Source organism: Cronobacter muytjensii ATCC 51329 (assembly GCF_001277195.1).
GTDB classification, from domain to species: domain Bacteria; phylum Pseudomonadota; class Gammaproteobacteria; order Enterobacterales; family Enterobacteriaceae; genus Cronobacter; species Cronobacter muytjensii.
Genome location: NZ_CP012268.1, coordinates 1,027,852 through 1,486,418, shown reverse-complemented (window position 1 = coordinate 1,486,418; position 458,567 = coordinate 1,027,852). Strand labels below are relative to the sequence as shown.

At 58.0% G+C, this 458,567-nt stretch carries 423 protein-coding genes, 9 tRNA genes, 6 pseudogenes, 2 riboswitches and 1 other annotated feature (2 of these 441 only partly in view); of the genes and pseudogenes, 156 read left to right on the top strand and 282 right to left on the bottom strand.

The features are described from left to right. A protein-coding gene (locus tag AFK63_RS06925) for an ATP-dependent DNA helicase (protein WP_038862440.1) crosses the window boundary here: on the bottom strand, positions 1-12 show its 5' end (the start). It extends 1,899 nt beyond the left edge of the window; only the first 12 of its 1,911 coding nucleotides appear in the window; it begins with the start codon at positions 10-12; its stop codon lies beyond the left edge, outside the window. 129 nt (positions 13-141) lie between these two features. Between AFK63_RS06925 and AFK63_RS06920 the strand changes: the two genes are divergently transcribed. After that, positions 142-486 (top strand): RidA family protein, encoded by a 345-nt coding sequence (locus AFK63_RS06920; RefSeq protein ID WP_038862439.1) that lies wholly within the window; start codon positions 142-144, stop codon positions 484-486. A gap of 17 nt (positions 487-503) precedes the next feature. On the opposite strand, the gene AFK63_RS06915 is transcribed toward AFK63_RS06920, so the two are convergent. The 9 genes from AFK63_RS06915 to AFK63_RS06875 form a co-directional block, all read right to left on the bottom strand. Next, positions 504-1,604, bottom strand: coding sequence for a fatty acid desaturase family protein (locus tag AFK63_RS06915; RefSeq protein WP_038862438.1), 1,101 nt, complete (start codon positions 1,602-1,604; stop codon positions 504-506). Next, on the bottom strand, positions 1,594-2,685 hold the full coding sequence (locus AFK63_RS06910) for a fatty acid desaturase family protein (RefSeq protein WP_038862437.1): 1,092 nt from the start codon (positions 2,683-2,685) through the stop codon (positions 1,594-1,596). The genes AFK63_RS06915 and AFK63_RS06910 overlap by 11 nt, the downstream gene beginning before the upstream one ends. Next, the gene (locus AFK63_RS06905; protein WP_038862435.1) at positions 2,678-3,796 is read right to left on the bottom strand and encodes a sterol desaturase family protein; all 1,119 of its coding nucleotides are present in this window, start codon (positions 3,794-3,796) and stop codon (positions 2,678-2,680) included. Before AFK63_RS06905 ends, AFK63_RS06910 begins: the two co-directional genes overlap by 8 nt. Next, positions 3,789-4,406, bottom strand: coding sequence for a phosphatase PAP2 family protein (locus AFK63_RS06900; RefSeq protein WP_038862433.1), 618 nt, complete (start codon positions 4,404-4,406; stop codon positions 3,789-3,791). The genes AFK63_RS06905 and AFK63_RS06900 overlap by 8 nt, the downstream gene beginning before the upstream one ends. Beyond that, on the bottom strand, positions 4,403-5,689 hold the full coding sequence (locus tag AFK63_RS06895; RefSeq protein WP_038862431.1) for a F390 synthetase-related protein: 1,287 nt from the start codon (positions 5,687-5,689) through the stop codon (positions 4,403-4,405). The genes AFK63_RS06900 and AFK63_RS06895 overlap by 4 nt, the downstream gene beginning before the upstream one ends. Next, positions 5,686-6,492, bottom strand: a complete 807-nt coding sequence (locus AFK63_RS06890) for an MBL fold metallo-hydrolase (RefSeq protein WP_038862429.1) — start codon at positions 6,490-6,492, stop codon at positions 5,686-5,688. Before AFK63_RS06890 ends, AFK63_RS06895 begins: the two co-directional genes overlap by 4 nt. Then, positions 6,493-7,497 carry an NAD-dependent epimerase/dehydratase family protein gene (locus AFK63_RS06885; protein WP_038862426.1) on the bottom strand — a complete coding sequence of 335 codons (1,005 nt, stop codon included), beginning with the start codon at positions 7,495-7,497 and terminating at the stop codon, positions 6,493-6,495. Continuing rightward, the gene (locus AFK63_RS06880) at positions 7,494-8,501 is read right to left on the bottom strand and encodes a 3-oxoacyl-[acyl-carrier-protein] synthase III C-terminal domain-containing protein (protein ID WP_038862425.1); all 1,008 of its coding nucleotides are present in this window, start codon (positions 8,499-8,501) and stop codon (positions 7,494-7,496) included. The genes AFK63_RS06885 and AFK63_RS06880 overlap by 4 nt, the downstream gene beginning before the upstream one ends. 141 nt (positions 8,502-8,642) lie before the next feature. Further along, a complete protein-coding gene (locus tag AFK63_RS06875) occupies positions 8,643-8,825 on the bottom strand; it encodes a YoaH family protein (RefSeq protein WP_007668632.1) in 183 nt (60 codons plus the stop codon). 92 nt (positions 8,826-8,917) lie between these two features. Between AFK63_RS06875 and pabB the strand changes: the two genes are divergently transcribed. The 4 genes from pabB (at position 8,918) to AFK63_RS06855 (ending at position 14,130) form a co-directional block, all read left to right on the top strand. Then, positions 8,918-10,282 (top strand): aminodeoxychorismate synthase component 1, encoded by a 1,365-nt coding sequence (gene pabB, locus AFK63_RS06870; protein ID WP_038862526.1) that lies wholly within the window; start codon positions 8,918-8,920, stop codon positions 10,280-10,282. Between the two features lie 2 nt (positions 10,283-10,284). Next, the gene (locus tag AFK63_RS06865) at positions 10,285-10,863 is read left to right on the top strand and encodes a CoA pyrophosphatase (protein ID WP_038862423.1); all 579 of its coding nucleotides are present in this window, start codon (positions 10,285-10,287) and stop codon (positions 10,861-10,863) included. A 171-nt stretch (positions 10,864-11,034) separates the two neighbouring features. Beyond that, a complete protein-coding gene (gene sdaA / locus AFK63_RS06860) occupies positions 11,035-12,399 on the top strand; it encodes an L-serine ammonia-lyase (RefSeq protein ID WP_038862422.1) in 1,365 nt (454 codons plus the stop codon). Between the two features lie 132 nt (positions 12,400-12,531). Then, entirely contained in the window at positions 12,532-14,130 is a 1,599-nt protein-coding gene (locus AFK63_RS06855) for an EAL domain-containing protein (RefSeq protein ID WP_038862421.1), read from the top strand. 3 nt (positions 14,131-14,133) lie between these two features. Here the strand turns inward: AFK63_RS06855 and yoaE are convergent, their stop codons facing one another. Then, the gene (gene yoaE, locus AFK63_RS06850; RefSeq protein WP_038862420.1) at positions 14,134-15,693 is read right to left on the bottom strand and encodes a CNNM family cation transport protein YoaE; all 1,560 of its coding nucleotides are present in this window, start codon (positions 15,691-15,693) and stop codon (positions 14,134-14,136) included. Positions 15,694-16,155: 462 nt separating this feature from the next. On the opposite strand from yoaE, the gene manX reads away from it, so the two are divergent. The 5 genes from manX to mntP all read left to right on the top strand — a co-directional run bounded on the left by manX (position 16,156) and on the right by mntP (position 20,309). Further along, positions 16,156-17,118, top strand: a complete 963-nt coding sequence (manX, locus tag AFK63_RS06845; protein WP_038862418.1) for a PTS mannose transporter subunit IIAB — start codon at positions 16,156-16,158, stop codon at positions 17,116-17,118. A 65-nt stretch (positions 17,119-17,183) separates the two neighbouring features. Further along, entirely contained in the window at positions 17,184-17,984 is an 801-nt protein-coding gene (locus AFK63_RS06840; protein WP_038862417.1) for a PTS mannose/fructose/sorbose transporter subunit IIC, read from the top strand. A gap of 12 nt (positions 17,985-17,996) precedes the next feature. After that, positions 17,997-18,848 (top strand): PTS mannose transporter subunit IID, encoded by an 852-nt coding sequence (locus AFK63_RS06835; protein ID WP_038862415.1) that lies wholly within the window; start codon positions 17,997-17,999, stop codon positions 18,846-18,848. Between the two features lie 60 nt (positions 18,849-18,908). Next, a complete protein-coding gene (locus AFK63_RS06830) occupies positions 18,909-19,367 on the top strand; it encodes a DUF986 family protein (protein WP_038862414.1) in 459 nt (152 codons plus the stop codon). Positions 19,368-19,564: 197 nt separating this feature from the next. Next, a riboswitch (yybP-ykoY riboswitch) is annotated at positions 19,565-19,737 on the top strand. 5 nt (positions 19,738-19,742) lie between these two features. Further along, positions 19,743-20,309: a manganese efflux pump MntP gene (mntP, locus tag AFK63_RS06825; protein WP_038862413.1), complete on the top strand. Its 567-nt coding sequence runs from the start codon at positions 19,743-19,745 to the stop codon at positions 20,307-20,309. Here the strand turns inward: mntP and rlmA are convergent. The 6 genes and pseudogenes from rlmA to mgrB form a co-directional block, all read right to left on the bottom strand. After that, complete coding sequence (gene rlmA / locus AFK63_RS06820) at positions 20,306-21,121, bottom strand: 23S rRNA (guanine(745)-N(1))-methyltransferase (protein WP_038862412.1); 816 nt, start codon at positions 21,119-21,121, stop codon at positions 20,306-20,308. The genes mntP and rlmA overlap by 4 nt on opposite strands. Before the next feature lie 153 nt (positions 21,122-21,274). Then, complete coding sequence (gene cspE, locus AFK63_RS06815; RefSeq protein ID WP_004386688.1) at positions 21,275-21,484, bottom strand: transcription antiterminator/RNA stability regulator CspE; 210 nt, start codon at positions 21,482-21,484, stop codon at positions 21,275-21,277. Between the two features lie 15 nt (positions 21,485-21,499). Further along, a pseudogene (locus tag AFK63_RS20265) lies at positions 21,500-21,641 on the bottom strand (DUF2627 domain-containing protein); the annotation flags it as partial. Between the two features lie 520 nt (positions 21,642-22,161). Further along, positions 22,162-23,169: an MBL fold metallo-hydrolase gene (locus tag AFK63_RS06810; RefSeq protein ID WP_038862411.1), complete on the bottom strand. Its 1,008-nt coding sequence runs from the start codon at positions 23,167-23,169 to the stop codon at positions 22,162-22,164. Positions 23,170-23,189: 20 nt separating this feature from the next. Beyond that, positions 23,190-23,471 (bottom strand): YebO family protein, encoded by a 282-nt coding sequence (locus AFK63_RS06805; RefSeq protein ID WP_038862410.1) that lies wholly within the window; start codon positions 23,469-23,471, stop codon positions 23,190-23,192. A gap of 66 nt (positions 23,472-23,537) precedes the next feature. Continuing rightward, positions 23,538-23,681 (bottom strand): PhoP/PhoQ regulator MgrB, encoded by a 144-nt coding sequence (gene mgrB, locus AFK63_RS06800; protein ID WP_038862409.1) that lies wholly within the window; start codon positions 23,679-23,681, stop codon positions 23,538-23,540. A 158-nt stretch (positions 23,682-23,839) separates the two neighbouring features. Here mgrB and AFK63_RS06795 point away from each other — a divergent pair, with 158 nt between their 5' ends. Next, positions 23,840-24,079, top strand: coding sequence for a YobH family protein (locus tag AFK63_RS06795; protein WP_038862408.1), 240 nt, complete (start codon positions 23,840-23,842; stop codon positions 24,077-24,079). A 58-nt stretch (positions 24,080-24,137) separates the two neighbouring features. Here AFK63_RS06795 and kdgR read toward each other — a convergent pair whose 3' ends face one another. The 5 genes from kdgR to AFK63_RS06770 form a co-directional block, all read right to left on the bottom strand. Continuing rightward, complete coding sequence (kdgR, locus tag AFK63_RS06790; protein ID WP_007714118.1) at positions 24,138-24,929, bottom strand: DNA-binding transcriptional regulator KdgR; 792 nt, start codon at positions 24,927-24,929, stop codon at positions 24,138-24,140. Between the two features lie 260 nt (positions 24,930-25,189). Continuing rightward, a complete protein-coding gene (gene htpX / locus AFK63_RS06785; protein WP_004386682.1) occupies positions 25,190-26,071 on the bottom strand; it encodes a protease HtpX in 882 nt (293 codons plus the stop codon). 195 nt (positions 26,072-26,266) lie between these two features. After that, a complete protein-coding gene (gene prc / locus AFK63_RS06780) occupies positions 26,267-28,315 on the bottom strand; it encodes a carboxy terminal-processing peptidase (protein WP_038862404.1) in 2,049 nt (682 codons plus the stop codon). 19 nt (positions 28,316-28,334) lie between these two features. Then, entirely contained in the window at positions 28,335-29,024 is a 690-nt protein-coding gene (gene proQ / locus AFK63_RS06775; RefSeq protein ID WP_038862403.1) for an RNA chaperone ProQ, read from the bottom strand. A gap of 100 nt (positions 29,025-29,124) precedes the next feature. Beyond that, on the bottom strand, positions 29,125-29,619 hold the full coding sequence (locus AFK63_RS06770; protein WP_038862402.1) for a GAF domain-containing protein: 495 nt from the start codon (positions 29,617-29,619) through the stop codon (positions 29,125-29,127). Between the two features lie 128 nt (positions 29,620-29,747). On the opposite strand from AFK63_RS06770, the gene yebS reads away from it, so the two are divergent. From yebS to AFK63_RS06745, 5 genes are all read left to right on the top strand, one after another. Beyond that, the gene (gene yebS, locus AFK63_RS06765; RefSeq protein WP_038862401.1) at positions 29,748-31,031 is read left to right on the top strand and encodes a membrane integrity lipid transport subunit YebS; all 1,284 of its coding nucleotides are present in this window, start codon (positions 29,748-29,750) and stop codon (positions 31,029-31,031) included. Beyond that, complete coding sequence (locus AFK63_RS06760) at positions 31,000-33,633, top strand: PqiB family protein (RefSeq protein ID WP_038862400.1); 2,634 nt, start codon at positions 31,000-31,002, stop codon at positions 33,631-33,633. The genes yebS and AFK63_RS06760 overlap by 32 nt, the downstream gene beginning before the upstream one ends. A 124-nt stretch (positions 33,634-33,757) precedes the next feature. Then, complete coding sequence (gene rsmF, locus AFK63_RS06755; protein WP_236613097.1) at positions 33,758-35,152, top strand: 16S rRNA (cytosine(1407)-C(5))-methyltransferase RsmF; 1,395 nt, start codon at positions 33,758-33,760, stop codon at positions 35,150-35,152. Positions 35,153-35,262: 110 nt separating this feature from the next. Then, positions 35,263-35,502, top strand: coding sequence for a YebV family protein (locus AFK63_RS06750; protein WP_007698851.1), 240 nt, complete (start codon positions 35,263-35,265; stop codon positions 35,500-35,502). A 110-nt stretch (positions 35,503-35,612) separates the two neighbouring features. Then, positions 35,613-35,804 (top strand): YdfD/YebW family protein, encoded by a 192-nt coding sequence (locus tag AFK63_RS06745; protein ID WP_038862398.1) that lies wholly within the window; start codon positions 35,613-35,615, stop codon positions 35,802-35,804. On the opposite strand, the gene AFK63_RS06740 is transcribed toward AFK63_RS06745, so the two are convergent. The 5 genes from AFK63_RS06740 to yobA all read right to left on the bottom strand — a co-directional run bounded on the left by AFK63_RS06740 (position 35,805) and on the right by yobA (position 39,027). Next, on the bottom strand, positions 35,805-36,449 hold the full coding sequence (locus AFK63_RS06740; protein WP_038862396.1) for a metallophosphoesterase: 645 nt from the start codon (positions 36,447-36,449) through the stop codon (positions 35,805-35,807). 349 nt (positions 36,450-36,798) lie between these two features. Then, positions 36,799-36,891 (bottom strand): KPN_01571 family protein, encoded by a 93-nt coding sequence (locus AFK63_RS21605; protein ID WP_217348513.1) that lies wholly within the window; start codon positions 36,889-36,891, stop codon positions 36,799-36,801. 534 nt (positions 36,892-37,425) lie between these two features. Beyond that, positions 37,426-37,764, bottom strand: a complete 339-nt coding sequence (locus tag AFK63_RS06735) for a YebY family protein (RefSeq protein ID WP_038862394.1) — start codon at positions 37,762-37,764, stop codon at positions 37,426-37,428. 14 nt (positions 37,765-37,778) lie between these two features. Further along, positions 37,779-38,648 carry a copper homeostasis membrane protein CopD gene (gene copD / locus AFK63_RS06730; RefSeq protein ID WP_038862393.1) on the bottom strand — a complete coding sequence of 290 codons (870 nt, stop codon included), beginning with the start codon at positions 38,646-38,648 and terminating at the stop codon, positions 37,779-37,781. Positions 38,649-38,652: 4 nt separating this feature from the next. Beyond that, positions 38,653-39,027, bottom strand: coding sequence for a CopC domain-containing protein YobA (gene yobA, locus AFK63_RS06725; protein ID WP_038862392.1), 375 nt, complete (start codon positions 39,025-39,027; stop codon positions 38,653-38,655). 146 nt (positions 39,028-39,173) lie between these two features. Between yobA and AFK63_RS06720 the strand changes: the two genes are divergently transcribed. Continuing rightward, complete coding sequence (locus AFK63_RS06720; protein WP_007734209.1) at positions 39,174-39,404, top strand: DNA polymerase III subunit theta; 231 nt, start codon at positions 39,174-39,176, stop codon at positions 39,402-39,404. A gap of 76 nt (positions 39,405-39,480) precedes the next feature. Further along, positions 39,481-40,143: an exodeoxyribonuclease X gene (exoX, locus tag AFK63_RS06715; RefSeq protein ID WP_038862391.1), complete on the top strand. Its 663-nt coding sequence runs from the start codon at positions 39,481-39,483 to the stop codon at positions 40,141-40,143. On the opposite strand, the gene ptrB is transcribed toward exoX, so the two are convergent. The 3 genes from ptrB to yebF all read right to left on the bottom strand — a co-directional run bounded on the left by ptrB (position 40,140) and on the right by yebF (position 43,439). Next, positions 40,140-42,203 carry an oligopeptidase B gene (ptrB, locus tag AFK63_RS06710; RefSeq protein ID WP_038862390.1) on the bottom strand — a complete coding sequence of 688 codons (2,064 nt, stop codon included), beginning with the start codon at positions 42,201-42,203 and terminating at the stop codon, positions 40,140-40,142. The genes exoX and ptrB overlap by 4 nt on opposite strands. Before the next feature lie 89 nt (positions 42,204-42,292). Further along, positions 42,293-42,976, bottom strand: a complete 684-nt coding sequence (locus AFK63_RS06705; protein ID WP_038862389.1) for a tellurite resistance TerB family protein — start codon at positions 42,974-42,976, stop codon at positions 42,293-42,295. A gap of 115 nt (positions 42,977-43,091) precedes the next feature. Next, positions 43,092-43,439 carry a protein YebF gene (yebF, locus tag AFK63_RS06700; protein ID WP_038862387.1) on the bottom strand — a complete coding sequence of 116 codons (348 nt, stop codon included), beginning with the start codon at positions 43,437-43,439 and terminating at the stop codon, positions 43,092-43,094. Positions 43,440-43,461: 22 nt separating this feature from the next. Between yebF and AFK63_RS21005 the strand changes: the two genes are divergently transcribed. After that, on the top strand, positions 43,462-43,680 hold the full coding sequence (locus AFK63_RS21005) for a hypothetical protein (protein WP_144420892.1): 219 nt from the start codon (positions 43,462-43,464) through the stop codon (positions 43,678-43,680). Between the two features lie 143 nt (positions 43,681-43,823). On the opposite strand, the gene AFK63_RS06690 is transcribed toward AFK63_RS21005, so the two are convergent. Next, the gene (locus tag AFK63_RS06690; protein ID WP_038862384.1) at positions 43,824-44,174 is read right to left on the bottom strand and encodes a YebG family protein; all 351 of its coding nucleotides are present in this window, start codon (positions 44,172-44,174) and stop codon (positions 43,824-43,826) included. A 133-nt stretch (positions 44,175-44,307) separates the two neighbouring features. On the opposite strand from AFK63_RS06690, the gene purT reads away from it, so the two are divergent. Continuing rightward, a complete protein-coding gene (gene purT / locus AFK63_RS06685) occupies positions 44,308-45,486 on the top strand; it encodes a formate-dependent phosphoribosylglycinamide formyltransferase (protein WP_038862383.1) in 1,179 nt (392 codons plus the stop codon). A 51-nt stretch (positions 45,487-45,537) separates the two neighbouring features. On the opposite strand, the gene AFK63_RS06680 is transcribed toward purT, so the two are convergent. The 3 genes from AFK63_RS06680 to zwf all read right to left on the bottom strand — a co-directional run bounded on the left by AFK63_RS06680 (position 45,538) and on the right by zwf (position 49,751). Then, positions 45,538-46,176, bottom strand: coding sequence for a bifunctional 4-hydroxy-2-oxoglutarate aldolase/2-dehydro-3-deoxy-phosphogluconate aldolase (locus AFK63_RS06680; RefSeq protein ID WP_038862382.1), 639 nt, complete (start codon positions 46,174-46,176; stop codon positions 45,538-45,540). Between the two features lie 57 nt (positions 46,177-46,233). Then, a complete protein-coding gene (gene edd / locus AFK63_RS06675; RefSeq protein ID WP_038862381.1) occupies positions 46,234-48,045 on the bottom strand; it encodes a phosphogluconate dehydratase in 1,812 nt (603 codons plus the stop codon). A gap of 230 nt (positions 48,046-48,275) precedes the next feature. Next, positions 48,276-49,751, bottom strand: coding sequence for a glucose-6-phosphate dehydrogenase (gene zwf / locus AFK63_RS06670; RefSeq protein ID WP_038862380.1), 1,476 nt, complete (start codon positions 49,749-49,751; stop codon positions 48,276-48,278). Between the two features lie 354 nt (positions 49,752-50,105). On the opposite strand from zwf, the gene AFK63_RS06665 reads away from it, so the two are divergent. Then, a complete protein-coding gene (locus tag AFK63_RS06665; RefSeq protein ID WP_038862379.1) occupies positions 50,106-50,972 on the top strand; it encodes a MurR/RpiR family transcriptional regulator in 867 nt (288 codons plus the stop codon). A gap of 128 nt (positions 50,973-51,100) precedes the next feature. Continuing rightward, positions 51,101-52,543, top strand: coding sequence for a pyruvate kinase (gene pyk, locus AFK63_RS06660; RefSeq protein WP_038862378.1), 1,443 nt, complete (start codon positions 51,101-51,103; stop codon positions 52,541-52,543). A gap of 300 nt (positions 52,544-52,843) precedes the next feature. On the opposite strand, the gene AFK63_RS06655 is transcribed toward pyk, so the two are convergent. The 15 genes from AFK63_RS06655 to AFK63_RS06585 all read right to left on the bottom strand — a co-directional run bounded on the left by AFK63_RS06655 (position 52,844) and on the right by AFK63_RS06585 (position 66,613). Beyond that, the gene (locus tag AFK63_RS06655) at positions 52,844-53,089 is read right to left on the bottom strand and encodes a DUF2274 domain-containing protein (RefSeq protein ID WP_007704353.1); all 246 of its coding nucleotides are present in this window, start codon (positions 53,087-53,089) and stop codon (positions 52,844-52,846) included. Beyond that, positions 53,086-54,369 (bottom strand): TrbI/VirB10 family protein, encoded by a 1,284-nt coding sequence (locus AFK63_RS06650; RefSeq protein ID WP_038858348.1) that lies wholly within the window; start codon positions 54,367-54,369, stop codon positions 53,086-53,088. Before AFK63_RS06650 ends, AFK63_RS06655 begins: the two co-directional genes overlap by 4 nt. Before the next feature lie 2 nt (positions 54,370-54,371). Continuing rightward, positions 54,372-55,364 carry a P-type conjugative transfer protein TrbG gene (trbG, locus tag AFK63_RS06645; RefSeq protein WP_038858346.1) on the bottom strand — a complete coding sequence of 331 codons (993 nt, stop codon included), beginning with the start codon at positions 55,362-55,364 and terminating at the stop codon, positions 54,372-54,374. After that, the gene (gene trbF, locus AFK63_RS06640) at positions 55,361-56,065 is read right to left on the bottom strand and encodes a conjugal transfer protein TrbF (RefSeq protein ID WP_007704357.1); all 705 of its coding nucleotides are present in this window, start codon (positions 56,063-56,065) and stop codon (positions 55,361-55,363) included. The genes trbG and trbF overlap by 4 nt, the downstream gene beginning before the upstream one ends. Positions 56,066-56,083: 18 nt before the next feature. Next, entirely contained in the window at positions 56,084-57,451 is a 1,368-nt protein-coding gene (gene trbL, locus AFK63_RS06635; RefSeq protein ID WP_053531560.1) for a P-type conjugative transfer protein TrbL, read from the bottom strand. Further along, positions 57,448-57,774 carry a hypothetical protein gene (locus AFK63_RS06630; protein ID WP_038858343.1) on the bottom strand — a complete coding sequence of 109 codons (327 nt, stop codon included), beginning with the start codon at positions 57,772-57,774 and terminating at the stop codon, positions 57,448-57,450. Before AFK63_RS06630 ends, trbL begins: the two co-directional genes overlap by 4 nt. Before the next feature lie 12 nt (positions 57,775-57,786). Continuing rightward, a complete protein-coding gene (trbJ, locus tag AFK63_RS06625) occupies positions 57,787-58,530 on the bottom strand; it encodes a P-type conjugative transfer protein TrbJ (RefSeq protein ID WP_007704359.1) in 744 nt (247 codons plus the stop codon). Beyond that, positions 58,527-60,977, bottom strand: a complete 2,451-nt coding sequence (trbE, locus tag AFK63_RS06620) for a conjugal transfer protein TrbE (protein WP_038862369.1) — start codon at positions 60,975-60,977, stop codon at positions 58,527-58,529. Before trbE ends, trbJ begins: the two co-directional genes overlap by 4 nt. A 12-nt stretch (positions 60,978-60,989) precedes the next feature. Next, complete coding sequence (locus tag AFK63_RS06615) at positions 60,990-61,259, bottom strand: VirB3 family type IV secretion system protein (RefSeq protein ID WP_006378802.1); 270 nt, start codon at positions 61,257-61,259, stop codon at positions 60,990-60,992. Further along, complete coding sequence (locus tag AFK63_RS06610; protein ID WP_007704369.1) at positions 61,256-61,642, bottom strand: TrbC/VirB2 family protein; 387 nt, start codon at positions 61,640-61,642, stop codon at positions 61,256-61,258. Before AFK63_RS06610 ends, AFK63_RS06615 begins: the two co-directional genes overlap by 4 nt. Continuing rightward, positions 61,629-62,708, bottom strand: a complete 1,080-nt coding sequence (gene trbB, locus AFK63_RS06605; RefSeq protein WP_032805118.1) for a P-type conjugative transfer ATPase TrbB — start codon at positions 62,706-62,708, stop codon at positions 61,629-61,631. Before trbB ends, AFK63_RS06610 begins: the two co-directional genes overlap by 14 nt. After that, positions 62,705-63,181 (bottom strand): ribbon-helix-helix protein, CopG family, encoded by a 477-nt coding sequence (locus AFK63_RS06600; RefSeq protein WP_007704373.1) that lies wholly within the window; start codon positions 63,179-63,181, stop codon positions 62,705-62,707. Before AFK63_RS06600 ends, trbB begins: the two co-directional genes overlap by 4 nt. After that, positions 63,178-65,175, bottom strand: a complete 1,998-nt coding sequence (locus tag AFK63_RS06595) for a conjugal transfer protein TraG (protein WP_038858338.1) — start codon at positions 65,173-65,175, stop codon at positions 63,178-63,180. The genes AFK63_RS06600 and AFK63_RS06595 overlap by 4 nt, the downstream gene beginning before the upstream one ends. A 233-nt stretch (positions 65,176-65,408) precedes the next feature. Next, the gene (locus tag AFK63_RS06590) at positions 65,409-65,672 is read right to left on the bottom strand and encodes an EexN family lipoprotein (RefSeq protein WP_038862368.1); all 264 of its coding nucleotides are present in this window, start codon (positions 65,670-65,672) and stop codon (positions 65,409-65,411) included. Continuing rightward, positions 65,669-66,613: a LysR family transcriptional regulator gene (locus AFK63_RS06585; RefSeq protein WP_007704377.1), complete on the bottom strand. Its 945-nt coding sequence runs from the start codon at positions 66,611-66,613 to the stop codon at positions 65,669-65,671. Before AFK63_RS06585 ends, AFK63_RS06590 begins: the two co-directional genes overlap by 4 nt. Positions 66,614-66,749: 136 nt before the next feature. On the opposite strand from AFK63_RS06585, the gene AFK63_RS06580 reads away from it, so the two are divergent. The 5 genes from AFK63_RS06580 to AFK63_RS06560 all read left to right on the top strand — a co-directional run bounded on the left by AFK63_RS06580 (position 66,750) and on the right by AFK63_RS06560 (position 71,976). Further along, entirely contained in the window at positions 66,750-67,424 is a 675-nt protein-coding gene (locus AFK63_RS06580; protein WP_032805120.1) for a TetR/AcrR family transcriptional regulator, read from the top strand. A gap of 131 nt (positions 67,425-67,555) precedes the next feature. Further along, positions 67,556-68,800 (top strand): alpha/beta hydrolase family protein, encoded by a 1,245-nt coding sequence (locus tag AFK63_RS06575; protein ID WP_007704378.1) that lies wholly within the window; start codon positions 67,556-67,558, stop codon positions 68,798-68,800. Between the two features lie 55 nt (positions 68,801-68,855). After that, positions 68,856-69,725, top strand: coding sequence for an aldo/keto reductase (locus tag AFK63_RS06570; protein ID WP_007704388.1), 870 nt, complete (start codon positions 68,856-68,858; stop codon positions 69,723-69,725). Beyond that, positions 69,709-71,037, top strand: a complete 1,329-nt coding sequence (locus AFK63_RS06565; RefSeq protein ID WP_033944414.1) for an alpha/beta hydrolase — start codon at positions 69,709-69,711, stop codon at positions 71,035-71,037. Before AFK63_RS06570 ends, AFK63_RS06565 begins: the two co-directional genes overlap by 17 nt. 9 nt (positions 71,038-71,046) lie before the next feature. After that, positions 71,047-71,976, top strand: a complete 930-nt coding sequence (locus tag AFK63_RS06560; RefSeq protein ID WP_032805122.1) for an NADP-dependent oxidoreductase — start codon at positions 71,047-71,049, stop codon at positions 71,974-71,976. Between the two features lie 107 nt (positions 71,977-72,083). Here AFK63_RS06560 and AFK63_RS06555 read toward each other — a convergent pair whose 3' ends face one another. From AFK63_RS06555 to AFK63_RS06515, 9 genes are all read right to left on the bottom strand, one after another. Beyond that, a complete protein-coding gene (locus tag AFK63_RS06555) occupies positions 72,084-73,103 on the bottom strand; it encodes a metal-dependent hydrolase (RefSeq protein WP_071603668.1) in 1,020 nt (339 codons plus the stop codon). A 55-nt stretch (positions 73,104-73,158) separates the two neighbouring features. Then, positions 73,159-74,073, bottom strand: coding sequence for an SDR family NAD(P)-dependent oxidoreductase (locus AFK63_RS06550; RefSeq protein ID WP_032805798.1), 915 nt, complete (start codon positions 74,071-74,073; stop codon positions 73,159-73,161). Between the two features lie 79 nt (positions 74,074-74,152). Beyond that, on the bottom strand, positions 74,153-75,175 hold the full coding sequence (locus AFK63_RS06545) for a lipid A deacylase LpxR family protein (protein WP_050555886.1): 1,023 nt from the start codon (positions 75,173-75,175) through the stop codon (positions 74,153-74,155). A gap of 199 nt (positions 75,176-75,374) precedes the next feature. Next, positions 75,375-76,334 carry an MBL fold metallo-hydrolase gene (locus AFK63_RS06540; RefSeq protein WP_032805126.1) on the bottom strand — a complete coding sequence of 320 codons (960 nt, stop codon included), beginning with the start codon at positions 76,332-76,334 and terminating at the stop codon, positions 75,375-75,377. Positions 76,335-76,499: 165 nt separating this feature from the next. Further along, positions 76,500-77,336 (bottom strand): MipA/OmpV family protein, encoded by an 837-nt coding sequence (locus AFK63_RS06535; protein ID WP_233209862.1) that lies wholly within the window; start codon positions 77,334-77,336, stop codon positions 76,500-76,502. Between the two features lie 257 nt (positions 77,337-77,593). Beyond that, entirely contained in the window at positions 77,594-80,683 is a 3,090-nt protein-coding gene (locus AFK63_RS06530) for an efflux RND transporter permease subunit (RefSeq protein WP_038862367.1), read from the bottom strand. Continuing rightward, on the bottom strand, positions 80,680-81,813 hold the full coding sequence (locus AFK63_RS06525) for an efflux RND transporter periplasmic adaptor subunit (protein WP_007704425.1): 1,134 nt from the start codon (positions 81,811-81,813) through the stop codon (positions 80,680-80,682). The genes AFK63_RS06530 and AFK63_RS06525 overlap by 4 nt, the downstream gene beginning before the upstream one ends. Continuing rightward, the gene (locus AFK63_RS06520; protein WP_197042341.1) at positions 81,810-83,543 is read right to left on the bottom strand and encodes a TolC family protein; all 1,734 of its coding nucleotides are present in this window, start codon (positions 83,541-83,543) and stop codon (positions 81,810-81,812) included. Before AFK63_RS06520 ends, AFK63_RS06525 begins: the two co-directional genes overlap by 4 nt. Further along, positions 83,543-84,133, bottom strand: a complete 591-nt coding sequence (locus tag AFK63_RS06515) for a TetR/AcrR family transcriptional regulator (RefSeq protein ID WP_032805134.1) — start codon at positions 84,131-84,133, stop codon at positions 83,543-83,545. The genes AFK63_RS06520 and AFK63_RS06515 overlap by 1 nt, the downstream gene beginning before the upstream one ends. Before the next feature lie 261 nt (positions 84,134-84,394). On the opposite strand from AFK63_RS06515, the gene AFK63_RS06510 reads away from it, so the two are divergent. Beyond that, on the top strand, positions 84,395-86,320 hold the full coding sequence (locus tag AFK63_RS06510; RefSeq protein ID WP_038858332.1) for an esterase/lipase family protein: 1,926 nt from the start codon (positions 84,395-84,397) through the stop codon (positions 86,318-86,320). Positions 86,321-86,450: 130 nt separating this feature from the next. Here AFK63_RS06510 and AFK63_RS06505 read toward each other — a convergent pair whose 3' ends face one another. Continuing rightward, the gene (locus AFK63_RS06505) at positions 86,451-86,957 is read right to left on the bottom strand and encodes a TetR/AcrR family transcriptional regulator (protein WP_236612740.1); all 507 of its coding nucleotides are present in this window, start codon (positions 86,955-86,957) and stop codon (positions 86,451-86,453) included. A gap of 226 nt (positions 86,958-87,183) precedes the next feature. Between AFK63_RS06505 and AFK63_RS06500 the strand changes: the two genes are divergently transcribed. Continuing rightward, a complete protein-coding gene (locus tag AFK63_RS06500; protein WP_032805136.1) occupies positions 87,184-87,486 on the top strand; it encodes a 4Fe-4S dicluster domain-containing protein in 303 nt (100 codons plus the stop codon). A 201-nt stretch (positions 87,487-87,687) separates the two neighbouring features. Here the strand turns inward: AFK63_RS06500 and AFK63_RS06495 are convergent, their stop codons facing one another. Beyond that, a complete protein-coding gene (locus AFK63_RS06495; RefSeq protein WP_201764739.1) occupies positions 87,688-88,554 on the bottom strand; it encodes an alpha/beta hydrolase family protein in 867 nt (288 codons plus the stop codon). Between the two features lie 84 nt (positions 88,555-88,638). Between AFK63_RS06495 and AFK63_RS06490 the strand changes: the two genes are divergently transcribed. Continuing rightward, complete coding sequence (locus tag AFK63_RS06490) at positions 88,639-89,223, top strand: TetR/AcrR family transcriptional regulator (RefSeq protein WP_038862371.1); 585 nt, start codon at positions 88,639-88,641, stop codon at positions 89,221-89,223. Between the two features lie 63 nt (positions 89,224-89,286). Here the strand turns inward: AFK63_RS06490 and AFK63_RS06485 are convergent, their stop codons facing one another. The 9 genes from AFK63_RS06485 to AFK63_RS06440 all read right to left on the bottom strand — a co-directional run bounded on the left by AFK63_RS06485 (position 89,287) and on the right by AFK63_RS06440 (position 96,756). Beyond that, on the bottom strand, positions 89,287-91,266 hold the full coding sequence (locus AFK63_RS06485; protein ID WP_038858330.1) for a relaxase/mobilization nuclease domain-containing protein: 1,980 nt from the start codon (positions 91,264-91,266) through the stop codon (positions 89,287-89,289). A 448-nt stretch (positions 91,267-91,714) separates the two neighbouring features. Further along, the gene (locus tag AFK63_RS06475) at positions 91,715-92,302 is read right to left on the bottom strand and encodes a S26 family signal peptidase (protein ID WP_038858326.1); all 588 of its coding nucleotides are present in this window, start codon (positions 92,300-92,302) and stop codon (positions 91,715-91,717) included. After that, positions 92,299-92,856, bottom strand: a complete 558-nt coding sequence (locus AFK63_RS06470) for a DUF2840 domain-containing protein (RefSeq protein WP_038858323.1) — start codon at positions 92,854-92,856, stop codon at positions 92,299-92,301. The genes AFK63_RS06475 and AFK63_RS06470 overlap by 4 nt, the downstream gene beginning before the upstream one ends. Continuing rightward, positions 92,853-93,116, bottom strand: a complete 264-nt coding sequence (locus AFK63_RS06465) for a hypothetical protein (RefSeq protein ID WP_038858321.1) — start codon at positions 93,114-93,116, stop codon at positions 92,853-92,855. The genes AFK63_RS06470 and AFK63_RS06465 overlap by 4 nt, the downstream gene beginning before the upstream one ends. Then, positions 93,113-93,751 carry a ParA family partition ATPase gene (parA, locus tag AFK63_RS06460; RefSeq protein WP_003092312.1) on the bottom strand — a complete coding sequence of 213 codons (639 nt, stop codon included), beginning with the start codon at positions 93,749-93,751 and terminating at the stop codon, positions 93,113-93,115. The genes AFK63_RS06465 and parA overlap by 4 nt, the downstream gene beginning before the upstream one ends. A 241-nt stretch (positions 93,752-93,992) precedes the next feature. Then, positions 93,993-94,814 (bottom strand): replication initiator protein A, encoded by an 822-nt coding sequence (locus AFK63_RS06455; RefSeq protein WP_440588234.1) that lies wholly within the window; start codon positions 94,812-94,814, stop codon positions 93,993-93,995. 50 nt (positions 94,815-94,864) lie between these two features. Further along, a complete protein-coding gene (locus AFK63_RS06450; RefSeq protein ID WP_038862365.1) occupies positions 94,865-95,182 on the bottom strand; it encodes a helix-turn-helix transcriptional regulator in 318 nt (105 codons plus the stop codon). Positions 95,183-95,295: 113 nt separating this feature from the next. After that, entirely contained in the window at positions 95,296-96,066 is a 771-nt protein-coding gene (locus AFK63_RS06445; RefSeq protein ID WP_038858317.1) for a DUF2285 domain-containing protein, read from the bottom strand. A 342-nt stretch (positions 96,067-96,408) separates the two neighbouring features. Further along, positions 96,409-96,756 carry a DUF2958 domain-containing protein gene (locus tag AFK63_RS06440; RefSeq protein WP_071602570.1) on the bottom strand — a complete coding sequence of 116 codons (348 nt, stop codon included), beginning with the start codon at positions 96,754-96,756 and terminating at the stop codon, positions 96,409-96,411. 287 nt (positions 96,757-97,043) lie between these two features. Between AFK63_RS06440 and AFK63_RS06435 the strand changes: the two genes are divergently transcribed. Continuing rightward, entirely contained in the window at positions 97,044-97,337 is a 294-nt protein-coding gene (locus tag AFK63_RS06435) for a helix-turn-helix domain-containing protein (RefSeq protein ID WP_071602569.1), read from the top strand. Positions 97,338-97,649: 312 nt separating this feature from the next. Here the strand turns inward: AFK63_RS06435 and AFK63_RS06430 are convergent, their stop codons facing one another. The 4 genes from AFK63_RS06430 to AFK63_RS06415 form a co-directional block, all read right to left on the bottom strand. Continuing rightward, positions 97,650-97,964 (bottom strand): DUF736 domain-containing protein, encoded by a 315-nt coding sequence (locus AFK63_RS06430; protein WP_038862364.1) that lies wholly within the window; start codon positions 97,962-97,964, stop codon positions 97,650-97,652. A gap of 775 nt (positions 97,965-98,739) precedes the next feature. Next, positions 98,740-98,949, bottom strand: coding sequence for a hypothetical protein (locus AFK63_RS06425; protein ID WP_038858316.1), 210 nt, complete (start codon positions 98,947-98,949; stop codon positions 98,740-98,742). 61 nt (positions 98,950-99,010) lie between these two features. After that, a complete protein-coding gene (locus tag AFK63_RS06420; protein ID WP_038862328.1) occupies positions 99,011-101,086 on the bottom strand; it encodes a ParB/RepB/Spo0J family partition protein in 2,076 nt (691 codons plus the stop codon). An 80-nt stretch (positions 101,087-101,166) separates the two neighbouring features. Further along, on the bottom strand, positions 101,167-101,994 hold the full coding sequence (locus AFK63_RS06415; protein WP_038858312.1) for a DUF932 domain-containing protein: 828 nt from the start codon (positions 101,992-101,994) through the stop codon (positions 101,167-101,169). Between the two features lie 549 nt (positions 101,995-102,543). On the opposite strand from AFK63_RS06415, the gene AFK63_RS06410 reads away from it, so the two are divergent. Further along, positions 102,544-104,847 carry an ATP-binding protein gene (locus AFK63_RS06410; RefSeq protein ID WP_038862326.1) on the top strand — a complete coding sequence of 768 codons (2,304 nt, stop codon included), beginning with the start codon at positions 102,544-102,546 and terminating at the stop codon, positions 104,845-104,847. 65 nt (positions 104,848-104,912) lie between these two features. On the opposite strand, the gene radC is transcribed toward AFK63_RS06410, so the two are convergent. The 6 genes from radC to znuA all read right to left on the bottom strand — a co-directional run bounded on the left by radC (position 104,913) and on the right by znuA (position 111,659). Beyond that, the gene (radC, locus tag AFK63_RS06405) at positions 104,913-105,422 is read right to left on the bottom strand and encodes a RadC family protein (RefSeq protein WP_007704454.1); all 510 of its coding nucleotides are present in this window, start codon (positions 105,420-105,422) and stop codon (positions 104,913-104,915) included. 359 nt (positions 105,423-105,781) lie between these two features. Beyond that, positions 105,782-106,846: a PDDEXK nuclease domain-containing protein gene (locus AFK63_RS06400; protein ID WP_038858311.1), complete on the bottom strand. Its 1,065-nt coding sequence runs from the start codon at positions 106,844-106,846 to the stop codon at positions 105,782-105,784. Continuing rightward, the gene (locus AFK63_RS06395; RefSeq protein ID WP_038858310.1) at positions 106,843-108,042 is read right to left on the bottom strand and encodes a tyrosine-type recombinase/integrase; all 1,200 of its coding nucleotides are present in this window, start codon (positions 108,040-108,042) and stop codon (positions 106,843-106,845) included. The genes AFK63_RS06400 and AFK63_RS06395 overlap by 4 nt, the downstream gene beginning before the upstream one ends. A 236-nt stretch (positions 108,043-108,278) precedes the next feature. After that, the gene (gene lpxM, locus AFK63_RS06390) at positions 108,279-109,247 is read right to left on the bottom strand and encodes a lauroyl-Kdo(2)-lipid IV(A) myristoyltransferase (protein WP_038862325.1); all 969 of its coding nucleotides are present in this window, start codon (positions 109,245-109,247) and stop codon (positions 108,279-108,281) included. Between the two features lie 126 nt (positions 109,248-109,373). Further along, a complete protein-coding gene (gene mepM / locus AFK63_RS06385; RefSeq protein WP_071603663.1) occupies positions 109,374-110,699 on the bottom strand; it encodes a murein DD-endopeptidase MepM in 1,326 nt (441 codons plus the stop codon). Between the two features lie 15 nt (positions 110,700-110,714). Next, entirely contained in the window at positions 110,715-111,659 is a 945-nt protein-coding gene (znuA, locus tag AFK63_RS06380; RefSeq protein ID WP_038862323.1) for a zinc ABC transporter substrate-binding protein ZnuA, read from the bottom strand. Positions 111,660-111,737: 78 nt separating this feature from the next. Here znuA and znuC point away from each other — a divergent pair, with 78 nt between their 5' ends. Together znuC and znuB are read left to right on the top strand one after the other, a co-directional pair. Then, positions 111,738-112,493 carry a zinc ABC transporter ATP-binding protein ZnuC gene (znuC, locus tag AFK63_RS06375; protein WP_038862322.1) on the top strand — a complete coding sequence of 252 codons (756 nt, stop codon included), beginning with the start codon at positions 111,738-111,740 and terminating at the stop codon, positions 112,491-112,493. Then, entirely contained in the window at positions 112,490-113,275 is a 786-nt protein-coding gene (znuB, locus tag AFK63_RS06370; protein WP_038862320.1) for a zinc ABC transporter permease subunit ZnuB, read from the top strand. The genes znuC and znuB overlap by 4 nt, the downstream gene beginning before the upstream one ends. Positions 113,276-113,359: 84 nt before the next feature. Here znuB and ruvB read toward each other — a convergent pair whose 3' ends face one another. The 6 genes and pseudogenes from ruvB to aspS all read right to left on the bottom strand — a co-directional run. Further along, on the bottom strand, positions 113,360-114,370 hold the full coding sequence (ruvB, locus tag AFK63_RS06365; protein WP_007775934.1) for a Holliday junction branch migration DNA helicase RuvB: 1,011 nt from the start codon (positions 114,368-114,370) through the stop codon (positions 113,360-113,362). 8 nt (positions 114,371-114,378) lie between these two features. Beyond that, positions 114,379-114,990 carry a Holliday junction branch migration protein RuvA gene (gene ruvA / locus AFK63_RS06360; RefSeq protein WP_038862318.1) on the bottom strand — a complete coding sequence of 204 codons (612 nt, stop codon included), beginning with the start codon at positions 114,988-114,990 and terminating at the stop codon, positions 114,379-114,381. A gap of 144 nt (positions 114,991-115,134) precedes the next feature. Beyond that, positions 115,135-115,656, bottom strand: a complete 522-nt coding sequence (gene ruvC, locus AFK63_RS06355) for a crossover junction endodeoxyribonuclease RuvC (RefSeq protein ID WP_032967022.1) — start codon at positions 115,654-115,656, stop codon at positions 115,135-115,137. Between the two features lie 34 nt (positions 115,657-115,690). Further along, positions 115,691-116,431, bottom strand: a complete 741-nt coding sequence (locus AFK63_RS06350; protein ID WP_004384823.1) for a YebC/PmpR family DNA-binding transcriptional regulator — start codon at positions 116,429-116,431, stop codon at positions 115,691-115,693. A 27-nt stretch (positions 116,432-116,458) separates the two neighbouring features. After that, positions 116,459-116,902 carry a dihydroneopterin triphosphate diphosphatase gene (gene nudB / locus AFK63_RS06345; RefSeq protein ID WP_038862317.1) on the bottom strand — a complete coding sequence of 148 codons (444 nt, stop codon included), beginning with the start codon at positions 116,900-116,902 and terminating at the stop codon, positions 116,459-116,461. Between the two features lie 229 nt (positions 116,903-117,131). After that, positions 117,132-118,892, bottom strand: a pseudogene (gene aspS, locus AFK63_RS06340) (aspartate--tRNA ligase); the annotation flags it as partial. Positions 118,893-119,158: 266 nt separating this feature from the next. On the opposite strand from aspS, the gene AFK63_RS06335 reads away from it, so the two are divergent. From AFK63_RS06335 to cmoB, 5 genes are all read left to right on the top strand, one after another. After that, positions 119,159-119,725, top strand: a complete 567-nt coding sequence (locus tag AFK63_RS06335; RefSeq protein ID WP_038862315.1) for a hydrolase — start codon at positions 119,159-119,161, stop codon at positions 119,723-119,725. Beyond that, a complete protein-coding gene (locus tag AFK63_RS06330) occupies positions 119,722-120,540 on the top strand; it encodes a DUF72 domain-containing protein (protein ID WP_038862314.1) in 819 nt (272 codons plus the stop codon). Before AFK63_RS06335 ends, AFK63_RS06330 begins: the two co-directional genes overlap by 4 nt. Positions 120,541-120,607: 67 nt before the next feature. Beyond that, positions 120,608-121,003, top strand: coding sequence for an MAPEG family protein (locus AFK63_RS06325; protein WP_007677951.1), 396 nt, complete (start codon positions 120,608-120,610; stop codon positions 121,001-121,003). 40 nt (positions 121,004-121,043) lie between these two features. Beyond that, positions 121,044-121,787 (top strand): carboxy-S-adenosyl-L-methionine synthase CmoA, encoded by a 744-nt coding sequence (gene cmoA, locus AFK63_RS06320; protein ID WP_038862312.1) that lies wholly within the window; start codon positions 121,044-121,046, stop codon positions 121,785-121,787. Next, the gene (gene cmoB / locus AFK63_RS06315; protein ID WP_038862311.1) at positions 121,784-122,755 is read left to right on the top strand and encodes a tRNA 5-methoxyuridine(34)/uridine 5-oxyacetic acid(34) synthase CmoB; all 972 of its coding nucleotides are present in this window, start codon (positions 121,784-121,786) and stop codon (positions 122,753-122,755) included. Before cmoA ends, cmoB begins: the two co-directional genes overlap by 4 nt. A gap of 41 nt (positions 122,756-122,796) precedes the next feature. Here cmoB and lysM read toward each other — a convergent pair whose 3' ends face one another. From lysM to cutC, 4 genes are all read right to left on the bottom strand, one after another. Further along, positions 122,797-123,243, bottom strand: a complete 447-nt coding sequence (gene lysM / locus AFK63_RS06310; protein WP_038862310.1) for a peptidoglycan-binding protein LysM — start codon at positions 123,241-123,243, stop codon at positions 122,797-122,799. Between the two features lie 168 nt (positions 123,244-123,411). Further along, entirely contained in the window at positions 123,412-125,253 is a 1,842-nt protein-coding gene (locus AFK63_RS06305) for a J domain-containing protein (protein WP_038862308.1), read from the bottom strand. Then, positions 125,253-126,953 carry a molecular chaperone HscC gene (locus AFK63_RS06300; protein ID WP_038862307.1) on the bottom strand — a complete coding sequence of 567 codons (1,701 nt, stop codon included), beginning with the start codon at positions 126,951-126,953 and terminating at the stop codon, positions 125,253-125,255. Before AFK63_RS06300 ends, AFK63_RS06305 begins: the two co-directional genes overlap by 1 nt. Before the next feature lie 214 nt (positions 126,954-127,167). Continuing rightward, positions 127,168-127,908, bottom strand: coding sequence for a copper homeostasis protein CutC (cutC, locus tag AFK63_RS06290; protein ID WP_038862306.1), 741 nt, complete (start codon positions 127,906-127,908; stop codon positions 127,168-127,170). An 85-nt stretch (positions 127,909-127,993) separates the two neighbouring features. Here cutC and AFK63_RS06285 point away from each other — a divergent pair, with 85 nt between their 5' ends. Further along, on the top strand, positions 127,994-129,145 hold the full coding sequence (locus AFK63_RS06285; RefSeq protein WP_038862305.1) for a MalY/PatB family protein: 1,152 nt from the start codon (positions 127,994-127,996) through the stop codon (positions 129,143-129,145). Here the strand turns inward: AFK63_RS06285 and AFK63_RS06280 are convergent. From AFK63_RS06280 to AFK63_RS06270, 3 genes are all read right to left on the bottom strand, one after another. Next, complete coding sequence (locus AFK63_RS06280; protein WP_038862304.1) at positions 129,135-130,301, bottom strand: zinc-dependent alcohol dehydrogenase; 1,167 nt, start codon at positions 130,299-130,301, stop codon at positions 129,135-129,137. The genes AFK63_RS06285 and AFK63_RS06280 overlap by 11 nt on opposite strands. 3 nt (positions 130,302-130,304) lie before the next feature. After that, positions 130,305-130,847, bottom strand: a complete 543-nt coding sequence (locus tag AFK63_RS06275; RefSeq protein WP_038862303.1) for an SRPBCC family protein — start codon at positions 130,845-130,847, stop codon at positions 130,305-130,307. Between the two features lie 145 nt (positions 130,848-130,992). After that, the gene (locus tag AFK63_RS06270) at positions 130,993-131,556 is read right to left on the bottom strand and encodes a VOC family protein (protein WP_038862301.1); all 564 of its coding nucleotides are present in this window, start codon (positions 131,554-131,556) and stop codon (positions 130,993-130,995) included. Positions 131,557-131,741: 185 nt separating this feature from the next. Between AFK63_RS06270 and argS the strand changes: the two genes are divergently transcribed. Next, positions 131,742-133,475: an arginine--tRNA ligase gene (gene argS / locus AFK63_RS06265; protein ID WP_038862300.1), complete on the top strand. Its 1,734-nt coding sequence runs from the start codon at positions 131,742-131,744 to the stop codon at positions 133,473-133,475. A 57-nt stretch (positions 133,476-133,532) separates the two neighbouring features. On the opposite strand, the gene AFK63_RS06260 is transcribed toward argS, so the two are convergent. From AFK63_RS06260 to flhB, 6 genes are all read right to left on the bottom strand, one after another. Continuing rightward, positions 133,533-134,159 (bottom strand): helix-turn-helix domain-containing protein, encoded by a 627-nt coding sequence (locus tag AFK63_RS06260; RefSeq protein WP_038862299.1) that lies wholly within the window; start codon positions 134,157-134,159, stop codon positions 133,533-133,535. A 602-nt stretch (positions 134,160-134,761) separates the two neighbouring features. Beyond that, positions 134,762-135,901 carry a beta-galactosidase BglB gene (gene bglB / locus AFK63_RS06255; protein ID WP_038862298.1) on the bottom strand — a complete coding sequence of 380 codons (1,140 nt, stop codon included), beginning with the start codon at positions 135,899-135,901 and terminating at the stop codon, positions 134,762-134,764. Beyond that, positions 135,901-137,487, bottom strand: coding sequence for an MFS transporter (locus AFK63_RS06250; RefSeq protein ID WP_038862294.1), 1,587 nt, complete (start codon positions 137,485-137,487; stop codon positions 135,901-135,903). The genes bglB and AFK63_RS06250 overlap by 1 nt, the downstream gene beginning before the upstream one ends. A gap of 281 nt (positions 137,488-137,768) precedes the next feature. After that, positions 137,769-138,167 carry a flagellar protein FlhE gene (flhE, locus tag AFK63_RS06245; RefSeq protein WP_038862292.1) on the bottom strand — a complete coding sequence of 133 codons (399 nt, stop codon included), beginning with the start codon at positions 138,165-138,167 and terminating at the stop codon, positions 137,769-137,771. Then, positions 138,167-140,245: a flagellar biosynthesis protein FlhA gene (gene flhA, locus AFK63_RS06240; RefSeq protein ID WP_038862291.1), complete on the bottom strand. Its 2,079-nt coding sequence runs from the start codon at positions 140,243-140,245 to the stop codon at positions 138,167-138,169. The genes flhE and flhA overlap by 1 nt, the downstream gene beginning before the upstream one ends. Next, a complete protein-coding gene (gene flhB / locus AFK63_RS06235) occupies positions 140,238-141,386 on the bottom strand; it encodes a flagellar biosynthesis protein FlhB (protein ID WP_071603660.1) in 1,149 nt (382 codons plus the stop codon). Before flhB ends, flhA begins: the two co-directional genes overlap by 8 nt. Positions 141,387-141,632: 246 nt before the next feature. Between flhB and dgt the strand changes: the two genes are divergently transcribed. Continuing rightward, a complete protein-coding gene (gene dgt, locus AFK63_RS06230; protein WP_081642065.1) occupies positions 141,633-143,201 on the top strand; it encodes a dGTP triphosphohydrolase in 1,569 nt (522 codons plus the stop codon). Beyond that, positions 143,164-143,958, top strand: coding sequence for a hypothetical protein (locus AFK63_RS06225; protein ID WP_038862289.1), 795 nt, complete (start codon positions 143,164-143,166; stop codon positions 143,956-143,958). Before dgt ends, AFK63_RS06225 begins: the two co-directional genes overlap by 38 nt. A 30-nt stretch (positions 143,959-143,988) precedes the next feature. On the opposite strand, the gene cheZ is transcribed toward AFK63_RS06225, so the two are convergent. The 16 genes from cheZ to flhD form a co-directional block, all read right to left on the bottom strand. Beyond that, positions 143,989-144,630, bottom strand: coding sequence for a protein phosphatase CheZ (cheZ, locus tag AFK63_RS06220; RefSeq protein ID WP_038862288.1), 642 nt, complete (start codon positions 144,628-144,630; stop codon positions 143,989-143,991). 10 nt (positions 144,631-144,640) lie between these two features. Continuing rightward, positions 144,641-145,030 carry a chemotaxis response regulator CheY gene (gene cheY, locus AFK63_RS06215; protein ID WP_004388326.1) on the bottom strand — a complete coding sequence of 130 codons (390 nt, stop codon included), beginning with the start codon at positions 145,028-145,030 and terminating at the stop codon, positions 144,641-144,643. Positions 145,031-145,047: 17 nt separating this feature from the next. Then, a complete protein-coding gene (locus AFK63_RS06210) occupies positions 145,048-146,097 on the bottom strand; it encodes a protein-glutamate methylesterase/protein-glutamine glutaminase (RefSeq protein ID WP_007699027.1) in 1,050 nt (349 codons plus the stop codon). Further along, entirely contained in the window at positions 146,094-146,960 is an 867-nt protein-coding gene (gene cheR / locus AFK63_RS06205; protein ID WP_038862286.1) for a protein-glutamate O-methyltransferase CheR, read from the bottom strand. Before cheR ends, AFK63_RS06210 begins: the two co-directional genes overlap by 4 nt. A gap of 280 nt (positions 146,961-147,240) precedes the next feature. Continuing rightward, on the bottom strand, positions 147,241-148,908 hold the full coding sequence (tar, locus tag AFK63_RS06195; RefSeq protein ID WP_038862283.1) for a methyl-accepting chemotaxis protein II: 1,668 nt from the start codon (positions 148,906-148,908) through the stop codon (positions 147,241-147,243). A gap of 96 nt (positions 148,909-149,004) precedes the next feature. Next, positions 149,005-149,958: a Csu type fimbrial protein gene (locus AFK63_RS06190; protein WP_038862282.1), complete on the bottom strand. Its 954-nt coding sequence runs from the start codon at positions 149,956-149,958 to the stop codon at positions 149,005-149,007. After that, complete coding sequence (locus AFK63_RS06185; protein ID WP_038862280.1) at positions 149,955-152,345, bottom strand: fimbria/pilus outer membrane usher protein; 2,391 nt, start codon at positions 152,343-152,345, stop codon at positions 149,955-149,957. The genes AFK63_RS06190 and AFK63_RS06185 overlap by 4 nt, the downstream gene beginning before the upstream one ends. Further along, positions 152,324-153,079 (bottom strand): fimbrial biogenesis chaperone, encoded by a 756-nt coding sequence (locus tag AFK63_RS06180; RefSeq protein WP_038862279.1) that lies wholly within the window; start codon positions 153,077-153,079, stop codon positions 152,324-152,326. Before AFK63_RS06180 ends, AFK63_RS06185 begins: the two co-directional genes overlap by 22 nt. A 19-nt stretch (positions 153,080-153,098) precedes the next feature. Continuing rightward, entirely contained in the window at positions 153,099-153,611 is a 513-nt protein-coding gene (locus AFK63_RS06175) for a Csu type fimbrial protein (RefSeq protein WP_038862359.1), read from the bottom strand. A gap of 62 nt (positions 153,612-153,673) precedes the next feature. Then, a complete protein-coding gene (locus tag AFK63_RS06170; protein ID WP_038862278.1) occupies positions 153,674-154,240 on the bottom strand; it encodes a Csu type fimbrial protein in 567 nt (188 codons plus the stop codon). Between the two features lie 404 nt (positions 154,241-154,644). Continuing rightward, positions 154,645-155,148, bottom strand: coding sequence for a chemotaxis protein CheW (gene cheW / locus AFK63_RS06165; RefSeq protein WP_007719446.1), 504 nt, complete (start codon positions 155,146-155,148; stop codon positions 154,645-154,647). Positions 155,149-155,176: 28 nt separating this feature from the next. Next, complete coding sequence (cheA, locus tag AFK63_RS06160) at positions 155,177-157,189, bottom strand: chemotaxis protein CheA (RefSeq protein ID WP_038862276.1); 2,013 nt, start codon at positions 157,187-157,189, stop codon at positions 155,177-155,179. 10 nt (positions 157,190-157,199) lie between these two features. Continuing rightward, the gene (gene motB / locus AFK63_RS06155) at positions 157,200-158,129 is read right to left on the bottom strand and encodes a flagellar motor protein MotB (RefSeq protein ID WP_038862275.1); all 930 of its coding nucleotides are present in this window, start codon (positions 158,127-158,129) and stop codon (positions 157,200-157,202) included. Further along, the gene (gene motA / locus AFK63_RS06150; protein WP_038862274.1) at positions 158,126-159,013 is read right to left on the bottom strand and encodes a flagellar motor stator protein MotA; all 888 of its coding nucleotides are present in this window, start codon (positions 159,011-159,013) and stop codon (positions 158,126-158,128) included. The genes motB and motA overlap by 4 nt, the downstream gene beginning before the upstream one ends. A 131-nt stretch (positions 159,014-159,144) precedes the next feature. Beyond that, positions 159,145-159,726 carry a flagellar transcriptional regulator FlhC gene (flhC, locus tag AFK63_RS06145; RefSeq protein WP_038862271.1) on the bottom strand — a complete coding sequence of 194 codons (582 nt, stop codon included), beginning with the start codon at positions 159,724-159,726 and terminating at the stop codon, positions 159,145-159,147. Between the two features lie 3 nt (positions 159,727-159,729). Continuing rightward, entirely contained in the window at positions 159,730-160,080 is a 351-nt protein-coding gene (gene flhD, locus AFK63_RS06140; RefSeq protein WP_015741652.1) for a flagellar transcriptional regulator FlhD, read from the bottom strand. A gap of 816 nt (positions 160,081-160,896) precedes the next feature. On the opposite strand from flhD, the gene uspC reads away from it, so the two are divergent. Next, on the top strand, positions 160,897-161,319 hold the full coding sequence (gene uspC / locus AFK63_RS06135) for a universal stress protein UspC (protein ID WP_038862269.1): 423 nt from the start codon (positions 160,897-160,899) through the stop codon (positions 161,317-161,319). Between the two features lie 45 nt (positions 161,320-161,364). On the opposite strand, the gene otsA is transcribed toward uspC, so the two are convergent. From otsA to AFK63_RS06100, 7 genes are all read right to left on the bottom strand, one after another. Beyond that, entirely contained in the window at positions 161,365-162,789 is a 1,425-nt protein-coding gene (gene otsA, locus AFK63_RS06130) for an alpha,alpha-trehalose-phosphate synthase (RefSeq protein ID WP_038862268.1), read from the bottom strand. Then, positions 162,764-163,570, bottom strand: coding sequence for a trehalose-phosphatase (gene otsB, locus AFK63_RS06125; RefSeq protein ID WP_038862267.1), 807 nt, complete (start codon positions 163,568-163,570; stop codon positions 162,764-162,766). Before otsB ends, otsA begins: the two co-directional genes overlap by 26 nt. 176 nt (positions 163,571-163,746) lie before the next feature. After that, positions 163,747-164,727 carry an arabinose ABC transporter permease AraH gene (gene araH / locus AFK63_RS06120; protein WP_007769772.1) on the bottom strand — a complete coding sequence of 327 codons (981 nt, stop codon included), beginning with the start codon at positions 164,725-164,727 and terminating at the stop codon, positions 163,747-163,749. Positions 164,728-164,740: 13 nt separating this feature from the next. After that, positions 164,741-166,255 (bottom strand): L-arabinose ABC transporter ATP-binding protein AraG, encoded by a 1,515-nt coding sequence (araG, locus tag AFK63_RS06115; protein WP_038862265.1) that lies wholly within the window; start codon positions 166,253-166,255, stop codon positions 164,741-164,743. Between the two features lie 63 nt (positions 166,256-166,318). Next, on the bottom strand, positions 166,319-167,308 hold the full coding sequence (araF, locus tag AFK63_RS06110; RefSeq protein ID WP_004384880.1) for an arabinose ABC transporter substrate-binding protein AraF: 990 nt from the start codon (positions 167,306-167,308) through the stop codon (positions 166,319-166,321). Positions 167,309-167,597: 289 nt separating this feature from the next. Further along, a complete protein-coding gene (locus tag AFK63_RS06105; protein WP_038862264.1) occupies positions 167,598-168,104 on the bottom strand; it encodes a cupin domain-containing protein in 507 nt (168 codons plus the stop codon). Positions 168,105-168,158: 54 nt separating this feature from the next. Next, entirely contained in the window at positions 168,159-168,716 is a 558-nt protein-coding gene (locus AFK63_RS06100; protein WP_038862262.1) for a DJ-1/PfpI family protein, read from the bottom strand. Positions 168,717-169,000: 284 nt separating this feature from the next. Here AFK63_RS06100 and AFK63_RS06095 point away from each other — a divergent pair, with 284 nt between their 5' ends. The 4 genes from AFK63_RS06095 (at position 169,001) to AFK63_RS06080 (ending at position 172,637) form a co-directional block, all read left to right on the top strand. Continuing rightward, positions 169,001-169,501, top strand: coding sequence for a non-heme ferritin-like protein (locus AFK63_RS06095; protein ID WP_038862260.1), 501 nt, complete (start codon positions 169,001-169,003; stop codon positions 169,499-169,501). A 207-nt stretch (positions 169,502-169,708) separates the two neighbouring features. Next, positions 169,709-171,052 (top strand): anaerobic C4-dicarboxylate transporter, encoded by a 1,344-nt coding sequence (locus AFK63_RS06090; RefSeq protein WP_038862258.1) that lies wholly within the window; start codon positions 169,709-169,711, stop codon positions 171,050-171,052. A gap of 101 nt (positions 171,053-171,153) precedes the next feature. Beyond that, the gene (locus AFK63_RS06085) at positions 171,154-171,996 is read left to right on the top strand and encodes an AraC family transcriptional regulator (protein WP_038862257.1); all 843 of its coding nucleotides are present in this window, start codon (positions 171,154-171,156) and stop codon (positions 171,994-171,996) included. A gap of 38 nt (positions 171,997-172,034) precedes the next feature. Beyond that, complete coding sequence (locus AFK63_RS06080; RefSeq protein ID WP_038862256.1) at positions 172,035-172,637, top strand: LysE family translocator; 603 nt, start codon at positions 172,035-172,037, stop codon at positions 172,635-172,637. Positions 172,638-172,665: 28 nt separating this feature from the next. On the opposite strand, the gene AFK63_RS06075 is transcribed toward AFK63_RS06080, so the two are convergent. Both AFK63_RS06075 and azuC read right to left on the bottom strand, forming a co-directional pair. Further along, positions 172,666-172,914 carry a DUF2766 family protein gene (locus AFK63_RS06075; RefSeq protein ID WP_038862255.1) on the bottom strand — a complete coding sequence of 83 codons (249 nt, stop codon included), beginning with the start codon at positions 172,912-172,914 and terminating at the stop codon, positions 172,666-172,668. 188 nt (positions 172,915-173,102) lie between these two features. Continuing rightward, positions 173,103-173,186 carry a stress response protein AzuC gene (gene azuC / locus AFK63_RS21170; RefSeq protein ID WP_015386592.1) on the bottom strand — a complete coding sequence of 28 codons (84 nt, stop codon included), beginning with the start codon at positions 173,184-173,186 and terminating at the stop codon, positions 173,103-173,105. Between the two features lie 206 nt (positions 173,187-173,392). Here azuC and AFK63_RS06070 point away from each other — a divergent pair, with 206 nt between their 5' ends. Further along, on the top strand, positions 173,393-174,814 hold the full coding sequence (locus tag AFK63_RS06070; RefSeq protein ID WP_038862254.1) for an MFS transporter: 1,422 nt from the start codon (positions 173,393-173,395) through the stop codon (positions 174,812-174,814). A gap of 40 nt (positions 174,815-174,854) precedes the next feature. Here the strand turns inward: AFK63_RS06070 and AFK63_RS06065 are convergent, their stop codons facing one another. Together AFK63_RS06065 and AFK63_RS06060 are read right to left on the bottom strand one after the other, a co-directional pair. Beyond that, entirely contained in the window at positions 174,855-175,493 is a 639-nt protein-coding gene (locus tag AFK63_RS06065) for an RpiB/LacA/LacB family sugar-phosphate isomerase (protein ID WP_038862252.1), read from the bottom strand. A gap of 137 nt (positions 175,494-175,630) precedes the next feature. Then, entirely contained in the window at positions 175,631-176,887 is a 1,257-nt protein-coding gene (locus tag AFK63_RS06060) for a methyl-accepting chemotaxis protein (RefSeq protein ID WP_038862251.1), read from the bottom strand. A 279-nt stretch (positions 176,888-177,166) separates the two neighbouring features. On the opposite strand from AFK63_RS06060, the gene yecR reads away from it, so the two are divergent. From yecR to tyrP, 3 genes are all read left to right on the top strand, one after another. Then, positions 177,167-177,514: a YecR family lipoprotein gene (yecR, locus tag AFK63_RS06055; RefSeq protein WP_038862245.1), complete on the top strand. Its 348-nt coding sequence runs from the start codon at positions 177,167-177,169 to the stop codon at positions 177,512-177,514. 281 nt (positions 177,515-177,795) lie between these two features. Further along, positions 177,796-178,293: a non-heme ferritin gene (gene ftnA, locus AFK63_RS06050; protein WP_038862243.1), complete on the top strand. Its 498-nt coding sequence runs from the start codon at positions 177,796-177,798 to the stop codon at positions 178,291-178,293. Between the two features lie 238 nt (positions 178,294-178,531). Next, on the top strand, positions 178,532-179,740 hold the full coding sequence (gene tyrP / locus AFK63_RS06045; RefSeq protein ID WP_038862241.1) for a tyrosine transporter TyrP: 1,209 nt from the start codon (positions 178,532-178,534) through the stop codon (positions 179,738-179,740). A 37-nt stretch (positions 179,741-179,777) separates the two neighbouring features. On the opposite strand, the gene AFK63_RS06040 is transcribed toward tyrP, so the two are convergent. The 7 genes from AFK63_RS06040 to uvrY all read right to left on the bottom strand — a co-directional run bounded on the left by AFK63_RS06040 (position 179,778) and on the right by uvrY (position 183,925). Then, positions 179,778-180,197 carry a GNAT family N-acetyltransferase gene (locus AFK63_RS06040; RefSeq protein WP_038862239.1) on the bottom strand — a complete coding sequence of 140 codons (420 nt, stop codon included), beginning with the start codon at positions 180,195-180,197 and terminating at the stop codon, positions 179,778-179,780. A gap of 170 nt (positions 180,198-180,367) precedes the next feature. Further along, a tRNA-Leu gene (locus AFK63_RS06035) sits at positions 180,368-180,454 on the bottom strand. Positions 180,455-180,466: 12 nt separating this feature from the next. After that, positions 180,467-180,540: transfer RNA gene (locus AFK63_RS06030), tRNA-Cys, on the bottom strand. A gap of 53 nt (positions 180,541-180,593) precedes the next feature. Further along, positions 180,594-180,669 (bottom strand) — tRNA-Gly (locus AFK63_RS06025). Positions 180,670-180,834: 165 nt separating this feature from the next. Next, entirely contained in the window at positions 180,835-181,383 is a 549-nt protein-coding gene (pgsA, locus tag AFK63_RS06020) for a CDP-diacylglycerol--glycerol-3-phosphate 3-phosphatidyltransferase (RefSeq protein WP_038862236.1), read from the bottom strand. Positions 181,384-181,439: 56 nt separating this feature from the next. Further along, positions 181,440-183,272, bottom strand: a complete 1,833-nt coding sequence (gene uvrC / locus AFK63_RS06015; RefSeq protein WP_038862233.1) for an excinuclease ABC subunit UvrC — start codon at positions 183,270-183,272, stop codon at positions 181,440-181,442. Continuing rightward, entirely contained in the window at positions 183,269-183,925 is a 657-nt protein-coding gene (uvrY, locus tag AFK63_RS06010; protein ID WP_004387982.1) for a UvrY/SirA/GacA family response regulator transcription factor, read from the bottom strand. Before uvrY ends, uvrC begins: the two co-directional genes overlap by 4 nt. A 482-nt stretch (positions 183,926-184,407) precedes the next feature. Here uvrY and AFK63_RS06005 point away from each other — a divergent pair, with 482 nt between their 5' ends. Beyond that, positions 184,408-184,632, top strand: a complete 225-nt coding sequence (locus tag AFK63_RS06005; RefSeq protein WP_038862358.1) for a DUF2594 family protein — start codon at positions 184,408-184,410, stop codon at positions 184,630-184,632. Positions 184,633-184,704: 72 nt separating this feature from the next. Here the strand turns inward: AFK63_RS06005 and sdiA are convergent, their stop codons facing one another. From sdiA to AFK63_RS05905, 20 genes are all read right to left on the bottom strand, one after another. Then, complete coding sequence (gene sdiA / locus AFK63_RS06000) at positions 184,705-185,430, bottom strand: transcriptional regulator SdiA (protein WP_038862228.1); 726 nt, start codon at positions 185,428-185,430, stop codon at positions 184,705-184,707. 251 nt (positions 185,431-185,681) lie between these two features. Continuing rightward, on the bottom strand, positions 185,682-186,434 hold the full coding sequence (gene tcyN, locus AFK63_RS05995; RefSeq protein WP_038862225.1) for an L-cystine ABC transporter ATP-binding protein TcyN: 753 nt from the start codon (positions 186,432-186,434) through the stop codon (positions 185,682-185,684). Next, complete coding sequence (gene tcyL, locus AFK63_RS05990; RefSeq protein ID WP_038862221.1) at positions 186,431-187,099, bottom strand: cystine ABC transporter permease; 669 nt, start codon at positions 187,097-187,099, stop codon at positions 186,431-186,433. The genes tcyN and tcyL overlap by 4 nt, the downstream gene beginning before the upstream one ends. Positions 187,100-187,120: 21 nt before the next feature. Further along, the gene (gene dcyD, locus AFK63_RS05985) at positions 187,121-188,101 is read right to left on the bottom strand and encodes a D-cysteine desulfhydrase (protein ID WP_038862218.1); all 981 of its coding nucleotides are present in this window, start codon (positions 188,099-188,101) and stop codon (positions 187,121-187,123) included. 107 nt (positions 188,102-188,208) lie between these two features. After that, positions 188,209-189,009, bottom strand: coding sequence for a cystine ABC transporter substrate-binding protein (gene tcyJ, locus AFK63_RS05980; protein ID WP_038862212.1), 801 nt, complete (start codon positions 189,007-189,009; stop codon positions 188,209-188,211). A gap of 85 nt (positions 189,010-189,094) precedes the next feature. Continuing rightward, positions 189,095-189,643 (bottom strand): flagella biosynthesis regulatory protein FliZ, encoded by a 549-nt coding sequence (gene fliZ, locus AFK63_RS05975; RefSeq protein WP_038862210.1) that lies wholly within the window; start codon positions 189,641-189,643, stop codon positions 189,095-189,097. 60 nt (positions 189,644-189,703) lie between these two features. Then, positions 189,704-190,423 carry an RNA polymerase sigma factor FliA gene (locus AFK63_RS05970; RefSeq protein ID WP_004387973.1) on the bottom strand — a complete coding sequence of 240 codons (720 nt, stop codon included), beginning with the start codon at positions 190,421-190,423 and terminating at the stop codon, positions 189,704-189,706. Between the two features lie 132 nt (positions 190,424-190,555). Continuing rightward, complete coding sequence (locus tag AFK63_RS05965) at positions 190,556-191,758, bottom strand: acyl-CoA reductase (RefSeq protein WP_038862201.1); 1,203 nt, start codon at positions 191,756-191,758, stop codon at positions 190,556-190,558. Next, positions 191,742-192,824: a LuxE/PaaK family acyltransferase gene (locus AFK63_RS05960; protein WP_038862199.1), complete on the bottom strand. Its 1,083-nt coding sequence runs from the start codon at positions 192,822-192,824 to the stop codon at positions 191,742-191,744. Before AFK63_RS05960 ends, AFK63_RS05965 begins: the two co-directional genes overlap by 17 nt. Next, positions 192,817-194,232: an AMP-binding protein gene (locus AFK63_RS05955; RefSeq protein WP_038862197.1), complete on the bottom strand. Its 1,416-nt coding sequence runs from the start codon at positions 194,230-194,232 to the stop codon at positions 192,817-192,819. The genes AFK63_RS05960 and AFK63_RS05955 overlap by 8 nt, the downstream gene beginning before the upstream one ends. Continuing rightward, positions 194,229-195,197 carry a transketolase family protein gene (locus AFK63_RS05950; protein ID WP_038862195.1) on the bottom strand — a complete coding sequence of 323 codons (969 nt, stop codon included), beginning with the start codon at positions 195,195-195,197 and terminating at the stop codon, positions 194,229-194,231. The genes AFK63_RS05955 and AFK63_RS05950 overlap by 4 nt, the downstream gene beginning before the upstream one ends. Continuing rightward, entirely contained in the window at positions 195,194-196,015 is an 822-nt protein-coding gene (locus AFK63_RS05945) for a transketolase (RefSeq protein ID WP_038862193.1), read from the bottom strand. The genes AFK63_RS05950 and AFK63_RS05945 overlap by 4 nt, the downstream gene beginning before the upstream one ends. Next, on the bottom strand, positions 196,012-196,755 hold the full coding sequence (locus AFK63_RS05940) for an SDR family NAD(P)-dependent oxidoreductase (RefSeq protein WP_038862190.1): 744 nt from the start codon (positions 196,753-196,755) through the stop codon (positions 196,012-196,014). Before AFK63_RS05940 ends, AFK63_RS05945 begins: the two co-directional genes overlap by 4 nt. Positions 196,756-196,772: 17 nt before the next feature. Continuing rightward, a complete protein-coding gene (locus AFK63_RS05935) occupies positions 196,773-197,516 on the bottom strand; it encodes an SDR family NAD(P)-dependent oxidoreductase (protein ID WP_038862188.1) in 744 nt (247 codons plus the stop codon). A gap of 16 nt (positions 197,517-197,532) precedes the next feature. Next, positions 197,533-197,772 carry a hypothetical protein gene (locus AFK63_RS05930; protein WP_004388295.1) on the bottom strand — a complete coding sequence of 80 codons (240 nt, stop codon included), beginning with the start codon at positions 197,770-197,772 and terminating at the stop codon, positions 197,533-197,535. Between the two features lie 37 nt (positions 197,773-197,809). Further along, positions 197,810-198,448, bottom strand: coding sequence for an acetyltransferase (locus AFK63_RS05925; protein WP_038862186.1), 639 nt, complete (start codon positions 198,446-198,448; stop codon positions 197,810-197,812). Next, positions 198,445-199,578: a DegT/DnrJ/EryC1/StrS family aminotransferase gene (locus AFK63_RS05920; protein WP_038862184.1), complete on the bottom strand. Its 1,134-nt coding sequence runs from the start codon at positions 199,576-199,578 to the stop codon at positions 198,445-198,447. Before AFK63_RS05920 ends, AFK63_RS05925 begins: the two co-directional genes overlap by 4 nt. Positions 199,579-199,647: 69 nt before the next feature. Continuing rightward, positions 199,648-203,001 carry a bifunctional class I SAM-dependent methyltransferase/glycosyltransferase gene (locus AFK63_RS05915; RefSeq protein ID WP_038862182.1) on the bottom strand — a complete coding sequence of 1,118 codons (3,354 nt, stop codon included), beginning with the start codon at positions 202,999-203,001 and terminating at the stop codon, positions 199,648-199,650. Between the two features lie 21 nt (positions 203,002-203,022). Then, the gene (locus AFK63_RS05910) at positions 203,023-204,444 is read right to left on the bottom strand and encodes a hypothetical protein (RefSeq protein ID WP_050568134.1); all 1,422 of its coding nucleotides are present in this window, start codon (positions 204,442-204,444) and stop codon (positions 203,023-203,025) included. A 273-nt stretch (positions 204,445-204,717) separates the two neighbouring features. Next, complete coding sequence (locus AFK63_RS05905; protein ID WP_038862178.1) at positions 204,718-205,554, bottom strand: flagellin N-terminal helical domain-containing protein; 837 nt, start codon at positions 205,552-205,554, stop codon at positions 204,718-204,720. A gap of 437 nt (positions 205,555-205,991) precedes the next feature. On the opposite strand from AFK63_RS05905, the gene fliD reads away from it, so the two are divergent. The 3 genes from fliD to fliT are packed head-to-tail and all read left to right on the top strand — an operon-like array spanning position 205,992 to position 208,201. Then, complete coding sequence (gene fliD, locus AFK63_RS05900) at positions 205,992-207,419, top strand: flagellar filament capping protein FliD (protein WP_038862175.1); 1,428 nt, start codon at positions 205,992-205,994, stop codon at positions 207,417-207,419. A gap of 9 nt (positions 207,420-207,428) precedes the next feature. After that, entirely contained in the window at positions 207,429-207,839 is a 411-nt protein-coding gene (fliS, locus tag AFK63_RS05895) for a flagellar export chaperone FliS (RefSeq protein WP_038862173.1), read from the top strand. Beyond that, positions 207,839-208,201, top strand: coding sequence for a flagella biosynthesis regulatory protein FliT (fliT, locus tag AFK63_RS05890; protein ID WP_038862171.1), 363 nt, complete (start codon positions 207,839-207,841; stop codon positions 208,199-208,201). The genes fliS and fliT overlap by 1 nt, the downstream gene beginning before the upstream one ends. 201 nt (positions 208,202-208,402) lie before the next feature. Here the strand turns inward: fliT and yedD are convergent, their stop codons facing one another. Further along, complete coding sequence (gene yedD, locus AFK63_RS05885) at positions 208,403-208,816, bottom strand: lipoprotein YedD (protein WP_038862168.1); 414 nt, start codon at positions 208,814-208,816, stop codon at positions 208,403-208,405. Between the two features lie 203 nt (positions 208,817-209,019). Here yedD and yedE point away from each other — a divergent pair, with 203 nt between their 5' ends. Together yedE and yedF are read left to right on the top strand one after the other, a co-directional pair. After that, positions 209,020-210,237, top strand: coding sequence for a selenium metabolism membrane protein YedE/FdhT (gene yedE / locus AFK63_RS05880; protein ID WP_038862166.1), 1,218 nt, complete (start codon positions 209,020-209,022; stop codon positions 210,235-210,237). Then, entirely contained in the window at positions 210,234-210,467 is a 234-nt protein-coding gene (gene yedF, locus AFK63_RS05875) for a sulfurtransferase-like selenium metabolism protein YedF (protein WP_038862164.1), read from the top strand. The genes yedE and yedF overlap by 4 nt, the downstream gene beginning before the upstream one ends. Positions 210,468-210,583: 116 nt before the next feature. On the opposite strand, the gene AFK63_RS05870 is transcribed toward yedF, so the two are convergent. Further along, positions 210,584-211,006, bottom strand: coding sequence for a putative T6SS immunity periplasmic lipoprotein (locus AFK63_RS05870; protein ID WP_038862162.1), 423 nt, complete (start codon positions 211,004-211,006; stop codon positions 210,584-210,586). Next, positions 210,999-211,541 (bottom strand): hypothetical protein, encoded by a 543-nt coding sequence (locus AFK63_RS05865; RefSeq protein WP_038862160.1) that lies wholly within the window; start codon positions 211,539-211,541, stop codon positions 210,999-211,001. Before AFK63_RS05865 ends, AFK63_RS05870 begins: the two co-directional genes overlap by 8 nt. 210 nt (positions 211,542-211,751) lie before the next feature. On the opposite strand from AFK63_RS05865, the gene AFK63_RS05860 reads away from it, so the two are divergent. Then, entirely contained in the window at positions 211,752-212,435 is a 684-nt protein-coding gene (locus AFK63_RS05860; RefSeq protein WP_038862157.1) for an SOS response-associated peptidase, read from the top strand. Positions 212,436-212,935: 500 nt separating this feature from the next. Here AFK63_RS05860 and fliE read toward each other — a convergent pair whose 3' ends face one another. After that, positions 212,936-213,247 (bottom strand): flagellar hook-basal body complex protein FliE, encoded by a 312-nt coding sequence (gene fliE, locus AFK63_RS05855; RefSeq protein ID WP_038862155.1) that lies wholly within the window; start codon positions 213,245-213,247, stop codon positions 212,936-212,938. A gap of 229 nt (positions 213,248-213,476) precedes the next feature. On the opposite strand from fliE, the gene fliF reads away from it, so the two are divergent. From fliF to rcsA, 14 genes are all read left to right on the top strand, one after another. Continuing rightward, positions 213,477-215,189, top strand: coding sequence for a flagellar basal-body MS-ring/collar protein FliF (gene fliF, locus AFK63_RS05850; RefSeq protein WP_038862152.1), 1,713 nt, complete (start codon positions 213,477-213,479; stop codon positions 215,187-215,189). Then, the gene (fliG, locus tag AFK63_RS05845; protein WP_038862149.1) at positions 215,186-216,208 is read left to right on the top strand and encodes a flagellar motor switch protein FliG; all 1,023 of its coding nucleotides are present in this window, start codon (positions 215,186-215,188) and stop codon (positions 216,206-216,208) included. Before fliF ends, fliG begins: the two co-directional genes overlap by 4 nt. Beyond that, positions 216,201-216,905 carry a flagellar assembly protein FliH gene (gene fliH, locus AFK63_RS05840; protein WP_038862147.1) on the top strand — a complete coding sequence of 235 codons (705 nt, stop codon included), beginning with the start codon at positions 216,201-216,203 and terminating at the stop codon, positions 216,903-216,905. The genes fliG and fliH overlap by 8 nt, the downstream gene beginning before the upstream one ends. After that, entirely contained in the window at positions 216,905-218,275 is a 1,371-nt protein-coding gene (gene fliI / locus AFK63_RS05835) for a flagellar protein export ATPase FliI (protein WP_038862145.1), read from the top strand. The genes fliH and fliI overlap by 1 nt, the downstream gene beginning before the upstream one ends. A gap of 21 nt (positions 218,276-218,296) precedes the next feature. Next, a complete protein-coding gene (gene fliJ / locus AFK63_RS05830; protein ID WP_038862138.1) occupies positions 218,297-218,740 on the top strand; it encodes a flagellar export protein FliJ in 444 nt (147 codons plus the stop codon). Further along, entirely contained in the window at positions 218,737-220,002 is a 1,266-nt protein-coding gene (fliK, locus tag AFK63_RS05825; protein WP_038862135.1) for a flagellar hook length control protein FliK, read from the top strand. Before fliJ ends, fliK begins: the two co-directional genes overlap by 4 nt. A gap of 103 nt (positions 220,003-220,105) precedes the next feature. Continuing rightward, on the top strand, positions 220,106-220,579 hold the full coding sequence (fliL, locus tag AFK63_RS05820) for a flagellar basal body-associated protein FliL (protein WP_038862132.1): 474 nt from the start codon (positions 220,106-220,108) through the stop codon (positions 220,577-220,579). A gap of 4 nt (positions 220,580-220,583) precedes the next feature. Next, a complete protein-coding gene (gene fliM / locus AFK63_RS05815) occupies positions 220,584-221,588 on the top strand; it encodes a flagellar motor switch protein FliM (RefSeq protein ID WP_038862130.1) in 1,005 nt (334 codons plus the stop codon). After that, complete coding sequence (gene fliN / locus AFK63_RS05810; RefSeq protein WP_038862128.1) at positions 221,581-222,045, top strand: flagellar motor switch protein FliN; 465 nt, start codon at positions 221,581-221,583, stop codon at positions 222,043-222,045. Before fliM ends, fliN begins: the two co-directional genes overlap by 8 nt. After that, positions 222,046-222,423 (top strand): flagellar biosynthetic protein FliO, encoded by a 378-nt coding sequence (gene fliO / locus AFK63_RS05805; protein ID WP_038862125.1) that lies wholly within the window; start codon positions 222,046-222,048, stop codon positions 222,421-222,423. Next, positions 222,423-223,160, top strand: a complete 738-nt coding sequence (gene fliP / locus AFK63_RS05800) for a flagellar type III secretion system pore protein FliP (RefSeq protein ID WP_038862123.1) — start codon at positions 222,423-222,425, stop codon at positions 223,158-223,160. The genes fliO and fliP overlap by 1 nt, the downstream gene beginning before the upstream one ends. 11 nt (positions 223,161-223,171) lie before the next feature. After that, on the top strand, positions 223,172-223,441 hold the full coding sequence (fliQ, locus tag AFK63_RS05795) for a flagellar biosynthesis protein FliQ (protein WP_038862121.1): 270 nt from the start codon (positions 223,172-223,174) through the stop codon (positions 223,439-223,441). 11 nt (positions 223,442-223,452) lie between these two features. Next, positions 223,453-224,241, top strand: a complete 789-nt coding sequence (gene fliR, locus AFK63_RS05790) for a flagellar biosynthetic protein FliR (RefSeq protein WP_038862119.1) — start codon at positions 223,453-223,455, stop codon at positions 224,239-224,241. A gap of 348 nt (positions 224,242-224,589) precedes the next feature. Then, positions 224,590-225,213, top strand: coding sequence for a transcriptional regulator RcsA (gene rcsA / locus AFK63_RS05785; protein ID WP_038862117.1), 624 nt, complete (start codon positions 224,590-224,592; stop codon positions 225,211-225,213). 167 nt (positions 225,214-225,380) lie between these two features. On the opposite strand, the gene dsrB is transcribed toward rcsA, so the two are convergent. Further along, positions 225,381-225,569, bottom strand: coding sequence for a protein DsrB (gene dsrB, locus AFK63_RS21545; protein ID WP_038862114.1), 189 nt, complete (start codon positions 225,567-225,569; stop codon positions 225,381-225,383). Positions 225,570-225,692: 123 nt separating this feature from the next. Between dsrB and AFK63_RS21540 the strand changes: the two genes are divergently transcribed. Both AFK63_RS21540 and AFK63_RS05770 read left to right on the top strand, forming a co-directional pair. Continuing rightward, positions 225,693-225,905, top strand: a complete 213-nt coding sequence (locus AFK63_RS21540) for a DUF2525 domain-containing protein (protein ID WP_038862111.1) — start codon at positions 225,693-225,695, stop codon at positions 225,903-225,905. Positions 225,906-226,208: 303 nt separating this feature from the next. Beyond that, positions 226,209-227,024, top strand: a complete 816-nt coding sequence (locus AFK63_RS05770; RefSeq protein WP_038862109.1) for a mannosyl-3-phosphoglycerate phosphatase-related protein — start codon at positions 226,209-226,211, stop codon at positions 227,022-227,024. A 3-nt stretch (positions 227,025-227,027) separates the two neighbouring features. Here AFK63_RS05770 and dgcQ read toward each other — a convergent pair whose 3' ends face one another. The 3 genes from dgcQ to AFK63_RS05755 all read right to left on the bottom strand — a co-directional run bounded on the left by dgcQ (position 227,028) and on the right by AFK63_RS05755 (position 230,086). Beyond that, positions 227,028-228,698: a cellulose biosynthesis regulator diguanylate cyclase DgcQ gene (dgcQ, locus tag AFK63_RS05765; RefSeq protein WP_050568133.1), complete on the bottom strand. Its 1,671-nt coding sequence runs from the start codon at positions 228,696-228,698 to the stop codon at positions 227,028-227,030. A 201-nt stretch (positions 228,699-228,899) separates the two neighbouring features. Then, positions 228,900-229,082 (bottom strand): YodC family protein, encoded by a 183-nt coding sequence (locus AFK63_RS05760; RefSeq protein ID WP_038862107.1) that lies wholly within the window; start codon positions 229,080-229,082, stop codon positions 228,900-228,902. Positions 229,083-229,171: 89 nt separating this feature from the next. Beyond that, positions 229,172-230,086 (bottom strand): DUF808 family protein, encoded by a 915-nt coding sequence (locus AFK63_RS05755; RefSeq protein WP_038862104.1) that lies wholly within the window; start codon positions 230,084-230,086, stop codon positions 229,172-229,174. 178 nt (positions 230,087-230,264) lie between these two features. Here AFK63_RS05755 and yedA point away from each other — a divergent pair, with 178 nt between their 5' ends. Beyond that, entirely contained in the window at positions 230,265-231,176 is a 912-nt protein-coding gene (yedA, locus tag AFK63_RS05750) for a drug/metabolite exporter YedA (protein ID WP_038862102.1), read from the top strand. 3 nt (positions 231,177-231,179) lie between these two features. On the opposite strand, the gene AFK63_RS05745 is transcribed toward yedA, so the two are convergent. The 3 genes from AFK63_RS05745 to AFK63_RS05735 are packed head-to-tail and all read right to left on the bottom strand — an operon-like array spanning position 231,180 to position 233,853. Then, positions 231,180-231,677, bottom strand: coding sequence for a very short patch repair endonuclease (locus AFK63_RS05745; RefSeq protein WP_038862100.1), 498 nt, complete (start codon positions 231,675-231,677; stop codon positions 231,180-231,182). Continuing rightward, positions 231,661-233,094, bottom strand: a complete 1,434-nt coding sequence (locus AFK63_RS05740; RefSeq protein WP_144420919.1) for a DNA cytosine methyltransferase — start codon at positions 233,092-233,094, stop codon at positions 231,661-231,663. The genes AFK63_RS05745 and AFK63_RS05740 overlap by 17 nt, the downstream gene beginning before the upstream one ends. Positions 233,095-233,154: 60 nt before the next feature. Next, on the bottom strand, positions 233,155-233,853 hold the full coding sequence (locus AFK63_RS05735) for a phosphohydrolase (protein WP_038862098.1): 699 nt from the start codon (positions 233,851-233,853) through the stop codon (positions 233,155-233,157). A 639-nt stretch (positions 233,854-234,492) separates the two neighbouring features. Between AFK63_RS05735 and ompC the strand changes: the two genes are divergently transcribed. After that, positions 234,493-235,617 (top strand): porin OmpC, encoded by a 1,125-nt coding sequence (gene ompC / locus AFK63_RS05730; RefSeq protein WP_038862095.1) that lies wholly within the window; start codon positions 234,493-234,495, stop codon positions 235,615-235,617. A 149-nt stretch (positions 235,618-235,766) separates the two neighbouring features. Then, complete coding sequence (locus AFK63_RS05725) at positions 235,767-236,006, top strand: DinI family protein (RefSeq protein ID WP_038862092.1); 240 nt, start codon at positions 235,767-235,769, stop codon at positions 236,004-236,006. A 45-nt stretch (positions 236,007-236,051) separates the two neighbouring features. On the opposite strand, the gene AFK63_RS05720 is transcribed toward AFK63_RS05725, so the two are convergent. Then, the gene (locus AFK63_RS05720; protein WP_144420890.1) at positions 236,052-237,323 is read right to left on the bottom strand and encodes an IS1/IS1595 family N-terminal zinc-binding domain-containing protein; all 1,272 of its coding nucleotides are present in this window, start codon (positions 237,321-237,323) and stop codon (positions 236,052-236,054) included. A gap of 149 nt (positions 237,324-237,472) precedes the next feature. Between AFK63_RS05720 and AFK63_RS05715 the strand changes: the two genes are divergently transcribed. Beyond that, positions 237,473-239,032 (top strand): bifunctional metallophosphatase/5'-nucleotidase, encoded by a 1,560-nt coding sequence (locus tag AFK63_RS05715; protein ID WP_038862352.1) that lies wholly within the window; start codon positions 237,473-237,475, stop codon positions 239,030-239,032. Between the two features lie 59 nt (positions 239,033-239,091). After that, positions 239,092-240,618, top strand: a complete 1,527-nt coding sequence (locus AFK63_RS05710; protein ID WP_038862084.1) for an aryl-sulfate sulfotransferase — start codon at positions 239,092-239,094, stop codon at positions 240,616-240,618. A 68-nt stretch (positions 240,619-240,686) separates the two neighbouring features. Here AFK63_RS05710 and AFK63_RS05705 read toward each other — a convergent pair whose 3' ends face one another. Together AFK63_RS05705 and AFK63_RS05700 are read right to left on the bottom strand one after the other, a co-directional pair. Further along, positions 240,687-241,481 (bottom strand): SDR family NAD(P)-dependent oxidoreductase, encoded by a 795-nt coding sequence (locus AFK63_RS05705; protein WP_038862082.1) that lies wholly within the window; start codon positions 241,479-241,481, stop codon positions 240,687-240,689. Between the two features lie 9 nt (positions 241,482-241,490). Continuing rightward, complete coding sequence (locus tag AFK63_RS05700) at positions 241,491-242,357, bottom strand: type 1 glutamine amidotransferase domain-containing protein (protein WP_038862080.1); 867 nt, start codon at positions 242,355-242,357, stop codon at positions 241,491-241,493. 123 nt (positions 242,358-242,480) lie between these two features. Between AFK63_RS05700 and AFK63_RS05695 the strand changes: the two genes are divergently transcribed. Beyond that, positions 242,481-243,383: a LysR family transcriptional regulator gene (locus AFK63_RS05695; RefSeq protein WP_038862078.1), complete on the top strand. Its 903-nt coding sequence runs from the start codon at positions 242,481-242,483 to the stop codon at positions 243,381-243,383. Between the two features lie 11 nt (positions 243,384-243,394). Here the strand turns inward: AFK63_RS05695 and AFK63_RS05690 are convergent, their stop codons facing one another. From AFK63_RS05690 to AFK63_RS05680, 3 genes are all read right to left on the bottom strand, one after another. After that, entirely contained in the window at positions 243,395-244,936 is a 1,542-nt protein-coding gene (locus AFK63_RS05690) for a GGDEF domain-containing protein (protein ID WP_038862351.1), read from the bottom strand. Positions 244,937-245,218: 282 nt separating this feature from the next. Then, positions 245,219-245,938, bottom strand: coding sequence for a YnfC family lipoprotein (locus AFK63_RS05685; protein ID WP_038862071.1), 720 nt, complete (start codon positions 245,936-245,938; stop codon positions 245,219-245,221). A 251-nt stretch (positions 245,939-246,189) separates the two neighbouring features. Then, positions 246,190-246,279, bottom strand: a tRNA-Ser gene (locus tag AFK63_RS05680). Positions 246,280-246,372: 93 nt separating this feature from the next. On the opposite strand from AFK63_RS05680, the gene mtfA reads away from it, so the two are divergent. From mtfA to shiA, 3 genes are all read left to right on the top strand, one after another. Next, positions 246,373-247,170, top strand: coding sequence for a DgsA anti-repressor MtfA (gene mtfA / locus AFK63_RS05675; RefSeq protein ID WP_038862069.1), 798 nt, complete (start codon positions 246,373-246,375; stop codon positions 247,168-247,170). Between the two features lie 101 nt (positions 247,171-247,271). After that, positions 247,272-247,347, top strand: a tRNA-Asn gene (locus tag AFK63_RS05670). Between the two features lie 263 nt (positions 247,348-247,610). After that, positions 247,611-248,930: a shikimate transporter gene (gene shiA, locus AFK63_RS05665; protein ID WP_038862067.1), complete on the top strand. Its 1,320-nt coding sequence runs from the start codon at positions 247,611-247,613 to the stop codon at positions 248,928-248,930. Positions 248,931-248,971: 41 nt separating this feature from the next. Here shiA and cbl read toward each other — a convergent pair whose 3' ends face one another. Both cbl and nac read right to left on the bottom strand, forming a co-directional pair. Then, on the bottom strand, positions 248,972-249,925 hold the full coding sequence (gene cbl, locus AFK63_RS05660; RefSeq protein ID WP_038862066.1) for an HTH-type transcriptional regulator Cbl: 954 nt from the start codon (positions 249,923-249,925) through the stop codon (positions 248,972-248,974). A gap of 101 nt (positions 249,926-250,026) precedes the next feature. Next, positions 250,027-250,944: a nitrogen assimilation transcriptional regulator NAC gene (gene nac, locus AFK63_RS05655; protein WP_038862064.1), complete on the bottom strand. Its 918-nt coding sequence runs from the start codon at positions 250,942-250,944 to the stop codon at positions 250,027-250,029. A gap of 317 nt (positions 250,945-251,261) precedes the next feature. On the opposite strand from nac, the gene AFK63_RS05650 reads away from it, so the two are divergent. Next, a tRNA-Asn gene (locus AFK63_RS05650) sits at positions 251,262-251,337 on the top strand. A 55-nt stretch (positions 251,338-251,392) separates the two neighbouring features. On the opposite strand, the gene AFK63_RS05645 is transcribed toward AFK63_RS05650, so the two are convergent. Together AFK63_RS05645 and AFK63_RS05640 are read right to left on the bottom strand one after the other, a co-directional pair. After that, complete coding sequence (locus tag AFK63_RS05645; RefSeq protein WP_038862062.1) at positions 251,393-252,418, bottom strand: LLM class flavin-dependent oxidoreductase; 1,026 nt, start codon at positions 252,416-252,418, stop codon at positions 251,393-251,395. Between the two features lie 226 nt (positions 252,419-252,644). Continuing rightward, on the bottom strand, positions 252,645-253,886 hold the full coding sequence (locus tag AFK63_RS05640; RefSeq protein ID WP_050568131.1) for a diguanylate phosphodiesterase: 1,242 nt from the start codon (positions 253,884-253,886) through the stop codon (positions 252,645-252,647). A 334-nt stretch (positions 253,887-254,220) separates the two neighbouring features. Between AFK63_RS05640 and AFK63_RS05635 the strand changes: the two genes are divergently transcribed. Together AFK63_RS05635 and AFK63_RS05630 are read left to right on the top strand one after the other, a co-directional pair. Beyond that, a complete protein-coding gene (locus AFK63_RS05635; RefSeq protein WP_038862060.1) occupies positions 254,221-255,675 on the top strand; it encodes an AMP nucleosidase in 1,455 nt (484 codons plus the stop codon). A 125-nt stretch (positions 255,676-255,800) separates the two neighbouring features. After that, a tRNA-Asn gene (locus AFK63_RS05630) sits at positions 255,801-255,876 on the top strand. Positions 255,877-256,456: 580 nt separating this feature from the next. Here the strand turns inward: AFK63_RS05630 and AFK63_RS05625 are convergent. The 3 genes and pseudogenes from AFK63_RS05625 to AFK63_RS05615 form a co-directional block, all read right to left on the bottom strand. Then, a complete protein-coding gene (locus AFK63_RS05625) occupies positions 256,457-257,515 on the bottom strand; it encodes a DUF4303 domain-containing protein (protein ID WP_081642064.1) in 1,059 nt (352 codons plus the stop codon). 363 nt (positions 257,516-257,878) lie between these two features. Beyond that, a pseudogene (locus tag AFK63_RS05620) lies at positions 257,879-258,465 on the bottom strand (integrase core domain-containing protein); the annotation flags it as partial. A gap of 59 nt (positions 258,466-258,524) precedes the next feature. Further along, positions 258,525-260,029 (bottom strand): annotated as a pseudogene (locus tag AFK63_RS05615) (EmmdR/YeeO family multidrug/toxin efflux MATE transporter). Between the two features lie 158 nt (positions 260,030-260,187). On the opposite strand from AFK63_RS05615, the gene AFK63_RS05610 reads away from it, so the two are divergent. The 3 genes and pseudogenes from AFK63_RS05610 to AFK63_RS20230 all read left to right on the top strand — a co-directional run bounded on the left by AFK63_RS05610 (position 260,188) and on the right by AFK63_RS20230 (position 261,030). Beyond that, positions 260,188-260,263: transfer RNA gene (locus tag AFK63_RS05610), tRNA-Asn, on the top strand. A gap of 165 nt (positions 260,264-260,428) precedes the next feature. After that, positions 260,429-260,659, top strand: a pseudogene (locus AFK63_RS05605) (Arm DNA-binding domain-containing protein); the annotation flags it as partial. 167 nt (positions 260,660-260,826) lie between these two features. Further along, positions 260,827-261,030, top strand: coding sequence for an AlpA family transcriptional regulator (locus AFK63_RS20230; protein WP_071603656.1), 204 nt, complete (start codon positions 260,827-260,829; stop codon positions 261,028-261,030). Positions 261,031-261,193: 163 nt separating this feature from the next. Here AFK63_RS20230 and AFK63_RS20995 read toward each other — a convergent pair. From AFK63_RS20995 to dacD, 5 genes and pseudogenes are all read right to left on the bottom strand, one after another. Further along, positions 261,194-262,270 (bottom strand): annotated as a pseudogene (locus AFK63_RS20995) (IS3 family transposase). A 306-nt stretch (positions 262,271-262,576) separates the two neighbouring features. Further along, positions 262,577-262,915, bottom strand: coding sequence for a DUF496 family protein (locus tag AFK63_RS05595; RefSeq protein WP_007728894.1), 339 nt, complete (start codon positions 262,913-262,915; stop codon positions 262,577-262,579). 168 nt (positions 262,916-263,083) lie between these two features. Next, positions 263,084-264,142: an FUSC family protein gene (locus tag AFK63_RS05590; protein WP_038862045.1), complete on the bottom strand. Its 1,059-nt coding sequence runs from the start codon at positions 264,140-264,142 to the stop codon at positions 263,084-263,086. Between the two features lie 202 nt (positions 264,143-264,344). Beyond that, positions 264,345-264,818 carry a DNA gyrase inhibitor SbmC gene (gene sbmC, locus AFK63_RS05585; RefSeq protein ID WP_038862043.1) on the bottom strand — a complete coding sequence of 158 codons (474 nt, stop codon included), beginning with the start codon at positions 264,816-264,818 and terminating at the stop codon, positions 264,345-264,347. A gap of 86 nt (positions 264,819-264,904) precedes the next feature. Beyond that, positions 264,905-266,071: a serine-type D-Ala-D-Ala carboxypeptidase DacD gene (gene dacD / locus AFK63_RS05580; protein ID WP_171998145.1), complete on the bottom strand. Its 1,167-nt coding sequence runs from the start codon at positions 266,069-266,071 to the stop codon at positions 264,905-264,907. A gap of 242 nt (positions 266,072-266,313) precedes the next feature. Here dacD and AFK63_RS05575 point away from each other — a divergent pair, with 242 nt between their 5' ends. Beyond that, positions 266,314-267,465 (top strand): acyltransferase family protein, encoded by a 1,152-nt coding sequence (locus AFK63_RS05575; protein WP_038862039.1) that lies wholly within the window; start codon positions 266,314-266,316, stop codon positions 267,463-267,465. A gap of 77 nt (positions 267,466-267,542) precedes the next feature. Continuing rightward, on the top strand, positions 267,543-268,970 hold the full coding sequence (sbcB, locus tag AFK63_RS05570; RefSeq protein ID WP_038862348.1) for an exodeoxyribonuclease I: 1,428 nt from the start codon (positions 267,543-267,545) through the stop codon (positions 268,968-268,970). A gap of 166 nt (positions 268,971-269,136) precedes the next feature. Here the strand turns inward: sbcB and AFK63_RS05565 are convergent, their stop codons facing one another. Together AFK63_RS05565 and gabT are read right to left on the bottom strand one after the other, a co-directional pair. Beyond that, entirely contained in the window at positions 269,137-270,498 is a 1,362-nt protein-coding gene (locus AFK63_RS05565) for an APC family permease (RefSeq protein ID WP_038862037.1), read from the bottom strand. 190 nt (positions 270,499-270,688) lie between these two features. Next, entirely contained in the window at positions 270,689-271,984 is a 1,296-nt protein-coding gene (gene gabT, locus AFK63_RS05560) for a 4-aminobutyrate--2-oxoglutarate transaminase (RefSeq protein WP_038862036.1), read from the bottom strand. 259 nt (positions 271,985-272,243) lie between these two features. Between gabT and AFK63_RS05555 the strand changes: the two genes are divergently transcribed. Then, positions 272,244-273,023, top strand: coding sequence for a gamma-glutamyl-gamma-aminobutyrate hydrolase family protein (locus AFK63_RS05555; protein WP_038862033.1), 780 nt, complete (start codon positions 272,244-272,246; stop codon positions 273,021-273,023). On the opposite strand, the gene AFK63_RS05550 is transcribed toward AFK63_RS05555, so the two are convergent. Next, positions 273,007-273,831 carry an SDR family oxidoreductase gene (locus AFK63_RS05550; RefSeq protein WP_038862031.1) on the bottom strand — a complete coding sequence of 275 codons (825 nt, stop codon included), beginning with the start codon at positions 273,829-273,831 and terminating at the stop codon, positions 273,007-273,009. The genes AFK63_RS05555 and AFK63_RS05550 overlap by 17 nt on opposite strands. A 177-nt stretch (positions 273,832-274,008) precedes the next feature. On the opposite strand from AFK63_RS05550, the gene hisL reads away from it, so the two are divergent. The 9 genes from hisL to hisIE all read left to right on the top strand — a co-directional run bounded on the left by hisL (position 274,009) and on the right by hisIE (position 281,249). Further along, a complete protein-coding gene (gene hisL / locus AFK63_RS21160) occupies positions 274,009-274,059 on the top strand; it encodes a his operon leader peptide (RefSeq protein WP_071601073.1) in 51 nt (16 codons plus the stop codon). After that, positions 274,035-274,158, top strand: a sequence feature (His leader region). Its footprint overlaps the gene before it by 25 nt. A 47-nt stretch (positions 274,159-274,205) precedes the next feature. Beyond that, the gene (gene hisG, locus AFK63_RS05545) at positions 274,206-275,105 is read left to right on the top strand and encodes an ATP phosphoribosyltransferase (protein WP_038862029.1); all 900 of its coding nucleotides are present in this window, start codon (positions 274,206-274,208) and stop codon (positions 275,103-275,105) included. Positions 275,106-275,110: 5 nt separating this feature from the next. Continuing rightward, complete coding sequence (hisD, locus tag AFK63_RS05540; RefSeq protein WP_038862026.1) at positions 275,111-276,415, top strand: histidinol dehydrogenase; 1,305 nt, start codon at positions 275,111-275,113, stop codon at positions 276,413-276,415. Next, positions 276,412-277,494 carry a histidinol-phosphate transaminase gene (hisC, locus tag AFK63_RS05535; RefSeq protein WP_038862024.1) on the top strand — a complete coding sequence of 361 codons (1,083 nt, stop codon included), beginning with the start codon at positions 276,412-276,414 and terminating at the stop codon, positions 277,492-277,494. The genes hisD and hisC overlap by 4 nt, the downstream gene beginning before the upstream one ends. Continuing rightward, on the top strand, positions 277,491-278,558 hold the full coding sequence (gene hisB, locus AFK63_RS05530) for a bifunctional histidinol-phosphatase/imidazoleglycerol-phosphate dehydratase HisB (RefSeq protein WP_038862022.1): 1,068 nt from the start codon (positions 277,491-277,493) through the stop codon (positions 278,556-278,558). Before hisC ends, hisB begins: the two co-directional genes overlap by 4 nt. Further along, a complete protein-coding gene (gene hisH / locus AFK63_RS05525) occupies positions 278,558-279,148 on the top strand; it encodes an imidazole glycerol phosphate synthase subunit HisH (protein WP_038862021.1) in 591 nt (196 codons plus the stop codon). The genes hisB and hisH overlap by 1 nt, the downstream gene beginning before the upstream one ends. Further along, positions 279,149-279,886, top strand: a complete 738-nt coding sequence (gene hisA / locus AFK63_RS05520; RefSeq protein WP_038862019.1) for a 1-(5-phosphoribosyl)-5-[(5-phosphoribosylamino)methylideneamino]imidazole-4-carboxamide isomerase — start codon at positions 279,149-279,151, stop codon at positions 279,884-279,886. Next, a complete protein-coding gene (gene hisF, locus AFK63_RS05515) occupies positions 279,868-280,644 on the top strand; it encodes an imidazole glycerol phosphate synthase subunit HisF (protein ID WP_038862016.1) in 777 nt (258 codons plus the stop codon). Before hisA ends, hisF begins: the two co-directional genes overlap by 19 nt. Beyond that, positions 280,638-281,249, top strand: coding sequence for a bifunctional phosphoribosyl-AMP cyclohydrolase/phosphoribosyl-ATP diphosphatase HisIE (hisIE, locus tag AFK63_RS05510; protein WP_038862014.1), 612 nt, complete (start codon positions 280,638-280,640; stop codon positions 281,247-281,249). The genes hisF and hisIE overlap by 7 nt, the downstream gene beginning before the upstream one ends. A gap of 59 nt (positions 281,250-281,308) precedes the next feature. Here the strand turns inward: hisIE and wzzB are convergent, their stop codons facing one another. The 36 genes from wzzB to AFK63_RS05340 form a co-directional block, all read right to left on the bottom strand. After that, the gene (gene wzzB / locus AFK63_RS05505; protein ID WP_038862013.1) at positions 281,309-282,301 is read right to left on the bottom strand and encodes an LPS O-antigen chain length determinant protein WzzB; all 993 of its coding nucleotides are present in this window, start codon (positions 282,299-282,301) and stop codon (positions 281,309-281,311) included. A 213-nt stretch (positions 282,302-282,514) separates the two neighbouring features. Continuing rightward, entirely contained in the window at positions 282,515-283,921 is a 1,407-nt protein-coding gene (gene gndA / locus AFK63_RS05500; protein ID WP_038862012.1) for an NADP-dependent phosphogluconate dehydrogenase, read from the bottom strand. 139 nt (positions 283,922-284,060) lie between these two features. Beyond that, positions 284,061-285,158 carry an EpsG family protein gene (locus AFK63_RS20210; protein WP_071603655.1) on the bottom strand — a complete coding sequence of 366 codons (1,098 nt, stop codon included), beginning with the start codon at positions 285,156-285,158 and terminating at the stop codon, positions 284,061-284,063. Beyond that, a complete protein-coding gene (locus tag AFK63_RS05495; protein WP_144420888.1) occupies positions 285,142-286,053 on the bottom strand; it encodes a hypothetical protein in 912 nt (303 codons plus the stop codon). The genes AFK63_RS20210 and AFK63_RS05495 overlap by 17 nt, the downstream gene beginning before the upstream one ends. Then, entirely contained in the window at positions 286,053-287,141 is a 1,089-nt protein-coding gene (locus tag AFK63_RS21155; RefSeq protein ID WP_144420887.1) for a hypothetical protein, read from the bottom strand. Before AFK63_RS21155 ends, AFK63_RS05495 begins: the two co-directional genes overlap by 1 nt. A 56-nt stretch (positions 287,142-287,197) precedes the next feature. Continuing rightward, entirely contained in the window at positions 287,198-288,253 is a 1,056-nt protein-coding gene (locus tag AFK63_RS05490) for a DUF1972 domain-containing protein (RefSeq protein ID WP_174514619.1), read from the bottom strand. Between the two features lie 133 nt (positions 288,254-288,386). Next, on the bottom strand, positions 288,387-289,295 hold the full coding sequence (locus tag AFK63_RS05485; protein WP_050568129.1) for a glycosyltransferase: 909 nt from the start codon (positions 289,293-289,295) through the stop codon (positions 288,387-288,389). 53 nt (positions 289,296-289,348) lie between these two features. Continuing rightward, entirely contained in the window at positions 289,349-290,599 is a 1,251-nt protein-coding gene (locus AFK63_RS05480; RefSeq protein ID WP_038862001.1) for an O-antigen translocase, read from the bottom strand. Continuing rightward, positions 290,596-291,699, bottom strand: a complete 1,104-nt coding sequence (locus AFK63_RS05475) for a DegT/DnrJ/EryC1/StrS family aminotransferase (RefSeq protein ID WP_038861999.1) — start codon at positions 291,697-291,699, stop codon at positions 290,596-290,598. The genes AFK63_RS05480 and AFK63_RS05475 overlap by 4 nt, the downstream gene beginning before the upstream one ends. Continuing rightward, positions 291,692-292,162 carry an acyltransferase gene (locus AFK63_RS05470; RefSeq protein ID WP_038861997.1) on the bottom strand — a complete coding sequence of 157 codons (471 nt, stop codon included), beginning with the start codon at positions 292,160-292,162 and terminating at the stop codon, positions 291,692-291,694. The genes AFK63_RS05475 and AFK63_RS05470 overlap by 8 nt, the downstream gene beginning before the upstream one ends. Continuing rightward, positions 292,137-292,556: a sugar 3,4-ketoisomerase gene (locus AFK63_RS05465; protein ID WP_038861989.1), complete on the bottom strand. Its 420-nt coding sequence runs from the start codon at positions 292,554-292,556 to the stop codon at positions 292,137-292,139. Before AFK63_RS05465 ends, AFK63_RS05470 begins: the two co-directional genes overlap by 26 nt. A gap of 2 nt (positions 292,557-292,558) precedes the next feature. Further along, on the bottom strand, positions 292,559-293,107 hold the full coding sequence (gene rfbC / locus AFK63_RS05460; RefSeq protein ID WP_038861986.1) for a dTDP-4-dehydrorhamnose 3,5-epimerase: 549 nt from the start codon (positions 293,105-293,107) through the stop codon (positions 292,559-292,561). A gap of 3 nt (positions 293,108-293,110) precedes the next feature. Beyond that, positions 293,111-293,989: a glucose-1-phosphate thymidylyltransferase RfbA gene (gene rfbA / locus AFK63_RS05455; protein ID WP_038861983.1), complete on the bottom strand. Its 879-nt coding sequence runs from the start codon at positions 293,987-293,989 to the stop codon at positions 293,111-293,113. A gap of 48 nt (positions 293,990-294,037) precedes the next feature. Further along, complete coding sequence (rfbD, locus tag AFK63_RS05450; RefSeq protein WP_038861979.1) at positions 294,038-294,934, bottom strand: dTDP-4-dehydrorhamnose reductase; 897 nt, start codon at positions 294,932-294,934, stop codon at positions 294,038-294,040. Positions 294,935-294,936: 2 nt separating this feature from the next. Next, entirely contained in the window at positions 294,937-296,019 is a 1,083-nt protein-coding gene (rfbB, locus tag AFK63_RS05445) for a dTDP-glucose 4,6-dehydratase (RefSeq protein WP_038861977.1), read from the bottom strand. A 389-nt stretch (positions 296,020-296,408) separates the two neighbouring features. Next, on the bottom strand, positions 296,409-297,299 hold the full coding sequence (galF, locus tag AFK63_RS05440) for a UTP--glucose-1-phosphate uridylyltransferase GalF (RefSeq protein ID WP_038861976.1): 891 nt from the start codon (positions 297,297-297,299) through the stop codon (positions 296,409-296,411). Between the two features lie 171 nt (positions 297,300-297,470). Further along, positions 297,471-298,889 (bottom strand): colanic acid biosynthesis protein WcaM, encoded by a 1,419-nt coding sequence (gene wcaM, locus AFK63_RS05435; RefSeq protein ID WP_038861974.1) that lies wholly within the window; start codon positions 298,887-298,889, stop codon positions 297,471-297,473. Positions 298,890-298,900: 11 nt separating this feature from the next. Next, complete coding sequence (wcaL, locus tag AFK63_RS05430; RefSeq protein ID WP_038861972.1) at positions 298,901-300,121, bottom strand: colanic acid biosynthesis glycosyltransferase WcaL; 1,221 nt, start codon at positions 300,119-300,121, stop codon at positions 298,901-298,903. Next, on the bottom strand, positions 300,118-301,398 hold the full coding sequence (gene wcaK / locus AFK63_RS05425) for a colanic acid biosynthesis pyruvyl transferase WcaK (RefSeq protein ID WP_038861970.1): 1,281 nt from the start codon (positions 301,396-301,398) through the stop codon (positions 300,118-300,120). The genes wcaL and wcaK overlap by 4 nt, the downstream gene beginning before the upstream one ends. Before the next feature lie 80 nt (positions 301,399-301,478). Further along, positions 301,479-302,957, bottom strand: coding sequence for an MOP flippase family protein (locus AFK63_RS05420; protein ID WP_038861967.1), 1,479 nt, complete (start codon positions 302,955-302,957; stop codon positions 301,479-301,481). Positions 302,958-302,969: 12 nt separating this feature from the next. Then, complete coding sequence (wcaJ, locus tag AFK63_RS05415) at positions 302,970-304,364, bottom strand: undecaprenyl-phosphate glucose phosphotransferase (protein ID WP_038861965.1); 1,395 nt, start codon at positions 304,362-304,364, stop codon at positions 302,970-302,972. Between the two features lie 114 nt (positions 304,365-304,478). Beyond that, on the bottom strand, positions 304,479-305,849 hold the full coding sequence (cpsG, locus tag AFK63_RS05410) for a colanic acid biosynthesis phosphomannomutase CpsG (RefSeq protein ID WP_038861961.1): 1,371 nt from the start codon (positions 305,847-305,849) through the stop codon (positions 304,479-304,481). A gap of 120 nt (positions 305,850-305,969) precedes the next feature. After that, complete coding sequence (cpsB, locus tag AFK63_RS05405; protein WP_038861959.1) at positions 305,970-307,412, bottom strand: mannose-1-phosphate guanyltransferase; 1,443 nt, start codon at positions 307,410-307,412, stop codon at positions 305,970-305,972. Positions 307,413-307,415: 3 nt separating this feature from the next. Further along, positions 307,416-308,639, bottom strand: a complete 1,224-nt coding sequence (wcaI, locus tag AFK63_RS05400) for a colanic acid biosynthesis fucosyltransferase WcaI (RefSeq protein WP_038861956.1) — start codon at positions 308,637-308,639, stop codon at positions 307,416-307,418. Further along, the gene (locus AFK63_RS05395) at positions 308,636-309,115 is read right to left on the bottom strand and encodes a GDP-mannose mannosyl hydrolase (protein ID WP_038861954.1); all 480 of its coding nucleotides are present in this window, start codon (positions 309,113-309,115) and stop codon (positions 308,636-308,638) included. The genes wcaI and AFK63_RS05395 overlap by 4 nt, the downstream gene beginning before the upstream one ends. Positions 309,116-309,117: 2 nt before the next feature. Then, complete coding sequence (gene fcl / locus AFK63_RS05390; protein ID WP_038861951.1) at positions 309,118-310,083, bottom strand: GDP-L-fucose synthase; 966 nt, start codon at positions 310,081-310,083, stop codon at positions 309,118-309,120. 2 nt (positions 310,084-310,085) lie between these two features. Then, entirely contained in the window at positions 310,086-311,207 is a 1,122-nt protein-coding gene (gene gmd / locus AFK63_RS05385) for a GDP-mannose 4,6-dehydratase (RefSeq protein ID WP_004386768.1), read from the bottom strand. Between the two features lie 134 nt (positions 311,208-311,341). Then, a complete protein-coding gene (gene wcaF / locus AFK63_RS05380; RefSeq protein ID WP_038861949.1) occupies positions 311,342-311,890 on the bottom strand; it encodes a colanic acid biosynthesis acetyltransferase WcaF in 549 nt (182 codons plus the stop codon). Positions 311,891-311,912: 22 nt separating this feature from the next. After that, entirely contained in the window at positions 311,913-312,665 is a 753-nt protein-coding gene (gene wcaE / locus AFK63_RS05375) for a colanic acid biosynthesis glycosyltransferase WcaE (protein ID WP_038861945.1), read from the bottom strand. Positions 312,666-312,679: 14 nt separating this feature from the next. Beyond that, a complete protein-coding gene (wcaD, locus tag AFK63_RS05370; RefSeq protein ID WP_038861944.1) occupies positions 312,680-313,900 on the bottom strand; it encodes a colanic acid polymerase WcaD in 1,221 nt (406 codons plus the stop codon). Next, on the bottom strand, positions 313,875-315,092 hold the full coding sequence (wcaC, locus tag AFK63_RS05365) for a colanic acid biosynthesis glycosyltransferase WcaC (RefSeq protein WP_038861939.1): 1,218 nt from the start codon (positions 315,090-315,092) through the stop codon (positions 313,875-313,877). Before wcaC ends, wcaD begins: the two co-directional genes overlap by 26 nt. After that, the gene (gene wcaB / locus AFK63_RS05360; protein WP_144420918.1) at positions 315,089-315,577 is read right to left on the bottom strand and encodes a colanic acid biosynthesis acetyltransferase WcaB; all 489 of its coding nucleotides are present in this window, start codon (positions 315,575-315,577) and stop codon (positions 315,089-315,091) included. The genes wcaC and wcaB overlap by 4 nt, the downstream gene beginning before the upstream one ends. Positions 315,578-315,579: 2 nt before the next feature. After that, complete coding sequence (gene wcaA, locus AFK63_RS05355) at positions 315,580-316,425, bottom strand: colanic acid biosynthesis glycosyltransferase WcaA (protein ID WP_038861931.1); 846 nt, start codon at positions 316,423-316,425, stop codon at positions 315,580-315,582. 189 nt (positions 316,426-316,614) lie between these two features. Next, positions 316,615-318,777, bottom strand: coding sequence for a tyrosine-protein kinase Wzc (gene wzc / locus AFK63_RS05350; protein WP_038861929.1), 2,163 nt, complete (start codon positions 318,775-318,777; stop codon positions 316,615-316,617). A gap of 2 nt (positions 318,778-318,779) precedes the next feature. Further along, positions 318,780-319,223: a low molecular weight protein-tyrosine-phosphatase Wzb gene (wzb, locus tag AFK63_RS05345; protein WP_038861928.1), complete on the bottom strand. Its 444-nt coding sequence runs from the start codon at positions 319,221-319,223 to the stop codon at positions 318,780-318,782. Positions 319,224-319,228: 5 nt separating this feature from the next. After that, positions 319,229-320,368, bottom strand: coding sequence for a polysaccharide export protein (locus tag AFK63_RS05340; protein WP_071603654.1), 1,140 nt, complete (start codon positions 320,366-320,368; stop codon positions 319,229-319,231). A 732-nt stretch (positions 320,369-321,100) separates the two neighbouring features. Here AFK63_RS05340 and AFK63_RS05335 point away from each other — a divergent pair. Next, a complete protein-coding gene (locus AFK63_RS05335; protein ID WP_038861927.1) occupies positions 321,101-322,690 on the top strand; it encodes a TerC family protein in 1,590 nt (529 codons plus the stop codon). A 51-nt stretch (positions 322,691-322,741) separates the two neighbouring features. Here the strand turns inward: AFK63_RS05335 and asmA are convergent, their stop codons facing one another. The 3 genes from asmA to udk all read right to left on the bottom strand — a co-directional run bounded on the left by asmA (position 322,742) and on the right by udk (position 325,920). Next, positions 322,742-324,583 carry an outer membrane assembly protein AsmA gene (gene asmA / locus AFK63_RS05330; protein WP_038861925.1) on the bottom strand — a complete coding sequence of 614 codons (1,842 nt, stop codon included), beginning with the start codon at positions 324,581-324,583 and terminating at the stop codon, positions 322,742-322,744. Between the two features lie 30 nt (positions 324,584-324,613). Continuing rightward, positions 324,614-325,195 carry a dCTP deaminase gene (gene dcd / locus AFK63_RS05325; RefSeq protein WP_038861923.1) on the bottom strand — a complete coding sequence of 194 codons (582 nt, stop codon included), beginning with the start codon at positions 325,193-325,195 and terminating at the stop codon, positions 324,614-324,616. An 83-nt stretch (positions 325,196-325,278) separates the two neighbouring features. Then, positions 325,279-325,920, bottom strand: coding sequence for a uridine kinase (udk, locus tag AFK63_RS05320; protein ID WP_004386755.1), 642 nt, complete (start codon positions 325,918-325,920; stop codon positions 325,279-325,281). A gap of 351 nt (positions 325,921-326,271) precedes the next feature. Between udk and AFK63_RS05315 the strand changes: the two genes are divergently transcribed. Then, on the top strand, positions 326,272-329,610 hold the full coding sequence (locus AFK63_RS05315) for a diguanylate cyclase (protein ID WP_038861920.1): 3,339 nt from the start codon (positions 326,272-326,274) through the stop codon (positions 329,608-329,610). Here AFK63_RS05315 and alkA read toward each other — a convergent pair. Next, the gene (gene alkA, locus AFK63_RS05310; protein WP_038861915.1) at positions 329,600-330,448 is read right to left on the bottom strand and encodes a DNA-3-methyladenine glycosylase 2; all 849 of its coding nucleotides are present in this window, start codon (positions 330,446-330,448) and stop codon (positions 329,600-329,602) included. The two genes, AFK63_RS05315 and alkA, sit on opposite strands and share 11 nt — an antisense overlap. Before the next feature lie 136 nt (positions 330,449-330,584). Here alkA and yegD point away from each other — a divergent pair, with 136 nt between their 5' ends. Further along, the gene (yegD, locus tag AFK63_RS05305) at positions 330,585-331,937 is read left to right on the top strand and encodes a molecular chaperone (protein ID WP_038861914.1); all 1,353 of its coding nucleotides are present in this window, start codon (positions 330,585-330,587) and stop codon (positions 331,935-331,937) included. Between the two features lie 5 nt (positions 331,938-331,942). Here yegD and AFK63_RS05300 read toward each other — a convergent pair whose 3' ends face one another. Next, on the bottom strand, positions 331,943-332,239 hold the full coding sequence (locus tag AFK63_RS05300; RefSeq protein WP_038861911.1) for a helix-turn-helix domain-containing protein: 297 nt from the start codon (positions 332,237-332,239) through the stop codon (positions 331,943-331,945). Further along, the gene (locus AFK63_RS05295; RefSeq protein ID WP_038861909.1) at positions 332,226-332,591 is read right to left on the bottom strand and encodes a type II toxin-antitoxin system RelE/ParE family toxin; all 366 of its coding nucleotides are present in this window, start codon (positions 332,589-332,591) and stop codon (positions 332,226-332,228) included. Before AFK63_RS05295 ends, AFK63_RS05300 begins: the two co-directional genes overlap by 14 nt. A gap of 230 nt (positions 332,592-332,821) precedes the next feature. Here AFK63_RS05295 and AFK63_RS05290 point away from each other — a divergent pair, with 230 nt between their 5' ends. From AFK63_RS05290 to yegS, 8 genes are all read left to right on the top strand, one after another. Further along, entirely contained in the window at positions 332,822-334,063 is a 1,242-nt protein-coding gene (locus AFK63_RS05290) for an MdtA/MuxA family multidrug efflux RND transporter periplasmic adaptor subunit (protein ID WP_038861906.1), read from the top strand. Continuing rightward, positions 334,063-337,185 carry an MdtB/MuxB family multidrug efflux RND transporter permease subunit gene (locus AFK63_RS05285; RefSeq protein ID WP_038861904.1) on the top strand — a complete coding sequence of 1,041 codons (3,123 nt, stop codon included), beginning with the start codon at positions 334,063-334,065 and terminating at the stop codon, positions 337,183-337,185. Before AFK63_RS05290 ends, AFK63_RS05285 begins: the two co-directional genes overlap by 1 nt. Then, positions 337,186-340,275 carry a multidrug efflux RND transporter permease subunit MdtC gene (gene mdtC / locus AFK63_RS05280; RefSeq protein ID WP_038861903.1) on the top strand — a complete coding sequence of 1,030 codons (3,090 nt, stop codon included), beginning with the start codon at positions 337,186-337,188 and terminating at the stop codon, positions 340,273-340,275. It abuts the gene before it with no gap. 3 nt (positions 340,276-340,278) lie between these two features. Beyond that, entirely contained in the window at positions 340,279-341,694 is a 1,416-nt protein-coding gene (mdtD, locus tag AFK63_RS05275) for an MFS transporter (RefSeq protein WP_038861901.1), read from the top strand. Next, a complete protein-coding gene (baeS, locus tag AFK63_RS05270; RefSeq protein WP_053531558.1) occupies positions 341,691-343,115 on the top strand; it encodes an envelope stress sensor histidine kinase BaeS in 1,425 nt (474 codons plus the stop codon). Before mdtD ends, baeS begins: the two co-directional genes overlap by 4 nt. Continuing rightward, on the top strand, positions 343,112-343,834 hold the full coding sequence (gene baeR, locus AFK63_RS05265; RefSeq protein WP_038861897.1) for an envelope stress response regulator BaeR: 723 nt from the start codon (positions 343,112-343,114) through the stop codon (positions 343,832-343,834). The genes baeS and baeR overlap by 4 nt, the downstream gene beginning before the upstream one ends. A 376-nt stretch (positions 343,835-344,210) precedes the next feature. Continuing rightward, positions 344,211-345,572 carry a prephenate-dependent tRNA uridine(34) hydroxylase TrhP gene (trhP, locus tag AFK63_RS05260; protein ID WP_038861895.1) on the top strand — a complete coding sequence of 454 codons (1,362 nt, stop codon included), beginning with the start codon at positions 344,211-344,213 and terminating at the stop codon, positions 345,570-345,572. Between the two features lie 250 nt (positions 345,573-345,822). After that, positions 345,823-346,722, top strand: a complete 900-nt coding sequence (yegS, locus tag AFK63_RS05255; RefSeq protein ID WP_038861893.1) for a lipid kinase YegS — start codon at positions 345,823-345,825, stop codon at positions 346,720-346,722. A 459-nt stretch (positions 346,723-347,181) separates the two neighbouring features. Here yegS and fbaB read toward each other — a convergent pair whose 3' ends face one another. From fbaB to thiM, 3 genes are all read right to left on the bottom strand, one after another. After that, positions 347,182-348,234 (bottom strand): class I fructose-bisphosphate aldolase, encoded by a 1,053-nt coding sequence (gene fbaB / locus AFK63_RS05250; RefSeq protein WP_038861891.1) that lies wholly within the window; start codon positions 348,232-348,234, stop codon positions 347,182-347,184. Between the two features lie 145 nt (positions 348,235-348,379). After that, a complete protein-coding gene (gene thiD / locus AFK63_RS05245) occupies positions 348,380-349,180 on the bottom strand; it encodes a bifunctional hydroxymethylpyrimidine kinase/phosphomethylpyrimidine kinase (protein ID WP_038861890.1) in 801 nt (266 codons plus the stop codon). Then, positions 349,167-349,964, bottom strand: coding sequence for a hydroxyethylthiazole kinase (gene thiM / locus AFK63_RS05240; RefSeq protein WP_038861888.1), 798 nt, complete (start codon positions 349,962-349,964; stop codon positions 349,167-349,169). The genes thiD and thiM overlap by 14 nt, the downstream gene beginning before the upstream one ends. Before the next feature lie 33 nt (positions 349,965-349,997). Then, a riboswitch (TPP riboswitch) is annotated at positions 349,998-350,094 on the bottom strand. Between the two features lie 1,253 nt (positions 350,095-351,347). Between thiM and AFK63_RS21150 the strand changes: the two genes are divergently transcribed. From AFK63_RS21150 to AFK63_RS21535, 3 genes are all read left to right on the top strand, one after another. Then, complete coding sequence (locus AFK63_RS21150) at positions 351,348-352,289, top strand: hypothetical protein (RefSeq protein ID WP_144420886.1); 942 nt, start codon at positions 351,348-351,350, stop codon at positions 352,287-352,289. 8 nt (positions 352,290-352,297) lie between these two features. Beyond that, positions 352,298-352,969, top strand: coding sequence for a YadA C-terminal domain-containing protein (locus tag AFK63_RS21145; RefSeq protein ID WP_071603653.1), 672 nt, complete (start codon positions 352,298-352,300; stop codon positions 352,967-352,969). 323 nt (positions 352,970-353,292) lie between these two features. Next, a complete protein-coding gene (locus AFK63_RS21535; protein ID WP_174514618.1) occupies positions 353,293-353,754 on the top strand; it encodes a hypothetical protein in 462 nt (153 codons plus the stop codon). 174 nt (positions 353,755-353,928) lie between these two features. Here AFK63_RS21535 and AFK63_RS21400 read toward each other — a convergent pair whose 3' ends face one another. Continuing rightward, on the bottom strand, positions 353,929-354,102 hold the full coding sequence (locus tag AFK63_RS21400) for a hypothetical protein (RefSeq protein ID WP_155884330.1): 174 nt from the start codon (positions 354,100-354,102) through the stop codon (positions 353,929-353,931). 94 nt (positions 354,103-354,196) lie between these two features. Here AFK63_RS21400 and AFK63_RS05230 point away from each other — a divergent pair, with 94 nt between their 5' ends. Together AFK63_RS05230 and AFK63_RS05225 are read left to right on the top strand one after the other, a co-directional pair. Further along, entirely contained in the window at positions 354,197-354,523 is a 327-nt protein-coding gene (locus tag AFK63_RS05230; RefSeq protein WP_038861885.1) for an RcnB family protein, read from the top strand. Between the two features lie 350 nt (positions 354,524-354,873). Next, positions 354,874-356,601, top strand: a complete 1,728-nt coding sequence (locus tag AFK63_RS05225) for an ABC-F family ATP-binding cassette domain-containing protein (RefSeq protein WP_038861884.1) — start codon at positions 354,874-354,876, stop codon at positions 356,599-356,601. Between the two features lie 76 nt (positions 356,602-356,677). Here AFK63_RS05225 and AFK63_RS05220 read toward each other — a convergent pair whose 3' ends face one another. The 5 genes from AFK63_RS05220 to AFK63_RS05205 form a co-directional block, all read right to left on the bottom strand. Then, on the bottom strand, positions 356,678-357,283 hold the full coding sequence (locus tag AFK63_RS05220; protein WP_038861882.1) for a hypothetical protein: 606 nt from the start codon (positions 357,281-357,283) through the stop codon (positions 356,678-356,680). Then, positions 357,276-358,268 carry a hypothetical protein gene (locus AFK63_RS20195; RefSeq protein WP_071603652.1) on the bottom strand — a complete coding sequence of 331 codons (993 nt, stop codon included), beginning with the start codon at positions 358,266-358,268 and terminating at the stop codon, positions 357,276-357,278. Before AFK63_RS20195 ends, AFK63_RS05220 begins: the two co-directional genes overlap by 8 nt. A gap of 209 nt (positions 358,269-358,477) precedes the next feature. Continuing rightward, the gene (locus tag AFK63_RS05215; protein WP_038861878.1) at positions 358,478-360,022 is read right to left on the bottom strand and encodes a methyl-accepting chemotaxis protein; all 1,545 of its coding nucleotides are present in this window, start codon (positions 360,020-360,022) and stop codon (positions 358,478-358,480) included. Positions 360,023-360,132: 110 nt separating this feature from the next. Next, positions 360,133-360,858 carry a two-component system response regulator BtsR gene (gene btsR / locus AFK63_RS05210; protein ID WP_038861875.1) on the bottom strand — a complete coding sequence of 242 codons (726 nt, stop codon included), beginning with the start codon at positions 360,856-360,858 and terminating at the stop codon, positions 360,133-360,135. Then, the gene (locus AFK63_RS05205) at positions 360,855-362,540 is read right to left on the bottom strand and encodes a sensor histidine kinase (protein WP_038862343.1); all 1,686 of its coding nucleotides are present in this window, start codon (positions 362,538-362,540) and stop codon (positions 360,855-360,857) included. The genes btsR and AFK63_RS05205 overlap by 4 nt, the downstream gene beginning before the upstream one ends. 114 nt (positions 362,541-362,654) lie before the next feature. Between AFK63_RS05205 and AFK63_RS05200 the strand changes: the two genes are divergently transcribed. Beyond that, entirely contained in the window at positions 362,655-363,086 is a 432-nt protein-coding gene (locus AFK63_RS05200) for a GNAT family N-acetyltransferase (RefSeq protein ID WP_038861872.1), read from the top strand. Between the two features lie 45 nt (positions 363,087-363,131). Here AFK63_RS05200 and apbC read toward each other — a convergent pair whose 3' ends face one another. The 3 genes from apbC to AFK63_RS05185 all read right to left on the bottom strand — a co-directional run bounded on the left by apbC (position 363,132) and on the right by AFK63_RS05185 (position 367,245). Then, positions 363,132-364,241: an iron-sulfur cluster carrier protein ApbC gene (gene apbC, locus AFK63_RS05195; RefSeq protein ID WP_038861870.1), complete on the bottom strand. Its 1,110-nt coding sequence runs from the start codon at positions 364,239-364,241 to the stop codon at positions 363,132-363,134. Between the two features lie 374 nt (positions 364,242-364,615). Next, entirely contained in the window at positions 364,616-366,004 is a 1,389-nt protein-coding gene (locus AFK63_RS05190) for a sensor domain-containing diguanylate cyclase (RefSeq protein ID WP_038861869.1), read from the bottom strand. Positions 366,005-366,027: 23 nt separating this feature from the next. Next, positions 366,028-367,245 carry an HD-GYP domain-containing protein gene (locus tag AFK63_RS05185; protein WP_038861867.1) on the bottom strand — a complete coding sequence of 406 codons (1,218 nt, stop codon included), beginning with the start codon at positions 367,243-367,245 and terminating at the stop codon, positions 366,028-366,030. 693 nt (positions 367,246-367,938) lie between these two features. Between AFK63_RS05185 and metG the strand changes: the two genes are divergently transcribed. The 3 genes from metG (at position 367,939) to AFK63_RS20985 (ending at position 371,079) form a co-directional block, all read left to right on the top strand. Beyond that, complete coding sequence (gene metG / locus AFK63_RS05180) at positions 367,939-369,972, top strand: methionine--tRNA ligase (RefSeq protein ID WP_038861862.1); 2,034 nt, start codon at positions 367,939-367,941, stop codon at positions 369,970-369,972. Positions 369,973-370,165: 193 nt separating this feature from the next. Further along, entirely contained in the window at positions 370,166-370,909 is a 744-nt protein-coding gene (locus tag AFK63_RS05175; RefSeq protein ID WP_038861860.1) for a MerR family transcriptional regulator, read from the top strand. 59 nt (positions 370,910-370,968) lie between these two features. Next, complete coding sequence (locus tag AFK63_RS20985; protein WP_032967300.1) at positions 370,969-371,079, top strand: protein YohO; 111 nt, start codon at positions 370,969-370,971, stop codon at positions 371,077-371,079. Here AFK63_RS20985 and AFK63_RS05170 read toward each other — a convergent pair. The 5 genes from AFK63_RS05170 to bglX form a co-directional block, all read right to left on the bottom strand. Beyond that, positions 371,057-371,788 carry an ABC transporter permease gene (locus AFK63_RS05170; RefSeq protein ID WP_038861857.1) on the bottom strand — a complete coding sequence of 244 codons (732 nt, stop codon included), beginning with the start codon at positions 371,786-371,788 and terminating at the stop codon, positions 371,057-371,059. The two genes, AFK63_RS20985 and AFK63_RS05170, sit on opposite strands and share 23 nt — an antisense overlap. Then, the gene (locus AFK63_RS05165) at positions 371,781-372,722 is read right to left on the bottom strand and encodes an ABC transporter ATP-binding protein (RefSeq protein WP_038861856.1); all 942 of its coding nucleotides are present in this window, start codon (positions 372,720-372,722) and stop codon (positions 371,781-371,783) included. Before AFK63_RS05165 ends, AFK63_RS05170 begins: the two co-directional genes overlap by 8 nt. Continuing rightward, entirely contained in the window at positions 372,715-373,872 is a 1,158-nt protein-coding gene (locus AFK63_RS05160; RefSeq protein ID WP_038861852.1) for an ABC transporter permease, read from the bottom strand. Before AFK63_RS05160 ends, AFK63_RS05165 begins: the two co-directional genes overlap by 8 nt. A gap of 29 nt (positions 373,873-373,901) precedes the next feature. Beyond that, entirely contained in the window at positions 373,902-374,810 is a 909-nt protein-coding gene (gene osmF, locus AFK63_RS05155; RefSeq protein WP_038861850.1) for a glycine betaine ABC transporter substrate-binding protein OsmF, read from the bottom strand. A gap of 156 nt (positions 374,811-374,966) precedes the next feature. Continuing rightward, positions 374,967-377,264: a beta-glucosidase BglX gene (bglX, locus tag AFK63_RS05150; protein ID WP_038861847.1), complete on the bottom strand. Its 2,298-nt coding sequence runs from the start codon at positions 377,262-377,264 to the stop codon at positions 374,967-374,969. Between the two features lie 193 nt (positions 377,265-377,457). Between bglX and dld the strand changes: the two genes are divergently transcribed. Both dld and AFK63_RS05140 read left to right on the top strand, forming a co-directional pair. Further along, a complete protein-coding gene (gene dld / locus AFK63_RS05145) occupies positions 377,458-379,209 on the top strand; it encodes a D-lactate dehydrogenase (RefSeq protein WP_050568128.1) in 1,752 nt (583 codons plus the stop codon). A 92-nt stretch (positions 379,210-379,301) separates the two neighbouring features. Then, positions 379,302-379,856: a GNAT family N-acetyltransferase gene (locus AFK63_RS05140; RefSeq protein WP_038861842.1), complete on the top strand. Its 555-nt coding sequence runs from the start codon at positions 379,302-379,304 to the stop codon at positions 379,854-379,856. A gap of 1 nt (position 379,857) precedes the next feature. Here AFK63_RS05140 and pbpG read toward each other — a convergent pair whose 3' ends face one another. Both pbpG and AFK63_RS05130 read right to left on the bottom strand, forming a co-directional pair. After that, a complete protein-coding gene (gene pbpG, locus AFK63_RS05135; RefSeq protein ID WP_038861841.1) occupies positions 379,858-380,790 on the bottom strand; it encodes a D-alanyl-D-alanine endopeptidase in 933 nt (310 codons plus the stop codon). Positions 380,791-380,956: 166 nt separating this feature from the next. Further along, positions 380,957-381,544 (bottom strand): Yip1 family protein, encoded by a 588-nt coding sequence (locus tag AFK63_RS05130; protein ID WP_038861838.1) that lies wholly within the window; start codon positions 381,542-381,544, stop codon positions 380,957-380,959. A gap of 184 nt (positions 381,545-381,728) precedes the next feature. Between AFK63_RS05130 and AFK63_RS05125 the strand changes: the two genes are divergently transcribed. Beyond that, complete coding sequence (locus AFK63_RS05125) at positions 381,729-382,295, top strand: DedA family protein (protein WP_038861837.1); 567 nt, start codon at positions 381,729-381,731, stop codon at positions 382,293-382,295. Here AFK63_RS05125 and AFK63_RS05120 read toward each other — a convergent pair. Beyond that, positions 382,292-383,068, bottom strand: a complete 777-nt coding sequence (locus tag AFK63_RS05120) for an SDR family oxidoreductase (RefSeq protein WP_038861836.1) — start codon at positions 383,066-383,068, stop codon at positions 382,292-382,294. The two genes, AFK63_RS05125 and AFK63_RS05120, sit on opposite strands and share 4 nt — an antisense overlap. A gap of 173 nt (positions 383,069-383,241) precedes the next feature. Here AFK63_RS05120 and yohP point away from each other — a divergent pair, with 173 nt between their 5' ends. Then, positions 383,242-383,325, top strand: coding sequence for a small membrane protein YohP (gene yohP / locus AFK63_RS21775; protein WP_071603651.1), 84 nt, complete (start codon positions 383,242-383,244; stop codon positions 383,323-383,325). 36 nt (positions 383,326-383,361) lie between these two features. Here the strand turns inward: yohP and AFK63_RS05115 are convergent, their stop codons facing one another. After that, positions 383,362-384,318 carry an MBL fold metallo-hydrolase gene (locus tag AFK63_RS05115; protein ID WP_038861831.1) on the bottom strand — a complete coding sequence of 319 codons (957 nt, stop codon included), beginning with the start codon at positions 384,316-384,318 and terminating at the stop codon, positions 383,362-383,364. A gap of 75 nt (positions 384,319-384,393) precedes the next feature. Here AFK63_RS05115 and AFK63_RS05110 point away from each other — a divergent pair, with 75 nt between their 5' ends. Continuing rightward, entirely contained in the window at positions 384,394-385,332 is a 939-nt protein-coding gene (locus tag AFK63_RS05110; protein ID WP_038861829.1) for a LysR family transcriptional regulator, read from the top strand. Here the strand turns inward: AFK63_RS05110 and dusC are convergent. Next, positions 385,319-386,251 carry a tRNA dihydrouridine(16) synthase DusC gene (dusC, locus tag AFK63_RS05105; protein ID WP_038861826.1) on the bottom strand — a complete coding sequence of 311 codons (933 nt, stop codon included), beginning with the start codon at positions 386,249-386,251 and terminating at the stop codon, positions 385,319-385,321. The genes AFK63_RS05110 and dusC overlap by 14 nt on opposite strands. A 191-nt stretch (positions 386,252-386,442) precedes the next feature. Here dusC and AFK63_RS05100 point away from each other — a divergent pair, with 191 nt between their 5' ends. The 4 genes from AFK63_RS05100 to sanA all read left to right on the top strand — a co-directional run bounded on the left by AFK63_RS05100 (position 386,443) and on the right by sanA (position 389,387). Then, positions 386,443-386,844 (top strand): CidA/LrgA family protein, encoded by a 402-nt coding sequence (locus AFK63_RS05100; protein WP_038861823.1) that lies wholly within the window; start codon positions 386,443-386,445, stop codon positions 386,842-386,844. Further along, positions 386,841-387,536 carry a CidB/LrgB family autolysis modulator gene (locus tag AFK63_RS05095; RefSeq protein WP_038861821.1) on the top strand — a complete coding sequence of 232 codons (696 nt, stop codon included), beginning with the start codon at positions 386,841-386,843 and terminating at the stop codon, positions 387,534-387,536. Before AFK63_RS05100 ends, AFK63_RS05095 begins: the two co-directional genes overlap by 4 nt. A gap of 128 nt (positions 387,537-387,664) precedes the next feature. Continuing rightward, a complete protein-coding gene (gene cdd / locus AFK63_RS05090; protein ID WP_038861820.1) occupies positions 387,665-388,549 on the top strand; it encodes a cytidine deaminase in 885 nt (294 codons plus the stop codon). Positions 388,550-388,673: 124 nt separating this feature from the next. Next, on the top strand, positions 388,674-389,387 hold the full coding sequence (gene sanA, locus AFK63_RS05085) for an outer membrane permeability protein SanA (protein WP_053531557.1): 714 nt from the start codon (positions 388,674-388,676) through the stop codon (positions 389,385-389,387). A gap of 172 nt (positions 389,388-389,559) precedes the next feature. Here sanA and mglC read toward each other — a convergent pair whose 3' ends face one another. The 7 genes from mglC to AFK63_RS05050 form a co-directional block, all read right to left on the bottom strand. After that, entirely contained in the window at positions 389,560-390,570 is a 1,011-nt protein-coding gene (mglC, locus tag AFK63_RS05080) for a galactose/methyl galactoside ABC transporter permease MglC (RefSeq protein WP_038861817.1), read from the bottom strand. Positions 390,571-390,585: 15 nt separating this feature from the next. Continuing rightward, the gene (gene mglA, locus AFK63_RS05075) at positions 390,586-392,106 is read right to left on the bottom strand and encodes a galactose/methyl galactoside ABC transporter ATP-binding protein MglA (RefSeq protein WP_038861816.1); all 1,521 of its coding nucleotides are present in this window, start codon (positions 392,104-392,106) and stop codon (positions 390,586-390,588) included. Between the two features lie 86 nt (positions 392,107-392,192). Then, entirely contained in the window at positions 392,193-393,188 is a 996-nt protein-coding gene (gene mglB / locus AFK63_RS05070) for a galactose/glucose ABC transporter substrate-binding protein MglB (protein WP_038861814.1), read from the bottom strand. A 282-nt stretch (positions 393,189-393,470) separates the two neighbouring features. After that, a complete protein-coding gene (gene galS / locus AFK63_RS05065; protein WP_038861813.1) occupies positions 393,471-394,496 on the bottom strand; it encodes an HTH-type transcriptional regulator GalS in 1,026 nt (341 codons plus the stop codon). Between the two features lie 155 nt (positions 394,497-394,651). Continuing rightward, positions 394,652-395,809 carry a DUF418 domain-containing protein YeiB gene (yeiB, locus tag AFK63_RS05060; RefSeq protein ID WP_038861808.1) on the bottom strand — a complete coding sequence of 386 codons (1,158 nt, stop codon included), beginning with the start codon at positions 395,807-395,809 and terminating at the stop codon, positions 394,652-394,654. Positions 395,810-395,818: 9 nt separating this feature from the next. After that, on the bottom strand, positions 395,819-396,490 hold the full coding sequence (folE, locus tag AFK63_RS05055) for a GTP cyclohydrolase I FolE (protein WP_004387461.1): 672 nt from the start codon (positions 396,488-396,490) through the stop codon (positions 395,819-395,821). 125 nt (positions 396,491-396,615) lie between these two features. After that, complete coding sequence (locus AFK63_RS05050) at positions 396,616-397,740, bottom strand: YbfB/YjiJ family MFS transporter (RefSeq protein WP_038862341.1); 1,125 nt, start codon at positions 397,738-397,740, stop codon at positions 396,616-396,618. A gap of 123 nt (positions 397,741-397,863) precedes the next feature. Between AFK63_RS05050 and fghA the strand changes: the two genes are divergently transcribed. Further along, a complete protein-coding gene (gene fghA, locus AFK63_RS05045) occupies positions 397,864-398,694 on the top strand; it encodes an S-formylglutathione hydrolase (RefSeq protein ID WP_038861806.1) in 831 nt (276 codons plus the stop codon). Positions 398,695-398,787: 93 nt separating this feature from the next. Here the strand turns inward: fghA and AFK63_RS05040 are convergent, their stop codons facing one another. Both AFK63_RS05040 and yieE read right to left on the bottom strand, forming a co-directional pair. Further along, positions 398,788-400,257, bottom strand: coding sequence for an amino acid permease (locus AFK63_RS05040; RefSeq protein ID WP_038862339.1), 1,470 nt, complete (start codon positions 400,255-400,257; stop codon positions 398,788-398,790). 186 nt (positions 400,258-400,443) lie between these two features. Further along, on the bottom strand, positions 400,444-401,310 hold the full coding sequence (gene yieE / locus AFK63_RS05035) for a DNA-binding transcriptional regulator YeiE (RefSeq protein ID WP_038861805.1): 867 nt from the start codon (positions 401,308-401,310) through the stop codon (positions 400,444-400,446). 116 nt (positions 401,311-401,426) lie between these two features. Between yieE and AFK63_RS05030 the strand changes: the two genes are divergently transcribed. Then, positions 401,427-402,476 (top strand): YeiH family putative sulfate export transporter, encoded by a 1,050-nt coding sequence (locus AFK63_RS05030; RefSeq protein WP_038861804.1) that lies wholly within the window; start codon positions 401,427-401,429, stop codon positions 402,474-402,476. Between the two features lie 73 nt (positions 402,477-402,549). Then, positions 402,550-403,410, top strand: coding sequence for a deoxyribonuclease IV (gene nfo / locus AFK63_RS05025; protein ID WP_038861803.1), 861 nt, complete (start codon positions 402,550-402,552; stop codon positions 403,408-403,410). A 12-nt stretch (positions 403,411-403,422) separates the two neighbouring features. Here the strand turns inward: nfo and AFK63_RS05020 are convergent, their stop codons facing one another. The 5 genes from AFK63_RS05020 to AFK63_RS21395 all read right to left on the bottom strand — a co-directional run bounded on the left by AFK63_RS05020 (position 403,423) and on the right by AFK63_RS21395 (position 408,527). Beyond that, on the bottom strand, positions 403,423-404,238 hold the full coding sequence (locus AFK63_RS05020; protein WP_038861801.1) for a sugar phosphate isomerase/epimerase family protein: 816 nt from the start codon (positions 404,236-404,238) through the stop codon (positions 403,423-403,425). 130 nt (positions 404,239-404,368) lie between these two features. Next, positions 404,369-406,075, bottom strand: a complete 1,707-nt coding sequence (gene fruA, locus AFK63_RS05015; protein ID WP_038861799.1) for a PTS fructose transporter subunit IIBC — start codon at positions 406,073-406,075, stop codon at positions 404,369-404,371. 16 nt (positions 406,076-406,091) lie between these two features. Then, entirely contained in the window at positions 406,092-407,030 is a 939-nt protein-coding gene (gene fruK / locus AFK63_RS05010) for a 1-phosphofructokinase (protein WP_007750403.1), read from the bottom strand. Continuing rightward, positions 407,027-408,160, bottom strand: coding sequence for a fused PTS fructose transporter subunit IIA/HPr protein (fruB, locus tag AFK63_RS05005; RefSeq protein WP_038861796.1), 1,134 nt, complete (start codon positions 408,158-408,160; stop codon positions 407,027-407,029). Before fruB ends, fruK begins: the two co-directional genes overlap by 4 nt. 211 nt (positions 408,161-408,371) lie before the next feature. Continuing rightward, positions 408,372-408,527, bottom strand: a complete 156-nt coding sequence (locus tag AFK63_RS21395; RefSeq protein WP_155884329.1) for a hypothetical protein — start codon at positions 408,525-408,527, stop codon at positions 408,372-408,374. Position 408,528: 1 nt separating this feature from the next. Here AFK63_RS21395 and setB point away from each other — a divergent pair, with 1 nt between their 5' ends. Further along, positions 408,529-409,710 (top strand): sugar efflux transporter SetB, encoded by a 1,182-nt coding sequence (gene setB / locus AFK63_RS05000; protein WP_038861794.1) that lies wholly within the window; start codon positions 408,529-408,531, stop codon positions 409,708-409,710. Here setB and AFK63_RS04995 read toward each other — a convergent pair. Both AFK63_RS04995 and AFK63_RS04990 read right to left on the bottom strand, forming a co-directional pair. After that, on the bottom strand, positions 409,707-409,961 hold the full coding sequence (locus tag AFK63_RS04995) for a YkgJ family cysteine cluster protein (protein WP_038861792.1): 255 nt from the start codon (positions 409,959-409,961) through the stop codon (positions 409,707-409,709). The two genes, setB and AFK63_RS04995, sit on opposite strands and share 4 nt — an antisense overlap. 20 nt (positions 409,962-409,981) lie before the next feature. Further along, the gene (locus AFK63_RS04990; protein ID WP_038861790.1) at positions 409,982-410,425 is read right to left on the bottom strand and encodes a GNAT family N-acetyltransferase; all 444 of its coding nucleotides are present in this window, start codon (positions 410,423-410,425) and stop codon (positions 409,982-409,984) included. 193 nt (positions 410,426-410,618) lie between these two features. On the opposite strand from AFK63_RS04990, the gene yeiP reads away from it, so the two are divergent. After that, positions 410,619-411,191 carry an elongation factor P-like protein YeiP gene (yeiP, locus tag AFK63_RS04985; protein ID WP_007675861.1) on the top strand — a complete coding sequence of 191 codons (573 nt, stop codon included), beginning with the start codon at positions 410,619-410,621 and terminating at the stop codon, positions 411,189-411,191. A 66-nt stretch (positions 411,192-411,257) separates the two neighbouring features. On the opposite strand, the gene uxuA is transcribed toward yeiP, so the two are convergent. After that, the gene (gene uxuA, locus AFK63_RS04980) at positions 411,258-412,448 is read right to left on the bottom strand and encodes a mannonate dehydratase (protein WP_038861787.1); all 1,191 of its coding nucleotides are present in this window, start codon (positions 412,446-412,448) and stop codon (positions 411,258-411,260) included. A gap of 206 nt (positions 412,449-412,654) precedes the next feature. Here uxuA and AFK63_RS04975 point away from each other — a divergent pair, with 206 nt between their 5' ends. From AFK63_RS04975 to yejF, 9 genes are all read left to right on the top strand, one after another. Then, the gene (locus tag AFK63_RS04975) at positions 412,655-414,121 is read left to right on the top strand and encodes a mannitol dehydrogenase family protein (RefSeq protein ID WP_038861786.1); all 1,467 of its coding nucleotides are present in this window, start codon (positions 412,655-412,657) and stop codon (positions 414,119-414,121) included. Positions 414,122-414,251: 130 nt separating this feature from the next. After that, on the top strand, positions 414,252-415,238 hold the full coding sequence (locus AFK63_RS04970; protein ID WP_038861785.1) for a CobW family GTP-binding protein: 987 nt from the start codon (positions 414,252-414,254) through the stop codon (positions 415,236-415,238). A 31-nt stretch (positions 415,239-415,269) separates the two neighbouring features. After that, a complete protein-coding gene (locus tag AFK63_RS04965; protein ID WP_038861780.1) occupies positions 415,270-415,977 on the top strand; it encodes a phosphatase PAP2 family protein in 708 nt (235 codons plus the stop codon). Between the two features lie 425 nt (positions 415,978-416,402). Next, positions 416,403-416,972, top strand: coding sequence for a bifunctional murein DD-endopeptidase/murein LD-carboxypeptidase (gene mepS / locus AFK63_RS04960; protein WP_038861778.1), 570 nt, complete (start codon positions 416,403-416,405; stop codon positions 416,970-416,972). A 166-nt stretch (positions 416,973-417,138) separates the two neighbouring features. After that, positions 417,139-418,701, top strand: a complete 1,563-nt coding sequence (locus tag AFK63_RS04955; protein ID WP_038862337.1) for a cyclic di-GMP phosphodiesterase — start codon at positions 417,139-417,141, stop codon at positions 418,699-418,701. Positions 418,702-418,796: 95 nt separating this feature from the next. Next, complete coding sequence (locus AFK63_RS04950) at positions 418,797-420,602, top strand: extracellular solute-binding protein (RefSeq protein WP_038861776.1); 1,806 nt, start codon at positions 418,797-418,799, stop codon at positions 420,600-420,602. Positions 420,603-420,610: 8 nt separating this feature from the next. Then, positions 420,611-421,711: a microcin C ABC transporter permease YejB gene (locus AFK63_RS04945; protein ID WP_038861768.1), complete on the top strand. Its 1,101-nt coding sequence runs from the start codon at positions 420,611-420,613 to the stop codon at positions 421,709-421,711. Next, on the top strand, positions 421,708-422,733 hold the full coding sequence (locus AFK63_RS04940; protein ID WP_038861766.1) for a microcin C ABC transporter permease: 1,026 nt from the start codon (positions 421,708-421,710) through the stop codon (positions 422,731-422,733). The genes AFK63_RS04945 and AFK63_RS04940 overlap by 4 nt, the downstream gene beginning before the upstream one ends. 1 nt (position 422,734) lies before the next feature. Continuing rightward, positions 422,735-424,324: a microcin C ABC transporter ATP-binding protein YejF gene (gene yejF, locus AFK63_RS04935; RefSeq protein WP_038861764.1), complete on the top strand. Its 1,590-nt coding sequence runs from the start codon at positions 422,735-422,737 to the stop codon at positions 424,322-424,324. Positions 424,325-424,327: 3 nt separating this feature from the next. Here yejF and AFK63_RS04930 read toward each other — a convergent pair whose 3' ends face one another. From AFK63_RS04930 to rsuA, 3 genes are all read right to left on the bottom strand, one after another. Beyond that, entirely contained in the window at positions 424,328-424,672 is a 345-nt protein-coding gene (locus AFK63_RS04930) for a YejG family protein (RefSeq protein WP_038861762.1), read from the bottom strand. A 334-nt stretch (positions 424,673-425,006) separates the two neighbouring features. After that, complete coding sequence (locus AFK63_RS04925; protein WP_038861759.1) at positions 425,007-426,203, bottom strand: Bcr/CflA family multidrug efflux MFS transporter; 1,197 nt, start codon at positions 426,201-426,203, stop codon at positions 425,007-425,009. A 15-nt stretch (positions 426,204-426,218) separates the two neighbouring features. Continuing rightward, positions 426,219-426,926, bottom strand: a complete 708-nt coding sequence (rsuA, locus tag AFK63_RS04920) for a 16S rRNA pseudouridine(516) synthase RsuA (protein ID WP_038861755.1) — start codon at positions 426,924-426,926, stop codon at positions 426,219-426,221. A gap of 187 nt (positions 426,927-427,113) precedes the next feature. Between rsuA and AFK63_RS04915 the strand changes: the two genes are divergently transcribed. Both AFK63_RS04915 and rplY read left to right on the top strand, forming a co-directional pair. Then, on the top strand, positions 427,114-428,874 hold the full coding sequence (locus tag AFK63_RS04915) for a DEAD/DEAH box helicase (protein WP_038862335.1): 1,761 nt from the start codon (positions 427,114-427,116) through the stop codon (positions 428,872-428,874). 126 nt (positions 428,875-429,000) lie between these two features. Further along, the gene (gene rplY, locus AFK63_RS04910) at positions 429,001-429,285 is read left to right on the top strand and encodes a 50S ribosomal protein L25 (RefSeq protein ID WP_004387433.1); all 285 of its coding nucleotides are present in this window, start codon (positions 429,001-429,003) and stop codon (positions 429,283-429,285) included. Positions 429,286-429,383: 98 nt separating this feature from the next. Here rplY and yejK read toward each other — a convergent pair whose 3' ends face one another. Continuing rightward, entirely contained in the window at positions 429,384-430,388 is a 1,005-nt protein-coding gene (gene yejK, locus AFK63_RS04905) for a nucleoid-associated protein YejK (RefSeq protein WP_038861752.1), read from the bottom strand. 134 nt (positions 430,389-430,522) lie between these two features. Between yejK and AFK63_RS04900 the strand changes: the two genes are divergently transcribed. The 3 genes from AFK63_RS04900 (at position 430,523) to AFK63_RS04890 (ending at position 432,684) form a co-directional block, all read left to right on the top strand. Next, positions 430,523-430,750 carry a YejL family protein gene (locus AFK63_RS04900; protein ID WP_004387431.1) on the top strand — a complete coding sequence of 76 codons (228 nt, stop codon included), beginning with the start codon at positions 430,523-430,525 and terminating at the stop codon, positions 430,748-430,750. 19 nt (positions 430,751-430,769) lie between these two features. Further along, positions 430,770-432,533 (top strand): LPS biosynthesis-modulating metalloenzyme YejM, encoded by a 1,764-nt coding sequence (gene yejM / locus AFK63_RS04895; RefSeq protein ID WP_038861751.1) that lies wholly within the window; start codon positions 430,770-430,772, stop codon positions 432,531-432,533. A gap of 74 nt (positions 432,534-432,607) precedes the next feature. Continuing rightward, a tRNA-Pro gene (locus AFK63_RS04890) sits at positions 432,608-432,684 on the top strand. A 194-nt stretch (positions 432,685-432,878) separates the two neighbouring features. On the opposite strand, the gene AFK63_RS04885 is transcribed toward AFK63_RS04890, so the two are convergent. Continuing rightward, complete coding sequence (locus tag AFK63_RS04885; RefSeq protein ID WP_038861749.1) at positions 432,879-433,448, bottom strand: DUF4142 domain-containing protein; 570 nt, start codon at positions 433,446-433,448, stop codon at positions 432,879-432,881. 427 nt (positions 433,449-433,875) lie between these two features. Here AFK63_RS04885 and AFK63_RS04880 point away from each other — a divergent pair, with 427 nt between their 5' ends. Continuing rightward, entirely contained in the window at positions 433,876-434,505 is a 630-nt protein-coding gene (locus AFK63_RS04880; RefSeq protein ID WP_038861745.1) for a glutathione S-transferase, read from the top strand. 65 nt (positions 434,506-434,570) lie between these two features. On the opposite strand, the gene AFK63_RS04875 is transcribed toward AFK63_RS04880, so the two are convergent. Continuing rightward, positions 434,571-435,299, bottom strand: a complete 729-nt coding sequence (locus AFK63_RS04875; protein WP_038861743.1) for a type 1 glutamine amidotransferase — start codon at positions 435,297-435,299, stop codon at positions 434,571-434,573. A 116-nt stretch (positions 435,300-435,415) separates the two neighbouring features. On the opposite strand from AFK63_RS04875, the gene AFK63_RS04870 reads away from it, so the two are divergent. After that, positions 435,416-436,189 carry an AraC family transcriptional regulator gene (locus tag AFK63_RS04870; protein WP_038862332.1) on the top strand — a complete coding sequence of 258 codons (774 nt, stop codon included), beginning with the start codon at positions 435,416-435,418 and terminating at the stop codon, positions 436,187-436,189. Positions 436,190-436,200: 11 nt separating this feature from the next. Here AFK63_RS04870 and AFK63_RS04865 read toward each other — a convergent pair whose 3' ends face one another. The 4 genes from AFK63_RS04865 to AFK63_RS04850 form a co-directional block, all read right to left on the bottom strand. Continuing rightward, entirely contained in the window at positions 436,201-439,467 is a 3,267-nt protein-coding gene (locus AFK63_RS04865) for a type I restriction endonuclease subunit R (protein ID WP_038861741.1), read from the bottom strand. Further along, positions 439,464-440,774, bottom strand: a complete 1,311-nt coding sequence (locus AFK63_RS21530) for a restriction endonuclease subunit S domain-containing protein (protein WP_038861737.1) — start codon at positions 440,772-440,774, stop codon at positions 439,464-439,466. The genes AFK63_RS04865 and AFK63_RS21530 overlap by 4 nt, the downstream gene beginning before the upstream one ends. Next, on the bottom strand, positions 440,774-443,044 hold the full coding sequence (locus AFK63_RS04855) for a type I restriction-modification system subunit M (protein WP_038861735.1): 2,271 nt from the start codon (positions 443,042-443,044) through the stop codon (positions 440,774-440,776). The genes AFK63_RS21530 and AFK63_RS04855 overlap by 1 nt, the downstream gene beginning before the upstream one ends. A 226-nt stretch (positions 443,045-443,270) precedes the next feature. Further along, positions 443,271-443,618 carry a DUF1971 domain-containing protein gene (locus AFK63_RS04850; RefSeq protein WP_038861731.1) on the bottom strand — a complete coding sequence of 116 codons (348 nt, stop codon included), beginning with the start codon at positions 443,616-443,618 and terminating at the stop codon, positions 443,271-443,273. A gap of 90 nt (positions 443,619-443,708) precedes the next feature. On the opposite strand from AFK63_RS04850, the gene AFK63_RS04845 reads away from it, so the two are divergent. Further along, positions 443,709-443,921 carry a KTSC domain-containing protein gene (locus tag AFK63_RS04845; protein WP_038862330.1) on the top strand — a complete coding sequence of 71 codons (213 nt, stop codon included), beginning with the start codon at positions 443,709-443,711 and terminating at the stop codon, positions 443,919-443,921. A 4-nt stretch (positions 443,922-443,925) separates the two neighbouring features. Here the strand turns inward: AFK63_RS04845 and norW are convergent, their stop codons facing one another. Continuing rightward, a complete protein-coding gene (gene norW / locus AFK63_RS04840; RefSeq protein ID WP_038861730.1) occupies positions 443,926-445,068 on the bottom strand; it encodes an NADH:flavorubredoxin reductase NorW in 1,143 nt (380 codons plus the stop codon). A gap of 3 nt (positions 445,069-445,071) precedes the next feature. Continuing rightward, on the bottom strand, positions 445,072-446,502 hold the full coding sequence (gene norV, locus AFK63_RS04835; RefSeq protein WP_038861728.1) for an anaerobic nitric oxide reductase flavorubredoxin: 1,431 nt from the start codon (positions 446,500-446,502) through the stop codon (positions 445,072-445,074). Between the two features lie 157 nt (positions 446,503-446,659). Between norV and norR the strand changes: the two genes are divergently transcribed. Both norR and AFK63_RS04825 read left to right on the top strand, forming a co-directional pair. Continuing rightward, positions 446,660-448,177, top strand: coding sequence for a nitric oxide reductase transcriptional regulator NorR (gene norR / locus AFK63_RS04830; RefSeq protein WP_038861726.1), 1,518 nt, complete (start codon positions 446,660-446,662; stop codon positions 448,175-448,177). A 108-nt stretch (positions 448,178-448,285) separates the two neighbouring features. After that, positions 448,286-449,779, top strand: coding sequence for a SulP family inorganic anion transporter (locus AFK63_RS04825; protein ID WP_038861724.1), 1,494 nt, complete (start codon positions 448,286-448,288; stop codon positions 449,777-449,779). Between the two features lie 77 nt (positions 449,780-449,856). On the opposite strand, the gene AFK63_RS04820 is transcribed toward AFK63_RS04825, so the two are convergent. From AFK63_RS04820 to AFK63_RS04800, 5 genes are all read right to left on the bottom strand, one after another. Beyond that, a complete protein-coding gene (locus AFK63_RS04820) occupies positions 449,857-451,503 on the bottom strand; it encodes a multidrug ABC transporter permease/ATP-binding protein (RefSeq protein ID WP_038861721.1) in 1,647 nt (548 codons plus the stop codon). Positions 451,504-451,582: 79 nt separating this feature from the next. Further along, positions 451,583-452,227, bottom strand: coding sequence for a DNA oxidative demethylase AlkB (gene alkB / locus AFK63_RS04815; protein ID WP_038861719.1), 645 nt, complete (start codon positions 452,225-452,227; stop codon positions 451,583-451,585). Further along, the gene (gene ada, locus AFK63_RS04810; protein WP_038861715.1) at positions 452,227-453,291 is read right to left on the bottom strand and encodes a bifunctional DNA-binding transcriptional regulator/O6-methylguanine-DNA methyltransferase Ada; all 1,065 of its coding nucleotides are present in this window, start codon (positions 453,289-453,291) and stop codon (positions 452,227-452,229) included. Before ada ends, alkB begins: the two co-directional genes overlap by 1 nt. A gap of 72 nt (positions 453,292-453,363) precedes the next feature. Then, a complete protein-coding gene (gene apbE, locus AFK63_RS04805) occupies positions 453,364-454,407 on the bottom strand; it encodes an FAD:protein FMN transferase ApbE (protein WP_038861712.1) in 1,044 nt (347 codons plus the stop codon). A gap of 96 nt (positions 454,408-454,503) precedes the next feature. Beyond that, positions 454,504-455,646, bottom strand: a complete 1,143-nt coding sequence (locus AFK63_RS04800) for a porin OmpC (protein ID WP_038861709.1) — start codon at positions 455,644-455,646, stop codon at positions 454,504-454,506. A gap of 840 nt (positions 455,647-456,486) precedes the next feature. On the opposite strand from AFK63_RS04800, the gene rcsD reads away from it, so the two are divergent. Continuing rightward, positions 456,487-458,567, top strand: partial view of a phosphotransferase RcsD gene (gene rcsD, locus AFK63_RS04795; protein ID WP_038861708.1) — the 5' portion only. It continues 574 nt past the right edge of the window; the window shows 2,081 of its 2,655 coding nt (coding positions 1-2,081); it begins with the start codon at positions 456,487-456,489; the stop codon falls past the right edge of the window.

The window sequence follows — 458,567 nt, the reverse complement described above, 5'->3', positions numbered from 1 at the left end:
ATCGTCCGTCACACTACCCCCTGGTTAAATTGCCAGTGATTATGTCAGGGAGGCGGCACTTTAGCCAGCCGAAGAGATGACGTGCGGCGCACAATATGGCAGGCTTGCAGGCGGCTGAATACAACAGGAAAAGGAACAGCGATGACAATCAAGCGTATCGATCCCGCAGACCGTTGGTCTGACGCGGTGATCCACAACCAGACGATTTACTACACCGGCGTACCGGAAAACCTGGACGGCGACGCTTATGAGCAAACCGCGAATACGCTCGCGCAAATCGACACGCTGTTAACCGCCCAGGGCAGCGACAAATCGCGCATTCTCGACGCCACGATTTTCCTTGCCGATGGCGATGATTTCGCGCTGATGAACAAAGCGTGGGATGAATGGGTTGTGGCAGGCTCCGCGCCGGTGCGCTGCACGGTGCAGGCGCGTCTGATGAACCCGCGTTATAAAGTCGAAATCAAAATTATCGCCGCAGTGTAATGCCCTGCCGCCGCCCGTTACCGGCGGCGGTTTTTCTCCGGTTTCACGCCCATCCGCTTTAAATGCCGCCGCTGCAACCGCAGCAGATCACGCACCGACAAGATCTGATACGTCAGCCCGTGTTCGCGCGCTACGTCGCCGATGATAGCGCTCAACGCCGAAAAATGACGGTGGCTCCAGTCGGGAAACAGATGATGCGTCAGGTGCAAATTCAGCCCGCCGAGCCAGTAGCCCAGCAGCCGCGGCTTTGCGCCCCAGTCAAAGGTCGTGGCGAACGCGTGATGATAGGGACTTTGCGACACCGCGTTTTTTTCCGGCGTCGGGTAAAAGTGGCCTTTCGCCCAGTGAGTGCCGATAAGCAGCGAGACAAACAGCGCTGAGACCAGCATCTGGCTTGCCAGATAAACGCACAACAGGGTGATGAACGGGATCTGACCAGCCATGCACAGCGCCGGCACGCCCAGCGCCAGCAGAAAATGCGCGCCTTTCAGCAGCAGAAACAGCCCCGCGCCACCCGCGCCCTGCCGGGGCAAATGACATGTGAAAGGCGTGTTGCCAAGCCGGTCGCGCCAGTCCATCCACCAGGCGTACCACGGGAATGTCAGCGCCGCCACCAGCGGCCAGTAAAGATGCTGAAAGCGCATGACAGGTTTCCAGCGCTGAAACGGCGTCTGGCAGAGCACGCCATTCTCTTCGATATCCGGGTCGTAGCCCTGAATATTGGTGTACGGGTGATGAAACTGTACGTGCCGCACCTGCCAGCTATCAGCATCAAGGCCCAGCGGCAGGCTGATAACGCGGCCAAGCCAGGCGTTCGCCGCCGCAGTGCGGCAAAACGCGTTATGGCTGGCGTCGTGCAGCACATTCACCACCAGCATCATGGCGAAAAAGATAAACCCGAAATAGCAGAGCGCGTAACCGCTAAGGTCCGACCGGGAGAGGCACAACAGATAGCACAGCGCACAACCCAGCGTGAGAAACGCGAGCTTTAACCACATTCCCCTGTCGGCGAACCGGTGATCGCGCCGCGCCGCCAGGTAGCGCTGGCAGGCGGTGCGAAACGCCTTATGCAGCGCCCGGTCGCGGCCTTCCGCGCGCGGCGGCGAGTTATGCGACATGCGCACGTCCCATCTGGCGCAAAAACGCCCGCTGGGCGGCCCGCAGCTCGCCATAGCTGATACAGCGATACGGCAGCCCGTGCTCCGCCGCCTGCTCGCCGATAATTCGTGCGAGCGCCGGGTAATGACGATGGTGCCAGCCGGGGAACAGATGGTGCGTCAGATGATAATTTAATCCGCCGGTAAACATCTCCTGCCAGCGCCGGGGCGTGCGCCAGTCACAAGCGGTGGTGAAATTATGGTGATACCAGCCGTGCGCCACCACCTGTTGCTCGCCTTCCGGCGCCTCATAAAACGCTGCATCGGCCCAGTGCGTGCCCAGCAGCAAAAACACCACCATCAGCGACGTACACATCTGCACCAGCAGATAGATGCCGAGCACCAGCCAGACGTGATGCCCCATCAGCACCGGCAGACCGAGCATCAGCGCCAGGTGGCCGAGCTTGCTGAAAATAAACGCCCCCCAGCCCGCCGCGCCCGGCAGCAGGCGCTCCGCGCGCAGCGGCGTGCGCCCGAGCCTGTCGGCCCAGTCAAACACGACGCCAACCCAGCTCAGGGATAACGCCGCGACCAGCGGCCAGTAGAGATGCTGCCAACGCATCCACCCGCGCCAGCGTTGAAACGGCGTCTGGCGGAAAATCCCGTTTTCTTCGGTATCCAGATCGTAGCGTTCGATATTGGCGTAGCGGTGGTGAAAGCTGACGTGACGTACGCGCCAGTAGACCGGTTCAATGCCCGTGGAGAGCGTCACCGCCCGGCTGATAACGGCATTCAGCACGCGGCGGCGGGCAAACGTGTGGTGCGAGGCGTCGTGGTTGACGTCGATATTCAGCCACATCATCAGCACAGCAAACGCCGCGTAGCCCGCCATAAAAGCCAGCGGCTGCGAGGCGCGCAGCGCCAGGCTGTAACTGACGATGGCCGCCAGCAGGATCAGCGCCGCTTTGACAATCGCCCGACGGTTGGCGAAGCGATGATCGCCGCGATCTTTGAGGTAACGATACGCCTGCCGTTGTAGCGCCTGATGAAACGCGCTTTCCTGCGCCTCGCTGAAACGCAGTGGAGGCAATGCCTTAGCCATGACGCACCGCCCTCGTTTTCACACCGCCCATCAGCAGCACCAGCAGGCCGTGGAGCGCCAGCGCCGGCAGGCTTATCTGCCAGATAATGGACTGCCAGCCAAAGCCGTACAGACACAGCAGCGGCATCAGGCACGTGACCGTCGCCCAGCCAACGCGGCTCCCGCGACGTCCGTCGCAGAGCAGCCCAAGCGCCACCGACGCGGCCACCAGCAGCACAAACAGCGCCGTCTGTTCCCTGCCGATATCGTCGTAGCCATACCCGTAACGCTGGATATAACCGATAACCGGGATAAACAGCAGCAGCGTGCCGCTAACGATAATCTGCGGCGCGGGGCCGGGCCTGACGGCGGGCGGCGTCAGTCGCAGGCCGAGCAGGCGGGCAAATGGCGCGTTGCTCTCGCGCAGCGGGTTCGCGGAGGCGGTATAGCCTTTTACGCCGTAGTGATGCTCGTCGCGCGCAGGCGGCTGACGTGTAAAGGAGCCAAACAGCTTATCCCACAGGATCAATGTGCCGCCGTAATTGCTGTTGGCAAAACGGCGCTCGCGCAGGTGATGCACCCGATGATGTGACGGTGTCACAAACAGCCGCTCCAGGAAGCCGAGTCGCCCGGTAAACGCGTTATGGTTAAAAAACTGGATGCTGTAATGGATAATGGAGACCGCCAGAAATACCGTCAGCGGCACGCCCGCGACCGCCAGCAGCAGGAAAAACGGTATCGAAGTGAGCGACGAGTACCATGAATTTCGCACGCCAAGCGACAGGTTATAGTGCTCGCCGTGGTGATGAACGCTGTGTACCGCCCACAGCAGCGGCCACTGATGATGCAGACGGTGTAGCCAGTAAAAACCGAAATCCCAGGCGATAAAGGCGAACGCCCACACTGCCGCCGCAGGGAGATCCGCAAACAAATCCAGGCTCGCGGTACGCGACACCTGGCCATAGCAGAGCACTTCGAGGCCGCGAAACAGCCACAGCATCATCTGCCCGGAGTTGACGTTAAACACCACATCGCGCCAGTTGACGGTCTCTTTGCCGCGCCATTTCACCAGCAGCGCCTCGCCGAAAACCAGCGCCAGCATCACCACGATGGGCAGCGTTAATTCATTCATGGCGCAACGCCTTCTGCGTAACCCGACGGGTCGTTATTTTCACGGCCAGCGCGCCCGCCAGCAGGGCAAGCGCCGTTCCCCCGAGAAGATCGATAAAGAGATGCCGACGCAGCTGCAAAATGGAGACCGCAATCGCCGCGCCCCATATCATCGCGCCGAGCGTATAGTGCCACTGCCCACGCTGGCTGATGCCCCAGACCATCAGCAGGGTCAACGCCATGTGCAGCGACGGAAAACAGTTTTGCGGCGAATCCACCGCCAGCAGCAGGCGCAGCATATCGACGCTCACGCCCTCGCCGCTGACCGTCGGATAATCCATCGTGCTCGGCCAGGCGAGATAAATAGCGCCAGCGAACAGCGCGGCCAGCTGAGTGGCGCGCATCAGGCACTTCACCTGCGACAGCGGCGTCAGGAAGTAGCCCAGCGGGATGAGGATAAAAAACGACAGATAGAGCCAGATGGCGGACGGCGAGAAATCCATCAGCATATCGACCCACATCGGCGGCAGCTTATACCCGGCACGCTGTAACACGTCGGTCGCGGCGTAGACCACACCGACGCTTCCCCAGCCCAACAACAGCGCCTTCAGGCGACAGCAAGTCTCGTTCATCTCGTCTCCCTGACGCGCAGAATGCGCCGCCGTTTCGCGCCTGGCGTAGCGGGCGGCAGGCTCGCGTGATGCGTCCAGCGCAGAAGCTCGCACGCCACGCCCTGCTGTTCAAACAGTGCGATCAGGGCTGACTGTGCCGCTGCCCGCTGCGCCTCGTCCGCCTCTGCCATAAGCGTGAGGTGCGCTTCGCCGTGCTGGATAAGCCGGAAATCCGCCGTCAGGGGCAGCACGCGCGCCAGCGCCCGGTTGCAGAGATCGCCGAAGATAACACGCTGGCCGCCCTGCCCGTCCGGCAGCAGCAGTTGATCGTCCTGACGCCCTTCAATGCGGGCCAGCGCCAGCGACGGATCGCCGCAGGGGCACGGCGCGTCGCGCGCCACCAGGATATCGTCCAGCCGGTAGCGCACGATGGGCTGCGTGGTGCGGGTGAAGTCGGTGATCACCGGCACGAAACGGTGGTCGTCGAGCCACGCTTTTTCCACCACGAGAAACGCTTCGTTCAGGTGCAGCACACCGTGCGCGCAGGTGGCGGCGAGAAATCCTTCCGTCGCCTGATAGACCTCGCCGACCGAAGGGAACACCTGCGCCAGCAGCGCACGGTCTTGCGGATCGAGCACTTCGGCGACCGAAATCACTTTTTTGGGCGTCACGTTCAGCTTGCCTGCCTGTACCGCCAGCGCCAGGGCGCGCAGCACCTGCGCAGGCGCGACGATAATCGACGGCGCCTCGGCCTCGAGGCGAGCCAGCAACGTGTCGAAGGGGACAAAGAGATCGTAAAACGTGAGGCTCAGCCAGCGGCTGTTGACGCTCTGATAGAGGTTATTGTCAGCGCGTAAAAAGAGCGCCACCCGCTCGCCAGCGAACAGGCCATCGGGCAGCATTTTCGCGAGCATCGCCCCGGCCCACAGCGCCTGCTCTTCGGGGCCGACGGCAAAAAGACCGCGCCGTCCCGACGTACCGCTCGACAGCCCCACGCTGTAGCGGCCCACCGTTGGGGCAAAATTTCTTTCGTTCTCGCTTTGCAGCGCGCACGCCATTACTGCGTCTGCCTTAAGCCCGGCGGTGTTCATCTCATCGAAATGGGCCATCATCAGCGCTTTATCCATGGTCGGCCATTCGCTGAACGGCAGCATACGGTAGCGCCGAAACCACGGGCTTTTCGCCAGCACGCGCGTGGCAAAACGCTGCAGTTGTCGCGTCTGGTGACGCGCCAGCGCCTCGCGGCTGCGAAACCGCATGCGCCGCACGCGGAAATAGTGCCAGAGCATGGCGAGCTTATTCACAGGTCGCCCTCATGCGCGAGGCGGATCTCCGCGTTGCCGCCGCGCCAGAGCTGATGCAGTAAATCGAGCGTGCGCGAGGCCGCCGCCGGGTCGGCAATGACCAGATTCGCAAGCCGCGAGGGGCCGCGCTGTTCGCGGTAGCTGACCGGCGACCAGGCCGCGTCGGCAGCCAGCAGCACCCAGCCGTCGTCGGTCAGCACGAACGCGCCGATATGCCCGGCTGCATGGCCCGGCAACGGCACCAGCATGATCTCGCCATTGCTTTGCGGCAATAAATAACCAGACTCAAACGGCGCGAGCGCGGCGGGCAACGCCACGCGCTCAAAGCCCTCGATAAAGGCGACCGCGCTCTCAAAATGCTCAGGGATAAGACCCGGCACGAACGCCTGGCGCAGCGCGGCAAACCCGCGCAGCGTGCGGGTCTGCGCCCAGCCCTCGCCGGAGCAGATAAACCGGCAATCCGCGAAATCGCGCAGGCCGGCGATATGATCGGCGTGAAAGTGCGAGAGGATCAGCGCGTCGATATCGCCCGGGCGATACCCGACAGCGGCGAGCTGGCGCACCAGCGACTGCTCCGGCGAGAAATAGACCGGCGTGACGCGCCGATAAATCTGATAGATCCCGCGGCGGGTGTGGTCGTCAAACCACGAGGCATAGCCGGTATCCCAGAGCCAGCGTTTGCCGCCCGCTTCGATAAGGCTCGCGCGGGCCGGGAATTTGCAGACCCGCAACCCCGCGCCTTTTAGCGCGATACAGCCTAAATGGGTACAGTAGCCCGTTTCATACGTGGTGATAGTGGCCATTCAGCCTCTCCTTGCGCGCAGCCATGCGCCGGTGAGGCGCACGCCGTCCTCGAGCGATACCGGCGGACGATAGCCGAGACGGGTTATCGCCTTGTCCTGATTGAGCGTCATATCAAAACTGACGGTGCCTGCGCTGTAGCGCGTCAGCCGCGGTTCAACGCCGGTGACGCGTCCGCGCAGCTCCATCCCCTGCGCCACGAGAGAAAGCAGCGGCCAGGGCACCGACGCTACCCGGTACTGAAGCCGGAGCTGTTCTCGCAGCAGACTGTCGAGCATCGTCACCAGCCGCTGCGGCTGCTGGTTAGTGATATTAAACGCCTCGCCGGAAGTCAGCCCCGGCTGGTGTGTCGCAAGTCCCATCGCGTGCACCACGTTGCCGACCCAGGTGAGATCCAGCAGCGCCTCGCCCCCGCGCGGCAGGCGCAGCACGCCGCGATCCGCCTCCAGCTGACGCAGCAGGCGCGGAATAATCACCCGGTCATGCGGGCCGAACAGCCCGCGCGGACGTAAAATCACAAAGGTGACGTGCGGGAAACGCAGCGCGGCTGCCGTAATCGCCTGTTCGGCGGCATATTTACTGCGCGCGTAGTGGCAGGCGAAACGGGCCGCCCGGTAGTGTTCATCCACATTGTGATGATGACGGAAATCGAAATAGATAGCGGGCGTCGAGATATGAATAAAGCGCGTGACGCCTGCGCGCGCGGCGGCCAGGGCCAGTCGCCCGGTGGCGGCGACGTTGACGGCGTGAAACGCCAGCGCGCTGCCCCACGGCGAGGATTTCGCCGCGCAGTGCCATACTACGTCGCAGCCGCGCACCAGCGCGTCAAACCGCGCGTCGTCCGCCTGCGCGAGCTCCAGCGGCACAAACTCCGCGCCCCGAGCGGCCAGTTCGGCGCCCGCGTTAGCGTCACGTCCGGTCGCACGTACCGCGCACCCCTGCGCCAGCAGCACCTCGACCGCGTTGCGCCCCAATCCGCTGGTCGCGCCCGTCACCAGATATTTCATGGCAGCAGCACCATACCGGCCAGCGTTAAGCCTGCGGCAGTGCCAACCAGCATGACCGGCTCGCCCGGATTCACACGTCCGGTGATAAACGCCTCGTGCAGCGCGGTAGGCACCGACGCGGCGACCTGGTTGCCGTGCAGCCGGTAAATATCCACCAGCGCCTCCGGCCTCACCTTCAGGCGCTTGCGCATATGCTCCAGCGAAAGATGACTCGCCTGATGCGGCACCACGGTGGCGATATCATTCAGCGTCAGGCCGGCGGCATCGAGCAGCCGCTGCCAGAATCCGTCTATCAGCGCCGAGGCCTGGCGGAACAGCGCTTTGCCCTGCATATGGAACAGAAAATCGCTCTCGTCCATCCCGGCGCGGGGGTTTTTGCGCGTCCCGCCGGCGCGGATCTCGCACAGTTCACTGTCCTGCGGGTAGGTTTCGGATATCATCGCGAGAATTCCGGCACGCCCGTTCCCTGCCTCGACGATGGCGCAGGCGGCCCCGTCACCGAATATTAATGACGACTCCTCATGCTGCCAGTCGATGCCACGCGAGGCGATATCCGCGGCCACAATGGCGATGCGGCGATAGCTACCGCTCGTCAGCAGCGCTGAAGCCACCTGCATTGCGGTGATAAAACTCACGCAACTGCTGTTGACGTCGAACCCCGCCGTGCCCGCCGGTAATCCCGCCGCTTTCATGACGTGCACCGCCGAACAGGGCAGCGCCTGAACAGCGATGGCCGAGGCGGAGATGAGCAGATCGATGGAAGCCGGTTCGATCGCGTGACGGCGGCAGGCATCGTGGAACGCGGCGGCGGCGAGCGCCGCCTGGCTGGCATCGTGGGTGGCGTGGTGGCGTCGCAGAATGCCCGAGCGGCGTTCGACATAGCCGGCGGGCTTGCCGAGGCGGCGGTCGAGTTCGTCCGATGTGATTATCTGTTCAGGAAGCGCCTTGCCGGTCGCTATGATGTTCAGCCGTGAGGCTATCGGGGCGTGGGATGTGAATACCATGAGGCGCTGTCCCTGAGCTAAACGTCCCCGACAGGCGGGGACGTTATCTGAAATGGTGTCTGGCGTTATTGTCAGTGGCGCGAACCATACCACGTCAGAAGGGACAAAAAAATATCGCTACCTTTTCCAGGTAGCGTGCGCTTACTCGTCTTCGTCGTCTTCAAAACGCGCGACGATGCGATCGCCCTGATGGGTAGCGCGAATTTCCTGCGCCACCTGTGCGATGGCCTCGCCGCTGCTCATGCCCTGTGACATCAGCTCCTGAATACGCTCGACGGCTTGCTGCTGCTGTTCATGGGTGAGAGAAGGTAAACCTGCAAACATCGCTGACTCCTGTTACATTGCTGAGTTCAATTATTTCATGCCGCGCGAGCCAGCGCCAGACGCCGCCCGCGCACCTGTTATCTGTCGTCCTGATGAATACGAACCTGACTCCTGAACTGATCTCCCTGCCCTGGCGCGCCGACGCGCTGCAAGATATTTTCTCCGCGCTGCATCATCTCCCCTGGGCGATGCTGCTGCACTCGGGGTTTGCCGATCATCCGCATAATCGCTTTGACATTCTGGTGGCCGAGCCGCGCGTCACGCTGACCACGCGCGGGGCGCTCACTATGACGCAAGACGCCAACGGTTGCCAGTACAGCGAGGACGATCCGCTGCGCCTGTTGCAGGCGGCGCTGGCGCGATTTGCGTTCGCCCCTGAGCCGGACGCGGACTTCCCGTTTCAGGGCGGCGCGCTGGGGCTTTTCGGCTACGATCTGGGGCGGCGCTTTGAGCGACTGCCTGCGCAGGCGGCGGCCGAACTGAACGCGCCGGATATGGCGGTCGGCATTTATGACTGGGCGCTGATTGCCGATCACAAACGTAAGCAGCTCACCCTGCTGTGCTATGGCGACGCCCGGGCGCGTCTCGCCTGGCTTGAGGCGCAGCAGCCGGTGAAAACCCCGCCATTTCGCTTAACCACGCCCTGGCGCTCGAACATGACGCGCGAGCAATATGGCGAGAAGTTTCGCCAGGTGCAGGCTTTTCTTCGCAGCGGCGATTGCTACCAGGTGAACCTGGCGCAGCGTTTTTGCGCCGGGTATGAAGGCGATGAATGGCAGGCATTTTTAACGCTCAACGCCGCCAACCGCGCTCCGTTCAGCGCCTTTTTACGTCTGCCGGAACAGGCAATTTTAAGCCTGTCGCCGGAGCGGTTTATCCGCCTGCACGACGGTCATATTGAGACGCGGCCCATCAAAGGCACGCTGCCGCGTCTGAAGGATCCGCAGGAAGACGCGCGCCAGGCCGCCCGACTGGCGCAGTCGCCGAAAGATCGCGCTGAAAACCTGATGATTGTCGATCTCCTGCGTAACGATATTGGCCGCGTGGCGACGCCCGGCAGCGTGAAAGTGCCGGAGCTGTTCGTGGTCGAGCCGTTCCCGGCGGTGCATCATCTGGTCAGCACGATTACCGCGACGCTGCCGCCGCAGCTTCATGCAACTGATTTGCTGCGCGCCAGTTTTCCCGGCGGCTCGATAACCGGCGCGCCGAAGGTGCGGGCGATGGAAATTATCGAAGAGCTGGAGCCGCAGCGGCGTAACGCCTGGTGCGGCAGCATCGGCTATCTCAGCTTTTGCGGCGCAATGGACACCAGCATTACTATCCGCACGCTGACCGCTGAAGGCGGCGCGCTGTATTGCTCAGCGGGCGGCGGCATCGTGGCGGACAGCGAGGAAGCGGCGGAATATCAGGAAACTTTTGATAAAGTTAACCGTATCCTGCACGCATTAGAGAGGTAGATATGGAGAACAGTCCGCTCACGCTCGACCGGTTTTTATCGCGTTTTCAGCTACTGCGCCCGCAGATGACCCGACACAGCCTGAATCAGCGCCAGGCGGCAGTGCTGGTGCCCGTGGTGCGCCGCCCGGAACCGGGCCTGCTGCTAACGCAGCGCGCCGCGACGCTGCGTAAACACGCCGGTCAGGTGGCGTTCCCCGGCGGCGCGGTGGATGACACCGACGCGTCGCTGATTGCCGCGGCGCTGCGCGAGGCGCAAGAAGAAGTGGCGATCCCGCCCGAATCGGTTGAGGTGATAGGCGTTCTGCCGCCGGTAGACAGCGTGACCGGTTTTCAGGTGACGCCGGTAGTCGGCATTATCCCGCCGGATCTGCCGTATCACGCCAGCGAAGAGGAAGTGGCGGCGGTGTTCGAAATGCCGCTCGCCGAGGCGCTGCGGCTCGGGCGCTACCACCCGCTGGACATTCACCGGCGCGGCAACAGCCATCGCGTCTGGCTCTCCTGGTATGAGCACTACTTTGTCTGGGGAATGACCGCAGGCATTATTCGTGAGCTGGCGCTACAAATCGGCCATAAGCCCTGACTATTATTAAGGGTGAAAAGTGCGATCTGCAGCACTTTATTAGGCGGCCTTGCCGTATCCATTAGTATAATTCATGTGAATAGTTAACTGCGCAGCACAATAACCTCTTACACTATGCGCTGTTTTCACACCGTCATCTGCAAGGCAGATGACTCTGTCAGGAGTTACCACGTGATTAGTATATTCGACATGTTTAAGGTGGGCATTGGTCCCTCCTCTTCCCATACCGTAGGGCCGATGAAGGCCGGGAAGCAGTTCGTCGATGACCTGGTCGAAAAAGGATTATTGCAGGACGTCACGCGCCTCGCGGTGGACGTTTATGGCTCGCTCTCATTGACCGGCAAAGGCCACCATACGGATATCGCCATTATTATGGGCCTGGCAGGCAATGAACCCGCCACAGTGGATATCGATGCCATACCGGCGTTTATCCGGGACGTGGAAACTCGCGGTCGTCTGCTGCTCGCTCAGGGTAGCCACGAAGTGGATTTCCCGAAAGACAACGGCATGCGTTTTCAAAGCGACAACCTGCCGCTGCATGAGAACGGCATGACCATCCACGCCTACAGCGGCGACAAAGAAGTCTACAGCAAAACCTATTATTCCATCGGCGGCGGTTTTATCGTCGACGAAGAGAATTTCGGCAAAGCCGCCAGCAATGAAGTGAGTGTGCCGTATCCGTTCCACTCTGCAAAAGATCTGCTGGCGCACTGCAAAGAGACCGGCCTGTCGCTCTCCGGGCTGGTCATGAAAAATGAGCTGGCGCTGCACAGCAAAAAAGAAATCGAAGACTATTTCGCTGACGTCTGGCAGACCATGCGCGCCTGTATCGATCGCGGCATGAATACGGAAGGCGTGCTTCCGGGCCCGCTGCGTGTGCCGCGTCGTGCCTCCGCGCTGCGCCGCTTGCTGGTGGCGAGCGATAAGCTCTCCAGCGATCCGATGAACGTGGTGGACTGGGTGAATATGTTCGCGCTTGCCGTGAACGAAGAGAACGCCGCCGGCGGTCGCGTGGTGACCGCGCCGACCAACGGCGCCTGCGGCATTGTGCCCGCGGTGCTGGCCTACTACGATCACTTCATCGAATCGGTGAGCCCCGATATTTACATCCGCTACTTCCTGGCGGCAGGCGCTATCGGCACGCTGTATAAGATGAACGCCTCTATCTCCGGCGCCGAAGTGGGCTGCCAGGGTGAAGTGGGCGTCGCCTGTTCGATGGCGGCGGCAGGGCTTGCCGAACTGCTGGGCGCGAGCCCGGAACAGGTGTGCGTGGCGGCGGAAATCGGCATGGAGCATAACCTGGGGCTGACCTGTGACCCGGTCGCAGGCCAGGTGCAGGTGCCGTGCATCGAGCGTAACGCGATTGCCTCCGTGAAGGCGATCAACGCCTCGCGTATGGCGATGCGCCGCACCAGCGAGCCGCGCGTCTCGCTCGATAAAGTTATCGAAACCATGTACGAAACCGGCAAGGATATGAACGCCAAATACCGTGAGACCTCACGCGGCGGGCTGGCCATCAAAGTACAGTGTGACTAACGCCTCACAGCGCCGCGCTCGCGGCGCTTTTTTTATCCCCGCCCGTCTTTTATTCCTCCCGTCGCGTCAACCCCCACTACACTCTTAACATTCAGCCTTTTATTACTCAGCTGAGCCTGAGAGATTAAGCCTATGCAAAAAGCGCAGCGTATTATTCGGGCTTACCGCCGTCGGCGGTTGATCCTCTGTGTCGTCCTCGCCCTGCTGGCGTTAATTCTGACGCTGGGAATACGCTATTTCTCCGACCGCAAACAGTATCAGCACGACACTACGCGCTACGCCGACCATGCGGTGAAAACCCTGGATGAGCTGCTGGTACCGCTAGACGCCGCGCGCACCGCGCTGTTGCCGCTGGTGGGTATGCCGTGCCAGCAGGTGCATCGCCAGCTGCGCGAAATGGTCGCGAGCCTGCAGACGGTGCGGACCATTGCGCTGGTCGATGATGGCACGCTGTATTGTTCCAGCATTTTCGGCGCGCGTAACGTGCCGATACATGAGTTGCAGCCCCATCTGCCCGCCGCCACGCCGCTGATGCGGCTGTCGCGCGACAGCTCGTTAATTAAAGGCAGCCCGGTGCTGATTGTCTGGACGCCCGCTATTGATAACGGCAAATCGGGCGTGTTGCAGTCGGTAAATATTGAGTTTATCGCAAGCCTGCTGCTCAACCCTGACCCGCCGGTGATTGAGCATGTGCTCTTTGACGTGGCGGGCACGCAGCTGGAATATGGGCGCGGCCTCGTGGAGACATTGCCTACCGGCGATGACCTGACGCGCTATGAGAAATCCTCCAGCCGTTACCCGTTCTCGGTAACGCTGTTTGGCCCGTCGCCTGGCGCGCTGGCGCTAAAAAATCTGCCGAACCAGCTGCCGCTGGCGGTGCTGTTAAGCTTGCTGATTGGCTATATCGCCTGGCTTGCGACCGCCCGGCGCATGAGTTTTTCCTGGGAAATTAATCTTGGTATCGCCAACAATGAGTTTGAGGTGTACTGCCAGCCGCTGGTGAGCGGAAAAACCGGCGAATGTATGGGCGCGGAGCTGCTGCTGCGCTGGAATAATCCGCGCCTGGGGCCGATTGCGCCGGATGTGTTTATCCCCCTTGCCGAGCAGCTTAAGCTGATTAACGCGCTGACACGCTACGTGCTGATTAAAACCGCCGAACAGCGCCACTATTTCCCGGCCTCCGCTGATTTTCATATTGGGGTGAATATCGCCGCCAGCCATTTTCATCAGGGCGTGATTATTGAAGATCTGAAACGTTACTGGTATCCGTCTGACCCGATACAGCCGCTGTTTCTGGAGCTGACCGAGCGCGATGCGCTGCCGGAGGTGGATTATCGCGTGGCGCACGATCTGCGCCAGCTCGGCGTGAAGCTCGCGATTGACGATTTCGGCACTGGCCAGAGTTCGCTTTCCTATCTGGAAACGCTGAGTCCCGACGTACTGAAAATGGACAAACGCTTTACGGCGGCCATCGGCACCGACGCGGTGAACTCCACCGTGACGGACATTATTATCGCGATGGCGAGAAGGCTGAAGATTGAACTGGTGGCGGAAGGCGTGGAGACCGAAGAGCAGGCCGCCTATTTGTGCCGCCTCGGCGTGCCGGTGTTGCAGGGGTATTTATTCGCCCATCCAATGCCGATACGGGAACTGCCGCAGTGGCTGGAACAACGGCGCGCCCATCCAGGCACGCCGTTCTGGCGCCGGCGTCTTCCGGCGCCGTTGGTCTGACGGTTACTCTTCTTCGTCGTGCAGCGGCGCGTCTTTCACCACGCGCACCAGATCGATGCGGTAGTCGTTTGCCTCCACGATGGTAATGCGCAGCGGCGGCACAGCCAGTTCGTCGCCCACGCGCGGGATTTGCCCGTTAATGGCGATAACGAGGCCTGCGACCGTCGCGATATCCTCTTCATCATTGACTAACGAGGACAGATCCAGCGTCTGTTGCAGCGCGTGAAGGTCGGTGGAGCCTTTTACGAGCCAGCCGTCGCCGTCGTGAATGATTTCCGGCGTTTCGTCGGCGTCCGGGAATTCGCCCGCGATAGCCTCCAGCACATCCAGCGGCGTTACCAGCCCCTGTACCACGCCAAACTCATTGTTGACGATAACGAAGCTGCCTCGCGCGCGGCGCAGCACGCCCAGCAGGTTGATCGGGTCCAGCGTTTCCGGCACCACGATAACCGGCGTCGCCGAGGCGATGGCCGCCACGTCGACGCCCTCTTCCAGCGCCACCAGCAGCTCTTTAGCACGCACCACGCCGATAATTTCATCCAGCTCGCCGCGACATACCGGGAACAGGCTGTGCGGCGAAGATAACAACTGCTCGCGGATTTCATCAACGCTGCGGTTAGCGTCCACCCAACTGATTTCGCCGCGCGGCGTCATGATGCTGCGCAACGAACGGGAGGCCAGCGTCAGCACGCCGTTAATCATATAGCGCTCTTCCTCCGCAAACGCTTCGTCATGCACCGGCACCACGGCATGGTGTTCCGTCTCACTTACCGGCGCCGGGCGACGACGGTTGCCCATCAGGCGCAGGATAGCTTCCGCCGTACGCGCGCGCAGCGGCAGATTAGACTGGTGCTTGAGGAAGTTGCGGCGCGCCACCTGGTTAAAGAACTCGATGATGATGGAGAAACCGATCGCCGCGTAGAGGTAGCCCTTCGGAATATGGAAACCGAAGCCTTCCGCCACCAGGCTCAGACCTATCATCAGCAGGAAGCTCAGACAGAGCACCACGACCGTCGGGTGCGCGTTGACGAAGTTAGTCAGCGGCTTCGAGGCAAGCAGCATCACGCCCATTGCGATGACCACCGCGGCCATCATCACCGGCAGATGGTTCACCATGCCAACGGCGGTGATCACAGCGTCCAGCGAGAAGACGGCGTCGAGCACCACAATCTGCAATACCACGACCCAGAAGCTGGCGTAGCCTTTGCCGTGGCTGTCGTTGTGCTGGCGGTTTTCCAGACGTTCATGCAGCTCCGTTGTGGCTTTAAACAACAGGAACAGGCCACCCAAAAGCATAATCAGATCACGGCCAGAGAAGCTCAGGTCCCAGACGCTGAATAGCGGACGGGTGAGTGTCACCATCCACGAGATAAGCGACAGCAAACCTAAGCGCATCACCAGCGCCAGGGATAAACCAATCAAACGCGCTTTATCGCGCTGCTTCGGCGGCAGTTTATCCGCGAGAATAGCGATAAACACCAGGTTGTCGATGCCAAGAACAATCTCAAGCACGACCAGCGTTAACAAGCCCGCCCAGATTGAGGGGTCCATTAAGAATTCCATAACAGGCTCCTGCGCAAGGAATGACTAAACGGCACCCCGACAGTGTCGGGCGCTTTGATGTGTTTTATCAGTGAATTAAGGCGAAAGCCTTGTGACATGACGGCTGATGAAAGCCTGGAAAAGAAAAGACGTCGGTGACGGTCCATACGGTGGGCTGCTGCCCGCTACTCCTGTGAATTAATCGGAAATCTACCTTAACAAAGGGTAATAGCGTTTGGCAAAGATTTACCAGAATTTGCAATCGCCGTGACACAAAAGGCGCGCATATTTTCCACAGACGCCGAATGCCTTGTTTTGATAGCGAAATTACAGAGCTTCATCACAAACATTATTTTTTCGCGTTCTAAAATAATTCGTGCTTAGGTTCTGAATGCTTACAAATCCTTATCTGAATCGATTCGATAAGCGAATCACTGTTAGCGGTGCCTGTTAGGGCATTGACGATAACCACGGAGGTAGCAAGTGACCATTGCTATTGTCATAGGCACGCATGGCTGGGCGGCTGAACAACTGCTGAAAACAGCGGAAATGCTGTTGGGCGAGCAGGAAAACGTTGGCTGGATCGATTTCGTGCCCGGCGAAAATGCGGAAACCTTGATCGAAAAATATCACGCACAGCTCGAAAAACTGGATACCAGCAAAGGCGTCGTCTTTCTGGTTGACACCTGGGGTGGCAGCCCGTTTAACGCGGCGAGTCGGATTGTGGTGGATAAACCCAATCATGAGGTTGTCGCCGGGGTGAATATCCCGATGCTTGTTGAAACGTTAATGGCGCGCGACGACGACCCGTCTTTCGATGAACTGGTGGCGCTCGCCGTCGAAACCGGCCGCGAAGGCGTCAAAGCGCTGAAAGCGAAACCCGCAGAAAAAGCCGCACCCGCGGCACCCGCCCCAAAAGCGGCAACGCCTGCAAAACCGATGGGCCCGAACGACTATATGGTCATCGGCCTCGCCCGTATCGATGACCGCCTGATCCACGGTCAGGTCGCCACCCGCTGGACCAAAGAGACCAACGTGACGCGCATTATTGTGGTGAGCGATGAAGTCGCCGCTGACAACGTGCGTAAAACGCTGCTTACTCAGGTCGCCCCCCCAGGCGTCACCGCGCACGTGGTGGATGTGGCCAAAATGATCCGCGTCTATAACAACCCGAAATATGCAGGCGAGCGCGTGATGCTGCTGTTCACCAACCCAACGGACGTCGAGCGTCTCGTGGAAGGCGGCGTCAGGATCACCTCCGTGAATATCGGCGGGATGGCCTATCGCCAGGGCAAAACGCAGGTCAATAACGCGGTCTCCGTCGATGAAAAAGATATCGAGGCCTTTAAGAAACTCAACGCACGCGGCATCGAGCTGGAAGTGCGTAAAGTCTCTAACGATCCCCGACTCAAAATGATGGATTTAATCAGCAAAGTGGCGCATTAACGGCTTTGCAGGGTTAACGCTTACTCAGTTTCTACACGTCAGTTTGATATCACAGGAGAAGTACAATGGAGATTACCACTCTTCAGATTGTGCTGGTGTTCATCGTCGCCTGTATCGCCGGTATGGAATCGGTGCTTGATGAATTTCAGTTTCACCGGCCGCTGGTGGCCTGTACGCTGGTCGGGGCCGTGCTGGGCGACATGAAAACCGGCATTATCATCGGCGGTACGCTGGAGATGATAGCGCTCGGCTGGATGAATATCGGCGCCGCCGTGGCGCCTGACGCCGCGCTTGCGTCGATCATTTCCACCATTCTGGTTATCGCGGGCCATCAGAGCATTGGCGCCGGTATCGCGCTGGCCATTCCGCTGGCTGCGGCAGGCCAGGTACTGACTATCATTGTGCGTACGATTACCGTCGGCTTCCAGCATGCGGCGGATAAAGCAGCCGAAAACGGCAACCTCACCGCGCTGTCCTGGATCCACGTCTCGTCCCTGTTCTTGCAGGCGATGCGTATTGCTATCCCGGCGGTGATTGTGGCGATTTCTGTCGGTACCAGCGAAGTGCAGCAGATGCTGAGCGCCATCCCGGAAGTAGTGACCGGCGGTCTGAACATCGCAGGCGGCATGATCGTGGTGGTAGGTTACGCGATGGTCATTAACATGATGCGCGCGGGCTATCTGATGCCGTTCTTCTATCTCGGCTTCGTCACTGCCGCCTTCACCGATTTCAACCTCGTGGCGCTGGGCGTCATCGGCGCCGTTATGGCGGTGCTCTATATCCAGCTGAGCCCGAAATATAACCGCTCCGCAGCGGCACCCGCGCAGACCGCAGGCGCAAACGATCTTGATAACGAACTGGATTAACAGGTGAGCGACATGGTTGATATGACTAAAACAACTGGTGAGAAAAAACTGACCCCGGGCGACGTGCGCGGCGTGTTTATCCGCTCTAACCTCTTCCAGGGATCGTGGAACTTTGAACGTATGCAGGCGCTCGGCTTCTGCTTCTCAATGATCCCGGCGATTCGTCGCCTGTATCCTGAGAATAACGAGGCGCGTCGTCAGGCCATTAAGCGCCATCTGGAGTTTTTCAACACGCATCCGTATGTCGCGGCACCGGTGCTCGGCGTGACGCTGGCGATGGAAGAACAGCGGGCGAACGGCGCGGCCATTGACGATGGCGCGATTAACGGGATCAAAGTAGGCCTTATGGGGCCGCTCGCGGGCGTCGGCGATCCGATATTCTGGGGAACGGTGCGTCCGGTGTTCGCGGCGCTCGGCGCAGGCATCGCGATGAGCGGCAGCCTGCTCGGCCCGCTGCTTTTCTTTGTGCTGTTTAACCTGGTGCGCCTCGCCACCCGCTACTACGGCGTGGCATATGGCTACCGTAAAGGCGTCGATATTGTCAAAGATATGGGCGGCGGCTTCCTGCAAAAACTGACCGAGGGGGCGTCTATTCTCGGCCTGTTTGTCATGGGGGCGCTGGTTAACAAGTGGACGCACGTAAATATCCCGCTAGTGGTGTCGCGCATTACTGACCAGAACGGCGCGCAAAAAGTCACCACTGTGCAAACCATTCTGGACCAGTTGATGCCGGGCCTGGTGCCGCTGCTGCTGACGTTCGCCTGTATGTGGCTGCTGCGCAAAAAAGTGAATCCGCTGTGGATTATCGTCGGGTTCTTTGTGATTGGTATCGCGGGTTACGCGGTCGGCCTGCTCGGCCAGTAGTGATATCGAGTGCTCGCCGGGGGCCGATGGCTCCCGGCTTTTTTATTTAAGGGAGATGGCATGACGCTGACTGACGGGATTCTGGTCGCTTTTATTATCGCGCTGCTGGGCTGGGCCATTTACGACCAGTGGGGGCTTGAACGGCGTCACGGGAAAACGCTGCTGCGGGTAGCGCTGCTACGACGCGGGCGCGCCGACAGCCTGATCTTTACCGGCCTCGTCGCCATTCTTATCTGGCAGAACGTCACGACCCACGGCGCCCCGCTCACCACCTGGCTGTTGTGCGCGCTGGGGCTGGTGGCAATTTATCTTTTCTGGATCCGCGAGCCGCAAATACGCTTTAAGCGCGAAGGCTTTTTCTTTGGCGGTGGCTGGGTGAAATATAACCACATTAAGACAATGAATTTATCTGAAGATGGCGTACTGGTCATTCAATTAGCCCAGCGCCGTTTGCTTATTCGGGTGAAAAATATCGACGATCTTGAAAAAATTTATCATTTTATGATTAATAATCAATGAGTTAAAAATATAGCACAGGCTATTTTCATGCGTAAAAAATAACCATACCTATAGCCAGTGCTATATTTCCCGGTGTTTCCTTTCCGTATTTTTTAACATGCCTTTCACGTCCTGCTATTAAGCGAAAACAATTCTCATTTATAACCTGAAGGGTATTACGCGATTATTGTCTTTGCCGTCCGGAATATGGTATGGTTGCGCCCGTCATTGGGGAGTAGCCAATTTCCGGTCAGGAAATGTACGCGTCAACATACTCGTTGCAAAACGTGGCGCGTACGGACTGAAGCCCTTTCAGTCAGGCGAGACCATTGCACGCTGCTGCTGTTTACTGGGGGCGGTCGGCGTGTATATGGAGATCCCGGTCAGGACCTGTGTATGAATCTTTCCGCAACCCTGCTTCTCGCTTTCGGCATGTCAATGGACGCGTTCGCGGCGTCTATCGGCAAAGGCGCCACGCTGCACAAACCGAAATTCTCCGACGCCCTGCGCACGGGTCTGATCTTTGGGATTATCGAAGCCATCACCCCGCTCCTGGGCTGGCTCCTGGGCCTGCTGGCCACGCAATTTGTACTGACCTGGAATCACTGGATTGCCTTCGTGCTGCTGGTGTTCCTGGGCGGTCGAATGATCCTCGAAGGCATGCGCGGCGGCGGCGATGATGAGCCGGAAAAAACCCGCCGCCACAGTTTTTTACTACTGGTCACTACCGCATTCGCCACCAGCCTTGATGCGATGGCGGTCGGCGTCGGTCTCGCTTTTCTTCAGGTTGATATCATAAAAACCGCGCTCGCCATCGGTTGCGCCACGCTGATAATGTCTACGCTCGGCATGATGATAGGCCGCTTTATCGGCCCGCTGCTCGGCAAACGGGCGGAAATTCTGGGTGGCGTGGTGCTGATTGGCATCGGCTGTCAGATCCTCTGGAGCCATTTCGCGGGCTAAGCGTCGCGTCGCCACAACCGCAGACAAAAATCAGTTTCACAGGCGAATGACGTCTGTTCGCGCAGCGTCTGCCAGACGTCAGAGCGCGCACGCCAGGCAAACGGCGTCATCTGCAGCAGCGTCGTCGCCTCTTCGCCATTCAGACGCATTTCATAACTCAACGTCTGCTCGTCTGCCAACGTAAAGCCCGGCAGGGACTCCTTATTCGGCGCATGCAGCCGCACCTCATCATAGATAAGCCCTTTGAGCTGAACTAAATGCCGCGGCCCCGGCGTCACGGTCATAACCACCGCGCCGGGTTTCACCACGCGCGCCAGCTCCTGCGCTTTACAGGGGGCGTAAATACGCACGACCGCGTCAAAAAACGCGTCGGGGAACGGCAGACGGTGGCTTGATGCCACACAAAACGCGATGTCAGCATAACGCTTCGCGGCAGCGCGGATGGCGCTGCGCGAGACATCAAGCCCCCAGCTTTGTCCGGCGCGGGCCGTCGTCAGCGCCGCAAAAGCGCGGGTGTAATACCCTTCCCCACAGCCGATATCAAGCAGCGTCGCGCCATCATCCGGCAGATGCGCCGCCAGCATCTGCGCGGCGCGGTCGCGCAGCGGCGCATAATGTCCGGCGTCAAGAAAGGCGCGGCGCGCCTGCATCATTTCGCTGCTGTCGCCCGGATCGCGCGAGCGCTTGTGCTGCACCGGCAGCAGATTGACATACCCTTCCTTCGCGATATCGAACTGGTGATGACTGGCGCAGCGAAAGCTTTTTGCTTGCGCCAGAAGCGGCAAATGGCAAAGGGGGCAGAGATAAGACATGGCGACTCCGAAACAGCGCAAAGCGCGAAGTTTAACGTGATTCGGCAGATGGGGAAACGCTGAGGCGCATTATGCATGAAAAAGCCCCGCCAGAGGGCGGGGCTTTAGAATAGCTGGCCGGTGAAACAAGGCACCGGGTCAGTTTAAGTGCGATTAGATAGCAACTACGTTAACAGCTGCCGGACCTTTCTGGCCGTCCTGAATCTCGAACTCAACGTTCTGGCCTTCAGCCAGAGTTTTGAAGCCATTACCCTGAATAGCAGAGAAGTGTACGAACACATCTTTGCTGCCGTCAGCCGGAGTAATGAAACCAAAACCTTTAGATTCGTTGAACCACTTAACTTGACCTTTAATCTTTGCCATTTCGCAAATTCCTTCAATTGTTTTGTTCGCCCGCAGGCGCTGACTTAGATAAAACAGAGACATTACTGCTTGAGGCACTAAAATAAGGTTCGGCAGAGAAGCGGTATTCAACGACAACGTGTTTACTCAGGACTTCTTTACTGAAAATGCCACACATAAACAGAACTGTACCTCGTTTAACCCAAAACTTGTTATCACATACAACGTAACCAATGGCAAGCCATTTTTATACGCTGCACGATCTGTCGCACAGATTCCTTAACAGATCGCTATGTGACTGACAATAAAGCACAGAAGGGGCGCACATGGCCCCGCGAAGCGAGGTTCTGCCGCCCGACTCCGGCATGTTGCCAGAATGCACACTTTAAACGTAGCCCAATAGTTTCACTTCGTCCAGGCGACACGAGATTATGTTTATCGCTTTTTCTGCTTTGTTATTATTTCTGCAAAAGCTTATTCATTAATGTCGTTAAACTCCATTTTAACGAAGCTTTATTACAGCCTGACGGCAGTAAACAATGTACAAATCAAAAAAATTTGTACAAGCCATTTTCGTCATGCACCAAAATAATGACAATTTAATGAAAATGCCTCAAAAAGAGGCAAGCGCAATAAGACAATGTGATTAATAAATCAGCCAGCCAGAAGTAAATTTAACCAGCCCGATATATTCTTGTTTAACGTTTATTTGCCGCCAGCGATAAATATTCACCGATACGGCGCGGCGCGAACGTTGCTGCTTTTTCGCCGCGTTCAGTAAGTGCGCTCATCAGCTCTGCTGGCGGCGCGTCCAGAGATTCATCCGCCAGTTCAAAAACCCCCCAGTGGATAGGAATGGCAAGCGGTCTGCCCGCGTGCTGCCAAAGCTCAACCGCGTGTTGCGGATCCATATGGTGCGGCGCCATAAACCAGCGTGGCGCGTAAGCCCCGATAGGAATGGCCGCACCAGTGAGCGGCCCGAGGCGGCGGGGGATCTCAAGCAACTCAGGCGTGTACCCGCTGTCGCCGCTGAACCAGAAGCGCTGCGACGCGCTCTCCATTACCCAGCCACACCACAACGAGCGGTTCCGGTCCCACAGCGTGCGCATGCTCCAGTGCTGCGCGGGCACGGCGGTCATCCGCAGCCCTTCCCATTCCCGGCTATCCCACCAGTCGAGTTCAGTGACGTGACCGATGCCGCGTTTCGTAAACCACCCTTTCAGGCCCAGCGGCACAAAAAATGCCGCGTCAGGAAATCGCTTTGCAAGCCGGCGTATCGTGCTGCTATCAAGGTGATCGTAGTGATTATGAGAAATCAGCACCGCGTCGAGGCGCGGCAGGCGGGCAAGCTCCAGCGGCAACGGCGTTTTACGGGCGGGGCCATAGAAGCTGACGGGTGAAGCGCGACGCGAAAAGAGCGGATCGGTGAGCAGGTAACGGCCGTTGAGACGAAGCAGCAGCGTGGCGTGGCCGAGCCACCAGACGCCATCATCTTCGCCGTCAATAACGGCGGGTTGCCACCACTGGCGGATGAACGCCTCGTACCCCCCGGAAGGCGGCCGAGGCAACCCCTGGGCTTTACGTTCATCCTGCCAGCGGCGCAAATCGCCGGGCTGATGCCCGACGTCGTGCGTATTGCAAAAGCCGTCAGGGCGGTGATGGGCTTTCGAGGGATCGTACCAGGGATTTTTCCAGACCATGCCCATCACCTCGCTGGCGTTGGCAATTAACGTTCAGCCACCAGGCGGACAAACCCGTCATCGTCATCCTGAGTAGCGGCGGGAGCAGCGCTCGGTGCCTCTGGCTCGTTGGCATCGCAAAGGCGACGCAACAGCGCCGTTTGTCGTTTTTCCTGCTCAAGCAGCGCTTCCAGCAGTTCCACCTGCTGGTTGGCGCGCACGCTCGCGCGGTTGATAAAGAACCAGGCGACCAGCGCCACGATGATGCCCGCCAGAGACATCGCCAGGGAAACGAAATTTAATGCACCAGAATTTACAATGTCATTCATGCTAACCACCTCAAAGTAACGCGCTATCTTACCACCGCCGCGGCGTAAGGGCATCGGTCTCAGGCGTTACCAGGGGATGAACTTATTGATAGTGCAAATGCCGCTGAAAAACTGAACGTCCTGATCGCACATGACATTGATCGTCTGCGTCCACAACAATACACAGGCCACCAGCACGGCCAGCAAAATAGCCCATCTCAATTTTTTCACTACCTTCTCCGTTACGGCATTCACGGGTCCAAATTATCACGGAAACCTTAAACCAAATATCACTGTAACGTTAAGTCACGTAATCCGGAATCCTCTCCTTGTGACGCAGCGGCACACGCGGCAGGCTGTCCGCCTGAACGTTAACAAACGGAGCCGTTATGCGCTATTTGATTCGTGTTGTCGCGCTGTTGTTCGTGGTCTGGATTGCACTGCTTTTCAGCGGTTATGGCATATTGATTGGCAGCCATGAGAATGCCGCAGGTTTGGGGCTGCAGTGCCGTTATCTGACAGCGAGACAGGTGGTCAACGCGCAGTTTATTCACTCTGACAGTGGGCTTATCGGCATTACCGCCTGCCCGGTGCTGCGCAAAAGCGAAACCGTAGTGGATAACGGCTAATGCGCGCCAAGGAAAAAGCCGCAGGCTGGCTGCGGCTTTTTTTCAGCACGGACTGTTATCAGAACGGATAACTGTTATACCCCATCTGCTCGGAAATTTTCCGCGCAGCCGTATGCAGAATTTCCACATACTCGTGCAGGCGCTCTTCGGAGAAGCGCAGCGTCGGGAACGAGATGCTCAGCCCCGCGATCACCACCCCGAAGCGGTCGAATACCGGCACCGCGATGCAGCGCAGCCCTTCTTCCTGCTCTTCGTTATCTTCGCCGTAACCGTGCTCGCGCACCTGATCCAAGACCGGCAGCAGCGCGTCGGTGGAGACGATTGTGCGATCAGTGCTGCGTTTATACTCAACGCCTTCGAGGATCTGACGAACTTCGTCTCGGTCGCGCCAGGCCAGCAATACTTTACCGATAGCGGTGCTGTAGAGCGGATTGCGGCGGCCGATGCGCGAATACATGCGCAGGTTATACATTGAGTCGATTTTATGGATGTAGACAATGCTGTCTTCATCCAGCGCGCCCAGGTGAATGGTTTCTTTCGTCAGACGCGACAGTTCACGCATCTGAATATCCGCGCTGCGGATAAGGTCGACATTCTGTAACGCGCGGGCGCCCAGTTCAAACAGCTTGAGGGTCAGGGAGTACTTTTCCGACTCCCCTTCCTGCGCGACATAGCCCAGAGATTTCATGGTCTGCAAAAAGCGGTAAACGGTGCTTTTTGACATCATGACGCGCTGCGACAATTCGGTGATACCAATTTCCCGTTCTTCACCCAACGCCTGCAAAATACCAAAGACCTTGAGCACCGAAGAGACGGAGTCAGGCTGTTTATCTAATTCTGCGATTGCCATTGATCACCTCGATCGCATTTGTTTTATAAAAATCAGAACCGGTTTTTATTATAAATTCGGGGCGTCACCGCCGCAATGAATCTGTGCCTGATGGTGGCAAATCTGCGACATCAGGCCTGATTATGCATGAAGGATATATCGTGAACGGCAGATCAACCGCTTAGAATGCGTCAACCACCTTAAAGCCGCGTTTAGCCTGGCGCTTTCGGGTATAAAAAAAGCGCGCCCGCGGGCACGCTTTTGTTGAGTTAACGGCGCGATTACTTGAGGTATTCACCGCTACGCAGCGCTTCGATACGTTTATCCAGCGGCGGGTGCGTCATGAAGAGTTCGCTCAGCGATTTCGATTTACCGTTGATGCAGAACGCCATCATGCTGCTCGCTTCCTGCGGCTCATAGCTCGTTTTCAATCGCTGAAGCGCGGCAATCATCTTCTCGCGGCCGACCAGTTTCGCCGAGCCTGCGTCGGCGTGAAACTCACGGTAGCGCGAGAACCACATGGTGATGATGCTCGCCAGAATACCGAACACCAGCTCCAGCACGGTTGCCACCGCGAAATAAATCAGCGGGTTGCCGTTGCTCTCTTCGCCCTCGTCGCGGTTTCCGCCAAGGAACCCTGCCGCTACCTGCGCGATAATGCGCGAAATAAAGATAACGAAGGTGTTTACCACGCCCTGAATCAGGGTCATCGTCACCATGTCACCATTGGCGATATGGCTGATTTCGTGGGCGATAACCGCCTCCGCTTCATCGCGGCTCATATTCTGTAAAAGCCCGGTACTGACAGCCACCAGCGAGGCATCACGGCGCGCGCCGGTCGCAAACGCGTTAATATCCGGCGCATGATAAATCGCCACCTGCGGCATCGCGATGCCCGCCTGGCGTGATTGCTGCGCCACGGTATCCATTAGCCAGCGTTCCGTTTCGTTACGCGGCGCTTCGATAACCTCGCCGCCTACCGATTTCAGCGCCATCCATTTGGACATCAGCAGCGAAACGATCGAGCCGCCGAAGCCAAACAGCAGCGCCATGATCAGAAGGCCCGTCACGCTGCTTGACTGGATCCCTGTCAGGCTGAGCACCAGACCGAACACCACCATGACGGCCAGGTTAGTCAACAGGAAAAGCGCAATTCGCATCATAATTTTCTTTTTACCTCGGTTTAACAATACGCCTTATGCGATTACACACATCGTAGGGGCGCGCACGCCGTTTTCAAGCATCACAGGCTGGCAAGTCTCTAAAAATACGAAACTTTACATTTTGTAGCATTTCGCTGACGGGGGGATAACACGACGCTAAAAAAACCGGCGCATCATCTGCGCCGGTTGGGGAGTTTACTTCTTCGCGGCATCGGCCTGCGCCGTGCTCTCTTTGGTCATATCCGCCAGATCGAGCGCGATATGGACCGTTTCATCGAGATACGGATCCGGCTCCTGATAATCCTTCGGCAGATCGTCGAGTTTCGCCAGCGGCGGTTTCCCGGCGCGCTTCAGGCGGTCGTTGATACGCGCCAGCCGGGTTGCGTCATCTTCGCGGTTCTCTTTTTCACGCTGAGCCAGATTAAGCGATACGATATTACGCTTATCTTTCATGGCGTTAAAACGAGCAATGTCCTTGATGATGTACTGAAACTCCGGATCTTTCGCGATACGATCGTTATGATTTTTGAGCAGTACAGGGCCGACCGGTTTGAGATCGCCTGACTTCTCATACGTGGCGGCGTTGATGCTATCCCACGGCAGCGCGTTATCCTCGAATTTCTCACCGGTTTCGGTCTCTTCATTGCCGGTCGGCATGATGATGTCCGGCGTCACCCCTTTACGCTGGGTGCTGCCGCCGTTGACACGGTAGAACTTCTGGATGGTGTACTGCACTGAACCCAACGCCGGCCATTCCGGACGCAGCATCTGATCGTAGATGCGGTTCAGCGAACGATACTGCTGCACGGTGCCCTTCCCGAAGGTCGGCTCGCCGACAATCAGCGCGCGGCCATAATCCTGCATTGCGGCGGCGAAAATCTCAGACGCCGAGGCGCTGAAACGGTCGACCATCACCACCAGCGGGCCTTTGTAATAGACCACGCCATCGGTATCGCGATCTTCACGCACCTTGCCGTTGTTATCACGCACCTGAACTACCGGGCCGGACGGGATAAACAGACCAGAGAGCGAAACCGCCTCGGTCAACGCTCCGCCGCCGTTGGAGCGCAGGTCAATAATTACCCCGCTGACGTTCTGTTTCTCAAGCTTCTGGAGCTGCACTTTCACGTCATCGGTGAGACCAACGTAGAAGCCAGGAATATCCAGCACGCCGATTTTTTCTTTACCGACATTTTTCACTGACATCTTCACGGCACGGTCTTCAAGACGTATGCGCTCACGCGTCAGCGTAATAATGCGGGTTTTAGTGCCTTTACCGGCAGGCAGGATCTCAAGGCGCACTTTGCTGCCCTTCGGCCCTTTAATCAACGCCACGACGTCATCAAGACGCCAGCCGATGACATCCTGCATCTGCTGACCCACCTGGCCGACACCGACAATACGATCGCCAACGCTAATCGCCTTGCTTTTCGCAGCCGGACCGCCTGCGACCATGGAGTTGATAACGGTGTAATCGTCGTCCATTTGCAGTACCGCGCCGATGCCCTCAAGCGAGAGGCTCATTTCGGTGTTGAACTGTTCGGTGCTGCGCGGTGAGAGATAATTGGTGTGCGGGTCGATTTCGTGCGCGAAGGCGGTCATCGCCAGCGAGAACACATCTTCACTGTTGGTTTGCGCCAGGCGACGGATCGCGAATTTATAACGCTTGGTCAGTGTTTCGCGAATTTCCGCATCGGTTTTGCCGGTCAGCTTCAGGCTCAGCTCGTCATATTTGACTTTGCCGTCCCAGAGCTTATTCAGCTCCGCTTCGCTGGCAGGCCAGGGCGCCTTGCTGCGATCGATATCAAACGTATCGTTACCGGTGAAATCCATCGGTCTTTCGAGCACTTTCAGCGCGTATTGATAGCGCTCAAAACGGCGCTGCTGTGCCAGATTATAGAGATCGTAAAACACGTCGAGCTTGCCGCTGCGCAGTTCGTCGCCGATCTGGCCCTTTTTCTTCGCGAACTGTTCAACGTCACCCGCCAGCAGCACGTTATGGCTGTAGTCGAGCAGGTTGAGGTAGCGATCGAAGATTTTGGCGGAGAAGGCTTCGTTAAGATCGAACTGGCGATAGTGAGAGCGGGTGAACCGGGAGGTCACGCGCTCGCTTACTGTGGCATGCTGCGGTTCTTCTTTAAGAACCGGGATCTGGTCAGGACGGGTAATGTCATCCACGGCCAACGCCTGGCCCGCCATCAGCAGCAGGCCGGCGACGGCGGTAAGCTTAAAAAAAGTGTTCATGCCCTGGTTGACCTCCGTTTCAGAACAATAAATGTTCTGCGCGTACAATCATCGACATACCAGAAGTCAGCTGTACACGGACGCCATCTTTGGTAATTTCCTGCACGGTGGCGTCCATCGCGTTATTGCCTGCTTTCACCTTAATAGCCTGGCCGACGCTGAGCGCCGTGATGTCAGATACCGGGGTGTGACGTTCTTCACGCGCAGGGCGTGGCGCTTTAGCAGCAGCGGCTTTAGCCGGACGAGGTTTACGCTCGGCGTTTTCCTTACGGCGCGGAGCCGGACGCGGCTTACGTTCACGACGCTCTGCGCCGTTTTCTTCGCCTTCAGCGCCTGCCGCTTCGCGTTTTTTCGCCTGCTGCTCGGCGCGCTGCGCCTGAACGCGGGCTTTCGCTTCTTCAAGCTGCTTGCGGGCGTGTTCTACGTGCTGCTCTTCCAGCACGCCGCACGGATTGCCGTCAAGGTCGACACGCGTCGCGCCAGGCTTAATACCGTAAAGGTAGCGCCAGCTCGACGTATAAAGACGTAATGCGGAACGCAGTTGCGTTTTGCTGAGGTTCATTTCGCCCTCAACGCGCTCCACCAGATCCTGAAAAATGCCGATCTTCAGAGGACGCGCTTCGCCTTCAGCACTGAAACACTGCGGAAAACGTTCGGCCAGAAAGGCGATAACTTCTTTACTGCTATTCAACTTAGGTTGATTTTCCATGAAATTTCCTGATTACAACGGATGTTGCCAACAAGCCGCAGGCATGAACAGGCGTCATTATAATGACGCCATCGGTAAATGCCACGTTATCCGTTGCTTATCATGCGTCTGGCGCAAAGAATTTTTTAAAGTCAGTACCCGCAATAACGGCTTCAAGCTGCTCTACCAGGGTACGCAGGCCTTGTTCGTCGTCGGCATCGAAGCGGTTAAAGACGGTGCTGTCGATATCCAGCACGCCGAAAACCTGACCGTTAACGCGCAGCGGCAGTACGATTTCGGCATTGCTGGACGCGTCACAGGCAATGTGGCCATCGAAGGCATGCACGTCATCCACGCGTTGCACTTCGCCGGTCGCAACGGCGGTTCCGCACACGCCACGGCCATAAGGGATGCGCACGCAGGCGATTTTGCCCTGGAACGGGCCGAGCACCAGCGTTTTGTCTTCCAGAAGGTAGAACCCTGCCCAGTTTACGCCATCAAGACGTTCGAACAGCAGCGCGCTGGTATTCGCGAGCGTCGCCAGAAAACTGGTTTCCCCTGCCATAAGGGATTGAAAATCGCGATTGAGTTCCGCGTAAAATTGTGTTTTGTTCATTAATCCGATCGCTTTGTTGTCTTACTTACTCTGCCAGCCTACTAAAATAAGCATTAAATGCGCTCATGCTCAAGATTAATCATTTCATGAGTTACGATAACAGAATCATATAAAATAATGCTTCGCACATGGCACTCAAAACCCAACAGCTTTCTCCTGGCAAAAAACTGACCATTCACGCCATCGGCGAGCCGTTGCCGATGGAACATTATCAGCGTTGTCCGCAATGCGATATCCTTTTTATGCTGCCTGTGGTCAAGTCCAACCAGACCGCGCACTGCCCGCGTTGCGACGCGAAAATCCGCGACGGGCGCGACTGGTCGCTCACCCGGCTGGCGGCAATGGCGATAACAATGCTGCTGCTGATGCCGTTTGCTTACAGCGAGCCATTGCTGCGTCTCTACCTGCTCGGCACGCGCATCGACGCTAATCTCTTTCAGGGCATCTGGCAGATGACCCGTCAGGGCGACACCATCACCGCCGCGATGGTACTGTTTTGCGCGGTTGGCGCGCCCGCCACGCTGGTGGCCGCCATCGCGTATCTCTGGTTTGGCAATATCCTCGGCATGAACCTGCGGCCGGTGCTTCTGATGCTGGAGCGGTTGCGCGAATGGGTGATGCTCGATATCTATCTGGTGGGCATCGGCGTCGCATCTATCAAGGTGCGCGAATACGCCTGGCTTGAGCCGGGGATCGGGCTGCTGGCATTTGTGGCGCTGGTGGTGCTGAGCGTGATGACGCTGATTCATCTTAATGTGGAACAACTCTGGGAACGGTTTTACCCGCAGCGCCCCGCCACCCGCTACCACGAGGATCTCCGCGTCTGTCTGGGCTGCCATTACACCGGCGTGCCGGATAAACGCGGTCGCTGCTCGCGCTGCCACATTCCCCTGCGCCGCCGCCGCCGTCAGAGCCTGCAAAAATGCTGGGCGGCGCTGATTGCCTCGATGGTCTTTCTGCTGCCCGCCAACCTGCTGCCGATCTCCATTATCTATATCAACGGCGCGCGCCAGGAAGATACGATCATGTCAGGCATCGTCTCGCTGGCGCAGAGCAACATTCTGGTGGCGGCCGTAGTGTTCATTGCCAGTATTCTGGTGCCCTTTACCAAAGTGCTGGTGCTGCTGACGCTGCTGGTGAGTATCCATTTCAAATGCCAGCAGGGGCTGCGTACGCGCATTCTGATGCTGCGACTGGTGGCCTGGATTGGCCGCTGGTCGATGCTCGATCTGTTTGTGATTTCTCTTACGATGTCGCTGGTCAACCGCGATCAGCTGTTGTCGTTTGTCATGGGGCCGGCTGCGTTTTATTTCGGCGCAGCGGTGATTTTGACTATTCTTGCTGTTGAATGGCTGGACAGCCGCTTACTTTGGGACGCACATGAGTCAGGAAACGCCCGCTTCACAGACTGAAGCGCGAATTAAAACAAAACGTCGCATCTCTCCGTTCTGGTTACTGCCCGTTATCGCTTTGCTGATTGCGGGCTGGCTTATCTGGACAACCTATGAGGAGCGAGGCACAACCGTCACTATCGATTTCATGTCCGCCGACGGGATCGTCGCCGGGCGCACACCGGTGCGCTATCAGGGCGTCGAGGTCGGCACCGTTCAGGATATCCGCCTGAGCGATGACCTGAATAAAATCGAAGTCACGGTCAGTATTAAAAGTGATATGAAAGACGCCCTGCGCGATCAGACGCAATTCTGGCTGGTGACGCCGAAAGCGTCGCTTGCAGGCGTCTCAGGGCTGGACGCGCTGGTCGGCGGCAACTACATCGGCATGATGCCGGGCGAAGGCGAGCCGCGCGACCACTTCCGCGCGCTCGATACCCAGCCCAAATACCGGCTTAACACGGGCGAGTTGATGATTCATCTACACGCGCCGGATCTCGGCTCGCTGAACAGCGGCTCGCTGGTCTATTACCGCAAAATCCCGGTCGGGCGGGTTTATGACTACTCGATTAACACCGACAAACAGGGTGTGACCATTGACGTTATCATCGAACGTCGCTTCACCAATCTGGTGAAAAAAGGCAGCCGTTTCTGGAACGTCTCGGGCGTGAAAACCAACATCGGGCTGAGCGGCGCCAAAGTGGAGCTGGAGAGCCTGGCGGCGCTGGTCAACGGGGCTATCGCCTTTGACTCGCCGGCGGACTCCGCCCACGCCGACCAGAACGACACGTTCGGGTTGTATGAAGATCTTGCCCACAGCCAGCGCGGTGTACTCGTGAAACTCGATTTACCTGGCGGCCAGGGGCTGAAGGAAAATTCCACGCCGCTAATGTATCAGGGCCTTGAAGTAGGTACGCTGACTAAACTCAATCTCAACCCAGGCGGCGCGGTCACCGGCGAGCTGACCGTCGACCCGAGCGTCGTCAATCTGCTGCGCGACGGCACGCGCATTGAGATGCACAGCCCGAAACTCTCGCTTAATAATCCGGAAATCAGCACGCTGCTGACTGGCAGTACGCTGGAACTGGTACCGGGCGAAGGCCAGCCGCGCAACCATTTTGTGGTGTTGCCGGATGACAAAACCCCGCTGCAAAAGCCTGGCGTGTTGACCCTGACGCTGCATGCGCCGGAGAGCTACGGCATCGACGCCGGACAGCCGGTTATCCTGCACGGCATTCAGATAGGCCAGGTGCTGGAGCGCTCGCTGAATGCCAAAGGCGTCAGCTTCTCCGTCGCTATTGATCCGCAATATCGCGATCTGGTGAAAGGCGACAGCAAGTTTGTGGTGAACAGCCGCGTGGATGTCAAAGTCGGCCTCGACGGCGTCGAGTTTCTCGGCGCCAGCGCCAGCGAATGGCTGAGCGGCGGCATTCGTGTGCTGCCGGGCGAAAAAGGCGAGATGAAAGACGATTATCCGCTCTACGCCAATCTGGAAAAAGCGGTGGAGAACAGCCTGAGCGATCTGCCGACCACGACGCTGACGCTCACCGCCGAAAGCCTGCCGGACGTACAGGCGGGCTCGGTCGTGCTGTATCGTAAGTTTGAAGTGGGCGAAGTCATCACCGTGCGCCCGCGCGCCAACGCGTTTGATATCGAAGTGCATATTAAGCCGGAGTATCGCAAACTCCTCACGCCGAACAGCGTCTTCTGGGCCGAGGGCGGCGCGAAAGTGCAGTTGAACGGCAGCGGACTGACGGTGCAGGCCTCGCCGCTCTCCCGCGCGCTTAAAGGCGCCATCAGCTTCGATAATCTTAATGGCGCGGGTGCGGGCCTTGGCGAAAAAGATAAGCGCACGCTCTATCCGTCAGAGACCGCCGCCCGCGCAGTGGGCAGCCAGATAACCCTGCACGCCTTTGACGCCGGGAAAATCGCGGCGGGTATGCCCATTCGCTATCTCGGTATCAACATTGGCCAGATTGAGTCGCTGAAGCTCATTACCGAGCGCAACGAGGTGCAGGCGACGGCGGTGCTCTACCCCGAATACGTTAACACCTTCGCGCGCGCCGGCACGCGATTCTCGGTGGTGACGCCGCAAATCTCCGCCGCGGGCGTCGAAAACCTCGACACCATCCTGCAGCCCTATATTAACGTCGAGCCGGGACGCGGGCCGGGCCGCCGTAGCTTTGAGTTGCAGGAAGCGACGATCACGGACTCTCGCTATCTCGACGGCCTGAGCATTGTGGTGGAAGCCCCTGAAGCGGGTTCGCTGAACATCGGCACGCCGGTGCTGTTCCGCGGCATCGAAGTGGGCACGGTCACCGGCATGTCGCTTGGCAGCCTCTCTGATCGCGTAATGGTGTCGATGCGTATCAGCAAGCGTTATCAGCATCTGGTTCGTGAAAACTCCGTGTTCTGGCTCGCCTCCGGCTACAGCCTGAACTTCGGGCTGGTAGGCGGCGTGGTGAAAACCGGCACGTTTAACCAGTTCATTCGCGGCGGCATCGCGTTCGCCACCCCGCCACAGACGCCAGTCGCGCCGAAAGCGCAGGCCGGTAAGCACTTCCTGTTGCAGGACAGCGAGCCGAAAGAGTGGCGCCAGTGGGGGACTGCCCTGCCTCGTTAACGCCAGCGCCCCGGTGTCACGCCGGGGCGTTTGTGCTACACTTCGCGCCCTCTTTTTCTGCCCGCTGAGGTGTGCTGTGGCGCAATCCGGTTCTGTCTGCCTTCCTGAGGCTTTTCTTGATGTTATGCGTGATGCGATGCCCGCAGGGCTTGCGATGGACGATTTCATCGCTGCCTGCCAGCGCCCGCTGCGCCGCAGCATTCGCGTTAACACGCTCAAAATCAGCGTCGAGGCGTTTCTCGCGCAGGTCGCCCCCTATGGGTGGCAACTGACGCCGGTGCCCTGGTGCGCGGAAGGTTTCTGGATAGAGCGTGATGACGACGAGGCGCTGCCGCTTGGCAGTACCGCCGAACATTTAAGCGGTCAGTTTTATATTCAGGAAGCAAGCTCCATGCTGCCGGTGGCGGCGCTCTTCGCCGACGGCAACACGCCCGCACGGGTCATGGATGTCGCCGCCGCGCCGGGCTCGAAAACCACTCAAATCGCCGCGCTGATGCAAAACCAGGGTTTTATACTCGCCAATGAATATTCCGCGAGCCGGGTCAAAGTGCTGCATGCCAATATCAGCCGCTGCGGCATCCGCAACGTCGGCCTCACTCACTTTGACGGGCGCGTTTTCGGCGCCGCGCTCCCTGAACAGTTCGACGCGATCCTTCTTGACGCGCCCTGCTCCGGCGAAGGCGTGGTAAGAAAAGATCCGGACGCGCTGCGCAACTGGTCGCCACAAAGCAATCAGGAGATTGCCGCTACCCAGCGCGAGCTTATCGACAGCGCGTTTCACGCGCTCGCGCCCGGCGGCACGCTGGTTTATTCCACCTGCACGCTGAACCGCGAAGAAAATCAGCAAACGGTGCGCTGGCTGCTGGCGCGCTATCCGCAGGCGGTGGAGATACTCTCGCTTGAGGGGCTATTCCCCGGCGCGGAGGCGGCGCTGACCGATGAGGGTTTCCTGCACGTCTTTCCGCAGATTTACGACTGCGAAGGCTTTTTTGTCGCGCGGCTGCGTAAAACCGCCCCGGTCGCGCCGCTGCCCGCGCCGACCTATAAAGTCGGCGCTTTCCCTTTTGCCCCGATGAAAACCCGCGAGGCGCAGGCGGTCATCGCGGCGGCTGGCAAGGTGGGGCTGGTCTGGGATGAGACGCTGGCCCTGTGGCAGCGTGATAAAGAGATCTGGCTGTTCCCGCAGGCGTTCACGCCGTTTATCGGCAAGGTACGATTCTCACGCACTGGCGTTCGGCTGGCTGAGGTCCATAATAAAGGGTACCGCTGGCAGCATGAGGCTGTGGTGGCGCTTGCCGGGAGCGATAACCCGCTCGCGTTTGAGCTCACCGCCGAAGAGGCGCAGGAGTGGTATCGCGGGCGCGATGTCTGGCCGCAGACACCGCCGGATGCTGATGACGTCATCGTCACCTTCCAGCGCCAGCCGTTGGGCCTTGCGAAAAAAGTCGGTAGCCGGCTCAAGAACAGTTATCCGCGCGAGCTGGTGCGCGACGGCGTGCTGTTCGCAACGCCCGTATAAGGCGAACAAAAAATCATCGCTGAGTTTTTGGCATTTCCTGCGCTTTTGACTATGCTAAAAGTGGGGCCTGACTGGTCATACCACCTGTGTACTGTCTGAGGGAGAGCGTTATGTCAAAAACCAGCGTTAAAATCGGTACGTTCGAGATTGATGATGCAGAGCTGCACGGCAACGCGCCCGGCGAGCGCAAGCTGAGTATCCCCTGCAAATCCGACCCGGATCTCTGCATGCAGCTTGATGCCTGGGATGCCGAAACCAGTATTCCGGCTGTACTCAACGGCGAACACTCCGTGCTATACCGCGAACATTACGATCAACAAGCTGATGCCTGGATCATGCGTCTTGCCTGATTCAAAAAGAACCCGTCGCTGAAGGCGGGTTATTTATTAAGAACCTTCGGTTTTCCCTTCCCGCCTGCTTCCCCTACACTTATGACAAACGTTGTCACTCAGAGGACGCCATGTTCGCTCTGGTTTTATTTGTTTGTTATCTGGATGGCGGTTGCGATGATATCGTCGTGGATGTGTACAATTCTGAACAGCAGTGCCTGAAAGCGATGGATGAGCAGCGGATGCGTCACGGCGGCTGTTACCCGGTAGAAGATTTTATTGATGGTTTCTGGCGCCCCGCACAGGACTACAGCGATTTTTAATCACTGTACCCGAATAAGCGTCAGCGGGTTGCCGAAGACCGCGCCGGTATCAATGTAATGCAGATTCCCCCTGACGAGCGGTTCGCGCAGCGGCGTATGGCCGAAATAAAACGCGTCTGCGCCGTAGATATGCTCCTCTCCTCCCGCCTGCAGGCGATGAACTCGCGCCCGGCTCCAGACCACCGCATGCGTATCCAGCGGCTGCTGCCACGCATAGCGCGACGACGGGTAATCGGCGTGCGCCACCACCAGCGTACGTGCGCCGCTTCGTATCTCTATTATCAGTGGCAACTCTCGCGCTCGCGCCAGCTGCGCGTTAACCTCACCCTGCGCGCTGTCGCCAAGCGCGAAATACCAGTTCCCTCCGTTCACTGCCCACAGCGCCCCGTCGCCGGTTTCCAGCGCCTCCAGCGCCATCGCTTCATGATTACCGCGCACCGCGAAAAACCAGCGCTTACCGATAAGCGCCAGGCAACCTGGGCTGTCGGGGCCGCGATCGATAAGGTCGCCCACCGAAATCAGCGCGTCGACGCGCGGATCAAACCGCTCGGCCTTCAGCGCGCTGACAAGCAGCGCCAGACAGCCGTGTAAATCGCCCACGATATAAATGCGCCGCCAGGCCGCGCCGTCGATTCGCTGATACATCGCCTGCTCCTCTGGTTATCAGGCAAGTATAGCGCTGCACCGGCGGCGTTAGCGCGTTGTCAGGCGCTTGCGGCGTCAACGCCCCGCCCGGCACCGGTGCGCATCATTAAAAGTATGTTGTAACTAAACGGCACAAAAAAGCCTTACAGTGATCCCTTTAATTCGTGTCGGGACGCTTACTCTACTAAGGATGTTCTATGCTTAAGGTAAGCAACGTCGGGAGGTGTCCTGTGACCATTTTTACTCACGAAGCTATCGTCAGTTTCATCGGCTGTGTCGTCGCGGCCATCTTTATGATTTGGCTCTTCAGCCGCAAGCACGACAAATAGGCGACTCGCGTCAGGCCGGTTTACCAAAGCCCCAGCACGGAAGCGGCGCCGGCCATTTCACGTAGCGCATCAAGCGTCAGGATCAGGCCAAATACATAGATAAAAGGATTCATCGGGATTAACTCCTTGTTTTCCTTCTCTCAATATAACCCACTCCTTAGTCTGCTACCGGTTCGTTTATACCGATCCACCAGAATTGGTGGGGAAATGGCCATGCGCGGATGCAGGGACACAGACGCCAGCACGCCCCTGTGCGCAGGCGGCCTTAAACGGCTCTTCACCCTGCGCATGATGCTTTTTGCACTGGCGATAAAAAAGCCTGGACGTTTATACCGCAGCCTGTGTTATGGTTGAAGCAGAAAGGTAAAGCGGAAGTTATGGATAGACGCGCTGCCTTTTCTCAGGATAAAAAAAGACCGAATACGATTCCTGTATTCGGTCCAGGGAAATGGCTCTTGGGAGAGAGCCGTGCGCTAAAAGTTGGCATTAATGCAGGCTCAGTCGCCTTGCCATTTAAGAATAGATGACGACAGCAGCTTTTCCAGTCCGCGCCGAAAGTCGTGGTAAAAAGCGCCTGAAACGTCAATAAAAACGAAAAACCGCAGCATTCGGCCTGGAATGCTGCGGTTTTTTTATCTCTGGCGGGATCAGCAGAGCTTTTGCGCACGCTCGATAAACGGTGCGAGGCTCATCTTCTGGCCCGGATGCGCCGGATCGTCAATCTGGATGACCGCGATCGGCTGTCCCGTCACTTTGCCCTGCGCCAGCTGTTTTTCCGCAATATCGTTCAGCGGATATTGCATTAGCGTACTCGGGTTAATCGCAAACAGCGCGTTGCCCGGACGGCAGGCGAGCATGACCTCTTCTCGGTTAAACGCCCATTTGTCTTTGCCGATTTCATAGCGGCTGACCGTGATAATCTGCGGCGCGGCGAGGGCCATGCCGGAACAGGAGAGCATCAGCAGCGCAAGCAGCGATTTCTTCATTTTATTCTCACCAGTTAAAAAGGTTCCCAGGTGGCGAACAGGCTGACGCTTATCAGCACCAGCGTCCCGAGCGCCACCTCCAGTTTTGTCATCAGGATAAAACGGCGCTGCGCCGTCGCCTGACGTGAAAATTTCGGCACCAGAACATAGCGGTTAACCAGGGCTGTCGCCACCATCACCGCCACCAGCGCGATTTTAACCGCCAGCATACGGACATAGCCGCTGTCAGCAGGCCAGGCGACGCCGAGAATCAACACGCTGTTAACGACGCCTGTCGCGATAACGCCCGCCACCGCGAGATGCCCGTAGCGCGAAAAGCGCATCATGGCGGTAATGGCGTCGGCACGCCATGCGGCGTCTTTCGCCACAGACATCAGCCGCAACAGCGGCCAGAGACCGCCGAACCACCAGGCCGCGCACAGCACATGCAGCGCGTAGCAGAACCGCTGGAGCGCGCCGGTCAGCCCTTCGTGCATCGCGCCGTGTCCGACGCCTGCAAGCAGCGCCAGCTGCGCGCAGAACGCCGCGAGCAGCAGCCCACCGCGCCGCGGCAGCAAAAACGCGCACGGCAGCGTTGCCAGCGCGAGGACAATTTGCCACAGCCAGACGGCACCAAAGCGAGTCGATAACATGGCCTGCCAGATTTCCTGACGCAGGCTGTCTGCCGGGCCATCGCCCATCAGTCCCGCCTGCACGGCGAAAATCGCGACGGCACCGGCTACCGCTATCACTGCCGTGATGCGCCACAGACGGCGTGAATCCCGCGCTAACGTCGGCCTGAGCGCGCCCGGCGTCAACAGCGCCGTGTAAAGCGCCCCGCCCGCGCCGAGCATCAGCGCTGTCACATGCGCGAAACGCAGCGCCACATAACTCCATTCCAGCACGACGTTACTTCACGCTAAAGCGGTAGCTGCCTTTGGTTTTATGGCCGTCCACCGACACCACATGCCACTGAACCTGGTATGCGCCACTCGCCAGCGGCGCGCTCAGCGGGGCCACCAGCTGTTTGTCGTCGTCTGGCGCACGTTTCACCGCGCCGGTTTTAATCGTTTTGCCATCGGGGCCGGTCAGCGTCACGCCGCTGAACGCCGGTTCGATGCCTTCGGAAAACGTTAAGGTCAGCGCCTCGGGCGATGTCGCGACGGTCGCGTTCGCGGCGGGCTGTTGCTGCTGGAGGTGAGCATGCGCCCAGACGCCAGGCGCGGTCATAACGGCGGCGACAAGCGCCAGCGCACGGCAAAAACGTGCGGCGAACAGTGCCATATGAATCATTCCTTTTTATTATAAATCAGGCGCAAGAATACCCCTGCGCTGATAGCAAGTCGAGCCGCGAGGGCATTTCCCGCCACATAAGACTTGTCATCCGGCGCGCGGCGCAGTACCTTCACGGCGATTAACAGGAGCACACCATGAACCAGAACCTTGCCCAACTTCCGCAGGAAGAGATGGATAAAGTGAACGTCGATCTGGCGGCCTCCGGCGTGGCTTTTAAAGAGCGCTACAATATGCCGGTCATCGCCGAAGCCGTTGAGCGCGAACAGCCTGCCCATTTGCGCGACTGGTTTCGCGAGCGCCTTATCGCGCATCGCCTGGCGTCGGTAAACCTCTCTCGCCTGCCCTACGAGCCGAAAGTGAAATAAACCGCTTTCTGCCTCGCCCGCCGCGCCTCTTCAACATGACGGCGGGCATCTGTTTTTCCCTTCCGGCGGAGCGCATATGCTACGGATTATTGATACCGAAACCTGCGGCCTGCAGGGCGGCGTTGTCGAAGTGGCGTCGGTCGATATTATCGACGGCGCTATCGTCAACCCGATGAGCGATCTGGTGCGACCGGACCGCCCTATCAGCCATCAGGCGATGGCGATACATAAGATCACCGAGGCGATGGTCGCGGATAAGCCTTACATTGAGGAAATTATCCCGCGCTATCACGGCAGCCCGTGGTATGTGGCGCATAATGCGAGCTTTGATCGCAAAGTGCTGCCCGAAATGCCCGGTGAGTGGATTTGCACGGTGAAGCTGGCGCGCCGTCTCTGGCCGGGCATTCGCTACAGCAATATGGGACTCTATAAATCGCTCAAGTTGCAGGTGGAGACGCCGCCGGGACTGCATCATCACCGCGCGCTCTTTGACTGCTACATCACCGCAGCGCTGTTGCTGGAGATCATGAAAGTGTCCGGCTGGACGCCGGAGGAGATGGTCAATATCACCGGACGCCCGCAGCTTATCGTCACACTGCCGTTCGGCAAATACCGCGGCGAACCGGTGGCGGAGATCGCCGGGCGCGATCCGGGGTATTTGCGCTGGATGCTCAATAACGTCAAGCAACTCAACCCCGACCTGCGCCTGACGTTAAAGCACTACCTGGATAACGATTAATCCACAAGCGGGTCCGGCGGCAGCGTGCCCTGGGCCAGCCCAATCAGAAAGGCGTACTCCATCGCCACCCCTTCATACGATTTGAAGCGTCCCGACTTCCCGCCGTGCCCGGAATCCATATCGGTACAGAGCAGCAGCAGGTTATTGTCAGTTTTCAGCTCGCGCAGCTTCGCCACCCACTTTGCCGGCTCCCAGTACTGCACCTGTGAATCGTGCAGGCCGGTCGTCACCAGCAGGTGCGGGTAGCGCTGCGCGCTTACCTGGTCATAGGGGCTGTAACTTTTCATATAGTGATAAAAGGTTTCATCCGCCGGGTTGCCCCACTCTTCGAATTCGCCGGTGGTCAGAGGAATGGATTCATCAAGCATCGTGGTGACCACATCGACAAAGGGCACCTGGGCGATGACGCCGCGAAACAGCGCCGGGCGCTCGTTAATCGCCGTGCCCATCAACATGCCGCCCGCGCTGCCGCCCATGCCGAACAGATAATCCGGGTCGCCATAGCCCTGCGCCAGCAGCGCATCGCAGACGTCCAGATAATCATTGAAGGTGTTTTTCTTCTTGAGGAACTTTCCTTCTTCGTACCACTGCTGGCCAAGCTCGCCCCCGCCGCGCACATGGGCGATGGCGTAGACAAAACCCCTGTCCAGCAGGCTCAAGCGGCTGGCGCTGAAATCAGCGTCGATACAGGTGCCGTATGAGCCGTAGCCGTAAACCAGCAGCGGATTTTTTCCTTCGCGGAAATGGTCTTTGTGCCAGACCAGCGATACCGGCACCTCGACCCCGTCGCGCGCCGTGATCCACAGATGTTCGCTGCGGTAGTTGCTGGCGTCGAAGCCCGCCACTTCGGTCTGCTTAAGCACGCGGCGCTCGCCGGTTTCCATATTCAGCTCAAAGAGCGTGTCCGGCATGGTCATTGACGAGTAGCCATAACGCAGCTTGCAGGTTTCCGGCTCCGGGTTATAGGCGACCCACGTCACGTAGGCGGGGTCATCAAAAGCGATGCCGAGCGACTCATGGGTTTTGCGGTTGATTTGCCGCAGGCTGGTGAGGCCGCGCTGACGCTCCTCCACCACCAGCCAGTCGGCGAAGAGCGTAAACCCCTCCAGCATAATGTGCTCGCGCGCCGCAATGATCTCTTCCCAGCGCGCCTCATCGCGCACGCGGCTGCGGTACAAACCGAAGTTTTTCCCGGCGCGATTAGAGCGAATATAAAACATATGCTGAAAGTGATCGACGCTGTATTCGTGATCCTTTCGGCGCGGCAGAAAACTCAGCGGCGGCGCGTCAGGCAGGTCGGCGTTGACCAGCAGCACCTCCGTGGTGGTGGCGCTGCCGAGAAAAATCAGAATGAAATTTTGCGAGGTGGTCTTATAGAGGCTGACGTAGAAGGTCTCGTCTTTCTCTTCATACACCAGTTCGTCCTGGTCGGCGGCAGTATCGAGCGTGTGGCGCCAGATTTGATACGGCAGCAGCGTGACCGGGTGTTTGCGCACGTAATAGAGCGTGCGGGAGTCGTTCGCCCAGACGAAACTCGCCGAGACGTTCTCCAGCACTTCCGGGTACCACTGGCCGGTTTCAAGATTGCGAAAGCGCAGCCCGTACTGGCGGCGGGAAAGAAAATCCTCCGCCACCGCCATCACACGGTTATCCGGCGCGATATCCATCCCGCCCAGCGTGTAGAATTCGCTACGGGCGGCGCGTTTATTGCCGTCCAGCAGAACGTCCCACTCTTCCCATTCGCTGTGGATAACCGACTGGCGCTGATAGATGGCGTATTCGCAGCCGGTTTCATAGATCTGCCGGTAACGATAGCCATTTTTGACATAGGGCGCAGAGACGTCGCGCGGGGGAATACGGCTGACCATTTCAGAGAGCAGCCGTTCCTCCAGCGCGCTCTGGGTGGACATCACGCGGCGTCCGTAGTCATTTTCCTGGTGCAGATAATCCAGCACTTCCGGCTGCGAGCGCGTGTCGTCACGCAGCCAGTAGTAGTTATCAATGCGGGTGTCGCCATGCCGGGTCATGGCGTAAGGTATCGGTTTCGCTTTCGGTGGCATGTCGCTGTTCTTTTTGTTTAACACACTGTAAGGGTGGCAAAACCCGCGCGCGTTGCAAGCGAAACATGCCTGTTTATCGCATTATCTGCTTATCCCGGCAGCGCTTTTTTCTCCTGCTGGATGTCACGCTCGATCTCTTCGCGCACCTCCTGCGGGATTTTCAGGGCGTCGCCGAGCGCCTGCAAATAGCTGCGCTCCATAAAATGGTCAATATCAATGGCCGCACAGCTCAGGAAATAGAGTTCCAGCGCTTCTTCTTCATTTTTCACGTCGGCGGCAAGACGCATCGGGTCGAGCGGCTGGTTAATGGCCTGCTCCACCAATACACGCCCCTGTTCTTCAATGCCCGCGTCGCGCAGCTGACGTTCAATCGCCGCGCGCTCGCTGTCGTCGATATGGCCGTCGCTTTTGGCGGCGAATACCAGCGCGAGAATTAACCGCTCTGCGCGTCTGTCGATCGGCGTCTGCTGCTGACCATATTGCGGCTCATCCTGATGCGCCGCGCGGATTTTATCTTTGTACTTGTTCCACAGTACCGTGCCGGCAACCGCCCCGCCGCCGACCAGCAGCGCGCCGCCGCCATATTTCGCCAGCAGCTTGCGCGATGATTTACTCGCGACCAGCAGCCCGGCCAGGCCGCCCAGCGCGCCGGGAGAGAGAAGTTTATTTAACCCCTTTGAGCGCAGCGCGTCCTGAATCCCTGACGCGCCGGATGATGACCCTGCGCCGCTTTGCCCCAGCATTGACTGAAGCTGTGTTAACCAGTTGCCCATAATGTTCCTCTGCGCGGATTAGTGATAACCCAAGCGTAAGCGAGTGGACGTCAAGATGTGTCGGGAACCGCAAGGAAGGGAAAAGACGCGGCCCGAGATGGCGGGCCGCCGGGGCTCAGTGCTGGTAGTGCGCCTGGCCTGCCGCACAATCAACCCTCACCTGATAATGGATGTCGGTGTTTTTCCCGCGCACGGTGAGCGGCACTGACCATTTGTCATCTTTACCGGTTATCTCTTTGCTGTTGATCCAGGCGACCGGATCGGCCTGGCCCAGCGTTTTCTGATCGTCGGCCCATTTGACAATGCGGTTTTGCAGATAGTCGCGCTTCACGCTCGCGGCGATGCCTTCCGCCGTCATGCCCTCGCATTTCGGGAATGGAACCTGACGCGGATCGTCTGCGCGCGCCGTGCTCACGGCGGCGAGTAAGGCTAAGGAAATCAGGGCTCCTGCTGTTTTTTTCATCGTGCTTCTCCGAAGACGGGTGATGAAAAAAGTCTGGTACAAAAACAGCGAAGCGCAAGCAGCCCACAAAAAAGGAAGGGATAAAAAAAAGCGCTATGAGCGCGGGCGACAGGCGACAGGCGACAGGCGACAGGCGACAGGCGACAGGCGACAGGCGACAGGCGACAGGCGACAGGCGACAGGCGACAGGCGACAGGCGACAGGCGACAGGCGACAGGCGACAGGCGACAGGCAGGAATGATGACCCGTGCGCCTGTTTTAAGCGATACCTGTTTTCAGCGTGCCCCCGCCTTCAGCAAATGCGCAGCATCAGGCGCGAAGACCCGACGTACAAAAACCGCACCGCTACCTCTGAGACAGGCCGCGGCGCAGCGGAGGGGCGAATCAGGCCGCTTTGGTGCGTTTACGCGCGCTGTGCAGCGCGACAGCGCCCTCGTCAGCTTCAGCTGCGTCTTCCTGAGGAGACTGTACCGCGTCGTTGGTTTGCTCGCTCGTTTCCTGCGGCAGACGCCCGGTGCGCACGATAGTGTTAAGGTTGTCTTTCTGTTCCGCCATCCACAGCGCCAGCTGTTCAACCTGACCTTCCGCAAAACCGACAGGCGCCTGCTCCAGCCAGCCTTCCAGGGCTTCGGCTAAATCGAGCATTTTGTCCCAGGCGTCGGCTTCCTTTTTACTGGCAAATGACATTTTTTCCACACCCTCACGGATTACGACGTATTTAATTTCTACCGCCATGATGCAACTCCCGTTACTGTATTTATATACAGTATAACGCCGTCAGGCACGAAAAGCAAACGGGCGCGCGCTGCGCAAAGCAAACGTTTTCGTATATACTGCCGCCAGAATTTCACACAGCAGGAAATCAGCTATGGCTATGTTAGGAACCGCTCTGCGCCCGTCAGCAACCCGCGTGATGCTGCTCGGTTCAGGGGAACTGGGAAAAGAAGTCGCGATTGAGTGCCAGCGTCTTGGTATCGAAGTGATCGCCGTTGACCGCTATGCCGATGCGCCTGCCATGCAGGTGGCGCACCGCAGTCACGTTATTAATATGCTCGACGGCGCGGCGCTGAAGAATCTGGTGGCGCAGGAGATGCCGGATTTTATCGTGCCGGAGATAGAAGCCATCGCCACCGACGCGCTCGTCGAGCTTGAAGAGCAGGGTCAGCGCGTGGTGCCGACCGCGCGCGCCGCGCGTCTGACCATGAACCGTGAAGGCATTCGTCGGCTCGCTGCGGAAGAGCTCGGGCTGCCGACGTCCGCCTATCGCTTCGCCGACAACGAGGCGCAGTTTCGCGAGGCCGTCTCGCAGATTGGCCTGCCCTGCATCGTCAAACCGGTGATGAGCTCCTCCGGCAAAGGCCAGAGCGTTATCCGCAGCGCCGATGCGCTGGATGCCGCCTGGCAGTACGCCCAGCAGGGCGGACGCGCCGGCGCGGGCAAAGTCATCGTCGAAGGCGTGGTGAAATTCGATTTCGAAATCACTCTGCTGACCGTTAGCGCCGCAGACGGCGTGCATTTCTGCGCGCCGATCGGCCATCGCCAGGAAGATGGTGACTACCGCGAATCCTGGCAGCCGCAGCAGATGAGTGATGTGGCGCTGGCGCGCGCGCAAGAGATTGCGCAGAAGGTGGTGCAGGCGCTCGGCGGCTATGGTCTTTTCGGCGTGGAGCTGTTTGTCTGCGGCGACGAGGTGGTGTTCAGCGAAGTGTCGCCGCGCCCGCACGATACCGGCATGGTGACGCTAATCTCTCAGGATCTCTCCGAGTTCGCGCTGCATGTGCGCGCGTTCCTCGGCCTGCCGGTGGGCAGCATTCGCCAGTATGGCCCCGCGGCCTCGGCGGTGATCCTGCCGACGCTCAAGAGTGACGACGTAAAATTTGGCGCGCTGTCCGGCGCGCTCGGCGCGGGGTTGCAGCTGCGTCTGTTCGGGAAGCCGGAAATTGATGGCACTCGCCGTCTCGGCGTGGCGCTCGCTACCGGCGAGACGATTGACGACGCCGTCGCGCGCGCCAACGCTTCTGCCGCGAGTGTGGCGGTTAAAGGCTAAAAAAAACGCGCCGCCTTCTCAGGCGGCGCGTTTGTATCACATGGCGCAATATTACTGCGCGCCTTCCACCGCTTCGCGAGCCAGTTTCGTGATGCGATCCCAGTCGCCCGCTTCCATCGCGTCCGCCGGCACCAGCCAGGAGCCGCCGATGCACAGCACGCTTTTCAGCGCCAGGTAGTCGCGGTAGTTCGCCGGAGAGATGCCGCCGGTCGGGCAGAAACGCACCTGGGAGAACGGACCTGCGATAGCCTGCAGCGCTTTGGTGCCGCCGTTCGCTTCCGCCGGGAAGAATTTGAACTCTTTCAGGCCGTAATCCATGCCCAGCATCAACTCGGACACGGTGCTGATGCCCGGGATCAGCGGGATAGCGCCTTCGGTCGCGGCTTTCAGCAGCGGCTCGGTAAGGCCAGGGCTGATGGCGAACTGCGCGCCGGCTTCGGTCACTTCTTTCAACTGCTGCGCGTTGAGCACGGTGCCCGCGCCGACGATGGCCTCCGGCACGTCTTTGGCGATAGCGCGGATAGCGTCCATCGCGCACGGGGTGCGCAGGGTCACTTCCAGTACGCGTACGCCGCCTGCCAGTAGCGCCTTCGCCATCGGGACCGCATGCTCCAGCTTGTTAATCACAATCACCGGCACGACCGGACCGCTTTTCAGGATCTGCTCGGCACTCGTTTTCCAGTTTTTCATCTGTGGATCTCTCCCGCCATTTTTAAAAAGTGAGGTGCGCGCCTGCGCACCTGATAGTCAGAAATCGATGCAGGTCGCGCCCTGCTCCGCCCCGGACAGCTTTTCACGCAGCGCGCCGAACAGCTCGCGCCCCGTTCCCACGCGCTGGGCGCTGAGATCCGGGTGGTACGGCTCGCGGCGCGCCAGCTCGGCGTCATCCACCAGCAGCGTCAGTTCGCCAGTCTGGCCATTCACGCGGATAATATCGCCGTCGCGCACTTTCGCGAGCAGGCCGCCGTCGTAAGCTTCAGGCGTCACATGGATGGCCGAAGGCACTTTCCCCGACGCGCCGGAAAGGCGACCGTCCGTGACCAATGCAATTTTGAAACAGCGGTCCAATAATACACCAAGCGGCGGCATAAGTTTATGTAATTCTGGCATACCGTTCGCTTTTGGCCCCTGATGTCTTACTACCACGACACAGTCGCGATCCAGCAGCCCGGCTTCAAAGGCAGGCATAACGTCATGCTGGCTCTCGAACACCACGGCAGGCGCTTCCACCACCTGGTTTTCCGCTGGTACGGCGGAGGTTTTCATGACCGCACGGCCCAGATTGCCGCTCAGCACTTTGGTGCCGCCATGCACTGAAAACGGCTTGTCGATGGTGGCGATAATGGCGTTATCGAGCGAGGCTTGCGCCCCGTCGCGCCAGGCGAGTTCGCCGTTGTCGAGCCACGGCTCCTGGGTGTAACGCGCAAGCCCAAAGCCCGCCACGGTATTGACATCCTCATGCAGCAGGCCGCCTTTCAGCAGCTCGCGCATCAGCACCGGCACGCCGCCTGCGGCCTGGAAGTGGTTGATATCCGCCGGGCCATTCGGGTAAAGACGCGCCAGCAGCGGCACCGCCTCGGAGAGCTCCGAGAAGTCGTCCCAGTTGATGATGATGCCCGCCGCGCGCGCCATCGCCACCAGATGCATGGTGTGGTTCGTGGAACCGCCGGTCGCGAGCAGCGCCACAATGCCGTTCACCACCACTTTTTCATCCACCAGTTTGCCAAGCGGCATCCACGCGTTGCCATTGCCGGTAAGACGCGTTACCTGACGCGCGGCGGCGGCGGTGAGCGCCCGGCGCAGCGGCGCGTCCGGGTGCACAAACGAGGAGCCCGGCAGCTGCATCCCCATAAATTCAATCACCATCTGGTTGGTGTTGGCGGTGCCGTAGAAGGTACAGGTGCCCGGTTCATGATAAGAGGCCGCCTCGGATTCCAGCAGCGCCGTGCGATCCACTTTGCCTTCAGCGTAAAGCTGGCGGATGCGCACTTTTTCTTTATTCGGCAGCCCGCTCGACATGGGGCCGGACGGAATAAATACGGCGGGCAGATGCCCGAACGACAGCGCCGCCATCACCAGCCCCGGCACGATTTTGTCGCATACGCCGAGATAGAGCGCGCCGTCGAACATATTATGCGAAAGCCCCACCGCCGCCGACATGGCGATGACTTCACGGCTCAGCAGCGACAGCTCCATACCGTCCTGGCCCTGGGTGACGCCGTCGCACATCGCCGGTACGCCGCCTGCGACCTGCGCGACGGCGCCGACGCTGTGCAGCGCCTCACGGATCTGCTGAGGATAATTTTCGTAAGGCTGGTGCGCGGAGAGCATATCGTTATAGGAGGTGATAATGCCGATATTGTTACGCAGCATGCTTTTCAGCGCCGCTTTATCATCAGGCTGGCAGGCGGCGAAACCGTGGGCCAGGTTACCGCAGGCAAGGCTCGCGCGATGAACGGTCTGGCTTTTGGCCTGCTCAATGCGCGCCAGATAGGCTTCACGCGTGGCGCGGGAGCGTTCGGAGATGCGTTGTGTTACCCGTAACAATTTAGGATGCATAAAAATTCCTCTCTGGTATCTGCTGAGGCCGCCCGATTTGCGTTGCGCAACACCGCAGGGTTTTCACGTACACGCGCCAGCCGCGCCTCTCAGGAGCAAAATCGCTTCAGCCAGTGTAATGAAAAAAGCCCCGCTGGTGAATCCAGACGGGGCTTGAAAATGGAATTTTTTACACAACTCGTGTTCCGGATCATGTTACCGGTAAAGTAACAACGCTCCGGCGCGGGGGATTACTCGAATTCGCTCCAGGAACGGCCATCGCGGGTGATCATCGCCACGGACGCGACAGGCCCCCAGGTGCCCGCCTGATACGGCTTCGGCGCATCGTTGTCCGCCGCCCACGCTTCGGTGATGGAGTCGACCCATTTCCACGCCTCTTCCACTTCATCACGACGCACGAACAGCGCCTGGATGCCGCGCATGGTTTCCAGCAGCAGGCGCTCGTAAGCGTCCGCCAGATGGCTTTCGTTGAAGGTTTCGGAGTAGCTCAGATCCAGCTTGGTGGTTTGCAGATTATGCTTGTGATCCAACCCCGGCACTTTGTTAAGCACCTGGATATCCACGCCCTCGTCCGGCTGCAGGCGGATGGTCAGCTTGTTCTGCGGCAGCTCCTGCCAGGACTCTTTAAACAGGTTGAGTTCCGGGGTTTTGAAATAGACCACGACTTCAGAGCACTTCGCCGGCAGACGTTTGCCAGTGCGCAGGTAGAACGGCACGCCCGCCCAGCGCCAGTTGTCGATATCCACGCGGATAGCGACAAACGTTTCGGTATGGCTGGTTTTGTTCGCGCCCTCTTCTTCCAGATAGCCCGGCACTTTTTTGCCCTGGGCGAAACCGGCGGTGTACTGGCCGCGCACCGTTTTCTCGCGCACGTTAGTACGATCGATCCGGCGCAGGGATTTCAGTACTTTCACTTTTTCATCACGAATGCTGTCGGCGGTCAGATCTGACGGCGGCGACATCGCGATCATGCAGAGGACTTGCAGCAGGTGGTTTTGGATCATATCGCGCATCTGGCCCGCCTGATCGAAATACCCCCAGCGGCCTTCGATACCCACCTCTTCGGCCACGGTGATTTCCACGTGATCGATAGTGCGGTTGTCCCAGTTGTTGACGAACAGGGAGTTGGCAAAGCGCAGCGCCAGCAGGTTCAGCACCGTTTCTTTACCAAGGTAGTGGTCGATACGGTAAACCTGGCACTCTTCGAAATATTTACCGACCTGGTCATTGATTTCGCGGGAGGTTTCAAGCGACGTGCCGAGCGGTTTTTCCATGACGACGCGCGCCGGTTTGGCGTTAAGCTTCGCCGCGCCCAGCCCGTCGCAGATCGCGCCGAATGTGCTGGGCGGCATCGCGAAATAGTTAATGGTGACGCGGTTCTTCTGATCGAGCATGTCGCCAAGACGGGTAAACGCGGCGGTGTCATTCACGTCGAGATTACAGAAATCGAGACGGCCGCTTAACGTTTCCCACAGGGTTTCGTCGATTTTCTCTTTCATGAAGGTTTCAAGCGCTTCACGGACGACTTTGGTATAGGCTTTTTTATCCCAGTCCGCGCGGCCCACTCCCAGAATGCGGGTCTCAGGATGGATTTGCCCCGCTTTTTCGAGCTGATAAAGGGAAGGCAACAGTTTTCGGCGCGCCAGATCGCCTTTGGCGCCGAAAATTACCAGGTCGCACGCCTGCGCTGTTTGCGTTACCGCCATGTCTTTCTCCTCGTTTCGGAATCCCTGTCGGGACAGGTCATCATTGTAATTTTCTTACACTGCACTCTACTGCTTTTACGTCTTTCAGGATACTCCTAAGCATCTGGCGCAGGTCATTAAACCGCCGTTCAACCGCGATTATCGCTGAGAAACCGGGCTGTTGCGCGCGGCGGACGCTTTTTCCGCCGCGGCCGCCATAACAAAATCAGACCGCGATCATGTTATGAAAAAAAACAACAACTTTGTTCGCGCGCGCGAGCCCACGCCGTCATTATCAGGAGTATATTCTTGATAAAACTAATCGTTGTTTCCCAATCGTGTGAAATGACTTTCTCTGCGGGTCACATGTTAGCAATGAACATGCTGGAAAAGATCCAGTCGCAACTGGAACATCTGAGTAAATCCGAACGCAAAGTCGCCGAAGTGATTCTGGAATCGCCGTCTCAGGCCATTCACTCCAGTATCGCGACACTCGCGAGCGAAGCGGGCGTGAGCGAGCCGACCGTCAATCGTTTCTGCCGCAGCCTTGATACCAAAGGCTTTCCCGATTTTAAACTGCATCTCGCCCAGAGCCTCGCCAACGGCACGCCGTATGTGAATCGCAACGTCGATGAAGATGACAGCGTCGAAGCCTATACCAGCAAAATTTTCGAGTCGGCGATGGCAAGCCTCGACCACGTGCGCCAGTCGCTCGATATGACGACGGTCAACCGCGCGGTGGACATGCTCACTCAGGCCAAAAAAATCGCCTTTTTCGGGCTGGGCTCGTCGGCGGCCGTGGCGCATGACGCCATGAATAAGTTTTTTCGCTTTAACGTGCCGGTGGTCTATTCCGAAGATATTGTCGTGCAGCGTATGAGTTGCATGAACGGCGGCGCCGATGACGTCGTGGTGCTTATCTCGCACACTGGCCGCACCAAAAGTCTCGTTGAGCTGGCGCGGCTGGCGCGCGAAAACGACGCGCTGGTGCTCGCCATTACCTCGCGCGGATCGCCGCTCGCCCGTGAGGCGAGTCTGGCGCTGCTGCTGGACGTACCGGAAGATACCGACATCTATATGCCGATGGTGTCGCGGCTCGCCCAGTTGACCGTCATCGACGTCCTGGCGACCGGCTTTACGCTGCGTCGCGGCGCAAAATTCCGGGATAACTTGAAGCGAGTCAAAGAAGCGCTCAAGGAATCGCGTTTTGATAAGACCTTACTGGTTTCTGACGACCAGTAAGCATATTGATAACAAAGTTGTAACTTATAAAGCCATTCGGTTATGGTTTGTGTCTCTTTCGAAACAGGCCACCGCGCCGAATTTTTGTTCACGCAACACCAAAGTTGTTTCAGTCAACGGAGTAATACATGTCCAGACGGCTTCGCAGAACCAAAATCGTTACCACGTTAGGCCCGGCTACCGACCGCGATAATAACCTGGAAAAAATTATCGCCGCCGGCGCGAACGTAGTACGCATGAACTTCTCGCACGGGACGCCGGAAGATCATCAGCTTCGCGCTGATAAAGTCCGCGAGATCGCGGCCAAACTGGGACGTCACGTCGCTATCCTTGGCGACCTCCAGGGGCCGAAGATCCGCGTTTCCACCTTCAAAGAAGGCAAAGTTTTCTTAAACATCGGTGACAAATTCCTGCTGGATGCCAACCTCGGCAAAGGCGAAGGCGATAAAGAAAAAGTCGGTATCGACTATAAAGGCCTGCCAGCGGATGTGGTGCCGGGCGATATCCTGCTGCTGGACGACGGTCGCGTGCAGCTGAAAGTGCTGGACGTTCAGGGCATGAAAGTGTTCACCGAAGTGACTGTGGGCGGCCCGCTCTCCAACAACAAAGGCATCAACAAGCTGGGCGGCGGCCTTTCCGCCGAAGCGCTGACCGAAAAAGACAAAGCGGACATTATCACCGCCGCGAAAATCGGCGTGGATTATCTGGCCGTCTCCTTCCCGCGCTGCGGCGAAGATCTCAACTATGCACGCCGTCTGGCGCGCGATGCAGGCTGCGACGCGAAAATCTGCGCTAAAGTAGAGCGCGCCGAAGCGGTATGCAGCAATGAAGCGATGGATGACATTATTCTGGCGTCTGACGTCGTGATGGTGGCGCGCGGCGATCTGGGCGTTGAAATCGGCGATCCGGAGCTGGTGGGCATCCAGAAAACCCTGATTCGTCGTGCCCGTAAGCTGAATCGTGCCGTCATTACCGCGACCCAGATGATGGAGTCGATGATAACCAACCCGATGCCGACCCGCGCCGAAGTCATGGACGTGGCGAACGCCGTGCTGGACGGCACCGACGCGGTCATGCTTTCCGCAGAAACCGCGGCGGGTCAGTACCCGGCGGAAACCGTGTCAGCGATGGCACGCGTCTGCCTGGGCGCTGAGAAGATCCCAAGCATCAACGTCTCCAAACACCGCCTGGACGTGGAGTTTGATAACGTCGAAGAAGCGATCGCGATGTCGGCAATGTACGCCGCCAACCACCTGAAAGGCGTAAGCGCGATTATCACCATGACCGAATCGGGCCGTACCGCGCTGATGACATCCCGTATCAGCTCCGGTCTGCCAATTTTCGCCATGTCCCGCCACGAGCGCACCCTGAACCTTACCGCCCTCTATCGCGGCGTGACGCCGGTCTATTTCGACAGCGCCAACGACGGCGTGGCGGCGGCGCAGGATGCGGTGAATCTGCTGCGCGACAAAGGCTATCTGGTGACCGGCGATCTGGTGATCGTCACCCAGGGCGACATGATGGGCACCACTGGCAGCACCAACACCACCCGCGTGCTGACTGTTGACTAAGCGCACAAAAAAGTGCCGGTGTCAAGTCTTCGGCTCAAATCAAGAAGGGCTTGAAACCGTATATGGGACAGTAGGTTAGCTCCTTTCGGGGCCGCTTTGAAGAAGAGCGGCGTCGTCGGCTAGGAGCGACATAGGAGCTTTGGGAGAGAAAGCCGCATCGCACTGTGTAGTGCTCGATTGCCGAGGAACGGCGGGCCTGTCGCATCATCATAGCCCAACAGGCTCGGCGGCATCCAGAATGAAGAACGCGCAGCCTGGGCTGCGCGTTCGATGGATGCCGTTGAATAGTATGCGGTGCAATCATGGCGGCTTCGGTGGTGCGCTGCGGGTCGCCGTGCCCTTCCTGAATCCTCGATCGCCCGCCATGAACGCTTCCAGCATATGCGGGATCAGCGTCGCCGCATCGACTGCCTCGCCATACGCCTGCGCGTGTAGCGCGGCGTAGCGGTCGAGGTCGGCTTTTAAACTGGTCGGGCAAACGAAAGTCAGCTTGGTGCTCTCGGTCTTCGGCAGCGGGCCAAGCCGCAGCTTCTTGGTCGTGCTCATCGTGAAGTCCCCCGGTTGAAGAACAGCGGCTGGTACGGCCGCAGCACCAGATCCCGGTTGACGATGATGCGAACCGGCAGGCCCGGTCGTTGCGTCAAGGTCGGCTGAATGTTGAGGTTGCGCCGGGTCATCTCCTGGCCGACCTGATTGATGCTGTCTTGCGCGCTGTCGCGCCCAGCGATGATGACGCGATCACCATCCTGCCGGTTCTCCGGCGCGGCCAGCTCGGCACCGACGCCCAGCAGCGTGGTGAGTGCCGCACCGGCAAAGATGCGGCCCCAGTGGTAGTCCACATCGTCCTCCAGCCCGGCATAGCCGGCTGGGTCGGTGCCGGCCAGGTTGTCGAGCGTGAGCGAAGACGTGTCCGGCAGGATGATCCGGTTCCAGACGACTTGAACGCGGCTCTGCCCGTAGCTGACCTGGCTGTTGTATTTGCCCAGGATGCGCGAACCCTGCGGAATCAGCAGGAAGCGCCCGGTGGCTGTGTCATAGACCGGCTCCGTCACCGTGGCGATCACGTCGCCGGGCAAGTCCGACTTGATGCCCGTCACCAAGGCACCTGCGACCACCGTTCCGGCCATGACCTGATACGGCGAAGTTGGCAGGGTCAGATTGCCGGAATTACGGGTTTCAGTGGAGCCACCTTTCAGGAAAGCCTCTTTCTGGTCTTGCCGGTTTTGCACCGCTGTCGGGTCAGCAGGCTGGGCCGCCGTGGAGGCCGGCCCGGCCGCCAGCGGGTCAAACGCCGCATTGGCGGCGAAGCCCGGCGCAGCGGCCACCTGTGTCTGCGCCACCGGCGCCGCATTCTGCCCTCCCGAGCGGAAGAACACGGACGAGGCCGCGGCCGCTTCGGCTTCTTTGCGCAGAGCATCGTTCGGGTCGTGGCCGGGGGCCGCGTAGGCGGCCGTCGCCGGCTGCTGCGACTTCACGATGGCAGGGCCAAGATCGCCCGGCAGCGGCGGCCCCAGTTCGGGAACGGCAGGCGGCAACGCCGGCGGCAGCTTGGAGTAGTCCGTCGGCAGCGCATCCAGTCCTTCCGACTTCGAGACACGATCGACGTTGTAAAGCTCGGTCTGCTCGCCCGCACCGCGCCGCTGAGGTTGCAGCGACCACATCAGCGCGCCGAGCACGGCCACCGCCAGGACGCCGGCGAGGATGGCCAGCGTGCGCCGATTCAGGCGCGTGACCGGGCGCGGCTGGGCGCGCAGCGCCACCGCCTCGGGAGCGATCTTGCCCGCCGCCTGCGGCGCGGCAAGGTCGGGAGTGTCATCCTGGCTCATGGTCAGTTCCTCCGCGCAACGCCATCGGTGCGCTCGATCCGCACCAAGTCGCCGCCGTCGCCGCCCAGCCGCAGTTCGGCCGCGCCGAACAGGCGATCCACGACGTAGTACGGCGCGCGGAAACGGTAGTTCACCAATTGCCCGTCGCCCTGCGCGCCGATGACAAACAGCGGCGGCAACTCGCCCTGAGCAATGCCGGCCGGAAACTGGATATAGACCTTCTCTCCATCATCGAAGGCGCGTAGCGGCTTCCACGGCGGGTTGCTGCCCGATACCGCGTAGCGGAAGCGGATCTTGTCCAGCGACAGGCCCGTATCGACAGGCGTTGTCGCCTGCGCAGCCTGCGCCTGGCGCTGCAACGCGAGCATCCGGTCTTTCGGGTAGTCCCAGGATACCGACGCCATCCATGCCTTCTCGGTCGAGGTCAGCTCCAGCAGGTAGGTGCGCCGACTGGTGGTGATGACGAGATTGGTTTTCAGACCGGAACGGATGGGCTTGACCAGCACATTGACGCGCAGATCGGCCCCGCCGCCGCTGGACGTGTCGCCCACGATCCAGCGCACGGTATCGCCGGCGGCGACCGTCACCAGTTCCTCGCCCGGTTGAAGCGAAACCACCGTCACGCGCCCCGGCGACGCATAGACCTGATAAAGCGCGCCATCGGTGAACGGCCACACCTGAATCGCGTTGACGTAGCCCTCACGGGTAGGCGCGATACGCGCTTCTGCATTGGCACGGGAAACGCGCACCTTTTCGTCGGCCGGCTCCGGCGCAGCGGGGGCTTCATCGACTTCCGGCAGCGGCTTCAACTGCGCTGGCAGCGCCAGCGGTTCAGGGACGGCGACGACTTCGACGGGCTTGGGCGGTTCGGGCAACGGCTGGGCCAGCACCGGCTCGTCGAGCGAGATGGACGGCGGCGGCTTGCCCTGCGAGGCGCAGCCCGCGAGGGCCAGCAGCGTCAAAGGAAAAACGTAAAGGCGGAAACGAAGTTTCATGGTTTGGCTCCTTCGGAAGAATCCAGTTCGCGGCTCCATGACAGTCCGTTGACGTAGATACCCAATGGGTTCTTGCGCAGGCGCTGTTCGGTACGCGGGGTTTGCAGGACGGTCGAAAGCACGGCGTTCCAGCGTTCGGTGCCGGCGGGCGCACCGTTGACGTAGCGCTGCTCTGTCCAGCGCACGTTGAAAGACGTGTCGCTGGCGCGAACCACGCTGGTGATCTGCACCGTCACCGATTCCTTGCCGATGCGGGCGAATGGGTCATTGGTGCGGGCGTAGTCGTTGAGCACCGCCGCGCCCTTGTCGGTGGTGTAGTCGTAGGCATCGAGCCAGTTCTGCCGCACCACGATGGGATCGATGGACAGCGAGCGAACCAGCGTCACGAAGCGCGCCAGGTGGTGCGCGATCTGCGCGTCGCCGGGCCGGTACGGCGTGGCGGCCTCACCTACGGCGCGCACCTGCCCGGCCTGATCGACCTCGATGACATAGGGCGTCACGATGGACTGCGCCGAGCGCCACACCAGGCCGCCGGCCATCAGCAGCGCGAGCACTAGGCAGCCGAAGGCCATCAGTCGCCAGTTCTTGGCCTGCATGCGAGCCGAGCCGATACGGTCGTCCCATACCTGGGCGGCGGCTTGATACGGGGTGGCAGGCTGCGGCGTATCGGCGTAGCGCACCTGCGGGCGTTTGAATCGCATGGGTGTTCTCCTTGAAGGTTAGGTATCGGAATCCCGCAGGCTCGGGCCTTGCCCGGAGCCGCCGCCGTCGCCGCCGCGCAGCGTGTGGGCAGCAGTGGTCGCGGCATGGGTGGCCTGCTGGCGCCGGTGCATCCGCTTGGCCCAGGCCGGTTGCTCTTGCTTCTGCGAGCCTGCGGCGCCGTCTGCGGTCTGGCCGGGGCCAGCACCGTCGCTGCCGGCTTCTGTGCCGTTCCAGCCAGCGCGGAAGAAATCGGCCATCTTCTGCCCCGCAGCGGAAGCTCCAGAGGCGACGCGGCGGCCTGCGGCTTGTGCGCCGGTCTTGGCGACATTGCCGAGGCCAGCCGCCGCGCCCTTGGCACCGCCGCCGGCCGCAGTGGAACCGGCCTGGAACGCCGATCGGGCACTGCCGGCCGCCGAAGTCGCGGCACGCGCCCCGGCACCGGCCAGCTTTGCGGCCGCCGGGGCCATTCGTGCACCGGCCATGACGGCGCCGCCCACGCCCGTTGCGGCGGCGCCGATGGCAACGCCGGTGCCGACAGCGCCGACCGCAGCACCAGCCATCGCGCCCGCACCAAGCTGCGGCGCACCGGACACCAGGCCGGTGGCGATACCGGGTCCGAAAATGCCCAGCGCAAGCAGCGCGAGCGAGGCCAGCATCACGACCAGCGCGTGGTCGATGGATGGCTCGTCGGGATGCACCTGGAACTCGGCGAACAGGCCGGAACCGATGCCGACGATGACGGCCAGCACCAAGACCTTGATGCCTGACGACACCACGTTGCCCAGCACCTTTTCCGCGAGGAACGAGGTCTTGTTCCAGAGTGCAAACGGGATCAAGACGAAGCCGGCGAGCGTGGTCAGCTTGAACTCGATCAGCGTGATGAAAAGCTGTACCGCCAGCACGAAGAAGCAGAGGATCACCACCAGCCAGGCGATGAACAGCACCACGATGGGGTCGATGTTCACGAACACCTCGGGGAACCCAGCCATGTCCCCGATCTGTTCCAGAATCGGCGCGGCAGCGTCGATGCCGGTCTTCGCCAGCCGGCCAGGCTGAAGGAAGTTCTCCATCGTGATGGCCGAGCCGGTCGCGGTGATCCCCAAGCCGGCGAACGAGCGGAACACGATGCTCGCCAGCCAGTTGAAGTTGCCGATGATGTAGGCGAACGCGCCGACATAGAGCACCTTGCGCAGCAGCTTGGCGATCACGTCATCGCCCTGGCCGGTGGCGTGGCTCATGGCCCAATAAAGACCAGCGATCGTCATGTCGATGACGATGAGTGTGGCGGTGAGAAACGCCACTTCGCCCTGCAACAAACCGAAGCCCGAGTCGATGTAGCGCGAGAACGTATCGAGGAAACGGTCGATGATGGTCACGTCGTTCATGGCGAATCCTCGGACGGAGTGAGCAGAACGGCGCCCTCTGGCAATTCATCTGCGGGCGTATCGAAGCTCGGCGGAATCGGCGGAAGTTCAGCCAGCGAGTTGTATTCGTCCGGCCCGGTATGGCCGGCGAAAAAGCGCCGCCGGAAGGCTTCGGCGGCGGCGCGGCAGGCATCCTCGCCCACGGCCTGCCGGTCGGCCGCGCATTGCCCGCGCAATGCCTTGAGCCGCACCGGATCTGCGGCCAGGGCGTCGGCCAGGTTCTCGGCCGGCTGCTGGCCGCACGCGGTCAGCAGCACGGCCAGCAGGACGGAAGCGCTTCGCATGGCCGCCTCCGGTCAGTTGTTGTAGAAGTTGACGGACTGCGGCGTGTACGGCGTGCCGGTGCCGAGGAAGCGCCGCCGCACTTCGCGGGCGCGCTCCATAGCCGCCGCTTGCCGCGCCAGTTCCAGCGAAGCGGCCCGGTCTTGCGTGATCTGGAGCTGCTGCCCCTGGATCGACTGCTTGGCCTGCAAAGCCAGGAGCTGGTTCGTCGCCTGCATCGCTTGCAGCGCGCCGGTCGCCGATTGGCTCTGGTTCACGAGGTCGGCCAGCGCGCTTTCGTCTTGGGCGAGGTTCTGCGACACCTGCGCCTGCATCCGCATCGCGGTGTGCAGGCCGTTCAAGGTGTTCTGCCAGCGTTCGCGGGCGTCCTGCGCCATGCGGTCGCCGCTGATGGTGGCGGCGTACTGTTCCGGGTACAGGCGGGCGAACGTGGCATCCATGCTCTGCACGTCGTAGGCCAAGCCGCGCGCCTCGGCGATCAGGCGCTCGGTGGTGGCGAGCGTCGAGCGCAGGCGGTTGACGATGTTGAAGTCGAGGTTTGCCAGATTCCTGGCCTGGTTCATCAACATCTGCGCCTCGTTCTGGAGCTGGTTGATCTGGTTGTTGATCTGTTCCAGCGTGCGCACGGCGGTCAGCGTGTTCTGCACGAAGTTGGACGGGTCGAACACCGTCAGCGCGGATGCGGGCTGCATGGCCAGCAGAAATACCGACAACACAGCAGCGAGTGAGACAGAGAGCAAACGGGGCTTGGTCTTCATAGTGAAACCTCCAGCGGTTGAGAAGCGAGAAAGGAAGCTGCCGCCGGAGCGGACGGCAGCAGGTCGGCGGCCCAGCCGAGGCCGCGATGGCGCAGCCACGCGCCGGCGAAGCCGGGAGCGCCGGCCTGCGTCAGCACGCGGTCAATATCGCGTTGGTCTTGAGGGGTGGATGCGCCCGCGAATGCGAGCGCGACAGGCCCCAGGTCGAGGTCGAATAGGCGGTTGCCGAGGCGCGACTGGTAGTAGTAGTCGCGCTTGGGCTGCGCGGTGGCGACGATCTCGATCTGCCGGCTGTTGAGCCCGAAGCCCTCGTAGATCGTGCGAATCTGCGGCTCGGTCGCCTGCGGATTAGGTAAGAAAATCCGACTGGCGCAACTCTCGATGATCGCGGGCGCGATGGTCGAATCCTTGATGTCGGCCAGCGACTGCGTGGCGAAGATGACGCTGACGTTTTTTTTCCTGAGCGTCTTGAGCCATTGCCGGATGCGGGCCGCGAAAGATGGCTCATCAAGGAATAGCCACGCTTCATCGAGGATCAGCAGCGTCGGCGCACCGTCGAAACGCTCGTCGAAGCGGGCGAACAGGTAGCGCAGCACCGCTTGCACGGCGGCGGGGCTGTGCATCAGTTCTTCCATCTCGAAGCCCTGCACGTCGGCCATGCCCAGCCGGTCGTGGTCAGCGTCCAGCAGCTTGCCGTGTGCGCCGCCCAGCACATAGGGCGCGAGCGCTTGGCGCAGCGCGTTGGACTGCAATAACACCGACAAGCCGGTCATGGTGCGCTGCTCCACCGGCGCACCGGCAAGGCTTCTCAGCGCCGACCAGATGGCAGCCTTCTCGTCCGGGCCGACCGTCACGCCTTCGTGCAGCAGCCGGCCCTCCACCCATTCCGCGGCCCAGGTGCGGTAGCCCTCGTGGGCAATTCGCGCGAGTGGCTGGAAGGCGATGCCGCCATCGGCACCGAGGTCGTAGTGCTCACCGCCAAGGCCGAGGATGGTGGCGCGCATCGAGCGCCCCATGTCGAAGGCGAAGATCCGCGAGCCGAAGTAGCGCCGGAACTGCATGGCCAGGATGGCGAGCAGCACCGACTTGCCCATGCCAGTCGGCCCGGCGACAAGGGTGTGGCCCACGTCGCCGATGTGCGTTACCAGCCGGAACGGCGTCGCACCATCGGTGCGTGTCACGATCAGCGGCGGGCCGTCGAGGTGGTCGTTCTTCTTCGGCCCGGCCCATACCGCTGACATCGGCATCATGTGCGCCAGGTTCAGCGTCGAAACGATGGGCTGACGCACGTTCGCGTATGCGTTGCCGGGGACGGACGACAGCCAGGCATCGACCGCGTTGAGGGTTTCGGGGATCGTCACGAAGCCCCGGCCTTGGATAACGCGCTCCACCATGCGCAGCTTCTCGTCGGCCACGGCCGGGTCGGCGTCGAGCACCGTCACCGTGGCGGTGAGGTAGCCGAAGGCGACTTGATCGCTGCCCAGTTCCTGCAAGGCGGCATCGGCGTCGGCGGCCTTGTTGCTGGCATCGGTATCGACCAGCGGGCTTTCCTGCTGAAAGATCGTTTCGCGCAGCAGCGCGATGACGTTCTTGCGCTTGGCGAACCATTGGCGCCGCAAGCGCCCCAACTCCCGTTCCGCCTCGGCTTTGTCGAGACACAGGAAGCGCGTATTCCAGCGATACGCAAAGCCCAGGCGGTTGAGGTCGTCCAAAATCCCCGGCCAGGTCGAGGTCGGGAAGCCTCGTACCGACACCACGCGCAGGTGCTGATCGCCCAGCATGGGCGCCAGGCCGCCGACCAGCGCGGCATCGGCCAGCAGCGCGTCGATATGGAACGGCACGTCGGGCACGCCGACGCGATAGCGGCGCGTGGAGACTGTGGCATGCAGGTAGGTCAGCGTCTGGCTGTCGTCCAGCCAGGCAATCTCCGGCATCACACCATCGAGCAGGTCGAACACGCGATCGGTCTCTGCCACGAAGGAATCGAGCCGACCGCGCCAGTCCACGCCCTCGGTGGGCCGGTTCTCGTACAGCATCCCAGCCGCACGGGCGCGAGACTCTTGCGGCGGTAGGTGTTGCAACGTGAAGTGATAGACGCTCTCGAAATGGCCATCCGACTCCTCGAACGCCGCGCGTCGCTCCTCATCCACCAGCCAGGACAGTGGTTCGGGAAAGGAGGACTGCGGATAGCTCGATGCCCGCATTCGCTCGGCCTCGATATAGAAGGCCCAGCCAGACCCGGTACGGCGAAGCGCGTTGTTCTGCCGCGCCGACGTGGCAATCAGTTCGCCCTGTGTCGCACTGTCCAGGTCGGGACCGCGAAACTGGAACGTGCGTTGAAACGAACCATCTTTGTTCAGTACAACGCCCGGCGCGACCAGCCCGGCCCAGGGCAGCCAGTCGGCAAGCAAGGCCGGGCGCTGACGATATTCGGCAAGGTTCAGCATGGCGTCCTCCCCTCACACGTCCAGAAGCGGGCGATGTTTGATATGCCGCGCGAAGACCTGCATGAACTGCGGATCGACGCGAGCACCCCATACGGCCAGCGAGTGGCCGACGATCCAGAGCACCACGCCGGGAATCCACAGTTGCAGGCCCAGTCCGACGGCGGCGGCCAGCGTGCCGTTGGCAATTGCCACGGTGCGCGGCGCGCCGCCCAGCAGGATTGGCTCGGTCAGCGAGCGATGCAGCGGCACCTCGAAGCCCGGAAGGTCGCTGGCCGTACTCATACGACGGCCCCGCCGGAGAACGAGAAGAACGACAGGAAGAACGAGGAAGCGGCGAACGCGATGCTCAACCCGAACACGATCTGGATCAGCTTGCGAAAGCCGCCGCTGGTGTCGCCGAAGGCCAGCGCCAGGCCCGTGGCGATGATGATGATGACCGCGACGATGCGTGCCACCGGCCCCTGGATCGAATCCAGAATCGACTGCAAGGGCCCCTCCCACGGCATCGAGGAACCGGCGGCTTGCGCCGTGCCCGCCAGCAACAGCAGCAGCGCGGCCAGCAGCAGCCCTTGCCCCGCAGGGCGGGCGAGGCTGCGCAGTCGCGCTAGGCCGGACAGGTGAGGAAGCGGATTTACGGAAAAGCGGAAAGAATCAACGTGCGTCATGGCAGTTCTCCAAGTTGGTTGGGGGACGGGGATGTGCAGCGGCGTCGGCTGCGAGAGGAGCCGGCGTCAGCTTGGGAAACGGCGTTTCCAGCGCGTCCGCCAGGCGATAGCCGGTGCCGTCGAAGCCGACGACACGGGCGATGGTTTCGACGTGGCGCTTGCGGCCGCGTCCGGCGATGTGAATGACGACGTTGACCGCCTCGGCGATCAGCGCCCGCGGCGGATTCACAGCGACTTCGAGAATCAACTGTTCGAGGCGCAGCAAGGCGCCCAGCGCGGAGCCGGCGTGGATGGTTGCAATGCCGCCGGGGTGGCCGGTGCCCCACACTTTGATGAGGTCGAGGGCCTCGCCGCCGCGCACCTCGCCGACGATCACGCGGTCAGGCCGCAGGCGCATCGTGGCCCGCACCAGCTCGGTCATGGTGACGACGCCGGCGCGGGTGCGCAGCGGCACATGGTCGCGGGCCGCGCATTGCAGCTCGATGGTGTCTTCGAGCACCAGCACGCGGTCGCCTGTGGCGGCGATCTCGGCCAGCAGCGCGTTCGCCAGCGTGGTCTTGCCGGTGCTGGTGCCGCCGGCGATCAGGATGTTCTGCCGCTCGCGCACGGCGCGGCGCAGGAACTCGGCCTGCCCGGCGGTCAGGATGCCGTCGGCCACGTAGCGATCCAGACCGATGATGCTCACGGCCCGCTTGCGCAGCGCGAAGGCTGGCCCCGGGGCGGCCGGTGGCAGGATGCCCTCGAAACGCTCGCCGGTTTCCGGCAGCTCGGCGGTCAAGAGCGGCTGGCTGCGATGCACCTCCGCACCGACATGCGCGGCTACCAGGCGGATGATGCGTTCGCCATCTGCTTCGGGCAGTTCCACGCCCAGCGGCGAGCGACCCGACGACAACCGATCCACCCACAGGGTGCGATCCGGGTTGAGCATGATTTCCACCACGTCCGGGTCTTCGAGCGCAGCGGCGATCAGCGGCCCCATCGCCGTGCGCAGCATCTGGATGCGGCGATCCTGGGACGCCGCTGCGGATGACCGGGGTTCGGGCGGGATCTGCGGAACGGCACTCATGATGCACGCTCCGCAGTTCGTTCATGGGCGGACGCCATCGCTGCTGCGTCATCCATCCGCATCGGATCGGGGTGCAATTCCTCCACCACGTCGCGCACCAGACTGCGGCCACGCAGCAGGTGACGGCCCAACTGCTCGACGAACTGCTCGAAGCGCGCCTTGCCCTGGGCGCGGGCCGCGTCCTGGTGGGCTTCTGGCACTGGCGTGCTGACGGTCAGGAAATAGCGGATGAACAGCGCCAGCGTTTCGATCTGGATGTTCTGGTCGCGCTCCAGGCGTTCGGTCTGCCGCGACAGTCGATCCAGCCGCTTGGCAATAGCGGCCTCACGCTGGTCGCCAGCATCCGGTGACAGCCAGGACGCCAAGGCCGCTGCGACGATGGAGGACTTGGACACACCTTTCTTGGCGGCCAGTTCGTCCAGGCGCTTGGCGTGCTCGGGCTGGATGAAAAGGTTGAGGCGGTATTGGCTCATAGGTCGATTCCGTCGTTGGGGTCGAGGGAAGCCAGCCGGGCCGTGCGCTGCATGGACGGGTCGAGCTGGCCGGGAAGTGGCAGCACCAGGTCGTCGTCATCGAGCAGAGCCAGGTCGTTCGCATGTGCGTCAGGCTCGGGGTCGTAGGCGACGGTTTCGGAGAGTTCGGGCTGGCGGCGCGGGCCGCCGTCATCGGTGCCGCCCAGGCCATCGGCGGATGCCGAGGCCGGCGCCGCAGGTACGGCCGGGATCGCCAAGCCGCTCCAGTCGTCGGGGTGGGCTGGCGGCGCGTCGGCGTACCTCCCGACTGCGAGCGCGGGCGGTGGCAGGACGCGATTCTTGAAATTGGCGTCGGCGTAGTAGCGCAGCTTCTTCGCGCGGATCGGGGCGACGCTGGACACCATGACCACGGCGTCATCGGGCGGAAGCTGCATCACCTCGCCGGGCGTCAGCAGCGGACGCGCGGTTTCCTGACGCGACACCATCAGGTGCCCCAGCCATGGAGCGAGCCGGTGGCCGGCGTAGTTGCGCTGCGCGCGAAGCTCGGTGGCAGTGCCGAGGGTTTCGGAAATCCTTTTCGCCGTCCTTTCGTCGTTGGTGGCGAAAGTCACCCGGACATGGCAGTTGTCGAGGATGGAATGGTTCTGCCCATACGCCTTGTCGATCTGGTTCAGGCTCTGAGCGATGAGAAAGCTGCGGATGCCGTAGCCGGCCATGAAGGCAAGTGCGGACTCGAAGAAGTCCAGACGACCCAGCGCCGGAAATTCGTCCAGCATCAGCAGCAGCTTGTGGCGGCGCGCGATGCCGTCGCTGCCATCGAGCGATTCGGTCAGCCGCCGCCCGATCTGGTTCAAGATGAGCCGGATCAGCGGCTTGGTGCGGCTGATGTCGGAAGGCGGCACGACCAGATAGAGCGATACCGGATGCTCGGCGGAAATCAGGTCGGCGATGCGCCAGTCGCAGCGCGACGTGACTTCGGCCACGGTCGGGTCGCGGTACAGACCGAGAAACGACATGGCGGTGGAGAGCACGCCCGACCGCTCGTTGTCTGACTTGTTCAGCACTTCGCGCGCAGCGGATGCGACAACCGGGTGAGGCGCATCGCCCAGGTGCTTCGTCGTCATCATCCGGTGCAGCGTCAGCTCGAAGGGACAAGCAGGGTCGCTGAGGAAGTTGGCGACGCCGCGTAGCGTTTTGTCCTCGCCCGCGTAGAGCACATGCAGGATCGCGCCGACCAGCAGCGCATGACTGGTCTTTTCCCAATGGTTCCTGCGCTCAAGCGCACCATCGGGATCGACCAGAATGTCCGCCACGTTTTGCACGTCGCGGACTTCATGCGCGCCGCGCCGGACTTCGAGCAGCGGGTTGTAGGCTGCCGACTGCGCATCCGTGGGGTTGAACAGGAGGCAGTGGCTAAACCGCGAACGCCAGCCTGCGGTGAGCGTCCAGTTCTCGCCTTTGATGTCGTGAACGACGACGGATGCGGGCCAACTCAACAAGGTGGGAACGACCAGGCCCACACCCTTGCCCGAGCGTGTGGGGGCGAAGGTCAGGACGTGTTCCGGGCCTTCATGGCGAAGGTACTGGCCGCGATGCAGCCCGAGGAAAACCCCGTCGGGCTGGATCAGACCGGCTTTGCGTATGTCGTCCGCATCGGCCCAACGTGCCGAACCGTAGGTGGTGACAAGGCGCGCTTGCCGCGAGCGCCACACCGACATGGCGATGGCGACCCCCACGGCCACCAGACCGCTGCCACCCGCGATAGCCCCGCCGATATCGAAGACGTGCGGCGCGTAGGCGTCAAAGAAGAACCACCACTCGAACAGCCGCCAAGGGTGATAGACCGGAGTTCCAAAGAAGTCGAACCACGGCGAGCCAAGGCGTAGTTGATAGCCCAGGGCGGCGGCTGTCCATTGCGTTGCACTCCACACGCCGGCGATCACGATGCCGAATACGGCGGCGATCTGCCCGAACAGTACGCCCTGAGCTTGCATCGACTGGCCTCCGATTTCCCTGCGCTGATTCCTCGTTCAAAAGCGGCACAGGGACGTGCCGCATAGAGGGAGGATCGGTGCCGGGTAGGTGCCGGTCAAAGACCGTTATCGGAAGCAAGATGATGCAAAAAGCATCGTTCCAGGCTGGAGCGAAACCAATAGAAACGCCGCAGGCGCGAGCGCGCTGCGGCGTGTTTGGTTAAGAGGGAAAATAATTTGTGAAGGACTAGCGACTAGAACTTAGGTGGCGCCTCCGGCGGGGTATAGGGCGTGTTGCCGTCGCCATAGAACCGCTTGCGCGTGGCTTCTGCCACGCGGTTGCAGAGTACGTCGCCAAGCGTCGCACGGTCGGTCTTGCACTGCTGACGCAACTCCTTCAACCGTGCAGGATCGGCAGCCAGTTCCTCGACGGTCGGGATGTTGGCCTGCTTGGGCGTCTCAGATGGGCCGCAGGCCGTGAGCAAGCCGGCCAGCAGCAATAGCGTCATTCGCTTCATAGCTCGATTTCCTCCTGTGGGTCAGATTCGGCTGACGGCACGGGCCTTGCGCCTTCGGGCAAGTCGATTGCCTGTACCCGTTCGACGAATCGAGTCAGCACTTCAGACTCTTCCCCTTCGCGCCGCAGAAGGTAGGTGGTCAGCATAGGGGAGCGCCCGGCCAATGGCCGGGCCACCACGCCGCATTCCCGGCTCGCCACGATATGCGGCAAGCCGGCTAGACCCAAGGCGAAGCCAGCGGAAACCACCACCATCATCAGCTCGAACGAAGCGACACGTTCTGCGATCAGCGGCTCGCGGTCGGATCGACGCAGCATGCGTTCCACCTGGCGAGCATGGCCCTCGCACGCCTGCGGATCGCAGAGCACCAGCGGAAATTGCAGCAATTCATCCAATGGGATTCGCTTGTGCTTGAGCAGGTGATGCCGCGCGGGCACAGCCACCATGAGCGGATCGCTCCATACGGCCTCGGCGGTTATGCCGTCACCCACTTCATCGGATTGAGCAAACCCCAAGTCGTACAGATCGTCTTGCAGGCCCTTGAGTTGCTGTGACAGCGGCACTTGGAAAAGCCGAATATCCACCTCGGGTTCCTCCTGCCTGCACATCGCCAGCAAGCTCGGGAGACGCGAAGACGTGATGCCGTCGGAAACGGCGATTCTCAACTGGCCGTGGAAGCCGTTGGATGCTGCTTTCACACTGTCGCGCGCTTGCTGCAAGGCCGTGAACACGCGTGGCACATGCTCTAGAAACAGCTTGCCTGCCCGTGTCAGGCGCGTGCTTCGGCTGGAGCGGATGAACAACTGTTCCCCTAGTTCTTCCTCCAGCTCCTTGATCGTGCGCGACAGGGGCGATTGCTCGATGTGCAGCTTTTCCGCTGCACGAGCGAAGTGGAGTTCTTCCGCAACGGCGACAAAGCAACGCAGGTGCCGTAGTTCCATTTTGTAGTCCTTACTTTGGTTAGCGCACAGCCGGAGGTGGCATATGTTTCCTATCGGCTGGCGCCTGTGCAGTTGTCACGCCCGAAAGTGTACTGTATAGTACGTTACATAAACGATGAAGCCAAGGACAATCGAAGTGGTAAAGGATCAGCGCACATCACCGACGAAGCATCGAACCGCAAAGGGCGCACAGCGCCTTCAGGATCTAATCTCCGTTGCGGCTGAGCTATTCCTCGAACGCGGTTTCGACAGCGTCGCCGTGGATGACTTGATCGCCCGCGTGGGAGGTTCACGCAGCAACATCTATAGCCACTTCGGCGGCAAGGAAGGACTGTTCAAGGAGGCCATGATCAGTCTGTGCGCAGACGTGGCGAAGCCGCTGGAGCAGTTGCGAATCGGGAATGGCGGGCCAGAAGAAGTGCTTCCATTGCTCGGCAAGCGGCTACTACAGTCCGCACTGTCCCCACGCACGCTTGCCCTGCACCGTCTCTTAGTCAATGAAGGCAGGCGCTTTCCCGATGTTGCACAGGCAATGTGGGAAGTGAGTTACGGCAAGGCCATCGAGATCCTCTCCGACTGGATCGAGACGCAACAGCAATCGGGAAAAGACCTGTCTGGCGCGGTTCCAGCCAAAGTGCTTGCCGAACATTTCATTGGCCTGGTAGCCGGCCATGCCAAGCTGCTGGCAGCTTCAGGACTCCGTTCGTCACCTTTGTCCAACAGCGAGATCGACCGAATTGTGGGCCACGCCGTCCAGACCTTTCTTCATGGCTCATTGAGCCGTGGAGTGGAGCGTAGAGAGAAGAAATAACAACTGAATTTTTCTAGTCCGGGGTTAGCACTCACTCCATGAATCGGTCCTCTACCTCCAACGGAGAGAGCGATCCGGCCGAATCCAAGGCGAGATCAATTTGTCAACATTAAGGATGAGGTACACACATCATGATCGATCAGAAAGATAAATTTGACACTAAACAAGTACACGGCGCAAAGGCCAGCGCGGCGACTTCAGCACAGGTCGGAAAGCATTGGGCAGACCCTGGTTTTTTCAATGACAACGTACTGCTTGACGCACTGATCAAGCACATCCTGAGCCTGATGCCCTACGGCATGACCGATTTCGGCGAGGTCATGGACGTGGTGCACCAGCTCAAGGGCAGCGACGAAGAGGCTTGGGTCAGTGCCTGGGCCGCGCTGGCAGGCCGGCTGCAGGACAGGGCCGAAGCGGCTGACCAAAAAGGCAAGCGCGTCACCGCCGCCAGCGCCTTTCTTCGGGCCTCCACCTACTGGCGCTGCGCGCTCCTGTATTTCAGCGACTTCGAGGACAAGCGCATGAAGGAGTACGCGGTCGCCAGCGCCTCGTGCTACGAGCGCTACATCAAGCTGTCGGGCTACCCCGGCGAGCGCATCGAAATCCCCTACGAGGGCGACTTCCTTCCCGGCTACTTCTACCGGTCGCCCCATGCGGGCGCAAAGGCACCACTGCTCATCGTCACGCCTGGCCGGGATACCTGGGCCGAAGACACCCGCTGGGTGTGCGAAGGCGCGCTGCAACGGGGTATCCACTGCCTGACCTACGATGGTCCGGGCCAGGGATTCGCGCTGCGACTGAACAATCTCACCTTCCGCCCGGATTGGGAAAAGGTCGTCAGCCCGCTGATCGACTTCGCGCTGGAAAAATTCCCGGAAATCGACGCCTCCAACATCGCGCTGATGGGACTGAGCTTCGGCGGCTATCTGGCGCCGCGCGTGGCCGCGTTCGACAAGCGCATCAAGCTCTGCATCACCGATCCCGGCAACATCAGTTGGGGCCGCCAGATCATCGCGCAACTGGAGCGCTTCGCTGACCACCCGCTGGACCAGATTCCGGAGCAGATGCGCAACTTGGTGCGTGACTACGCCTGGAAGCACGGCGTGCCGAACACGATCAAGGATGTGGTGCAGGCCCTCCAGCCCTACGACAACTCGGCCGTTCTGGACAAGGTGACCTGCGAGACGCTCGTGCTGGACGGCACCGGCGAGGTCTTCCATGGAGCCAAGCCGTTCTACGACGCCTTGCAAGGTCCCAAGGAATACCTGTTGTTCGACGAGACCTCGACGGCGCAGTCGCACTGCCAGATCGGCGGTTATGCGACGGCCACCGAATACATCTTCGACCGGATCGCCGAACGGTTGGGTTGCGCGTGATCCGCGCGTCCCGCTCGACCTGACAACCTCACGCAACTCCCATCAGGAACACGAAATGAATTCTTCGCTTCCCAGTACCAATGAGTTCCGCCTTGGCGGAGAGCTGCCCATCAACCGGCTGGGCTTTGGCGCCATGCGCCTGCCTTGCAACGGCTTCCGTGGTCCGGCGCGAGACCCGGAAACCGGGCGTGCCGTGCTGCGCCGCGCAGTCGAACTCGGCGTCAACCACATCGATACGGCCGAGTTCTACCAGAGCACCGATGGTTCGGTACGCGCCAATGCGCTCATCCGTGAGGCGTTGTATCCCTATCGGTCCAACCTGGTGATCGCGACCAAGGTCGGGGTCGTGTTCAACCCGGATGGCAGCCATCGACCGGCCACCGGTGCCGACATGCGCAGGCTCGTCGAAGAGAACCTGTCGAGTCTTGGCCTGGACCGTCTCGATCTGGTGTACCTGCGCATCGGCGAGATGACGGTGCCTCACGGCGAGTCGCTGGCCGAACGCTTCGAGGCGCTGGCCGCACTGCGTGCAGAAGGCCTGATTCGGCATCTGGGCATCAGCAACGTCGATATCGGGCACTTCAACGAGGCCCGCGCCATCGCCCCGATCGCGGCCGTGCAGAACAACTTCCATATCGCCAAGCGCGAGGACCTGAGCCTGCTGAAGGCCTGCGAAGAAGCCGGCATCGCGTTCTGCCCGTTCTTCCCGCTCGGTGGGGGCATGGGGGAGATCGACGACGGGCGGCTGGCCCGGGTCGCCGGAAGGCATGGTGCCACGCCGTCCCAGATCGCGCTGGCCTGGTTGTTGGCATCCTCCCCGGTGATGCTGGCGATCCCCGGCACGGGCTCCGTCGAGCACCTTCAGGAGAACGTCGCCGCCGGTGGCATTTCCCTCACCGAGGAAGACCATGCCGAACTGGCATGAATTCGGCGTCCGCTCGGTCATCTCGCGCTTAGCGCGAGGTGCCGCGCTGCTCGCCGTGGTTCTCGGAGCAGTCAGCCTGTCGTCCGGGTGCGCAACGGTGGATTTCAGCGAGTCTCCGGTCGGCTCGGTGAGCTTTGAAAAGTATCGACGCGACACGATCGCTCAAATCCAGGCCGGCCGCAGTTTCCAGCTTGCCGACCGGGATGCCGAGTTGGCGTGGAATGCCCCACAGGAGTGGCGGCCCGCTGAATCCGAGGCGGGAGCGCGTCCGCGAAAAGGGATTCTGTTCGTGCATGGCCTCGGCGATTCGCCCTGGTCCTTCCACGACGTGGGGCCGCCATTGGCGAGCCAAGGATTACTGGTGCGAACGGTGCTCCTCCCCGGCCACGGCACGCGGCCCGACGACTTGCTGACGACAACGGCGGAGCAATGGCGCCAAGTGGTCTGGGAACAGGCCATGGCGCTGCAGCGCGACGTCGATGGCGAGGTGTACCTAGGAGGGTTCTCCACGGGAGCGAACCTGGTCCTTGACTACGCGTATTCGCATCCCGAGATCGCAGGACTGGTGCTGTTCTCGCCCGGCTTCAAGAGCATGCCCTTCGATTGGCTTGCGCCGCTGGCGGCCCGTGTCCGGCCCTGGCTCATCAAGCCTGACGGGACGATTCCGATGCAGAACGCCGTCAAGTACTTCAACGTCCCGTCCAACGGGTTCGCACAGTTCTATCGGACCAGCGCCAACGCACGCCGGCTGCTGCGCGACCGGGCCTATGAGAAGCCGGTCTTCATGGTCGTTGCCGAGCACGATTCCGTGCTGGATACCGACTATCTGTTCGATGTCTTCCAGCAGCGCTTCACGCACCCGGACAGCCGCTTGGTCTGGTACGGAGGCGAGCCGGACGGACTGACGGATCGCCGGCGCGTTCTGGTCCGGCAGGACCGGCTGCCCGAATGGCGCATCAGCCAGTTCTCGCACATGAGCGTCACGTTCTCTCCCGCTAACACTGTTTATGGGGACGGCGGCAGCCTGCGCCTGTGCCTGAACGGCTTGCGTGAAGGCGACACGCAGGCCTGCGAAAAGGGGGAGCCCGTCTGGTACTCGGACTGGGGCTATCGAGAGGAAGGGAAGATCCACGCACGGCTCACCTTCAACCCGTATTTCGAGTGGCAGACCTCGGTGATGCTGGCGATGCTTGACACCGCAACCACATCCGTCATCTCGCAGGACGTCACGTTGAAGACCTCCACGAGCGAACGCTCCCGGCCAGCATCGCCCCCTCGATCCATTGACATTCCAAAAGCAGCCGAAAGGTAAAGAGACACCATGAAAAGAGTGCAGTTCAGCAGCTACGGCGGCCCCGAGACGATGGCATTCGCCGAATATACACTTCCCCCACTCGAAGCCCGACGGGTGCGCGTGCGCGTGAAAGCCGCTGCGATCAATCCGCTGGATTGGAAGCTGCGGCGCGGTGTCATGAAGTTCGTCACCGGACGGAAGTTTCCCCAGGGTATGGGTTCGGACTTCGCTGGGGTAGTGGAAGAAGTCGGCACCGATGTCACCGACTTCCGTGTGGGCGACGAAGTTTTCGGCACGGTCGAGATTAAGAGGCAAGGTGCGTTTGCCGAGGTCGTCGATGCCGACGCCAAGCTCATTGTCCGCAAGCCCGCCTCGCTCACGTTCAGCGAAGCCGCGTGCCTCCCCATCCCGGCGGCAACCGCCTGGGCGGCCGTCGTCGGCGTCGCGCGCGTGGGCCACGGTTCGAGAATCTTCATCCACGGCTGCAGCGGCGCCGTAGGCAGCAGCGCGGTCCAACTCGCGCAGGCGCATGGCGCGCAGGTGTGCGGCGCGTGCGGCGATGCTTCGATCGCTGCAGCGAGGGCTGCTGGCGTCAATCCGGTGTTTCCTTACTCGGAGAAGGCCTCGTTTGCATCCGACGGCCTCTACGACGCGGTGTTCGACACGCTCGGTACGCTGGCCGTCGCTGATGGACTGGCGATGCTCAAGCCCAAGGGCCGCTTCATCGACATCAATCCGACTCCGGCCAGGATGCTGCGCGGCCTCATCTCCGGGCGCTACCGGATGACGTTCTCGACAGGCGGTTTCAAGAATCTGGAGGAAATCGCCAAGTTAGCCGGCGACGGAAAGCTGCGTTCTTCCATTGGTCTGGAAGCGCCGTTTGCCGATGCGCTGTCAATGATCAAGGACACGGAAGTCGGCCGGCGCCCGCCAGGCCGAATCGTGTTGATCATGTAAGCGTACCTGGAGTGAAAGCCAATTTTCTGATTTTGCCGAATCTATAGATCGCGCTTGAGGCTATCCGCATTTAATTTCTGAGGGTGAGAACGCCAAAGTGTGCGGAGTCAATTCTCCGGGCACTTTTTATCACACGAATCGACCAACCTCTCAGGGTCGCTCTGCTTCGTCAGTTCCAGTGGAAACGCTGCTTTAACCGAGAAAACCCCCGTATCCGGGCGCGTTCCGAACCGCGCATCCCCAACAGTGACGTTGGTGTTCTCACCATTTCCTTTGATCATCGCGAAGGGGAACCGAGACCAGTACAGGAAATCGGCCATCTGCTTGCTCTGCCCAGCCACCAGAGCAATCGCCGACTGGTCCATGTGAGAGGAAACAAGTTCCTGGTCCAGCGATACATGAGGGTTGGGAAGCCAGCGAAAATCACCAAAGCCATACTGACGCTCTGTCTGCACGACGATCCTCCGCCTGAACGGGTCGGCAAATACCGGATTCGCCAGAACCTGCTGCGGTTGACCCAGACCAGACTCCTTGAACTCGCGGGCTACACGTTCTTCCACAACTCGCCCACTCGCGACCATTGCGCCGCTATAGAGTGTGGTTACCAGAAGGGCCACTATCGCCGGGCTGGATGTCCGACCTGCGCCCGAGCGCTCGCGGCGCCGTGATAGCCAGATTCCTATGCCAAGGGCGAGCCAGATCCATGGATCGGCGATGAAAAGCGCATCGCCATAAAACCAACGCTCCGAGAACGGCATCAGAAGCCGGATGCCCCAGCTATTCATCCAGTCCAGCAAGGGGTGCGAAAGCGCGCCGATATAGCTGAGCAACAAGAGCTGCCCCGGCTGAACGGCGGGGCGCGCGCCTGGTCGTGAACCTCTACGGGTTTGCCATCTGTCGAACCACAGCAGCACGAGCGTTAGAACCGCTGGCAGCACGAGCAACCCGATCGGGCCATGTGTCCAGCCACGCCTGCACGAGAGAGCCTCGCCGAAAGCGATACACAAGACATCCACGTCGGACAGATTCGCGCCGATCATCAATGCCGGCATCGCGAGCGCCGTTCGCCGCTTGAGCCCGGCCTGCCCCAAAGCGGCGCCGACCAAAGTGTGAGTCAGGTTGTCCACTACAAGAAGCTCGCGGTTTGGTTGTCTATTGGGCGAATCGGTTCTCTCAAGAAACTCATGGAGACGACTCCTCCACGCCCACCATTACGGCACTCTCGCGCCACAAGCGCTCCTGGGCCTCACGGTTGCGAGCCAGCTCCGAGGGATCGGGAAAGGTGGGATTTCCCTTGACGAGGGAGATGTAAATGCGCCCCTCCGGCAGGGAAAGCGTTCCGAGCGCCACGTCGGCCAGCATCCGACCCGAGTGCTCGGGCGCATTCATCACGAACTCGGGGCGGAAGATACCGACCAGAGGGAAGATCGTGCGCATCACGATGCTAAGGAGCGCCTTCTGCAACGCAGACGCCTCGCGGCCGGCAGCGCCACCCGTTAGGCCCGGGTTGAAGGCGATGACCTCGATCTGGCGCGCCACCACCGTGTCATGCCGGGCCAGGGACAGTGCCGTCATGAGGTTGCACAATTTCGACGCCGTGTAGGAGCGTATGCCGTCACCCGAACCGCCTTTCGGCGGATACGCCCACTCCTGAAGGTCGAGCGTCTTGGGACCGATCGCTTTGATGGGCGGGTTGTGCATGTTGCTCGACGTGATCACCACTCGACCCCGCTCAGCGATATGCGGCAGCAGCAGACGCGCCAGCAGATAGTGAGCAAGGTGATTCACGGCGAACGTGAGGCCATAACCCTCGGCGCTACGCTGATCGGCGGGTGTGCCATGCAGGCCTGCATTGAGGACAAGGATGTCAATACGTTCATCCCCAAGCTGCCGTATCACGGCGCCGGCAAAGTCGCGGACGCTGGCCAGAGAGGCAAGATCAAGCGGCAAGACATCAACGCCTTTCGGCACGGCGCGATTTTCTCCACGAGCGCCTATGATGACCCTTGTGTCAGGGGAAGCGGCCAGATCCTGCAGCGTGAATTGGCCAAACCCACTTGTGGCTCCGGTCATCACGACGACGTACTTCGAGTTCATCGGTCTCACCTCGTTTCTCCTTGAGTCAGGCCACCTGCGCGACGGTCTAGTCGCTGTATCGAGAACGCGATTTCTTCCATCAGAACCGCCTGCCAATGGTGAAGCTCCCAAAGGCCGGTCGCTCGCGCTGTCCATCGAACTCGCGGGTCCGGTGGTAGCGCGCGAAGGCGAAACGCCAGTGGCCATGGGTAAATGCGATACCGAAGCCGATGTCTGCAACCAGTGGGCGCTTGTCCACGCTGTGGCTGGAGCGGAAGGTATTTCCGTCGAGCGTGATGTCGCGCAGGACCCAACGCGCATCGGCAGCGACGAAGAAATGGCCGCGCCACCCCTGCGTCGCGCTCGTGCGGATCGGGGATGTGTTCTCGCCGGCCGGCCGCATTGGCGCTGTACCAAAGTCGTCCGGCAGCAAATAGCCGAAACGGAACTCGATCCCGGTGTTGGCGTAAGTGGCGAAGTTGCCCAGGCTGCCGCCCCAATGGGTAATCGCGTCCCACCGCCATGGCCCGGCAGGCTGCTGCAGCGCGAACCGCTTTCGTCGCTCGTGAATGAACTGCACCACAGGTTCGTTTTGCAGTTGGTTGTCCCAGCCATTGAACCTGTCCACGCCAATGACGCCGTGCCACCAGTCCTGAACTTCTCCGGCTTTGGCAGCAGGCCCCACGATGCCTAACCGTAGTTGCGAAGTCCGCAGGTCGTCGCCTTTTCGAGCGTTGTAGCCTACGCTGAACATCAATGCGCCGGCGTAAGGCCGGTCGTCTGCAATCAGTTCGTGCGGCTCGCGGTCGGTGGGCGTGTACATCGTCTGACCGAGCCCAATAGTCATGTTCAACTCATCGAACCCGCCAGGCTGCAAGCCGGAGAACGCGTGGTTCAACCGTCTGGCGATATCGGGCAGGCTCGGGTCATCCGCACGGTGGATTAGATTCGGCGAAACCAGCGTGAGCAGGAAGCCATTGGAGTACCCCTGGTCCTGCCCGAGGCCGCCGAACATGTCGTTGTCGATTCGCAGATTCACCGTGGATTCGGCCGCAATGCCTTTGCGGTCGCAGCGCTCCTCAGCCAGCGCCGAGCCACTCCAGAGCATTGCCCCAATCGCCATCCAGCCTTTCCACGCAGGGGATTCACTCGCTACATGCGGCAAGCGGCCAGAGCGCTTCGCCGCCAAGCGAACGGAACACAGCGTTTCCAGCCCAGGCACTTCTGCCTGGCACATGGCAGGTTCGCATGCGCCGTCGATAAAGCGATGATGGCGTGGCGTTGCAGTGGGTGACGGCGTGGGTCGCCGCTGTAGAGCCGGCTTATTCATTTGGACGTCGCACTTCTGCAGTTTCGCCAACGGCGAGAACCCGCTTTTCTGAAGCAGTCAGCCCCAGTCTTTTCCACTCCGCCGCCAGGCGAACTGGAGGTTCATCGAGCGGTTCGTAGGTCAACTTGAACGTCCCCCAGTGCATGGCGAAAAAGCTCCGCGCACCCAAGTCTAGATAGGCTTGGACAGCTTCCTCTGGATTCATGTGTTGCGCCCGCATGAACCATGCCGGGTCGTAGGCGCCGATCGGTAGAAGCGCCGCGTCAATCGCCGGAAAGCGACGACCGATCTCCCGGAAGCCGTCGAAATATCCCGTATCGCCCGAGTGATAAATGCTGGCGGATGGCCCCTCGACGACGAATCCGCCCCATAGCGTTTCGTTGGCGTCGGTGAGGCCACGACGGCTGTAGTGCTGAGCAGGCACAAAAGACACTTTGGCGGAGCCAAGTTCAGCGGATTCCCACCAATTCAGTTCGCTTGCGGGAATGCCCTTCTTCGCCAGGAACGCCTGCATGCCCAGCCCGGCGATCACCGGCGCACCGACCTGCTGTACGGAGGGAAGATCGAGGTGGTCGTAGTGGTTGTGCGTGATCAGCACGGCATCGATGGGCGGCAGGTTTTCGGGCAGCACGCCGGCCGGAACATTTCGTCCCCCCGGGCCCAGGGCAAGGTCGCCAAAGATCGGATCGATGAGGAACGACTTGCCCTCTAGCTGCACCAGCCAGCTTGCATGTCCAATCCAGGTGAGGCGAGCGCCTTCGCCCGGTCCCGGCGGACTGGCGATCGCTACGAGGTCGGTCTCGACACATGGGACGGGTGCTTTTCTTGGAACACCGCGGCCACGCCCGGCTAGGCTGTCCAGGACCAACATGCGAAATGCCGGCAGCACAGTACCAGGGGCCGCGCTGCCGTCGAGATTCCTGAAACGTCTGGAGCCATTGCGAGTTGCCATAGCTACCCCTCCCACAAAAAGAAGATCGAGATGAACGCAGTTGGCAGTGGCTGGCCAGATAACGCGCTCCAGCACACATTCCCAATGCCCTGCGTCCCGCTCATTTCGAGTCGAATCCGAAACACAGCAAAAGCCCAGCAACGGGCCATGCCATGAATCGCCTTCTCAGAACCGATACAGGTAGCCGAGTCCCACGCCGTACTGCGTGCTCTTTTCGACCAGCGGGCTGTTGCGGATCGAACTGCCCATGTGCTTGGCGCCCATATCGAGGAACACCGTGTGCTTGGGCACAGGCTGCCAGTCAACGCGCAGTCCGATTTCGGTATTGACCGAGGAACTGCCGCTGTAGGCCGGGCGCCAGCTTTGCGCTTCGTCCGACCTCACGCCGTAGTAGTAATCCACGTACTTGCTGTCCACCCACTCGGCCGCGAGCCGCGGTGTCAAACCGATCGGGCCTGCGGTGAAACGCCGATCGATCTGCAGCGTCGCCCGCGTTCCCTTGCTGTTGCTCATGGCATCGGTCAGCACTTCGGCAGACAGGTTGGCAATGCCGCTGCGCCAGATGGCGGCACCGCCGACCCAGAAGCTGGAATCCCGGTCGCGCATACCCGCGAAGTACGGCGAGTCGCCAGAATCGAACTCATCCATGGCATACCGGCCACGCAGCCTGAAAGACACCGGCCCCAACGACGGGAGCTTGACGTCCAGGCCAGGGCCGGCCACCTGAATCCACTTATTCTCATAGGTGATCATCGGCAAGCCACGCACGCGGTTATCGAAGTCCCGGTAAACGCGGTACTGCATGCCACCGGCGACGCCGATCCCCCATGTCGATTCACTGCGCTCGGCTTCGGCCATGGCCTGGCCTCTCGCGGACCTCTTCGTATCGTCGGTCTGAGCAACGGCGGCGGGAGTGGAGAAAATGCCGGCGACCAGAATCGGCAGCGCCGCATAAGACGGCTGGCGTCGCAGCCGGGCTGCGCAATGAAGGCGTGATGACATGATTGATCCCTTTCAAGGAGAACGTGAAGAATGCCTCTCCCCATGCAGGGGATCGGCTGCTGGCGGACCGCGCCATCGAACTGCGCCGATAGGCTCGCGGACCGTCGGCAGACGGCCGCACTTCACCGTCTGCCTGACTTCCATCTCGTTTTGACGACCCGACGTCGTCTCGCACCAGTCCGGCCACACGCTGCTCGCCATGAAGGGAGGCGACGGACGCGCTGCGGGAGTGCCGCATCGTGGCGAAGGCTGCTGTGTCATCGTTCAAGCGCCCCCTCGCCGGCGGTGGCGCGCTCGGTGTGTCGAAAGAATCCGAGCGATGCCAGCCATTTCTCGAACTTGTCCACGTACAGGAACACGGCAGGCACGACGAGCAAGCTCAATGCGGTCGATGTGATCAGGCCGCCGATCACCGCCATGGCCATGGGCCGGCGGAAGCTCGAATCCGCGCCAAGCCCCAGCGCGATGGGCAACATGCCGGCGATCATCGCGATGGTGGTCATCACGATGGGGCGCGCTCGCTTGTGGCACGCGTCCAGCAAGGCATCGTGAACAGACAAGCCGCGATCGCGCATGCCGATGACCGCGTACTCGACGAGCAGAATGGAGTTCTTAGTGACGATCCCCATCAGCATGACCAGCCCGATCATTGAAGGCACGCTCAACTGGCTGCGCGTGACCAGCAGCGCGAGAAACGCGCCGCCGATGGACAGCGGTATGGCCGAGAGAATGGTGATCGGCTGAAGAAAGTCCCTAAACAGCAGCACCAGCACGCAGTAGATGCACAGGACACCAACCACGAGCGCCATACCGAAGCCCGCGCCGAGTTCGGCAACGATCTCTGCATCGCCGGCCTCGACCACCTTCACGCTGGATGGCAGGGACTTAATCGAAGGCAGGTTGGCGGCTGCTGCTTGCGCCGTTCCAAGTGCGGTGCCCCCCAGGTCAGCCGAAATGGTGACGTTGCGAAGGCGGTCGTGGCGGTCGATCTGCGCAGGACCACTCTCCACGGACAGACTGGCAACGCTGGCAAGCGGCACCGGCCCGTCGCGGCCCGGTACGCGCATGTTGCCGATCGTGTCAATGTCCTGCCGTGCTGCATCGGGAATGCGCGCACGGATATAGACCTGCCGGTTGTCCAGGTTCAGGCGCGCGACCTGCGAATCGAAATCGCCGCTCGTCGCCACCCGTACCACGTCGCCGATCGCTGCGGTCGTCACGCCACGCTCGGCCGCGCGTTCCGGGTCGGGGCGGATGATGATCTCGGGACGTTCCAGGCTTGCGGTGGAGGCGATGCCCGTGAGGCCCTTGACGTCGCGCAGTTCGGATTCCACTGCCTCTGCGCTCGCCTTGAGCACCTCGGCATTGTCGCTGGCGAGGATGATCGAAAGTTTCTCCCCCGGCCCTCCACCACCAACAGCGAAGCGCGCGCCTGCAACGTTGAGCAGGCGCTCTCGCACAGCTTTCTCAATGACCTGCTGCGATGGCCGATCGCCATGCGGCCCCATCGTGAGCGTGAGCGACGCCCGCCGAACCTCGCCAGCACGCGTGCCTCCTGGCCCGGCACTCTGCGCAGTGCCCACCGTGGCGAAGACGTGGGCGATGCCATCCACATCGCTGACGGCCTTGCGCGCAGACTCGGCAACCGCCAATGTGTCCGCCATCGAACTGGCCGGCGGCAACTCGATGCTCACGGTCGTCGTGCCACTGTCGGAGGCCGGGATGAAGCCCGTCTCGATGAAGGGTACAAGGGCGAGCGAAGCGGCCAGAAAGATGACCGCGCCGCCCAAGGTGGTCTTGCGGTGCTTCAGGCACCAGCGCGCCGTTGCCATGTACCAGCGCATGACCCGGCCATCTTCTTTCTCGGGAATCGGCTCGGGCTTGAGCAGGTAGGCTGCCATCATTGGCGTGAGCAAGCGCGCGACGAGCAGCGACGCGAGCACGGCGATCACGGCGGTCCAGCCGAACTGCTTGAAGACCAAGCCGCCAATGCCGCTCATCATGGCGGTCGGCAGGAAGACGACCACCAAGCTCATGGTGGTCGCCATGACGGCCAGGGCGATCTCGGTCACGGCATCCTCTGCTGCCTTCCGGATCGATTTGCCCATGTGCCGGTGGCGCTCGATGTTCTCGATCTCGACGATGGCGTCATCGACCAGGATGCCCACGACCACCGCAAGCGCCAGCAGCGTGACGGTGTTGAGCGTGAAGCCCAGCCAGGCCATGGCCGCGAACGCGGGCAGGATGGACAGCGGTAGCGCGGTCGAGGCGATCAGTGTCGCGCGCCAGTCGCGCAGGAAGAGCCAGACGACGATCATCGCCAGGATGGCGCCTTCGTACAGCATCGCCATCGAACCTTCGTACTGCTCCAGCGTCTGGCCGACCGACCCAGAAATCTCCGTCAGGCTGAGCGCCGGATCGGCCTGCTGGAGGCCGGCCAGGGCCTCGCGAACGCCCTCGGCCAGCCGCACTTCGTCAAAGCCCCTGGCGCGATACACGCTGAAGCCGACCACGTGCTTGCCATCGAGCAAGGCCGCGTGCGTGGGATCAGCCTGACCATCGATTATGGTCGCGATCTGGTCCAGCCTGAAGCTCGTGCCGTTCGACAGCGAGATCCGCAGGCCCGCAAGCTCCGATGCTTGGCGAACCGTGGCGATCGTGCGAACCGACTGCTCCTCGCCGCCGAGCTGTCCGCGGCCACCCGAGGACTGCTGCTGTACCTGGCGCAACGCTCGGGAGACATCCGCCGCGGTGATGCCAAGGGCAGACATGCGCAGCGGATCGACCTCGATCCGAACCTCGCGTTCGATGCCGCCAAGCCGCTCGAACCGGCCAACACCGGACACGCCGAGCACGGTCTTGGCGACTGTATCGTCCACGAACCAGGAAAGCTGCTCCTCGCTGAGACGGGAGGAAGCGATGGCATAGGTGAGCACCGGAGCACCGACGCTGTTGGACGCGCTGACCGTCGGTTGCAGCAGATCAGGCGGGAGGTCGGAGCGAATGCCGTCCACCGCGTTCTTGGTCTCGATCAGCGCGTCCGACAGATTCTTTTCCAGTACGAATTGCACCTGGATCGACACCAAGCCATCCGTGACTGATGTGGTCAGATGGTTCAGCCCGCTCAAGGTCGCGAGCGCGTCCTCGACCTTGCGTGCGACCTCCGTTTCGAGTTGAGCGGGGGCCGCCCCCGGCTGCGACAACGCTACCGTAACCATCGGCAGATCGAGGTCGGGCAAGTCCTGCGTGGGCAGCTTCTGGAATCCCCACAATCCGGCGAGCGCCAGCAGCGCGAACAGCAGGATCGAGGGTATGGGATTGCGAATGGACCAGGTGGCGAAGTTCATGGCTTGGCCGCTCCTGCCGGACGGCCTTGGGAGATGCGCACCAGATCACGGTCCTTGAGGAACCCTGCGCCCTGGACGACGACGTGTTCATCTTTGCCAAGCCCGTCGGTGATCTCGACCTCCCGGCCATTGCGCCGGCCGACAGTGACGCTTCGCAGCGACACCCGGGGCGTTGCGCTGGCGTCGGCCAACGCGAGCACATGGCTGCGCCCATCGCGAATGACGACGCTCTCGGCGGGCACGACCAGCGCCGCGCCGCTCCCCAGCCCAAGGCTGCCGCTGGCGTACATGCCAGCCCGGGCCGAGCTACCTGGTCGGAGGTCGGCATAGACGATGGCCAGGCGCGAGGCGCTGTCCAGCACGGGCGAAGTCTGTCGAACGGTCGCCGTCGCGGTGTTGCCGTCGGGAAGTTCAAGCGTGACTTCCTGGCCGATCTTGACTTGGGCCAGTTGTCCCGCCGTCAGCTCGCCACGCCATTCCAGGCGCCCCTGGCGAATCATCCGGAACAATTCCTGGCCCACCGGGACGACGGTGCCAAGGGTCGCCGTTCTGGCGCTGATGACACCATCATCGGGCGCCCTGACGTCGGTGTAGCGCAGCCGTAGCGCATTGGCCGCGAGCAAGGCATCGGCGGTCTTGGATTGGGTCACGAGCTGCAGCACGTCCTGATCGCTCATGGCGCTGCTACGCTGCAACGCCAGACCGCGCTGGCGGTTGGCGGCCGCTTGATCGGCATTCGCCTTCAGTTGCGCGTGTTCCGCCTCCAACAGCGCGCGATCGAAACGGGCGATCACCTGGCCCTTTTTCACAACGTCCCCGACGTTGACGCGAACGTCGATGAGTTGGTAGCCGCCGATCTGCGAGCCGATGCTGGCTTCTTCCCATGCGGCAATCGCGCCGGTGGCTTTGATTTGCAGCGGCCAAGACACCTCGCGTGGCGCGGCGCTTGTCACGGTGAGCGCTGGCGTGGCGGCGGGAGTAACTTCGGCCGGGCTCCGATCGCGCTGCACGAAGACGAGCGCCAGCGCCGCCGCAACGACGGCGATGGCCCCGATGGCATACGCGACCCGGTTCCTGCGCAGGTGACCAGGAGTGGGCGAATTGCGGGGGTGCTCTTGTTCTGGGCTCATCTGCGAATACTTTCGTTGCGGGCGATAGGGGTATCGGTCGTCTTTCGGGTCACCGGCGGCTCCGGTGCCGCCGCCGACAGCGGCGGATTCCCTGCGGCGCGCACGAGGGAAACCCAGGATCGAGCGCGATCGGAAGCAGCCGAAATGGCGCTCTCTTGCGCGCTGTTGAACTGCCGTCGCGAGCCTTCCAGCTCGAACAGGCTGATGGCGCCGGCGCGATATCGGGCTTCGTTGGCTTGCAAAGCAATGCGAGCTGCATCGGTAGCCTGTCGGGACGTGCCCACGCGCTGCTGCGCCGACGACAGCGCAGCCAGAGCGTCCTCGACATCACGGGTCGCTGTACGCAGGGTGTCTGCCAAGGTCGCCAGGGCCGCGCGATACCGCGCTTCGGCGACATCGACGTTGGCCGCCCCCAGCCCCGCATCGAAGATGGGCACGGACACCGCGGCGCCGGCGGACCAGGTATCGAAATTGACCGTGGACCCCAGTGCGCGAATCCACTGGCCCGTCAGGAGCGCAGACAGATCAACACGCGGCAGACGCTCGGCACGGGCAACACCGATCTCGGCATATGTGGCGGCGAGTTCCCGCTCGGCTGACCGGACCGCAGGATGCTGGAGAAGAACGGTTGCCGGCAGATCCAGTCGGGATGACGGCGCGATGGGTACGATGGCCGCGGGATCATCGAGATGTTCGACTGCAACGGATGCCGACGAATCACTACTGGGCGGCACGGAGGGAGATGACATCGCGAGGCGCCGAGCCTCGCCGTGCTGGAGGTGGACAATGGCCTGAAGGTCCAGGCGCGACGAGGGCGCGAGGGAGGCGGTGGCCGCGGGACCAGCCGGGCGGCTGATGGCTGCGGCTTGCGACGAGTCACCGCTGGGCGATACAAGCGGCGGCTGCATCGCAAGCTGCCGTACCGTCGCGGCCTCCCGGCCGCTAAGCGCGACAAGCGCGTCCACCAGGGTCGTGCAGGCCTCTTCCTGGCTGAAGCGATTGGTTCTCGCGGCGGCAAGATTGCTCAGTGCGCTGGCTTCTTCCACGGGCGCGACATTGCCAACCGCGAGGCGCTGACGGATCAGCGAAAGCTCGGTTTCACGCGAGGCGATGTCCTGGCCGCGAATCGCGAGGGAATAGTTGCAGGCGCGCAGGGCCACGACGCCGTCGGCGATCTGCGCGGCCAGGGACAGCCGGGCGTCATCGGCGTCCGCGTTGCGCGCGTCGAGCCGGCTGCGGGCCGCGTCTTCCGTCGCACGGGCACGGCCCCAAAGATCAAGCTCCCAAGCAAGGCTGCCGCCCAAAGAACCCGTAGTGGCGTTGATTGTCTCGGCGCCGCCCGTCTGGCCCTGCGACTTGCCGCGCGACAGCGATCCGTTGCCACCAAGCTGGGGAGCGCGCCGGGCACGGCTCGCTCCCAGCCCCGCACGCGCTTCATCGACACGTGCGGCTGCTTGTGCAAGCGTGGGGTTGTCGATCAACGCCGAGGCGACGAGGGTGTCGATGGCGGGATCGCCCAGATGCGTCCACCAGTCCTCGCGCAACTCGGCGCCACCGACTGGCGTACCTGCCTTGGCGTTCGCCCAAGCCGTCGGCACATCGACGTGTGGCGTCGCATAAGGCGGCTGCGTCGCGCAACCACCGACGCAAAGCGCTGCGGCCATCACGCACGCCCCAAGCCGCGGTCCAGGGTGACCTTGGCGATGCGTCAGATCGTGCAGCGTCGCCATCACAGCTCGCGCACCAGTGAGAACGCTCTTGCCATGATCGGCCGCAGATTTGCCTGCCCACCGTCGGCGTACCATTCATCCAGGGCGGCCGTCCATGCTGACGTCGCCGCGCCCACGATGATGCGCGCCTCCAGCAGGCTCAGGCCCCGTTCGCCGTATCGCTCCACCAGCACGGCGGCAAGCACCACTTCTCGCTCCATCCGCTTCTCGCACTCCTTCGCGAGCAAGGGCGGTGCTTCCTTCAGGAGGCGCACCAGAGCAAAAGCCATGTCGGGATTGGCGTCATAGAGTTTGAGCACCGTCCCCAGCGTTTCGCAGACCGCATCCAAGGGGCGCTCCTCGGCGGGCCTGCCCCTCAACTCGTCGGCCAACTGAACGGTCTTTTCTTCATGCCAGGCAAAGACCAGATCCTCTTTGGTCTTGAAGTAGCGAAAGAAGGTGCGCCGCGCGATGCCCAGAGGGTCGACGATCTGCTCGATGGTGGTGTGGGTGAAGCCTTGCTTCAGAAACAGCGCGAGCCCGAGGTTGGACAACTCCCTGCGGGTGCTCTCCTTGTGTCTTTCGCGAAGGCCAGGGTTTTTCTGTGTCATGGGTGCATTCTGCCTTAACTGGCACTTGGTGCCAATACTGCATTATGCGCCAATTGGCACTTTGTGTCACAATGACTGAAGTTTTGGCTGAACCGCCCCTGTCGGCGTTTCATTGGCTTCAGGGGAGAGAAGCGCTATGGAAGACGTATCCCGAGCCACGGTTGAGCCGTGCGAACCCGGTCGCGCGCAGGCCACCAACGCCGACCCTCTCGGCTGCCGAGCCGCGCGCTCCGACCTTTCCGATATGCAGGAGGCGGCTTCATGAGTCGCCTCCGGCCCCCGTTTCACATACTGCTGTGGGTACTGCTCGTCGCGCTGCTGCCAGGCTGCGCGGTGGTGTCCGTTTCATCCATCTCACCCAAGGAGTACCTGGCTGAGCGACGTGGCGACGTGCTCACCACGGGCCGGCTGAGCACGGCCGCGCAGGAGGTGCTGCGCGTGGTCGGCATCGACGACTGCCGTGAACGCCAGGAGGCCTGCCGACAGACCCTGGCGCAGGCGAGCGGCATCACCGAGGAGCAGCGCCAGTCCGCGCTGTCCGAACTGTGGCTGGAAGCGGCACTCGCGGCCGACCAGGCGCCTGCCAGCTCGACCCGGCAAGCCCCGGCGCTGGACGCGTGGCTTGAAGCAGCGCGGCACGCCTGGGCCTACCTGTTTTTCACCGAGCGGCGCCCCGGAGAACGCGCGTTCGAGGACCGCCAGACCCAAGTGCGCGACTACTACAACTACGCCGTCGAGCAGACCGTGACACGCCTGTTCAACGCCCGCTGGCGCGAGCGGGTTGCCGCCACCCGCAACACCGGGGCTTCTGTCCTCCATCTTGGACAGTGGCGTCTAAGCAGCCACGTCGAGGGGTTTGCACGCACGCAGGGTGCGGCGCTGCCAGAGGCGCTGGTGACCGCTTCCTCGCTGCGCTTCTCCGGCCTGCGCAACACCTATCGGCGCGACGGCTTCGGCGCCCCGCTGGTGGCGGTCCTCCCGCCGCTACCAACCAGTCCCCCGGTGCCTTATACCGAGATGCGGTATCCCGCGATCACTGCGCTGATCACCTTCGAGGGCCGGAACCTGCAAGAGGTGCTGGGCACCCGCCGCGTGGATATTCGCCTCTACGATCCTTACCGCGCGAAGCAGATCGACACGGCCGGGGTACAGGCTCCGCTCGCGGCCAACTTCACTGCCGGTTATGGCCTTTGGCTCGCGCGCTCCGGCTTCGCCACACAAGCGCTGCGTACCCTGTTCGGCATGAGCGACGGCATCGTGCGGCCGCAAATCCAGTTGATGCAGCCCTATGACCCGGAACGGGGGATCGTCGTCATGCTGCACGGACTGGCGAGCAGCCCGGAAGCATGGGTCAATGTGGCCAACGAGGTGCTGGGCGACGAGACGCTGCGCCAGCACTATCAGATCTGGCAGGTCTATTACCCAACGAATGCCCCCCTGGCCCTGAACCGGCACGCCATCGAGCAGGCGCTGACACAGACACTGGCCCACTTCGACCCCCAGGGCACGGCCCGCGCCTCACGCGACATGGTGCTGGTCGGCCATAGCATGGGTGGCGTGTTGTCGCGGCTGTTGGTGTCCGATGCAGGCCAGGCAATGTGGCCGTTGTTACCGTCGGGAGCGAAAACGCGCATGGCATCGGACCCGGAACTCCAGCGCGATCTGACCGCATATGTGGAGTTTCAGCCGATGCCGCAGGTCACACGCGCCGTTTTTATTGCCGCACCGCACCGCGGCACGCCCTTCGCCGAGAACCGGCTGGCACGCCACGCCGCCAATCTCGTCACCTTGCCTCTGGCCATGTTGGAGCAGGCGGGCGATCTGACGAGACGGCTGGCCCGGCTTTCTCCCCAGGGTCAGGGCAGCGAACCGCTGCATATCCCGAACAGCATCGACAACCTGAGCGACCGCGATCCATTCGTGCGTGCGGCTGCGCAATTGCAGATCAGCCCGAGGGTGCGCTACCACTCGATCATTGGCCGCGAACGTCCCGAGGACATACTGGCGCAGTCCAGCGACGGCGTGGTGCCCTATGCCAGTGCGCACCTGGAGGGCGCGTTATCCGAGAGGGTCATCACGTCATGGCACAGCGTGCAGGAAACGGCAGAGGCGATATTGGAGATACGCCGCATCCTGCTGGAGCATCTCCTGTCGGCCGCAGCCGATCTCCGCTGCGAGGGCTGTTGACAGGAAATGCAAAGGCCTTCGGCACGACACGAAACAGCCGGCGTGGAAAGCGCCGCCTTCGGAGCACATGCATGCTCCAAGGCAGTGCTCCACGGTCAATGACAATACGGCGCGTCGCCCAGGATGATGATCACAGCTCGTGAACCAATGCGAACGCGCTTGCCATGATGGGCCGCAGGTCTGCCTGCCCGCCGTCGGCATACCACTCATCCAGCGCTGCCATCCACGCTGACGTGACCGCACCAACGATGATGCGCGCTTTGAGGGGGATCAGACCCTGCTTGCCTTCTCGCTCCACCAATGCAGCAGCAAGCGCCAGTTCCCGGTCCATCCGCTTTTCGCATTCCTTGGCGAGCAAGGCCGGTGTCTCTTTCAGAAGGCGTACCAGAGCGAAGGCAAGCTCTGGATTCGCGTCGTAGCGCTTGAGGGTCGTCGCCATGGTTGCGCAAACCGCGTCCAAGGGGCGCTCCTTGGCGGGCCTGCTCTTCAACACCTCGACCAACTCCACAGTCTTCTCTGCGTGCCACGCGAAGACCAGTTCCTCCTTGGTCTTGAAGTACCGAAAGAAGGTACGCCGCGCGATGCCCAGGGGTTCGACGATCTGCTCGATGGTGGTATTGGCGAAGCCTTGTTTCAAGAACAGTTCCAGTCCGAAGTTGGACAAGTCCGTTCGAGTGCTTTGTTTGTGCCTTTCACGAAGGCTGGGGTGCTTCTCTGTCATTCAAATCGCTCTGATTTATGGCATTTAGTGCCATTAGAGCACAATGCACCAACTGGCACTCGGTGCCACAATGAAGTAAAATTGGTCTTAGCACCGCTCTTCAAAGCACCGCTGGGTAAACCATAACCCAGAGAAAGGACCTATGGAAAAAACACCGAAAGCCGCGGCTGAGCCGTGTAAGCATCCGCCTGGCAAGTTTGTGCCGGTCATCGATCGCAACCGCTGCGAGGGAAAAGGCGACTGCATCAGCGCCTGTCCGAAAGACGTGTTCGTGCTCGGTGTCCTTCCCAAGTCCGATCGAGACGGCCTCTCCTGGATTGGCAAGGTGAAGGGCTTTGCCCACGGTTGGAAGCAGGCCTTCATGCCGAATGCCAGTGCATGTGAGGCATGTGGCCTATGCGTCACTGCCTGCCCAGAGCGTGCAATCAAACTTGAGCGAGCTTGAACTGCTGTAACGTGCTTTGCTCCTATATTTCTTATCGCAAGCGCCTTAGCAAAAAGGTCCGCTAATTTTTCCCTTGCTGATCTAGATGTAGATATGGGCGCCGCTCGAAGAGCGGCAGATGTGCCGCTTAGAGCAGGGCATTGCTGCCGAAAGTGGCGCGAAGTAGTCAGCGAAGCGAGGAGCGTCAGTGTGGCGCTGTGTTCATCTCCGTTCGGCCCTGTGGGACAGACCCGCAAACCATTCCAGCGCGTCTTCCCAGTGCGATGTCGCTGATTGGCGGAAATAGCCCATATGTCCGAGCGCGCCGCCGGATTGGGAAGGATTTAGGTCCTTGCACGTTAATGGTGCATTCCGATAAGCCTCCATGAAGGCATCCCGCGAGGCTGGCATCGCCCACCGGTCGTCAAGCGCATTGGCAGCCACGATCGGCGTGCGCACCTCGGCGTAATTACGTTCGATGCCAGACATGGCAGGGTCGTCAAAAAAATAACGGGGAAAGCGGCACCAGTGCCGCCACTGGCGGTAGACATCAACGGGAAGATCCTCACCCATGCCCAGCATCTTCCAAGGGCAGTACCCCTTCCACCACGTCAGGACTGGAAGAACGAGGTTCCACATCGCCAGTACCCGCAGGCGTTCACCCATCGGCATGTAGCCATGCCAGCCCGCCCCCGTACCAAACACATAAAAGCCTGCCACTTTCTGGTGGTTGGGGAGCAACCCGAAGGCATGGCCGCCAAATGAGTGCCCGACGATGAATAGCGGCACCTGCGGATGGGCCATAGCATCGACCGCTGCTGCCAGATCGAGTCGCCCCCAGTCCAACAAGTCCATGCGGAAGTTCTTCAATGATCCGGGATGCGAGCGGCCGATCCCCCGATAGTCGAAGGTCAGGACTTCAAAGCCCCGGGAGGTGGCGAACTCGGCGAAGCGCTTGTAGAAGCCTTGGGGTACGGCGGTGGCGCCGGCAACGACCAGACATGCATGGGGTGGGATGTCTGGCACATACCGAGTGGCGCCGAGTACGTAGCCATCGGCGGCGGTCAGTTCAATCAGGTTCGAAGTCACGGCCATTTCACGCTATCTATGACGACTGTCATACTTGAATTCGCGAGGCTAGACTATGACGACTGTCTTAGCAAGGTTTTTGCCATGAGTCCTCGTCAAACTGACGGCCGCCAGCGTGTCGTGGCCGTGGCCGCCGAGATGCTGGCCCGGCACGGCTTGAACGCAACCAGCATCCGGGAGATGGCCAAGCGTGCCCAGGCGCCCTTCGGCTCGACCTACCACTACTTTCCGGGCGGCAAGCAGCAGGTGATTTCTGAGGCGGTGTTGCAGGCGGGTGCCCGAGTGCAGCGGCAGTTGGAAGGTCATTTACGCGACGGGCTCCGGCCGGGGTTGCGTGCGTTTTTGGGTTTGTGGCGCGAAATCCTGCTGCGCTCTGATTTTCGCAAGGGTTGCCCGGTCATGGCCGCAGCGGTCGAACAACCGATTGAGGGTGAAGCGGTAGAAGCACTGGAGGCCGCTGCGCTGACGTTTGGCCAGTGGAAGGCGATACTGTCTGCATCACTGCAATCTCACGGACACACGTACGTCGATGCATCCCAACTGGCCACTCTCATCGTCGCCAGTATTGAAGGTGCGATCGTGCTATGCCGCGCGGAGCGCAGCGTCGCGCCTTTCGATCATGTGGCACGACAGTTGGAAATCTTGGTGCACACCAAAGGTTCAGGTTGATATCGTGAAGTATTCGCACCTAGCCCCGACGATCTTGCAACATGCAGAAGATGATGTGCGCTATCAGAGTTCAGGCCCGCGCTGCCGGCTAATCTCCCACAACGCGCCACCGCCGCGCACTGTCGCGGCGATCTGCTGCCCCAGCCGCTGTTCGATCACCGGCCGCCACGGCACCAGGCTGAATTCCTTGCCGTCATCAAGCATCGCGTAGCGCCCGCTGGCGAGCATGACGGAGCGCCGGTAGATGCCGGCCACGCGCTCCCCGTCCGTGACGGAGCGATGCTCCAGGCCGGTGTCGGCGGCAATGTCCTTCGCTGCCTGCGCCAGCTCCCGATTGCGCAACGTTTCCAGCAGATTCTGGGCAAGAATCACCCGCTGCCCGCGCCGCTGGGCCAGCCCCTCTTCTTCGAGGAAGTTGGCGCGCTGCTGCAAGGCTTGCTTGGCATCGCCACCAAAGCCCAGGTCGCCCAGCCCCTTGCCGCCGCCGATCAATTGCTGATCCAGCCAGGTCGCGCCGATTACCCGCGCCTGCCGCTCGATCGACAGATGCGATTTCAGCTCCACAGCCACGCCGCCCAGCCGTTGCGCGTCGTACTGGCGGCCACGCTCCGCCAGATCGTCCGGCACCTTCCATAGTCCGTCCGCCACACGTTCCACAATGCAGGCCCGGCGCAGGGATTCCAGCCGGCGAACGTGGGCCGCGACGACCTCCTGCGGGTCGCGGCCGGGCTTGGCTCGGCCTCGCTCGATCGCCAGGTGATGATCGGGGCGATACAGGCCATCGCTCGCCAGCGCGGCGATGTTCTTGTCGGCCGACCGCATCTCGGCGGCACCGCGTACCTCCACCACGGCTCCGGTCGCGTAGTTCGCCAGCTCGTCGCGGGCATTCAACGCGACGTAGTGGGCCTTGCCATCCACGCCGTCGATGACCAGATAACCGCGGTCGTGCAGCTCGTCGGCCAAGCCCTTGCCGGCCACGCGGCCGATGATGGTGCGGCCATCGTCGCCCGGCTCGAACACCGCCAGATCGCGCGGCTGGCCGCTCATCGCCCGCTGCATGGTGCGGATGATGTCGCCGCGCTCGCCCAGGGCGCGCAAGGTCTTCTCCGCATCCGCATGGATGGCCCAGGTGCCAGGCTGCACTTCGTCGGCCAGGCCCAGGCGCTGCAAGCGTTGCAGGCGGCCGATCAGCAGCAGGCGCTGGCGTTGCAGCCGGGGTTCGTTCAAGCGCTCGATCCGCACTCGGCCATCGTCGCCGACCTCGCGCTGCAATGTGCGGTCGATGCTCGTCCACCGCTCTTGCTCCACTTCGCGCTGCAAAGTCTGCTGGATCTCCAGTTCGGTGCGCGGCCCCAGCCATTCCGTCGCTAGCTCGGCGGCCCGATGGCGGAAGCCGTGGGCGATGTAGTCGCCCGCGATGATGAGGTCTTTGCCCGTGTCGTCGCGCCCGCGCACGATCAGGTGGGTGTGCGGGTTGTCGGTGTTCCAGTGATCGACCGCCACCCAATCCAGCCGCGTGCCCAGGTCGGCTTCCATGCGATCCACCAGATGCCGGGTGTAGGTGCGCAGGTCGTCCAGTTCAGCCCCGTCCTCCGGCGAAACGATGAAGCGGAAATGGTGGCGGTCATTGGAGCAGCGTTCCTTGAAGGCATCGAGGCCGGCGGTGTCGGTCTGCGGCCCGTAGGCTTGGCCCAGTTCGCCGTCGCGGCCCACGCCATCGCGTTCGACGTAGCGCAGGTGCTTGGCGAGCGATTGCGGACTGGCCCGTTGGTGATTGACCAGCAAGGTCTTGATGGTCACGCGCCGCGACATGGGCGTTAGCTTCGCCCCGGCAAAGCGCGCCGCCGTATGGCCGCGCCCCAGGCGCGAGCCAGGCCGCTGGCCGGTGCCGGCCGCCCCAGGACGGCGCACCGCCGACTTGCCGCTGCTGGCTCTGCCGGCCTGCTTGAGCACCTTGGAAACGAAGCTCTGCCCCTGGCCCTTGCCCCGGTTCTTCGGGGCGCTGGGGCGCACCCGGAAATCGTCGTCGCGGCGGTCGGTCATTGCCGTTCTCCCTGCAAGCCCTGGCGAGTCCTGTCGTGCGAAGCACGCGGACATGCCTGCATTGGCGCGACCCTCGCGCCCCACGCGGCACGGCGGCGAAGCCGCTCCGTGCCGCGCCACCCCCATGTGCAGACAAGCTTTCGACGCGGCCCGGTGCCGCGTCCTTTTGTCTTGCCTTCCGCCGTTGCCCCTCGCTGTCGCTCCGGGCGTCGGCGGCCCGGCGGCGCTGCGCTGCTTGCAGCCAGCCCGCCGGCGAACGCGCCAATGGCCGCAGGCCGGGCGCGTTCGAGGCAAGACGCCTGCACGCTGGACGGCTGCGCCGGATGTTGGGCGAGGCGCGGCGCGAATGCGCCCGCGCTGCACGCGCGACGACACGGCGGCAGCCACTGGAACGACATGCCCGATGGCACGATGAGAGGCACGGCAACGTGCAGCGAATCGGCGGCCATCATGGGCGTGTCTCCAGCCAGACCGGGTGCGCGACGCCGATCACGGCGGATGCGCTGACCGGGCCGAAATAGCGGCTGTCGAACGACGCCGGATTGGTCACGCTCAACAGGAACAGTTCGCCCGGTTCGAGGCGGCGGCAAAACGGCAAGGATGGCAGCGGCCGGCCCAGCCGGTCGGCAGGGAGCGCGGCGGCCGCAGGCACGCCGTCGATGCGTGCCTGCCCGGCGACGATGCAAACGTGTTGCGGCGCGACCGCGCCCACACGTTTGAGCAGCGGAACGCGGGTCGGCAGGTAGCCGCGCTGCGCAGCCAGCATGGCGGCCCTGTCGGGCAGCGGCACCAGCACGATGCTGTCCACGGACAGCGGACGTGGCCGCGAGGCGGTGCGCGGGTCGAGCGGTTCGATGCGATACCAACCGACCGCCACGCTGTCGGACGGGTTGTAGGCCATTCGCGGCAGGGGCTGCACGAACGCCGCCCAGGCCAGCCCAGCGAGGCCGACGGTGGCGAAGCCTGCCAGCACGAGGCGAGCGCGCAGGCGCGAGCGAGGATGCGGCACGGGGCCGGTCGTGGAAATCGTGGTCATGGCAATGCCCTCCCGGCCAGCCAGGCGGCGTGCCGTTCTGCGGTGTATGTGGGTAGCGGCGAGCGCGCTGCGAGCCGGTTCGCGAGCGTGCGCCAGTACGCGGGCGATGTGTCTGCGGCTGCGATGCCCAGCGCCTCGATGCCGTCGATGCGTTCCAGCACGGCGCGCACGTTGGCATCGCCTTCGGCGTGCAGCAGCAGACGCGCGCCCGGCTGCACGCCGGGGATGCGCTGCACGGCGTCCAGCGGCGTGGCGGTCTGCATCACCATGAGCTGCCAGCGGATCGTGCCGTAGTCGTTGGCCTGCCAACGGATGCGGCACAGAACCGCGTTCGGCAGGAACACGGCGCAGCGCCGCCAGCGGTCGAGCTGGAGCGTGCGCGCCGGTTCGCCGAAGCGCAGGTAGAGCTTGAAGCGCGGTTCGATGTAGGCCAGCGCCACGCGCGTCAGCGGCACGTTGCCGGCTTGGCCGGCGAGTGTCGAAGGCGCCGGCGGCGGTGCAGCCGTGGGCGCACTTGCTTTGGGGGTGTGGGCGGTCGAAGCGGATGCGTTCACGGCGTGCCCTCCGGGGGAAACTCCCGCTCCAGCAGGCCGCGCAGCAGTTCGGCTACGGTCACGCCTCGCGTGAAGGCCGACACCTTGATGCGCGCCCGCATGGCGGGCGTGATGTCGAGCGTCAGTCGAGCGGTGTAGAGGTCGCCTTTCTGCAAGGCATCTGCGTCGCCCTGGCGAATCCACGCTTCGGCGTGCGGATTCGCTGGGGGACGCGCACCGATGCCGACGCGCTTGCTGCGTGGTGATGGCTTTCCAGTCATGTCGGCCACCGCAGCAGTTCGTCGGTGAGCGCGGCGATCTCGCGGGCAGCGGCGCTGTCGGGCGCGGTTTCGCGGGCGAGCCGGCCAGCGGCTACGCTGTCGGCAAAGACGATGCGCTGGTGGATCTCCGAGCGCAGCGCGGGCAGCGGCTGTTCGGCCAGCGATTGCCGTGCCTCCCTGCCGATGATGGTGGTGCTGACGCGCCGGTTGATGACGAAGGCCGCGCGCAGCGCTGGCCGGAACACCTGTGCTTCGCGGATCAGTGCGACCATCTCGGCAGAAGCCCATACGTCGTAGGGGCTGGGCTGCACGGGGATCAGCACGCGCTCGGCCGCCAGCAGCGCGGAGCGCGCGAGGGCGGCGATGCGCGGCGGGCCGTCGATGATGATGTGATCGGCCCGCCTAGCGAGTTCTGGCGCTTCCTGATGCAGCGTTTCGCGGGCAAGTCCCACGGCGCTGAACAGACGGGGCAGGCCCTGCTGGCTACGCCGCTGCGTCCAGTCGAGCGATGACCCCTGCGGGTCGGCATCCAGCAGGATGACATGCAGGCCGCGCATCGCCAGTTCGCCGGCGATATGCGTGGCGAGCGTGGTCTTGCCGACGCCGCCTTTCTGGTTGAGAAACGCGAAGATCATGGCGCGGCCCTCCGAGCTGGAAAGCCGGCCTGGCCGTGCCGTTTCGTGGTTGTCCACCGAAACGGCGCGCTTCTACTAAAAGTTATGTATTTCTTGTTAGGTAAGTTAGAGGGAACGCAAACCCGCGCCGTTGTTGGCTTGCCGGCGTTTTCGTACTCCTGATAGCACGAGAGTCGTACTCCTGATAGCACGATACCCGGTACTCCTGATAGCACGAGGCCGTCCACAGGTTCTCCCGCAGTTATCCCCGTGCCGTATGCGGCACGGGCCGGAAGGTCAGCAACTCGGTGTTGTCGTCCGGCATCCGCTCGATGCCGAGGACGTAGCCGGGCAGCGACTGCCGCGCTACCAGGGCGCGCACGTCGTAGGCGAAGTCCGAGAAGCGGGCCGCGCTGCCGGATTTGCGGTACAGGTGTCGGAAGTCGAATTGCCAGCCGTGCTCCTGCCGCCCCCCATGCTTGCGCACCAAGCGGTACAGCCAGCGTTCGATACCGCCCTTCAAGCGGAAATAGGCCGGGTCGATGGTAAGCACCAGGGCGGCGTCGAGCACGCCGGCGTAGAACCAGTCCGGCAAGATCAGCTCGATGCCCAGCGGCGTGCCGCTGGCGTCGGCCAGTTCCTTCCACTCGTTGATCCACGAGAAGCGATGCAAGCGCCTTCCCGTGGTTTCGCGGATGGACGTGGCCACCGTGGTCGATTGCAGCCGGTCGAGGGCGGCCTTCAGGCGCTGGTAGTCGTTGAGGGACGTGCCGCGCCCGATGAAGCGCAGAATCTCGTAAGGCGTGGCGCGTATCCAGCGCGACGGGCGCAGGCCCGCGTCGCGCGCCTCTACGATCTGCGAGGCGGCCCATATCAGCACGTCGGCATCCCATATCGTTGCGATGCCGTGCTCCTGCGTGCCTTCCACGCGGATGGTGACGTTCCCGCTGCGGAAGTCGATCGGCGCCGTGCGCCGCGACTTGGCAAGCGAGAAGAACGGAAAGGCCATCAAGTCCTGGGAATCGCGTGGCGCCATGTCGCCCGGCAGCGCTCGGAACAGATCGAGCTGTTCGCGCTGCGGCAAGGCTTGCCCTGGCGGGCTGGACATGGCGAAGGCCACCCACGCGCCGACGGTCAGCGGCCATCACGGTAGTCGCCCGCGTGGCGCTCGGCGTATTCGGGATCGGACGTGGCCTCGTAGCTGCGCTGGTCGGCCCAGGCATCGAGGTCGGACACCGCGTACATGACGCGTCGGCCGAACTTGCGGAACTTGGGGCCGCCGCCGATCACCCGCTGCTTCTCCAGCGTGCGCGGCGACAGCCGCAGGTAGTCGGCGGCTTCGTCGTTTGTCAGGTAGCGTTGAGGCTGCGAGGTCGCAGTGACGGCAGCGGCGGCAGGCTGCGAGGTCGCAGTGACGGCAGCGGCGGCAGGCCGCGAGGGAGCAGGTCGCATGGGATGTGCCTCCATCAAACCCGGCCACACCACGCGGCCGGATAGAGGCACTCTCAAGAAAGCAAGGCTTCTTGCTAAGGGACGATTCGCACGGGTCGAGAAACGTCCCCCCCCTAATGCGACGGGAACATTGGAAGCTGCGCTAGTCGGCGGTAGCCGCCGTGCATCAGCTCATCGCCGCGGCGTACCAGCCGCCGCACGCGGGCACGCAATGCACTGTCTTTCTGCCAGTCGGCCGCGACGGCATCCGCGCCGAACAGACCTTCGGCCACCTCGCGCAAGGAGGCTCCCGCGAGGGTCGCGTCGAGCGCTTGCAAGGTATGCAGTTCCAGCAGCGCGGCGGGCGTGGGGCGAGAGCGGGCTGTTGCCACAGGCGCGGCCACGGTTGCGGCAGATAGCGCATCCAGCTTGGCAGCGAGCGTGCGGTAGCGCGCACAGGGCGTAGCGCAGGCACGTGCGGCGTAGAGGTAGGCCGAGCCTTCTTCCAAATCGGGCGCGAGTGCCAGCCGAACGCAGCAGCCTGGCCAATGCGATACGAGCACCAGGCGCTTGCCGTCGTGGGTCAGTTGCTTGCGCCCAGGAATGCGCCAGAACTCGAAGGTGTGCGCATTGGGCGGTGGGTCGGCGTCGGGGTATAGCTGCACCACGGCATCGTGATCGGGGAACCAAGCAGGATGTGCATCGCGCGCATCCAGGCCGGGATCTTCCAGCAGACGCAGGCCCCAGGCCTGCGCCGCGTCTGGCTTGCGACGCCGGCGTAGCCAGTCGCGCCGGTAATTTGGATTCCTGCGCAAATACTCCCAAGCCAGCGCCGGGCCATCTAGGTGCAGCGTGTAGAGATACGCCGCCGTGGGATACCAGTGTTGGCTGCTGCGGTCAGTCATGGCGAAACCTCCCTGTTTCTGGGAACGTCGCCACAATTCCGCTGTGCGGGAGCTATCGAATCGCCATCAAGTGGTCATCAAACTCGGGTTACGCTTTAGCTGCTGGTGTCAAGACAGATTCGCTCCAGTGCATTGCTGAAATCGTCTAAGTGCGACGACTGCACCGCCCGGAAATGGGGTGCAGCATTGAACACCGTGCCGGATCGCGCGCCTGGGATCATGACTGTTTTGGTCAGGGGTGCACCACCCTGGTGCAAGCATGCGGATCAAGACTTGCCAGGTCTTGGCTAAGACCGAAATAGTCACAATGCGATACTTTTGGCCTGGTCGCGCTGGAATGTGTCAATCGGTGATTGAACCGTTCTCCTGAGCCAGTCGAACGTATTCCGACAGCGGCCGCGTCGGCTGGAAATACCGATCTCGCATCACCGGCTGCTTGTGCGGCCCGATGATGGACGCCAGATCAGACAGCTTTACCGTCCCCAGCACCGGCATTCCGATCCCGAGGTCGATCAGGCCGTAGGCCGTATCGCCATCGGTCGGATCGAGCGCGGCCAGTAGCCACGTCGCATGTGCGTCCGGTGTGAACAGGCGCACCACTGGCAGCGGGTCGCATTCCTGCCCTGTGGTGCGTGTGAGGCCGTGGGCCAGCAGCTGCACCCGGTCTTCCTCGGTGACAAGCGTGGTCAAGGTCGCGCCCCTTCCACGAATACACGCAATCGCCGAGGCGCATCTGTGCGTGCGGACGGACGCACAGATGCGCAAGTGCACCAATCCGCAAAAGCGGAGAGGCACGAAGGCGTATGGGTGGAAGTCAGGAAAGACACGGATGCGGTTCCCTGGGTCTGAGGAAATCCGCAGATGCGGATCTCTGTAAAAGCACGGAAAAGGAAAACAACATCACCAAATGAACACTATAGATTGTAGCCCTATAGGGCGCAATGGGCTGTCATCTTGGTTTTTGGGGGAAACCATAGGTGGCAGCGAAGAACTCATTGGCAGCGGCGATTCGGACGGTAAGGAAGGCGCGTGGTTTGAGCCAGGAAGCGTTCTCCAACGTGTCCAGTCGCACCTACATGAGTACGCTGGAGCGCGACCTGAAAAGCCCAACTATCCAGAAGCTGGCCGATCTGTGCGAGGTCATGGAAGTGCATCCGCTCACGCTGCTGACATTGGCTTATGCCGGCGACAGCACCCGCGAAGCCGACCTTTTGCTGGCACAGGTGCGCCAGGAACTTGGGGCGCTATGGGAAGAGCCCGACACGCCGTAGCGCGTTGGCGTGTGGCGCTGAATTGCAGCAAGCGGAGCGCGCAGCGCCACAGGCGCGGAGGCGTGAGGGATTGAAGCCGTATGGCGGTGACGGCTTGCCGGCACGGGGCGAAGCCCGAAAGCCCGGCGGCGCTTACAGCGCCGACACGCCATAGATCGCTCGTTGACACGGATTGCGAGCCACAAGGCACCCATGCAGGCCCGCCCTGATGGGCGTGTCCAGCACGCGGCAGCGGCAGAAATCCTGCGCGAGCGGTGCTGCAATCAGCAGCATCGCGCCCCGCCGCAGTGGGCGGGGCGCGCTAAGCGGCTGTCAGGCCGCCTTGGGCTTGTTGCGCGACCAGATCAGGTCGTGCGTGCCATCCTCGTTCTCGATCAGGCGGGCATAAACGGTTGCCGGGAACGAAGGATCGTCGAGGCTCACTGACAGGTAATCCCGCCCAGCCTCGCTGGTCTTCTTCCACGCCGCGCCGATGTCGTGGCCGACCGCCTGGAGGCGGAAGTCCGGGGCGCTCTCGGCGTCGCCCTTGTCGTTGGGAACCAGCTTGACCTTGACGTTGAGCGTCAGGGTGCGGAGCGTGCCGGTGAAGCCGTCTTTCTCTGCGGTGAAGGTGCCGATGTTAGCCATGATGATTTCTCCTTTCGGGTTGAACAAGGTCGCGCCAGTGCGTCCTTGTTGTGATCCGGCCGGCGGGGGATGGGCTGGTCGCACCGCGCAGCGGTCGCAACATCGTGGAGAACCTGGAAGCGAAAAGAATTTGTCCCGCGAGGAATGCGCGCAGCGCAGGGGAAATTGTTTTCGCTGCAAGGTTGCGGCCATGAAGCCCAAGGCGCAGCCGCGCCACCGCCAGGATTCACAACAAGACAAGGACGCACAGGCCGACCGCTCCCGAATGAAGACGTGGCCGACTCGGCATCCCGCGTGACGGCTGCACCGGCTTGCGCCCTGACGCGGCCAGGTCAATGCCCATGACAAGGCAAGAGCGCCCCTGCCGCAGCTCGCGGCCACATGCTTGAGGCGTGGTGTGGAAGCTCCATAGAAGCGAGGCCGGGCGGCGTGTCGGTGAACCGTCCTTCGTGACGTACAGACAACGAACCGCCAGCGTCGGGGACGGCACGCTTTCGTGCAACCTGCCGCGGCAAGCCGGGGCGTAGCCGCGCAAGCCCCGCCCATTGCGGCGGGGCGCGGTCGAATCGTCGGCGGCGCGATGCGCCGCCAGCACTTGCTGGCTTCGTGGGTTCTTCGCGCACAAGCGCCGTTGTGCGCGGCCCCTTCGCCGCCTGACCGAAGGCGGCGAAGGGGCGTTTTGACTTTGAGCAGTGAAACCGGGCGCGGCCACCGCCGCGCCCGGAGTTTTGACCACCGGCCCCAAGGCGGAACGGCTTGGGGCCGGTGCGGCTCGTTATTCCTTGGTTTCGATGATCCACCACACGGCGCGCGGCAAGGCGCGGCCCGTGATCGGATGCAGGTCGGTCAGGTCGGCGCGGGCCGTCCAGCTACGCGACGGACGGTAGCCGCGCACGTCGCCATCGCCATGCCAGCGGCGGGCACGCACCGTGCCGGAGGCGTAGGTCGCCGCCATGCGGGGGCGGTTTGCGGGTTGGTGGGTCATGGCAGGCATCCTCGACATGAAGCGCCCCAGCCGGAACCGGGGCGCTATCTACGGTGCGAAGTCACGCGGCCAAAGCCTCGGCCTGCGGCTGGTCATCCGCCACGGCGGCCGCTTGTTCCAGCGCTTCGGCTTCGCCATCCGCAGGCACGTCCTGCCCGGCCTGCTGCGGGCCTTCGGTGCGGAAGATGGCGGGCATCCAGCCGGTGCCAGCGGCCAGCCGTTCGGCTTCGCTGGCAATGTCGCCCTTCTTCAACTTCGCCAGTCGGGTGACGTGCGAGGGCGCTAACTCGCCAACGGCTTCCAGAATCGCTGCCTTCGGCACATGCCGGAAATAACCCTCATTGGTGGGCTGCCACCACGCGGCCATATCCAGCCCCACGGCCTGCGCTAGTTCCGCGCCGGGCTGGTGCGGCGTGGCGCGAGGCGTCACCACGTCCACCGTGGAAGCTGCGCACACTGCCAGCAGCCGCACCAGTTCATCCTGTGATTTCGCCAGCAGCGCAGCGAACAGTTCGGCGCTGTCCTCCGGCAAGGTTTCGCCTGCCACCTGTTGCAGTTCGCGCAGCGCCACGGCGGCGGGTGATTCCGGCCAGTCCGGGGCCATGCGTTCCAGCCGGTCTTGCACCGTGAGGCGCACGCCCAGCGGCAGCTCGTGGCCGTAGTGGCTTTCCTGCAAGACGGTCTGCACCATGCCATGCACCACGGCGGCCAGCGCGGCTTGCGGATGCCGGGCCACTTCGATTTGCAGCGCGGCGGTACGGTGCGCGCTCAACCGCTGCGCCAGTCGGTCGGACATTGTGGCGGTCTTGGGCTGCTCGTCGTCCTCGCCTTCGCCTTCGTCCTCGTTCGCGGCTTCGCCTTCGCTGCCGAAACCCTGCCGCAGCCGTTCCAGCGTGCGCAGTGCCTTGGCCTCCGCTTCGCGCAGCAGCCCGCGATGAATCGCGGCCTGCCCGTCGCGGTCGATGGTGACGATGGCACCGGCTGCGGCTTTCACATTGGCCGCATAGTCCAGCAAGCTATCGTCCAGCGCCTGCAACTGCTCGCCCAGGCGTTCGCCTTCTTCCTGCAAGGCATCGGCCTTTTCCTCGTCCTCGTCATCCAGCGCGGCATCCACCGCCTCGGCCAGTTCGTGCAGCTTGGTTTGCAGCTTCTCGATGCGCTGCGCGTCGCGCTTGTTCGGGCTGCGGCGTTCCCTTGGAGCACGCTGGAAGGCTTGCAAATCCGCATGGGTCATGCCCGGCGTGGCATCCACCCACGCCCAGCCCTCGGCCTTCACCATGGCGGCGATACCTGCCAGCTTGTCTTGCGCCAGCCGTTCCAGCAGTGCGGCATCGGTCAGATACACGCCTTTGTCGCCCTCCGCGAACAGGTCGCGGCGGATGCCACCGCCTTCCTGCTCGTAGCCGTCCAGCCCGACAAAGCGCAGCAGCGGATGCCGGTAGGCGTCGATTTCGCGTTCGGTCAGACGGTCGCGCAGGTTGTGCGGGCTGCGCTGCCATGTCGGCGCACCGTAGAACGCGGCTTCCTGCGCGGCGTGGTCGTCGGTGATGGCAAGGGCCATCAACTGGTCAAGGCTCACGACCTCGGCGCGATAGTCGGCCAGCAGGCGCGGCGAGACGTTGGCAAGTTTCAAGCGGCGCTGCACCACCAGCGGCGTGACGGAAAAATCCGCTGCAATATCCTCGATGCTGCGGCCTTCGCCCACCAGCGCGGCGAACGCCTCGAACTGGTCGGCGGGGTGCATGGCTTCTCGCTGCACGTTCTCGGTCAGGCTGGCCGTGCGTGCGGTGCCATCGGCCACCAGCAGGCAAGGCACCTCCCATTCCTTGCTGATGCGGTGCTTCTTCGCCAGCAGCTTCAACGCTGCGAGGCGACGGCCACCGGCCACGACTTCGTAATGCTTGCCATCGGCGGCGGCAATCACGATGAGGTTTTGCAGCAGGCCGACACGCTGGATGCTGGCGGCGAGTTCGGGAATGGACATGCGCGGGGTCTTGCGCACGTTGCGGCCAGTGGGGCGCGACACCAGCCGCGACAGCGGAACCAGAATCAGGTTCTTGGTCGGATCAGCGGCTTCCAGCGGGATAGCGGCGGCGGTGTTGATGGCGCGGGCTTCGGTTTGGGTAACGGCGTTCATGGTGATAACTCCTATCTGTTCAGGGATGCAGCAGCGAAGAAAGCGACAAGGGCTGCTGCCTGCCCTTGCCGCGTAGGGATTCAGGCTTTCAACTGGCGCATGCCATCGGCCAGCAGCCAGAGGGCACGATTCAGTCGGATGTTTTGGTCGATGCCCTGCACCGGGCGGGTTTGCTGGCGGCGCCCGTTGGCGCTGCGGCCACGCAGTCCGCCTTGGGTCAGGTTTTCTTGGGTGCGGTTGAACACGCTCCACAGGTCGGGGCGGCGGTCGTCGAAGCGGCGCGGCATCAGGATTTGCGATTCCGTGATGGGCGCGGGCTTGTCCGGGTCGTCGTACTTGAGGGCGAGCGCGGCGCGGGCGAACACTTCGGATTCGCCATCGTCCAAGGTGATGCCGCGCATGGCATCGCGCGATTCCTTCACCCGGTCGAAACCGCTCAAGACTTCGTAAGCGCCCTCAATGACCAGACCGGCCACGTCGCCTTTATGGGGCACTCGCACATCGGCCACGGCGTTGCCGCAGACAAGGCCATTGCTGCACACGAACCGGAACATTCCGGCCAGCATCTGATAGCTGCTGGTGCCGTCGTGCGAGTTCAGCAGCACGATTTCGTTGGCCTCCGCGCCGTTGATCTGGCTGGCGTGGCGCAAGCGAATCATGTGTTTGGTGTGCTCGCGCTTGCCTTCATCGCGCACGCGGGTTTGCGTCACCATGAAAGGCTGGAAGCCTTCTTTGCGAAGCTCGGTCAGCACGGCGGCGGTGGGGATGTAGGCATACCGCTGCGAACGGCTCTCGTGCGGCGCGTCCGCGAAGATGGACGGGGCCACGCGGTGAATCTGGTCGTCGGACAGCGGGTAATCGCTGCGCAGCGAGGGGGAGCGGGAAGCGAAACGGGATGCGAGTTGCATGGTCTTTCTCCTGACAAAAGAGGTTTGCTGTTCACACCGCACACCGGATTCCTAGATTCGGAGCCCAGCCTTTCGGCTGTTCGGTGCGGTCGGCACGAGGAACCCGGTTGGCCCTGTTGCCACCGTCTTTCCTGAGTTCATCGCCCGCGACGGTCAGGAGCGCGCGGACGGGGGCTGTCAAGGAAACAAGCGCAGGGTTGGTGCGGCCCGCAGGCGCAGCCGAGGACACGGCCCTGCGCGCCTTGACGGCCCCCGGCCGCGGGCTACAGTCGCGGACAAGGTGATGAAGTCAGGGAAGACGGCTGGACATGGCAACGGCCTCCCCTGTGTGCCGAACCGCACGGCAAGCGCAAGCGCGCAGGCCCGAAGCTGGAAGCCGGGCCGTAGGCGTCAGCGATACGGAAGGCTGGCAAAGCCAGTCCCGCCAGGGATGAGCGACTAGCGAACCTGGAGCAGCGCGATCCGCGAAGCGGAGACGCAAGAGGACTCTTCGTTTACCATTTGTTTCGCAAGCAAATGATGGGAAAGCAAGAACACGGAGATCTAGAAATGATTGTCTGCATCAACCGCCTCAAACAGTTCGGAATCTTCAGCGACTTCAATGGAACGAAGATCCAAAAGTTTGGCCGGTACAACCTGGTCTATGGTTGGAATGGAACAGGCAAGTCAACGCTATCGAATCTATTCTCTTGCTTTGAGCTTCGCTCGATGGTTCCCCGCTTCAGCACGGGCCAATTTTCAGTAGTTCTGGAGGATGGCTCAACGATCACGGAATCCACACTCCACTCATCCCAATTGAATATTCATGTTTTCAATCAACGCTTCGTGCATGAGAACATTGATTGGGACAAATCCGTAAAAAGCATCCTTCTTATTGCGAAAGAGAAGATTGATGACTTGCAGAAGCTGGAGAAGCTGAAGAGCGAGCTTCAGTCGAAAAAGAAGGCTCACGACGACAAGCAAAGCGATATCAAGAAGCAACGTGAGTCATTGGAGAAATTCCTGACCAATGCTGCCAAGAAAATGAAGCTTGGACTTCAGGCGATTGATACGAGCGACAGTTATTACTTGAATTACGACCGCCGCAAGCTCTCCAACTTCATACAGAATAATGGCGAGACAATTATCAAGGCGGAGTCGGTTCTTCCAGATGAGAGGGTTATCGACCTTACGAATGCCGCCAAGCCAGATCAGCTTCCAAGCATTGCTTTCGCCTCAACGGCCATTGAGCCGGACTATTTTAAGAAAGCGGCGGGCCGCATCAGAGATTTGATTGGGACTACGGCGGTCAATCAAGCAATCCAGCGGCTGACCGATAACCCGGACATCCGCGAATGGGTTCAAGCAGGCTTGGAAATCCATAAAAACCACGACTCGCAATCCTGCGAGTTCTGCGGCGCTACGTTTACCCAGCTTCGTGCCGAGGCGCTTGCTGCCCACTTCAGCAAGGAGTTCACGGAGTTTCAGAGCCGACTTCAGAACGCGGCGACATGGATTGAATCTCAAGGCGCTCCAGCTAATCAGCTTCCCGCATCGACCGAGTTTTATAAAGAACTATCGGCCGAGGCAGAGAAGCTTCAAAACGACTACGCAACTGCTGCTGAAAAGATCGACCAGCAAATGGACGGATGGCGGGAAGCCCTGAAGGCCAAGATCACAGACCCTGGGAAGACAGACATTCAGATCTCGGATGTGGTTGAAGACGATGTCACCAATTTCAATGACATCCTGAAGTCGATTGTTTCTCTCGTCGGAAAGCACAACAATAAGACTTCAAATTTCAAATCTGAGACCTCAAAAAGCAAGGTGGCACTGGAGCTTCACTTTGCTGCGGCTGAGGTGCAAGAATTTGACTATGCTGGAAGTGAGAAGAAGTGCAATGACCTTGAGTTAGAAGCAAAGAACGACCATAAGGAAATTGAAAAAATTAGTCTAGAGGTCGGAGCCATAGAAGCGATGCTCTCGAATGAAACGGTCGGGGCAAAGGAGTTCAATGACATCCTACATCGCTTCATTGGCCGCTCTGAGCTTTGCCTGAACTTCAATCAGAAGAAGAAAGGCTATGAGATCATCAGAAACGGGGTTGGTGAGCACGATGGGAATTTGAGCGAAGGTGAGAAGACTGCGATTGCATTTGTCTATTTCATCACGAAGCTCAAAGAAAATGGAAATAACATCAAGGATACGATCGTCGTCGTTGATGATCCGGTCTCAAGCTTTGATTCTAATCACTTGTTTCACGCCTACTCGTTCCTGAGAACGCAATGCACTGAAGCCAAGCAGCTTTTTGTGCTGACTCACAACTTCACGTACTTTAAGCTAGTGAGAGATTGGTTCACTGGCACCAATAGGAATCGAGTCAAAAAAGGCAACACCGAGAATTGCTTCTTTTATCGCCTGGATGCGCCACCTGGCTCCCCTCGTCATTCCCAACTTGTGGATGCCGACGACTCACTGAAGAACTACGGTTCCGAATATCACTATATCTTCAAGAAGCTCTACGAATACAGGGCGCACACGACACTCAATCGAGATGAGGCGTTCTTGACCGCCAACCTCGCCCGAAAGCTTGTTGAATCGTTCTTCACCTTCAAATATCCAAGGCGGCGAAGCGACATTAGTCAATTGATGGAGGCTGGCCTAAAAGATTGCACCATCACGACACCAGAGCTTAAAGAAAAAATATACCGCTTTATCAATAAGTATTCACATAGCGACGTTATTGAGATAACAGAGGAATCCGCAGAAAACTTGGCAGGCGAAAGCCACAGCGTCATCGGGCACATCTTCCAGTGGCTGGAAGAGGTGGACAAGAGACATTACGACGAGATGATTCAGGTTGCGACGGCCTGAGCATCAGGCCGAGGGCCATAGCTATGCCACCAGGCGCAGCAAAAAGGGGCCGAAGCCCCCTTGGGCTAGATCAGCCCATGCTCGGCGAACGATGCCGTTTCGTTGCCCGCAACGATGATGTGATCGAGCACGCGCACGTCCACCAGACCCAACGCTTCCTTGAGCCGCTGGGTCAGCGCCCGGTCAGCCGCGCTCGGCTCGGGGTTTCCGCTCGGATGGTTGTGCGAAACGACGACCGCCGCCGCATTGAGTCGCAGCGCCTCCTTGACCACTTCGCGCGGATACACCGATGCACCGTCAATGGTGCCGTGGAACATCTCCCTGTATTCGATCAGACGATGGCGCGTATCCATGAACAGCACTGCGAACACCTCATGCTCGAAGCTGGCCAACTTTGTACGCAAATATTCCTTGACCGCCGCCGGCGAAGTGAACTCTGCTCTGCGCTGCATTTTCCGGTCAATGACCTGGCGCGCAGCTTCCAGGATGTCGTCGGCCGATGCCGGTAGATAGCGCCCATGCGCGTCGCGCACCAGCAGAGTGGAATCGAACGAGGGAAAGGACAGTTGCGACATGATCGTGCTCCGGTTGCTCGGGCGGAATTGCCCGGAACCGGCGACAGCACGGCGCAGCGCAAGCAGTCAGGGGTCGCAGACGGCCGCCAGGACGCAAGCGCGCATGGCGCGCGCCGCCCTTGACGGCGAGAACGCCGTGATACGGTGAAGGGAACAGCAAGACCGCCCACACCCGCCCACTGCACAGAGTCGATTTTTGGCAAGCGGAGCGCGCAGGCCCGGATCAACGAGCCGGGACGGAGGCGTCAGTGATGGAAGCCCGACAGGGGCGAGACTCGCGCAGCGAAGCTCGATGCGCAGCACGACAGCACGACAGCGCGACGGCGGCACGCCGGGACGCCCGACTGCTTGGGACAGGACTACTCGTTGTCGGTCTTGCGCTGCTCGATCTGCAACTGCGCCCGTTGCGTTGCCTGTTGCAGCCGCTCCACCAGCACGCCCCTCGGCGGCAAGGCGGTCAGATACTCGGCAACGTGGATGCCGGACTTGTCCAGCTCCAGCAATTCGATCTGCTCGCGCTTCTTGCCGGTGCAAAGGATGATCCCGAGCGGCGAGGCTTCCTCCGGCTCCCGTTCGTGCTTGTCTAGCCACCGAAGGTAGAGCTCCATCTGCCCTTTGTAGGCCGCCTTGAAGTCACCTACCTTCAACTCCACCGCCACCAGCCGCCGCAGCTTGCGGTTGTAGAACAGCAGGTCAAGGTGGAAATCCTCGTCGTCGATCGGAATGCGCTTCTGCCGGGCGACGAATGAGAAGCCCGCGCCCAGCTCCAGCAGGAAGGACTCCATTTCACGGATGATCGCCGCTTCCAAGTCGCCTTCCTGCCAAGTGTCCCGCAGGCCCAGGAAGTCGAGGATGTACGGGTCGCGCATGACCAGGGCCGGCGACATGCGCTGCGCATCGCGCAGGGTCGCCAACTCCTGCGCTATGGTTTCTTCGGGCTTTTGGGAAAGCGCCGTGCGCTCGTACAGCATCGAGTCGATACGCTCGCGCAGCGTCCGCACGCTCCAGCGTTGGGTGCTGGCCATCTGTGCGTAGTAGTCCCGCTGGAGCGGGTCTTTCAGCGGCATCAGGGCGATGAAGTGCGTCCAGCTTAATTCTCGTATCAGTGATACGAGAATTCGCTCGTCGGGGAAGGTGGCGGCGAACTGCACCATGCGGCGCAAGTTCTGCTCTGCAAAGCTGCTGCCGTACTCCTCCACCAACTGCGCAGCCAAGGTGGGCAGAACTTCCTTACCGTAGGCGCCCCGGCGCCCGTCCAAGACCTGCGTGTGGATGCGCTGGCCGATGCGCCAGTAGAGCATCGTAAGCTCGCTATTCACCGTCGAGGCGGCGCGCTTGCGCGCCGCCTCGATCAGTGCCCGAATGTCGCCCAGCAGCGCCGCAGGAGCTGCGAGCGATGCTGCTGATGACCGGCGCCCGTTCATGCCACCGCCTCCGCAAGCTGCCGCGCGCCCGTGATGGCTTGGCGGCGGCTGGCCACCAACTCGGCCGCCTCGCGCACCGGCTTGTCCTCGGTGTGGACGTAGTGCATGAACATCGCCACGGTCTTGTGGCCCGTCAGCTTCATGCCCACTTTGGTCGGCACACCGGAATTGGCAATGTCGGTGGTCGAGCGATGACGGATGCCGTGCGTGCCAACGTGCGGCACGCTGGCGGCCTTGAGCGTCCGGCACCAGCCGCCATAGTGCTCGCCAAAGGTTAGGTGCTTCGCCGGGTCGTTCGGCGACGGCAGGACGTAAGGGCAGCCTTCCAGCCGCGGCGCCGTCGAAAGCAGCCGATAGGCTTCCTCGCTCATGGGCTTGGAAATGCCGCCAACCTTGCTGTCGGGCCACACCACGCGCCGGTTCTCGAAGTCCAGCCAGCTCCATTCGAGCGGGCAGATTTCGGAGCGCCGTGCCGCAAACTCGAATTGCAGCCGGATCGCCAACGGGATGACGTAGTTCTCCAGCCCCTCCGCCTCCAGTTTCTCCAACTGGCGGAAGATCCGCACCATTTCCTCGTCCACGATGAGCCGGGTTTCCTTGCCAGGCGGGTACATCGGGACGTGACGGCACGGGTTCGTGCCGTCCGGGCGGAAGCCCCACACTTCGGCCAGGTTGAACATCTTGCGTAGCACGCCGAAGGTCTTGTTGGCCTCGGTCGGCTTGTAGGCCAGCTTTTCCATCAGCCCCGCAATGTCGGGCCGCTTCACGTCATGTGCCTTCTTGCGGCCCAGCAGTGGGATGATGTTGCGGTCGATGACGCCCTGGTAGCCGTCCTGCGTGCTGACCTTGTTGCGCTTCTTGGAGTAGTCCTCCATGAACTTCTTGCACAACTCGGCCATTGTGGGCGCCTTGCGCGCCTCGGCCTTGGCGCCGCCGGGGTCGCCACCCCGGCGAACCTCGGCCAGCCAGTCCTGCGCTTTGACCCGCGCCTGTTCGACGGTTAGTTCCCCGTAGAGTCCCAGCGAGGGCTTGCGGGGCTGGCCAGAGTTCGTGCGGTACTGGAGCATGAACACCCGGCGCCCCGTCGGGGTAATCTTGCAAAGGAAGCCGGGCACGACGGTATCCCGTAGTTCGATGTCCTTCGCCTGGGGTTGCGCCGACTCTACGGCGGTCTTGGTGAGCTTGATCTTTGCCATGATGACTCCTTGGAACGACCCGGATTCCAGGAGCCAGATAGGAGCGGCGCGAGGGAGAACCGGGTCAAGTTTCAGAAAGCACCGGCATATGATGAACGCGCGTAAGCTATTGATAAACCTGCTGTATAGGGCTACGTCGCAGTCCAGCGAACTACCGGGCTGGAGTCATCGTGAAACAAAAAAGGGGCCTGCGCCCCTTCGTGTGAAAAGAGAAGCCGCTCGCCATGAGCGGCTTTTTATTTGGGATAGAGATCTTTGCGGCGATACGGCTCAGTCTCGCCCTCTTTACGCGTTTTCAGAAGCTTCAGTATCCAGGCGTACTGCTCAGGATGCGGGCCGACGAAATGCTCCACTTCCTCATTCATGCGGCGCGCAAGCGTGACGTCATCAGCATCCATCAAATCATCCATCGGCGGGCGGACTAACACGTCCAGACGGTGCGTTTTACCGTCATAGACCGGGAAGAGCGGGATCACCCGCGCGCGGCAGACTTTCATCAGGCGTCCTACAGCCGGCAACGTCGCTTTGTAGGTCGCGAAGAAATCGACAAATTCACTCTGCTCCGGGCCGTGATCTTCATCCGGCAGGTAGTAACCCCAGAAGCCATCGCGTACCGATTTAATAAACGGTTTGATGCCATCCTGCCTAGCGTGCAGACGGCCACCAAAGCGCAGGCGCACTTTGTTCCAGACATAATCCAGCAGCCGGTTGCCCTGATGATGGAACATCGCGGCGACGTGAACGCCGCGCGAGGCCAGCAGCATCGCCGGGATATCCACGCCCCAGCCATGCGGCACCAGCAGGATCACGCTCTCTTTGCTCTCAAGCATCTCGTTAATGATGGCTTCACCGTGCCAGTCAACGCGGTTCAGCACTTTTTCCGGGCCGCGCAGCGCCAGTTCGGCCATGAACACCATCGACTGCGGCGCGGTGGCGAACATATTGTCGATAATCGCTTCGCGCTGCGCCTCGGAGAGCTCCGGGAAGCAGTAGAGCAGATTAATGCGCGCGCGGCGGCGGGCGCTTTTACCAAGCCGCCCCGCCAGTCGACCGATTTTGCCGAGCAGCGGATCGCGAAAGGATGGCGGCGTCAGCGCCAGCGCAGCGCAGGCGCCAATACCCAGCCAGGAGCCCCAGTAGCGCGGATGCAGGAACGCCTTCTCGAATTCGGGAATGTATTCACTTTTTGTTTTTTTAGTTTCCATGACGGTTCTCAGGGCAGAGCCAGGTTTTCAAAAAAGAAAAATAATGAAGGAGTTTAGCGGCGCGAAGGCCGCCAGACAAAATAAAAAGCCGGCGCACGAAGGCACCGGCTGTTATTTGCCGCGCTTTTAATCAAGCGTCAGCTGCGGAACCACTTCTTTGACCTGCGCCAGGTAGTCGCGGCGATCCGAGCCGGTCAGGCCCTCGGAGCGCGGCAGCTTGGCGGTCAGCGGGTTAACGGCCTGCTGGTTTATCCAGATTTCATAGTGCAGATGCGGGCCGGTGGAGCGTCCGGTGTTGCCGGAAAGCGCGATGCGATCGCCGCGTTTCACTTTCTGGCCAGGTTTCACCAGCAGCTTTTTCAGGTGCATATAGCGGGTGGTGTAGGTGCGTCCGTGGCGGATCGCCACATAATAGCCCGCCGCCCCGCTACGCTTCGCCATCACCACTTCACCATCACCCACCGCCAGCACCGGCGTACCCTGCGGCATCGCGAAGTCGACGCCTTTATGCGGCGCGACGCGCCCGGTCACCGGGTTCAGACGACGTGGGTTGAAGTTAGAAGAGACGCGGAACTGGCGCGACGTCGGGAAGCGCAGGAAGCCCTTGGCAAGCCCGGAGCCGTTGCGGTCGTAGAATTTGCCGTCTTCCGCGCGGATCGCGAAATAGTCTTTACCGGACGAACGCAGACGCACGCCAAGCAACTGGCTCTGCTCACGTTTGCCGTCGAGCATTTCGCGCGACATCAGCACCGAGAATTCGTCGCCTTTTTTCAGCTTGCGGAAATCCATCTGCCACTGCATCGCTTTAATCACCGCGCTGATTTCAGCACTCGTGAGCCCGGCCTCTTTGGCGCTGGCGACGAAACTACCGCCGACGGTGCCTTTGATCACATTATTGACCCAGTCGCCCTGCTGCACTTCGCTGCTCATTTTAAAGCTGCCGGCAGGTGTGCGGTCATAAGTACGGGTTTCGCGGCGCGACATCTCCCAGGTCAGGCGCTGTAATTCGCCGCTGTCGGTGAGCGTCCAGGAGATCTGCTGGCCGATTTTCAGGTTACGCAGGTCTTTATCGACCGAGGCGAGCTGGCTGATATCCCCCATATCGATACCGTACTGATTCAGCACGCTGCTCAAGGTATCGCCGGTGGAGACCACATATTCATGCACCCCGGCTTCGCCGGCGGTTTTATCGTCAAGCTCATCCTGCGGGATCGCTTCATCGTCTTCCGGCGCGGCCTGATCGATAGGCTCGCTCGCCTCAGGCAGCAGAGAACGGATTTCGCTCTTTTGCAGTTCGATGGTTTTAACGATAGGGGCTGATTCGGGGTGGTAAATGTACGGCCGCCAGACGGCGACCGCGAGTGTGAGAACTGTAAGAGACCCCAGCATAACGCGATGGGGTCGTGGCAGGTTGTTAAATGCCAGGGCGACAGAGCGGGCTATCTGTTGCACGTATCCACTTCCTCGTTAATCTCCTTTCAGGCAGCTGGCATATTGGTTAGATAACTGAGTCAGGAACTGCATATAGCTGTCCTTGCCCAGGCTGACAGACGTTCCCAGCGGGTCGAGTGTTCCCATTCGAACTTTCGTGCCCCTGGCAACGGCTTCAATCACCGCTGGCCTGAACTGTGGCTCAGCAAAAACGCACTCGGCTTTTTGCTCAACCAACTGTGTTCTTATTTCATGTAAACGCTGCGCACCGGGCTGGATTTCGGGATTGACGGTAAAATGGCCGAGCGATGTCAGGCCGTAATGTTTTTCGTAATAGCCGTAAGCGTCATGAAAAACGAAGTATCCTTTCCCTTTCAGCGGTGCCAGCTCGTTCGCCACCTGTTTGTCTGTTCGGGCCAGTTCGGCCTCGAAGCGCTGGAGGTTGGCGTCCAGTTTGGCTTTGCTTTGCGGCATAAGTTCCACTAATTTTTCGTGGATTGCAACCGCCGAGGCCCGGGCGATTTCCGGCGACAGCCAGATGTGCATGTTATAATCGCTATGATGGTGATGTTCGTCACTTTCTTCGCCATGATGCGCATGTTCATCATGGTCGTGATCGTCATCATCAGCGCCTTTCATCAGCAGCGGTTTTACAGCGGCAAGCTCGGCCAGCGCCAGATTTTTTTGTGACGGCAGCGCTTTGACGGACTTATCCATAAAGGCTTCCATATCGGGGCCAATCCAGACCACTAAATCCGCTTTCTGTAAGCGTTTAACATCAGACGGACGCAGTGCGTAGTCATGTTCCGACGCGCCGTCCGGCAGCAGCACTTCGGTTGGCGTAACGCCATCGGCAATCGCGGAGGCGATAAAGCCCACCGGCTTAAGCGAAGCGACAACGGCGGCCTGTGCGGAGGTGGCGGTGCCACCCATGATTGCTGCGCCGAGCGCAGCGCAAAGAAGCGTATTTTTATGTAACATAATGCGACTTATCATCGTTATGAATGTTGGAAGTGTGATATTATAACATTCGATAACTTCTGCAATAATTAAATTGCCATGACTAATCTCGTATCGCTTCAGAACGTCAGCGTCTCCTTCGGGCAACGCCGCGTTTTATCTGACATTTCTTTAACACTCCAGGGTGGACGGATCCTGACGTTGCTCGGCCCGAACGGCGCCGGGAAATCGACGCTGGTGAGAGTGGTGCTTGGGCTGGTAGCACCCGATGAGGGGGTTATCAAGCGTGAACGCAACCTGCGCATCGGCTATGTGCCGCAAAAACTGCACCTCGACGCCACCCTGCCGCTGACGGTGAGTCGTTTCCTGCGCCTGCGCCCCGGCACCCGCAAAGCGGATATCCTGCCGGCGCTGAAACGCGTGCAGGCAGGCCATCTTATCGAAGCGCCGATGCAGAAACTCTCCGGCGGCGAAACCCAGCGAGTTTTGCTGGCACGCGCCCTGCTCAACCAGCCGCAGCTCCTGGTGCTCGACGAACCGACACAGGGGGTAGACGTGAACGGTCAGGTCGCGCTTTATGATCTCATCAACCAGCTGCGCCACGAGCTTAATTGCGGCGTGCTTATGGTCTCACACGATCTGCATCTGGTGATGGCTAAAACTGATGAGGTGCTGTGCCTGAATCATCACATCTGCTGCTCCGGCGCGCCGGAAGTCGTTTCCACCCATCCGGAATTTATCTCTATGTTTGGCCCGCGCGGCGCTGAACAACTGGGGATTTACCGTCATCACCATAACCACCGTCACGATTTGCAGGGACGGATTATTCTGCGCAAGGGAAATGGCTCGTTATGATTGAACTTCTGCTTCCCGGCTGGATGGCCGGTATGCTGCTGGCCTGCGCCGCTGGCCCGCTGGGCTCTTTCGTGGTCTGGCGTCGGATGTCCTATTTCGGCGATACGCTGGCGCACGCCTCGCTGCTTGGCGTCGCGTTCGGGCTGTTACTGGACGTTAATCCGTTTTATGCGGTGATCGTCGTGACCCTGCTGCTGGCCGGCGGGCTGGTATGGCTTGAGAAACGCCCGCATCTCGCCATCGACACGCTGCTCGGCATTATGGCGCACAGCGCGCTGTCGCTGGGACTGGTGGTGGTGAGCCTGATGGGCAATATCCGCGTTGACCTTATGGCGTATCTGTTCGGCGATTTACTGGCGGTGACGCCTGCTGATTTGCTCTCTGTCGGGCTTGGCGTTGTTGTGGTGCTCGGCGTGCTGTTCTGGCAATGGCGCAATTTACTGTCGATGACTATCAGCCCCGACCTCGCCTTTGTCGACGGCGTGCGCTTACAGCGCGTGAAGATCCTGCTGATGATGGTGACGGCGCTGACCATCGGCGTGGCGATGAAGTTTGTCGGCGCGCTGATAATCACCTCGCTGTTGATTATCCCGGCGGCAACCGCCCGCCGCTTTGCTCGTACGCCGGAACAGATGGCCGGTGTGGCGGTGGCGCTCGGTATGGTGGCGGTAACCGGCGGCCTGACCTTTTCCGCGTTTTATGACACGCCTGCCGGGCCATCGGTAGTGCTGTGCGCGGCGCTGCTCTTTATTTTCAGCATGGCGAAACGCCCGCCAGCCTGATCTGGTCTACCCGGAGAAACGGTTAACAAAAAAGCGCCCTGAGGGCGCTTTTTTTATGCATGTCGTTCACTCACATCAGCGATGTCACGGCATCTGCGGAGGCGTGATACCGAAATGGTTCCAGGCGCGTGTGGTCGCCATACGACCGCGCGGCGTACGTTGCAAAAACCCTTGCTGGATAAGAAACGGCTCCAGCACATCTTCAATGGTTTCGCGCTCTTCCCCGATGGCCGCCGCCAGGTTATCGAGCCCCACCGGGCCGCCGAAGAATTTATCAATGACCGCCAGCAGCAGCTTGCGGTCCATGTAATCAAAGCCTTCGGCATCAACATTCAGCATATCGAGCGCCTGAGACGCCACATGTTGATTGATGACCCCATCGTGACGCACCTCAGCGAAATCACGCACGCGGCGCAGCAGACGGTTGGCGATACGCGGCGTGCCGCGCGAGCGCTTCGCCACTTCAAAGGACGCCTCGTCATTCATCTCAAGGCCCATATGGCGCGCGCTGCGGCTCACGATATGCTGAAGATCCGCCACCTGATAGAACTCCAGGCGCTGTACAATCCCGAAGCGGTCACGCAGCGGAGAAGTGAGCGAGCCTGCGCGCGTCGTAGCGCCAATCAGCGTAAACGGCGGCAAATCGATTTTTATAGAGCGCGCCGCCGGGCCTTCGCCGATCATGATGTCGAGCTGATAATCTTCCATCGCCGGGTAGAGCACTTCTTCCACCACCGGCGAAAGACGGTGAATTTCATCGATAAACAGAACGTCATGCGGCTCAAGATTAGTGAGCATCGCCGCGAGATCGCCCGCCTTTTCCAGCACCGGCCCGGAGGTGGTGCGCAGGTTCACGCCCATCTCGTTGGCGACGATATTGGCGAGCGTCGTCTTCCCAAGCCCAGGCGGGCCGAAAATCAGCAGATGATCGAGCGCGTCGCCGCGCAGCTTCGCCGCCTGGATGAAGATTTCCATCTGGGAACGCACCTGCGGCTGGCCGATGTACTCTTCGAGTAATTTGGGGCGAATGGCGCGATCGGCCACCTCTTCCGCCACGATACTGCCCGGCGCCACCAGGCGGTCTGCTTCAATCATCCTCTACCTCACAATGCCGCGCGCAGCGCTTCACGAATCAGCATTTCGCTGCTCGCGTCCGCCTTCGCGACTTTACTGACCATACGGCTGGCTTCCTGAGGTTTATAACCCAGCGATACCAGCGCGGCAACGGCTTCCGCCTCGGCATCGTCCACCACCGGGCTTGCCGGCGACGTCAGCACCAGATCCGCCGCCGGCGTGAAGAGATCGCCATGCAGACCTTTGAAGCGGTCCTTCATCTCGACCACCAGACGCTCGGCGGTTTTCTTGCCGATACCGGGCAGCTTCACCAGCGCCGCGGGCTCTTCACGCTCCACGGCGTTAACAAACTGCTGGGCCGACATCCCGGAAAGGATAGCCAGCGCAAGCTTCGGCCCGACGCCGTTGACCTTAATCAGCTCACGAAACAGCGTGCGCTCTTGTTTATTGTTAAAGCCGAACAGCAACTGCGCGTCTTCACGCACCACAAAATGCGTAAACACCACCGCTTCTTTGCCGGTTTCCGGCAATTCATAAAAGCAGGTCATCGGCATATGGATTTCATAACCGACGCCACCCGTCTCCAGTAACACCAGCGGGGGCTGTTTTTCCAGTACGATGCCTCTGAGTCTGCCTATCACGTTGCGCTCCTGCGTGGGGCTTAAGAAAGTTGCTGGCTATAATATAAAAAAAGCTGGACAGATATCCAGTCGAGAAATCGCCGCAGCGAAGAGGATGTGCGTGTTGCGAGGCGTCTCGCAAAGGAACGGTAAATCCTTTTACCGTTAACGCAATCGACCGCGCGCCAGATTCAGACGCGATTCGCTGACCTGCGCCGCATTCTGGCTGACGTGACAATGGGTGATGGCGATAGCCAATGCATCCGCCGCATCCGCCTGCGGATTGGCGGAGAGTTTCAGCAGCGTACGCACCATATGCTGCACCTGGCTTTTTTCCGCGCTGCCGATGCCGACGACCGTTTGCTTCACCTGACGCGCCGCATATTCAAACACCGGCAGGTCGTGGTTCACCGCCGCGACAATCGCCGCGCCGCGCGCCTGACCGAGTTTCAGGGCCGAATCGGCGTTTTTCGCCATGAACACCTGTTCGATGGCGAAATAGTCAGGATGAAACTGGGTGATGATTTCGCTGACGCCCGCATAGATAAGCTTCAGGCGCGAGGGCAGATCGGTGACGCTCGTGCGAATACAGCCGCTGCCGAGATAGGTCAGTTGCCGACCGGTCTGACGGATAACGCCATAACCGGTGACGCGTGAGCCGGGGTCAATCCCGAGAATAATCGACATCACGCGTCTCCCGCAGACGTAGTGGCTACGCTCATCAGAGCGTCGCCGCCACCTCGTCAGAGATTTCACCGTTGTGGTAAACCTCCTGCACGTCGTCGCAGTCTTCCAGCATATCGATAAGACGCAGCAGTTTCGGCGCGGTTTCCGCATCCATATCCGCTTTGGTCGATGGGATCATGGAGACTTCGGCATTGTCTGCTTTCAGGCCCGCCGCTTCCAGCGCGTCGCGTACCGCGCCCATCTCTTCCCAGGCGGTGTAAACGTCGATAGCGCCATCGTCGTAGGTCACCACATCTTCCGCGCCTGCTTCCAGCGCCGCTTCCATGATGGTGTCTTCATCGCCCGCTTCAAAAGAGATGACCCCTTTCTTGCTGAACAGGTAGGCGACGGAGCCGTCGGTGCCGAGGTTGCCGCCGCACTTGCTGAACGCGTGGCGCACTTCGGCAACGGTACGGTTACGGTTGTCAGAGAGACATTCGACCATTACCGCGGTACCGCCCGGGCCGTAACCTTCATAAATGATGGTTTCCATGTTCGCGTCTTCGTCACCGCCCACGCCGCGCGCGATAGCGCGGTTTAAGGTGTCACGCGTCATGTTGTTGGAAAGCGCTTTATCGATAGCCGCGCGCAGACGCGGGTTAGAGCCCGGATCGCCGCCGCCCAGACGCGCTGCGGTTACCAGCTCGCGAATAATTTTAGTGAAGATTTTACCGCGCTTGGCATCCTGTGCCGCTTTGCGGTGTTTGGTGTTGGCCCATTTACTATGACCTGCCATAAAAATATCTCCAGAAAGCGCGCCTTTTCAGGCGGCGTTAATAACAAATTCTTCAATCGCCTGCCGGTTGCTCCAGGACTTGGTGAGCGCAGCCGCATCGGCCGCGTCAACCCAGCGGTAGGTCAGGTGTTCGGTAAATACGATCTCCCGCTCCGTCGGCAAGGCCAGACAGAACCAGGACTCCGTATTACGCATCACCCCCGGCGCATAGCGATGACGTAAATGACTAAAAATTTCAAACTCCACCGTGCGCTGACAGTCCATCAAGGTCAGTTGCTCGCGGGCAACGTCAATAGAGACCTCTTCCTTTACTTCGCGCGCGGCGGCCTGCGGCGCGGTCTCCCCCTCTTCCAGGCTGCCGGTGACCGACTGCCAGAAATAAGGATCGTCGCGCCGCTGCAACATCAGCACCCGTTTCGTGTCCTGCGCATAGATCACGACAAGCACTGAAACGGGACGCTTATATGCCATATCAGTTTTTCTCTTCCTTTGCTTTCTTGGTAACAGCAGGGGTACTACCCTGGCCAGTCCAGGTTTTAGTTTCGCCTTTCTCATCAACGTAGCTATATTTAGCTGGGCGATCAGTACGTTTTGCTTCGGTACCGGTTTTAGCAGCAGCCATACTGTTCAGTAATTCATTTGGATCAATGCCATCAGCAATCAGCATTTCACGATATTGCTGCAGTTTATGAGAGTGTTCTTCTTTCTTCACCACCGCGATACCCAGTTCGCCAAGCGCGGTCGGGTTCGCAAAGCTCGGCGCTTCGGTCATCAGGCACGCCGCGGCGGTGGTTTTCGGGAAGGCGATAACGTCGCGGATGTTATCGGTGCCAGTCAGCAGCATGGTCAGGCGATCGAGACCAAACGCCAGACCCGCATGCGGCGGCGTACCGAATTTCAGCGCATCCAGCAGGAAGCCGAATTTCTCGCGCTGCTCGTGCTCGTCGATGCCGAGAATGCCAAACACAGTCTGCTGCATATCGCCACGGTGGATACGCACCGAGCCGCCGCCCACTTCATAACCGTTGATAACCATATCGTAAGCGTTCGCCACGGCCTCTTCCGGCGCCGCTTTCAGCTCGTCGGCGGTCATGTCTTTCGGCGCGGTAAACGGGTGGTGCATCGCGCTCAGTCCGCCTTCGCCGTCATCTTCAAACATCGGGAAGTCGATAACCCACAGCGGCGCCCATTTGGTTTCGTCGGTGAGGCTGAGATCTTTACCGAGCTTGAGACGCAGCGCGCCCAGCGCGTCGGCGACCACTTTTTTGTTGTCTGCGCCGAAGAAAATCATATCGCCGTCCTGCGCGCCGGTGCGCTCAAGGATAGCCTCTACGATCTCTGCGTTGAGGAATTTGGCGACCGGGCTGTTGATGCCGTCAAGGCCGTTCGCGCGCTCGTTGACTCTGATGTATGCCAGGCCTTTTGCGCCGTAAATTTTGACGAAATTGCCGTAGTCGTCAATCTGCTTGCGGCTCAGCTGAGCGCCGCCCGGTACGCGCAGCGCGGCGACGCGACCTTTCGGATCGTTCGCCGGGCCCGCAAATACCGCGAATTCGACGCTTTTAAGCAGGTCGGCAACATCCACCAGCTCCATCGGGTTACGCAGATCCGGTTTGTCGGAGCCGTAACGACGCTCGGCTTCGGCGAAGGTCATGATCGGGAACTGGCCCAGATCGACGCCTTTCACGTCCAGCCACAGCTTACGAATCAGATCTTCCATCACTTCACGCACCTGCGGCGCGGTCATGAAGGAGGTCTCGACGTCTATCTGGGTGAATTCAGGCTGACGGTCGGCACGTAAGTCTTCGTCGCGGAAACATTTCACAATCTGATAATAGCGATCGAAGCCCGACATCATCAGCAACTGTTTGAAGAGCTGCGGCGACTGCGGCAGCGCGTAGAATTTGCCTTTGTGCACGCGGGATGGCACCAGGTAGTCGCGCGCGCCTTCCGGCGTGGCTTTGGTCAGCATCGGGGTTTCGATGTCGAGGAAACCGTGGTCATCCATAAAGCGACGCACGAAGCTTGTGATTTTCGCGCGGGTTTTCAGGCGCTGCGCCATCTCCGGGCGACGCAGGTCAAGATAGCGGTATTTCAGACGCGCTTCTTCGCTGTTGACCTGGTTGGAGTCGAGCGGGAGCGGCTCGGCGCGGTTGATGATGGTCAGTTCGGTGGCGAACACTTCCACTTCGCCGGTCGCCATATCGCGGTTGACGTTTTTCTCGTCGCGCGCGCGCACGGTGCCGGTGATTTGAATGCAGAACTCATTACGCAGTTCAGAGGCGAGGCCGAAGGCGTCGGCGCGATCCGGGTCGAAGAACACCTGAACAATGCCTTCACGGTCGCGCATGTCGATAAAAATCAGACTGCCGAGATCGCGACGACGGTTGACCCAACCACACAGAGTCACTTGCTGTCCGACGTGGGACAGATTGAGCTGCCCGCAATATTCTGTACGCATGAGATATCCCTTAATTTAGCCGCAGGCCGTTTGTCGCCTGCCCTGCAGGCACCACTGTCGCAGCTTTGGCTGAATGTCACTACTGGATGAAAAAAGGGGGCTATTATACTGGAAATTCCGCGCCGCGATAAGCCCGAAGCCGCGCGCCCGCGCGATTGCTGCGCGTAAATTGCCGCTTCTCACAAAATTTAACAAAAATAGACAACCGTCCGGCGCGCGACGCCAGTAAGGTACTCATCCGAAACACGCTTTTAAGGGGAGACTCTATGTTAACGCTCAATCCCGCTACCACCGCGCTGGTGGTTATCGATTTACAGGAAGGCATCCTTCCCTTTGCGGGCGGCCCGCACAGCGCCGGGGATGTCGTTGCCCGCGCCGCACGGCTGGCTGAAAAGTGCCGCGCCGTCGGCGCGCCGGTGGTGATGGTGCGCGTCGGCTGGTCTGAAGATTTCGCCGAAGCGCTGAAGCAGCCAGTGGATTCCCCCATCGCCGGGCAAACGCTGCCCGAAGAGTGGTGGCACTATCCGGTGGCGCTCGGCAAACGCGACACTGACATCGAAGTGACGAAACGCCAGTGGGGCGCCTTCTATGGCACCGATCTGGAGCTACAATTACGTCGTCGCGGCATCACGACCATTATCCTGTGCGGCATTTCTACTAACATTGGGGTGGAATCCACCGCGCGCAACGCCTGGGAGATGGGCTTTGAACTGGTGATTGCCGAAGACGCCTGCTCCGCAGCCGACGCTGACCAGCACGACGGCAGCATGACGCATATTTTCCCGCGCATCGGGCGGGTTCGTTCCACAGAGGAGATCCTCGCAGCCCTATGATTTATCTCGGTCTGCCGCAGTGGTCGCACCCGAGATGGGTGCGGCTTGGCATTACATCGCTCGAAGATTACGCCCGGCATTTTAACTGCGTGGAAGGCAACACCACGCTTTACGCGCTGCCGAAGGCGGAGATCGTCGGGCGCTGGTACGCGCAGACCCACGATGACTTCCGCTTCTGTTTTAAATTTCCGGCCACCATTTCGCACAATGCGGCGCTGCGCCACTGCGATGATTTAACCGCCGAGTTTTTCGCCCGCATGGCGCCGCTTGACGCCCGCATCGGCCAGTACTGGCTGCAACTGCCCGCCGCGTTCGGCCCGCGCGATCTGCCTGCGCTTTGGGCGTTTCTTGACGCCCTGCCCGGCGATTTTACCTACGGGGTGGAAGTTCGCCATCCCGATTTCTTCGCCAAAGGCGAGGCGGAACTGGCGCTGAACCGTGGGCTTATCGCGCGCGGCGTTAACCGCGTGATGCTCGACAGCCGCCCGGTGCATGCCGCCAAACCGCACAGCCCGGCGGTTATCGACGCCCAGCGGAAAAAACCCAAAGTACCGGTTCACGCGCTGGTCACGGCGCAACATCCGATGGTGCGGTTTATCGGCAGCGACGATATGACGCAAAATGCCGATTTCTTCACTGTATGGCTCGCCAAACTCGCGCTATGGCAGCAGACCACGACGCCTTATCTCTTTTTACACACGCCAGACATCGAACACGCCCCGGAGCTGGTGCATACGCTCTGGCCCGCGCTTCGCGAGGCGCTGCCGACGCTTGGCGATGAACCCGCCATCCCACACCAGGACACCCTCTTTTAGGGCAGCGACAATATGCCCGCGCCACGCTATCATAAGGGCGCCATTAACAGCGTTAAACGGAGTTTCTATGGTAAGCGCGCTTTATGCGGTTCTGGGTGCGTTGTTGTTGATGAAGTTCTCTTTCGATGTGGTTCGTCTGCGGATGCAGTATCGCGTCGCATATGGCGACGGCGGTTTCAGCGAGCTGCAAAGCGCTATCCGTATACACGGCAATGCCGTGGAATACCTGCCCATCGGCCTGTTGCTGCTGCTTTTTATGGAGATGAACGGCGCGCAGAACTGGATGCTGCACGTCTGCGGCCTGCTGCTGCTGGTCGGTCGTCTGATGCATTATTACGGCTTCCATCACCGGCTGTTACGCTGGCGGCGCAGCGGCATGAGCGCTACGTATATCGCGCTGCTGCTGATGGTGCTGGCCAACATCTGGTATATGCCCTGGGAGTTGGTTTTCTCGTTCCATTAGCGCAAAATACGCCCCTTTCGTTTTCCCCAGGATTTACGCTATGTCTAATCGCGACACGCTGTTCTCCGCGCCCATCGCCCGTCTGGGCGACTGGACTTTCGATGAGCGGGTGGCTGAAGTCTTCCCCGATATGATCCAGCGTTCCGTGCCGGGCTATTCCAATATCATTTCCATGATTGGCATGCTGGCGGAACGTTTCGTCCAGCCCGCAAGCCAGGTCTACGACCTCGGTTGTTCGCTCGGCGCCGCCACCCTCTCGGTGCGCCGCAACGTGCATCACGATGGCTGTAAGATTATCGCGGTGGACAATTCGCCCGCTATGGTGGAGCGCTGCCGTCGCCATATCGACGCGTTCAAGGCGAAAACGCCGGTGGAGGTGATTGAAGACGATATCCGCAATATCACCATTGAGAACGCCTCTATGGTGGTGCTCAATTTCACGCTCCAGTTCCTCAATCCAGACGACCGTCAGCTGCTGCTCAATAAAATCTATCAGGGACTTAACCCCGGCGGCGCGCTGGTGCTCTCTGAAAAATTCAGTTTTGAAGACAGCGATGTCGGCGAGCTGCTGTTTAACATGCACCATGATTTCAAGCGCGCCAACGGTTACAGCGAGCTGGAGATAAGCCAGAAGCGCAGCATGCTGGAAAACGTCATGCTGACCGACTCCGTGGAAACCCACAAAGCGCGCCTGCGTCAGGCCGGTTTTGAGCACAGCGAACTCTGGTTCCAGTGCTTTAACTTTGGCTCGCTGGTAGCGCTGAAAGCCGGGAGCGCGGCATGATCGATTTCGGTAAGTTTTATCAGCAGATAGCCTGCGGCCCGCTCGCGCACTGGCTCGAAACGCTGCCCGCTCAGGTCGCCGCCTGGCAGCGCGACGCCCTGCACGGCCAGTTTAAGCAGTGGAAAAATTCTCTCGATAACCTGCCGGCGCTGGTGCCGGATCAGCTTGACCTGCTGCACAGCGTCAGCGCGCAGAGCGATACGCCGCTCAGCGACGGTCAGCGCAAGCGTATCGAACAGCTGCTGCGTACGCTGATGCCGTGGCGCAAAGGGCCATTTTCGCTCTATGGCATCGATATCGACACCGAATGGCGCTCCGATCTCAAATGGGATCGCGTGCTGCCGCATATCACCCCGCTTGCTGGCCGCACTATTCTCGATGTGGGCTGCGGCAGCGGCTATCACCTCTGGCGCATGGTCGGCGCAGGCGCGCAATTGGCGGTGGGCATCGATCCGACACAGCTGTTCCTGTGCCAGTTTGAGGCGGTCCGCAAGCTGCTGGGCGACGATAACCGCGCGCACGTGTTACCGCTCGGCATTGAGCAGATGTCCGCGCTCAATGCGTTCGATACCGTCTTTTCTATGGGCGTGCTCTACCATCGCCGCTCGCCGCTGGAGCATCTCTGGCAGCTTAAAGATCAGCTGGTGAAAGAGGGCGAGCTGGTACTGGAAACGCTGGTGGTGGAAGGCGATGAAAACACAGTGCTGGTGCCCGGCGAGCGCTACGCGCAGATGCGTAACGTCTACTTTATTCCGTCCGCGCCGGCGCTGAAAAACTGGCTGGAAAAATGCGGTTTTGTGGATGTGCGCATTGCGGATTACTCGGTCACCACGGTGGAAGAGCAGCGCCGCACCGCCTGGATGCAGACGGAGTCGCTGGCGGATTTCCTCGATCCTCAGGATGCCACGAAAACCCGCGAAGGCTACCCTGCCCCGCTGCGCGCCGTGCTGGTGGCCCGCAAGCCCTGACTGACAACGCCTCCCGCCCGGCATGAGCGGGAGGCGTACGGTTATTTCGGAATACGCAGCACCTGGCCCGGATAGATTTTTTCCGGGCTGGTCAGCATCGGTTTATTGGCTTCAAAAATTTTCTGATACTGGTTCGCATCGCCATAAACCTCTTTAGAAATCGCGCTCAGGGTGTCGCCTTTTTTCACCGTGTAATACTGGCTTTCCGGCGCAGGGCTTGCCACCGCCACGTTATCATCGACATGCCCGATGCCCGCGATATTCCCTACCGCCACCAGAATTTTCTCTTTGGCCTCCTGGCTTAAGCCCTGACCGGTCACGGTCGCTTTGCCGTCATCGACCTGCACCTGCACTTTATCGGCGTCCGGGATGCCGGTTTTTTTCAGGTGCTCCTGCACTTTGGCGTTCTGCTGCGCCGCATCGTTATGCCCGGAGACGCTGTCCCAGATTTTCTCGCCCGCTTCTTTGACAAAATTCAGTAAGCCCATAATTCCTCCTCAAAAAAATTCACCTGAGAAGTGTGGCAAAGAAACGGCGAAATAAACCAGGCGGTAGCGTACCGTTTGCGTTAAAAGTGAACAGCCAGCCGCAAGCGCGACGCCGCACCTTGCTATCACACAAAAAATGCCCGGCTGTGCCGGGCTGGTGTGTTGTGCTTAGCGCGGCGCGCAGCGTTCGTACCAGTCGTGGTTTACCCGCTCGCTGCACGCCTGCGGATCGTTCAGGTTACGGCACAGTGGCGGCACCGCTGGCGGCGTGTCGCACGAATTCTGCGCCACCCTGGCAGGCCCGACGTGACCGCGCGTCGCCTCGCCGTGGTAAACGGTCGGCGCCGTTTTTGGGGCTTCAGGTGTCGCTCCCGGCAGCAACGCGCGCACGCCGGTAATAATGGCGAAAAACAGCAGCGCCAGCAGCACCTGCTTCTTCATGCCGCCGCGTTTCGGTGCCGGCTTTTTGCGAAAGCGTTGCAGCGCGCCGGGGTAGCGCCAGAGATCGGTCCAGGCGAGCAGCAGCGTGACTGTCACAAAGATCCCCATCGCGAGCCGGCCGCAGATCAGCGCGATAACCACGCTGACGACACAGAACGGAATGACATGCGCGAGAAGCCGCCAGCGTTTGCGCCGTGGCGAGTAGATAAACCGCGGCAGCAGTCGTTCGCTCAGCGCCGTGTCGGTACCTGACAGTGACCGGGTGAAGCCAGACCACAGCGCCAGCGGCACCGCGCCCACGACCATCGCCACCACCGGCGCCACCAGCACGCGCAGCACCACGTCCCAGGGGGTTATCGTGCCGTCGTAAATCGCCGGCAGCATCCAGCCGAACGTCGCCATCATCAGCCCGATAAACCAGAGGCTGCGCAACATCGGCACGTTCGTGCTGTTAAGCTTATGAGACGTCTGCTCCCAGGCGTGGATATCCACGCCCACAAAACGCGGGATGAGCGCCGGATGACCAATCTCCAGCCGGTCGGTCAGTCTCGCGCAGGCAGCCCAGTCGTCGTCGGTGTAGTCGAGCCCCGCCAGCATTCGCGCGTCTTCATCCTGCTCGCGCAGCACCATACGCGCCGCCCGGTGCGCCGAAGAGTCGTCCGGCGCGTCGCGCTGCGCCGTAAGCGTCGCGAATAGCCGTTCATCTTCGTCGCGGGCGATGATCGGCATCCACAGCTCCGGCAGGTCGGGCCGCTCGCCGCGCGCCTCATCCCAGTGAAACAGCGTGCACAACGCGGCGAACCGCGACGTGGACCATTCGGGCATGTCATCCAAAAGCGTCAGCGCCAGGCGCTGCAACTGAAGCTGACCATCATAACTTTGCAGCCAGGGCGTATGCGCTAACGCACGCAGGCGCGCGAGATAATGGCCGTCCTGGCCTTCCGCCAGCGCCGCCGCCATCTCAGCGGCATAAGGCGCCAGCAGCACGCCGCGCAACCGGGTCTGTTGCGCGTTATCAAGCGGCAGGGTTTGCCCGGCCGTCAGCCACTGGAACAGCGCCTGGGCGTGCGCGACAAGGCCCGGCTCGCCGGAAGCGGAATGCGACAGACAGCGCGCCAGCACCGCTTTTTCAAACGCGACGCCCTCGCCCACCGCCCGCGCCTGGAGCCAGCGTGCGTTGAGGTTTGCTTCAGTAAGCCCGTCGAGCCACTGGTCAACGCGCCGTGTACTGTCGCGCCTGGGCGGCGCAGAGTCGATGTCCGGCGGCCGCGTGGGTTCAGGCTCGCTGGCGCTCTGCTCTTCATGATGAAAGCGCCGCGAGAAGTCCGGCGCGTCTGGCGTCTGCGCCACATTGTCAGGCGCGAACGGCTCATCCGTCACGTCATCCGTTGGCTCGTCGTCCCACCGCTCGCGGGCATATTCCAGCGCCTGTTCATAGGCGTCACGTAATTGCTGAAAGCCTTCCGGGTCTTCATCCGGACGGCAGGTTTTGAGCTGTTTTGCGTAGGCGCGTTTAATGGCGCGCTCATCCGCGCCGGGCTCCAGGCCGAGAATATCCAGAAAACGCATCAGAAGAGCCACATCCCGGCTTCGATAGCGTCAGCCTGCAGGCTAATTTCCTGGCGCGCCTTGTCGATACGCGCATCATCCTGGCTCTCCAGCGCCTGCTGGAAACGCGCGCCGAGATAGCTGATTTCTTCGCGCAACTCGCCGGTGTTTTCCTGATATAACCGGTCAAGGCGGGCCAGCAGATGGGTGTTAGGCTGGCGCTCGCGGGGGTGAATTTTCAGCGCCTGCAATTCCGACAGCCGCTGGGCTATCTCCTCGGGCGTCAGTACGCCGGGATTATTTTCGATAATCAGCTGATGGCGCTGGCCGGTCAGCGGCACGGTGACTTCCGCCTCCAGAATGCCGTTAACGTCATAGGTAAAACGCACGTCCAGCGTGACCTCGCCCTCCGGTTTTGGCGGCACCGGCACGCGCATATGGCCAAGCTCAATGTTGTCTTTCACGAGGCGGCTCTCGCCCTGGTAAATCGTGAACGCTACCATCGTCTGGTTATCGTAGAGCGTGCTGACGGTTTTCACGCGGCTCACCGGCACCACCACGTTACGCTCAATAATAGGCAGATAGTGGCCCTCGTCATGATGGCGGCCAAACGCCTTAACGGTTTCGATACCGAGCGTATACGGGCAGACGTCGGTCAGCACCACTTCCTCAAGCGCCGCATCGCGTTTTTTCAGCGCGGCCTGTACGGCCGCGCCAAGTGCTACCGCTTCGTCCGGGTTAATGGAAACCGACGGAAAACGGCCAAACAGGCTGGCGGCCAGACGGCGCACCAGCGGCATCCGGGTCGCGCCGCCCACCAGCAGGATTTCATCGAGATCCGCCACCCGGATGCGGGCGTCACGCAGCGCGCGCTCAATCGGCTGGCGCAGACGGGCCAGCAACGGCGCGAAAATCTCATTCAGCTCGCCCTGATGAATCGTCTCGCTCCAGATCTGTTCTTCAGCGCGCAGCGTAAACGTCGCGGTGTGCTGCTCGCCGAGCGTCTGACGCACCCGCTCGGCCTCGCGGCGCAGCGCGTGGGTGTACGCGGTCGGGTCAGGCAGGCCGCCGGCGGCCATCTGGCGCGACACGAAAAAGTCGATCAGCGCCTGGTCGAAATCCTCGCCGCCAAGAAAGTTATCGCCTGCGCTGGCGCGCACTTCCATCACGCCTTCAAACAGCTCAAGCACCGAGACGTCAAAGGTGCCGCCACCGAGGTCGAACACCAGGAATGTGCCTTCCTCGCCCTGGCGGTGCAGGCCATAGGCCAGCGCCGCGGCAGTCGGCTCGTTAATCAGTTTTTCAACTTTTAGCCCCGCCAGCTCGCCCGCCACCTTTGTGGCTTTGCGCTGCGCGTCGCTGAAATAGGCCGGCACGCTGATCACCGCCTCGGTCACCGGCTCGCCGCAGGCGCGCTCGATATCGTCCTTAAGGCTTTTCAGCACCAGCGCCGACAGCTCCTCAGCGCGAAACAGCTTATCGCCGAGCCGGGCACTCCAGGCGGTGCCCATATGGCGCTTGAAAAGCGCGGTAGTGAGATGCGGGTGCGTATGCAGGCGCTCCCGCGCGGCTTTGCCGACCAGTACGCGGCCTTCGTCGTCAAGGCCGACGACGCTCGGCGTAAGTAACTCCCCCAGCGCGTTGGTGATAAGCCGCGAGCTGCCATCCTGCCAGACGGCGGCGAGGCTATTGGTGGTACCGAGATCGATGCCGACGATCATCCTGTTCTCCCTTTTCAGGCTATGCTGTTGTCTGCGACAGAAACTGACACTGCGTGGCATCTTCCTTGAGCCCGCCCCGAAAGACAAGACGGCGACCAGATTTGGTAGTCCCCTGGCGTCAGGCATAAAAAAAGCCCCGGCAAAAGACCGGGGCCTGGTACGAGCAAGCATCATATTGGGCGACATGATGCGCGGTAAAAACTGAGGACAAAAATCAGCGCGCTGACAACATCGCCGCCTTCATGGCGGCTACCGCGTTGCCATCCACCTGGTAACGGGAGTATTCGTCGGCGCTGGCGTCCGATGACATCGAGACGCCGGTATTGCGATAGCGCATGGGTGAAGCCACGTGGAGGCCCGCTGAGCTGTGAAGCTCGTCGATCCCCTGCGCCAGAAACAGGTCGAGGTTACTGAGCCGTACCCCTGCACCGGCCATAATGATTGGAGCACGGGACTTGCGCTTTAGTTCCGTAATTAATGAAATTCCTTTTTCCGCGCTCGCCTGCTGCCCGGAAGTAAGAATGCGCGCCACGCCGAGATCGGTTAATTCTTCCAGCGCTTTCAAGGGGCTGGCGCACATATCGAAGGCGCGGTGAAAGGTGACGGCCATGCCGTCGGCGGCGCGCATAATTTTGCGCATCCGCACGATATCCACCTCGCCGTCTTCATTCAGCACGCCGGTCACCAGCCCCGCAAAGCCGAGTTCACGGATAAACGCGATATCGTCGAGCATGGCGGCGAACTCATCGGCGCGGTAGCAAAAATCGCCGCCGCGCGGGCGCACGATAGGATGAACGGGAAGGGTTATCTGCGCCCGCGCGCCTTTGAGCACGCCTGCGGACGGCGTTAAACCGCCTTCATTTACGGCCGAGCAGAGTTCAATGCGGTCTGCGCCCGCCTCCTGCGCGGTCTTCGCGCACGCCAGGCTGTAACAGCAGATTTCCAGTAACGGCATGGGTAACTCCCTGTAAATTAAAGTAGTGGTCAGCTTCCGCCAAACGACTTAGTCTGGAAGCTCTCTCGCAGCAGGACAACCTATCATGGCATTCAATTTCGACGAAGAGATCAACCGCCGTCACAGCGACAGCATTAAGTGGAACGCCCATGACGACTCGGTATTGCCGATGTGGGTGGCCGACACCGATTTCCGTTCGCCCGCCTGTATTACCGACGCGCTGATGGCGCGCGTGCAACATGGCGTGTTCGGCTATGGCGCGCACCCGCAGGGGCTTGCGCAGGCGTTTGTCGACTGGTGCGAGCGCCGCTATGCCTGGCATGTCGATCCGCAGTGGCTGGTGTTTTTGCCAGGCATTGTCGCCGGGCTGAACCTGTCGGTGCGCGCGTTTACCGCCCCTGACGAGACGACCATCGCGCCGACGCCGATTTACCCGCCGTTTCGCAAATCCGCCGCACTCGCCGGACGCGCGCAGCTTAACGCGCCGCTACAGCGGCGTGGGCAGCGCCTGACGCTGAATACCGACAGCCTGCGCGCGTCACTTACCGGCCGTGAAAAGCTGCTGATGCTCTGCAACCCGCAAAACCCCGGCGGTACGGCTTATCGTCGCGATGAGCTGGAGGCGCAGCTCGCGTTCGCGCAGGAGCGCGATCTGATCGTCTGCTCCGATGAAATCCACTGCGATCTGATCCTTGAGCCGGGCGTGTGTCATATACCGTTTGCCTCGCTCAGCGAAGACGCCGCGCGGCGCTCCATCACGCTGATGTCGCCGTCGAAAACGTTTAATATCGCCGGGCTTGGCGCGTCGGTGGCGGTGATCCCGGATGCCGCGCTGCGCCAGCGTTTTTGTGACGCGCGCGCCGGGATCGTGCCGAATGTGGATGTGCTGGCGCTGACCGCCGCCGAAGCAGCCTGGCGCGGCGGCGAACCGTGGCTCGAAGCGCAGCTAACCTACCTGCGTCGCAACCGCGACAGGCTTTACGCCGCGATAAGCTCGCTGCCGGGGATGGAAATGCTGCTGCCGGAGGCGACGTATCTCGCCTGGGTGGACGCGTCAGGGCTCGGCGTGGAAAATCCGACGCGCTTTTTTAAACGCCAGGGGCTTGGCTTCTCACCTGGCGCGGATTTCGGCGACCCGCAGCACGTGCGGATTAACTTTGGCTGCACGGCCGCCACGCTGGAGGAGGCGATCGCGCGCCTGACGCGCGCGATCAACGCCACTGACATCAGGGCTTAAACACCGCCCGCACGCAGCCATCCACTTTGTTTTTAAACATTTCATAACCACGCGGCGCGTCTTCCAGCGAGAAGCGGTGCGTGGCGAGAAAATCGGTACGCAGCTCGCCCCGCGAGGCGTGATCCAGCAGGCGTTTCATATAGGTTTGCCCATGCTGCTGGGCGGTACGAATGGTTAAGCCTTTATTCATCGCCACGCCGAGCGGGAATTTGTCCATCATTCCGTAGACGCCGAGAATAGCGAGCGTGCCGCCTTTACGGCAGGCGCGGATCGCCTGGCGCAGCGCCGCGCCGATATCGGTGTGCATTTTGAGCGCCTGTTTGGTGCGATCATAGGCATATTCGAGCCCCTCGCCGTGCGCCTCCATGCCAACCGCGTCGATGCAACTGTCAGGGCCGCGCCCGCCGGTAATCTCCAGTAACGCCTCGTAGATATCCACTTTGGTATAGTCGAGCGGGATAGCGCCCACCATATCGCGCGCCATCGCCAGGCGCTCCGGGAAGCGGTCAATGGCAATCACTTTTTCCGCGCCCATCAGGTATGCGCTCTGTGCCGCCATCAGCCCCACGCCGCCGCAGCCCCAGACGGCAACCGTATCGCCCGGGTGAATATTGCAGAAATCCGCGCCCATGTAGCCCGTCGGCGCTGCATCCGAGAGAAACAGCGCCTGTTCGTCAGAAACGCTCTCCGGTACCACAAAACAGTCGTTATCGGCAAACGGCACGCGCACATACTCGGCGTGCGATCCGGCGTAGCCGCCGAAGGCGTGGCTGTAGGCGTAAATGCCCGCGGTGGGGTAGCCGAGAATTTTCTCCTGCATATGCGCGTTCGGGTTGGTGTTATCGCAGCAGGAGGTCAGGCCGTGGTTGCAGAACCAGCAGGAGCCGCAGGAGATAAACGACGGCACCACGACGCGGTCGCCGCGGCGGATGTGTTTCACCTCCGGCCCTGCTTCCACCACTTCGCCCATAAATTCGTGGCCGAGAATATCGCCCTCTTCCATGCTCGGAATCAGGCCGTCAATAACGTGTAAATCGGACCCGCAGGTAGTAGTAAGTCCCACCTTCAGGATCACATCGTGCGGGTTAACGAGGACAGGGTCGCTTACGGTCTCGACTCGCAGATCGTTCACGCCATTCCAGCAGAGTGCTCGCATCGTTTATTCCTCCACCTTGTCCATGCCGCCGTGGCGCCCCGCCGGCTGCGGTTTGTTCGTGGCGATTTCGCCTGTCTCAGCGAGGTTTTTAAAACGGCGCAGCGCCTGGCTCAGCATCGCCTCGGGCACCAGATCGATTTTCTTCGATAACCATTCGCCTAAAAACCCGCCCGGCGGATCGAAGTGCAGCGCCAGCGTCACTTCGGTGCCGCGCTCCTCAGAGACATGGCGGAAGGTCAGCCTGCCGGCGTTCGGCACCGTGGCCTTTTTCTCCGATGCCCAGCTGATGTAGTGGCCGCGCTCTTCGTCGACGATGTGCGCATCCCACTCGACGGTTTTGCCAAGCGGCATCCGCACCGCCCAGTGGGAAGCGGTATCGCTGAGGATGGTGATACGGGCGACGTGTTCCATAATGCGCGGCAGGGTTGCAGGGGCGCGCCATAAATCAAACAGCTCCTCGGCGGAGCGATGGATAAGCATGGAGCGGCGCAGCCCCGGCTCATCGCGGTTTATCCACAAATCGGTGTGTTTTACGGTGTGTTGCATGAGTCTCTCCCATCGGGTCGAAAACAGGCGTCGGGTCTCTCCTTACTTTTTACAGGGTCGTGCGGGAATAGATCCCCTGAATACTATAGACAAAAAACGGGGCCAGACGGTTTATCCGCCTGGCCCCGTGCGTGATGGCGCGCAATTAACGCTGTTCGCTTGCGACTATCTCTTCGATGGAATACGGGTGGAATTTGATGGTGACGATGCGGTCGGTCACGGCGAGCGTCGGGTTTGGCAGACGCTCATGTTCGCCCGCCGGCGAGCTGGTTTTCACCGCGATATCCGGGGCCATCAGGCCCTCGTCGCCCAGCAGTGCCAGCGCCCGCTGGTTGAGCGTTTCCGGCGCGCCGGGCAGCACGATTTCAATGTGTTCCCAGCCTTCATGCGGATAGCGCTTCTCGCCAGGCCACGGCAGCTCAACAATCGTAAAGCGCCACGGGCCGACGCAGACCGGCTCATCCAGCCGGAAGAGACAGATAGGGCGACCATTAATGATGTTTTCGCTCAGTAACGTTCCACACTGCTCAAACCCTTTACGCCAGCGCTCGGCAGTAGCGTTCTGATGGCAGCGCAGAGAGATGTGGTCAGCGCGCAGGCCGTTAATGTCAAGCGCGAGGCGCGCGGCGAGCGTCTGTAGCGCCGCCTCAAAACGCGGCAGATCCGCGCGAATATCCTGGAGTTCTTCCGGGGTGTGCCAGTGGGTCATCGGCTTTTCTCATACGGGGACAAAGGCGCTAATCTACCTTGTTTGACGCCACGGCTCCAGCGCGCGCCGCCCTGCCCGCCGGTGCTGACGCCGCCATCTAAATACAGTATACTTTTGCCCTCTTTTTTCTTAAGACCGCACGCTGCCGCCTTCGACAGGCAGCGTTATTAACGTAAGGTATCCCGGTGAATATTCAGGCTCTTCTCTCAGAAAAAGTCAGTCAGGCGCTGATTGCCGCAGGTGCGCCTGCGGATTGCGAACCGCAGGTTCGTCAGTCGGCCAGAGCGCAGTTCGGCGACTATCAGGCTAACGGCGTGATGGCTATCGCTAAAAAACTGGGCATGCCGCCGCGACAATTCGCCGAGCAGGCTCTGGCGCAGTTGGATCTCACCGGGATCGCCGTGAAAACTGAAATCGCGGGCCCTGGCTTTATCAATATTTTCCTCGACCCTGCGTTTCTCGCGCAGCACGTTGAGGCGGCTGTCGCCTGCGATCGCGCAGGCGTTGAAAAAGTAGCCGCGCCGCAAACGATCGTGGTGGACTACTCCGCGCCGAACGTTGCCAAAGAGATGCACGTGGGCCACGTTCGCTCCACCATTATCGGCGACGCGTCCGTACGCACCCTGGAATTCCTCGGCCACAACGTTATTCGCGCGAACCACGTCGGCGACTGGGGCACCCAGTTCGGCATGCTCATCGCCTGGCTTGAGAAACAGCAGCAGGAAAACGCGGGCGAGATGGCGCTGTCCGATCTCGAAGGGTTCTACCGCGAAGCGAAAAAGCATTACGACGAAGATGAAGCGTTCGCCGCGCGCGCGCGCAGCTACGTGGTGAAATTACAGGGCGGCGACGAGTACTGCCGTGAGATGTGGCGCAAGCTCGTCGATATCACCATGGCGCAGAACCAGATCACCTATCAGCGTCTCAACGTGACCCTGACGCGCAACGACGTGATGGGCGAAAGCCTCTATAACCCGATGCTGCCCGGCATCGTCGCCGACCTTAAAGCCAAAGGCCTGGCGGTAGAGAGCGAAGGCGCCACCGTCGTGTTCCTCGACGAATACAAAAATAAAGAAGGCGAGCCGATGGGCGTCATCATCCAGAAAAAGGATGGCGGCTACCTCTATACCACGACCGATATCGCCTGTGCGAAATACCGCTACGAAACGCTGCATGCCGACCGCGTGCTTTACTACATCGACTCCCGTCAGCACCAGCATCTGATGCAGGCGTGGACCATCGTGCGTAAAGCGGGTTACGTGCCGGAGTCGGTACCGCTGGAACACCACATGTTCGGCATGATGCTCGGCAAAGACGGCAAACCGTTTAAAACCCGCGCGGGCGGCACCATTAAGCTCTCCGAACTGCTGGACGAAGCGCTGGATCGCGCCCGTCGCCTGGTGGCCGAGAAGAACCCGGATATGCCAGCCGACGAACTGGAGAAACTGGCGAATGCCGTCGGCATCGGCGCGGTGAAATACGCCGATCTCTCCAAGAGCCGCACCACCGATTACATTTTCGACTGGGACAATATGCTGGCCTTTGAAGGCAACACCGCGCCGTATATGCAGTACGCTTATACCCGCGTGCTGTCGGTGTTCCGCAAAGCGGGCGTGGCAGAAAGCGAACTGACCGCGCCGGTCGTGATTCAGGACGACCGCGAAGCGCAGCTCGCCGCGCGCCTGTTGCAATTTGAAGAAACGCTGGGCGTAGTCGCTCGCGACGGCACGCCGCATGTGATGTGCGCCTATCTTTACGATCTGGCGGGTCTGTTCTCCGGCTTCTACGAGCACTGCCCTATCCTGACCGCCGAAACCGACGCGCTGCGCCAGAGCCGTCTGAAGCTGGCGTTGCTGACCGCAAGAACGCTGAAGCTGGGGCTGGATACGCTCGGGATCGAAACCGTCGAACGTATGTAACCGCTTTTCGAGCACCAAAAGGCCCGTCATTGACGGGCCTTTTTTACTGGCATCCGCTTAATATTTTTGCGGCAACTTGCCGATAGTAATCAGTCGGCCACGCTGAATTTCGACATATCCGCCTATCCGCAGCTCCTGAATGACTTTCATTACATAGCTTTTCGATAAATTCGTGGTACTGGTAATATACTGGCTGGCGTTAATATTCATTCGCGTTTCCAGTGGCATTTCGCTAAGCGTAATTAACGATTTCCGTACTAACATATAGGAATCGACAGCATAAAAATGATAATTCTTCCACAGCAGCATGTGATAATAAAAAGAGATAACCAGACTGAGTTCTTTCCATAGCATCTTCTCTTCAATGATGTTGAAAAATTCCGTCCGTTTAATTTTTTTTACCAGACTATCTTCTTTTATTATTAACCGAAAACGCTCAAGCTGGGCGCTATGTAACTCGGGCGAAACACCGATAATATTCGGACGGTGAACTTCAAAAAAAATAAGATTATCCCAATCTCGTGTTAATACAAGGCTGCCGGACACCAGAATATGGATATACTCTTCACTCTGCGTCAGGCATGAACCGCGAGGATACTCTTTAATTGAGCCGTAACTCTGTAGGGCATTAATCAGCGTGTTTATCTGAGCGTCCGGCCGTGGCGGTAAAGGATAGTGGTTCATTTCAATGATCCATCAGGATTAACGGCTTCGCACACCGGCGCAGCCTGGCGGCGACTTCCTGTAAGTCAGCGCGATATGCGAATGCGTTGTGAGTTATGCAATCGCGTAGCCAGACGATAAACGATGCCTTTTTATTCAGCCTATGCCATGACAGACATTAACACGACAAAAAAGCCTCGAGCGAAATGTACCCAGGAACAGCATCCAGAAAGAATATTCTTAGCGCGATGCAAAGAATCACAGGCGTCATAGCAGCGAAATTGCGGGAATTACCGAATTATTGCCTTTGCTAAATTGAATCGACAATAATGGCAGTGCGGCTGGCATTTTAAGGACTGACAACAAAGAAACAAGCGACAATTAATTACTTTTTTGGAAAAATTTAATATTGAAAATACAATAATGGCCGAATAAGTACATTATAAACATCATCAAAGCCATAATAACCAGGCTTGTGTCTAAATAAGCTAATACTGATGATTTAAATGTCTTACTGGTAATGAGGTAAACCGGATGTGAGACGCAGCGTTAAAGGAAACGGTAAACACTGCATGAGGAGAATCAAATGGCCGCCGCGTAACCGGTACGCGGCGGCAGGCCTGTCACAGGAACGTGCGCAAATATTCTGTCAGGCAGAGGATCGCCATTGCCTGGCCATAGGGCATGGACGTTAACGGGATCTGGCGATAGAACTCAAGATCGCTCCCCATGCCTGTGCCAAACGACACCTGCAACAGTTCCCCCTGCGGCGAGACATTCGCCACCACGCCTTTAATGGCTTTCTCCGCGATCGCGGCGTATTCCTTGCCGATATAGCGCTTGCGTACCGCTTTCAGCAGGCCATACGCGAAACCCGCCGTGGCAGAGGCTTCCAGATAGGAATTCGGATCGTCCAGTAACGTATGCCACAAACCGCTATCATCCTGGCACCTTGCGAGCGCCGCGGCCTGGCTCTCCAGCACCTGGATCAGGTAGCGACGCACCGGGTGGTTTTCCGGCCAGTCCATCAGCTCCAGAAAATCCGGAATAACGATAGTCAGCCAGCTGTTGCCGCGCGCCCAGCGGGCTTTCGCGAAATTATGGTGGCCTTCGTAATTCCAGCCGTGGAACCACAGACCGGTCTCGCGATCCATCAGATTCTGCACATGCAGCAGGAACTGATACACGGCCTCGTCGATATAATCCGGTTTGTTCAGCAGCTTGCCGATTTTCGCGAGCGGCAGCACGGTCATCATCAATGTGTCGTCCCACATCTGCTGATGATTTTCTTCCGCGAGGGTGATGTGCTGCATGCCGCCATAATCAGTGCGCGGCATGTCATACATCGCCCACTCCGCCCAGCTTTCCAGCCACGGCAGCAGCCGGGTGTCGCCCGTCTCCTCGTAGCGGTACGCCAGCGTAAGGAATGGCGCCATGGTATTAACATTTTTAGTGGTGGCGCCTTCGGCGAAACGCCCGGTGAACCAGTCATCAATGACGGCACGCATCCGCGCGTCGCCGGTCTGGCGGTAATAGTGATAAATGCCGTAAAGCCCCACCCCATGCGTCCACTCCCAGCCCGCCCAGCCTTTGGTGTCAATCACACGTCCATCATCCAGGCGCAGCAGGAACTGGCCGGTCTCATCCTTTATGTTAATCAGGTTGTCGGTAATTTTATGGATCATCGCCTTCAGTTCGTCGCGGGCAATGAAACGCTCGGGCTGACGCAGCAGCGGGCTATGTTTTACAGGCCAGACAATCATTAACTTAACCTCTGTGTAGTATCAAATTCAGGCGTGGTCTCTTTCAGCGCCGGCGCGGCCGGCTTATTGCGATTCAGGTAACCGATATTGTTGTTGCCCCACAGGTTTTCATACGGCATGCCCGCCAGCATCTCGACGGTTGCGCGGTTAACCGGGCTAATGCTCTCCGGCATTACGCGGCCGCTGGCGCGCATTCTGACCGTCTCTTCGCGCAGGATGCTGTGGGTTTTCAGGTTGAGCTTAAAGCGCAGCGAAATCAGGAAGCCGCAGGCCAGCACGATAAGGGTGCCGACGCTCAGAATGGTCAGAATGGTGTGGCTCACCGCCGGCGCCTGCGTGCTCTGGCCGGAAACAAAGCCGGACATCTGCATCACTATCCCCACCAGCATCACCGCGCCCGCCTGCGACGCTTTACGGGTCAGCGTCATAATGCCTGCGAAAATCCCTTCGCGGCGCTGCCCCGTCACGACTTCATCGACATCCGCAATGTAGGTGTAGGTGTTCCACGGCACATAGTTGATGCCGCCGCGCCCAAGCCCGGCCACTGCGGAAATCAGCAGCAGCAGCGCGTAGATATCGCTCATGCCGGCGTAATAGAGCAGCGCATAAGAGAGCGAGCTCAGACCAAACAGCACGACCACCATGCGGTAGGACGGCGCAGGCCCGAAGCGAATGCACAGCGGGATCATCGCTATCACGGCGATAAACTGGAAAATCGCCATCGTGCCGAGCAGGTTAGAGGCGACCGACGCCTCCTGCATCAGCACAAACACTACGTAGTAGGTAAAGACGGCGTTAAACACGTCCTGGGCGATATAGCCGCCGAGGTACATGCCGAGATGCTGGCGGAAAATCTTAATGCGCAGCGTGGAGGAGAGTTCGACAAACAGGCGGCGCAGGCTCTGGCCGAGCGTCAGGTGCTTTTTCTCCTCTTCGGCGCGCAGCGCAGCTTCCGACCACTCCTCGCGCGGGCGTTCCCAGGTGAAGATCCACACCAGCGTCAGCATAAACGCGCACAGGAACGAGAACACCAGGCTCGCGTAGAAAAACGACACCGCGTTATCTTTGCCAAAGTGCGTCAGCAGCACGCCCGGCAGGAATGACGCCAGAATAGCGGACATCTGCGCCATCGAGATACGCGCCCCGGAGAATTTGGTTTTCTGTTTGAAATCGTCGGTCATTTCCGGTACCAGCGTTTCGTAAGGCACCAGGATCATGGTGTAGACCACGTCAAACAGCAGATACGTCAACAGGTAATACCAGAATCCCATATCCCCTACCCACATCAGCGAGTAGCTGAACACGCAGGGGATCCCGAGCAGAATAAAGAATTTACGGCGACCGAACCGCCGACCAAACCAGGTCGTGCCGAAGTTATCGGTCAGAAAGCCCATTAGCGGGCTGACCACGGCGTCGAGTACGCGGGCCGCCGCGAAAATGAAGGTCGCCTCGATGGGCGTTAATCCGCAAAATGTGGTGTAGAAGTACAGAAGCCATGCGGCCGTCAGGGCGGTTGTTCCTGCGCCGAGGAAGTCTCCTGACCCATAGGCAAGGTAATTTGCCAGTCCTGGTTTACGCGTTTTCATCGCCGTCACCCTGTGTGTTTTTATCGGGGCCCCGCTAGTCGCGCCGGGCATTTGGGAGCTATCACGGCTAAAGTAAAAGTATGGCGGACGGGAAACCTTTCCTTTTCTGCCACCTGAAACGGAAATCTGGCAAAAATACAAAGAGCGCTGCCACCAGCTTCACTGATTTATAAAACAGCGTTTCGAAGGGTTCAAAGCGAGAGTTCAGAATTGCGACCCAGCCGCCAAAAAAACGCGGCGGCAGGATGCGTTAACGCGCGCGGCGCGTGATGCGGGAAGGATTAGCGGTAATTCACGATAACCTGACTGCTGCGTACTTGCAGCGCCGGATACAGCCTGCCGCCGCCGGGCACTTCAAAGATAAAGCGCAGCGGCTCGCTGGCGGAAACGTTCATGAACCCGCGGGTGGTGCCGGCCTGATCGTCCACCTGCACGCAGCGGGTTTGCGAGCAGAGCCTCGCCACAAGCCCAGCGGGCGTCGGGCCAATCAGTTCATAGCGCCACGCCACCACCGTCATCACGCCCGTCGCAGGCGAGTCCGGCGCCAGTACGGGCGACGAGGCCGCCATCCCGCGCTGGCTTAACACCGGGCCCATCGCGCTGGCCTGCCAGGCCCCCTCGCCGGCGGCATTCGCCAGCGAAGAGGTCATCAACAGCGTTGTCAGCCAGAACGCACGCATCATTTACCTCCGATGCTTGAGGTCATACGGATATTGCGATTGTCAGAGAGCTCAAGGTTCGAGAGCACCACCAGCTGCGGCAGATTGCGGCGCAGGAAGCGCGCCAGTAACGGACGCAGCGCGTGGTTAACCAGCAGCACCGGCGGCGCGCCCAGCATCTCCTGACGCGACAGCGCCTCTTGCGCCTGCTCCAGCAGTCGGTCAGCCAGGCCCGGCTCCAGACCGCCGCCACCCTGCAGGGCCTGCAGCAGCAGACGCTCCAGCGCGGTATCGAGCCCAATGACCTGCACTTCGTCATTGCCGGGGAACCACTGCTGTGTAATGGCGCGGCCCAGCGCCACACGCACCACGGAGGTGAGCTCGTGCGGGTCGTTCTGGACAGGCGCGTGTTCCGCCAGCGTTTCCAGAATGGTGCGCATATCGCGGATTGGCACCTTCTCGGCGAGCAGGTTTTGCAGCACTTTATGCAGCGTGGTGAGCGTCACCACGCCCGGCACCAGATCTTCAGTCAGTTTCGGCAGCTCTTTGCTGACGCGCTCAAGCAGCTGTTGCGCCTCCTGACGGCCAAACAACTCGGCGGAGTATTGCGCGATCAGGTGGTTGAGATGGGTGGCGACCACAGTACTCGCCTCGACCACCGTAAAGCCCTGGATCTGCGCCTGTTCTTTCAGGGCGCTCTCAATCCAGATAGCGGCCAGGCCAAATGCCGGATCGACCGTCGGCTCGCCCGGCAGAGAGCCTGCGGCAGTGCCGGGGTTAATCGCCAGCCAGCGGCCCGGATAGGCCTCGCCGCTGCCGATTTCCACGCCTTTCATCAGAATGCGGTAGCGGGCCGGCGGCAGATCCATATTGTCGCGGATATGCACCACCGGCGGCAGGAAACCGAGATCCTGCGCGAATTTCTTACGGATACTGCGGATGCGGCCCAGCAGTTCGCCGTCCTGCTGCATATCCACCATCGGGATCAGGCGATAGCCCACTTCCATCCCCAGCGAATCTTCAAGCTGAACGTCGCTCCAGGTCGCTTCCACGGCCTGCGGGTTATCCTGTTGCACCACCGGCGCTGGGGCGGCAGGCGCCTGCTGTTCGCGACCGCGCATCCACCAGGCGAGGCCCAGCAGCGCGGCGGTAAACAGCAGGAACACAAAGTTAGGCATCCCCGGCACCATGCCGAGCAGACCGAGTACGGCGGCGCTCAGCACCATCACGCGCGGGTTGTTGAACAACTGGCCGACCATCTGCTCGCCGACGTCCTGATCGGTCGCGACGCGGGTCACGATAACGCCCGCCGCGGTGGAAATCACCAGCGCCGGGATCTGGGCGACCAGACCGTCGCCGATGGTCAGCAGCGTATAGCTTTCCGCCGCGTGGCCAACCGGCATGCCATGCTGCACGACGCCCACCAGCAGGCCGCCGATAATGTTAATCGCCATGATAAGCAGGCCGGCGACGGCGTCACCGCGCACGAACTTACTCGCACCGTCCATTGAGCCGTAGAAATCGGCTTCCTGGGTCACTTCGGTACGACGCTTTTTCGCCTCTTCTTCGCCGATAAGCCCGGCGTTCAGGTCGGCGTCGATAGCCATCTGCTTGCCCGGCATCCCGTCAAGCACAAAGCGCGCGCCGACTTCCGCGATACGCCCGGCACCCTTGGTGATAACCATGAAGTTGATAATGACGAGAATGATAAACACCACGATACCGATGGCGAAGTTCCCGCCCACCAGGAAGTGGCCGAACGCTTCCACCACTTTCCCTGCCGCCCCGGCGCCGGTGTGCCCTTCCAGCAGAATGATACGCGTGGACGCGATATTCAGCGCCAGACGCAGCAGCGTGGTAAACAGCAGAATGGTCGGGAACGCCGCGAATTCCAGCGTGCGCTGGGTGAACATCGCCACCAGCAACACCATAATGGAAAGCGCGATGTTAAAGGTGAACAGCAGATCCAGGATGAATGCCGGCAGCGGCAGAACCATCATCGACAGGATCAGCAGGATGATAACCGGCCCGGCGAGGATCTGCCATTGGGTCGATTTCAAATTGCCAGGCAGGCGCAGCATTGCCACCAGATTAGCCATCAGTGTCCTTCTCGTTCATAAAATCCAGCGCCTCAGGCACCGGAAGGTTTTCAGGTTTCTTCGGAATCAAACCGCCAGCGAGACGCCAGCGCTTCAGTTGCCATACCCATGCCAGCACTTCCGCCACGGCGGCATAGAGCTGCCCTGGGATCTGCTGGCCAATCTCTGCATGCCGGTATAACGCGCGCGCCAGCGGCGGCGCTTCCAGCATCGGAATGCGATGCTCATTGCCAATTTCACGAATTCGCAGCGCCACAAGCCCTGCGCCTTTGGCCACGACTTTCGGGGCATTCATCTTGTTCTCGTCATACTGCAACGCCACGGAATAGTGGGTCGGGTTATTGACGATAACGTCGGCTTTCGGCACGTCCGCCATCATGCGCCGGCGCGCCGCTTCACGCTGCTGCTGACGAATGCGACCTTTCACGTGCGGGTCGCCTTCCTGGTTTTTGAACTCGTCGCGGATATCCTGGCGCGACATGCGTAATTTTTTGGTGTGGCTGACTATCTGCCAGAACACGTCGAAGCCAACCATCGGCACCAGGCCCATGACAATCAGCACGCAGCACAGCGCCACAAAATTCATGGAGTCGCGCATGGCCGCGATGGGCGACTGGCTGATAAGGCGCATCATGTCTGGCCAGTTGTACCAGAGGAAGACACCGGTCACGACGCCCACAAGCGCCGACTTCATCACGGCTTTCAGCAATTCCGCCAGCGACTGCGATGAAAAAATACGCTTAATGCCGGGCAGCGGGTTTAGCTTATCGAACTTAAACGCCACGGCTTTGGTGTTAAACAGCAGGCCGCCGAGCAGCATCGGGGCGAACAGCGCCACAATCACCACGCCCATAATCAGCGGCACCAGCGCCATCAGCGACTGCTTAATCAGAAAGCTAATCTGGCCGACCACCAGTTTGGGATCGTTAATAATGCTGTGATCGAAATGCAGACCGTGCGCAAGCATCGCCGCGAGCTGGCGCGCTAACAGCGAACCGCCGACCCACAGCACCGCGACGCCGACCAGCAGCATCAGCATAGAGGTCAACTCTCGCGATCGGGGGATCTGCCCTTCCTCACGCGCTTTTTCTAGTCGGTGGGGTGTGGGGGCTTCTGTTTTGTCGTCGCTATCGTCTGACACGATTCGATTCTCACTACATTTTGCCTGTGCCTATCATGCCAAAGGGCGCCCGCGCTAATAGCCGAATTAGCGCTAAGAAATGATGGGGTTTCTGCCGTTAAGTGGAATTCATTGGCTGTCGTGAACCTAAACGTTGCAGCGCTTTTGCGTGCCGCCTCGTGGAATAAAGATATATCCCTGAAAGGCTTAGCCTCACTTGCCCTGCTCTGGTAGCGTAACCGAACACACACAGGAAAAGAGGTTTTTATGGATATGCAATGGGAAAGGCTGCTCAACAGCGCGCGCCGCAAGGATAAATATAAAGAGACGCCCGCACAAAAAGCGCCATCCGTTACCGACATCACACCTCCCATCAGTACGGGTCGTCAGGAGCTGGAGCGCGATTACGACCGCATTCTGTTTGCCGCGCCCACGCGTCGCCTCGCCGATAAAACACAGGTGTTTCCGCTCGACCGCAACGACAGCGTGCGTACCCGACTGACGCACTCTCATGAAGTCGCAAACTTTGCCCGCGGCATCGGCGTACGCCTCGCCTTTGAGATGAAGCCCGCTATCTTTGGCGCATTGCCCGAAAGCCTGTGCGTCGAGCGTGACGTCCCCGCCCTGCTCGCGGCGATTGGGCTCGCACACGACTTAGGCAATCCGCCGTTTGGACACCAGGGCGAAGCGTCCATGCGCACCTGGTTTGCGCGTAACCTGACGCCGTTAATCGAAAAAGCCACAAAGACAGAACTTCCCAACCCTGCAATTTTCAACGACTTTCTCGAATTCGATGGCAACTCGCAGACGTTTCGCCTGTTGACAAAGCTGCAAATCATCAATGACGAATTCGGGCTGAACCTGACTTACGCCACTCTCGCCGCCTTAATTAAATATCCGCGTTCGTCCTGTACGAATACCGCGCGCCACTGGAAGAAGCACGGGTTTTTCTGGTCTGAGCGGGAAGTTGTAGAAGAGGTCTGGCAGGAAACAGGCTTACGCGAAGGCGTTCGTCATCCGTTTACCTGGCTGATGGAAGCCTGCGATGACATCGCCTATTCCGTCCTGGATGCTGAAGACACCGTTAAAAAAGGCCTGGCGTCCTATCACGATCTGATGAATTTTCTGCGCTGCTGGGAATCGCATAGCGGGAACGCGAACGATAACGCAGACCCCCTGATCGCCGAGGTTATTAAGAGTACGCAAGAGAAGAACGAAAGCTATCGCCATAAGCTCAAAGAGCTCTCCCCAGCTGAGCTTAATGACCTGAATATGCAAATGTTTCGGGTAAACGCCACCAGCGCGCTTATCAACAGCGTCGTGCAAGCCTTCGCCCAGCATATAGAGACGTTAATGCGCTACGATTGCTTGTGGACTGATCTCATTGGCCAGAGCAGCGGGGCGCAACTCTGTAAAGCGCTAAAAGAATTCGATCGTACTCGTGGCTATCGTCATCGCAGCGTGCTGGAACTGGAACTGCGCGGCTCAAACCATATTCAGGGCGTTATGGATATGCTGTGGGTCGGTATTCACGGCCATAAAACCCGCGCGGAGCAAGACCGCGAAAAGAGACTTCAACGAACAGACGTCACGTTTTCCGGCCGTGCGTCTTATGACTCCGATACGCCTTTTGGCCGTTTTGCTTATGGACGGATCTCGGAAAACTATCGCCGCGTCTTTGAAGACCCGAACAACACCCTGCCGGTGCTTTATAAAGAAGCACAGCTGCTGGCGGATGCTGTCTCTGGCATGACGGATAGTTATTTGATGGACCTTCACGATGAGCTAAAATCGCTCTATGAATACCAATATCGCTTACAGGCGCGACCTGCTTAAGCGTCGCATTGAAGCCTATTTTAAATCCTGCGACGAGCGCATTGCCGCGAGAGAGATGATGATGCGTCTCGCGGCGCATTCGCACGCCTGGATTTTTGGCGGCATGATCCGGGATATTGGGCTCTATGGGACAAAAGGCTTCACCTCTGACATTGATGTTGTTATCAACACAACCCGTGATGCCCTGCTCGCAGAGTTACAACGTCTGGCGATTGATGATTACTGCCTGAATAAATATGGCGGCGTGCGCTTTCGCTATCAGAATATCGATTTTGATATCTGGTGCCTTGCGGATACCTGGGCGTTTCGTGAGAACCTCATCCCGCTTGAGAGCGAGCAGAGCTTGCTTAAAACCACGTTAATGTCATGGGATGCTGTGCTGTACGGATTACATAATCGCACGCTGAGCAGTCCCGATAACTATCTGGATGAGTTGCAACAGCGGCGCCTCGAGCTGGTACTGGGCCATACCCCTAATGAAACCGGCGCACTGGTGAAGATTTTGCGCACCATTTATGGCAAGCAGGTAGGTAAAATCGGCCCGCGTCTGGGTGCTTATCTGCAAGAACAGCTGGCGCATTACCACGATGACACGCTGCTGCGCTATGAACACGCCCATTACGCACGCCTCGCCCTTAACGGACTGCGGCTCGAAAAGCTGCGTCAGCGGCTAACGTCTTTTGAGGCGCAGGCCGATCTCACGCTCGATTTCCAGATGCCGCAACAACAGCTGACGCTCGCCCTGCAGGTAAAATAAAACCGCCGCCCATCAGGCGGCGGTTTTGACTCAGAACCCCAGGCTGTCGAGCAGGTCGTCGACCTGATCCTGGCTTGCCACAACGCCTGCGGCGGTGGCGTCCAGCTGCGGGCCGTTGAGCAGGCTGTCGTTCGGGCGCTTGGCGCGCGCGTTCGGCTCCGGCATGTTCTCCAGCAGCACCATCAGAAGCTGGCGCTCAATTTCCTGGATAACATCCATCATGCGCTTGATAACCTGACCGGTCAGATCCTGGAAATCCTGCGCCATCATGATTTCCAGAAGCTGGGCGTTGGTGAAGCTGGTGTGCTCCGGAACGCCTGCCAGATACTGGCGAGTGTCCGTCACAAGCTCACGCGCGTCGCTCAGTTCGATCGGGTTTTCAAACCACTCGTCCCAGCGACCGCTCAGCGCTTTCGCGTCGCTTTCCAGTTTGTTCTGGTGAGGCTGCGAGGCCTCGACGCAGTTCAGGGCGCGTTCGGCGGCCTGCGCTGTCATCTGCACCACATAGTCAAGACGGTCGCGCGCGTCCGGAATAGCTTCCGCCGCTTCCGCAATCGCCTGATCAAGCCCCAGCTCGCGCAGGCTGTCACGCAGCATGCGGGTAAGACTGCCGATACGGACAATAATGTCGCCAGTAGAATGCTCGTCAGTCGGTTTTATCGATGCCGTCATCTGCCTGTCCTCACATGCCGAGTTTTTCGAAAATCTTGCTCAGTTTCTCTTCCAGGGTCGCCGCCGTGAACGGTTTCACCACGTAGCCGCTGGCGCCTGCCTGCGCTGCCGCGATGATGTTCTCTTTCTTGGCTTCCGCTGTCACCATCAGCACCGGCATAGAGGCCATAGCGCCGTCGGCGCGGATGGTTTTGAGCAGTTCAAGGCCATCCATGTTAGGCATGTTCCAGTCAGAAATTACAAAACCGAAACCGCCGGTCTGGAGTTTGTTGAGAGCATCCACACCATCTTCCGCTTCTTCTACGTTGTTGAAACCCAGCTCTTTGAGCAGGTTACGTACAATGCGGCGCATGGTGGAGAAGTCATCCACTACCAGAAACTTGAGATCTTTATCCGCCATAAAAACTGTACTCCTCGTTAAATACGTATTGCCTGTCCGGCACTGATTTTCGCCAGCATCTGCTGGCTGACCTGGCTTAGATCGACGACTTCGCTGACGCCACCCATGTTGATGGCCTCACGCGGCATGCCGAACACCACACAACTTGCTTCGTTTTGGGCGATGGTCCAGGCGCCCGCCTGATGCATCGCCAGCATTCCCGCCGCGCCATCGTTGCCCATCCCGGTGAGGATCACGCCCACCGCGTTGCGCCCCGCATGTTTGGCTACGGAGTGAAACAACACATCCACGGCCGGACGGTGCCGGTTCACCGGCGGTCCGTCGTGGATCTTAATCTGATAGTTCGCGCCGCTGCGCGCGAGCTCCATATGCTTATCGCCCGGAGCGATATAGGCATGGCCCGGCAGCACGCGTTCGCCGTCTTCGGCTTCTTTCACGCTAATCTGGCACAGCTTGTTCAGACGCTCGGCGAATGAACGGGTAAAGCCAGGCGGCATGTGCTGAGTAATCAGCACCGCCGGGCTTGAGAGCGGCAGCGGCTGGAGCACATGGCGAATCGCTTCGGTGCCGCCTGTGGAGGCGCCGATGGCGATCAGTTTTTCCGAGCTCAGCAGCGGGCCCGCTTTCAGCGTTTTCGGCACCACGTCCGGCAGACGGGCGGAGATGCGCGCGCGCGAGGCGGTACGGACTTTATCGGCAATCAGTTCGCTGTAAGCCAGCATGCCTTCGCGAATACCGAGCTGCGGCTTGGTGACGAAATCCACGGCACCGAGCTCCAGCGCGCGCAGGGTCACTTCCGAGCCTTTGCCCGTGAGCGACGAGACCATCACCACCGGCATCGGACGCAGGCGCATCAGTTTTTCCAGGAAATCGAGGCCATCCATACGCGGCATCTCGACATCCAGCGTTAACACGTCCGGATTGAACTGCTTAATCAGATCGCGGGCCACCAGGGGGTCCGGCGCTGTCGCCACCATCTCCATATCGCTGTGGCTGTTGATAATTTCGGTCATGATCTGACGCATCAGCGCCGAATCATCTACTGACAACACTCTGATTTTACTCATTCTTTTTCCTTACTCAGGGCGTACACCGTCTGACCGCGCAGCGAGAAATCCCGGCTGAGGTTACTGAAGTTTTCCGAGTGGCCCGCGAAAAGCAGGCCGCCGGGCTTCAGCAGCGGAACAAAGCGTTTGAGGATCTCCTGCTGTGTTTCTTTATCGAAATAAATCATCACGTTGCGGCAGAAAATCGCGTCAAATGGCCCCGGTACGTTGTACTGCTTATCAAGCAGGTTCAGCGAGGCGAACTCAATCTGATTCGCCAGTTCGTTACGCACGCGCACCAGCCCCTGATGAGGGCCTGTTCCGCGCATGAAATAGCGTTGCATCTGCTGCGGTGAGAGGGTTTTTAACTCCTCCTGGCGGTAGATGCCGCTTTGCGCCTTTTGCAGCACTTCGGTGTCGATATCCGTGCCAAAGACTTTCCAGCGGCCCGGCGCGGTGCCAAGCGTATCCGCGAGCGTAATGGCGATGGAGTAAGGCTCCTCGCCGGTCGACGCCGCGGCGCTCCAGACGCGATAATCGCCGGTACGCTTGCGGGCGTGTTCCGCCAGCACCGGGAAGTGGTGCGCTTCGCGGAAAAACGCCGTCAGGTTGGTGGTCAGCGAGTTAATAAACGCCTGCCACTCGGCGCTGTTGGCGTTCGCTTCCAGCATGCTGAGATAGCGTCCGAAATCATCCAGGCCAAGCGTGCGCAGACGACGAACCAGACGGTTGTAGACCATATCCCGCTTATGTTCGGCCAGCACAATTCCCGCGCGCTGGTAAATCAATTGACATATCCGACGGAAATGCGTGTCGGACAGCGCGAGGCGCTGTGTCATCTGTACTAATAATGACGTTTGCCCAGCAGGCATGGATGATGTCATAGCGCCTTCTTCTTCACAGTCAGGGGGTTCCTGGCACCACCCAGGGTGGTGCGGCCATCTTGTTACGCTCGTGTGAGTCGTGTTCAAGGTTTAAGACTGAATCTCTTTTTTCATCCGCCGCGCCATCTTGCGGGCGGCTGACCCTATTCATTGTCGCGCAGGCGCTGTATCGCACGTTCCACGTGCGGGCGACCTGCGCCATCCCGACCACACTCCCTGTCGGTATGACCATTCTGTGCAACATCCTTGCTTCCTTAGCCGGTCATAAGCCGGACTTTGTTCAGAACGTTTCCCAGTTGTCTTGCCCGGCGGCGGCAGGTTTGCTCGCCGTATAGCTCGCGTCTGTCGGCGTCGCGCGCGGGGCGACTGGCGCCGGTCGCGCACTGGCGCGGGCATGCGCGAGGCGGAAAGCGGCGACTGCCTGCGACAGGCGGCTGGCCTGATCTTCCAGCGCGCTGGCGGCCGCAGCGGACTGCTGCACCAGCGAGGCGTTCTGCTGCGTTACGCGATCCATCTCGGAGACCGCCAGCGCCACCTGATCAATGCCGCGGCTCTGCTCGTCGGAGGCGGAGGCGATTTCGCCCATGATGTCGGTCACGCGGGTGACAGCCCCGACAATCTCCTGCATCGTTTCACCGGCGCTTTCCACCAGCACGGAGCCGGAGTCGACGCGGGAGACAGAATCTTCAATCAGCGCTTTAATCTCTTTGGCTGCCTGGGCGCTGCGGCTTGCGAGGTTGCGCACTTCGCCTGCCACGACCGCGAAGCCGCGGCCCTGCTCCCCTGCCCGTGCGGCTTCCACCGCGGCGTTCAGCGCCAGAATGTTAGTCTGGAAGGCGATGCCGTCGATAACGCTGGTAATGTCTGAAATCTTTTTCGAACTGGCGGCGATGTCGTGCATCGTGTTCACCACGCCATCCACCACTTTGCCGCCGCGCTGGGCGGTTTCCGACGCGCTCAGCGCCAGTTGCGACGCCTGACGGGCGTTCTCCGCGTTCTGCTTCACGGTCGCGGTCAGCTCTTCCATGCTGGCGGCGGTCTGCTCCAGCGCCGACGCCTGCTCTTCGGTGCGCGACGAGAGATCGGTATTGCCCGCGGCGATTTCGCTGGTGCCGCTGTAAATCGCGTCAGTGCCTTCGCGCACGCTGCTGACCGTCTGGATCAGCGCCTGCTGCATATGCTGGACGCTTGCGGACAGCTCGGTCATCTCGTTACGGCCTGAGACCGTAATGTTTTCGGTCAGGTTGCCGCCCGCTATCTCGCGGATATGGTGGATAACCCCCGCAAGCGGCGTCAGCAGGATATGGCGAATGCCGTACCACACCAGCGCGATAACCAGTACCAGAAGCACAGCCAGAATGGCGGTCTGCCACTGGGCCAGGCGGAAATCGCTGCGGCTGTCATCCCACGCCTGCTGCACCAGACGCACGTTAACGTCGTCGTAGCGCGTCACCGCTTTTTCCAGCGCGTTCTGTTTGCCTTGCGTGGCCTGCGCGAAGTAGGCATCCATGTTGCCGGTTTCCAGGTACTGCACCAGTTCGCTCAGCGCCTGGTAGTAATCGCGATAGCTCTTCTCAACGTCGCCGACGGCCGCGTTAATTTCCGGCACGTCCACCGTAACGCCTTTGAAGGCGTTAAAGCGCGTATCCGCCTCGCCCAGCACTTTTTTCGCCGTGTTGAGCAGATCGGTTTTCGCGCTGCTCTGCTGGTTGTTTGCATCCATCATCATGCGCGCCGCGGAGCGGCTTAAGTTGATGCGGGTTTGCAGCAGCAAATTCCACGACTGGTTAAGCTGCGCCTGTTGCAGACGCAACTGGTGCGACGCGGCGAAACTTTGCTGGTTGTCATTCAGTGACGAGAAAAACAGCCCACCGGAAATGAGTTGCAGCAGTGCGAACACCACCAGCACCATCATCAGCAGTGAGACAACGCGGATACGATTCAACATGCGACACCTTCCTTCTGGTTCCTGAAGGGGTTATCGGCATGGCCTGGGGGAACTTTATCGTTGTGTTAAGGAAATTTGCCTTAGTCGGCGGGGGCATCAGAAGGCGACGTCCACTACCAGCGTATCGGTATAACTCCCGGCGGGCGGCGTATTTTGCGTGGCAAGAATTCGCGCCGTGTATTGGTAGGATCGCAGCAGACCGTCGGTGCTGACCTGCGAGGCGCTGTCGCTTGACCAGCGTTCGGCCCCGCTGACGCCCCAGCGGTTGGCGGTGCTGCCTTTATAAATCTCATAGCTGAGCCGGTTCGCGCCGCTCGCCATATTGCGCACGCTGCCCACGGCGTTGTTGCCATTGTTGATGCCGACGGTGTACGTGCTGCCTTTGGTGCAGGTAATGGCGATGGTTTGCGAGACGGGCGCGAAATCTTTAACCAGCGGCGCGCTGGCAAAATTCAGGTTCGGCGCGCTGATCGTGCTGCAATCATTGGTGACGATGAGCGTCACCAGACTGGTAAAGGTTGACGTGCCGTTCTGCGGCGTCAGGCAGACCGCGACGCCCACCGCGCAAATGCTGTAGTTGACGCTGAAGCTGAGCGTCACCTGGTAGGCCCCCGCCGCGACGTTTTGCCCCTGTAGCGTGCGGATGTAGACAGGGAAAGTGTAGCGCTTGCTGGTGAGAAGGTTCAGCAGCGACTGGCCGCTCCAGCGGTAGCTGCCGTTTACCGTAAGCTCGCTGCCGGACGGACAGCCGCTCTGGGCGCAGACCTGCAAAGGGATGCGGTCAGTCGCGTCACCGCTGCGCCCAAGCGTGGCGCGGGTGCCGGAGGTGGTCGTGGCGCCGGTGAGCGTCAGGTTGACAAAGTCATTGTTCAGAATGTTGAGCACCGAGTCGCAGTCTACCGTCAGCGTCGCCGTGGTGGTCTGCACGGTGCTGTTGATAACAAAGGATGTCTGGTTGCCATAAGCGGCGTTCGTGCCGCTGACGCGACAGGCCGCCAGCGCCGGCAGGCTTGAGAGCAACAGAACAACGACCAGCAGCAGACGAGTCATGGCGCAACCTCGCGACAAATAAGCGGACCATAGGTTTCCAGGCGATGCGTGCGGGCGCCCCCGACCGTCAGGGTCACGCTGCACGTTTTGCCGTCCGGTTTAACGACGCGCAGCAGATTAACCTCGCCAATATCTTCGAGCCACGCGATGCCGTCGTAGCCCACCACAGCGGTAGCCCGGTCGGCGCGCTGTACCTGGCTTGCGACCGGCAGCGGCTCGCCGTTTTCATCATGCAGGATGACGCTCGCCACCCGCTCCTGCTCCATCGGGAATGTCACCAGATAGCCGCTGTTGCGCCGCAGCGCGAGGCGCCGTTCGGTCTCGCGAATGCGGGTATCTGCCGGGAGGTTAAGCGCGTCGATGCTGTAGGTCGCCGGGTAGTACGACGTCACCCCGCTCACCAGCAGATAGCCATCTTCGTCGGTCTCGCCTATCGGCTGGTTTTCAAAGTTTACCGTCACGCCCGGCTGCCCCTGCGTGCTGACCACGGCGAAGGCGTCGTTGATCTGATTCGCGGCGAACAGCGAACCGTCCAGCGTCACCAGCGAGCCGGTTGCCTCGCCCCAGCGGGTGAAGTTTTTGGTCTGCCCGTAGATCCCGCCCTGCATCTCGACATGATTATTGTGCCAGCCGAGCGTCGCCTGCTGATAGTTGTCGTCGCGCGACTGGTTCGCCCAGGCCAGGTTCCAGCTAAAGCCGCCGTCGCTCGGCATGGCGCGGCTGTAGTTGACGCGCTGCGTGGTGCCGCTCTCCGGCGTGGTTTCGGCGCTGAGCGCGACCGAGCTCTGCTCGCCAAGCGGAATTTGCAGCGAGAGCGCGAAGGTCCAGTCACGGTCTTCATAGTCGTGGCTGGCGGCGAGGTAGAGGCTGCTGTTCCATAGCGTTTTGTTCCAGGAGAGGTTCAGCAGCCGGGTATGGTCGCGGTTGAACGACTGCACGTCCAGCCACGCCGCGCCGACGCTGCCCGCCGCGCCCATATTGAGCGTCAGCGCATATTGCGTGGTTTCGCGGCTTAAGGTGACGATAGGCTGCTGATACTGATCGTAGCGTACGGGTTGATCGTAGAGCGCCAGGTTGCCGAAACCGCGCGTGCGGCGAGTTTGCTGCGTCGAAAGGCTAAAGCCCGCCGTATTGTACTGATAGCCCCAGTTCCACTGCTGCCCGCTGTTGTCGCGCATGTTGCTCCAGCTGCCCGCGCCGTTTATCACGCCAAAACGCCCGAGTTTAACCAGCGACCCGACGCCGCCGAGCGTCAGTTTTTCCGCCGCCTCGCCGTGGGTTTCCAGCGTCCAGAAATCGGTCACGCCGTAGCGCCAGGAGCCGCTCGCCGCCGCCGGACCGTAATCGAAATTTTTCACGCCGTAGTTGCGACGCAGCGCGCCCGCGCTGAACGAGCCGTCGCTTAAGCCAGGTTTCAGCAGCTCGCTTGCCACATAAAACGGCAGCGTGGTGGAGACCTGGCGGCCCAGGGCGTCGGTGGTGACCAGCACGGCGTCGCCGGAGCCGTTGATATAAGGCAGATTGGTGAGCGTGAACGGGCCTGGCGCAAGCTCGGTGGAGCCGGAGCGGTAGCCGTTGATGAACACATCGACAGTTGAAGGCACCGCCGCCTCGCCGGAAAAAGCAGGCAGCGGATACGTAATGAGATCGGGACGCAGCGAGAAGTCGCGGCCCACGGTGATACCCCCCATGCGCACGCTGTTGCTCCAGCTCAGGCTGTCGCTTATCACATCGCCCAGCGACCAGCTCCAGGCGTTATCGTCGTTAGTGCGGTTAAACGTGGTGTCGTAGCGCATATAGCCTTCATCCTGACCCGGATAGCCGCGAAACACTTCGCGCAATGCCCCGGTGGACGAGAGCGAACCGGCGTTGCCGAACAGGCGCATCTCGTGCCACAGCGAGGCCTGGCGCAGGCCGTTATTGGTGTCGCTGGTGTAAAAATCGTAATTCAGCACCGCGCCGTTGCTGGCGCGCGGACGCACCCGGCGCTCCTGCTCGCCCAGCGCCACGGTATGCGACGGCACCCAGTCGGTGGGCACCGTCAGCAACAGCCGCTGTCCGACGCTGTCATAGCGGCTTTTGACCTGCGGGAGCGACGCGACATTCACATCGCCCGGCGGAATTTTATCGCCCGGCAGCCCGGCGCGTTGCAGATCCGCCGATGAGACCCACATCGCGCCGTCACGCCGCGTCACCGGCACGACCAGCCCGGTATCGTAATAGTTGACCACCAGCGAAAGATGGAACACCGCCTGGCGGTCGATGGCCTGCGCGTCCGGGGGCGGCGGCAGCGCGTCGTCGCCCTCCAGAGCGCTAACGGCGGGAGAGACGACGCAAAGCAGGCTGATTAGCACCCCCCGACCGCTTACCGGGCGGCGGCTTGCCATTTCGCCTCACGGGCATTAACGGAGGCGCTAAGCTGGGTCGGCTGCGGCATGCCTGCGGGCAGCGGGAATACGCGCGTCTGGCCGGGCAGCACATAGCCCAGCAATCCTTCCGCCAGCGTGCGCCGCTGGCCGCCCTGCTGTATCGTCACTTTGCTGATGCGGGCGTGGATCTGATCGCGGTTGGTGATTTCAATGGCCGGCTGGCCATTATCCCTGACCACCCGCCACGACAGATTCTCTGGCTGCAAAAACGCGTGATGCGCGCCCGCGCGCTGGGTGGCGACACCCTGCCCGTAGGCGAAGAGCGGAATCGAATAGCGCATTTGCAGTTTCAGCCCCAGCTGCGGTTTGCCAGGCTCGGTGGGCTGAGGAATTTCATCCACCACGATGCGATACGCCTGCTCGACGCCCGCCGGGATTGCGGCCTGACGGATCAGGCGGATGAGCTGTTTCTTATTGCCGTCGATGCGCACGATAGGCGGGCTTGCCACCACATCCTGCTGTTGCTGGTAACGCTCGTTGCCGCCTTCCTGACGCCAGCGCACGATGCGCACCTGCATCGTCATTGGCGTGGCACCCTGATTCTGTATCCACAATTCCGCTGCGTTGTCGTCCGCCGCGAGGTAAGGATCGATGGGCCAGATAAGCATATTGCCGGCCGCCCAGGCGCTGCCTGTCATCAGCCAAAACGCGGCGGCCAGTCCGGACCGCCTGAGAGACGTTGCGAGATGCATCGTGTCTGCTCTCCCTGTATCACCATGATAATGTCACCGTAAGCCTGTCGGTGTAGGCTCCGGCGGGGCTGAAGCCCGTAAGCTGCGCTGCGCCAAAAATCGGCAGCGAAATGTTATTGCTGTTGCTGTAGGCGATGGAAACCGCCTGATTGACGCCGATTTCACTCGCCGCATTCAGCGAGCTTGACGTGTAAAGCCGATACGGCACCCGTTCGGTGCCGCCGCCGCGCACCAGATTACGCACCGAGGAGCCGTAGTTCTGCCCGCCGTCGATGCTCATGCTGAGCGCCACGCCTGGCGTGCAGGCGAGGAGCAGTGAAGAGGACGGGACAAAGCTTGTGCTGACGCGCGCGCTTTCCACGCCGCTGCGGGTGCCGAAGTTCAGCGTGCCAAATGTGCCGCCGCTGCCGGTCGTTACGGAGCACCCGGCGGCGATGGTCGCGCTGACCTGAAACGACTGTGTCGTGATAGCGTGCGCCGCGCCGCTAAGGGCAAGCATCAAACCGATCGCACTCCATTGAATTCGCCGCACAGCGCTCTCCAGGGGCAGCCGCGCCCGGCTGCCCGTCATCCTCATGCCCGCCCTGCTGGCGCTTAGTAGGTCACGCTGACGTTAATCGTGTCGGTATAGGTGCCCGGCACCACGGTCACGCTGTTGCCGCCGCCCTGGATACGGCCGTAGATGGTGTAGTTATCCACCCCGCCAGTGGTAGAGGCGACCGGAATGGCGGTGTTATTGGCGATAACGTTCTGGAAGGCGCTGTCGCTGTAGAGGCTGTAGGCCACGCCCTGCCCGGTATTGGTGGTGTTAATGAGATAACGGCCTGGTGTGCCTGGCGTGCCGACAATGGTGCCCGGCGCCTGGTTGGTGCTGCCCGTGATCTGAACGGTGTATTCCGGCGTGGTGCACTGGATGGAGAAGGTGTTGCCGCCGCCCGCGCCCGTAAGCTGAGTGGTCAGTGTGGAGAAGGTCGCCGGACTGGTCCCGAAGTTCAGGGTACCGAAGTTGATCCCATTCTGGCTCGGGGAGCCGTTAATCAGGCAACCATTAGTCAGCGTTAAGGTTGCCCCGATAGTCCCGCTGCTGGTGACCGCGTGGCTGGCTGGCGCGGTCACCATCATGCCGGCACCGAAAATAGCAGCAATAAGACGTGTTTTCATCTTGTTTATCCTCAAACTCAGAACGGAATCGACGCGTTGCCTGGCCGGGATGGCGGCCTGCTCATGGAACGCAGCACGTCAGACGAGACGCTAAACTGAAATTTAGTTTATGTTTCAAAACATCACAAAAGTTGTTAAACGTGTCGGTGATGAGCCGTGAGAAGGGATGAAAACGTTTTATTATCAAAAGCTTAAAAATATGTCGCGGTCGTTAAATGTAAATAACAAATGATATATTACTCATTATGTGATCTACATCACGCCACGGACGGGCGTAAACCGTGAAATGCCCCCCGGTGGCGGGCATATAACAGGCAGCCCGGCCCTGGGTTTGCGTTCAGCCGGATGATCGAAAGCAAAAAAAAGGGGCGCTTTCGCGCCCCGTGCCACTGCTTTTCTTGTTGTCACGCCACGCGGGCGGTTGCGCTGTCAATCAGTTCCATTTCTTCACTGTTGAGCAGCTTCTCAATGTGTACCAGAATCAGCATACGTTCGCCAATAGCGCCGAGGCCGGTCAGGTATTCTGTGGAGAGCGTCACAGCGAATTCCGGTGCCGGGCGAATCTGATCGGCGGTGAGGGACAGCACGTCAGACACGCCGTCCACCACAATACCCACCACACGCTGGCCGAAGTTCAGTACGATAACCACGGTGTTTTCGTTATATTCCACATCGCCCTGCTCAAACTTCACGCGCAGGTCAACGATAGGCACGATCACGCCGCGCAGGTTAGTGACGCCTTTGATGAAAGACGGCGTGTTCGCTATGCGGGTTACCTGATCGTAACCGCGAATTTCCTGCACTTTGAGAATATCGATACCATATTCTTCGTCGCCCAGGGTGAATACCAGGAACTCCTGGCCAGACGGCTCGCCGGCCAGTTTAGTGACGTTGCTCATACCGGTCATATTACTTACCTTTTCTACGATAGTGGCTTCAGGCGGCGGTCTGCGCCATACGTTGCTCACGGTTTAAACTTTGCAGCGCGGATACATCGACAATCAGCGCCACGCTACCATCGCCCAGAATCGTGGCGGCCGAAATACCCGGCACCTTGCGATAGTTACTCTCAAGGTTTTTCACCACCACCTGGTGCTGGCCAATCAGCTGATCGACCAGCAGTGCATAACGGCGACCGGCGCTTTGCAGGATAACGACAATGCCCTGCGTCGCTTCGGTTTTGGCCCCTTGCACATCAAAGACTTTCCACAACTCCACCAGCGGCAGATATTCGCCACGCACTTCCAGTACGCGCTCGCCGCCTGCCAGCGGATGCAGATCTTCTTCACGCGGTTGCAGCGATTCCATTACCGCGTTCAACGGCAGAATAAAGACTTCTTCGTTTACCTTAACCGACATGCCGTCGAGGATCGCCAGCGTCAGCGGCAGCAGGATACGGATAGTCGTGCCCTGGCCCTGACGGGAGGCGATTTCCACATGGCCGCCCATCTCCTGAATATTACGTTTCACCACGTCCATGCCGACGCCGCGACCAGACACATCGGTCACCTGTTCGGCCGTGGAGAAGCCCGGGGCGAAAATGAGCATGCCCACTTCGTCATCGGTCATGCTTTCGCTGACGGCCATGCCCTGCGACATCGCTTTGGCAAGGATACGCTCGCGGTTAAGGCCGGCGCCGTCGTCGGTCACTTCGATACAGATGTTGCCGCCCTGATGCTCTGCGGAGAGGATCAGGTTGCCCACCGGGGATTTGCCTGCGGCGTCACGTTTTTCCGGCGATTCGATCCCGTGGTCGAGGCTGTTACGCACAAGGTGCGTTAACGGGTCGATAATGCGTTCGATAAGGCTCTTGTCGAGTTCCGTGGAGCTGCCCTGCAACGTCAGTTCAACCTGCTTGCCGAGTTTGCTCGCCAGGTCGCGCACCAGACGCGGGAAGCGGCTAAAGACATATTCCATCGGCATCATACGGATGGACATGACCGATTCCTGCAGATCGCGGGCGTTACGTTGTAACTGACTCATGCTGGTGATCAGGTCGCCGTGAGTGACCGGATCAAGCTCGTTGGAGCGCTGCTGAAGCATCGACTGAGTGATAACCAACTCGCCAACGAGGTTGATGAGCTGGTCGACTTTCTCAACCGCCACGCGAATACTGGTGTTTTCTTTTTCACGGGCCGGTTTGTTCTGCTCGGCGCGCGGGGCGCTGGCGGCAGGCGCTTTGGCGACCGGCGCGGCGACCGGTGCCGTCGGCGCAGGCGCAGCCTGAACCACTGGCTCTGCCGGGGCGGCAGGCGCAGGCTCGGCGGCCGGCAGCGGCAGGAATTCAATCTGGTCGATTTCGATGACGAAGCAGAGCACCGCGGTGATGTCATCCGCGCTGGCGCTGGTTTCGAGCGTCGCTATCAGGTGATCGTCCGCTTTCTCAATCTGGCTTAAGGTGCCGAGGTTGCCGAGTTCTTCCTGCAACAGTTCGGTCTCATTGCCTTTGAGTTTGCCAAGTTTGATGCGCAGCTTGCCGCCATCCGTGGTTGCGGCCGGTGCTGGGGCTGCGGTTTCTGTTTCGACAACAGAGAGTTTCGCCGCGGCCGCAGGCGCTTCGCCTTTGGCCTCGAGCGCCAGCTGACGCAGTGCCTGACAGATATATTCAAAGCTGGCTGCGTCCGGCTCCTGAGAGCTTTTATAAGCGTCAAGCTGTTCCTGCATAATATCTTTGGTTTCCAAAAACAGGTTGATGATGTCGGTGTTAAGTTGCATTTCACCCCGACGTGCTTCATCCAGCAGGTTTTCCATCAGATGGGTGGTTTCCTGCAGGATGGTGAAGCCAAAGGTCCCCGCTCCGCCCTTAATGGAGTGCGCGGCGCGGAATATGGCATTTAGCTGTTCGGCATCCGGCGCTTCGGGCACCAGATCGAGCAAATGCTGCTCCATGTCGGCCAACAGTTCGTCGGCCTCATCGAAAAATGTCTGATAAAAATCGCTAATATCCATACTCACGCTATCACCTCGTAACCGGTTCGGACGGTGTTGGGTTTGAGGCCGGGGGGACGGCGCCCGGTTGTTGTAAAACGCTCAGTGACTCATTTTCGCTTTCGGCGTTTTCATGCACGATGGCATCTTCCGACTGCTTGTTGAGCACCAGCAAACTTATCCGGCGGTTGAGGGCTTCATTCGCGCCTTTTTCCGCCAGTCGCATCGTGGCGGCCATGCCGACCACGCGCAGGACTTTGCCATCATCAAGCCCGCCGACAACCAGCTCGCGACGCGACGCGTTGGCGCGGTCTGCCGAGAGTTCCCAGTTGCTGTAACCGCGTTCGCCGTTGGCGTACGGGAAGTCATCGGTATGGCCTGACAGGCTCACTTTATTCGGTATCCCGTTCAGCACCGGCGCGATAGCGCGCAGAATGTCGCGCATGTAGGGCTCCACTTCGGCGCTGCCGGTTTTAAACATCGGCCGGTTCTGGCTGTCGATAATCTGAATGCGCAGCCCTTCCTGCACCAGGTCGATACGCAGATGCGGACGCAGCGCGCGCAGTTTCGGGTCGGCTTCGATCAGCTGATCCAGATCGCCGCGCAGTTTTTTCAGCCGGTTTTGCTCCATGCGTTTTTTCAGCTCGTCGATGTTCGGCGCTTTTTTCACTTCGCCCTGCGACTGCGTGACGTCATCTCCACCCCCCGGAATCGGGCTCTGGCTATCAGCGATACGCTGCCCGCCGGTGATGGCGGCTGACAGCGGCGTGCGGAAATATTCCGCAATCTGCGTCAGCTCTTTCGGACTGGCGATGGAGATAAGCCACATCACCAGAAAGAAAGCCATCATGGCGGTCATAAAGTCGGCGTAAGCAATTTTCCAGGAGCCGTGCGAACCGCCGCCGTGCCCTTTATGCTTGCGCTTTTTTACGATAACGACGGGGTGGTTGCTGTTTTTCATGCGTCTTCTGTCACCTGCTGCTGATTAGGCGATTTCACCGCGCGAACGTGTTCATCCAGCTCGGTGAAGGACGGACGCTCGCTTGAGTAGAGCGTCTTACGGCCAAACTCGACGGCGATCGGCGGCGCATAACCGTTAAGGCTGGAAAGCAGCGTCACTTTCACGCACTGCATCATCTTGGTGGTTTCGGCGCTCTTCTGGCGCAGCACGGTGGCGAGCGGCGACACAAAGCCGTAAGCCAGCAGGATGCCGAGGAACGTCCCCACCATCGCGTGGGCGATCAACGCGCCGAGCTCCGCCGCCGGACGGTCCGCAGACGCCAGCGCGTGCACCACGCCCATAACCGCCGCGACGATACCGAACGCCGGGAGTGAGTCGCCCATCAGCCCCAGGCTGTTGGCCGGCACTTCGGCTTCGCTTTCGTGCGTTTCGATCTCTTCGTCCATCAGCGCTTCAATCTCAAACGTGTTCATGTTGCCGCTGATGATGAGGCGCAGATAATCGGTAATGAATTCCAGCATGGTGTTGTCCGCCAGAATGCGCGGGTAGCTGGTGAAGATCTCGCTCTCTTTCGGATTCTCGATATCGCGCTCCAGGGAGAACATCCCCTGCTGGCGCGATTTGGTCATCAGGCGATACAGCAGCGCCATCAGATCCATGTACATACTTTTGGTGTATTTGGAACGGCGAAACAGCAGCGGCAGCGCTTTCACCGTAGCCTTAATCGCTTTTCCGTTATTACCGACGATAAACGCACCCACACCCGCTCCGCCGATAATAATTAACTCGGCGGGTTGATAGAGTGCACCAAGGTGGCCTCCGGTCATCATGTAGCCACCGAAAACCGTTCCCAGAATGACCAGGTAACCTATTAAAATCAGCACGACATCATCCTTCCGCTGTTGGCTATGGCGAGGACGTTCAGGTGAGCAGAAAACGTTGCCGGTTTAAGTTAGGAAAAAAAAAGCAGCGGCCTTTTGGGCCGCTGCTGGAGTGGTTTTCCACACCTATCCGGTTAAACGGCCTGTTCGACCTGTTCATCCAGCAGTTGTGGAATAATATCGGCAGCATCTCGCGAAAGTTTACGTCTTTTTACGGCGCGAGATGGCGGTTGGCACAGGCTGCACGCGAAGCTGCCAACCGGCTGGTGTGCATGGGTAATAAAATTGCCGCCGCAGCTGTTGCAACGGGATAATTCAAGCATTCCGCTGTCCACGAAACGAACCAGCGTCCAGGCGCGGGTGAGCGCCAGCAGCGGGCCTGCATCGTCTTCTTGCGGGCATTGCTCCAGGTACAGACGGTACGCTTTGATAACCGCGTCAACGCCTGAACATAACCCGGTGCGCAGCAGATACTGCCAGGCGTTACAGAACATCGAGGCGTGGATGTTCTGTTCCCAGGTCATGAACCAGTCCGTGGAAAAGGGCAACATACCTTTTGGCGGCGGGCTGCCCCGCAGCTCTTTATAAAGTTTAATGAGTCTACCGCGGCTAAGTTGCGTTTCACTTTCCAGCATCTGTAAACGTGCGCCAAGGGTAATGAGTTCCATGGCGAGCTGGATATCACGGGCTTCCTGAACAATGCTCTTGTCGGTCATAAATTACGCCCTTTTCTTCCGAGCGACGTCTTCGGTGCCGTTGGCCTCGTTGAGCAGACGCGTGGAGAGCAGAATACCAGTATGAATCTGTTGCAGATCGTCAACGCGTGATTCCTGCGTTAAACGCGTGATCGACTGATGATCCTGGAAGCGGAACTGACAGACGAGCTGATTGGTTTCAGCCAGTTTCACCATTTGCGGAAGAGTCAGGTCGCCAAGCGTGGACGCCATCTCTTCGCTGATTCCCAGACGAAACATCGCAGACGCTTTATCCTGACTGATCAAGCGCTGGGCCAGTAACAGATATGACAGGTTGATGTCATAAATATGTTTCAGTAACTCGGATGTATGCATTTTTCCCATCCAATAACAAACTATTATTTTCAAGCGGCGAAGCCGCACCCCGTGATGTCGCCGGGCAAATCCCGGTAAAAAAATAAATCGTTACGGCCAAAATGCATCGGTGAAACCAGACTTGTCGGTGGAGATTATCCCCGTCAAATTCGAGTTATCCCTGGCAGGCTCCGTGCACGCCTTTCATCATTTCCTTACACTTACTTAAGATTTTTCCTAAATCGAGCAAATCGTACTCGGCGGACATCATTCACACAATGTGCAGATGAAAAGATTTTGGAAAAAGTGTGACGAGTATCACACATTTTCGGAAAAAGTCACCAAAAAAACATCAGAATCGCTTTTATTTTGTTCAAAAAATAACCAATCAGGCGGATGGCAATGCGTAAAATTCCGAATATTCACTCCCTCTACACTGCCATGTAGCGCCCGGTTATACTTTCTGACAGCAATTATTTAACCCTGCCTGGTTACCGAGGGTCACTATAAAAGAAACAGTACTCGCGGGGGAGTACTTAAATCAACTTAATATTTAAAATCAGTAAGTTAACTTAAATATTCGCAAGCGTGCTAATCATGCGTTGCCGAAGAGAAAGTGGTCGGATTTGTAATAAGTCGCGGTGCGCAACTGTGTTACAAAATGTTACAAGGAAGGAATAAGAGCCTGAATATTCTTTTGATTAGAATACCTAATGTATTTAAATGAACCGCTGTGCCGTTCAAATTTCGTCCTTGCGCCCATTATGGGCGTCGTTGTCCTGCTATAAGATCATCGCTGTTCCCTGCTGTTTTCTCTTATGTGACAAGGATATCTCTATGAGCTACTCGCATGTGCTGGTTGCCGTGGCCGTCACGCCGGAAAGCCACCGCCTTCTCGACCGCGCCGTTTCCCTGGTGAAACCTGTTAATGGCAAAGTCTCCCTTATTACTATCGCCACAGATCCGGAACTCTTTAATCAAATGTCGGCTCCGATGCTCGAAAATTTGCGTGAAGTCATGTTTGAGGAGACGCACACCTTCCTTGAGGCTCTCAAAACCGCAGCGGGATACCCGATTGAAGAGACCATCATCGCGAGCGGCGAACTCGGAGAATATATTCACGATATATGTGAAAAAAATGACATCGACCTGGTCATTTGCGGTAATCACAACCAGAGTTTCTTCAGCAAGGCGGTCTGTTCGGCGAAAAGCGTGCTGGCAGCCAGCAGGAGAGATCTTCTGCTGGTGGCGCTGGATTAACGAAGGGTTGCGCCCGGGCGGCGTGCCCGGGCGCAGAGACGGCCATCAGGCCAGTTTCGGGAAGGTCGCCACTTTCTGTTGCAGCTCACGTTCAGGGCTGCGTGGCGCTATCTGCTTTAGATCCTGGATAAAGGCCTCCTGCCAGTGGTTGATGTCGTTTTTACGGACAATCTCCAGCATCTCGCTGTGACGGGCGATACGCTCCGCCAGCGGCATTTTCAGCGCGCGGTCGAGCGCCGCCGCCACGTCATCACGATCGTATGGGTTAACCAGCAGGGCGGCGGTCAGTTCATTGGCAGCGCCGGCGAACTGCGACAGTACCAGCACGCCGGGGTTTTCCGGGTCCTGCGCGGCCACGTATTCTTTCGCGACCAGATTCATCCCGTCACGCAGCGGCGTTACCAGCCCGACATCGGAATAGCGGAAAACTTTCATCAGCAGCTTACGATCGAAGTGCTGATTGAGGTAATAGAGCGGCGTCCAGCCGAGCTGACCGTAGCGGCCATTGATACGCCCGGCCTCGGTCTCCAGCTGATGACGGATATCCTGATACGCCTGCACATCGCCGCGCGACGTAGGCGCAATCTGGGTGTAGCGGATTTTACCGTGGTGCTCCGGGTATTTCTCAAGCAGCGTTTCGAAGGCCTGGAAGCGCTCCGGAAGCCCCTTGGAATAGTCGAGACGCTCTACCGAGAAAATGTTCTTCACGCTGGCAAGTTCGGCTTTGAGCTGGGCAAGCTTCGGCGGCAGCGGGCCTGCGGACGCCTGCGCTATCTCTTCCGGCTCGATACCAATCGGATAGACCTGTGTGCGGAACGTTTTACCGTAGGCGGTGTGTTCACCATCGCTGTTGGTGGAAAGGTGCGTCTGCATCGCGAGGCAGTCCAGGAAAGCGACGCGATCGTTTTCCGTCTGGAAGCCCAGCAGATCGTAATCGCAAAGCTGTTCCAGCAGTTCGGTATTGGTCGGCAGCGCGTTGAAAATTTCCGGGGTTGGGAACGGGATATGCAGGAAGAAGCCGATGCGGTTATTGACGCCGCGCTTGCGCAGCTCGCTTGCAAATGGCAGCAGATGATAATCGTGGATCCACAGGTTGTCATCCGGCTCAATCAGCGGCTTAAGTTTATCCGCCAGCAGGCTGTTGACGCGCAGATAGCCCTCCCAGGCTTCGCGCTGGAAATTCACCAGATCCAGACGGTAGTGGAACGCAGGCCACAATACGCCGTTGGAGAACTGATTGTAATACTGGTCGTGATCCTGCTCGCTCAGGTTAAATGACGCCCAGGTAATATTGTCACGGGTGACTTTTTTAAGCGGGGCATCCTCATTGCCGATTTCACCGCTCCAGCCAAACCACAGGCCGCCTGCTGCTTTCAGCGCTCCCAGTATCCCTACCGCGAGGCCCCCTGCGCTGCTCTTTTTATCATCCGGCGGGGCAATACGATTAGATACTACGACTAAGCGACTCATAGCCTTCTCTCCTTTTATTCAAAATTTTTTTTTCTTGTTCTTGATGTTGAGCAACGTGTTCCAGCCAGGCGTGAACGGACGGGACATCGGCGAGGTGCCATTTCGCCTGGGTATCCCCCTGCCCGACTTTCACGCTAATGCCATTAAGCTGGTTCACGATATAGAACCCGGCTTCGTCGGTAAGGTCATCACCGACAAAAACCGGCACGCGGCCTGCGAACGGCGCTTCATTCATGAATGCCTCGATAGCCGCGCCCTTATTAATGCCCAGTGGTTTTAACTCCACTACGCATTTACCCGGTTGCAGACCCAGCTGCTTATGTTCGCTCGCAATGCTTTCCGCCAGCGCCTTAATCTCTTCTTCATACTCCGGCGCGCCGCGATAATGCAGCGCGAAAGCCATTCCCTTTGCCTCAAGTTCGGTACCTGGCATCGTTGCCAGCGCCGCTTCCAGCTGCTGATGCAGATGCGCGACAAGTGTCTGCGGCAGCGTCACGACATGATGCTGACCACGGATATCACGACGCTCGGCCCCGTGGACCCCGGCCAGCGGAAAATGGTGCGGCGCGGCAAGTTGGTCCAGCTCCGTCATGGAACGTCCTGAAATCAATGCCAGGGCTCCGTTATTCATGTCGGCGAGTTTTTGCAGCAGGCGACGAACATCGGAAGGGATGAACACTTGATCGGGATGCGGCTTGATGTCGGCAAGCGTGCCGTCAAGGTCGAAAAAAAAGGCAAGATTTTCGCGGTCTACGGGCGGTACAGCTAACTCTTCGGCCACCAGTGTTTCCTCCTCTCCTTGCGGGTTAAACAGCTAACCCTGAGGTTATCTGATAGTTTTACTGACCGTGTAAGTATAGACAGTGTGACGAGTGTCGCCATTCGGCAACGCTTTCCGCCTGTCTGAAAAACAGGTCGGAAAGCGTTTTTGCGGGGGGAAACAGGCAGGAAAAAACGTTACGCGACGCGTTTCGCTTTTTGTTTATAACGGTCGAAAATCACTGCTGCCAGCAGGATCAGACCGCGTACCACATACTGTGCGAAGGGCGAGATATTGAGTAAATTCATGGCGTTTTCGACAGTGCCGAGGATCAGGATACCCGCGACAACATACGAGATTTTTCCTATGCCGCCTTTCAGAGAAACGCCACCCAAAACGCACGCGGAGATGACAATCAGTTCATAACCGATAGAGGTCATCGGCTGACCGCTGGTCATACGCGAAGCGAGAATAATGCCTGCCGCGGCGGACACCAGCCCGGAGAGCACGAAGATAATGATTTTGGTGCGTACAACCGGCACGCCTGCGAGCCGCGCGGCCTCTTCATTGCCGCCAATCGCCAGCGTGTTGCGCCCGAACGTGGTTTTATTGAGCAGAAAACCAAACACAATCAGGCAGGCCACCGTCAGCCAGATAGGGGCTGGCAGCCCAAGCCAGTTAGCATAGCCGAGGGTAAAGAAGCTTTCGTCTTCGATGCCCACCGCTTTACCGTCAGAGATGATATACGCAAGGCCGCGCACAATCTGCATCGTGGCGAGCGTAGTGATAAGCGCGTTGATTTTAAGCTTCGCGATAACAAAGCCGTTAACCAGCCCGCTTGCGACGCCGAGCAACAGACCTGCCGCCACGCCAAGCCACAGGCTTTCGGTCATGTTGATGACCACCGCCGTGGTCACGCCCGCGCAGGCGATAACTGACGCCACCGAAAGGTCGAAATCGCCGGAGGCGAGGCAGAACAGCATACCGCAAGCCACCATCCCGGACATGGAGATAGCGAGACCGAGGCCTTTCATATTGATAAAGGTGGCGAAGTTCGGCACGAAGATAGCGCACGCGAGGAACAGCACGGCGAAGACCACCAGCATGCCGTACTGATCCCAGATGCGACCCACGGAGAATGAGGACTTCGGCGCACCGGATGTGGTTAGTGATGACATAATTTCTCCTTACTTAAGCGACAGCCTGGTGGGTTTTAGGCATCGCGAGGCTGAGCGCCATGGATTCGCTGGCCTCCTCATGCAGTAATTCACCGGCGATTTCGCCTTCGCGCATCACAAGAATGCGGTCAGCCACGCCGAGGACCTCCGGCAGATCGCTGGAGGCGAAGAGCACCGCCACCCCCTGAGCCGCCAGCGCGTATATCACGTTGTAGATTTCATGCTTCGCCCCGACGTCAATCCCACGGGTCGGCTCATCGAGCAGGATCACTTTCATCTCTTCCGACAGCCAGCGGCCCAGTATGGCCTTCTGTTGATTGCCGCCGGAGAGATTCATAATCAGCTGCTCAGCGCCGGGGGTTTTGATATTCAGTGAGCGAATATGATGGCGGGCGTTTTCCTGCTCCCAGCCGTTGTTAATAAGGCAGCCCGCGCTGATGTGCTTGCGACGCGCGCTGATGTTGATGTTGTCCTGCACCGAATGCACCGGGATGATGCCATCAGCCTTGCGATCTTCCGGACAGAGCATCATGCCTGCGCGAATCGCGTCGCCCGGCGCGCGGATAGCCACCGGTTCGCCGTCGATCAACACCCGGCCGCTGGTGATACGCGTACCGCCGAACATGCCTTTCATTAATTCGCTACGCCCGGCGCCCACCAGCCCGAAGAGGCCGACGATTTCGCCGCTCCTGACGCTTAAGCTCACCGGCGCGCGCACGCCCGGCGCTTTCACCGCGTCGAGACGCAGCCGCTCCGGGCCATATTCACGCGGCTGCCAGCCGTAGATATCGCCGAGATCGCGCCCGACCATCGCCTGCACCAGGCTGTCGTGGTTGACCTGTTGCATATCGCTGAAGGTGCGCACGTAACGGCCATCTTTAAAGACCGTGATGGCGTCGCTTAAGGCGAAAATCTCCTCCATGCGGTGCGAGACGTACAGAATCACGCGCCCTTCTTTACGCAGCTCACGAATAACGCGGAACAGGTGTTCGATTTCACGCGCCGAAAGCGAACTGGTCGGCTCGTCGAACGCGATAATTTTGGCGTTGCGCGCCAGCGCCTTGGCGATTTCCACCATCTGCCACTGGCCGATGGAGAGATATTTCAGCGGCGTCTGCGGATCGATATCGAGCCCCAGATGCTCAAGCTGCAGCTTCGCCTCATAGTTGAGGAGCGAGCGATTAACTATCCCGGCCTTATGGGGGATCTGGCCTAGATAGATGTTTTCCGCCACGCTCATCTCCGGCACCAGATGCAGCTCCTGGTAGATGATGGCGACGCCCGCGTTCAGCGCCGCCGTGGTGTCGTTAAACGTGACCTCTTCGCCTTTAATGGCGATCGAGCCGGTGGTCGGCGCGTAGTTGCCGCTGAGAATTTTCAGCAGCGTCGATTTACCGGCGCCGTTTTCGCCCATCAGCGCGTGGACCTGGCCTGCGTGGCAGTCAAAGCTGATATCGGAAAGCGCCTTCACGCCGGGAAAGGTTTTCCCGATGCCGCGAAACGAGAGATAGGGTGAAGATGTCTGCATGAAACCTCCGGGCCACTCAAAAAGCGGGCGCGCACGCGCGCCTGAACCGCGATAAATCGCCCATTACTTGCCGCCGAGACCTTTTTTCGCCAGTTCCTCTTTAAAGTTATCGCGGGTGATCAACACCACGTCGGTGACTTCGGTGAATTTCGGCGGCTCAGCGCCTTTGGTGACCCAGTTGTAGAGCATTTCGCTGGATTTATAGCCGTGGACGTCCGGGCTTGGCAGCAACGAGCCGTAGAAGCCGGTGGCCTGCGCTTTGGAAAGTTCGCTTACCGCGTCCACGCCGTTGATACCGATGCCGATAACGTCAGCCGCTTTAAAGCCCTGCCCTTCAGTGGCGCGCACGCCGCCCAGCACGGTGTTGTCATTCATACCGACCACCAGCCAGTGTTTCACTTCCGGGTGCTGAACCAGCATGGAGTTGGCGGCGTCGAACGCGCCGGGGATGTCGTTGGATTTGGTCGGGACTTTATAGATCTGTTTTTCCGGGAAACCGGCTGCTTTCAGCGCGTCCATCGAACCCGTGGTGCGGCGGCGCGCGGTGTCGAGCTCATCGGCGGTGATTGCCATGACGGCGGTCTCTTTCACATCCCAGCCGCGTTTTTGCATCTCTTTATAGAGTTCCTGCCCCTGACGCTCGCCGATTTTGGTCGCGGCCATCATGACCAGCGGCACGGTTTCCATCGGTTTGCCTTTGGCGGTGACGAACTGATCATCGACCGCGATAACTTTCATGTCGTAGCCGCGTGCCTTGGCGACAATCGCCGAGCCGAGTTTCGGATCCGGCGTACAGATAACAAAGCCTTTGGCGCCGCTTGCCGCAAGGCTGTCGATGGCGTTCAGGGTTTTCTCCCCGTCCGGCACCGCGATTTTGATAACCTCGAAACCGAGATCTTTGCCCGCTTTATCGGCGAATTTCCATTCGGTCTGGAACCACGGCTCTTCAGGCTGTTTCACCAGAAAACCGAGCTTCATGGTCTCGGCGATAGCGGATTGTGACATAACGGCGGCGAGCCCGATGGCCGCCAGCGCTTTAGTAAATTTGTGCATGGTTATCTCCAGCTTTAGCTTTCTTTTATGCAGGGTAAAAACCTGATAAGGTTCTTTTAATCGGACAGAAAACAACGCATTAGCCGTTCACTCCTGGAAGCGGCGATTGCTGGAGATAGTTTTAGCGGGAAATTAATTCTCCATAGGAGAGCGAAATCACATCATGGAATTACAGTGATTGCGTACATAAATACAGCAAAATCGGGCATAAATTTCGCCCGATATGTATGATGATTAAGAGTGGGCTTAGCAGATATCTCCATAAGCCCAGCCGGGGAATCCCTGAACGTTACCAGTGCGTGACCAGTCCGCCTTCCGGGCCGAAGAGAGGATCGCGCGGCGGCTTTGTCACCTGTGCCACCTGGCGACGCGTTTGCGGCAACTGCGCAGGTTCATCAAGGAATTTATCGGGGGACAGCCCATCAGGATAAGCGCCCACCGCCATGAAGTCGGGGCTGGCGTCGATTTGCTTATGCCCGACGCCCGCCGGGATCAGCACCGCGTCGCCTGCGCGCAGCGTCACCACCGGGCCCGCTTCGCCGCCAAGCTGGATCTGCGCCTCGCCCGCATAGATGCCGAGCACCTCATGGGTGTTGGTGTGAAAGTGGGTATAGGTGAACACCGGATAGCGCCAGCGCGCGGGCCACTGGTGCTGCGCGAAGCGCTGCTCAAACCAGACGGCGCGATCGTCCGTTCCTTCGGGGGCCGCCTGCCGGTAGAGAAGCACCGGCAGCGCGTTATTGGGCACGCCCCCGCAGGGCTCGCGCAGATAAAGCGTTTCACACGATGGGGTCATATTCTTCTCCTTTCGCAAACGTCAGGTAAGTATAGCCCGCCATGCTATGCCGCTTTACCAGGGGTAATAGATATGGTCGGCGTGATCGCGCGCGGCGGCTTCATCGCCGGTTAAACGCGCCGCGACGGTCAGCGCAAAGTCAAAGACGCGCCCGAGTCCTTTGCCGCTGATGAGATTGCCGTCTTCCATCACCGGCGCATCGACATACTCCCCGTCCTGCACCGCCTGCCACAGCTCGCCCGAGCAGACATAGCGGCGGCCTTTCAGCAGTCCGTTGCCGCCCAGTACGCGCGCGGCGGCGGAGCAAATGGGGCAGATAAGTTTTCCGGCGCTGTCGTGGCGCGCGACAAAGTCGATTACCTGCGGGTCCGCCGCCAGATTAACGCTGCCCTGCGGGCCGCCCGGCAGGATCACCGCGTCGTAGGTTTCATCAAATCGCACGGCGAGGAGCGCATCCGCCACCAGCGGAATAGCGTGGTAGCTCACCACCGCGCGCGTTTCGGCGCAGGCGAGCGTTTCCACCTCAATGTTTAGCCGTCGTAATATATCGATAGTGACAATGGCTTCTCCCTCTTCAAATCCTGGCGCCAGCAGCACCGCCGCTCGTTTCATTTCTCGCTCCTGTTATATGTACGTAAATGCGTTCGTTTTTCCGGGCTGGCTAAATAATGAAACATTGTTTCATTAATAATCCGGCGCTGCGTCACGTTTTGAGAAAGAAACGGTTGGAGTGGCAAAAGCCCCCATTTATACCAGGCTTAATACATCAGGAAAATAACGCACGCTTCTGTAGTGACGGTTGACAAGTGGCGGCCCGCCGGGATGTAGCAGGCCGGAAGCGCGCTTGTCGTGGTCAATGACCGTCCTCTCTTAAACCTGTCAATAAGGATATTTATATGGCTCCCATCAGCGTGGTGCAGAAACTGAATGCACAAATGAATAAGGAGTTTTATGCATCGAATTTGTGCCTGTATTACAGCGACTGGTGCGCGCAGCAAAGCCTCAATGGCAGCGCGACGGTATTGCGTCATCAGGCGCAACATAATGTGACGCAAATGATGCGTTTATTCGATTATCTGAAGCAAACCGGCGCCAATCCGGTGCTCGGCGCTTTGAAATCGGTGAAGCCCGACTGCTTAAGCCTTGAGGCGATTTTCCACCAGATGCAGGAAGAACTGACCGGGCGCCGCGCGGCGCTGACGCGCCTGATGAGCGAGGCGCACACCGCGCGCGACGAGGCGACACTCGCGATGCTCAGCGAATTCGAAAATGAGCTGCGCCAGGATGAGGCGCTGCTGGAGACTATCCTGCGTGAACTCGCAAGCGCCCGTAAAGCGGGTCTGTGCGCCGAAGAGGCGGACCAGCGCCTGCTGGGGATGATGGAACAGATGCAGTAAAATGTCTTGTAATGCCCCCGCGCCCTCTACCGAGGGCGCTGTCGTTTCTGCCGTTTGCCCTCCTCCCCGCCCCGGCCCGACGTTAATCATAAGTTAACAATGTACTGTTTTTGTTAGGTTTTTATAAATCCGATCTGGCTCCCAATGGTTATCCACACAATTTGCAATGCTTAAGCGATTCACCCAACGTTGTGTGGCAGGAGCCTTATGATCACCCTCGAATTTATCGTCATTATTCTGTGTCTGCTGGCCGGCACCCGCTTCGGCGGGATGGGGCTTGGCTTAATCAGCGGCATCGGGCTGTTTCTTTTAACCTTTATCTTTGGGCTGGAGCCGGGCAAGCCGCCGGTGGACGTGATGCTGACCATCCTTGCGGTGATCGGCTGCGCCGCTACGCTGCAAACCGCAGGCGGGCTGAACGTGATGATGCAGTTCGCCGAGCGGCTGTTGCGCCGTCACCCGCAGCACATCACGCTGCTGGCGCCCCTCACCACCTGGACGCTGACCTTTTTATGCGGCACCGGGCACGTGGTTTACACCATGTTCCCGATCATTGCGGATATCGCGCTGAAGAAAAATATTCGCCCCGAGCGACCGATGGCGGTGGCGTCCGTCGCCTCGCAGATGGCGATCACCGCCTCGCCGGTATCGGTCGCGGTGGTGTCGCTGGTCTCGATTCTCGGTGCGCAGCACGGCATCGGCGAGGCGTGGAGCATTCTGGAGATCCTGGCGGTGTCGGTGCCCGCCTCGCTGTTCGGCGTGCTCATCGCCGCCCTCTGGAGCCTGAAACGCGGTAAAAATCTGGACGACGACGAGGCGTTTCAGGCGCGCCTGCGCGATCCGAAACAGCGTGAGTTCATTTATGGCGGCAATGAAACGCTCATGAACCAGCGCTTTGACAAACACGCCTGGTGGTCGACCTGGATTTTCTTTGCCGCCATTGCGCTGGTGGTGCTGCTCGGCGCGCTGCCCGCGCTGCGCCCGGCGTTTGAGGTAAAAGGTAAAATCGCCCCGCTCTCCATGAATCTGGTGATTCAGATGATGATGTTGATCGCAGGCGCCGTGATGCTGGTGGTCTGTAAGGTCAACGCGGCGTCTGTCTCCAGCGGTGCGGTGTTCAAAGCCGGGATGGTGGCGATTTTCTCTGTGTTCGGCGTGGCATGGATGAGCGATACATTTTTTCAGGCGCATCTCGCGGAACTGAAAATGGCGCTGGAAGGCGTGGTGAAGAGCCACCCGTGGACCTACGCGCTGGTGCTGTTTCTGGTCTCCAAGCTGGTAAACAGCCAGGCCGCGGCGCTGACCGCCGTCGCGCCGATGGGGCTGATGCTCGGCGTGGAGCCGAAAATGCTGGTAGCGTTTTTCCCGGCCTCTTACGGTTACTTCGTGCTGCCGACTTACCCGAGCGACCTGGCGTGCATTGGCTTTGATCGCTCCGGTACAACCCGCATTGGCAAATTCATCTTAAACCACAGCTTTATTCTGCCCGGTCTGATTGGCGTCAGCTGCGCCTGCGCCGCCAGCTACCTGCTGGTGACGCTTTTCTTCTGATCGTATTTCTTTAACAGGGCGGCCTGCGGGCCGCCTGCACAAATCTTCCAGACTGTTGTTAACGATTCGTTATGCTAGAGTTTCCTTTCGCAGGAGACGCTATGGCAAAAGACTGGATTGAACTACGACAGCACGCTGACACCGGCATCGAAACCATCCGCGCGCACTTCGAAGGCCACGCCTACGATCCGCACTGGCACGACAGCTATCTGGCAGGCGTGACGCTCTCCGGCACCCAGCAGTTTCACTGCCGCCGGGAGCGGCATTACAGCACGCCCGGCGCCGCCTTTCTGCTGGAGCCCGGCGAGACCCACGACGGCGACGCGCCGCTCGCGGGCGGTTTTACCTATCTCACCTTTTATCTGGATGCGCGCTGGCTGCGCGACACGCTCGGCGGGCTTTACGCCACGCTGCCGGACAGTTACGAGCTGCGCTTCGCCCACACGATTGCCCGCGATCCGGTTCTCACGCACACCATCGCCACCACCTTCAACACGCTGCATCAGGATGAGATGCGTATTGTGCAACAGGGCGTGATGGATAATTTGCTTAATCAGCTGACGCACCACTGTCAGTGGCGCAAGCGGCTGCCCGGTGAGATCCGCGACGCGCGCATGGCCCAGCGCGCCCGTGATTATCTGTTTGCGCACATCGGTGACAATATCGGGCTGGCGGAGCTGGCGCAGGCGCTCAATACCGACCGCTTCACGCTCTCGCGCAGTTTCAAGCACGCCTTCGGCATGGCGCCGCACGCCTGGCTGGTTCAACTGCGTCTCGCCCGCGCCAGAACGCTGCTTGCGCGCGGTATGATGCCCGCCGACGTCGCGGCCGCGCTCGGTTTTTCCGATCAGAGCCATCTGGGCCGCTGGTTCCAGCGCGCCTACCGGCTCTCGCCAGCCCACTACCGCAAACTCTGCACGAATCTTCCAGACCCGGCGCGCTGATCCCCCGAAGATAGCGGCTCAGATAACCGGGAGATCTTATGAGCCTGCTTTCACAACAGCTGCCGTTTTTATGCTTCGCTTTTGTCGCCTCGATTACGCCGGGGCCGACGAACATTCTTATCTTCACCAACAGCCAGCGCTACGGCGCGCGGGCGACGCTGCCCGCCGTGGCGGGCGCCTGTTTCGCCTCAAGCGCAATTGTACTGCTGTGCGGCGTCGGCCCTGGCGAGGCGCTGCGTCACGCGCCGTGGCTGGCGCGACTGATGGCGCTCACAGGCGCGCTGTGGCTCACCTGGATGAGCTGGCAACTGTTCCGGGCGCCCGCCGTGACGCTTGCAGGCGACGCGTCGCGTCCGTTCAGCGCGCAGGCGGCGGCCGCATTACAGCTGATCAACCCGAAAACCTGGATGATGGCGATGGCGGTGGTGACGGTATTTGCGCCGCATGAGGGCCGCGCGTTTTTCACGCTCGCGTTTCAGGCGCTGGGCTTTCTGGTGATTTCGCTGGCCTGTCTTGCCGCCTGGGCATGGCTTGGATGCGGCGTTCATCGTGTGTTTCGCAGTGAGAAAGCGCTGGTGCGTTTTCAACAGGTGATGGCGCTCTGGCTGCTGACCAGCGCCTGGATGGGTTTCTTTCACTGACAACGGCCCCCGGAAGGGGCCGCTTTTCTTAGTGCGCGTCGCTCTGCGGGGTAAAGCGCAGTTCAATGAGCGCCACCGCTTTTTGAATGGCGCGCAGCGTCACCGGATCGGCGGAAGGATGGCCTGCAAAATCGATGCTTTTCAGCTGGCTGGCCATTTTTTCGCGCACTTCCACCGGCGCGATAACGTCGATGACGTCGAGGATCTGTTTGATAACCAACTGGCAGGCGACCACGTCGGAAACCAGTTCATCTTCGGCGGTGAGGGGCTGTGACATTACGTTCTCCTTAGCTTGAAGCCGCACATAGTAACGGCAAAGCCCGGCGAATGCGAACGTGACGCCAGAGACGCATAAAATGAACCGTGATTTCAGAAGGCAAAAAACAGGGGTTTGCGATTGAGACAGCCGCGAGTATAACGTGAGCGTCAGGCATAAAAAAACCTGCCCGGCGGCAGGTTTTTTTATCAGAACATCCCGGCTGGCGGAACGTCTTTAAAAGTTTTGCAGTAGTTTTCAAACATGCTTTTGAGGATCTTGCGCAGTTTCATAAAGGCTCCGAATTTGTTCATTCTGGTTAGCGGGTTGCCGCAGCCCAATAATATGACCTGCATCACAAAAATCAACCATTTTGTGATTAAAATCACGCCATTTAGTTAATGAGAATGGGCGTTATGTTAATAAAATGCTGATAATTCCGGCGCTTAACGATTATGCTTTTTGGTTAAAATTTATAAAAATAGTTTAGGGAGCGGGCATGGGTCAGAATATGGCGAAGGCAGGTACCGGGGGCATCTCTCCCGCCGCGCTGCTGGTGGCTGGCGCCTTTTTTATGGAATTCCTCGATGGAACGGTGATCGCCACCGCCCTGCCGACGATGGCGCAGACGTTCGGCGTTGAGGCCGTCGCGCTCAATATCGGCATCAGCGCGTATCTGCTCACGCTGGCGGTGCTGATCCCGGCCAGCGGCTGGATTGCCGATCGTTTCGGCGCGCGCAAAGTGTTTACCCTGGCGCTCGGCATTTTTACCGGCGCGTCGGTGCTGTGCGGTCTCGCGGATTCGCTGGAGACGTTCGTGCTGATGCGAATATTACAGGGCGCGGGCGGCGCTCTGATGGTGCCGGTCGGGCGGCTCGCGGTGCTGCGCGTGACGCCAAAACATCAGCTTATTACCGCTATCGCCACGCTCACCTGGCCTGCGCTGGTAGCGCCGATTATCGGGCCGCCGCTCGGCGGGTTTATCACCAGCTACGCCAGCTGGCGCTGGATCTTCTTTATTAACCTGCCCGCCGGGCTGCTGGCGATGGCGCTCGCCTGGCGTATTATCCCGGATAACCACGATGACGAGCGCCGCCCGTTCGACACGCCGGGATTTATCGCCACTGCGCTGGCAATGGTGGCGCTGGTAAGCGCTATGGAGATGCTGGCCGCGCGCGACACCAGCACCGGGCTTGCCGTCGCCCTGCTGCTCGCGGGAACCGGCGCGCTGGTTTTCGCGCTGCGTCATTTTCGCCGCGCGCCGTTCCCGATGATTCGCCTCAATGCGCTGGCCGTACCGACGTTTCGGGTGACGATGTATGGCGGCTCGCTGTTTCGCGCCTCGATAAGCGCCGTTCCCTTTTTACTGCCGCTGCTGTTTCAGGTGGGTTTCGGGATGGACGCGTTTCACTCCGGGCTGCTGGTGCTGGCAGTATTCGCCGGTAATCTGACGATCAAGCCCGCCACCACGCCGCTTATCCGCTGGCTTGGCTTCAAAAATCTGCTGCTGATTAACGGCCTGCTGAACGTGCTGGCGCTGCTCGCCTGTGCGCTACTGACGCCACAAACGCCGGTATGGCTTATTCTGCTGATCCTGTTTCTGGGCGGGGTGTTTCGTTCGATTCAGTTTACCGGCATCAGCACGCTGGCGTTTGCCGATGTGCCCGCAGGGGAAATGAGCTACGCCAATACGCTGTTCAGCACGGCAACACAGCTCGCCGTCGGTCTTGGGGTCACGCTCGGCGCCATCGGCATCCGGCTTGGCGAGATGATAAGCGGGGCCTTTTTTACAGCGGATATTCCGGGCGTGAGCTTCCGGCTGGCGTTTGTGATGATTGCGCTGATAAGCCTCGCCGGCATGATCGATACGCTGAGGCTCGCCACGCATGCCGGCAGCAGCGTTTCCGGCAAACAGGCATAAAAAAAGCCAGCCCACGGGCTGGCCTTTTTATCAGGCGTGATTAGCCAAGGAGGCCGCGCACGAAATCTTCAATCTCTTTATCCTGGCAGTTATCGAAGAAACACTGCTGGAAACGCTCGCCGGAGACAGCGGTTTTCACCAGTTCAGGGTCGATGGCGCGCAGGGTGTCGAGATAGTTGTCTTTCACCACGGCCGCTTTCACCTGGTTGAGAATGCCCGCATTACGCACCTGCGGCTCTTTACGCTCCGGCGGGTAGCCTTCGCCTTTGCGCCCGGTAAAGGCTTTTTCAAAGATGAAGCGCACGTTGAGTTCAGCGCCCCAGCCGAAGCCTTTCGCAAACGGCAGCGCCAGCGCGTTGCCGTTGTTGATCTGCGCGAACAGGAAGGCATCCGCCGGATCGATGCAGTAACCGCACACCACGCCCGGATGAATATTCAGGGACATCAGCGCGCCCTGACCGGTGCCGCAGCCGGTGACCACGAAATCCACCGCTCTGGAATTCAGCAGGATGCTCGCCATGATCCCGAGGTGGATGTAGGTCAGGTGATGATCGTTCTCATCGCTCATGCCGACGTTGTACACCGGGAACGCTTTCTCATCCGCCACCGCTTTCAGCTCTTTATAGATGATTGCGTTTTTGGCCGCCTGACTGTTTTCCATCATCAGTGCAATTTTCATTGGGTTGTCTCCTGAAAAGGCTATGAATAGCAAACTGTGAACTCACCATACTATCCACCAAACGCACTTTCAAATTAAATGAAAGATTGTTTTAAAAAATAGCGTGAGGTTCACAGTTTTCTATCACACAGCCCGGCTCAGAAGGTTTCCCAGTTTTCGCTGGCAGCGACGCTTTTCGGCTCAGCCGCGCTGACCAGCGCAGGCCGCACCAGCGGTGCGGATACAGCAGCTTTAACGCGTTCAGTCTGACCGCGCAGGCGGAACAGCCCTACCACCTCGGTAAGATGTCCGGCCTGACGCTCCAGATCGTTTGATGCCAGCACGGACTGCTGCACCAGTTGCACGTTCTGTTGCGTGACAGCATCCATCTCTTTAACCGCCACGCCAACCTGACTGATGCCGTCACTCTGCTCTCCGGAGGCGCTGGCGATTTCGCCCATGATGTCGTTGACCTGGCGCACCGCGACCAGGATCTGATCCATCGCTTCGCCCGCCTTTTTCACCTGACCGGAGCCAGTCTGGATATTAGCGACGGACTCGTTAAGCAGCGTTTCAATCTCTTTCGCGGCCTGAGCGCTGCGGCTCGCGAGATTGCGCACTTCGCCCGCTACCACCGCAAAGCCACGGCCCTGCTCGCCCGCGCGTGCCGCCTCCACTGCCGCGTTAAGCGCAAGGATGTTAGTCTGGAATGCAATACTGTTGATAACCGTGGTGATATCGACGATCTTGCTGGAGCTGCTGGAGATCCGCGACATGGTTTCCATCACCTCTTTCACGGAGGCGCCCCCCGCCTGCGCCGTGCGCGTGGCGTTGCCGGCGAGCGTGCTGGCATGGCTCGCGTTTTCCGCGTTGAGTTTTACCGTGCTGCTGAGCTGCTGCATGCTGGAGCTGGTTTGCTCCAGCGCGGCCGCCTGCTCTTCGGAGCGCGTGGAGAGTTCGTTATTAACACCGGTGACCTCTCCCGCATGGCTGCGGATACTGTCTGCGCTCGCGCGAATAGCGCTGACGGTTTTTTCCCAGTTATCCTGCATGCGCTGAATATAAGGCACCATCAGCCCCACGCAGTTGCTGCCAAGGTCCTGCAGCTTCACTTCCAGATTGCCGTCCGCCAGTACGTTCAGGTGCCCACGAATTATCTCCACGGGGCGTACCAGACAGAAATAAAGATAACGCTCCATCAGCACGGTAAGGGCGATACTGCCCACGACCGAGAGGCTTAATATTAATTGAGTGGTGTCGACCCAGCCTGCCTGCTCAGGCGTCAGTTTAAGACTATCTTCCAGGTGATGTAGAAACCAGAGCGTCGCTCCGGAGACCCCCACCCAGGCGATGGTTGATAAGAGTAAGACCCATACGACCATCGCGCGGATTTTAACGTTACGAATAAAATTCATAGTAAATTCCCGGTGTTAAGAAGCCGTCCCTGAGCGAATCATGACGGTATCTGTCCCTGTCTTCCCTGTACTTCTGTATGTCACAGATGAAGACTTACCGTATCGTAGTTGTCGGCCTGGTTACCTAAAACTTAAGCAGTGAAACAATAAAGTTAAGTAATTATTTAAAATCACCTTACGTTATTGATGGGTAAAAGCGCGGGAAATGGGGTGAACCGTGGGCTTTTCCGGCGATTGACGCACGCCGGCACGTGGCATGATGCTAATAAGGCAAACTTTGTGAGAAAACCGATGCGCAAGGTCATTTTAATTACCGCTCTGCTCGCGCTGGGCGGCTGCACCATTACCAAAACGCCGGAAGTGGTCGGCGGCAGTAAAGTTACCGGCACCGTCAGGCTCGGCATCAGCGAACAACCGCTGCAACATGCGAAAGTCGATAACTACGTCGCCCAGTCGATTGCGAATCGTCAGTGTCAGGACTGGGGCTACGCCGTAGCCGAAGCCTATGGCGCGCCGGTAAAAACGTGCTCTGTCGTGACCGGCACGCAATGCATGACCGAATCGATCGTGCTGGAATATCAGTGCCGCGGCTTCACCATCAATAACCGCGCCGTCGGCGGCTGGTAACTGCGCTTTACAGCCACCGGCGTCAGGCGGTGGCTGTGTTTACTTTTCGCCGGGTCAGAGAGGCTTTACGCTTTTGCGGCCATTCTTATCCCATTATTTAGCGTTTATTTCTTCCGCTTATTTTCATTTATTGTGACTGCAATAATAATTCTCATTTAATTTATAAATGCGTTTAATTCCCGTTTGCATTATTAACGCCACGCTTTTTTATTTTATCTTTTGCAAACAGTTTAATAACAAATTATAGTGCGGCGATAACCCCCCCTTATTCTGGAGCGAATATGCTGAAGCCGGATATGATTGAAAAACTCAATGAGCAGATGAATCTTGAACTTTATTCTTCCCTGCTTTATCAACAGATGAGCGCCTGGTGCAGCTATCACAGCTTTGAAGGGGCGGCGGCATTTTTAAGCCGTCACGCGCAGGAAGAGATGACGCATATGCAGCGTCTGTTTAATTACCTGACCGACACCGGCAGTTTCCCGCGTATCAACGCCGTGCCGTCGCCGTATGCCGACTATGCGTCGCTCGATGCGCTGTTCCAGGCAACTTACGAGCATGAGCAGCTGATCACGCGTCAGATAAATGCGCTGGCGCATGTAGCGATGACCACACAGGATTATCCGACCTTTAATTTCCTGCAGTGGTATGTGGCTGAACAGCACGAAGAAGAGAAGCTGTTTAAATCCGTACTGGATAAACTGAGCCTCGCAGGCAAAAGCGGTGAAGGGCTTTATTTTATCGATAAAGAACTCGCGACCCTCGACGCCCAGGCATGATATTCCCACGGTAATGACGCCCGTCATTACCGTTTTTATTTCCCTTACCTTTATTCTTTCCCTTTTATTTTTTGTCCCTTTTCTCACCCACTCTGGCTCAGAGTGAACCAGACTGGCATATGCGCACGATGTAAACTTTAAGTTACGCATCACGTAACGTCAGTTTGACGAACTGCGCAGAATTCTTTACCCTGCGCAGCATAAATTTTCAAAGGATCGTTCCAGGACAGTACACCGCGTGAAGAACCGCACTCTTGGCAGTATTTTTATCGTCGCCGGCACTACGATCGGCGCAGGGATGCTGGCGATGCCGCTCGCGGCGGCTGGCGTTGGCTTTGGCGTGACCGCGCTGCTGCTCTTTATGCTCTGGGCGCTGATGTGCTACACCGCGCTGCTGCTGGTGGAGGTGTATCAGCATCAGCCCGCCTCAACCGGCCTCGGCACGCTGGCGCTGCATTATCTCGGCAAACCGGGGCAGTGGCTCGCAGGCTTCAGCATGCTGTTTTTAATGTACGCACTGACGGCGGCGTATATCAGCGGCGCGGGCGAACTGCTGGCCTCAAGCCTCAGCCAGTGGCTTGGCATGACCATCACTCCTGCAACCGGCGTGCTGGCTTTTACCGCCGTGGGCGGCTTGATTGTCAGCATCGGTACGCACAGCGTTGACATGGTGAACCGGCTGTTATTTACCGCCAAAACGGTCTTTCTGGTCGTGATGCTGGCGATGATGATGCCGCATATTCATCAGGCGAATCTGCTGACGCTGCCGGTCGAACAGGGCCTTGCGCTCTCTGCCCTGCCGGTGATTTTCACTTCATTCGGCTTTCACGGCAGCGTGCCAAGTATCGTCAGTTATATGAAAGGCGACGTGCGTAAACTGCGGCTGATATTTATTACCGGCAGCGCGATCCCGCTGGTGGCGTATCTTTTCTGGCAGCTCGCCACGCTTGGGGCGATTCCATCCACGACGTTTATGGGCCTGCTCGCCACGCATGCCGGGCTGAACGGGCTACTGCAGGCGGTACGCGACGTTGTCGCCTCGCCGCATGTGGAGCTGGCCGTACATCTGTTCGCCGACCTGGCGTTAGCAACCTCGTTCCTTGGCGTGTCGCTCGGGCTGTTTGATTATCTGGCGGATATGTTTAAGCGCAGGCGTACCGTGGCGGGCCGTGCTCAGAGCGGGCTGATGACGTTCGCGCCGCCGCTGGCCTTTGCGCTTTTCTACCCGCAGGGATTTGTGATGGCGCTCGGCTACGCGGGCGTGGCGCTCGCCGTGCTGGCGCTGCTGTTGCCGGCGATGCTCGCCTGGCAGAGCCGTAAACAACATCCGACGGCCTGGCAGGTCGCAGGCGGCAAAGCGATGCTGGCGGTGGTGTTTGCCTGCGGCATCGCCATCATCGCCATCCAGTTTCTGATTAGCGCAGGCTTACTGCGCGAAGCAGGCTAACCACACCATAAAAAAGCCCCGTCAGACGGGGCTTTTTTTATTCGTCACTCAGCGCTTTGCCAAAATAAAAGCGGGTGTGTTGATTCAGATAGCCTGACGCCTCGCCATACCTCTCATAACCCTGTTTGCGATAAAACGCGGGCGCCTGGAAGCTGAAGGTGTCGACAAATACGTGCCTGCAGCCGCGCCTGCGCCCCTCTTCTTCCGCCATGGCGATAAGCGTCGCACCGACGCCCTGCCCGCGCAGGGTTTCGTCCACCCACAGATAATCGATATGCAGACAACCCCAGGCGCTGCGGCCGGACAGCCCGCCCGTGAGTTTCCCCTGCGCGTCGTTAAGGGTGATGACCAGTTCACGCAGATCCACAGGCATATGACTGGCGTTGTACAGGCCAACCTGTTTTTTGATCTGCGCTTTAAGCGCGTCGTCAGGGGTGTCGGTAAGCAGGTATTCCATCGTCGTCTCCTTGCTGTCTCAGAAGACCATAAACGATTTATCCCCGGCGGGGTAAGCGCTGAAATTAAGGCGTTGAAAAATGAGGAATGACGGGCAATACAAAATAAAAAACCACCCGAAGGTGGTTTGCACGACACTGCTTATTGCTTTGATTATTCTTGTCTTTCCCATGGTGCCCGGGGCGGGACTTGAACCCGCACAGCGCGAACGCCGAGGGATTTTAAATCCCTTGTGTCTACCGATTTCACCACCCGGGCTCGGGAAGAAAGTGGAGGCGCGTTCCGGAGTCGAACCGGACTAGGCGGATTTGCAATCCGCTACATAACCGCTTTGTTAACGCGCCAGAATTGCGTTGCCTTTTCAGGCGGACACCAGCAAAAGGCTGATATCAGAATCTGGAGCGGGAAACGAGACTCGAACTCGCGACCCCGACCTTGGCAAGGTCGTGCTCTACCAACTGAGCTATTCCCGCTTATCGAAGTAATTATGCTAAACGCTTGAATCTAATTACTTGATTTGTTTATCGTCTGGCGAACCGTGCCGCCGTTCGATGCGTTGCATTCTACTTACCTGACGCAATGAGTCAACGAAATTTTCAGGCTACCTGGTTCGTTTGCTGAATTTTGCGTCGGATAGATCAACGTTCGAGCAAATCGCCGCGCGCGGCGTGCAGATACTGGAACATTGACCAGAACGTCAGCGCCGCCGCGACGAAAAAGAGCGCGATACCGGCGTACTCTACCCACATGTTCGGGCGCCACAGCAAACCGATCAGCGCCAGCATCTGCGCGGTGGTTTTGACTTTACCTATCCAGGAGACCGCCACGCTGCTGCGCTTGCCAAGCTCCGCCATCCATTCACGCAACGCGGAGATAATAATTTCGCGCGCGATCATGGTGGCCGCCGGCAGGGTTATCCACCAGCTGTGATAGTGCTCAGCCACCAGCACCATTGCGATGGCGACCATCACCTTATCCGCCACCGGGTCGAGAAACGCGCCAAAGCGGGTACTCTGGTTCCAGCGGCGCGCGAGAAAACCGTCAAACCAGTCGGTAATGGCCGCGAGGCAGAAGATCAACGCGCAAAGAAAAGGGGCCCAGTGAAAAGGCAGATAGAATGCCAGCACGAAAAATGGGATCAGAATGACACGAAACAGCGTCAGCAATGTAGGGATGTTAAATCGCATAGTGCAGGTAACTATCTGTCATAATTTAAGATTACCGCTATGTTGCTACATAGCCCTTAATGTTTCAACGAGTAGTAGATCTTTTCTGCGAGCGCCTGCGAGATGCCCGGCACTTTCGCGATTTCTTCAACCGATGCGTTCAACAGCGGCTGCAATCCACCCATATATTTGAGCAACATCTGGCGACGTTTCGGGCCGATGCCTTCGATCGTCTCAAGCGTACTGGTGTTTTTGACCTTAGCGCGTTTTTTACGGTGCCCGGTTATCGCATGATTGTGCGACTCATCGCGAATATGCTGGATAACATGCAGCGCCGGGGAATCGGGCGGCAGCGCGAAGCCCTCCCCTTCCGGCTCAAGGAACAGCGTCTCAAGCCCGGCTTTACGGTCGCTGCCCTTCGCCACGCCAAGCAGCAGCGGATGATGTTTATCCCACGTCACGTCCAGCTCGGCGAAAACCGCTTTTGCCTGGCCAAGCTGGCCTTTGCCGCCATCAATAAGGATCAGATCCGGCACTTTGCTCTCTTCGATAGCTTTACCATAACGACGACGCAGTACCTGATTCATCGCCGCGTAATCATCGCCCGGCGTGATGCCAGTAATATTATAGCGGCGATATTCAGAACGCAGCGGCCCGTTTGCGTCAAACACCACACAGGAGGCGACAGTCTGCTCGCCCATCGTATGGCTGATGTCGAAACACTCCATGCGTTTCACTTCAGGCAGATGCAGCGCCTGCGCAAGCGCCGTCAGACGCTGGCTGATAGTGGACTGCTGCGACAACCGTGTGGTAAGCGCCGTGGCAGCGTTAGTGCGCGCGAGCTTCAGGTATCGCGCGCGGTCACCGCGCGGTCGGGTCTGGACGTTCACGCGACGCCCGGCGATTTCCGACAGCGTCTCCGTCAACAATTCCGGGGTGGTGAGATGAAAATCGAGCAGGATCTCGCCCGGTAACGTGCGCATCTGGCTGCCCTGTAAATAGAACTGGCCGACAAATGTCTCCACCACTTCCGCAAGCTCAGTGCCGCTCGGCACTTTCGGATAATAGCTGCGGCTGCCGAGGACTTTCCCCTGGCGGATAAACAGCACATGCAGGCAGGCCATGCCCGACTCGAACGCCACGCCGATGACATCCAGATCGTCGCCGTTGTTGGAGACAAACTGTTTTTCCGTTACGCGACGCACTGCCTGAATCTGATCGCGCAGGCGCGCGGCCTCTTCAAACGCCAGATTCAGACTCGCCTGCTCCATCCGCGCCACCAGTTGGTTGATGACCTGATCGTCTTTACCGGCGAGAAACAGCCGCACATACTCCACCTGCTGCGCGTAATCTTCTTCGCTCACCAGCCCTTCGACGCACGGCCCGAGGCAGCGGCCAATCTGATACTGCAGGCAGGGCCGCGAACGGTTGCGGTAGACGCTGTTCTCACACTGACGAATCGGGAAAATCTTCTGCAGCAGCGCAAGGGTTTCGCGCACCGCGTAGCCGTTCGGGAACGGGCCGAAATACTCCCCTTTAGCATGTTTCGCGCCGCGATGAATCGCCAGACGCGGATGCGTGTCGCCGCTCAGGAAAATATACGGATACGATTTGTCATCACGCAGCAGCACGTTATAGCGCGGCTGGTAAAGCTTGATGTAGTTGTGCTCCAGCAGCAGCGCTTCGGTTTCGGTGTGGGTCACCGTCACGTCGATATTCTGGATCTGCGCCACCAGCGCTTCGGTTTTACGGCTGGCGAGGTTGCTGCGAAAGTAACTGGACAGGCGTTTTTTAAGATCTTTGGCCTTGCCGACGTAGATAACCGTCCCGCTGGCGTCATACATACGGTAGACGCCAGGCTGGCTGGTGACGGTTTTCAGAAATGATTTTGAATCGAAAACTTCACTCACTGACTTGATAAGGTCTCCGCGTTACACAGGCCATGGCGGATGGCCAGATGCGTTAACTCGACGTCGCCATGAATGTTTAACTTACTAAACATTCGATACCGATAACTGTTAACGGTTTTAGGGCTGAGATTAAGCTGCTCAGAGATTTCATTGACCTTTTGGCCTTTGGTAATCATGAGCATAATCTGCAATTCCCTTTCCGACAAACTCGCGAAGGGAGATTCGCTGCGGTCGGGCTCTATCTGACTGAGCGCCATTTGCTGTGCGATGTCGGAAGCGATATAGCGTCGCCCGGCGTGAACGGACCGGATGGCGCTTACCACTTCGGCGGGGGCCGCACCTTTACTCAGATATCCCGCGGCGCCGGCCTGCATCACTTTCGCCGGAAGCGGGTTTTCCGTATGAACGGTAAGCATGATCACTTTAATGTCTGAAGAATAACGAGCGATTTTGCGAGTCGCCTCCAGGCCGCCAATGCCCGGCATATTCATGTCCATCAGCACCACATCCACCGGGTGAATGCGACACCATTTGATGGCGTCCTCGCCGCAGCAGGCTTCGCCTGCCACTTTAATGCCCTTCATATCTTCAAGTATGCGTCGTATCCCTGCGCGCACCAGTTCGTGGTCATCAACAAGAAGAACGTTGATCAAAGGAAAACACTCCTCAAAAAGGGATAACGCTGCTGGTAACTTATTCGCCCCATATTAGCGTTTTTTAAGTCAACTTTGAAACGCAAAAAATGCAGTTATGCGCCCGACTGAGAGGGGAAACAGAATTAAAACGCGTTTTTAACTCGCCAAACCTCGCCGCCATCCTTAAAAAACATTGAAAAATCAAAGTACAGCATTTTTCGATCTAACTTATTACGAAGCGTGAATTTTCAGGCAATAATTAACAACTTTTAAATTCACAACGTAGAAACTTATTAGAAACATATATTTTTAACGCGACGCCAGCGAACCTGGTGAAATGTTTGCTCTCAGTAAAACCTTATTATAATAAGCCGGGCGCCGCGCAGATCGCTCAAAAAATCGGCGCCAATTACTTTTTTGGACCTTATGGTATACTCCGCCGCCTCAAAACATCGACAGGCGTGCCCGGCGCACGCCGCCACACAGAAAAGGACATAAACATGAGCGCTCCCGATTTTTCCACCTCAGAGCAGATGCAGGAACTGGCTGTTGAAGTCTCCTGCCTGAAATCCCTTTTGACCCTGATGCTGCAGGCCATGGGCCAGGCTGATGCGGGCCGGGTCATCATTAAAATGGAAAAGCAGATCGCTGAAATGGAAGACGACGCGCAGGCGGCGGTATACACCAATACCGTTAAGCAGATTAAACAGGCTTACCGCCAGTAATTAAAAAACCGGCTGGAAGCGGTTATTCTTCCAGCCGGTCTGGGCGTCTGACACGCAGAACGAATTACCCGCTCAAATCAGGCCAATCGCAGCAGCATAGCAGGCAATTTGCGTTTTGTTCGGAGCATTAAACTTCTTCTGCATATTTTTCTGGTGGAAATTAACAGTATTTTCCGAGATAGATAATATTATCGCTATTTCCGCCGACGTTTTACCTTCCGCCGTCCACTGCAATATCTCTTTTTCTCGTTTACTCAGTTTCATTTCCAGCACGGTCACCGCCGGATCTTCCAGCCGCGCCATAGTGACCAGGCTCTGCTCCACTAAATGCTGAAGTCGCAACGCCAGTTCGTCATCCGACATGGCGTGTCCACGCGGGCTGGTTCCAGAGACGGACAGGAATCCCTGGGCGCGGTTAGGCGCAATGACGCACTGCGTTACGCCCTTGACCAGACCGTGGTCGCGCGCGGCATTCCAGAGCTCTTCCGCCGCACCGGAGAACAACGCGTCGCTCCAGGGGAGATGGCCCATCAGGTAATTCTGGGGCTTCAGCACCGGGTCTATCACGTAGTAATTTTCCGCCTGATAATGCTCAAGCCAGGCTTCGGGATAGGTGGTGTGCAGCGTCAGTTTGGGGCGTGTGAAAGGCACAGGGTGACGAACGCAAAGCGCGAAATAATCATATTCCATGTTCTGCGTTTCGGTTTTCAGGAGCGAATAAATGTCGCTCGAATCCTGAATTTCCTGAAAGCGGGTCGCCATTTCCCGACGCCAGTTAAAAAAGTCACTTTCCTTCATGCTGTGGGGCGAAACTCCTGTCGTGCTGTGAGCATTATTTTTTGTGATATGACAAAGTAACACATTCTACATAATTATTAATATCAATAATCGGCATTCTGTCAGTGACTTTGAGCCAGCGAGAACCTTTAAGGCAAATTATTTCGCTAAGAGCCTGTTGATGCTGATTAATTCGTCAGACGAATTTTAAGGCTTATTTTTGGCAGGGTTTAAGGCGGCAGCCCGGCGCGTAAAACACGCCGGGCGAGGCATCAGGTATTAAGAAATTTATCTAAAAACTGGCGCGTGCGCGGCTGCGTCGGGTTAGCAAACAGGGCTTTCGCCTCGCCCTGCTCCACGATTTTGCCCTGATCCATAAAGATGGCGCGGTCGGCCACGTCGCGCGCGAAACTCATCTCATGCGTCACGATAACCATCGTGCGCTTCTCCTGCGCCAGCTGGCGAATCGTGTTCAGCACTTCGCCCACCAGCTCCGGATCTAACGCCGAGGTCGGCTCGTCAAACAGGATAACTTCAGGGCGCATCGCCAGCGCACGCGCAATCGCCACGCGCTGTTGCTGTCCGCCGGAAAGGCGTTTCGGGTAGCTGTTTTCCTTACCGGATAGCCCCACTTTCGCCAGCAGCTCACGTGCGCGGGCGGTAGCGTCGGCTTTCGGCTCGCCTTTCACGATAACCGGCCCTTCGATGATATTTTCCAGCACCGTGCGGTGCGGAAACAGGTTAAAGCTCTGGAACACAAACCCCACCTGCTGGCGCAGCGCCCGCACCAGACCGCGCTGCTCGCGTGCCGGTTTCGCGGTGTCGATAAGAATATCGCCCACGCGCACGGTGCCGCTCTCCGGCTGTTCGAGCAGGTTAATGCTGCGCAGCAGCGTGGTTTTGCCGGAGCCGCTGGGGCCGATAATCGCCACCACTTCCCCGGTCTGCACTTCCAGATCAATGCCATGCAGCACCGTCTGCCCGTGGAACTTCTTCACCAGGTTTTTGACCTCAATGGCACTCATTTCGGATCGCGCTCCTGTCGGTTTAGCTGGTTTTCAAAATGGTTTTGCAGCGCGGACAGTACCGTCGCCATCACCCAGTAGATAAGCGACGCGGCCAGATACATGGTGAACACTTCCAGCGTGCGCGAGGTAATCAGCTGCGCCTGGCGGAACAGTTCCGGCACCTGAATCGTAGCGGCAAGCGAGGTGTCCTTCACAAGGCTGATAAAGCTGTTGCCGAGCGGCGGCAGCGCCACCCGCGCGGCCTGCGGCAGGATAGCGCGGCGCAGCGTCTGCCACGGCGTCATACCGATGCTCGCCGCCGCTTCCCACTGTCCTTTATCGATGGACGAAATCGCCGCGCGCAGCGTCTCCGAGGTATACGCCGCGGTATTAAGCGAAAGCCCAATCATCGCCGCCGGAACAGGATCAAGCTCAATGCCGAACTGCGGCAGGCCGTAGTAGATCATAAAGAGCTGTGCGATAAGCGGCGTACCGCGAAAAATCGAAATATAAAAGCGCGCCAGCCACGACACCGGCCAGAAGGCCGACAGCCGCATCATCGCCAGCACGAAGCCCAGCACCAGGCCGAAGAACATACCGCCGATGCTCAGCTGTAGTGTGAAAATGGCCCCTTTCAGAAGAAATGGCGCCGAATCGATAACCAGTTGGATACTTTCCTGCATTATGTTGGTTTCACCCTGCGTTTAAACGTGCGGATGGTACGCGAACAGCGCCGGAGCGCCGCCGGTGTGAATAAAAAGAATCGGGCCGTTATCCTTAAAGCGGTGCTGCGCGATGCCGTCAATCAGCCCGGCCATCGCTTTGCCGGTGTAAACCGGGTCAAGCAGAATGCCTTCGAGACGCGCCAGCAGTTTCACCGCCTCCATGCCCTCATCATTAGGTACGCCGTAGCCCGGCGCGAAATAGTCGTCCCACAACACGATATCGGCGTTGGCGTCGAGCTCCAGCGCCTGCGCCACGCCCTGCTGCAACGCGACCACTTTCGGTTTCTGCTCCGCCACCGTGCGGGAGACCGTCACGCCGATAAGCTCGGCATCCGGCATCCCCTGCTCCAGCCCGACCGCCAGCCCCGCGTGGGTGCCGGCGCTGCCGGAAGCCACCACCACTGATGAGGGCCGCACAATGCCTTCGCACTGCTGCACAATCTCAAGCGTGCTCTCGACATACCCGAGCGCGCCCAGCACGTTCGAGCCGCCGACCGGGATCACATACGGACGAAATCCCTGGGCTTCCAGACGCACCGCCAGTTCATCGAGCTGGCGGTCCGGCGCGTCGAGCGCGTCGCACATCTCGACCTGCACGTTAAACAGATCCAGCAGCAGACGGTTGCCGTTGGTCAGGTAGTTTTCTTCGCGGGTCGCGATAGGGTTTTCCAGCAGCGCCACGCAGTGCAGGCCGAGGCGCGCGGCCACCGCCGCCGTCTGGCGCACATGGTTGGACTGAATCGCGCCCGCAGTCACCAGCGTGTCTGCGCCTTCGCGCAGCGCCTGGGCGGCGAGAAACTCCAGCTTGCGCAGCTTATTGCCGCCCATCGCCACCGGCATCGCGTCGTCGCGTTTGATAAAAATTTCGCGGCCCAGATAGTCGGACAGGCGCGGCAGAAACTCCAGCGGAGTCGGGGCGCCGATAAGCTCAAGGCGCGCAAAGCGGGTGAGATTATGCATCGTGGAACCTCATGCCAGTTCAGCGGTTAAACCGTCATTATGCAGCAATTTTCCGGCGGCATAAAAAAAGGCGCTGATATCAGCACCTTTTTTCAGCAGCGATAACCTTATTTGGTCACGTCTGCGCCAAACCACTTGTCAGAGATTTTCTTCAGCGAGCCATCCTGCTGCATCGCGGCGATCGCTTTATCGATAGCCTGCACCAGATCCTCGTTGCCTTTACGCACCGCGACGCCCGCTTCCTGACGGGAGAACGGTTCGCCTGCCGCTGCCAGCGTATTGTTGGTTTTCTTCACCAGATCCAGCGCCGCCAGGCGGTCCACCAGAATGGCGTCGATACGGCCTACGCGCAGATCCTGATATTTAGTCGGGTCATCGTCATAGGTGCGGATATCGACACCCTGTACGTTCTGGCGCAGCCACTCTTCGTAGTTGGTGCCAAGACCGACGCCCACTTTTTTGCCCTTGAGATCGGCTGCGGTTTTAATGCTCGCCGCGTTCTCTTTCTTCACCAGCGCCTGGATACCGGAAACGGTATAGGGCGTTGAGAAATCATATTTTTTCTTGCGCTCGTCAGAGATGGTGACCTGGTTAATCACCACGTCGATACGCTTAGAATCCAGCGACGCCAGCATCCCGTCCCACTTGGTAGGCTTAAGGGAGGCTTTAACGCCCAGGTGCTTCGCCAGCTCCTCGGCGAACTCCACTTCGAAACCGGTCAGCTTGCCGTCATCGCCCTGGAAGCTGAACGGCGGATAAGTGCCTTCCAGCCCGACCAGCAGCGTGCCGCGTTCTTTAACTTTATTCAGCAAATTTTCCGCAGCATAGGTTTTTACGCTCATGCCCGCCACCAGCGCTACCGCCATAACGCCCATCAGTGCCTGACGACCTAAAAGTGCAAGTTTCATAAATACCCCGAATTAACGAAATTGAGTTGTAGTGTAAGTAGTTACGCAAAGAAATCAAAACCACTGTGCTACAACTTATACCTTTTTAATATATATCAGAAGTGGCCGCTGAGGCGGTTTTCTCCGTCGGGGCTAAGGAGAGCTGCTGATACTGGGCATACTTGCGAAGCGCAATCCGGTAATTATTGGTGCTCGTCAGCGGAAGATACGCCTCCAGATGCTCGTCGAGATTATCCTGACGGGCAAGGGAGAGCGGCACCTGACGCTGGGTGAGATGCGCGCCGAGACGCCGCAGGCGCACCACGTATTCGCGGATCGTGCCGTGGCTCATATCGGTCTGTTCGAAGAGGTATTGCTTAAAGCCGATGATGTCGAAGTAGTTGCTCTGCTCTTTACAGTGCAGATCGCCACAGAAGCGACAGAGCGCCACCCAGTCCTGCTTTTCAAGCTCCCAGGTGGCCTCGTCGAGAAGCGTGTCGAGCGCAGCGATAGCGACCTTGTTCACAATTTCGCCGCGGTGGACCAGCGTAATGCGGTCCAGCAGCTTGTGACAATGCGCACAATGCGTCTGCGAATGCTTAAAGTCTTTAAGGTAGCGGCTCAGGGGCCGCCTTTTAGGTTGCTGCGCCGTCATGATAACTCCTGGTTGTCGTTCCTCTGTGCGGCATTACCAGGATGATGACGAATCAACAACCTATAGCTTACCCAGCTTGGTTCGCAGACGTTTAATGGCCTGGCTATGCAACTGGCTGACCCTTGATTCGCCCACTTCCAGTACCGCGCCAATCTCTTTGAGATTGAGCTCTTCCTGGTAGTACAGCGTCAGCACCATCTGCTCGCGCTCCGGCAGCGATTCAATCGCCTCCATCACACGCTCGCGTAAATTGCTTTCCAGCAGTTGATGCAGCGGGTTTTCGTTCTGGTTATCTTCCGTCACCAGTTCGATACTATCGCCATGCTCTTCACGCCACTCGTCATAAGAGAAAAGTTGACTATTGTTCGTGTCGAGCAACATCTGACGATATTCTTCAAGCGGGATACTCAGTCGCTCTGCGACCTCCAGTTCCGTCGCGTTACGCCCCAGTTCCTGCTCCAGTTGGCCTATTGCCTGCGCCACCTCGCGCGCGTTGCGTCGGACACTGCGTGGCACCCAGTCACGGCTGCGCAGCTCGTCCAGCATCGCGCCACGTATACGCTGCACTGCGTAAGTGGTAAATGCCGTTCCTTGCAGGGCGTCATAGCGTTCTACAGCATTCAGCAAGCCGATGCCGCCCGCCTGTAACAAATCGTCCAGTTCGACGCTCGCCGGCAAACGCACCTGCAGGCGCAACGCTTCGTGACGCACCAGCGGGACATAACGCTGCCAGAGCGAGTGTTTATCCATTACACCATCAGCGGTATAGAGAGAATTCACGATAAACGGCCCTGCGTTAGTTGAGTTATCGGCGTGATTATCTAATTCTACAGCGCTTTTTAATCGGGAGAATAATGGTCTAAATAAGGGGTTATTTTCAGGTTGTAAGCTAACTTGCTGAAAATACGCTGATTAATAAGAAATTAAAGTTAAACGACGGGTCAGCATTTCAGCCAGCGGATAGCCATCCCAGTGCAAAGAGAACTGCATACTCTGCCCGAGCGGCACAATACGATCGACGCCGCGCGGTTTAGCGGTGGCTAAAAACCGTTGAAAATCCTGAGGATCTACGCCAAAGCTCACGATCGTCTGGCACTTCTCCCCGCACAGCGGCGCGATGTCCAGCAGATCCTGCGCAACATATTCAATAAACAAACCGCTCTGGTGATGATCCGTCAGTAACGCGCCATCCGGCGCGTGAGTTTGCGCCAGGAACAGACGATTATCGGGTTGCGCAATGCGTCGCAGCGTCGGGTCGTTTACCGTATGGGCGCAGAACCACGCGAGATTACTCACGGCGGTGGCGGGCAGCGGCGCGTAGCGCTCACCGCACCAGTCGCGGAACGCGGGCCAGAACTGCGCGCGCGCTTCATCGGCGCGATCGCCGGTCCAGACCACCATTTTCGCGGCAGTACACGCCTGCTGGCTGGTGAGCAGCGTGTCGTTATAGAACGCCTCCAGCAGACGCGCTTTATCCGGCGCGGCAAGCCAGGCGTCGGCGTTGATCACCGCAAAGGAGTAACGATCCGCAAACGCGATATCCACGCCGCGCGGGCGCAGCGCCGAGCGCCGGACCTCGCTGATAGTGCGATCGCCGCCCCAGATAAGCCGCGCGTCACACAGCGCGGAAAAATAGTCCGTCAGCGCCGCGTCGTGCGGGTATTGCACCAGACAGAGACTGTCGGCGAGTGCCGGCACGTGCGCCAGCGCCCCTTTCAGCGCCTCGCAAATCAGCGCCGTCTGCGGGAACGGTTTTGAGGAGAGCCGCACGATGTTCGCGTTGCCGGTAAGCAGCCCCGCCGCCAGCGAAAACGCGAAATTCACCGCCACGTTAGAGGGCGCGATATGAAACGCCACGCCGCGGCCCTGAGTCATGCCCTGCGGCATAAATTCCTGACGCAGCTTTTCAAGCGACGCCGGACGGCACCAGAAGGCCAGGCTCACCACGTCGCTGTAGGCCCGCACGCGCGGGTCGGCCAGCAGCCGGCGGGAAAATTCGCTTAAGAACGTGAGCGTCTCGTCGTCAAACGGCGCGCGCGGGCGAAAGCGCTCAAGGGCGGCGAGCTGCGCGGCGTCGCCCAGCAGAAAAGTCAGGTTATCAAAACTGGGCTGCATAAGTGTCGCTACATCCTCTGATTTCGGCCTGTTGCAGGCGTCCGTTGATGCGAAAATATTTACCGTGCCGTCCACAGGGGCAGTCATCCTCGCCAAGCCAAACGCCCTCATCTTCTGTGAGCAGCGAATGCCCCGGATAGGACTCGGGAATAAGCGACAGCACCTGGACAATCCCGGCACGCCCCGGCGGACAGACCGAGAAATCGTGCGGATCGCGGATAATCACATCGGAAAAAATACTGGCGTGCAGGTGACCCTGTTCGCACTGCATGTAGATGCAGCCGGTCTGTTCCACCATGCCGTAATAGTCATAAATGCGCGTCAGCCCGCAGACATCATGCAGGCGGCGGGCGAACTCCTGCGGCGACACCGCTTCGCTGGCGAGTTTTTTCCACCCGCCGCCGTGGATCAAAATCCCCTGGCTGAGATCGAGCCGCTGCCCGCTTTGCGCGAGCGCGCGCCAGAAATGCTGCCAGATCATAAACGTGAAGCCGAACAGCAGCACCGGTTTGCCTGCGTGTTTCGCAAGAAACGCCGTGATGCCGTCAATATCGAGCTTCATGTCGTCATCCAGTGCGAACGCGCGGTCGGCGCCGAAGATAGAAAAACCGAGAATGCCCGCGCCGCGCGCGGAAAACATGGTGCGATCTTTCAACACCGAAGGCGCGTCAATAATCAGCATCGGCAGACGCCCCGCGCCGGTAAACGCGCTGACAATTTTCACCAGCGTTTTCTGCTGGTTGGCCGCGGTCTGTTTATCAAGATAAATACGCGACACCGCCTGGCCGGTCGTGCCGGATGACGTCATCACCTTTACCGCTTCGTCCGGCGCGATGCTCGCAAGCGTCAGGCTTTTAAACAGCGACACCGGCAGAAACGGCACCTCTTCCGGCGCGGTCAGCGCCGCCGTATCCACACCCAGCCCGTCAAGCATGGCGCGGTACGGCGCGCAGTTTGCGCGATGATGTTCCGTGAGCCATTGCAGGCGCTGCGTCATCAGCGCGCGTTTGTCGTCGCGCGCCAGCGAATAAGGGGGTTGCTGTAACCACTGCGCGTAATCAAGCACTGAGCGCCTCCAGTTGTGCGTAAAGCGTTTTTCCGGCGGCGTTTTTCGGTATTGTCGCAAGCGTCACCACGCGAAACGCGCTGTGGTGTAGCTGACAGGTCTGCGCCAGCCAGGTTTTCACTGTGTCAGCCTGGGTCTCGTCGGTAAGATAAAGCGTGATGCGGTCATCGACGCCGCCGGTGGCGCAGTCCAGCCCGACAAAGCGGTTTTTCACCAGCTGTTCCAGCTCATCCAGCCCGACGCGGTTGCCGAACACTTTTAAAAAACGTTTTTTGCGCCCGACGATGGTGTACACGCCCTGCGCGTCACGGCGGGCCAGATCGCCTGTCGCGAGCCGCCCATTAAACTCATCGCCGCGCGCGAGACACTCACGCTCCTGCGCGTAGCCGAGACAGACGTTCGGCCCGTAATAGATAAGCTCGCCGGTCTCATCCGGCGCGAGAATCTCCGCGCCCTGTTCATCTTCCAGCGTAAAGCGCCCGCCCGGAATGGCCACCCCCATCGCGCCTGGCAGCGCCGCTGCCAGGCCGGCAGGCAGATAGCCCATGCGCGAGGTCGCCTCCGACGCGCCATACATCACCACGAAACGCTTGTCCTGCGCCTGCGCCCAGGCGGCGAACGCCTCATGCAGCGTCGCGGAGAGCTTGCCCCCCGCCTGAGTCAGCGTGCGCAGCGACGGCAGCGTCATGCGCATAAAACGCAGCTTATTGAGCATCTCGAACGTATAAGGCACGCCCGCAAGCGACGTCGCCTGCTGGCTTTTAACAAACGCCCAGAAACCGGGCTGCACCGGGCCGCTGCGGGTCATCAGCAGCGTCGCGCCGCGCGCCAGGTGAGTATGGATGACCGATAATCCAAATACATAGTTCATCGGCAGATAGACCAGCGGACGCTCGCTCGCGTCAATCGCCAGATAGTCGCAAATGCTCTCGCAGTTGCTGATGAGATTCTGATAGCTCTGGCGCACCAGCTTCGGACTGCCGGTGGAGCCGGACGTGGTAATCAGCAGCGCCAGCGCGTCATCCATCGCGGGCGCAGGTTCACCGGTCGCGATGAGCTGATAACCGCCCAGGCGTAGCAGCACCTCGCCCGCCGCCTCGCGCCCTTCCGGCAGCCAGAGAAAGCCGGGCCGCCAGCGGGCCAACAGCGCATTAGTCAGCGCGTCGTCAAGCTGGCCATCGAGCATCACCGGCACCGTGCGGGCGTTAAGCGCCGCCAGATAGCCGGTCAGCGACGCCGCGCTGTTTTCACAAAAGCAAAACAGCAGCGCGCGGGCGGGCAGATGCGCCTGCACCTGCGCCACCTGCTGCGCCAGCTCGCCCCAGGAGAGCGTCACGCCGCCATCTTCGATAAGTGCCACGCCGTCGCGCGGCGCGTGTGAGAGTTGCCAGAAAGGCGCTGTTGTCATAACACCGCGTCCAGAATCTGTTGTGTCACTTGCGGGGCCGTTAAGCCGCACTGCTCCAGCTTCCAGGCGTATTCGCCCGCCGGGCCGTAGCCCTGTGGAATGCCGAGCCGCAACAGGCGCGGCGCCCCGCCCTGTTCAGCGAGATATTCCGCCACCGCGCCGCCCAGCCCGCCGACCACGCTATGTTCTTCCAGCGTCACCAGCAGACGATGGCCGAACAGGCTTTTCAGCGTGTCGGTATCGAGCGGTTTAATGGTATGCATATCGATAACCGCGCAGCGTAGCCCGTGCGCTTCCAGCGCCACGGCGGCTTTCAGCGCCACGGCGACCATGCTGCCGGTAGCCACCAGCGCGATATCCTCGCCGTCACGCAGGCGCATCGCCTTACCGAGCTCAAACACCGCCTGCTCGGGGTACACGACCGGGGTACGCATACCGCCGGTCAGGCGCAGATAGACCGGGCCGTGGTGGCGCGCGGCCAGTTCCGTGAGCTGCGCTGTCGCCGTCGCGTCGGCGGGCGAGAGAATAGTCAGCCCGGAAATCGCGCGCAGCGTGGCGATATCTTCGATACCGTAATGCGTGGTGCCGAACATCCCCATCGCAAAACCAGAGGCGAGCCCCACCACTTTGACGTTCTCTTGCAGATAGCCGAGATAGTGGCGCATCTGCTCGCAGGCGCGCAGCGCCGCGAAATTAGCAAACGTGGTGGCGAACGGCACCAGCCCCTGAGAGGCCATGCCCGCCGCCACGCCGATTAAATTCTGCTCGGCGATGCCGAGATTATAAAAGCGCTCCGGGTAGGTTGTGCTAAAGCGCTCCATCCCGGAGGTGATGGCGAGATCGGCGGTCAGGCCGACCAGCGCCGGATTTTCCCCGGCAAGCTTTAACAGCGTCACGCCAAAGGTGCCGCGCGTGCCCATCATCGACCAGGCACGGATTTCGGCAGGCGTTATCGTCAGGCTCATGGGTTGGCCTCCAGTTCTGCAAGCGCGGCGTCGCGCTGCGCCGCCGATAAACGGGCGCGATGAAACGCGTTGTTATGCTCCATAAACGACACCCCTTTACCTTTCACGGTGCGCGCCACAATGGCTTTCGGCTTGCCGTGGGATGGCGCGTCGAGCGCGGCCAGCAGCGCCGGAATGTCATGACCATCGCAGGTTTCCACATGCCAGCCGCAGGCGGCCCACAGCGCCGGGAAATCCATTTTGATCGTCTGCTCGCATGACCAGTCGGACTGGAAACCGTTGCAGTCGACGATAGCGGTCAGCTGATCCAGCCCCTGCTGGGCGGCGAAAAACGCGCTCTCCCAGACGGAGCCTTCGTTGCATTCGCCGTCGCCCAGCACAATGTAGTGGTGCCAGCGCTCGCCGCGCAGCCGCTGGGCTAGCGCCGCGCCGCAGGCGTAACCGACGCCCATGCCGAGCGAACCGCCCGCAAAATCGATGCCGAGCGGCGGGTTCATCGGCGTCAGCGCCGGAAAGCGCGAGCCGCTGTGGTCAAACGTCGCCAGCTCGTCATCGCTCAGCACGCCGTAGTGGTGCAGCGTGGCGTAGAGCGCGAGCGCCGCGTGGCCTTTGCTGAGCAGAAAACGGTCGCGCGCCATCGACGCCATGTTTTTAGGATCAAAGCGCATCACCGCGCCATACAGCGCGGCGGCGATTTCCACCATTGAGAGCGCAGGGCCAAGGTGAACGCCGTCTACCGGCGCCGCGCTGGCGGTGCGAATAATCGACTGGCGAATGGCGCGCGCGTCATCGATAAGCTTAGCAACGCAGGCGTTCATCGCAGGCCACCGTCAACGCGGATGGTCTGTCCGGTCACGTACGACGACAGATCCGACGCCAGCCAGACGGCGGCGGCGGCAATCTCCTGCGGCGCGCCGAGGCGACGCAGATCGGTGCCGTTACGCGTCTCTTCAATGATGTAATCCGGCATGGTCGAGAGCATGTCGGTTTCGGTCATGCCCGGCGCGATACAGTTGGCGCGAATACCCTGCTCGCCAAGCTCGGTGGCGATGGTGCGGGTGAGCGCGACGACGGCCGCTTTGGCCGCGCCGTAGGCCGCTTTACCGGCGTTGCCGTCTTCGGCGGCGGTGGAGGCGATATTCACAATGCTGCCGAAACGCTGGCGCGTCATCAGCTTCGACACCATTTGCGTAAAGCTGAACAGCGAGAAGAAGTTCACTTCAAACTGATCGCGCAGCGCCTGCATGGAGGTCATCTGAAACAGCGCGTTCCAGGTGACGCCCGCATTGTTCACCAGCGCATGTAACGGGCGTTTATCGCTCATCAGGCGTTTGACCGCGCCTTTCATCGCGTCGTTATCCGTCAGATCAAAGCACAACGGCCAGATCTCCACCTGATAGCGTTCGGCCAGCGCCGCCATGTCGGCCAGAAATTCCGGCGTTTCGCCGCGGGCATGCGCATAAATACAGGCCCCCTCAGCGGCGAAAGCCTCCACCATCGCGCGCCCGATGCCGCGCGCGCAGCCGGTGATAATGACGTTTTTCTCTTTTAACAACATGGGCTTCCCCTTTTAATTCAGCCGATACCGCCGTCGACGCGCACCACCTGACCTGTCACGTAGCTTGCGGCGTCAGAGCCGAGCCAGACCAGCGTGTCGGCCACTTCATCCGCACGCCCGGTACGGCGCAGCGCGCTCTGCGCGAGCTTGCTTTCCACCACGTCGCTTGCCAGATTCTCCGTCATCGGCGTGGCGATGACGCCCGGCGCCACCGCATTCACGCGAATGCCCTGCGGTGCCAGCTCAATGGAGAGCGTTTTGGTCGCCGCCACCATCGCCGCTTTGGAGGCGGCGTAAGCGAGTTGCCCGCTGTTGCCGTCCAGGCCCGAAATACTGGCGATGTTAATGATGCTGCCGCGTTTATTGCGCAGCATCAGGCGGGTGAGGTACTGGGTGAACACCATCTGTGAAAAGAAGTTGATAGCGAAGGTCTTGTGCAGCTGCTCCATCGTAACCATCGGGAACAGCGCGTCGAGCGTGACGCCCGCCACGTTCACCAGGATATCCACCGGCACTTTCGCTTTCTGGATCGCCATCGCGGCCTGCTTGATGGACGCGTCGTCCAGCAGGTCGAAGCAAACCGGCGTAATGGTCACGCCGTATTGTTCAGCCAGCCCGGCGATTTGCGCGCTGAACGCCGCATCTTCCTGCTGAACGCAGGCGAAGATATTGGCCCCGTGGCGTGCGTAGGCCACCATCGTGGCGTTGCCGATCCCCTGTAAACAGCCGGTGATCACCGCGTTTTTTCCCGCGAGCAGCATGCTGACCTCCGTCATATCAGGCGATTTCTACATCGTATTTTTGCAGGATCTCTTTGCCCTTCTGCCAGGAGGAGAAATCGATGATGTCTTCGGTGTCCATCATGATGTCGAAGGTCTCTTCCAGTGCGGCGATCATGGTCATGTGGCCGACCGAATCCCAGGACGGGGTGTCCTGATATTTGTAGTCCGCCAGCACGTCTTCCGGCACTTCAAAGGTTTCCATAAAAATGGTGTTGTATTTCGCTAAGTTAGTCATGGTCATACTCCAGATAAAAAATGTTCTGTCGCGGCGCTTATTTAAACACCTTGCCCTGGGTGTTCTGGCGCATCGCCCTGGCCGGGTTGCCCAGTACGATCGTGGCGTCCGCCACGTCGCTGAATACCGCAGACCCCATCCCGACGATGGCGTCATCGCCGATGCGGGTCTGTTCTTTCACGCAACTGTTCATGCCGATAAACACGCGCTCGCCCACCTCGCAGTGGCCCGCGAGCGCCACCAGGCTTGAGACCACGCTGTACGCGCCGATAACACAGTCATGGCCCACACAGGCGCGCGGCTGGATCAGCACGTTTTCGCCAATCGTGACGCCGCAGGAGATAAACGCGCCGTCGCAGATAATCGCGCCGGGGCGAATTTCGCTCTGTGTCGGGATATCGACATTCGGGTGAATAAGCGTGGCGAGCGGCGCGACGCCCGCCAGCTTCTGCGCGAGACGCTGGCGCAGCGCCGGCTCGCCGATAGCGATAGCCACTTCGCAGTCCGCCGGGCGCGCGTCGAAACGCAGCACCGCCGCGCCATAAACCTCACGCGCGTCGGTCACGTCATCGATAAAGAAAATCTCGCTCCAGCGCGACGTACACTGATTCATGGCGCGCGCCAGCGTCAGCACCTCGCGCCCTAACCCGCCCGCGCCGTAAATGCCAAGCTTCATGCCACTTTCTCCGCAAGGCCGAGCGCGGCCTGCGCGCGGATGGCGTCGACCACGCGGCGCTGATCCTCTTCGGTCAGATCCGGGAAGATCGGCAGACACAGGATGCGCTCGGCGATGCCGGTCGCTATCGGCAGGTGTTGCGGCTGCGCCGACGGCAAATGGCGGTACATCGAGAACGCGCTGATAAGCGGGTAGAAATAGCGGCGCGAATAGATATTTTCGGCTTTCAGCGCCTCATAGAGCGCGTCGCGGCTCACCGGGAAGTCGTCATTCACGCGGATCGGGAAGTAAGAGTGATTCCACTCCACGTCGTCCGGCGCGCTGAAGGTTTCGATGCCAGGGATATCGGCGAGCCATTCGCAGTAGCGGTCGTGGATAGCCGCGCGGCTTGCCAGCGCGTTATCGATATGCCCAAGCTGCACCAGGCCGAACGCCGCCTGTACTTCGTTCATTTTGGCGTTGATGCCCGGCGCCACCACGGTAGTTTCGCCCGCGAAACCGAAGTTTTTCAGGTAGTCGATACGCTGCTTCATGCGCGCATCCGGGCAAATAATTGCCCCGCCTTCAAAGGTGTTGAAGACTTTGGTCGCGTGGAAACTCAGAATCGACAGATCGCCGCAGTTGAGGATGCTCTGGTGATTTTTCTTCACGCCGAACGCATGCGCGGCGTCGTAAATCACTTTCAGGCCCCAGGCGTCGGCGATGGACTGAATTTTGTCGACATCGCACGGCAGGCCGTAGCAGTGGACCGGCAGAATTGCAGAGGTCGCTGGCGTGATCAGCTGTTCGATTTTGTTCGGATCGATGTTACAGGTGACCGGATCGATATCGGCGAACACCGGCGTCAGGCCGTTCCACAGCAGCGAGTGCGAGGTGGCGACGAACGAATACGGGGTGGTAATCACTTCACCCGTAATGCGCAGCGCCTGCAGCGCGGTCAGGAGCGCCAGCGTGCCGTTGGAAAACAGGCAGAGGTGTTCCACGCCCAGATATTCAGCGAGCCGGGTTTCCAGCTCCTGATGAAACGGGCCGCCGTTGGTCAGGTATTTGTTTTCCCAGATCTGTTCAAGATACGGGATAAACTCTTCCAGCGGCGGCAGCAGCGGGCTGGTGACAAAAAGATTTTGCATGATACACCTCGGTGTTTTACACCAAACGTTGCCGGCCCCGGCCGGTATGGGTAATGCCGTCGCGACGCGTTATTCCTCAACAAAGAACGAACGCGGCGCCTCTGCGGTACAGTAAATTTTCCACGCCTCGCGCAGCCCTTTTTCAAAGGTGTCAGCCACCCGGAACCCGTCGGCGTTATCCGTCGGGATGCGGCTGCGCATGGAGAGACGAATCGCGTTCAGTTCTTCAAAGCGGCCCTGCCAGGAGAGCGCTTTGTCGACGTAGTCCGCTTTATCGTTCGCCACGAATTCCGGCAGTCCATAGCCGTTCATAATGTCCACGCCCTGACGCCCCGCCATCGTCTCGCCGCAGAGGGTGAGCGTCGGCACGCCCATCCACGCGCCGTGGTTGGTGGTGGTGCCGCCGGTATACGGGAAGGCGTCGAGCAAAATATCGATGTGATGGTGATATTCGAGATACCCGATAAGCCCGGTGCGCGTTTTGAAAATGAGCTGCTCAGGGCGCGCGCCGAAATGCGTCAGGCGGCGCGTCATCATCGTTATCATCTCGTCATCGGCCATAAAGCCCATCAACAGCTTCGCGCTCGGCTCGCGCACCAGGATCTGCGCCCAGAGTTCGAGCACTTCGTCGTTGACCTTTTTCGGGCGGTTGAAGCTTGCAAAGGTCAGGTGGCCGTTACGCAGCGCCGGCAGCGGGTTGACGTCCGGGCTTTGCGGATGCGGCTCGAAAATTTTGCGCATCGGCACCCAGAGGATCTGCTCGGTAAACTGTTCTGCGAGCCCTGGCGGGCTTGCGAGCGTTGAGGAGAGCAGACGGTAATCCATCGCCGGTACGCCGGTGGTGCCAGGGTAGCCAATCCAGGTCATTTGCAGCGGCGCCGGGCGCAGCGCGAACATCGGCAGCCGCGTCCAGGTCGTGTGCCCGGAGAGATCGATAAGAATGTCCACGCCATCGTCATTGATCTGGCGCGCCAGCTCGCGATCGCTTAACTGATAAACATCACGCCACAGCACGGCGCCCGCGCTCAGGTGATCGGTGACCTCATCTTTCATCGGCGCGGCGTTATAGCCCACCAGCTCAAACTGCGTGCGGTCAAAGGAGTCCCAGAACGGCAGCAGGAAGTTGCTCACCGGGTGGGTGCGAAGATCGCCTGAGACAAACCCGACGCGCAGTTTGCGGTGGGGGTCTTTGACATTATTCAGCGGCAGGTCGAGCGCGCTGCGCGCGGCGGCGGCCGTGACGCGCTCGCCATACTCGCGGTGCTTCGCCAGCAGCTCCTGCGCGCTGACGCGGTTATCGTGCGTCATCACAAACAGCAGGCTGGTGAAACAGTCGAAATCCTGCGGGGCGAGTTCCAGCGACTTCTCAAGGAAGTAGCGCGCTTCGTCGAGCTTCTGGTTATCGCTCAGCACCACGCCCATCATCGCCAGATAGCGCGGGTTGCGCGGCTGGAAGCGGAACGCCTCGCGGGCGCATTTTTCGGCAAGCGTCATGTCGCCGTAGGTGTGGTAGAGCGTCGCCAGCGAGTTCCAGAACCCGCCGTTTTTCTCATCGAGGCGCAGCAGGCCGCGCACCACTTTACGGGCGTTGAAATGATCGAGCGTTTTTTGCAGCGCGGTCGCCAGATCGTAATAGATATCAAGGCTTGAGAAGTAATGGCCCATCAGGCGGCAGAGCGCGTCCAGCGCCTCGTCCCACGCGCCGGTCAGCACGCAGGTGCGCGAGTAGCAGCGCAGGATATGCATATTCTGCGGGTCGTCTTCCAGCAGCGCGCGGGTGTAGTCGCGCGCCTCTTTCGCCATGCCTTTGCCAATCAGCCGGTTCGCTTCTTCATAAACGGCGTCCATGTGGATGCTGTCGGTCTGGCTGTCGTCATCAAGGCTGGTTTCGCTATACAGCAGGCCGCCGCGCTTCTCGCTGACGCTTAACAGCAGCAGCGTATTGATACATTGCTTCAGCCACGCCACCTTGCCGGTGCGCAGGAACGGCTGGATCGCGTTTTTCCACGCCAGCGGCGAGCCTTTCAGCACGCCGCGAAGGCGCAGCGTGGTAAAACTTGCCCAGGCCTCATCATCGGTGGCGCGCATGCCGTCGCGCAGCCAGCGTGCCTGCGCGGGCGTGACGGTCACCGCCTCGCCCCACAGGTTCATGATGTGGGTGTCGTCATCGGTTTGCGCAAATGGCGCTACCGGCATTAAGACGTCGTTATCCGCCAGGTTATACGGCCCCGGCGCAACGCTCCAGTGAAGCCCGTCGAGGTTGTTCAAAAAGAGATCGCGCAGCGATTCCAGCACCTGCTTGCGGGTGTCATCGCCCGGCCGCTCCGGCAGACGGCAGTTAAAGACCAGCTGTTCAACGCTCAGGCTCATGGGCCAGGCGCCGCCCAGCAGGTCGAGAATTTGCAGCGTTACCGGGTTTTCGGTGCGCACCGGCACGCCGGACTGTGAAATATGGCCGCTGACCACGAGCCCGTTAATGGTAAACACGCGCGTGAAATTACCCGCCCACTGCAGCGACTCAAGGACGGCCAGATCCGGCACGAACGACGGCTGCGCCGCGCCTGCGGCGCAGAGCAGCGTAAAGCGCTCGCGGCGATTGACCGCAAAATCGAGATACTGACGCGCGCTGTGGCGGTCGCTCTGGCCTGCAATCATCGCGTGCAGCTGCTGCTGACGCTCGCCGTAAGAGGCGGCAAGGTCGGTCTGCGCCAGCGCGTCGCCGATACAATCCAGATCCAGCGCCTGCATCGCGCGGGCGAAATCGGTGTAATCACCCGTCGCCGCGTCGCCGGTCAGGTAACGCTTCCTGAGCGAGGCATCGTCCAGCGCCTCGGCGTCCGTCACCTGCGTTTTCAGCGCGCCGTCCGGCAGCGTCATCGCCAGATAGCCGAGCATGGCGCGCGCAGAAGACAGCTTCTCTGCCTCGCTTGCGGCGCGCGCACTGTGGAACGCCAGCGCGTTACGCAGCGTCGTCTCATCGTCGTTGTCCGACAGCGCAACCGCGTGATACGCAATGACGCCCTGCGCGGAAAGGTGCCGACGGCACCAGCCCAGCAGCGCGTCGCGCGTGTCGGCATCCGTGTAAGAAAAACGCCCGTGAATGATGATGTAATCGAACTCGCCCGGCGACACCGCCAGAAGATCGCCCAGACCCGCGGCGAACAGCTCAATATTGGTAAGCCCGCTTGCCTGGATCTGCTGTTGCCCTTCGCCGATACGCCCTTCGTCAAGATCGATACCGAGCGCGATGCTGTTCGGCCAGGCGCGGGCGTGGGCAATCAGCGCCTCGCCTGCCCCGCAGCCAATCTCCAGCACGCGCGCGAACGCGGGCAGCGTCGCCGCCACGTGGTTAAGCGCGGCGCTGGCGTGCAGCGCGGTTGGGCTAATGCGGTATTCCGGGTAGAGCGTCTTCACATCATTCATCCGTTGTAAAAAGTCCTGTGCTTACGCGGCAAGGTGTTTCGCCATCAGGCGGGTTTTGTAGTCGTTATAAGCGCCGCCGCCCTGTTTGGCGGTCGTGACCACCCAGCTGAACGCGTCCGCCGTGTGGTTAATGCTGATAAGACGCGCGGCCTCTTCACGGCGGATTTGCATCTGTTCCACCGCCGGTAAGGTGTCGAGCGCAAAGGAGAGCGCCACCTGGTCCAGGAACCACTCGTTGTTTTGTGCCGCCAGGTTGCGGTCAATAAAGCGCGCCACGATGTCGAGGTAACGGAAATTGGCCTCATTGGGACGGGCATAAATAAAGCCGCCGAGCACGCGCTCCCAGAGCGGCGCGCCGTCGCTGCAGGTGAGGATCAGATCGGCGTTATCGAGACGCGCGTGAACCCCGGCCCACGGGTGGCGAACCAGACAATCGGCGTCCAGCAGAATCACCGGCGTGTCGAACTGTTCCAGCGCGTGGCGCAGGAAGACAAAACGACGCGAGGCGTAGTGCACGTTGATACCGCGCACCGGCTCGATGATTTCGCTGCTAAGGGACACATTCAGGCCAGGAAACGCCGCCTGCATGTCGCGCACGCGGGCTTCGCAACGCGCGTCGCAGTTATAGATGTGCAGATGTACGTCCAGCGCGGTGCCGTTGGTGTCATACACGGAGGCCACCAGCGCCTGGGCGTGATCGAAGAAATATTTCGGATCGCAGGAGACCAGCACCGTGGTGTTGCCGGTCGCGGCTTTCGGGATATGCCAGGTATAACGGTTGTAATCCGGCAGCGGCAGCGCTTCGTTAAGCGGGCGGAAATCGATAAAGGAATCCGGGCAGCCGCCGAGCTTGTAAATACCGCAGACGATCATCAGCAGCGTCAGGGTGTCTTCTTCTATTAAGGAAGAGTCCGCCGTCAGCGCCTGAATAACGACGTATGCCTGGTTATAGTCTTCTTCCATCAGGCAGATCATCAGCAGGATTTTCAGCACCGGCGCGCTGTTGCTCAGGCGTGAAAGATGGTTGGAGATTAAAAAGACGGCGCCGTCAATTTCGCCCACGCGAAACAGCAACTGAATGGCGACCACTACGAGATTGACCGAGTCGTCGCGCTTAAGCGCTTCCACCACATGCGCGGTGACCTGTTCGCCGAAGCCTTCCGCCGCGGCGACCTGATGCCCCTGCTTTTTACTGTCAAACGCCTGGTTGGCGAGCGTCGCGGCACAGAGCAGATGTTTCACCGCCAGCGCTTTGTCTTCATCAAGGCGGGTTTGCGCCGCCATGATGGCGGGCTCCAGCGCGGCGTAATCGGTGCTCCAGAAGTGAAGCACTTCCGCGACCAGGTGCGACGGCATGACATCCGCTTCCGGCAGATAGATATCGCGGGTAAAGATGTCACGGTAGTACTGATGCATTGCACGACACTGGGCAAACTGATTCATCGGTGTTAACTCGTCATTAATTGCAACGCGCAACGGCGTTTTGCCAGTCAATCCGGCCGTATCTGTCGCAACCTGGGGGGTGAATTCCCTTCGCGGCATACAAAGAGGAAGCTTTCCTGAAAGGGTAACATCGGGCGCGCGGGCATAATGGAGGGAAAAACCCCGCGAATAGCGGCTTATTTTGGAGATTGCATTTAAGGCGAGGGCCGATAACAGAAAGGCAAAAAAAAAGGTTGCTGTTTCCAGCAACCTTTTTGAAAGCTTGAGCGTCTATTAACGCAGCAGGGACAGCATGGACTGCGGAACCTGGTTTGCCTGAGACAGTACAGAAGTACCAGCCTGTTGCAGGATCTGAGCGCGAGACATGTTAGAAACTTCGGTCGCGTAGTCAGCGTCCTGGATACGGGACTGTGCCGCAGACAGGTTGTTGATAGAGTTGTTCAGGTTGTTGATGGTAGATTCAAAACGGTTCTGAATCGCACCCATGTTAGAACGCGCGGTATCGATCTTAGCGATAGCAGCGTCAGCAGCAGAGATAACAGCCTGTGCAGAGGAGTTGTCTGCGATAGAGGTGCTCAGGCTTGCGTCCAGAGTACCAGAAGTGGCGTTGATCAGTGCGTTGCTGTCGATGGAGATGGTATCGTTAGAAGAAGTACCAGCGCCAACCTGAATTTTCAGAGCGGTGCTTACAGAACCGTCCAGCAGTTTTTTGCCGTTGAAGTTAGCACCACCAGCGATACGGTCGATTTCAGACAGACGCTGAGTGATTTCCGTGTTGATGGAAGTCAGGTCGGTAGAACCGTTGGTGTCGTTTGCAGCCTGAACAGCCAGCTCACGGATACGCTGTAAGTTGGTGTTGATTTCGTTCAGGTTACCTTCAGCGGTCTGAACCAGGGAGATGCCGTCGTTAGCGTTACGAGCAGCCTGAGTCATACCTTTAACCTGAGAGGTCATACGGTTAGCAATCGCCTGGCCAGCAGCGTCATCTTTAGCGCTGTTGATACGCAGACCAGAGGACAGACGCTCGATAGCAGTGCCCAGAGCAGACTGAGATTTGTTCAGGTTGGTCTGAGTGGTCAGGGACAAAAGGTTAGTATTGATAACTGACATAATTTAATTCCTTCAAAAATGGGGTTTAGGTTCGGTGCCTAACACTCACGGCGTCTCTCACCGTCAACAAGGTTATCGACGCTTCTTAAAAAGACTTTAGAAACAAACTCAAAAAATTTACATCTTATTGTTTTTTAATGATTTATTTTATTTAATGTCTGATTATAAGGCTTCGAACTAAGATTATTCTTATATAATGGATAAATATATTCTGCGCGTTTTTTCCCCTTCTCTTTCCTTATTAATAGCTCGGGATCGTTTTTCTTTTACCGGCATATAAAGAAGGGAAATGATTTCGCTTAGGGCGCGCTATCGGTTCAATAGCCTGCGACTCTGTCATCTATTCCTGGGATTATTTTTTTGCCGCCGGGAGTAAACTTTTGCTTTGCGTCGCCGATAAGAAACTGAAACGACCATCGACCTCAAGGAAATCACGCATGGCTACAATCAGTAATCTCGGGGTAGGCACGAATCTTGGGCTTGCCGATCTGTATGACAAGCTGGAAGCGGCAGAGCAGACCAAACTGACGGTTATTACCAAACAGCAGAGCACGTATAACACGCAACTGAGCGCTTACAGCAAGCTGCAAAGCTCCCTGCAAAGCCTGCAGACCGCGACAGCGACGCTTGGCAAAACCGCCACCTGGAACTCCACGGCAGTTAACGGCACCAATACCGCCTTTGCCGCGACCACCACCAGCGATGCGATGACCGGTGATTACACCGTCAACGTAAAACAGATGGCGAAAGCGCAGGTGCTGACCTCCGGCTCTATCGCCAGCAGCACCACGCAGCTTGGCGCCACGACCGGCACCACCCGTACCGTCACCATCAGCCAGCCGGGCACCACAAAACCGCTGACCGTTTCTCTGGCTGATGGCGATACCTCGCTGAACGGCATTGCGAAGGCCATTAACAAAGCGGGCGGCAACGTCTCCGCGAGCGTCATTAAAGCGGCCGATGGCGATTTCCGCCTGATGCTGACCTCGAAAACGACCGGCACCAGCAATGATATGACCGTAACGGTCACCGGCGACGATACGTTGCAGGGCGTGATTGGCTTCGACTCCGCGTCTAAAACCGGCGCGCTGTCCATCCAGACCGCCTCGCAGAACGCCAAAGTGGTCGTTAACGATATCGAAATCGAGCGTTCCACTAACGTGATTTCCGACGCGCTGCCGGGCACCACGCTGACGCTGAAAGCGCAGAGCACCGCCAACGAAACGCTGTCCGTCACCCGCGCGACCGACGCCAACAAAAAAGCCGTCACCGACTGGGTTACCGCGTATAACTCGCTGCAGTCGACCATCGCTTCGCTCACCAAATATGTGAAAGTGGACGCGGGCGCGACCCAGTCCGCCAACAACGGCGCGCTGATTGGCGACAGCAACGTGCGTTCTGTTCAGTCTCAGCTGCGCAGCACGCTGACGGAAGTACAGAGCGGCAGTTACGCTATCCTCGCGCAGCTCGGCGTGACGCAGGATCCGGTTCTGGGCGCTGATGGCGCAGCCGGCAACCTGAAAATTGACGATGCTAAACTGACGAAGGCGCTGACCGAAAACCCGGACGCCGTTCAGGCTTACTTTGTGGGCGACGGTAAAACCACGGGTATGGCGACGAAGATGAATAACACCCTGACCTCCATGCTCAGCACCACGACGGGCAAAGAAGGGGTGATTCAGAATGCCAAAAACAGCATTAACGACACGCTGAAATCGCTGGATAAGCGTTATACCGCGATGGAAGCGTCCATCGAAGCGACCATGGCGCGTTACAAGGCGCAGTTTAGCAACCTGGATTCCCTGGTGAGCAAACTGAACAGCACCTCAACGTACCTGACCAAACAATTCTCTTCAAGCAGTTAAGGAACGGATATGTACAATAGCTCTGGTGTTCAGGCCTACCAGCAGGTGGGCCTGGAAAGTGCGGTAATGAGCGCAAGTCCACACCAGCTGGTCGTAATGTTGTTTGACGGGGCACTCAGTGCCCTTGTCCGCGCGCGCCTGTTTATCGAACAGGGCGACACCCAGGCGAAAGGGCAGGCGCTGACCAAAGCCATCAACATTATCGATAACGGACTTAAAGCTGGCCTGAATATGGATATTGGCGGCGATCTCCCCCAAAACCTGGCCTCGCTTTATGAATATATGGTGCGACGTTTACTGCATGCGAACCTGCGTAACGATGTTGATGCCATCAATGAAGTCGAAACCCTGATGACCAATATTGCTGACGCCTGGAAGCAGATTGGCCCTGGCTCTACTATCGCGCAGGAAACCTTCTGATGAATGATTTCATCTCATCCCTAAATAACTGGCAGGCGCTTTACGCGCTTAGTAATACCATGCTCAGCCTGGCGAATTCAGGACAGTGGGATGAGCTGATTGAACAGGAAGTGAAATACGTGGCGCTGGTTGAGGCGATTGCCCGCAACCCTGTCGAGCCGGACAATAGTCTGTTTCAGGAAAAAGCGCGCGAATTGCTGACCAAAGTGCTGGCGAACGAAGCGGCGTTAAAGACCAAACTTCAGGCGCGGATGGAAGAGCTGCGCGTGCTGATAGAACAGAATGGTAACCAGAAATCGCTGGTGTCGACCTACGGCAATCTTTCCGGCAACGTGCTGATGCCGCACGATCTTAACCCGTAATTTCCTGTCTGTCGGGGCACGGCGACCTGCCGCTGCCCTGCGCCTTTCTCACGTCCGGGAATATCACTGCAGCGTATGTGTGAAGCGGGTGTTTTGCCTGCGGTGGATGCGCGCACGCTTACCTGCCCTCAAAATTTCTCGCCCATAAAAAAAGCCCGGCACGCCGATACGCGCCAGGCTCATTTTTGCTGCCAACGCCCGTTACGGCAGGGGCGTCTCCAGCGGGTTTTTGGCAAGGAAATCCGCGCACTCGGTCGTTGGACGCTCCACGCGCTGAAGCGTCATCCCCGCGTATTCCAGCGTGTCGCCCATGCGCTCCAGCGAATACACCTCAAGCTTACTCGTCACGTTATATAAATCGTCGCCGCGGCGCATCAGCTTACCGGGCAGCGCAATGACCCGCTGCCACTGACGGCAATCCAGCGTGTCGCCTTCGGGCGTCACCACCAGGCTCGCGATCGCCTCGGGGCTCACCAGCTTGCCCTGCGGCCCTTTCGACTGCCAGTACCCCGCAAGCCCCGCAGGCGGCGGCGTTTTCACCACCTCGTTATAGTTCTCCACCTGAACGCATCCGCTCAGCCCCAGCATCATCAATCCCAGCGCGATTTTTTTCATCGTTTGTCCTGCCTGTGAAGAAAAAAAGATTGTGGCATTAAAGCGTTAACGCTTCCACCCCAACGCCGCGCCGCAGGAATTGATCCAGATTCGCTTTTGCCGAATTTTTGCTGTGCGAAAATGGACAGCGGCGTAATATGCGGGCTTCTTCGGCGCCCCTTTCGGCGCCTTTTAGTTCCGTCTGAGTTCAGAGGCTAAAATTCATGTCATGGCACGACTTTAAACAGCAATACCTTATCCGTTTCTGGGCCCCGCTGCCCGCCGTCATCGCCGCAGGCATTCTTTCCACCTACTATTTCGGAATAACCGGCACCTTCTGGGCCGTCACTGGCGAATTTACCCGCTGGGGCGGGCAGCTGTTACAGCTGTTCGGCGTCCATACCGAAACCTGGGGCTACTTTAAACTGATTCATCTGGAAGGCACCCCGCTTACCCGCATCGACGGGATGATGATTATCGGCATGTTCGGCGGCTGTTTCGCGGCCGCGCTCTGGGCCAACAATGTGAAGCTGCGCCTGCCGCAACACCGCATCCGCATTATCCAGGCGGTGGCGGGCGGCATTATCGCGGGCTTCGGCGCACGTCTCGCAATGGGCTGTAACCTCGCAGCATTCTTTACCGGCATTCCGCAGTTTTCACTGCACGCGTGGTTTTTCGCGCTGGCGACGGCCATCGGCTCCTGGTTCGGCGCGCGTTTTACGCTGCTGCCGCTGTTTCGCATCCCGGTGAAAATGCAGAAAGTGAGCGCCGCCGCGCCGCTTACGCAAAAGCCGGACCAGGCGAAGCGCCGCTTTCGCCTCGGCATGCTGGTGTTCGCAGGCATGATCGGCTGGGCGCTGCTCACCGCGATGAACGCGCCGAAACTGGGTCTCGCGATGCTGTTCGGCGTCGGCTTCGGGCTGCTTATCGAACGCGCGCAAATCTGTTTTACTTCGGCGTTTCGCGATATGTGGATTACCGGGCGCACCCATATGGCCAAAGCGATTATTTTCGGCATGGCGGTCAGCGCCATCGGCATCTTCAGCTATGTGCAACTGGGCGCTGAGCCGAAAATCATGTGGGCGGGCCCGAACGCGGTGCTCGGCGGCCTCTTATTCGGCTTCGGTATCGTGCTGGCGGGCGGCTGTGAAACCGGCTGGATGTATCGCGCGGTGGAAGGTCAGGTGCACTACTGGTGGGTGGGGCTTGGCAATGTTATTGGCTCCACGCTGCTCGCGTACTTCTGGGATGACCTGTCACCGTCGCTCGCCACCCGCTGGGATAAAATCAACCTGCTGAATACCTTCGGGCCGCTCGGCGGGCTGCTGGTGACCTATCTGCTGCTGTTCGCCGCGCTGATGCTGGTCATCGCCCACGAAAAACGCTTTTTCCGCCGTCAAAAACCGGCCGCCGCCATTGACGCCATTAAGGAGGGCGCATGAACGCCATGACTCCCGACTACCGCCTGGATATGTCCGGCGAGCCCTGCCCTTACCCCGCTGTCGCTACGCTCGAAGCGCTGCCGAAGCTGAAAAAAGGCGAAATTCTGGAAGTGATCAGCGACTGCCCGCAGTCAATCAATAACATCCCGCTTGATGCCCGTAACCACGGCTATACGGTGCTGGATATCCAGCAGGATGGCCCGACGATTCGCTATCTCATCCAGAAATAACCCGCCGCGCCCTCTCTGGCGGGAGGGCGCGGAGTTCTTTCATTCGGATGTAAAAAAAACCGCCCTGAAGGCGGTCTTGTTATCAGCAATCTCTCTTAATAATGAGCGCTGTTTTTTTACCGACTAATCTCGCTGTCATTCAGTGCCAGCGCGCGGATATTGCCATTAGTTAGTTCAAAACCCGCTACAACATGCCGGGACGCCTCGCTGCTGTTTTTCGCTCCGGGGAGCAGCACATATTCCACGATATAAGGCGTCTGCGTTTTGAACGTGTAGAAAGACGGCGGGAGGCATAACTGCCCATCTTTTACATTTAGCGCAGGCTTTTCACGATACCAACGCTCCTTAGGCGGCGTATTGCGTGGCGCGATGATAATAATAGATGGCCAATAATCCTGTGCATCCGGCACGCTAAAGCAGACATTCTGCGAAACCAGTGTCACTGTCGTCGTTTCGCTGGGGGTTAATCTGTCCCCTGCGCCAGGACAGCCGGACAGCAGAAATACCGACAGTAGCCATAATTTCGGGGCCTTAAACATAAGGAAATCCTTTTAGGGTGTAGGCGTATCGCTCACGTAACGTAGACTCATCGAGAACGCCATCATACGAGACGATGTCCTGGCTTCTGTCTCTGTATACCAGCCATTGCGCATAACCAAAATTTTCTAACAAAAAATGATCGGCAATAATTTGGGCCTGCTGCTCCAGAGGATATTGCCTCAAGGTCCGTTTATCCAGGCCGTACCGGTAACTTACAGCCCAACTGAAAAAGCCGCGTAGCTTTACATACATTCCTCTCTCGCGCTGCCATACATGACTCATCTCATGAATGAAAAGATGCTGTAAATTGGCAGTCGACGTGGAGAAATCGTCTCTGTACCAGTAACGGAAATAAAGCTCACCATTAGGAGTCAACGCTGCGTAATCTCCTTGCATTCCCAGGGGAAGGTAGCTGTCATGATGGATCCATACCTTATGGTACGTAACAGAATTACCGAATACGGACTTTGCTAATTTGATTTCGCCTGGCGTTAATAGCCGAAGGCTGCCTTCCTGTTGAGCTTGCTCTGCCATAAAACCTTCCTTTAAATAAGTGAGAGCTCCTTAGCCTATAATTGTAAAAGCATTTTCACTTATTCAGAGTCGCAAATTCTGGTAGGTGTTTCATGGATAGCGAACGAACAGCACGTCATGAGGGAATGAAATACACGTAGAACGTGTCTGGCGGGAGGGCGCGGAGTTCCTGCCCTATACTTCGGTAAAGCCTGTTACCGGAGCCCTGCTATGTGCGGTCGATTTGCCCAGACGTTAAGCCGTGAAGAATATCTCGCGGCGCTTGATGAGAATGCCGAACGCGATATCGCTTTTGACCCGGAGCCGCTCGCCCGTTACAACGTCGCGCCCGGCACGCGCGTGCTGCTGCTGAACCAGCGTGACGACGTGCTGCGCCTCGACCCTGTGCACTGGGGCTATGCGCCCGAGTGGTGGCATAAAACGCCGCTGATTAATGCGCGCGTCGAAACTGCCGCCGCCAGCCGGATGTTTAAGCCGCTGTGGCAGCACGGGCGGGCCATTGTCTTTGCCGACGGCTGGTATGAGTGGAAGCGCGACGGTGATAAAAAGCAGCCCTATTTCATCCACCGCGCCGATGGCGCGCCGCTCTTTTTTGCCGCCATCGGCAAAGCGCCGTTTGACGCGGGCCATGAGCACGAAGGGTTTGTGATTGTGACCGCGGCGGCGGACAAAGGGCTGATTGATATTCACGACCGCCGCCCGGTGGCGTTGACCGCCGAAGCCGCGCTCGCCTGGCTTAGCCCGGAGACGTCCGACGCGCGCGCAGGCGAGCTGGCGCACGACGCGGCCCTCGGCCCGGAGGCGTTTAGCTGGCACCCGGTAGACCGCGCGGTGGGGAATATCAGAAACCAGAGCCCCGATCTCCTGACGCCCATCGACAATCCGGTAGCGTGACGCTTTTATTAGATAATCCGCCGCGTTGCGGGCATGATGTTAAGGAAAACCTTAACCAGAGAACGGATACCATGCGCAAGACGACAATCATTTTACTGGTAGTGGCGGCAGTGGTCTGGGGTGCGGACTATATGGGCTGGCTGTAAGGGCTGGTAATGGGAAAAACTGTCTCAGGCGATCAGCGCATCAAAACGGGCATTAAGCGACAGCGTTCTCATCAACAGGCGGGCTGCTGCTCGCCCTTCATACGCCGCGTAATGGCTGGCTACTGCTGGCGGGTGTCGTTGTCGCAGGGCAAGGCATAGCAGCTTTCACGGTCGGTTACTACGGGCAGGCGTTTGCGTTTCATGAGGGCCAGTCCTTTAGCGCCTTTATATAGCAGATAACACTATGGGGCAGGTTGAGCCACAAAACCAGACGTTATCTGCTTTTGCCCCACCCATGCCCCATATCACAGGATCTGATTAAGATATCTTATTTATTTCAACAAGATAAATTCACTACACCTGCATGTTCATAATGTCCTGATAGGCGGCGACCAGTTTGTTACGCACCTGGATGCCCATCTGCAGCGAAATCGACGATTTCTGCAGGTCTACCATGACGTCGTTCAGCGCCACGCCCGGCGTGCCGATTGCGAATTTTTCCGCCTGAGTGCGGGCGGCGCTTTGCGTATCGCTGATACGTCCAAGCGCGGCCTGTAACTCTCCGGCAAAACTCACGGAGGGCGGGGTTTGCACTGCATCATTGCGCGCCACCTGCATGGTGGCCTGCATCTGCTGAAGTACCCCTTCAATACCCTGAATAGCCATCTTTAACCCCTGGATGATTTTTCAACGGGGTGCAGAGTAACATTTTGTCAATGGGATAAAGCCTCTAAATAGCGATAAAAAACCAACCTATTTGGCCCATAGAAAATCCCATAAAAGCAAATAATGACCTCGCCATCCTAGTGGAACTTTAGTCGTGCTTGCCGACCCGGGAGTCCGTTTTGCTTCATAACACGCATTATTCTGTCAACGCTGAGTCAAGAGGGGCGCAATGACTGCCGCAGCTTCAACTCAAACGCCACAAAATAAAACCGTAGAGTGGCTCAACCGCTTACGCGCAAACCCGAAGATCCCCTTAATGGTGGCCGGGGCCGCCGCGGTCGCTATCATTGTGGCTCTGGTGCTCTGGGCAAAACAGCCCGATTACCGCGTGCTTTACAGCAATCTGAGCGATCAGGACGGCGGCGCTATCGTCACCCAACTGACTCAGATGAATATTCCTTACAGCTTCTCCGATAACGGCGCCGCCATTATGGTGCCCGCCGAGAAGGTGCATGAGCTGCGTCTGCGCCTGGCCCAGCAGGGGTTGCCGAAAGGCGGCGCCGTAGGCTTTGAGCTGATGGATCAGGAAAAATTCGGCATCAGCCAGTTCAGCGAGCAGGTTAACTACCAGCGCGCGCTGGAAGGCGAGCTGGCGCGCACCATCGAGACCTTAGGGCCGGTGAAGAGCGCGCGTGTGCATCTCGCCATGCCGAAACCGTCGTTATTCGTCCGCGAGCAGAAGTCACCGTCCGCGTCGGTCACGCTGAGCCTTGAGCCGGGCCGCGCCCTGGATGAAGGCCAGATAGCCGCCGTGGTGCATATGGTCTCCAGCGCTGTCGCTGGTCTGCCGCCGGGCAACGTCACGCTCGTGGATCAGGCCGGTCACCTGCTGACCCAGTCCGGCACCGCCGGTCGCGACCTTAACGACGCGCAGCTGAAATATGCCGCTGATGTCGAAGGCCGCGTGCAGCGCCGTATCGAATCTATCCTTGCGCCTATCGTCGGCACCGGCAACGTTCACGCCCAGGTTACCGCGCAAATCGATTTCTCTAATAAAGAACAGACTGAAGAGCAGTACCGTCCGAACAGCGACCCGGCGCAGATGGCGGTACGTTCTCGTCAGCTGAACACCAACGACCAGGTCGGCGGCGCATATCCGGGCGGCGTACCGGGTGCGCTCTCGAACCAGCCTGCACCGGCCAACAGCGCGCCTATCGATGCGCCGGCCGGGCAGAATAATGCCCAGAACGCCAACGGTCAGAACGCCAATGGCCAGAATGGCCAGCGTACCCAGAACACCAGCACCGCTGGCGCGAGCAGTGGCCCGCACAGCAGCCAGCGCGGTGAAACCACGAACTATGAAGTGGACCGCACTATTCGCCACACCAAAATGAACGTGGGCGACGTGCAGCGTCTCTCCGTTGCGGTGGTGGTGAACTACCGTCAGCTGGCGAACGGCAAACCGCTGGCGCTGACCGCTGATCAGCTGAAACAGATTGAAAACCTGACCCGCGAAGCGATGGGCTACTCCGACAAGCGCGGCGACACCCTGAACGTGGTCAACTCGCAGTTCACCGCGAGCGATGAAACCGGTGGCGAACTGCCGTTCTGGCAGCAGCAATCCTTCATCGATCAGCTTCTGGCCGCAGGCCGCTGGCTGGTGGTGCTGATTGTCGCCTGGCTGCTGTGGCGTAAAGCGATTCGTCCGCAGCTCCAGCGCCGCGCTGAAGAAGTTAAGCGCGTCCAGGAAATGCAGCAGCAGCGTAAAGAAGTCGAAGAGTCCGTGGAAGTTCGCCTGAGCAAAGACGAACAGACGCAGCAGCGCCGCGCCAACCAGCGCCTGAGCGCAGAAGTCATGAGCCAGCGTATCCGCGAAATGTCTGACAACGATCCGCGCGTGGTCGCGCTGGTCATCCGCCAGTGGATGAGTAACGAGCTATGAGTAACGCTAATACCAACGCTAATACGAATGGTCTGTCCGGCACCGATAAGAGCGCCATTCTGCTGATGACCATCGGTGAAGACCGCGCGGCAGAGGTGTTTAAACACCTCTCGCCTCGCGAGGTGCAACACCTCAGCGCCGCGATGGCGAGCGTGCGCCAGATCTCCAACAAACAGCTGACCGACGTGCTGGCGGAGTTTGAGCAGGAAGCGGAACAGTTCGCGGCGCTCAGCATCAACACCAACGACTACCTGCGTTCGGTGCTGGTCAAAGCGCTGGGCGAAGAGCGCGCCTCCAGCCTGCTGGAAGATATTCTCGACTCCAAAGAGACGACGTCGGGCATGGAAACGCTCAACTTTATGGAACCGCAGAGCGCGGCCGATCTTATTCGCGACGAGCACCCGCAGATCATCGCCACCATTCTTGTTCACCTCAAACGTGGACAGGCGGCGGATATCCTGGCGCTGTTCGACGAGCGTCTGCGTCACGACGTCATGCTGCGTATCGCCACCTTCGGCGGCGTCCAGCCGGCGGCGCTGGCGGAACTGACCGAAGTGCTGAACAACCTGCTCGACGGTCAGAACCTCAAGCGCAGCAAAATGGGCGGCGTGAGAACGGCGGCCGAAATTATCAACCTGATGAAAACTCAGCAGGAAGAAGCCGTTATTACCGCGGTACGCGAGTTCGACGGCGACCTGGCGCAGAAAATCATCGACGAGATGTTCCTGTTCGAAAACCTGGTGGAAGTCGACGACCGCTCCATCCAGCGCCTGCTGCAGGAAGTGGAGTCCGAATCTCTGCTTATCGCGCTCAAGGGCGCCGAGCAGCCGCTGCGCGAGAAGTTCCTGCGCAACATGTCGCAGCGCGCCGCCGATATCCTGCGCGACGACCTGGCCAACCGCGGCCCGGTACGTCTGTCTCAGGTGGAAAACGAACAGAAAGCTATCCTGCTCATCGTCCGTCGTCTGGCGGAAACCGGCGAGATGGTAATTGGCAGCGGCGAGGATACCTATGTCTAATAAGCTTCCCTGGCAGCGCTGGATGCCTGACGACCTCTCTCCTCCCGTAATGCCGGAATTCACGGCATTCGACGAGACGGTCAGCGGCGAGAGCGAAGAAGTCGACGAAGAGCAGTTACGCCTGCAACAACAGCAGCAGGCGCTGGTGATGATGCAGACCCAGGCGCATGAGCAAGGCTATAACGCCGGGCTTGCCGAGGGGCGTCAGCAGGGCTTCGAACAGGGCCGCCAGGAAGGCTATGCGAAAGGTCTCGAACAGGGTCTTGCGGAAGCGCGCGCCCAACAAGGCCCGATCCACGCCCGCATGCAACAGCTGGTGAGCGAGTTCCAGTATACGCTGGACGCGCTCGACAGCGTTATCGCCTCGCGCCTGATGCAGATGGCGCTGGAAGCGGCGCGTCAGGTGATAGGCCATGTTCAGGTGGATAATAACCACCTGATCAAGCAGATCCAGACGCTGTTGCAGCAGGAGCCGCTGTTCAGCGGCAAACCGCAGCTGCGTGTGCATCCGGACGATTTACAGCGCGTCGAAGAGATGCTCGGCGCGACCTTAAGCCTGCACGGCTGGCGGCTGCGCGGCGACCCGACGCTGCATCCGGGCGGCTGCAAAGTCTCCGCCGATGAAGGCGATCTCGACGCCAGCGTGGCGACGCGCTGGCAGGAACTGTGCCGCCTGGCCGCACCAGGAGTGGTGTAATGACTGCCCGACTGACTCGCTGGCTTAACACGCTCGATAATTTCGAGACCAAAATGGCGCAGTTGCCCTCGGTGCGCCGCTACGGCCGCCTGACCCGCGCCACCGGCCTGGTGCTGGAGGCGACGGGCCTGCAACTGCCGCTCGGCGCGACCTGCATTATCGAACGTCAGGAAGGCACGCAGCTCCACGAAGTGGAGAGCGAAGTGGTCGGCTTTAACGGCCAGAAACTGTTTTTGATGCCGCTTGAAGAAGTGGAAGGCATTCTGCCGGGCGCGCGCGTCTATGCGCGTGGCGGTAGCGGCGAAGGGTTGCACAGCAGCAAACAGTTGCCGCTCGGCCCGCAGTTGCTGGGCCGCGTGCTCGACGGCGCGGGCAAACCGCTCGACGGCCTGCCCTCCCCCGATACCGAAACGACCGGCGCGCTCATGACGCCGCCGTTCAACCCGCTGCAACGTACCCCGATTGAAGACGTGCTGGACGTGGGCGTGCGCCCGATCAACGCCCTGCTGACGGTGGGACGCGGCCAGCGTATGGGTCTGTTCGCAGGCTCCGGCGTCGGTAAATCGGTGCTGCTCGGCATGATGGCGCGCTACACCCAGGCGGATGTCATCGTCGTGGGCCTGATTGGCGAGCGTGGCCGCGAAGTTAAAGACTTTATTGAGAACATTCTCGGCGCCGAAGGGCGCGCGCGCTCTGTGGTGATCGCAGCCCCGGCGGATGTCTCTCCTTTATTACGTATGCAGGGCGCGGCGTATGCGACGCGCATTGCGGAAGATTTTCGCGACCGTGGCCAGCACGTGCTGCTGATCATGGATTCGCTGACCCGTTACGCGATGGCCCAGCGTGAGATTGCGCTCGCCATCGGCGAACCGCCGGCGACCAAAGGCTATCCGCCTTCCGTCTTCGCCAAACTGCCTGCGCTGGTGGAACGCGCCGGTAACGGCATTACCGGCGGCGGGTCGATTACCGCGTTTTATACCGTACTGACCGAAGGCGACGACCAGCAGGACCCGATCGCCGACTCCGCGCGCGCCATTCTCGACGGCCACATTGTGCTGTCGCGCCGCCTCGCGGAAGCCGGACACTATCCGGCCATTGATATTGAAGCGTCCATCAGCCGCGTGATGACCTCCATCATCAGCGAGTCGCATTACGCGCGCGTGAGGACCTTCAAACAGCTGCTCTCAAGCTTCCAGCGCAACCGTGATCTGGTGAGCGTTGGCGCTTACGCCAAAGGCAGCGATCCGATGCTGGATCGCGCCATTACGCTGTGGCCGCAACTGGAAGCGTTTCTGCAGCAAGGTATTTACGAACGTTCCAATGTCGAGGATGCGTTACAGGCACTGGAACTTATCTTCCCGTCAGTGTGATGAGGTATGAGGGAGGTAGCCATGAAACAAAATGGCGCGCTGAACACGCTTAAAGATATGGCTGAGAAAGAAGTCGACGATGCCGCGTTGCGGCTCGGCGAAATGCGCCGCGGTTGCCAGCAGGCGCAGGAGCAGCTGTCGATGCTGATGAATTATCAGCAGGAATATCGCAATAACCTGAATCAGACCATGACCCAGGGGATTGCCAGTAACCGCTGGGTCAATTACCAGCAGTTTATCCAGACGCTGGAGAAAGCGATTGAACAGCATCGCCTCCAGTTGACGCAGTGGAATAACAAAGTCGATCAGGCGCTCTCGTTCTGGAAAGAGAAAAAGCAGCGTCTTCAGGCCTGGCAAACGCTCCAGGACCGGCATGCCAGCGCGGCGATGCTGGCGGAAAACCGGCTCGATCAAAAAAGAATGGATGAATTTGCCCAGCGGGCATCAATGAGGAAAGGCGAATGATTACGTTGCCCAATGTTGTGCTGACCAGCGATGTCGACGCGACATCCCCTGGCGCCGGTCTGAAAGGCGTTGACGCGAAAGGCGGCGACGCGGCGCAGGATTTCCTGGCGCTGTTAGGCCAGCACTTTTCTGGCGAGCTGACGCTTGCGGACGGTAAAACGTTATCGCTCGCGCAGTTACAGGGCGCTGCCGGTAAAGAGACGCTGGCGGGTAAAACGCTGGCGGACGCGACGGCGACCCTGCCGGGCTCCCAGAGCGATCTGGCGCGTCTGCTTGATCAGCTGACCCGCGGCGACATCACGCCCGCCGATCTCTCGCTTGCCGCGGGCGATACGCAGGCCGTGACTGCCGCTGCGCAACCGACGCTGAAACCGGCCGGTCTTGACGATGATAAAAAGCTCAGCGATGAAGATATGGCCGCGTTAAGCGCCCTCTTCGCGATGCTGCCTCCTGCACAGCAGCCGAACGCGGCGCCTGCCGTGACGGCGCAGACGCAGGCACAGGGCGTCGCGGCGCTCAGCGCCAATGGCTTTAGCCCGGCGGCCACCCTGACGCAGGCGCTCGGCAACGCGAAAGGCGATGCCAAAACTAACGCCAAAACCGATGACGCCGCTACTCCGCTGACGGCCGCTGCGGCGACCGCGCCGGTGGTCAGCCAGACGGCGGCCGATGTCGTCGCTCCGGTGTCAACGCTTGATAAAACCGCTGCGGATGTCAGCAGCACGCAGCTGCCGCACAACCTGAACCTGCACGCGCAGGCGATGACTCCGTCAGCGGCAGGCCAGCAGACCAGCGCGCCGGTAATGACGATGCCGACCGCTCAGGTCACGGCGCCGTTCGGCACGCCGGACTGGCAGAACTCGGTAAGCCAGCACATTTCGCTGTTTACCCGCAATGGTCAGCAGAGCGCTGAACTGCACCTGCACCCTGAAGAGCTGGGCGCGGTACAGATTAGCCTTAAGATTGACGACAATATGGCGCAGGTACAGATGGTGTCGCCGCACAGCCACGTGCGCGCCGCCCTGGAAGCGGCGCTGCCGACCCTGCGCGCGCAGCTCGCGGAAAGCGGCATTCAGCTGGGCCAGAGCAGCATCAGCAGCGAAAACTTTAGCGGTCAGCAGCAGCAAAACAACCCGCAACAGTCTGGCTCATCCCGCGCTGGCAGCGGTTTTAGCCTCGGCGGTGAAGAAGAAGCGATTGCCGCTCCGGCAAGCCTTCAGGCAGCCGCTCGCGGCACTGGCGCGGTGGATATCTTTGCCTAACGCCAGAGGTAACGTGATTATTCCCGTTTTTTCCAGGCTTTGACTGCGCGCAGAGACGGGATAATCACTCTATCGCAGTACTGATACAGGAAACCCGAGTCTGATGACTGACAGCGCAATCACCAAAGGTAAAGGCCGTAAACGCTCCATCTGGATCCCGTTACTGGTCATTATAACTCTCGCTGCCTGTGCGACGGCAGGTTACAGCTACTGGCGTATGCAGCAGCATGGCACCACCGCGGCTAAAGCGGCGCCAGAACCGCCGCCGGCGCCGGTCTTTTTCGCCCTCGACACCTTTACGGTGAATCTGGGTGATGCCGATCGCGTGCTGTATGTCGGCATTACGCTGCGTCTGAAAGACGAAGCGACCCGTCAGCGCCTGAGCGACTATCTGCCGGAAGTGCGCAGCCGTCTGCTGCTGCTCTTCTCTCGTCAGGACGCCTCGCAACTGGCGACAGATGAGGGCAAACAGAAGCTGGTGGAAGCGATCAAACAGACGCTTTCCGAGCCGCTGGTGGCAGGACAACCGAAGCAGGTAGTGACTGACGTCCTCTACACTGCCTTTATTCTGCGGTAAAGCCATGGGCGACAGCATTCTTTCTCAAGCCGAAATCGATGCGCTGTTAAACGGCGACAGCGAGCAGAGCGCGGAACAGCAAGCGTCAGCGGGCGATGGCGACATCCGCCCCTACGATCCCAATACCCAGCGTCGCGTGGTGCGCGAGCGCCTCCAGGCGCTGGAGATTATCAACGAACGCTTCGCGCGCCAGTTCCGTATGGGATTGTTTAACCTGCTGCGCCGCAGTCCGGACATTACCGTGGGGGCGATTCGCATCCAGCCCTACCACGAGTTTGCCCGCAACCTGCCGGTGCCGACCAACCTTAACCTGATTCATTTAAAACCGCTGCGCGGCACCGGCCTGTTTGTGTTCTCGCCAAGCCTGGTGTTTATCGCGGTGGATAACCTGTTCGGCGGTGATGGCCGCTTCCCGACTAAAGTGGAAGGCCGCGAATTTACCCACACCGAACAGCGCGTCATCAACCGTATGCTCAAGCTGGCGCTTGAAGCCTACAGCGATGCGTGGAAAGCGATTAACCCGCTGGACGTAGAGTATGTGCGTTCAGAAATGCAGGTGAAGTTCACTAATATCACCACCTCGCCGAACGATATCGTGGTTAACACCCCGTTTCACGTCGAGATTGGTAACCTGACCGGCGAGTTTAATATCTGCCTGCCGTTCAGCATGATTGAGCCGCTGCGTGAAATGCTGGTCAACCCGCCGCTGGAAAACTCCCGTCAGGAAGACCAGCACTGGCGCGACAACCTGGTGCGCCAGGTACAGCACTCGGAGCTGGAGTTGATTGCCAACTTCGCCGAGATCCCGCTGCGACTGTCGAAGATCCTGAAGCTGAAGCCAGGCGACGTGCTGCCCATCGAGAAGCCGGATCGCATTCTGGTGCACGTAGATGGCGTGCCGGTTCTCACCAGCCAGTACGGCACCGTGAGCGGACAATATGCCCTGCGCGTTGAACATTTGATCAACCCAATTTTGAATTCGCTGAATGAGGAACAGCCCAATGAGTGACATTAACAAACCGTCCGATGAAAACGCAGGTGAAATGGACGATCTGTGGGCTGATGCACTGAAAGAACAAAAAAGCACCGGCGGTTCCGCAGACGATCTGTGGGCCGACGCGTTGAGCGAGCAGAAAACCGCAGGCAAAAGCTCCGCGGACAGCGTGTTCCGCGCGCTGGAAGGCGGCGACATGGTCGGCGCCCTGCAGGATATCAACCTGATTATGGATATCCCGGTGAAACTCACCGTGGAGCTGGGCCGCACCCGCATGACCATCAAAGAGCTGCTGCGTCTGACGCAGGGTTCCGTGGTGGCGCTGGACGGTCTCGCGGGTGAGCCGCTGGACATCCTGATCAACGGTTACCTGATTGCCCAGGGTGAAGTGGTGGTCGTCGCCGATAAATATGGCGTGCGTATCACCGATATCATCACCCCGTCAGAACGTATGCGTCGCCTGAGTCGTTAAATGAAAAATCAGACCACAGTTCAACAGCCGGCAATGCCCGACGCCGGCTCATCCTTAATCCAGGTCAGCGGCGCGTTAACGCTGATTATCATCTTCATTTTGCTGTTTGCCTGGATGGCAAAGCGTTTTGGCTTCACCGCTAAAACCGCCGGGATGCGTGGTCTGAAGCTTAACAGCAGCCTGAGCCTCGGGGCTCGGGAAAAGATTGTGATTGTCGAAGTGGAAGACGCCCGCCTGGTGCTGGGCGTGACCGCCACCTCGATTACGCCGCTGCACACCCTGCCGCCCGCGCCAGCCGCGCCGGAGCAGGAAACGATGCCAGCCGGTGAGTTCCAGAACCTGATGAAGAATCTGCTTAAGCGTAGCGGGAGAAAGTAATGCGTCGTTGGTTGAATCTTTCTTTCCTCGCGCTCGGCCTGATGGCCGCGCCGGCGATGGCACAACTGCCGGGTCTTGTCAGCCAGCCGATGTCCGGCGGCGGACAGAGCTGGTCGCTGCCGGTACAGACGCTGGTGTTTATCACCTCGCTGACGTTCCTGCCCGCCATTCTGTTAATGATGACCAGCTTTACGCGCATCATTATCGTTTTCGGCCTGCTGCGTAACGCGCTGGGCACCCCGTCCGCGCCGCCAAACCAGGTGCTGCTGGGCCTCGCGCTGTTCCTGACCTTTTTTATCATGTCGCCGGTTATCGATAAGATTTATACCGACGCCTATCAGCCGTTCAGCGAAAACAAAATTTCGATGGAAGTGGCTATTGAGCGCGGCTCGCAACCGCTGCGCGAATTTATGCTGCGCCAGACGCGTGAGGCGGATCTCGCGCTGTTCGCGAAGCTTGCCAATACCCAGCCGCTCCAGGGGCCGGAAGCGGTGCCGATGCGCATCCTGCTGCCCGCCTATGTGACGAGCGAGCTGAAAACCGCGTTCCAGATTGGCTTTACCGTATTCATTCCCTTCCTGATTATCGATCTGGTGGTGGCGAGCGTGCTGATGGCGCTCGGGATGATGATGGTGCCGCCGGCGTCTATCGCCCTGCCCTTCAAGCTGATGCTGTTCGTGCTGGTTGACGGCTGGCAGTTGCTTGTCGGTTCTCTTGCCCAAAGCTTTTACAGTTAACGAGGTGCATGATGACGCCAGAATCAGTCATGATGATGGGCACGGAAGCCATGAAAGTCGCGCTCGCGCTTGCCGCCCCGCTGCTGCTGGTCGCCCTGGTAACAGGTCTGTTTATTAGTATCCTGCAGGCGGCCACCCAGATTAACGAAATGACGCTCTCGTTCATTCCTAAAATTCTGGCGGTGTTTGTGGTGATGGTAACGGCAGGCCCGTGGATGCTTAATCTGCTGCTCGACTACATGCGCACCCTGTTTTCCAACCTGCCGTATATCATCGGCTGACGGCCGTTCCCATGCTGCAATTCACCAGCGACCAGTGGCTCCACTGGCTGACTTTGTACTTCTGGCCGCTGCTGCGCGTGCTGGCGCTTATCAGCACCGCGCCTATTCTGAGCGAGCGCGCCATCAGCATTCGCGTCAAAATCGGCCTTGCGCTGCTGATTACCATCGCGCTCGCGCCGAATATTCCCGGCAGCAACGTGCCGATTTTCTCGCTTGAAGGGCTGTGGCTGGGGCTGCAACAAATTCTTATCGGCATCGCCGTCGGGTTTACGATGCAGTTTGCGTTTGCCGCGGTGCGTACCGCAGGCGAGCTTATCGGCCTGCAAATGGGGCTGTCGTTCGCCACGTTCTTCGACCCGGGCAGCCGCCTGAATATGCCGGTGCTGGCGCGCTTTATCGATATGCTGGCGATGCTGCTGTTCCTGACGCTCAATGGCCACCTGTGGCTTATCTCCATTCTTGCCGATACGTTTCATACGCTGCCCATCAGCGGCGAGGCCATTAACAGCAATGCGTTTATGGCGCTGACGCGTGCCGGCAGCCTCATTTTCGTCAACGGCGTGATGCTGGCGCTGCCGCTTATCACGCTGCTGCTGGCGTTAAACCTGGCGCTCGGCCTGTTAAACCGCATGGCCCCGCAGCTGACCGTTTTCGCGATTGGCTTCCCGCTGACGCTGAGTATCGGGATTATCGTGATGGCGGCGTTAATGCCCTTAATAGCACCGTTCTGTGAACATTTATTCGCAGAAATATTTCACTTGTTGACTGATATCGTTAGCGAAATTCCGGCTAAAGGTTAACCCTCCATTTTTAATGGTCATCCTAAGGATATTCCTAATATGGAAAATATATTCTCGGGCTGACCATACATCCCAGGCGGAATTAATGATTTTACGCCTCTCACATAACCGGATCGCCTCTTTACTTTAAGAACTTTCCTGGCAAATTATACGTAACTTTACGGGATAGTTGGGGTCGCCTGAATGACTTCGATACCCGGCTGATACGATTCACGCTATCGGTCTGCGGTATGCCGTTTTACGCTTTCTTATCCCGTAATTGCTGGTCTTGGCAGAACGGCGGTCGTTCTCAGGCTGGTGGAGCAATCGTTGTGCTTTAACGGATAACGCGTTTAGTGAGGGTAGGCTATGTCAACGATTATTATGGATCTCTGCAGCTATACCAGGCTCGGGCTAACCGATTATTTATCATCGAGAGGAGTACGGAAAAGACAGATATTTCATGCTGATAGCGTGGGAAATCTGGAGCAAGCCTGTCAGGTACGCAAGCCCCATGTGGTGTTTATTAATGAAGACTGTTTTATTCACGATCCCGAGAGCAGTCAGCATATAAAGCACATCATTAATCAGCATCCCGGTACGTTATTTATCGTATTTATGGCGATTGCCAATATTCACTTCGATGAATATTTACGGGTGCGTAAGAATCTGTTAATTAGCTCTAAATCGATTAAACCGGAGTCGCTGGATGCCATTCTGGGAGATTATTTAACCAAAGATATGCAGTGCATCGGCAAAATCAGTTTGCCTACACTTTCTTTAAGCCGTACTGAATCCAGTATGCTGAGAATGTGGATGTCGGGCCAGGATACGATTCAGATTTCCGATCAGATGAATATTAAGGCCAAGACCGTTTCGTCTCATAAAGGCAATATAAAACGTAAAATCAAGACCCATAATAAGCAAGTGATCTATCATGTCGTACGGTTGACCGATAACGTCACTAACGGCATTTTTGTGAATATGCGCTAACGCAGCACGTTAATTTTTATCCTGTACCCTACGCTTGAGTTCTGGCGCTCGCCGGAACGGTAAATGAATTTTCCATCGTATCGCCGCGGCGAGGATTTTCATCGCCCAAAAAATGACGCCGCCCTTATTAACGGGGCGGCGTTATTATAAGCCAGACGTATGACGCGTTATTCCACCTTTTCGACAAATATCCCGTCCGGGTGATCTTTTTCATTAAAGAACCATATCCCCAGCGGATAATCCTCCAGTGAAACCAGATACATGGTGCCTTCATTAAAAGGCTCGACGGCCAGCACCACGCCCGGGCGGCGCGGCCCGCCATCCGTCTTGACGGTAACACGATCGTTAACGTTCATAACTGCTCCTCTTATTACTATTGAGCCAGTGTAGAACAAAACCGCTTTGCTGGCACCGGGCGCGTGGTTGCGCGCACGCGCCTGGCTATACTTGTAGGGATGGGGCCGCCGGAGGTAAGTGCCATGAAACTGCAATATCCCACGCCAGACGCGCCGCAGGCCGATATCGACGCCCTGCTGGGCGCGATTGAGGTCATCAGCGAGCACGAGCAGCGCACGCCAGACAGTGTCTCCTCGGCGCAGGCGGATGCGCACAGGCAGGATGCGTGTCGGGAGCTGGGCGAAGAGTTTGAACTGGATATCCGCGACGCGGGGCCGAGCGAAGTGAACCGTTGAGCATAAAAATATTCCGGCCTGGGGAGCCGGGATAAGCTTGCGAAAGCAAGAAGCACTTAAAATTCGTTACACCAGGGAAACTGATGTCGATGAACAACATACCGCAAAATTTTTACAGCACAAGGATATATTCTGCTGGTGAATAATACGCTGCTAATATTATTGGCGGATATATTCACTGCAAGCCAACAACCGCGCGCCTTCCATGGAATCGATCCCGGAATACCCCTGCAAACGAGGCCGATTAATTGAGATTTTTCCTGGTTAACGGCGGGATCCCCGGCGCACAAAAAAGGAGCCGCTATGGCGCATCTTAATGACGATTTGCTGGTGATTACCGATCTCGACGGCACCTTGCTCGATCCCAACACACATGAATGGGAGCCTGCGCAGGCGTGGCTTACACGGTTAATCGACCACCAGGTGCCGGTCGTGCTCTCAAGCACCAAAACGGCGGCAGAGATTATCGCGCTGCAAGAGTCGCTCGGTTTACAGGGTCAGCCGTTTATCGCCGAGAATGGCGCGATTATTCAGCTTGATGCCCGCTGGGAGGAGAGTCCCGACTTCCCTCGCCTGCTTAACGGCGTGCCGCATGATGAAATTCTTGCGGTGATCAACCGCCTGCGCGACGAGCACGGTTATAAGCTCTTCTGCTTTAGCGATGTGGATGACAAAACCATCGCCGAATGGACGGGCCTCAGCCCGAAGCTCGCCGCGATGGCGAACCTGCTGGAAGCTTCAGAAACGGTTATCTGGCGCGACAGCGATGAAAACCTGGCGCGTTTTACCGCAAGCCTTGAGGCGCTCGGCTTAATGATGCTGGAAGGCGGTCGTTTCTGGCACGTGCTGGACGCGCGCGGCGGCAAGGGCCAGGCGGTGAACTGGCTTAAAGAGCAATACCGCCAGCGTGAAGGCAGGCTGCGCACCACGCTCGGGCTTGGCGACGGCCCGGATGACGCCTCACTGCTTGATAATGTCGATTTCGCCGTGGTGGTGAAGGGGCTCAGCCGCCAGGGCGTGAGCCTGAAAAATAACGATCCGCAACGCGTTTATCATACGCAGGAGAGCGGCCCGGCGGGTTTTCGTGAAGGGCTTGATCACTTTCTGGGTAAGGGATAAGCCTTACCCTTCGTCACACACCTGATTGCGTCCGCGCTGTTTCGCCAGGTAGAGGCGGTGGTCCGCTATCGACTGTAAATGCTCGAAATCGTAATCGCCGTCGCGTCTGGCCTCGCTGACCCCCACGGAAACGCTGATGCGAATCGTGGTGTCGGGCCGCACCAGAATCTCCTGGCTGTTAATGCGCTGGCGGATACGCTCCGCCACCATACGCGCGCCCTCCGGCGGCGTGCCCGGCAGGATAATACAAAACTCCTCGCCCCCGACGCGCCCGGCGATATCCTCCGCGCGCAGCGCGCGGCTTAGCATCCCCGCCGCCCACGTCAGCACTTTATCCCCCGCCTGATGGCCGAAGCGGTCGTTGATGCTTTTAAAATGATCGAGATCGAGCTGGATAACCGAGAAGGGCTGGTGCTGCGCCTCGCACGCTTTGGCGGCAAGCCGCGCCCGCTCAAAGAACGCGCCGCGGTTATAGAGCCGGGTGAGCGTGTCATACCAGGCGCGCCACTTCAGGGAGCGCTGCATGGTCAGCATATTGCGTACCATCCCCACGATCACACGCCAGGAGATAAACAGCATAGCGGTAAAGAGCAGCCACAGCAGGCCGAGCACCATCGCCACCTTGCCGAATCTACCCTCGGCGCTCTGTGAGACGGTGGTGACTTTCACCAGCACGCCGTCGAAATAATCAAGCTTCGCCCAGGTGATAAAGCGGGTATCCATGCGCGCGTCGCCTTCGTTCCCGCTCTCCATCTGACGCGCGAGCGTCGCTTTCTCCTGCGGGCTGAAGCGTAGCGTGTCATCCATGCCGGATGAGGTGGTGGAGATAAGGCTTAACTGACGGTCAAACAGCATGATTTCGCCGCCCGCTTCGTCATTGTCCAGCGCGTTTTTCAGGAAATCGCGCATCGCGCTGATGGGAAAATCCATCGCCAGCACGCCGAACCAGCGGCCATCGTCGTCAAGCGGAATACTGGCGGTGACGCGCTGTCCCGACGGCATGCTCGGGTCACGGCTGTGCAGCCAGCGTACGCCGCGCGCCGGGTTCAGCCGCAGCGCATGGCCAAGAAACCAGCGGCTGCTGACCTGCTCGTAATATTGCTCCGGGATGCGCCCGTGGCCGTAGAACGGCAGGCTGGTGAGGTAGAACCCGGCGCGGGAAACATAATAGGTCCGCATTTCAGGCCGTTCATTACGGCTGTCGGCAATGCTCAGCATATGCCCGAGCGCCAGGGTCGCGTTGAGCTCGTTGTGCAGCAGCGCATCGTCGCGCTTAAGCAGCGTGCTCTCACTGACAAATTCATCCGACACGCCTTTGATAACCAGCGCATGGTCACGGGCTGCAGGCAGCACCCAGGCGGCGGCGTGGCGGTGCGCCTGGAAGGACGCCATTGTCGTGTCGGTCTCCGGCCCCTCCAGCAGATTGTGCATGGCATAGCGCATCCCGGCGCGATAAAACAGCAGCTTGTCGACGCTGTATTGCAGGTTGCGATCCATTGAAGTGGCGATAGTGTCCAGCTGGTTACGCTGGGAAGAAATAAACGCGTCCTGCAATATCACCCCTTCACGCCAGGTCAGGAGCGTGGAGAAGATAAAGACGGCGCAAAAGCAGAGGTTGACGACCCGAATTGGGTTTTTGGTCCGCCAGCGGCTGATGAGGATCTTGTCAGGCACGTCAGACTCCCTGTACTGATAAAGGCTCGACTCATTGAGGCATAGTGAAGGTCAGGCGGCTCCGATAATACCAGGCGGCGCGGATATTAAAAGTGTGGCCGGTTTTTTAAATATTGTCGCCTTGAAAGCACAAGGATGTCGTTGATCTGTTGCAGGATGAGGGGAGAATGAAAACGCCCGGCACGCTGGCCGGGCATTATTTCAACGACGCTCTTCGCGAGACTGTCTTTCACCGGGAAGCAGTTCGTCTTCACGAAACGCCTCCCGCTGCACGCCGTAACCGTCATACCATCGGCACTCAACCATGCCGCTTGAATAGCCGGTGACGACCATGCGTTGACCGCTGTTTTTGCGCTGAACTTCATCGCTGACCAAAAAGACCATAACCGCCTCCTTTATCAGTGTGAAAACATTCAGAAGATAGTCAACGCGCGCGATTTTCGCCTGTGGTCGTTAAATAATCAGGAATATTCTCAGTGTGCCGGTTTACCGCGCAGCCGCCCGATAAACTTGACCACCGCCAGCACCACGGCGCCGATAATAAAACCAAGCACCAGGTTCAACACCGTCGGCATCACCGCCGCGCCAACACCGCCGAGGCCGTGTGCCCAGTGTTCGATGACGTGATGCAGCGGCGCGACGCCATGCACCACAATACCGCCGCCCACCAGAAACATCGCGACGGTGCCGAGAACGGAGAGAATTTTCATCAGCCACGGCGCCGCGACCAGCAGCCCTTTACCGACGCCACGCGCCAGCGCCGAGCGCTTGTCGGCGAGCCAGTAACCCATATCGTCGAGCTTCACGATAACCCCGACGATACCGTACACGCCAATGGTGACCAGAAGCGCGATGCCGCTCAGCACCAGCACCTGGCTTAACAGCGGCTCTTCCGCCACGATACCAAGCGTAATGGCGACGATTTCCGCCGAGAGGATAAAGTCAGTGCGCACTGCGCCTTTGACTTTATCGCGCTCGTAAACTTTCGGGTCCTGTTTCGCTATCTCATTGAGACGTTGCTGTTTCTGCTCCGGCGTCTCTTTATGTTTGCGCGCGTGCAGGCTATGCAGCACTTTTTCCACACCTTCGAAACAGAGAAACGCGCCGCCGACCATCAGCAACGGCGTAATCGCCCAGGGCGCGAAGGCGCTGATGATGAGCGCCAGCGGCACGAGAATCACTTTATTGAGCAGCGAGCCTTTCGCCACGGCCCAGACCACCGGCAGCTCGCGGTTGGCGCGCACGCCGGTGACCTGCTGCGCATTAAGGGAGAGATCGTCGCCCAGCACCCCTGCGGTCTTTTTTGCCGCGAGTTTTCCCATCATTGAGACATCGTCCAGCAGCGTGGCGATATCGTCCAGCAGCGTTAATAAACTACTTCCGGCCAAAATTTCATTCCTTCGTGTTGTGATTCTGGAGAGTTAAGTATGGAGCAAAAGGCTGAACCCTGAAACTACCACCTTCTGTCAACGCAAAATTAACTTAAGCGAAACAATTAAAAACCTCGCCTCTGCAATAATTTTAGCGTTCACTATAAGCGTTCTTTATTTCACGTCGTGAGGGAGTATGCGTTTCGGTCGAGTTTTACCGCTTTTGGGCGCGCTGTTCGCGCTGTATATCATCTGGGGTTCCACCTATTTTGCGATAGCGGTCGGCGTGAAAAGCTGGCCGCCGTTTCTGATGGCGGGCGTGCGCTTTCTCTGCGCGGGCGTGCTGCTGCTGAGTGTCCTGTTGCTGACGGGCCATAAGTTGCCGGCGCGCCGCCCGATGCTGAACGCGGCGCTGATTGGCGTGTTGCTGCTGGCGGTAGGCAACGGCTTCGTGACGGTCGCCGAGCACCAGCATGTGCCTTCCGGCATCGCCGCCGTGATGGTGGCGACCGTACCGCTGTTCGCCCTCGTGTTCAGCCGCTTTTTCGGCATTCAGACCCGCAAGCTGGAGTGGCTCGGCGTGGCCATCGGTCTTGCAGGTATCGTGCTGCTAAACAGCGGCGGCAACCTGAGCGGCAACCCGTGGGGCGCGCTGCTGATCCTTATTGGCTCGCTAAGCTGGGCGTTTGGGTCGGTTTACGGTTCACGTATTGAACTGCCTGTCGGGATGATGGCGGGCGCGATTGAGATGCTCGCGGCGGGCCTGGTATTGTTAGTGGCCTCGCTGCTTACCGGCGAGCGGATGACCGCCATGCCCGATCTCTCCGGCTTCCTGGCGGTAGGTTATCTGGCGCTGTTTGGCTCGGTTATCGCCATCAGCGCCTATATGTATCTTATCCGCAACGTCTCGCCAGCGGTCGCCACCAGTTACGCCTACGTGAATCCGGTGGTGGCGGTGCTGCTCGGCACCGGTTTTGGCGGCGAGAGCCTCTCATCTGTCGAATGGCTTGCGCTTGGGGTGATTATTCTGGCGGTGCTGCTGGTGACGCTCGGCAAATATTTACTGCCGGGGAAACCGGTGGTGAAACCCTGCCCTGTCGAGAAGTAACGCTTAACCAGCGGGCGGCGCGGGCCGCTCGCCTTCCCGGGCGTGAATGCCCTGGAAGTCTATCTCCGCATGCGCCCCGCCGCTGCAAATCCACTCCTCCAGCCGTTCGGCGAGGGCCGCGTCCGAAAGCTTCTCGCGCCCTCGCAACGCGCATTCCCAGACCAGCAGCACCCGCCAGCCCCCGGCCAGCAGCGTCGCCACATCGCGTTTATCGCGCGTCACGTTTTTGCCGATTTTATCGAGCCAGAATTCGGTGCGGGTGGCGGGCACTTTAAAGAGATAACAGTGGTGGTGATGCCAGAAACAGCCGTGGGTGAAGATGACGCAGCGGTAGTCGTCGAGCACGAAATCCGGACGCCCGGCAAGCGCGGCGTCCTGGACGCGGAAGGTAAAGCCCTGCTCCGTCAGCAGCGCGCCGAGCCGCTTTTCGATGGCGGTATCGCGGGTGGCGATAGCGCGCATGTTTTTACTGCGAATGGCTTTGCTATGAACGTCCGCCATCGGTTTTCTCCTGACGCAGGCGCACCGCCTGCGCGATGCGCGGACGCAGCAGCTGCGCGACCGCCGCGAACGCGGGCACGACGACCGAGTTGCCAAACTGGCGATAGGCCTGCGTATCGGAAACCGGAATTCGAAACGCGTGGCCCTGCGGCGCTTCAAAGCCCATCAGGCGCGCGCACTCGCGCGGCGTCAGGCGGCGCGGACGACGCTGCTGGTTGATGGCATCGTCAAAATCTTTCTCGCCAAGCGCTTTATCCCAGCCGCGATCGACCAGGATCTCCGCGCCATCTTTGTAATAGCGCGCCGACAGCGTGCGCGCCACGCTGGAGGGGTTCAGCGGATTCACCAGCCCATAGCCGAAGCCGTTGCCCTTCGCCTGATGTTTCTGGGCGTAACGGTAAAGGTATTTCCACAACGTCGGCGTCAGCACGTAGCGGGCGTCTACGGTCGGGTCGAGCAACTCGCCAAACGCCGGTCGCCGCGCCGGGTAAAATTCCGGCAGCGCGCGCAGCGTAAACCCCTCATGAAGATTCAGGTCGCGGCGAAAGCCCACCAGCACGATGCGCTCGCGGTGCTGGGGCAGAAAATGTTTGCCGTCGATAATTTTCGGATCGTCCGGGCCCATCTCCGCGGCATCCGCCACTTCATAGCCCAGCTCATCCAGCGTCTGCATGATGATGCGAAACGTGTTGCCCTTATCGTGGCTCTTAAGGTTTTTCACGTTTTCCAGCACGAAAATCGCGGGCTGACGCGCGGCGATAATGCGTACCACGTCGAAAAACAGCGTGCCCTGCGTTTCGCAGGCAAAACCGTGCGCGCGGCCCAGCGCGTTTTTCTTCGAGACGCCAGCGAGCGAAAACGGCTGGCACGGAAAGCCCGCCAGCAGAACGTCGTGCTGCGGGATCTGCGCGCGGATATGCTCGGCGGCGGCCTCGTCGCTGACATCGGGCCGGTGGCTTAGCGTCACATCGCGAATATCTTCGTTGAACTGATGCTGTTGCGGGTCGCAATACCAGTTGGCCTTGTAGGTGCGCACCGCGTGTTTATTCCACTCGCTGGTAAAGACGCACTGGCCGCCCGCGGCTTCAAAGCCGCTACGAATGCCGCCAATACCGGCGAAAAGATCGATAAAGCGAAAGGCGTAGTTCGGATGATGGCGCGGCGGCGTGGGGAGCAGCGTCAGGAGACGGCGGTATTCGCCGGGGCTGAGGCGCGCGCCGTCAGGGTGAAGCTGCTGGCGTTTCAGCCGGGCGCGGCTCCAGCGCTTCTCGCCGACGTCGTTTAATATAGCCACCAGCGTTTTGGTGTCGTAAATCTCCAGCACTTTTTGCAGCAGCGTGTGCGCGCTCAGCGCGGGGGCGGCGTCATCCTCCGCGCCCGTCAGTACGTCCTCAATAACAGAGTGATTTTCGAGCATTGCGTTAGCCATACAGATCCGATATCTGACAGAGTAACACACTTTGGGCCGGGGCTGCGGTTAAGGCGTCACCTGAATAAAGCGGCGCAGTACCGCTTCGTCGAGCTGGCAGTAGTCGCCTTTAAGCTCGGCGCAGAGCTTCGCCATATAGTGAACGAGAAAATCGGCGTTATGCCGCGCGAGCGCTCTGCCCGCCTCGGTTTGCATGGTGGAAGGCAGCGTCAGCAGCTTTTTCTGGAAGTGATCGAGCGCCCAGGCGGTATCGTCGAGCTCGCGATCGCTGGCGAGCGGATCGTCACTGTCAAACAGCGCCCGGCCCAGCGCGCCTGAGACATAAAAGACGCGCGCGAGACCAATCGCGCCGAGCGATTCAAGCCGGTCGGCGTCCTGCACGACTTTCGCCTCGAACGTCTCGGGTCTGATGCCTGCGCTGAAGCTGTGCGCCCGCACCGCGTGGGCTACGGCGTCATACTCCTCACGCGGAAAATCAGGAAAGTGGGTTTCCAGAATGCGCAGCGTCTCCTGCGCCGCGAGCGTCGAGGCCAGATGGCGCTGCGGATGGTTTTTCGGCAGGTTGACGATATCGTGGAAATAACAGGCCGTCAGCACGACCCGTCGGTTAGCTTCGCTGCCCGCCATGATCTGCTGAGCCGTTTTCCAGACGCGGCGAAAATGCGCGACATCATGGGCTTTATCATCCTGATTCCAGCTGTGATGCAGCCATTCTTCAAAACGCTGCTGCCAGTGGGTTAGCGACATAGAGACTCCTTTTGCGCGGGACACCCGGTTTGTTTCTGTAATGCAGATCACAAAATTAGCATGGTTTGCGCACCTTTGCGCGCGGCGTCGCGCTCCTTTTTGCCGTGTGATATGCGCTCTGCCTGCAAGTCATATTAATAAGATAATGCGTTCATAACGTGCGGCAGTGGCATCAGGGACACCTGACGCATAAGAGAATGTTTTTTAGCGCAGATGATAAATTTACCGTTGTGAAGCGGTTATTTATCCGGTTTCGCACCCCTTCTGTTTTCCGAAAAATAGTTATCGCCTTAATCGTTCAAGGGGCAATTATCTTAACGTTATCCTCAACGCGGATCTCACTCTTATTATCGCCGTGGCATCGCATCAGCGCTGGCGTGACGGGCCTTGCGACTGTTGATTATGGAAGAGTGTTTTTCTCAACAACATTTATTCCTGTTTTAATCTATTTACCAAGCCAATGAAATATAAATTTAAATAGAAACCATGAATTATTTAAAAAGAAGAAACCGCAATGGCGGAAAATAATTTTTGTGGCGATTTTTCATTCTGCTAATATGCGTGCCGCGGACGATACTCCGCTACGTCATTCATTTACACCATTCATTGATATTATTTATGACGATAAGGAAATTGATAATGAAAAGAAAAGTACTGGCTCTTGTTGTACCCGCATTATTGTTAGCAGGCGCTGCCAACGCCGCAGAAGTTTATAATAAAGACGGTAATAAACTCGACCTGTTCGGCAAAGTCGATGCGCGTCACACGTTTTCTGATAACCCGGGCGATGATGGCGACGGCACCTATCTGGAATTCGGCTTTAAAGGCGAAACCCAAATCACTAACGCGCTGACCGGCTATGGCATGTGGAACTACAAAATCATGGCCAACAGCACCGAAGACAGCAACACCTCCTATAACAAACTGGCGTTCGCCGGTCTGAAATATGGCGATTACGGCTCTTTCGATTATGGCCGTAACTATGGCGTGATTTATGACGTTGAAGCCTGGACCGATATGCTGCCGGTGTTCGGCGGCGACTCCTACACCTATAGCGATAACTATATGGTTGGCCGCGGCAACGGGATGGCTACGTATCGCAACACCGACTTCTTCGGCATGGTAGACGGCCTGAATTTCGCGCTGCAATACCAGGGCAATAACGAAGATGACGGCAACGGAAACGAAGGCACCGCCAGCGGTCACGACGTGCAGAGCCAGAACGGCGACGGCTTCGGTCTGTCTACCACCTACGATTTCGGGATGGGCTTTAGCGCGTCCGCCGCCTACTCCACCGCCGATCGTACCGAGAAACAGGTCAACTATGGCCGTGGCGACACCATCGTCGCTGGCGGCGATCGCGCTGACGCGTGGGCGACCGGCCTGAAATATGACGCTAACGATATCTATCTGGCTGCGACCTATGCTGAAACCCGCAACATGACGCCGTATGGCGACAGCGTCGGCATCGCCAACAAAACGCAGAACATCGAAATCGTGGCGCAGTATCAGTTCGATTTTGGCCTGCGTCCGTCGCTGGCTTACCTGCAATCCCGCGGTAAAGACCTGTGGTATGCCGGTAAGTACCAGGATAACGATCTGGTGAAATACGCGGATGTCGGCGCCAGCTGGTATCTCAATAAAAACTTCCTCACCTATGTCGATTACAAAATCAACCTGCTGGATGAGGATGACGACTTCTATAAAGACAACGGCATCGCCACCGATGACATTGTCGGCATCGGCATGGTGTATCAGTTCTGATCCCGCTTCTGCCCTTTCAGGCCCGCCGCGTGCGGGCCTTTTTATTTTGCGGCTTCTTCGCGCGCGCCTGCACTCTCCCCTTTACCGGATGACGGACGGGCGCTATAGTGTGCCAGGACTGTATATATATCCATACTGTGGAGTTTTCCATGTTTGTTGAACTGGTTTATGACAAACGCAATGTCGCAGGCTTGCCCGGCGCGCGCGACATTATTCTGGCCGAGCTGACCCGCCGCGTGCATCGCATCTTCCCGGATGCTGACGTGCGTGTTAAGCCCATGCAGACGAACGGGCTTAATTCCGACGCCAATAAAAACGATCGCGAAAAGCTGAACCGGATGCTGGAAGAGATGTTCGATGAAGCCGATATGTGGCTGGTGAACGAATAAGCGCAATAAAAAGCCCGCCCGCCGCGGGTTTTTTATCGCCTGGCGTCAGCGTGGCTCTGCCGTGCGTTGCGCCATTAACTGCTGATTATATCGGTACGCCAGACATATCAGCTGCTGGCTGACCACCCCCGCGCGATGGTGCCCCCAGCGCGCCACGCCGGGCTGAAGACGCAACCAGTCGGTAAACGCCATACAGGCCTGTAGCGAAACCGTCGGGATATCGCCTGGATCGTCCTCACCGGTCAGCATGCCGATCATCTTGCGCGTCGCGCCGTTCTCCCACTGCTGCCACAGATTATTCCACCAGCCGATCCGCCAGCTCCCGCGATGCACATACGCGCCGTCTGCCGCCCTCTCATTAAGCGTCTCTTCCACCACAAACCGCAGTTGCGTTTTACCGGCGCTCACCTGCGCAGCCCAGGCCGTGATCGCAGCACCCCGCAGCACACATTCGTGCGCCAGGCTGTGCGATAGCACCTCCGGAAACCGGCGTCGCAACCACTGAAAATGGCCATGAATGACGATAGCCGGGCGCAGCAGCGCGCCTGGATCGTTGCGGCATAGCGCGGCGTCGCCATAGCGGATGTCGTCAAACTGACGGCGGCGCATAAACTGCGCCTCCTGCTCCCTGACGCGTAGCGCGCCGCAGAGTCGCAGGGCTGGATGACCCGCGTCGCCGCCAGGATAACGCAGCGCCTCGTGCGGTTTCCATTCGCAGTAGCTGGAGGTGACTTGCAGCACCTGCCCGGTCACGATATCCGCGCTCAGCACCACATACAGCGGCTGCTGCGGATGTTCGCCCTGCATCGGCACGGTAAAGGTCTGCGTGGCGATATGCGCGGCGCGGTGCGCACGCTCCACCAGCTGCGCTTCGCACCAGGCCGCCGCCTGCGCCAGCGTGCGGTAGCAGGCGCGATCGCCTCCCGTTTCACCGCGCGCCAGCGCTGCAAGGCATGCCTGAATATGGCGCAGCGCTTTATCCCCCGGCTGCCAGGGCGTGAAGATTTTCCGGCACGCGCGACACTGTAACCGCTGGCGGCCGGTTTGCGTCGTGCCGTAGCGGATGGTCAGGGCGCTGGCGCAGTGCGGACACCCCGTCCCGCTCTGTTTTAATTTCTGCGCCAGAAAGCGCGAAAACCAGCCGTTAAACAGCGGCTCATTAAAAAGCGGCGGCAGGCTGCCGCAGCGGGCGCAGTGTAACGCCGGATATCCCAGCCGGTAGACTGGCTGCTGATAATCCATCGCGTCCGGCACGCCTAAATTCGGACATGCCCAGCTTTTACACACATTGAGCCTCACCAGCAATCCTGCTGCCATTTCCCTTACCCACTTATTTTGTCAGTTGCCGCATTCTGAAAAGCCCGGCGAAAACGGTTTGTGCGAGGTATCACAAAAGCCCCCAGGCGCGCGGAAAAAAATAGCCCGGCACGATGGCATCTCCCTTTCGTTATTAAGGAGCAATTATGATGAAACGAAATTTTTTAGCTTTTCTGATTGCGGCCGGGCTTTCATTACCGGCGCTGGCGCAGGACGTCACGGTGATTTATACCAACGATCTGCATGCGCATGTCGAGCCTTATAAAGTGCCGTGGATTGCGAATGGCCAGCGCGACGTCGGCGGCTTCGCGACAATATCCGCGCTGGTGAAACAGGAGAAAGCGCGCAATAAAGCCACCTTTTATTTTGATGCGGGCGACTATTTCACCGGGCCGTATATCAGCAGCCTGACGAAAGGCAAGGCGATCATAGATATTATGAATACGATGTCGCTTGACGCCGCCTCGGTCGGTAATCATGAATTCGATCATGGCTGGGATAATACGCTGCTGCAGTTAAGCCAGGCGCAATTTCCGGTATTGCTGGGCAATGTGTTTTATCAGAACAGCAAGATGCCCTTCTGGAATAAGCCCTATGTCATTCTGGAAAAAGAGGGCGTGAAAATCGGCGTTATTGGCTTACATGGCGTTTTCGCGTTTAACGACACCGTCTCGTCATCGATGCGCCAGGGCATTGAGGCGCGCGACGAGGTGAAATGGCTCCAGCACTATATCGACGAGCTGCGCGGCAAAGTGGACGTCACCGTCGCCCTGGTCCACGAAGGCGTGCCGGGCCGTCAGTCCAGCCTTGGCAATAAAGACGTTAAGCGGGCCCTGAATAAAGATATCCAGACCGCAAGCCAGGTGAAAGGGCTGGATCTCCTGATTACGGGCCACGCGCATACCGGTACGCCGGAGCCGATTAAAGTGGGCGACACGCTGATTATGTCCACCGACAGCGGCGGCGTGAATATCGGCAAACTGGTGATGGATGTTAAGCCCGGCCAGCACGGCTACAAGGTGAAACAGTTTGAACTTAAGACCCTGTATGCCGATGAATTTACGCCCGACCCGACGACGCAGCAGCGCATTGACGGCTGGAATAAAAAGCTCGCTGAAACGGTGCGCCAGCAGGTGGGCGAAACGCCGGTGGCGCTGACGCGCGCCTATGGCGAATCGTCGCCGCTCGGCAACCTCTTTGCCGACGCGATGATGGTCGCCGCACCTGACGCGCAACTGGCGCTTACCAACTCCGGCGGCCTGCGCGATGACATCGCCGCGGGCAAAATCACCTATGGCGATATCATCAGCGCCTTCCCTTTCCCCAACGAGCTGACGGTGATGGATCTGACAGGCAAGCAGTTGCGCAGCCTGATGGAGCATAGCGCGGGGCTGACCAACGGCGTATTGCAGACCTCAAAAGGCGTAATGATGCGTTATGACCCGGCGAAACCCGCAGGCCAGCGCGTCGTACAGTTCACCCTTAACGACAAACCGATCGCTGACGACGCGACCTACCGGGTGGCGACCAATAGCTTCCTGTCGCCCGGCGGCGATGGTTTTACCGATTTCAACGCCGGGAAAAATAAACAGGTACACGGCGGCTATAACCTCTCTGACGCGGTGATCGATTACCTCAAAAAAGGCAATACCATCGTCGCCGCGCAGGTGCAGGAGATGCGGGTGAGCAAAGCAACCCCCCAGGGATGAGTCACATCAGGCGCGGCGGTTCGCGCGCCTGATTTTTATCGTTAACAAAGGAGATGATTATGACGATAGTACATTTGCAAACAGAACTGGCCCCGGCCAATAACCAGCTGGCGGCGTATGTCAGTTTTCGCACCGATTCGCCCGTTACTTTTACCTATACCGTTGCGGCGCGCGCGGGCAGCCCTGGCAGTATTCCGTTTACCTACACCCTCGATCAATGGACGACTGGAAAGGACGGCATTATCAAAGTACCCGTAACAGGTCTGTATGCCCATTACGCAAATGAAGTTCGCCTTATTTTTACCGAACAAAACGGCAATATCGCCTATGACAATACGTTGATTATCAGCACAGAGGATCAGACTTATCGTGACGAGACGATATTTCACCTGGATATTGAGCAGACCGATCCGGCGCTTTTTTCCAGCGTCTGGGGCAACAGCTGGCTGATGACGACATTCTGCGACGGCTACGACCGCAACGGCGATTTGCGCTGCTATTATAAAGCGCCTTATCGCAACCAGATGCTGCGCACCCACGACGGCTATTTTTATATCGGCAGTGAGGAAGAGGAACACTGGTATGCCCGCCGTTTTTTTAAAATCGATATTCTGGGCAACCCGGTGCTGGAATTTACCCTGCGGGATGAAAACGGCAACGCCTATACCAACACGCACGATCTGGCGTGGGACACCGCCGGCAACCTTTACATGATTGGCAGCGACTTCCCGGACCGCTCAACCAACACGATGCGTCAGGACGCATGGATCCTGAAGTTCGACGATCGGACCGGTGAAATGCTCTGGCGGAAAAATTTCACTGCCGAGTTTGATAACACCAATATCCTGAATAACAGTGGCACCAACGATGTACATTTCAATTCGCTGTCGCATATACCTGCCAGCGAGCGCTTTAGCGAAGCCATTATTGTGCATTCACGCTCGGCAAGCCTGACGTTCGGTATTTCGCCGGATGATGGCCATATTTTATGGTCAGCGGATACCGGCAACTACAACCCGACGTTCGCGCAAACGTTGCCCGCACCGCGCCTGGATATCAGCACAATTACGGATCGCGATAATGGCGCGCACACGGTTTTCGTCACGCAAAATGCGTATTTCAGCGATAAAAGCGATATCAGTGCCGGGAAATTTGTCCTGTCGCTGTTTAATAACCGGTCCTGCGCGGATACGACCGGCAAGGCGGTCGTGCGCCCCATGAGCGAGGCCGCCACTGCAACCGCTTATCGCGCCCTGCCTGTGCAGGTGCTGTTTTACGCCGTCGATCTCGCGACCAGCACCGTTAAACAAGTGGGCGAGGCGCTCACCCTGCCGCAAACGCGGGTTCCGCAGATAAGCGATTTTATGGGTGCGGTTTTCGACTATGGCGACTACTACACGGTCTTTACGAACGCCGCGCGCTCATTCTTTATTATCGACCCGACCGGCCATGTCATCGCGACGATTTATGATGTGATCAGCGCGCTGCATGGTTATCCGGAATTCCCCGGCGAGTGTTATCGCGCGCGGTTATTCGCCAGCGATGAACTGCAATCGTTAATGACAACGGCGTTTGCGCTTGCCTGATCGTTTTTACGCAAAAAAACAGGCCCGCATGCGAGCCTGTTTTTGGTTTTACCCCGGCCAGTGCGCGGCTAGAGAATCGAGCGGAACGTGCCGCCCTCAACGCGCACCGCCGCGCCGTTAGAGGCCGCCCCCAGCGGGCTTGCCAGCAGCGCTACCATCGCCGCGATTTCATCGGCCTCAATCATGCGCGCGATAAGCGAGCTGGGGCGATACGTCGCGAAGAAATGCGCTTCAATCTGCGCGTCGGTCATGCCCGGCGCCGGGGCCGTCTGGCGCAGGTAATCCATAATCCCTTCCGAGCGGGTGGCGGATGGCAACACGCTGTTGACCGTCACGCCAGTGCCTTTCGTAAGCTCCGCCATGCCGCGTGATACCGCAAGCTGGGCCGATTTACTCATCCCGTAGTGGATCATGTCCGGCGGCGTAAAGGCCCCCACTTCGCTGGAGAGAAAAATGACGCGTCCCCAGTGGTGCTCAAGCATCCTCGGGAAATAGTGCCGCGAGAGCCGTACTCCGGACATGACATTGACGTCAAACATGCGCAGCCACGCCTCGTCATCAATTTGCGCAAACGGCGTCGCCTCGTAAAAGCCGAGATTATTAATCAGAATATCCGTCTGCGGCTGGTGGGCGGTAAGCGTGGCGACGCCCTCCACGGTGCTGACATCCGCCAGCACGCCGCTGACGCGCGCGGCGGGCGCATCGGCTTCAATCGCCGCCACCGCCGCGGCCAGTTTGTGGCTGTCGCGCCCGGTAATGGTCACCGCCGCGCCTTCCTGCGCCAGCCGCCGGGCGATGGCCAGGCCAATCCCCGCCGTCGCCGCCGTGACTATTGCCGTTTTGCCGTTCAGTTGCAGATCCATATGAATTCCTTAATGAGGTTCAACAGAAGCGGGTTTCAGTCGTGCCAGTAATTCCTGCGCCACGCCGGATGCCGACGCCGGGTTCTGGCCGGTAATCAGTTCACGATCCGTGACGACATGCGCGGTGAACGGCTCACTGTTGCTGCTAAATGCGCCGCCCGCCTGCTCCAGCGCGGTTTGCGGATAGAATTTCATCGCGCCGCCTTTGGGCAGCAGCCCTTTCGCTATCTCTTCTTCCGCATTGCTAATCACCGTCATGCGGTAACCCGCGTAGATCCAGCCGGGCTGGGCATTCGCGCGGCCCGTTTCAGCAAGCTTACGGGTAAAGGCCGGGGCGTCCGGCAGCGTGGAGAGCAGCGCGATGGGGCCGTGGCAGACCAGTGCCGTCGGTTTGCCTGCGGCATGAAACGCGGCCAGCGCGTCTCCCACCGCCGGGCTTGTCAGCAGATCCTGCATCGGGGCATGACCGCCCGGAATATAGATGGCGTCAAACTGTCCGTAGCCTTGTTGCGCGGCGCGCGCCAGGCTGATGACCGGCGAGGCGTCAGGTGAAGTGAGCTTCAGCGTGTTAAGCAGCGCGCGATGCGTGCGCCACGCGGTTTCATCGTTGTTGAAATACATTTTGTCATCAGAGGAGGTATCCAGCGTCGGCGCGCGGCCGTTCGGCGTCGCGAACGTGACCTGATGTCCGGCGTCCAGCAGGCGCTTGACCGGCTGCATCAGCTCGTTGAGGTAAAACCCTGTCGGGAAGACTTTGCCGTCTTTAAGATCCAGATGGTCGGCATCGGATAACACCACCAGCACGCTGGCGGCCTGGGCATGCAGCGCGGTGAGGCCAAGCGCGGCGGTGAGGACAAGGTGACGAAAAATTTTCATAAGGCGCTCCTGAGTAATAATCGTTGAGGCGCAGGCCGGGCTGCGGGATGGGCACACTGTAGTGTTTCCTCAAAAGTCGATAAACTACCGCCAGAGACAATCATTTGTTCTTCAGGAGACACAATGAGCCGACGCTTCGCCCACCTCAGCGATGTGGAGATATTCGTCACGATTATTGAGAAAGGGTCGATTACGGCGGCGGCGATCGCGCTGGCGACCACGGCTTCGGTGCTGAGCCGCGCGCTGACGCGGCTGGAGACGCGCCTCGGGGTGCAGCTGATGAGGCGCACCACGCGCCAGCTCAGCCTGACACAGGCCGGCCGCCATTACTATGAACAGGCGTGCAGCGCTTTCAGCGTATTTGAACGCGCCGAGCGCGATATCCAGGGGCGCGGCGCGGAAACTATCGGTCATATACGGCTCAGCGCGCCGACCACCTATGCGCATTACCGCCTCCCGGCGCTGTTGCAGCAGTTCGCCGCACAGTATCCGGGGGTAACCGTCGAGCTGAATATCACCAATCGCAATGTGGATCTGGTGGCTGAAGGGTATGACCTGGCGATCCGTCTGGGCACGCTGCCGGACAGCCGTCTGGTGGCGCGCAAGCTGGAGGACGCGCCGCTGTGTCTGGTCGCCGCCCCTGCGTATCTGCAACAGCACGGCGAGCCGCAGCATATAAGCGACCTTGCGCACCACCGCTGCCTGCCCTTTATCATGCCGAGCAGCGGACGTATCGCCAGCTGGAGCCTGAACGATAACGCTCAGCCTGTGGAGTGGACGCCCAAAGGCCAGATACAGGTTTCCGATGACATTCTGGGCGTGATATCTCTTGCCGCCAGCGGCGCGGGAATTTGTCAGACCTACGATTTTATCGCGCGGCCATTAATGGCAGGCGGTCTGCTGAGGGAGATCATGCGCCACACGCGCGGGCGCACGCGCCCCTTTTCGCTGATTTACGCGCCGCACAAAGGGCTCTCCTCCGCCTGCGAGGCGTTGATTCGGTTTATGCAGCAGGCGACGGGGTAAGCGCGCCGCCGTTACGCCAGCCGAACCGCGCGATTACGCCCGGTGCTTTTCGCCTGATAGAGCGCCTCGTCGGCGCCTTTAATAAGCGAGGTCAGGCACTCCATGCGCCCGTCCGCGACCATGCTGTAACAGCCCGCGCTGATCGTGACCACGCCTTCCGGCAGTTCGGTATCGGGATGCGGCAGCGCCTTTTCCCTGACCATCCTGACCACTTTTTCTGCGATGCGCAGCGCGTCGTCCGGCGAGGCGTCGGAGAGAATAATCGCGAACTCTTCGCCGCCGTAGCGGGCGACCAGATCGCCGTGGTTGAATGACGCCTGTTGCAGCACGCCGCCAATGCGGCGCAGGCAGGCGTCGCCCGCCACGTGTCCGCGGTTGTCGTTATAGCGTTTAAAGAAGTCCACATCGATGAGGATCAGCGAGACGGGGTGACCGGTGACCGCGGAGTCGGCCAGCGCCTGCTCAAGAAAAGCGTCGAAGCGTCGCCGGTTGGCAAGCCCCGTCAGGCCGTCGATCATCGCCATTGAATGCAGCGTCTGGTTGATTTTCACCAGCTCGTCACGCAGCGTGGCGAGTTCGTTGCGGTCGCGGATATTCACCCGCACCTGCCTGAAAAGCACAAATCCCATCAGGATAATGGCGGTCAACAGCGCGCCGTTGATCAGTAAATCCGGGATGCTGTTGCGCAGCCAGGTCGCACGCAGGTTGTTTTTATCGTAGCCGGCCACCACGACAATCGGGTAGCGCGTCGAGCGCGCAAAACCGTAAATCCGCACGACGTTATCCAGCGCCGACAGCCAGGTCGCGCTCCCCTGCCGCGCGCGCAGCAACACTTTGGTAAAGAGCGGGCTGGCGGAGAGGTCTTTATTCAGCACGCTTTCATCAAACGGGCGAATGTAGAGCGGTTTGCCATCCACCAGCAGCAGCGCGAGAATGTCAGTATTCGTGAGTTCAAAATAGCTGTAGAACTGGCGGAAATAGTCCATTTTTACCGTGGCCATCACGATGCCCGCAAAGCCGCCCGTGATGTCGTTAATGCGCAGGGATACCGGGATCACCAGCTCGCCGCTGATTTTACTGCGCACCACATGGCCGATATGCACGCCCATCCAGCTATGCTCTTTGTGATAGAGGAAATCGTCGCGCCCGGCAATATTTGCCTCAGCGGGTTCCAGCTCGTAGGAGCTGTTGCGCCACGCGCCCTGGGCATCATAAATAAACAGGCCATCAAGTTGCGGCAAGCGCCGCTCCAGCTCGGCAAGCGAGGCATTCAGCTCGGCGTCAGGCAGATAACCGTAGGCCAGATTGCGGCGGATCTCCTGCAAGGTCAGCTCCGCCTGAAGAAACGTGTCGTCGGCCTGGCGCACCTGCGAAAGCGATAAATTGATAGCCTTACTTTCGGTCTCGGCGACGGTGCGCTCCCAGGAGAGATAGAGTGTCACTGCATTGGCCGCGATGCTGCCTGCCAGCAGGATAAACAGGAAAAACGCCAGGCTGCGGCCCAGGGGAGTATCAAGCGCTAAAATGCGGATAAACTGCTTTTTGTCAGGCACGAATGCCACCTCCTGCGTATCCCGCCGCGTTTCATTAATGTGGCTGAAGTTTATCAGTAACTCCGCCAGGCCTTTATTCTCCGGCCCGGCGTGCACAAGCCTGCGAATTCCGGGGATTATCTATAGCGAATCATGCAGTAAGAATAGTACCGATAGCGCCAGAGAGGCACTTTTGAGCCGGCGTTATGCAAAACAATCAGCAGCGCGGGTGATGATTGGGCCTCTTACCGCCTGCTGTAAGTCTGACGCCAACAGCCTACTGACCGTTAAAGGGATGGATGCTTAATAATAGGTGACGGCCATCTTCGCGGAATAATGCTGTTCTTCCACCACGTTATTATTATGGATTTTCTTTGTGGTTATTGTGCATTCGACAGGCACTTTACGTGCGTCGTAAATGCAGGCCCCGTCACCAACAAGGGTATATTCCTCGCCGAACACCGTGGTCATACTGAAATCCAGCGGCTTATTTTTTTCATCCCGATAAGCGACTTCGGAATAGCTGGCGACCTTGCCATTGAGAAAGTACTGACTTCCGGCGAAGCTGCCGCCGTCGGTATAATGATAAACGGAGAGCGGTTGTCCGTTAGCCATTGTCCGCTCAATCAGCCCTGCGCTGTTGGTCTGAAAAGTTTTCATGCCGTAGTTATCGGTCATGCTGACGATATTACATTTCTCGTCAAAAACATATTTCACAGGGCTGTTATTGAGTGAGCCTGCCAGCGTATTCCCCTGACGCGTCAGTACGGCGTTGCCATATTCATTACTATCGGTACGTGAAAAAGTCTCGATACAGCCTTGCGGTGAAAGCGCCACCTTCACTGTATAATTATCCGTCTCACTATGGACGTCGGCAGACAGTGTTTTAACAGGCCCTCTGACGGGATTGAAATCATACATGACAGAGAAATTATATAATGCGGGGATATAGCTTTCAGCGGCCGGTGCGTTAAAAGCCAGAAAACCTGCCGTCAGCGCCAGCGCGCTTTTTATCAATGCCATGTTCAGTGCTTTCCTTGTCGCGAAAAGACAAAAATATCAGAATAGCCTTATCAGATCGAGTTCATGCAAAAAGCGTCAGCCGATAAATTTCTGTTCAGCAACTGCGCTTAAACGCGAGAGTAAACGCAAAGAAAGGTAAAAATAGCGCAGGCAAAAGACAGAGGCGCGTGCTGTTTTTAGCCGCGAATGGTCTCATTTTTTCTCAACGGGATGGTTATCACTGAAAGGCGAGGCGGTAACTGTTTGAATAGTGGCGGAGAGAGGGGGATTTGAACCCCCGGTAGAGTTGCCCCTACTCCGGTTTTCGAGACCGGTCCGTTCAGCCGCTCCGGCATCTCTCCGTACTTGAGGTTGCCATGATGCCAGGATCTTTGGCATTTTAACAGTCCCTGCCTCTTCGATTTTGTTCAAGTGACGAGTTTGCGAGCAATAAGATGATTAAGTGGCCCTGGAAAGCAAATGAAACCGCCGCGCTGCCCCCCATTCCCTGGGACGCGGCGCTCGCCATTCCTGTTCTGGCGGGCCTGAGCGACGATCAACAGCAGAAGCTGGTGCGCTTCGCCGGGCGCTTTTTACAGCAAAAACGGCTGGTTCCCTTGCAGGGCTTTGAGCTCGACGAGCTGAAAAGCGCCCGCATCGCCCTGCTCTTTTGCCTGCCGGTGCTGGAGCTCGGCTTCGAATGGCTCGATGGCTTCCACGAAGTGCTGATCTATCCCGCGCCGTTTGTGGTGGATGACGAATGGGAAGATGATATCGGCCTGGTGCACAGCCAGCGCGTGGTGCAGTCGGGCCAGAGCTGGCAGCAGGGGCCGATTATCCTCAACTGGCTCGATATTCAGGACTCGTTCGACGCCTCCGGCTTTAATCTCATTATTCATGAAGTGGCCCATAAGCTTGATATGCGCAACGGCGACCGGGCGAGCGGTATTCCGCTGATCCCGCTGCGTGAAGTGGCAGGCTGGGAGCACGATCTGCACGCCGCGATGGAAAATATTCAGGATGAGATAGATCTGGTAGGCGAAAGCGCCGCCAGCATCGACGCCTATGCCGCGACCGATCCGGCGGAGTGTTTCGCAGTACTCTCGGAATACTTCTTCAGCGCGCCGGCGCTCTTCGCGCCGCGCTTTCCATCGCTGTGGCAGCGCTTTTGCCATTTTTACGGTCAGGATCCGCTGCCGCGTCTGCGCCAGAATGACATCATGACGCTTACCGAGGATCGTCAGGTACATTAAAACCGCAAACTGACGCAGAATTAAGCATTTGAATCCATAGCGTAATTTTTTGCGTTGACACCGATACGGGGCATGATTATTATGCGCCCCGTTCACACGATTCCTCTGTAGTTCAGTCGGTAGAACGGCGGACTGTTAATCCGTATGTCACTGGTTCGAGTCCAGTCAGAGGAGCCAAATTCAAAAAAGCCCGCTTTTTAGCGGGCTTTTTGCTTTTCTGCATCCGTTATTTGTGCCCCTTCCCACCGCATAATCCTCTGCGCATCCCGTCTCCCTGAGTCAAATTGCCCTTTCCCGCCATCTGCGGCGCAAAAGAGTTTTCACCTGGCGGCTGTCGCTGTAGTCTCTGTAACGACTTTTGCTGCGACCCATGTGAGTAACCTTTTCCCTGGTTTAATAACAATAAAAATACAGAATGTTGATGAATGGACAGGACAACGATGGACTCCACGCTCATTACTCCCCGCCCCGATGAAGAGGCGCCCGCATTCAACCGCGCCCGCCGCGCCGCCTGGGGCAGTTTCGCCGGCGCGGTCGTAGACTGGTTTGATTTCTTGCTTTATGGCATCACCGCGGCGCTGGTGTTTAACAGCGAGTTTTTCCCGCAAATCTCTCCGGCGATGGGCACGCTTGCCGCCTTCGCCACTTTCGGCGTCGGCTTTTTATTCCGTCCGCTCGGCGGGATTGTCTTTGGGCATTTCGGCGACCGCCTGGGCCGCAAGCGGATGCTGATGATGACCGTCTGGCTGATGGGCATCGCCACCGCCTGTATCGGCATTCTGCCTTCGTTCGCCACGATCGGCTGGTGGGCACCCGCGCTGCTGGTGACGCTGCGCGCCATTCAGGGCTTCGCGGTGGGCGGCGAATGGGGCGGCGCGGCGCTGCTTGCGGTCGAAAGCGCGCCCGCCGGGAAAAAGGCGTTTTACAGCAGCGGTATTCAGGTGGGTTATGGCGTCGGGCTGTTGCTCTCAACAGGTCTGGTGTCACTTATCAGCACGCTCACCACCGACGAGCAGTTCCTGAGCTGGGGCTGGCGTCTGCCGTTCCTGTTCAGCATCGTGCTGGTGCTGGGCGCGCTGTGGGTACGTAACGGCATGGAAGAGTCTGCCGAGTTCGAACGCGCGCAGGCCGCCCTGCCTGCGCAGACGAAAAACCGGCTGCCGGTATTTGAGGCGCTGCTCCGTCATCCGGGCGCGTTCCTGAAAATCATCGCCCTGCGGCTGTGCGAACTGCTGACCATGTACATCGTCACCGCGTTCGCGCTGAACTATTCGACGCAGAATCTCGGTCTGCCGCGCGAGCTGTTTCTCAATATCGGACTGCTGGTGGGCGGCATAAGCTGCCTGACTATTCCACTGTTCGCCTGGATGGCGGATCGCTATGGCCGCCGGCGCATTTACATTACCGGCGCGCTACTTGGCGCGCTGAGCGCGTTCCCCTTCTTCATGGCGCTGGAGGCCCGTTCTGTCTTCGGCGTGGTGATTTTCTCGCTGATGCTGGCGAATATCGCCCACGACATGGTGGTCTGCGTGCAGCAACCGATGTTTACCGAGATGTTTGGCGCAGGGTATCGCTACAGCGGCGCGGGGGTCGGCTATCAGGTGGCAAGCGTGATAGGCGGCGGCTTTACGCCGTTTATCGCCGCCGCGCTGCTGACGTTTTCCGGCGGCGCGTGGCATACGGTAGCTATCTACCTGATGGTGGGCTGCCTGCTCTCGGCGCTGACGGCGCTGTTTATCAAAGCCCCACCGCCGCGTTAAGCGAATCTTCCCGCCAGCCGCTTGCTGGCGGGACGTTTCCGTTAAATCTGGTAATCAATCACTATCTCGCCTGCAGGCTCCAGCGCCTGCTGCTTGATCTCATCAAGCGACAGGCCGTTGTTGCAAAGCTCAATAAACCGCCAGACGTAATTGCGCTGGAGTTGTCCGCGCTTGAGGCCGAGCCAGACGGTGTTGGCGTCGAAAAGATGCCGCGTATCGAGGCGCGTCAGCGTGCTCTCTTCGCGGGTTTCGCTCGCCTGCTCCGCCACCAGGCCGATCCCCAGCCCTAGTTCCACGTAGGTTTTGATGACGTCGGAATCCTGCGCGCTCAGCACGATATCGGGCGTCAGTCCCTTACGGCTAAAAGCTTCGTCGATGCGCGAACGGCCAGTGATGCCCTGCCGGTAGGTGATAAGCGGCCAGCGGCTGATCTCCTCAAGCGTTAGCGGGTTTGCCTGTGTAAGTGGGTGATCTTTTGGCACCAACAGACTGTGATGCCAGCGAAACCACGGATACGCCACCAGCCCAGGATCGGCGCTGAGACGTTCGCTGGCGATGCCGATATCCGCCGTGCCGTTTTGCAGCAGGGATTCAATCTCCTGCGGCGTTCCCTGAATAAGCTCCAGACGTACGTCAGGAAACAGCGACCGAAAGGTTTTGATCACGGAAGGCAGGCTGTAACGGGCCTGCGTATGCGTCGTGGCGATAGTCAGCACGCCGCTGGCGTCGTTGGTAAAGAGATCGGCGAGGCGGCGCACATTGCTGGCCTCGTTAAGGATACGCTCGGCAATCGTCAGCAGCGCTTTGCCAGGCTCAGTCATGCCCAGCAGCCGTTTGCCGCGTCGAATGAAAATTTCGATGCCCAGCTCTTCTTCGAGTTCGCGAATGTGCCGGCTGACGCCGGACTGCGAGGTATACAACATGTTGGCCACTTCGGTGAGATTAAAATCCCGCCTTGCGGCCTCGCGAATAATTTTAAGTTGCTGGAAATTCACAGCGCCCCCAGGAGACAGTCAACATGACGCTATTGTTAAAGTCCCCCGGCGGGCATCACAAATAATAAAAAGCGGTTTGTTATTCCACGGTGGAATATCGCTTAGCCCACCAGCATCAGCTCGCGGTTCTCCAGCGCCGGGCGCGCCACCAGCGACAGCAGAATATCTTTCACCGCCTGCGCCTGGGGCGTTAACGGCAGACGCGAAGAGACATTGAGCGACAGCGGCAGCGTCATCGACGGGCTGGTAATACGCGCGAGCCAGCCGTTTGCCGAACTGGCAAGCGAGCGTGCGGCAGATTCCGGCAGTACCGTCACGCCCATCCCGCTCGCGATAGCGGCGCTGAGCGTCGAGACGGATTCGATTTCGCCGATGATTTTCGCCGTCAGGCGACGCAGCGAAAACGCCTCGTCCACGCGCTTACGCACGGCGCTGTAGTCACGCGGCAGGAAGAGATTCATCTGGGCGACGCTCGCCAGATCCACGCTCTGCCCGGGGCAATCGCGGGTACCGACCAGGAACAGATCTTCTTTAATCAGCGCCTGGCTGGTCAGCCCGGCCACCGGCGCGCGGTCATAGAGCACCGCCATGTCGAGCTGACCGCTCAGCAGTTTGTCATTGAGCGTCGCACCGCTGTCTTCATGAAGGTAGACCAGCACATCCGGCAACTCCGCGCGCACAGCCTGGAGCAGCGGCATGGTGACGGAAGACGCCGCGGTGCCGGGCGCGAGGCCAATCGACACCTGGCCCTGCAAGGTCTGGCCGACGTTATTAACGGCGAGCTGCGCCTGTTCGCACTGGCGTAAAATGGTGCGGGCATGGGCATAAAGGATCTTCCCGGCTTCCGTTGGCGTCACGCCCCGTTTGGTGCGGATCAACAGTTGCTGATCCATCTCCCCTTCGAGCGTCGCGACCTGCTGGCTTAACGCGGGCTGCGCGATGTGCAGCACTTCGGCCGCCTGGGTCAGGCTACCGATATCGACGATTTTTACGAAGTATTTCAGTCGTCTTAAGTTCATTTTGCCTCCTGTACGGAATGCCAGAGCCAATGCCGGCAATGATGTCGTAACAGGTTTTGCAAGATGCTTGCCAGTTTTTGCAAAGCGCGCGCGGCTTATATAAGCGCTTAAATTATAAGAGAAAGCGATAACTTATCGCTTTCGGCGGTTGAAACACTGTTTTGCTTATGCCCCATTAGAGGTATTCCCGCACCATCATGGTGCAACCTCTGCACGCACACGCATTTTGATGGTTTTCTCGGCAAACGAATTTTCTGGCGCGTTCAGGGCTTTACAACGCCAGGCGACCCCGGTACTATGCGCCCCGTTCACACGATTCCTCTGTAGTTCAGTCGGTAGAACGGCGGACTGTTAATCCGTATGTCACTGGTTCGAGTCCAGTCAGAGGAGCCAAATTCAAAAAAGCCCGCTTTTTAGCGGGCTTTTTGCTTTTCTGCTGTGCGTAAGTCTAGGCGCGCCATCCCATTGCCGGCGCGATGTGCTTCAGCACCGATTCAATCACGTGTACGTTATATTCCACGCCCAGCTGATTCGGTACCGTCAGCAGCAGCGTATCCGCTTCGGCAATGGCCTCGTCCTGCTTAAGCTGCTCGATAAGTTTCTCAGGTTCGGCCGCGTAGCTGCGCCCGAAGATGGCGCGGGTTTTCTCATCCAGAAAACCGACTTTATCGCTGTCGTCCCGGCTTGCGCCAAACCAGGCACGATCCCGCTGGTCCATGAGCGGAAAAATACTGCGGCTCACCGATACCCGGGGCGTGCGGGTATGCCCTGCCGCTGCCCAGGCGGCACGGTAAGCGCGAATTTGCTGTGCCTGCTGAATGTGGAATGGCTCGCCGGTTTCATCATCCTTAAGGGTGGAGCTTTGCAGATTCATCCCCAGTTTCGCCGCCCAGACCGCGGTGGCATTGGAGCCAGCGCCCCACCAGATGCGCTCGCGAAGCCCCTCGGACCAGGGTTCAAGCCGGAGCAGACCGGGCGGATTGGCGAACATCGGCTGCGGATTGGGTTTAGCAAACCCTTCCCCGCGCAGCACCTCAAGCAACGCTTCGGTGTGGCGGCGCGCCATGTCGGATTCGTTTTCACCGGCGGCAGGTTCGTAGCCAAAATAGCGCCAGCCATCGATGACCTGTTCCGGCGAACCACGGCTGATACCAAGCTGCAAACGCCCGCCGGAGATAAGATCCGCCGCCCCTGCGCTTTCCGCCATATAGAGCGGGTTCTCATAGCGCATGTCGATAACGCCGGTGCCTATCTCAATATGGCGTGTTCTGGCACCGATGGCGGCCAGCAGCGGAAACGGCGAGGCGAGCTGACGGGCGAAGTGATGCACGCGGAAATACGCGCCATCCGCTCCCAGCTCTTCTGCCGCGACGGCTAAATCGATGGATTGCAGCAGCGCGTCTGCCGCGGTTCGCGTGGCGGACTGCGGCGACGGCGTCCAGTGGCCAAATGACAAAAAGCCGATTTTTTTCATAACGATCCCGTTTTCAGGGCGGGCTGCGCTTGTGCAAAGTGCGCGATGCCCGCCGCGTAGTCTGGTTCAGTGCTCCCACTCTGGACTGATAACGGGCAAGAATAAATGCCATTTGTTTCACATAATGGTTCAAATTTATTGACGGACACCCCTTGAGGGCGTTATCAGGCGTCAACGCCTGGCTTGCAACACTCCAGGAAACAGTGGCGAGCAATGCGGCTGTCTGTCATCCGGTGCGTGAAGCTCGTGACGCGTTCTCATCAGGCCGCGGCCAGCTTACCGGCGGAACACGATTCAGTGCAGGCCTTGCAAAGAGAAAGCCCTGGAAATAGTTAATGCCTGCCGCCGTAAGCCAGCACCACTCCTCCACTTTCTCTACCCCTTCCGCTACCACGGTTATCTCAAGCTCATCGCAGCAGCGGAGAATGCCGTGTACGATGGCCTGTCTCGGGCCGTAAAGATGGATATCGGTAATGATGCTGCGGTCGATTTTAATGATCCCAGGCTGAAAGCGCGTAAGCAGCGACAGCCCGGCAAACCCGGCGCCAAAATCGTCTATCGCGAGATTAATCCCCGCCGCGCGCAACTGGCGGATAGCGTCCTCAAACTCATCAAAGCGCGAGATCACTTCACTTTCGGTGATTTCAACAATCACCTGCTGCGGCAGCAGGCCATGACGCGCGATCTGCGCAAGCAGAATCGCCACCGCGTCCGGCACCTGCACCAGCGAACCGGGCAGCAGGTTAACCGAAATCATATGGCTGCCGATATTCAACGCTTTCGCCAGCGCAAAGGCGACATCTTTAGAGTGGAGGTCGGCTTCATAGAGCGCTTCGCCAGATAATGACGCAAACCAGGCGGCGGGCGAGCCACCGTCAGCGGTACGGATCAACGCTTCGAAAGTTTTAATTTTGCCAGTGAGCGGCTCCACGACAGGCTGCAATGCAAACTGGCAGGTGGCATCGAGCACGACGGGCGCTAAAGCAGGTTGCGAACGCGGCGGCATGAGCCCGACCTGCCAGGCGTCCGGCTGAAACGCCCGGGAGAGCTGCTGGCGATCCGGCAAGCTTAAGAAGGAGCGGATAAATTTATACACCCGCGCTTCACGGGCGAGACTGAACGGCACCACGCTGGAGTCAACCACCGATTTCAGCACCGCGTGCGCTTTAACGCTGCGCAGGTCGAATAGCGTCATCCCGACATTTTCAAAGTGTCGACGCGGGGCATAGTCACGCATCAGCTCCACCACGAAATCGTGCCGCTCATCCTGACTGATGCGCGCGAACAGCGCCTCGACCGAACTCAGTGGCCCTTCCAGCACCTGCAGGAACTGGTCACCATCAAAAACCAGAATGCCGCTGACCTGCATCTGCGCATTACGTGTTTGCGCCTGCCTTACTATGGCGGCAAGGCTTGCCTGGTCGATATCCCCTTTCGCCCGGCTGCGATAAATCAGGGTGGATAGCATCGTTTTCCTGCATTTTTAGGTCATATAAAGTGTCAGTATACCCTGTCGTATTTCGCTGCAATCCGCGAAACAGCCCGCATATATTCTCGCAATGAATGCTATTGCGCCTTTAATCTGCAAAAACATCGACATAGCCGGTAAAAATATTTATTCATAAAATGAATACTTAACAGTGAGCGGATGCCGGCGAACCCGCGGACAGAAAGGGGCAGGCTCAGCGTAATGCGCTTTGCAGACACTTTACAGATTAATGCCATTGCGCCATTCCGTTTAGTTTCATAAACCTGTGCCATCTTATAAGACACAACTGTGCCACGCAGGACAAGGAGACCAGATGAATACCACTACAACATCGCTGACGCCTGATGAGGCGCTCGACAAGCTGGAAGCGTTGTATGATGACGCGGTCAACGCCCTGCGCGACGCTATCAAGGCGTTTATTGACAACGGTACCCTGCCGGACGAAGCCCGCCGGGCTGAAGGTTTGTTTGTCTACCCGCAATTACGGGTGTGCTGGGACGGCGATGCGCGCAAGGCGCAGAAGACGCGCGCCTACGGGCGCTTTACGCATCCGGGCTGCTACACGACCACCATCACGCGTCCGGGGCTGTTTCGCAGCTACCTGCGCGAACAGCTGATCCTGCTTTATGAAGATTACGGCGCGACCATCGAAGTGGGTCCGTCGCAGCATGAAATCCCTTATCCGTATGTGATTGACGGCTCAGCGCTGACGCTGGACCGTTCCATGAGCGCCGGCCTCACCCGCCACTTCCCGACCACCGAGCTGGCGCAGATTGGCGATGAAACCGCCGACGGGATTTTCCACCCGACCGAGTTTTACCCGCTCTCGCACTTTGACGCCCGCCGCGTCGATTTCTCGCTCGCGCGCCTGCGTCACTACACCGGCACGCCGGTCGAGCATTTTCAGCCCTTCGTGCTCTTTACCAACTACACGCGCTACGTGGATGAATTCGTGCGCTGGGGTTGCAGCCAGATCCTCGACCCGGAAAGCCCTTACGTGGCGCTCTCCTGCGCGGGCGGCACCTGGATCACCGCCGATACCGAAGCGCCGGAAGCGGCAATTTCCGATCTCGCCTGGAAAAAACATCAGATGCCCGCGTGGCACCTGATTACCGCCGATGGCCAGGGCATTACGCTTGTGAATATCGGTGTCGGGCCGTCGAACGCGAAAACCATTTGCGACCACCTCGCGGTGCTCCGCCCGGACGTCTGGCTGATGATCGGCCACTGCGGCGGCCTGCGCGAAAGCCAGTCGATTGGCGATTACGTGCTGGCCCATGCGTATCTGCGCGACGATCACGTACTGGACGCCGTGCTGCCGCCGGATATTCCGGTGCCGAGCATCGCCGAAGTACAGCGCGCGCTCTATGACGCCACGAAGCTTGTGAGCAATATGCCGGGCGAAGAGGTGAAACAGCGGCTGCGCACCGGCACCGTGGTGACGACGGACGACAGAAACTGGGAGCTGCGCTACTCTGCCTCAGCGCTGCGCTTTAACCTGAGCCGCGCGGTGGCTATTGATATGGAAAGCGCCACTATTGCCGCTCAGGGGTATCGCTTCCGCGTGCCGTACGGCACCCTGCTGTGCGTCTCGGATAAACCGCTGCATGGCGAAATCAAACTGCCAGGCCAGGCGAACCGCTTCTACGAGGGCGCGATCTCCGAGCATTTGCAGATTGGCATTCGCGCCATTGACCTCTTGCGTGCCGAGGGCGAGCGTCTGCACTCCCGTAAACTGCGCACCTTCAACGAGCCGCCGTTCCGTTGATGGATTCTGGCGCAGCGCGGGCTGCGCCAGGATTTGCAGAATTATTCAGCAAACGGTTCAGCATTTCACATTCAGGCTTTGACAACCCCGAACGGTGCCGTTACTATGCGCCCCGTTCTCGCAATTCCTCTGTAGTTCAGTCGGTAGAACGGCGGACTGTTAATCCGTATGTCACTGGTTCGAGTCCAGTCAGAGGAGCCAAATTTTAGTTCTGAGATGTTTTAGTGAGTCTTAGAGCGTTATAAAACAAACGAACCCGGCACATCTGCTACAGATTGCCGGGTTTTTTGTTTCTGCTGTTTCGGGCACGTTATCGGGCAGCTTACGATTCGATGCCTGCCAGGCGCCTTCGCCAGTGGCATTAACCGATACCGTTGTCCGCAAGATCAAACCCACCGAGAAATCCTTAAGGCTTACCGACAATTCAGGATTGTACCTGCCGCTCTAACCCGACGGCTCAAGGCTCTGATACATGAAGTATCACATCTGCGGAAAAGAGAAAAAGCGAGCGCCCCTGTCCGGATGTTTTCCTGTTTAACGAGTCAACTATTCGATACCGCAAGCGTATATGTATGCGAAGTAGCTGGCCCTGATGCTCATAAGAACGCCCGGATGAAAGAGCCGCGATAGGCTGCGGCGTAAGAACTGGCGCAGTACTTCAATTTTCCAGTGGTATAGGGAACTGGATTATTGAACAAAAAAACACAATACTGTTTTTTGAGAACGGTATGCTATAAACGTTTGAAAATGCAGGGTTTTTATTCCACCATTGCACAACGGATTAATTTAATTGGTGAATCAACTTTTTATATTTAGCTTTTGGGAGATCGTCCTGCGCCAGGTTTACCATCAATGTCACCGTATTTTTGCAGTGGTCTTTGAAGAAATTTTCTTGTTTAAGTTCCTCAAGCACTAACGCACAGTTATCGATGAGTTTGTTGCGAAACGTTCTTAAACTTGCATCCGTTAAAAGTAAGGCGGAATATTCTTCTAATTGTTCCGAAATAATGAAAATTTTATTATAATTTTTATCCTCTGTCCCTTCATATTTCCAATTGGCCGTGGAATATTTATAAAACTCATCTTCATTGTTGTTTTTTGAAAGTGTTTCAAAATGCTCTTTTGTGTTGAATGCAGTCGCAATAAAAGAGGCTTCTTCTGCGGTATATAAACCAAAAGAATTTATAGTTTCATCCGTGTGTTTTCTTATAGTCTCGGTAAAAATTTCTTTTATTATATCTTTTAATTTTTCATTGAAACCGCAAAAATCAAAAGGTGGAATTTTAGGCCTTTTCACAAGACCTTTGACAAAACTTTCAAATGTTTCTGCCAATTCAAAATCAATTTCCTGCGTAGTGTTATTACGCCAGATTCTGGTATGACATATTACTCTTGGTTCCCCCTGCGAACCACACAGAGAATAATCAAGATAGTATTGCTTAGCATATCCGCCGTTGGGCATATGCAGGCCAATGAGAATACCAGAGCTGTATCCTTTTCGTATCCATTTGCTCCAGTCTGACATAAGTGAGAAACGTTTTTCACCACCGATAGCATTCAGAAATTCGCAAATAACAGATTTAATAATTTTCCCGTTAGCATCCTTTTTTTGAAACACATCCCTGCCCAGAATCCCGCCATTATGCCCTTTCATTAAGGCAATGTAAGAGTCTGGTAGTTTAAAGCCTAACTGTTTTTCGCATTGCTGTATTTCTTCATCTGAAACATCCTGACTGATAAAGTCTTTTTTCGACTCAGCATTGTCTTTCCAGAAGCCTTTAAAATCAAAAGCGTTGAACATGTCATTCCTCATAATATGAATTTTTTTACCATCAACCACTCGCCCACCATCAGTACCAGATTCACTATATCACTGCCCCTGGCGAAAACGGGTGCGCATTGATCGGGCCCCCAGAAAAACTGACTCATGTTGGTTACGAAATTCGTTGAATATTAACCACCCACCTCTGTAAAAACAAGATATACATCAAAATTTCAATTGGTAGTCGCGTTTGGGGCTTTATTAAGGGCCTTGCTTCGAAATTTTCAATTAAAATGATTCAAGTTGAATATGATGTGAAACAAGTCGCATCCAGTCAGGGGAGCCAGATTTTAGTTCTGAGATGTTGTAGTGAGTCTTAGAGCGTTATAAAAACAAACGAACCCGGCACGTCTGAACAGCCCCCAGTATTAGATACAATAGTCAGTTAGTAATACCTGTTTTCTTAGTGCCTAATTTCCCATTTCGCCACCGTGCTGCAAACTCTGATGGCGTCTGATAATTCAGTGCTGAATGTGGGACGGCACTCGTTGTAATCCTGCCGCCGGTCATTGATCGTTTTCCTGGCATGAACAATATCGCTGAACCAGTGCTTATTCAGCATTCATCGCTAAATCGTCCGTTAAAACTCTCAATGAATCCGTTCTGCGTTGGCTTACCTGGCTGGATAAGCCGTAGTTCCACACCATGCTCAAAGGCCCATTGATACAGTGCGTGGCAAGTGAACTCCGCCCCTGGTCCGTTCTTATCGTCGCCGGATAGCCCCTAAACAGCGCAAAGCTGACCAGAATACGCGTGACCTGAACGCCTGAAATCCCGAATGCTGCGGTGATCGTCAGGCACTCCTTCGTGAAATCATCCGCACAGGTCAGGCACTTAATCCGGCGACCGCAGGCGAGTGCATCCATGACAAAATCCATCGACCAGGTCAGGTTCGGCGCATCCGGGCGTAAAAGCGGAAGCCGCTCAGTCGCCAGCCCTTTACGACGCCGTCTGCGTTTTAAGCCCAGCCAGAAGAGTGACATTAAAAAGCCCGCATTCTGCGGGCTTTTTGCTTTTCATCGCAGCCTTACATTGCTTTCGGCTGGCCGGGGGGCGCGGGTGAATCCAGCACCACCGGTCGCTTTGGCGGGCGCGGATATTTCTGCAGCCACTTGCCGCTCACCATACGCCAGTAGAAGAAGACGCCGCGCACGGCCCAGTCCAGGAACATCCCGAGCCACACGCCGACCACGCCCATACCGAGCACGATGCCGAGCGTATAACCTGCCACCACGCGACAGCCCCACATGCCAAGCATCGATACCCACATCGCGAAACGCGCGTCGCGCGCGCCCTTAAGCCCGGCGGGCAGCACCCACGACGCCGCCCAGATGGGCATAAACGCGGCGTTGAGCCACAGCAGGACTTTTACCACCTCTTTCACATCCTCTTCATGGGTGTAAAACGATGCGAAGAGCCCGGCAAACGGCGCGCTCGCCCACGCGATGGCAGTCAGCATAAAAGTAGAGAGCCAGAAGACATGCCGCAGCTGGCGTTCCGCCTGGCCAATCTGCCCTTTACCGAGGCGCTTGCCGGTGATAATCGTCGACGCTGAACCGAGCGCATTGCCCGGCAGGTTAATCAGCGCAGCGACCGAGAATGCGATGAAGTTACCGGCGATAACGTTGGTGCCCATCCCCGCGACAAACATCTGCGTCAGCAGCTTACCGCCATTAAACAGCACCGACTCAATGCTCGCCGGCAGCCCGATGCCGAGCACCTCCCAAAGAATATTGAGCTTCAGCGGCGAGAAGTAGCTTTTCAGCGAGATGCGCAGCGCCGGGTTAAAGCCAATCATCAACACGTAAATAATCGCAATGGCGCCGATGTAACGCGAGATGGTGAGCCCAAGGCCAGCGCCGATAAAGCCCAACCCGTCCCAGGAGAAGAGCCCGTAAATTAAAAAGCCGCTGATGACGATATTCAGGATGTTCATCCCGCCGTTAATCAGCAGCGGGATTTTGGTATTGCCCGCGCCGCGCAGCGCGCCACTACCAATGAGGGCGATAGCCGCCGCCGGGTAGCTCCAGGCAGTCAGCTGCAAATAGATAAGCGCCAGTTCTTTGACCTGCGCGGACGCCTCACCGGCCACCACATTGATGATGTATTCGCCAGTCATATGCACCAGCGCCGCCAGCAGCACCGACACTATCGTCATCAGCACCAGCGACTGTCGGGCCGCCGCCCTCGCCCGCTTGCGATCGCGTTTGCCGAGGCTGAACGCCACCACGACCGTGGTCCCTAAGTCGACCGCCGCGAAGAACGACAGCACCACCATGTTGAAGCTGTCGGCAAGCCCTACACCTGCCATCGCCTCTTTTCCGAGCCAGCTTACAAGGAAGGTGCTCAGCACCCCCATCAGCAGCACGCAGGTATTTTCCAGCAGAATAGGCACCGCCAGCGGCGTGATCTCACGCCAGAACAGTACCCGATAGCTTTTACGTTTTTTGTACCAGGGCGTGCGAGCAATTGCCTGGCGAACGGTGGTGGTTACACTCAAAATGGACCTGCGCGCGAAAGTTGAAACCTCATTTCAAATAATGAGTTAGAACCCGCAATCCTGCAAAGGCTTTCCGCACATATTGTCTGAAAATAGCGCGTTATGCTCACAGAACATCCGAACGCGCGATCCGGTGGCAAATGCCATTTGACAATTCGCCCGAGGCCGCTATGATTAGCCTCCACACGATTCCTCTGTAGTTCAGTCGGTAGAACGGCGGACTGTTAATCCGTATGTCACTGGTTCGAGTCCAGTCAGAGGAGCCAGATTTTAGTATTAAGACATCTCAGTGAGTCTTAATGCGTTACAAAAACAATCAGTTAGATTGACCCGGTTGTCCTGATAAGGATTGCCGGGTTTTTTGTCATCTGTAGTTTTTGGGGGCTTAATCGGGAGCCTCACGGTTCGTTGAACGAATGGAGCCCCCCGCTATGGCACCCACTGATACTGCTATCCACAAGCTCATACCCACAGACAAACCCTTCAAACTCGGGGACAGTGCCGGACTGTACCTGCTGATCAAACCCAACGGCTCAAAACTCTGGTATATGAAGTACCGCATTGACGGGAAAGAGAAGAAGCTGGCCTTTGGCCCCTACCCGGATGTTTCCCTGCTTACGGCACGCCAGCTCCGCGATGCGGCACGCAGTAAGTTGAGAAAGAGATAAGCATTAATATAACTCTTAGAGGGTTTGTTTCATACCACGAATAAAGCATGAAGATAATAACTAGCCCAAAGATTACTGAAGAGTTCTTTGGTTTTATAAATGCGGCTAGAAATGTAATGGGAATGACAATATATCTCATATAGAAAACGACAAATCCGAGACTGCGCATAAAACAGGTTGAGGCCAGAACCGGACTCCATCGCTCACAAATCTACGCATGGATGAAAGAAGGCCATTTTCCGCAGTCAATTAAGACAGGCCCTGTCAGTGTGGCATGGCTTGAAAATGAAATTGACAAATGGATTGAGAATACAGTCCGCCTGAGAGCGCTGCGCCCATCGCACAAGAGTAACAACAATGAATAGCAACAAATATAACCTGATTACTATCCCTTGAAAGATTTACGCCCTTTCGGCATGAATCTACGACTCACCCGCAACCCGGACCATGACGAAATCAAAGCCTCAATACGTTTGCGCGGTCCTGAGCATCCCCACATAATCCTGACCACGTAAAGTGGACACAGCTCTAAGCGAAATTCTGGTTTTCAAACTGTTCCGGGCTGAGCCAGTCACAGGCACTGTGGCGACGCCAGCGATTGTCATCGCACTCGATATAATTAAATACCGTCGTTCGTATTATTTCCCGACTGATAAAGCGTTCACCGTGAATGCCTTCGACTTTCAGTGAGCGGAAGAAGTTTTCCGCACAAGCGTTATCATAACAGCAACCCTTTGCACTCATACTACCGCGCAAATTATGCCGCTTCAGCAGCGCCTGATAATCCGCCGGGCAGTACTGCCCGCCACGATCTGTATGGACGATGACATCCTCCGGGCGTTTGCGCTGCCGCGACGGACGCCATCTGTAGCGCATCGCAGGCCAGTTGCGCTGTCATCCGGGAGGACACCGACCAACCGATAACTGCCCGTGACCACAGGTCGATTGCCACGGCAAGGTACAACCAGCCTTCATCCGTACGTAAGCAGGTCATGTCTCCTGACCACTTCTGGTTCGGGCCGCTGGCGTAAGATCCTGTTTCAGCAGATTCTCCGACACCGGCAGACCATGTTCGCGGTAACTGACAGGACTTAACTTCCGTGAAGCTTTCGCTTGCAGCGCCTGACGACGCAGGCTGGCTGCCACGGTTTTCACGTTGAACCGGTAACCTGAGCATGCAGTTCATCGGTCAGGCGCGGTGCCCCGTAACGCTGTTTTGCCCGGCGAAAAGCCTCGTGCACAGCGCTGTCGCAACTCAGACGGAACTGCTGGCGTGAGTTTATCCCCGCGCGTCGCCGATTCCACACATACCAGCCGCTGCGGGCCACCCGGAGCACGCGACACATGGCTTTGATGCTTAACTCAGCCTGATGCTTTCAATAAAGACATACTTCATTTCAGGCGCTTCGCGAAGTATGTCGCGCCTTTGGGAGGATAAGCTTGCCCCACCAGCTGGCGTTTGAGGCGGGCATTTTCAGCGGCGATTTCATTTCCCTGGTCAGAGGATGAGAGCTGTTGCTCCTTTTTACTGCGCCAGTTATAGCGCTGCGATGCATACAGTCTGAGCTTGCGGGCTGTTGCGGCGACACCAATGCGCTCAGCCAGTTTAAGGGCTTCCTGAAGGAATTAAGGTGAGTGCTGCGTGCGGATCTTTTTTATGCTTGATACTGGTTTTTTATGTGAGCTACCTCTGGTTGAGAGTTTATTCACTTAGTCGCGTGTTTACTATTGCTGGGTAGAATCGATGCGCGTTCAGGATAAAACTGAGGCGTTGGACGCCGCGAGCCTGGCTGTAAATAACTAAAGCTTTTCCCATTAAAAAGCCCGCTCAGGCGGGCTTTTCGCTGTGGCGCGCAGCGGTCTGACGTCACGCCGCAGGCATAAAAAAAACCGCCGAAGCGGTTTTTTTCTTTATTCTTCGCCTTTCGGCTCGTGGACTTTCAGCTCGCCCATCGCTTTAAGCTTTTTAGAAATCTCGCGGCGCTCTTTGGAGATTTCGGCGTTTTTGATGATGTAGTCATCAACGCGGTCTTCGTAGTCGCTTTTCATGCTGGCGATGATGCCCTGGATGGATTCCACGCTCATGCCCGGCTTGATGTAGTCGCTCAGGTTATCGAGCAGCAACACGCGCTTCTGGTTGTCACGGATTTTCTTTTCAACGTCCTGGATCTCGCGCTGCAACTTGTTCTTGCGACGGAACAGACGCACGAACTCAAGAACGTCCTGGAATGAAGGTTTGCTGTTTTCCATTTTTACACCCCTGCTGAATATAAGACTCGGATTCGTTAAAACAACCGCATAGCATAAACCTTACTGGCAGCGGCGGTTGATGACAATGGTTTTATCCCGTTCAGGATGCCTGTCACCATCATACTCTGAAACGGTGCTGAATCGAAACAAGCGCCTGCCGTCTGCGGGTTATTTGCGCAGCGCCCGGCAGATCAGCTGCGACAGGCGTTCCAGCTGCTGCGCCAGCTCCATACTTAACCATACATAGCCGTGAATCGGCGTTTCCACCAGATCATTCTGCTGGCCTTCTTTCATAAGCGTGCGCAGCTCCTGCACAATCTCGGCGAGCTTTTCACGGTTCGCCATCACCGGCGACGGGTTGCCCTCGCGCAGCGCCTCGGCAATCGCCGCCAGCGTATTTTCGGTCATCTGCTGCGAATCACGCAGCGTGCGCGCGTTGATCATCAGAAAATGGCTTTCGCGCGAGGCCCACCAGGCGTTAATTTGCATCTCCAGCGTGCAGACCATGTTGCGGCTGGTGGTCTGGATGGCTTCGAAAATGGCGCGCTGAATGTGCGTCTCTTTGCTGGCAGGCGTAATAAACGCGCGCAGCTTCACGACGCTGCCAAGAATTTGCTGTAGCGGCTTATCGAGGCGCGGGCGCTCCACCAGATTCGGCGACAGCCCGGCGTGGTAAATTTTGCCGAAATCGCTGACGAAATTCGCCATCTGGATGCGCCAGTGAATAAACGCGCGCTGCGGCCAGAGGCTGGTGAACAGCATCGCCAGCAGCGAGCCGAAAATCACATCGCCACCGCGCCAGAGCGCGACCAGCATGTCGCCCTGCGGCGCGCCCACCACCACCGAGAGCGTAATGCCGATAAGCAGCGCCTGGTACGGACGCTTGCCGAGCGCCAGGTAACCGCACAGAAACATCGCCAGCGCGCACCACAAGAGCATCGCAGGCAGCAACCAGCCCTCCAGCTGTAACGCTACCAGCCCGAGCGCGGCGCCGAGAATGGTGCCGCCGATACGCTCAAACGCGCGTGGCACGACGTTGCCCCAGAAAGAGATAGGCCCCATCACCACCACCAGCGTAATCAACGGCCAGGTGCCTTCCGGCACGTTCAGCATCCGCACCAGTAAAAAGGTAATGATAAACGCCAGCGCGATGCGCACGCCGTGGACGATGCGGTAATGCTGGTAGAGACGAATTTCGAAAGAGGTAAGCGATTTATCAGCTCGCACGCTAACTTTCCCGTTAATAACCCTGATGAAACGTCGCTTCAGGCGCAACGCCTGAAAATGAGGGGCGCTATTTTCTGATAAAAAACGGGGAAAAGCTGTAATTTTTGGGAAATTCGAGGCGAAAAATCGTGGAATTAACGTTATTTCACCTTTTATTTAACAAAAGCAGCGCACCCGCCGCCAGCACGGGCGCGCGTCAGGGTTATTCGCCGGATGTCTGTACCGGGATATACATATCGATGTCCCAGTAGCCGTCTTTCTTACCGTCGTTAAGATAGATTTCAAAGCACGGGCGCGCCGCCATTTGATAACGGACGTCCTGATGCAGACGTGTAAAGAACGCGAGCCACGGCGTGGCGAAGTCGTTATTTTCAACACGGGCGCGCGCCACGGCATACTGGCCGCCGGGCAAGTCCGTCAGGATAACGCCGACGCTGTTCTCGGGCATCGTGAAATCCGCCGGCACTTCAACCACCGTATCGGCGCGCAGTTTCTCCGGCGCGACCTGCTGCGGATTATCATAGTAGACCGCAATCCAGGCCTGCGGCTGGATATGAAAGTTATCCACCCACATTGTTAACTGCTCAAAGCCCTGCGGCACCGTTTTCTCCCACGGGCCGACCAGATGAAACCCGGCGATTTTTCGCGTGACGATATGCTCGATGGTGTAATCCATGTTCACTCCTCGCTGTTAAAATAGCGAGTATAGTGTGCGGCGCTCACCCGGGCGTCTGTGAGCGCCTTCGCATTGGCAAGAAACGCTTACAGCGTCAGGTGCAGCCAGTCGCCAAAGCGCGAAAAAATACCGCCCTTTTTCACTTTCTCAAGCGTCACCAGCGGCATCCGCGCTATTATCTGATCGCCGTTGTAGAGTTCTATTTCGCCCACTCTTTCATTAGCGTCCAGCGGCGCGTCAAGGCGTTCTCTGTCCAGCAGATATTTCGCTTTCACGTTGGCGAGCTGCGCTTTCGGCAGCGTCAGCCAGAAGTCACGATCGGTCCCGACCGCCACCTGTTCATCTTTGCCGTACCAGACGCGCTCGCTGCCCACTTTTTTGCCTTTCTGGAGGATCTCCACGGTGTCGAACGTCTGCTGGCCCCAGTGGAGAAGTTTGCGCGCCTGATCTTCACGACCTTTCGGGCTGTCGGCGCCCATAATCACCGCGATCAGACGACGTTTACCGTCAACGCTTGAGGCAATCAGGTTAAAGCCCGCCCCGGAGGTGTGGCCCGTTTTCAGGCCGTCAACATTGAGCGTCTTATCCCACAACAGCCCGTTGCGGTTCTGCTGGGTGATGCCGTTCCAGGTCAGGCTCTTTTCACTGTACATATGATAAAACGCCGGCTCACCGTGAATAATGGCGCGCGACAGCACCGCCAGATCGTAGGCGGAGCTGTGCTGCCCCGGCGCGTCCAGGCCGTGGACCGTCTCAAAATGGGTGTCTTTCAGGCCGAGCTTTTGTACGTAGTCATTCATCATCGCGACGAACTGCGGCTGCCCGCCCGCCACGTAATCCGCCAGCGCCACGCAGGCGTCGTTGCCGGAGTCGACAATCAGCCCGCGACTGAGGTCGCGCACCGTGACGCGATCGCCCGCCTTCAGGAACATCAGTGATGAGCCTTCAAAGACGGGGTTATCTTTCGCCCAGGCGTCTTTGCCCACCGTTACCACGTCGTCCGGCGTGATGCGATGGCTGTCGATGGCGCGGTCCACCACATAGCCAGTCATTAATTTGGTCAGGCTCGCCGGGTTACGCTGTTGATGTTCGTTATTCGCCGCCAGTATTTGTCCGGTTGTGTAATCCATTAACACATAGCTACCCGCCACGATGGCAGGCGGCTGTGGCATGGCAGGCGCAGCGGCGTTCGCCTGCGCGGTAATACCGGCCAGCATGATGCAGGAAACGGCAATCATCGGTCTAAATTTCAACAGCATATCCTCAGTAACGTCTTGATGGGGCGCCTTTTTTACGGCAGTTTTTATTTCCTTGCTCCGTTAAATTGCAAGAAAATATGAATAAGATGTGTCTGAACCTCTCTTTTCGCCGGTTTATTTCCCTGTCGATGCCCGGCTGCGGAAAATCTGATAATGCATATTTCACGTACTCTTCCGATTGTGATAAAGGCCGACTCTTTTTAGCCTGGTGACTTTTAAAGGCTGAGGAGAAGGGTATGGCGCAGGGTAAAAGCTGGTCGCCGGAGCTGGAGGGATTACGCGGTCTCGCGTCGTTGTGGGTATTACTGGGGCATATTTGCCTGCTGGTACAGTGCCGCATTCCTCTCTTATATGATCCGGGTATGGGTGTCGATCTGTTTATTTTGCTGTCAGGCTTTCTGATGGCGAAGAATTATCTTGAGCGTCGGGACATTGAGCCCTGGACCAGCAGCCATACCATGCGTAATTTCTGGTTGCGGCGCTTTTTCAGGATTGCGCCGCTCTATTATTTCCTGCTGCTGTTAGCGCTTATTTTCGGCGCCGCGTTTGGCGAATGGCGCGACGTTATCGCACAGGCCTGGCCGTCCACGCAAACCGAGAGCCAGCGCTATGCAGATACGTCCGCAGGTAATATCCTCGCGCATATTTCGTTTGTTTTCGGCGCTATCCCTTATTACTCCTTCCGCACGGTACTGCCGGACTGGAGCATCGGGCTTGAAATGCAGTTCTACCTGCTGTTCCCGTTCATTATGCTGCTGGTGATGCGCTGGGGCTTTTTCGCCGCGTCGTTTGCGGTGATGGTGGGCTGTTTCGCGGCGCGCTGGGCGTTTCCGGGCTATTTCGAGGCGTTCCCGATGCCGTCGATGATCCTGATTAAGCTGCCGCTGTTTGTCGCAGGAATGCTGATTGCCGCCGCCGTGCGCGACAGCCGTCGCCTGTTGCTGCTGCTGGCGTTTCTCGCGCCGGTCATCGCCTGGCAGATGCATATCGCGGTGACGCCAAACCGTCTTATCGCCCAGTGCGTGATGATTGCGGGCCTCGGCGCGCTGCTGTGGCAGGCGCAGGCAGGCTCGCTGTTGCATCAGGCGATGCGCCTGCCGCGCTGGCTCCTGACGCGCCGCGTCAGCCAGTATCTGGGGGATGTCTCGTACTCCGTCTACCTGCTGCATTTGATGATTGTAATCCCGGTCATCGGGATGCTGGTGGAGCACAGCGCGTTCGCGCAGCACGCCTCGCCGGTGCGCCTGTTGATTGCCGCCGCTATCAGCCTGCCTGTCACATACGGGCTGGCGACAGTGCTGTTCCATCGCGTCGAGAAGCCGGGTATCGCGCTGGGCAAGCGTCTGATTACCCGCAAGCCGGTACAGCCGGAGCAGGTATTGCCTTAAGGTCGCTGCCACTTCTTCCTGAGAGGGCTATGGTTTACCATAGCCCTGTTTTTTTACTTACTCTGGATGGTGACCTGGTGTCTGATTCTGCCGCGCAACCGACTTTTCTGTTCCACGACTACGAGACCTTCGGCAAAAGCCCCTCGCTCGACCGCCCGGCGCAGTTCGCCGCTCTGCGCACCGATGAGAATTTTAACGTTCTCGGCGAGCCGGACGTCTTCTATTGCAAACCTGCCGACGATTACCTTCCACAGCCGGAAGCCGTGCTGATAACTGGCATTACGCCGCAGGTCGCCCGCGCGCGCGGCGAGAACGAAGCCGAGTTCGCAAGACGCATCCATGCGCTGTTCACCGTGCCGAAAACCTGCGTGGTGGGCTATAACAACGTGCGCTTCGACGACGAAGTGACACGCAATATTTTCTACCGCAACTTTTACGACCCTTACGCGTGGAGCTGGCAGCACGACAACTCGCGCTGGGATCTGCTGGATGTGATGCGCGCCTGCTATGCGCTGCGCCCGGAAGGGATTGTCTGGCCAGAGAACAGTGACGGCCTGCCGAGTTTCCGGCTCGAACACCTGACGGTCGCTAACGGTATCGAGCACGCCAACGCGCACGACGCGATGGCGGATGTCCACGCCACCATCGCGATGGCGCAGCTGGTGAAAACCCGTCAGCCGCGGATGTTCGATTATCTCTACACCTATCGCAGCAAGCAGAAGCTGGCGACGCTGATTGATATCGTCCAGATAAAGCCGCTGGTACATGTCTCCGGCATGTTTGGCGCCTGGCGCGGCAATACGAGCTGGATAGCGCCGCTCGCGTGGCACCCGGACAACCGCAATGCGGTGATTGTGGTGGATCTGGCAGGGAATATCAGCCCGCTGCTGGAGCTGGACGCCGATGCCCTGCGCGAACGGCTGTATACGCCGAAAGCCGCGCTCGGCGACGACAGCGCGGTGCCGGTGAAGCTGGTGCATCTCAATAAGTGTCCGGTGCTGGCGCAGGCCAATACGCTGCGCCCGGAAGACGCCGAGCGCCTGGGGATCGACCGTCAGCATTGCCTGAATAATCTGAAGGTGCTGCGCGATTCGCCGCAGGTGCGTGAGAAACTGGTGGCGCTGTTTGCCGAGGCGCCCCCCTTCCCGCCCACCAGCAATGTGGATGCGCAGCTCTACGACGGCTTTTTCAGCGATGCCGATCGCGCCGCGATGCGCATTGTGTTGCAGACACCGCCGCAAAACCTCCCGGCGCTGGATATCACGTTCGTGGATAAGCGCATCGAGAAGTTGTTGTTTAACTACCGGGCGCGCAATTTTCCCGGCACGCTCAGCGAGCCGGAACAGCAACGCTGGCTTAACCACCGTCGTGATGTGTTTTCACCGGAATTCCTGCAGGCTTACGCGCAGGAGTTAGAGATGCTCTACAACCAGTATGAAAGCGATAAAGAAAAAACGGCGCTGCTAAAAGCGCTGTATCAGTACGCGCAGGAGATTGTCGGGTAAACCCGGGGGCGGGACAGGCAGGGGAGGTACGCCAGCCCTTCTCCACCCCTTATCCAGTGAGACGCTCACGCGCAGGATCAGCGAAGCCGCACCCGCCAAAGTGAACCCGCCGCAAAACAAAAAAGGCTCCCCGAGGGGAGCCTTTTTTCGTGTGCCTTGGGGCAACTTACGCGATGTCTTCGCGGTACTGCGGAACCGGGTTACGGAAGCTGCGGGTTACGCACGCCAGATAAACCACACCGATACCCGCCCAGATCAGGCCCAGCACCATGGAGCTTTCTTCCAGGTTCAGCCACAGCGCGCCGACGGTCAGTGCGCCGCACACCGGCAGCAGCAGGTAGGTGAAGTGGTCTTTCAGCGTCTTGTTGCGGCCTTCGCGGATCCAGAACTGCGAAATCACAGACAGGTTCACGAAGGTGAACGCCACCAGCGCACCGAAGTTAATCAGCGCGGTCGCCATCACCAGGTCGAAGTTAATCGCCATCAGCGCAATCGCGCCAACCAGCACCACGTTCAGCGCCGGGGTGCGCCATTTCGGATGCACGTAGCCAAAGAAGCGGTTCGGGAACACGCCGTCACGGCCCATCACATACATCAGACGCGCCACGCCTGCATGCGCCGCCATACCGGAAGCCAGCACGGTAATGGTGGAGAAAATCAGCGCGCCCACCTGGAAGGCTTTGCCCGCGACATACAGCATGATTTCCGGCTGAGACGCATCCGGCTCTTTAAAGCGCGAGATATCCGGGAAGTAGAGCTGGATAAAATAGGTCGAGAAAATAAAGATCAGGCCGCCAATCAGCGCGGTCAGGAAGATAGCGCGCGGGATAACGCGACCAGCGTCTTTGGTTTCTTCCGACAGGTTGCTGATGCCGTCAAAGCCGGTAAACGAGAAGCACAGAATGGTCGCCCCGGTGATCATCGGGATGACGTGCGCATTCTCAGACCAGAACGGACGGGAGCTTGCCAGCGTACCGGCGCCTTCGCCGTGAGACACGCCGTAAATCACCATGCCCAGAATCACGGCGATCAGGATAACCTGCAGCACCACGATAATGGTGTTGAAGTTCGCCACGCCTTTAAGGGTACGCATGTTGAAAACGGTCATGAACGCGACCAGCAGCACCACGAAAATCCACGACGGGATCTCCGGCACCAGCGCTTCAAAGTAAATTTTCGCCAGCAGGATGTTGATCATCGGCGCGAACAGGTAATCGAGCAGCGACGACCAGCCCACCATGAAGCCCACGGTCGGGTTAATCGCTTTCTGAGCGTATGTATAAGCGGAGCCGGCCGACGGGAAGCGGCGCACCAGTTTACCGTAGCTCAGCGCGGTAAAGAGGATGGCGACCAGCGCGAAGGCGTAGGCGGTCGGCACATGGCCATCCGTCAGGCCAGATACAATACCGAATGTATCGAACAGCGTCATAGGCTGCATATAGGCAAGGCCCATCATGACAACCGGAATCAACGTAAGCGTTTTACGTAATTCCACGCGAGAGGTTTTTGGAGTTGCATTAAGCGACATAATTATTCTCCTTTACGGTGAACATCGCCGCATAAGCGAAAAATTGCCCCATTTTCTGTATTCCTCAGCGACAACAACTGTCGGATTTTAAGTAAGTATCTATCCGGTACGAAGCCCGGCCTCTTGAATTTAATTACGATGCTCTTGACTGCAAAAAAATAACCGACGCGTTGAACGTCGGTTAATCATCTCATTTTGCAGGGCGCGTATTTTGCACCACTTTAAGGCACGATGACAAGATGTTGAGACCTTCTGTCACAATTTCTTTCTCCGCGGTGAGCGGGATAAGAAAACGGATGACGTTCGCCCGTACGCCGCAGGTCAGTAAAATCAGCCCCTGACGCCCCGCCTCCTGCACCAGTTGCTGGGTTAACTCTTTGTCAGGACGCTGGCTGTCGCGCTCATGCACCAGCTCCATCGCCACCATCGCGCCAACGCCGCGCACGTCGCCGATAAAATCATAAATTTCGGCAAACTCACGCAGGCGGTCAGTCAGCAGTTCGCCCTGCGCCACTGCCCGCTCGTTCAGCCGTTCCCGCGCGATAATATCGGTCACCGCCAGCGCGGCGGCGATGCTGACCGGCGAACCGGCGTAGGTGCCCCCAAGCCCGCCCGGCAGCGCTTTATCGAACAGCGCCTTTTTGCCCACCAGCGCCGAGAGCGGAAAACCGCCCGCCAGGCTTTTCGCCATGGTAATGAGATCCGGTTCAACGCCTGCGTGTTCGATGGCGAAAGTTTTGCCGGTGCGGCAAAAACCACTCTGGATCTCATCGACAATCAGCACAATGCCGTGCTTATCGCACAACGCGCGCAGCTGTCGCATGAATTCCGCCGACGCGGCGTAAAACCCGCCCTCGCCCTGTACCGGCTCGATAATAATGGCAGCGACTTCGTCCGGCGCGACGTCGGCGGCGAAAATCCCGGCGAGCGACGCCAGCGCCTGGGTGTCGCTTACGCCCAGGTAGGCCGCCGGATACGGCGCGTGATAGATACCCGCCGGGAACGGGCCATAACCCTTTTTATACGGCTGCACTTTACCGGTGAGCGCCATGCCAAGCAGCGTGCGGCCATGAAACGCGCCACGAAAGGCAATGACCGCCGAGCGGCCGGTCGCGATACGCGCGACCTTGATAGCGTTTTCCACCGCCTCGGCGCCGGTCGAGAGAAACAGCGTCTGGCAGGGCTCGCTGATGGGCGCAAGCGTATTCAGCCGCTCCGCAAGCTCAACGTAATTGCCGTAAGGCGTCACCTGAAAACAGGGATGCGTGAAGTTATCGAGCTGCGCTTTCACCGCGTCCATGACCGCCGGGTGGTTATGCCCGGTGTTGAGCACCGCAATCCCCGAGGCGAAATCGATATAGCGCCGCCCCTCGACATCCCAGATCTCCGCATTTTTCGCCCGCGCCACATACACCGGCAATGCGTTGCCCACGCCCTGCGGCACCGCGCGCTCACGCCTCTCCTGCCACTGCTGATTGCTTTGCATCTTTGACTCCTGTGCGCAAAAAGCCTCCGCCCGGAAAGACGGAGGCCATACTATTCTCATTGGTATGTTATGGGGCGCGCTGAAAAGCGCCTGTCGGGCGGTTCTGCATCATGAGGACGTGGCGAAAACCGCTCAAATAACGCCCGTTATCAAACCATAGCTCAAGGCGAAGGTTCCGCCAGAGCGCCCGCACGGAAAGTTGACCCGCTGCGAATGCTCAACTACAGGATCTGTATCCCGGCAAAACAGGCGAAGCACCATGGGCGTAACCACACCGCCATTGATTGGCGTATTGATGTGTCAAAGTAATCAGGAAGGACAGTTGATCCTGACGGTGGAAAATCTCTATCTGGCCCCGCTGTACCACGCAGGTGCCGTAGCGGTGCCGCTTCCTCATCATCTGGCGGACGATCCGCTCTCTCTGGCGGCGGCGTTAAAATCGCTAAGCGGCCTTTTTCTCCCCGGCAGCCCGTGCAATATCGAGCCGCACCACTACGGCGAAGAGGCGCAGGAGAGCAGTAACGATCCGGGGCGCGACAAGCTCGCGCTGATGCTCGTGCGCCATGCGCTTAACACCGGCCTGCCGCTGCTCGGCTCATGCCGCGGCGTGCATGAAATGGTGGTCGCCACCGGCGGCAAGCTCTGGCGACAGCTGCATAACGTTGAAGGGCTACGGGAACATGAAGTAAACCCGAGCGGCAGCCCGGAGGAGAAATTCGCGCCCGTCCACGGGCTTGAGATTATGTCCGGCGGCTGGCTCGACAGTTGGGTAACGCCAGGGGAGCCCGTTCGCGTGAATACGCTGCACCAACAGGGGATACGCGAGGTCGGGCCTGACGTGTTTATCGAAGCGCGCGCCGACGACGGGCTGATTGAGGCGATAAGCATTCCGGATCACCCCTTCGCCTTCGGCGTGCAGTGGCACCCGGAATGGGGCGCGCTGCGCGATGAACCGCTCTCGAAACAGATCTTCGACGCCTTTGTGGCGGCCTGCCGTGTCTGGCAGGCCGACCATCAGGCGCTTACGCCATTGGCATAACCAGCGGGTCCGGGTAGAGATACTCGAACCCCAGCTCATGACAGATCCGGTTGCCGTCGATGAGTTTGCCTTTGCTGCCCACGGGGCTGTCGCTAAAGCGCGGCGGCTCCAGGCCAAGCTGGCGCGCCATTACCGGGTAAAACTCGGCGCGTGCCGGGTGCTGCGGGGCGCACAGGTTATAAATATGGCCGCCCTTCGGCGCCTGCAAGAGGAGGCTAATGGCGCCGATCACGTCCTCAAGATGCACGAGATTGACGCCATGTCCGCCGTTTGGCGCGCTTTTACCGGCAAAGAAACGCCCCGGATGGCGCCCCGGCCCTACGAGCCCGGCGAGGCGCAGAATATCGACCGACGTGCCCGGCAGATGGTGCAGCCACTGCTCCAGCTCTTTTAACACGCGCCCGCTTTCGGTTACCGGATTGAGCGGCGATGTCTCTTTGCACAGGCCGTCCGCTTCGCCGTAGACCGAGGTAGAGCTGGTAAAAATAATACGCGGGATCTGGTGCGCCAGCGCGCTGTCGACCACCTGCTGCACTGCCTGTAAATAGTATTCGCCGTTGCCGCCGGTTCGCCGCGCGGGCAGCGTTACCACCAGCGCGTCGGCGTTAAAGAGCGCCTCCAGATCGTCGCTGTCGCACACCATTTCCGGCAGCAGCTCAAGCTGATAGCTTTCGATGCCGCACATACGCGCGGCCTCCACGCCGTCGGCGGTGGTTTTACTGCCAGCGACCTGCCAGCCACGGGCGTTAAGCGCGAGCGCCAGCGGCATCCCCAGCCATCCTAATCCGACAATCGCGACCTTTTTCATCTCGTTCTCCTGCTCCGTTTACGCCTGCGTCTTTTCAGGCTACGCCAGCCGCCGCAGGCTGACAATTCATGTAATGAATATGAAAGGTTTTAATGATGAAAAAAAGCCCTTGCCTTCTCTGCCCGGTATGGTTTACGGTTAAGACAGGTTTGAATAAGCATTCATCAAGAGAATTTTATGACACGCGTTCAGTTTAACAACCATCACCATCACCATCATCCTGATTAGTCTTTCAGGCGATGTGTGCTGGAAGACGATCGGATCTTCCAGTGGTGCATGAACGCTAAGAGAGCCCCCGGAAGATCACACTTCCGGGGGCTTTTTTTATTGGGCGTTTGCAGGCGAATTTCACGAGAAAACAAGGATAAGGCGAGATGACAGACAACAACCGTTTACGCATAGCTATTCAGAAATCAGGCCGTTTAAGCGATGATTCACGCGAACTGCTGGCCCGTTGCGGCATAAAAATTAATCTCCACACCCAGCGTCTGATTGCGCTGGCGGAGAATATGCCGATCGATATCCTGCGCGTGCGCGATGACGATATTCCGGGCCTGGTGATGGATGGCGTGGTCGATCTCGGCATCATCGGCGAAAACGTGCTGGAAGAAGAGCTGCTCACCCGCCGCGCGCAGGGCGACGACCCGCGTTACTACACGCTGCGTCGTCTCGACTTCGGCGGTTGCCGTCTCTCGCTCGCCACGCCGGTGGACGATATCTGGGAAGGCCCGGAAAGCCTGAATAACAAACGTATCGCCACGTCTTACCCGCACCTGCTCAAGCGTTATCTCGATCAGAAAGGCGTACAGTTTAAATCCTGCCTGCTGAACGGCTCGGTGGAGGTCGCCCCGCGCGCCGGGCTTGCCGACGCCATCTGCGATTTAGTCTCCACCGGCGCGACCCTTGAGGCCAACGGCCTGCGCGAAGTAGAGGTGATTTACCGCTCCAAAGCCTGTCTTATCCAGCGCGACGGCGAGATGCCTGCCGTTAAGCAGCAGCTTATCGACAAACTGCTGACCCGAATTCAGGGCGTTATCCAGGCGCGCGAATCGAAATACATCATGCTGCACGCGCCAACCGAGCGTCTTGATGAAGTGATCGCCCTGCTGCCGGGCGCAGAACGCCCGACCATTCTGCCGCTGGCGGGCGATCAGCAGCGCGTGGCGATGCATATGGTGAGTAGCGAAACCCTGTTCTGGGAAACCATGGAGAAGCTCAAGGCGCTGGGCGCAAGCTCCATTCTGGTACTGCCGATTGAGAAGATGATGGAGTAATCGCCATGACGTTTAACACGATCATCGACTGGAACACCTGTAGCGCCGCACAGCAGCGCGAGCTGCTGATGCGTCCGGCTATTTCAGCTTCAGAGAGCATTACCCGCACCGTGGCCGATATTTTAGATAACGTCAAAGCCCGGGGCGACGCGGCGCTGCGTGAATACAGCGCGAAGTTTGATAAGACCGACGTCACCGCATTGCAGGTGAGCGCGCAAGAGATTGACGCCGCCGCCGCGCGCCTTGACGACAACGTAAAACAGGCGATGGCGGTCGCGGTGGCGAACATTGAAAAATTTCACCGCGCCCAGCAGCTCGCGACGGTTGATGTGGAAACCCTGCCCGGCGTGCGCTGCCAGCAGGTGACGCGCCCCGTGGCGTCGGTCGGCCTTTATATACCTGGCGGCTCCGCGCCGCTTTTCTCCACCGTCCTGATGCTGGCGACGCCTGCGCGCATCGCGGGCTGTCAACGCGTCGTACTCTGCTCGCCCCCGCCCATCGCCGATGAAATTCTCTATGCCGCGAAGCTCTGCGGCGTGCAGGAAGTGTTTCAGGCCGGCGGCGCGCAGGCGATTGCCGCCCTCGCCTTTGGCACCGAAAGCGTGCCGAAAGTGGCCAAAATTTTCGGGCCGGGCAATGCCTTTGTGACGGAAGCCAAACGCCAGGTGAGCCAGCGTCTTGACGGCGCGGCGATTGATATGCCCGCCGGGCCTTCCGAGGTGCTGGTGATTGCCGACAGCGGCGCGACGCCGGATTTCGTCGCCTCCGATCTGCTTTCGCAGGCCGAGCACGGGCCGGATTCGCAGGTGATTTTACTGACGCCGGACGCCGCGATGGCGCAGGCGGTCGCCGACGCCACCGCCCGCCAGCTGGAGGCGCTGCCGCGCGCCGACACCGCGCGTCAGGCGCTCGCGGCAAGCCGCCTCATTGTGGCGCGCGACCTCGCGCAGTGTGTCGCTATCTCTAACCAGTATGGCCCGGAGCACCTGATTATTCAGACCCGGAATGCGCGTGAACTGGTGGACGACATCACCAGCGCCGGTTCAGTATTTTTAGGCGACTGGTCGCCGGAATCCGCAGGCGATTACGCCTCCGGCACCAACCATGTGCTGCCGACGTATGGTTACACCGCCACCTGTTCAAGCCTCGGGCTGGCGGATTTCCAGAAGCGCATGACTATCCAGGAGCTGACGCCCGCCGGGTTTTCCGCACTCGCCGACACCATCGAAACCCTGGCGGCGGCAGAACAGCTTACCGCCCACAAAAACGCCGTGACGCTGCGCGTGGCCGCCCTGAAGGAGCAAGCATGAGCATTGAAGAACTGGCGCGCGAGAACGTGCGCAATCTGACGCCCTATCAGTCTGCGCGCCGTCTCGGCGGCAATGGCGATGTCTGGCTGAACGCCAATGAATACCCGCAGGCGGTGGAATTTCAGCTCACCGCGCAGACGCTCAACCGCTACCCGGAGTGTCAGCCGAAGCAGGTTATTGAGCGTTACGCGCAGTACGCAGGCGTCAAACCGGAGCAGGTGCTGGTCAGCCGCGGCGCGGATGAAGGCATTGAACTGTTGATCCGCGCGTTCTGCGAGCCAGGCCGCGACGCGGTGCTCTACTGTCCGCCGACCTACGGCATGTATAGCGTCAGCGCCGAAACCATGGGCGTTGAGTGTCGCACCGTGCAGGCCATCGACGGCTGGCAGCTCGACCTCCCGGCTATCGCTGAACAGCTCGACGGCGTAAAAGTGATTTTCGTCTGTAGCCCCAATAACCCGACCGGCCAGTTGATCAAGGCGCAGGATCTGCGCGTGCTGCTGGAGATGACGCGCGACAACGCTATCGTAGTGGCGGATGAGGCTTATATTGAGTTTTGCCCGCAGGCGACGCTCGCCGGTTGGCTTGGCGAATACCCGCACCTGGTCGTGCTGCGCACGCTTTCCAAAGCCTTCGCGCTCGCCGGGCTGCGCTGCGGCTTTACGCTCGCCAGTGAAGAAGTCATCAACCTGCTGCTGAAAGTGATTGCGCCCTACCCGCTCTCCACGCCGGTGGCGGATATCGCCGCCCAGGCCCTGAGCCCGCAGGGCATCGCCGCGATGCGCGAACGCGTGGCGCAGGTGCTGGTTAACCGCCAGTTCCTGATTGCTGGCCTGCGCGAGACCCCGTGCGTCGAGGCGATTTTCGACAGCGAAACCAACTATGTGCTGGCGCGCATCACGGCCTCCAGCGCGGTATTTAAATCGCTGTGGGATCAGGGCATTATCTTACGAGACCAGAACAGACAACCGACACTCAGCGGGTGCCTGCGCATTACCGTCGGCACCCGTGAAGAGTGCCAGCGCGTGATTGACGCCCTGCGTGACCAACCCGGCCTTGCGGCCACGGAGCGAGTATGAGCCAGAAGTATCTCTTTATTGACCGCGACGGCACCCTGATTGCCGAGCCGCCGGAAGATTTCCAGGTGGACCGCTTTGACAAGCTCGCCTTTGAGCCGGACGCGATCCCGGTGCTGCTGCAACTGCAAAAAGCGGGCTTTAAGCTGGTGATGATCACCAATCAGGACGGCCTTGGCACCGACAGCCTGCCGCAGGCGGATTTCGACGGCCCGCATAATCTGATGATGCAGATTTTCACCTCTCAGGGCGTGCTGTTTGAAGACGTGCTGATCTGTCCGCACTTCCCGACGGACAACTGCGACTGCCGCAAGCCGAAAGTGAAGCTGGTGGAGCGTTATCTGGCGCCGGGCGTGATGGATGCGGCGAACAGCTATGTGATTGGCGACCGCGCCACCGATGTGGAGCTTGCCGATAACATGGGCATTACCGGACTGCGCTACAGCCGCGCCGACCTGAACTGGCCGGCCATCGCCGAGCGCCTGACGCGCCGCGACCGCTACGCGCACGTTGAGCGCAACACGCGTGAAACCCAGATTGACGTTAAGGTCTGGCTGGATCGCGAAGGCGGCAGCAAAATCAACACCGGCGTCGGCTTCTTTGATCATATGCTTGACCAAATCGCCACCCACGGCGGCTTTCGTATGGAAATCACGGTAAAGGGCGATCTCTATATCGACGATCACCATACCGTCGAAGATACCGGCCTGGCGCTGGGCGAAGCCCTGAAGCTCGCGCTCGGCGACAAGCGCGGCATTAACCGTTTCGGCTTCGTCCTGCCGATGGACGAATGTCTGGCGCGCTGCGCGCTCGATATTTCCGGCCGTCCGCACCTCGAATATAAAGCCGAGTTCACCTACCAGCGCGTGGGCGATCTCAGTACCGAGATGGTCGAGCACTTCTTCCGCTCGCTCTCGTACACCATGGCCGTCACGCTGCACCTGAAAACCAAAGGCAAAAACGACCACCACCGCGTGGAGAGCCTGTTTAAAGCCTTTGGCCGCACCCTGCGTCAGGCGATCCGCGTCGAAGGCGATACCCTGCCCTCATCAAAAGGAGTGCTGTGATGAACGTGGTGATTCTGGATACCGGCTGCGCGAACCTGCATTCGGTGCAGTCCGCGGTGCGCCGCCACGGCTATGAGCCCGTGGTAAGCCGCGACCCGGATCTGGTGCTGCGCGCCGATAAGCTGTTTCTGCCAGGCGTCGGCACCGCCGAGGCGGCGATGAACCAGATAATCGAGCGCGATCTGGTGGATTTAATTAAGGCCTGCACTCAGCCAGTTCTGGGGATCTGCCTTGGTATGCAACTGCTCGGCAGCCGCAGCGAAGAGAGTAACGGCGTCGACCTGCTGGGCATTATCGACCAGCCGGTGCCGAAAATGACCGATCACGGCCTGCCGCTGCCGCACATGGGCTGGAACCGCGTCTCTGCCAAAGCGGGCGACCGGCTGTTTCGCGGCATTGACGACGGCGCCTGGTTCTACTTCGTGCACAGCTACGCCATGCCGGTAAACGAGAATACGATTGCGCAGTGCCACTACGGCGAGGCATTTACCGCCGCAGTGCAGAAAGATAACTTCTGGGGGGTGCAGTTCCACCCGGAGCGTTCGGGAGCTGCGGGCGCGCAGCTGCTGAAAAACTTCCTGGAGATGTAAATGATTATTCCCGCTCTGGATTTGATTGACGGTAATGTGGTGCGCCTGCATCAGGGCGATTACGGTAAGCAGCGCGATTATGGCCGCGATCCGCTGCCGCGCCTGCAGGAGTATGAAGCGCAGGGCGCGCAGCTGCTGCACCTGGTGGATTTGACCGGCGCGAAAGATCCGGCGAAGCGCCAGATCCCGCTGATTCAAAAGCTGGTGGCAGGCGTGAACGTGCCCGTTCAGGTTGGCGGCGGCGTGCGTCGCGAAGAGGACGTGGCGGCGCTGCTGGAAGCCGGTGCGGCGCGGGTGGTGGTTGGCTCAACGGCGGTGAAAACCCCGCAAGAGGTGCAGCGCTGGTTTGCGCGTTTCGGCGCCGACGCGCTGGTGCTGGCGCTTGATGTGCGCATCGACGAGACGGGCAGCAAGCAGGTCGCCGTCAGCGGCTGGCAGGAGAACTCCGGCGTGTCGCTGGAAACGCTGGTGGAGAGCTATCTGCCGTTCGGCCTTAAACATGTGCTGTGCACGGATATCTCTCGCGACGGCACGCTGTCCGGTTCAAACGTGGCGCTGTATGAAGAAGTCTGCGCGCGTTACCCGCAGGTGGCGTTTCAGTCCTCCGGCGGCATCGGCGAGCTTTCGGATATCCGCGCGCTGCGCGGCAGCGGTGTGGGCGGCGTGATCGTTGGCCGCGCGCTGCTGGAAGGCAAATTTAACGTAACGGAGGCGATCCAATGCTGGCAAAACGGATAATTCCCTGTCTTGACGTGCGCGACGGGCAGGTCGTCAAAGGGGTACAGTTTCGCAATCACGAAATCATTGGCGACATCGTGCCGCTCGCGAAACGCTATGCCGAAGAAGGCGCCGATGAGCTGGTATTCTACGATATCACCGCCTCCAGCGACGGTCGTGTGGTTGATAAAAGCTGGGTGACCCGCGTCGCGGAAGTTATCGATATCCCCTTCTGCGTGGCGGGCGGCATTAAAACGCTGGACGACGCGGCGCAAATCCTCTCTTTCGGTGCGGACAAAATTTCCGTCAACTCCCCGGCGCTGGCGGACCCGACGCTTATCACCCGTCTTGCGGATCGCTTCGGCGTGCAGTGCATCGTGGTCGGCATCGATACCTGGTTTGACGAGCAGACCGGCAAATATCACGTCAACCAGTACACCGGCGATGAGAGCCGCACCCGCGTCACCCAGTGGGAAACGCTGGAGTGGGTCAAGGAAGTACAGCAGCGCGGCGCGGGCGAAATCGTGTTGAATATGATGAACCAGGACGGCGTGCGTAACGGCTATGACCTTGTGCAGCTCAAAAAAGTGCGCGAGGCGTGCCGCGTGCCGCTCATTGCCTCTGGCGGCGCGGGCACGATGGAACATTTCCTTGAGGCGTTCCGCGAGGCGAACGTCGACGGCGCGCTGGCCGCGTCGGTGTTCCACAAACAGATTATTAATATTGGCGAGCTGAAAACGTTTCTGGCTCAGCAAGGCGTGGAGATACGGGTGTGTTAACAGAACAACAGCGGGCCCAACTGGACTGGGCGAAAACGGACGGACTGCTGCCAGTCGTGGTGCAACATGCGGTTTCCGGCGAAGTGTTGATGCTGGGATATATGAATGAAGACGCGCTGCGCGAAACCGAGCAGCGCGGCAAAGTGACGTTTTTCTCACGTACTAAAGGACGCCTGTGGACCAAAGGCGAGACGTCCGGTCATTTTCTCAATGTTGTCAGCATCACGCCGGACTGTGATAACGATACGCTGCTGGTGCTGGCAGACCCGATTGGCCCGACCTGCCATCTCGGCACTTCCAGTTGCTTTGGCGACGCGCACCACCAGTGGCATTTTCTGTACCAGCTCGAAGAGCTGCTGGCCGCGCGGAAAACCGCCTCGCCGGACAGCTCTTACACCGCGAAGCTCTACGCCAGCGGCACCAAGCGCATCGCGCAGAAAGTCGGTGAAGAAGGCGTGGAAACGGCGCTTGCCGCCACCGTTCGCGATCGTGACGAGCTGGTGAATGAAGCATCTGACCTGGTTTATCACCTGCTGGTACTGCTACAGGATCAGGAGCTCGATTTAAGCGCGGTGATTGAAAACCTGCGAGGAAGGCATAAATAAGCCCCGGTTAACATGCAATAAAAAAGGCCGCGTGATGCGGCCTTTTTCTTTTCGCCAGATTAACGCACCTGACGGCTGTTGTGCTCGCGCAGCGCGTTGCGCCCCAACACGATGCCGGCGCCAATAAGGCCGCCCAGCAGCACCGAAAGCACCAGCACCAGCGCGCGTTTTGGACTGTCGCGACGCAGCGGCTCGGTCGGCTTCATTACGTAGCGGTACGCGTGAAGCGAGGATTCATCGATTTTCAGCTTGGAGATATCCAGCAGGTTCTGTTTGGTCTGGTAATACGCATCAGAGAAAACCAGCGGGCGCGTCGCTTCGTTTTTGATCATTGAAGAGAGCGCTTCGCTGCCTAACAGAAACAGCGTGTCCTGCGTTACTTCCTGCGCCTGCGGCATTTGGGGAGACGTCACGTTCGATTCCTGGGCGAACTTAAGCGCTTCGGCAATCTGCTTGATGCGCAGATCTTTCTGCTCCTGCGCCACTTTCTCCTGCGTTGAGAGCGATTCCTGCAACTCTTTAGCGCGCGCCGTTACGTTATCAGTAAGGTCTTTATTTAGCTCTTTCGCGATCTGCTCATCCACCTGCTGAATGTATTCCGCCAGTTTTTTCTGCGCGGCCTGAGGCGTTTGCGCCTGATAGGTGACTTTCAGCGGCAGCGGCTGCCCTTTCACTGCCATATCGATGGTCAGCTGTTCCGGCTCTTGCTGGTTTTGCAGCGTCTCCGTCAGCGCGGAAAACGCGGAGCTGAAGCGCCCGACCACGCGCTGCTGTACGTCAGTGACGTTCGGCGCGGCGTTGCCATAAAGGATATTCATCGCGTTGTTGTAACTGGCGATCTGGCCGGCGTCCGGCATCGTTACGATGGCCGTCGACGTCCATTTTTCTTTGGCGACGAAAAGATAAAGTACCGCCAGAACAATCATTACGATGACCGTCGCAATGATGGTGAGACGTCCCCGCCAGAGCTGCATCAGCAGGTCGATAAGGTCAATCTGTTCCGGGTTCCCATTGCTGTGGTGAATAGCGCCACCCTGAAATTCTTTGCTCATAGAGTCCTTGTTTGTCATCTAATTATTATGAGAAAGCCACACCAGCCATGAGTGTAGATGCAAGGCGTTATGATTGCATAACGAAGCGTGAATGTGGCTTGGGAAAATACTGAAAAACAAAGCGCTTACTGGCTTCCCTCGCGGTTCGCGGCGGTCGTCAGGCATAAAAAAAGCCCGGCGCAACCACCGGGCTTGTCTTATTAAAAGGAAACGTTATTCCATCCACTCGGTATGGAAGACGCCTTCTTTGTCGGTGCGCTTGTAGGTGTGCGCGCCGAAGTAGTCACGCTGCGCCTGGATAAGGTTCGCCGGCAGCACCGCGGAACGGTAGCTGTCGTAGTACGCGATGGCAGCGGAGAAGGTCGGGGTCGGGATGCCATTCTGCACAGCATAAGCGACGACATCACGCAGCGCCTGCTGGTAATCGTCCGCCGCTTTTTTAAAGTACGGCGCCAGCAGCAGGTTCGCGATGGATGGATTTTCTGCATAAGCGTCGGTGATTTTCTGCAGGAACTGGGCGCGAATAATGCAGCCTGCGCGGAAAATCTTCGCGATTTCGCCGTAGTTCAGGTTCCAGTTGTGCTCTTCAGACGCGGCACGCAGTTGGGAGAAGCCCTGCGCGTAAGAAACGATTTTACCGAGATACAGCGCGCGGCGGACTTTCTCAATGAACTCGCCTTTATCGCCTGCGAACGGTTTCGCCTGCGGGCCGCTCAGCACTTTAGAGGCGGCAACACGCTGCTCTTTCAGGGAGGAGATATAGCGCGCGAATACGGATTCAGTGATGAGGGACAGCGGTTCGCCGAGATCCAAGGAGCTCTGGCTGGTCCATTTGCCGGTGCCTTTGTTGGCCGCTTCGTCAAGAATGACATCAACCAGGTAGTTACCGTCTTCATCTTTTTTGGTGAAGATATCTTTGGTGATATCGATCAGGTAGCTGCTGAGCTCGCCTTCGTTCCACTCAGAGAAGGTTTTTGCCAGCTCTTCGTTGGAGAGGTTCAGGCCGTGCTTCAGCAGCGAGTAGGCTTCTGCAATCAGCTGCATATCGCCGTATTCAATACCGTTGTGCACCATTTTGACATAGTGACCGGCGCCATCCGGACCGATGTAAGTCACGCACGGCTCGCCTTCGGCAACGGCTGCGATCTCTTTGAGGATCGGCGCAACCAGCTCATAAGCTTCTTTCTGGCCGCCAGGCATGATGGAAGGGCCTTTCAGGGCACCCTCTTCGCCACCGGAAACGCCGGTGCCGATGAAGTTGAAACCTTCTTCGGAGAGTTCGCGGTTACGGCGAATGGTGTCCTGGAAGAAGGTATTGCCACCATCAATAATGATGTCGCCTTTTTCCAGATACGGCTTCAGGGAGTCGATGGCTGCATCCGTACCCGCCCCGGCTTTTACCATCAGCAGGATGCGGCGCGGGGTTTCCAGCGACTCGACAAATTCCTGAACGGTATAGTAAGGCACCAGTTTCTTGCCGGGATTTTCGGCAATCACTTCTTCGGTTTTTTCACGGGAGCGGTTGAATACGGAGACGGTGTAACCACGGCTTTCAATGTTGAGCGCCAGGTTGCGCCCCATGACTGCCATACCGACGACGCCGATCTGTTGCTTGGACATTACATACTCCTGTCAGGTTTGGTATTCGCAAGAATGTGCGTTGCATATTTATATTTTAACTTAATTTTAAAATATATAAATAAAAATTTATGTACAGATAATAGGCTGATAACATTAAAGATGAACCAGTTACCTACAGTCAGCTATCGTAAAACCTACTTGCATAAAGGATAAATAAAAACCAATAAAAGCCAGTAAATATTACGAAGAAAGGAAATTTAAATGGCTTTGGTTCAGAAATCAAACTGTGTGTGACGAGCAAGACTAATAAAGGCCCACCAAATTGCAATAACCTGTATGAAAAAAGGAAAACTCCACAGAACATCAGAAGCACACACACAATTAATATAAACGAAACACATTTATATAATCCTGCGATAAAGTTATTATTTTGGCAACTATCTACTGATAACAACAAGAGAAATATAGAATAAACAACAGAGGACATAAAAACAGAACGTGCAAAATAAACGTACAACTCTCTGCCACGGTTTTGTGTGATCATATCATCCTCAACCGAATATAAGTAATATTCTAATTTTGAAGTGATATGTAAAATAAAATCATCCTGCCAATTGATTTGAGAAAGTATAATTAAAGATAACGCTACAAAAAAAACAAGATATCCAATATGCCGTCTTTGCAATGACATATTGAAGACAAAAGCAAATGGAATGAAAATGATAGCGCTAGTATGTAAGGCAACGGCAAACATACCAGCCAGTACAAAGCGCAAGTAATTCTTTTTGAATAGAAACCATAACGCTAGCAAAACAAAACAACTGGCAGCAAATGCTCTAATTCCATTTATTAAATACTGATACAAAATCAATAAGAATATGAAATAAAATAATGCAGATACTTTTGAACCAAGCCTGTTACTTTTAAAGTAAACCCAAATAACTGCCAGCGATGGCAAGAGGAGACTTAAAAAGAAAAATAAATAATGCGTTTGGATGCCAGCACTTTTTAATATGCTTATGAAAATACCCCATGCGGGCTCAATTCTAAATCCATTTACATTGAGCATGCTATCCCAACTAAACGCTGGAGACATTGAGGTATAAATATCGATATATTCTGCAGTATCATCACCAATTGTTCTAAAAGATATGATAATGCATGCTAAACAAAAAAGTAAAAAAGATAATCTGTTGCTTTTATTATTAAAAGACGAAAGTAGTCCGAAAATCAGGATAAACACCAGAATCGAAAATAGATCAAATATTCTTATCACATTGAATGCCTTCTAATATATCGATGTAATAATTATCAGCTTTATATTTTTCAAGAGTAGTAACTTGTAATTCCTCATAAGGACTGGCCAGGAATTCATCAGGAATATTCATCTGATCATCTAACACAAGAATATTGTTAGAATTATATATATCAGTGTCTTTTACATTTGGGTTATTAGTAATCAACTTACGCTTATAAAAAGCCGATTCAAGAACTCTTAATGTCATGCCGCTCTGGCCAGGCCTAACAATATCAACAAGATACCGAGACCTCAAAACCTGTTCAATGTTTTCCTTGTAGCTGAGTGAACGCTTCGAGAGTGAGAATTTTTTTTCTGAGTTATCAATGATAGTAAAATTAACAGCAACTCCTTTTTTGAGAAGTTGATGAGAAAGCCTTTCAAGTATCTCTTTACGCCCTTTGTTTAACCCTAAAAAATAAGCAGCAACGTCCGGGTTAACATCATCAACATCATAAACTGGTAAATACTGACCTTTGTAGCAAATATCATAATACTGTGCGTCAGCGGGATCGAACGTATATAACTCAAAGCCAGATCTTTTCAGCAAATTAATGTTATTTTCATAAGTGCGATCAATTATGTTCCTAAAAACCACAATCTTTCTTTGATTCTGCAAAGCAAGAGCAAATCTGATGTAATACAATATGTCATCACTGAATATAGCGATAGAACTTTTATCTAATTTAGATAGTAATACTAAGCTTATAATTCTCTCAGAAACTTTTTTAGGTAACAGCATTTTAAATGCTTTAAACATTACACGGACGAATTTCGTCATTGAATCATTTCTGACGTTATAATATTTTTTTAACCCGTCAATAGTATGACAGTCATAGTCACTATACCAACCCCAGAAAGATACTTTCTTCATTATAATTTCTCAAAATCCGGTTGTAACGTCACTAACTCAGGATAACTGAATTTTTTTATGCTTGAATTACAAGTAATATAATTTATGATTTCATCAGAAGATAAGGCATTAGGTAATGATGAAAATTCTTTTTTAAGGTTATCTGACTTCAAAATTAAATAAGGAAATCCTGCCATGTAGAAGTCAACGAAAACGCCACTTTCTGAAATAATAGCAAGGCGAGCATCTTTTGTACCCTCTGATAAAGCACCTACAAATTCAACCCCCTCAAAATCTTGATAAGCATTTGTATCGTCCGGATGTTTTTTAATATATACCCTCATACCAGTATCATTAATTATACGTTTAGCCAGCGTCAATAAAGCAAAATTAGTTTGACTATTATGCCTTCCATTTAAAAGGATAAATACGGCATTCCCACCATGATAGCGTAATTTAGTTTCTTTAAAATACCCGAAAGGTATGAGCCTTGAAGACGAAATACCACAATTAATCAAGTTAGCTACTGAGGATGGGCCCCAGCAAAGCATATAGTCCGAAATAAAATTCTCATAAACTTCCTGGTTTATAGTCCCAGGGGAGTACGTATAATATCCATGTTGCAAAGTATATGTCCTGCAACGATTTATTTTCAACGTCTGGGATATAAGATTATCTTCAGGATGAGCATCACAAAACGTTACTATAGATTTATCAAACAAATTTAAACTGACTAGCTGGCCATAAAGAGTATTTAATTGAGACAGCTGAAGAAGTTCTTTTATGTTTTTATTGCGACTAGTTTGAGCAATTATAAATGTTATTTTCTTGAAAAACCCGAAGATATCAAAAGCGTATTTAATTGTATAAACTTGTGCGGGTCGTTTTTCTATACATTGCCCAATAAAATTAAGCATATATTCTTTATAGTCAGTTCTCCTTTTCAACTCAGTCGTATCAAAAATCACGATATTGTTATTACCTTTCCCTTCACTACTCAATTGATACGTAAAAAACAAACAGTGGATCAATCGACTTAACTTCACTGCAATATATTTACGACATTTAAGAATTGAGTTTACATCCAGACTGAACACATCGTTTTGCATAATTTATTCACGATATAAAGGAGAAAATAAAGCCATTAAAATGAAAACTCAACACATCAATACAGCTTCTCATAAGCAGCGGTAATTATTTGCCAGGTATAATTCTCTTTCGCATATTTTTTCATATAGGATGCATTGTCATCAAGTTTTTTACAATCGTTCTTTCTAATTAACTCATTTAAGTGTGTGGCATTCTTAAAATAAAAGGCTTTATTGTTAGTGCTGTACCTGTTAAATTCACAGTCAAAAGCGAAGATAGGGATACCAAAATGCATCATTTCAACTAACGAGGGATTTGTACCGCCAGCTGAATGACCATGAATATATTTATCGCAGCCGTCTCGTAAAATGTATAATTGATCAATATCGTAAATTGGATTGATCAGCTCTATATTGTCGTATTTACTGTAATTTTTTTTGAGAGATCGCCCATAGGCGCTGGCATCCCAATTCCCTACAAACTTAAGCTTTTCATTAATGGAAGAGAATGCGTTTAAAATTAGCTCAACATTATTCTCTGGTTCAATACGACATAGACCTAACGCATAACTTTGCTTTAAATTGGCATCTTTTCGAGAAGCTCTAATAGCATGATCACCACCATAGGCGATTGTATAGGATTGCTTATTGTACTCGTCTTTAACATAATTAGTAATTGCTTCATTATCAGTAACAATCGCATGTGAATATTTTACTGCAAATGACTCTGACAACTTAAGAAATTTTTGGACCCCTCTCCCCCACTTTTCTCGCTTCCATTCAAGACCATCAATATTAGTAACTATTTTTGATTTACTTATTAATCTAAAAAAAGGAAGAAAAATACAGCCAGAGACACCTAATATTAAAATAGTATCAACTTTAAGAAATAAACACTTCCATAAAGAAAAAATATCGTACAGTATGCTCTGCACGCCATTTGCTTTTAATGGAACATAAATTAACTCAGCACCATTGTGCGTTTTTAATTTTTCAGGATAATGTTTACTTGAGCAAAATATGTAATACTTACAATCTTCGCTTTTGTACTTAGTCAAATTCTCAACAAGTGATTCAAATCCTCCATAACAAGCAGGAATACCCACAGTTCCAACTATAGCAACACGTTTCACACTATGACTCCAATAACTTACAACCATCAGTGTCAACGCAGAGATGCCACTATGGTATTAATTTATCTGTTAAATTACGTATATATATTGCTTATTAAATAGCTCTTGGTGTTTTTAATATAAACAATAGATCTTATCTCAAACGCTCAATATTATAACCGAATATTTTCCCAAATCGTTTAAGACAAAAATAGATAAATTGCTCGGGGTATTTCATAATGTTTAATATTTTTATTTTTTCAGAAGGCGTTAAAACCTTCAAATAAAAAATCCGTCTTTTCCAATACGGGTTAAGCTGAGGCATTACGCTAATATTTTTATACAATCTACGAAAATCTTTCTCAAGCAAAGGATGTCTTTTGGCAATATTTGAAACACCACCAAGCCTGTATTTGATAGCAACGATATTAACATAATTAATACCCACACCATTAAGGAGTGCTTTCACCAGAAATGGATAGTCTTCCAAAAGTACATATTCTTCATCAAAAAAACCAAGCCTCATCAGAAGACTTTTACGATAATATGTACAGGCACCAGATATGAAGCTTCCATGCTTTAATATATACTTTAATAATTCAACATTATTAGTGAAAAGTTTTATTTGAGCTTCAGTCGGTAACGATGCAAATGCGGCTCGGTTTCCTTCTTCATAAGGCATGCGCCTGGCTGTGACAATCTCAGCGTTTGAATTAACGAACTCTGCCATTATATTATTGATAACATCATTGGCATAAAATTCATCATCAGCTGAAAGTGGTATTATAAAATCACCATAAGACTGTTTGATTGCATTATTAAAAGACTTTACAGTACCTAAGTTTCTTTTATTGATGATAATTCTGGTTTTAATATTTAAGTTATTTCTTACGAGCTCCTCTACATACTCAAGATTAAAATTCTCAGTACCATCATCCACAATTAAATATTCAATGTCGATGTGTTCATCAATACTCTGTTTTGCTAACGACTTGATTGCGGTATGTATCTTATCCCAATTGTTATAGGTTAAAGTTACAACTGTTACTTTGTACTTTTCCATCGACATAGCCTTGGCGAAATTTGATTAATTCTGTTTTTTCATTTTCAAAGAAATCATGCAATCATTTTTCTTAAGTTCATTCTAATGAAAAAAGCATATAAAGTATAATTAAGTAAATAGGCAATATTTGCGCCTTGTAGCGATAAATATTTGACGCAGATGAACGTAAGTATCATTAGAAGCAAACCGGAGACGATCTCGGTGGAGATGAACCATTTAGTCGCACCACGTGCAATCATTGGATATGCAAGAATCCATCCTACTATTTTTATAACATCACCGCATAACTGAAAGCCAAAGAGATCTCTTGCTACTAAAAAATCCTTGGTAAATAAAAGGGTAATGGCAAAATCCCTAAAGAGATAAATAACTACTGCAATAACAAAAATAACAGGCACTACCACCTTTAGTGTGGCATTAGCCTCAGTGATAATTTCATCAGCTGTATTTAATTTTGATAGCCTCGGCAGATAATATGTACCCAAAGCAATAGTAATTACACTTAAGTAAACCTCGGATATTTTCCATACAACTTGCCAATACCCCACAGCTTCCCAGCTCAGCTCGTTTGCAGTTATATTCCTCACTCCAATAAGAGAAAGCGGCATCATCACAGCAGAAGCGATCGTCATTAGCAAATAACCAGAGATTTTCGCTTTATGTTTATCTCCTATCTTCCCCCACCATAACCGGAATTTTAACCAAGGTTGACGCAAAGAACTGACAAGCATGACTATGCCAATTGCGCTACCCTGAAGCGCTGCAGCTAATAGCGCACCTACCAGGTTGTAATAGATTACTAAAGTAATCATTAACGTTGATGAAATTATTACCGATACTGCGCCCAGTAATATAAATCGTTTATAATTTTGCGTTCCATTTATAACAGAGTTGATTAATGATGATGCTGCAGAGAAGGGAAGAAAAAGCAAGCAAAGTTGAATAACCCACCCAAATTTCTCAGTTTGAAAAACCCATTTAGAAATATAATGTGATAATGGTAAACCCACTACCATAATCGCAGCGATTAAGATCAAAATCCATCTCATGGATGCGCGCCACCAGGGGGCACAGTTTGAGTAACTGGTATGACTATACTGAGCGGTATACTTTACAACTGCATTGCCAGCTGGAGCGTTAACAATACCATTTAAAATCAATATCAGACTTTGAAATTGGCCGAGCATGGCCAGGCCAGCCGACCCAGCATAAATAGCTACGAACTTGACAATTATAAAACCAGACATCATACGAAATAAAGTTAAAGCAGCAGTCATGCCAGTAATTGATAGCAGACGTTTCATCTATCAAACTCATTGATCAAACTAATTATTTGATAGATTTCTTCTTTATCTAACGTAGGATCTATTGGCAAAGACAGAACTTCCCTATGCAGGTTCTCAGTGATTGGTAAATGAAGATTGTTATACTCTTTATAAGCATGCTGTTTATGCGGTGGGATCGGATAATGAATCATAGTTTGTACTCCTGCACCGGCAAGATACTCCTGTAATTCATTACGTTTCTGACTTTTTATCACAAACAGATGCCAGACATGTTCTTCCGATGTATTAACTAATGGTAGGGTAATTTTTTTGTTATTGATGCCAGCCAGATACATTGACGCAATTTCACGTCGTAACCTAATTTCTTCATCCAGAAATTTTAGCTTAACGCTTAACATAGCCGCCTGAATCTCATCAAGGCGACTATTAACACCCTTATAAATATTCTGATATTTTTTATGTGACCCATAATTACCCAATGCTCGTAATGCACTGGCAAGCTCATCATTATTAGTTGTGACAGCGCCAGCATCACCCAATGCTCCGAGGTTTTTTCCTGGATAAAAACTGAACCCAGAAGCGTCACCCCATGCCCCAGCACGTTTCCCACCAATGCTGGCACCATGTGCTTGTGCTGAATCTTCAAGTACCAGCAAGCCATGCTGGTGAGCAATCGCCATAATCTCTTCCATAGGCGAAAGGTAACCATACAAGTGTACAGGCATAATGATACGGGTTTTGTCTGTCAATGCTCCGTTTATGCCCACTGCATCAAGATTGAACGTCTGTGAATTAGGCTCGACAAAAACTGGGCAAAGTTTATTTTCGGTTATAGCAAGAATTGTAGCGATATAAGTATTAGCAGGCACGATGACTTCATCGCCCTCTTTAACCAAGCCTAATTCTTTCCATGCGCGGATAGTAAGTACCAATGCATCTAAACCATTGGCCATGCCAATGCAGTGTTTAACGCCACAATATTCAGCGAACTTTTTCTCAAATTGCTCTAACTCATTGCCACCGATGTACCAACCGGAATCAATCACGCGTTCACATGCTAGTTTTAATTCTTTTTCGTAGCGAGCATTAATTGATTTCAAATTAAGGAAATTAATCATTTTTATTTACCATCCCCATCAATTTGGCCGGGTTACCGTAGACAATCGCGTAATCAGGAACATTTTTTGTAACTACCGCACCAGCACCAACCATACTTTTTTTACCTATAATTAATCCAGGAAGAATAGTTGCATTAGCGCCTATCGATGCTCCCTCTTTGATATAGGTAGAAAGAAATTCTTTATCATGCACTTTTGAGCGCGGATGTTTATCGTTAGTGAAGGTGACATTTGGGCCGATAAATACATCATTTTCAATAAAAATGTTATCCCAAATGTAAACACCACATTTTACCGTAACACGATCTCCAATAATCACATTATTTTCAATCAACGTGTGCGCGCAAATATTACAATCCCGTCCAATTTTAGCTCCTTTCAATATAACAGAAAATTGCCAGACTTTTGTATCTTCACCAATCTGTACAGACTGAACGTCACTTAGTGGATGAATTTTTGGCATTAGTAGTATTCTCTAAAAATACATCATAGTCACGGATATAATCAGCCTCATCATACAGACTGTCTGCCAGTACCATCAGTACACAATCGTCCGAGAAATCATACATTTCTCGCCAAACACACGAGTCAATAAGTAATCCTTGTGCTGGATTATCCAGCAACAATTCTACACGTTCAGAACCGTCATCTAATACAAAACGGCAAGAACCCCTTACTGCGATAGCGACCTGTTTTAATTTTTTATGTGCATGAAAACCACGACGCACTCCTTCTTTAGTATTAAACATGTAATACACACGCTTAATTTCAAATGGAATGTTATGTTTTTCTTCAAGCGCTATTAGAGAGCCACGCTCGTCGCCGTGCGCCTGCAACGGAATAATTTTTATATCCATTGTTATCCCTCAAATAAGTCTGCATTTGCAAATGAAGGCGCCACGGCATCTTTTTCAGAAATGATATCTGCTTTAGCTGGCCATTCAATGGCAATCTGTTCATCATCCCAGCGAATCGCACGTTCACTTTCTTTTGAATAAAAGTTGTTCGTTTTATAAAGGATTTCTGTGCCATTTTCTAGCGCAATAAAGCCATGCGCGAATCCTTCCGGAATCCATATCTGGCGTTTATTTTCCGCTGATAACTCGGCACCAACCCACTTACCAAAGGTTGGTGAATTACGGCGAATATCTATCGCCACATCATAAATTGCACCATGTAGGCAACGTACCAGTTTAGCCTGAGCATATGGCGCAAGTTGATAATGTAGTCCCCGCAAGACACCTTTAGCTGATTTAGAATGATTATCCTGTACAAATTCAATTTTACGACCTACCGCTTCTTCAAAAGTACGCTGATTGAAGCTTTCAAAGAAAAAGCCACGGGCGTCACCAAATACTTTTGGTTCTAAAATCAAAACATCCGGTATTTCTGTCTGGATAACATTCATTACTTAATAACCTTTAATCATCTTGAGCAAATATTGACCATAGGCATTTTTTGCAAGCGGCTGCGCCAGCCTTTTTACCTGCTCAGCATCAATAAAGCTCTTACGGAAGGCAATTTCTTCCGGACATGAAACCTTGAGGCCTTGACGTTCTTCAATGGTGGCAATGAAATTACTGGCTTCGATTAAACTTTGGTGTGTGCCGGTATCAAGCCAGGCATAACCACGTCCCATCATCGCGACATTAAGGCGGCCCTGTTCAAGGTAAAGCCGGTTAATATCGGTAATTTCCAACTCGCCACGTGCTGATGGTTTCAAGCTTTTAGCCATTTCAACAACGTCATTGTCATAGAAATAAAGTCCAGTAACAGCATAATTGCTTTTTGGTTCTGCAGGCTTTTCTTCCAGGCTAATGGCTTTGCCAGTTTTATCAAACTCAACAACGCCGTAGCGCTCAGGATCATTGACATGGTAAGCAAAGACAGTCGCGCCGTTATCTTTACTAACCGCTGATTCCAGTTGTTTTGGTAAATCATGACCATAGAAAATGTTATCGCCCAGAACAAGCGCGCATTTATCATTACCAATAAACTCTTCGCCAATAATAAAAGCCTGCGCCAGGCCATCCGGGCTCGGCTGTACTTTATACTGGAGATTCAGCCCCCACTGGCTGCCATCACCAAGGAGTTGCTCAAAGCGCGGCGTATCTTGTGGCGTACTGATAATGAGGATATCCCGTATCCCGGCAAGCATGAGCGTAGAAAGCGGATAATAGATCATCGGCTTATCATAGATTGGTAATAATTGCTTGCTCACCGCCATGGTGACCGGATAGAGACGAGTCCCGGAGCCCCCAGCCAGTATAATTCCTTTACGCGTTGTCATTCTCTTTATTCTCTCAATGAAAATGCCCGGCGACGGGCATTTCTGTCATTAATTTACGCTGGTAAACCACTCTTCCAGCATCCGTTTAACACCGACATCCCATTGCGGAAGCACCAGCCCAAATTGTTGCTGGAATTTTGTGGTGTTTAAACGTGAATTCTGTGGCCTGCGAGCAGGCGTTGGATAGGCGCTTGTTGCTACAGGATGCAAATCAGTAAGCTTCAGCGTTATCCCTGCCTTACGAGCTTCATCAAATACCAGCGCCGCAAAATCATACCAGGTCGTAACACCTGAGGCGACGAGGTGGTATAAACCCGCAACGTCAGGTTTCGCGAGTGCCACGCGAATGGCATGCGCCGTGCAGTCAGCGAGTAATTCAGCGCCGGTTGGTGCGCCGAACTGATCGTTAATAACGGAGAGTGATTCCCGTTCTTTAGCAAGCCGTAGCATGGTTTTGGCGAAGTTATTTCCTTTACCGGCGTAGACCCAGCTGGTTCTGAAAATAAGGTGATTCTGACAAAAATTTTGTACAGCCTGTTCGCCCGCCAGTTTTGTTTCACCATAGACATTCAGCGGCGCTGTAGCATCATTTTCACACCAGGGGGTTTCACCTGTCCCGGGGAAAACATAATCTGTTGAGTAATGAATAAGCCAGGCGTTAATTTTCTCCGCTTCTTTTGCAATAGCTTCAACACTCGTTGCATTTAACAGCTGTGCAAAATCACGCTCCGATTCTGCTTTATCGACGGCGGTATGCGCAGCAGCATTGACAATCACATCCGGCCTGATACGCCTTACCGTCTCCGCGACTCCTTCAGGATTACTAAAATCGCCGCAATAATCTTCAGAATTAAAATCCAGCGCAATAAGATTTCCCAGCGGAGCCAGGGCTCGCTGTAATTCCCAGCCAACCTGGCCGTTTTTACCAAACAGGAGAATATTCATTATCAGCGAGTCCCGTAATTCTGTTCGATCCAGCTCTTATAAGCGCCGCTCTTCACATTCTCGACCCACTGAGAATTATCCAGATACCATTGCACCGTTTTACGGATACCGGATTCAAAGGTTTCCTGCGGCTGCCAGCCTAGTTCGCGGCTGATTTTATCTGCGTCAATGGCGTAACGACGGTCGTGACCCGGTCTGTCGGCAACGTAAGTGATTTGTTCGCGGTAAGGCGTTGCTTTAGGCTTAATCTCATCCAGCAGATCACAAATGGTTAATACGACATCAAGGTTCTTTTTCTCGTTATGTCCGCCGATATTATAAGTCTGGCCAACCTGCCCTTGAGTCACGACGGTATAGAGCGCACGTGCATGATCTTCAACATATAACCAGTCGCGAATTTGATCGCCTTTGCCGTATACCGGCAGTGGCTTACCCTCCAGTGCATTGAGGATCACAAGCGGGATCAGCTTTTCAGGAAAATGATATGGCCCATAGTTATTTGAGCAATTGGTCACAATGGTAGGCAAACCATAAGTGCGCAACCAGGCGCGCACCAGATGGTCGCTTGAGGCTTTTGATGCAGAATAAGGACTGCTCGGCGCGTAAGGGGTGTCTTCTGTGAAGAGAGGGAGCGGTTCGCCGGCTTGCCATTCATCAGGGTGTGGGAGGTCGCCATAGACCTCATCAGTAGAGATATGGTGAAAGCGAAAAGCGGCTTTGCGGTCATCATTTAATGATGACCAATACGCACGCGCCGCTTCAAGCAACGTATACGTACCAACAATATTCGTTTCGATAAAGTCAGCCGGGCCGCTGATAGAGCGGTCGACGTGGCTTTCTGCTGCCAGGTGCATCACCGCATCGGGCTGATGTTCTTTAAATATGCGATCGAGCGCAGCGCGATCACAAATATCGGCCTGTTCAAAGGTATAGCGTTCGTTATTTGCAACAGAAGAAACAGATTCCGGATTGCCTGCGTAGGTAAGCTTATCAACATTGACGACCCAATCCTGGGTATTATCAATAATATGTCGTACTACAGCAGAGCCAATAAATCCGGCACCGCCGGTGACTAATATCTTCACAGTGAGTTATCTCTTATATGTGGATATTTTGAAAAGGGACTTGTATTAACGCTCAGCGTTTTAAGCATTAATAAAACTGCCTTAACATTACGATTTGAAGGGTCACTGCCTGGCGCCGCTCAGCGTGGCGAAACAATGCTACCGCCCCTGGCTCAACAGCTACCAGTGTACTGGGGGTAAAGCTATCCTTTCGCCAGGCACAAGGCACTCTTTAACAGCAGAGCCGCCACAAACGTCCTCTGTTAATGCCTGTCAGAGCGATTTTTTACATCAAAAAAACAAAACGGCAGTGAGTCCGTCGAGTATAAATGCTTATCAACCCGAATGCTCAACTGCCGTTTTATCAAAGGCTATCCTGCCTGTATAGCGTACCGCGCATAGCGACTGGCTTACGCCAGGATTTTCTTAATGCTCTCGCGGAACTTCTGCCCTTCTTTCAGGTTACGCAGGCCGTAGTTCACGAACGCCTTCATGTAACCCATTTTTTTACCGCAATCGTAGCTCTCACCGGTCATCAGCATCGCCTCAACAGGCTGCTTCTCGTTCAGACGAGCGATAGCATCGGTCAGCTGAATACGGCCCCAGGCGCCCGGCTCGGTTTTCGCAAGCTCATCCCACACATCGGCGGAAAGCACATAGCGGCCAACGGCCATCAGGTCAGAATTCAGCGTCTGCGGCTGATCCGGCTTCTCAATAAAGTCGACGATACGGCTGATTTTACCTTCGGTATCCAGCGCATCCTGGGTCGTGATAACAGAATACTCAGAGAGATCGCCCGCCATGCGCTTCGCCAGCACCTGGCTGCGGCCGTTTTCCTGGAAGCGCGCAATCATAGCGGCCAGGTTATAACGCAGCGGGTCAGCTGAAGCGGCGTCAATAATAACATCCGGCAGCACGACGACAAATGGATTGTCGCCAATAATCGGGCGCGCGCAAAGAATGGAGTGGCCGAGGCCCAGCGGCTGCGCCTGACGCACGTTCATGATGGTCACGCCCGGCGGGCAGATAGACTGCACTTCCGCCAGAAGCTGGCGCTTCACACGCTGTTCAAGCAGCGCTTCGAGTTCGTAAGAGGTGTCGAAGTGGTTCTCAACCGCGTTCTTGGAGGAGTGGGTAACCAGCACAATTTCCTTGATTCCCGCCGCCACGATTTCGTCGACAATGTACTGAATCATTGGCTTATCGACGATAGGTAGCATTTCCTTCGGAATAGCCTTAGTGGCTGGCAGCATATGCATGCCGAGCCCGGCTACCGGGATGACTGCTTTTAAATTATTCATTTTCTCTCCCACCTCAAAAGGTTGATGAATTATAGTCGTTTACCGGACATAAGCCAGTATGAATTTATCAATAGCGTAAGCGCCATTGCCCCGCGACTCTCAGGGAAAGTGGTTATACCTTCTATGAATTCATACCGTTAATCGCCAGGATAATTCGTAAAGTCTGAGCATTCATTTTGTGATGCGTGCCGGCAGCGCAAAATTCAGCTTTTCCGCATTCACGTGCTGATGATCCACGCGGTCAATATCGACGGAACTCTGCCCTTTTTCGTTGACCGCCTGAATATTCGCCAGCGAGAGCAGCGTGTCGTCTTTGGCCATAAAGCGGCCGCGCACGTCTTTACGCAGGTCAAAGTGCATCTTCAGCGCGGGGCCAACGGACGACTCCTGCATCACCTTCACATTGCGCACAAAGAGATGCTGCGGCTTGTTATGCAGCTCAAGTGTGGCGCGCTTCATATCGACGTTGGTAATGGCGACAAAAGACGTGGCGTTGCCAGAAGAGATCTGGATACCGCGCAGCTTATACGGCAGGTTGCGGTTATCCATATGGATGTCGTTAAGCTTAAAGTTCTGCGGAATCGACAGGTAGTTGCCCTTGATAACGCCGTAGCCAATCAGCATGCCCGCGCTGTTTACCATCTGAACGTTATCAATCAAGAAGTTATCGCAGCCATAAATCGCCACCGTGGCGTTATCAATGCCCGCGGTTTTACTGAAGTCCGGCGTGATATTTTTCGCCTTCACGTTGCGGATGACAAAATGTTTGCCGTTCTCCACATGCACCAGCTGGCGGCAGTTGCTGCCGGTGATATTCGCCACGACGAAATTCTTCACCGCCTGACTTTCCGGGTAGTCGTTATCGTAGGTGCTGCCCGCAAGGCCAATGCCGATGCCCCAGTTGATCTTGCCGTTGGTGCAGTTGATGTTATCAAGCACATGATCGGAGATAAGCAGCTCCGAATCATTGATAGCCACGTTCCATTCTATGGCGTCGCCCTGCAAACGCTCAAAGCGCCCGTTGGTGATGCGTACGTCGCGCAGTTCGTTATGAAAGCCCTGGCGCAAAATGCCGTAGTTGGCGTCGTGAATGTAAATATCATCAATCACCAGCCCCTGCATTTTCTGCGGTTTTTTGCCGCCGATGTAAATCTGCATCACCGGGCCGAAGCCGGTCATCTCGACGCCTTTAATCGCTACCTGCGAGCCGCGCACGTCGAGAATAATATTATGCAGCCGCCCTTTTTTCTCGCCGAGGATCTGACAGCCGTCCTGAAGAATAAACCGCCCTTTTCCATTGCCTTTGAGCGCGCCCAGGACTCGCAGAGTTTTACCGGCGGGCATAAAGACAGGGCTGTTGATGTTGTCGCAGGTAAGGTTTGCGGGCACTTCGACGGTCTGCGCCTCGTTGAACGCGAGCTTAAACGCCTGCGGCCAGTTATCGCGGTAGTAATCGGCGACATTCACCGTTTTGCCGCTCGTCACGGCACGGGCGGCGCGGCTGTGCAACAGCGGCAGTAGCGCCGTCGCGGCGCCGGCCTGCACGAAAGTCCGGCGGGTAAGGTGCCCGGACGACATCAATTTACGCATAAAACCTCGGGTTACAGGGTTTGCAGCAGGCCCGCGAGTTCGCGGTAGATGCGCTGCTGGTTAAACTCGGTTTCCACTTTTTCACGGGCGCGGCTCAGCATCGGACGCAGTGTCTGCTCGTCGATCGCGGCGAAGGCCTGCAGTTTTTCCGCCAGCGCCTGGGGGTCATTCTCCGGCACCAGCCAGCCCGATTTTTCGGCGTCGATAAGCTCCGGTATGCCGCTGTGCAGCGTGGAGACGACCGGAATTCCCACCGCCATCGCCTCCATCAGCGCCACAGGAATGCCTTCCATATCGCCATCCACGCCGGTTACGGAAGGCAGAAGGAACAGATCGGCCTCGTCGAGCATTGCTTTTACTTCATGGCTGGGTTTAAAACCAGGCATAAAGACGCAATCTTCCAGACCATACTGCTCAATCAGCGTATGCAGGCGGCGCTCCCACGGCCCGGTGCCCAGGATGTTGTAACGAAAGTCCACGCCGCGGCCTTTCAGCAGGCGGCAGGCTTCGATCGCCACATGCAGCCCTTTTTTCTCAGTCAGACGCGCCACCGAGATAATCTCAAGCGGCGTACCCGGCTGCTTGAGCGGGCGCAGCGAGAATTTCTCCATGTCCACGCCCATGCGCGAGACAGCGATTTTCTCCTGCGGGCAGCCCATCGCTTTAAGGCGCTCGGCCCACAGTTCGCTAATCGGCAGCATTAAATCACCACGGCGAAACAGCTGCTGATACTCCGGTGTATAGCGTGTCAGCACTTCACGGTGCGAGACATCGATACCGTGGAATACGGTGGCGATTTTGCCGTCCAGCACGCCGAGTTCGCGCAGTTTCGCGGCGGTAACACCCGCCGGGCCGAAGTGCGCGATAAAAACATCGGCTTTCAGCGTGCCCGGCACGCGCCCGCAAATGGCAGAGAGGATCAGGTTACGCGCCTCGTCGCCGTAGCGGCCCATATTCAGCGCCCGCCAGGTGCGGGCGTTAAACAGCCCGCGCGCAGTGTGCGTGGCGCGATATTTGAGCTTCGCGGCTTTGCCTTCCGGCTCTTCCAGCAGAAAACGGGTTTTCTGCGCCAGGTTGTACTCGGTATAGGCCGCATGGGTGTTCTTAAGATCGCCCTTTTGCAGCGAGACGATCTCCACCTCATACCCCATGTTGATAAAGCCGACTATCTGGTTCAGGACGAACGTTTCAGAGGCGACCGGGAATTTCAGCAGAAAAAAGCTGACTTTCATCGGGCCCCTCCCGCACGCATCAATACCGATTTCACCATCTGCTGGCCCTTCTCACGCTCGGCGGCGACGGCCGCCGCAAGGCGCTCGTTAATCGCTGGCAGCTGGCCTAAAGTGTCGCCCACCATCGCCTGCAGCGAGCCATCCAGCAAATGGCGGATCTCAATCGCCATCTCCGGCATGCCGAGCTGCTGCATGATGCCCGCGGACTTGTGCTCGTAGTTAATGGCGATGGCAGGTGTGCCGAAGTTCATTGAGATAATCGCCGAATGCAGACGGGTGCCCACGGTCAGCTCGCAGGCGCCCAGAATTTTGCCCATTTCGAGGTCGTTCAGTTCATCCATCACCACGTGGAAGCGCGACGGATCTTTCACCAGCTTGCTGAGATTCAGCGCCACCATGCGGTCATCTTTGTTATAGCTGTCGATGCCGGTACAGGTAGAGAGCGCCAGCACCTGGTAGCCTTCGTCGATGATGCGGTTGACCACATTCGCGAACGCCTGCTCGTAAGCCTGCTGGGTGGTGCCGAGACGTTTGTCGAATGGCGCGAGTTCACGCAGCGTAATCGCCACGGTTTTGTCGCGCGCCGCCACGTCCAGCCAGTGCTGTACGGCGTAGCTCGGGACGAAATCGTCGTTATGGTGCTCGACAAGCCAGGCGGTATCGACGCCGAGCTCCACTTTTGAGGTATCGATCTGGCCTTTTTTCATCAGATCCAGGCTCACGGTTTCGCGCAGGATCAGGGCGTCGCAGTGGCCAAACACATAGTTTGCGAGCTGATTAAACTGCGGCTCCTGGAACGGGCCGACACTATGACCAACCATAAACAGCGGCTTTTTCGCCATAAAGGCGCACAGCGCATGTTCGAACTGCGGAGTGCCGTAAAGATCGACGAAGAACGAGCCGCCGACCTGAATAATCGCGTCGTAGCCGCCAAGCAGGCCGACGAAATCAGTAAACCCCTGCGGCAGAGAAATATTGCGCAGCTTGCCGTTGCCGGTCACTTTGGCCAGCAGCACCTGGTGCTGATAGCGACGACGCAGCACTTTCTTCACGCGGCCCATCACGCCTGCCGCGTTATTAAATTGCTTCATCTGTTTGTAGAGCGGGTCAGGCATGACCTCTCTGTCCAGCAGCCAGGCGGAGCTCACCGGGTAGCGGCTCATGACGTCGACGTCTGCCGTCGGGTCCTGAAGCGCTATCGCATCAATCAATCCGCGCAGGATGGCGCTGTCGCCACGGTTTCCGCAGGTGTGGTTGCCAAGAATGAGTAACTTCATGTTGCCCTCTGAAATATACGCTCGCCTTTCTCGCGGCACTCCGGCCGCAGGGGCTTGCGCATCAATAATTTTTAACGGGATCAGCCTGCACGGAGCAGCATTTTCATTTTATCGTTGCGGCAAAACTGACGTTTCAGTTCCACCACCAGCGCATTGCGCGACAGCACCATCGTCACGGCGAACGCCAGCACGCCGGCCGCAATCTGCACCGCCAGCAGCGAGGCGAGCGGCAGATGCCCCTTCAGCGCCACGCCCAGCGCGAAGCTGACCACCAGCGTAGGCAATGAGAGCCAGAATGGCAGCAGAATGCTCTGGATATACTCGCGGTAGCTGGAGCCCAGCACCGGCTTAATCATGATGAAATAGCTCAGGATAGTGTTGATAACCTGCACCAGCAGGAAGCCGAGCGTCACGCCGAGCGCGCCGCCGAGATGCCCGCCCGCGATAATGGCCGGAATAAACAGGAAGGTTTTAAACACGTTGAATTTAAAGCTGATATCAACACGCGCTTTCGCCATCAGCAGCGATCCTATCGGGTTGCCGATAGAGCGCAGCAGGCCGACAACGCACAGCAGTTGCAGGACAGGCACAATGCTCACCCACTTTTCGCCGAACACCAGCGGCACGAAGTTATTCGACACCACCATCAGGCCCAGCAGCGCCGGGAAGTTAATAATGCCGACCACCGAGAGCAGCTTGTAAAAGTTCACGCGCAGCTTGTCAGTATCGTCCTGAATTTTGGCGAAGGCCGGGAACAGCACGCGGGTGATGATGGGGTTGAGCTTCATCGGCGGCACAACCGCCACGTTGTACGCGAGGTTATAGCCCCCGGCCACCGCCGCGCCGAGGATGCGCGCCAGCACCAGCGTTGAGAGGTTGGTATTGATATAGTTCACCAGGCTGTCCGCCGTCAGCCAGGCGCCGAACTTCAGGTTAGACGACACAGACGCCAGTGAGAAATGCAGGCCCGGACGGTAAATCTTGCGCCCGAAGAAACCGAACAGCAGCGTACGCACTGCGGTATTCACCAGATAACCGAGAATGGCGGTCATCGCCACCGGCCAGTACTGCGCGGAAATCACCGTAAAGGTGAAGCCCGCCAGCACCGAGAAGGTTTCGATAGAGCCAATCTTGTTGAACTCCAGCTCTTTTTGCATCAGCGCGCGGAACTGCTGACCGTGCGGGATCACCACAAAGGCGAACGCCAGCGTTTTGATAAGCGGCGCCAGATCCGGGTTATGCAGCACGCCCGCAATCAGGTCGCTTAAGAGAAACACCGCCGCGCAGACCACCATCCCGAGACCGACGTTCAGCCAGTACAGCGTTGTCAGTTCGAGATGGCTGATGGTTTTGCGCTGGATAATCGAGTTCGCAATCCCGAAATCGGAGAGCGTATCGGCCAGCGCGATAATCACCAGGCTTATGGTCAACAGGCCGAACTGATGACCATCCATCAGCCGCGCCAGGATGGTCATCTGCACCAGCCCGAGGCTGATGATAATGACCGTCGAAATCGCGGACCACTTGGCGCCGCTAATGGTTTTGTCGCGAAGGCTCATGACCCACTACCCTTAATAAGCCGCTTTGTTAACAAAGCCTTTGAACACGGTCAGGAAAACGATTTTGATATCGAGCCAGACACTCCACTCGCGGATGTACTCCAGATCGAACTCGATGCGTTTTTCCATCTTCTCCAGGGTATCGGTCTCGCCGCGCCAGCCGTTGATCTGCGCCCAGCCGGTGATGCCCGGTTTCACTTTATGGCGCAGCATGTAGCCCTGAATCAGCGCGCGATACTGCTCGTTATGCGCTACCGCGTGCGGACGCGGGCCGACAATCGACATCTCGCCGGTCAGCACGTTGATAAACTGCGGCAGTTCATCAAGCGAGGTGCGGCGCAGGAAGTTGCCTACTTTGGTTACGCGCGGATCGTTCTGGGTCGCCTGCTTCACCACCTTGTCGTTTTCCATCACGCGCATGGAGCGGAATTTCCACACCATGATAGGCTTGCCGTCCATGCCGTAGCGGGTCTGGCGAAAGATAATCGGGCCTGGCGAGCTGAGCTTCACGGCGACCGCGATACAGCACAGCACCGGCGAAATCAGCAGCAGGATCATCGAGGCCAGGATGATATCTTCCACGCGCTTCAGAATGCGGTTAATGCCAGAAAGCGGCGTGTCATACAGCGGCACCACCGGCACGCCGTTCACGTCGTCCAGGCGCGAGTGCAAAATGTTGAACGTAAATACGTCCGGGATCAGCATCACAGAGCAGGTGGTATCGGAAAGCCGGCGCACCAGCTTCTTCATCGCCGCCTCTTCGCTCATCGACATGGCGATATAGACGTTGTGGATCTTGCCCGCACGGGCGTCTTCCACCAACTGCTCAAGGTTGCCGGCCCAGCCGGTCGGCACGCCGCCCGGCTCCGGATCGTGATAAATACCGACCACTTCAAAGCCCAGCCACGGCTCATTGCGAAAGCTTTCGGCGAGCTGCTGGCCCACCGGCTGCGCGCCCGCGATCGCCACGCGACGGGTGTTATAGCCGCGATTACGCAGCCAGCCCGCGCCGAAGCGAATCGCCGAACGGCAAATCACCATGCCGGCGCCGGTCAGCAGATACCAGGCGAAGAAGACGCGGAACGGGCTTTCGAAATCGGGGTTAAACGCCATCAGGCCGGCGCTGAACACCAGGCTCATGGTCCAGTTCTGCAACAGCAGCAGCAGTTCGGTCGAGATTTTGACGCCGCGCCAGGAGCGGTAAAAATCGGTGATCCCGCCAATCATCTGGAATACAACAAGGGTGGTCAGGGCCATCAGCAGATGCATGTAGAAAAACGGCAGCTCATTGATCCTGCACACCACCCACAGCCCGACGAACATAATGGTTATGTCGGAGAATCGTTGCACCAGAGAGATTAACGATGCATTCGTTTTGGCTCGTTCGCGCTTTTTTAGATTTGTCATCGTCGTACCTTCAGGCGCCGTAAGGCGCAGTTAAGCGGCTGCCCGGCACCCGGCAGGCCTGCGCCTGCGGGGCGATGGCGTCGCAGTGAAGCGACGCCGGGCGGCCGCGCCGTTTTACTGATTCAGCAGAGCCAGAATTTCTTCGGTTTTCGCCTGCATCAGCGCCGTATCGCCGCGTGACTCCACATTGAGACGCACCACCGGCTCGGTGTTGGACGAACGCAAGTTAAAGCGCCAGCCGCCAAACGCCATGCTGATGCCGTCGGTGTGGTCTGTCTCGCTTGCCTGCGGCGCGAAGTGATCTTCCACGCGCTTAATCGCCACGGCAGGCTCTGCCAGCTTGCTGTTGATTTCGCCGCTCGCCGGGAACGCCGCCATACGGTCGCGTACCAGCTCGCCCAGCGACTGGCCTTTCAGGCACAGCAGTTCAGTGACCAGCAGCCACGGGATCATGCCGCTGTCGCAGTAGGCGAAATCACGGAAGTAATGGTGCGCGCTCATTTCGCCGCCGTAGATGGCGTCTTCCTGGCGCATACGCTCTTTGATAAACGCGTGACCGGTTTTGGACATCACCGGCACGCCGCCGGCGGCTTTCACCACGTCCACGGTGTTCCAGGACAGACGCGGGTCATGGATGATTTTCGCGCCAGGATGTTTTTCGAGGAACGCTTCGGCCAGCAGACCGACAATGTAGTAGCCCTCGATAAACTGCCCGGTTTCATCAAACAGGAAGCAGCGGTCGAAATCGCCGTCAAACGCGATGCCCATGTCCGCGCCGTGTTCAATCACCGCGTTACGGGTGTCGTCGCGGCACTCCGGCAGCAGCGGGTTAGGAATACCGTTCGGGAAGTTGCCGTCCGGGGTGTTATGAACTTTAATGAACTCAACCGGCACGCCCTGTGCTTTAAAGCGCGCTTCTATGGCGTCCACCACCGGGCCTGCCGCGCCGTTGCCGGAGTTAATCACCAGTTTCAGCGGCTTGAGGTTGTTAACGTCGATATAGCCCAGCAGGTGGTCGATGTACGCCTCGCGCAGGTCGATTTTTTTGTAGCTGCCGCGTTTGGCCTCGTTCACCGGCGGGAAGTCGTTCGCTTCCGCGAGACGCTGCACGTCGCGCAGGCCAGTGTCGCCGCTAATCGGGCGCGCGCCTTCGCGCACCAGCTTCATGCCGTTGTAATCCATCGGGTTGTGGCTTGCGGTCACTTCAATGCCGCCATCCACGCCCAGATGGAAGGTGGCGAAGTAGATCTCTTCGGTGCCGGACAGGCCGATATCCAGCACGTCCACGCCCGCGTCCTGCAGACCTTTCGCCAGCGAAAGCTTCAGGGATTCGCTGGTCAGGCGCACGTCGCCGCCCAGCACGATAGTTTTCGGTTTCAGGAACTCGCCATAGGCACGGCCAATACGCCATGCGATATCGTCATTCAGTTCTTCGCCCAGACGCCCACGAATGTCGTAGGCTTTAAAACACGTTAACTTTTCCATTTTTTATCTCTTGGGTTGTCTTTTTTGTCGGAAAAAATTCTGCACGGTTCTGCATGCCGATTTCGCGCCCCGGTCGCGCCGTCATCGACGTGACCGGGGCGCATAAACGATGCCGCAGAATCAAACCCGCCCGTAACGGTCGGCGAAGCGAATCACATCGTCTTCTTCCAGATACGTGCCGGAGCGCACTTCAATCAGATCCAGCGGGATCTTGCCGGGGTTTTCCAGGCAGTGGGTGGCGCCGAGCGGGATGTAGACCGACTCATTCTCGCCCACCAGTTTCACCTCGTCGTTAATCGTCACCTTCGCGGTACCCGCCACGACAATCCAGTGTTCAGCGCGGTGATGATGCATCTGCAACGACAGACCCTCGCCCGGCTTCACCGTGATGCGTTTCACCTGGTAGCGATCACCCTGATCGATGGAGTCATATTTGCCCCACGGGCGGTACACTTCGCGGTGGATATGATGCTCATGGCGACCATCGGCTTTGATCTTCTCGACCACTTTCTTCACGTCCTGAACGTGATTACGGTCGGCAATCAGCACCGCGTCTTTGGTCTGCACCACGACGAGATCTTTCACGCCGACGGTCGTCACCAGACCGGATTCGGCATAGACGTAGCTGTTCTCGGTGTTGTGCGAAATCACGTCGCCGTGATGCACGTTGCCTTCCGGCGATCGGTTGGAGATTTCCCACAGCGATGACCAGGAGCCGACATCGCTCCAGCCCGCGTCCATCGGCACCACGACCGCGTCGGCGGTTTTTTCCATCACGGCGTAGTCGATAGACTCTTCCGGGCAGGCCAGGAAGGCTTCTTCATCAACGCGGATAAAGTCGAGATCGGGGTCAACCGTGCCCATGGCTTTTTCACAGGCATCCAGAATGTCCGGGCGGTATTTCGCCAGCTCTTCCAGATAACGGCCGGCACGGAACAAGAACATGCCGCTGTTCCAGTAATATTCGCCGCTGTTGACATAAGAGCGGGCGGTCTCCAGATCCGGTTTTTCTACGAACTGCGCCACGCTGAAGGCGACGGCGTCAACCGCCACCTCCGGGTTGCACACCTCGCCGCGGCGGATGTAGCCGTAGCCGGTTTCCGGCAGATTCGGCACGATGCCGAAGGTCACCAGCTTGCCGCTCTCAGCGAACGGCATCGCGGCGCGCACGGCGCTGCGAAACGCGTCTTCGTCCTGAATCATGTGATCGGCCGCCAGCACCAGCATCAGCGGATCGGTGTCCGGGCTGTTGCGTTTCGCCGCCAGCGCCGCCAGAGCGATGGCCGGCGCGGTATTGCGTCCGGCAGGCTCAAGAATGATGTTTTCGGTGAGCTTGTTCAGCTGGCGCAACTGCTCGGCGACGATAAAACGATGCTGTTCGTTGCAGATAACCACCGGGCTTTCGCACTGCACGCCGTTTAAGCGGCAGACGGTGGTCTGAAGCATTGTCAGATCCCCTTTCAGGCAGAGGAACTGTTTTGGGTAAAGCACGCGGGAAAGCGGCCACAGACGGCTGCCGGAGCCCCCTGCCATAATTACCGGAAAGAGTTTTGACTGACTCATGGCTTAACCCCGAATATCAGCGATAAATTGGCTTAACACGTTCTCTTTTTCGAGCGTGCGTTCGGCATATTCACGTGCCACCGTGTTGTCTTTGGGCAGCGCCAGGGCGCTTTCGATCCCTGCCGCCAGCGCGTCGACCGACTCTGGCTCCACGCAGACGGCGATGCCAGGCTCCGCGATACAGAGCTGTCCGAGCTCGGTGTCGCTCTCCGCCGTGATAACCGCATTGCCGCCCACCGCCAGAATATTGGTGAGCTTGGACGGCAGAACCGCGTCGGCTGCGCCGCGCTTTTGAATCACCAGATGGCAATCCGCCATCTTGAGCAGCGCCGGGAGCGCTTCATAAGGCTGTAGCGGGAAGAACCGCACGTTAGTGAGCCCGCGCTCCGCGACCATTTTTTCGAGGCGCGCTTTGCCGCCGCCCTGGCCGACAATCGCGAAAATCCACGGCTGGTCGGTAAAGCGGGCCGCCACTTCAATGGCGTTTTCCAGCCCCTGTTTCTCCCCGATGTTGCCGGAGTAGAGGATGATTTTTTTATCCGCAGGCAGACCCAGCTCGCGGCGCAGCGCGTCGACGTCTTCGGTTTTCACATCCCGGAACCGCGCCACTTCGGACCAGTTCGGGAAGAAAATCACGCGCTCCGCAGGGACCCCTTTTTCTTTGGCTTTGTTCATCATGGAGCGCGAAATGGTCGACACGTTATCGACGTTATGCAGACCGCTGCGCTCAAAACGGCTGGCGAGACGGGCGATTTTGCCCCCCTTGCCGCGGCCCGCCATGCCAAGACCGAGCATGGCGTCCACTTCGTAATCCTGAATGTGCAACACGGTTTTCGCGCCGGAGAGCTTCGCCAGCAGGCGCATGCCCGGCGTACAAAACAGTGTCGGCACCACGCCGATGATGCGATCCGGCTTCCAGCGACGCTGGGCCAGCAGCGGGAAGAACGAGCTGGCTGCAAAGCTGCCGAGATGGATCAGGCGTTTTAACGTAGAAGGCTGTTTCGGGACATAAAGCGGGCAGCGCCACACCGTGGCGGCGCCCTGCTCTTTGCGCCAGCGCCAGGAGGAGTAGTTCTCCCCCACTTTCCAGGCCGGGTAGTATGGCGGTGCGGTAATGACCCGCACCTCATGGCCCTGACGGGCCATCCATTCCACCATCTCGCCGGTGTACTTACCGATACCGGTCAGCTCCGGCGAGTAGTTGATGCCGTAAACCAGGATTTTCATAAGCCCGGTACTCCGGCAAAGCGTTCAGCCATAAAGTAGGCGCGGCTGTTGTCATGCACATCTTCACTTGCCACGATCGAGGCGGGCGACTGCCAGCGGTAGGCTTCGTGCTGCTCTTTGGGCAGGTTGAGCGCCTCCGCGTTTACGCGCAGCCGGAAACCCAGCACGATGTAATGGGTCGTGAAGTCGGTCCCGGAGAAGTTGTCGTCATAGAAGTGCTGCCAGACGCCGTAAAACTCTCCTTCCGGCATCGAAAAGCGTTTGCCAAGCTCCGCCTGCGTCAGGCGTTCAAACGCCTGCGCCAGCGGCTCATCTTTCTGAACCCGACCGCCAGGCACGAACCAGAAGCCCTGCGCCGGACGATTGGTGCGATGACCGAGCAGGAACTCCCCCTGCTCGTTTTCGACAATCAGATCGATGGAGATAAGCGGCGTGGAGCGCACCACGGTGGCAAAATCTTCCTGACTTAAAAACATCCTTACCCCCGGAAACGATGCTGGTTTTCAAGGAACCACTGGTATGTGCTGGCAAGGCCCGCTTCCAGTGAGATCTCGTGATACCAGCCCAGTGAGTGCAGACGATTAACGTCGAGCAATTTGCGCGGCGTACCGTCCGGTTTAGACGCGTCAAACACCACGCGGCCTTTGTAGCCCACCACTTTCGCGATGGTCTGCGCCAGCTCGCGAATGGTGCAGTCGACGCCGGTGCCCACGTTAATGTGCGACAGCATCGGCTCGGTGTTCTCCTGCCACACTTCGCGGTCGAGCTCCATCACGTGAATGCTGGCGGCCGCCATGTCATCCACATGCAGGAATTCGCGCATCGGCGTACCGCTGCCCCACACCACTACGTCCGCCGCGTTCTCCTGGGTCGCTTCATGGAAGCGACGCAGCAGCGCCGGGATAACGTGCGAGTTGCTCGGGTGGAAGTTGTCATGCGGACCATACAGGTTGGTCGGCATCACCGAGCGGTAGTCGCGGTTGTGCTGGCGGTTGTAAGACTCGCACAGCTTGATGCCCGCGATTTTGGCGATAGCGTACGGCTCGTTCGTCGGCTCCAGCGTCCCCTGCAGGAGTTCGCTTTCTTTAATTGGCTGGTTGGCCAGTTTCGGGTAGATGCACGACGATCCGAGGAACAACAGCTTGTTCACGTTGTGCAGATGCGCCGCGTGAATGATGTTGCTCTCAATCATCATATTTTCGTAGATGAAGTCCGCCGGATAGGTGTTGTTGGCGACAATGCCGCCCACCTTCGCCGCCGCCAGGTAAACCTGGTCAAGCGCGGCATCCGCGAAGAACGCGTTGACCGCCGCGCTGTCCAGCAGGTTCAGCTCGTCGCGCCCTTTGAGCACCAGCTCGACGTCGTCGCGCTGCTCAAGCTGGCGAACGATGGCCGACCCCACCATCCCGCAGTGGCCGGCCACAAAAATACGTTGCTTTTTCATGCTCAGGACTCCAGCGCGATGGCAACCTCGTAGCCGTGAGATTTCAGCAGCGAGTGTTTCTTCGCGGCTTCGAGATCTTTCGCGACCATTTCAGAGACCATTTCCTGCAGCGTGATTTCCGGTTTCCAGCCCAGTTTCTCGTGTGCTTTGGTCGGGTCGCCCAGCAGGGTTTCCACTTCAGCAGGACGGAAGTAACGCGGGTCAACCTGAACGATAACGTCGCCCGGCTTCACGCCCGGTGCGTCGTGACCGGTCACGGAGACTACGATGCCTTTCTCTTCCACGCCTTTGCCTTCAAAGCGCAGTTTGATGCCCAGCTGTGCGGCCGCCATTTCGACGAACTGGCGCACGGAGTACTGCACACCCGTTGCGATAACGAAGTCTTCCGGCTGCTCCTGCTGCAGCATCATCCACTGCATTTTCACGTAGTCTTTGGCATGGCCCCAGTCACGCAGGGAGTCCATGTTGCCCAGATGCAGGCAGGATTCCAGACCCTGAGCGATGTTGGCGATAGCGCGGGTAATTTTGCGGGTTACGAAGGTTTCGCCACGACGCGGAGATTCGTGGTTGAACAGAATGCCGTTGCACGCGTACATGCCGTAGGATTCACGGTAGTTCACGGTGATCCAGTAAGCGTACAGTTTCGCGACCGCGTATGGAGAGCGCGGGTAGAACGGCGTGGTCTCTTTCTGCGGAATTTCCTGCACCAGGCCGTACAGCTCAGAGGTGGACGCCTGATAAAAACGGGTTTTCTTCTCCAGACCCAGGAAGCGAATCGCTTCCAGCAGGCGCAGGGTGCCCATGGCGTCTACGTCTGCGGTGTATTCCGGGGATTCGAAAGAGACCGCTACGTGGCTCATCGCGCCCAGGTTGTACACTTCGTCCGGCTGCACTTCCTGCAGGATACGGGTCAGGTTGGAGGTATCCGTCAGGTCACCATAGTGCAGGTGGAATTTCGGGTTGCTGCTGTGCGGATCCTGATAGATATGGTCAACACGCTCGGTATTGAAAGAAGACGCGCGGCGTTTGATACCGTGAACTTCATACCCTTTCTCAAGCAGAAACTCAGCCAGATAGGAGCCATCTTGTCCGGTTACGCCGGTAATGAGAGCAACTTTACTCATAATTTGTTTTTCCTCTGTTTAAATCGGACTTTGCCTGGCTCACCAGGCCGTTTATTAATTCAGGGATCAGTGTCCTGCTCCCCTTTCCCAAACCCTCTCGGCTTGAGAGGGGAAATCTGTTGTGGCGTGACGCGTTATTGCGTCTCTACGCGGTCACGAACAATCTGCGCCGGGTTGCCACGGCAGATCTTGTTCGCCGGCAGCGTCTTAAATACGCTGCTGCGTGCGCCAACCACCGTGCCTGCGCCGACAGTGACGCCCGGTGCGACAAACACATCCGTCGCAAGCCAGGCCTTCTCGCCAATCACAATCGGCTCGGCGGTAATATCAAAATGCGGGCTCATATAGTCGTGGCTGCCGGTGCACAGGTAGCATTTCTGCGACACCACGGCGTTGGCGCCGATAGTGATGTCCCCGAGCGTGTAGAGCACCGCGTCATCCCCGACCCAGGCGTAATCGCCGATAGTTAATTTCCAGGGGTATGTAATTTGCACCGAAGGGCGAATGACCACACCTTTACCAATACGCGCGCCAAATAACCGTAATAAAAAGGCGCGCCAGCGATATAATATTTGTGGAGACCAGGCAAAAAGCGTCGCCTGAACCGCCCACCACAACTGAACCTTAATAGGGTGCCCGCCCCGGAAACCTTTCGGCACCGAGAATCCGCTTAAATCCTGCATATGCTTTCCTTATGGCAAGGCTTTATGCTTTGTTATACAGCGCCTTAGCTTTTCCGGTCGTACGCATGCGTAATAAATAAGAAAGTTCTGTTAATATTCCAGGAACCCGTAATATGTTGCGCTGAACTTTTTTAGCGTCCTGACATAATTCCAGATTATTCGAGGTTGACACGCCGCCCATTGAGAATTCTGACACCAGTCCTTTCAGCTTTTTAAAGCCGTAGCCGGATTTATACATTTTGGCGGTTAACGCGTAATCGGATGAGACTTTATATTGCAGATCGTAGGGGTACTTTTTAAGCCCGGAAACCGGGAAGAAAATGGCCTGATGGCTGGCAGGCAGGCTGTGGTAAATATACCAGCCGCTTTTCGCGCTGCGGCGAATTTTATTGCCGTCGCCAAAATCCAGCAGCGCGTCGCCAATATACATCGCGTCTTCATTCGCAGGCGCAGCGGCCAGCTGGCGCGCTACGTCTGCCACATTCGGATGAAATACGTCACCGGAATTCAGAAAAATCGCAAAGCGACCATTGGCCATAGCGATGCCTTTATTCATCGCATCGTAAATGCCGTTGTCTTTTTCGCTGACGAAACGCAGGTTGTACTGACCGTCGAGATCTTCCAGGAACTGCGCCGTGCCGTCGTTTGAGCCGCCGTCCACGACAATCCATTCAAACTCGATTTCCGGGGCCTGCGCCAGGTGGGCCAGGGACTGCCAGGTCTTCACCACCCCTTCGTAATTGCGCCAGGCGACAGTAATTACACTTAAAAGCATCCGGGCCTACCTCATCAGGAATCTGTAATGTTTAACGCTTTACGCAGAATAAACGGACAAACAATTAAGAACGCATATTCCGGGCTAAAAATCGAACCGGTAAAAAACAGGGATACAGGTGTAAATAACCACAGCTGTACGCGAAAATTCTGATTATTACCAAAAGCGTTAATCATCATTTTCCCGACCCTGAACAAATACCAGCCGGTGAGTAACACTGCAAACCATGAGAAATAAATGATTAGCAGGTAGAGCCCATTGTCTATTGTTTTTCCGACGTCCGCACCGTTAAAAATTCCGAATGATGCGACATATTCGTAAAGCGAACCAAAACGCACTACACCATCGATATTCGTCAGCGAATATCCCACCATGACCAGCGGTCCGATGATGCGATAATAGGATGACGAACCCTCTGTGCCTAAATCACCGATACGCTCCGCGATATACGGGAAGGCGAACACCACGCCCACGATAAAGACAGCCAGGGAAACAATTGCCAGCGGCAACTTTTTACGAATCGCGTTTTTATTAAGATACTGAAACGCCCACTCAAGCAAATAAAACAGGATAAATGTCATCACGCCCGAAAACGAACCCGATAAGACTATCCCTAAAAGAATCATACCATCGGTTTTTGGGGTTTTGATACCAAACTGTTTGATGCTGAGCCAAATTGAGATTAACGCCAGAGCGAAGAACGCCGGCTCGAAATACATCGCCGTGGTGCGTTTGCCGCCAAACTTAATGAAATTGAGTACATAGCTGTTGCTGTAGATGAGGAACTTCGAGATGTTCTCCATCAGACTGCTGCCGCCGGTGAGGATAATCTGCGCCATCTCCAGCGCCGCCAGCGCGACGATAAAGCCCACCACCAGGTAAAACAGCCGCAGGATTTTGCGGTAGTTACGCGGTGAGATGGTCTTGAAGCGGATGCTCCACGTCATCCCGATAATGATGACCGTATAGAGAAACAGCATCGTCGAGGTGACATATTTACTGGCGTCGAGCGACTTACCGAACAGATAGTTGAAAAGCGTCAGACCCGCGCCGATGCCCAGCGCAATCATCAGCTTTTTCAGGTTTATCTTGTCTACGAACAACAGCAGCAGCACCGGCAAAAACGTCACAATCGTAATCGGGAAACTCTCGCCGAGCTGCGCCAGTTTGACGTTCACCACCAGATAGATGAACGGCAGCAGCAGATAGCTACAGATTCTGATAGAACGAGACATATTCCTCCAGCATCTGTTGACCGCTGTACGCTTCCCGGCTGCGCGCCCGGAAGGCCTCAAGCGTGGTGCCGAATACCGCTTCGGCGATCTGCGCTTTGCCGCGCTGCGCAAGCAACAGCGCCTCGCCCTCATCGACTGTTTTACCGCCCGATTTATGCAGTACTTCCTGCGCCGCCTCGCTGTGGGTGGCGATAACCGGCACGCCAATCGAGAGCGCTTCGCAGAGGATAAGCGGGTAGTTGTCGACGCGTGAGGTAAACAGCAGCGCGTCCATCTGGTTCAGATCGTTCATCAGTTTGCGCTTGTCAGTGAGGAAGCCGTGGTTCACCACGTTGGCGCCCTCAAATGGCGAGAACTTGCCGAAGGTGTGCACTTCGACTTTATCGCCGAGCGCCACCAGATCGCGCACCAGGCGCTGATTGGTTTTGCCGTCATAGCGTAAATCGTGCGCAACCACCGCGATTTTCGGCGCGCCGGTGCCCGGCGCCATCAGCGGCAATTCGGCGAGGATCGCTTCCGTCGCCACATCGATGCCGTTATTGATAATTTTGCAGCGTCCGGCCCCGTAGAGGCTGTTGAAAGCGTCGGCGACATGCTGGCTTGGCGAAATAAAATGGCAGCCGAGCGCCAGCATATCGCGGAAACGCTGGCGTTTGCTGTCGACCAGGCTGCGCGCGCGGTCGACTTTGACCGGCGGATAGTTATCCAGCGTCGGGCATTTCTGGCAGCCGGTTTTCCAGCCTTCGCAGCCGTCGAGAAACGCGCAGCGGCCCGTAACGCTCCAGTGGTCGTGCAGCGTCCAGACGAAATTAACGTCGCGCTTGTGCGCTTTGAGCTTCTGGCAGAACGCCACCACCTTATCGAGATTCAGCCAGTAGCTGTGCAGTACATGAAAATGCAGCACCACCGGCCCGTCGGTGCGGGTGACGCGGCGATACAGCCCGTCGAGCGAGCCGAAAAGATCCTGGTTTGCAAAGCGGAACAGCGCAATATTGGCAATGGAGGTCAGACGCGGCGTATGTTTTTCCACTTCCGGGAAATTGTCGTGACTGACGCTTTTTTTGCCGCCCTTGCCATAGCCGTAAATAAAACGAGAGCGCATCCCTTTTTGCAGGGCGCGCTGGTGAAGATCCAGCGCTACGCCTGCTGCGCCGCCTTCTGCGAGGCGGACATTAAACTGTAAAATATTCATTTAATTACCTTCACCCGCGCTTTTTCGCCCACCACCAGCGCGTTATCCGGCACGCTGTCCAGCACCACGCTGCCCGCGCCGATAGTCACGTTATTGCCGATAGTAATATCGCCAATCACCACCACATTCGCTCCCAGCTCCACGCCGTTGCCGATGACCGGACAGGCGAGATTATCCGCGCCGCGGTTGCCGATGGTGACGCCGTGGCGAATGGTGAAATCGTCGCCCGCTACCACGTTTTTATTGATGACGACGGCATAACCGTGGTGAATGGTGAAGCGGCGGCCAATGGTGGCGGCGGCCTGGATTTCATAGCCGAAGAAACACTCGGTAAAAAAGCGGTAGAGCAGCAGCACCGGCGCCGCCCAGAGGTTGTTCAGTACATTTTTTTTGCGCCACACCGAGCAGAAGTGCGCGATGCGATAGGCGACCACCATGCAGCAGGGGCGCAGGTTCCATGAGTTGGCGCGCAGATCCTCAAGCAGCATTATTTCCCCCGCAGGCTGTCAGCCAGACGTTTGGTATTGCGAACAGAGAGCAGCGTCAGCAGCGTGCGCCAGTTCATGCGCTTATTACGGATCTGATAGAGCGTAAATAGCTGATACTTTTTGCTCGCACGGTCGAATTTGTCTTTATGTTTGCGATAGAAGTGGAAATAACCGGCAAACTTTTTCGCGGATTTGGTTATCTGCATTTCACCGTGGTTGATATGCAGAATTTGCGTCGCCTCTTCCACTTTCCACGGTTCGCCGTAGTTGACCACCATGCGCAGGAACATGTCGTAGTCCTGGGCGGCGGCAAGCTCGTTATCAAACAGCGACTCTTTAAAACGCCAGGCCCAGGTAAACACCTGGTTGCCAACGATGTTGCGCTTGTAAAACAGCTTCAGCGACCACGGCGATTTTGGGTAAAGCGGCAGGCTGTTCGGCTGCGAGTACACCTGCCCTTCGCACAGATAGTCGTTGGCGTAGAGAAACGCGTGCTGGTTGAGCTTGTCTTTGTGCGCGAGAAAGACCGACAGACGGTTCGGCATCCATTCGTCATCATCGTCAATGCCGGTAATGAATTCGCCCTTCGCCTGCAAAATGGCCTGGTTGCGTACCGCGCACGCGCCGGAGTTGAAATCGTTGCGCGTATAGCTGACGCGCGGATCGTTGAGCGCCAGAACGAAGTTTTGCAGCTGTTCCCAGTTGCTGGAGCAGTCATCGACAATGATAAGCTCCCAGTTGTCATAGTCCTGGCGCAGCACGGAATTAATAGCCCGGATGGCCAGTTGCTGGCGATTCCACGTCGGCATGTAAACAGAAACTAATGGGCGCGCTGTGCTGGTCATTGTGGTGTCTCCGAATGCTAAATGGAAAGTTATGCACGTTGCCGCAAGGGCGCAGCCGCAGCGGGCTGTGCCGTGTTCTTTACCCTCGCCCCCGCCCTCCTCCTCTTAAAAGAGGAAGAAACTATGCCTGCCGTTGGGGGTGCTTTCCCTCCCGCAGAAAGCGGGAGGGCGGGGTGAGGGGTAATGCTGCTACTTATGATCCGATTTGTATTCGTACTCGTAGTAGCCGTAGTCCTGATAGCCTGAAGCGCGACGGAAGATGGAGTTGAGGATAACCCCTTTGACCTGGATGCCGTTCTGTTCAAAGCGGCTCAGGCTGGTCTGCACTTCTTTGAGCGTGTTGACCGCATAGCGCGCCACCATCAGCGTGGTGCCGGCGTGACGGCCGACCACGGCGGCATCGGTGACCGCAAGGATAGGCGGCGTATCGATAAGCACCATGTCGTAGTTAGCGCTCGCCCACTTCACCAACTCCGCGAAACGTTCGCTCATCAGCAGCTCAGATGGGTTCGGCGGCACCTGGCCACGCGGCACCAGGTCGAAGCCCGGCACAGAAGTTTTCTGCGCGCAGCGGCTGATATCGCCCTGCCCGGCCAGCACGTCGGAAAGCCCGTTGACGTTGGTGGTGCCCAGCAGCTCGTGGGTGTAACCCTTACGCATGTCACAGTCGATCAGCAGCACGCGTTTATGGGTCTGGCTGATGACCGCCGCCAGGTTGGCGCAGACAAACGTTTTACCGATAGACGGGCTTACGCCGGTCAGCATCAACACGTTATTTGGCGCCTGCATCATGGCGAAGTGCAGACTGGTGCGCAGGCTGCGGATAGCCTCGATGGCGAGATCCGTCGGGTTGCCCACGGCCAGCAGCTGGCTCTGTTTGAAGCGTTTGACGCCTTTGACGGTCTTCACGCTGTCGCGTGATTTCTGCCATTCAGAAAGCGGGATGCTCGCGTAAACGTTGATACCGGCTTCTTCCAGCGCCATCGGGCTTTCGATACCGCGGTTAAAGAGCGAACGCAGCAGCACAATCACGATGGAGAGCAACAGGCCGAGAATAATGCTGCCCAGCACAATCAACGCTTTCTTCGGTTTCACTACGCCCGGCTGGGTAATTGCCGGGTCGACGATGCGCACATCGCCCACGGTGCTGGCCTCGGTGATTTTCAGCTCCTGCTGTTTGTTCAGCAGCTGCATGTAAACCTGCTGGCCAGACTCCACGTCGCGGGTCAGACGGACAATCTCCTGTTGGGTTTTCGGCATCGCGGTGACGCGGTTGTTCAGCTTGGCTTTCTCATCTTCCAGCGCCTGGCGTTTTTCCAGCAGCGTGCGGTACGCCGGGTGCGCTTTGGTGTAGAGCTTGGAGATTTCCGCTTCCTTGAAGGTCAGCTCATTGAGCTGGGCGTCGATGTTGACCATCGAATCCAGCACCGCTTTAGCCTCCAGCGGCAGGTCTACGGAGTCCTGCTGCTGGCGGTACGCGTTGAGTTTGTTCTCCGCGACATCCAGATTCGCGCGCACTTCCGGAAGCTGTTTGGCGAGGAAGGCCAGGCTCTTGGCCGCCTCTTCCGACTTACGCTCAATGTTCTGCTCAAGGTAGTTGCGGGTAATGCTGTTGAGGATATCGCGGATCTGATCGCGATCTTCACCCATATAGGTGAGGCTCAACACGCCGGTGTCTTTCCCGGTTTCGGTCACCGTCAGGTTGTTTTGCAACTGATTGATCATGCCGAGCGTCGAGTATTTGGTGACGGTAAATTCGCTGCCTTCCTGGGCGTGAATTTCCGAGACCGTGATGCTGACGCCGTCTTTGCTGAGCGGTTTACCCACTTCGCCGCGGGCGCTAAAGCCGCCGCTGCTGGTGAGCTGATACTGTTTCGGGCCGAGGACCGCGACGGTGAACTCCTCCTCCGCCATGCCTTTCGGCAGATTGAAGGTGGTCACTTTGATGGTCTCGTTGGCGCGGCCCATCAGTCGCTCCCAGCCTGAGCCGAATAGCGGGAAGGTCTTTTTCTCAACGGCGATGTCGAGGTCAAGATCGTCAACCGTTTTGCCAAGCACCAGACGGGACTGGATCAGCTGAATTTCCGCATCGGACGCTGGCGGCTTATTCTGCAGCGCCGTGCTGATATCCTGCACCAGCGAGTTGCCCTGATTCTGCTCGATTTGCACCAGCGCATCGGCGCTGTAGATGGGGGTGGCGAACATGACATAAATCAGCGCGCCCAGCGCGAACAGCGCCGTAATACCAAGCACCCACCAGCGCGCTTCCACTACGGTACCGACCAGGCGTCCAATATCTATCTCGTCGCCGCCCTCCGCCGGAGCGGCAGAATGTCTCACTTTATCAGTCATCGTTATCCCTGCTGCGTTTTCAGTGCCTGCGCCCACTGGCGGGCAGAGTGATCCAGAAGTGCGTAAACCGCCTCAAAGGCGTCCCGGCTCTTACGATACGGGTCGGGAATATCGCGCTGGTCGTCCCAGTGACCAAACAGCATCACTTTGCCGCGCATCTCCGGTGCCATCTCGCAAATCGAGGCGACATGGCGTTTTTCCATTGCGAGGATTAAGTCGTAATCGCGGCACATCGCGCTGGTTATCTGGCGGGCCACATGGCCCTCCAGAGAGAGGGCGTGCCCGGCCGCTACGCTTACCGCGCTGGCGTCCGCGCCCTTCCCGACCAGCGCCCCGAGCCCTGCGGACGCCACCGTCACCTCCGGCAGGTAGCGTTTAAGCAATCGCTCCGCGGTCGGGGAACGACAGATGTTCCCCACGCAAACCACAAGAATTTTGTTAAACATACGCGTTACCAGTTGTGAACGTCGCTTGCCGTATCCGTCATATAACGGACACCACTGATGGTCGGCAGCAGTTGGTTGATAAGACGGTTCCAGCGCGCCACCGGTGCGGTGGTGACATAGACCACGTCATAAGGCTGCAGACGGAATTCCGTCGCCATCACGAGTGAAGTGGCATCGGACATATCGAGCTGGTAAATGTTGGCAATCTTGCCGCCGCGCTGCTTGTCGCCGCGCAGAGGACGGATAACGAAGATGCCGCTGGCGTTAGACGTGTTCAGATCGATGCCTTCGGCCTGGCCGAGCGCTTCGGTCAGCGTCATACCGCTGAAGTCCATTTTGAGCGTGCTCTGTTTCTTCACTTCGCCCATGACGAAGACTTTCAGATCGTCGTTACGCGGTACGAATAAGATGTCGCCCGGATAGAGCAGATGGTTCTGGCTCAGATCGCCGTTTTGCATCAGCGCCTGCAGGGAGATGCGGCGCTCCTGGCCGTTGTGGGTCAGCACCACGTTGCGCCAGTCGGCGTCTTCCGTAAGACCCCCTGCGGCGTTGATCGCGTCAAGCACGGTCAGCGGCACGTTGGTGATGGCCTGCTGGCCCGATTTCGCCACCTGGCCTGAGATGTACGCTTTTTGCGAGCGGAATGCGGCGATATTAACGTCCACCTGCGGGTCAGCGATGTACTGCGCTAAACGGCCGGTAATATCGCTGCGAATTTCAGCGAGCGTTTTGCCAACAACGTGGACTTTGCCAATGTAGGGATAGAACATGGTGCCGTCTGGCTGCACCCAGTTGCCGGTATCGCTGGAGCTGCGGTACTGGCCCGCAGGCGTGGTCAGCTCCGGGTGATCCCAGACGGTGACGTTCAGCACATCGCCTGGCCCTACGCGATATTGATAGCTGGCAATCTCCTGATCGAGAGACATATTCGGCTGGGCGACATTCGGACGAGGACGTAATTGTTCTACCAGTCGCGGCGTCAACGGATATACGTTCACCATCCGGTCAAGATCAAAGTCTGCATCCTGTTGCTTGATCACGTCCTTTCCCATCGTAGACATATTGCTGCCGGGAAAAACAGTGCAACCGCTCATCAAGGTTACAGACACCAATAAAGGCATCAATTTCAGTCTGGATTTCATCATTGAATTTTTATCACTTTGGCAGAGTAATTATTCTGACCCTTTAAATAAGCCACCGTACCGCTTGTTCCTGCATCAAGAATGCGGCGTCAGGCGCCAGAATATAACTGGAATCATTCCTAAAAGTCGCTTATTTACCCATATACTATTGACAGAATAATTGAGGCTAATTGACAGACTTCAGGCACGCTACCGCCCTTGGCTTTCAGTTACCAATCTACTGCAAAAACAGACGGTTATATTGACACACCCCTGTGAAGCCTCTTCCAATTGGATTTGTCTTATTGAAAGAGACGGTTCATTACGCTGGCGCACCGCTCATTCATAACGCACAAAGAAAAAACCTTGTGTGCCGGTGGGAATAAGAAATGCTGAGTGGATTGTTGCAGCTAAAGTTTTAGCAGGCAAGTTAACGCACCGTTGCGAGGCTGTTTTTAAGAATAATATGAACAGCGCAATTTAATGCTTTTAGGATTTTCTTCATGTTGACAGCCAGGCGGGAATAAACTACGCAGACAACCTAATTAAGATATATCTTGGTAATATTATTATTTCATTCTTTTTGATTATGACCAAAATATGGCATCTGGCTATTTATTAGCATTAATTTGCCTTTTTTGGTTATTTTCCCGCCACTGTTAATGGTTCAGATAATTCTGCCTCACATTGCAATTTAAGCGCGGTTTATCCAGGATCATCAGACTGCTATTTATCTTAAAAGGTAACTGACCTCATATGGAATGGATTGCCGACCCCTCTATCTGGGCTGGTCTGGCCACGCTTATCGTGCTGGAACTGGTGCTCGGAATCGACAACCTGGTGTTTATCGCCATCCTTGCTGAAAAACTGCCCCCTGCCCAGCGCGACCGCGCGCGCGTCACCGGTCTGATGCTGGCGATGGTGATGCGCCTCGGCCTGCTCGCGTCTGTCTCCTGGCTGGTGACGCTCACCACGCCGCTGCTGACCGTAAAAGGCTTCAGCTTCAGCGCCCGCGATCTCATCATGCTGCTGGGCGGGCTGTTTCTGCTCTTCAAAGCGACGGTGGAGCTTAACGAACGGCTCGAAGGCAAGGACACGGCCAACCCGACGCAGCGGCGCGGCGCGAAATTCTGGGCGGTGGTGGCGCAAATCGTGGTTCTTGATGCGGTCTTCTCGCTCGATTCGGTGATCACCGCCGTGGGCATGGTTGATCATCTGGCGGTCATGATGGCCGCCGTGATTATCGCCGTGTCGCTGATGCTGCTGGCGAGCAAGGCGCTGACGCGCTTTGTGAATCACCACCCGACGATTGTTATCCTCTGCCTGAGCTTCCTGCTGATGATTGGCTTTAGCCTTATCGCCGACGGCTTCGGCTTTCATATTCCGAAAGGCTATCTCTACGCGGCGATTGGTTTCTCCATCATGATTGAAGCGCTCAACCAGCTCGCGATTTTCAACCGCCGCCGCTTTCTCTCTACCGCTAACCGCACGCTTCGCCAGCGCACCACGGAAGCGGTAATGCGGCTTATCAGCGGTAAAAAAGAAGATGCCGATCTCGACCCGCAGACCGCGTCGCTGCTTGCCGACTACGACAACCACCCGCTGTTTAATCTTCAGGAACAACTGATGATCGAGCGCGTGCTGAACCTTAATCAGCGCAGCGTCAGCAGCATTATGACCTCGCGCCACGACGTGGAGCATATCGACATCAACGCGCCAGAGGCGCAGGTGCGCACGCTGCTGGAGCGCAATCAGCACACCCGCGTGGTGGTGCGCAGCGAAGAGGACGATGACGATCTGCTGGGCGTGGTGCACATTATCGACCTGCTGCAACAGTCGCTGCGCGGCGAGCCGCTCGATTTGCGCGCACTGGTGCGCCAGCCCCTGGTCTTCCCTGAAGGGTTGCCGCTGTTAAAAGCGCTGGAGCAGTTTCGCAACGCCCGTACCCACTTCGCGTTTGTGGTGGATGAATTCGGCTCGGTGGAGGGCGTGGTTACCCTGAGCGACGTGATGGAGACCATCGCCGGCAACCTGCCGAATGAAGTGGAAGAGATTGACGCGCGCCACGACATCCAGAAAAACGCCGACGGTAGCTGGACCGCCAACGGCCATATGCCGCTGGAAGATTTAATTCAGTATGTGCCGCTGCCGCTCGATGAGAAGCGCGAATACCACACGCTGGCCGGGCTGATGATGGAGTATTTACAGCGTGTACCCGGCGTGGGCGAAACGCTGAAGGTCGGGCATTACCAGTTGAAAACCCTGAAGGTGGAGCAACACCGCATCCAGAAGGTGCAGATTGTCGCCCAGGCCGCGCCTGAGGAGAGCCCGCCAGAAGATGCATAACACCAAAAAAAGCGGCCGCCAGGGCCGCTTTTTTACACTGTTGTGCTGCGCTTAAAGTTTATCGAGCAGCTTTTTCACATCCTGCGCGTCGTTGCTGCCTTTGTGACGCTCGCTCCAGTCACTCAGGCGACGCTTCGCCTCATCCTGCATATGCTTACGCAGCAGCTGATCGACCTGCAAATTGTAGTTAAGCGCTTTCCAGGAGCCGTAGACGCGCAGCGGTACGGGCGTGGCTTTAAGCCACTGCACCAGCTTGTCATCGCCCTGCCAGCCCTCGGTGACCTGCACCTTAAAGCGCGTGTCGCACTGCTCGCGCACCAGATCAAGCGTGCCTTCGCCGCTTAACGCCAGCAGCGATGAACGCCCCTGCATCTCGTCAAGCGCCAGCTCGCCGTGATCCAGCGTGGCGTGTGTGGTGAAACTGTCGAGCGTCGTGGCGTTGTCAAAATCCTGACGGGCGCTGACGCCGCCGCCGCTGCGCTCCACCGCCTGCTGGATCAGTTGCTGGAAGTTAAGCCCTTCCATGCGGCTGCCGGTCAGACTGAGCGCCGCCTCGCCTTCCCAGTTTTCACGAAACGCCGCTGCATCGATACGATCGCCGCGAAACGTGCCGTCGACATTCATCTTGCCGGTCAGCGCGATAGGATAATTAAAGGCGCGCAGGATCTCGCCCACCTCAATATTTTTGACGTTAACGGCGAAACGCGCCTGCGGAACATCTTTACGGGCGTCGAGTGTGCCCGGCAGCGACAGCTCGCCTGCGCCCAGTTTGCCGCGGAGCGTTTTCAGCTCCAGCAGCCCCGCCTGATTGCGCATGTCGGCGTTGACATCGTTGAAGGTGAGCCCGCGCCAGCGCACGCTGTCAGCCTGAATACGCGCGCTGGCGTTAAAGCCGCGAAGCCCGGTATAGGGCGCCTCTTCGACTTCAGCGGCGATCACCGGGCGCGGCAGCGCGCTCTGCTGACCCTGCTGGGCAACCGCCGTGGTGGTCGCCGGATCGGGCGCGAGCAGTTTTTCGAGATTCAGCGTAGTGAAGTGTAAATCAAGATCCCAGGCGGGCACGTCGCCGAGCGTCACGCTCCCCTGCCCCGCCAGCTGGCTGTCGTTGGCTTTGAGATTAAGCTGGCTGAACTCCAGGCGTTTTTCCGCCTCCAGCCAGCGCGCCTGGAACGTGCCATCGCCCTGAATGCCGTCACGCGGCAGGTCGGCGCCATGCAGTTGCCAGGAGAGTTGCGACACCGTCGCGCTCAGCGTTTGCGGATAGTCGCCGGCGTTCAGCGCCGCGGAGAGCGAAAGCGTAAGATCGCGCTGGTCGCGGCTTACTTTGCCGCTTAACTCCAGCTGCGCGTCATGCCGCTCGTTCTGCTCCATTTGCAGGTTGATATTGCGAACGGTTATCTGTTCATCATCCTGGTGCTGAAACACCAGCACGCTGTCCGCCACTTTAAGACGTGCGATATCGAACGACCAGCCGCGGGTATCTTCCACCGGCGGCGCGCTGTTTTTCGGCCCAACCGGCGCGCCCGGCTCATGACGCGCCTCGCTCTGGGGCGTGAGCTGCACCACCGCGCCTTTCAGCATCACCTGACGCACAGAGAGCTGATGCGACAGCAGCGGGAACAGCGCCACATCGAGGCGCATGTTGTCGGCGCTCACCAGCGGCTGACTGGCGCCTGGCGCGGTGAGGCTCATCCGGCCCGAGAGAATGCTGAGCTGCGGCCAGACGTGCCAGCGCAGCGGGCCGTCGAGCTTAAGCTGATAGCCGCTGCGCCGCTCCACCTGGCTTATCATGTAACTGCGAAAATCGTTGGGATTTACCAGCATCACCAGCGCGGAAAGACCGGCGAAAAACACCACCAGTAAGATCATCAGCGTGGTCAGAACTCGTCTCATGGCATCCTCTGCAGACCGGCCCGCAGGCGTTTAGTCTTTGTCTATACGGCTGGCGACAGCGCCCTGCTGATCGCGGTATTTCGCATCCTGACGGCGGTTGTAAGGCCGCGCCGCCGGGCCGGAGAGCGGCTCGAAGCTCAGCGCGCCTATCAACATGCCAGGGCGTAGCGCTAATGGCAGCTTCCCTGAATTATAGAACTCCAGCACGATACAGCCCTGCCAGCCAGGATCGATACGGTGCGCGGTAACGTGCACCATCAGCCCAAGACGCGCCAGCGACGAGCGGCCATCGAGCCAACCCACCAGATCCGCAGGCAGCGTGACGGATTCATACGTCACCGCCAGCGCCAGCTCGCCCGGATGCAGAAAGAACGCTTCGCCGTCCTTCAGCACAATCTCATCGCTCATCACGCGATCGAGCGCCGCGCTCACTTCATCTTTCGGGCCGCTTAAATCGATATACGCGGCGGTATGGCCGCGGAAGGTACGGAATTTATTGCCAAGACGCACATCCACCGTGGCGCCGTTAATGCGCTCCACTGGCGGACGCGGGGTGATAGCCAGTCGGCCTTCGTCCAGCCAGGCTTCAATATCTCGGTCACAAAGACGCATTACACTCTCCTGATGTGTTCAGGCTTCCGGCGAACGCCGAAAGCCTGAGAGTAACTTCTGGAACGGTACACGCAAAACGCAGCTTATTCAAAGAACTGGCTGATTTTCGCTTTGAGGATATCGATAGCGATGCGGTTTTTGCCTCCGCGCGGCACGATGATGTCAGCGTACTGCTTGGAAGGGTCAATAAACTGCAGGAACATCGGACGCACCGTTTTCTGATACTGCGTCATTACGGAGTCCATAGAACGGCCGCGCTCGTTGACGTCGCGCTTAATGCGGCGCATCAGACAGATATCCAGCGGGGTATCGACGAAAATCGAGAAATTCATCTCTTCGCGCAGGCGCGCGTCGGTGAGCAACAGGATCCCTTCCAGAATAATCACCTTTTTCGGTTCGATATGTACCGTCTGCGCGGTACGGGTGTGTTCCACGTAGCTGTAAACCGGCAGCTCAATGGGTTTGCCTGCTTTCAGCATTTGCAGGTGTTGAAACAGCAGGTTGTGATCCATCGCGTTAGGATGGTCATAGTTGGTTTTAACCCGCTCCTCCATGGACAGATGGCTTTGATCCTTGTAATAGCTGTCTTCTGGAATAACACCAATGTGTTCATCACCGACCTGTTCACGCAGCTCCCGATAGAGGGTGCTTGCGATAAGGCTTTTACCTGAAGCCGATGCGCCGGCGATGCCGATGATGACGCATTGATGGGACTTGTCAGTCATAAATTAGCGACCTGGTTTACATAATAAAGAGAAAAGGAAGGGTGACGCCGTCGCGCCAGACGCGGCAATTATAGGGATTTCACTAAATTGATACCAGTCGATGCTGCAATCGTGAGAATAAGTGCGCAAATTCTGTCGTCTCCGGCAGGGTAAAATCACGGTTTTTTGCTGCGTAAACAGGCATTAAGCGAGGCGAAAGTTCTGCGGCGCGCTTTTTATTATTCATGACAGTTAATTTATGAGCAGACGCCATAGGAATTGTAAATTGTTTGTACTAGCATAACCGAAACATTTTTCCTGATACGTCCGGGTATTGCACCTGACGGCAATGCCTATGCGGATTATGTGGTAATGACCAAAAAAAAGAACAAGCAGGAGCTGGCGGCCACGCCGCATCCACTGCTGCGCTTAGTAAGCCTTGGACTGCTGACTTATATTTTCACGCTCTTTTCGCTTGAGCTGACGCTTTTCGATACGCTGCTGGCCCCGCTGTGGTTCCCGACCTCAATTATGATGGTGGCGTTCTTTCGCCACGCCTTGCGCCTGTGGGTGCCCATTGCGCTGGTGTGCGGCGCGGGCACGATTCTGGCGACGCTGACGCTGTTCCCACCTGGCCATCTTGAGCCCGCCTACACCGTCATTAATATTATCGAAGCGCTGGTCGGCGCGACGCTGCTGCGCAAGCTTCTGCCCTGGTATAACCCGCTTAAAAACCTCAACAACTGGCTGCGGCTGGCGTTCGCCAGCGCGGTCGTGCCGCCGCTGGTGGGCGGCTGTCTGCTGGCGGCCATCAGCGAGCATGACGTGACGCTGCGCGTCTTTCTGGTGTGGATCTTATCGGAAACCATCGGCGCGCTGGCGCTGGTGCCGCTCGGGCTGCTCTTCAAAGCGCGCTATCTGTTGCGCCATCGCAGCCCGCGCCTGCTGGCCGAAAGCCTGGCGACGCTGTGCGTTACGCTGCTGTGCAGCTGGCTGGCGCTACACTATATGCCCTGGCCGTTTACCTTCGTGATTGTGCTGCTGATGTGGAGCGCTATCCGCCTGCCGCGACTGGAGGCGTTCACGGTCTTTCTCGCCACCGTCATGATGGTCTCGTTTGTTATCGCCTCTAACCCGACGCTGCTTGATTTGCCGCACGAAGGCATGGTGGTGAACGCCCCCTGGCTTCCGTTTTTGATGATCCTGCTGCCCGCCAACGTCATGACGATGGTGATGTACGCCTCGCGAGAAGAGCGAAAACTCATCACCGAGAGCGAAACGCGTTTTCGCAACGCGATGGAATATTCCGCCATCGGCATGGCGCTGGTCTCCACCGAAGGCAGTTTTTTGCAGGTTAATAAAGCGCTCTGCACGTTTCTCGGTTACACCCCGGAACAGCTCGCCAGCATGAGTTTTCAGCAGCTCACCTACCCGGAAGATCTGCACGCCGATATGGCGCTGGTCGAAAAACTGCTGAACGGCGAGATGAACAACTATTCGCTTGAAAAACGTTACTACACCCGCGCGGGCGACGTGGTCTGGGCACTGCTGGCGGTCTCTATCGTGCGCCAGCGCGACGGCTCGCCGCTCTACTTTATCGCTCAGATAGAAGATATTACCGATCTCAAACGCACCGAATGGGTTAATAAACGCCTGATGGAGCGCATTACGCTCGCCAACGAAGCGGGCGGCATCGGTATCTGGGAGTGGGAGCTTGGCACCGACATCATCGCCTGGGATCAGCGCATGTTCGAGCTCTACGAAGTGCCGCCGCATACCCGTCCGACGTATCAGCTCTGGAAGTCGCGCCTTTTTAAAGAAGATGTCGCCCAGGCCGAAGCCACTATCCAGGAGGCGCTGCGCTCCCGCGTGCCGTTTAAGCTGGAGTTTCGCATCCAGGTGAAAAACGGCGTGCGCCATATTCGCGCGCTCGCCAACCGCGTGCTGAATAAACAGGGTGAAGTGGAGCGCCTGCTCGGCATTAATATGGATATGACCGAGGTCAAACAGCTCAACGAAGCGCTGTTTCAGGAGAAAGAGCGTCTGCATATCACGCTCGACTCCATCGGCGAGGCGGTGATTTGCACCGATGTCGATATGAACGTCACCTTTATGAACCCGGTGGCGGAGAAGATGAGCGGCTGGCGCCAGGAAGAGGCCATCGGCCAGCCGGTACTCGCGATTCTGCGCATTACCTTTGGCGATAATGGCCCGCTGCTGGAAGATATTCACAGCGGCGACGCCACGCACGCCAGCACCGGCATCGATCAGGATGTAGTGCTGCACTGCCGTAGCGGCGGGCATTACGACATCCACTACACCATCACGCCGCTCAGCACGCTGGAAGGGGAAAATATCGGCTCAGTGCTGGTTATCCATGATGTCACTGAGTCGCGAAAAATGCTGCGCCAGCTCAGCTACAGCGCCTCGCACGACGCCCTGACCCATCTCGCCAACCGCGTGAGCTTTGAAACTCACCTCAAACGCCTGCTGCAAAGCGTCAGCGAAACGCACCAGCGCCATGCGCTCGTCTATATCGATCTCGACCGGTTTAAAGCGGTGAATGACACCGCCGGTCACGCTGCGGGCGACGCGTTGCTGCGCGAGCTCGCCTCCCTGATGCTCGGCATGCTGCGCACTACCGATGTGCTGGCGCGCCTCGGCGGCGATGAGTTTGGCCTGCTGCTGCCGGATTGCAGCCTGGAGAACGCCCGCACCATCTCTGAGCGCATCGTGGCGGCCATCAATGAATATCCGTTTGTCTGGGAGAGCCGCCTGCATCGCATCGGCGCCAGCGCGGGCATCACGATTATCGACGCCTCGAATAACCAGGCGCAGGAGGTGATGTCTCAGGCGGATATCGCCTGTTACACCTCGAAGAACGCCGGGCGCGGCGTGGTGACGGTTTACGAGCCGCACCAGCAGCAACTGCACAGCGGGCGCGACACCCTCGCCGCTCACGAACAGAAGCGCATGATAGCCGAACATCACCAGATGCTGATGGTGCGCCCGGTCGCCTCGCCGCGCGTGCCGGAAACCGCGACCTTCTGGTTGCTGTCGCTGCGGCTGTGGACCAGCGAAGGGGAGATGATCGAAGAGCACAGCTTCCGGGCCGGGCTTAGCGATCCGGAACTGTTGCAGGCGCTGGACGCGCGTCTGGTCGCCGATTTCTTTCGCGATCACGCCGCCTGCGTGGCGGCAAAAGGCGTCGGCGTCGCGCTGACGCTCTCCGGCCCCACTCTGCTTAACCCGCAGCGTCTCGATGCCCTGCTGGCACAGCTTGCCGCAAGCCCGCTGCCGCCGCGTCTGCTGCATTTTATCGTCAGCAGCGAAGTGCTGATGCAGGACGCCGCCGCGGCGCGACGCCAGTTATTGCGTCTGCGCGAAGCGGGCTGCCGGGTGGTGCTGAGCCACGTGGGCCGCGAGCTGGAAGTGTTCGAGCATATCTGCGCGCAGTGCGCCGATTACATCATGGTGGCAAGCGATCTGGTGATGGACGCCCATTCCAGCCTGATGGATGAAATGCTGCTGACCATTGTGATGGGCAACGCGCGCCGTCTCGGCCTGCAAACCATCGCCGGGCCCGCCGACCAGCAGTCACTGCTGGAGACGCTCGCCAGCATAGGTATCGATCTGGCGTACGGCGAAACCGTGGCCCAGACGCAATCGCTCGCCGCCCGGCTCGCCACCAGCTACTTTTCTATTCACTGACCGGTGTCTGCCAGTCGCTGGCATACCAGATGTGCAGCAGCGCGTAGGTGCGCCACGGCTGCCAGCGTGCGGCGTAGCGGCGGATCTGCGCAGGCGTCATCGGCGCGAAACGCTGCTTAATCAGATAATCGTCCGGCAGAAAGACGTCGGGCGCCTGCCAGCCGCGCATCGCGAAGTAATTGGCAGTCCAGGTGCCGATGCCTGGCAGTTGCGTCAGCGCTTTCACTCCCGCCGCCACATCCTCCGGGCAGGTCAGCGGAAACCGCCCGGCCAGATGCTCACGCGCAAGCTGGATAAGCGCGCCCGCCCGCATGAGCGGCATTCCGAGCGTTTTTAGCGTGGCGGGTTCCGTGCGCGCCATCTCCTCGGGGGTGGGAAAGCGCCAGCCGCTGCCGTCGTCAAGCGGCGTGCCGACCGCCTGCACCACTTTGCCAGTGAGCTTCGCTGCCATCGCCACGCTCACCAGTTGCCCGAGTATGGCGCGCACGCCCTGCTCGAAGACATCTACCGAGCCCGGCAGACGCAGCCCCGGACGCGCGGCGGCGAGCGGGCCGAGCGTCTCCAGCATTGGCGCAGGGTCAAAGCGCAGATCGAATAAGCGCGCCACGCGCGCCTGTACCTCGTCCGCCACCGGCAGCAGCCCGTCGCTCATCGCAAGCGCAAGCGTCGCGCGCTCCGGGTACGGCGTGACGCTAAACCAGCCCTGATGCGCGCCGACCGCCAGCGTGCGCCGGTACTGGCTGTCGCTCACCTCTTCGATGCCCGCCACGGCACGGTCAGCCAGAAAGCGTAACATCCACGGCCAGTCGTAAGGCGGCTGATAGCGAAGCGTAAACATAGCGTCTCCTTTGTTTTTGATTTCTTTAGCTTAATCGCTACGGGCTTTTTTTGCCTTGCGCAGATATTCCATATTGCCGCCGACGCGACATTTCGCTAAAGTCGCCCCCCTTCTTCACGGCATGGGGAAAATGTGAATGTTTATCGGTTTTGACTACGGCACCGCGAACTGTTCGGTCGCCGTTATGCGCGACGGCGCGCCGCAGATGCTGCCGCTTGAGCAAGGCTCAACGCTGCTGCCGTCAATGATTGGCGCGCCGGTGCGCGAGGCGGTGAGCGAATGGCTTTACCGCCATCAGAATGTCGAGGCGAGCGGCGCAGAGACGCAGGCGCTGCTGCGCCGCGCGGTCAGCTATAACCGCGAAGAGAGCATCGACGTCACGCCCGCCAGCGTGCAGTTCGGCCTGAGCGCGCTGCGCCAGTATATGGACGACCCGGAAGAGGTCTGGTTCGTGAAGTCGCCGAAATCGTTTCTCGGCGCCAGCGGCCTGAAGCCGCAGCAGGTTGCGCTGTTTGAAGATCTGGTCTGCGCGATGATGGTGCATATTCGCAAAACGGCGCAGGTACAGGCGGACGCGGAGATAGACCAGGCGGTGATTGGTCGCCCGATTAACTTCCAGGGGCTTGGCGGCGATGACGCTAACCAGCAGGCGCAGGGTATTCTGGAACGCGCGGCGCACCGCGCCGGTTTTCGCGATGTGGTATTTCAGTATGAGCCGGTCGCGGCCGGGCTCGATTTTGAAGCCACGCTCAGCCAGGAACAGCGCGTGCTGGTGGTGGATATCGGCGGCGGCACCACGGACTGCTCTCTGCTGCTGATGGGCCCGCAGTGGCGCGCGCGCCGCGACCGCGATCAGAGCCTGCTGGGCCACAGCGGTTGCCGCGTGGGCGGCAACGATCTGGATATTGCGCTGGCGTTTAAACAGCTGATGCCGCTGCTCGGCATGGGCGGCGAAACGGTAAAAGGCACGTCGCTGCCAGTGCTGCCGTGGTGGAACGCGTGCGCTATCAACGATGTGCCGGCGCAGAGCGATTTTTACAGCGCCGCATGCGGTCGTCTGCTGGCGGACTTAGTGCGCGACGCCCGCGAGCCGCACAAGGTGGCGCTGTTGCAGAAGGTCTGGCGTCAGCGTCTCAGCTACCGGCTGGTGCGGGCGGCGGAAGAGAGCAAAATCGCGCTTTCGCAGGCCACGGAATGCCGGACCGCGCTGCCGTTTATCGAAGGCGATCTTAGCAACGATATTACGCAGCAGGCGCTGGCGCTCGCGCTGAACCCGCCGCTGCAGCGCATTCTGGAACAGGTGACGCTGGCGCTGGAAGCCAGCAACGAACGCCCGGATGTGATTTACCTCACCGGCGGCAGCGCGCGTTCGCCGCTTATCCGCGAGGCGCTGCAAACGCAGTTGCCGGGCATCCCGGTTCAGGGCGGCGACGATTTCGGCTCGGTCACCGCCGGTCTTGCGCGCTGGGCGCAGGTGGTGTTTGCGTAACCGCGTTAAACAGGAATGACTTTGCTGCCTTCGGGCAGCTCAACCAGCAGGGACAGCTTCCCGCCCAGCGCTTCGACATAGCGCTTGAGCGTCAGCAGTTTGATCTCCTTTCCGCGCTGTTCGATGGCGGCGATAGCGGGCTGCGTAACGCCCATTATCTCCGCCAGCCGCTGCTGCGAGAACGCCCTTTCTTCGCGAAGGCGCGGCAGCCCGTGTTCAAGCGCGATTTCATCAGCCATGCGCAGGATCTCAGCTTGCCGCTCTGGCGGAAACTCCGCCATCACATCATCAATCGTTTTCATTTTTACTCTCCATTATTTTTTGCAGATGCTGGAAGAACGCCGTCTCCGCCTGCGTGATTAAGGTTTTATAAAAATCTTTGTGACCGCGCTTGTTGCCTGCACACAGCACCACAGCCTGACGGGTTGGGTCGAAGGCAAAAAATACCCGCCACGGCGAACCGCCATACTGAACGCGCAGCTCTTTAAGATTGGCGATCCGCGAGCCTTTTATCGTGTCCACCAGCGGACGCCCAACCAACGGGCCGCTGTGGCGTAAATTCCATAACAGCGCGGCGATACGATCCTGTAATCCTTCGGGCTGTTGTTGATACCACTCATAAAAATGCGGGGTAAAAATCACCGTCCATGTCATACCCATCCCTCATAAACTATAGTTTATATTCGAGCACAAAACCACACTTTAATAAGGGCTTTGATGCTTTGTCAGAAAAGGATTACGCCTCTGCGAGACGTCTCGTAAACCCTGAGCGATTCAGACAGTTCTAAACGGTGTTTCATATTTCCTCCATCTTTCTGCGGTGAAGGCTCACTAAACTTGTATCATTACGCCTAATCGTTTCAGGAAAAGAAGACGTACCGCTTATGAAAAGCACGTTTAAAAAACGCGGGTGGATTATCGCCGGTGTTATTGTCGCGGCCCTTGCCGCTCTCCTTTACTGGCGTAGCGCCGATACCGACGCTCCGGCAGGTAAAGCGTCGCATGGACGCGCCGGGATGCGCGCAGGCGGCGCGCCCGCACCGGTACAGGCTGCGACCGCCCGCAGCGAAGCGGTGCCGCGCTACCTCACGGGCCTTGGCACTATCACCGCCGCAAACACCGTCACGGTGCGCAGCCGGGTGGATGGGCAACTGATGGCTATTCATTTTAAAGAAGGTCAGCAGGTGAAAGCGGGCGATCTGCTCGCGGAAATCGATCCGAGCCAGTTTAAGGTCGCGCTCGCCCAGGCGCAGGGGCAACTCGCCAAAGACCGCGCCACGCTTGCCAATGCCCGACGCGATCTGGCGCGCTACCAGCAGCTTGGTAAAACGAACCTGGTGTCGCGCCAGGAGCTCGACGCCCAGCAGGCGCTGGTCAGTGAAACCGAGGGCACGCTGAAGGCCGACGAAGCTGCGGTCGCAAGCGCGCAGTTACAGCTTGACTGGAGCCGTATCACTGCGCCCATCGATGGTCGCGTTGGCTTAAAACAGGTCGATATCGGCAACCAGATCTCCAGCGGCGACACTACGGGCCTCGTGGTGCTGACCCAGACGCACCCGATAGATCTGGTGTTTACCTTGCCGGAGAGCGATATCGCCGCCGTGATGCAGGCGCAGAAAGCGGGAAAAACCCTGTCGGTAGAAGCCTGGGATCGCACCAACAGCACGAAACTCAGCACCGGCGAACTGCTGAGCCTTGATAACCAGATTGACGCCACGACCGGCACCATCAAGCTTAAAGCGCGTTTTGCTAATGAGGACGACGCGCTGTTTCCAAACCAGTTCGTCAACGCCCGGATGCTGATAGACACCCAGCAGAACGCGGTGGTGATCCCCACCGCCGCGCTGCAAATGGGCAACGAAGGTCATTTCGTGTGGGTGCTGAATGACGAAAATAAAGTGAGCAAACACACCGTCACCACCGGTATTCAGAACAGCGAAAGCGTGGTGATCGCCGCAGGTCTCTCAGCAAGCGATCGCGTGGTGACAGACGGTATCGACCGCCTGACTGAAGGCGCAAAAGTGGAAGTGGTGGCCGCGCAAACCGCGACGGATAACGCCAAACCCGCGCGCGGCGAACGCACGTCCACCGACAGCGCCCGCGCGGCCAAAGGAGCGCGTTCCTGATGCAGGTGTTACCTCCGAGCGCTACGGGCGGCCCGTCCCGCCTGTTTATTCTGCGCCCCGTCGCCACCACGCTGTTAATGGTGGCGATACTCCTGGCCGGGATAATCGGCTACCGTTTTCTGCCGGTCTCCGCGCTGCCTGAGGTGGATTACCCGACTATCCAGGTGGTGACGCTCTACCCTGGCGCCAGCCCGGATGTGGTGACCTCCGCGATTACCGCGCCGCTGGAGCGCCAGTTCGGCCAGATGTCCGGCCTGAAACAGATGGCCTCGCAGAGCGCGGGCGGCGCTTCGGTCGTCACGCTACAGTTTCAACTGACGCTGCCGCTCGATGTTGCGGAGCAGGAAGTGCAGGCGGCCATCAACGCCGCGACAAACCTGTTACCGGACGATCTCCCTAACCCGCCGGTCTACAGCAAAGTCAACCCGGCGGACCCGCCCATCATGACGCTTGCGGTCACCTCCTCGGCCCTGCCGATGACGCAGGTGGAAGATATGGTGGAAACCCGCGTTGCGCAGCGTATCTCGCAGGTGACCGGCGTCGGGCTGGTGACGCTCTCCGGCGGCCAGCGGCCAGCGGTACGGGTAAAGCTTAACGCGCAGGCGCTGGCGTCTCTGGGTCTTAACAGCGAAACGGTGCGCACCGCTATCACGGGCGCGAACGTCAATTCGGCAAAGGGCAGTTTCGACGGCCCCGAACGCGCCGTGACGCTCTCCGCCAACGACCAGATGAAATCCGCCGACGAGTACCGCAACCTGATTATCGCCTACCAGAACGGCGCGCCGGTACGGCTTGGCGATGTGGCGACCGTTGAGCAGGGGGCGGAAAACGCCTGGCTCGGCGCCTGGGCCAATAAACAGCCCGCGATTGTGATGAACGTACAGCGCCAGCCGGGCGCGAATATCATTACTACCGCTGAAACTATCCAGAAACTGCTGCCGCAGCTCACCGAAAGCCTGCCGAAATCGGTGCAGGTGAAGGTGCTGACCGACCGCACCACGAACATCAGCGCCTCGGTCAATGACACGCAGTTTGAGCTGATGCTGGCGATAGCGCTGGTGGTGATGATTATCTATCTGTTTCTGCGCAACGTACCGGCGACCCTTATTCCGGCGGTGGCGGTGCCGCTCTCGCTGGTCGGCACTTTCGCGGCGATGGTGTTTCTCGATTTCTCCATCAATAACCTGACGCTGATGGCGCTGACCATCGCCACGGGCTTTGTGGTGGATGACGCTATCGTGGTGATTGAGAATATCTCGCGCTATATCGAAAAAGGCGAAAAGCCGCTGGCCGCGGCGCTCAAGGGCGCGGGCGAAATCGGCTTTACGATTATCTCGCTCACCTTCTCACTGATTGCGGTGCTGATCCCGCTGCTGTTTATGGGCGATATCGTGGGCCGTCTGTTCCGCGAATTCGCCGTGACGCTGGCGGTGGCGATTTTAATTTCCGCCGTGGTGTCGCTGACGCTGACGCCGATGATGTGCGCGCGGATGTTAAGCCACGAATCGCTGCGTAAACAAAACCGCTTTTCGCGCGCCTCGGAGCGCGTGATTAACCGCGTGATTGGCCGCTACGGCCAGTTACTTAAGCGGGTGCTGAACCACCCGTGGCTGACGCTCGGCGTCGCCTTCGGCACGCTGGCGCTGACGGTGCTGCTGTGGATTGTCATCCCCAAAGGCTTTTTCCCGGTGCAGGATAACGGCATTATTCAGGGCACGCTCCAGGCGCCGCAGTCGGTTTCGTTCGCGAGTATGGCCGAACGCCAGCGCGCGGTGGCGGACGTCATTCTTAAAGATCCGGCCGTCGAGAGCATGACGTCATTCGTCGGCGTCGACGGCACCAACCCCTCGCTCAACAGCGCGCGGCTGCAAATCAATTTAAAACCGCTGGAGAAACGTGACGATCGCGTGCAGACGGTGATTGCGCGTCTCCAGGAGGCCGCCGCCAGCGTGCCGGGCGCGACGCTCTACCTGCAACCCATCCAGGATCTGACCATCGATACCCAGGTGAGCCGCACGCAGTACCAGTTTACGTTGCAGGCTAATTCGCTGGAGGCGCTCAGCACCTGGGTGCCGAAACTGACAGAGAGACTGAAAACGCTGCCGCAGCTCGCGGATGTCAGCAGCGACTGGCAGGATAAAGGGCTGGTGGCCTTCGTCAATGTGGATCGGGCCAGCGCCAGCCGGCTGGGTATCAGCATGAAAGATGTCGATAATGCGCTTTATAACGCCTTTGGGCAGCGGCTTATCTCAACAATTTACACCCAGGCCAACCAGTACCGCGTGGTGCTGGAACACGATACCGCCGCGACGCCGGGCCTCAACGCGCTGGACGGCATTCGCCTTACCAGCAGCGAAGGCGGCATGGTGCCGCTTAGCGCGATTGCCAACGTGGAACAGCGCTTCGGGCCGCTCACGATTAATCATCTCGATCAGTTCCCGTCCACGACGCTGTCGTTCAACGTGCCGGAGGGGTATTCACTGGGCGACGCGGTGGAGGCCATCACCCAGGCAGAGGCGGATCTCGCCTTCCCGGCGGAGATTACGACACAGTTCCAGGGCAGCACCCTCGCCTTCCAGGCGGCGCTCGGCAGCACCGTCTGGCTGATTGTGGCGTCGGTCGTGGCGATGTATATCGTGCTGGGCGTGCTCTATGAGAGCTTTATTCACCCGATAACGATCCTTTCGACGCTGCCGACCGCAGGCGTCGGGGCGCTGCTGGCGCTGCTGATTGCAGGCGCGGAGCTGGACGTTATCGCCATCATCGGCATCATTTTGCTGATAGGCATCGTCAAAAAGAACGCCATCATGATGATCGACTTTGCGCTGGCCGCCGAGCGCGAACAGGGCATGTCGCCGCGCGAGGCGATTTATCAGGCCTGCCTGCTGCGCTTTCGGCCAATCCTGATGACGACGCTCGCCGCGCTGCTCGGCGCGCTGCCGCTGATGTTAAGCACCGGCGTCGGGGCGGAGCTCAGGCGCCCGCTCGGCATCGGCATGGTCGGCGGCCTGCTGGTAAGCCAGGTGCTGACGCTCTTTACCACGCCGGTGATTTATCTGTTGTTCGACCGTCTGGGCCATGCCGTACGCCGTCGTTTTCCCCGGCGTGAAGGGGAGGCGTAAGTGAAGTTTTACGCGCTCTTTATCTACCGCCCGGTGGCGACCATTCTGCTCTCGGTCGCCGTGACGCTCTGCGGCGTGCTGGGCTTCCGCCTGCTACCGGTGGCCCCGCTGCCGCAGGTCGATTTCCCGGTGATTATGGTCAGCGCGTCGCTGCCCGGCGCATCGCCAGAAACCATGGCCTCGTCGGTGGCCACGCCGCTTGAGCGCTCGCTCGGGCGCATCGCGGGCGTCAACGAGATGACCTCGTCGAGTTCGCTTGGCAGCACGCGCATCATTCTGGAATTTAACTTCGACCGCGATATCAACGGCGCGGCGCGCGACGTCCAGGCGGCGATCAACGCCGCGCAAAGCCTGCTGCCAAGCGGCATGCCTTCGCGCCCGACCTACCGCAAGGCGAACCCCTCCGACGCGCCAATTATGATCCTGACGCTCACGTCAGAGACTTACTCTCAGGGCGAGCTTTACGACTACGCCTCGACGCAGCTTGCCCAGACTATCGCGCAAATCGACGGCGTGGGCGATGTCGATGTGGGCGGCAGCTCGCTGCCCGCCGTGCGCGTGGCGCTTAACCCGCAGGCGCTGTTTAACCAGGGCGTGTCGCTGGACGCCGTGCGCAGCGCCATCAGCAACGCCAACGTGCGCCGCCCGCAGGGTGCGATTGAGGACACGCAGCGCCGCTGGCAATTACAGACGAACGACGAGCTGAAAACCGCGGCGGAATATAAGCCGCTCATCATTCACTACAACAACGGCGCGGCGGTGCCGTTAAGCGATGTGGCGACGGTCACCGATTCGGTGCAGGACGTGCGCAACGCGGGCATGACCAACGCCAAACCGGCGATCCTGTTGATGATCCGCAAACTGCCGGAAGCGAATATTATCGACACCGTGGACCGCATCCGCGACGCGTTGCCGGCGCTGCGCCAGACCATCCCCGCCGCCATTGATATGCAGATAGCGCAGGATCGCTCTCCTACTATTCGCGCGTCGCTTGAAGAGGTGGAGCAGTCGCTGGTGATTTCCGTCGCGCTGGTCATCCTGGTGGTCTTTCTGTTCCTGCGCTCCGGTCGCGCGACGTTTATCCCGGCCGTCGCGGTGCCGGTATCGCTTATTGGCACCTTCGCCGCCATGTACCTGTGCGGTTTTAGCCTTAATAACCTCTCGCTGATGGCGCTGACTATCGCTACCGGCTTTGTGGTGGATGACGCCATCGTGGTGCTGGAGAATATCTCGCGGCATCTGGAAGCCGGAATGAAACCGCTTCAGGCGGCGCTACAAGGGGTGCGCGAAGTGGGCTTTACCGTGCTATCCATGAGCCTGTCGCTGGTGGCGGTGTTCCTGCCGCTGCTGCTGATGGGCGGGCTACCGGGGCGGCTGTTCCGCGAGTTCGCGGTGACGCTGTCGGTGGCTATCGGGATTTCGCTGGTGGTGTCGCTCACGCTCACGCCGATGATGTGCGGCTGGCTGCTGAAAGCCCGCGCGCCGAAGGAGACGCGCCGCCGCACCGGCGTCAACCGGCTGCTGCTGGCGCTCCAGGGAGGTTACGCCCGCTCGCTCGGCTGGGTGCTGAACCACGCGCGGCTGGTGGGCGTGGTGCTTATCGCCACCATCGCGCTGAACGTCTGGCTCTATATTTCCATCCCGAAAACCTTTTTCCCTGAACAGGATACCGGACGGCTGATGGGCGGCATTCAGGCTGACCAGAGCATCTCTTTCCAGGCGATGCGCGGCAAATTGCAGGATTTCATGAAAATCATCCGCGACGACCCGGCGGTGGATAACGTCACCGGCTTTACCGGCGGTTCCCGGGTTAACAGCGGCATGATGTTTATCTCGCTCAAACCGCTTGGCGAGCGCACGGAAAGCGCCCAGCAGGTTATCGACCGGCTGCGTAAAAAGCTCGCGAAAGAGCCTGGCGCGAGCCTGTTTTTAATGGCGGTGCAGGATATCCGCGTCGGCGGGCGCCAGTCGAACGCCAGCTACCAGTATACGCTGCTGTCAGACGATCTCGCGGCGCTGCGCGAATGGGAGCCGAAAATCCGCCAGGCGCTGTCCGCGCTGCCGCAGCTCGCCGATGTGAACTCTGACCAGCAGGATAACGGCGCGGAGATGAGCCTGGTTTACGATCGCGAATCGATGGCGCGCTTAGGGATCAGCGTTCAGGACGCCAACAGCCTGCTGAATAACGCGTTCGGCCAGCGCCAGATTTCGACCATCTACCAGCCGCTGAACCAGTACAAAGTGGTGATGGAGGTGGACCCGCGTTACACCCAGGACATCAGCGCGCTGAATCAGATGTTTGTGATGAACAGCGAGGGCAAGCCGATTCCGCTCTCCTGGTTCGCCAAATGGCGGCCTGCCAACGCGCCGCTGTCGGTGAACCATCAGGGGCTGTCGGCGGCGTCGACCATCGCGTTTAACCTGCCGACCGGCGTGTCGCTCTCCGAGGCGAGCGACGCCATCACCCGCACCATGACCTCCCTCGGCGTGCCGTCGTCGGTGCGCGGCAGCTTTGCGGGCACGGCGCAGGTGTTCCAGGACACCATGAATTCGCAGGTGATCCTGATCCTCGCCGCCATCGCCACGGTCTATATCGTGCTGGGTATGCTGTATGAGAGTTACGTGCATCCGCTGACTATCCTTTCCACGCTGCCGTCGGCGGGCGTCGGGGCATTACTGGCGCTGGAAGCGTTCGACGCCCCGTTTAGCCTCATCGCGCTTATCGGTATTATGCTATTGATTGGTATCGTGAAGAAGAACGCGATAATGATGGTGGACTTCGCGCTGGATGCCCAGCGCAGCGGCGAGCTCAACGCCCGCGAGGCGATTTTTCAGGCCTGCCTGCTGCGTTTTCGTCCGATCATGATGACGACGCTGGCGGCCCTGTTCGGCGCGCTGCCGCTGATGATAGCGAGCGGCGACGGCGCGGAGCTGCGCCAGCCGCTCGGCATTACCATCGTCGGCGGGCTGGTCATGAGCCAGCTGCTGACGCTCTATACCACGCCGGTGGTCTACCTCTTCTTCGACCGACTGCGCCTGCGCTTTACCCGCCGGGCGAAACCCGAGGACACCCTGACCGCGAGCGAATAGCCTATGACCGACCTGCCCCAGAACGTGCGCTGGCAATTGTGGATTGTCGCCTTTGGCTTTTTTATGCAGGCGCTGGACACCACCATCGTCAACACCGCCCTCCCCTCTATGGCCGTAAGCCTCGGGGAGAGCCCGCTGCGGATGCATATGGTCATCGTCTCCTACGTGCTGACGGTGGCGGTGATGCTGCCCGCGAGCGGCTGGCTGGCGGATCGCGTCGGGGTGCGCAATATCTTCTTCTGCGCCATTGTGCTGTTTACGCTCGGCTCGCTGTTTTGCGCCTGGTCGTCAACGCTCAACGAGCTGGTGGCGTCGCGGGTGTTGCAGGGCGTCGGCGGCGCGATGATGGTGCCGGTCGGCAGATTAACGGTGATGAAAATTGTTCCGCGCGAACAATACATGGCCGCGATGACGTTTGTCACGCTCCCCGGCCAGGTGGGGCCGCTGCTCGGCCCGGCGCTTGGCGGGCTGCTGGTGGAGTACGCCTCGTGGCACTGGATCTTTCTCATTAACCTGCCGGTCGGCATCGCGGGTGCCGCCGCGACGCTCTGGCTGATGCCGAATTACACCATGCAGACCCGGCGTTTCGATTTCTCCGGTTTTCTGCTGCTCGCCTTCGGCATGGCGGCGCTGACGATAGCGCTCGACGGCTACAAGAGCACGGGCCTTTCCGCCGCCGGGCTCGGCGCGCTGGTGGCGGGCGGCAGCGCGGCGGTGTTGCTCTATCTGTGGCATGCGCGCGGCAACGAGCGGGCGCTGTTCAGCCTGCGGCTTTTCGAGACCCGCACCTTTTCGCTCGGGCTGCTCGGGAGTTTATGCGGGCGCATCGGCAGCGGAATGCTGCCGTTTATGACGCCGGTTTTTTTACAGATTGGCCTCGGCTTTTCGCCATTTCACGCCGGGCTGATGATGATCCCGATGGTGCTTGGCAGCATGGGGATGAAGCGTATCGTGGTGCAGGTGGTCAATCGCTTTGGTTATCGCCGCGTGCTGGTGGCTTCCACGCTTGGCCTGGCGCTGGCGAGCCTGCTGTTTATGGGCGTGGCGCTGGCGGGCTGGTACTGGTTGCTGCCGGTAGTCCTGCTTTTTCAGGGGATGGTCAACTCGGTGCGTTTCTCGGCGATGAACACGCTGACGCTGCGCGACCTGCCGGATGAGATGGCGAGCGGCGGCAACAGTATGCTCTCGATGGTAATGCAGCTCTCCATGAGTCTCGGCGTAACCCTCGCAGGCCTGCTGCTTGGCGCGTTTGGCCATAACCATCTGGCCGCCGACAGCAGCGACGCGCACGGGATCTTCTTCTGGACGTACCTGTGGATGGCGGTGATTATCGCCGTGCCAGCGCTCGTCTTTGCCCGCGTTCCGAACGATATCAGTAAAAATGCCGTGATCGCGCGGCGCAAAAGGAGAGCTTCATGAGGTTCTGGCGGCCCGGCATTATGGGCAAGCTGTTTCTGGCCATTTTCGCCACCTGCATTCTGCTGTTAATTACGATGCACTGGGCGGTGCGCTTTAGCTTTGAGCGCGGCTTTATCGACTACATCAAACACGGCAACGAACAGCGGCTGGCGCTGCTAAGCGACGCGCTGAGCGATCAGTATCAGCAGCACGGCGACTGGGGGTTCCTGCGCCATAACGATCGCGTGGTGTTCCAGATTTTACGCTCTTTCGAGCGAGAGAACGCGCACGATGGCCCGCCGCCGCCGGACAGAGGGCCGCCGCCCCATATGCCGCCGCACGGCTGGCGCACGCAGTTCTGGGTGGTGGACGCCGATCAGAATGTGCTGGTCGGCCCGCGCTCGCCGGTGCCGCAGGACGGCGCGCGGCGGGCGATTGTCGTTGATGGCAAGCGTGTCGGCTGGGTCATCGCCTCGCCGGTGGAGCGCCTGACACGCAGCACCGATATTAATTTCGATAAACAGCAGCGACGCACCAGCTGGCTTATCGTCGCGCTCTCGACATTGCTCGCGGCGGCGGCCACGCTGCTGCTGGCGCGCGGCCTGCTGGCGCCGGTAAAACGGCTGGTGGAAGGCACGCACCGGCTCGCGGCGGGCGATTTCACAACCCGCGTCGTCGCCACAGGCCAGGATGAACTGGGCCGTCTCGCGCAGGATTTCAACCAGCTTGCCAGCACGCTTGAGAAAAATCAGCAGATGCGTCAGGCCTTTATGGCGGATATTTCCCATGAACTGCGCACGCCGCTTGCTGTGCTGCGCGGCGAGCTGGAGGCGATTCAGGACGGCGTGCGCCAGTTTACGCCGGAATCCGTCGCCTCGTTACAGGCGGAAGTGGGCACGCTGACCAAACTGGTGGACGATTTACATCAGCTTTCGCTCTCCGACGAGGGCGCGCTCGCCTACCAGAAAAAACCGCTGGAGATAGTGACACTCATTGAGGTGGCCGCCGGCGCGTTCCGCGAGCGCTTCGCCGCGCGCGGACTGACGCTGAATCTCTCCATGCCTGAGAGCGTCACGCTGTTTGGCGACCGGGACCGGCTGATGCAGCTGTTTAATAATCTGCTGGAAAACAGCCTGCGCTATACAGACGCAGGCGGCGGCCTGCTGATTCAGGGCGAATGCCAGGCGGCGCGGTTTGTGCTGCGTTTTAGCGACAGCGCGCCGGGCGTGAGCGACGAGCAGCTCGCGAAACTGTTTGAGCGTTTTTACCGTGCCGAGGGCTCGCGCAACCGCGCCAGCGGCGGTTCCGGCCTGGGCCTCGCCATCTGCGCCAATATCGTGTCGGCGCATGGCGGCACCATCAGCGCCGATCATTCATCGTCAGGCGGTGTTAGCATTACCGTATCTTTGCCGCTTGATGCCGTACTTCCGGGAGACGTATGACAGAGTTACCGATTAACGACAAAACCCCACGCATTCTGGTTGTTGAGGATGAGCCGAAACTCGGCGCGCTGCTGGTGGATTATCTGCGGGCGGCCAGCTATGCGCCGACGCTGATTAACCACGGCGACCAGGTGTTGCCCTATGTGCGCCAGACGCCGCCGGATTTGATTCTGCTGGATCTGATGCTGCCCGGCACCGACGGGCTGACGCTGTGTCGCGAGATACGCCGCTTTTCAGAAGTGCCGATTGTGATGGTGACCGCAAGAATTGAAGAGATAGACCGCCTGCTGGGGCTGGAGATTGGCGCCGATGATTATATCTGCAAGCCCTTCAGCCCGCGCGAGGTGGTGGCGCGCGTAAAAACCATCCTGCGGCGCTGCAAGCCGCAGCGCGACCTGCAGGCGCAAGCCGCCCAGAGCCCGCTGGTTATCGATGAAGGCCGTTTCCAGGCGAGCTGGCGGCAGAAGCCGCTCGATTTGACCCCCGCCGAGTTCCGCCTGCTGAAGACGCTCTCCAGCGAGCCGGGCAAGGTCTTTTCCCGCGAGCAGTTGCTCAATCATCTGTATGACGACTACCGCGTGGTGACCGATCGCACCATCGACAGCCATATCAAGAACCTGCGCCGCAAGCTCGAAGCGCTCGATGATGACCAGCCGTTTATCCGCGCCGTGTACGGCGTGGGCTACCGCTGGGAGGCCGACGCCGGCCGAGTGGTGTAGAGATGACCTGCACGGGTGAAACGCCGGGCCCTGGAATATGCACGCCCGGTGACCTGTTCCGTTCGCCAGGGCGCGGATTCTCTCTGTCACGTTTACTCACGCGAACGTGTTAAGGGGGCTCGCCGCCGCCCCCTTAACCATCCCGGCTCGCGGCCAAAGGGCAGCCGCACGGGAAAACACACGGCGTTGGCATTGGGTTTCGTAGTTTCGTAGGGTGCGTAAGCGCAGCGCACCCGCCTCACGCCCATAAGCCCCGTAACGGTTTGCACCCCTGCGCCGCTGGCGCTACAATTCCCGCCCTTAACGTGGGGGTAAACGCGCCCCCCACCGCTTCAATGTTGAAGCGGCTCTGACCTGACATCAGAACGAGTCCATCATGTTTAAACCCGAACTCCTTTCACCGGCGGGAACGCTGAAAAATATGCGTTACGCCTTCGCCTATGGCGCTGACGCCGTGTACGCCGGTCAGCCGCGCTATTCGCTGCGCGTGCGCAATAACGAATTCAACCACGAAAATTTGCAGATCGGCATTAACGAAGCCCACGCGCTTGGCAAAAAATTCTACGTGGTGGTGAATATCGCGCCGCACAACGCCAAGCTGAAAACCTTTATTCGCGACCTCAAACCAGTGGTCGACATGGGGCCGGACGCGCTGATTATGTCCGATCCGGGTTTGATCATGCTGGTGCGCGAGCACTTCCCGCAGATGGATATCCATCTTTCGGTGCAGGCTAACGCCGTCAACTGGGCGACGGTGAAGTTCTGGCAACAGATGGGGCTGACGCGTGTCATTCTCTCCCGCGAACTGTCGCTGGAAGAGATTGCCGAAATCCGCGAACAGGTGCCGGAAATGGAGCTGGAGATTTTCGTGCATGGCGCGCTCTGCATGGCCTACTCCGGCCGCTGCCTGCTTTCCGGCTACATCAACAAGCGCGATCCGAACCAGGGCACCTGCACCAATGCCTGCCGCTGGGAATATAACGTTCAGGAAGGCAAAGAAGACAGCATCGGCAATATCGTCCATATCCATGAGCCGATCCCGGTGCAAACCGTCGAGCCGACGCTCGGTATCGGCGCGCCGACCGACAAAGTCTTTATGATTGAAGAGGCGCAGCGCCCTGGCGAGTATATGACCGCGTTCGAAGACGAGCACGGCACCTACATCATGAACTCCAAAGATCTGCGCGCCATTCAGCACGTCGAGCGGCTGACGAAAATGGGCGTTCACTCGCTGAAAATTGAAGGGCGTACCAAGTCGTTCTACTACTGCGCGCGCACAGCCCAGGTCTATCGCCGCGCGATTGACGACGCCGCCGCAGGCAAACCGTTCGACCCGAGCCTGCTGGAAACGCTGGAAGGCCTGGCGCATCGCGGCTATACCGAAGGCTTCCTGCGTCGTCACACCCATGACGACTATCAGAATTATGAATATGGTTATTCGGTATCGGATCGTCAGCAGTTTGTCGGCGAATTCACTGGCGAGCGCAACGGGGCTCTGGCGGCCGTGGCGGTGAAAAATAAATTCTCTCTCGGCGATAGCCTGGAGCTGATGACGCCGCAGGGCAATATCAGCTTTACGCTGGAACATATGGAAAATGCCAAAGGCGAGAAAATGGACGTGGCGCCGGGAGATGGATACACCATCTGGATGCCGGTTCCGGAGGATTTAACACTGGAATATGCGCTACTGATGCGCAATTTCTCTGGCCAGACCACCCGAAATCCACACAGCAAATAATTTATAAGGGTTATTTTTATCGCGCGAATGTTTCTTCGAATGGGATCACAAACCGTTATGTTTAAAGCGGTTATTATCCCCGGCGCTGAAAAACATAATCCATAAATGCCAGTTGTACCAGGAACCACCTCCTTCAGCCTGCGTAATCTCCCTTACGCAGGCTTATTTTTTTGTCCTTTCAGCCAGTTCTTAAGCGACGCGCCAGACTCTGCGATAAACTCAGTGAATCCGTATTCACAGGAGTGCATTCATGTCCCGTTCCCCAGGTTCGTTTCTGATTTTAAATGGTAAAAGCGCTGATAATGAGGTGTTGCGCGGCAGCGTAAAACTGCTGCGCGAGCAGGGCCACTCGCTGGATGTGCGCGTGACCTGGGAGAAAGGCGACGCGGGGCGCTATGTCAGTGAGGCCGTTGAACAGGGCGCGCAAACGGTGATTGCCGCAGGCGGCGACGGCACCATTAACGAAGTGGCAGCGGCGCTGGCGTCGGTCGCCGGGGAAAAACGTCCGGCGCTCGGCCTGTTGCCGCTCGGCACCGCCAATGATTTCGCGACAAGCGCAGCCGTGCCGGACGATATCGAACTGGCGCTGAAGCTGGCTATCGAAGGCCGTGCGGTGCCCATTGATATTGCGCAGGTGAATGATAAAGCCTGGTTTATTAACATGGCTACCGGCGGTTTTGGCACGCGCATTACCACCGAGACGCCGGAGCGGCTGAAGGCGGCGCTTGGCGGCGTGTCGTATCTGATCCACGGTCTGATGCGTATGGACGCTCTGAAAGCGGACCGCTGCGAGATTCGCGGTGAGAATTTCCACTGGCAGGGCGACGCGCTGGTTATCGGCATCGGTAACGGGCGTCAGGCGGGCGGCGGCCAGGAGCTTTGTCCGGCGGCGCTGATTAACGATGGGCTGTTGCAACTGCGCATTTTTACCGGTGAAGAGCTGCTGCCAGCGCTCTTTACCACGCTGACGCAGCCGGAAGACAGCCCGAATATTATCGACGGCGCGTCAGCCTGGTTTGAAATAACAGCCCCGCACGACATTACCTTTAACCTCGACGGCGAACCGCTGAGCGGCCAGCATTTCCACATTGTGATTAAGCCCGGGGCGCTGCACTGCCGCCTGCCGCCGGATTGTCCGTTGCTTAAATAAATGGATGTATGGCATCGCGGTTTGCGGGACGGCGGGTGCGCTACGCTTACCCGCCCTACCAGTGATGCAACGGTATGAAACGTTGTAGGGTGGGTAAGCGCAGCGCACCCACCATCAGCACCGCCGTCAAATGAAAGGCATTGCCTGTTCAATACGGGTGAACCATGGAACTCAGGAATATGTACGCCTGGTGACCTGTTCCGTTCGCCACAACGCGGATTCTCTCTGTCACGTATACTCACGCGAACGTGTTAAGGGGGCTCGCCGCCGCCCCCTTAACAATCCCGGCTCGCGGCCAAAGGGCAGCCGCAAAGGAAAACACACGGCATCGGCGGTGGCTTTTGTGGTTTCGTAGGGCGGGTAAGCGCAGCGCACCCACCGTTTACCTCGCCACACCATTTACCCCACCCACAAAAAACGCGCCCGCAGGCGCGTTTTCAATGCGTAACCACACCGCCGTCAGGCAATCGTCACTTTCTTGTCCAGATACACATCCTGCACCGCGTTAATGAGCTTCACACCGTCGGCCATCGTTTTCTTAAACGCCTTACGCCCCAGAATAAGCCCCATGCCCCCCGCGCGTTTGTTGATAACCGCCGTGCGTACCGCATCGGTGAGATCGGCCTCGCCGCCGGACGCGCCACCCGAGTTGATAAGCCCCGCGCGGCCCATATAGCAGTTCGCCAGCTGGTAGCGCACCAGATCGATAGGGTTATCGGTGGTCAGCTTGCTATAGACGCGATCGTCGGTATAGCCGAATTTCAGCGCGCTATAGCCGCCGTTATTCTCCGCCATTTTCTGCTTCACGATATCCGCGCCGATGGTCGCTGCCAGATGGTTGGCCTGACCGGTCAGGTCGGCGCTGGAGTGGTAATCCACGCCCTCTTTCTTAAAGCCGCTGTTACGCAGATACGCCCACAACACCGTCACCATGCCAAGCTCATGCGCGCGCTCAAACGCGGCAGAAATTTCTTCAATCTGGCGACGCGACTCTTCGGAGCCGAAATAGATAGTCGCCCCCACCGCCACCGCGCCCATATTGAACGCCTGCTCAACGCTCGCATACAGCGTCTGATCGTATTGCGTCGGGTAGCTCAGGGTTTCGTTGTGGTTAATCTTGACCAGGAAAGGAATACGGTGCGCGTAGCGACGCGACACCGACGCCAGCACGCCATAGGTTGAGGCCACGCAGTTGCAGCCCGCTTCAATGGCCAGCTCGACGATGTTTTTCGGGTCGAAATACATCGGGTTAGCTGCGAACGACGCGCCCGCCGAATGCTCGACGCCCTGATCCACCGGCAAAATAGAAAGATAGCCGGTGCCCGCGAGGCGCCCGGTGTTATAGAGAGTCTGCATATTTCGCAACACCGCCGGAGGCCGGTTGTTATCGATCATTACGCGATCGACATAATCCGGCCCTGGCAGATAAAGCTGGTCGGAGGAAATGGTCGTACAGCGGTGCTGTAACAGGCTATCGGCATCGTTGCCGAGCAACTGCGCAATATCAGTCATCATACGCTCCCGTAATTGTCGGCGGACGACGCCCGCCGGACGAAAAGATCCTTACCCACCCGCTAACCGGGCAGTCTAAGCCTGGTACTGAATAGCACAGATTGCCAGACCTGAGCGCATTTTCAGTTTATTCTGCTGGCACGGTTCACCACCATGCATGAAAATGATGGACAGGCCCGATCCCCTCCCCTACTTCCAGACTATCCGCCTGTTGCAGCGCTTTTGTCAGCCACGCTTTCGCCGCCGTCACGGTTTGGACCCAGTCATAGTGGCGTGGGTACAGCGCCGCCAGCGCGCTGGAGAGCGTACAGCCGGTGCCGTGCGTGTTTTTCGTCGCCACGCGCGGCGCAGTAAAGCGCGTGGCGCCGTCGCGGGTAAAGAGCCAGTCCGGGCTTTCGGCATCATTGAGATGGCCGCCTTTCATCAGCACCGCGCCGCAGCCGAGCGCCAGTAACGCCTCGCCCTGCTGGCGCATCTCCGCCTCGCTGCGGGCGTGGGCGGTATCAAGCAGCGCCGCCGCCTCCGGCAGATTTGGCGTGATAATCGCCACCTGCGGCAGCAGCCGTTCACGCAGCGTACGCACCGCCGACGGGCTCAGCAGCGGATCGCCGCTTTTCGCAAGCATCACGGTATCCAGCACGATATTGCGCACCCGGTAGCGCGAGAGCCGCTCCGCCACGGCCTCAACCACGTCCGTTTCGGCCAGCATGCCGATTTTAGTGGTGTCGATACGCACGTCGCTTAGCACCGAATCGAGCTGGGCGGCGACAAACGACGGCTCAATGCGGTACACGGACTGCACGCCGCGCGTGTTCTGCGCCACCAGCGCGGTGATGACCGAGGTGCCATAAGCGCCCAGTGCCGAAAAGGTTTTCAGATCCGCCTGGATACCCGCCCCGCCGCTCGGGTCGGTGCCAGCGATAGTCAGCGCGTTAATGCGTTGCATGGTGACCTCCGAACGCCTGCGCATGCAGGCTGTCGAGCAATGCGGACGCGAAACTGCCCGGCCCCTTCGCGACAGCAAGCGCCTGTTCGCCCGCGCGCTTCATCAGCCAGCAGGCCGTCGCGACATTCTCAAGACGATCGCCCGGCAGCGCACAGCAGGCGGCCACTACCGCCGAGAGCGCGCAGCCGGTGCCGACCACGCGCGTCAGCATCGTGGTGCCGCCGTTGACCGCCAGCATACGCTCGCCGTCGGTGATGTAATCGACCTCGCCGGTCACCGCGACGACGGCGCCGCTGCGACGAGCCAGCACAGCCGCGGCTTCACGGGCGTGATGCGCGCTCTCGGTGGCATCAACGCCGCGTCCGCCACGGCTCACACCGGCCAGCGCGAGGATTTCCGATGCGTTCGCGCGGATAGCCGCGGGCCTTTGCGCCAGAATCTCATGCGCGAAGTCCGTGCGAAGCGTCAGCGCGCCGACCGCGACCGGGTCGAGCGTCCAGGGCGTTCCCGCCGCACGGGCGCTGTCGATAGCCGCGCGCATTCCCTGCTGCTGCGGGCGCGTGAGCGTACCTAAATTAATCAGCAGGGCATCGGCGATGGCCGCGAACTGCGCGGCTTCGTCGGCATCCACAACCATTGCGGGCGAGGCGCCCAGTGCGAGCAGGACATTAGCCGTGAAATTTTGCACCACATCATTAGTGATGCAATGAACCAGCGGAGCGTGACGGCAAAGTTGAGTGACAACAGGCGCGGCATGGGTGCCGCAAAGCAGGTCAGAAGACATGATTCTCTCCTGCCAGGCGCGAAGACGGGATACCGGACAGGCATCTGACTTCCCTACGCTGGCATTATCCAGATCAGGTAATACGGGTATTTCTCAGCCTTCACGCAGAAGGGCACCCCGAGTCAAATCAATTACAAAACAATGAGTTACACACAAACAAGTTGTAAGTTCTTAGTGTAACCGGGGCCGTAGGCAGGGTGCAAGATTTTTCGATTTATCACAGCAGTTATCACACTCGAAATAGCTGCATCACGTAATCAAGCGCTTTAATGAGTTCATCCGCTTGTATTCCGCTTAGGGTGTACAAAGCGTAGGAAAGTGGTCATTGTCGCAAGCTTCCAATTACTGGCCCTGTCCGGCATTGCCTTCTTCACGCAAGACAGGAGCAAAAGACAAACAACGCCAGTAAAAGGGAGAAAATACTAAAGACCAAAAACGTCACAACATAACCGTATAAGCAAGGTTTTCAGATTTGCCAGAAACTTATGTTGATATTCTTGATGTTCCAGACTTAACTAATGCTTTAGCTGCGTTCTTTTTACGTGCCAGGTTAATAATATATATTTATTGGGTGTCATTGCTTCAATCTCCAATATTAAATTGGGAAGTAATTAATTTACTATAGCCTTAGCTCAGGAAGAGCAAGCCAACCCCCTGACGGGGGTTTAGTTAGCTTTCGCGGGAGCCTGGAGGGGCGCAACGCTCCCCGTATAACTGCTGTGTTAAGCGATGCTATACATAGCTAAGGCTATAAAACATCAATTTTAATACCGATATAATCATTACAATAACGTTAAATTTAAATATTAGAGCAGTATTTCCCTAAAACATTTCCTATACCTAAGAAACTTACAGTTTCCTACAAGCTTCACTCTAAGAACAACAGACCGCTAGTAGAAGAAGAGGGAAAGAAAGTAGTATATGAAAATTATTAACCTTTCTTTGGCCTTCCTTATCGGTTCTCTTTTAATGTTCTTCCTCTTATCGTCACTCTCATACTGTGGTTTTTTAAAGCCAGAGCGCTAACAACTCTACATCTTACCTCTGTGCATATGGACGATCACACTACCAATATGTATTTATCTGCTATAAACGCATATCGTTTTTATAAGGTATTTTAATAACGTACTAGTAAACCAAGTATATTGAGAATAGAAATCACCATCGTTAATCCAGCTTTGTCTTTCATTCGAAATATCTTTTCAATACTTCTCGTTTTTAATACAACGAAATATTCATCAACCAATACTTTTTGTGATCTACGTCAAAATTGTAATCGTTTCCATACGGGATAGTTCGCTTCATAAATTAAGTGCGTTTCTTTAATAGAGACAAAGCCTGTTTAAGGCGCTTGCAAGCGAAACCGCTTTCAATAAATCAATAATGTTAATGGTGATGGTTAAAATGAAAACTTCAAATGTGAAAACTGTAGTTGCTGTTGCTGTACTTGGCGCTATCGCGGCTTCATCTGTTAATGCCGCTCAAACTCAATACGGCTACGAAACTGTAAGCGCTAATGCTTCACAGCTTAACGCGCAACTGAATCATATCAGCCGTTTTAACAGCGCCATGAATCAGGCTGATAACGCTCCTGATTCTGTTTACGCTCCGGCTGGTCATGCTCATGGGGTGTTGTATCCTGTATTGGCTCCGCATAAAGTTCCGACTGCTGCACCTGATGCTATTCCGGGCAAACAACCGATGCCTGCCATTGTTAAACACGATCCGAATGGCATCCCTGTACCGTCTAAAATTCCTGCCTATAACAAAGCTCCGGCTCCGCTGGCTATCTACGGCACACCGTCTAAGATGCCTGTTCCTCCGGCTCATATGGCTATCCCTCAGCCACTGCCGCAAGCTACTCCTGACAAAATGCCTGTACCGCTTAAAGTTGTAGCTCCTGCACCACTGGCTATCTATGGCGCTCCGGTTAAACAGCAACAAGCACCAGTAATGCAAATGGTTAACCTCACTCCAGCTAAACAACCTGTAGCCACGCCAACTAAATTACAAGTTGAAGTCATACCGGTAAAACAGAGCTATGTAACTGATAAAGTGATTACAGACACTATCAACCCTGTTACGCCATATACTAATAATGAAGTAATAACCAATGTTAATAAACCGACACATGTTATTACTCCGGTAGCTGCTCCGGCTCAACTGGTTAAAGCTGAAACTACCAGTGAAACTATTGTGACCACGAACAAACCTGCCCGTGTTGATACTCCAGATGTTTCGGCTCCTTTAGTGAAAAGTGAGCCAACGACTAAGGAAACCATTACACAGTTAACAAACCAGATCATATTGATACTCCGGTTGTAAACACTACATTGGTCAAAGCTACAACTACTAGTGAAACAATCTATCCGAAGGTTGAACAACCAAAACTGAATATCGTTCAGGTTGATAATACCAAAGCTATTACTTCTACTGATGTCATTGAAGATAATGCTAAAAATGGTATTGCAACCACTAACAAACAAGAGATTGTTATCTCTGCAAAACCATCTAAAATAGCGACTACTAAAACTACCTCAAATAACGCTTACTCAAATAGCGTATACGCTCAACAACAAGCCGTAGACGCTCAAACTGCAGCCGCTGCTAATAAATCTGCTGTAGCTAATGTTAAAGCTCGTAGTGAAGCTAATAGCGCTGCTGTTCAGTCTCACGCTAACACACTGGCTAATCATGAATCACGGATCACGGCGCTGGAGAGTGAGAGTAATAACGCTTTCCGTAGTCTGAAAAGCGATGTTGAGTCTAACCGTAAACGCGCTGCTGTGGGGATTGCTTCTGTAGCTGCAATGTCTAACATCCCACAAGTAACCGACTCTCAAAACTACTCTGTAGGGGTTGGTGTTGGCAGCAATGATGCAGAAGGTGCTGTAGCTGTTGGTTTCTCTGCTCGGGTCTCTGAGCATGTAGTAACTAAAGCTTCTGTAGGTGCTGGATCTTATGGCGGTGCTACTGTAGGCGCGGGTGTTTCCTTCGGTTGGTAATCAAATCTTACGCCTCAATAATGGGGCGTATAGATAAGAAGTCTGTCTGGCACTCTTGGTGTGGATTTGTCAGTTACATAGCGTTGGACCGGCTTCTTTTCTATATTCTTTTGATGAAAGCAAACATGATTAAAAACATCCTTCTTTCTGCTCTCGTTTCGCTTGCATTAGTGCTTACTGGTTTTTGGATAGGCACCATGTATGATTCTTATATTTCATACGATAATTCAAACTGTATGAATGACTAGCTTAAATGTAACTTTGAATCTGGTCATATTAATAGTTGAAATGATAATATTAATAGTGATAGTTGAGGTGTTCAAATGAAAAAGTTAACCTTGCTTGCGATAATTGTAACTCTGGCTGGCTGTTCTTCTGCTGCTGATCGTATGGCTAAATGTGAAGCACAGGGTATTAGCCGAGACACATGCTATCTTGCAGAGCAAAACAGACAATCGAATATCTATGCTGCTGCTGAAAAACAAGCCCTTGATAATGCAGCTAAACAATATGCACAATCAGTTCACAAGCACTTACCTGAAGGATGTACACAAGTGCAAGATGCTAATGGTGAATGTGATGTAAAAGCGCCTCAAGCAAGTGGAAGTTATAAGCAGATTGCCAGTGAAGCAGATCATGTAATGAATAAACCTATTTCTGATGCTGCTGAATACTTACTTTCCAAAGGTTGGAAGCCTGACAATGGAGAGTGGCATAAAGGCAATTATAGTTTACGTTTGATAGTTGAAAATGAAGTGGTAGTAAATAGTCAATTAATAAAGTAATGATTTAACAGCCCTGCTATTATGCAGGGTTTTTATATAAGGCGCCATACCTAAGGTAATTATTTTTGATTTGTTAATTTCAAGTGCTGTCTATTCTGCCACAGTTAATTGTTAAGGAACCACTGTTATTTATAATGATGTCACGATGAAACAATAAGACAATGGATTGTTCTGTTAAGCTTCTCCTGAAATTCTTTCTGGCGCTTTTAGCTTCGAAAAGATGTAAAGCCCGGATGAACCCGGCACGTCGTTCTTCGCAGCCGCTGCGCTAACGCCACTAATATCTTCGTTAATCCCCTGGCGAATCCGCCCTGCGCCGATTGCTATCCGCTTCATTTTTTTATACATAATTAGCCTTGCCCCACGGGCGATGGCGCTGGAAGATGGCGGCCTGACGGTAACAGAAATCAACGGGGCGCGGGCCCTGACATGTGGAGAAGGTATGTTGAAAACCAGAATGATCGTAGCGGGAGTGCTGTTGATGTCGGTGGCTTCTGCATTCGCCGCAGACGGTGTAAAACCGAAAACCATTGATGGCTATGAGGTAAAAGAGTTTATCTCCGATTCGCGTAAATTCACCATTGGCGACGTGGTGCCGGATCTCTACCGGACCGAACAGTACAACATTAAACAGTGGCAAATTCGCAACCTGCCCGCGCCGGAAGCGGGCACCCACTGGACCTACATGGGCGGCTACTACGTGCTTATCACCGACGCCGAAGGCAAAGTCGTGCGCGCCATGAACGGCGACATCTTCTATCACCGCTAACGCCCTCGCCTGAAACGCTTGCGGGGTTTCAGGCGCTTTTCTCTCCCTCCCGGAATCCAGCGAACAACCCCCCTTAATAACAGGAGTGGCGAAAAAACACGCCGCTCGTTACACTCGCTCTACCTATTAACCTGATGAATATAAAAGGAGGACTCTTATGCTGTGCTGTGAATTGTTTGACTATTCACATCATTTTGGCGATCGCCAGAGCTCAGGCATCACCGGTATCGTGCTGCGATAACTGGACCCTGAGCGAAGATCTCATCACCTAATCCCTTCCCAGGGCTTACCAGATTATCGTCAGCGATGTTTGACGAGGCGTTTCTGCGCCTGAAAATTCTGAGTAAGCGATGAGCACATTACTGACTGCGCAATCTCTGCGTATTGATTCTCCGTTCGGCCCGGTGCTGAACTCTGTCTCTTTCACCCTGAAAAAAGGCGACCGTATCGGGCTTATCGGCCATAACGGTTGCGGGAAAAGCACGCTATTAAAAGCGCTGGACGACACAATTTCGCCTGCCGAAGGCGTCGTGACGCGCGCGGCGCGATGCCTGCTGGCGCGCGTGGAGCAGCATCTGCCCGGGATGCTGCATCATCAGACCCTGCTGGAGGCGCTGCTGGCGCGGCTGCCTGAAACCGAGCGGGAAAGTAACGCCTGGCGGGCGCAGGCGCTGCTGGCAAGCATGGGCTTTGCCGAATCGGCCTGGACGCTGACCGCCGGATCGCTGAGCGGTGGTCAGCATACCCGGCTGTTACTGGCGCGCGCGCTGATTGTCTCGCCCGATCTGCTGTTGCTCGACGAGCCTGGTAACCATCTCGATCTGCCCACCCTGCTGTGGCTGGAACAGTTCCTGTCGCGCTGGAACGGCAGCTTTATTCTGGTCTCCCACGACAGCGCGCTGCTGGACAGCGTCACCAACCGCACCTGGGTGTTGCGCGACGGCCAGTTGCACACGTTCGATCTCCCCTGCACTGCCGCACGCGCGGCGCTCTCGGCGCGTGACGACAGCGACGCGCTGCGCCGTAAAGCGGAGCAAAAAGAGATAGATCGCGTCACGGCCAGCGCGAAACGGCTGGCCACCTGGGGCCAGGTGTATGACAACGAAGATCTGGCGCGCAAAGCCAAACAGATGGAAAAACAGGTCACGCGTCTGAAGGAGGAGCAAACCGAACTGGCGCAGGGCAGCCGCTGGCAACTGACGCTTGCCGGCGACGCGCTGGCGGCGGATCGTCTGCTGGAGATGGAAAACCTGGCGGTCAGCGCCGCGCCCGGCACACCGACGCTCTTTACCCTGCCGCTCGCGCGTATTAAAAGCGGCGATCGTGTGGCGCTGCTCGGCTATAACGGCTGCGGCAAATCGTCGCTGCTGCGCCTGTTGTGGCGGCAGTGGCAGGCGCAGGCGGCCACACCGGGCGTTACGTTTCATCCGCGCGTGTCGCTCGGGTATTACGACCAGTCGCTGTATCAGTTGCCTGACGACGCCACGCTGCTGGAGGCGCTGTCGCCATTTGCGCCGGAACTGCAAACGCGCAAGCTGGCGCTCATCAGCGCCGGTTTTCCGTGGGCGCGCCACGGGCAGCAGGTAAGGACGCTCAGCGGCGGCGAGCGCTCACGCCTGCTGTTTGTCGGCCTGTCGCTTGCGCGCTATTCGCTGCTGATGCTCGACGAACCGACCAACCATCTGGATATGGAAGGCAAAGAGGCGCTGGCGCAGACGCTGCAAACCTTTGAGGGCGGGCTGCTGCTGGTGACGCACGACAGGACACTGCTGGAGGCGAGCTGTAACCGCTTCTGGCTTGTTGAAGATGGCGTTCTCAGCGAGTGGCATAATATGGAGGCGCTGCTGGCGCGACTGCGTAAAGCGCCAGCGGCCACGGAGGCTGCCCCGGCGAATGCAACCCCTGCTCTGGAAACGCCGGAGCCAGAGCACGACACGCATCTGCTGGAGCGGTTAGTCGAGCTGGAAGCGCGGCTAACCGCCGATCTCGCACGCAAACCGCGTCATCAAAAACCCGCCTTACAGGCGCAGTGGCGTCAGGAGATAGCGCATATCAGCGCCGCGCTGGGGCTGGAATAAACCAAAAGGCCGCCCTGGCGGGCGGCTTTTTTATGTGGCGGTAAGTACTATGACGTTTTCCCTGTCACAGGCTCTGTTACTGCTTTATTTCATTGAACTGATGTGTGTGCAAAGAAGTTTGTTCGCGCAAGATACGATTATGCAGGCCAAGCGCAATCGTTTTAACGAAGGATTCGCTATTAACACAACGTACGCTAAGCGCCATTAATGTTATTCCCGACAGTGACCCGAAAATATTCCAGCGCCCGACATCACCAGGCGAGTGAAGAGATAGCATGACACTAATAAAAAAAATCAGGCTGGCCAGAAGTGCAACAAAAATGAGTCCCAGATAAAGCTGTAACGCGCGTAAATATCCCCTTGCTATCCACATCATTGCTGGAATTATCAGCAGGCAAAATAGTAAGTTAGTTATCAACATACCAATAATAAAGGTGGGTTCTGGCAACGACAGGCTATGCGAAACAGCCACCCAAAAATAAACTTGTGGAATGGCGAAACTTACTACCGACAACGCCATGCTGAAAATTAAGGGAAAACCAAAGCGTTGCCAGCCCATTGGCAAGCTCACTTTTTCTTTAAGTTGCGCCTTAAGTAACTCAAGTGCGTCTGTTCGCCTGGTTTTAAGGCCATTTTCAACAAAACGGCCCAACTCAATGCTTTGTTTTAAATAATTAGACATCCTTGATCCAACGACTCCCTGCCAGTGAAAACGACTGGATAAGACCAATAACAAACTGGCCGGATTTAGGTAAATTTTGCGGATTTCTGATAGTACCGGAAACGGCACTCCCAGCAAAAGCAGAGGCATTATTAAATGCTTTGATTAATTCGTGTTGCAAGCTCTTTTGTAAGGCTTCAGTAGGGTATCGGCTTGGATAAGCACCCGCCTTAATTAACGCTTTAATCCCATCATTAGAAATACCGGGATTTCTATTGCGTATGATCTCAATAGTTATTCGTTTACGTTCATGCCTGCTCAACGTCCTGAGCCAGTCAAGGGCTTTCGCTGAGGAACCTGTTTTCATCGCCATATAGGCTTTTATTGTACTTCTCAGAGCAACGCTTGCTCCAGCAATAGATATTATATCTAACGCTGTCATCGTAGAGGTATACCAATCCTGAGAATCTAACCAGGCAACATTTTCCTCATAACCGTATCCCATCGCGAATAAGCGACCGACACCTACTGCGCACTGGAAACCTGTAGCAACTGTCCCTGCAGTCATAATTCCCGCGATAATACCTGTCGCCCCTGCAGTAAAAGGAATGACGAGCGTTGCACTTACTGCGATAAATGCTGTCGCAACTAACGCTCCACAAGATATTGCCGTAGAAGTTATTTCTGTTGTAAGTGAAGGAGTCTGCAACGTTTTTGTAACTGCTTTTGCCGCATTCTGGGGTGATATATCATTTACTTTAGTAACAATGACATGGCTTACCGTAGTCTGATTTGGCGTCGCGATACGTCGTGAAGGTCTTACAAGCCATTCGCTGATTCCGTTGGAATAGATGATCCCTACGCGGCTAAAATCACGTGTACGAGCCAGTTCTTTTGCTAACGCATCAAAATCAAAATCGACTAAACCCGGACCGCCCCATGTTACTGGCTTAGTGAAAGAAGGGAGATTGTCAGGTGATTTCATCCCTGATAAATAATCTGACATGGCTTTTCCTTGCAGGGTTTGTGGTAGTGAAAGGCTATAAATTTATCCCAACAAAAAAATTAAGAATATTCTCAATAAAAGCTATGTGATTCTTTTATGTGAGTTATCTCATAGCTAAAGTTAAACGTCAGCAGGCAGTTATCGTTCCATACGAATAAACCAAAAGGCCGCCCTCACGGGCGGCTTTTTTTATGAGACAGAGTGCGAGATCAGGCAGAGAGGCGGAATTTCTGCACGGTGCTTTGCAGTTCTTCGGTCTGGCGCTCCAGCGCAGCCGCGGCGGCGGAAACCTGTTCCACCAGCGAGGCGTTCTGCTGGGTAACGGTATCCATCTGCGTGATGGCAAGGCCCACCTGCGAGATGCCCTTGCTCTGTTCTTCAGAAGCAGAAGCAATCTGCTTAATGATGGTGCTGACGTTGGAGACGCCACGATAGATTTCAGCCATCGAATCGCCCGCCGCGTTCACCAGTTCAGAACCTTTATCAATACGTTCGACCGATTCGGTGATAAGCGTTTCGATTTCACGGGCTGCCTCGGCGCTGCGGCTCGCGAGGTTACGCACTTCGCCCGCCACGACCGCGAAGCCGCGCCCCTGTTCGCCCGCGCGCGCCGCTTCAACGGCGGCGTTGAGCGCCAGGATGTTGGTCTGGAACGCAATGCTGTTAATCACGCTGGTAATGTCAGCAATTTTCTTCGAACTGCCGGAGATCCCCTGCATGGTCTCAATAACGTTCTGCGCCAGCTGGCCGCCTTTACCGGCGTTTTCCGAGGCAGCATGCGCGAGCTCGCTCGCCTGACGCGCGTTTTCCGCATTCAGGCGCACGGTGGAGGTGAGTTCCTCCATGCTGGCGGCGGTCTGCTCCAGCGCGGCGGCCTGTTCTTCGGTACGCGAGGAGAGATCGTTATTGCCGGCGGAGATTTCCGACGCGCCGCGCCAGATATTCTCGCTGCCGTGGCGGATGGCGCTTACGGCTTCACGCAGCTGATCCTGCATCGCGGTCAGCAGCGGCACCAGTTTCCCGACACAGTTGCGACCAAACGGCTCGACGGGCTGGCTGAGATCGCCACCGGCGATCAGGGTGAAGTGGTTGCGGATTTTCTCAAGCGGTTTGACCAGCAGCGCCACCAGATAACGGTCGGTCAGCAGCAGAAGCAGCAGGCCGATGATGACCGCGATGATAATGACCGTTTTGGTGGTGGCGGTCATGCTGTCGACATTTTCACGCGTGGCGTCAAGCTTGCTGCCTGCCGCGGCGTTGAATTTCTCGGCGCTCGCGCCAAACGCGCGGCTGAAGACCGGGGTCACTTTACCCGCATGGGCGCGGTACGCCTCTGGCGTGCCTTCGCGCGCGAGCTTCATCTGCGGGATCACGCCTTCATCCAGCAGCTTTTGCCAGTCGGCGATCACTTTCTGCGACACGGCCGGATCGAGCGGGCCCGGCGAGAGTTTTTTAAACTGTTCGAGCTGGCGCGTCATGCTGTCGAGCGCCTGCTGGACGGATTCAAGGGCTTTGGCGTCCGGCGCGCCGTTCTCCATTGCGCGGGTTAAGCGGGTGACGAAGCGGAAATACTGATCGTTACCTTTGCTAAGTACGGTCATTTGCGACACCAGCTGGCGGTCCACGCGGTTGCCGTCGGCCATCGCCGAGAGCGAATAGACGCTGTAGACGCCCACGGCCGCCCATAACACGCAGAGTACGCCGAGCACCGTCAGCATGACGGCGCGGATGGAAAAGTCTTTAAGCAGGCCCATCAAGAAATCCTCATTTTTGCCTGGTACGGATATATCCTCCGTTATCGGCAAGCGAGGAAAAAGATGTACAAAACGGCGGTATTTATTTTACCGCCGTGATCAGCCGGTGATTATCCGCGCAATCCGAGCGCTTCTTTGAGCGTTTTGAGATAGCGGCGGCTGACCGGCACCGTCTGACCATGACGCAGCAGCAGCTCCGCCTGGCCGTTCTCTTCCAGCCGGATCTCTTTGAGGTGCGCCATGTTGACCAGATATTGCCGGTGGCAGCGCATCAGCGGTGTGCGGCTCTCCAGCGTGCGCAGCGTCAGCTCGGTAAACCCTTCCTGCCCCTGTCCGCTGGTGACGTACACGCCGCTCATGCGGCTGGCGACAAACGCCACGTCCTCCATTTGCAGCAGATAAATGCGGCTGTGGCCGGTACAGGGGATAAATTTCAGCGCCTCCTGGCGGGCGGTCAGCGGCGACATATCCTGCTCACGCCGCTCGTTGCGCATGCGCGCCAGCGTCTTTTGCAGGCGCGCGGTCTCGATGGGCTTGAGCAGATAATCAAACGCGTGTTCTTCAAATGCCTTTACCGCGTATTCGTCAAACGCGGTGAGAAAGACAATCCACGGGCGGGTGTCAGGGTCGAGCATACCTATCATCTCAAGGCCGGAGATGCGCGGCATCTGGATATCAAGAAACACCACGTCAGGGCGCAGCCGGTGCACCGCGCCGATAGCCTCAACGGCGTTGGCGCACTCGCCCACGACGTCGATATCCGGCTCCTCTTTTAGCAGCAGACGCAGGTTTTCCCGCGCCAGCGGCTCATCATCGACAATCAGCACGCTAATCATGTCGTTCCCTCCAGCGGTAAACGTAAGGTAATTCGGGTAAAGCGGTCCTGCTCACAGGCGACCGAAATGCCGCACCCGTCGCCAAAGCGCGCGCGCAGTCGTTTATCCACCAGGCTCATGCCCAGACCGTTGCTGTCGGCGTTGGGTTGATAGAGCCCGGCGTTGTCTTCTATTTCCAGCACCAGATGCTGCGCGTCGCGGCTTGCGCGCAGGGCGATTTCGCCTGTGCCGAGCAGTTGCGACGTGCCGTGCTTAATGGCGTTTTCCACAATCGGCTGCAAGGTGAATGCCGGCAGCCGGATGTGTCGCAGTTCGTCAGGCAGGCTCAGGCTTACCCGCAAATGCGACTGAAAGCGCGCCTGCTCAATTTTCAGGTACGCGTTAACGTGTTCGATTTCATCAGCCAGCGATACCACATCCGTCGGGCGCTTAAGATTTTTGCGAAAGAACGTCGAAAGATACTGCACCAGCTGGCACGCCTGGTCACTGTCGCGGCGGATCACCGCCATCAGCGTATTGAGAGCGTTAAACAGAAAATGCGGATTGACCTGGGCGTGCAACAGCTTGATTTCTGACTGGGTGAGCAGCTGTTTCTGGCGTTCATACTGCCCCGCCAGAATTTGTGCCGACAGCAGCTGCGCAATCCCCTCCCCCAGCGTGCGGTTGATAGAGCTGAACAGCCGGTTTTTCGGCTCATAGAGCTTAATGGTGCCAACCACTTTGCGGTTTTCGCCGCGCAGCGGGATAACCAGCGTCGAGCCGAGTTTGCAGTTAGGGTGCAGCGTGCAGCGGTACGGCACCTCATTGCCGTCGGCGTACACCACTTCGCCGGACTCAATCGCCCGCAGCGTCCAGGAAGACGAGATGGGGCTGCCTGGCAGATGGTGATCCATGCCGATGCCCGTAAACGCCAGCAGTTGCTCGCGGTCGGTAATGGCGACCGCGCCGATTTCCAGCTCCTGGCGGATCACCTGCGCCACCTTCATGCTGTTTTCGACGTTAAACCCCTGGCGCAAAATCCCTTCGGTGGCGGAGGCGACCTTCAGCGCTCTGGCGGAAAATGCCGTGGTGTATTTCTCAAACATGGCGCGTTTGTCGAGCAGGATGCGCATAAACATCGCGGCCCCGACGGTATTTGTCACCACCATCGGCGCGGCGATATTTTGCACCAGATGCAGCGCCTCGCTGAACGGGCGCGCGATAAGCAAAATGATGCCCATCTGGACAATCTCGGCCACCAGCGTGATAGCGCCTGCGGTGAACGGGTTGAAGATTTTATCGGTGCGTCCGCGGCGAATCAGCCAGCTGTGAACGATACCGCCCAGTAGCCCTTCGACAATCGTCGAGACCATGCAGCTTAACGCGGTCATCCCGCCGAGCGAATAACGGTGCAGCCCGCCAGTGAGCCCCACCAGACCGCCCACCAGCGGGCCGCCGAGCAATCCGCCCATCACGGCGCCGATGGCACGGGTATTGGCGATGGAATCCTGAATATGCAGCCCGAACCAGGTGCCCATGATGCAGAAAATGGAAAAAACCACGTAGCACAGAAATTTATGCGGCAGGCGAACCGTCACCTGCATCAGCGGAATAAACAGCCGCGTTTTGCTCATCAGCCAGGCGATCACGAGGAACACGCACATCTGCTGGAGCAGCAATAAAACCAGATTAAATTCGTACACGGCCACGCTCCGGTCCTGCGATTAAGAGCGCGTAAAATACGCTGCTGTGCCATAACTTTCTATGAAGAAAACCAAAAAACCGTGAGTGAGCGTCGTTTATTAAGGAGGCAGCGCGTGAACATCAGACCCTGGCAGGAGAGCGATCGTCCTTTCCTGCGCACGATTTATTTACACGCCCGACGCGAGGGCTGGCCGTGGCTCGACGGCAGCGAATGGCGGCTGGAGGATTTCGACGCCGACACGCTGGGCGAAACCATACTGGTGGCGGAGGAGGACGACCACCGGCTCGGGTTCGCGTCGCTCGCCGGGAATGATAATTTTCTGCACCATCTGTTTGTAGCGCCTGAAGCGCAGGGCAAAGGCGTCGGCGCGGCGCTGCTTGCGGCTGTACAGGCGCGCTTTACCAGCACCGGCGCGCTGAAATGTATGGTGAAAAATACGCGCGCGCTGCGCTTTTATGAGCGTCGCGGCTGGGTGCGGGAGGCGAGCGGCGAAGCGCCGGAAGGCGCGTACGAACTGCTGCATTTTCGCCAATCTGACCCATAAAAAACGCCTCCCGAAGGAGGCGTTTTTCAGGCAGGTTATCGCCCTTTACACCGCGCGAAACGCGATGTCGCCGGGGATCACCTCGCCCTGCCAGTAGAGCTGCGCCGCCACACGGCCCGCCAGCTGGCGGTAAAGGGTGGTGAATTCGCTCTCGGGGCGGGAGACAACGGTCGGCTGACCGCGGTCGAGATCTTCGCGCAGAGTAATATGCAGCGGCATCTGCCCCAGAAGTTGGGTGCGGTAGGTTTCCGCAAGTTTTTCCGCGCCGCCGGTGCCGAAGATAGGCTCATGGTGGCCGCAGTTGCTGCAAATGTGCATGCTCATGTTCTCAACAATACCGAGTACCGGCACGTCCACTTTCTCAAACATCACGATGCCTTTTTTGGCGTCGATAAGCGCAATATCCTGCGGCGTGGTCACGACCACCGCGCCGGTTACCGGGATATTCTGGGCGAGCGTTAACTGAATGTCGCCAGTGCCTGGCGGCATATCCAGCACCAGATAATCGAGATCCGGCCACATCGTTTCCTGCAACAGTTGCAGCAGCGCTTTACTCGCCATCGGGCCGCGCCACACCATCGCATTATCGTCCGTCACCAGATAGCCGATGGAGTTAGTGGCAAGCCCGTGAGACATAATCGGCGCCATATGCGTGCCGTCCGGCGACGTCGGGCGTTCGCCTTCCGCGCCAAGCATCGTCGGCACTGACGGGCCATAGATGTCAGCATCGAGAATACCCACTTTGGCCCCTTCGGCCGCCAGCGCCAGCGCCAGGTTAACGGCAGTAGAGGATTTCCCTACCCCGCCCTTGCCGGAGCTTATCGCGATGATGTTTTTCACGCCGTTAACGCCCGGCTGATTTTTCACGCGCTTTAAAGTGGCGATACTGTGCGAGAGCTTCCAGTCGATAGCGCTGGCGCCGGTGAGGCGTAGCAGCTCGGCGCTCACCTGCTCTTTAAGCTCTTCAAACCCGCTGCGCCAGGCAAACGGCATTTGCAGCTCGATATGGATAGTGTCATCAAGCCAGGCGACATGATGCAGCGCTTTTAGCGCCGTCAGATTGTGCTTCAGGGTTGGGTGCTGGAAATTGGCCAGCGTCCCGGCGACCAGCGCGCGCAGCGCCTCGGGGGATTTGGCCTGGGATTGCGAATTCATCCCGACTCCTTTGTTGTTCTGATGTTAAAAAATTGCAGTCATAGAATCATAACAGAGTCGCGGGGAGTAAGACGATATTAAACGGCGCGACGGCGTTGGCCTCCCGTGCGCTATAAGCAGACCGGTACATGCCTGCCGGCACGGCGGAGAAAGGCTGACGCGTATTTTACGTCTCGCCGCAGGATGTGATCCGCGCATCCGTAATGCAAGAACCACGCTGGCGCCTTAACCCGAGGCAGCATAATGCTTACGATGCCGGCGGCGATGTGCTGGGCGACTGTAACGAAATACCATAGAGCCAGCCTTTACGGTGTCGTTACTCGTAACAGGGCCCCTTTACGAAAGAACCCTGTTTTTAATGGGCGGTTTTAGCGTCAATTCCTCTGAGAGCGGCTCTTCAGTTTTTGCGCATAAAGCGCTTTATCTGCTTTGTATAGCGCGGTGTGCAGATCGTCCGTAAATTCAGCCACGCCAAAAGAGATCGATAATGGCAAAGTCAGATCGCCAAAAACCAAGGGATTAACTTTAAGTTTTGAACATATTCTTTCCGCCATTTTCCGCGCATGGATTTTTTCATTCGTACACAGCACGATAAATTCATCGCCGCCGTAGCGAACGACGACATCTTCATGTCTGACGTTACTTGAAATTATGCTGGCGATATGCGTTAAAGCCGCATCGCCCACCAGATGTCCGTGAGTGTCATTTATTACTTTAAATTCATCACAATCAAAAATAACGAGGCTATTATAATCCTTACCGGACAGATGTGGGATGATCTGACGGTTATAGACCTGCGTTAATGAATCTATGACGGCATGTTTCTGGGTGTTCAGAAAAAGATTTATTGCTTTTATAACCGCAGTAACAATAATTGAAAAAGCGAGCAAAACCGCCAGGAACGTTTTTATATTTTCTTTAATAAAAGCGTAGAGATCAACCTTTGCTTCCAGAATGAAAATTTCCGCAAGCGGTTGACGAAGTACGTTCAATGATAATGCATGAACATCGCAATGCTTCGTGGCGCACAGGCGGCCAGGCCGATCGTGTGAGATATTATTAGCGGTAACGCTGACCCATTCCGGGGCAGGATTCCTGCTAAATACATGCTGCTGCAGTTCTTCCTCACTGATGTCCGTGTACATCACGCCAATCACTTCCCGGGTATAAGAGTTAGTGACAGGCGTTGCAATTGTCATCACCAGATTTTTACTGACCGAGTCACGATAAATCTCATTGAATTCAAGGTGATTATCCCAAAAATCTAAAATGTCTTTTTTCCTTTTCTCATAGGAAAGAAATCGTGCAAAATTACCCGTGAGACTAATGACGTCGCTGTACATCGCAGGCTGTAATTTATTATATTTTTTGCCATTGAAAAAATAAACAAAACCATATTCTGGCGACGAATAATATCTGTTTTGCAGCGTTTTTTTGGAAAGATAATTTTCAACAAAAGTCACAGCATTTATTTTACTGCAAGATTGCGCGTTAAAGTTACGGTTGGTATAAAGCGCGCCTAAAAGATCTTTTGATTCGCAGTGTTTATTCATATGCGACATCGTGGAGGTTGAAATCATCGACGCAATACTGTCATTGATCGCCTGCTCACGTAACAGAATTTCCGTGACGGATTCAATGGTATTGTTACACACTTCGCGTATGTGGTTGAATGTAATTGCCACCAGAATCATTAATGAAATAAACGCAAAAAAGAGAGTGCCGACCAGGTATCGTTTGTTTTTTCTTTTGTTAACAAGCATTGAAATTTTCATACAACCAATTTTTATTTAGCGATTTCGTAGCACTCTTTAGCATTTTCTTCGAAAACGCTAAAGGTTCTTGAGCATATTTTTCCATTTGCACATTCTGTCCGTATAATTGATAAAACTTTATCGAGAGGAAGCGCCTCACGATACGTTCTTTTTTGGCATAGCGCCTGAAAAATATCTGCTATCGCCATTATCCTGCTGGGTAATGAGAGCTGTTCTCCTGTTTTTTTCATGGGATAGCCTGAGCCGTCAATACGCTCATGATGCTCGGCGGCCCAGTCAACCACACTTTCATCAATAATTATGCTACGCAGGATGCCGCGGGTGTCCGTGACGTGGCGCTGAATAGTCCTGTATTCGCCCGGCGTGAGTTTCCCACATTTATTCAGTATGCCATCGGCAGTATTGATTTTCCCGAGATCGTGCAATAAGCCAGCAAGATATAATCGGTTGCAGGTTCTTTCATCAAGGTACATCTTCTTACCAATAAAGCTCGCTAATTCGCCGACTTTGAGTGAGTGATGATAGGTAAGAGGGTTTTTCATATCCACAATGGTGGAGAGCAGGCGCGCTAAACTTAGCGTATGCTCATCATTCATGACAGGTAATGATTTATCAAAATTAATCGTCCTGATCATCCCTTCAATATAATCAGCACGCAGATAAAACCAAAAATCATCCAGTTCAGTTAATTTCATGAGTTCATCCATTAAGCCCGGATAGAATCTTTCAGGGCGCGTGCTTATTGCGAACTCATCAAATAATGAACTCGCTTGCAATGCAGAGCCTCGCTCATGCTCTAATTTTTCATACAAGCGTGATTTATGCAAAAACAGATCGAAATCGTTACTTATCTTCAAAACAGAAGAAATTAAAATATCCTCCTGTGAAATAGCTAACGCTTTCAAAAGATCATAATCATAAAACCGATAACGCGTCGGCGTTGAAAAACTCTCGAAGACCGAGCAATCGCTCAGTTCTACGCGTTGTATGTTATTGAGCGACGGATTTTCCTCGTCCTGCGCTTTTTTATTGTCCCTGGCAGGCGTGGTGTAACCCTGTAACAAGCCACAGATCAAAGCCCGCAGGCAAAAAGCATTACTTTTCTCCATCATTAACGACAGACGATAAGCAATGTACGACGCGTAGACTCCATTAAAAATTAAATTATTTCTAAACCTCTCCTTAGTTCTACATAGAAATATCAATGTATTACCAATATTAAAAACCATTTCTCCTCCTCAATATGGGCCAATCATAAATATTACCTCCTTTTCAAATTCCAAAAACAGAACCAAATCAAAGAAATCTCGAATGCGTCAGCAGATAAACGTTATCAATAATGCGTAATTGCTTATGCATGTAAATAACGTGTGATACATCTGTGTAAAAATGGACTTGATATTATTCTGACGTTGATGGGTTTATAAATAAATGTGGAGAAAAAGTATTTCGCTCTATTTAACGCCGAGACATTATAACTAATCGCTAGTAATTATCATTCCATTTTTGTTTCTGTGTTTTGCAAATGTGCCAGCATGCTTTCTGTTCAGCTGTAAGAATGTTCGCACGATAATAAATAACCCAACGCACTCTTTTTCGCTCGCGGTAAGCCGCCTGCCACCGTTTAACGGGCTGACGGTAACGCGCTGTGCCAATAAGAGTGAGCCACTGAACCAGACACAGCGGCGGGCACCCGTGTCCGATGAGCGAGTATGGTGACGCCGCCACACCAAAATCGTCTTACCCGCGCTCAACCCGCTCTTCGCCAGCCGCCAGCCCTGAATGGATGGCCGCGCACGGCGTCGCCGCAGGTCGCTCTTTCCTCTGCTTTTTTGCGCGCTTTTGCCGCGGCGCGGTACTCAACGCGGGTTGATTCGGTTACTATGACTGCCCCATTTGCCACAGAAGACGTAATACTCACTATGACTCAAGTCGCGAAGAAAATTCTGGTAACGTGCGCGCTGCCGTACGCCAACGGCTCCATCCACCTCGGCCATATGCTGGAGCACATCCAGGCTGATGTCTGGGTCCGTTACCAGCGAATGCGCGGCCACGAGGTTAATTTCATCTGCGCCGACGACGCCCACGGCACGCCCATCATGCTCAAGGCCCAGCAACTCGGCATCACGCCGGAGCAGATGATTGCCGAGATGAGCAAAGAGCATCAGACCGATTTTGCAGGCTTTAACATCAGCTACGACAATTATCACTCAACCCACAGCGATGAAAACCGCGTGCTGTCGGAGCTTATCTACACCCGTCTGAAAGAAAACGGTTTTATTAAAAATCGCACCATTTCGCAGCTCTACGATCCGGAAAAAGGCATGTTCCTGCCGGACCGTTTTGTGAAAGGCACCTGCCCGAAATGTAAATCCCCGGATCAGTACGGCGATAACTGTGAAGTCTGCGGCGCGACCTACAGCCCGACCGAGCTTATCGAGCCGAAATCCGTGGTGTCCGGCGCCACGCCGGTGATGCGCGATTCCGAGCACTTCTTCTTCGATCTGCCGTCGTTTAGCGAAATGCTGCAGGCGTGGACCCGTTCCGGCGCGCTCCAGGAGCAGGTGGCGAACAAAATGCAGGAGTGGTTTGAATCCGGCCTGCAGCAGTGGGACATCTCCCGCGACGCGCCTTACTTCGGCTTTGAAATCCCGAACGCGCCGGGCAAATATTTCTACGTCTGGCTGGATGCGCCGATTGGCTATATGGGTTCGTTCAAAAACCTGTGCGACAAGCGCGGCGACACCGAAAGCTTTGACGAATACTGGAAGAAAGACTCCGACGCCGAGCTGTATCACTTTATCGGTAAAGATATCGTCTACTTCCACAGCCTGTTCTGGCCGGCAATGCTGGAAGGCAGCGGTTTTCGCAAGCCGACCAACCTGTTTGTCCACGGCTACGTGACGGTCAACGGCGCGAAGATGTCCAAATCGCGCGGCACCTTTATTAAAGCCAGCACCTGGCTGAACCATTTCGACGCTGACAGCCTGCGTTACTACTACGCGGCGAAGCTCTCCTCGCGCATCGACGATATCGACCTGAACCTGGAAGATTTCGTGCAGCGCGTGAATGCCGACATTGTTAACAAAGTGGTAAACCTGGCGTCGCGCAACGCAGGCTTTATCGCCAAACGCTTTGACGGCGAGCTGGCGGCGGAACTCGCCGACCCGGCGCTCTACAAAACCTTTACCGACGCGGCGGTCGTCATTGGCAACGCGTGGGAGAGCCGCGAGTTTGGTAAGGCCATTCGCGAAATCATGGCGCTTGCCGATCTCGCTAACCGCTATGTCGACGAACAGGCGCCGTGGGTCGTGGCGAAGCAGGAAGGTCGCGATGCCGAACTGCAGGCGATCTGCTCCATGGGCATTAATCTGTTCCGCGTGCTGATGACCTGGCTGAAACCGGTGCTGCCGGAGCTGTGCGAGCGCGCCGAGGCGTTCCTGAATACCGGGCTGACCTGGGATGGCATCAACGCCCCGCTGCTCGGCCATAAAGTGAATAGCTTTAAGGCGCTGTATAACCGTATCGAAATGAAACAGGTGGAAGCGTTAGTGGAAGCGTCAAAAGAAGAAGTGAAAGCCGCGGCCGCGCCGGCGACCGGCGAACTGGCGGACAACCCTATCCAGGACACCATCACGTTTGACGATTTCGCGAAAATCGACCTGCGCGTGGCGCTTATCGAAAATGCGGAATTTGTGGAAGGCTCCGACAAGCTGCTGCGCCTGACGCTGGATCTTGACGGCGAAAAACGCAACGTCTTCTCCGGCATCCGCTCCGCTTACCCGGACCCGCAGGCGCTGATTGGCCGCCTGACGGTGATGGTGGCGAATCTCGCGCCGCGTAAAATGCGCTTCGGCATCTCCGAAGGGATGGTGATGGCTGCGGGCCCAGGCGGGAAAGATATCTTCCTGTTAAGCCCGGACAGCGGCGCCAAACCGGGGCAGCAGGTGAAATAATTCACCACACCGACGCGCTGCAGGCGTCATAAATAAAGGGGGGATGCACATCTCCCCTTTTTTCGTGCCATGCCCCGTCGTTGAGCATGTCCGATTGCCGTTTTACCCGTAACCGGTCTGGTTTAAACTCTTTTTCCCGGTTCGTGCAACACCTACTACATTTAACGGGTACGATCCCAGGAAGAGAACCAGTATGGCGCTATATACGATTGGCGAAGTCGCCGATCTTTGCGAAGTAAACCCGGTGACGCTGCGCGCATGGCAGCGACGCTACGGGCTGCTCAAACCCGTGCGCACCGACGGCGGTCACCGCCTGTTCAGCGAGGCGGATATCGACCGCATCCGCGAAATCAAACACTGGATTGAGCAAGGCGTCCAGGTCAGTAAAGTCAAAACGCTGCTTAGCAGCGACAGCGCGGATGAGCCGGAAGGCTGGCGCGAGCGTCAGGAGATGCTGCTTGCGAAACTACGCAGCGGTAACGTCGGCCAGGTCAGAAACTGGGTAAGCGAGCTTGGGCGCGACTACCCGGCCCCGATGCTGGTGCATCATCTCTATACCCCGCTGCGCCGCCGGATGCAGTTGCAACATGCCACTTTGCATGCGTTATTAAGTTTACTCGACGGCATTCTGATTAATTATGTTGCGTTCTGCCTGCAATCCGCGTGGAAAAAGCCCGGCAACGACGCGCTGGTAGTCGGCTGGGGGCATCAGGATGCCACGCGACTGTGGCTGGAGGCCTGGCTGGCGGTGCAAAAAGGCTGGCGGGTGGATGTGCTGGCGCAGCCGCTGGTGCAGTTGCGCCCCGAGCTGTTCCCCGGTAAAACGCTGCTGGTGTGGTGCGGCGAGCCGCCCGCGCCGCGTCAGCTTGAGCAGATCGCCGCCTGGCGCCAGCAGGGCCATGCGATCTTTTCGCTCCATGAACCTGACACCATTTAAAGGTTCATTAACAGTCGCGCTTCACCGTATAATTACGCGGTTAACATAAGGAGCACAGCATGAAATTAGTCCGAATCAGCCTGATAACCGGCATGGTCCTGATGGCCATCGGCGGTATCGGCGGCGTAATGCTCGCAGGCTACACCGTTATCCTGCATTCCGGTTCATAACCCGCGCCAGGCGCTCGAAGAGTCTGTCTACCAGAATCGCCGCCAGCGCCACCAGCACCGCCCCCTGAATCACATACGCCGTGTTAAAGCCGCTCAGGCCAATGATAATTGGAGTGCCGAGCGTGCTGGCGCCGACGGTAGACGCGATCGTGGCGGTGCCGATATTAATAATCACCGACGTGCGGATCCCGGCCAGCATCACGCCAGATGCCAGCGGTAGTTCCACCTTGCGTAAGATCTGCCCGCGGCTCATGCCGACGCCGCGCGCCACCTCTTTGACATCTTCCGGTACTGCGCTGAGCCCCGCGAGGGTGCCCTGCAACACCGGCAAAAGGCCGTAGAGGATCAGCGCGACGATGGCGGGTTCGCGGCCAAACCCCATCACCGGCACCGCAATCGCCAGCACCGCCACCGGCGGAAACGTCTGTCCGGCGGCGGCAAGCGTCTGGGCGAGCGCGCGAAACTCGCGTCCCCACGGGCGCGTCACCGCAATGCCCACGGCGACGCCGCAGGCGACCGACACCGCGCCTGAAACTGCCACTAACCCCAGATGCGAGAGCGTCAGCGCCACAAAGCTCTCCTGCAGGTAGACCGGGCGTGACAGCCCCGGAAACAGCCAGTGGAACAGCCCTTCGCTGTGCGGCATCGCCAGCAGCAGCGCGATAAACGCAAGCGTCAGCCAGAGCAGCGGATCGCGCAGTCTATTCACCCCGCGCCTCCCGCTGATTCACCAGATGGCGAAAGCGCAGCACGCCGCGGTGCGCGCCCTGCGCGTCCACCACCGACAGCGCCTCGCACTGGCGTTCGACAAACAGCGACATCGCCTCGCGAAGCGTTAAGGTTTCGGCCACCGGCTCGCCTTCGCCTGCCCCCGGCTCGATAAAGTCCGCGACCTGTTTGAGCGACAACAACCGCACGCCAAGCTCGCTGCGCCCGAAAAAATCACGCACAAAATCGTTACGCGGCGCGGTCAGCAGCGAGAGCGGCGTGCCCTGCTGCACCACTTCACCGTTATCCATCAGCACCAGATGCTGCGCAAGGCTCAGCGCCTCGTCGATGTCGTGCGTCACCAGCACGATGGTGCGCCCGAGCAACTGATGAATACGGCGCATTTCCTGTTGCAGCGCGGTGCGGGTCACCGGGTCGAGCGCGCCGAACGGCTCATCCATCAGCAACACTTCCGGATCGGCCGCCAGCGCGCGCGCCACGCCGACGCGCTGCTGCTGCCCGCCGGAGAGCTGGTGCGGGTAGCGGTCGCGAAACGCCTCAGGCGCCAGCCCGAGCAGCGTGAGCAGTTCATCCACCCGCGCCTGAATGCGCGCCTTCGGCCACTTCAGCAGTTGCGGCACGGTGGCGATATTCTGCGCCACCGTCCAGTGCGGAAACAGCCCGACCGACTGAATGGCATAGCCCATGCGCCGACGCAGCGCCTCCGGAGAAAAACGGCGGATCTCCTCGCCCGCAAAGCGGATCTCACCCGCGTCGTGCTCCACAAGGCGGTTAATCATCTTCAGCGTGGTGGACTTGCCGGAGCCCGAAGTGCCGATAAGCACCGAGAACGCGCCCTCTGCAAACGTCAGGCTGATATCCTTTACCGCAGCACTGCCGTCATAAAATTTACTGACCTGCTGAAATTCAATCATCTCGTTTCGCCTCCAGCGCCCCGATAACCAAGGTAAACAGCGCATCCAGCACTACGGCCAGCGCTACCACGGGAATCACGCCGAGCAGCACCAGATCGAGCGCGCTGCTGAGCAACCCCTGAAACACCAGCGCGCCAAAGCCGCCTGCGCCGATAAGCGCGGCGACCACCGCCATGCCCACCGTCTGCACCGCCACGACCCGCAGACTGCGCAGCCACACCGGCAGCGCCAGCGGCGTTTCGACATGCCAGAAGCGCTGACGCGCGGACATCCCCATGCCTTTCGCGCTCTCCAGCACCGGCGCGGGCACCTGGCCAAGCCCGGCCACCACGCCGCGCACCAGCGGCAGCAGCGCATAGAGCGTGAGCGCAATCAGCGCAGGCGCCATGCCGGTGCCGGAAACGCCCATCGCGCCAAGCGTCGGCAATTCCCGCGCCAGCCCGGCGAGCGGCGCCATCAGCAGGCCAAAGAGCGCGACCGACGGCACTGTCTGAATAATATTGAGCGCCGCAAACAGGCCCGGCTGCCAGCGCGGACGGCGATGGCAGAGGATCCCGAGCGGCAGGCCAATCACGAGCGCCGCCAGGAGCGTACTGAACAGCAGCGTCAGATGGCGCGCCGTGGCGTCATCAAACACCGTCTGGCGGTTGGCGTATTCTTTGAGAAGCGACAACGCGTCGAAGTGTCCGCTCATCAGCAGCCACAGCGGCGCTATCCAGATCTGCGCGTGCAGCAGCCAGCGCCAGAGGGGCTTACGCGTCAGCCGGCCGATAGCGTCGCTCGCGGCAAGGAGCGCGACGGCCAGCATCAGCCACAGCCCGCTGCCGGGCGACGTGCGCGCAAGCCGGCTGCCCGTCTGGGCAAGCTGCGTCGCCTCCGCGCCCGTGACGTAAAGCAGCGCGATAAACAACCCCTGCGCGCTAATGAGCGCGAGCCAGGCTCCTGGCTTTCCGGGAACGCAGGCGAGCAGACAAAGCAAAAGCGGTAGCGCCCAGAGCGCGGGCGCGACGACGGGAAACAGCGCAGTGAGGCCGAGCGGCGCGCCGGAGACCAGACGGTTCGGCGCGTGATTTAAAAAGGGCAACAGCGCGGCGGCGGCAAGCAGAGCCGCCAGCAGCACCAGCACCCGGTTATGGCATCTAATCGACAAAACGGTTCCTGCAGGCGAGCGCCGGAGCGCTATTTCACCAGTCCTTTTTCTTTCAGCCACTGCGACGCCACTTTACCGGCATCCAGTCCTTCAACCGCAATCTGGCCGTTCAGCGTTTGCAGCGTTTTCTCATCCAGCGCTTTAAAGACCGGCTCAAACCATTGCGGCATGTCCGGGTACGCCTTCAGCACCGCCTCGCGTACCACCGGCGCTGGCGCGTAGACCGGCTGAACGCCTTTCGGGTCTGTGAGCGTTTGCAGGCCGAGCGCGGCGACCGGTCCGTCGGTGCCATACGCCATCGCGGCATTCACGCCGGAGGTTTGCTGGGCCGCCGCTTTGATAGTTACCGCAGTATCGCCGCCCGCAAGCGACAGCAGCTGGTTCTGGTTGAGTTTAAAGTCGTAGGCTTTTTCAAATGCCGGCAGCGCGTCGGCGCGCTCGATAAATTCCGCCGAGGCGGCAAGCTTAAACGTACCGCCCGCTTTCAGATAACGGCTGAGATCGGCAAGCGAGGTCAGTTTGTTCTTCTGCGCCAGATCCTGACGCACCGCGATGGTCCAGGTGTTGTTCGCCGCCGCAGGCGTCAGCCAGACCAGCTTGTTCTGCTCAGCGTCGAGCTTTTTCACTTTCTCGTAGCCCTGATGCGCGTTTTTCCAGGCCGGATCGTTTTCCTGTTTAAAGAAGAACGCGCCGTTGCCGGTGTATTCCGGGTAGATATCCAGCTCGCCGGAGGTAATGGCTCCGCGCACCACTGGCGTGGTGCCAAGCTGCACTTTGTTGACCGTTTTCACGCCGTGGCTTTCCAGCACCTGCAAAATAATGTTGCCGAGCAGCGCGCCTTCAGTGTCGATTTTCGAACCCACTTTCACCGGCTCGGCCGCCTGCGCGCCTGCCGCCAGCAGCAACAGACCTGCCGCGCTCCACTGTTTCAGCGTCATGATTTTCCTCTTTTATCCGCTTCGCTAAGGGCTTAAGAGAAAAGCGTAGTTGATAAATGTTACGGGCGGAGGGAAAAGACGGGAAATGGCATTTTTTGGAAGAAAAACGGCATAAAAAAGGGCCGGTTTCCCGGCCCTCTGACTTTCAACAACCGTTTACAGCAGTTCGAATTCGCCCTGCTTCACGCGGGCGGAATCAAGCCCGATAAAGACATTAAACTTGCCAGGCTCGGCGTCATATTTCATACGCTGGTTCCAGAATTTCAGCGCCTCGACGTCGATCGGGAAGCTGACGGTCTGGCTTTGGCCAGGCTTGAGCGTCACTTTCTCAAAACCGCGCAGCTGTTTCACCGGACGACTCATGGACGCCGTAACGTCCTGAAGATACATCTGCACCGCCGTCGCGCCCTCGCGTTTGCCGGTGTTGGTCACCGTCACGCTGGCGGTCACTTTGCCGTCACGTTTCATGGTCGGCGCGGAGAGCTTCACGTCGGACACGCTGAACGTGGTGTAGCTCAGGCCATAACCGAACGGGTACAGCGGGCCGTTGGCTTCGTCAAAGTAGCGCGAAGTGTATTTGTTCGGTTTTTCCGGGTTGTACGGGCGGCCCGTGTTGAGGTGGCTGTAGTAGACCGGGATCTGGCCGACCGAGCGCGGGAAGGAAATTGGCAGCTTGCCCGACGGGTTATAGTCGCCAAAGAGCACGTCGGCGATGGCGTTACCGCCTTCGGTCCCGGCAAACCAGGTTTCCAGGATCGCGTCCGCCTGCTGATCTTCTTTCACCAGCGCCAGCGGGCGGCCATTCATCAGCACCAGCACCAGCGGTTTACCGGTCGCTTTCAGCGCGCTAATCAGATCGCGCTGGCTCTGCGGAATGGTCAGGTCAGTACGGCTGGACGCCTCATGGGCCATGCCCTGGGCTTCGCCGACCACTGCCACGACCACGTCAGACTGCTTCGCGACGTTCACCGCTTCATCGATCATTTCCTTCGGCGTGCGTTTATCCACGACCACAGCCGGCTCGTAGAGATTCAGGAAGTCGACAATACCTTTATCGTCGGTGACGTTCGCGCCTTTGGCGAAGAGAATTTTCGCCTTATCGCCCGCCACGTTTTTCATGCCCTGCAGCAGCGTCACGGACTGATCCGCCACGCCCGCCGCTGACCAGCTGCCCATCATGTCGCGCTTGCTGTCAGCGAGCGGCCCGACCACCGCGATAGTGCCGGATTTTTTCAGCGGCAGCGTCTCCAGGCGGTTTTTCAGCAGCACCAGGCTTTCGCGTGCCACGCGACGCGCGTCGTCGCGGTGCAGGCGGCTCTCGGCGTTGGTGTCTTTCGGGTCGGATTCTTTCGGCCCCAGATGACTGTACGGATCGTTAAACAGCCCCATGTCATATTTGACGTTCAGCACGTGACGGGTGGCGTCGTCAAGTTCGGCCATTGTCACTTTGCCGCTCTTGATAAGATCCGGCAGATATTTGCTGTAATACTCATCCGCCATGCTCATATCAACGCCGGATTTAATCGCCACGCGCACTGCGTCTTCCGGGCCGGATGCCGTACCGTGTTTGATAAGCTCTTTAATCGCGCCGTGGTCGGAAATGGTAATGCCTTTAAAGCCCCAGTCGCCGCGCAGCAGATCTTTTAGCAGCCAGCCATCGGACGCCGCCGGGGTGCCGTTCAGGGAGTTAAGCGCAATCATTACCCCGCCGCTGCCCGCGTCGAGCGCCTCTTTGTACGGCGGCATGTAGTCGTTGAACAGGCGCTGGGAGCTCATATCAACGGTGTTGTACTCTTTACCGCCCTCCACGGCGCCGTAAGCGGCGAAGTGTTTCACGCTGGTCATGACCGAGTAGCGGTCCGCCGGGCTTTTGCCCTGCATCGACTCCACCATGGTTTTGCCCATCATGCTGGTGAGATAGGTATCCTCGCCGAACCCCTCCGAGCCGCGACCCCAGCGCGGGTCGCGCGTCACGTCGACCATCGGCGCCCAGGTCATGTTCAGACCGTCGTCAGCGGCTTCATACGCCGACACGCGGCCCACGGTTTTCACCGCGTCGAGGTTAAAGGTAGACGCCAGGCCCAGGCTGTTCGGGAAAATGGTGCGCTGACCGTGCAGCACATCGTAGGCAAAAAACAGCGGGATTTTCAGGCGGCTTAACTGCATCACCTGATCCTGCATCGCGCGGATATCCGGGCGGGTCACGGTATTGAAAATCGCGCCGACCTGTCCCTCTTTAATCATGTCCCGAATCGCTTCTTTCGGGTTATCCGGCCCCACGCTAATCAGGCGCAGCTGGCCAATTTTCTCATCGACCGTCATTTTTTTGAGTAAATCGGTCACGAACGCATCCCGCGCTTCGGGCGTCAGCGGATGATCGCCGAACTGTTCAGACGCCAGGGCCGGTTGCAGCGCAAGGCTCACGGCCATACCCACAGAACAAAGCCATTTCATAGGATTAACTCTCTTTTAGACGCAGCCGCAACGTTGCCGCCACAAAGATTAAGGTGTGCAGTGTGCCATAAGCCTTAGCAGGGAAGAAGCCAAACGCAAGTTTATACGCTGATTTTTCAACCTTTTCGGACTCGTCGCGAATTCACGGCTATGCTTAGAGACGTGCGTTTTTCTCTGCCACAAGGAGTGGAACATGATCCTGACATCAACCTCCGGTAACCATGAGGTTATCGCGGAGCTGACCCGCATCACCGGCGCCAGCCATCTTCTCACCGACCCGGCCAAAACCGCCCGTTACCGCAAAGGCTTTCGCTCAGGCCAGGGCGAGGCGCTGGCCGTTGTCTTTCCCGGTACGCTGCTGGAATTATGGCGCGTTCTGGAAGTTTGCGTCGCCGCCGACAAAATTATTCTGATGCAGGCGGCTAATACCGGCCTGACCGAAGGCTCGACGCCGAACGGCAACGACTACGATCGCGACATTATTATTATCAGCACGCTGCGCCTCGATAAGCTGCACCTGCTGGATAAGGGCGAGCAGATCCTGGCTTACCCCGGCACCACGCTCTGGCAGCTGGAGCGCGCGTTAAAGCCGCTCGGGCGCGAGCCGCACTCGGTGATTGGCTCTTCCTGTATCGGCGCCTCGGTGATGGGCGGCATCTGCAATAACTCCGGCGGCGCGCTGGTGCATCGCGGCCCCGCGTATACCGAAATGGCGCTGTTCGCGCAGATAGACGACACCGGGCGGCTGCGCCTCGTTAACCATCTGGGCATCGATCTCGGCCAGACGCCGGAGCAGATCCTGGGCCGCCTGGATGATGACCGTATCGACCCCGCCGCGGTGCGCCACGACGAGCGCCAGGCCTCTGACCGTCACTACATTGAGCGCGTGCGCGATATCGAGGCTGACAGCCCGGCGCGCTATAACGCCAACCCGGAGCGGCTGTTTGAGGCGTCCGGCTGTGCCGGGAAACTCGCGGTGTTCGCGGTGCGTCTTGATACGTTCGAGGCTGAAAAGCGCCAGGAGGTGTTTTATATCGGCACCAATCAGCCTGACGTCCTGACGCAGATCCGCCGCCATATTCTCGCGAATTTCCAGAGCCTGCCGGTCGCGGGCGAATATATGCACCGCGACATCTACGACATCGCCGAGCGCTACGGGAAAGACACCTTCCTGATGATCAACAAGCTCGGTACTGACAAAATGCCGTTCTTCTTTACCGCCAAAGGCCGCACCGACGCCTGGCTTGAGAAAGTGCCGTTCGTCAAACCGCACTTTACCGACCGCGTGATGCAAAAACTGGGCGGGCTGTTCCCCGGCCACCTGCCGCCGCGCATGAAAAGCTGGCGCGATAAATATGAGCATCATCTGCTGCTGAAAATGGCGGGCGAAGGTATCGAAGAGGCGCGCAGCTGGCTGACCGCGTTCTTTAAAGAGGCCGAAGGCGATTTCTTCGCCTGTACGGCGGAAGAAGGCAGCAAGGCGTTTCTGCATCGCTTTGCGGCGGCGGGCGCGGCGGTGCGCTACCACGCGGTACATGCCGACGAAGTAGAAGATATTCTGGCGCTGGATATCGCGCTGCGCCGTAACGACACCGAATGGTTCGAGCATTTGCCGCCGGAAATCGACAGCAAGCTGGTGCATAAGCTCTATTACGGCCACTTCTTCTGCCATGTCTTCCATCAGGATTACATTGTTAAAAAAGGGGTGGACGTCCATGCGCTCAAAGAAGAGATGCTGGCGCTGCTGCGCGCGCGCGGCGCGCAATACCCGGCGGAGCATAACGTCGGCCATCTCTATGAAGCGCCGGAGAGCTTAAAACTATTTTATAAGGCCAATGACCCGACCAACAGCATGAACCCCGGCATCGGCAAAACGTCGAAGCAGAAATACTGGGGCAAATCCGCCGGGATCGCACAAACGCCAACGGACAGCGCCTCCCGCTGATTCTGGCAGGCTGTTTTCTTTTTAAGCGCAGGCATAATATATCCCCCATACCGCCGGAGCCCTCCGGCGGTATGTTTTCAGAGGATACAGGTATGGCTGTTGTGGAACATCTCACGGCGTCGAAGGCCGCGATTCGGGACGTCACGCCGGGGGATATCGAAGCCATCCGCGTGATTTATGGCTGGCATGTCGAACACGGTCGCGCCTCGTTTGAAGAAACCGTGCCGACGCTCGCTGAGATGACCGCGCGCGTGGAAAACGTGACGGATCAGGGCCTGCCGTGGCTGGTGGCGGAACTCGACGGCATCGTGGTTGGCTACAGCTACGCCTCGCCCTGGCGCCCGCGCCCCGCGTATCGTTATACCCTTGAAGAATCCATTTACATCGACGCCAGCGTGACCGGTCGCGGCATCGGCAGCCGTTTGTTGCAGGCGCTGATCGAGCGCTGCGAGCAGGGGCCGTGGCGGCAACTGATGGCGGTGATAGGCGATGGCGAGAATAATCGCGGCTCGACGCGGCTGCACCGGCTGCTGGGGTTTGAAGTGGTGGGGAATTTGCGCAGCGTCGGTTTTAAGTTCGGCGGCTGGCGCGACACGCTGATTATGCAGCGTCCGCTCAATCAGGGAGACTGGACGCTGCCGGAATAACTTATTCGGCGCTGTTGTTCGCCATTTGCGCCGCTTTCTGGCGCTTATAGGCAAGCGCCGCTTCAGGCACCGGTTGCGCCTTGCCGGTTTCAAGCCAGGTGCGCAGACGGCTGGCGTCGGCGAAATGGGTGTACTTGCCGAACGCGTCCATCACCACCAGCGACACCGGGCGGTTTTTTATCAGCGTACGCATCACCAGGCAGTGCCCCGCCGCGTTGGTAAAACCGGTTTTGGTCAGCTGTATATTCCAGTTGTCGCGATAGACCAGATGGTTGGTGTTGCGAAACGGCAGCGTATACGGCGGGTTGGAGAAGGTCGCCATCTCTTCGCGCGTGGTGCTGAGCTGACCAATCAGCGGATACTGTTTGGTGGCAATCAGAAGTTTGGTGAGATCGCGCGCCGTCGAGACGTTGTGTATGGAAAGCCCCGTCGGCTCCACAAAGCGTGTGTTGCGCATGCCGAGCGCTTTGGCTTTGGCATTCATGGCGCGGATAAACGCGTCGTAACCGCCCGGATAGTGGTGCGCAAGGCTCGCCGCCGCGCGGTTTTCCGACGACATCAGCGCCAGCAGCAACATATTTTTACGGCTGATCTGGCTGTTTAACCGCACCCGTGAATAGACGCCTTTCATCTCCGGCGTGTGGCTGATATCCACCGTCAGCTTCTCATCAAGCGGCAGGCTGGCGTCGAGCACCACCATTGCGGTCATCACTTTGGTAATAGACGCAATCGGACGCACCAGGTCCGGATGGCTTGAGAACAGCACTTCATTCGTGCGCAAATCGACGATCATGGCGCTGCCGGAGGCGATTTGCGGCTCGGCGGCGGACACAGAGGGCGCGGCCGCTTTCGCGGCGGCGAGCGCGGGCGTGGAAAGCGGCGCGGTCAGCAGTAGCGCAAGACTTAACAGGGAAAGACGAATTTTTGTCGACATGGCGAAAGTTCGGAAAATAATTCACGCGCGTAATCAAACGCACCGCCACCAATGATAATAACTATTGATGGCTGGCGCGGGCATGATACTCCGGCCTTCGCGTTTCCCGCTACAGGAGATTCAGCGCACGCTGCGGCACCGCCGGTTTTTACACCGGCGGCTCGCGTCAGAACAGATGATAGCCGTAGCCCCAGAGCAGTACGGTCAGCGCCAGCAGCACTTCCAGCAGCAGGACGCCGATAGCGAGCGTCGAACCGGAAAAACGCAGCCCCTCTTCCTCGCTGATACTGAGAAACGCCGGGATACCGACGTAAAGCAGATACCCGGTATAGAGCAGCGCCAGGGTGCCCACCAGCCCGCAGAGCCACACCAGCGGATAGAGCGCCACGATGCCGCTTAGAAAAAGCGGCGTCGCCACATAACCCGCAAAGACCATACAGCTTGCCAGCGACGGACGATGCGGGAGGTCACGCGCCATCCACCTGATAACACGGCCCATAATGGCGACGCCCGCCAGCATCAGCGCATAGAACAACACCGCCAGATAAAAACCGGTAAACAGCGACAGCCGGACCACGTTGCCGTCACCGAAATCCCAGCCAATCTGGGTGGTGCCGATAAACGCGCAAATCACGGGGATCGCCGCCATGATGAGCACATGGTGAGTATAGTGATGCGACACGGTTTCGTTTTCGCGGCGAATCACCTGCATTTCGCGAAAGGGATGGGCTAAAAGCCCCCAGACATGGTTCATAACGCCCCCTGACACAGACCGCCCGGAACGGGTGCTTTAAGTATAATTCAGCCCTACAGATTAAAAAGTAAACAGCACAAAAACGCGCGGGCGGTTGGCCGGGCAAGGCGCGGCGAGCGCGTTATACTTCTGGTTTCGCGCATGCCGCGAACGCAGGCAACGCAAACGGGAGCATTTTTGATTCATGGATATCAATAACCTGATTGAGCAGTACGGTTATCTGACGCTGTTTTTCGGCAGCCTGGCGGAGGGGGAGACGGTGACGCTACTGGGCGGCGTGGCGGCGCATCAGGGGCTGCTGCATTTTCCGCTGGTGGTGCTGGTAGTCGCGCTCGGCGGCATGATAGGCGACCAGTTGCTTTATCTCGCAGGCCGCCGCTTTGGCACCCGCGCCCTGGGACGCTTTTCCCGCAAGCAGAAGCAAATTACGCGCGCCCAACAACTTATCCAGCGCCATCCGGCGTGGTTTGTGATTGGCACCCGCTTTATGTACGGTTTTCGCATTATCGGGCCGCTGCTGATTGGCGCGAGCCATATCCCGCCGAAGCTTTTTCTGCCGCTCAATATTCTCGGCGCGGTGGTCTGGGCGAGTCTGTTTACCACGCTGGGGTATCTGGGAGGTGAAGTGATCGAGCCCTGGCTGCATCGGCTCGATCATCACCTCAAACAGCTGATTTGGGTGGCGCTGGCGGCGGGGATTGTCCTGCTGCTACGCTGGCTGTGGCATAAGCGCAGCAGCAAAGAGGATTAAGACGCCTGCGCTTTAAACTGCGGGTTCACCAGCGTAAAACCGCCGTCGATGATAAACGACTGGCCGGTGGTATAGGTGGCGCCCTCGGAGCAGAGCCACGCGACGATGCTGGCTATCTCCTCGGTTTCGCCAGGGCGCGCCAGCGGAATATTCGGCATCGAGCCGGGCGTCGCGTCGCCTTCTTTCATGTCATTCATCGGCGTGGCGATAGCGCCCGGCGCCACGGCGTTCACCAGAATGTTATGCTCAACCAGCTCCAGCGCCATCGATTTGGTTAACCCGCCGAGCGCATGTTTGGCGGCGGTGTACGCGCTCGCCTCCGGCAGCGGCGTGTGCTCATGCACCGAGGTGATATTGACGATGCGCCCGCCCTGCCCCTGCTTCACCATCGCCTTCGCGGCAATCTGCGAGCAGAGAAACGCGCCGTCGACATCCACCGTCTGGATACTGCGCCATTCGTCGAACGTCATCTCCAGAAACGGGGCTTTGATCATCGCGCCCGCGTTATTGACCAGCGCGTCAATACGCCCGAAGCGGTCGATCAGCTCCTGAATGGCATTCGCGCCTTCCGGCAGGTTGCTGAGGTTGAGCTGGATAAGCTCAGCGCGCCGCCCCAGGCTTTCCACTTCACGCGCCGTCTCTTTCGCGCCTTCGTCATCGCTATGCCAGGTGATGCCAATATCAAAACCCTGCTTCGCCAGGAAAATCGCACACTTCTTGCCGATGCCAGAATCTGACGCGGTGACAATCGCCACTTTGTTTGCAGAACGCATGGTGCCTCCGGGTTGTTGCGGTAAAGCGTTAAGTATAGCGATGCCTGAAAATTCAGCGCCGACTGGCAGGCTAACGCAATCTGCACTTTTTTCTGCCGCCCCGGCAGGAGCTTCTATACTGATAATTACCTTCATGGATCAACAGGATCCCGCAAAGACAATAAGGAGTGGCGATGAAATATATTCTGTGGGCGGTACTGATTATTTTTCTGATTGGGCTGTTGGTGGTTACGGGCGTGTTTAAGATGATCTTCTGATCTACCGGGCGCCGCCTGTCCGCGGCGCCCATTCTGTTATTGCGCGCCGTGGCTGCTGTAGTTAACCGGCACCCAGCGATACCCTTCTCCCTGCGCTTTTATCTTACCGATCCCCGGAAACGCGATATGCGCCGACGCGACCCAGGCGTTGCTTTGCGCTGCCATTTTCAGGGTTTTCTCTCTCGTTGCCACCGCGCCGTCCTGGTTGACGTCAAAATGGATAGCCACCTGAGGCTGCGGCATCTGCACCGCTTTGACATGAATAATATCGCCCCACAGCAGCAGTGTTTCGCCGCCGCGGCTCACTTTGTAGATAACGCTGCCGGGCGTGTGGCCGGGCGCGGGCAGCGCCTCAATGCCTGGCATGATCTGCGTTGGCGCGCGGAACGTGCCCAGTTTGCCCGCGTCAATGACCGGGCGCAGCGAACGTTCGGATTCCGCAAAGGTGTGGCGCTGGCTCTCTTCCACCTCGTTTTTCCGGGCGGGATTTAGCCAGAGATCGACATCGCGCTGATCCACCCGCACGGTGGCGTTCGGGAAGGCCAGCTTGCCGTCGCGCTGCACGCCGCCGGAGTGATCGCCATGCACGTGCGTCAGCAGGACGGTGTCGATTTGCGCAGGATCTATACCCGCAGCGCGCAGATTCTCTGGCAGATGACCGCCCGCGTCGCCCATCAGCGGGCCTGCGCCGGTATCCACCAGGATCAGCCTGTCGCCGGTGTTGATGACATAGGTGTTAATCGAGGTTTCAACCTGCGAGGTCAGCGCGTCGTCGGCGAGCCGCGCATTGAGCGCCTGTGGCGTGATGCGGGTTAAGAGTTTATCCGTCGGAATGGTCACGGTGCCGTCGGAGACGGCCGTTATCTGCCAGTCGCCCAGCATCATGCGGTAATAGCCCGGCGCCTGCGCCGGGTTAACGGCGAGCGGGGCGGCACTGACGTGCGCGGTAAAGGTGACGCTAAAAAGCGCCAGCAAGGCGGCGGTGATTTTCATCGTGTTTCTCCAGGTGATTTGCCTTGCCGAAGTATCAACGCCGGAATACTATCACTCCAATTGATTGGAGCCATAATGACTATCAAAGAAAACGATTTTCGTAAAATCGATCTCAATCTGTTGATCGCTTTCGCCGTGCTGTTTCGCGAGCAGAGCGTATCGATGGCGGCTGATAAACTGCATCTCGGCCAGCCCGCCGTGAGCGGCGCGCTCTCGCGCCTGCGCGATATGTTCGACGATCCGCTGTTTATCCGCAGCGGCCACCGGATGCAACCGACCGCGCGGGCCGTCGCCCTACACGCCGAGCTGATGCCGCTGCTGGAGCAGCTCCAGTCAGCACTGTTCCAGCAGGCCGATTTTCATCCGCAGCAGGCGAGCGCCACCATTACGCTCGGTATGACTGACTGGGTGGAGATGTGGCTGATGCCGCAGCTGATCCCGGCGCTGCGCGAAGCGGCACCAGGTCTGCGCCTGAGCGTGGTGGCGAGCTCGCCGTTTAACGACACGCGCCGTCTGGAAGAAGGCGAGCTGGATATGGCGATAAGCGTGGCGTCGCCCGGGCCGCGCTGGCAGGAGCGCGAGGTGCTGGTGAGTATGCCTTTCGTGACGCTCTGGCACCCGTCGCAGCTTACGCTTAACACGCCGCTGACACTTGCCGATTACGTGCGTGAACCACATCTGATGGTGACGTACCGGGAGGCGACGAGTAGCCTGATAGATACCCTGCTGGCACGCCAGGGCGAGCGCCGCAACGTCTGCTATACCACCCCGCATTTTGCCGGCCTGCCAGGGCTGCTGATGCAGATGCCCGCGCTCGCTACGGTGCCTGCGGGCCTGTGCGACCCGTGGCAGACGGCGTGGGGGCTTGCCGCAAGCCCGGTGCCGCTGGACGTGCCGCCGTTTGACGTGGCGCTGCTCTGGCATCAGCGCCATAACAGCGATCCGGCGCTGATGTGGCTGCGCGGGTTTATCCGCACGCTGCTGGCGGGCGGCGAGACAATCAGTGGCGGTTGATCGCCTGCGCGATAGCCGCTGAGGTGGTCAGCGCGCGGATCTCGCTAAAGAGTTCCGTCGCCTCGGCGTACTCTTTACGCAGATAGCCGAGCCACTGTTTTATGCGCGCCACGTGATACATGCCCGTGTCGCCCTGCTTCTCAAGCCGGGTATATTTTTGCAGCAGCTTTACCACATCCGGCCACGGCATGCGCGGCTCGTTATATTTGATAACGCGGCTTAAATTCGGCACGTTGAGCGCGCCGCGACCAATCATAATCGACTCGCAGCCCGTCGCCGCGAGACAGGCCTGAGCGCTGGCATAGTCCCAGATTTCGCCATTGGCGATAACCGGAATAGAGAGGCGTTCGCGGATCTCGCCGATGGCCTGCCAGTTGATACGCTCCGCTTTATAGCCATCCTCTTTGGTGCGCCCGTGCACCACCAGCTCCGTGGCGCCGGCCTGCTGTACAGCGTCGGCGATTTCAAAGCGCCGCGCGCCGCTGTCCCAGCCGAGACGAATTTTTACCGTGACCGGCAGATGCGCGGGCACCGCTTCGCGCATCGCCTTCGCGCCGCGATAGATAAGGTCGGGATCTTTTAACAGCGTGGCGCCGCCGCCGCTGCCGTTCACCAGCTTCGAGGGGCAGCCGCAGTTAAGATCGACGCCCCACGAGCCGAGCGCCACCGCGCGGGCGGCGTTCTCAGCCAGCCACTGCGGATGCTGGCCGAGCAGTTGCACCCGCACCCGCGTACCGGACGGCGTGCGGCTCTCGTTATGGAGTTCCGGGCAGAGTTTATAAAACGACTTTACCGGCAGCAGGCTATCCACCACGCGCAGAAACTCCGTGATGCAGAGATCGTAATCATTCACCCCGGTGAGCAGTTCACGCACCAGAGAATCAAGCACGCCTTCCATCGGCGCCAGTAAAACACGCATAACGCTACCCGCTAAAAAAAGAGGCGCTATGGTAGCGCCTCCCCATCGCGAAGGGAATGTGCTGGCGCGGCGTCAGAGTGTAAAAGAGCGCCCGCCGAAAAGTTTAGGTATGCTGAGGAGACGCCTGTGATCGGTAGCACAGTTTTAGATTTAATTGTATGATGAATGCGTTCGGTTAAAGGTTACCCTCTATGAGCACAATGCTGACTTCTCTCTGGCAACTGGTACGCGCTTTTATTTTGATTTACGCCTGTCTTTATGCAGGCATCGCGCTCGCTGCGCTGCTGCCGATTACGATCCCCGGCAGTATCATCGGCATGCTGATCCTTTTTCTGCTGCTCGCGTTTCAGATCCTCCCTGCGAAATGGGTGCAGCCCGCCTGTCATCTGCTGATCCGTTACATGGCGCTGCTGTTTGTGCCGGTGGGTATCGGCGTGATGCAATATTTCGACGTGCTGCAGGCGCAGTTCGGGCCGGTGGTGGTCTCCTGTTTTATCAGTACGCTGGTGGTGTTTATGGTGGTGAGCTGGAGCTCGCATCTGGCGCACGGCGAGCGCAAAGTGATTGGTCAGAAAAGGAGCCATGAAAAATGATCCAGAATATCTGGTGGTCTCTGCCGCTGACGCTGCTGGTGTTTTTCGCCGCCCGTAAGCTTGCCGCGCGGCTGAAAAGCCCGCTGCTGAACCCGCTGCTGGTCTGTATGGTCGTGCTGATCCCCTTCCTGATGCTGACGGGTATTTCGTATGAGCGCTATTTCCAGGGCAGCCGTGTGTTGAACGATCTGCTGCAACCCGCCGTGGTGGCGCTGGCGTTCCCGCTGTATGAACAGCTGCACCAGATCCGCGCGCGCTGGAAGTCCATCATTACCATCTGCTTTGCAGGCAGCGTGGTGGCGATGGTGACGGGCACCTCTATTGCGTTGTTGATGGGCGCAAGCCCGGAAATCGCGGCATCAGTCCTGCCCAAATCCGTTACCACGCCGATTGCGATGGCCGTGGGCGGCAGCCTTGGCGGCATTCCGGCCATCAGCGCGGTGTGCGTGATTTTCGTCGGCATCCTTGGCGCTGTTTTCGGCCACGCGCTGCTGAACGTAATGCGCATTAAAACCAAATCGGCGCGCGGGCTGGCGATGGGCACTGCCTCGCATGCCCTCGGCACGGCGCGCTGCGCGGAACTGGATTACCAGGAAGGCGCGTTCAGCTCGCTGGCGCTGGTGATTTGCGGGATTATCACGTCGCTGGTGGCACCGTTCCTGTTCCCGCTGATTCTGGCGTTATGGCGTTAAAACTTGCGATACGTCGCGCATTTTCTTTTTAAATTTCATTTGTTGCATAGCCAGTGAGAGTTAAATCACATATAAAGCCTCAGGAGCGCCGTAAACTACGGTTCCGGTTACTTATTTGAGGCTTTGCCATGCACCCACGTTTTGAAACTGCCTTCGCACAGCTGCCGGCTGCGCTGCAAGCCGCTCTGGCTCCGCTGCTTGCCGATCCCCATTTTCCGGCGATGTTCAGCGCCGAACAGGTTGCTGAAATTCGCCGCCAGAGCGGACTGGATGACGACGCGCTGGCCTTCGCGCTGCTGCCCCTGGCCGCCGCCTGCGCGCAAACCGAAATATCCCACTTTAACGTTGGCGCCGTAGCGCGCGGCCTGAGCGGCGCGCTCTATTTCGGCGCCAATATGGAATTTCGGGGCGCGGCGATGCAGCAGACCGTTCACGCCGAACAGAGTGCTATCACCCATGCGTGGATGCGCGGCGAAGCTGGCCTTACGGCGATTACCGTCAATTACACGCCATGCGGCCACTGCCGTCAGTTTATGAATGAGCTTAACAGCGGGCTTGCGCTTCGTATCAACCTGCCGGGCCGCGCGCCGTCGAAACTGGGCGATTACCTGCCGGACGCCTTCGGCCCGCGCGATCTGGATATCAAGACGCTGATTTTTGATACCGAAAACCACGGCTACGCGCAGCATGGCGACGCGCTGACTCAGGCGGCGATCGCGGCGGCGAACCGCAGCCATGCGCCTTACAGCCAGTCGCCTTCCGGGCTCGCCATTGAAACCCGCGATGGCGCGGTGTTTACCGGCAGCTACGCTGAAAACGCCGCGTTCAATCCGTCGCTGCCGCCGTTACAGGCCGCGCTGAATCTGCTGAGCCTGAACGGCTACGGCTGGCATGACATTCAGCGCGCGATGCTTGCCGAGCGCAGCGATGCGACCATTGTACAGCGCGACGCCACCGCCGCGACGCTGAATGCGCTGGGCTTTGCCGACCTCAAGCTGATAGCGCTCGCCTGATCCACCGCTGCGGGCGCCCTGCCCGCAGCGACGAAAAATGCTTCAACCGGACGTTCGATTCTTGCTCTTGCCCGACGGGTAAAGTAGCCTTGAGTCTCTTTCCTTATTGCTTCGAGCTGCCTGAATGTTAAAGCGTTTGTTATACAGCCTGCTGGCCCTGATTGGCGTACTGCTGTTAACGGCGCTGCTGCTCGACCGCTGGATTAGCTGGAAAACCGCGCCTTATGTCTACGACGAGCTGCAGGATTTACCCTGGCGTCAGGTGGGCGTGGTGCTCGGCACCGCCAAGTATTACCGCACCGGCGTTATTAATCAGTATTACCGCTACCGCATCCAGGGCGCGCTGAACGCTTATAACAGCGGCAAAGTGAATTACCTGCTCCTGAGCGGCGATAATGCCCAGCAGAGTTACAACGAGCCGGTGACAATGCGCAAAGATTTAATTGCCGCCGGCGTCGATCCGGCGGATATCGTGCTGGATTACGCCGGTTTCCGCACGCTCGATTCCATCGTGCGTACGCGGCGCGTGTTCGATACTAACGACTTCATCATCATTACCCAGCGCTTCCATTGCGAGCGCGCGCTGTTTATCGCGCTGCATATGGGGATTCAGGCGCAGTGTTACGCCGTGCCGTCGCCGAAAAATATGCTGTCGGTACGGGTGCGCGAGTTTGGCGCGCGTTTAGGCGCGCTCGCGGAACTCTATATCTTCAAGCGCGAACCGCGCTTTCTCGGCCCGCTGGTGCCTATCCCCGCCCTTCACGAAGTGCCCGACGACGCGCAGGGCTATCCCGCAGTGACGCCGGAACAGATGCTTGAGTTGCAGAAGAAGAAGTAAGTCGCAGGGGATTTTAAATCCCTTGTGTGGCGGGACTGGCATGGGGCACTCGCCAAATGGTACCCACCCTACAAACACTGCCATCGCCGCTTCGCACCCGCTCCCCCTCACGCCCCTGCCCCATAAAAAAAGCCCCCGCTGGCGGAGGCTTTTTCGGTATGACAAACAACAGTTATTTTTTACGCGCGTATTTCAGCGAATCCAGGGCAACCGCGAAGATGATAATCGCGCCCTTGATGATGTACTGCCAGTACGGGTTGATGCCGATATAGGTCAGACCGTAGTTGATTACGGTAAAGATTATCACACCGGTCACGACGCCCAGCACCGTACCCACGCCGCCGCTGAAGGAGACCCCGCCCACCACGCACGCGGCGATGGCGTCAAGCTCATACATAAAGCCCAGGTTGTTGGTGGCAGAGCCGATACGGCCCGCTTCCAGCAGCCCGCCGAAGGCGTAGAACACGCCGGAGAGCGCATAAATCATCAGCAGGTTCAACGCCACGTTGACGCCGGAGACTTTCGCCGCTTCCGGGTTGCCGCCGATAGCGAAAATGTTCTTACCGAAGCGGGTTTTGTTCCACAGGATCCAGACAAACGCCACGGCAATCAGCGCGTAGAACGTAATGTAGGAGAGTCTGAAGCTGCCGAGCGCCACAAAGCCCTGCGTAAAGGTCGAGAAACCACTGTCGAAGCCGGAAATCGGCGATGCGCCCACGAAGTCGTAATAGAGCGAGTTGATACCGTAAACGATAATCATCGTGCCCAGGGTAGTGATAAACGGCGTGACGTTCAGGTACGCGATGATAATGCCGTTAATCAGACCAATCACGGCGCCGATAGCGCAAACAATCAGGATCACCAGCGGGATCGGCATGGTCGCCATCTCCGGGAACACCTTGTTGGCGTTTTCCATCGATTGCAGCAGCGTCGCCGCCACCACCGCCGCCAGACCCACCTGACGCCCTGCGGAGAGGTCGGTGCCCTGGGTGACAATCAGCCCCGCCACGCCGAGCGCGATAATAATACGCACCGATGACTGGGTCAGAATGTTACTTAAGTTCAGCAGGCTTAAAAAAGTTGGGTCCTGGAAAATAATAATGGCCAGCAACACTAAAAGGACGACGTAAATACCGCCTTCTTTCAGATAAGTGAGAAAACTCTTCTTATTTAACGCACTCATGAGGAGCCCCTGATATTAAAGGTGCAAAGACGCAAGACGCAGAATTTCGTTTTGCGTCGTCGTTTTGGTGTCAACAATCCCGGAAACGAGGCCATTGCTCATTACCAGAATACGGTCAGTTATCCCTAACAGCTCAGGCATTTCAGAGGAGATAATAATGATCCCCTTGCCCTTTTTCGCAAGCTCGGCAATGAGCTGATAGATTTCAAATTTCGCGCCTACGTCAATCCCGCGGGTCGGTTCATCGAGCATTAATATTTCCGGCTGGGTCAGTAGCCAGCGCCCGATAATAACCTTCTGCTGGTTACCGCCGGAAAGCGAACCTATCTGGGTGCGATGGCCCGGCGTTTTTACGCGCATCGAGTCAATAACCCACTGGGTATCGCTTTTCATGCGGGAATTGTCCAGCAAACCGATTTTGCTTTTGTAGTTGCGAATATTGGAAATCAGGGAGTTGAAGCCGATATCCAGATAAGCATAGATCCCCGTTGAGCGGCGCTCCTCGGTCACCAGCGCGAAACCATTATTAATGGCCTCATTCGCGCTATGGTTATTAATCTTTTTGCCATGCAGACTAATCGTACCGCCAGATTTTTCACGGATACCAAATAACGTTTCCACGATATCGGTACGTTTCGCGCCCACCAGCCCCGCAATGCCGAGAATCTCTCCTTTATGCAGATCAAAAGAGACGTCGCGAATAGACGGCTGGCGCAGCGAGGTCAGATTGCGTACCTCAAGGATCACTTCGCCGGGCTTGTTTTCACGATCCGGGAAGCGCTGGTTAAGCGAACGACCCACCATCATGGCGATGATCTTATCCATATCCAGCCCGTCGAGCGGCTGAGTGGCGATCCACTGACCGTCGCGCAGAATGGTGATTTCATCGCACAGCTGGAAGATCTCTTCCATTTTGTGGGAAATATAAACGATGCCGCAACCGCGCTCTTTCAGCTTGCGGATAATCTTAAACAGATGATTAACTTCTTTCTCAGTCAGCGAAGACGTCGGTTCATCCATGATGACGATTTTGGCGTCATAAGAAAACGCTTTGGCGATTTCAATCATCTGCATCTGCGATACGGAAAGCGTACCCACGCGAGCTTTCGGATCAATATCAATATCCAGCTCGTCGAAAATCGCTTTGGTATCACGAAACATTTTTTCCTGGTCGACAAACATGCCTTTGGTCGGATAACGGCCGAGCCACATGTTGTCCATTACAGAACGCTGTAATACCAGGTTTAATTCCTGATGGACCATCGAAATTCCATTCTCAAGTGCTTCTTTGGCAGAATGGAAATCTATTTCTTTCCCCTGGAAGAGAATACTGCCGGAATCTTTCTGGTAGATCCCGAAAAGGCATTTTAATAACGTTGACTTGCCCGCGCCATTCTCGCCCATCAGAGCATGAATAGAATGAGGGCGAACTTTTAAATTCACGTTATCGAGTGCCTTAACGCCCGGGAAGCTCTTGTTGATATTCGTCATTTCCAACAAGTATTCGCCTGGCGACTGCGTATTATTGCTGACCATATTTATACCTGGCTGCGAGAGTGTTGTCTGAGCATGGCACGGCTTAACAGGGGCGCAAAAGGCGCCCCGTAAGAACTTCGCAATTATTATTTACCGGTGATTTCCGCCAGGTTGTCTTTATCAACGCCGACGTAAGGAATGCGCACCACTTTATTTTCAATTTTCCAGTTGGTGCCATCTGCCGCGCCTTTACCTGCCGCCAGGTTTTTAGCAAGGTCAAACGTCGCTTTCGCCTGGTTATTGGCATCGTTCAGTACGGTACCGGCCAGCGCGCCAGATTTCACCAGCGCCAGGGCTTCCGGCAGCGCATCCACGCCGAAGACCGGCACAGCAGATTTGTTATGCGCTTTCAGCGCTTCTACCGCGCCCATCGCCATCGCGTCGTTGTTCGCGATAACCACTTCGATTTTGTTCGCGTTCGGGCCAGAGAGCCACGCGTCCATTTTGTCTTTGGCCTGAGCGGTGTCCCACATGGCGGTATCCAGTTGCAGCTGCTGGGTTTTGATGCCCTTGTCGTTCAGCTCTTTGATAACGTAGGTGGTGCGCGCTTCCGCATCCGGATGGCCCGGTTCGCCTTTCAGCAGCACGTACTGGATCTGACCGTCTTTGTTAAGATCCCAGCCCGCGTTGGCTTTCCAGTGCTTGGCAATCAGATCGCCCTGGATAATGCCGGATTCTTTTGAGTCGGTGCCCACGTAATAGGCTTTGTCATAGCTGTCCAGCGCTTTGCGAGACGGCTCTTTGTTGAAGAACACGATAGGGATGTTCTGCCCACGCGCTTTTTCGATAACGGTGCCTGCGGCAGCCGGGTCAACCAGGTTGATCGCCAGAGATTTGACGCCTTTCGCCAGCAGGACGTCAATCTGATCGTTCTGCTTGGACTGGTCGTTCTGGGAGTCGTTCATCAGCAGCTGAACGTCGGACGACGCAGAAGCCTCTTTTTCAATCGCCTTGCGCACGACGGACATAAAGTTGTCGTCATATTTATAAATGGTTACGCCAATACGGTCGGCCGCCTGAGCAGCAGTGCCAAAAAGCATGCAGGACATAACGGCAGAGAGGGTCAACACCTTCTTATTCATGGTATCTCCGGTTTTTATGCAGGGTAGCTATCGTGAAAAACGGGCGGCAGGACGGTAAGGAGAAAAGCCTTACTGAATGCCGAAGTTCACTAATAAAAAACTCTTCCTTGCTCGGTAATGCTCCAGTAAAGCTTTTTTGTGGCTCCGGGCCGGCAGATAACGTCAGTGTTAAATCGCCGTTACATAATGTTTCAGGCCCATGAGACGCCGTCATCATAGACAGCGCAATGTTAATATACTGTGAATTTACTCACAGATTGAAAGCGGTTACATCACGCCGGTTTATAAACTAGTGATCGGGGCCACACTTTGTCTCGCCGCCACGGAATGGCGCCGCACCAGGGTCGGCATGAAACAGTGCGTCGCCCCCGGATCCAGCTCTCCTGCGGCTCCCTGTAACGCCAGCTCGGTGGCGAGCTTCGCCATGGAGACCACAGGATACCGCACGGTGGTGAGCTGCGGGTCGGTGTAACGGGCAATCGGAATATCATCGAAACCAATGACTGACACATGCTGCGGCACCAGGATGCCGTTATCTTTCAGCGCCGTCAGCGCGCCCGCCGCCATGCTGTCGTTATAGGCGAATACGGCGGTAAGCTGAAGGTTGCGGCCCAGCAGCTCTACCATCGCCGCCTCTCCGCCCTGCATATCCGGGCTACCGGTGCCGACCCAGCTTTCCGGCGGCTGTACGCCGTCGTCAGCCAGCGCCCGCTGCCACCCTTCGCGACGTTTATCGTTATCGTCAATCTGATGGCTGGAAGCGAGATAGCCGATGCGCTGATGGCCGCTGCTTTGCAGCATGCGCGTCGCCATCATGGCGCCGGTGACGTTATCAAGCCCGACGCAGCGATGCGCGTAGCCGGGCACGATGCGGTTAATCAGCACCATGCCGGGCACCTGTTCAAGGAAGGTCGAAAGCTCGTCGTCGCTGAGCGATTTGGCATGGACGATAAGCGCGCTGCACCGCTGGCGGATCAGCACTTCAATGGCGTGACGCTCTTTTTCCGCCTCGTGATAGCTGTTGCCAATCAGCACATATTTGCCGTGCTGCTGCGCCACCACATCGACCGCTTTCACCAGCGCGCCGAAGAAGGGATCGGAAACGTCCATCACCACCACGCCGATGGTGTCGCTGACTTGCGTGGCGAGCGCCTGCGCGTTGGCATTCGGGCGATAGCCGAGCTGCGACACTGCCTGCATCACCGTTTCACGCGTTTCAGGGCTGACCAGCGCGCTGTTGTTGAGAACCCGGGAGACAGTCGCGACAGAAACCCCTGCCAGACGGGCGACGTCACGAATGGTGATCATGGCGACCACCCTGAAGAGCTGAAATGCGTCTCACAGAAACCCCCTGTGTTAAGTCAGGAGGCTATTCTGGCAGTGTGCTGCCACGCGCTGCGTGAAGCGCATCACAGCGCTGGAAACGGTTACATGCAATTTGTTAACGATTGTGATCCAGATCGTTATCTGGATGATGCGGATTGCGGTGCGCCTGCGGCGAGGCGGGTCAGACGCCGCCACAGCCACTCCAGCGGCCCCTGACGGAAGTAGCGCAGCCAGAGCACGGAAAAGACAAGGTTAACCGCCCAGACCGCCGGCACAAACGCCAGCAGCGCAAACCGGTCGAATTTCATAAAGAGGCCGAAGTGGTTAAAAAGTGTGGTGCAGATGAGGCTTTGCAGCAGATAGTTGGTGAGCGCCATCCGCCCCACGCAGGCGACGGCGGTCATCAGTCTCAGGCGCGCCAGCCACGGCCAGTAGCCGAACACAAGCGCCGTATAGCCAAGCGCCTGAAGCGGCGCGCCGAGCTCGCGCGGCGCCTGAAGAATAAACGCGCACCAGCGGTAATCCCAGCCGAGCCGCCACTGAACGATAATCGCCGGCAGATTAATCGCCACGCCAAGCGCCACCAGCCCGAAGCCCGTGCGCCGGTAGTGCCGCTGGCTGAATTCGCCGCGTAGCCAGCCGCTGCGCATCAGCGCCGCGCCGGTCAGCATCAGGCCCGCCAGTTGCCAGCCATACTGCGCGCCGAGCGCCAGCAGCATCGAGGAGAGCAGATTGAGGCGATTGCGGATGGCTTCCATACCGCCTTCGAGACGCCAGAATTTCTCATAGAACAGATCGCCCGCCTGCGGCGTCCAGGAGCGGTTCATGCTGTCACCGGACATCATGCCGAGCAGCAGCAGCACCGCAATGCCAATGAGATAGAGCACCACGCCGGTTTTAAACAGCGACTTCACGCTCTGAGCGTCGCGCACCATGCGCCAGCAGACCAGCCCCACCAGCCCGTAAGCCAGGAGGATATCGCCGTCCCAGATAAAAATCGCGTGAATGAACCCGAGCAGCACCAGCAGCGTCAGACGCGCCTGGATCCACCGTTTGCCGCGCGGCAGCAGCATTTGCAGCCCGGCGCCGAACAGCAGCGCGAAAAGCGTGAGGAATTTGACCTGCGCGAAGAGATCAAGCAGCGCCCATGTCCAGGCGTCGCGGTCAGTGATAGCGCCATACCAGGCGGGATTGAGATAAGCCGCCTTCGGCAGTCCAAAGGCGGTGATATTGAGCAGAAGGATGCCGAGAATCGCCAGGCCGCGTACCGCGTCGAGGGTAATATTTCTCGTCATCCTGGCGCCTTAGCCGTTGTGGTGACGCACGGCGCGCAGAAACTCCTGGCGCGTGTTCTGGCTGGACTTAAACAGCCCGCCGAGCGAGGTCGTCGTGGTGGCGCTGGTGGCGTCGCGGATGCCGCGCGCTTTCACGCAGTAATGCACCGCGTCAATGGAGACCGCCACGTTATTGGTGCCGAGCAGGGTTTGCAGCGCCACCAGCACCTGCTGGGTCAGACGCTCCTGCACCTGCGGACGCTGGGCGAAGAACTGTACGATGCGGTTGATTTTAGACAGGCCGATCACCGCGTCTTTCGGGATATACGCGACGGTCGCTTTGCCGTCGATGGTGACGAAATGGTGTTCGCAGGTGCTGGTCAGCGTGATATCGCGCACCGTCACCATCTCATCCACCTTCATTTTATTTTCAATGACGGTGATTTTCGGGAAGTTGGCGTAATCGAGGCCGGAGAAGATTTCATCCACGTACATCTTGGCGATGCGGTGCGGGGTTTCCATCAGGCTGTCATCGCTCAGATCGAGATTAAGCAGTTGCATAATTTCGGTCATATGGCCTGCGATCAGGCGCTTGCGGGTTTCGTTATCCAGTTCGTTGACTGGCGGACGCAGCGGCGTTTCCAGACCGCGCGCGACCAGCGCTTCATGAACCAGGGCCGCTTCTTTACTGAGTGATGGCATTGTTATTTTCTCCAGCAGGTGTAACCAGACTCTGCCCGGCCGGGGCTGAGCGTGCGCTCATTGTGCGTGAGCTAACGCACATAATCCAGTGGCCGGGGCGAAATTGTTGAAATCGTCGTGGCCTTTCAGGCGCGTCGCCAGACCAGCGCGCCGCCGACAAACAGCGCCGCCCCTGCGAGCCACAGCGCGGGTTCCAGCCTGCCGGTAAAGTGGCTGGCGAGCGCGGACGTCACGGGGCCGACCAGTTGCCCCACCGCGTAACCGGTGGTGAGCAGCCCCGCCAGGTAACGGGTGTGCTGTGGTGCCAGCTCGCGCCCGCATTGTAAGGAGAGTTGCACCGCGCAAAGGAACCCGCCGCCGACCAGCAGCGACCCGACCACCAGCCCGGACAGCCCCGGCAGCAGCGCGGCCGCCAGCACACCCAGCCCCTGGAGCCAGAGCACAACGGCGAGCCGCTGCGGCGCCGTGCCGCGTGTTCGCCAGAGAATGCTGAGCGCAATCCCCACCACCGACGCCGCGCCGAACACCGGCCAGACGAACTGCGCAAAAAGGCTGCCGGGAAAACGCGCCGCCGCCATTTGCGATAAAAACGTCGCGGGCAAAATATAGCCGTAACCCGCAAGGCTGTAGCTCCAGACGAGCCGTTTCAGCGCGGGCGTCAGCGCCAGCGGCGCGGGCGGCGCATCCGCCCGATGCAGTTGCCCTTTACGGGGCAGATACCGGGCGATAAGCGCAATCAGCGCCAGCGCCAGCACGCCGTAAATCACCCAGCCCTGCGCCGCGTTTAGCGCCGCGCCCTGGATCCAGACCGCCAACAGACCGCTTATCGTGATGCCAACCCCAGGCCCTGCAAACACCGCCGCGCTCAGGCCCGGCTTGCCGTGATGGGCGAGTTGTTCATTGGTCCAGCCCGCGGCCATCACAAGCGCCCAGCCGCTCATGCAGCCAATCACAAAGCGCACCACGCCGTGCGACCACGGGCCGTCCGCCAGCGCCGACACCAGCGTCAATAGTACCGCGCCCCAGACCCCCGCATGCAGACGGTACTCCACATGACGCCGGGCGCGCATCGCGTCCCATGCGCCCAGCAGATAACCGAGATAGTTAGCGGCAGCCACCAGCCCCGCGCTGGTCAGCGTCAGCTGGCCTTCGCCCACCATTAACGGCACCTGCGGCGTAAAAGCGAAACGCCCAATCCCCATCGCCACGACCAGTGACAGAAAACCGGTTAATGCAATACGCAGCGCCACGCCGCCCCCAATTGTTAAAATAAAGTTATCAATATGATGCGCCATGATGCCCACCCGGTGAAGTGAAACTTGCTCACCTGGCGTTTAAACTGCACTATCCGGGTTTGAAAAAAAGGAGCCACTATGGAACTGCTCGAAGAACACCGCTGTTTTGGCGGGTTACAACAGCGCTGGCGTCACGACTCCCGCGTGCTTAACTGCCCGATGACCTTCAGCCTTTTTTTACCGCCCGACGCGCAGACCCCGCCGCCGGTGGTGTGGTGGCTGTCGGGGCTGACCTGCACCGATGAGAACTTCACCACCAAAGCGGGCGCGCAGCGTGTCGCGGCAGAGCTGGGGCTCGCGCTGGTGATGCCCGACACCAGCCCGCGCGGCGATGATGTGGCGGATGACGCCAGCTATGACCTCGGCAAAGGCGCCGGTTTTTACCTGAACGCCACCGAGGCGCCGTGGGCTGCGCATTACAGAATGTTTGATTATCTGAGCAATGAGCTGCCGCAGGTGCTGGCAGAGAACTTTACGCTCGCGCCAGAAGCGGCCATCAGCGGGCATTCAATGGGCGGCCACGGCGCGCTTATCATGGCGCTGAAAAATCCGGGGCGTTTCCGCTCGGTATCGGCGTTCGCCCCCATCGTGAATCCGGCCGGGGTGCCGTGGGGTAAAAAAGCGTTCAGCGCCTACCTCGGCGACGATACGCAGCGCTGGCAGGCGTGGGACAGCTGCGCGCTGATGGAAAACGCCGACCCGGCGCACGCCATCCCGACGCTTATCGATCAGGGCGACAGCGATCCGTTCTTCGGCGAACAGCTCCAGCCCGAGCGTCTCGATGAAGCCGCGCGCGAGGCCGGTTGGCCGTTAACCTTGCGTATGCAGCCCGGTTACGACCACAGCTATTATTTTATCGCCACCTTTATTGAAGAGCATTTGCGCTTCCACGCGAAGCATTTGCGTTAACAGACGAGCGCGGTGGGGTTAAAGGTCGTGCCGGTCAAGGGCACTCGCCATCAAACCCGCCGTAATAAAAAAGGGCGCTTGCGCGCCCTTTTCTTATTTCTTCAGATGATCCGGAAATTCCATATCGCGATAACGCACAAAACGGGTGCCCTTCGCGAACTTATAACCAAACCAAATCAGCAGGAACAGCGGGATGCCGATATAAGTGGCCGCCACGGCCGCCCAGTCGATGGTATCCGCCAGGAATGCCTGATAGTTCTGGCCAAGCGTGATGATAAGACACAGCACGAAGGCGAAAATCGGGCCCAGCGGGAAGAAACCGGAACGGTACGGCAGGTTATTGATATCGTTGCCCTGCATCACATAGCCGCGGCGGAAACGGTAATGGCTGATGGCGATGCCAAGCCAGGCGATAAAGCCCGTCATCCCGGAGGTGTTAAGCAGCCACAGGTAGACCGTCTGGTTGCCGAACATGGAGGTCAAAAAGCACAGCCCGGCGATAACCGTCGTCGCATACAGCGCGTTACGCGGCACGCCGCCTTTAGAGAGCTTCGAGAAAATGCGCGGCGCTTTGCCGTCGCAGGCGAGCGTATAGAGCATACGGGTGGACGCATACATCCCCGAGTTGCCCGCTGAAAGCACCGCCGTCAGGATCACCGCATTCATAATCGCCGCCGCGCCCAGCAGACCCGCATGTTCGAATACCAGGGTGAACGGGCTGACGCTGATGTCTTTCACATCGTTGCGCAGCAGGCTCGGGTCGGTGTACGGAATAATCAGGCTGATAATCAGAATGGCGAACACATAGAACAGCAGGATACGCCAGAACACCTGGCGCACCGCGCGCGGAATGTTCTTCTCCGGATCTTCAGATTCGCCCGCGGCGATGCCGATAAGCTCGGTGCCCTGGAACGAGAACCCGACGATCATCGCCACGCCTATCATCGCCGAAAAACCGCCCGCGAATGGCGCGTCGCCAATCTTCCAGTTGCTCCAGCCAGCGGGTTCAGAGCCTTTGAAGATACCGACAATCATCGCGATACCCACCAGGATAAAGATAATCACGGTGGCGACTTTAATTAAGGAGAACCAGTATTCCGCTTCGCCGAAGCCCTTCACGGAAATGACGTTCAGCAGGAACATGATGCCGAGGAACAGGGCGCTCCAGATCCAGCCCGGCGTGTCCGGGAACCAGTAGCTCATCACCAGTTGCGAGGCCACGAGGTCAACCGCGATGGTCACCGCCCAGTTGTACCAGTAGTTCCAGCCCAGCGCGAAGCCAAAACCCTCTTCAACATACTTCTGGCCGTAAGTGGAAAACGACCCGGACACCGGCATGTATGCCGCCAGTTCGCCGAGGCTGGTCATGAGGAAATAGACCATCAGGCCGATGAGAATATAGGAAAACAGCGCGCCGCCAGGGCCCGCCTGAGAAATAGTCGCACCGGAGGCGACGAAAAGTCCTGTGCCGATGGAGCCGCCAATGGCGATCATGGTCAGGTGGCGCGCCTTCAGTTCGCGACGCAGCGCAGGCGCTTGTGTGGTTTTAGATTCGGAAACCATATAAAAATAATGCCCATCCATCAAAAGAGGCGCGATTGTAGCAGAGTTACCGCGGACTACCTGGTGGAAAAACGCGGTTATAAGAGAGCTTCATGATCGCCGGAGGATTATAAGTAAAGCAGCGAATCGGGGCGGCGGCGGAAAAAAAACTGATAATGAGCGCGCCGTGTGACGCGCTCCGCGAAATCAAAGTTCGCAATAACGCAGAAAGCGCGACAGCGCGCTGGAGAGGTGTTTCTGGCGGTGATGGATGCGATAAAGCGTACGCACCAGCGGCGGCAGCGGCAGTTTTACCTCCACGAGCGAGCCGGTTTCCAGCTGCTCGGCGATAACCCGGCGCGACAGACAGCTAATGCCAAGCCCGTGGCGCACCGCGTGTTTAATCGCCTCTGAATTGCCAAGCTCCATGCTCAGGCGAAACTGCGGCAAATGCGAGAGCAACAGGTAATCGACAATCTCCCGGGTGCCGGAGCCTTTTTCGCGCAGGATCCACGGCGTGGCGGCGAGGCGTTCCAGCGTCACCTCCCCTTCCAGCAGCGGGCTTGCGGGCGACGCGAACACCACCAGCTCATCTTCAAGCCAGGGCTGCGCCACGATCTCCGCCATATGACACGGCCCTTCGATAAGCCCGATATCAACGCGAAAATCGCAGACCGCCTGTACAACGTCCTGACTGTTGCCAACGCTCATCTCAAGCGGCAGATCCGGGAAGTCCCGCCGGTAGCGGGCGATGATTTCCGGCAGAATATAGTTGCCGATGGTGCTGCTGGCATAAACGCGGATCGCGCCGTTGTCGTTGCGAAACAGCCGTTCGATTTCACCCGCCTGCTCCAGCAACGCCACGGTGCGCGGGTAGAGAAGCCGCCCGTGTTCATTGACCACCAGCCGCTTGCCGACGCGGTCGAACAGCTGCACGCCAAGCTGTCCTTCAAGATCGGTGAGCGCCGCGCTGACGGCGGATTGCGACAGTGACAACATCTGGGATGCCTGGGTCGTCGAGCCGCTTTTCAGCACTTCGGCGAACACTTCCAGCTGGCGTAAGGTGATGTGCATGATGACCTCGTTCGGACGCTACGCGCTTACCACTTATTAAGATTAATTATAAATATATAATCAATTTTATTTTTATACCAGAGAGGCATAAGCTTATTCCATCACAGGAGGACGCTATGACCACACTGACATTTTCCGCCCGGCATCATGGGCTTACACATTTTCTGCCCGGCCTTGCGCTGACCGGCGCGCTAACGGCCGTCGCGCTCTGGGGCGGCGCGATCCCCGCCGTCGGCAACGCCGGTTTCAGCGCGCTTACCCTCGCCATTATCGGCGGAATGATTATCGGCAATACGCTCTATCCGCGCCTGCACAGCCGCTGCGACGGCGGCGTGCTGTTCGCCAAACAGCATCTGCTGCGGCTTGGCATCATTCTTTACGGGTTTCGTCTCACCTTCTGGCAGATAGCCGACGTGGGCGCGAGCGGCGTGCTGGTGGATATCCTGACGCTCGCCAGCACCTTTACCCTTGCCTGCTGGCTTGGGCAGAAAGTCTTTAAGCTTGACCGCGAAACCAGCTGGCTGATTGGCGCGGGCAGCAGCATCTGCGGCGCGGCGGCGGTGCTGGCGACCGAGCCCGTTGTGAAAGCGCAGGCGAGCAAAGTGACCGTGGCGGTCGCGACGGTCGTGATTTTCGGGACGCTGGCGATTTTCGTTTATCCGCTGCTGTGGCCGTGGCTGGCGCCGTGGTTTAACGAACAGAGCTTCGGAGTCTATATCGGCTCGACGGTGCATGAAGTGGCGCAGGTCGTGGCGGCAGGCCATGCGGTTAGCCCGGACACCGAAAACGCGGCGGTTATCGCTAAAATGCTGCGCGTGATGATGCTCGCTCCGTTCCTGCTGCTGCTGGCAGGCCGCGTGAAACAGCTCGCTCCGCGCGGCGGCGAACAGGCGGGTAAAATCACTATTCCGTGGTTCGCGCTGCTGTTTATCGCCGTGGCCGCGTTCAACTCGCTGCACCTTCTGCCGGCGAGCCTGGTGCAGGCGCTGGTGACGCTCGACACCATTCTGCTGGCGATGGCGATGGCGGCGCTGGGGCTGACCACCCATGTCAGCGCGCTGAAAAACGCCGGCGTGCGACCGCTCCTGATGGCGCTGGTGCTGTTCGCCTGGCTGATTGTCGGCGGCGGCGCTATCAATCTGGCGGTCACGCATCTGCTGGGTTGAACGGACGCGCCTTTCCCTGCCAGGCCCGCTATGATAAAACGTTCCCCCTTTGCGGGTATGACAGGAGAAAACGATGAAGTTTACAGGCGCGCACGTTAGCGCATCGGGCGGGGTCGCTAATGCCCCGGTCCGCGCGGCGGAAATCGGCGCGACAGCCTTTGCGCTGTTTACCAAAAACCAGCGCCAGTGGCGCGCGGCGGCGCTGACGCCTGCCGTCATCGACGCGTTCAAAGCCGCCTGCCGCCAGCACGGCTTTGGCCCGGGGCAGATCCTGCCGCACGACAGCTTTTTAATTAACCTCGGACACCCGGAGCCGGAAGCGCTGGAGAAATCCCGCGCGGCGTTTATCGATGAGCTGGAACGCTGCGCGCAGCTCGGGCTGACGCTGCTGAACTTCCACCCCGGCAGCCATCTGCAACAGATAAGCGAAGACGCCTGCCTCTCGCGTATCGCCGAGTCGGTGAATATCGCGCTGGATAAGACCGAAGGGGTAACGGCGGTGATTGAAAACACCGCAGGTCAGGGCAGCAATCTCGGCTTCCGCTTTGAACACCTGGCGGCGATTATCGACCAGGTAGAAGACAAATCCCGCGTCGGCGTCTGCATCGACACCTGCCACGCGTTCGCGGCGGGTTATGATCTGCGCACCGAAGCGGATTGTGAAAAGACCTTCGCGGAGTTCGACCGCATCGTCGGCTTTCAGTACCTGCGCGGCATGCACCTGAACGACGCTAAAAGCGCGTTCGCGAGCCGGGTCGACCGCCACCACAGCTTAGGCGAAGGCAACATCGGCTTTACGCCGTTTCGCTGGATAATGCAGCAGCCGCATTTCGACAATATTCCGCTGATTCTGGAAACCATTAATCCCGATATCTGGAAAGAAGAAATCGCCTGGCTGAATGCGCAGCAAACCGGCGGCGCGCAGGCGCGCTGATTAACACGCATCTCAACGCCGCGCGTTAAGCTGCTCTGCAAGCCGCGTCAGCGAGGCAAACCCGGCGCGGGCGCTCTCAATAGCGGGCGCCTGCTGCCAGACGTCGCTGAACACCTCCAGCGACCACGGCCCCTGATACCCGCGTTGCATCAGCGTGCGCGCAAACGCTGCCACCGGCAATTCGCCCTCGCCGGGGTAGGCGCGAAAATGGCGGCTCCACTCCTCCACCGGTAAGTTTTTACGCGGCGCGTCGGCAAACTGTGTAAAAAAGATTTTTTCAGGCGGGATCGTATCGAGTTCCAGCGTATCCCCGAGCGCCAGCACATGGAAGCTGTCGAGCACCAGGCCGAGCGCCGGATTATCCACAGCCTGCACGCGCGCCCACGCCTGGGTATAGCGATTCACATGACGGCCCCAGGCCAGCGCCTCGTAGCCCACCCGCGCGTCGAATTCCGCCGCGAGCGCCGCCACACGCGCTAAATCCTCCACCTGCCGCGCCGGGTCGGCGCTGCTCTGCGCCGCCAGATTGCTGCACAGCAGCAGGTCGCGACAGCCCATTTCGCGCATGGCCTCAAAGGTGCGGCACGCGCGGTCGCGCGTCTGCGGCCACTGTTGCGGCGGCGCTCCTTCAATATTACGCAGCGGCTGAAAGAGAAAAATCGTTAACCCCAGCTCCTGGCACAATGCGGCGAGTCGCGCCGGGCTTTCGCCCCAGGCGGTGAAATCCGGTTCAAAAATCTCCACGCCGTCGAAACCGGCCTGCGCGATGGCGCGCAGTTTTTCCGGCAATGTTCCGGCGACGCAGACGGTGGCGATTGAGCGAAGCACAGCGTCCTCCTGTGAGTTTTGTCAAAGGTTTAAGTGTTGACGCAAACCGTGCGGAGGGCAAAAAAGAGGGGTAACGAGAAATGACAACGGGGATAAAAAAACTCCCTGCCGGAGCAGGGAGTCTTCATCGTCAGGCTGCTTTCGCCGCCATTTCGCTTTCCGGACGTTTCAGGAAAGCGTAAACCAGACCCGCCAGCAGCGCCCCTGCCACGATGGCGAGCAGGTAGCCCAGCACCGGGCTGATAGCGCCTGGGATGAGCAGCACGAACAGACCGCCGTGCGGCGCCATCAGTTTCGCGCCCACCGCCATGGAGATAGCGCCGGTTACCGCGCCGCCCACGATGCAGCAAGGGATGACGCGCATCGGATCACGCGCCGCGAACGGGATAGCCCCTTCGGAGATAAAGCACAGGCCCAGCACCAGCGCCGCTTTGCCCCCTTCCTGCTGGCCTTTGTCAAACTTACGACGGGCCACCAGCGTTGCGATACCCATTGCCAGCGGTGGAACCATACCGGCCGCCATAATCGCCGCCATCGGCGCATAAACCTGAGAACTAAGCAGGCCAACACCGAAGGCATACGCCGCTTTATTGACCGGGCCGCCCATGTCAGTACACATCATCGCGCCAAGGATAGCGCCCAGCAGAACGGCATTGCCCGTTCCCATGCTTTGCAGCCACGCGGTCAGGCCCGCCAGGATTTTCGCAACCGGCGTGCCAATCACGTAAATCATCGCCAGACCGACAATCAGGCTTGAGAACAGCGGAATGATGAGGATTGGCTTCAGCGCCTCCATGCTCTGGGGCAGCTTCACTTTGCCGCTGATGGCTTTCGCCACGTAGCCTGCGAGGAAGCCCGCGATAATACCGCCGATGAACCCGGAGCCGGTGCTGACCGCCAGCATACCGCCGATAAGGCCTGGCGTGAGACCCGGACGGTCAGCGATAGAGAACGCGATGTAGCCGGCAAGCACAGGCACCATCAGCGCGAACGCGGAGCCGCCGCCGATTTTCATCAGCGCCGCCGCGAGCGTGCCTTCCTGTTTAAAGGCTTCGATACCGAACACGAAGGAGAGCGCAATCAGCAGACCGCCCGCCACCACCATCGGCAGCATATATGAAACGCCGGTCAGCAGGTGACGGTATGGACCGCCGCCGCCCTGGGCTTTCTGGTCGCCCTGGGCGGACGCCGTCTGGCCGGAAGGCTGATACGGCTTCGCGTCGGCCACCGCTTTATCGAATTCCTGCGCGGTTTTCTTCAGCGCAAGACCGGTGGTGGTGCGATACATCGGCTTACCGGCAAATTTCGCCAGATCCACTTCGATATCCGCCGCCACGATAACCAGATCAGCCTGCGCCACTTCTTCCGGCGTGATAGCGTTGCCCGCGCCAACCGAACCGCGCGTTTCCACTTTCACCCACCAGCCGCGTTTTTTAGCTTCAGTTTCAATCGCTTCCGCCGCCATAAAGGTGTGCGCGACACCGGTCGGGCAGGCTGTCACCGCCACGACGCGTTTCGGGCCGCTGGCGCTGGCGCTGACGTTTGCCGCTGGCGCTGCCGCAGCAGGCGCGCTGTAAGGCGCGGCGTGAGATTTCGCTTCGCTTAAGAAAAGCTCCGGGTGCGCCACGGCGCGGTTAATATCGCCGAGGTAAACCTTTTTGCCGTTCAGCGAGGTGTCGCCCGGCACGGCGTTGCCGATAACAATCGCCAGCTCCGCATCGTTCGGGTTGTCAGTCAGTTCCAGATGCGCTTTTGGCGCGGCGGCGCCAAGCAGCGTTTTCGCCATATAAGCGCGGGCCTGTCCACACCCGGGCTCGATAATCAGCAGCGTTTTCATTATGCCTCTCCTGCTGTTAGTGGAAGGGTTTTAAGTCGACACGCGCCATCATGGCGGCCAACTGTGTCCTGTCGGTGATGCCGACGTTGCTCTGGCTGACCGCCAGCGCCGCCACCGCCGTTGCAAGACGTAGGGTATGTTCACTGGATTCACGCATCAGCAGGCCGTAAATGAGACCGCCGACCATGGAATCCCCTGCCCCGACCGTACTGACGACTTCACAGGACGGCGGTTTGGCGATCCATTCACCCGACGCGTTCACCCACAGCGCCCCTTCCGCGCCCAGAGAGATCACCACATGGGCGATACCCTGTTCGCGAAGCGCGTGAGCCGCCTCGATAACATCTTTCAGTTCCGGCAGTTTGCGACCGGCCCAGATCTCCAGCTCGCGGCGGTTCGGCTTCACCAGCCACGGCGCGGCTTTCAGCCCGGCCACCAGCGCCTCGCGGCTGCTGTCGAAAATAATGCACGGGCACTGGCTGCGCAGGCGGGTCATCCAGTCGGTAAACGCCTCCGGGGAGACGCCCGACGGCAGGCTGCCGCTGACGCAGACCATGTCGAACTGACCAAGCCAGGTTAAGGAGTCGTTAACGAAACGCTCCCAGTCGGCAGGCGTCACTTCAAAACCGGAGAAGTTGAGGTCGGTCACTTCGCCGTCTTTCTCCGTCAGCTTGACGTTGATGCGGGTACGGCCCTGCACCACCTGGAAACGGTTGGCGATGCCGAGTTCGCTGAACAGCTGCTGAAAGCCGTCCTGGTTGTCTTTGCCAAGAAAACCGCCGACGGTGACGTCGATACCTAAATCTTTGAGCACTTTGGCGACGTTAATGCCTTTACCCGCCGCGTGCAGGCCAGTGGTCCGCACGAGGTTAACTTCGCCGCGCTCAATCTCTGCGCAGTAACCTACCAGGTCGTATGCCGGGTTAAGGGTAATGGTGGCGACGCGTCTGCTCATGCTGCGCCCTCCCCGAGGCCGGCGTTAATGGCTTCGCCGATGGCGTCCAGCGCCGCCTGCGCGTCATCGCCCTGCGCGGTAAAGCGCAGGCGATGACCTTTCTTCACGCCCAGCGCGACGACTTTCATCAGGCTGCGGCCGTTGGCCGGTTTGCCGGAGCCGTCAAGGTTGGTCACGGTGACATCGCTGCTGAACTGCTTGATGGTATTCACCAGCACAGTGCCCGGGCGGGCGTGCAGGCCGTGCTCGTTACGCACGGTAAACTCGGCGCTCAGCACATCGTCGGCCAGCGCGTCGTCGCTGGTCAGAAGCGACAGCAGCGTGGCGGCGTCAGCGTTCAGCAGACGTTCAGCTTTATTGGCGATTAGCAGTTCGCTGACGCGGCCCAGCACCTGCAAGGGCTGGTCGTCGGCAACGGCGACGGTCAGCAGGAGACCGACGGTTTCGCCCTCCTGCGTAAACGGCTGCGCCGGACGGCACGCCGCAACGGCGCTGGTCAGGTTGCCATTCGGGCTGTCGGCAAGCCAGACGCCCTGACCGAGATTCAGCGGCTTCGCGTTAATCACATGGCTGACGAATTCCGCGTCCACCGCGCCTGCCTCGCTGAGACGACCGGCGTTCAGCGCCTGCAACGTCACCAGGCTTGTCGCCGCGACGTCAAGCGTGATGGTATCGTTATCAAGTTTCATGCCCGCGCTTTGCTTCTCGCCCATCAGCAGGGCGCGCAGCTCTTCCGCCGTGGCGGCGGTTTTCAGCTGTTCAGCAATGGCGTCGTCGCTCAGTACATGCGTGAGCTGACGCAGCAGACCGAGATGTTCGTCAGAGCTGGCGGCGATGCCAATAGCGACATAGGCGATTTGATCCTCGCCCCAGGCCACGCCCTGCGGGAACTGAAACACCTGAACGCCGGTTTTCAGCACCTGATCGCGGGTGTCGGTCGTCCCGTGAGGAATAGCGATACCGTTGCCTAAGAAGGTAGACGTTTGCTGCTCGCGGGCCAGCATGCCGTCAACATAACCGGCGCTGACGTTGCCTGCGTTTACCAGCGCGTCAGCCACCTGACGAATCGCCGCTTCTTTATTACCGGCCTGTGCGCCGGGATGGATATCCTGAACAGATAACTGGAACATGGTCTCCTCGCTTGCTGAACCCGAATCGTTTCAGCCGTTGTGAGAAAAAGAGCGTTATCCCGTCAAATGAGCGAAAACGAGATAACGCTGAAACGTTTCAAGAAAGTCTGCATTTTCCATAGCCCGTGCGCAAGAAAAGCCGTTATTCACGTATTGAATATTAGAGATCCCGCACATTTCATCCTTTAGTGAAACGCGACGGCATTCTGTTTCAGCCGGTTTCAGCAGGCGTCAGCTCGCTTTTACAACGTGGCGTTTCATTCTGAAATGCCATTTTGATTTTTTGTGGCGTCTCACCCGCTGGCCGCTGTTCAAAGTATGGCAAGGGGCGTAAACTCCGCCCCTTCTTTCCTGATTTTGTTTTCATTATGCAAAACGACTCCCTCGCCACGCCGCAAAGACCGCTCGACTTCACCTCCGCCTCGTTTCTGATTGTCGCCTTTCTCACCGGTATTGCCGGCGCGCTACAAACCCCGACGCTCAGCCTGTTCCTGACGGAAGAAGTGCACGCCCGCCCGGCGATGGTCGGCTTCTTTTTTACCGGCAGCGCGATCATCGGGATTTTCGTCAGCCAGTTTCTGGCGGGCCGTTCCGATCGCAAGGGCGATCGCAAGTCGCTGATTTTCGCCTGCTGCCTGTTAGGCGCGCTGGCGTGTCTGCTGTTCGCATGGAACCGCAACTATTTCATTTTGCTGTTTGTGGGCGTGTTCCTGAGCAGTTTTGGTTCCACCGCCAACCCGCAGATGTTCGCGCTGGCGCGCGAGCACGCTGACCGCACCGGACGTGAAGCGGTGATGTTCAGTTCGATTCTGCGCGCGCAGGTGTCGCTCGCCTGGGTGGTCGGCCCGCCGCTGGCCTATGCGCTGGCGATGGGTTTTGGTTTTCAGACGATGTATATCAGCGCCGCCGCCGCGTTTGTGCTCTGCGCGCTGATGGTCTGGTTTTTCCTGCCGTCGATGCGCAAAGAGCCGCTCGCCACCACAGCGCCTTTAGAAGCGCCCCGCCGCAACCGTCGCGACGCGCTGCTGCTGTTTTCGATTTGTACGCTGATGTGGGGCACCAACAGCCTCTACATCATTAATATGCCGCTGTACCTGATTAACGAATTGCACCTGCCGGAGAAACTGGCGGGCGTGATGATGGGCGCGGCGGCAGGGCTTGAGATCCCGGTAATGCTCATTGCGGGCTATTACGCCCGGAAATTCGGCAAACGCTTTCTGATGCGCGTCGCCGTTGTGGCGGGCGTACTGTTTTATCTCGGTATGCTGACGCTGCAAAGCCCGGCGCTGCTGCTGACGCTACAGCTGCTGAACGCTGTCTATATCGGAATTCTGGCGGGAATCGGGATGCTCTATTTCCAGGATCTGATGCCAGGCCAGGCGGGCGCCGCCACAACGCTGTACACCAACACCACGCGCGTGGGCTGGATAATCGCCGGCTCGCTTGCGGGGGTGATTGCAGAACTCTGGAATTACCACTCGGTGTTTTACGTAGCGCTGGGCATGACCGCGGGCGCGGTCTGGTGCCTGTGGCGCATTAAAGACGTTTAAGGCGCGGTGAGCGCCTCAAGATGGATGAGATACGCCATCGCCGCGTGGCGGTTTGTGCCGCACATCTCCTGCGACGGTTGCAGGCCGCCGCACACTTTCGGGCGCAGCGGCGAGCCAAAAAGTTTACAGCGCAGGCGTTCGTCAAGCTGGACGCAAGGCGTATTCGCCGGCTTGCCGTCGGGCATACCGGGAATGGGGCTTGAGATCGACGGTGCGGTGCAGCAGGCGCCGCAGTCGGGGCGACAGTCCATAAACTCTCCGTGACGACGCGCTACGCGCCGGTCAGTGATTTTTCAAGCAGCAGCCGGTAGTCTGCGGCCTCGCCCTTTTTTTCCAGTTCGATAATCTGATAGCCGTTACGGATAAGCAGCATCAACATGGCGCGAAACCGGTTGCGGGTTTTCACGCGCAGCCGCCGGTAGCCATTTTCCTGCGCCCAGCGCTCCTGCGTCTCAAGAAGGCGCTGCGCCACGCCGTCGCGTCGGTACGCGGACACCACGCCGCCGAGCCAGCTGTAAAATTCGCCGGGCGCCGTTTCATAACCGAGCTTAAAACCGACCGGCTGCGCCTCGTCATACGCCACCAGCGCGCAGGCGGCGCGATCGCCGATACGCTGGCGGATAGCGTGCGCGTCATGCAGCCCGGCGAACTCCGGGATCAGACGGTAAACAGCGGCGGTCTCTTCAGGCAGGACATGACGGATGGAAATCGACATAGCGCGCTCCTCGCGTGAAAGGCGGGCATTGTAGCGTTTTGCCCGGCCGGGTACAGCCCTGACGCCGAAAAAGCCCGCCGCGCGTCGCTTTTTCGGCACGTCTCGCAATGTACGTAATTCCGCTTGCCTGGCGCGTGTCTCGCGAGTAACTTGTCGCGATATTTTGCATATTCCAGCTTAACAGGACACTCCGATGCCAAGAGCGAACGAAATTAAAAAAGGTATGGTGCTGAATTACAACGGCAAACTGCTGATTGTAAAAGATATCGACATTCAGTCCCCGAGCGCGCGCGGCGCGGCCACACTGTACAAAATGCGGTTTTCCGACGTCCGCACCGGGCAAAAAGTGGAAGAGCGCTTTAAAGGCGACGATATCCTGGACACCATCACGCTGACCCGCCGCTTTGTGGATTTCTCCTACGTCGACGGCAACGAGTATGTCTTTATGGATAAAGAAGACTACACGCCGTACACCTTTACCAAAGACCAGATCGAAGAAGAGCTGCTGTTTATGCCGGAAGGCGGCATGCCGGATATGCAGGTACTGACCTGGGACGGCCAGCTGCTGGCGCTGGAGCTGCCGCAGACCGTGGATCTCGAAATCGTCGAGACCGCGCCGGGCATTAAAGGCGCGTCTGCAAGCGCCCGCTCCAAGCCTGCGACACTCTCCTCCGGCGTAGTGATTCAGGTGCCGGAATACCTGAGCGCCGGTGAGAAAATCCGTGTGCATATCGCCGAGCGCCGCTATATGGGCCGCGCCGAATAAGCGCTAACTGAGTAAAACAAAAGCCCCGCGCTGCGGGGCTTTTTTTATTTCTGCGTGACTTACGGTTTACAGCAGATCCGGGAACAGCACCTTTTTCAGCGCGAGCTCCACGCCGCGTACTTCGGCAAGTCCTTTCAGGCGGCCAATCGCCGAATAGCCGGGGTTGGTTTTCTTACGCAGATCGTCAAGCATCTGATGACCGTGATCCGGGCGGAACGGGATCGGGCGCAGATCGCCTGCTTTTTTACGGCGCTGCTCTTCGGTCAGGATCGCCTTCACCACCGCCACCATATCGACGTCGCCATACAGGTGCGCCGCTTCGTGGAAGGTTTTCGGGTTCGCTTCGCGGCAGGTGGCGCGCAGATGCGTGAAGTGAATACGATCGGCGAAGGTTTCCACCATCCGCACCAGATCGTTATCAGCCCGTACGCCGTAAGAGCCGGTGCACATGGTAAAGCCATTATAAATGCTGTCGACCGTCTCTTTGAGCCACTGCATATCTTCGATAGTTGAGACAATGCGTGGCAGACCGAGGATCGGGCGCGGCGGATCGTCCGGATGCACGGCCAGGCGCACACCCGCTTCTTCCGCCACCGGTACGATAGCTTTCAGGAAATAAGCCATGTTGTCGCGCAGCGCGGCTTTATCGATGCCGTCATATTCAGCGAGACGCGCGCGGAACTGATCCAGCGTGTAGCCCTCTTCCGCGCCCGGCAGGCCGGCGATGATATTACGCGTCAGCGTCTCAATCTGCGCCTCGCTCATGGCGTGGAAATAGTCCTGCGCCTGGCGCTGCTCTTCTTGCGTATAATCCTGGTGCGCGCCGTCGCGCTTTAAGATGTGCAGTTCAAACGCGGCGAAGGCAATCTGATCGAAACGCAGCGCTTTCGAGCCGTCCGGCAGCGTATATTCGAGATCGGTGCGCGTCCAGTCGAGGATCGGCATAAAGTTGTAGCAGACAGTGTCGATGCCGCAGGCCGCCAGATTGCGAATGCTCTGCTGGTAGCGGGCGATATAGAGATCGTACTGACCGGTATGGGTTTTGATATCTTCATGTACCGGGATGCTTTCCACCACCGACCAGGTGAGCCCTTTTTGCGCAAGCTCCGCCTGACGCTTTTTGATCTCCTCTACCGGCCAGACTTCGCCGTTCGGGATGTGGTGCAGTGCGGTGACGATGCCGGTTGCCCCGGCCTGTCTGATGTCATCCAGCGATACCGGATCGTTCGGCCCATACCAACGCCAGGTTTGTTCCATCGCCCTCTCCTTAAAAAGTTGTTATACCAATATTGCGAGAACTCATGGTAACTACCATACATGTTTAACCAGAACCGTCAAACCGCGCACTAGCCTGTATTGATCCAGCTCACAAACCCCGGATATTTACGGCATACCAATTCAATTTGCTGTCATATAACTTTACACTAAGTTTGTTAAATAATGGTTATCAGGATATGTGAGAAATGAATAATATCGCTTCCGCCACGCTGCCTGCTGCGGTTCAACGTCCGGATTACGACCGCAGCGCCCTGCAAAGCCGTATCGTGCATTTTGGTTTCGGCGCGTTTCACCGCGCCCACCAGGCGCTGCTGACCGACCGTGTGCTTAATCTCAACGGCGGCGACTGGGGCATCTGCGAAATCAGCCTGTTTAGCGGCGATGAGCTGATGACCGCGCTGCGCGCGCAGGACCATCTTTATACCGTGCTGGAAAAAGGCGCCGACGGCAATCAGGCTATTATTATTGGCGCGGTGAATGAATGCCTCAACGCAAAGCTCGACGGCATGGACGCGATCATTGAAAAATTTTGCGAGCCGCAGGTCGCTATCGTCTCGTTAACCATCACGGAAAAAGGCTACTGCATCGACCCGGCCACCGGTCATCTGGATACGCAAAACAGCCGCATCGTGCATGATCTCGACAACCCGCATCAGCCGCACTCCGCGCCAGGGCTGTTGGTGGAGGCGTTGCACCGCCGCCGCGAGCGCGGGCACGCCCCGTTTACCGTGCTCTCCTGCGATAACATTCCTGATAACGGCCATGTGGTGCGTGAAGCGGTGCTCGGCATGGCGCATAAGCGCGACCCGGCGCTGGCGGAATGGATTGCCGAACACGTCACGTTCCCCGGTACGATGGTCGACCGTATTGTGCCGGCGGCAACACCGGAATCCTTACAGGAGATTGCCGATACGCTGGGCGTCGCCGATCCGTGCGCCATCAGCTGCGAGCCGTTTATCCAGTGGGTGGTTGAGGATAATTTCGTCGCGGGCCGTCCTGCCTGGGAAGACGCGGGCGTGCAGATGGTCGACGACGTTCTGCCCTGGGAGCAGATGAAGCTGCGAATGCTGAACGGCAGCCACTCTTTTCTGGCGTATCTCGGCTATCTGGCGGGATATCAGCACATCAGCGACTGCATGAATGACGCGAATTTCCGCGACGCGGCGCGCCAGCTGATGCTGCGCGAGCAGGCGCCGACGCTGCGCATTCAGGGGGTGGATCTCACCGGGTACGCCGACAGCCTCCTTACGCGCTTCGCCAATCCGGCGCTGAAACATCGCACCTGGCAAATCGCAATGGACGGCAGCCAGAAGCTGCCGCAGCGTATGCTGGATTCCGTGCGCTGGCATTTGCAGCACGGCGGCGAGTGGTCGCTGCTGGCGCTGGGCGTGGCGGGCTGGATGCGCTACGTCAGCGGCGTGGATGACCGCGGCCAGCCCATTGACGTGCGCGATCCGCTGGCGGAAAAAATCGCGGCGCTGGTGCAGTCGAGCCACGAAGATGAGCGCGTCGGCGCGCTGCTGACGCTGAAAGAAGTATTCGGCGAGGAGCTGGCGCAGCATCCGCTGTTTATCCATACCCTGAACGCCGCGTGGCAATCACTCTGCCGACTGGGCGCAAAAGAAGCGGTGGCGCGCCTCGCACGCCGCTGATTTTAACCCTGAATGCTTTTAACGCGGATGCGGCGCCTGCTCGTCCGCGTTGCCTCTTCTCATCCCTGCCATTTTTATCCAGAATGATGCCTGATGATTTATTTCCGCCAGATATTTATCAGGAGCGCATGTGACTCGTACCAATCTTATTACCGGCTTTCTTGGCAGCGGCAAGACCACCACCATCCGCCACCTGCTGGCCCATAAAGATCCGGCGGAAAAATGGGCCGTGCTGGTGAATGAGTTTGGCGAAGTGGGCATTGATGGCGCGCTGATGGCTGACAGCGGCGCGCTGTTAAAAGAGATCCCCGGCGGCTGCATGTGCTGCGTCAACGGCCTGCCGATGCAGGTGGGGCTCAATACCTTACTGCGCCAGGGCAAACCGGACAGGCTGCTGATTGAGCCGACCGGACTGGGACATCCTAAACAGATTCTGGATATGCTCACCTCGGCGGTGTATGAGCCCTGGATAGACCTGCGTGCCACGTTGTGCCTGCTTGACCCGCGCCAGCTGCGGGATGAGAAATATGTCGCAAATGAAAACTTCCGCGACCAGCTCGCCGCGGCGGATATTATCGTCGCCAATAAACAGGATCGCAGCGACGAAGAAAGCCTGGCGGCGCTGCGCGCCTGGCGCGAGGAATATGCGGCTGACCGTGAGCTGGTGTTCGCCACCCAGGGCGAAATCGACCTCGCGCTGCTTGATAAGCCTCGCCTTAATCTGCGCGAACTGCCCGCGAGCGCCCATCACGCCCATTCGCATGCGGCGCGCAGCGGCCTTGCAGCGCTGAGCCTGCCGGATAATCAGCGCTGGCGACGCAGCCTCAATAGCGGCCAGGGGCACCACGCCTGCGGCTGGATTTTTGATGCCGACACGGTGTTTGACACGACAGGCATTCTCGAGTGGGCACGGCTTGCGCCGGCGGAGCGCGTTAAGGGCGTGCTGCGTATTCGCGAAGGGCTGGTGCGTATTAACCGCCAGGGCCTGGATCTGCATATTGAAACCCAGAGCGCGCCGCCGCCGGACAGCCGCATCGAGCTGATTACCGCCGAGAATACTGACTGGAACGCCCTGCAATCGGCCTTGTTGAAGCTTCGTTTAGACGAATCGCTTTAACGTTACCCTTTTGCGAAAAAATCAGACTGTCATGACTAACACACGTATCCCCGCGATCCTGCTGCTGAATCTTGCAGGCGCCGCTCTCTTTCTTTCCTGGTATCCGCCGGCGCAGACCGGCTTCTGGTTTTCCCTCGATGCCGGGATTTTCCACTTTTTCAACCACCTTGCGGCCACCAGCCATAGCTTTTTATGGTTCCTGGCGATAACCAATAACCGCGCGTTCGACGGCTGTTCGCTGCTGGCGATGGGGCTGCTGCTGCTCTGGTACTGGCGTCGCGCAACGCCATCAGGCCGACGCCACATTATTATCATGGGCGTGGTGATGCTGCTCTCGGCGGTGGTGCTGAATCAGCTTGGTCACCTGCTGCCGGTGTCGCGTCCGAGCCCGACGCTGACGTTTGAAGACAGCCTGCGCGTGGGGAACGTGGTGGGAATTTCGACTAAAGACGCCTCGACCGACAGTTTTCCGGGCGACCACGGTATGATGCTGCTTATATTCGCCGGTTTTATGTGGCGCTATTTCGGCGTTAAAGCCTTTACGCTCAGTATGCTCATATTCTGCGTTTTCGCCCTGCCGCGCATGATGATTGGCGCGCACTGGTTCACGGATATAGCTGTTGGCTCTTTGTCAATCATTTTTATTGGTCTTCCGTGGATTTTATTGACGCCGCTTAGCGATAAAATAATTACCTGGCTTAATAATCATCTGCCCGGTAAAAAAACAACAACCCCATAACAATTAATTAATAGATTAAAAATAACATCAACAGGGATCGTTAAGGGTCCCTGTTTATTTTTTGCCCTACCCCTGCCAGACGCTTTTCGCAAGACTTTCACAGATTCGTCATAAAAATGAAGGCGTTGACTATTTTTACGTCAGATTTTGAGGCGTTCTCTTTTCCCGTCTTTACGGTTCTTGACCATTACAATTTCTTATAAAAAAATGATTAAAACCACTCGCCATATGGGTTTTGTTCAGGTAATCTCGGGAGCGTTTTGCGGTTTAAGGGCATTTATTGGTAATGCAAATAAAAGTGTGCACTAACACACAATTTAGCTTACCAGGAATTGTCTTACCCCCCAGAGCTCATTAGTCTCGGCACGTTTAGCATTTTTTATAACGATTTTTATCGTTAAGGACTTCAAGGGAAAACAAACAAAATGGTCAAATCTCAACCAATTTTGAGATATATCACTCGGGTCATCCCCGCTGTGGCTGTGGCAATTCTGCTGTCAGCATGTAGCTCTACCAATACCGCAAAAAACATGCATTCTGAGACGCATGCAGTAGGTGAAAACGACGGGCTGTTACTGCAAGCCTCTCAGGATGAATTTGAACAGATGGTTCGTACGCTGGATGTGAAATCCCGCATTATGGATCAGTACGCTGACTGGAAAGGCGTGCGCTATCGCCTCGGCGGCAGCACCAAAAAAGGCATCGATTGTTCCGGCTTCGTGCAGCGCACCTTCCGCGAACAGTTTGGTTTAGAACTGCCGCGCTCGACTTACGAGCAGCAGGAAATGGGTAAATCGGTTGACCGCACCCGCCTGCGTACCGGCGACCTGGTGTTATTCCGCGCCGGTTCGACGGGCCGCCACGTGGGCATTTACATCGGCAACAACCAGTTTGTGCATGCGTCAACACGCAGCGGCGTGATGATCTCCAATCTGGATGAACCGTACTGGAAGAAGCGCTATAACGAAGCGCGCCGCGTACTGGGCCGGAGTTAATACTCAGCGTGACGATTTCCCTTGATTGTCTGTGCTGAACGATAAAAAACGCTGCTGATGCAGCGTTTTTTTTGTCTGCGCGCCAGCCGCGCCCTTTCTCCCTCACTTTCTGCGGTATTGTCTGTTAAGCTGATGCCACGCTCGTTGCTCGCACGGGAACTGAATGATGTTATCCAGTCCGCCTTTTGCATCAACCCTGTCCACTCCCCGTAAAATCCTTCTTGTCGGCATGGCGACAGGAATTGCCCTGGCGTTTATTGTCACGCTCGCTGCCCGCGGCTGGCTGCATCAGCAGCGAGAAGCGCAGTATGATCTGCTGGCGCGCGACATCCATCAGTACCTCAACACCTATTTCACGCAGTTGAAAGCCTCCGCCGATGCACTGCAGCCGCTGACGCTCGCCGAATGCGGCGCGGTTTCCGCCGAACTCACGTCGCGCGCGGCATTTAACGTCAACGTGCGCGCGTTTTTGCTGATAAGAAACGGCGCGGCGTATTGCTCCTCCGCGACTGGCAGGCTGCAACTGCCGCTTCGCGACTTCGCGCCGGACATCGATACCCGTAAAGCGGTGGATATCAGTATTATTCCCGGCACGCCGATGATGCCGGATAAGCCGTCGATCGTGATGTGGTTTGGCAATCCGCTGATGGAAGGCCGCGGGATCGTTACGACGCTTAACGTCAACCTGACGCCCTATCTTATCTACACCGCGCGCCAGAACGATCTCAACGGTCTGGCGCTGGTGGCGAAAGATCGCGCCCTGACTACGTTTTCCGGCAGGGCGATGACGCCCGACGAACTTCCCGCCGAGCCGCTACGCAGCGAAAGCGTGCAGGGTTATCCGCTCAAACTTTATCTCTACGGCGACACCATGCCTGCCGAAGACCGCCATCTGGCGCTGTTGCTGGGTTTATTGCTGGGTGTCCTTGGCGGCGTGCTGACGGTTGTCCTGCTGGCGCTGCGCGCGCGATCCGGGCGGGAGATTGTCAGCGGCATTAAGCGTAACCAGTTTTTTGTGGTCTATCAGCCGGTGGTGGACTCCGCCACGCGCCAGATCCGCGGCGTCGAGGCGTTAATGCGCTGGAAACATCCGACCGCAGGCATGATCCCGCCGGACGCGTTTATCAGCTTCGCCGAGGCGCAGGGACTTATCGTCCCGCTTACCCGACACCTGTTTAAACTCATCGCCCAGGATGTGCCTCGCCTGCAGCAGTCGCTGCCGCCCGGGGCCAAGCTCGGCGTGAATATCGCCCCCGGCCATCTTCATTCAGCGCAGTTCAAAACCGATATTCAAAAGTTTCACGCCTCGCTGCCGCCGGACTATTTCCAACTGGTGTTTGAAATGACCGAGCGCGACATGATCCGCGAAGAAGAAGCGCTCGATCTCTTCGACTGGCTGCACAAGCAGGGTTATGAAATAGCGGTTGACGATTTCGGCACCGGGCACAGCGCGCTGATTTACCTTGAGCGCTTTACGCTCGATTACCTGAAAATCGATCGCGGTTTCGTCAACGCGATTGGTACCGAAACCATCACCTCGCCAGTGCTTGACGCCGTGATAAGCCTTGCGAAACGCCTGAATATGGTGACGGTCGCCGAAGGTGTGGAGACGCTTGAGCAGGCGAAATGGCTGAGCGAGCGCGGCGTCAATTTCCTGCAGGGTTATTATTTCAGCCGCCCGGTGCGTGCCGCCGAGCTGCCGGCGAGCATGAAGGAGATGGACTCATAACGCGGGGCTATTTCACAATCGCGCGCGGCTCCCTTATTATGCAGCCATGCTGTTACCGCGCCCGTTCAGGCCCCGCAGAAGGACATACCACCTCAATGATTGCACGCGCGTTCGTTTTGCTGTTTCTGATGTTCAGCGCTGTTTGTCAGGCGCAGACCATTCATGAAAGCTACTCGCTGGCGGTACTCGGGGAACCGAAGTATGCCGTCAACTTCAACCATTTCGATTACGTCAACCCGGCGGCGCCGAAAGGCGGCAACATCACGCAGGCGGCGCTCGGCACCTTTGATAATTTCAACCGCTACGCGCTGCGCGGCAACCCTGGCGTGCGCACCGAAACGCTTTACGACACGCTGTTTACCAGCTCCGACGACGAGCCGGGCAGCTACTATCCGCTGATTGCCGAAATGATCCGCTACCCGGATGATTTTTCCTGGGCGGAGGTAACGATTAACCCGCAAGCGCGCCATCACGACGGCTCGCCCATCACCGCCAAAGATGTCGCGTTCACCTTTCATAAATTCATGACCGAGGGCGTGCCGCAGTTTCGTCTGTACTACAAAGGCGCCACGATGAAAGCTATCGCGCCGCTGACTGTGCGCATCGAGCTGGCGCAGCCGGGTAAAGAGAATATGCTGGGCCTGCTGACGCTGCCGGTGATGCCGGAAAAATACTGGCGCGACCATAAACTTAGCGATCCCCTTTCCACACCGCCGCTGGCGAACGGCCCTTATCGCGTCAGCCAGTGGCGCATGGGGCAATACATTGTCTATTCCCGCGTGAAGGATTACTGGGCCGCGAATCTGCCGGTCAACCGCGGCCGCTGGAATTTCGACACCATCCGCTACGATTACTACCTGGATGACAATGTCGCTTTCGAGGCGTTCAAGGCAGGCGCGTATGATTTCCGCCCGGAAACCAGCCCGAAAAACTGGGCAACGCGCTACAACGGCAGCAATTTCGAGCGCGGGTATATCATTAAAGACGAGTTTGAAAACACCACCGCACAGGATGCCCGCTGGCTCGCGTTCAATATTCAGCGGCCGTTTTTCGCCGACCGCCGGGTACGTGAGGCCATTTCGCTGGCGTTTGATTTCGAGTGGATGAACAAAGTGCTCTTTTATAAGGCCTGGCGTCGTCCGAACAGCTATTTCCTGAATACCGACTACGCCGCGCGCCATTACCCGGACGCCGACGAGCTCACTCTGCTGGCGCCGCTGAAAAAAGCGGTGCCGCCGGAAGTCTTCACGAAAATTTACGAGCCGCCGGTATCGCGCGGCGATGGTTTCGACAGGGACAATCTCATTAAAGCGCTGGCCTTACTAAAAGAGGCAGGCTGGGAATTGAAAAACAACAAGCTCGTTAACCGCGCGACCGGCAAACCGTTCGCCTTTGAACTGCTGCTCGGCTCAGCGGGCAATAACCAGTGGGTGCTGCCGTTTCAGCACAGCCTGGCGCGGCTCGGCATGACTATGACCATTCGCCAGGTGGATAATTCGCAGCTCACCAACCGACTGCGCAAACGCGATTTCGACATGATGCCGACGCTCTATCGCGCTGCGCCGTGGCCCGACACCGGGCTACAGGTGAGCTGGGCGTCAGACTACATCGATTCCTCCTGGAATACGCCCGGGGTGCAAAACCCGGCGGTGGATAAGCTCATTGAGCAGATTATTGAAAACCAGGGCAATCAGCAGAAGCTGCTGCCGCTTGGCCGCGCGCTCGACCGCGTACTGACCTGGAACTACTACATGATCCCGATGTGGTACGCTGCGGCGGATCGCGTGGCAGTGTGGAATAAATTCTCCCGCCCCGCCACGCGCCCGCTCTACACTCTGGGCTTTGATACGTGGTGGTATGACGTCAACAAAGCCGCCGCCCTGCCAGAAGCCCGGCGCTAAGGAAAATTATGGGCGCTTACCTGCTTCGCCGCTTGCTGCTGCTGATCCCGACGCTCTGGGCCATTATCACTATTAACTTTTTTATTGTTCAGATAGCCCCTGGCGGCCCGGTCGACCAGGCGCTCGCCGCCATCCAGTTTGGCGGCGGCACCGGCGTGCCGGGCGTTCAGGGCGGCGAGATGAACAGCGCTTCCCGCCCGCAAAACGGCGTGGTGAATGTGAACGAGAGCCACTATCGCGGCGCGCGCGGGCTTGACCCGGAAGTGATCGCCGAGATAACCCACCGCTACGGATTCGATAAACCGCTGCATGAGCGTTACTTCAACATGCTGTGGAACTACGCCCGTTTCGACTTCGGCGACAGCCTGTTTCGCAGCGCCTCGGTGCTGGATCTGATTAAAAACAGCCTGCCAGTGTCGATAACGCTCGGCCTGTGGAGCACGCTGATTATCTATCTGGTATCGATTCCGCTCGGCATTCGTAAAGCAGTCAACAGCGGCAGCCGCTTCGACGTCTGGAGCAGCGTGGCGATTATCACCGGCTACGCCATTCCGGCGTTTCTGTTCGCCATTCTGTTAATTGTCGTCTTCGCGGGCGGCACCTGGTTCGATCTCTTCCCGCTGCGCGGGCTGGTGTCGGCCAACTTTGACACGCTGCCGTGGTACCAGAAAATCACCGACTACCTCTGGCATATCACGCTGCCGGTGCTGGCGACGGTGATTGGCGGCTTCGCGACGCTCACCATTCTTACCCGCAATGCGTTTCTTGATGAGATCCGCAAACAGTATGTGGTGACGGCCCGAGCGAAAGGGCTTGGCGAGCAGCAAATCCTCTGGCGTCACGTGTTTCGCAACGCCATGCTGCTGGTGATTGCGGGCTTTCCGGCGACCTTTATCTCCATGTTTTTCACCGGTTCGGTGTTGATCGAGGTGATCTTCTCGCTTAACGGCCTCGGGCTGCTGGGCTATGAAGCCACCGTTTCGCGCGACTATCCGGTGATGTTCGGCACGCTCTATATTTTCACCCTGGTCGGCCTGCTTTTAAATATCCTCAGCGATATCACCTATACGCTGGTTGACCCACGCATTGATTTCGAGAGGCGCGGATGAGGGGATTGAATCCGGTGAATCAGGCGCGATGGGCGCGGTTTCGCCATAACCGGCGCGGTTACTGGTCGCTGTGGATTTTCGCGGTCATTTTTGTGTTGAGCCTGTTTTCGGAGCTTATCGCCAACGATAAACCGCTGGCGGTGCGCTATCAGGACCACTGGTATTTCCCGCTGGTCACTGCCTATAGCGAGAGCGATTTCGGCGGCCCGCTCGCGACGCCCGCTGATTATCAGGATCCCTGGCTGCGCCAACGGTTACAGGACAACGGCTGGGTGCTCTGGGCGCCAATAAGATTCAGCGGCACCGCGATTAACTTCGCCTCCGAGCGCCCCTTCCCCGCCCCGCCGTCAGCACAAAACTGGCTCGGTACTGACGCCAACGGCGGCGACGTGCTGGCGCGCATTCTCTACGGCACGCGCATCTCGCTGCTGTTCGGGCTGATGCTGACGATATGTGCGAGCGTCATCGGCATTACCGTTGGGGCCGTTCAGGGCTACTACGGAGGCAGAATCGATCTGTTCGGCCAGCGTTTTATTGAAATCTGGTCGGGCATGCCGACGCTGTTCCTGATAATTTTGCTCTCAAGCGTGGTGCAACCGGGTTTCTGGTGGTTGCTGCTGATTACGGTGCTGTTTGGCTGGATGACGCTGGTGGGCGTGGTGCGCGCCGAATTTCTGCGCACCCGCAACTTTGACTATATTCGCGCCGCCCAGGCGCTGGGCGTCAGCGACAGGGCTATCATCTGGCGTCATATGCTGCCCAATGCGATGGTGGCGACGCTGACGTTTCTGCCGTTTATTCTTTGCGGCTCGATTACCGTGCTGACAGAGCTTGATTTTCTGGGCTTTGGGTTACCGTTAGGCTCGCCGTCGCTCGGCGAACTGCTCCTGCAGGGCAAAAATAACCTTGAAGCGCCCTGGCTTGGGCTGACCGCCTTCTTCTCGCTGGCGATTTTACTGTCGCTGTTAATTTTTATCGGCGAAGCGGTTCGCGACGCCTTTGATCCGAGTAAGGCGGTCTGATATGGCGCATCCTTTGCTTTCCATCGACAACCTCTCCATCGCGTTTCGCCAGCAGGGCGTCGAGCGCCAGGTGGTGGATTCGCTGTCGCTTACCATTGATCCGGGCGAAACCCTGGCGCTGGTGGGTGAGTCGGGCTCCGGTAAGAGCGTCACGGCGTTGTCGATATTGCGCCTGCTCCCGTCCCCGCCGGTGGTCTATCCGCAGGGTGATATCCGCTTTAAGGGACAGTCTCTGCTTAACGCCGGCGAGCGTGAATTGCGCGCGGTGCGCGGCAACCAGATAGCGATGATTTTCCAGGAGCCGATGGTCTCCTTAAACCCGCTGCATAGCGTCGAAAAGCAACTTTACGAAGTGCTGTCACTGCACCGCGGCATGCGCCGCGAGCCCGCCCGCGCCGAGATCCTCACCTGTCTTGACCGGGTCGGCATCCGCAACGCCGCGCAGCGGTTAAACGACTTTCCGCACCAGCTCTCCGGCGGCGAACGCCAGCGCGTGATGATTGCGATGGCGCTGCTGACGCGTCCCTCGCTACTGATTGCTGATGAACCCACCACGGCGCTGGACGTCACGGTGCAGGCGCAAATTCTGCAACTGCTGGCGGAACTCAAACGCGAGCTCAATATGGGCCTGCTGTTTATCACGCATAACCTGAATATCGTGAAGCGGCTCGCGGATAACGTGGCGGTGATGCAAAACGGACGCTGCGTGGAGCAGAACCGCGTCGGGCCGATTTTCACCGCGCCCGCGCATGACTACACCCGGCGGCTTATCGCCGCTGAGCCGGATGGCGAGCCGGTGCCGCTCCCCTCGCCTGCCGCGCCGCTGCTGCACGTGCGCGACCTGAGCGTGGCGTTTGAACAACGCCGCGGGTTGTTCCGGCGCCGGGCGGGTTATCATCATGCGCTGAAAAATTTAAGTTTTACGCTGCACGCGGGCGAAAGTCTGGGGCTGGTGGGCGAATCGGGTTCCGGTAAAAGCACCTCCGGGCTCGCGCTGCTTCGCCTGATCGCCTCAAAAGGCGAGATTATTTTTGACGGCCATCCTTTGCACCAGCTTAACCGCCGCGCGCTATTGCCGCTGCGCCGCCGCATTCAGGTCGTGTTTCAGGACCCTAACTCCTCGCTTAATCCGCGTCTTGACGTATTAAGCATTATCGCCGAAGGGCTGCGCGTGCATCAGCCGACGCTCACGCCGTCGCAGCGCGAGGCGCAGGTGATTGACGTGATGCGTGAAGTAGGTCTGGATCCCGAAACGCGCCATCGCTACCCGAGCGAGTTTTCCGGCGGCCAGCGCCAGCGCATCGCCATCGCGCGGGCGTTGATCCTTAAACCAGAGCTGCTGATCCTCGATGAACCGACCTCCTCGCTCGATCGCACCGTGCAGGCGCAGATCCTGGCGCTGCTGAAAAAATTACAGCAGACGCACCGGCTCGCTTACCTGTTTATCAGTCACGATTTACAGGTGGTACGCTCGCTGTGTCATCAGGTCGTGGTGTTACGTCAGGGAGAAGTGATTGAGCAGGGCGACTGTCGGGAAATTTTCGCCGCCCCGCGTGAGGCCTATACGCGCGAGCTGTTAACGCTGCGCTAACGTTCAGAAAGGATTCTGGCCGGAAAACGGTTCAGCGATAGCCACGCCGAAGTTCTTCAGACGGCAGGTGGCCGCAAATTCGTCCTGATGATTCACAAACAGACACGGCTCGCCTTCACACTCCAGAACAGAACAATCTACCGAGATATCGCTCAGCGCCTGGCTGAGCTTATGCATGACCGGCCAGGCTTTTTCACCATCCGGGCTCAGGAGGCGTAAGCCCACCAGACAGTTGTCGCAATCCGGCCCCTGGTGCGGAATCGGTTCAACTTTTGAACCGGCAAAACCCGTACTCCACCGATAGCTCTGCGGCAAGCGATGAATGATTGAGAGTTGTAGCGTATTCAAGATAGTGTCCCCGGAAACATAAATTTTACAAGTCATTCACATAAAGATTAACACATGTTGACAAAAAGTGATCGCGTCAACAAAGAAAACGGTTTCATGGCGAGCGCAGACGGGTTATTTCCTCATCAGCGAGGCGGTTATTTTGTGCGTTGGCTCCCATTTTGGCGCTATATGTACCCCGTTCTGCGCCCTGACACAACCTTTTTTAATACAAGGCTGTGACTTTTTACATGCTTTACTTTTACATTCGAGAAACAAATACCCCGCAGACGATGGACATCGCGCAGACAGTCAGGGAGAAAAAATGGGGGGGAGAAAACCTCCCCCGGAAGGATCATGCGGCGCGACGACGCGGCCGGCTGGCGTAAAGGTAGAAAAGAATCGAGCAGGTGGCGCAGAAGAAAATCGAGAGCAGCATCGGCCACGCGGAATTGAAGGTCGCCATGGAGAGCAGCGCGCCCATGATGGCGCCGATGCCGAAGCGGAACGTCCCCGCGAGCGACGAGGCCGTACCTGCCATATGCGGGAACTCATCCAGAATAACCGCCATCGCGTTAGACGCCACCAGCGAAACGCAGCCGACAAACGCGGCCACGCCAAGCACCAGCGACCAGAAACCGACATCAAACTGCGCGCTTAACACCAGCCACACCGCCATCGCGAACTGAATAAACAGCCCGGCGCGGAACATCTTCAGCGCCCCGACGCGGCGCACAAAGCGGCTGTTGATGATGGTCATCACAAACAGGAACACAATATTGAGCGCAAAGTAATAGCCGAAATGCTGGGGCGAAACGTGGTTGAGCTCAATATAAACAAACGGTCCGGCGCTTAAAAACGAGAACATGCCCGCAAAGCTAAAACCGCTCGCCAGCATATAGCTCAGTACGCGTTTATGTCGAAACAGCGTGGCGAAGTTACCAAGCGTGGTGCGAAAGTGAAACTTCTGGCGGCGCTCCACCGGCAGCGTTTCACGTATAAGAAAGAAGATCATGGCGCAGGCCAGCAGCGCCAGTACGGCGAGGATCCAGAAGATGATATGCCAGTTGAACCAGACCAGCACGGCGCCGCCCGCCATCGGCGCCAGCAGCGGCGCGATGGTGGTCACCAGCATCACAAAGGACATCATGCGCGAGAACTCTTCCTTCGGATAGATATCGCGCATCAGGGCGTTGATAACGACGCTCGCCGCCGCAGCAGAGAGCCCGTGCAGGAAGCGCATATAAATCAGTTGATCGATAGTCTGCGCGAGCGCACAGGCGATAGCGGCCGCCGCGAAAATCAGCGTGCCGCCGAGGATCACCGGCTTACGTCCCAGACTGTCGGCCATCGGGCCATAAAACAGTTGCCCGATAGCGAAGCCCAGAATATAGGTGCTGAGCGTCATCTGGGCGCTGCCCGCCTCGACGCCAAACTCGTTTGCGATAACCGGCAGCGCCGGCAGGTACATATCGATAGAGAGCGGCATCAGCATGGCCAGCAGGCCAAGAATAAACACAATACCCAGCGACGAATTCTGCCTGGTGGTCACAATATGCTCCTGAATTTAGCGCGACGGCATGCCAACGCTGGCAATTTCGTCTTCGGTTAACGGACGATATTCGCCAGGTTCCAGCGCAGGGTCGAGTTCAATCGCCCCGATACGCTCGCGGTGCAGGCCGACGACATGGTTGCCTACCGCCGCAAACATGCGCTTCACCTGATGGTAGCGCCCTTCGCTGATGGTCAGACGAACCTCAGTCGGGGTGATCACCTCAAGCTGCGCGGGTTTGGTGAGATCTTTTTCGTTATGCAGCTGTACGCCTTTTGCAAACAATGCGGCGGTGTCGTCCGCCACCGGCGACTCGAGCGTCACCCGATACGTTTTCTCGCAGTGGTGGCGCGGCGACGTAATGCGGTGCGACCACTGGCCGTCGTCGGTCATCAGCACCAACCCGGTGGTGTCAATATCCAGACGCCCGGCGGCGTGCAGCTTATGGGCGACCGGCTCGTCGAGGAAATAGAGCACCGTCGGGTGATCCGGATCGTCAGTCGAGCAGACGTAGCCCTGCGGTTTATTCAGCATAAAATAGCGCGGGCCGTTCTGCTGGGTCAGCGGATTGCCGTCATATTCGACGTCGTGGTCCGGCAGCAGTTTAAAAGCGCTGTCTTTTACAATGTCGCCATTCACCGTCACCCGGCTGGCGCGAATTTCACGGGAAGCAATAGCGCGGCTGACGCCAAGCTGCTGGGCGATAAATTTATCAAGTCGCATTACGTTTATAAGCCTGTTGTTGACGTTTATAAGCCTGTTGATGCAGTTCCGACGCGGGGCGGGCAAGGCGCCCGTCAACATTCATGAAGCGGAATCAGAGCGGTCAGTATAACGGGCAATGGCCCGCTCACAAGATGAAATTGATTCGTGGCATAATATTAGCGTGATCCCTTTTTCTGACAGGCCCATGTCCTTTACTTTACGTCCCTATCAGCGCGAAGCGGTGGATGCCACCCTGAACCATTTTCGCCGCCACGACGCGCCAGCGGCGATCGTCCTGCCGACCGGCGCCGGCAAAAGCCTGGTTATCGCCGAACTGGCGCGGCTCGCGCGCGGCCGCGTGCTGGTGCTCGCCCATGTTAAAGAGCTGGTGGCCCAAAACCATGCCAAATATCTGGCGCTGGGGCTGGAAGCCGATATCTACGCGGCGGGCCTCGCGCGCAAAGAGAGCCACGGTAAAGTGGTGTTCGGCAGCGTGCAGTCGGTGGCGCGCAACCTCGACCATTTTCAGGGCGAATTCTCGCTGGTGATTGTCGATGAATGCCATCGCATCAGCGATGATGACGACAGCCAGTATCAGCAGATCCTCACGCACCTGCGTAAGCAGAATCCGCGCCTGCGGCTGCTGGGGCTGACCGCCACGCCGTTTCGCCTCGGCAAAGGCTGGATTTATCAGTTCCACTATCACGGCATGGTGCGCGGCGATGAAAAAGCGCTGTTCCGCGACTGCATCTACGAGCTGCCGCTGCGCTATATGATTAAGCATGGCTACCTGACGCCGCCAGAACGCCTCGACATGCCGGTGGTGCAGTACGATTTCAGTCGCCTGCAGGCCCAGAGCAACGGGTTGTTCAGCGAAGCCGATCTCAACCGGGAGCTGAAACAGCAGCGGCGTATTACGCCGCATATCGTGAGCCAGATTGTCGAATTTGCCACCGACCGGCGCGGCGTGATGATTTTCGCCGCCACCGTCGAGCACGCCCGTGAAATTACGGGCCTGCTGCCTGCGGGCGAAGCGGCGCTCATTACCGGCGAAACGCCGGGGCGCGAGCGCGATGCTATTATTGAAGCGTTTAAAGCCCAGCAGTTGCGCTTTTTGGTAAACGTGGCGGTGCTCACCACGGGTTTTGACGCGCCGCATGTGGATTTAATCGCTATCCTGCGCCCGACCGAATCGGTCAGCCTGTATCAGCAGATTGTCGGGCGCGGGCTGCGCTTGTCGCCTGGCAAAACCGACTGCCTGATCCTTGATTACGCGGGTAACCCGCACGATCTGTACGCGCCGGAAGTGGGCGCGCCGAAGGGCAAAAGCGACAACGTGCCGGTGCAGGTCTTCTGCCCCGCCTGCGGTTTAGCCAATACGTTCTGGGGCAAAACCACCGCTGACGGCACGCTGATTGAACATTTCGGCCGGCGCTGTCAGGGCTGGTTTGAGGATGACGACGGCCACCGCGAGCAGTGCGACTACCGTTTCCGTTTTAAAAACTGCCCGCACTGCAACGCGGAGAACGACATCGCGGCGCGGCGCTGTCGCGAGTGCAACGAGGTCCTGGTGGACCCGGACGATATGCTAAAAGCGGCGCTGAAGCTCAAAGACGCGCTGGTGCTGCGCTGTAGCGGCATGCAGCTTCAGCCGGGCGCTGATGAGAAAGGCGAATGGCTGAAGGTGACTTATTACGACGAAGATGGCGCGGATGTCAGCGAGCGTTTTCGTCTGCAGACGCCCGCGCAGCGCACCGCTTTTGAACAGCTGTTTATCCGCCCGCACACCCGCACGCCGGGCGTGCCGCTGCGCTGGATAACCGTCAACGACATCGTGGCCCAGCAGGCGCTGCTGCGCCATCCGGATTTTGTGGTGGCAAGGCTCAAAGGCCAGTACTGGCAGGTGCGTGAAAAGGTGTTCGACTACAATGGCCGCTTCCGGCGCGCTAATGAATTACGCGGTTAACGGCGGTTTTCATTGCCCCTGCGCGCTCAAATGGCTATAATGCCGCCCGCTTTTGCATCCGCAAAGCCAGTCATTTACCTGTTGCTGGGTCGCCTGTAACAGGCTTCTTTATTAAGAGAGATGTCAATGTTTACTATCAACGCTGAAGTACGTAAAGAGCAGGGTAAGGGTGCGAGCCGCCGCCTGCGTCACGCCAACAAGTTCCCGGCTATCGTTTACGGTGGCACCGAGGCTCCGGTTGCAATCGAACTGGACCACGACAAAGTGATGAACATGCAGGCTAAACCGGAGTTCTACAGCGAAGTGCTGACTCTGGCTATCGATGGCAAAGAAGTTAAGGTAAAAGTTCAGGCTGTACAGCGTCACCCGTACAAACCGAAACTGCACCACATCGATTTCGTTCGCGCGTAAGTGCGATGAAAGAAAAAACGCCGCGCTATGCGGCGTTTTTTTTGCCTGATATTCAGGAAAATAAGGGCGACGCGTGCGCCCTTTTTCATGCCTGACGCTTATTTCCCGGACAGGCGGCGCTGCAGCTGATCCCGCAGGTTCGGCGGCGTGCCTTTGATAGTCAGCGTGTCGGTCGCCGGATCCCAGAAAATACGTTCGCCCAGCAGCATGGCGTCAAAGTTAATCGTCAGCCCGCCGCCGCTGCCGGCGTATTTAGTGAGCTGGCGCAGCGTGCTGCGATCCGCCGGGAACGTCTCTTCCAGCTCATAGCCCTGCTCCGCCGTAAACTCCTGGAAGCTTTTCTCACCGAAATTCGGCAGCTCTTTTGAGAGTTCAGAGAGTGCAATCTCTTCGCCCGCCTGCAGTTGTTCATTGCAGTAGCTGTAGACCTGCGCGCGCACATTCTGACGCTCGGCTTTATCGAGCTGCGCCTCGGCGGTGAAATCGTCCAGCGCCTGCAACAGCCCGCGGTTCTGCGCTTTGGTATCAAGACCGACGCTCGCGCCCAGGAAATCCATAAAGAAATCGGCGACTTTGCGCCCGACGCGCCCTTTGAGGAACGTCAGGTAGCGGGTCGACTCCGGATTCGTTTCCCATTCGGTCAGATCGATGCGCGCGACAATATCGGCATGGTTAATATCAAGATAGTGCGTGGTGCTGATATCGAGCTGTTCGTTAACACGCATGCTGCTCAGGTTGTTCAGCACCGCCACCAGCAGATACTCCACCGCCAGATAACGATAGTGACAGAACAGCACGACGCCGCCGTCCGCAAACGGGTATTTCGCCAGCTCATCGCGCAGGCGACCGGTGGCCGCGCGGCTGAACGCCAGGAAATCGTCATCGCCGCGACGGCACTGGCGCAGCGCCTCGGCAAGTTCGCTCTCTTCGTTAAAAAGGCCGTAGGCTTTGCTTTTCGCGCTGTAGACGCGGTGCAGCTCGGCCATCATTTCCGTAACGGTATTGCCTGGTTCAAGCAGCGAGTCGCGCAGGATAAGCTCCAGATTCTGCTCATCGCGCTTAATTAACTGATGTAAGGCAATCTGGTTGATATCCAGACTCATGATAAACTCTCCTGTTGGGCAGGGGCGTATTCAACCACTGCCTGCCGTCCTGCGCAACCGCAGATAAAAATGCAGAAATAAAGCCACTGCTACGGTAAGATATTGGACTTTCCTGAACAAACTGATGTTGAGTTATGCCACAACTATCCCGCTATAGTGATGAACGCGTTGAAGAATTACTGACTGAACTGGCGAGCGTGCTGTCAAAGCACAAGGCGCCGACCGACCTTTCCCTGATGGTGCTGGGGAACATGGTCACCAATGTTATCAATAACAGCGTGGCCCCCGCGCAGCGCAAGACGCTGGCGCGCTCCTTCGCGGAGGCGTTGCAATCCTCCATTCGCGACGATAACGCGCATTAAGGAAGAACGTTAAAAAGCTATGGTGACTAACCGTCAGCGCTACCGTGAAAAAGTCTCCCAGATGATAAGCTGGGGGCACTGGTTCGCTCTTTTCAATATTCTGCTGTCGATTGTTCTTGGTAGCCGCTATCTGTTTATCGCCGACTGGCCCACGACGCTGACGGGCCGGGTTTACTCTTACGTAAGCCTGGTGGGCCATTTTAGCTTTCTGGTCTTCGCGACGTATCTGCTTATCCTTTTTCCGCTGACATTCATCGTGATGTCGCAGCGGCTGATGCGTTTCCTGTCGGCCATTCTCGCGACCGTCGGGATGACGCTGCTGCTGGTCGACAGCGAAGTCTTTACCCGCTTCCACCTGCACATTAATCCGGTGGTCTGGCAGGTGGTGATTAACCCCGATCAAAGCGAAATGGCACGCGACTGGCAGCTGATGTTTATCGCGGTGCCGGTGATTCTGCTTATCGAGATGCTGTTCGCCACCTGGAGCTGGCAGAAGCTGCGCAGCCTGACGCGCCGACGCCGTTACGCGCGCCCTGTGGCGGCGCTCTTTTTCGCGTCGTTCGTTACCACCCATGTGATGTATATCTGGGCCGACGCCAATTTCTATCGACCCGTCACGATGCAGCGCGCGAACCTGCCGCTCTCGTACCCCATGACGGCGCGCCGTTTTCTGGAAAAACATGGTCTGCTGGACGCGCAGGAATATCAGCGCCGACTGGTGGAACAAGGCGATCCGGAAGCCGTCAGCGTACAGTACCCCCTAAGCGACCTGCGCTACAGCGATATGGGTTCGGGCCATAATGTCCTGTTTATCACGGTCGACGGTCTGAATTATTCGCGCTTTGAAAAACAGATGCCGTCGCTGGCGCAGTTCGCGCGCGACAACATTAACTTTACCCAGCATTTCAGCTCCGGAAACCTGGCGGATAACGGCATTTTCGGCCTGTTCTACGGGATTTCACCAGGCTATATGGATGGGGTGCTGGCGGCTCGCATTCCGGCGGCGCTCATCACCGCGCTTAACCAGCAGGGCTATCAGCTCGGCCTGTTCGCTTCCGATGGGTTCAGCAGCTCGCTGTATCGTCAGGCGCTGCTTTCTGACTTCTCGCTCCCGACGGCGCAGCCGCAAAGCGACGAACAGACCGCCTCGCAGTGGGTAAGCTGGCTGAATAAATATGCTTCCGAGGACAACCGCTGGTTCTCATGGGTGTCATTCAACGGCACTACCGTTAATGAAGATACCCAACAGGCGGCCTTCGCGCGCCGTTACGCCCGTGCCGCAGGCAATGTGGACGCGCAGATCGCTCGCGTGCTGGACGCCCTTAAATCAAGCGGCAAGCTCGAAAATACCGTCGTGATTATCACCGCAGGCCGCGGCGTTCCGCTTGGCAAACAGCAGGACAGCTTCGGCTGGGATCGCTCGCGTATTCAGGTGCCGCTGGTTATCCACTGGCCGGGCACGCCTGCGCAACGCGTCACGAAGCTTACCGATCATCAGGACGTGATGACGACCCTGATGCAGCGTCTGCTGCACGTGCGCACGCCAGCGAATGAGTATTCGCAGGGCGAAGATCTCTTCTCCCCTGCCCGCCGCAACAACTGGGTGGTAAGCGCGGATAACAACACGCTGGCGGTCACCACGCCGCAGATGACGCTGGTGCTGGATAACAACGGCAACTACCGGATGTATGACCTGCGCGGCGAGCGGATGGACGAGGATAAACCGCAGCTCAGCCTGCTGTTGCAGGTGCTGACGGATGAAAAACGGTTCATTGCTAACTGATTGATTAATTATAAATCACTCAATGGGGCGTCGCTTGCAATCAGCGTGAAAATGGGTAGTATAAGCCTCCACGTCGGCACGTAGCGCAGCCTGGTAGCGCACTGTCATGGGGTGTCAGGGGTCGGAGGTTCAAATCCTCTCGTGCCGACCAAAAAATCCCGAAAAAACCAGCCATTAGGCTGGTTTTTTTATGCCTGCGATTTGGCGAGGGCCAACCGCTCCGTCATTAAGGGCTGTGCTGCTTTGACACCGCCGCCTTGCCGCCACAGATCATGGCGGCGGGTCGTCAGCGACGTATTCAACGCCCTCAGAGCCAGGTAGCAGGACGTCTGTCCGCCAGATAACCTATTTATTTATCTGCTGAGCGGACTTCAGGTGCTGCTCAACGACCGGCGTATGTGCATCGGCCAGGGCCTTCACATCCGGATCCTGAATCTTCGTAGCGTCACTCTGCAGCGTCGACAACACCATCTGGTGATCTTTCGTGCCGGCGTTTTCCATATACATCTTGTCAAAGGCATCGCCGCTCTGTTTTTCCAGCTCGCTGGCCATAGCCTTATGACTGGCGTCCGGCTCAGTCGGCAGTGTCACGCCCTTCTGCTGGGCGACCGTCTGGACTTTAGTCAGAGCCGCGCCGTGGTCATCGACCATCTTCTGAGCGAAGGTTTTGACGTCGCTGCTTTGGGCTTTGCTCAGCGCTATCTTGGCGGCGGCGATTTCATTGATATTGGCCTGCGCCATGTCCTTCAACGCTTTTTCGTCGCCGGCGCTGAGTTTAGCGCTCGATTGGGTCTGACCTGCAGCCCCAGCCTGCTCGGTGCTTGTCGGCGTCCGGGCTTGCACACTCACCGTACTAAACATCGCTGCGACTACCGATACGGCCAGCAGCCCTTTCAAGGTTTTACGCTTCTGCATTTTGTTCTCCTGAGGGTCATGGGTAAGGCTGATGTCAGATAACGGGGCGTTGGTCGCTTCATCGTTAAATGACAACGGCAATGGTCAGTATAGTGCATCAACCATTTAAGACCGGCGGTGGCAGCATAGCCCTCTGGAGAGGACGACAGGCGAGGGTTATAAATACCGACATGAGCTGGCACAGCAGGCGAGGCGGCTGCGTGTTAGCATCGTGCTGAAATGTTTACCTATTGCCCCGGCCCACGACGGCGCGCCCGTGTCACAGGCACACCCCTCATCGCCTTACGATAAAAAATTACACCGTCGGGATTGTGCCGCCATCTATCACATATTCCATACCTCGCTTAACACCGCGCCGCGCTCTATTACCTTACCCGCCAGCCTGGTCTGCTAAGATGAAATAATTACCCCCAACGGAAAGCGCATTATGTATCACCTTTACGGCACCGCTCGTTCTGGTTCTGCCGCCATTGAGATGGCGCTCAGAGCATGCAACGCTGAATACCAGGTGTGTAAGGCCAGCTCATGGCAAAAAGAGAGCAGCACTGAAGAATTAAAACAGCGTAACCCGTTAGTGCAGATCCCCACGTTAATTCTTCCTGATGATTCAGTTCTTACTGAAAGCGCAGCCATCATCATTCATCTCGCGATGGAATATCCGCACGCCGGGCTTCTCTCTTCGGACGCGTGCGTTCGCGCGCAGCAATTACGGGGGCTGGTTTATATCGCGGCTAACTGTTACGCCTCGGTTGGCATTATTGACTACCCCGAGCGCTGGCTGCCAGACAGCACAGAAGATCAACACACGCAGCTTGCGCAGGGGGCCTGCCAAAAGCTTTATCAGCAATGGGATATCTTTAGCGACATCTTTTATGGTACGCAGGCCTGGCAGCCAGAAAGCCCTGGCGGACTGGAAATGCTGGCCTGTGTCGTCACCCGGTGGAGCAGGACGCGCGAGCACCTGCGCCTCTCCCGACCCGATTTCTGTTCTTCCCTGACAGAAATTGAGAACGATGCGCTTATCAGGGCAGTCACCGACTATCACTGGGGAACCTGACGCGCTGGTTTTCTGCCTCAGCTGCTGTCTTATCCGCGCCAGGCGGCGCATGGCGCGTAAAAGTCTCAGGCGCGAGGTTCAGCTACGCGCTGTGCCGCGAGTTTATCGAGAAAGACGAATAACGCGTCGTTCATTTCACAATAATCATGACCGCGAAGCGTTTCGGCGGTATCGACAAAACGGTATTGCGCAGCCCGACAGAGATCGTTTTGTGAATGCGCGATTAGCAATTCGACCACGTCGTGCGTGAGCTCCATATGGCACTGAAACCCGAACACCCGGTCGGAATACGCCACGATCTGGCGCGGGCAGCCTTCACTGAAAGCGATAATCTGCGCCTCAGACGTCAGGCCAGGCATATCGTTATGCCAGTGCCCCACGTCAAGCGTCTCTCCCAAATGGGCGAATAACGGATGATTTCTCCCCGTCTCCGTGAGCGTAATGGGAAATTTACCGATTTCCTTTTCCGGGCTGTGTGCATACGCAGCGCCCAGAGCCTCGCCGATTAATTGCGAGCCGAGACAGACGCCAATCACGGCTTTACCCGCGTTAATCGCAGACGCAATCACCGCCTTTTCGCCTCTCGCGTCAAAATGCGGGCATTGCGCCAGGGTGGTGTCCGGATCCTGCGGTCCGCCCATAATAATCAGCAAATCCATTGCCTCGACGCTGACTGGCAGCGGCTCTGCGGCATAAACGCGTGAATAACTTACTTCGCAGCCGCGCTGCCTGGCCCAGGTTTCATATGCCCCCGGCGCTTCGAAATGTTCATGTACGATAAAATGTACCCGCATTGTTAACCACTCCATAACGTGATGAATTTATAATGACCGGCGCTGGCCTTATTAATGTGTTGACCAGTCCGGATGCTTGCGTGGAACTCATCATAAATGCAGGGTTTGAATATCAAATGCCAAACGATACAGATAAAGCGCCAAGACACGATGAAGCCACCGGCTGGTCAAATCTTGCCATTAGTTACTCGCGAGGTGACGTCGACCCGCCGCATCATCATGTGGAAGGCCAGCTGCTGTTTGCGACGCGCGGCGTGATACTAGTGGAAACCGACGCGCGCAGATGGGTAATTCCGCCGCAGCGCGCCTTGTGGCTGCCGCCCCGGCAGACGCACAGCTACCACCTGTTATCGCATACGGAGCTTCGCACAATCTATTTCAGCCCGAGCCTTATCGCAGAGTGCGTCAATTTCATCAAAAGCGACGTTGTACATGTGATAACGGCAACGCCGCTGGTGAAAGAGCTGATAGCCGGGCTTTTTAGTGACGCGTATCAGACGGCAAGTCAACGACGCATGGCGCTTCTGCTGCTGGAGATCCTCAGCGAAACCGACCGTCCTGACACCGAGCTGCCGATGCCACAGGACGAGCGGCTGGCCCGCGCCGCCAGAGAGTTGCTGGTCAGCCACCGCTGGGAGGCATCGTTAAGCGAGCTTGCGGACATCGCGGCGATGTCGGAGCGCACGTTTTCGCGGCTGTTTATCCGCGACACCGGCTTCAGTTTCCGGGCCTGGAAGCAACGGGCGAGGATCTGCGCGTCACTGGATCTTCTCGCCAACGGTGTGCCCATCAAACAGGTCGCCTGGCAACTTGGGTTTTCCTGCTCTGCCGCGTTTACCGCCGCGTTCCGCGCTATTCTCGGCGCAACGCCGCGGGAGTTTATGGCGTGATACTGGCGAACTCAACCTGTCATGCGCTGACGGTTTTGCAGAATGTCGAATGCGGCAAAAGCGAAACCGCGCGCAGTCTCCGGGTTTGACAAATATTGCAGCATGATTTCCCTGTGCGCCTCATGACTGCCGATAACAGCATCATCCAGCGCTCGGGTAAAATCCCCCAGCATCACCTGTTCGCGTGTATTGGTGACCAGTTGACGCATCACCGCTTTATTTTCAGCGAGCTTGTCACACACCGTCAGCGTGTAATTGAGCAAATCGTTATCGCTGAGTTTCTCCGTGATAAAGAGTTCATTGAGCCGCGCCAGAATTTGCGACAAAAACTCTTCTTTCTTATCTTTTGCTTTGGCAGTACCCACATCATTACCCGGAGTGAGCTGATACTCCGCCGCGTCCTCTTGCAGCTTGATATGCTGCTCCTGAATTTTTGATAAGCGATAGTGGCTCATCTCGACGTTGCTTAAATCAATCTCGTCTTCTTCCAGCCGCTGTTCATGCAACAACGGGCGTAAATGACGGGCGAACAGGCTCAACTTTTCCAGAGATTTATCATCATACTCGACAATCTGCGACATAAATTCATAGAAGCGAACAAAGCTGCCGAGATCTTTTTTAAAGATTTCCAGTCGGTCTTTTTCCTGCTTACAAGCCTTGAAGCTGTTTTCAGCATTCGCGAGCAGCACCGGGTTATGCGTATCTTTTTTAGTTAATTCAACGATCGCTTTGGCCTTTAAATAAGCATCAACTGCAGAGAAATAGCGAAGCCGCCAGCGCTCAACGGCTGGTTTGCAAATATTACTGATGGCCGCGTTAGATTTATTTTTACTAAAAAAGGCTTCGCAAAACTGCTCCACTTCATTCCAGAAAAAAATACCGCTGCTGCGCAGTTTTTCAGAGAAGTCGAATACCCGTTGCGGATCGGTGACATCGGTTAATTCGGCGGTTTGATAATAGGGCTGGAATGCCTCAAGAATATCGTCAGGGGCGTTGTAGAAATCCAGCACAAAGGTGCCTGATTCCGCTTTACCGGGGTACGTACGGTTCAGGCGAGAAAGCGTCTGCACACATTCGACGCCGCCCAGCGCCTTATCTACATACATCGCGCACAGCTTTGGCTGGTCGAAGCCGGTCTGGAATTTATTCGCCACCAGCATGACCTGATAGTCATCGCTATCGAAGGCTTTGCGCATATCCCGGCCTTTCAACGCCGGGTTCATAGTAATTTCAGTAAATTTCTGGTTCAACAATGCCAGGTCGCTAATGTCATTGTCGTGAAACTCGACCTCGCCAGAAAATGCCACCATCGCGTTAATTTTTTTATAATTATTTTCTGCAATGTACTTATCAAAAGCCAGCTTGTAGCGCACCGCTGCTTTACGCGAACTGGTTACTACCATCGCTTTCGCCTGCCCACCCAGAAGATGCATGATGTGTTTGCGAAAATGCTCCACAATGACCTTCACTTTTTGCGACACGTTATGGTCGTGTAGCGTTACCCACTGGTTTAGCTTGATCTTCGCCTTTTTACTGTCGACTTCGCGGTCTTCATCTTCCAGCTTTTGCAGCAGCTTATAAGCGACTTTATAGTTGGTGTAATTCTTCAGTACATCGAGAATAAAGCCCTCTTCGATGGCCTGACGCATGGAGTAAACGTGAAACGCTGCGGGTGTATTGGTTTTTGACGGGGGTTCATGCGGATTCGGCCTGCGGCCAAAAAGCTCCAGCGTTTTCGCTTTCGGCGTGGCGGTAAAGGCATAGTAATTAAGATTGCTGCTGCCTTTACGGGCGGCGAGGGTGGCATCCAGAATATCTTCTGAAGACAGCATAACATCACCATCGGCCCCCTCGCTCATCAGCACTTCTTTTAGCTGACGCGCCGTGGAGCCGCTTTGTGAAGAGTGGGCCTCATCGGCTATCACCGCGTATCTGCGCTGCTTCAGGTTGACGCTGTTTTCAATGGCTTTTAATACAAACGGAAAAGTCTGGATGGTGACGATAATAATGGGCTGCGCGTTTTCCAGCGCGCTGGCCAGCTTTTCCGATTTTGAACCGTCGCCTTCTTTGTTATTAATACGCCCGACCACGCCATCCTGATGCTCAAACTGATAAATAGTGTCCTGCAACTGGTCATCAAGCACGGTGCGATCCGTCACCACAATCACCGAGTGGAACTGCTTCTCACCACGCTCATCGTACAGACGGGAAAGCTGATGAGCCGTCCAGGCGATAGAATTGGATTTACCCGAACCCGCGCTGTGCTGAATTAAATATTTATTACCACTGCCCTCTTCAACCGCCGCCGTGACCAGTTTGTTCACCACATCCCACTGATGATAACGCGGGAAAATCAGGCTCTCTTTTTTATATTTCAGCCCGTTCCAGTCCTCTTTTTCTTCAATCTGCAAATGCACAAAGCTTGCGAGGATTTTCAGCAGATTGCCTGGTAGCAGAACCTCATTCCACAGATAGCCGGTAGCGTACTCGCTCGGATTTTCGGGAGCATCGTTCCCCGCGCCGCCCTCTCTGGTGCCTTTGTTAAAGGGCAGGAAGAAGGTTTTCTCGCCGTCGAGTCTGGTCGCCATAAACACGTCGTACTGGCTGACGGCAAAATGCACCAGCGCGCCACGCTTGAAAGTCAGCAGCGGCTCCGGTTTGTTGGTCGCAGGGTCTTTCGGCAGGCGGGTTTTCTTGTACTGCGTAATGGCGCTGTTCACCGTCTGCTTAAATTCAGACTTCAGCTCAAGCGTGGCGACCGGCAGACCATTAACAAACAGCACCAGGTCGATACGCCATTTCTTTGCCTTAGCGCCGCACTCGTCAGCGGCAGCGCTGGTGGCATAGGGGCTATAAACCAGCTCGGGCACAATGCGGCAAATGTTCTGTGCGTAACGCGCCAGTGTATCCGGGTTCAGGCTGTGTTCCGGCTTGAACTGGCACAGGGAAAAACGCGCGTTATGGCTCCTGATGCCATGACGCAGCACTCCGAGCATGCCGTAAGTGCGAGACACATTATCGGTGGCGTTGATATCCGCTTTTTTCAGCTGCGCCACCAGCGCATCGAGGAAATGGCGTTCGGTATCGGCCGGGTAAACTCTGGAAAACTTCTCCCACTCCTGCGGCTGCGTGGTCTGCACAAAGGTCAGCGCATCCTGCGAGTAGAGCGCGCGCTCGCGATCGTAGCCGTCGTTGTTACCGCGCACCCAGCCGTTTTTGAGCATCCCGGCAATAATGTCATCCTGAAAACTCCTCTCTTTGGTCACGTCCATGTTCATATCGTCACCTCCTGCGGTTCCTCTGTTTTCTGTGCATCCGGTGCCCTCCAGTCGCGCACGTCGATTTTTCCGGTGACGGCGGCGGAGATAAGGGCAATGCGGCGTTCCTGAAGAAGTGTTATTTGTTGCTGTTGTTTCTCGATCAAAGAGTCGATTTTTGCAGTTTCGAGATCGAGGAAAACAGATATTTTAATCTGCTCCTCATATGGGGGTAGTAGCAGGGGTAATCTTCTAATGTCCTCAAACTTCATTGATTGCCGTAAACCACCACCCATACCGTAAAAGACCTTTGTAGTATCGTATGCATGTAGTAGTCGATACAAATAATTAGGACTTACATCACTCCTGGCCTTCAGTTTTAAATATGCAGAAGTAATAATCCCTTTTTGTTTTGCCAAACCAACCCGCAAACTTTTTTTATCGTTTTGCAAGTCTGTTAGCCTTAAAATCACATCTCCACAACTAATGACCTGATATGTATTAAACGACTCAGGAAGAAGGCCAAAGTTTGTCTCAACATCCCTAAGAATAATATTCCCATAACTTAATGAAAGAACATTGTTCTCAGCACCATCAATATTTTTCTGAGTGGATGCGTCACATAAAGCAAATGTTGGTCGCACCTCCCAATCAGAAGGTATTGAATCTATCCACTCAACCCCAGAATCTTTCATCGGCACATCAGGGTTTAGCCCTTTGCTAACAGCATGGCTAATCACCGCCTGACGTTTTTCTTTCAGCAGCTCAATCAGTTGCTGTTGCTTCTCGATCAGCTCATCGATTTTTGCGGTTTCGTGATCGAGAAACCAAGCTACCTTCTCTGATAAAGAATAAGAACAGGTTGGAACAGGTAACAGGCTAATAAACTCCCAACTTGCCCGTGGCATTTTGGAGCCATAAGTTGAGGAATTAACCTGCTCAATAAACTCATTTGTTAATGAATAATAATTAAGATATTTTGGATGTAATATAGCTGTACGAAGCACCAGAAACTCAGATGAGCATACCCCAGAGAAAGTAGCTAACCAAGATTTGGCAAGATAAGGCCGCAACTTCCCGAAAAGAACATCATTCTTTTCAAATGACACCGATGTACCATCTGCTATGTTTTCTTGTTTCGATATATACTTTCCATCACCACTCGATATATTTTCCAATCCAACAAATAAGTCATCTGTATTGTTAGATTTTGAAGTTAGCAAATCAGCGATGTACTTTAATTTAGTGACAGACCAATCCTTAGGAATCGCCCCCAGCCACTCAACTCCAGAATCCTTATACTCCGGGTACGCCTTATACTTAGCCATCAGGAATGTACCTCCTGCAGCAGCTTCATAATCTCGGCGCTGACCGCATCCAGATCGGCATCAATTTCCTCTAACGGGCGCGGCGGCTGGTAGACATAGAAATGGCGGTTAAACGGGATCTCGTAACCGACAATCCCCACCTCATTATCTTTTGCATCGCGCTTATCGGCGTTGATCCACGCGTCATTCACGTGCGGCAGTACTTCGGCTTTGAAGTAGTTTTCAATCAGATCGCTGGTGGACACTGCCGGGTTCAGCGGCACGTTCTCGTTATCGCGCAGGTCGCCATCCTGTTCAAACTCGACCACTTCACCCTGGTACTCAAACGCACCGTACAGCGGCTGCGCAGCTTCTTTCAGCACCTTTTTCACCACCGGCTCGGCATCCGGGTTTTTCGTGGTGATGGCATCAATGAATTGCTTGTTCTCTTTCGCGTCAAGCTTCACGCCAGCGGTTTTGATGGCCCCTTTCAGGATTAGCTGGAACTGGTTGAAGTCATGGCTGACTCGCGTTTTTCCGCCCGCCTGCGTACCCAGCGCGGCCTGAATCTGCTGCGCTTTTTCCAGCAACCCGCGCTGCGCCAGCCAGAGCCTGCTGTCGAGCAGGTCTTTAATCTGCTTCTCTTTCAGCTCGGCAAATTCAGCTTTGATGATGGCGCGCGCTTCGGCTTCCCGTTCAGAGAAATCGCCATAGTTCTCCTCCTGCCATTGGGATGCGAACGCTTCATACAGGCGTTCCATTGGCGCGTTAAACGGCTTTGGCGCAAAGCGCAGAGTCGCAATCGCTTCATCCGTGACCTGAGCAGATAAACGCAGCGGACGTTCAATGGTCAGTCGCCGGTAGCCAAACGCAGCAGAAGAGAAAACTTTGCTGGCGTAAGGCACTGGCCCGTCAGCTTTACGGGTATCTATCGTCTGGAAATCGCCAAAGCAGCGGGTGATAGCGCGTATATGCGCCTCATCCAGTGCATTGCGTTTCGCTCCCAGCGATCGGCGCATCTTCGAAAACAGACGAGTCGCATCAATAAGCTGGATCTTACCTTTACGTTCTGGTGCTTTTTTGTTGGATAACAGCCAGATATAGGTCGCGATGCCGGTGTTATAAAACATCTCAGTGGGCAGCGCGATAATCCCTTCGAGCAGATCGGTTTCCAGAAGATAGCGCCGGATCTCGCTCTCCCCGCTACCCGCGCCGCCCGTGAAGAGTGGAGAACCGTTCAGGATAATGCCGATGCGGCTCCCGCCTTCGTGCGGCGAGCGCATTTTACTGATGAGGTGCAGCAGGAACAGCAGCGATCCGTCGGAAACGCGCGGCAGGCCAGGGCCGAAGCGCCCACTGAATCCTTTCTGGAGATATTCGTCGTTAATGGCGCCTTCAATTTTTTTCCAGTCCACGCCAAAAGGCGGGTTTGAAAGCATGTAATCAAATTTATCGGATGCGAGCTGGTCGTTTGACAGCGTATTCCCGAGCTTAATACAGCTGACATCCGGTCCTTTAATTAACATGTCCGCCTTACAGATGGCATAAGACTCCGGATTCAGCTCCTGACCAAAGGCGCGCAGAACCGCCTGCGGGTTCATTGTATGCAGATATTCCATCGCGCAGGACAGAAAGCCCCCCGTCCCGCAGGTTGGGTCGTAGAGCGTGCGGATAATCCCTTCTTTCGATAAGGCATCGCCATCTTCCATAAACACCAGCGAGGTGGTCAGACGAACAATATCGCGCGGCGTAAAATGCTCTCCCGCCGTTTCATTAGAGCTTTCCGCAAAACGGCGAATAAGCTCTTCAAAAATGAGCCCCATCTGATAATGAGATATACGTTGCGGGCTAAGATCGATACTGCTGAACAAACTGACCACTTTATACAGCAGATTGGCATCGTCTAATTGGCCGATAAATTCGCTGAACTTGAAATGCTCGAAAATATCGCGCGTATTGACTGAAAAAGACTGTATGTATTTCTCCAGGTTAGCCCTGATATTGTTCTGGCCAAGACGGCTTAAATCCAGCGGTGAGGTGTTAAAAAAAGCCAGCTCCCCTGCGGCGCGTAAAATCAGCTTTTCCCGTGCGCTTTCCGGCAATGGTATAGACGCCACCTTTTCCGCTTCGGCAATCACCGCGCTACGGGTATTTTCTAAGACACATTCCAGACGGCGTAATAAGGTGAAGGGCAGAATAATTCGTCCATATTGCGACTGTTTAAAATCACCCCGTAATAAATCAGCGACAGACCAGATGAACGCCGCCATCTGCGAGAAATTTTCAGACATGAGAAACCATCCTTGTTGTAAGCCACACGGCAACGGATGGTTCGCATGGTATTCACCCTCGCAAAAATGATCAATAAATCAATGAGTTATAACAAAAACATTATAGTTATCATTTTATAATTCGTTTACTGAATAATTCCATTATTTTTATACGCTGGCTGTGAATAATGACGCCGGACATGAGTGCCCGGCGTTATAGCTCATTAAAAAATAATCCCTGTTCACCCTACTTTTTCGTATTCACCACCTGCCCGATACCGGCGCCCTGCAGCGTCACGTCCGGGTCGGCGAAAAAGTCGATATTGAAATATGTATCGTCGGTGAGCAGCTCAATACGGTGCCATTTTTGCGGCGGGCTGATGCCAAACTGCCCGGCGTCGATAATCACTTCCATATCCGGCGCTTTCGCGTCGCTGTCGGCGAAGCCGTAATATTTCACCGCGCCCTGCATCACCGACAGCCGGCCATAGACGCCCGCGCGGGTGTTGTGCCGGGTAAACAGCGCCGCAGGCGCGGTCTCTTTATTCCAGAATGGCGTGGCGCGGGTATGTACATAATGTTGCGGAATACGCATCGTAAACCTCCTCAAATCGGTGTTGCCGCCGGGGCGGCGGCGTTTCAACGCTATACTTACTGTCAGTCTTTCATCAGCCGCGAGGGCGATATGCAACGAGAAACGGTCATGTCCCGCAGCCTGGCGTCGGTCGGTTATGACTGGGACAGCCGGGTGCTGGAGATAGCCTTTCATAACGGCGCGGTTTACCACTACCAGAACGTGCCGGAGCAGGTTTATCTCACGCTGGGCCGCGCCCTGTCGAAGGGGCGCTATTTTCGCAAAGCCATTAAAGACCGCTTTCCTTACCAGCGCGTGGAGTAGCGGCTCAGTGGGCGCTCGCGTTCAGTTCTTTGAGCAGCCCAAACGCCTGCTTAATGCGCTCCTCGCTGACCACAAACGCGCGCAGCGTGCCCTGCCCGTCCAGCCCGCGCGCCACCACGCCATCCGCGGTGATGCGCATCTCCCAGTCCAGCTCGCGGTTGGCCGTGTCACCTGCCAGATGCAGCGGCATTAGCGGCGTTTTCACTTTCACCAGCATCGCGGGCAGCGTCAGGTTTTGCGCCGCGCCGCAGAGATTCCTGGCAAGCGTCATGGCGCAAAGCTGGGCAGGCTGTAAGAACGGCAGCAGACGTCCGCGGATTTCGGCGCAATCACCGAGCGCGTAAATATCCGGATGGCTGGTGGCGAGCCGGTCATCCACCACAATACCGCGCCGGGTGACGAGGCCCGCGCTTTTCGCAAGCGTCAGATCAGGACGCAGCCCGATGGCGCAGACGACCGCGTCAACGCTCTGCTGATGCCCGTCGGTTAAGGTCGCGACCAGCGAGTCATGATGGCGCGCCAGCGACGAAAGCCCCGTGCACAGCCGCAGCGTTACGCCGTTTTGCGCCAGCACTGTTTGCAGGCGCGCGCTGATTTCCGGCACCAGCACTGAGGAGAGCAAACTCGTACCGGTGTCCACCAGCGTCACCTGTTTCCCGGCGCGGTTGAGATCCATCGCAAGCTCAGTGCCGATAAGCCCGCCGCCCAGCAGCAGCACGCGTTTCGCGTCACGCAGCGCCGCCTCGCAGCGGCGATACTCCTGCTGGCTGTTAAGCGTGAACATCAGCTCGCTGCCCTCCACCGGCGGCACTATCGCCTGCGCGCCGGTCGCGAGCACCAGTTGTCGCCAGGGGAAAGTGCCGGCGGTTGTCGTCACGGTGCGCGCGGCGGTATCTATCGCCGTCGCCTGAGTAAACGGATGCAGCAGAATATGGCTCTGCTCCGCCCATTCACCCGCCGACTGCCGGGTGAGGTCATCCGCGCGCTGCCCGTTGGTGAACACATGGCTGAGATCGGGTTTGTTGTAGTCATCGCCGCTGTCCGCCGCGATAACCCGGACAGGACGCGTGCTGTCCTGCTGGCGCAGGTGGCGCACCAGTTGCCGCGCGGCGAAGCCGGAGCCGATAACGATCAGTTCCTGAGTCATGATTCAGCCCTCGTACACGTCAAAAACCGATTTGCCGAGGCCGCATTCCGGGCAGAGGAACGTCTCCGGCACCGCGTCCCACGGCGTGCCGGGCGCGACATCCTGATTCGGCTCGCCTTGCGCCGGGTCGTAGACCCACTGGCAGACGGTGCAGATCATGCACTGGCCTACGGGTTCGTCAGGCTCCTGGAACGCCACGCCGCTGTCGTCGGCGGGCGCAGCCGCGACGGGCAGCGGTGAGAGCGCCCAGGCACGGGCAATCTCGCGACCATGCTCGCGGCACGCCTCCAGCGCGTCGAGGTCCGGTCGCCATTTGGCTTTCAGGCTTAGCGACATCTCAAACCCGGCGTCCTGCAAGCGCGTGGAGAGACGGTCTACCGCGCCCCCGCTCCAGCCGTGGGAGCCGAACGCGCTGGCGCGCTTGTTGCGAAAACGCAGCCCGGTCATCTCCTCCACCAGGCCCGCGATTTTCGGCATCATCACGTTATTCATGGTCGAGGTGCCGACCAGCACGCCTTTGGAGCGAAAGACGTTGGTAAGGATTTCGTTTTTATCGCTGCGGGCGACGTTAAAGATTTTCACCGCCACGCGCGGATCCACTTCCGCAATGCCCTGGGCGATAGCGTCCGCCATCAGGCGGGTATTGTTAGACATGGTGTCGTAGAAAATCGTGATGCGATCTTCCTGATAATCCGCCGCCCATTTGAGGTACAGCTCGACAATCTGCGTCGGGTTGTCGCGCCAGACCACGCCGTGAGAAGTGGCAATCATCTCCACCGGCAGGTTAAAGCCGAGGATCTCGGTGATTTTCGGCGTCACCAGGCGGCTGAACGGCGTCAGGATATTGGCGTAGTAGCGCAGGCATTGCTCGAACAACTCGGTCTGGTCCACTTCATCGTTAAAGAGATGCTCGTCGCAGTAATGCTGGCCGAAGGCGTCGTTGCTGAACAGCACCGCGTCGCCGGTCAGGTAAGTCATCATGCTGTCCGGCCAGTGCAGCATCGGGGTCTCGACGAAGATCAGCTTTTTGCCGTTGCCGATATCCAGCGTATCGCCGGTTTTCACCACGTTAAAGTTCCACTCCGGGTGATGGTGATGCCCGTTTATGGAATCGATACCGTTCGCGGTGCAGTAAATCGGCGTATCCGGGATGCAGTTCATCAGCTCGGAGAGCGCGCCCGCGTGATCCTCTTCGGCGTGGTTGATAATGATGTAGTCGATATCCGCAAGATCGATTTCGCTGCGCAGGTTATTGACAAAATCGCGGCTGAATTTGTGGTCGACGGTGTCGATCAGCACATTTTTCTCTTCGCGGATAAGATAGCTGTTGTAACTGCTGCCTTTTAAGGTTTTGTACTCGGTGCCGTGAAAATCACGTACTTCCCAGTCGCGCTGGCCAACCCAAAAAATATTGCTTTTAACATGAATGTTCATTGCACGGTTCCTCTGAAATAACACTCTTTGCATCAGGTATTGCAGACACCGTGCCAGTTTTTATTTTATTGATTTTAAAAGAATTCAATTTTCTACATTGTCAAAAACACAATCACCGCGTATTGTATTTTTGACACGACATTGTGGAATTGACACCATGACGCTATCCGCACATGCGCTCGCCGCGCTGGCCGTCGACATACAAAACGGGCTGCCGGGCCGCGACCGCTTTAACCGTATGATCGCCAGCATTCATCACCTGCTGCGCTGCGACGCCACCGCCCTGCTGCGCTATGAAAACCGGCAGTTTCGCCCGCTGGCGACAGCGGGCCTCGCGCCGGATGTGATGGGCCGCCGTTTCAGCCTGGCGGCGCATCCGCGCCTTGAAGCCATCGCCCGCGCCGGCGACGTGGTGCGCTTTCCTGCCGACAGCGACCTGCCGGACCCTTACGACGGGCTGATCCCGGAGCGCCAGGAGCTGCACGTGCACGCCTGCGTCGGGATGCCGCTGTTCTCCGGGCAGACGCTCATCGGCGCGCTGACGCTCGACGGCATGTGCGCCACGCAGTTTGACGCCTACAGCGATGACGAGCTGCGCGGCGTCGCGAGCCTTGCGGGCAGCGCGCTGCATAACGCGCTATTAATGGAGCAACTTGAGAAAACCGCCGCGCCCTTCAGCCGGGCGTTAGAACGCGTACAGCCAGACGAGCAACTGGAGATGATTGGCGAATCGGACCCGATGCAACAGCTCAAAAAGGAGATAACGCTGGTGGCGCCGTCGGATCTCAACGTGCTGGTTCTCGGCGAAACCGGCGTCGGCAAAGAACTGGTGGCGCGCGAGCTGCACGCGAGGTCGGCCCGGGCCGCGAGCCCGCTGGTCTACGTCAACTGCGCCGCCCTGCCGGAAAGCGTGGCGGAAAGCGAGCTGTTCGGCCACGTAAAGGGCGCGTTCACCGGTGCCATCCACGACCGGCGCGGCAAATTTGAGCTTGCCGACAACGGCACGTTGTTTCTCGATGAAGTGGGCGAACTGCCGCTGACGCTTCAGGCGAAGCTGCTGCGGGCGTTGCAATACGGCGACGTGCAGCGCGTCGGGGAAGATAAACTGTTGCGGGTGGATGTACGCATCGTCGCCGCCACCAACCGCTCTCTGCGCGAGGCCGTCGCGCAGGGCGGCTTTCGCGCCGATCTCTACCATCGCCTGAGCGTCTTTCCGCTACATGTGCCGCCGCTTCGCGAGCGTGGCGATGACATTCTGCTGCTGGCGGGGTTTTTCTGTGAAAAATGCCGGGTGAAATTCGGCCTGAATCGCGTCGCGCTAAGCCCGCAGGCGAACGCGTGGCTGATGGCGCAGCGCTGGCCTGGCAATATTCGCGAACTCGAACATGCGCTCTATCGGGCGATTATTGTGGCGCAGGCAGAGAGCCGCGGCCCGGAGCTGCTGCTGCTGCCGCACCACTTCGCTCCTGGCGACGCCGTGCCCTCGCCTGTCGCGGCCACGCACGCCGCCACGCCGCAGGTCGAAAACCTCCAGCACGCCACACGTCAGTTTCAGCGCGACTATATCCGGCGCGCGTTGCACCTCGCCGGGCATAACTGGGCGGCCTGCGCGCGGCTACTGGAGATGGACCCCGGCAACCTCCACCGGCTCGCGCGTAAGCTCGGCCTGAAATAGACCGTCGCCATTGCGCAAGGCTGGCATTTTGCCGCCTTGCTCTGTACCATCGCCCGTCCCTGCTGCCCGTAAAGGGCGGCGCTGATAATAAAACACCTGCAAATACTCATGTCTGATACTCAAAACACGGCTCGGGCTATCCCTGAGCTCTCTGTGGCGCATGTGCTGCGCACGCCGCGCCTGCTGATGCGCGAAACGCTGGCGGGCATCCTGACTGCGCTGGCGCTGATCCCGGAGGTTATCTCCTTCTCGGTGATTGCGGGCGTCGACCCAAAAGTGAGCCTGGTGGCCTCCATTGTCCTGTGCTTTAGCATGTCGATTCTCGGCGGCCGTCCGGCAATGGTAACGGCTGCCGCAGGCTCGGTGGCGTTGGTCATCGGCCCGATGGTGCATCAACACGGCGTCGGCTACATTCTGCCCGCGCTGGTGCTGGGCGGGATTATCCAGATCCTGTTCGGACTTTTCGGCCTTGCGCGCATGATGCGCTATATCCCCCGCTCAGTGATGACCGGTTTCGTCAACGCGCTCGGTATCCTGATTTTTATGGCGCAGGTGCCGCACGTCTGGGGGCAGAATCAGATGGTATGGCTGCTGTTCGCCGCGACGCTCGCCATCGTGCTGCTGCTGCCGCGCATCACCAAAAGCGTGCCGTCGCCGCTGGTGGCGATTGTCGCGGTGACGGTTATCGCCTGGGCCTGCGGCCTGACCCCGCCGACAGTTGGCGACGAAGGCCCGATGACGCCGGGCCTGCCGGGCTTCACGCCATTGCTGGTGCCGCTCAATCTGGAGACGCTGAGCATCATCTGGCCCTGCGCGCTGAGTATCGCGTTCGTCGGGCTAATGGAATCGCTGCTGACCGCGCGTCTGGTGGATGACATCACCGATACGCCATCAAGCAAGCGCCGCGAATGCTGGGGGCTTGGCGTCGCCAATATTCTGAGCGGGTTTTATGGCGGCATCGGCGGCTGCGCGATGATCGGCCAGACGGTGGTAAACGTGGAACTGGGCCGCGCCCGATCGCGCTTTTCTACCCTCGCCGCCGCGCTGGTGCTGTTGCTGATGGTGACGGGGCTGAGCGCCGTGATGGCGCAAATCCCGATGGTTGTGCTGGCAGGCATTATGATGGTGGTCGCGGCTAAAACCCTCAACTGGCACAGCATTGCGCCGGCGACCCTGAAGCGGATGCCGGTGTCGGAAACGCTGGTGATGGTGGTGACCGTTATCGCCACCGTCTGGACCGGCAACCTCGCCATTGGCGTTGCGGGCGGCGTGTTGTTCGCCATGATGCTGTTCGCCCGTCGCGTTGCCCACGTGGTCCGTGCCGAGCGCGAGGTTATCGATAACGGAGCGGCGGTGCGCTACCGCGTGCGCGGCCCCCTCTTTTTCGCCAGCAGCAACGACCTTTACGAGCATTTCCGCTACGCTGTGGATCCGGCGCGGGTGATTATCGATTTAACCCACGCGCAAATCTGGGACGCCTCGACCGTCGCCGCGCTGGACGCCATCGAAACGCACTATCAGCGCTATAACGCGAAAGTGGAGATTGAAGGGCTGGATCTGCGCAGCCACGACTTCCACCAGCGGCTGAGCGGCAAGCTGTGACATAAAAAACCACCGTCGGCGCGGTGGTTTCGTGAGAAAGCGGAAGAGAAAACTTCCGCTTTTTTTATGCGCGCCGGTTAGCTGCCGGTGCGCGCCAGCACGTCGCGGCTCGCAAGCTGGCGCTCTTCGCCGGTGAGCTCCGAAAGGACGCCCTGGCGCATCTCCAGCAGGCGGTCGGCATGGATGAAGTAGTGATCGTCATGGCTGATGGCGAAGACGGTTTTGCCCATCTCTTTCATCAGCGGCAGCAATGCCTGATAAAACTCGCGGCGGAAATGCGGGTCCTGGTCGGCGGCCCATTCATCCAGCAGAATGATGTCACGCCCTTCCGCCAGCGCCAGCAGCAGCGCCACGCGCTTTTTCTGCCCTTTCGAGAGCTTCAGGTTGAGGATTTTGCCGTTCTCAAGCGTCAGTTTATTGACCATTTTCAGGCGGTTCAGCCAGGTTTCCACAAGCGCCGGATCAGCCTCTTCGCCGTCTGGGCCGAGCAGTTTGTCAAACAGCCAGACATCGGTGAATACCGCCGAGAAGTGCTGTCGGTACGCGTCCATGTCCTCTGCGCCGAGCGGTTTGCCATCCAGCAGGATCTCGCCCGTAGCCGGTGTATACAGGCCGGTCAGCAGCATTGCGAGCGTCGATTTGCCGCTCCCGTTGCCGCCAATCAGGAACAGCAGTTCGCCACGATGAAGGGTAAGGTTAATCGGCCCGACGCTGAAGCTGCCGTCGTGGTAGGTAAACGTGACGTCACGCAACTCCAGCGTCTGCCAGCGAGCGTTGCGCTCAGGACGGCTGAACGCCGGGGCGTACGGCGCGAGCTGAAACTGTTTGAGCTTATTGAACGCCACCTGGGCTGCGAGCAGCGTCGGCAGCGCGCCCATCGCCGAGAGCAGCGGCGTGCGCAGAAACAGCAGCGCCAGCGAATAGGTAGCCGCGACCGTGGTATCGGCCCAGCCGAGGCCGTTTGACATCCAGAACACCAGGCCAATCACGCCCAGCATCATGATATTCGACCAGTTAACCGCGCTCAGATGGAACGTATCGGCGCGGATAATGTGCTGACGGTAGCGCGCCGCATCCGGCTTATAGATTTTGTCGAAGATATAGGCCGCGCGCTCGCGGTTAAGCGAAAGCTCTTTGCGCCCCTCCAGTACGGTCTGGAAATCGTCATACAGGCTGTCTTCCACCTCGCGAAGCGTGGCGAGATGTTTATAGACGCGCTGCACCAGCAGGTAGCCTGTCCAGAGCGTGACGGCAATCCACAGCGCGGTCACCAGCAGCATTTTGCCGGATAACCAGCCGAGATAGGCAGCGCTGCCGAGCGTTAAAATGACGCCCTGCACCAGCTCCGGCAGGCGTACAAACGCGACGGTGATATTGCGCACGTCGCTGGTAAGCCCCGCCAGCAGCGTGGCGCTGCCGAGCTTTTCGATCTGCTCGACCGGCGTATCCATAATGCGTTTGATAAATTCGCTGCGCAGCCGGTAGACAAAGTGGTGGCCAAGCATGGTGAGCGCCAGCTGGGAGCCGAGCGTGACCGCCATCAGCAGCACCAGCAGACCGAGAAATTCCGGCAACACCGAGGCGTTTAAATCGACAGTTGCAATCAGACGCTGATTAATAAAGGCGATAAGCCCGATGCCGAGCGCCGCACTGGCGAGGCTCAGCAGGAGCACCAGAGAAAAGGGCCAGCGATACTGGCGCCAGACGAGGCGCAGAAGTTCCATAAATAAGCATGACTCAGGCAGTGAAAAACAGCGAGCAGTTTAAACGGCTCTGCGGACACGGCAAGAATAATTCTTATTTTTATTTGCGCGCCTGGCGGAACGTGAGGTTATAGCGATATTCCCCGGTAGCCGGATGCTGACCGGGCTTCAGCGGCTGTATGCCATGATAGAAAAGCCGCGACGGCCCGCCCCAGACCACCACGTCGCCATGCTCCAGCAGCAGGCGTTTGAGCGGATCGTTGCGTTTCAGGCCGCCAAACTGAAACACGGCGGGCAGCCCAAGGGAGACAGAGACAATCGGCGCACGCAGATCCGGCTCGTCTTTATCCTGATGCAGCGACAATTTGGCGCCCGGCGCGTAGCGGTTAATCAGGCAGGCGTCGGGCGTGAAATCGGGATACCCTGCGGCGCGCGCGGCAGCGTCGCACAACGTGCGAAAGGCGCCGGGCATCGCGGGCCAGGGCGCGCCGGTTTGCGGATCCACCTGCGCATACAGATAGCCTTTAAGATTGGTGCTCCAGCCCACCTCGCCGCAATTGGTCATTGCAACGGACATGGTATACCCGCCTGGCGTCACCATATGGCGAAACGGCGAGCGGGCCGCCACTGCCTCAATACCCGCCATTAATGCGGGCGCGCTGGCGAGCGCGAAACGGCGCAGCACTACCGCGCCGTCGGCGAGCGGTTCTTCCCAGGGTTCGGCATCGGCAAAAAGATCGAGCATCAGGTCTCCTGTTCACGTTCGCGGGCGAGCAGCCGCGCCTTGCGGGCCGCTCCCCAGCGGTAGCCGGAGAGCGCGCCGTCGCGGCGCACCACCCGGTGACACGGCACCACTATCGCCAGTTTATTGGCCGCACAGGCGCTGGCGACCGCACGCACCGCCTGCGGATTGCCGGTGCGTGCCGCCAGTTGCTGGTAGCTGATGGTGCTGCCCGGCGGCACGGCCTGCAACGCCTGCCAGACCCGCAGCTGAAACGCGGTGCCGCGTAAATCAAGCGGCAGCGCCAGCTCGCCCTGCGGCGCGTCTATCCACGCTGTCACCTGCGCCACCTGGGCGGCGAATGCCGCGTCGGGCGCGAGACGCTGCGCGTGCGGGAAAATCGCCGCCAGTTCGGCTTCAAGCGCGGCGGCGTCATCCGCCAGCAACACGGCGCACAGCCCGCGATCGCTTGCCGCCACCAGACAAAGCCCCGCCTCGCAGGGCGCGATGGCGTAACGAATCGTCATCTGTTCCCCGCCGCGCCGGTACTGGCGTGGACTCATGCCCAGCGCGCGGTCGGCTTCACGGTAAAGGGCGCTACCCGACGAAAACCCCGCCTCCCAGAGCGAATCGGTAACGGTCATTCCTTCACGGAGCGCTGTCTGGAGTTTTTGCGCCCGCAGGGCGTTTTGCCAGGCTTTCGGCGTCATGCCGGTCACGGCTTTAAACTCGCGGTGAAAATGAAACGGGCTCATGGCGGCGCTGTCGGCAAGCGCCGCCAGCGTCAGCGGGGTCTCGCTCTGCGCCATCAGGCGACACGCGGCGGCGATGCGCTGCGCTTTTTGCGCCTGCGGCGTCAGCCCCGCGGGCTGGCAGCGTTTACAGGGACGAAAGCCCGCCGCGCAGGCCGCCGCCGCATCCGGGTAGAAGCGGACGTTGGCGCGTAGCGGACGGCGCGCGCGGCACGACGGCCGGCAAAAGATGCCCGTCGTCACCACGGCGAAGACAAAGGCGTTATCGGCACGCGCGTCGCGGTTCTCCACCGCCTGCCAGCGGGCGTGCTCGCTGGTAAAATCTGCTACGTTCATGGCGCTCTCCTTCTTACAGGTTAGCGTGACTTTGCCCGACTGGCCGTCTTTTAACACTCACGTTCTTGCTCTTTAATTTTCGCTTTGTTCAAGAAAGGTTTTGAACTGCGGCGACATCCAGGTGGCGAAGCCGTCGCCCTCCCGGGTGATGAAATAGACTGCGAGCTTCTCGCGCAGCGCCACGGCCTTCGCTTTTTCCGGGCCGAGCACCATCAGGCCGGTGTCCCAGGCGTCGGCTTCGAGCGCCGTCGGCGAAATCACCGTGACCGAGACCAGCTTATGCGTAATCGGCCGACCGGTCGCCGGATCGATGACGTGCGAAAGGCGCTTACCGTCGAGCTCATAATAGTTGCGGTAGCTGCCGGACGTGCTGATGCCGTGGCCGTTGATATCAACCACCGCCTGGACGGCGTTTTCCCGATCGGTCGGCTTCTGTATCGCCACGCGCCATGGGCGGCCGCCGGGGTTCATGCCACGGCTGGCGAGCGCGCCGCCCACCGACACCAGATAACGGCTGACGCCCTCTTCTTCCATCAGGCGCGCCAGATGATCGGCGGCGTAACCTTCCCCTACGGTCGAGAGGTCAACAAAGAGATCGGGCAGGTCTTTTTGCAACCACTGCTGCCCGGCGCCGTTAATGACCTTAAGGCGCGACAGCCCGGTGCGTGCGCGGGCGGCGTCAATCTGCGCCTGATCCGGCGTTTTCACCGGCTGTTTATCCGGCCCGAACCCCCAGAGGTTAACCAGCGGCCCGATGGTGATATCCATCGCGTTATCGGTTTTCGCGCCGACGCGCAGCGATTCAGTCACAATATCCGCCATCGCTTCATCCACCGGCCAGGGCGCGGTGGTGCGGGCGTGGTTAAAGCGCATCAGCGCCGAATCGTCTTTCCAGGTGGACAGCAGCCGGTCGTCGGCATCAAGCCGCGCCTGAATTTTGTCACGCAGCGTCTGCGCGCGCGCGGCATCCACGCCCGCCAGACTGACGCGCCAGGAGGTGCCCATCGTTTTGCCTTCCAGCACCAGCGCCTGCGGGGAGGATGTCGGGGCGTTGTCGCATCCGGCGACGGTCAAAGCGACGGCCAGCAGCGCGGTGCGTATACCAGATAATTTCACGCGTTTCTCCTCTGTAACGGCGGCCCAAGGTTACCTTATTTTTTGCAGACATAAAAAAAGGAGCCCGCAGGCTCCTTTGGCACATCAGGTCGGAGATTAGAACTGGTAAACCAGGCCTACCGCTACGACGTCATCGGTACCGATGCCAGCCGCGCGGGTGAACGCGTTGTCATCCAGCAGGTTGATTTTGTAATCAACGAAGGTGGACATGTTTTTGTTGAAGTAGTAGGTCGCGCCCACGTCAACATATTTCAGGATGTCCTGGTCGCCGTAAGAAGCGCCGGTGGTTTTGTTAGCGATGTCTTTACCGCGGGACTGCAGGTACGCCACAGACGGACGCAGGCCGAAGTCGAACTGGTACTGTGCAACCACTTCGAAGTTCTGCGCTTTGTCAGCGAAGCCGTAGATGTCGCTGCGGTCATCAGCGGTGCCAGTAGAAGTACCGAAACGGGTCGCGTTGTAAGTCTGGGAGTACTGCGCCGCCAGGTAGATGTTGTTCGCGTCGTATTTCAGGCCGCCGGAGTAAACTTCCGCGTGGTCGCCTTCGCCATAAACGCCTGCGCTGTTCTGGTCAGCGGTACGTTTGGAAGAAGCCATCGCACCACCGACGCTGAAGCCTTCGCCCAGATCGTAGGTCAGGGACATGCCGTAGCCGTCGCCGTTCTGTTTCAGCAGGCTACGACCACCAGCGGCGTCGTTCTCACCGGAAACGCTGCCGTTTTTACCCTGGTATTGCAGGGCAAAGTTCAGGCCGTCAACCAGACCGAAGAAGTCGGTGTTGCGGTAAGTCGCGATGCCGTTGCCGCGAGACTGCAGGAAGTTGTCAGCACCGTAGGTGTCGCCGCCGAATTCCGGCAGAACGTCGGTCCAGGAGGTCACGTCGTAGATAACGCCGTAGTTACGGCCGTAGTCGAAAGAACCTGCGTCGCCGAATTTCAGACCTGCGAACGCCACACGGGTCCAGGACTGGTTGTCGCTTTCAGAGGTGTTGCCCTGGATCTGGTATTCCCACTGGCCGTAACCGGTGATCTGATCATTTACCTGGGTTTCGCCTTTGAAGCCGATACGCATGTAGGTCTGATCGCCATCATTGCTGTTGTCGTCAGAGAAGTAGTGCTCAGCGTCCACTTTACCGAACAGATCTAATTTATTGCCGTCTTTATTATAGATTTCTGCCGCGTTTACGCTGCCTGCAACCAGCAGTGCCGGTACCAGCAGGGAGAGAACTTTAACTTTCATTATATTAACCCTCTGTTATATGCCTTTATATACTTATTATTGCCACTGCTCACTAATTCTCTGAACTAGTGGGCGAATCCATTGTCCGAAACCGGAGCCGAATAATCCAACAGGAATATGATACGAAAACTTTTTAGGTGTTTCACAATACCTACAAAATGTAACAATATATTAATACTAAGGAACTTTTTTCCGCACTAATCGCTAAATATATTCGCACAATTAATCAAGAAACTATAAATAATTCTTAAAAATCAACAAACTACCCATTCGGATTAGTTACCGCACTGAATGCCAAAACCTAATGAGAAGAGTCCACTAGAATTACTCTCGCTATCATCATTAACTTTATTTATTACCGTCATTCATATCTGAATGTTCGTTTTACCCCTATTACCGCCGGATGCTTGCATCCGGCATTTTTTTGCCCAATTTTTAGTTTCAACTATTTGCGGGTGAATTAAAGTAAAATTAACGACTATTAAATAATCACATTGCCGTAATTTTGTTCGTCTGCGAATAAAAATGACAATAATGGCTGTCCGCCTCGTCTTTTATCTCTCCCCTTCCATGCCCGATCCAACCGCAGTTTCAGACCGTTCTCACCATCTGGTAAATCATACGTTTCGCTTTATACTTCAATGTTTGCGATACTGTTAAAAGAAGACAGGTGTCGACCCGACAAGCCCTGTGCTACGGGCGTTGCGCTCCGGTTTCGCCGCGACGCCGCAGGACAAGAAGGCTAAAAAATGGATAGCTGCCGCCCGCGCAGCACGGTTCTTTTTTCTTTACACGGCGCAGGCCGGTGGATTACGCACAATAATGAGTCAGCCAGACGCAATGATCCCCAATAAATTTTCCCTTATGCCGGGCAGCATTACCCGTTTCTTCTTATTACTGATCGTGGTGCTTCTGGTGACGATGGGCGTGATGGTGCAGAGCGCCGTTAACGCCTGGCTGAAGGATAAAAGCTATCAGATTGTCGACATTACCCACGCGCTGCATAAACGTGTGGATACCTACCGCTACGCCACCTGGCAGATTTACGACAATATCGGCGCGAGCGCTGCTGGTCAGAACGGCGAAGGGCTACAGGAAACGCGTCTGCGCCAGGATGTCTATTATCTCGAAAAACCGCACCGCAAAACCGAAGCGCTGATTTTCGGCTCTCACGACAGCTCGACGCTGGATATGACGCAGCGGATCTCAAGCTATCTCGATACGCTGTGGGGCGCGGAGAGCGCGCCCTGGTCGATGTATTACCTGAACGGCCAGGATAACAGCATGATCCTTATCTCGACGCTGCCGCTCAAAGATCTCTCCTCCGGCTTTAAAGAGAACTCGATTAACGCGATTGCCGATTCGCGTCGCGCCGAAATGCTCCAGCAGGCAAACGCCCTGGACGAGCGCGAAAGTTTCTCGCCGCTGCGCAAGCTCGCCTGGCAGAACGGCCACTATTTCACCCTGCGCACCACTTTTAACCAGCCGGGCCATCTCGCGACGGTAGTGGCGTTTGATATTCCGATTAACGATTTGATCCCGCCGGGAATGCCGCTGGAAAGCTTCCGCCTGGAGCCCGACAGCAGCCAGAGCGCCCTCGCAGGCCAGGATAAAGAAGACCCGGACAGCGTCAACATTAACTTTAACAGCACGCGCATTGAGATCTCCTCGGCGCTGACCAGCACCCAGTTGCGGCTTATCTGGGAAGTGCCGTTTGGCACGCTGTTGATGGAAACGCTGCAAAATATCCTGCTGCCGTTACTGTTGAATATCGGCCTGCTGGCGCTGGCGCTTTTTGGCTATACCACGTTCCGCCATCAGCCGAGCCGCCCGGTTGAGACCGCCACCAGCAGCACCAATAACGCCGAACTGCAAATGCTGCGCGCGCTGAATGAAGAGATCCTGAGCGTCCTGCCGCTGGGCCTGCTGGTACATGATCAGGAATCTAGCCGCACCATCATGAGCAATAAAATCGCCGATCACCTGCTGCCGCATCTGAATCTGCAAAACATCACCTCGATGGCGGATCAGCATCAGGGCATTATTCAGGCGACGGTGAACAACGAACTCTACGAGATCCGGCTTTTCCGCAGCCAGGTGGTGCCGCGCACGCAGATTTTTATTATCCGCGATCAGGATCGTGAAATTCTGGTGAACAAAAAACTCAAGCAGGCACAGCGCCTGTATGAGAAAAACCAGCAGGGGCGCTCCGCGTTTATGCAGAATATCGGCGCGGCGCTGAAAGACCCGACGACGCAGCTCGCCCGTCAGGCGGCGCTGATTGAAGCGCCGGAAAGCCAGGTGCTCGCCGAGCAGGCCGAACGTATCGCCCGTCTGGTGGATGAAATTCAGCTGGTGAATCAGCTGGAAGCCGATTTCTGGCGTCCGACGCCGAGCGATTTCACCATTCAGGAGCTGATAGACGAAGTCGTGCCGGAAGTGCTGCCGGTTATCAAACGTAAGGGCCTGCAGCTGCTTATCAATAACCAGCTCTCCGCCAATGAAGAGCGCCACGGCGACCGCGAGGCGCTGCGTAAAGTGCTGCTGATGCTGTTGCACTACTCTGTGACGACAACGCAGATTGGCAAAATCACGCTGGAGATCATGGCCGAAGAAGGCGCCCGTGAGCGTCTGCTGTTCCGCGTGCTGGATACGGGCGAAGGTATCAGCAACAGCGAAATCGATAATCTGCACTTCCCGTTCCTTAACGATACCTCCACCGATCAGTTCGGCAAGGCCAACGGGCTCACTTTCTATCTGTGCAACCAGCTGGCGCGCCGCCTCGGCGGGCATCTGAATATCAAAGCCCGCAAAGAGCTCGGCACGCGCTATTCGCTGCACGTGACGATGCCGGTGGAGCCAATGGAGACCGAAGAGAGCGACGAGCGTCTGCTGGATGACGTTATCGCAATGATTGATAT

Excerpts from the sequence above, each read along its gene's own strand:
- fruA (WP_038861799.1), bottom strand. The coding sequence starts at position 406,075 with ATGAAAACGCTGCTGATTATCGAGCCCGGGTGTGGACAGGCCCGCGCT.
- mntP (WP_038862413.1), top strand. The coding sequence starts at position 19,743 with ATGAATCTTTCCGCAACCCTGCTTCTCGCTTTCGGCATGTCAATGGAC.
- yedF (WP_038862164.1), top strand. The coding sequence starts at position 210,234 with ATGAACGCCATGACTCCCGACTACCGCCTGGATATGTCCGGCGAGCCC.
- AFK63_RS05910 (WP_050568134.1), bottom strand. The coding sequence starts at position 204,444 with ATGAATCAGTTTGCCCAGTGTCGTGCAATGCATCAGTACTACCGTGAC.
- AFK63_RS05745 (WP_038862100.1), bottom strand. The coding sequence starts at position 231,677 with ATGGCGGACGTTCATAGCAAAGCCATTCGCAGTAAAAACATGCGCGCT.
- AFK63_RS05935 (WP_038862188.1), bottom strand. The coding sequence starts at position 197,516 with ATGCTGCTCGCGGGAAAAAACGCGGTGATCACCGGCTGTTTACAGGGG.
- AFK63_RS04875 (WP_038861743.1), bottom strand. The coding sequence starts at position 435,299 with ATGCGGGTACATTTTATCGTACATGAACATTTCGAAGCGCCGGGGGCA.
- nac (WP_038862064.1), bottom strand. The coding sequence starts at position 250,944 with ATGAACTTAAGACGACTGAAATACTTCGTAAAAATCGTCGATATCGGT.
- yegS (WP_038861893.1), top strand. The coding sequence starts at position 345,823 with ATGTCCCGTTCCCCAGGTTCGTTTCTGATTTTAAATGGTAAAAGCGCT.
- wcaI (WP_038861956.1), bottom strand. The coding sequence starts at position 308,639 with ATGAAAATCCTGGTTTACGGCATCAACTACTCGCCGGAGCTGACCGGT.
- AFK63_RS05475 (WP_038861999.1), bottom strand. The coding sequence starts at position 291,699 with ATGATTAATTTCCTTAATTTGAAATCAATTAATGCTCGCTACGAAAAA.
- pyk (WP_038862378.1), top strand. The coding sequence starts at position 51,101 with ATGTCCAGACGGCTTCGCAGAACCAAAATCGTTACCACGTTAGGCCCG.
- AFK63_RS06280 (WP_038862304.1), bottom strand. The coding sequence starts at position 130,301 with ATGCGAGCACTCTGCTGGAATGGCGTGAACGATCTGCGAGTCGAGACC.
- cdd (WP_038861820.1), top strand. The coding sequence starts at position 387,665 with ATGCACCCACGTTTTGAAACTGCCTTCGCACAGCTGCCGGCTGCGCTG.
- AFK63_RS06795 (WP_038862408.1), top strand. The coding sequence starts at position 23,840 with ATGCGCTATTTGATTCGTGTTGTCGCGCTGTTGTTCGTGGTCTGGATT.
- dsrB (WP_038862114.1), bottom strand. The coding sequence starts at position 225,569 with ATGAACGTTAACGATCGTGTTACCGTCAAGACGGATGGCGGGCCGCGC.
- ruvB (WP_007775934.1), bottom strand. The coding sequence starts at position 114,370 with ATGATTGAAGCAGACCGCCTGGTGGCGCCGGGCAGTATCGTGGCGGAA.
- fliZ (WP_038862210.1), bottom strand. The coding sequence starts at position 189,643 with ATGACGGCGCAGCAACCTAAAAGGCGGCCCCTGAGCCGCTACCTTAAA.
- cpsG (WP_038861961.1), bottom strand. The coding sequence starts at position 305,849 with ATGGAAAAGTTAACGTGTTTTAAAGCCTACGACATTCGTGGGCGTCTG.
- AFK63_RS06085 (WP_038862257.1), top strand. The coding sequence starts at position 171,154 with ATGGCAAAAGACTGGATTGAACTACGACAGCACGCTGACACCGGCATC.
- AFK63_RS05715 (WP_038862352.1), top strand. The coding sequence starts at position 237,473 with ATGAAACGAAATTTTTTAGCTTTTCTGATTGCGGCCGGGCTTTCATTA.
- baeR (WP_038861897.1), top strand. The coding sequence starts at position 343,112 with ATGACAGAGTTACCGATTAACGACAAAACCCCACGCATTCTGGTTGTT.
- wcaJ (WP_038861965.1), bottom strand. The coding sequence starts at position 304,364 with ATGACAAATCTAAAAAAGCGCGAACGAGCCAAAACGAATGCATCGTTA.
- tcyN (WP_038862225.1), bottom strand. The coding sequence starts at position 186,434 with ATGAGTGCCATTGAGGTCAAAAACCTGGTGAAGAAGTTCCACGGGCAG.
- cheY (WP_004388326.1), bottom strand. The coding sequence starts at position 145,030 with ATGGCGGATAAAGATCTCAAGTTTCTGGTAGTGGATGACTTCTCCACC.
- AFK63_RS06745 (WP_038862398.1), top strand. The coding sequence starts at position 35,613 with ATGTTCGCTCTGGTTTTATTTGTTTGTTATCTGGATGGCGGTTGCGAT.
- rfbC (WP_038861986.1), bottom strand. The coding sequence starts at position 293,107 with ATGAATGTTATCCAGACAGAAATACCGGATGTTTTGATTTTAGAACCA.
- fliI (WP_038862145.1), top strand. The coding sequence starts at position 216,905 with ATGACTGCCCGACTGACTCGCTGGCTTAACACGCTCGATAATTTCGAG.
- AFK63_RS06665 (WP_038862379.1), top strand. The coding sequence starts at position 50,106 with ATGAACATGCTGGAAAAGATCCAGTCGCAACTGGAACATCTGAGTAAA.
- AFK63_RS05420 (WP_038861967.1), bottom strand. The coding sequence starts at position 302,957 with ATGAGCCTTCGCGACAAAACCATTAGCGGCGCCAAGTGGTCCGCGATT.
- pbpG (WP_038861841.1), bottom strand. The coding sequence starts at position 380,790 with ATGTCGACAAAAATTCGTCTTTCCCTGTTAAGTCTTGCGCTACTGCTG.
- rsuA (WP_038861755.1), bottom strand. The coding sequence starts at position 426,926 with ATGCGACTTGATAAATTTATCGCCCAGCAGCTTGGCGTCAGCCGCGCT.
- fcl (WP_038861951.1), bottom strand. The coding sequence starts at position 310,083 with ATGAAAAAGCAACGTATTTTTGTGGCCGGCCACTGCGGGATGGTGGGG.
- wzc (WP_038861929.1), bottom strand. The coding sequence starts at position 318,777 with ATGACTGATAAAGTGAGACATTCTGCCGCTCCGGCGGAGGGCGGCGAC.
- AFK63_RS06690 (WP_038862384.1), bottom strand. The coding sequence starts at position 44,174 with ATGGCGGTAGAAATTAAATACGTCGTAATCCGTGAGGGTGTGGAAAAA.
- AFK63_RS21605 (WP_217348513.1), bottom strand. The coding sequence starts at position 36,891 with ATGAATCCTTTTATCTATGTATTTGGCCTGATCCTGACGCTTGATGCG.
- AFK63_RS06880 (WP_038862425.1), bottom strand. The coding sequence starts at position 8,501 with ATGGTATTCACATCCCACGCCCCGATAGCCTCACGGCTGAACATCATA.
- AFK63_RS05215 (WP_038861878.1), bottom strand. The coding sequence starts at position 360,022 with ATGGGCCTGCTTAAAGACTTTTCCATCCGCGCCGTCATGCTGACGGTG.
- AFK63_RS05095 (WP_038861821.1), top strand. The coding sequence starts at position 386,841 with ATGATCCAGAATATCTGGTGGTCTCTGCCGCTGACGCTGCTGGTGTTT.
- fliJ (WP_038862138.1), top strand. The coding sequence starts at position 218,297 with ATGAAACAAAATGGCGCGCTGAACACGCTTAAAGATATGGCTGAGAAA.
- wzb (WP_038861928.1), bottom strand. The coding sequence starts at position 319,223 with ATGTTTAACAAAATTCTTGTGGTTTGCGTGGGGAACATCTGTCGTTCC.
- AFK63_RS06465 (WP_038858321.1), bottom strand. The coding sequence starts at position 93,116 with ATGACTGGAAAGCCATCACCACGCAGCAAGCGCGTCGGCATCGGTGCG.
- rlmA (WP_038862412.1), bottom strand. The coding sequence starts at position 21,121 with ATGTCTTATCTCTGCCCCCTTTGCCATTTGCCGCTTCTGGCGCAAGCA.
- AFK63_RS05695 (WP_038862078.1), top strand. The coding sequence starts at position 242,481 with ATGAGCCGACGCTTCGCCCACCTCAGCGATGTGGAGATATTCGTCACG.
- AFK63_RS06560 (WP_032805122.1), top strand. The coding sequence starts at position 71,047 with ATGAAAAGAGTGCAGTTCAGCAGCTACGGCGGCCCCGAGACGATGGCA.
- AFK63_RS06650 (WP_038858348.1), bottom strand. The coding sequence starts at position 54,369 with ATGAGCCAGGATGACACTCCCGACCTTGCCGCGCCGCAGGCGGCGGGC.
- AFK63_RS04820 (WP_038861721.1), bottom strand. The coding sequence starts at position 451,503 with ATGGAACTTCTGCGCCTCGTCTGGCGCCAGTATCGCTGGCCCTTTTCT.
- yedD (WP_038862168.1), bottom strand. The coding sequence starts at position 208,816 with ATGAAAAAAATCGCGCTGGGATTGATGATGCTGGGGCTGAGCGGATGC.
- araH (WP_007769772.1), bottom strand. The coding sequence starts at position 164,727 with ATGTCATCACTAACCACATCCGGTGCGCCGAAGTCCTCATTCTCCGTG.
- uxuA (WP_038861787.1), bottom strand. The coding sequence starts at position 412,448 with ATGGAACAAACCTGGCGTTGGTATGGGCCGAACGATCCGGTATCGCTG.
- AFK63_RS06305 (WP_038862308.1), bottom strand. The coding sequence starts at position 125,253 with ATGCGTTTTCTGGATATTCTCGGCCTGGAGCCCGGCGCGGATGAGCGC.
- shiA (WP_038862067.1), top strand. The coding sequence starts at position 247,611 with ATGGACTCCACGCTCATTACTCCCCGCCCCGATGAAGAGGCGCCCGCA.
- proQ (WP_038862403.1), bottom strand. The coding sequence starts at position 29,024 with ATGGAAAATCAACCTAAGTTGAATAGCAGTAAAGAAGTTATCGCCTTT.
- AFK63_RS06425 (WP_038858316.1), bottom strand. The coding sequence starts at position 98,949 with ATGACCCACCAACCCGCAAACCGCCCCCGCATGGCGGCGACCTACGCC.
- AFK63_RS05705 (WP_038862082.1), bottom strand. The coding sequence starts at position 241,481 with ATGGATCTGCAACTGAACGGCAAAACGGCAATAGTCACGGCGGCGACG.
- wcaL (WP_038861972.1), bottom strand. The coding sequence starts at position 300,121 with ATGAAAGTCAGCTTTTTTCTGCTGAAATTCCCGGTCGCCTCTGAAACG.
- AFK63_RS21400 (WP_155884330.1), bottom strand. The coding sequence starts at position 354,102 with ATGTATAAAAAAATGAAGCGGATAGCAATCGGCGCAGGGCGGATTCGC.
- AFK63_RS04880 (WP_038861745.1), top strand. The coding sequence starts at position 433,876 with ATGTATCACCTTTACGGCACCGCTCGTTCTGGTTCTGCCGCCATTGAG.
- yejM (WP_038861751.1), top strand. The coding sequence starts at position 430,770 with ATGGTGACTAACCGTCAGCGCTACCGTGAAAAAGTCTCCCAGATGATA.
- fliM (WP_038862130.1), top strand. The coding sequence starts at position 220,584 with ATGGGCGACAGCATTCTTTCTCAAGCCGAAATCGATGCGCTGTTAAAC.
- gndA (WP_038862012.1), bottom strand. The coding sequence starts at position 283,921 with ATGTCCAAGCAACAGATCGGCGTCGTCGGTATGGCAGTCATGGGGCGC.
- mglB (WP_038861814.1), bottom strand. The coding sequence starts at position 393,188 with ATGAATAAGAAGGTGTTGACCCTCTCTGCCGTTATGTCCTGCATGCTT.
- AFK63_RS21535 (WP_174514618.1), top strand. The coding sequence starts at position 353,293 with ATGAAAAAGTTAACCTTGCTTGCGATAATTGTAACTCTGGCTGGCTGT.
- AFK63_RS05165 (WP_038861856.1), bottom strand. The coding sequence starts at position 372,722 with ATGATTGAATTTCAGCAGGTCAGTAAATTTTATGACGGCAGTGCTGCG.
- AFK63_RS06835 (WP_038862415.1), top strand. The coding sequence starts at position 17,997 with ATGGTTGATATGACTAAAACAACTGGTGAGAAAAAACTGACCCCGGGC.
- araF (WP_004384880.1), bottom strand. The coding sequence starts at position 167,308 with ATGCACAAATTTACTAAAGCGCTGGCGGCCATCGGGCTCGCCGCCGTT.
- AFK63_RS06720 (WP_007734209.1), top strand. The coding sequence starts at position 39,174 with ATGAACCAGAACCTTGCCCAACTTCCGCAGGAAGAGATGGATAAAGTG.
- yejK (WP_038861752.1), bottom strand. The coding sequence starts at position 430,388 with ATGAGTCTGGATATCAACCAGATTGCCTTACATCAGTTAATTAAGCGC.
- bglB (WP_038862298.1), bottom strand. The coding sequence starts at position 135,901 with ATGATTGTCTGGCCTGTAAAACATAGCCCGCTGCTGCGTCAGCCCGAG.
- hisB (WP_038862022.1), top strand. The coding sequence starts at position 277,491 with ATGAGCCAGAAGTATCTCTTTATTGACCGCGACGGCACCCTGATTGCC.
- AFK63_RS06905 (WP_038862435.1), bottom strand. The coding sequence starts at position 3,796 with ATGAATGAATTAACGCTGCCCATCGTGGTGATGCTGGCGCTGGTTTTC.
- AFK63_RS06400 (WP_038858311.1), bottom strand. The coding sequence starts at position 106,846 with ATGAACGGGCGCCGGTCATCAGCAGCATCGCTCGCAGCTCCTGCGGCG.
- AFK63_RS06080 (WP_038862256.1), top strand. The coding sequence starts at position 172,035 with ATGAGCCTGCTTTCACAACAGCTGCCGTTTTTATGCTTCGCTTTTGTC.
- edd (WP_038862381.1), bottom strand. The coding sequence starts at position 48,045 with ATGCATCCTAAATTGTTACGGGTAACACAACGCATCTCCGAACGCTCC.
- sanA (WP_053531557.1), top strand. The coding sequence starts at position 388,674 with ATGTTAAAGCGTTTGTTATACAGCCTGCTGGCCCTGATTGGCGTACTG.
- AFK63_RS05225 (WP_038861884.1), top strand. The coding sequence starts at position 354,874 with ATGAGCACATTACTGACTGCGCAATCTCTGCGTATTGATTCTCCGTTC.
- AFK63_RS05965 (WP_038862201.1), bottom strand. The coding sequence starts at position 191,758 with ATGCAGCCCAGTTTTGATAACCTGACTTTTCTGCTGGGCGACGCCGCG.
- AFK63_RS06430 (WP_038862364.1), bottom strand. The coding sequence starts at position 97,964 with ATGGCTAACATCGGCACCTTCACCGCAGAGAAAGACGGCTTCACCGGC.
- yeiB (WP_038861808.1), bottom strand. The coding sequence starts at position 395,809 with ATGACGAGAAATATTACCCTCGACGCGGTACGCGGCCTGGCGATTCTC.
- thiD (WP_038861890.1), bottom strand. The coding sequence starts at position 349,180 with ATGCAACGCATTAACGCGCTGACTATCGCTGGCACCGACCCGAGCGGC.
- baeS (WP_053531558.1), top strand. The coding sequence starts at position 341,691 with ATGAGGTTCTGGCGGCCCGGCATTATGGGCAAGCTGTTTCTGGCCATT.
- fliH (WP_038862147.1), top strand. The coding sequence starts at position 216,201 with ATGTCTAATAAGCTTCCCTGGCAGCGCTGGATGCCTGACGACCTCTCT.
- rfbA (WP_038861983.1), bottom strand. The coding sequence starts at position 293,989 with ATGACAACGCGTAAAGGAATTATACTGGCTGGGGGCTCCGGGACTCGT.
- yoaE (WP_038862420.1), bottom strand. The coding sequence starts at position 15,693 with ATGGAATTCTTAATGGACCCCTCAATCTGGGCGGGCTTGTTAACGCTG.
- otsA (WP_038862268.1), bottom strand. The coding sequence starts at position 162,789 with ATGAGTCGCTTAGTCGTAGTATCTAATCGTATTGCCCCGCCGGATGAT.
- AFK63_RS04945 (WP_038861768.1), top strand. The coding sequence starts at position 420,611 with ATGGGCGCTTACCTGCTTCGCCGCTTGCTGCTGCTGATCCCGACGCTC.
- AFK63_RS06915 (WP_038862438.1), bottom strand. The coding sequence starts at position 1,604 with ATGTCGCATAACTCGCCGCCGCGCGCGGAAGGCCGCGACCGGGCGCTG.
- AFK63_RS05030 (WP_038861804.1), top strand. The coding sequence starts at position 401,427 with ATGACCACACTGACATTTTCCGCCCGGCATCATGGGCTTACACATTTT.
- fbaB (WP_038861891.1), bottom strand. The coding sequence starts at position 348,234 with ATGACTGATATTGCGCAGTTGCTCGGCAACGATGCCGATAGCCTGTTA.
- AFK63_RS05945 (WP_038862193.1), bottom strand. The coding sequence starts at position 196,015 with ATGAACGCCTGCGTTGCTAAGCTTATCGATGACGCGCGCGCCATTCGC.
- tcyJ (WP_038862212.1), bottom strand. The coding sequence starts at position 189,009 with ATGAAACTTGCACTTTTAGGTCGTCAGGCACTGATGGGCGTTATGGCG.
- AFK63_RS05230 (WP_038861885.1), top strand. The coding sequence starts at position 354,197 with ATGTTGAAAACCAGAATGATCGTAGCGGGAGTGCTGTTGATGTCGGTG.
- fruB (WP_038861796.1), bottom strand. The coding sequence starts at position 408,160 with ATGTTCCAGTTATCTGTTCAGGATATCCATCCCGGCGCACAGGCCGGT.
- fliS (WP_038862173.1), top strand. The coding sequence starts at position 207,429 with ATGTACAATAGCTCTGGTGTTCAGGCCTACCAGCAGGTGGGCCTGGAA.
- AFK63_RS05470 (WP_038861997.1), bottom strand. The coding sequence starts at position 292,162 with ATGCCAAAAATTCATCCACTAAGTGACGTTCAGTCTGTACAGATTGGT.
- dld (WP_050568128.1), top strand. The coding sequence starts at position 377,458 with ATGATCCTGACATCAACCTCCGGTAACCATGAGGTTATCGCGGAGCTG.
- dcyD (WP_038862218.1), bottom strand. The coding sequence starts at position 188,101 with ATGCATAATCTCACCCGCTTTGCGCGCCTTGAGCTTATCGGCGCCCCG.
- AFK63_RS05915 (WP_038862182.1), bottom strand. The coding sequence starts at position 203,001 with ATGAATGATGTGAAGACGCTCTACCCGGAATACCGCATTAGCCCAACC.
- AFK63_RS06170 (WP_038862278.1), bottom strand. The coding sequence starts at position 154,240 with ATGAAAACACGTCTTATTGCTGCTATTTTCGGTGCCGGCATGATGGTG.
- wcaE (WP_038861945.1), bottom strand. The coding sequence starts at position 312,665 with ATGCTTTTAAGTGTAATTACTGTCGCCTGGCGCAATTACGAAGGGGTG.
- AFK63_RS05115 (WP_038861831.1), bottom strand. The coding sequence starts at position 384,318 with ATGAAAATCACCGCCGCCTTGCTGGCGCTTTTTAGCGTCACCTTTACC.
- prc (WP_038862404.1), bottom strand. The coding sequence starts at position 28,315 with ATGAACACTTTTTTTAAGCTTACCGCCGTCGCCGGCCTGCTGCTGATG.
- udk (WP_004386755.1), bottom strand. The coding sequence starts at position 325,920 with ATGACTGACAAGTCCCATCAATGCGTCATCATCGGCATCGCCGGCGCA.
- wcaA (WP_038861931.1), bottom strand. The coding sequence starts at position 316,425 with ATGACCAGCACAGCGCGCCCATTAGTTTCTGTTTACATGCCGACGTGG.
- AFK63_RS04855 (WP_038861735.1), bottom strand. The coding sequence starts at position 443,044 with ATGTCTGAAAATTTCTCGCAGATGGCGGCGTTCATCTGGTCTGTCGCT.
- AFK63_RS05220 (WP_038861882.1), bottom strand. The coding sequence starts at position 357,283 with ATGTCTAATTATTTAAAACAAAGCATTGAGTTGGGCCGTTTTGTTGAA.
- radC (WP_007704454.1), bottom strand. The coding sequence starts at position 105,422 with ATGTCGCAACTGTCCTTTCCCTCGTTCGATTCCACTCTGCTGGTGCGC.
- AFK63_RS05595 (WP_007728894.1), bottom strand. The coding sequence starts at position 262,915 with ATGGAAAACAGCAAACCTTCATTCCAGGACGTTCTTGAGTTCGTGCGT.
- uspC (WP_038862269.1), top strand. The coding sequence starts at position 160,897 with ATGAGCTACTCGCATGTGCTGGTTGCCGTGGCCGTCACGCCGGAAAGC.
- AFK63_RS06590 (WP_038862368.1), bottom strand. The coding sequence starts at position 65,672 with ATGAAGCGAATGACGCTATTGCTGCTGGCCGGCTTGCTCACGGCCTGC.
- tcyL (WP_038862221.1), bottom strand. The coding sequence starts at position 187,099 with ATGCAGGAAAGTATCCAACTGGTTATCGATTCGGCGCCATTTCTTCTG.
- cheR (WP_038862286.1), bottom strand. The coding sequence starts at position 146,960 with ATGACATCATCCATGCCTGCTGGGCAAACGTCATTATTAGTACAGATG.
- htpX (WP_004386682.1), bottom strand. The coding sequence starts at position 26,071 with ATGATGCGAATTGCGCTTTTCCTGTTGACTAACCTGGCCGTCATGGTG.
- setB (WP_038861794.1), top strand. The coding sequence starts at position 408,529 with ATGCAAAACGACTCCCTCGCCACGCCGCAAAGACCGCTCGACTTCACC.
- AFK63_RS04950 (WP_038861776.1), top strand. The coding sequence starts at position 418,797 with ATGATTGCACGCGCGTTCGTTTTGCTGTTTCTGATGTTCAGCGCTGTT.
- AFK63_RS06350 (WP_004384823.1), bottom strand. The coding sequence starts at position 116,431 with ATGGCAGGTCATAGTAAATGGGCCAACACCAAACACCGCAAAGCGGCA.
- znuA (WP_038862323.1), bottom strand. The coding sequence starts at position 111,659 with ATGTTACATAAAAATACGCTTCTTTGCGCTGCGCTCGGCGCAGCAATC.
- parA (WP_003092312.1), bottom strand. The coding sequence starts at position 93,751 with ATGATCTTCGCGTTTCTCAACCAGAAAGGCGGCGTCGGCAAGACCACG.
- AFK63_RS05685 (WP_038862071.1), bottom strand. The coding sequence starts at position 245,938 with ATGGCATTGATAAAAAGCGCGCTGGCGCTGACGGCAGGTTTTCTGGCT.
- AFK63_RS05290 (WP_038861906.1), top strand. The coding sequence starts at position 332,822 with ATGAAAAGCACGTTTAAAAAACGCGGGTGGATTATCGCCGGTGTTATT.
- AFK63_RS06760 (WP_038862400.1), top strand. The coding sequence starts at position 31,000 with ATGAGTCAGGAAACGCCCGCTTCACAGACTGAAGCGCGAATTAAAACA.
- trhP (WP_038861895.1), top strand. The coding sequence starts at position 344,211 with ATGTTTAAACCCGAACTCCTTTCACCGGCGGGAACGCTGAAAAATATG.
- AFK63_RS06705 (WP_038862389.1), bottom strand. The coding sequence starts at position 42,976 with ATGGGCAACTGGTTAACACAGCTTCAGTCAATGCTGGGGCAAAGCGGC.
- AFK63_RS05495 (WP_144420888.1), bottom strand. The coding sequence starts at position 286,053 with ATGAAGAAAGTATCTTTCTGGGGTTGGTATAGTGACTATGACTGTCAT.
- AFK63_RS06250 (WP_038862294.1), bottom strand. The coding sequence starts at position 137,487 with ATGAAAACGCGTAAACCAGGACTGGCAAATTACCTTGCCTATGGGTCA.
- norR (WP_038861726.1), top strand. The coding sequence starts at position 446,660 with ATGACGCTATCCGCACATGCGCTCGCCGCGCTGGCCGTCGACATACAA.
- AFK63_RS06740 (WP_038862396.1), bottom strand. The coding sequence starts at position 36,449 with ATGTATCAGCGAATCGACGGCGCGGCCTGGCGGCGCATTTATATCGTG.
- AFK63_RS06040 (WP_038862239.1), bottom strand. The coding sequence starts at position 180,197 with ATGGAATACCTGCTTACCGACACCCCTGACGACGCGCTTAAAGCGCAG.
- AFK63_RS06830 (WP_038862414.1), top strand. The coding sequence starts at position 18,909 with ATGACGCTGACTGACGGGATTCTGGTCGCTTTTATTATCGCGCTGCTG.
- AFK63_RS04990 (WP_038861790.1), bottom strand. The coding sequence starts at position 410,425 with ATGTCGATTTCCATCCGTCATGTCCTGCCTGAAGAGACCGCCGCTGTT.
- yeiP (WP_007675861.1), top strand. The coding sequence starts at position 410,619 with ATGCCAAGAGCGAACGAAATTAAAAAAGGTATGGTGCTGAATTACAAC.
- AFK63_RS06570 (WP_007704388.1), top strand. The coding sequence starts at position 68,856 with ATGAATTCTTCGCTTCCCAGTACCAATGAGTTCCGCCTTGGCGGAGAG.
- wzzB (WP_038862013.1), bottom strand. The coding sequence starts at position 282,301 with ATGAGCAAAGAATTTCAGGGTGGCGCTATTCACCACAGCAATGGGAAC.
- AFK63_RS06920 (WP_038862439.1), top strand. The coding sequence starts at position 142 with ATGACAATCAAGCGTATCGATCCCGCAGACCGTTGGTCTGACGCGGTG.
- fliN (WP_038862128.1), top strand. The coding sequence starts at position 221,581 with ATGAGTGACATTAACAAACCGTCCGATGAAAACGCAGGTGAAATGGAC.
- AFK63_RS05335 (WP_038861927.1), top strand. The coding sequence starts at position 321,101 with ATGGAATGGATTGCCGACCCCTCTATCTGGGCTGGTCTGGCCACGCTT.
- AFK63_RS06095 (WP_038862260.1), top strand. The coding sequence starts at position 169,001 with ATGGCTCCCATCAGCGTGGTGCAGAAACTGAATGCACAAATGAATAAG.
- pgsA (WP_038862236.1), bottom strand. The coding sequence starts at position 181,383 with ATGCGATTTAACATCCCTACATTGCTGACGCTGTTTCGTGTCATTCTG.
- yedA (WP_038862102.1), top strand. The coding sequence starts at position 230,265 with ATGCGTTTCGGTCGAGTTTTACCGCTTTTGGGCGCGCTGTTCGCGCTG.
- fruK (WP_007750403.1), bottom strand. The coding sequence starts at position 407,030 with ATGAGCAGACGCGTCGCCACCATTACCCTTAACCCGGCATACGACCTG.
- AFK63_RS06550 (WP_032805798.1), bottom strand. The coding sequence starts at position 74,073 with ATGAACTCGAAGTACGTCGTCGTGATGACCGGAGCCACAAGTGGGTTT.
- rcsA (WP_038862117.1), top strand. The coding sequence starts at position 224,590 with ATGTCAACGATTATTATGGATCTCTGCAGCTATACCAGGCTCGGGCTA.
- AFK63_RS06285 (WP_038862305.1), top strand. The coding sequence starts at position 127,994 with ATGGCATTCAATTTCGACGAAGAGATCAACCGCCGTCACAGCGACAGC.
- AFK63_RS05295 (WP_038861909.1), bottom strand. The coding sequence starts at position 332,591 with ATGACATGGACGGTGATTTTTACCCCGCATTTTTATGAGTGGTATCAA.
- fliO (WP_038862125.1), top strand. The coding sequence starts at position 222,046 with ATGAAAAATCAGACCACAGTTCAACAGCCGGCAATGCCCGACGCCGGC.
- AFK63_RS05870 (WP_038862162.1), bottom strand. The coding sequence starts at position 211,006 with ATGTTTAAGGCCCCGAAATTATGGCTACTGTCGGTATTTCTGCTGTCC.
- trbF (WP_007704357.1), bottom strand. The coding sequence starts at position 56,065 with ATGCGATTCAAACGCCCGCAGGTGCGCTACGCCGATACGCCGCAGCCT.
- AFK63_RS05905 (WP_038862178.1), bottom strand. The coding sequence starts at position 205,554 with ATGTCAGTTATCAATACTAACCTTTTGTCCCTGACCACTCAGACCAAC.
- trbG (WP_038858346.1), bottom strand. The coding sequence starts at position 55,364 with ATGAAACTTCGTTTCCGCCTTTACGTTTTTCCTTTGACGCTGCTGGCC.
- AFK63_RS06885 (WP_038862426.1), bottom strand. The coding sequence starts at position 7,497 with ATGAAATATCTGGTGACGGGCGCGACCAGCGGATTGGGGCGCAACGCG.
- AFK63_RS21005 (WP_144420892.1), top strand. The coding sequence starts at position 43,462 with ATGAAAAAAGTCTGGTACAAAAACAGCGAAGCGCAAGCAGCCCACAAA.
- araG (WP_038862265.1), bottom strand. The coding sequence starts at position 166,255 with ATGCAGACATCTTCACCCTATCTCTCGTTTCGCGGCATCGGGAAAACC.
- AFK63_RS05300 (WP_038861911.1), bottom strand. The coding sequence starts at position 332,239 with ATGAAAACGATTGATGATGTGATGGCGGAGTTTCCGCCAGAGCGGCAA.
- AFK63_RS05865 (WP_038862160.1), bottom strand. The coding sequence starts at position 211,541 with ATGGCAGAGCAAGCTCAACAGGAAGGCAGCCTTCGGCTATTAACGCCA.
- AFK63_RS05130 (WP_038861838.1), bottom strand. The coding sequence starts at position 381,544 with ATGAACCATGTCTGGGGGCTTTTAGCCCATCCCTTTCGCGAAATGCAG.
- mtfA (WP_038862069.1), top strand. The coding sequence starts at position 246,373 with ATGATTAAGTGGCCCTGGAAAGCAAATGAAACCGCCGCGCTGCCCCCC.
- AFK63_RS06540 (WP_032805126.1), bottom strand. The coding sequence starts at position 76,334 with ATGGCAACTCGCAATGGCTCCAGACGTTTCAGGAATCTCGACGGCAGC.
- AFK63_RS05140 (WP_038861842.1), top strand. The coding sequence starts at position 379,302 with ATGGCTGTTGTGGAACATCTCACGGCGTCGAAGGCCGCGATTCGGGAC.
- fliL (WP_038862132.1), top strand. The coding sequence starts at position 220,106 with ATGACTGACAGCGCAATCACCAAAGGTAAAGGCCGTAAACGCTCCATC.
- hisH (WP_038862021.1), top strand. The coding sequence starts at position 278,558 with ATGAACGTGGTGATTCTGGATACCGGCTGCGCGAACCTGCATTCGGTG.
- AFK63_RS05725 (WP_038862092.1), top strand. The coding sequence starts at position 235,767 with ATGTTTGTTGAACTGGTTTATGACAAACGCAATGTCGCAGGCTTGCCC.
- lpxM (WP_038862325.1), bottom strand. The coding sequence starts at position 109,247 with ATGGAAACTAAAAAAACAAAAAGTGAATACATTCCCGAATTCGAGAAG.
- norV (WP_038861728.1), bottom strand. The coding sequence starts at position 446,502 with ATGAACATTCATGTTAAAAGCAATATTTTTTGGGTTGGCCAGCGCGAC.
- flhD (WP_015741652.1), bottom strand. The coding sequence starts at position 160,080 with ATGCATACATCCGAGTTACTGAAACATATTTATGACATCAACCTGTCA.
- trbE (WP_038862369.1), bottom strand. The coding sequence starts at position 60,977 with ATGCTGAACCTTGCCGAATATCGTCAGCGCCCGGCCTTGCTTGCCGAC.
- AFK63_RS06910 (WP_038862437.1), bottom strand. The coding sequence starts at position 2,685 with ATGGCTAAGGCATTGCCTCCACTGCGTTTCAGCGAGGCGCAGGAAAGC.
- fliR (WP_038862119.1), top strand. The coding sequence starts at position 223,453 with ATGCTGCAATTCACCAGCGACCAGTGGCTCCACTGGCTGACTTTGTAC.
- AFK63_RS06100 (WP_038862262.1), bottom strand. The coding sequence starts at position 168,716 with ATGAAACGAGCGGCGGTGCTGCTGGCGCCAGGATTTGAAGAGGGAGAA.
- AFK63_RS06190 (WP_038862282.1), bottom strand. The coding sequence starts at position 149,958 with ATGACTCGTCTGCTGCTGGTCGTTGTTCTGTTGCTCTCAAGCCTGCCG.
- metG (WP_038861862.1), top strand. The coding sequence starts at position 367,939 with ATGACTCAAGTCGCGAAGAAAATTCTGGTAACGTGCGCGCTGCCGTAC.
- flhC (WP_038862271.1), bottom strand. The coding sequence starts at position 159,726 with ATGACCGACAAGAGCATTGTTCAGGAAGCCCGTGATATCCAGCTCGCC.
- AFK63_RS05700 (WP_038862080.1), bottom strand. The coding sequence starts at position 242,357 with ATGAAAATTTTTCGTCACCTTGTCCTCACCGCCGCGCTTGGCCTCACC.
- AFK63_RS06575 (WP_007704378.1), top strand. The coding sequence starts at position 67,556 with ATGATCGATCAGAAAGATAAATTTGACACTAAACAAGTACACGGCGCA.
- cheW (WP_007719446.1), bottom strand. The coding sequence starts at position 155,148 with ATGACCGGTATGAGCAACGTCACTAAACTGGCCGGCGAGCCGTCTGGC.
- bglX (WP_038861847.1), bottom strand. The coding sequence starts at position 377,264 with ATGAAATGGCTTTGTTCTGTGGGTATGGCCGTGAGCCTTGCGCTGCAA.
- AFK63_RS05175 (WP_038861860.1), top strand. The coding sequence starts at position 370,166 with ATGGCGCTATATACGATTGGCGAAGTCGCCGATCTTTGCGAAGTAAAC.
- hisD (WP_038862026.1), top strand. The coding sequence starts at position 275,111 with ATGACGTTTAACACGATCATCGACTGGAACACCTGTAGCGCCGCACAG.
- yohP (WP_071603651.1), top strand. The coding sequence starts at position 383,242 with ATGAAATATATTCTGTGGGCGGTACTGATTATTTTTCTGATTGGGCTG.
- AFK63_RS05125 (WP_038861837.1), top strand. The coding sequence starts at position 381,729 with ATGGATATCAATAACCTGATTGAGCAGTACGGTTATCTGACGCTGTTT.
- AFK63_RS05395 (WP_038861954.1), bottom strand. The coding sequence starts at position 309,115 with ATGTTTTTAAGTCAGGAAGATTTTGCCACCGTGGTGCGCTCCACGCCG.
- AFK63_RS06585 (WP_007704377.1), bottom strand. The coding sequence starts at position 66,613 with ATGGAACTACGGCACCTGCGTTGCTTTGTCGCCGTTGCGGAAGAACTC.
- AFK63_RS05710 (WP_038862084.1), top strand. The coding sequence starts at position 239,092 with ATGACGATAGTACATTTGCAAACAGAACTGGCCCCGGCCAATAACCAG.
- AFK63_RS04900 (WP_004387431.1), top strand. The coding sequence starts at position 430,523 with ATGCCACAACTATCCCGCTATAGTGATGAACGCGTTGAAGAATTACTG.
- AFK63_RS06415 (WP_038858312.1), bottom strand. The coding sequence starts at position 101,994 with ATGCAACTCGCATCCCGTTTCGCTTCCCGCTCCCCCTCGCTGCGCAGC.
- motB (WP_038862275.1), bottom strand. The coding sequence starts at position 158,129 with ATGAAAAACAGCAACCACCCCGTCGTTATCGTAAAAAAGCGCAAGCAT.
- AFK63_RS06185 (WP_038862280.1), bottom strand. The coding sequence starts at position 152,345 with ATGGCAAGCCGCCGCCCGGTAAGCGGTCGGGGGGTGCTAATCAGCCTG.
- ruvC (WP_032967022.1), bottom strand. The coding sequence starts at position 115,656 with ATGTCGATTATTCTCGGGATTGACCCCGGCTCACGCGTCACCGGTTAT.
- AFK63_RS21540 (WP_038862111.1), top strand. The coding sequence starts at position 225,693 with ATGAAACTGCAATATCCCACGCCAGACGCGCCGCAGGCCGATATCGAC.
- flhA (WP_038862291.1), bottom strand. The coding sequence starts at position 140,245 with ATGGCTAATCTGGTGGCAATGCTGCGCCTGCCTGGCAATTTGAAATCG.
- AFK63_RS06075 (WP_038862255.1), bottom strand. The coding sequence starts at position 172,914 with ATGTCACAGCCCCTCACCGCCGAAGATGAACTGGTTTCCGACGTGGTC.
- AFK63_RS06805 (WP_038862410.1), bottom strand. The coding sequence starts at position 23,471 with ATGAATGACATTGTAAATTCTGGTGCATTAAATTTCGTTTCCCTGGCG.
- AFK63_RS05185 (WP_038861867.1), bottom strand. The coding sequence starts at position 367,245 with ATGGTTTTTAATATTGGTAATACATTGATATTTCTATGTAGAACTAAG.
- AFK63_RS04865 (WP_038861741.1), bottom strand. The coding sequence starts at position 439,467 with ATGAACATGGACGTGACCAAAGAGAGGAGTTTTCAGGATGACATTATT.
- yebS (WP_038862401.1), top strand. The coding sequence starts at position 29,748 with ATGGCACTCAAAACCCAACAGCTTTCTCCTGGCAAAAAACTGACCATT.
- fliT (WP_038862171.1), top strand. The coding sequence starts at position 207,839 with ATGAATGATTTCATCTCATCCCTAAATAACTGGCAGGCGCTTTACGCG.
- AFK63_RS04850 (WP_038861731.1), bottom strand. The coding sequence starts at position 443,618 with ATGCGTATTCCGCAACATTATGTACATACCCGCGCCACGCCATTCTGG.
- dcd (WP_038861923.1), bottom strand. The coding sequence starts at position 325,195 with ATGCGTCTTTGTGACCGAGATATTGAAGCCTGGCTGGACGAAGGCCGA.
- AFK63_RS06325 (WP_007677951.1), top strand. The coding sequence starts at position 120,608 with ATGGTAAGCGCGCTTTATGCGGTTCTGGGTGCGTTGTTGTTGATGAAG.
- dusC (WP_038861826.1), bottom strand. The coding sequence starts at position 386,251 with ATGCGTGTTTTACTGGCGCCGATGGAAGGCGTGCTTGATTCTCTGGTG.
- AFK63_RS06410 (WP_038862326.1), top strand. The coding sequence starts at position 102,544 with ATGATTGTCTGCATCAACCGCCTCAAACAGTTCGGAATCTTCAGCGAC.
- mdtD (WP_038861901.1), top strand. The coding sequence starts at position 340,279 with ATGACCGACCTGCCCCAGAACGTGCGCTGGCAATTGTGGATTGTCGCC.
- AFK63_RS05485 (WP_050568129.1), bottom strand. The coding sequence starts at position 289,295 with ATGGAAAAGTACAAAGTAACAGTTGTAACTTTAACCTATAACAATTGG.
- AFK63_RS06270 (WP_038862301.1), bottom strand. The coding sequence starts at position 131,556 with ATGACCCACTGGCACACCCCGGAAGAACTCCAGGATATTCGCGCGGAT.
- thiM (WP_038861888.1), bottom strand. The coding sequence starts at position 349,964 with ATGTCTTCTGACCTGCTTTGCGGCACCCATGCCGCGCCTGTTGTCACT.
- ada (WP_038861715.1), bottom strand. The coding sequence starts at position 453,291 with ATGAACGTAGCAGATTTTACCAGCGAGCACGCCCGCTGGCAGGCGGTG.
- pabB (WP_038862526.1), top strand. The coding sequence starts at position 8,918 with ATGAATACGAACCTGACTCCTGAACTGATCTCCCTGCCCTGGCGCGCC.
- AFK63_RS06065 (WP_038862252.1), bottom strand. The coding sequence starts at position 175,493 with ATGAAAATTGCACTGATGATGGAAAACAGTCAGGCGGCCAAAAACGCA.
- yegD (WP_038861914.1), top strand. The coding sequence starts at position 330,585 with ATGTTTATCGGTTTTGACTACGGCACCGCGAACTGTTCGGTCGCCGTT.
- galS (WP_038861813.1), bottom strand. The coding sequence starts at position 394,496 with ATGATCACCATTCGTGACGTCGCCCGTCTGGCAGGGGTTTCTGTCGCG.
- AFK63_RS06545 (WP_050555886.1), bottom strand. The coding sequence starts at position 75,175 with ATGGCGATTGGGGCAATGCTCTGGAGTGGCTCGGCGCTGGCTGAGGAG.
- AFK63_RS06610 (WP_007704369.1), bottom strand. The coding sequence starts at position 61,642 with ATGACGCACGTTGATTCTTTCCGCTTTTCCGTAAATCCGCTTCCTCAC.
- cspE (WP_004386688.1), bottom strand. The coding sequence starts at position 21,484 with ATGGCAAAGATTAAAGGTCAAGTTAAGTGGTTCAACGAATCTAAAGGT.
- AFK63_RS06770 (WP_038862402.1), bottom strand. The coding sequence starts at position 29,619 with ATGAACAAAACACAATTTTACGCGGAACTCAATCGCGATTTTCAATCC.
- AFK63_RS05955 (WP_038862197.1), bottom strand. The coding sequence starts at position 194,232 with ATGACAACAGCGCCTTTCTGGCAACTCTCACACGCGCCGCGCGACGGC.
- gmd (WP_004386768.1), bottom strand. The coding sequence starts at position 311,207 with ATGAGTAAAGTTGCTCTCATTACCGGCGTAACCGGACAAGATGGCTCC.
- AFK63_RS06395 (WP_038858310.1), bottom strand. The coding sequence starts at position 108,042 with ATGGCAAAGATCAAGCTCACCAAGACCGCCGTAGAGTCGGCGCAACCC.
- kdgR (WP_007714118.1), bottom strand. The coding sequence starts at position 24,929 with ATGGCAATCGCAGAATTAGATAAACAGCCTGACTCCGTCTCTTCGGTG.
- rfbD (WP_038861979.1), bottom strand. The coding sequence starts at position 294,934 with ATGAATATTCTCCTGTTTGGTAAAAACGGCCAGGTTGGCTGGGAATTA.
- AFK63_RS04885 (WP_038861749.1), bottom strand. The coding sequence starts at position 433,448 with ATGCAGAAGCGTAAAACCTTGAAAGGGCTGCTGGCCGTATCGGTAGTC.
- AFK63_RS05735 (WP_038862098.1), bottom strand. The coding sequence starts at position 233,853 with ATGTCGCTAACCCACTGGCAGCAGCGTTTTGAAGAATGGCTGCATCAC.
- AFK63_RS21530 (WP_038861737.1), bottom strand. The coding sequence starts at position 440,774 with ATGGCTAAGTATAAGGCGTACCCGGAGTATAAGGATTCTGGAGTTGAG.
- AFK63_RS06655 (WP_007704353.1), bottom strand. The coding sequence starts at position 53,089 with ATGAGCACGACCAAGAAGCTGCGGCTTGGCCCGCTGCCGAAGACCGAG.
- cutC (WP_038862306.1), bottom strand. The coding sequence starts at position 127,908 with ATGCCGTTACTGGAAATCTGCTGTTACAGCCTGGCGTGCGCGAAGACC.
- AFK63_RS05860 (WP_038862157.1), top strand. The coding sequence starts at position 211,752 with ATGTGCGGTCGATTTGCCCAGACGTTAAGCCGTGAAGAATATCTCGCG.
- AFK63_RS05565 (WP_038862037.1), bottom strand. The coding sequence starts at position 270,498 with ATGTCGCTTAATGCAACTCCAAAAACCTCTCGCGTGGAATTACGTAAA.
- wcaD (WP_038861944.1), bottom strand. The coding sequence starts at position 313,900 with ATGTCTCGTTCTATCAGAATCTGTAGCTATCTGCTGCTGCCGTTCATC.
- folE (WP_004387461.1), bottom strand. The coding sequence starts at position 396,490 with ATGCCATCACTCAGTAAAGAAGCGGCCCTGGTTCATGAAGCGCTGGTC.
- AFK63_RS06515 (WP_032805134.1), bottom strand. The coding sequence starts at position 84,133 with ATGACACAGAAAAACCCTGGCCTTCGCGAAAGACACAAGGAGAGCACC.
- cmoA (WP_038862312.1), top strand. The coding sequence starts at position 121,044 with ATGTCTAATCGCGACACGCTGTTCTCCGCGCCCATCGCCCGTCTGGGC.
- osmF (WP_038861850.1), bottom strand. The coding sequence starts at position 374,810 with ATGACGCTGAAACAGTGGAGCGCGGCAGGTCTGTTGCTGCTGGCGGCA.
- AFK63_RS05555 (WP_038862033.1), top strand. The coding sequence starts at position 272,244 with ATGGGCGTAACCACACCGCCATTGATTGGCGTATTGATGTGTCAAAGT.
- nudB (WP_038862317.1), bottom strand. The coding sequence starts at position 116,902 with ATGGCATATAAGCGTCCCGTTTCAGTGCTTGTCGTGATCTATGCGCAG.
- AFK63_RS06445 (WP_038858317.1), bottom strand. The coding sequence starts at position 96,066 with ATGACTGACCGCAGCAGCCAACACTGGTATCCCACGGCGGCGTATCTC.
- cheZ (WP_038862288.1), bottom strand. The coding sequence starts at position 144,630 with ATGACGGCATCGATAAAACCGACTGACGAGCATTCTACTGGCGACATT.
- AFK63_RS06680 (WP_038862382.1), bottom strand. The coding sequence starts at position 46,176 with ATGAAAAACTGGAAAACGAGTGCCGAGCAGATCCTGAAAAGCGGTCCG.
- AFK63_RS06510 (WP_038858332.1), top strand. The coding sequence starts at position 84,395 with ATGAGTCGCCTCCGGCCCCCGTTTCACATACTGCTGTGGGTACTGCTC.
- AFK63_RS21155 (WP_144420887.1), bottom strand. The coding sequence starts at position 287,141 with ATGCAAAACGATGTGTTCAGTCTGGATGTAAACTCAATTCTTAAATGT.
- AFK63_RS04995 (WP_038861792.1), bottom strand. The coding sequence starts at position 409,961 with ATGGACTGTCGCCCCGACTGCGGCGCCTGCTGCACCGCACCGTCGATC.
- yieE (WP_038861805.1), bottom strand. The coding sequence starts at position 401,310 with ATGCACATCACCTTACGCCAGCTGGAAGTGTTCGCCGAAGTGCTGAAA.
- AFK63_RS06900 (WP_038862433.1), bottom strand. The coding sequence starts at position 4,406 with ATGAACGAGACTTGCTGTCGCCTGAAGGCGCTGTTGTTGGGCTGGGGA.
- AFK63_RS06750 (WP_007698851.1), top strand. The coding sequence starts at position 35,263 with ATGTCAAAAACCAGCGTTAAAATCGGTACGTTCGAGATTGATGATGCA.
- AFK63_RS06260 (WP_038862299.1), bottom strand. The coding sequence starts at position 134,159 with ATGAACCACTATCCTTTACCGCCACGGCCGGACGCTCAGATAAACACG.
- AFK63_RS06060 (WP_038862251.1), bottom strand. The coding sequence starts at position 176,887 with ATGAATTTTATTCGTAACGTTAAAATCCGCGCGATGGTCGTATGGGTC.
- ftnA (WP_038862243.1), top strand. The coding sequence starts at position 177,796 with ATGCTGAAGCCGGATATGATTGAAAAACTCAATGAGCAGATGAATCTT.
- mglA (WP_038861816.1), bottom strand. The coding sequence starts at position 392,106 with ATGGTCAGCAATAATACGCAGTCGCCAGGCGAATACTTGTTGGAAATG.
- asmA (WP_038861925.1), bottom strand. The coding sequence starts at position 324,583 with ATGAGACGAGTTCTGACCACGCTGATGATCTTACTGGTGGTGTTTTTC.
- AFK63_RS20985 (WP_032967300.1), top strand. The coding sequence starts at position 370,969 with ATGAAATTAGTCCGAATCAGCCTGATAACCGGCATGGTCCTGATGGCC.
- yebF (WP_038862387.1), bottom strand. The coding sequence starts at position 43,439 with ATGAAAAAAACAGCAGGAGCCCTGATTTCCTTAGCCTTACTCGCCGCC.
- fliF (WP_038862152.1), top strand. The coding sequence starts at position 213,477 with ATGACTGCCGCAGCTTCAACTCAAACGCCACAAAATAAAACCGTAGAG.
- AFK63_RS05480 (WP_038862001.1), bottom strand. The coding sequence starts at position 290,599 with ATGAAACGTCTGCTATCAATTACTGGCATGACTGCTGCTTTAACTTTA.
- cmoB (WP_038862311.1), top strand. The coding sequence starts at position 121,784 with ATGATCGATTTCGGTAAGTTTTATCAGCAGATAGCCTGCGGCCCGCTC.
- hisF (WP_038862016.1), top strand. The coding sequence starts at position 279,868 with ATGCTGGCAAAACGGATAATTCCCTGTCTTGACGTGCGCGACGGGCAG.
- fliG (WP_038862149.1), top strand. The coding sequence starts at position 215,186 with ATGAGTAACGCTAATACCAACGCTAATACGAATGGTCTGTCCGGCACC.
- AFK63_RS06070 (WP_038862254.1), top strand. The coding sequence starts at position 173,393 with ATGGGTCAGAATATGGCGAAGGCAGGTACCGGGGGCATCTCTCCCGCC.
- flhE (WP_038862292.1), bottom strand. The coding sequence starts at position 138,167 with ATGCGTGCGTTCTGGCTGACAACGCTGTTGATGACCTCTTCGCTGGCG.
- fliQ (WP_038862121.1), top strand. The coding sequence starts at position 223,172 with ATGACGCCAGAATCAGTCATGATGATGGGCACGGAAGCCATGAAAGTC.
- AFK63_RS20195 (WP_071603652.1), bottom strand. The coding sequence starts at position 358,268 with ATGTCAGATTATTTATCAGGGATGAAATCACCTGACAATCTCCCTTCT.
- AFK63_RS05575 (WP_038862039.1), top strand. The coding sequence starts at position 266,314 with ATGGCGCAGGGTAAAAGCTGGTCGCCGGAGCTGGAGGGATTACGCGGT.
- AFK63_RS05285 (WP_038861904.1), top strand. The coding sequence starts at position 334,063 with ATGCAGGTGTTACCTCCGAGCGCTACGGGCGGCCCGTCCCGCCTGTTT.
- AFK63_RS06735 (WP_038862394.1), bottom strand. The coding sequence starts at position 37,764 with ATGAAGAAATCGCTGCTTGCGCTGCTGATGCTCTCCTGTTCCGGCATG.
- AFK63_RS06335 (WP_038862315.1), top strand. The coding sequence starts at position 119,159 with ATGTTAACGCTCAATCCCGCTACCACCGCGCTGGTGGTTATCGATTTA.
- tar (WP_038862283.1), bottom strand. The coding sequence starts at position 148,908 with ATGTTGAATCGTATCCGCGTTGTCTCACTGCTGATGATGGTGCTGGTG.
- AFK63_RS04800 (WP_038861709.1), bottom strand. The coding sequence starts at position 455,646 with ATGAAAGTTAAAGTTCTCTCCCTGCTGGTACCGGCACTGCTGGTTGCA.
- sdiA (WP_038862228.1), bottom strand. The coding sequence starts at position 185,430 with ATGAAGGAAAGTGACTTTTTTAACTGGCGTCGGGAAATGGCGACCCGC.
- AFK63_RS06535 (WP_233209862.1), bottom strand. The coding sequence starts at position 77,336 with ATGTCATCACGCCTTCATTGCGCAGCCCGGCTGCGACGCCAGCCGTCT.
- AFK63_RS06490 (WP_038862371.1), top strand. The coding sequence starts at position 88,639 with ATGAGTCCTCGTCAAACTGACGGCCGCCAGCGTGTCGTGGCCGTGGCC.
- AFK63_RS04940 (WP_038861766.1), top strand. The coding sequence starts at position 421,708 with ATGAGGGGATTGAATCCGGTGAATCAGGCGCGATGGGCGCGGTTTCGC.
- AFK63_RS06595 (WP_038858338.1), bottom strand. The coding sequence starts at position 65,175 with ATGCAAGCTCAGGGCGTACTGTTCGGGCAGATCGCCGCCGTATTCGGC.
- AFK63_RS06210 (WP_007699027.1), bottom strand. The coding sequence starts at position 146,097 with ATGAGTAAAATCAGAGTGTTGTCAGTAGATGATTCGGCGCTGATGCGT.
- AFK63_RS05100 (WP_038861823.1), top strand. The coding sequence starts at position 386,443 with ATGAGCACAATGCTGACTTCTCTCTGGCAACTGGTACGCGCTTTTATT.
- apbC (WP_038861870.1), bottom strand. The coding sequence starts at position 364,241 with ATGAATTCGCAATCCCAGGCCAAATCCCCCGAGGCGCTGCGCGCGCTG.
- AFK63_RS06500 (WP_032805136.1), top strand. The coding sequence starts at position 87,184 with ATGGAAAAAACACCGAAAGCCGCGGCTGAGCCGTGTAAGCATCCGCCT.
- yedE (WP_038862166.1), top strand. The coding sequence starts at position 209,020 with ATGTCATGGCACGACTTTAAACAGCAATACCTTATCCGTTTCTGGGCC.
- AFK63_RS06090 (WP_038862258.1), top strand. The coding sequence starts at position 169,709 with ATGATCACCCTCGAATTTATCGTCATTATTCTGTGTCTGCTGGCCGGC.
- yejF (WP_038861764.1), top strand. The coding sequence starts at position 422,735 with ATGGCGCATCCTTTGCTTTCCATCGACAACCTCTCCATCGCGTTTCGC.
- nfo (WP_038861803.1), top strand. The coding sequence starts at position 402,550 with ATGAAGTTTACAGGCGCGCACGTTAGCGCATCGGGCGGGGTCGCTAAT.
- ptrB (WP_038862390.1), bottom strand. The coding sequence starts at position 42,203 with ATGCCACCGAAAGCGAAACCGATACCTTACGCCATGACCCGGCATGGC.
- AFK63_RS05040 (WP_038862339.1), bottom strand. The coding sequence starts at position 400,257 with ATGGTTTCCGAATCTAAAACCACACAAGCGCCTGCGCTGCGTCGCGAA.
- azuC (WP_015386592.1), bottom strand. The coding sequence starts at position 173,186 with ATGAAACTGCGCAAGATCCTCAAAAGCATGTTTGAAAACTACTGCAAA.
- AFK63_RS05645 (WP_038862062.1), bottom strand. The coding sequence starts at position 252,418 with ATGAAAAAAATCGGCTTTTTGTCATTTGGCCACTGGACGCCGTCGCCG.
- wcaK (WP_038861970.1), bottom strand. The coding sequence starts at position 301,398 with ATGAAGTTACTCATTCTTGGCAACCACACCTGCGGAAACCGTGGCGAC.
- rplY (WP_004387433.1), top strand. The coding sequence starts at position 429,001 with ATGTTTACTATCAACGCTGAAGTACGTAAAGAGCAGGGTAAGGGTGCG.
- cpsB (WP_038861959.1), bottom strand. The coding sequence starts at position 307,412 with ATGAGTCAGTCAAAACTCTTTCCGGTAATTATGGCAGGGGGCTCCGGC.
- AFK63_RS05110 (WP_038861829.1), top strand. The coding sequence starts at position 384,394 with ATGACTATCAAAGAAAACGATTTTCGTAAAATCGATCTCAATCTGTTG.
- fliP (WP_038862123.1), top strand. The coding sequence starts at position 222,423 with ATGCGTCGTTGGTTGAATCTTTCTTTCCTCGCGCTCGGCCTGATGGCC.
- AFK63_RS05930 (WP_004388295.1), bottom strand. The coding sequence starts at position 197,772 with ATGACTAACTTAGCGAAATACAACACCATTTTTATGGAAACCTTTGAA.
- mglC (WP_038861817.1), bottom strand. The coding sequence starts at position 390,570 with ATGAGTGCGTTAAATAAGAAGAGTTTTCTCACTTATCTGAAAGAAGGC.
- alkB (WP_038861719.1), bottom strand. The coding sequence starts at position 452,227 with ATGCTCGATCTTTTTGCCGATGCCGAACCCTGGGAAGAACCGCTCGCC.
- AFK63_RS05640 (WP_050568131.1), bottom strand. The coding sequence starts at position 253,886 with ATGCTATCCACCCTGATTTATCGCAGCCGGGCGAAAGGGGATATCGAC.
- AFK63_RS06420 (WP_038862328.1), bottom strand. The coding sequence starts at position 101,086 with ATGAACGCCGTTACCCAAACCGAAGCCCGCGCCATCAACACCGCCGCC.
- AFK63_RS06525 (WP_007704425.1), bottom strand. The coding sequence starts at position 81,813 with ATGAGCCCAGAACAAGAGCACCCCCGCAATTCGCCCACTCCTGGTCAC.
- AFK63_RS06865 (WP_038862423.1), top strand. The coding sequence starts at position 10,285 with ATGGAGAACAGTCCGCTCACGCTCGACCGGTTTTTATCGCGTTTTCAG.
- AFK63_RS21395 (WP_155884329.1), bottom strand. The coding sequence starts at position 408,527 with ATGAAAACAAAATCAGGAAAGAAGGGGCGGAGTTTACGCCCCTTGCCA.
- AFK63_RS06005 (WP_038862358.1), top strand. The coding sequence starts at position 184,408 with ATGAGCGCTCCCGATTTTTCCACCTCAGAGCAGATGCAGGAACTGGCT.
- AFK63_RS06875 (WP_007668632.1), bottom strand. The coding sequence starts at position 8,825 with ATGTTTGCAGGTTTACCTTCTCTCACCCATGAACAGCAGCAGCAAGCC.
- trbL (WP_053531560.1), bottom strand. The coding sequence starts at position 57,451 with ATGAACGACGTGACCATCATCGACCGTTTCCTCGATACGTTCTCGCGC.
- AFK63_RS05940 (WP_038862190.1), bottom strand. The coding sequence starts at position 196,755 with ATGTTGTTAAAAGAGAAAAACGTCATTATCACCGGCTGCGCGCGCGGC.
- AFK63_RS05920 (WP_038862184.1), bottom strand. The coding sequence starts at position 199,578 with ATGCAAAATCTTTTTGTCACCAGCCCGCTGCTGCCGCCGCTGGAAGAG.
- AFK63_RS06450 (WP_038862365.1), bottom strand. The coding sequence starts at position 95,182 with ATGCGACCTGCTCCCTCGCGGCCTGCCGCCGCTGCCGTCACTGCGACC.
- AFK63_RS06840 (WP_038862417.1), top strand. The coding sequence starts at position 17,184 with ATGGAGATTACCACTCTTCAGATTGTGCTGGTGTTCATCGTCGCCTGT.
- AFK63_RS05465 (WP_038861989.1), bottom strand. The coding sequence starts at position 292,556 with ATGGATATAAAAATTATTCCGTTGCAGGCGCACGGCGACGAGCGTGGC.
- AFK63_RS05950 (WP_038862195.1), bottom strand. The coding sequence starts at position 195,197 with ATGAGCCTGACGATAACGCCTGCCGAAATCCGTGCCTGGTCGATGATG.
- wcaF (WP_038861949.1), bottom strand. The coding sequence starts at position 311,890 with ATGCAGGATTTAAGCGGATTCTCGGTGCCGAAAGGTTTCCGGGGCGGG.
- znuB (WP_038862320.1), top strand. The coding sequence starts at position 112,490 with ATGATTGAACTTCTGCTTCCCGGCTGGATGGCCGGTATGCTGCTGGCC.
- sbmC (WP_038862043.1), bottom strand. The coding sequence starts at position 264,818 with ATGGATTACACCATCGAGCATATCGTCACGCGAAAAATCGCCGGGTTT.
- AFK63_RS04915 (WP_038862335.1), top strand. The coding sequence starts at position 427,114 with ATGTCCTTTACTTTACGTCCCTATCAGCGCGAAGCGGTGGATGCCACC.
- AFK63_RS06810 (WP_038862411.1), bottom strand. The coding sequence starts at position 23,169 with ATGGGCATGGTCTGGAAAAATCCCTGGTACGATCCCTCGAAAGCCCAT.
- wcaC (WP_038861939.1), bottom strand. The coding sequence starts at position 315,092 with ATGAATATTTTACAGTTTAATGTCCGCCTCGCAGAAGGCGGCGCAGCA.
- AFK63_RS06890 (WP_038862429.1), bottom strand. The coding sequence starts at position 6,492 with ATGGCCACTATCACCACGTATGAAACGGGCTACTGTACCCATTTAGGC.
- AFK63_RS04955 (WP_038862337.1), top strand. The coding sequence starts at position 417,139 with ATGTTATCCAGTCCGCCTTTTGCATCAACCCTGTCCACTCCCCGTAAA.
- AFK63_RS06475 (WP_038858326.1), bottom strand. The coding sequence starts at position 92,302 with ATGACCACGATTTCCACGACCGGCCCCGTGCCGCATCCTCGCTCGCGC.
- AFK63_RS05120 (WP_038861836.1), bottom strand. The coding sequence starts at position 383,068 with ATGCGTTCTGCAAACAAAGTGGCGATTGTCACCGCGTCAGATTCTGGC.
- AFK63_RS06530 (WP_038862367.1), bottom strand. The coding sequence starts at position 80,683 with ATGAACTTCGCCACCTGGTCCATTCGCAATCCCATACCCTCGATCCTG.
- AFK63_RS04825 (WP_038861724.1), top strand. The coding sequence starts at position 448,286 with ATGTCTGATACTCAAAACACGGCTCGGGCTATCCCTGAGCTCTCTGTG.
- purT (WP_038862383.1), top strand. The coding sequence starts at position 44,308 with ATGGCTATGTTAGGAACCGCTCTGCGCCCGTCAGCAACCCGCGTGATG.
- trbJ (WP_007704359.1), bottom strand. The coding sequence starts at position 58,530 with ATGAAGACCAAGCCCCGTTTGCTCTCTGTCTCACTCGCTGCTGTGTTG.
- AFK63_RS05190 (WP_038861869.1), bottom strand. The coding sequence starts at position 366,004 with ATGCTTGTTAACAAAAGAAAAAACAAACGATACCTGGTCGGCACTCTC.
- gabT (WP_038862036.1), bottom strand. The coding sequence starts at position 271,984 with ATGCAAAGCAATCAGCAGTGGCAGGAGAGGCGTGAGCGCGCGGTGCCG.
- AFK63_RS04845 (WP_038862330.1), top strand. The coding sequence starts at position 443,709 with ATGCAACGAGAAACGGTCATGTCCCGCAGCCTGGCGTCGGTCGGTTAT.
- AFK63_RS05720 (WP_144420890.1), bottom strand. The coding sequence starts at position 237,323 with ATGGCAGCAGGATTGCTGGTGAGGCTCAATGTGTGTAAAAGCTGGGCA.
- fliD (WP_038862175.1), top strand. The coding sequence starts at position 205,992 with ATGGCTACAATCAGTAATCTCGGGGTAGGCACGAATCTTGGGCTTGCC.
- AFK63_RS06615 (WP_006378802.1), bottom strand. The coding sequence starts at position 61,259 with ATGAGTACGGCCAGCGACCTTCCGGGCTTCGAGGTGCCGCTGCATCGC.
- galF (WP_038861976.1), bottom strand. The coding sequence starts at position 297,299 with ATGAATAATTTAAAAGCAGTCATCCCGGTAGCCGGGCTCGGCATGCAT.
- mepS (WP_038861778.1), top strand. The coding sequence starts at position 416,403 with ATGGTCAAATCTCAACCAATTTTGAGATATATCACTCGGGTCATCCCC.
- AFK63_RS06520 (WP_197042341.1), bottom strand. The coding sequence starts at position 83,543 with ATGGCGACGCTGCACGATCTGACGCATCGCCAAGGTCACCCTGGACCG.
- cheA (WP_038862276.1), bottom strand. The coding sequence starts at position 157,189 with ATGGATATTAGCGATTTTTATCAGACATTTTTCGATGAGGCCGACGAA.
- znuC (WP_038862322.1), top strand. The coding sequence starts at position 111,738 with ATGACTAATCTCGTATCGCTTCAGAACGTCAGCGTCTCCTTCGGGCAA.
- hisC (WP_038862024.1), top strand. The coding sequence starts at position 276,412 with ATGAGCATTGAAGAACTGGCGCGCGAGAACGTGCGCAATCTGACGCCC.
- norW (WP_038861730.1), bottom strand. The coding sequence starts at position 445,068 with ATGACTCAGGAACTGATCGTTATCGGCTCCGGCTTCGCCGCGCGGCAA.
- alkA (WP_038861915.1), bottom strand. The coding sequence starts at position 330,448 with ATGTTTACGCTTCGCTATCAGCCGCCTTACGACTGGCCGTGGATGTTA.
- AFK63_RS06300 (WP_038862307.1), bottom strand. The coding sequence starts at position 126,953 with ATGATCGTCGGCATCGATCTCGGTACCACCAATAGCCTCGCCGCCGTC.
- AFK63_RS06180 (WP_038862279.1), bottom strand. The coding sequence starts at position 153,079 with ATGCATCTCGCAACGTCTCTCAGGCGGTCCGGACTGGCCGCCGCGTTT.
- hisA (WP_038862019.1), top strand. The coding sequence starts at position 279,149 with ATGATTATTCCCGCTCTGGATTTGATTGACGGTAATGTGGTGCGCCTG.
- AFK63_RS05550 (WP_038862031.1), bottom strand. The coding sequence starts at position 273,831 with ATGAAAAAGGTCGCGATTGTCGGATTAGGATGGCTGGGGATGCCGCTG.
- lysM (WP_038862310.1), bottom strand. The coding sequence starts at position 123,243 with ATGGGCTTACTGAATTTTGTCAAAGAAGCGGGCGAGAAAATCTGGGAC.
- AFK63_RS05340 (WP_071603654.1), bottom strand. The coding sequence starts at position 320,368 with ATGATGAAATCCAGACTGAAATTGATGCCTTTATTGGTGTCTGTAACC.
- btsR (WP_038861875.1), bottom strand. The coding sequence starts at position 360,858 with ATGATTAGCGTGCTGATTGTCGATGATGAGCCGCTGGCGCGGGAAAAC.
- wcaM (WP_038861974.1), bottom strand. The coding sequence starts at position 298,889 with ATGCGTAAATTGATGTCGTCCGGGCACCTTACCCGCCGGACTTTCGTG.
- fghA (WP_038861806.1), top strand. The coding sequence starts at position 397,864 with ATGGAACTGCTCGAAGAACACCGCTGTTTTGGCGGGTTACAACAGCGC.
- AFK63_RS05635 (WP_038862060.1), top strand. The coding sequence starts at position 254,221 with ATGAATACCACTACAACATCGCTGACGCCTGATGAGGCGCTCGACAAG.
- AFK63_RS05925 (WP_038862186.1), bottom strand. The coding sequence starts at position 198,448 with ATGAAGCTTGGCATTTACGGCGCGGGCGGGTTAGGGCGCGAGGTGCTG.
- exoX (WP_038862391.1), top strand. The coding sequence starts at position 39,481 with ATGCTACGGATTATTGATACCGAAACCTGCGGCCTGCAGGGCGGCGTT.
- AFK63_RS06275 (WP_038862303.1), bottom strand. The coding sequence starts at position 130,847 with ATGCAACACACCGTAAAACACACCGATTTGTGGATAAACCGCGATGAG.
- AFK63_RS06565 (WP_033944414.1), top strand. The coding sequence starts at position 69,709 with ATGCCGAACTGGCATGAATTCGGCGTCCGCTCGGTCATCTCGCGCTTA.
- trbB (WP_032805118.1), bottom strand. The coding sequence starts at position 62,708 with ATGAGTGCCGTTCCGCAGATCCCGCCCGAACCCCGGTCATCCGCAGCG.
- AFK63_RS06630 (WP_038858343.1), bottom strand. The coding sequence starts at position 57,774 with ATGCGAAGCGCTTCCGTCCTGCTGGCCGTGCTGCTGACCGCGTGCGGC.
- AFK63_RS05315 (WP_038861920.1), top strand. The coding sequence starts at position 326,272 with ATGACCAAAAAAAAGAACAAGCAGGAGCTGGCGGCCACGCCGCATCCA.
- AFK63_RS05770 (WP_038862109.1), top strand. The coding sequence starts at position 226,209 with ATGGCGCATCTTAATGACGATTTGCTGGTGATTACCGATCTCGACGGC.
- fliK (WP_038862135.1), top strand. The coding sequence starts at position 218,737 with ATGATTACGTTGCCCAATGTTGTGCTGACCAGCGATGTCGACGCGACA.
- AFK63_RS06485 (WP_038858330.1), bottom strand. The coding sequence starts at position 91,266 with ATGACCGACCGCCGCGACGACGATTTCCGGGTGCGCCCCAGCGCCCCG.
- yobA (WP_038862392.1), bottom strand. The coding sequence starts at position 39,027 with ATGGCACTGTTCGCCGCACGTTTTTGCCGTGCGCTGGCGCTTGTCGCC.
- AFK63_RS06225 (WP_038862289.1), top strand. The coding sequence starts at position 143,164 with ATGAATACCAATATCGCTTACAGGCGCGACCTGCTTAAGCGTCGCATT.
- rsmF (WP_236613097.1), top strand. The coding sequence starts at position 33,758 with ATGCGTGATGCGATGCCCGCAGGGCTTGCGATGGACGATTTCATCGCT.
- AFK63_RS05740 (WP_144420919.1), bottom strand. The coding sequence starts at position 233,094 with ATGCTCGAAAATCACTCTGTTATTGAGGACGTACTGACGGGCGCGGAG.
- AFK63_RS06105 (WP_038862264.1), bottom strand. The coding sequence starts at position 168,104 with ATGACCCCATCGTGTGAAACGCTTTATCTGCGCGAGCCCTGCGGGGGC.
- AFK63_RS05760 (WP_038862107.1), bottom strand. The coding sequence starts at position 229,082 with ATGGTCTTTTTGGTCAGCGATGAAGTTCAGCGCAAAAACAGCGGTCAA.
- hisG (WP_038862029.1), top strand. The coding sequence starts at position 274,206 with ATGACAGACAACAACCGTTTACGCATAGCTATTCAGAAATCAGGCCGT.
- AFK63_RS04965 (WP_038861780.1), top strand. The coding sequence starts at position 415,270 with ATGACTAACACACGTATCCCCGCGATCCTGCTGCTGAATCTTGCAGGC.
- dgt (WP_081642065.1), top strand. The coding sequence starts at position 141,633 with ATGGATATGCAATGGGAAAGGCTGCTCAACAGCGCGCGCCGCAAGGAT.
- AFK63_RS06330 (WP_038862314.1), top strand. The coding sequence starts at position 119,722 with ATGATTTATCTCGGTCTGCCGCAGTGGTCGCACCCGAGATGGGTGCGG.
- AFK63_RS06855 (WP_038862421.1), top strand. The coding sequence starts at position 12,532 with ATGCAAAAAGCGCAGCGTATTATTCGGGCTTACCGCCGTCGGCGGTTG.
- AFK63_RS06600 (WP_007704373.1), bottom strand. The coding sequence starts at position 63,181 with ATGAGCCAATACCGCCTCAACCTTTTCATCCAGCCCGAGCACGCCAAG.
- AFK63_RS04975 (WP_038861786.1), top strand. The coding sequence starts at position 412,655 with ATGAATAATATCGCTTCCGCCACGCTGCCTGCTGCGGTTCAACGTCCG.
- zwf (WP_038862380.1), bottom strand. The coding sequence starts at position 49,751 with ATGGCGGTAACGCAAACAGCGCAGGCGTGCGACCTGGTAATTTTCGGC.
- AFK63_RS21150 (WP_144420886.1), top strand. The coding sequence starts at position 351,348 with ATGTTAATGGTGATGGTTAAAATGAAAACTTCAAATGTGAAAACTGTA.
- ompC (WP_038862095.1), top strand. The coding sequence starts at position 234,493 with ATGAAAAGAAAAGTACTGGCTCTTGTTGTACCCGCATTATTGTTAGCA.
- AFK63_RS04870 (WP_038862332.1), top strand. The coding sequence starts at position 435,416 with ATGCCAAACGATACAGATAAAGCGCCAAGACACGATGAAGCCACCGGC.
- fliE (WP_038862155.1), bottom strand. The coding sequence starts at position 213,247 with ATGGCTATTCAGGGTATTGAAGGGGTACTTCAGCAGATGCAGGCCACC.